385 protein-coding genes, 1 tRNA gene, 3 rRNA genes and 9 pseudogenes (2 of these 398 only partly in view) are annotated in these 461,373 nt (G+C 63.9%); 155 read left to right on the top strand and 243 right to left on the bottom strand.

Translation table 11 applies throughout. The features are described from left to right. From EJA05_RS21810 to EJA05_RS21875, 14 genes and pseudogenes are all read right to left on the bottom strand, one after another. Nucleotides 1-395, bottom strand: partial view of a phage major tail tube protein gene (locus tag EJA05_RS21810; RefSeq protein ID WP_110992379.1) — the 5' portion only. The gene continues 115 nt to the left of window position 1, outside the view; 395 of the gene's 510 nt are visible here — the first part of the coding sequence; the start codon lies at nt 393-395; its stop codon lies off the left edge, out of view. Nucleotides 396-408: 13 nt separating this feature from the next. Then, on the bottom strand, nt 409-1,575 hold the full coding sequence (locus tag EJA05_RS21815; RefSeq protein WP_125859860.1) for a phage tail sheath subtilisin-like domain-containing protein: 1,167 nt from the start codon (nt 1,573-1,575) through the stop codon (nt 409-411). A 97-nt stretch (nt 1,576-1,672) separates the two neighbouring features. Next, a complete protein-coding gene (locus tag EJA05_RS21820) occupies nt 1,673-2,248 on the bottom strand; it encodes a tail fiber assembly protein (RefSeq protein ID WP_125859862.1) in 576 nt (191 codons plus the stop codon). Between the two features lie 7 nt (nt 2,249-2,255). Further along, nucleotides 2,256-3,158, bottom strand: coding sequence for a phage tail protein (locus tag EJA05_RS21825; RefSeq protein WP_125859864.1), 903 nt, complete (start codon nt 3,156-3,158; stop codon nt 2,256-2,258). After that, nucleotides 3,155-3,550, bottom strand: a complete 396-nt coding sequence (locus EJA05_RS21830) for a phage tail assembly chaperone (RefSeq protein WP_125859865.1) — start codon at nt 3,548-3,550, stop codon at nt 3,155-3,157. Before EJA05_RS21830 ends, EJA05_RS21825 begins: the two co-directional genes overlap by 4 nt. Beyond that, complete coding sequence (locus EJA05_RS21835; RefSeq protein ID WP_125859867.1) at nt 3,547-5,979, bottom strand: phage tail-collar fiber domain-containing protein; 2,433 nt, start codon at nt 5,977-5,979, stop codon at nt 3,547-3,549. Before EJA05_RS21835 ends, EJA05_RS21830 begins: the two co-directional genes overlap by 4 nt. After that, nucleotides 5,972-6,583, bottom strand: coding sequence for a phage tail protein I (locus EJA05_RS21840; RefSeq protein ID WP_125859869.1), 612 nt, complete (start codon nt 6,581-6,583; stop codon nt 5,972-5,974). Before EJA05_RS21840 ends, EJA05_RS21835 begins: the two co-directional genes overlap by 8 nt. Nucleotide 6,584: 1 nt before the next feature. Further along, complete coding sequence (locus EJA05_RS21845) at nt 6,585-7,466, bottom strand: baseplate assembly protein (protein WP_125859871.1); 882 nt, start codon at nt 7,464-7,466, stop codon at nt 6,585-6,587. Further along, nucleotides 7,463-7,789, bottom strand: a complete 327-nt coding sequence (locus EJA05_RS21850; protein ID WP_110992385.1) for a GPW/gp25 family protein — start codon at nt 7,787-7,789, stop codon at nt 7,463-7,465. The genes EJA05_RS21845 and EJA05_RS21850 overlap by 4 nt, the downstream gene beginning before the upstream one ends. Before the next feature lie 95 nt (nt 7,790-7,884). Further along, nucleotides 7,885-8,031 (bottom strand): annotated as a pseudogene (locus EJA05_RS28500) (Com family DNA-binding transcriptional regulator); the annotation flags it as partial. A gap of 32 nt (nt 8,032-8,063) precedes the next feature. Further along, complete coding sequence (locus EJA05_RS21860) at nt 8,064-8,666, bottom strand: phage baseplate assembly protein V (RefSeq protein WP_125859875.1); 603 nt, start codon at nt 8,664-8,666, stop codon at nt 8,064-8,066. Then, on the bottom strand, nt 8,663-9,160 hold the full coding sequence (locus tag EJA05_RS21865; protein WP_125859877.1) for a hypothetical protein: 498 nt from the start codon (nt 9,158-9,160) through the stop codon (nt 8,663-8,665). The genes EJA05_RS21860 and EJA05_RS21865 overlap by 4 nt, the downstream gene beginning before the upstream one ends. After that, nucleotides 9,157-9,510: a phage holin family protein gene (locus tag EJA05_RS21870; RefSeq protein ID WP_125859879.1), complete on the bottom strand. Its 354-nt coding sequence runs from the start codon at nt 9,508-9,510 to the stop codon at nt 9,157-9,159. Before EJA05_RS21870 ends, EJA05_RS21865 begins: the two co-directional genes overlap by 4 nt. A gap of 468 nt (nt 9,511-9,978) precedes the next feature. Continuing rightward, on the bottom strand, nt 9,979-10,725 hold the full coding sequence (locus tag EJA05_RS21875) for a LexA family transcriptional regulator (RefSeq protein ID WP_110992390.1): 747 nt from the start codon (nt 10,723-10,725) through the stop codon (nt 9,979-9,981). Nucleotides 10,726-10,866: 141 nt separating this feature from the next. Between EJA05_RS21875 and mutS the strand changes: the two genes are divergently transcribed. Together mutS and fdxA are read left to right on the top strand one after the other, a co-directional pair. Further along, nucleotides 10,867-13,440, top strand: a complete 2,574-nt coding sequence (gene mutS, locus EJA05_RS21880; RefSeq protein ID WP_125859881.1) for a DNA mismatch repair protein MutS — start codon at nt 10,867-10,869, stop codon at nt 13,438-13,440. Between the two features lie 139 nt (nt 13,441-13,579). Continuing rightward, the gene (fdxA, locus tag EJA05_RS21885; RefSeq protein ID WP_003252355.1) at nt 13,580-13,903 is read left to right on the top strand and encodes a ferredoxin FdxA; all 324 of its coding nucleotides are present in this window, start codon (nt 13,580-13,582) and stop codon (nt 13,901-13,903) included. Between the two features lie 467 nt (nt 13,904-14,370). Here the strand turns inward: fdxA and rpoS are convergent, their stop codons facing one another. From rpoS to EJA05_RS21925, 8 genes are all read right to left on the bottom strand, one after another. Continuing rightward, entirely contained in the window at nt 14,371-15,378 is a 1,008-nt protein-coding gene (gene rpoS / locus EJA05_RS21890; RefSeq protein WP_110992393.1) for an RNA polymerase sigma factor RpoS, read from the bottom strand. 105 nt (nt 15,379-15,483) lie between these two features. Next, the gene (locus tag EJA05_RS21895) at nt 15,484-16,341 is read right to left on the bottom strand and encodes a peptidoglycan DD-metalloendopeptidase family protein (protein WP_125465194.1); all 858 of its coding nucleotides are present in this window, start codon (nt 16,339-16,341) and stop codon (nt 15,484-15,486) included. 177 nt (nt 16,342-16,518) lie between these two features. Beyond that, a complete protein-coding gene (locus tag EJA05_RS21900) occupies nt 16,519-17,157 on the bottom strand; it encodes a protein-L-isoaspartate(D-aspartate) O-methyltransferase (protein WP_189654577.1) in 639 nt (212 codons plus the stop codon). Between the two features lie 38 nt (nt 17,158-17,195). Then, nucleotides 17,196-17,945 carry a 5'/3'-nucleotidase SurE gene (gene surE / locus EJA05_RS21905; protein ID WP_110992396.1) on the bottom strand — a complete coding sequence of 250 codons (750 nt, stop codon included), beginning with the start codon at nt 17,943-17,945 and terminating at the stop codon, nt 17,196-17,198. Further along, nucleotides 17,933-18,991: a tRNA pseudouridine(13) synthase TruD gene (gene truD / locus EJA05_RS21910; protein WP_125859883.1), complete on the bottom strand. Its 1,059-nt coding sequence runs from the start codon at nt 18,989-18,991 to the stop codon at nt 17,933-17,935. The genes surE and truD overlap by 13 nt, the downstream gene beginning before the upstream one ends. Continuing rightward, nucleotides 18,988-19,461 (bottom strand): 2-C-methyl-D-erythritol 2,4-cyclodiphosphate synthase, encoded by a 474-nt coding sequence (ispF, locus tag EJA05_RS21915; RefSeq protein WP_125465197.1) that lies wholly within the window; start codon nt 19,459-19,461, stop codon nt 18,988-18,990. Before ispF ends, truD begins: the two co-directional genes overlap by 4 nt. A gap of 177 nt (nt 19,462-19,638) precedes the next feature. Further along, a complete protein-coding gene (gene fghA, locus EJA05_RS21920; RefSeq protein WP_125465198.1) occupies nt 19,639-20,487 on the bottom strand; it encodes an S-formylglutathione hydrolase in 849 nt (282 codons plus the stop codon). A 10-nt stretch (nt 20,488-20,497) separates the two neighbouring features. Further along, a complete protein-coding gene (locus EJA05_RS21925) occupies nt 20,498-21,610 on the bottom strand; it encodes an S-(hydroxymethyl)glutathione dehydrogenase/class III alcohol dehydrogenase (protein WP_125861402.1) in 1,113 nt (370 codons plus the stop codon). A 108-nt stretch (nt 21,611-21,718) separates the two neighbouring features. Here EJA05_RS21925 and EJA05_RS21930 point away from each other — a divergent pair, with 108 nt between their 5' ends. Continuing rightward, nucleotides 21,719-22,618 (top strand): LysR substrate-binding domain-containing protein, encoded by a 900-nt coding sequence (locus EJA05_RS21930; RefSeq protein WP_125859885.1) that lies wholly within the window; start codon nt 21,719-21,721, stop codon nt 22,616-22,618. Between the two features lie 116 nt (nt 22,619-22,734). Here the strand turns inward: EJA05_RS21930 and ispD are convergent, their stop codons facing one another. The 23 genes from ispD to rpsB all read right to left on the bottom strand — a co-directional run bounded on the left by ispD (nt 22,735) and on the right by rpsB (nt 48,772). After that, nucleotides 22,735-23,442, bottom strand: a complete 708-nt coding sequence (gene ispD, locus EJA05_RS21935) for a 2-C-methyl-D-erythritol 4-phosphate cytidylyltransferase (protein WP_125859886.1) — start codon at nt 23,440-23,442, stop codon at nt 22,735-22,737. Continuing rightward, nucleotides 23,439-23,720, bottom strand: coding sequence for a cell division protein FtsB (ftsB, locus tag EJA05_RS21940; RefSeq protein WP_110992403.1), 282 nt, complete (start codon nt 23,718-23,720; stop codon nt 23,439-23,441). Before ftsB ends, ispD begins: the two co-directional genes overlap by 4 nt. A 156-nt stretch (nt 23,721-23,876) precedes the next feature. Beyond that, the gene (gene eno / locus EJA05_RS21945) at nt 23,877-25,166 is read right to left on the bottom strand and encodes a phosphopyruvate hydratase (protein WP_125859888.1); all 1,290 of its coding nucleotides are present in this window, start codon (nt 25,164-25,166) and stop codon (nt 23,877-23,879) included. Between the two features lie 154 nt (nt 25,167-25,320). Beyond that, nucleotides 25,321-26,166, bottom strand: coding sequence for a 3-deoxy-8-phosphooctulonate synthase (gene kdsA, locus EJA05_RS21950; RefSeq protein ID WP_125859890.1), 846 nt, complete (start codon nt 26,164-26,166; stop codon nt 25,321-25,323). A 3-nt stretch (nt 26,167-26,169) separates the two neighbouring features. Beyond that, nucleotides 26,170-27,798, bottom strand: coding sequence for a CTP synthase (locus EJA05_RS21955; protein WP_110992406.1), 1,629 nt, complete (start codon nt 27,796-27,798; stop codon nt 26,170-26,172). Nucleotides 27,799-28,067: 269 nt separating this feature from the next. Beyond that, nucleotides 28,068-29,351, bottom strand: coding sequence for a tRNA lysidine(34) synthetase TilS (gene tilS / locus EJA05_RS21960; protein WP_125859892.1), 1,284 nt, complete (start codon nt 29,349-29,351; stop codon nt 28,068-28,070). Nucleotides 29,352-29,470: 119 nt separating this feature from the next. Next, nucleotides 29,471-30,418, bottom strand: coding sequence for an acetyl-CoA carboxylase carboxyltransferase subunit alpha (locus tag EJA05_RS21965; protein ID WP_110992408.1), 948 nt, complete (start codon nt 30,416-30,418; stop codon nt 29,471-29,473). A gap of 107 nt (nt 30,419-30,525) precedes the next feature. After that, nucleotides 30,526-34,050 (bottom strand): DNA polymerase III subunit alpha, encoded by a 3,525-nt coding sequence (dnaE, locus tag EJA05_RS21970; protein ID WP_125859894.1) that lies wholly within the window; start codon nt 34,048-34,050, stop codon nt 30,526-30,528. A gap of 189 nt (nt 34,051-34,239) precedes the next feature. Then, the gene (gene rnhB, locus EJA05_RS21975) at nt 34,240-34,863 is read right to left on the bottom strand and encodes a ribonuclease HII (RefSeq protein WP_125465205.1); all 624 of its coding nucleotides are present in this window, start codon (nt 34,861-34,863) and stop codon (nt 34,240-34,242) included. 1 nt (nt 34,864) lies between these two features. Next, on the bottom strand, nt 34,865-35,992 hold the full coding sequence (gene lpxB / locus EJA05_RS21980; RefSeq protein ID WP_125859896.1) for a lipid-A-disaccharide synthase: 1,128 nt from the start codon (nt 35,990-35,992) through the stop codon (nt 34,865-34,867). 1 nt (nt 35,993) lies between these two features. Next, nucleotides 35,994-36,770, bottom strand: coding sequence for an acyl-ACP--UDP-N-acetylglucosamine O-acyltransferase (lpxA, locus tag EJA05_RS21985; protein ID WP_125465207.1), 777 nt, complete (start codon nt 36,768-36,770; stop codon nt 35,994-35,996). Then, nucleotides 36,767-37,207 carry a 3-hydroxyacyl-ACP dehydratase FabZ gene (fabZ, locus tag EJA05_RS21990; RefSeq protein ID WP_125465208.1) on the bottom strand — a complete coding sequence of 147 codons (441 nt, stop codon included), beginning with the start codon at nt 37,205-37,207 and terminating at the stop codon, nt 36,767-36,769. The genes lpxA and fabZ overlap by 4 nt, the downstream gene beginning before the upstream one ends. A 114-nt stretch (nt 37,208-37,321) precedes the next feature. After that, the gene (gene lpxD, locus EJA05_RS21995; RefSeq protein WP_125465209.1) at nt 37,322-38,377 is read right to left on the bottom strand and encodes a UDP-3-O-(3-hydroxymyristoyl)glucosamine N-acyltransferase; all 1,056 of its coding nucleotides are present in this window, start codon (nt 38,375-38,377) and stop codon (nt 37,322-37,324) included. Between the two features lies 1 nt (nt 38,378). Beyond that, nucleotides 38,379-38,882 carry an OmpH family outer membrane protein gene (locus tag EJA05_RS22000; RefSeq protein WP_110992415.1) on the bottom strand — a complete coding sequence of 168 codons (504 nt, stop codon included), beginning with the start codon at nt 38,880-38,882 and terminating at the stop codon, nt 38,379-38,381. Nucleotides 38,883-38,926: 44 nt separating this feature from the next. Then, nucleotides 38,927-41,275: an outer membrane protein assembly factor BamA gene (gene bamA, locus EJA05_RS22005; protein WP_125859898.1), complete on the bottom strand. Its 2,349-nt coding sequence runs from the start codon at nt 41,273-41,275 to the stop codon at nt 38,927-38,929. 75 nt (nt 41,276-41,350) lie between these two features. Continuing rightward, a complete protein-coding gene (gene rseP, locus EJA05_RS22010; RefSeq protein WP_125465211.1) occupies nt 41,351-42,703 on the bottom strand; it encodes a sigma E protease regulator RseP in 1,353 nt (450 codons plus the stop codon). A gap of 33 nt (nt 42,704-42,736) precedes the next feature. Next, nucleotides 42,737-43,927 (bottom strand): 1-deoxy-D-xylulose-5-phosphate reductoisomerase, encoded by a 1,191-nt coding sequence (gene ispC / locus EJA05_RS22015; RefSeq protein WP_125859900.1) that lies wholly within the window; start codon nt 43,925-43,927, stop codon nt 42,737-42,739. Continuing rightward, on the bottom strand, nt 43,924-44,739 hold the full coding sequence (locus EJA05_RS22020) for a phosphatidate cytidylyltransferase (protein WP_125465213.1): 816 nt from the start codon (nt 44,737-44,739) through the stop codon (nt 43,924-43,926). Before EJA05_RS22020 ends, ispC begins: the two co-directional genes overlap by 4 nt. After that, entirely contained in the window at nt 44,739-45,494 is a 756-nt protein-coding gene (gene uppS / locus EJA05_RS22025; RefSeq protein ID WP_125859902.1) for a polyprenyl diphosphate synthase, read from the bottom strand. The genes EJA05_RS22020 and uppS overlap by 1 nt, the downstream gene beginning before the upstream one ends. 15 nt (nt 45,495-45,509) lie before the next feature. After that, nucleotides 45,510-46,067 carry a ribosome recycling factor gene (gene frr / locus EJA05_RS22030; protein ID WP_110992421.1) on the bottom strand — a complete coding sequence of 186 codons (558 nt, stop codon included), beginning with the start codon at nt 46,065-46,067 and terminating at the stop codon, nt 45,510-45,512. Beyond that, complete coding sequence (gene pyrH / locus EJA05_RS22035; protein WP_016392310.1) at nt 46,064-46,807, bottom strand: UMP kinase; 744 nt, start codon at nt 46,805-46,807, stop codon at nt 46,064-46,066. The genes frr and pyrH overlap by 4 nt, the downstream gene beginning before the upstream one ends. A gap of 177 nt (nt 46,808-46,984) precedes the next feature. Next, nucleotides 46,985-47,848, bottom strand: a complete 864-nt coding sequence (tsf, locus tag EJA05_RS22040; RefSeq protein WP_125465216.1) for a translation elongation factor Ts — start codon at nt 47,846-47,848, stop codon at nt 46,985-46,987. Between the two features lie 186 nt (nt 47,849-48,034). After that, nucleotides 48,035-48,772 carry a 30S ribosomal protein S2 gene (gene rpsB / locus EJA05_RS22045; RefSeq protein WP_110992423.1) on the bottom strand — a complete coding sequence of 246 codons (738 nt, stop codon included), beginning with the start codon at nt 48,770-48,772 and terminating at the stop codon, nt 48,035-48,037. 372 nt (nt 48,773-49,144) lie between these two features. Here rpsB and map point away from each other — a divergent pair, with 372 nt between their 5' ends. The 5 genes from map to EJA05_RS22065 all read left to right on the top strand — a co-directional run bounded on the left by map (nt 49,145) and on the right by EJA05_RS22065 (nt 55,083). After that, on the top strand, nt 49,145-49,927 hold the full coding sequence (map, locus tag EJA05_RS22050) for a type I methionyl aminopeptidase (protein ID WP_125859904.1): 783 nt from the start codon (nt 49,145-49,147) through the stop codon (nt 49,925-49,927). 25 nt (nt 49,928-49,952) lie between these two features. Beyond that, entirely contained in the window at nt 49,953-52,655 is a 2,703-nt protein-coding gene (locus tag EJA05_RS22055) for a [protein-PII] uridylyltransferase (RefSeq protein ID WP_125859906.1), read from the top strand. Between the two features lie 21 nt (nt 52,656-52,676). After that, nucleotides 52,677-53,876 (top strand): succinyldiaminopimelate transaminase, encoded by a 1,200-nt coding sequence (gene dapC / locus EJA05_RS22060; protein ID WP_125859908.1) that lies wholly within the window; start codon nt 52,677-52,679, stop codon nt 53,874-53,876. A gap of 98 nt (nt 53,877-53,974) precedes the next feature. Next, the gene (locus EJA05_RS28300; RefSeq protein WP_189654489.1) at nt 53,975-54,118 is read left to right on the top strand and encodes a hypothetical protein; all 144 of its coding nucleotides are present in this window, start codon (nt 53,975-53,977) and stop codon (nt 54,116-54,118) included. A 206-nt stretch (nt 54,119-54,324) separates the two neighbouring features. Next, nucleotides 54,325-55,083 (top strand): zinc metalloprotease, encoded by a 759-nt coding sequence (locus tag EJA05_RS22065; RefSeq protein WP_125859910.1) that lies wholly within the window; start codon nt 54,325-54,327, stop codon nt 55,081-55,083. A gap of 132 nt (nt 55,084-55,215) precedes the next feature. On the opposite strand, the gene EJA05_RS22070 is transcribed toward EJA05_RS22065, so the two are convergent. Further along, the gene (locus tag EJA05_RS22070) at nt 55,216-56,862 is read right to left on the bottom strand and encodes a Na+/H+ antiporter (protein ID WP_125859912.1); all 1,647 of its coding nucleotides are present in this window, start codon (nt 56,860-56,862) and stop codon (nt 55,216-55,218) included. A gap of 280 nt (nt 56,863-57,142) precedes the next feature. Between EJA05_RS22070 and EJA05_RS22075 the strand changes: the two genes are divergently transcribed. From EJA05_RS22075 to EJA05_RS22090, 4 genes are all read left to right on the top strand, one after another. Next, entirely contained in the window at nt 57,143-57,490 is a 348-nt protein-coding gene (locus EJA05_RS22075) for an ArsC family reductase (RefSeq protein WP_125465221.1), read from the top strand. Nucleotides 57,491-57,521: 31 nt separating this feature from the next. Then, nucleotides 57,522-58,556 carry a 2,3,4,5-tetrahydropyridine-2,6-dicarboxylate N-succinyltransferase gene (gene dapD, locus EJA05_RS22080; protein ID WP_125465222.1) on the top strand — a complete coding sequence of 345 codons (1,035 nt, stop codon included), beginning with the start codon at nt 57,522-57,524 and terminating at the stop codon, nt 58,554-58,556. 78 nt (nt 58,557-58,634) lie between these two features. Then, on the top strand, nt 58,635-59,840 hold the full coding sequence (locus tag EJA05_RS22085; RefSeq protein WP_125859914.1) for an aminotransferase class V-fold PLP-dependent enzyme: 1,206 nt from the start codon (nt 58,635-58,637) through the stop codon (nt 59,838-59,840). Further along, nucleotides 59,837-60,247 carry a SufE family protein gene (locus EJA05_RS22090; protein ID WP_125859916.1) on the top strand — a complete coding sequence of 137 codons (411 nt, stop codon included), beginning with the start codon at nt 59,837-59,839 and terminating at the stop codon, nt 60,245-60,247. Before EJA05_RS22085 ends, EJA05_RS22090 begins: the two co-directional genes overlap by 4 nt. 110 nt (nt 60,248-60,357) lie before the next feature. Here the strand turns inward: EJA05_RS22090 and tcdA are convergent, their stop codons facing one another. Then, a complete protein-coding gene (tcdA, locus tag EJA05_RS22095) occupies nt 60,358-61,167 on the bottom strand; it encodes a tRNA cyclic N6-threonylcarbamoyladenosine(37) synthase TcdA (RefSeq protein WP_125859918.1) in 810 nt (269 codons plus the stop codon). A gap of 254 nt (nt 61,168-61,421) precedes the next feature. On the opposite strand from tcdA, the gene EJA05_RS22100 reads away from it, so the two are divergent. Beyond that, nucleotides 61,422-64,019, top strand: a complete 2,598-nt coding sequence (locus EJA05_RS22100) for a glycosyltransferase (protein WP_125859920.1) — start codon at nt 61,422-61,424, stop codon at nt 64,017-64,019. A gap of 42 nt (nt 64,020-64,061) precedes the next feature. Here the strand turns inward: EJA05_RS22100 and EJA05_RS22105 are convergent, their stop codons facing one another. The 6 genes from EJA05_RS22105 to EJA05_RS22130 all read right to left on the bottom strand — a co-directional run bounded on the left by EJA05_RS22105 (nt 64,062) and on the right by EJA05_RS22130 (nt 70,479). Beyond that, the gene (locus EJA05_RS22105; protein WP_125859922.1) at nt 64,062-64,706 is read right to left on the bottom strand and encodes a DUF1120 domain-containing protein; all 645 of its coding nucleotides are present in this window, start codon (nt 64,704-64,706) and stop codon (nt 64,062-64,064) included. A gap of 28 nt (nt 64,707-64,734) precedes the next feature. After that, entirely contained in the window at nt 64,735-65,865 is a 1,131-nt protein-coding gene (locus EJA05_RS22110) for a DUF1120 domain-containing protein (protein WP_190306017.1), read from the bottom strand. Nucleotides 65,866-65,876: 11 nt separating this feature from the next. Next, nucleotides 65,877-68,210, bottom strand: coding sequence for a fimbria/pilus outer membrane usher protein (locus tag EJA05_RS22115; RefSeq protein ID WP_223811867.1), 2,334 nt, complete (start codon nt 68,208-68,210; stop codon nt 65,877-65,879). 55 nt (nt 68,211-68,265) lie between these two features. Continuing rightward, nucleotides 68,266-68,994 carry a fimbria/pilus chaperone family protein gene (locus EJA05_RS22120; RefSeq protein WP_223811868.1) on the bottom strand — a complete coding sequence of 243 codons (729 nt, stop codon included), beginning with the start codon at nt 68,992-68,994 and terminating at the stop codon, nt 68,266-68,268. A gap of 113 nt (nt 68,995-69,107) precedes the next feature. Then, complete coding sequence (locus EJA05_RS22125; RefSeq protein ID WP_125859926.1) at nt 69,108-69,755, bottom strand: DUF1120 domain-containing protein; 648 nt, start codon at nt 69,753-69,755, stop codon at nt 69,108-69,110. Between the two features lie 70 nt (nt 69,756-69,825). Further along, the gene (locus EJA05_RS22130; RefSeq protein WP_125859928.1) at nt 69,826-70,479 is read right to left on the bottom strand and encodes a DUF1120 domain-containing protein; all 654 of its coding nucleotides are present in this window, start codon (nt 70,477-70,479) and stop codon (nt 69,826-69,828) included. 229 nt (nt 70,480-70,708) lie between these two features. On the opposite strand from EJA05_RS22130, the gene dapE reads away from it, so the two are divergent. The 3 genes from dapE to EJA05_RS22145 are packed head-to-tail and all read left to right on the top strand — an operon-like array spanning nt 70,709 to nt 73,069. Further along, a complete protein-coding gene (gene dapE / locus EJA05_RS22135) occupies nt 70,709-71,860 on the top strand; it encodes a succinyl-diaminopimelate desuccinylase (RefSeq protein WP_125859930.1) in 1,152 nt (383 codons plus the stop codon). Continuing rightward, complete coding sequence (locus EJA05_RS22140) at nt 71,860-72,672, top strand: putative RNA methyltransferase (RefSeq protein ID WP_125859932.1); 813 nt, start codon at nt 71,860-71,862, stop codon at nt 72,670-72,672. The genes dapE and EJA05_RS22140 overlap by 1 nt, the downstream gene beginning before the upstream one ends. Nucleotides 72,673-72,691: 19 nt before the next feature. Continuing rightward, nucleotides 72,692-73,069, top strand: a complete 378-nt coding sequence (locus EJA05_RS22145) for a hypothetical protein (protein ID WP_125465232.1) — start codon at nt 72,692-72,694, stop codon at nt 73,067-73,069. 98 nt (nt 73,070-73,167) lie between these two features. On the opposite strand, the gene EJA05_RS22150 is transcribed toward EJA05_RS22145, so the two are convergent. After that, complete coding sequence (locus tag EJA05_RS22150) at nt 73,168-73,377, bottom strand: cold-shock protein (protein WP_110992443.1); 210 nt, start codon at nt 73,375-73,377, stop codon at nt 73,168-73,170. Between the two features lie 230 nt (nt 73,378-73,607). On the opposite strand from EJA05_RS22150, the gene plsB reads away from it, so the two are divergent. The 3 genes from plsB (at nt 73,608) to EJA05_RS22165 (ending at nt 77,419) form a co-directional block, all read left to right on the top strand. After that, a complete protein-coding gene (gene plsB, locus EJA05_RS22155) occupies nt 73,608-76,097 on the top strand; it encodes a glycerol-3-phosphate 1-O-acyltransferase PlsB (protein WP_125859934.1) in 2,490 nt (829 codons plus the stop codon). Between the two features lie 202 nt (nt 76,098-76,299). Next, nucleotides 76,300-76,698, top strand: a complete 399-nt coding sequence (locus tag EJA05_RS22160; RefSeq protein WP_110992445.1) for a YbaY family lipoprotein — start codon at nt 76,300-76,302, stop codon at nt 76,696-76,698. A gap of 34 nt (nt 76,699-76,732) precedes the next feature. Then, a complete protein-coding gene (locus tag EJA05_RS22165; protein ID WP_125465235.1) occupies nt 76,733-77,419 on the top strand; it encodes a DUF4197 domain-containing protein in 687 nt (228 codons plus the stop codon). A gap of 192 nt (nt 77,420-77,611) precedes the next feature. Here EJA05_RS22165 and EJA05_RS22175 read toward each other — a convergent pair whose 3' ends face one another. Together EJA05_RS22175 and EJA05_RS22180 are read right to left on the bottom strand one after the other, a co-directional pair. Then, nucleotides 77,612-80,677 carry an efflux RND transporter permease subunit gene (locus EJA05_RS22175; protein ID WP_125859936.1) on the bottom strand — a complete coding sequence of 1,022 codons (3,066 nt, stop codon included), beginning with the start codon at nt 80,675-80,677 and terminating at the stop codon, nt 77,612-77,614. 6 nt (nt 80,678-80,683) lie between these two features. After that, nucleotides 80,684-81,781 (bottom strand): efflux RND transporter periplasmic adaptor subunit, encoded by a 1,098-nt coding sequence (locus tag EJA05_RS22180; RefSeq protein ID WP_125859938.1) that lies wholly within the window; start codon nt 81,779-81,781, stop codon nt 80,684-80,686. Nucleotides 81,782-81,966: 185 nt separating this feature from the next. Between EJA05_RS22180 and EJA05_RS22185 the strand changes: the two genes are divergently transcribed. Continuing rightward, on the top strand, nt 81,967-82,596 hold the full coding sequence (locus tag EJA05_RS22185; RefSeq protein ID WP_110992449.1) for a TetR/AcrR family transcriptional regulator: 630 nt from the start codon (nt 81,967-81,969) through the stop codon (nt 82,594-82,596). Nucleotides 82,597-83,646: 1,050 nt separating this feature from the next. Here the strand turns inward: EJA05_RS22185 and recJ are convergent. Both recJ and EJA05_RS22195 read right to left on the bottom strand, forming a co-directional pair. Then, nucleotides 83,647-85,356, bottom strand: coding sequence for a single-stranded-DNA-specific exonuclease RecJ (gene recJ / locus EJA05_RS22190; protein WP_125859940.1), 1,710 nt, complete (start codon nt 85,354-85,356; stop codon nt 83,647-83,649). A 31-nt stretch (nt 85,357-85,387) separates the two neighbouring features. Then, a complete protein-coding gene (locus EJA05_RS22195; RefSeq protein ID WP_110993311.1) occupies nt 85,388-85,930 on the bottom strand; it encodes a YaeQ family protein in 543 nt (180 codons plus the stop codon). A 150-nt stretch (nt 85,931-86,080) separates the two neighbouring features. On the opposite strand from EJA05_RS22195, the gene EJA05_RS22200 reads away from it, so the two are divergent. Both EJA05_RS22200 and EJA05_RS22205 read left to right on the top strand, forming a co-directional pair. Beyond that, nucleotides 86,081-87,280: a CaiB/BaiF CoA transferase family protein gene (locus tag EJA05_RS22200; protein WP_125465240.1), complete on the top strand. Its 1,200-nt coding sequence runs from the start codon at nt 86,081-86,083 to the stop codon at nt 87,278-87,280. After that, nucleotides 87,277-88,179, top strand: coding sequence for a TIGR02285 family protein (locus EJA05_RS22205; protein ID WP_407692108.1), 903 nt, complete (start codon nt 87,277-87,279; stop codon nt 88,177-88,179). The genes EJA05_RS22200 and EJA05_RS22205 overlap by 4 nt, the downstream gene beginning before the upstream one ends. A gap of 136 nt (nt 88,180-88,315) precedes the next feature. On the opposite strand, the gene EJA05_RS22210 is transcribed toward EJA05_RS22205, so the two are convergent. The 6 genes from EJA05_RS22210 to xerD form a co-directional block, all read right to left on the bottom strand. Beyond that, nucleotides 88,316-88,597, bottom strand: a complete 282-nt coding sequence (locus EJA05_RS22210) for a DUF3509 domain-containing protein (RefSeq protein WP_110993308.1) — start codon at nt 88,595-88,597, stop codon at nt 88,316-88,318. Between the two features lie 128 nt (nt 88,598-88,725). Continuing rightward, complete coding sequence (locus tag EJA05_RS22215; RefSeq protein WP_125465243.1) at nt 88,726-89,115, bottom strand: histidine kinase; 390 nt, start codon at nt 89,113-89,115, stop codon at nt 88,726-88,728. A gap of 164 nt (nt 89,116-89,279) precedes the next feature. Next, nucleotides 89,280-90,689 (bottom strand): threonine synthase, encoded by a 1,410-nt coding sequence (gene thrC / locus EJA05_RS22220; RefSeq protein ID WP_125465244.1) that lies wholly within the window; start codon nt 90,687-90,689, stop codon nt 89,280-89,282. A 167-nt stretch (nt 90,690-90,856) separates the two neighbouring features. Continuing rightward, nucleotides 90,857-92,161, bottom strand: a complete 1,305-nt coding sequence (locus EJA05_RS22225; RefSeq protein ID WP_125859944.1) for a homoserine dehydrogenase — start codon at nt 92,159-92,161, stop codon at nt 90,857-90,859. An 82-nt stretch (nt 92,162-92,243) separates the two neighbouring features. Beyond that, entirely contained in the window at nt 92,244-92,993 is a 750-nt protein-coding gene (locus tag EJA05_RS22230; protein WP_125859946.1) for a DsbC family protein, read from the bottom strand. A 155-nt stretch (nt 92,994-93,148) separates the two neighbouring features. Further along, the gene (xerD, locus tag EJA05_RS22235; RefSeq protein ID WP_125859948.1) at nt 93,149-94,045 is read right to left on the bottom strand and encodes a site-specific tyrosine recombinase XerD; all 897 of its coding nucleotides are present in this window, start codon (nt 94,043-94,045) and stop codon (nt 93,149-93,151) included. A 68-nt stretch (nt 94,046-94,113) separates the two neighbouring features. Here xerD and EJA05_RS22240 point away from each other — a divergent pair, with 68 nt between their 5' ends. Then, complete coding sequence (locus EJA05_RS22240; protein WP_125859950.1) at nt 94,114-95,937, top strand: cation:proton antiporter; 1,824 nt, start codon at nt 94,114-94,116, stop codon at nt 95,935-95,937. Between the two features lie 107 nt (nt 95,938-96,044). Here the strand turns inward: EJA05_RS22240 and EJA05_RS22245 are convergent, their stop codons facing one another. The 6 genes from EJA05_RS22245 to ffh all read right to left on the bottom strand — a co-directional run bounded on the left by EJA05_RS22245 (nt 96,045) and on the right by ffh (nt 100,196). Next, nucleotides 96,045-96,464, bottom strand: coding sequence for an acyl-CoA thioesterase (locus EJA05_RS22245; RefSeq protein ID WP_125859952.1), 420 nt, complete (start codon nt 96,462-96,464; stop codon nt 96,045-96,047). A 178-nt stretch (nt 96,465-96,642) separates the two neighbouring features. Continuing rightward, complete coding sequence (gene rplS, locus EJA05_RS22250) at nt 96,643-96,993, bottom strand: 50S ribosomal protein L19 (protein ID WP_023629812.1); 351 nt, start codon at nt 96,991-96,993, stop codon at nt 96,643-96,645. Nucleotides 96,994-97,036: 43 nt separating this feature from the next. Next, a complete protein-coding gene (trmD, locus tag EJA05_RS22255) occupies nt 97,037-97,789 on the bottom strand; it encodes a tRNA (guanosine(37)-N1)-methyltransferase TrmD (RefSeq protein ID WP_110993301.1) in 753 nt (250 codons plus the stop codon). Nucleotides 97,790-97,792: 3 nt separating this feature from the next. After that, nucleotides 97,793-98,329 (bottom strand): ribosome maturation factor RimM, encoded by a 537-nt coding sequence (gene rimM, locus EJA05_RS22260; protein WP_125859954.1) that lies wholly within the window; start codon nt 98,327-98,329, stop codon nt 97,793-97,795. A 5-nt stretch (nt 98,330-98,334) separates the two neighbouring features. Then, complete coding sequence (gene rpsP / locus EJA05_RS22265) at nt 98,335-98,586, bottom strand: 30S ribosomal protein S16 (protein WP_011535318.1); 252 nt, start codon at nt 98,584-98,586, stop codon at nt 98,335-98,337. 233 nt (nt 98,587-98,819) lie between these two features. Then, on the bottom strand, nt 98,820-100,196 hold the full coding sequence (gene ffh / locus EJA05_RS22270; RefSeq protein WP_125465251.1) for a signal recognition particle protein: 1,377 nt from the start codon (nt 100,194-100,196) through the stop codon (nt 98,820-98,822). Between the two features lie 273 nt (nt 100,197-100,469). Here ffh and EJA05_RS22275 point away from each other — a divergent pair, with 273 nt between their 5' ends. The 3 genes from EJA05_RS22275 to EJA05_RS22285 all read left to right on the top strand — a co-directional run bounded on the left by EJA05_RS22275 (nt 100,470) and on the right by EJA05_RS22285 (nt 104,020). After that, nucleotides 100,470-101,279 (top strand): cytochrome C assembly family protein, encoded by an 810-nt coding sequence (locus EJA05_RS22275; protein ID WP_125859956.1) that lies wholly within the window; start codon nt 100,470-100,472, stop codon nt 101,277-101,279. A gap of 9 nt (nt 101,280-101,288) precedes the next feature. Further along, a complete protein-coding gene (locus tag EJA05_RS22280) occupies nt 101,289-102,473 on the top strand; it encodes a transporter associated domain-containing protein (protein WP_125859958.1) in 1,185 nt (394 codons plus the stop codon). A gap of 242 nt (nt 102,474-102,715) precedes the next feature. After that, nucleotides 102,716-104,020, top strand: coding sequence for an MFS transporter (locus tag EJA05_RS22285; RefSeq protein ID WP_125859960.1), 1,305 nt, complete (start codon nt 102,716-102,718; stop codon nt 104,018-104,020). A gap of 75 nt (nt 104,021-104,095) precedes the next feature. On the opposite strand, the gene purT is transcribed toward EJA05_RS22285, so the two are convergent. The 5 genes from purT to EJA05_RS22310 form a co-directional block, all read right to left on the bottom strand. Continuing rightward, nucleotides 104,096-105,277, bottom strand: a complete 1,182-nt coding sequence (purT, locus tag EJA05_RS22290; RefSeq protein WP_110993295.1) for a formate-dependent phosphoribosylglycinamide formyltransferase — start codon at nt 105,275-105,277, stop codon at nt 104,096-104,098. Between the two features lie 74 nt (nt 105,278-105,351). Then, entirely contained in the window at nt 105,352-105,819 is a 468-nt protein-coding gene (locus EJA05_RS22295; protein WP_125465255.1) for a VUT family protein, read from the bottom strand. Nucleotides 105,820-105,993: 174 nt separating this feature from the next. Then, a complete protein-coding gene (locus tag EJA05_RS22300) occupies nt 105,994-106,191 on the bottom strand; it encodes a DUF1289 domain-containing protein (protein ID WP_125859962.1) in 198 nt (65 codons plus the stop codon). Further along, nucleotides 106,181-106,705 (bottom strand): gamma carbonic anhydrase family protein, encoded by a 525-nt coding sequence (locus tag EJA05_RS22305; protein ID WP_125465257.1) that lies wholly within the window; start codon nt 106,703-106,705, stop codon nt 106,181-106,183. Before EJA05_RS22305 ends, EJA05_RS22300 begins: the two co-directional genes overlap by 11 nt. A 45-nt stretch (nt 106,706-106,750) precedes the next feature. Continuing rightward, nucleotides 106,751-107,350 (bottom strand): CoA pyrophosphatase, encoded by a 600-nt coding sequence (locus tag EJA05_RS22310; RefSeq protein ID WP_125465258.1) that lies wholly within the window; start codon nt 107,348-107,350, stop codon nt 106,751-106,753. A 135-nt stretch (nt 107,351-107,485) separates the two neighbouring features. On the opposite strand from EJA05_RS22310, the gene EJA05_RS22315 reads away from it, so the two are divergent. The 6 genes from EJA05_RS22315 (at nt 107,486) to EJA05_RS22340 (ending at nt 119,440) form a co-directional block, all read left to right on the top strand. Further along, nucleotides 107,486-108,040, top strand: a complete 555-nt coding sequence (locus tag EJA05_RS22315; RefSeq protein WP_125859964.1) for an NUDIX hydrolase — start codon at nt 107,486-107,488, stop codon at nt 108,038-108,040. Between the two features lie 20 nt (nt 108,041-108,060). After that, nucleotides 108,061-108,618, top strand: a complete 558-nt coding sequence (locus EJA05_RS22320) for a L,D-transpeptidase family protein (protein WP_110993289.1) — start codon at nt 108,061-108,063, stop codon at nt 108,616-108,618. 161 nt (nt 108,619-108,779) lie between these two features. Next, nucleotides 108,780-110,459, top strand: coding sequence for a ShlB/FhaC/HecB family hemolysin secretion/activation protein (locus tag EJA05_RS22325; protein ID WP_125859966.1), 1,680 nt, complete (start codon nt 108,780-108,782; stop codon nt 110,457-110,459). A 27-nt stretch (nt 110,460-110,486) separates the two neighbouring features. After that, complete coding sequence (locus EJA05_RS22330; protein ID WP_125859968.1) at nt 110,487-115,007, top strand: hemagglutinin repeat-containing protein; 4,521 nt, start codon at nt 110,487-110,489, stop codon at nt 115,005-115,007. A 140-nt stretch (nt 115,008-115,147) separates the two neighbouring features. Next, entirely contained in the window at nt 115,148-117,181 is a 2,034-nt protein-coding gene (locus tag EJA05_RS22335; protein ID WP_125859970.1) for a PhoX family protein, read from the top strand. A 201-nt stretch (nt 117,182-117,382) separates the two neighbouring features. After that, nucleotides 117,383-119,440, top strand: coding sequence for an HET-C-related protein (locus tag EJA05_RS22340; RefSeq protein WP_190306018.1), 2,058 nt, complete (start codon nt 117,383-117,385; stop codon nt 119,438-119,440). A gap of 258 nt (nt 119,441-119,698) precedes the next feature. Here EJA05_RS22340 and EJA05_RS22345 read toward each other — a convergent pair whose 3' ends face one another. Together EJA05_RS22345 and purL are read right to left on the bottom strand one after the other, a co-directional pair. Next, nucleotides 119,699-120,010, bottom strand: a complete 312-nt coding sequence (locus tag EJA05_RS22345; protein ID WP_125859974.1) for an NGG1p interacting factor NIF3 — start codon at nt 120,008-120,010, stop codon at nt 119,699-119,701. A 2-nt stretch (nt 120,011-120,012) separates the two neighbouring features. Continuing rightward, a complete protein-coding gene (gene purL / locus EJA05_RS22350; RefSeq protein ID WP_125859976.1) occupies nt 120,013-123,912 on the bottom strand; it encodes a phosphoribosylformylglycinamidine synthase in 3,900 nt (1,299 codons plus the stop codon). A 290-nt stretch (nt 123,913-124,202) separates the two neighbouring features. Between purL and mltF the strand changes: the two genes are divergently transcribed. Beyond that, nucleotides 124,203-125,660: a membrane-bound lytic murein transglycosylase MltF gene (gene mltF / locus EJA05_RS22355; protein WP_110993284.1), complete on the top strand. Its 1,458-nt coding sequence runs from the start codon at nt 124,203-124,205 to the stop codon at nt 125,658-125,660. Nucleotides 125,661-125,737: 77 nt separating this feature from the next. On the opposite strand, the gene tadA is transcribed toward mltF, so the two are convergent. Beyond that, entirely contained in the window at nt 125,738-126,217 is a 480-nt protein-coding gene (gene tadA / locus EJA05_RS22360; protein ID WP_125859978.1) for a tRNA adenosine(34) deaminase TadA, read from the bottom strand. Next, a complete protein-coding gene (locus EJA05_RS22365) occupies nt 126,217-127,599 on the bottom strand; it encodes a multicopper oxidase family protein (protein WP_125859980.1) in 1,383 nt (460 codons plus the stop codon). The genes tadA and EJA05_RS22365 overlap by 1 nt, the downstream gene beginning before the upstream one ends. A gap of 139 nt (nt 127,600-127,738) precedes the next feature. Here EJA05_RS22365 and EJA05_RS22370 point away from each other — a divergent pair, with 139 nt between their 5' ends. The 3 genes from EJA05_RS22370 to EJA05_RS22380 all read left to right on the top strand — a co-directional run bounded on the left by EJA05_RS22370 (nt 127,739) and on the right by EJA05_RS22380 (nt 133,359). Then, nucleotides 127,739-130,747, top strand: a complete 3,009-nt coding sequence (locus EJA05_RS22370) for a membrane-targeted effector domain-containing toxin (RefSeq protein ID WP_223811869.1) — start codon at nt 127,739-127,741, stop codon at nt 130,745-130,747. Nucleotides 130,748-130,960: 213 nt separating this feature from the next. Then, the gene (locus EJA05_RS22375; protein WP_125859982.1) at nt 130,961-132,841 is read left to right on the top strand and encodes a sulfatase-like hydrolase/transferase; all 1,881 of its coding nucleotides are present in this window, start codon (nt 130,961-130,963) and stop codon (nt 132,839-132,841) included. 44 nt (nt 132,842-132,885) lie between these two features. Then, on the top strand, nt 132,886-133,359 hold the full coding sequence (locus EJA05_RS22380; protein WP_125859984.1) for an OsmC family protein: 474 nt from the start codon (nt 132,886-132,888) through the stop codon (nt 133,357-133,359). Between the two features lie 45 nt (nt 133,360-133,404). Here EJA05_RS22380 and guaA read toward each other — a convergent pair whose 3' ends face one another. The 4 genes from guaA to EJA05_RS22400 all read right to left on the bottom strand — a co-directional run bounded on the left by guaA (nt 133,405) and on the right by EJA05_RS22400 (nt 138,082). Further along, on the bottom strand, nt 133,405-134,982 hold the full coding sequence (guaA, locus tag EJA05_RS22385) for a glutamine-hydrolyzing GMP synthase (protein ID WP_125859986.1): 1,578 nt from the start codon (nt 134,980-134,982) through the stop codon (nt 133,405-133,407). Nucleotides 134,983-135,108: 126 nt separating this feature from the next. Continuing rightward, nucleotides 135,109-136,578, bottom strand: coding sequence for an IMP dehydrogenase (gene guaB / locus EJA05_RS22390; RefSeq protein WP_125465273.1), 1,470 nt, complete (start codon nt 136,576-136,578; stop codon nt 135,109-135,111). Nucleotides 136,579-136,725: 147 nt separating this feature from the next. Then, nucleotides 136,726-137,280 carry a sugar ABC transporter ATPase gene (locus tag EJA05_RS22395; RefSeq protein WP_125859988.1) on the bottom strand — a complete coding sequence of 185 codons (555 nt, stop codon included), beginning with the start codon at nt 137,278-137,280 and terminating at the stop codon, nt 136,726-136,728. A 46-nt stretch (nt 137,281-137,326) separates the two neighbouring features. Then, entirely contained in the window at nt 137,327-138,082 is a 756-nt protein-coding gene (locus EJA05_RS22400) for a sulfite exporter TauE/SafE family protein (protein ID WP_125859990.1), read from the bottom strand. 97 nt (nt 138,083-138,179) lie between these two features. On the opposite strand from EJA05_RS22400, the gene EJA05_RS22405 reads away from it, so the two are divergent. Further along, nucleotides 138,180-139,079, top strand: coding sequence for a LysR family transcriptional regulator (locus EJA05_RS22405; protein WP_125859992.1), 900 nt, complete (start codon nt 138,180-138,182; stop codon nt 139,077-139,079). On the opposite strand, the gene EJA05_RS22410 is transcribed toward EJA05_RS22405, so the two are convergent. After that, on the bottom strand, nt 139,067-139,831 hold the full coding sequence (locus tag EJA05_RS22410; protein ID WP_125859994.1) for an N-acetylmuramoyl-L-alanine amidase: 765 nt from the start codon (nt 139,829-139,831) through the stop codon (nt 139,067-139,069). The two genes, EJA05_RS22405 and EJA05_RS22410, sit on opposite strands and share 13 nt — an antisense overlap. A gap of 138 nt (nt 139,832-139,969) precedes the next feature. Between EJA05_RS22410 and xseA the strand changes: the two genes are divergently transcribed. From xseA to EJA05_RS28900, 5 genes and pseudogenes are all read left to right on the top strand, one after another. Next, nucleotides 139,970-141,349, top strand: coding sequence for an exodeoxyribonuclease VII large subunit (gene xseA / locus EJA05_RS22415; protein ID WP_125859996.1), 1,380 nt, complete (start codon nt 139,970-139,972; stop codon nt 141,347-141,349). Nucleotides 141,350-141,352: 3 nt separating this feature from the next. Next, nucleotides 141,353-142,180: a M23 family metallopeptidase gene (locus tag EJA05_RS22420; RefSeq protein WP_125859998.1), complete on the top strand. Its 828-nt coding sequence runs from the start codon at nt 141,353-141,355 to the stop codon at nt 142,178-142,180. A gap of 413 nt (nt 142,181-142,593) precedes the next feature. Beyond that, nucleotides 142,594-144,267: a 2-isopropylmalate synthase gene (gene leuA / locus EJA05_RS22430; protein ID WP_125860002.1), complete on the top strand. Its 1,674-nt coding sequence runs from the start codon at nt 142,594-142,596 to the stop codon at nt 144,265-144,267. A gap of 520 nt (nt 144,268-144,787) precedes the next feature. Continuing rightward, nucleotides 144,788-145,768, top strand: a pseudogene (locus tag EJA05_RS28895) (nitrate- and nitrite sensing domain-containing protein); the annotation flags it as partial. Further along, nucleotides 145,766-146,632 (top strand): methyl-accepting chemotaxis protein, encoded by an 867-nt coding sequence (locus tag EJA05_RS28900; RefSeq protein WP_374046961.1) that lies wholly within the window; start codon nt 145,766-145,768, stop codon nt 146,630-146,632. The pseudogene EJA05_RS28895 and the gene EJA05_RS28900, both read left to right, overlap by 3 nt. A gap of 207 nt (nt 146,633-146,839) precedes the next feature. On the opposite strand, the gene EJA05_RS22440 is transcribed toward EJA05_RS28900, so the two are convergent. From EJA05_RS22440 to zwf, 3 genes are read right to left on the bottom strand one after another with little or no spacing between them, the layout of a single operon-like run. After that, nucleotides 146,840-147,514, bottom strand: a complete 675-nt coding sequence (locus tag EJA05_RS22440) for a bifunctional 4-hydroxy-2-oxoglutarate aldolase/2-dehydro-3-deoxy-phosphogluconate aldolase (protein ID WP_125465287.1) — start codon at nt 147,512-147,514, stop codon at nt 146,840-146,842. A 17-nt stretch (nt 147,515-147,531) separates the two neighbouring features. Then, complete coding sequence (pgl, locus tag EJA05_RS22445) at nt 147,532-148,245, bottom strand: 6-phosphogluconolactonase (protein ID WP_125860006.1); 714 nt, start codon at nt 148,243-148,245, stop codon at nt 147,532-147,534. Continuing rightward, entirely contained in the window at nt 148,232-149,701 is a 1,470-nt protein-coding gene (gene zwf, locus EJA05_RS22450) for a glucose-6-phosphate dehydrogenase (RefSeq protein WP_125860008.1), read from the bottom strand. Before zwf ends, pgl begins: the two co-directional genes overlap by 14 nt. A gap of 215 nt (nt 149,702-149,916) precedes the next feature. Here zwf and hexR point away from each other — a divergent pair, with 215 nt between their 5' ends. Beyond that, nucleotides 149,917-150,780: a DNA-binding transcriptional regulator HexR gene (gene hexR / locus EJA05_RS22455; RefSeq protein ID WP_178125804.1), complete on the top strand. Its 864-nt coding sequence runs from the start codon at nt 149,917-149,919 to the stop codon at nt 150,778-150,780. Here the strand turns inward: hexR and EJA05_RS22460 are convergent. The 11 genes from EJA05_RS22460 to edd all read right to left on the bottom strand — a co-directional run bounded on the left by EJA05_RS22460 (nt 150,773) and on the right by edd (nt 164,114). After that, nucleotides 150,773-151,627, bottom strand: coding sequence for a D-hexose-6-phosphate mutarotase (locus EJA05_RS22460; protein ID WP_125860010.1), 855 nt, complete (start codon nt 151,625-151,627; stop codon nt 150,773-150,775). The two genes, hexR and EJA05_RS22460, sit on opposite strands and share 8 nt — an antisense overlap. Nucleotides 151,628-151,746: 119 nt before the next feature. Then, nucleotides 151,747-153,039, bottom strand: a complete 1,293-nt coding sequence (locus EJA05_RS22465) for a carbohydrate porin (protein WP_223811943.1) — start codon at nt 153,037-153,039, stop codon at nt 151,747-151,749. 186 nt (nt 153,040-153,225) lie between these two features. Further along, nucleotides 153,226-154,374 carry an ABC transporter ATP-binding protein gene (locus EJA05_RS22470; protein WP_125860014.1) on the bottom strand — a complete coding sequence of 383 codons (1,149 nt, stop codon included), beginning with the start codon at nt 154,372-154,374 and terminating at the stop codon, nt 153,226-153,228. A 3-nt stretch (nt 154,375-154,377) separates the two neighbouring features. Next, entirely contained in the window at nt 154,378-155,223 is an 846-nt protein-coding gene (locus tag EJA05_RS22475; protein WP_125860016.1) for a carbohydrate ABC transporter permease, read from the bottom strand. Further along, entirely contained in the window at nt 155,216-156,124 is a 909-nt protein-coding gene (locus EJA05_RS22480; protein ID WP_110993259.1) for a carbohydrate ABC transporter permease, read from the bottom strand. The genes EJA05_RS22475 and EJA05_RS22480 overlap by 8 nt, the downstream gene beginning before the upstream one ends. Nucleotides 156,125-156,268: 144 nt before the next feature. After that, nucleotides 156,269-157,555, bottom strand: a complete 1,287-nt coding sequence (locus tag EJA05_RS22490) for an ABC transporter substrate-binding protein (protein WP_125860020.1) — start codon at nt 157,553-157,555, stop codon at nt 156,269-156,271. Between the two features lie 116 nt (nt 157,556-157,671). Then, a complete protein-coding gene (locus EJA05_RS22495; protein ID WP_125860022.1) occupies nt 157,672-158,889 on the bottom strand; it encodes a D-mannose isomerase in 1,218 nt (405 codons plus the stop codon). 146 nt (nt 158,890-159,035) lie between these two features. After that, nucleotides 159,036-160,490: an ATP-binding protein gene (locus tag EJA05_RS22500; RefSeq protein WP_125860024.1), complete on the bottom strand. Its 1,455-nt coding sequence runs from the start codon at nt 160,488-160,490 to the stop codon at nt 159,036-159,038. Next, the gene (locus EJA05_RS22505) at nt 160,474-161,196 is read right to left on the bottom strand and encodes a response regulator (protein ID WP_125466242.1); all 723 of its coding nucleotides are present in this window, start codon (nt 161,194-161,196) and stop codon (nt 160,474-160,476) included. Before EJA05_RS22505 ends, EJA05_RS22500 begins: the two co-directional genes overlap by 17 nt. Before the next feature lie 138 nt (nt 161,197-161,334). Continuing rightward, complete coding sequence (locus tag EJA05_RS22510; protein WP_125860026.1) at nt 161,335-162,291, bottom strand: glucokinase; 957 nt, start codon at nt 162,289-162,291, stop codon at nt 161,335-161,337. Further along, nucleotides 162,288-164,114, bottom strand: coding sequence for a phosphogluconate dehydratase (gene edd, locus EJA05_RS22515; protein ID WP_125860028.1), 1,827 nt, complete (start codon nt 164,112-164,114; stop codon nt 162,288-162,290). Before edd ends, EJA05_RS22510 begins: the two co-directional genes overlap by 4 nt. A gap of 264 nt (nt 164,115-164,378) precedes the next feature. Between edd and gap the strand changes: the two genes are divergently transcribed. The 7 genes from gap (at nt 164,379) to EJA05_RS22550 (ending at nt 172,698) form a co-directional block, all read left to right on the top strand. Then, nucleotides 164,379-165,380 carry a type I glyceraldehyde-3-phosphate dehydrogenase gene (gap, locus tag EJA05_RS22520; protein ID WP_125860030.1) on the top strand — a complete coding sequence of 334 codons (1,002 nt, stop codon included), beginning with the start codon at nt 164,379-164,381 and terminating at the stop codon, nt 165,378-165,380. Between the two features lie 295 nt (nt 165,381-165,675). Further along, the gene (locus EJA05_RS22525) at nt 165,676-166,188 is read left to right on the top strand and encodes an RNA polymerase sigma factor (RefSeq protein ID WP_110993252.1); all 513 of its coding nucleotides are present in this window, start codon (nt 165,676-165,678) and stop codon (nt 166,186-166,188) included. A gap of 91 nt (nt 166,189-166,279) precedes the next feature. After that, on the top strand, nt 166,280-167,242 hold the full coding sequence (locus tag EJA05_RS22530; RefSeq protein ID WP_125860032.1) for a FecR family protein: 963 nt from the start codon (nt 166,280-166,282) through the stop codon (nt 167,240-167,242). A 126-nt stretch (nt 167,243-167,368) separates the two neighbouring features. After that, entirely contained in the window at nt 167,369-169,957 is a 2,589-nt protein-coding gene (locus EJA05_RS22535) for a TonB-dependent receptor (protein ID WP_125860034.1), read from the top strand. A 270-nt stretch (nt 169,958-170,227) separates the two neighbouring features. Further along, nucleotides 170,228-170,830 (top strand): biliverdin-producing heme oxygenase, encoded by a 603-nt coding sequence (locus tag EJA05_RS22540; RefSeq protein WP_125860036.1) that lies wholly within the window; start codon nt 170,228-170,230, stop codon nt 170,828-170,830. Between the two features lie 49 nt (nt 170,831-170,879). Next, a complete protein-coding gene (locus tag EJA05_RS22545) occupies nt 170,880-171,293 on the top strand; it encodes a YbaN family protein (protein WP_125465304.1) in 414 nt (137 codons plus the stop codon). 58 nt (nt 171,294-171,351) lie between these two features. Continuing rightward, nucleotides 171,352-172,698 carry a CoA transferase gene (locus EJA05_RS22550; protein ID WP_125860038.1) on the top strand — a complete coding sequence of 449 codons (1,347 nt, stop codon included), beginning with the start codon at nt 171,352-171,354 and terminating at the stop codon, nt 172,696-172,698. Nucleotides 172,699-172,890: 192 nt separating this feature from the next. Here the strand turns inward: EJA05_RS22550 and arcD (EJA05_RS22555) are convergent, their stop codons facing one another. Continuing rightward, entirely contained in the window at nt 172,891-174,318 is a 1,428-nt protein-coding gene (gene arcD / locus EJA05_RS22555) for an arginine-ornithine antiporter (protein ID WP_125860040.1), read from the bottom strand. A 437-nt stretch (nt 174,319-174,755) separates the two neighbouring features. Between arcD (EJA05_RS22555) and arcD (EJA05_RS22560) the strand changes: the two genes are divergently transcribed. The 13 genes from arcD (EJA05_RS22560) (at nt 174,756) to EJA05_RS22620 (ending at nt 190,583) form a co-directional block, all read left to right on the top strand. Continuing rightward, nucleotides 174,756-176,183: an arginine-ornithine antiporter gene (gene arcD / locus EJA05_RS22560; RefSeq protein WP_125860042.1), complete on the top strand. Its 1,428-nt coding sequence runs from the start codon at nt 174,756-174,758 to the stop codon at nt 176,181-176,183. Nucleotides 176,184-176,216: 33 nt separating this feature from the next. Further along, entirely contained in the window at nt 176,217-177,470 is a 1,254-nt protein-coding gene (arcA, locus tag EJA05_RS22565; RefSeq protein WP_125860044.1) for an arginine deiminase, read from the top strand. A gap of 71 nt (nt 177,471-177,541) precedes the next feature. After that, nucleotides 177,542-178,552 (top strand): ornithine carbamoyltransferase, encoded by a 1,011-nt coding sequence (locus EJA05_RS22570; protein ID WP_125860046.1) that lies wholly within the window; start codon nt 177,542-177,544, stop codon nt 178,550-178,552. A gap of 116 nt (nt 178,553-178,668) precedes the next feature. Beyond that, on the top strand, nt 178,669-179,598 hold the full coding sequence (gene arcC / locus EJA05_RS22575) for a carbamate kinase (RefSeq protein WP_125465310.1): 930 nt from the start codon (nt 178,669-178,671) through the stop codon (nt 179,596-179,598). Between the two features lie 56 nt (nt 179,599-179,654). Continuing rightward, nucleotides 179,655-180,023 carry a DUF5064 family protein gene (locus EJA05_RS22580; RefSeq protein ID WP_125860048.1) on the top strand — a complete coding sequence of 123 codons (369 nt, stop codon included), beginning with the start codon at nt 179,655-179,657 and terminating at the stop codon, nt 180,021-180,023. A gap of 220 nt (nt 180,024-180,243) precedes the next feature. Beyond that, on the top strand, nt 180,244-181,752 hold the full coding sequence (locus EJA05_RS22585) for a sigma-54-dependent transcriptional regulator (protein ID WP_125465311.1): 1,509 nt from the start codon (nt 180,244-180,246) through the stop codon (nt 181,750-181,752). Between the two features lie 163 nt (nt 181,753-181,915). After that, nucleotides 181,916-183,121 (top strand): sodium/glutamate symporter, encoded by a 1,206-nt coding sequence (gltS, locus tag EJA05_RS22590; protein WP_125465312.1) that lies wholly within the window; start codon nt 181,916-181,918, stop codon nt 183,119-183,121. A 385-nt stretch (nt 183,122-183,506) separates the two neighbouring features. Continuing rightward, nucleotides 183,507-183,890 carry a glycine cleavage system protein GcvH gene (gcvH, locus tag EJA05_RS22595; RefSeq protein WP_125465316.1) on the top strand — a complete coding sequence of 128 codons (384 nt, stop codon included), beginning with the start codon at nt 183,507-183,509 and terminating at the stop codon, nt 183,888-183,890. Between the two features lie 10 nt (nt 183,891-183,900). Further along, on the top strand, nt 183,901-186,756 hold the full coding sequence (gene gcvP, locus EJA05_RS22600) for an aminomethyl-transferring glycine dehydrogenase (RefSeq protein WP_125860050.1): 2,856 nt from the start codon (nt 183,901-183,903) through the stop codon (nt 186,754-186,756). 162 nt (nt 186,757-186,918) lie between these two features. After that, the gene (locus EJA05_RS22605) at nt 186,919-188,295 is read left to right on the top strand and encodes an L-serine ammonia-lyase (protein ID WP_125465318.1); all 1,377 of its coding nucleotides are present in this window, start codon (nt 186,919-186,921) and stop codon (nt 188,293-188,295) included. Between the two features lie 26 nt (nt 188,296-188,321). Then, complete coding sequence (gene gcvT / locus EJA05_RS22610; RefSeq protein ID WP_125860052.1) at nt 188,322-189,443, top strand: glycine cleavage system aminomethyltransferase GcvT; 1,122 nt, start codon at nt 188,322-188,324, stop codon at nt 189,441-189,443. Between the two features lie 346 nt (nt 189,444-189,789). Then, complete coding sequence (locus EJA05_RS22615; protein WP_010220199.1) at nt 189,790-190,002, top strand: cold-shock protein; 213 nt, start codon at nt 189,790-189,792, stop codon at nt 190,000-190,002. 92 nt (nt 190,003-190,094) lie between these two features. Beyond that, the gene (locus EJA05_RS22620; RefSeq protein WP_125465320.1) at nt 190,095-190,583 is read left to right on the top strand and encodes an RDD family protein; all 489 of its coding nucleotides are present in this window, start codon (nt 190,095-190,097) and stop codon (nt 190,581-190,583) included. 82 nt (nt 190,584-190,665) lie between these two features. Here EJA05_RS22620 and lptG read toward each other — a convergent pair whose 3' ends face one another. Together lptG and lptF are read right to left on the bottom strand one after the other, a co-directional pair. After that, nucleotides 190,666-191,727, bottom strand: a complete 1,062-nt coding sequence (gene lptG, locus EJA05_RS22625) for an LPS export ABC transporter permease LptG (RefSeq protein ID WP_125465321.1) — start codon at nt 191,725-191,727, stop codon at nt 190,666-190,668. Continuing rightward, nucleotides 191,720-192,835, bottom strand: a complete 1,116-nt coding sequence (gene lptF / locus EJA05_RS22630; protein WP_125465322.1) for an LPS export ABC transporter permease LptF — start codon at nt 192,833-192,835, stop codon at nt 191,720-191,722. The genes lptG and lptF overlap by 8 nt, the downstream gene beginning before the upstream one ends. Before the next feature lie 289 nt (nt 192,836-193,124). Between lptF and EJA05_RS22640 the strand changes: the two genes are divergently transcribed. From EJA05_RS22640 to rlmF, 5 genes are all read left to right on the top strand, one after another. Then, nucleotides 193,125-194,618, top strand: coding sequence for a leucyl aminopeptidase (locus EJA05_RS22640; RefSeq protein WP_125860054.1), 1,494 nt, complete (start codon nt 193,125-193,127; stop codon nt 194,616-194,618). A gap of 51 nt (nt 194,619-194,669) precedes the next feature. Continuing rightward, a complete protein-coding gene (locus tag EJA05_RS22645; protein ID WP_125860056.1) occupies nt 194,670-195,098 on the top strand; it encodes a DNA polymerase III subunit chi in 429 nt (142 codons plus the stop codon). Nucleotides 195,099-195,103: 5 nt separating this feature from the next. After that, nucleotides 195,104-195,472 (top strand): DNA polymerase III subunit chi, encoded by a 369-nt coding sequence (locus EJA05_RS22650; RefSeq protein ID WP_125860058.1) that lies wholly within the window; start codon nt 195,104-195,106, stop codon nt 195,470-195,472. A 204-nt stretch (nt 195,473-195,676) separates the two neighbouring features. Beyond that, nucleotides 195,677-198,523: a valine--tRNA ligase gene (locus EJA05_RS22660; RefSeq protein WP_125860062.1), complete on the top strand. Its 2,847-nt coding sequence runs from the start codon at nt 195,677-195,679 to the stop codon at nt 198,521-198,523. A gap of 99 nt (nt 198,524-198,622) precedes the next feature. Then, nucleotides 198,623-199,561, top strand: a complete 939-nt coding sequence (gene rlmF / locus EJA05_RS22665) for a 23S rRNA (adenine(1618)-N(6))-methyltransferase RlmF (protein WP_125860064.1) — start codon at nt 198,623-198,625, stop codon at nt 199,559-199,561. 129 nt (nt 199,562-199,690) lie between these two features. Here the strand turns inward: rlmF and EJA05_RS22670 are convergent, their stop codons facing one another. After that, a complete protein-coding gene (locus EJA05_RS22670; protein ID WP_110993227.1) occupies nt 199,691-199,972 on the bottom strand; it encodes an HU family DNA-binding protein in 282 nt (93 codons plus the stop codon). Between the two features lie 391 nt (nt 199,973-200,363). On the opposite strand from EJA05_RS22670, the gene yejK reads away from it, so the two are divergent. Further along, a complete protein-coding gene (yejK, locus tag EJA05_RS22675) occupies nt 200,364-201,371 on the top strand; it encodes a nucleoid-associated protein YejK (protein ID WP_125465327.1) in 1,008 nt (335 codons plus the stop codon). Nucleotides 201,372-201,632: 261 nt separating this feature from the next. Here the strand turns inward: yejK and EJA05_RS22685 are convergent, their stop codons facing one another. The 15 genes from EJA05_RS22685 to EJA05_RS22755 all read right to left on the bottom strand — a co-directional run bounded on the left by EJA05_RS22685 (nt 201,633) and on the right by EJA05_RS22755 (nt 214,965). Continuing rightward, nucleotides 201,633-201,926, bottom strand: coding sequence for a GIY-YIG nuclease family protein (locus tag EJA05_RS22685; RefSeq protein WP_125860068.1), 294 nt, complete (start codon nt 201,924-201,926; stop codon nt 201,633-201,635). A gap of 43 nt (nt 201,927-201,969) precedes the next feature. Further along, nucleotides 201,970-202,440 (bottom strand): nuclear transport factor 2 family protein, encoded by a 471-nt coding sequence (locus EJA05_RS22690; RefSeq protein WP_110993224.1) that lies wholly within the window; start codon nt 202,438-202,440, stop codon nt 201,970-201,972. A 100-nt stretch (nt 202,441-202,540) separates the two neighbouring features. Further along, nucleotides 202,541-203,821 (bottom strand): CynX/NimT family MFS transporter, encoded by a 1,281-nt coding sequence (locus EJA05_RS22695; protein ID WP_125860070.1) that lies wholly within the window; start codon nt 203,819-203,821, stop codon nt 202,541-202,543. 13 nt (nt 203,822-203,834) lie between these two features. Then, entirely contained in the window at nt 203,835-204,482 is a 648-nt protein-coding gene (locus EJA05_RS22700; RefSeq protein ID WP_223811871.1) for a FadR/GntR family transcriptional regulator, read from the bottom strand. Nucleotides 204,483-205,532: 1,050 nt separating this feature from the next. After that, nucleotides 205,533-206,783 (bottom strand): IS256 family transposase, encoded by a 1,251-nt coding sequence (locus EJA05_RS22705; RefSeq protein ID WP_125860074.1) that lies wholly within the window; start codon nt 206,781-206,783, stop codon nt 205,533-205,535. 254 nt (nt 206,784-207,037) lie between these two features. Continuing rightward, nucleotides 207,038-208,084: a histidinol-phosphate transaminase gene (hisC, locus tag EJA05_RS22710; RefSeq protein ID WP_125860076.1), complete on the bottom strand. Its 1,047-nt coding sequence runs from the start codon at nt 208,082-208,084 to the stop codon at nt 207,038-207,040. Nucleotides 208,085-208,086: 2 nt separating this feature from the next. After that, nucleotides 208,087-209,409: a histidinol dehydrogenase gene (hisD, locus tag EJA05_RS22715; RefSeq protein WP_125465334.1), complete on the bottom strand. Its 1,323-nt coding sequence runs from the start codon at nt 209,407-209,409 to the stop codon at nt 208,087-208,089. Nucleotides 209,410-209,535: 126 nt separating this feature from the next. Then, nucleotides 209,536-210,171, bottom strand: coding sequence for an ATP phosphoribosyltransferase (gene hisG, locus EJA05_RS22720; protein ID WP_011532429.1), 636 nt, complete (start codon nt 210,169-210,171; stop codon nt 209,536-209,538). A gap of 93 nt (nt 210,172-210,264) precedes the next feature. Beyond that, nucleotides 210,265-211,530 carry a UDP-N-acetylglucosamine 1-carboxyvinyltransferase gene (gene murA, locus EJA05_RS22725; protein ID WP_110993419.1) on the bottom strand — a complete coding sequence of 422 codons (1,266 nt, stop codon included), beginning with the start codon at nt 211,528-211,530 and terminating at the stop codon, nt 210,265-210,267. A 23-nt stretch (nt 211,531-211,553) separates the two neighbouring features. Continuing rightward, entirely contained in the window at nt 211,554-211,793 is a 240-nt protein-coding gene (locus EJA05_RS22730; RefSeq protein WP_110993420.1) for a BolA family protein, read from the bottom strand. Between the two features lie 118 nt (nt 211,794-211,911). Beyond that, nucleotides 211,912-212,214, bottom strand: coding sequence for an STAS domain-containing protein (locus tag EJA05_RS22735; RefSeq protein WP_125860078.1), 303 nt, complete (start codon nt 212,212-212,214; stop codon nt 211,912-211,914). Continuing rightward, nucleotides 212,211-212,864: an MlaC/ttg2D family ABC transporter substrate-binding protein gene (locus EJA05_RS22740; RefSeq protein ID WP_125465337.1), complete on the bottom strand. Its 654-nt coding sequence runs from the start codon at nt 212,862-212,864 to the stop codon at nt 212,211-212,213. The genes EJA05_RS22735 and EJA05_RS22740 overlap by 4 nt, the downstream gene beginning before the upstream one ends. A gap of 9 nt (nt 212,865-212,873) precedes the next feature. Next, nucleotides 212,874-213,359 carry an outer membrane lipid asymmetry maintenance protein MlaD gene (gene mlaD, locus EJA05_RS22745; protein ID WP_110993423.1) on the bottom strand — a complete coding sequence of 162 codons (486 nt, stop codon included), beginning with the start codon at nt 213,357-213,359 and terminating at the stop codon, nt 212,874-212,876. Beyond that, entirely contained in the window at nt 213,359-214,156 is a 798-nt protein-coding gene (gene mlaE / locus EJA05_RS22750; protein ID WP_110993424.1) for a lipid asymmetry maintenance ABC transporter permease subunit MlaE, read from the bottom strand. Before mlaE ends, mlaD begins: the two co-directional genes overlap by 1 nt. Then, on the bottom strand, nt 214,156-214,965 hold the full coding sequence (locus EJA05_RS22755; protein ID WP_110993425.1) for an ATP-binding cassette domain-containing protein: 810 nt from the start codon (nt 214,963-214,965) through the stop codon (nt 214,156-214,158). The genes mlaE and EJA05_RS22755 overlap by 1 nt, the downstream gene beginning before the upstream one ends. A 246-nt stretch (nt 214,966-215,211) precedes the next feature. Between EJA05_RS22755 and EJA05_RS22760 the strand changes: the two genes are divergently transcribed. From EJA05_RS22760 to EJA05_RS22815, 12 genes are all read left to right on the top strand, one after another. Continuing rightward, a complete protein-coding gene (locus EJA05_RS22760; protein WP_125465338.1) occupies nt 215,212-216,186 on the top strand; it encodes a KpsF/GutQ family sugar-phosphate isomerase in 975 nt (324 codons plus the stop codon). Beyond that, entirely contained in the window at nt 216,187-216,711 is a 525-nt protein-coding gene (locus EJA05_RS22765) for a KdsC family phosphatase (RefSeq protein ID WP_125465339.1), read from the top strand. 8 nt (nt 216,712-216,719) lie between these two features. Further along, complete coding sequence (gene lptC / locus EJA05_RS22770; protein WP_125465340.1) at nt 216,720-217,292, top strand: LPS export ABC transporter periplasmic protein LptC; 573 nt, start codon at nt 216,720-216,722, stop codon at nt 217,290-217,292. Beyond that, nucleotides 217,279-217,803, top strand: coding sequence for a lipopolysaccharide transport periplasmic protein LptA (gene lptA / locus EJA05_RS22775; RefSeq protein WP_110993429.1), 525 nt, complete (start codon nt 217,279-217,281; stop codon nt 217,801-217,803). The genes lptC and lptA overlap by 14 nt, the downstream gene beginning before the upstream one ends. Next, nucleotides 217,804-218,529, top strand: a complete 726-nt coding sequence (lptB, locus tag EJA05_RS22780; protein WP_110993430.1) for an LPS export ABC transporter ATP-binding protein — start codon at nt 217,804-217,806, stop codon at nt 218,527-218,529. Between the two features lie 184 nt (nt 218,530-218,713). Beyond that, a complete protein-coding gene (locus EJA05_RS22785; RefSeq protein WP_125860080.1) occupies nt 218,714-220,207 on the top strand; it encodes an RNA polymerase factor sigma-54 in 1,494 nt (497 codons plus the stop codon). Nucleotides 220,208-220,285: 78 nt separating this feature from the next. Further along, complete coding sequence (hpf, locus tag EJA05_RS22790) at nt 220,286-220,594, top strand: ribosome hibernation-promoting factor, HPF/YfiA family (protein WP_110993432.1); 309 nt, start codon at nt 220,286-220,288, stop codon at nt 220,592-220,594. Between the two features lie 12 nt (nt 220,595-220,606). After that, nucleotides 220,607-221,071, top strand: a complete 465-nt coding sequence (gene ptsN, locus EJA05_RS22795; RefSeq protein WP_110993433.1) for a PTS IIA-like nitrogen regulatory protein PtsN — start codon at nt 220,607-220,609, stop codon at nt 221,069-221,071. A 2-nt stretch (nt 221,072-221,073) separates the two neighbouring features. Then, on the top strand, nt 221,074-221,928 hold the full coding sequence (rapZ, locus tag EJA05_RS22800; protein WP_125860081.1) for an RNase adapter RapZ: 855 nt from the start codon (nt 221,074-221,076) through the stop codon (nt 221,926-221,928). Between the two features lie 20 nt (nt 221,929-221,948). After that, the gene (locus EJA05_RS22805) at nt 221,949-222,221 is read left to right on the top strand and encodes an HPr family phosphocarrier protein (protein ID WP_125860083.1); all 273 of its coding nucleotides are present in this window, start codon (nt 221,949-221,951) and stop codon (nt 222,219-222,221) included. Nucleotides 222,222-222,313: 92 nt separating this feature from the next. After that, nucleotides 222,314-222,685 carry a type II toxin-antitoxin system RelE/ParE family toxin gene (locus EJA05_RS22810; protein ID WP_125860086.1) on the top strand — a complete coding sequence of 124 codons (372 nt, stop codon included), beginning with the start codon at nt 222,314-222,316 and terminating at the stop codon, nt 222,683-222,685. Continuing rightward, complete coding sequence (locus tag EJA05_RS22815) at nt 222,678-222,998, top strand: helix-turn-helix domain-containing protein (RefSeq protein ID WP_125860088.1); 321 nt, start codon at nt 222,678-222,680, stop codon at nt 222,996-222,998. The genes EJA05_RS22810 and EJA05_RS22815 overlap by 8 nt, the downstream gene beginning before the upstream one ends. Nucleotides 222,999-223,001: 3 nt before the next feature. Here EJA05_RS22815 and EJA05_RS22820 read toward each other — a convergent pair whose 3' ends face one another. The 6 genes from EJA05_RS22820 to pmbA all read right to left on the bottom strand — a co-directional run bounded on the left by EJA05_RS22820 (nt 223,002) and on the right by pmbA (nt 228,270). Then, a complete protein-coding gene (locus EJA05_RS22820) occupies nt 223,002-223,895 on the bottom strand; it encodes a ZIP family metal transporter (protein WP_125861410.1) in 894 nt (297 codons plus the stop codon). 11 nt (nt 223,896-223,906) lie between these two features. Beyond that, nucleotides 223,907-224,518, bottom strand: a complete 612-nt coding sequence (locus EJA05_RS22825) for a superoxide dismutase (RefSeq protein ID WP_125860090.1) — start codon at nt 224,516-224,518, stop codon at nt 223,907-223,909. A 1-nt stretch (nt 224,519) separates the two neighbouring features. Next, entirely contained in the window at nt 224,520-224,981 is a 462-nt protein-coding gene (locus EJA05_RS22830) for a hypothetical protein (RefSeq protein ID WP_125860092.1), read from the bottom strand. 25 nt (nt 224,982-225,006) lie between these two features. Next, a complete protein-coding gene (locus EJA05_RS22835) occupies nt 225,007-226,383 on the bottom strand; it encodes a class II fumarate hydratase (RefSeq protein ID WP_125860094.1) in 1,377 nt (458 codons plus the stop codon). After that, nucleotides 226,376-226,777, bottom strand: a complete 402-nt coding sequence (locus tag EJA05_RS22840; protein WP_125860096.1) for a FagA protein — start codon at nt 226,775-226,777, stop codon at nt 226,376-226,378. Before EJA05_RS22840 ends, EJA05_RS22835 begins: the two co-directional genes overlap by 8 nt. Nucleotides 226,778-226,923: 146 nt before the next feature. Beyond that, nucleotides 226,924-228,270, bottom strand: coding sequence for a metalloprotease PmbA (gene pmbA / locus EJA05_RS22845; protein ID WP_125860098.1), 1,347 nt, complete (start codon nt 228,268-228,270; stop codon nt 226,924-226,926). Nucleotides 228,271-228,379: 109 nt separating this feature from the next. Here pmbA and yjgA point away from each other — a divergent pair, with 109 nt between their 5' ends. Then, entirely contained in the window at nt 228,380-228,901 is a 522-nt protein-coding gene (gene yjgA, locus EJA05_RS22850) for a ribosome biogenesis factor YjgA (protein ID WP_125860100.1), read from the top strand. 62 nt (nt 228,902-228,963) lie between these two features. Here yjgA and tldD read toward each other — a convergent pair whose 3' ends face one another. The 8 genes from tldD to mreB all read right to left on the bottom strand — a co-directional run bounded on the left by tldD (nt 228,964) and on the right by mreB (nt 240,039). After that, a complete protein-coding gene (tldD, locus tag EJA05_RS22855; protein WP_125860102.1) occupies nt 228,964-230,403 on the bottom strand; it encodes a metalloprotease TldD in 1,440 nt (479 codons plus the stop codon). 2 nt (nt 230,404-230,405) lie between these two features. After that, nucleotides 230,406-231,257 (bottom strand): carbon-nitrogen hydrolase family protein, encoded by an 852-nt coding sequence (locus EJA05_RS22860; protein WP_125465351.1) that lies wholly within the window; start codon nt 231,255-231,257, stop codon nt 230,406-230,408. Nucleotides 231,258-231,270: 13 nt separating this feature from the next. Next, nucleotides 231,271-235,080 carry a YhdP family protein gene (locus EJA05_RS22865; protein WP_125860103.1) on the bottom strand — a complete coding sequence of 1,270 codons (3,810 nt, stop codon included), beginning with the start codon at nt 235,078-235,080 and terminating at the stop codon, nt 231,271-231,273. Nucleotides 235,081-235,168: 88 nt separating this feature from the next. After that, nucleotides 235,169-236,626, bottom strand: coding sequence for a ribonuclease G (rng, locus tag EJA05_RS22870; RefSeq protein ID WP_125465353.1), 1,458 nt, complete (start codon nt 236,624-236,626; stop codon nt 235,169-235,171). 53 nt (nt 236,627-236,679) lie between these two features. Beyond that, nucleotides 236,680-237,279: a Maf family protein gene (locus EJA05_RS22875; RefSeq protein WP_125465354.1), complete on the bottom strand. Its 600-nt coding sequence runs from the start codon at nt 237,277-237,279 to the stop codon at nt 236,680-236,682. A 32-nt stretch (nt 237,280-237,311) separates the two neighbouring features. Next, nucleotides 237,312-237,800 carry a rod shape-determining protein MreD gene (gene mreD / locus EJA05_RS22880; protein ID WP_125465355.1) on the bottom strand — a complete coding sequence of 163 codons (489 nt, stop codon included), beginning with the start codon at nt 237,798-237,800 and terminating at the stop codon, nt 237,312-237,314. Next, nucleotides 237,800-238,786: a rod shape-determining protein MreC gene (gene mreC, locus EJA05_RS22885; protein ID WP_374045899.1), complete on the bottom strand. Its 987-nt coding sequence runs from the start codon at nt 238,784-238,786 to the stop codon at nt 237,800-237,802. Before mreC ends, mreD begins: the two co-directional genes overlap by 1 nt. Nucleotides 238,787-239,001: 215 nt before the next feature. Then, a complete protein-coding gene (gene mreB, locus EJA05_RS22890; protein WP_003255163.1) occupies nt 239,002-240,039 on the bottom strand; it encodes a rod shape-determining protein MreB in 1,038 nt (345 codons plus the stop codon). A gap of 208 nt (nt 240,040-240,247) precedes the next feature. Here mreB and gatC point away from each other — a divergent pair, with 208 nt between their 5' ends. The 6 genes from gatC (at nt 240,248) to EJA05_RS22920 (ending at nt 245,453) form a co-directional block, all read left to right on the top strand. Beyond that, nucleotides 240,248-240,535, top strand: a complete 288-nt coding sequence (gatC, locus tag EJA05_RS22895; RefSeq protein ID WP_110993452.1) for an Asp-tRNA(Asn)/Glu-tRNA(Gln) amidotransferase subunit GatC — start codon at nt 240,248-240,250, stop codon at nt 240,533-240,535. A gap of 15 nt (nt 240,536-240,550) precedes the next feature. Next, nucleotides 240,551-242,002 (top strand): Asp-tRNA(Asn)/Glu-tRNA(Gln) amidotransferase subunit GatA, encoded by a 1,452-nt coding sequence (gatA, locus tag EJA05_RS22900; RefSeq protein WP_125465357.1) that lies wholly within the window; start codon nt 240,551-240,553, stop codon nt 242,000-242,002. Nucleotides 242,003-242,013: 11 nt separating this feature from the next. Then, nucleotides 242,014-243,459: an Asp-tRNA(Asn)/Glu-tRNA(Gln) amidotransferase subunit GatB gene (gatB, locus tag EJA05_RS22905; protein ID WP_125465358.1), complete on the top strand. Its 1,446-nt coding sequence runs from the start codon at nt 242,014-242,016 to the stop codon at nt 243,457-243,459. A gap of 129 nt (nt 243,460-243,588) precedes the next feature. Continuing rightward, complete coding sequence (locus EJA05_RS22910; RefSeq protein WP_125860105.1) at nt 243,589-243,963, top strand: septal ring lytic transglycosylase RlpA family protein; 375 nt, start codon at nt 243,589-243,591, stop codon at nt 243,961-243,963. 61 nt (nt 243,964-244,024) lie between these two features. Next, nucleotides 244,025-245,068, top strand: coding sequence for a calcium/sodium antiporter (locus tag EJA05_RS22915; RefSeq protein WP_125860107.1), 1,044 nt, complete (start codon nt 244,025-244,027; stop codon nt 245,066-245,068). Nucleotides 245,069-245,078: 10 nt separating this feature from the next. Then, complete coding sequence (locus EJA05_RS22920) at nt 245,079-245,453, top strand: carboxymuconolactone decarboxylase family protein (protein WP_125465361.1); 375 nt, start codon at nt 245,079-245,081, stop codon at nt 245,451-245,453. Nucleotides 245,454-245,571: 118 nt separating this feature from the next. On the opposite strand, the gene EJA05_RS22925 is transcribed toward EJA05_RS22920, so the two are convergent. Next, entirely contained in the window at nt 245,572-246,933 is a 1,362-nt protein-coding gene (locus EJA05_RS22925) for an amino acid permease (protein WP_125465362.1), read from the bottom strand. A gap of 51 nt (nt 246,934-246,984) precedes the next feature. After that, on the bottom strand, nt 246,985-247,926 hold the full coding sequence (locus tag EJA05_RS22930) for an AEC family transporter (protein WP_125465363.1): 942 nt from the start codon (nt 247,924-247,926) through the stop codon (nt 246,985-246,987). Between the two features lie 188 nt (nt 247,927-248,114). Between EJA05_RS22930 and EJA05_RS22935 the strand changes: the two genes are divergently transcribed. Further along, on the top strand, nt 248,115-249,749 hold the full coding sequence (locus EJA05_RS22935) for a phospholipase (RefSeq protein WP_125860109.1): 1,635 nt from the start codon (nt 248,115-248,117) through the stop codon (nt 249,747-249,749). Between the two features lie 14 nt (nt 249,750-249,763). Further along, nucleotides 249,764-249,955, top strand: coding sequence for a hypothetical protein (locus EJA05_RS22940; protein WP_125860111.1), 192 nt, complete (start codon nt 249,764-249,766; stop codon nt 249,953-249,955). 57 nt (nt 249,956-250,012) lie between these two features. Here the strand turns inward: EJA05_RS22940 and EJA05_RS22945 are convergent, their stop codons facing one another. Next, a complete protein-coding gene (locus EJA05_RS22945; protein WP_110993462.1) occupies nt 250,013-250,573 on the bottom strand; it encodes a response regulator transcription factor in 561 nt (186 codons plus the stop codon). Continuing rightward, complete coding sequence (locus tag EJA05_RS22950) at nt 250,573-251,829, bottom strand: ATP-binding protein (RefSeq protein WP_125860113.1); 1,257 nt, start codon at nt 251,827-251,829, stop codon at nt 250,573-250,575. Before EJA05_RS22950 ends, EJA05_RS22945 begins: the two co-directional genes overlap by 1 nt. Before the next feature lie 308 nt (nt 251,830-252,137). Here EJA05_RS22950 and EJA05_RS22955 point away from each other — a divergent pair, with 308 nt between their 5' ends. From EJA05_RS22955 to EJA05_RS23015, 13 genes are all read left to right on the top strand, one after another. Next, nucleotides 252,138-252,854 carry an SIMPL domain-containing protein gene (locus EJA05_RS22955; RefSeq protein ID WP_125465366.1) on the top strand — a complete coding sequence of 239 codons (717 nt, stop codon included), beginning with the start codon at nt 252,138-252,140 and terminating at the stop codon, nt 252,852-252,854. A gap of 312 nt (nt 252,855-253,166) precedes the next feature. Further along, a complete protein-coding gene (locus tag EJA05_RS22960) occupies nt 253,167-254,792 on the top strand; it encodes an ABC transporter substrate-binding protein (protein ID WP_125465367.1) in 1,626 nt (541 codons plus the stop codon). Nucleotides 254,793-255,009: 217 nt separating this feature from the next. Next, nucleotides 255,010-256,602 carry an ABC transporter substrate-binding protein gene (locus tag EJA05_RS22965; protein ID WP_125860115.1) on the top strand — a complete coding sequence of 531 codons (1,593 nt, stop codon included), beginning with the start codon at nt 255,010-255,012 and terminating at the stop codon, nt 256,600-256,602. A gap of 175 nt (nt 256,603-256,777) precedes the next feature. Next, nucleotides 256,778-258,142, top strand: a complete 1,365-nt coding sequence (locus EJA05_RS22970; RefSeq protein WP_125860117.1) for an OprD family porin — start codon at nt 256,778-256,780, stop codon at nt 258,140-258,142. Nucleotides 258,143-258,213: 71 nt separating this feature from the next. Continuing rightward, nucleotides 258,214-259,809, top strand: a complete 1,596-nt coding sequence (locus EJA05_RS22975) for an ABC transporter substrate-binding protein (protein WP_125860119.1) — start codon at nt 258,214-258,216, stop codon at nt 259,807-259,809. Nucleotides 259,810-259,883: 74 nt separating this feature from the next. Then, complete coding sequence (locus EJA05_RS22980; RefSeq protein ID WP_110993469.1) at nt 259,884-260,894, top strand: ABC transporter permease subunit; 1,011 nt, start codon at nt 259,884-259,886, stop codon at nt 260,892-260,894. A 10-nt stretch (nt 260,895-260,904) separates the two neighbouring features. After that, nucleotides 260,905-261,831, top strand: a complete 927-nt coding sequence (locus tag EJA05_RS22985; protein WP_125465372.1) for an ABC transporter permease subunit — start codon at nt 260,905-260,907, stop codon at nt 261,829-261,831. Between the two features lie 10 nt (nt 261,832-261,841). After that, complete coding sequence (locus tag EJA05_RS22990) at nt 261,842-262,810, top strand: ABC transporter ATP-binding protein (RefSeq protein WP_125860121.1); 969 nt, start codon at nt 261,842-261,844, stop codon at nt 262,808-262,810. Continuing rightward, a complete protein-coding gene (locus EJA05_RS22995) occupies nt 262,810-263,778 on the top strand; it encodes a peptide ABC transporter ATP-binding protein (protein ID WP_110993472.1) in 969 nt (322 codons plus the stop codon). The genes EJA05_RS22990 and EJA05_RS22995 overlap by 1 nt, the downstream gene beginning before the upstream one ends. A 339-nt stretch (nt 263,779-264,117) precedes the next feature. Next, the gene (locus EJA05_RS23000; protein ID WP_190306019.1) at nt 264,118-264,942 is read left to right on the top strand and encodes a helix-turn-helix domain-containing protein; all 825 of its coding nucleotides are present in this window, start codon (nt 264,118-264,120) and stop codon (nt 264,940-264,942) included. Nucleotides 264,943-265,006: 64 nt separating this feature from the next. Next, a complete protein-coding gene (locus tag EJA05_RS23005; protein ID WP_125860123.1) occupies nt 265,007-266,413 on the top strand; it encodes an NAD(P)/FAD-dependent oxidoreductase in 1,407 nt (468 codons plus the stop codon). A gap of 33 nt (nt 266,414-266,446) precedes the next feature. After that, entirely contained in the window at nt 266,447-266,788 is a 342-nt protein-coding gene (locus EJA05_RS23010) for a cupin domain-containing protein (RefSeq protein WP_125465379.1), read from the top strand. Between the two features lie 52 nt (nt 266,789-266,840). Next, nucleotides 266,841-267,920, top strand: a complete 1,080-nt coding sequence (locus EJA05_RS23015; RefSeq protein ID WP_110993476.1) for a polyamine ABC transporter substrate-binding protein — start codon at nt 266,841-266,843, stop codon at nt 267,918-267,920. A 103-nt stretch (nt 267,921-268,023) separates the two neighbouring features. Here the strand turns inward: EJA05_RS23015 and EJA05_RS23020 are convergent, their stop codons facing one another. After that, nucleotides 268,024-269,607, bottom strand: a complete 1,584-nt coding sequence (locus EJA05_RS23020; RefSeq protein WP_125860125.1) for a peptide chain release factor 3 — start codon at nt 269,605-269,607, stop codon at nt 268,024-268,026. A gap of 607 nt (nt 269,608-270,214) precedes the next feature. Between EJA05_RS23020 and EJA05_RS23025 the strand changes: the two genes are divergently transcribed. Genes EJA05_RS23025 through EJA05_RS23040 form a run of 4 tightly spaced genes read left to right on the top strand, consistent with a single transcriptional unit; the run spans nt 270,215 to nt 273,656 of the window. Next, on the top strand, nt 270,215-270,928 hold the full coding sequence (locus tag EJA05_RS23025) for an ABC transporter permease (RefSeq protein ID WP_125860127.1): 714 nt from the start codon (nt 270,215-270,217) through the stop codon (nt 270,926-270,928). Nucleotides 270,929-270,940: 12 nt separating this feature from the next. After that, nucleotides 270,941-271,852, top strand: a complete 912-nt coding sequence (locus tag EJA05_RS23030; RefSeq protein WP_125860129.1) for a glycine betaine ABC transporter substrate-binding protein — start codon at nt 270,941-270,943, stop codon at nt 271,850-271,852. Continuing rightward, entirely contained in the window at nt 271,849-272,502 is a 654-nt protein-coding gene (locus EJA05_RS23035) for an ABC transporter permease (RefSeq protein WP_125860131.1), read from the top strand. Before EJA05_RS23030 ends, EJA05_RS23035 begins: the two co-directional genes overlap by 4 nt. Further along, a complete protein-coding gene (locus EJA05_RS23040; protein WP_125860133.1) occupies nt 272,499-273,656 on the top strand; it encodes an osmoprotectant ABC transporter ATP-binding protein OsmV in 1,158 nt (385 codons plus the stop codon). Before EJA05_RS23035 ends, EJA05_RS23040 begins: the two co-directional genes overlap by 4 nt. Before the next feature lie 134 nt (nt 273,657-273,790). Here the strand turns inward: EJA05_RS23040 and EJA05_RS23045 are convergent, their stop codons facing one another. The 3 genes from EJA05_RS23045 to EJA05_RS23055 form a co-directional block, all read right to left on the bottom strand. After that, on the bottom strand, nt 273,791-276,208 hold the full coding sequence (locus tag EJA05_RS23045) for a TonB-dependent siderophore receptor (RefSeq protein ID WP_125860135.1): 2,418 nt from the start codon (nt 276,206-276,208) through the stop codon (nt 273,791-273,793). 108 nt (nt 276,209-276,316) lie between these two features. After that, complete coding sequence (locus tag EJA05_RS23050; protein ID WP_125860137.1) at nt 276,317-277,279, bottom strand: FecR family protein; 963 nt, start codon at nt 277,277-277,279, stop codon at nt 276,317-276,319. A gap of 17 nt (nt 277,280-277,296) precedes the next feature. Continuing rightward, nucleotides 277,297-277,785, bottom strand: a complete 489-nt coding sequence (locus EJA05_RS23055; RefSeq protein WP_110993484.1) for an RNA polymerase sigma factor — start codon at nt 277,783-277,785, stop codon at nt 277,297-277,299. A 584-nt stretch (nt 277,786-278,369) separates the two neighbouring features. On the opposite strand from EJA05_RS23055, the gene EJA05_RS23060 reads away from it, so the two are divergent. Continuing rightward, nucleotides 278,370-279,533: a type III PLP-dependent enzyme gene (locus EJA05_RS23060; RefSeq protein ID WP_125860139.1), complete on the top strand. Its 1,164-nt coding sequence runs from the start codon at nt 278,370-278,372 to the stop codon at nt 279,531-279,533. 38 nt (nt 279,534-279,571) lie between these two features. Here the strand turns inward: EJA05_RS23060 and EJA05_RS23065 are convergent, their stop codons facing one another. The 5 genes and pseudogenes from EJA05_RS23065 to EJA05_RS23085 all read right to left on the bottom strand — a co-directional run bounded on the left by EJA05_RS23065 (nt 279,572) and on the right by EJA05_RS23085 (nt 282,461). Further along, a complete protein-coding gene (locus EJA05_RS23065; protein WP_125860141.1) occupies nt 279,572-280,108 on the bottom strand; it encodes a hypothetical protein in 537 nt (178 codons plus the stop codon). Between the two features lie 135 nt (nt 280,109-280,243). Continuing rightward, a pseudogene (locus EJA05_RS28505) lies at nt 280,244-280,330 on the bottom strand (sel1 repeat family protein); the annotation flags it as partial. A 101-nt stretch (nt 280,331-280,431) separates the two neighbouring features. Beyond that, nucleotides 280,432-280,953, bottom strand: coding sequence for a hypothetical protein (locus EJA05_RS23075; protein WP_125860143.1), 522 nt, complete (start codon nt 280,951-280,953; stop codon nt 280,432-280,434). Nucleotides 280,954-281,006: 53 nt separating this feature from the next. Next, on the bottom strand, nt 281,007-281,777 hold the full coding sequence (locus tag EJA05_RS23080; protein ID WP_125860145.1) for a tetratricopeptide repeat protein: 771 nt from the start codon (nt 281,775-281,777) through the stop codon (nt 281,007-281,009). Between the two features lie 3 nt (nt 281,778-281,780). Continuing rightward, nucleotides 281,781-282,461, bottom strand: coding sequence for a Fe2+-dependent dioxygenase (locus EJA05_RS23085; protein WP_125465391.1), 681 nt, complete (start codon nt 282,459-282,461; stop codon nt 281,781-281,783). Between the two features lie 221 nt (nt 282,462-282,682). On the opposite strand from EJA05_RS23085, the gene EJA05_RS23090 reads away from it, so the two are divergent. Together EJA05_RS23090 and EJA05_RS23095 are read left to right on the top strand one after the other, a co-directional pair. Further along, nucleotides 282,683-284,986: a TonB-dependent receptor gene (locus tag EJA05_RS23090; RefSeq protein WP_125465392.1), complete on the top strand. Its 2,304-nt coding sequence runs from the start codon at nt 282,683-282,685 to the stop codon at nt 284,984-284,986. Between the two features lie 99 nt (nt 284,987-285,085). Then, entirely contained in the window at nt 285,086-287,641 is a 2,556-nt protein-coding gene (locus tag EJA05_RS23095; protein WP_125860147.1) for a sulfite reductase flavoprotein subunit alpha, read from the top strand. 117 nt (nt 287,642-287,758) lie between these two features. On the opposite strand, the gene EJA05_RS23100 is transcribed toward EJA05_RS23095, so the two are convergent. From EJA05_RS23100 to trmJ, 21 genes are all read right to left on the bottom strand, one after another. After that, complete coding sequence (locus tag EJA05_RS23100) at nt 287,759-288,550, bottom strand: amidohydrolase (RefSeq protein WP_125860149.1); 792 nt, start codon at nt 288,548-288,550, stop codon at nt 287,759-287,761. After that, on the bottom strand, nt 288,538-289,686 hold the full coding sequence (locus EJA05_RS23105; RefSeq protein ID WP_125860151.1) for a pyridoxal phosphate-dependent aminotransferase: 1,149 nt from the start codon (nt 289,684-289,686) through the stop codon (nt 288,538-288,540). The genes EJA05_RS23100 and EJA05_RS23105 overlap by 13 nt, the downstream gene beginning before the upstream one ends. Nucleotides 289,687-289,804: 118 nt before the next feature. After that, nucleotides 289,805-291,268 (bottom strand): ribosome biogenesis GTPase Der, encoded by a 1,464-nt coding sequence (gene der / locus EJA05_RS23110; RefSeq protein ID WP_125465396.1) that lies wholly within the window; start codon nt 291,266-291,268, stop codon nt 289,805-289,807. Nucleotides 291,269-291,385: 117 nt separating this feature from the next. After that, entirely contained in the window at nt 291,386-292,555 is a 1,170-nt protein-coding gene (gene bamB / locus EJA05_RS23115) for an outer membrane protein assembly factor BamB (protein WP_125860153.1), read from the bottom strand. Next, nucleotides 292,530-293,171 (bottom strand): tetratricopeptide repeat protein, encoded by a 642-nt coding sequence (locus EJA05_RS23120; RefSeq protein WP_125465398.1) that lies wholly within the window; start codon nt 293,169-293,171, stop codon nt 292,530-292,532. Before EJA05_RS23120 ends, bamB begins: the two co-directional genes overlap by 26 nt. A 38-nt stretch (nt 293,172-293,209) precedes the next feature. Further along, the gene (gene hisS, locus EJA05_RS23125; protein WP_125860155.1) at nt 293,210-294,499 is read right to left on the bottom strand and encodes a histidine--tRNA ligase; all 1,290 of its coding nucleotides are present in this window, start codon (nt 294,497-294,499) and stop codon (nt 293,210-293,212) included. A gap of 25 nt (nt 294,500-294,524) precedes the next feature. Continuing rightward, nucleotides 294,525-295,634: a flavodoxin-dependent (E)-4-hydroxy-3-methylbut-2-enyl-diphosphate synthase gene (gene ispG / locus EJA05_RS23130; RefSeq protein ID WP_110993496.1), complete on the bottom strand. Its 1,110-nt coding sequence runs from the start codon at nt 295,632-295,634 to the stop codon at nt 294,525-294,527. Nucleotides 295,635-295,637: 3 nt separating this feature from the next. Further along, nucleotides 295,638-296,672: a RodZ domain-containing protein gene (locus EJA05_RS23135; protein ID WP_125860157.1), complete on the bottom strand. Its 1,035-nt coding sequence runs from the start codon at nt 296,670-296,672 to the stop codon at nt 295,638-295,640. Continuing rightward, the gene (pilW, locus tag EJA05_RS23140; RefSeq protein WP_125860159.1) at nt 296,669-297,430 is read right to left on the bottom strand and encodes a type IV pilus biogenesis/stability protein PilW; all 762 of its coding nucleotides are present in this window, start codon (nt 297,428-297,430) and stop codon (nt 296,669-296,671) included. The genes EJA05_RS23135 and pilW overlap by 4 nt, the downstream gene beginning before the upstream one ends. A 14-nt stretch (nt 297,431-297,444) precedes the next feature. Continuing rightward, entirely contained in the window at nt 297,445-298,587 is a 1,143-nt protein-coding gene (rlmN, locus tag EJA05_RS23145) for a 23S rRNA (adenine(2503)-C(2))-methyltransferase RlmN (protein WP_110993499.1), read from the bottom strand. A 28-nt stretch (nt 298,588-298,615) separates the two neighbouring features. Next, nucleotides 298,616-299,041, bottom strand: a complete 426-nt coding sequence (ndk, locus tag EJA05_RS23150) for a nucleoside-diphosphate kinase (protein ID WP_011532343.1) — start codon at nt 299,039-299,041, stop codon at nt 298,616-298,618. 89 nt (nt 299,042-299,130) lie between these two features. Beyond that, the gene (iscX, locus tag EJA05_RS23155) at nt 299,131-299,331 is read right to left on the bottom strand and encodes a Fe-S cluster assembly protein IscX (RefSeq protein ID WP_125465402.1); all 201 of its coding nucleotides are present in this window, start codon (nt 299,329-299,331) and stop codon (nt 299,131-299,133) included. 10 nt (nt 299,332-299,341) lie between these two features. Continuing rightward, nucleotides 299,342-299,683 (bottom strand): ISC system 2Fe-2S type ferredoxin, encoded by a 342-nt coding sequence (fdx, locus tag EJA05_RS23160; RefSeq protein WP_110735783.1) that lies wholly within the window; start codon nt 299,681-299,683, stop codon nt 299,342-299,344. Nucleotides 299,684-299,686: 3 nt separating this feature from the next. Beyond that, nucleotides 299,687-301,549, bottom strand: coding sequence for a Fe-S protein assembly chaperone HscA (gene hscA / locus EJA05_RS23165; RefSeq protein ID WP_125860161.1), 1,863 nt, complete (start codon nt 301,547-301,549; stop codon nt 299,687-299,689). Nucleotides 301,550-301,592: 43 nt separating this feature from the next. After that, a complete protein-coding gene (gene hscB, locus EJA05_RS23170; RefSeq protein WP_125465404.1) occupies nt 301,593-302,114 on the bottom strand; it encodes a co-chaperone HscB in 522 nt (173 codons plus the stop codon). An 8-nt stretch (nt 302,115-302,122) separates the two neighbouring features. Beyond that, complete coding sequence (iscA, locus tag EJA05_RS23175; protein ID WP_011532338.1) at nt 302,123-302,446, bottom strand: iron-sulfur cluster assembly protein IscA; 324 nt, start codon at nt 302,444-302,446, stop codon at nt 302,123-302,125. Between the two features lie 28 nt (nt 302,447-302,474). Beyond that, complete coding sequence (iscU, locus tag EJA05_RS23180; protein WP_010452756.1) at nt 302,475-302,861, bottom strand: Fe-S cluster assembly scaffold IscU; 387 nt, start codon at nt 302,859-302,861, stop codon at nt 302,475-302,477. Nucleotides 302,862-302,907: 46 nt separating this feature from the next. Continuing rightward, nucleotides 302,908-304,122, bottom strand: a complete 1,215-nt coding sequence (locus tag EJA05_RS23185) for an IscS subfamily cysteine desulfurase (RefSeq protein ID WP_125860163.1) — start codon at nt 304,120-304,122, stop codon at nt 302,908-302,910. Nucleotides 304,123-304,165: 43 nt separating this feature from the next. Further along, nucleotides 304,166-304,657 (bottom strand): Fe-S cluster assembly transcriptional regulator IscR, encoded by a 492-nt coding sequence (gene iscR, locus EJA05_RS23190; RefSeq protein ID WP_110993503.1) that lies wholly within the window; start codon nt 304,655-304,657, stop codon nt 304,166-304,168. Between the two features lie 168 nt (nt 304,658-304,825). Beyond that, a complete protein-coding gene (cysE, locus tag EJA05_RS23195) occupies nt 304,826-305,614 on the bottom strand; it encodes a serine O-acetyltransferase (RefSeq protein WP_125465406.1) in 789 nt (262 codons plus the stop codon). A gap of 3 nt (nt 305,615-305,617) precedes the next feature. Beyond that, complete coding sequence (trmJ, locus tag EJA05_RS23200) at nt 305,618-306,373, bottom strand: tRNA (cytosine(32)/uridine(32)-2'-O)-methyltransferase TrmJ (protein WP_125466245.1); 756 nt, start codon at nt 306,371-306,373, stop codon at nt 305,618-305,620. Between the two features lie 151 nt (nt 306,374-306,524). On the opposite strand from trmJ, the gene suhB reads away from it, so the two are divergent. Beyond that, a complete protein-coding gene (suhB, locus tag EJA05_RS23205) occupies nt 306,525-307,343 on the top strand; it encodes a type III secretion system regulator SuhB (RefSeq protein ID WP_110993505.1) in 819 nt (272 codons plus the stop codon). Nucleotides 307,344-307,577: 234 nt separating this feature from the next. Here suhB and EJA05_RS23210 read toward each other — a convergent pair whose 3' ends face one another. From EJA05_RS23210 to queA, 6 genes are all read right to left on the bottom strand, one after another. Continuing rightward, the gene (locus EJA05_RS23210; protein WP_125465407.1) at nt 307,578-308,126 is read right to left on the bottom strand and encodes a glycine zipper 2TM domain-containing protein; all 549 of its coding nucleotides are present in this window, start codon (nt 308,124-308,126) and stop codon (nt 307,578-307,580) included. Between the two features lie 120 nt (nt 308,127-308,246). Further along, a complete protein-coding gene (gene secF, locus EJA05_RS23215; protein ID WP_110993507.1) occupies nt 308,247-309,155 on the bottom strand; it encodes a protein translocase subunit SecF in 909 nt (302 codons plus the stop codon). 10 nt (nt 309,156-309,165) lie between these two features. Beyond that, nucleotides 309,166-311,028, bottom strand: coding sequence for a protein translocase subunit SecD (secD, locus tag EJA05_RS23220; protein WP_125465408.1), 1,863 nt, complete (start codon nt 311,026-311,028; stop codon nt 309,166-309,168). 64 nt (nt 311,029-311,092) lie between these two features. After that, nucleotides 311,093-311,428: a preprotein translocase subunit YajC gene (yajC, locus tag EJA05_RS23225; RefSeq protein ID WP_008092587.1), complete on the bottom strand. Its 336-nt coding sequence runs from the start codon at nt 311,426-311,428 to the stop codon at nt 311,093-311,095. 43 nt (nt 311,429-311,471) lie between these two features. Further along, complete coding sequence (gene tgt / locus EJA05_RS23230) at nt 311,472-312,587, bottom strand: tRNA guanosine(34) transglycosylase Tgt (protein ID WP_167409821.1); 1,116 nt, start codon at nt 312,585-312,587, stop codon at nt 311,472-311,474. A gap of 14 nt (nt 312,588-312,601) precedes the next feature. Beyond that, the gene (gene queA / locus EJA05_RS23235) at nt 312,602-313,651 is read right to left on the bottom strand and encodes a tRNA preQ1(34) S-adenosylmethionine ribosyltransferase-isomerase QueA (RefSeq protein WP_125465410.1); all 1,050 of its coding nucleotides are present in this window, start codon (nt 313,649-313,651) and stop codon (nt 312,602-312,604) included. 108 nt (nt 313,652-313,759) lie between these two features. On the opposite strand from queA, the gene EJA05_RS23240 reads away from it, so the two are divergent. Together EJA05_RS23240 and EJA05_RS23245 are read left to right on the top strand one after the other, a co-directional pair. Next, nucleotides 313,760-313,844 (top strand) — tRNA-Leu (locus tag EJA05_RS23240). A gap of 508 nt (nt 313,845-314,352) precedes the next feature. After that, entirely contained in the window at nt 314,353-314,586 is a 234-nt protein-coding gene (locus EJA05_RS23245) for a hypothetical protein (RefSeq protein WP_125860165.1), read from the top strand. Nucleotides 314,587-315,004: 418 nt separating this feature from the next. Here the strand turns inward: EJA05_RS23245 and rrf are convergent. From rrf to EJA05_RS23260, 3 genes are all read right to left on the bottom strand, one after another. Beyond that, a 5S ribosomal RNA gene (gene rrf / locus EJA05_RS23250) occupies nt 315,005-315,120 on the bottom strand. A gap of 133 nt (nt 315,121-315,253) precedes the next feature. After that, nucleotides 315,254-318,147 (bottom strand): 23S ribosomal RNA (locus EJA05_RS23255). A gap of 314 nt (nt 318,148-318,461) precedes the next feature. Continuing rightward, a 16S ribosomal RNA gene (locus tag EJA05_RS23260) occupies nt 318,462-319,998 on the bottom strand. The 16S, 23S and 5S rRNA genes sit together here, the layout of an rRNA operon. 584 nt (nt 319,999-320,582) lie before the next feature. Here EJA05_RS23260 and EJA05_RS23265 point away from each other — a divergent pair. Further along, on the top strand, nt 320,583-321,062 hold the full coding sequence (locus tag EJA05_RS23265; RefSeq protein WP_125860167.1) for a GNAT family N-acetyltransferase: 480 nt from the start codon (nt 320,583-320,585) through the stop codon (nt 321,060-321,062). Nucleotides 321,063-321,071: 9 nt separating this feature from the next. Here EJA05_RS23265 and EJA05_RS23270 read toward each other — a convergent pair whose 3' ends face one another. Continuing rightward, on the bottom strand, nt 321,072-321,644 hold the full coding sequence (locus tag EJA05_RS23270) for an acyl carrier protein phosphodiesterase (RefSeq protein ID WP_125860169.1): 573 nt from the start codon (nt 321,642-321,644) through the stop codon (nt 321,072-321,074). 152 nt (nt 321,645-321,796) lie between these two features. Here EJA05_RS23270 and EJA05_RS23275 point away from each other — a divergent pair, with 152 nt between their 5' ends. Genes EJA05_RS23275 through EJA05_RS23285 form a run of 3 tightly spaced genes read left to right on the top strand, consistent with a single transcriptional unit; the run spans nt 321,797 to nt 324,351 of the window. Next, nucleotides 321,797-322,099, top strand: a complete 303-nt coding sequence (locus EJA05_RS23275) for an ArsR/SmtB family transcription factor (protein ID WP_125465414.1) — start codon at nt 321,797-321,799, stop codon at nt 322,097-322,099. A 13-nt stretch (nt 322,100-322,112) separates the two neighbouring features. After that, nucleotides 322,113-323,282: an MFS transporter gene (locus tag EJA05_RS23280; protein ID WP_125860171.1), complete on the top strand. Its 1,170-nt coding sequence runs from the start codon at nt 322,113-322,115 to the stop codon at nt 323,280-323,282. 19 nt (nt 323,283-323,301) lie between these two features. Then, nucleotides 323,302-324,351, top strand: coding sequence for an alkene reductase (locus EJA05_RS23285; protein ID WP_125860173.1), 1,050 nt, complete (start codon nt 323,302-323,304; stop codon nt 324,349-324,351). A gap of 121 nt (nt 324,352-324,472) precedes the next feature. Here EJA05_RS23285 and EJA05_RS23290 read toward each other — a convergent pair whose 3' ends face one another. Next, entirely contained in the window at nt 324,473-325,948 is a 1,476-nt protein-coding gene (locus tag EJA05_RS23290) for a helicase HerA-like domain-containing protein (RefSeq protein WP_125860175.1), read from the bottom strand. 208 nt (nt 325,949-326,156) lie between these two features. Here EJA05_RS23290 and EJA05_RS28905 point away from each other — a divergent pair. From EJA05_RS28905 to EJA05_RS23305, 4 genes and pseudogenes are all read left to right on the top strand, one after another. Continuing rightward, nucleotides 326,157-327,137: pseudogene (locus EJA05_RS28905) on the top strand (HAMP domain-containing protein); the annotation flags it as partial. Between the two features lie 93 nt (nt 327,138-327,230). Further along, nucleotides 327,231-327,995, top strand: coding sequence for a methyl-accepting chemotaxis protein (locus tag EJA05_RS28910; RefSeq protein ID WP_371923764.1), 765 nt, complete (start codon nt 327,231-327,233; stop codon nt 327,993-327,995). Between the two features lie 235 nt (nt 327,996-328,230). Then, nucleotides 328,231-329,352, top strand: a complete 1,122-nt coding sequence (locus EJA05_RS23300) for a glycosyltransferase family 4 protein (RefSeq protein WP_125860177.1) — start codon at nt 328,231-328,233, stop codon at nt 329,350-329,352. Further along, nucleotides 329,345-330,109, top strand: a complete 765-nt coding sequence (locus EJA05_RS23305; protein ID WP_125860179.1) for a DUF2334 domain-containing protein — start codon at nt 329,345-329,347, stop codon at nt 330,107-330,109. The genes EJA05_RS23300 and EJA05_RS23305 overlap by 8 nt, the downstream gene beginning before the upstream one ends. A gap of 24 nt (nt 330,110-330,133) precedes the next feature. Here EJA05_RS23305 and EJA05_RS23310 read toward each other — a convergent pair whose 3' ends face one another. After that, complete coding sequence (locus EJA05_RS23310; protein ID WP_125860181.1) at nt 330,134-330,361, bottom strand: hypothetical protein; 228 nt, start codon at nt 330,359-330,361, stop codon at nt 330,134-330,136. 2 nt (nt 330,362-330,363) lie between these two features. Then, a complete protein-coding gene (gene purU, locus EJA05_RS23315) occupies nt 330,364-331,215 on the bottom strand; it encodes a formyltetrahydrofolate deformylase (RefSeq protein ID WP_125465422.1) in 852 nt (283 codons plus the stop codon). Nucleotides 331,216-331,514: 299 nt separating this feature from the next. On the opposite strand from purU, the gene mvaT reads away from it, so the two are divergent. Next, complete coding sequence (gene mvaT / locus EJA05_RS23320) at nt 331,515-331,892, top strand: histone-like nucleoid-structuring protein MvaT (RefSeq protein WP_110994923.1); 378 nt, start codon at nt 331,515-331,517, stop codon at nt 331,890-331,892. Between the two features lie 72 nt (nt 331,893-331,964). Here the strand turns inward: mvaT and sbcB are convergent, their stop codons facing one another. From sbcB to EJA05_RS23335, 3 genes are all read right to left on the bottom strand, one after another. After that, nucleotides 331,965-333,395: an exodeoxyribonuclease I gene (sbcB, locus tag EJA05_RS23325; RefSeq protein WP_125465423.1), complete on the bottom strand. Its 1,431-nt coding sequence runs from the start codon at nt 333,393-333,395 to the stop codon at nt 331,965-331,967. A 62-nt stretch (nt 333,396-333,457) separates the two neighbouring features. Continuing rightward, nucleotides 333,458-333,817: a PilZ domain-containing protein gene (locus EJA05_RS23330; protein ID WP_125860183.1), complete on the bottom strand. Its 360-nt coding sequence runs from the start codon at nt 333,815-333,817 to the stop codon at nt 333,458-333,460. A gap of 124 nt (nt 333,818-333,941) precedes the next feature. Continuing rightward, on the bottom strand, nt 333,942-334,325 hold the full coding sequence (locus EJA05_RS23335; protein WP_125465425.1) for a tol-pal system YbgF family protein: 384 nt from the start codon (nt 334,323-334,325) through the stop codon (nt 333,942-333,944). Between the two features lie 241 nt (nt 334,326-334,566). Here EJA05_RS23335 and pyk point away from each other — a divergent pair, with 241 nt between their 5' ends. Next, nucleotides 334,567-336,021 carry a pyruvate kinase gene (pyk, locus tag EJA05_RS23340; protein WP_125465426.1) on the top strand — a complete coding sequence of 485 codons (1,455 nt, stop codon included), beginning with the start codon at nt 334,567-334,569 and terminating at the stop codon, nt 336,019-336,021. Nucleotides 336,022-336,112: 91 nt separating this feature from the next. On the opposite strand, the gene EJA05_RS23345 is transcribed toward pyk, so the two are convergent. Next, entirely contained in the window at nt 336,113-337,033 is a 921-nt protein-coding gene (locus tag EJA05_RS23345; RefSeq protein ID WP_125860185.1) for an iron-sulfur-binding ferredoxin reductase, read from the bottom strand. A gap of 404 nt (nt 337,034-337,437) precedes the next feature. Between EJA05_RS23345 and EJA05_RS23350 the strand changes: the two genes are divergently transcribed. The 4 genes from EJA05_RS23350 (at nt 337,438) to EJA05_RS28630 (ending at nt 345,372) form a co-directional block, all read left to right on the top strand. Further along, entirely contained in the window at nt 337,438-338,961 is a 1,524-nt protein-coding gene (locus EJA05_RS23350) for a fumarate hydratase (RefSeq protein ID WP_023629003.1), read from the top strand. Between the two features lie 337 nt (nt 338,962-339,298). Beyond that, nucleotides 339,299-340,258, top strand: a complete 960-nt coding sequence (locus EJA05_RS23355; RefSeq protein ID WP_125860187.1) for a hypothetical protein — start codon at nt 339,299-339,301, stop codon at nt 340,256-340,258. Nucleotides 340,259-340,321: 63 nt separating this feature from the next. Then, nucleotides 340,322-342,922: an RHS repeat domain-containing protein gene (locus EJA05_RS23360; RefSeq protein ID WP_125860189.1), complete on the top strand. Its 2,601-nt coding sequence runs from the start codon at nt 340,322-340,324 to the stop codon at nt 342,920-342,922. Next, nucleotides 342,919-345,372, top strand: a complete 2,454-nt coding sequence (locus EJA05_RS28630; protein WP_125860191.1) for an RHS repeat domain-containing protein — start codon at nt 342,919-342,921, stop codon at nt 345,370-345,372. Before EJA05_RS23360 ends, EJA05_RS28630 begins: the two co-directional genes overlap by 4 nt. Here EJA05_RS28630 and EJA05_RS23370 read toward each other — a convergent pair. Together EJA05_RS23370 and EJA05_RS23375 are read right to left on the bottom strand one after the other, a co-directional pair. Next, nucleotides 345,360-346,244, bottom strand: coding sequence for a carbon-nitrogen hydrolase family protein (locus EJA05_RS23370; RefSeq protein WP_125860193.1), 885 nt, complete (start codon nt 346,242-346,244; stop codon nt 345,360-345,362). The two genes, EJA05_RS28630 and EJA05_RS23370, sit on opposite strands and share 13 nt — an antisense overlap. After that, nucleotides 346,241-346,831, bottom strand: coding sequence for a GNAT family acetyltransferase (locus tag EJA05_RS23375; RefSeq protein ID WP_125465433.1), 591 nt, complete (start codon nt 346,829-346,831; stop codon nt 346,241-346,243). The genes EJA05_RS23370 and EJA05_RS23375 overlap by 4 nt, the downstream gene beginning before the upstream one ends. Nucleotides 346,832-346,946: 115 nt before the next feature. On the opposite strand from EJA05_RS23375, the gene EJA05_RS23380 reads away from it, so the two are divergent. Continuing rightward, the gene (locus tag EJA05_RS23380) at nt 346,947-347,345 is read left to right on the top strand and encodes a nuclear transport factor 2 family protein (protein ID WP_125465434.1); all 399 of its coding nucleotides are present in this window, start codon (nt 346,947-346,949) and stop codon (nt 347,343-347,345) included. 167 nt (nt 347,346-347,512) lie between these two features. On the opposite strand, the gene EJA05_RS23390 is transcribed toward EJA05_RS23380, so the two are convergent. From EJA05_RS23390 to EJA05_RS23415, 6 genes are all read right to left on the bottom strand, one after another. Then, nucleotides 347,513-348,091, bottom strand: coding sequence for a DJ-1/PfpI family protein (locus tag EJA05_RS23390; protein WP_125465435.1), 579 nt, complete (start codon nt 348,089-348,091; stop codon nt 347,513-347,515). 74 nt (nt 348,092-348,165) lie between these two features. Then, nucleotides 348,166-349,323 carry a phospholipase D-like domain-containing protein gene (locus EJA05_RS23395; protein ID WP_125465436.1) on the bottom strand — a complete coding sequence of 386 codons (1,158 nt, stop codon included), beginning with the start codon at nt 349,321-349,323 and terminating at the stop codon, nt 348,166-348,168. Nucleotide 349,324: 1 nt separating this feature from the next. Beyond that, nucleotides 349,325-349,918, bottom strand: a complete 594-nt coding sequence (locus EJA05_RS23400; RefSeq protein WP_125465437.1) for a YceI family protein — start codon at nt 349,916-349,918, stop codon at nt 349,325-349,327. Nucleotides 349,919-349,962: 44 nt separating this feature from the next. After that, complete coding sequence (locus EJA05_RS23405; RefSeq protein ID WP_125860195.1) at nt 349,963-350,259, bottom strand: amidase; 297 nt, start codon at nt 350,257-350,259, stop codon at nt 349,963-349,965. After that, on the bottom strand, nt 350,256-351,332 hold the full coding sequence (locus tag EJA05_RS23410) for a serine hydrolase domain-containing protein (protein WP_125860197.1): 1,077 nt from the start codon (nt 351,330-351,332) through the stop codon (nt 350,256-350,258). The genes EJA05_RS23405 and EJA05_RS23410 overlap by 4 nt, the downstream gene beginning before the upstream one ends. A 186-nt stretch (nt 351,333-351,518) precedes the next feature. After that, nucleotides 351,519-352,406, bottom strand: coding sequence for an acyl-CoA dehydrogenase middle domain-containing protein (locus EJA05_RS23415; protein WP_125860199.1), 888 nt, complete (start codon nt 352,404-352,406; stop codon nt 351,519-351,521). Between the two features lie 144 nt (nt 352,407-352,550). Between EJA05_RS23415 and olsB the strand changes: the two genes are divergently transcribed. Together olsB and EJA05_RS23425 are read left to right on the top strand one after the other, a co-directional pair. Beyond that, nucleotides 352,551-353,306: an L-ornithine N(alpha)-acyltransferase gene (olsB, locus tag EJA05_RS23420; protein WP_125860201.1), complete on the top strand. Its 756-nt coding sequence runs from the start codon at nt 352,551-352,553 to the stop codon at nt 353,304-353,306. After that, a complete protein-coding gene (locus tag EJA05_RS23425) occupies nt 353,306-354,094 on the top strand; it encodes a lysophospholipid acyltransferase family protein (protein ID WP_125860203.1) in 789 nt (262 codons plus the stop codon). Before olsB ends, EJA05_RS23425 begins: the two co-directional genes overlap by 1 nt. A 3-nt stretch (nt 354,095-354,097) precedes the next feature. Here the strand turns inward: EJA05_RS23425 and phnE are convergent, their stop codons facing one another. The 4 genes from phnE to EJA05_RS23445 are packed head-to-tail and all read right to left on the bottom strand — an operon-like array spanning nt 354,098 to nt 357,328. Then, nucleotides 354,098-354,865, bottom strand: a complete 768-nt coding sequence (phnE, locus tag EJA05_RS23430; RefSeq protein ID WP_125860205.1) for a phosphonate ABC transporter, permease protein PhnE — start codon at nt 354,863-354,865, stop codon at nt 354,098-354,100. Then, nucleotides 354,862-355,689, bottom strand: coding sequence for a PhnE/PtxC family ABC transporter permease (locus tag EJA05_RS23435; RefSeq protein ID WP_125860207.1), 828 nt, complete (start codon nt 355,687-355,689; stop codon nt 354,862-354,864). The genes phnE and EJA05_RS23435 overlap by 4 nt, the downstream gene beginning before the upstream one ends. After that, nucleotides 355,683-356,477, bottom strand: a complete 795-nt coding sequence (locus tag EJA05_RS23440) for a phosphonate ABC transporter ATP-binding protein (protein WP_125860209.1) — start codon at nt 356,475-356,477, stop codon at nt 355,683-355,685. The genes EJA05_RS23435 and EJA05_RS23440 overlap by 7 nt, the downstream gene beginning before the upstream one ends. After that, a complete protein-coding gene (locus EJA05_RS23445) occupies nt 356,474-357,328 on the bottom strand; it encodes a putative selenate ABC transporter substrate-binding protein (protein WP_125860211.1) in 855 nt (284 codons plus the stop codon). Before EJA05_RS23445 ends, EJA05_RS23440 begins: the two co-directional genes overlap by 4 nt. A gap of 169 nt (nt 357,329-357,497) precedes the next feature. Here EJA05_RS23445 and selD point away from each other — a divergent pair, with 169 nt between their 5' ends. Both selD and mnmH read left to right on the top strand, forming a co-directional pair. Beyond that, the gene (gene selD / locus EJA05_RS23450) at nt 357,498-358,532 is read left to right on the top strand and encodes a selenide, water dikinase SelD (protein ID WP_125465447.1); all 1,035 of its coding nucleotides are present in this window, start codon (nt 357,498-357,500) and stop codon (nt 358,530-358,532) included. Further along, on the top strand, nt 358,532-359,638 hold the full coding sequence (gene mnmH, locus EJA05_RS23455) for a tRNA 2-selenouridine(34) synthase MnmH (RefSeq protein WP_125860213.1): 1,107 nt from the start codon (nt 358,532-358,534) through the stop codon (nt 359,636-359,638). Before selD ends, mnmH begins: the two co-directional genes overlap by 1 nt. Nucleotides 359,639-359,710: 72 nt before the next feature. Here mnmH and EJA05_RS23460 read toward each other — a convergent pair whose 3' ends face one another. Then, on the bottom strand, nt 359,711-360,097 hold the full coding sequence (locus tag EJA05_RS23460; protein ID WP_125860215.1) for a lysozyme inhibitor LprI family protein: 387 nt from the start codon (nt 360,095-360,097) through the stop codon (nt 359,711-359,713). 33 nt (nt 360,098-360,130) lie between these two features. After that, nucleotides 360,131-361,051, bottom strand: a complete 921-nt coding sequence (locus EJA05_RS23465) for a LysR family transcriptional regulator (protein WP_125860217.1) — start codon at nt 361,049-361,051, stop codon at nt 360,131-360,133. 91 nt (nt 361,052-361,142) lie between these two features. Here EJA05_RS23465 and EJA05_RS23470 point away from each other — a divergent pair, with 91 nt between their 5' ends. Further along, nucleotides 361,143-361,610 carry a DMT family transporter gene (locus tag EJA05_RS23470; protein ID WP_125860219.1) on the top strand — a complete coding sequence of 156 codons (468 nt, stop codon included), beginning with the start codon at nt 361,143-361,145 and terminating at the stop codon, nt 361,608-361,610. A gap of 85 nt (nt 361,611-361,695) precedes the next feature. Here EJA05_RS23470 and EJA05_RS23475 read toward each other — a convergent pair whose 3' ends face one another. From EJA05_RS23475 to EJA05_RS23485, 3 genes are read right to left on the bottom strand one after another with little or no spacing between them, the layout of a single operon-like run. Beyond that, complete coding sequence (locus EJA05_RS23475; protein WP_125860221.1) at nt 361,696-362,235, bottom strand: hypothetical protein; 540 nt, start codon at nt 362,233-362,235, stop codon at nt 361,696-361,698. 54 nt (nt 362,236-362,289) lie between these two features. Further along, nucleotides 362,290-362,832, bottom strand: coding sequence for a hypothetical protein (locus tag EJA05_RS23480; RefSeq protein ID WP_125860223.1), 543 nt, complete (start codon nt 362,830-362,832; stop codon nt 362,290-362,292). Nucleotides 362,833-362,871: 39 nt separating this feature from the next. Further along, nucleotides 362,872-363,435 carry a GNAT family N-acetyltransferase gene (locus tag EJA05_RS23485; RefSeq protein ID WP_125860225.1) on the bottom strand — a complete coding sequence of 188 codons (564 nt, stop codon included), beginning with the start codon at nt 363,433-363,435 and terminating at the stop codon, nt 362,872-362,874. 683 nt (nt 363,436-364,118) lie between these two features. Between EJA05_RS23485 and EJA05_RS23490 the strand changes: the two genes are divergently transcribed. Together EJA05_RS23490 and EJA05_RS23495 are read left to right on the top strand one after the other, a co-directional pair. Beyond that, nucleotides 364,119-364,601, top strand: coding sequence for an Hcp family type VI secretion system effector (locus EJA05_RS23490; RefSeq protein ID WP_125860227.1), 483 nt, complete (start codon nt 364,119-364,121; stop codon nt 364,599-364,601). Next, the gene (locus EJA05_RS23495) at nt 364,598-365,311 is read left to right on the top strand and encodes a DUF4225 domain-containing protein (protein ID WP_125860229.1); all 714 of its coding nucleotides are present in this window, start codon (nt 364,598-364,600) and stop codon (nt 365,309-365,311) included. Before EJA05_RS23490 ends, EJA05_RS23495 begins: the two co-directional genes overlap by 4 nt. Nucleotides 365,312-366,291: 980 nt before the next feature. Here the strand turns inward: EJA05_RS23495 and EJA05_RS23500 are convergent. The 17 genes from EJA05_RS23500 to hmpA all read right to left on the bottom strand — a co-directional run bounded on the left by EJA05_RS23500 (nt 366,292) and on the right by hmpA (nt 397,501). After that, complete coding sequence (locus tag EJA05_RS23500; RefSeq protein WP_125860231.1) at nt 366,292-366,681, bottom strand: hypothetical protein; 390 nt, start codon at nt 366,679-366,681, stop codon at nt 366,292-366,294. Next, entirely contained in the window at nt 366,674-368,035 is a 1,362-nt protein-coding gene (locus EJA05_RS23505) for a PAAR domain-containing protein (RefSeq protein WP_125860233.1), read from the bottom strand. Before EJA05_RS23505 ends, EJA05_RS23500 begins: the two co-directional genes overlap by 8 nt. Before the next feature lie 333 nt (nt 368,036-368,368). After that, entirely contained in the window at nt 368,369-368,620 is a 252-nt protein-coding gene (locus EJA05_RS23510; RefSeq protein WP_125860235.1) for a DUF3077 domain-containing protein, read from the bottom strand. Beyond that, a complete protein-coding gene (locus tag EJA05_RS23515) occupies nt 368,610-368,861 on the bottom strand; it encodes a hypothetical protein (protein ID WP_125860237.1) in 252 nt (83 codons plus the stop codon). Before EJA05_RS23515 ends, EJA05_RS23510 begins: the two co-directional genes overlap by 11 nt. A 1,091-nt stretch (nt 368,862-369,952) precedes the next feature. Further along, the gene (locus EJA05_RS23530) at nt 369,953-383,932 is read right to left on the bottom strand and encodes an autotransporter-associated beta strand repeat-containing protein (protein ID WP_125860239.1); all 13,980 of its coding nucleotides are present in this window, start codon (nt 383,930-383,932) and stop codon (nt 369,953-369,955) included. 292 nt (nt 383,933-384,224) lie between these two features. Continuing rightward, nucleotides 384,225-384,608, bottom strand: a complete 384-nt coding sequence (locus EJA05_RS23535; protein WP_110994885.1) for a YkgJ family cysteine cluster protein — start codon at nt 384,606-384,608, stop codon at nt 384,225-384,227. A 201-nt stretch (nt 384,609-384,809) separates the two neighbouring features. Then, nucleotides 384,810-386,018 (bottom strand): alanine transaminase, encoded by a 1,209-nt coding sequence (gene alaC / locus EJA05_RS23540; RefSeq protein WP_110995869.1) that lies wholly within the window; start codon nt 386,016-386,018, stop codon nt 384,810-384,812. Between the two features lie 217 nt (nt 386,019-386,235). Beyond that, nucleotides 386,236-387,996, bottom strand: a complete 1,761-nt coding sequence (locus tag EJA05_RS23545; RefSeq protein WP_125860241.1) for an isocyanide synthase family protein — start codon at nt 387,994-387,996, stop codon at nt 386,236-386,238. A gap of 23 nt (nt 387,997-388,019) precedes the next feature. Beyond that, nucleotides 388,020-388,730 (bottom strand): HAD family hydrolase, encoded by a 711-nt coding sequence (locus tag EJA05_RS23550; protein WP_125860243.1) that lies wholly within the window; start codon nt 388,728-388,730, stop codon nt 388,020-388,022. Further along, nucleotides 388,730-389,722, bottom strand: coding sequence for an isocyanide synthase family protein (locus EJA05_RS23555; protein ID WP_125860245.1), 993 nt, complete (start codon nt 389,720-389,722; stop codon nt 388,730-388,732). The genes EJA05_RS23550 and EJA05_RS23555 overlap by 1 nt, the downstream gene beginning before the upstream one ends. Nucleotides 389,723-389,897: 175 nt before the next feature. After that, nucleotides 389,898-390,785, bottom strand: coding sequence for a heme o synthase (gene cyoE, locus EJA05_RS23560; protein WP_125465460.1), 888 nt, complete (start codon nt 390,783-390,785; stop codon nt 389,898-389,900). An 11-nt stretch (nt 390,786-390,796) separates the two neighbouring features. Next, nucleotides 390,797-391,129, bottom strand: a complete 333-nt coding sequence (gene cyoD / locus EJA05_RS23565; protein WP_110995871.1) for a cytochrome o ubiquinol oxidase subunit IV — start codon at nt 391,127-391,129, stop codon at nt 390,797-390,799. Then, nucleotides 391,129-391,752 (bottom strand): cytochrome o ubiquinol oxidase subunit III, encoded by a 624-nt coding sequence (gene cyoC, locus EJA05_RS23570; protein WP_110995872.1) that lies wholly within the window; start codon nt 391,750-391,752, stop codon nt 391,129-391,131. The genes cyoD and cyoC overlap by 1 nt, the downstream gene beginning before the upstream one ends. A gap of 3 nt (nt 391,753-391,755) precedes the next feature. Beyond that, the gene (cyoB, locus tag EJA05_RS23575) at nt 391,756-393,777 is read right to left on the bottom strand and encodes a cytochrome o ubiquinol oxidase subunit I (RefSeq protein ID WP_110995873.1); all 2,022 of its coding nucleotides are present in this window, start codon (nt 393,775-393,777) and stop codon (nt 391,756-391,758) included. A gap of 3 nt (nt 393,778-393,780) precedes the next feature. Beyond that, the gene (gene cyoA / locus EJA05_RS23580; RefSeq protein WP_125860247.1) at nt 393,781-394,725 is read right to left on the bottom strand and encodes a ubiquinol oxidase subunit II; all 945 of its coding nucleotides are present in this window, start codon (nt 394,723-394,725) and stop codon (nt 393,781-393,783) included. A 560-nt stretch (nt 394,726-395,285) separates the two neighbouring features. After that, on the bottom strand, nt 395,286-395,804 hold the full coding sequence (locus EJA05_RS23585; RefSeq protein ID WP_110995875.1) for a disulfide bond formation protein B: 519 nt from the start codon (nt 395,802-395,804) through the stop codon (nt 395,286-395,288). Between the two features lie 518 nt (nt 395,805-396,322). Continuing rightward, a complete protein-coding gene (hmpA, locus tag EJA05_RS23590) occupies nt 396,323-397,501 on the bottom strand; it encodes an NO-inducible flavohemoprotein (RefSeq protein WP_125860249.1) in 1,179 nt (392 codons plus the stop codon). A gap of 154 nt (nt 397,502-397,655) precedes the next feature. On the opposite strand from hmpA, the gene norR reads away from it, so the two are divergent. Continuing rightward, nucleotides 397,656-399,206, top strand: coding sequence for a nitric oxide reductase transcriptional regulator NorR (gene norR, locus EJA05_RS23595; RefSeq protein WP_125860251.1), 1,551 nt, complete (start codon nt 397,656-397,658; stop codon nt 399,204-399,206). Nucleotides 399,207-399,374: 168 nt separating this feature from the next. Here the strand turns inward: norR and EJA05_RS23600 are convergent, their stop codons facing one another. Beyond that, a complete protein-coding gene (locus tag EJA05_RS23600) occupies nt 399,375-401,726 on the bottom strand; it encodes a hypothetical protein (protein WP_125860253.1) in 2,352 nt (783 codons plus the stop codon). A 273-nt stretch (nt 401,727-401,999) separates the two neighbouring features. Between EJA05_RS23600 and EJA05_RS23605 the strand changes: the two genes are divergently transcribed. The 5 genes from EJA05_RS23605 to EJA05_RS23625 all read left to right on the top strand — a co-directional run bounded on the left by EJA05_RS23605 (nt 402,000) and on the right by EJA05_RS23625 (nt 408,850). Further along, on the top strand, nt 402,000-404,369 hold the full coding sequence (locus tag EJA05_RS23605) for an autotransporter outer membrane beta-barrel domain-containing protein (RefSeq protein WP_125860255.1): 2,370 nt from the start codon (nt 402,000-402,002) through the stop codon (nt 404,367-404,369). 124 nt (nt 404,370-404,493) lie between these two features. Then, the gene (locus EJA05_RS23610) at nt 404,494-406,725 is read left to right on the top strand and encodes an autotransporter outer membrane beta-barrel domain-containing protein (RefSeq protein ID WP_125860257.1); all 2,232 of its coding nucleotides are present in this window, start codon (nt 404,494-404,496) and stop codon (nt 406,723-406,725) included. A 99-nt stretch (nt 406,726-406,824) separates the two neighbouring features. Further along, the gene (locus tag EJA05_RS23615; RefSeq protein WP_125465463.1) at nt 406,825-407,724 is read left to right on the top strand and encodes a chemotaxis protein; all 900 of its coding nucleotides are present in this window, start codon (nt 406,825-406,827) and stop codon (nt 407,722-407,724) included. An 86-nt stretch (nt 407,725-407,810) separates the two neighbouring features. Next, nucleotides 407,811-408,119: a hypothetical protein gene (locus EJA05_RS23620; RefSeq protein ID WP_110995879.1), complete on the top strand. Its 309-nt coding sequence runs from the start codon at nt 407,811-407,813 to the stop codon at nt 408,117-408,119. Continuing rightward, complete coding sequence (locus EJA05_RS23625) at nt 408,116-408,850, top strand: YkgJ family cysteine cluster protein (RefSeq protein ID WP_125860259.1); 735 nt, start codon at nt 408,116-408,118, stop codon at nt 408,848-408,850. Before EJA05_RS23620 ends, EJA05_RS23625 begins: the two co-directional genes overlap by 4 nt. Nucleotides 408,851-408,996: 146 nt before the next feature. Here the strand turns inward: EJA05_RS23625 and EJA05_RS28915 are convergent. The 7 genes and pseudogenes from EJA05_RS28915 to EJA05_RS23655 all read right to left on the bottom strand — a co-directional run. After that, nucleotides 408,997-409,992, bottom strand: a pseudogene (locus tag EJA05_RS28915) (methyl-accepting chemotaxis protein); the annotation flags it as partial. 306 nt (nt 409,993-410,298) lie between these two features. Next, nucleotides 410,299-410,580, bottom strand: a pseudogene (locus tag EJA05_RS28920) (PAS domain-containing protein); the annotation flags it as partial. Between the two features lie 84 nt (nt 410,581-410,664). Next, a complete protein-coding gene (locus EJA05_RS23635; protein ID WP_125860263.1) occupies nt 410,665-411,735 on the bottom strand; it encodes a fimbrial protein in 1,071 nt (356 codons plus the stop codon). Nucleotides 411,736-411,771: 36 nt separating this feature from the next. Continuing rightward, entirely contained in the window at nt 411,772-412,581 is an 810-nt protein-coding gene (locus EJA05_RS23640; RefSeq protein ID WP_190306021.1) for a fimbrial protein, read from the bottom strand. Between the two features lie 293 nt (nt 412,582-412,874). Next, a complete protein-coding gene (locus EJA05_RS23645) occupies nt 412,875-415,385 on the bottom strand; it encodes a fimbria/pilus outer membrane usher protein (protein ID WP_125860266.1) in 2,511 nt (836 codons plus the stop codon). A gap of 31 nt (nt 415,386-415,416) precedes the next feature. After that, nucleotides 415,417-416,145, bottom strand: coding sequence for a fimbrial biogenesis chaperone (locus tag EJA05_RS23650; protein WP_125860268.1), 729 nt, complete (start codon nt 416,143-416,145; stop codon nt 415,417-415,419). Between the two features lie 60 nt (nt 416,146-416,205). Continuing rightward, the gene (locus tag EJA05_RS23655; protein ID WP_125860270.1) at nt 416,206-416,754 is read right to left on the bottom strand and encodes a fimbrial protein; all 549 of its coding nucleotides are present in this window, start codon (nt 416,752-416,754) and stop codon (nt 416,206-416,208) included. Nucleotides 416,755-417,028: 274 nt separating this feature from the next. Here EJA05_RS23655 and EJA05_RS23660 point away from each other — a divergent pair. From EJA05_RS23660 to EJA05_RS23680, 4 genes and pseudogenes are all read left to right on the top strand, one after another. Beyond that, nucleotides 417,029-418,171 (top strand): annotated as a pseudogene (locus tag EJA05_RS23660) (efflux RND transporter periplasmic adaptor subunit); the annotation flags it as partial. A gap of 119 nt (nt 418,172-418,290) precedes the next feature. Further along, nucleotides 418,291-421,383 carry a multidrug efflux RND transporter permease subunit gene (locus EJA05_RS23665; RefSeq protein WP_125860274.1) on the top strand — a complete coding sequence of 1,031 codons (3,093 nt, stop codon included), beginning with the start codon at nt 418,291-418,293 and terminating at the stop codon, nt 421,381-421,383. A 9-nt stretch (nt 421,384-421,392) separates the two neighbouring features. After that, on the top strand, nt 421,393-422,064 hold the full coding sequence (locus tag EJA05_RS23670; protein ID WP_110995887.1) for a heavy metal response regulator transcription factor: 672 nt from the start codon (nt 421,393-421,395) through the stop codon (nt 422,062-422,064). Between the two features lie 129 nt (nt 422,065-422,193). Then, complete coding sequence (locus tag EJA05_RS23680) at nt 422,194-423,645, top strand: heavy metal sensor histidine kinase (RefSeq protein ID WP_125860276.1); 1,452 nt, start codon at nt 422,194-422,196, stop codon at nt 423,643-423,645. 39 nt (nt 423,646-423,684) lie between these two features. On the opposite strand, the gene EJA05_RS23685 is transcribed toward EJA05_RS23680, so the two are convergent. From EJA05_RS23685 to EJA05_RS23695, 3 genes are all read right to left on the bottom strand, one after another. Then, nucleotides 423,685-424,541, bottom strand: a protein-coding gene (locus tag EJA05_RS23685; protein ID WP_190305981.1) for an IS5 family transposase whose coding sequence is annotated in 2 segments (ribosomal slippage) — nt 423,685-424,193 and nt 424,193-424,541 — 858 coding nt in all. Because the reading frame shifts where the segments join, the coding sequence is not laid out codon by codon here. 73 nt (nt 424,542-424,614) lie between these two features. Then, nucleotides 424,615-424,839 (bottom strand): hypothetical protein, encoded by a 225-nt coding sequence (locus EJA05_RS23690; protein ID WP_125860278.1) that lies wholly within the window; start codon nt 424,837-424,839, stop codon nt 424,615-424,617. Between the two features lie 143 nt (nt 424,840-424,982). After that, nucleotides 424,983-433,325, bottom strand: a complete 8,343-nt coding sequence (locus tag EJA05_RS23695) for an RHS repeat-associated core domain-containing protein (RefSeq protein WP_223811944.1) — start codon at nt 433,323-433,325, stop codon at nt 424,983-424,985. A 302-nt stretch (nt 433,326-433,627) separates the two neighbouring features. Here EJA05_RS23695 and EJA05_RS23700 point away from each other — a divergent pair, with 302 nt between their 5' ends. Beyond that, a complete protein-coding gene (locus tag EJA05_RS23700; RefSeq protein WP_125465476.1) occupies nt 433,628-433,849 on the top strand; it encodes a hypothetical protein in 222 nt (73 codons plus the stop codon). 205 nt (nt 433,850-434,054) lie between these two features. Further along, nucleotides 434,055-435,380: an OprD family porin gene (locus EJA05_RS23705; RefSeq protein ID WP_125860282.1), complete on the top strand. Its 1,326-nt coding sequence runs from the start codon at nt 434,055-434,057 to the stop codon at nt 435,378-435,380. A gap of 204 nt (nt 435,381-435,584) precedes the next feature. Here the strand turns inward: EJA05_RS23705 and EJA05_RS23710 are convergent, their stop codons facing one another. Beyond that, nucleotides 435,585-435,836, bottom strand: a complete 252-nt coding sequence (locus EJA05_RS23710) for a DUF3077 domain-containing protein (RefSeq protein ID WP_110995893.1) — start codon at nt 435,834-435,836, stop codon at nt 435,585-435,587. Then, entirely contained in the window at nt 435,833-436,072 is a 240-nt protein-coding gene (locus EJA05_RS23715; protein WP_125465479.1) for a hypothetical protein, read from the bottom strand. The genes EJA05_RS23710 and EJA05_RS23715 overlap by 4 nt, the downstream gene beginning before the upstream one ends. Before the next feature lie 837 nt (nt 436,073-436,909). Between EJA05_RS23715 and EJA05_RS23720 the strand changes: the two genes are divergently transcribed. Then, nucleotides 436,910-438,412: a GGDEF domain-containing protein gene (locus tag EJA05_RS23720; protein WP_125860284.1), complete on the top strand. Its 1,503-nt coding sequence runs from the start codon at nt 436,910-436,912 to the stop codon at nt 438,410-438,412. Here the strand turns inward: EJA05_RS23720 and EJA05_RS23725 are convergent. Continuing rightward, nucleotides 438,409-438,885 (bottom strand): ferritin-like domain-containing protein, encoded by a 477-nt coding sequence (locus EJA05_RS23725; protein ID WP_125465481.1) that lies wholly within the window; start codon nt 438,883-438,885, stop codon nt 438,409-438,411. The two genes, EJA05_RS23720 and EJA05_RS23725, sit on opposite strands and share 4 nt — an antisense overlap. A 204-nt stretch (nt 438,886-439,089) precedes the next feature. Between EJA05_RS23725 and EJA05_RS23730 the strand changes: the two genes are divergently transcribed. Together EJA05_RS23730 and lepB are read left to right on the top strand one after the other, a co-directional pair. Continuing rightward, entirely contained in the window at nt 439,090-439,314 is a 225-nt protein-coding gene (locus EJA05_RS23730; protein ID WP_125860286.1) for a DUF3820 family protein, read from the top strand. 66 nt (nt 439,315-439,380) lie between these two features. Next, nucleotides 439,381-440,157 (top strand): signal peptidase I, encoded by a 777-nt coding sequence (gene lepB / locus EJA05_RS23735; protein WP_125860288.1) that lies wholly within the window; start codon nt 439,381-439,383, stop codon nt 440,155-440,157. An 82-nt stretch (nt 440,158-440,239) separates the two neighbouring features. Here lepB and EJA05_RS23740 read toward each other — a convergent pair whose 3' ends face one another. Genes EJA05_RS23740 through ptsP form a run of 3 tightly spaced genes read right to left on the bottom strand, consistent with a single transcriptional unit; the run spans nt 440,240 to nt 445,765 of the window. Next, the gene (locus tag EJA05_RS23740; protein WP_125860290.1) at nt 440,240-441,967 is read right to left on the bottom strand and encodes a PTS fructose-like transporter subunit IIB; all 1,728 of its coding nucleotides are present in this window, start codon (nt 441,965-441,967) and stop codon (nt 440,240-440,242) included. Next, nucleotides 441,967-442,911: a 1-phosphofructokinase gene (gene pfkB, locus EJA05_RS23745; protein WP_125860292.1), complete on the bottom strand. Its 945-nt coding sequence runs from the start codon at nt 442,909-442,911 to the stop codon at nt 441,967-441,969. The genes EJA05_RS23740 and pfkB overlap by 1 nt, the downstream gene beginning before the upstream one ends. 1 nt (nt 442,912) lies before the next feature. Beyond that, on the bottom strand, nt 442,913-445,765 hold the full coding sequence (gene ptsP / locus EJA05_RS23750; protein WP_125860294.1) for a phosphoenolpyruvate--protein phosphotransferase: 2,853 nt from the start codon (nt 445,763-445,765) through the stop codon (nt 442,913-442,915). Nucleotides 445,766-446,061: 296 nt separating this feature from the next. Between ptsP and cra the strand changes: the two genes are divergently transcribed. Next, entirely contained in the window at nt 446,062-447,057 is a 996-nt protein-coding gene (cra, locus tag EJA05_RS23755; protein ID WP_125860296.1) for a catabolite repressor/activator, read from the top strand. A 1-nt stretch (nt 447,058) separates the two neighbouring features. Beyond that, the gene (locus EJA05_RS23760; protein ID WP_125860297.1) at nt 447,059-447,835 is read left to right on the top strand and encodes a TatD family hydrolase; all 777 of its coding nucleotides are present in this window, start codon (nt 447,059-447,061) and stop codon (nt 447,833-447,835) included. 101 nt (nt 447,836-447,936) lie between these two features. Here the strand turns inward: EJA05_RS23760 and EJA05_RS28925 are convergent, their stop codons facing one another. From EJA05_RS28925 to EJA05_RS23780, 5 genes and pseudogenes are all read right to left on the bottom strand, one after another. Then, nucleotides 447,937-448,650, bottom strand: coding sequence for a methyl-accepting chemotaxis protein (locus EJA05_RS28925; RefSeq protein ID WP_371923702.1), 714 nt, complete (start codon nt 448,648-448,650; stop codon nt 447,937-447,939). Between the two features lie 144 nt (nt 448,651-448,794). Beyond that, nucleotides 448,795-449,916, bottom strand: a pseudogene (locus EJA05_RS28930) (HAMP domain-containing protein); the annotation flags it as partial. A 164-nt stretch (nt 449,917-450,080) separates the two neighbouring features. Continuing rightward, nucleotides 450,081-450,911 (bottom strand): regulatory signaling modulator protein AmpE, encoded by an 831-nt coding sequence (ampE, locus tag EJA05_RS23770; RefSeq protein WP_125465490.1) that lies wholly within the window; start codon nt 450,909-450,911, stop codon nt 450,081-450,083. Then, a complete protein-coding gene (gene ampD / locus EJA05_RS23775) occupies nt 450,908-451,474 on the bottom strand; it encodes a 1,6-anhydro-N-acetylmuramyl-L-alanine amidase AmpD (protein WP_125860301.1) in 567 nt (188 codons plus the stop codon). The genes ampE and ampD overlap by 4 nt, the downstream gene beginning before the upstream one ends. A gap of 77 nt (nt 451,475-451,551) precedes the next feature. After that, nucleotides 451,552-453,660, bottom strand: coding sequence for a DUF1631 domain-containing protein (locus EJA05_RS23780; protein WP_125860303.1), 2,109 nt, complete (start codon nt 453,658-453,660; stop codon nt 451,552-451,554). Between the two features lie 243 nt (nt 453,661-453,903). On the opposite strand from EJA05_RS23780, the gene nadC reads away from it, so the two are divergent. Beyond that, a complete protein-coding gene (gene nadC / locus EJA05_RS23785; protein ID WP_125465493.1) occupies nt 453,904-454,752 on the top strand; it encodes a carboxylating nicotinate-nucleotide diphosphorylase in 849 nt (282 codons plus the stop codon). A gap of 177 nt (nt 454,753-454,929) precedes the next feature. Here the strand turns inward: nadC and trxB are convergent, their stop codons facing one another. After that, nucleotides 454,930-455,892 (bottom strand): thioredoxin-disulfide reductase, encoded by a 963-nt coding sequence (gene trxB / locus EJA05_RS23790; RefSeq protein WP_028689829.1) that lies wholly within the window; start codon nt 455,890-455,892, stop codon nt 454,930-454,932. 327 nt (nt 455,893-456,219) lie between these two features. Between trxB and cysZ the strand changes: the two genes are divergently transcribed. After that, nucleotides 456,220-456,948, top strand: a complete 729-nt coding sequence (gene cysZ, locus EJA05_RS23795) for a sulfate transporter CysZ (RefSeq protein WP_125860305.1) — start codon at nt 456,220-456,222, stop codon at nt 456,946-456,948. A gap of 134 nt (nt 456,949-457,082) precedes the next feature. Here cysZ and EJA05_RS28935 read toward each other — a convergent pair whose 3' ends face one another. Next, nucleotides 457,083-457,514 (bottom strand): methyl-accepting chemotaxis protein, encoded by a 432-nt coding sequence (locus EJA05_RS28935; RefSeq protein ID WP_371923703.1) that lies wholly within the window; start codon nt 457,512-457,514, stop codon nt 457,083-457,085. Between the two features lie 114 nt (nt 457,515-457,628). Further along, nucleotides 457,629-458,519: pseudogene (locus EJA05_RS28940) on the bottom strand (PAS domain-containing protein); the annotation flags it as partial. Between the two features lie 56 nt (nt 458,520-458,575). Between EJA05_RS28940 and EJA05_RS23805 the strand changes: the two are divergent. Next, the gene (locus EJA05_RS23805) at nt 458,576-459,793 is read left to right on the top strand and encodes a glycosyltransferase family 4 protein (protein WP_125860309.1); all 1,218 of its coding nucleotides are present in this window, start codon (nt 458,576-458,578) and stop codon (nt 459,791-459,793) included. On the opposite strand, the gene EJA05_RS23810 is transcribed toward EJA05_RS23805, so the two are convergent. Both EJA05_RS23810 and EJA05_RS23820 read right to left on the bottom strand, forming a co-directional pair. Continuing rightward, nucleotides 459,762-460,865, bottom strand: a complete 1,104-nt coding sequence (locus EJA05_RS23810; RefSeq protein WP_125860311.1) for an NADH:flavin oxidoreductase — start codon at nt 460,863-460,865, stop codon at nt 459,762-459,764. The two genes, EJA05_RS23805 and EJA05_RS23810, sit on opposite strands and share 32 nt — an antisense overlap. A 253-nt stretch (nt 460,866-461,118) precedes the next feature. Further along, nucleotides 461,119-461,373, bottom strand: the 3' portion of a protein-coding gene (locus tag EJA05_RS23820; RefSeq protein WP_125860313.1) for a glutathione peroxidase. It continues 228 nt past the right edge of the window; the window shows 255 of its 483 coding nt (coding positions 229-483); the start codon falls outside the window, past its right edge; its stop codon occupies nt 461,119-461,121.

A 461,373-nucleotide genomic window follows, 5' to 3' on the forward strand; every position in this document is an offset into this window, starting at 1 on the left:
TAGGTGACGCCGACACTGTGCTTGATCTCGGCCTTGTCGCCGGACTTCCAGTCACCCATGTCGACTTCCTTGAGGGTGCCGCGCAAGGTGACCACCACCGGGTTGATCTGCCCCTTGAGGCCCTTGAAGGCGCCGCGGAAGGTGCCGTTGAAGCCGTTGCCGTCGGCCAGGCCGAAGAACTTCAGCGACTCGCGGCGCACACCTGTGGTGGTGAAGGCCGCTTCCTGTTTCTCCATGCCCTGGTCCATCTCGACCGCCATGTCCATGCCGCCAGGGCGGTACTCCTCCATCTTCAGGGTGAGCTTGGGCAGGGTCAGGCTGGGTACATCGCCCTGGAAGCTGACGCCATCGACGAACAGGTTCAGGTTGGCCAGGGTTTCGGGAATCATTGCCATGTAAATGCGCTCCTTAAGCGGCGGAATCGAGGACTTCGGTCAGCCACTGGTTGGTGACTTCAACGCGGAAATTGGGGTTTTCGGCAGGCGGTACGTCGGTGAAACGGATGTTCCAGTACACCTTGCCCTGCTCGAGTTGGCTGGCGGTGTTCAACTGCGGGTCGGCGTAGACCTCGAAGTTGATGATCGCGCCCTGGTTCTTCAGGTCGCGCATGAAGGCCTGCAGGCCTTCAGTGACATCCTTCACGTAGGTGGCGGTGATGGAGCGGTCGACGGCCCACTTGTGGCCATAAAGGATCGCGTCCATGACGATGTCCATGGTCCGCACGCGGGTGACGAAGGCCCACTTCGGGTCGCTGGACAGGGTGCGGTTGCCCCACAGGCGGAAGCCGTCGTCACGGATGATGGTGGCGATGTTGGCGTTGTTCAGCAGGTTGGCGCGGCAGCTGTCGTCGCCATCGAGGAACTCCACCGCGCGGGTGGTGCCGGTGATGCCGACGAACTCCTTGTTCGATGGCGAAGCCCAGAAACCGTATTCACGGTCGGTCCAGGCGAACAGGCCGGCGACCCAGGCCGAGCCAGGTGCGTCGACAGTGGCCTCTGCGTCGTTGTCCCAATAGCGCACGCCCGGGTCGACCAGGAAGGCGCGCTTGGCGCCGAAGTTCTTGGCGTAGGCGATGGCCGCCTCATCGGTGCTGTTGGGGCCGTCGATGATGGCGATGGCGCGCAGCTTGTCGGCCAGGGCCACCAGCGCGGTGCCGACGGCCTGGGTGGCGCTGTGTTTCGGTGCGACCAGCAGGCGCGGCTGGGCGTTGAAGCGGCTTTTGCCGTCGAGCAGCGCTTGCAGGCCGGTACGTTTACCGTCGGCCAGCACGTTGCCGATGATCGCCGAGGTTTGCTCGGCGGCGTCCTCGACCTTGGCCACGCCGCAGGCAACGATGACCGCCTTGGCGCGGCTGTAGATGGCGCGGCAGGCCTTGGTGATCGGCGCATTCAGGCCGTACGCCGCAACCGCGTCGCGCTCGCTGGTGATCAGCACCAGGTCGTTGGCCTTGGCGGTGACGTTCGGGCCTTCGGTGAAGGTATCGACCAGGCCGATGATCGAGGAAGACGGCAGCGCGATGCTGCGCGCGCCGGTGTCGACGTTGGTCACGGTGACGCCGTGGAAGAATCCACTCATACAGGTTTACTCCAGGTTCGGGTATGAAAAGGCCCTGCGGGTGCAGGGCCTTGAGAGGTTTTTTACGGGTGAAAAAAAGCCCCGGCGGTGCGGGGCTTCATTGGATGTATTCGGCGAGCCATGGCGGCGCCACGGGGCGTTTATCGATGGATGGGAAAGCTACGCTGGCCGGCCAGTCGCGCAGGGTTTGCACATGGGCGAGCAATTCGTCGAAGCGCTCAGCGCTCAGGGTGGTGGTGCGAGCCAGGTCGCGCTCGGCGCGATGCCGCGACACCAGCCATTCATGGCGGGCGATTTCAGCGTCACGCCATGCCCGTTCACTGGCGGCGTCGCGGGCCGCCTGGGCAGCCGGGTCCAGCACCCAGGCATGGCCACTCCACACGTGCAGGTCATCAGGACGCGGCACGAGGGTCAGCCCCTCAGGCAACGGACCCAGCTCGATGCGGTTGATCTGGGCGCCGGTGTCGGTGCGAAAGTACAGGCCCCGGTCGTCCTCGATCTGTACAGGCGCTTGGCCGTCAAACACTGCCCACACCAGACCGGTGCCCGGCTTGGTCAGCGGCTTGTCCAGGGTGATGGCGTTTGCCGGCAGCTGGGCGCCGAGCCCTGGCACCTCCGGCAGTGATACGGGGCCACTCAAGGCGCCGGACGGTTCGATAAGGTAAGTATGCATGTTGCCCTCAAATCAGCTTGATACGCACAGGGAAAGCGAGGTTGCGCGGGCGAGATACGCCAAACATGTACGTTCCGGCGCCTGGCGAGGAAGGGGTTATCCCTGCTGTGGTGACCGTATATCTGCCGGGCCACTCCGTGTAAACCGACGGGTCATAACCATAGTCCGCAGCGCCCTGTAAGGCTGTCGGCGCCAAGGCGGTCGCACCTTGGCCGCCGCTCGGGTAGTCCGCGACCAACAGCGAACCACGCTGGTGACTGCCGGCCGCGCGAGTCGCGTCCACACCGCGCCCCTCATCCAGAGCGCGCAGGAACTCGCCGCGCAGCTCAGGCACGCGGAACGTGGTCGCACCGTCGCCACTGCTCCACGCCCCTTCCATGCCGGTGCGCTCAGCCTCGGCCACCAGCATGCCGGACTGTTGCGCGTAGTCCCACAGCCAGGGCCATTCCGCCCTATTCAGCAACGAGCCATTGGGCAGGCCCCAGCCGCCAGGGCTGAACGCGCTCGACGTTTCGAAGACTGGCCGCCCCAGCGCCCCAGCGTCCAGGCGATCCAACGGCACCCAAGCACCGGCGCCATCGCTGCGCAGGTGCCAGAAGTCACCGGCCCCCATCAGCACGAAGAACCCATAGCCCGCCGCACGCAGCCGGGTATGGAACTTGACTGCTTCACCGCCGGCCGCCTGCACGACCAGGCGATTGCCGCTGTTGTCGACGCGCTGCACTCGCACATCCATCAGCCGGCTGGCCGGCGGCAGGGTAATGGTAACCGCACCGGCCGAGGCGTCGACCAGCAGCACACCGGTTTCATGGGGGGCAAGCACCTTGCTCACGGTAATTGGGGTATTGTTCAGCCCACGCACTGCGAGCAGGCCGCGCTCCAGTTCGGCTAGGTCATCAGCACGGCTCATTGGTCCATCCTCATCTGTTCAAGAAAAGTCGGCGGCATAGGCCGAGCCGACACGTCGGGAAATGCGTTCGACTGGGGCCAATCGCGGAGCGCTTGCAGGTAAATCAGCAGTGCGCTGAACTGCTCACTTGTCAGTGTCGTATCGACTGCAAGGTCCAATTGGTCGCGATGACGGTCACGCAACCAGAGCCATTGCGCCAGCTCTCCATCGCGCCATGCACGCTCGACCAACAACGATACGCCAGGCAGTGGCGCGTCTATCGGTGCGGAGAAAACACCTCGCTCAAAACGCCAACCGACACCAACCGGCAGCCCCTCCGGGAGCCTTTCACCCATGGCGTCTCCTGTTACGAAACCAACAACAGCGCCATCCTGGATCAGTGCTTTCATCATGCCTCCCACCGTACGCGTGCGTTGATCTTTCCTGAACCTGGCGAACCGGTGGGAATCCAGGCAGTGATGCCTACACGTCCGGTATACCGGTCACTGAAACCTGTGGTCGCGCCGATAACACCACCGCTTGAATTGCTACCCACAGGTTCAGCGACGATTGCGTAATCCGATTTGGTGTATTCATCGTAATCCGCAAAACTGGCGACATAAGCCCGAGGGGTTCGAGCCCAGTTGAGTGAGAGCGTGTAGGCTCCGAACGCCCCGGACCAATGGGCGACTGCCTCAAGACGCTTACGATTTGCCAGCGGCAATACACTCGGGACGGAGCCCGCCGCGCCAGTCATGATCTTGGCCAAGAGCACATCGACAACCGTTGAATCGAACCCCGAGGCCGCCTGCCCCGACTCGGAACGTAATGCGACGGGGACTGAATCGGTATCGGTACCCGGTGCGATGTACAGCTGCAGTACCCGGTCCCTGATGTTCCCGCGAAGATACAACGTGGCATTGACGGGCAGCGCGGCACTGGTCCATTCGATGGTTTCCACCACGCGTGGCCTGCCCAGCGCCTTTGTCGGATCTGCTTCGGCCAACGCGATCAGCACGCCGGCCGGCACCGTAATGCTGCCACCCCCCCCTTCCATGGCAGCCCCAACGACTGTCAATCGGCCATCCGCTGTCGCGACCGTCGGAAAATCCAAAGCTGCAAAGGGCAGCGGCCCGGAAAGCTCAAGGCTCAACGCCTGAACTTGCGAAGCCAGGGCTGCCACATCGAGCTGCCCTTGATTGACCGGCGCACTCCACGCCTTGATGCACCACATCACCGCCAGGTTGCGCGAGCGCGTTTCCGACCCAGTCCGAGCTCCAGGCGATGCCGCCGAATCAAACTCAAGGTCTTTCGGCCAAGATCCGCCCCCGGATGTGGTGTGAGACTGGACGTTGCTGCCACTCTTTTTCAGCGCGCCCTCACCGGCACCGAAAGCGGTGCCGGAGTTAATGTTATCCAGCCTGCCAGTGATGCGTTGCATCTGGTCAAGCTGAGCGCTTCCCAACGTCCGTCCAGGATCGATCCCGCGTCCATGATCCCAGCCACGCAAGAATTCACCGCGCGAGTCAGGCAAGCGGAAGAACCCGACCTCCTCGGTGCCGGTATTGAACGTCGAGCCAAGGTAAGCAGCCAGGTCCGGATAGCACGCTGCGCTCTGCGCACTGCCATCGACCTCCAGGAACCCCAGCGGCACCGTACCTTTGGGGAACGGCAGCATGGTGCCAACCGGGAGTGCCGAGGCCGTCTTCACCAACATATCCATTTCGGCCTTGGTATACGTGTCGACCGCCTGGAACGTGCCGAACGCCAGGATCTCCACCGCCTCGCCCAGGCCACAGGGAGCACGGAAGGTGATCTTCTGGCCATCCGCCAGGTAGTCGGTCACTTCCCGGCCATTACGCAGGACGACGGTGCTCCCAATCGAATGCGGGGCATTGAACACCGTTTGCCCCAGCGAGGCCGCGAACGAGAACCTTTCAAAAGCCCGGCCGCTGCTGACACCGCCCCCCAGCTGGAAGTAAGTGCCGTCGTAGTTCAGGTCATAGAGCGCCCCGGCGCGCACATCGCCGCCGACCAGGTCGACCAGACCGCCGGGGCCGGCCTTCTTCACCGCCACTGCCGGCCGGCCATTGATGCGTGCCGTTACCGCGCCAGTGTTGGTGGCGACTGCCTGGAACTGGAAGCGCTGGCCAGCCGCGTAGGCAGGTAGCGCCGCCTCGCTGCTCTTGAGCGTCAGCACCAGCGCATCTGCAGTGCCGCCGGCCGCGCCGAGCCAGGCCAGCGGCCCGGCGTCCTTGGCCACGTCGGCGCGGCGCAGGTATTGCGGATGCGGGTCGGCGGCCTCCACATGGGCCTTGAGCTGATTGCGTGCATAGAGCTCGGCCGCTTCGCGGGCCTTGTCGACGTAGTCGCGGGTGGCCAGGACGATGCTCGGGTCGATCTTCAAGGTGACGTTGGCCAGGTTGCCGAACACCACGTGCATGCGGATGGTCTGGGTACGCCCCGAACCTTGCGCCAGCAGTGGCTTGTAGCTCGGCGCCGGCTTGGCCACGGCAATGAAGTTGCCGTTGGCGTCTTCCAGCGCCAGTTCACGGATCCACCAGCCGCCGGTCTCCGGCGGCAGCACCAGCTCGGCCACCAGCACGCCGGGGTCGGCAGGCGACTGGTAGAGCGCGTTGAGTTGCGCACGGTAGACCTGGCGCACCAGCGCGCTCTGGGTAGGTTTCGGGGTCGGGTCAGGGGTTTGCGAGGGTTCGCCGCCGGCATCGCCGATCAGCATGTGGGTGATGTTCCAGGGCAACCCCAGCGCAGCGGTGTTGGCCTGCTGGGCGATGCCGACGTTGGTCAGGAACCCACCGAATTGGGTGGTTGAGTTAGCCATTAAGATAGATGTCCAGTATGTCCAGAGTGGTTTCGTTCACCCAGTGCGCGGCGCCCAGGTGCACGTCGATGTCCGCCGCTTCCCAGGGGTACACCTCGAGCAGTTCGCCCTCGTTGAGGGCAACCGCCTGGTAGGCCGGCAGCAGGCTTTCGAGGCTGATATCGAGGCCGATGAGGTGGCGGCTGACCGGCTTGGCGTCGTCGATCAGGCGGCTCAGTTCCAGGTAGGTCTGCTCATCGATACCGGCCTCCTCCACCCCCACCTTGAGGGCGAAGGTGCCGGGTACGCCGACCGGCTCGAGTTGCCACCATTCGCGCACCTCGATCAGGTAGCCGAAGGGCTCGACCACGCGCCGCAACGCGCCGAGCGTGCCCTTGTGGGCATGCACGAAAAACGCCGAGCGGATCACCGATCGCTTGATCGTCTCGCTCCAGCTGTCGTCCCAGCGGTCGACCGACCAGGCCCAGGCCAGTTGATAAAGCAGATGCGCCGGGCAACTGTCGGGGTTGTACAAGGTGCGCAGCCCCGCCTTGAGGTCTTCGTCGGCGGCCGCCTCGAGGGCGCGTTCAAGGGGTGTGCGGTTGAGCGGCAGAAGGCTTTGCATGTCAGCCTCCGCGCTTGAGGTCGAAGCCGCTGCACCAGGCCGCCTGCGCCTTGCTCGGCTGCAGGTCGGCCCAGCCGATCAGCTCGACCCGGCTGACGCCGTCGATGTGCAGCAGCGCGTCGATACCCGAGCGCGCTACCTCAACGCCCAGGCGCCGTCGCGGGTTGATCGCACCTTCAAGGCGCCGTCGACACTCGGCGAGGATCGCTTCGTACTCCGGGCCGCTGCCGGCCATATGCAGCACGGCATCGATGCGATACGGCAGTATCTCGGCACTGCGCACCACCACCCGGTCAGCGACCGGACGAATGTCGTCGTCGTTGAGGTAGCTGGCCACTTCGGCCAGCAGTGCCGGGCTGGCGGTACCGTCGCCGTCCAGGCTCAGTACGGTGATGTCCACCACGGCTGGCGACGCGCTTTCGGCCGTGGCATCGGCAACCTGCCCCGAGGCATTGCGGGCATGCAGGATGTAGCTGTTGCGCGGGCCGGCGGTGGTCAGGCCTTCATAGACCAACTGCACCCGCTCGCGCAGGGCGTCGTCGGACTCGAGCAACGCTTCGGCAGGAGGCGAGGCGGTTGGGTCCGCGGCCTGGATGACCAGGCGTTGCAGGCTGACGTTGCCGGCCAGCTGCTCCAGGTCGCTACCTTCGGCGTAGGCCAGCAGCAGCGCCTTGGCCGCGTCGTTGATCCGCGCCCGGTTGAGCAGCTTGCGGTAAGCCCCGACTTCCAACAGCTTGGTGACCGGGTCGCTCTCCAGCAAGGCGTTCCAGCCGTCGCCCAGGCGGCTGCGGAAGGTGTCCAGGTCTTCCTGGTAGATCGCCTCGAAATCGAGGTCTTCGAGCACCTGGGGTGCCGGCAGCCTGGACAGGTCGACCTGGCTCATACGCTCACCTCCAGCAGTGCGTCGTCGCCCAGGTAACGGCCGCTCAGGGCCAGGCTGACCTGGCCGTCGAGCACCGCCACCACCCGCACCCGTTCAAGCGCCAGGCGCGGCTCCCAGCGCCCAAGGGCCCGGGCAACTTCGGCCTGCACGGCGCTCTTCCAGCCGTCGTTCACCGGCAGGTCGACGTAGCGACGCAACTGGCTGCCATAGTCGGGGCGCATGCGCCGGCTGCCGAGGGGGGTGGTGAGGATGTCTTCGATGGATTGGCGAAGGTGGGCGATGCCGCTCAGGGGCTGCCCCGTACGGCGGTCCAGGCCGATCATGGGGCACCTCCCGACGCAGGCGCATCCCGTTCATGAATATGCATGGCGTTCTCTACCTGTAGAAGAGCGTGATGGCGTGCGCAAAGCTGCGCACTCTGGTCGCTCGCAGGCGATCGCGCAGGGCTCGAGGCCTTGGCATGATTCAAGGTGCCGCAGCGCGGGCACTTGATCTGCAGTTCAGTGAAATCGCCCGTGCGGGCGAGCAGTCGCGCGCAATGGCCGCAGCGCAGGTCTTTGAGCATGGGCTTGCCTCCCTGGCATCGATTGGGTGGGCTCAGTGCTTGTGATTGGCGGTGTTGCCGGCGGTATCGATGATCCGACCGCCGCCGTTGATGTCACCGCTGACCAGCAGCGGGCCATCGATGGCGACATTGCCAGTGAGGGTGATGGACGTGGCATCCAGAGCGATGGACGTGGCCTCCAAAGTGATGGCCGACGTCTCGAGGGTGATGCCGGCATCGCTGACCTGCAGTGTGCTGGCGCCCACCTTGATGTTGGCGTTGCCCTTGGGCAGCTGGATGTCGTAGCGGCTGGCCTGCCAGTCGTAGCTCAGCGAACCGCCATCGTCGAAACGCCAGATCTCGACATGATCGCGGTTGTCCGGCGCAGCCCCGGCATTGCCATACAGGCCCGGCACGAAGGTGCCTTGCGCGGGCTCGCCACTGGGGCTTACCAGGACCCCCTGTTCATCCAGGCTTGGCACCCGCCAGTGGCGGGCCTTGCCGGCAGCCAGTGCGTGCCAGCGCACCCAGGTGCTGGTCCAGCCACCGCCGTCACTCACACGCACCCGGGCAGCGGCCAGGTCCACCGCCACTACCCGACACGGGATCACCAGCGCGGCCAACATGCGATCGTGCATGGCACTGGCGTAACTCATGCCAGATCCTCCGGGTTGATATAGCGGCCTTCGTTGCCCGGCCCGGTCTCAGGCTCGAAACCCAGCACCAGGCTGCCCGGCGGCTGGTCAGGCCACTCCCAGCGTGGCTCGCCCAACAGCACCGGCTGTTCCCAGCGCACCTTCCACTGGGCCCCGAGGTACTGGGCCTGGACGTTGCGGGTCGCCTCGACGAACTCCAGCCCCCAGAGTTGCTGGCGCAGCAGGTCCATCAATTGCGCTGCCAGTTCGCTGCCTTGCAGCCGAGCATCCGTGCTGGCCGTGTCAGGGGTGATATCGGCCTCGAAGGTTATCGCCAGTACCGAACGGCCATCCCGAGGCGCGGCGTCGGCGACCATGCTGACGATGCCATGGCGCAGGGCCGGTAACGCCGTGTTGCTTCCTACAGCTGCTTGCGCCTCTACCGACGCAAGATCCGGTATCGCCTCACGAATGGTCTGGGTCAGCGTCGTTTGCAACATCGCCAGCTGGCTCATGCATCCTCCTTCCAGGGGTGATCACCGTTGATCGGTTCGCGCAAACCCAGGCGCTTGGCGGCCCATCGTTCATAAAGGCCGATGGCCACATCAGCGCCGGCCATGGCCGTCAGGCAACCAAAGGCGCTGGCGCTCCATATCGACATGCCCGTTGCATACAGCAGCATGACTGTTGAAACCCCACAGACCATGCAGGCTCCGGATCGCAGCGCCAGCCGTCTGATCAGCGACCAGCCTCGGGCACCGGCCTTGTCGGCGCGCCACATTTCGCCGCTGAGGCCGCCCAGCAATGCCAGGACGATCACCAGCCAGAGCGGCATTTCCAGCAACGTCTGTTGCTCGTTCGTCACTGTCCTGTACTCCTTGTGTGATGCCCGCCGGCGACATGCCGGCGAACGGATGGTTGTTGCCTTCGGCATTCCAAAAAGCCCGGCTTGCAGGCTTTTCAGTAATGCGTTGGCGAACCGCTGGCCACGACTGGTGACGCCGCGCGATTCCGCTTCATATTGGTGTCTCCGACCGCGGCCACCTGCCCGCCGGATAACTGATCGTGGTGCTTTACGCTGCACACCCGGGCCAGTTGCCAACCCTCTGAACAGTTGAGGCCTGTTCATCGCTGCCTGTGTAACAACCGGTTGCTGACCGGCTTGAGACACAGATTATGCACTGATGCATATGCAGTCAATGCATTTATTTAAACATTTATGCATTCACTTTTGCCTAAATGCATGAAGGGCTTGTTGGACGCGGGGTGTAGGGCTTTTCTGCAGACGAAAAAAAACCCGCCTAAGCGGGTTTTCGTCGGGAATCAAGGTGGGTCAGCGTGCGTACATGCCCCACCAGAACACGTGGCCCAGCAGACTGATCTGCTCGTCCTGCATCTGCTGGAAGCTGTAGTCCTCGTCAGGGTGCTCATCACGGTTGAAGCTGCGCAGACGGATGCCAGTGGGCAACCGGTAGACCTGCTTCACCCGCAGCTGGCCGTTGTGGTTGATGGCGTAAAGATCGCCATCGATGATATCGCCGATGGTGCACCTGCCGGTGTTGACCCCTACCGTAGCGCCGTCACGCAGCACCGGCAGCATGCTGTTGCCGCGTACCGTCACGCACTTGGCATGATCGAATTGCACGCCGTTGTGGCGCAGGCTGCGTTTGCCGAAGCGCAAGCGTGCGTGCTCGCTTTCTTCGATGACGAATCTTCCTGATCCTGCTGCCAACTCGACCTCACGAAGAAAAGGAACAGACACCTCGTCATCCTCGACGGGGGTTTCATCGTCCCACAGGCTGATATCGCTCAGCGCCGCATGCGCCTCGGTGCGCGGCGCCGCTTCACGGGTGTCGCCCAGTTCGGCACGGCCGCGCAGTTGATCGGTGCTCACGCCGAAATACTCGGCGATCTTCGACACGTGTTTGTCGGACGGGTCGACGATCTTTTCGCTGAGAATGCGCGAAAGCGTGGATTGCGGGATGCCCGTGCGCCGGTGCAGCTCCGTCGGGGACAGGCCGTGGCGTTCGAGCAGCGCTTTAAGAGTGGAGGCTACGTTGCGTTTTTGCATAGCGTGCATAATGCCGCCCACCCAAGGTAAATGCAATCACCCCGCGGCGCGTAGTTTTGCCCCACCCATACGCCCTGCAGCAGGCGTAAAAAGCCTGTACCATTACGCGTTTCGCAATTTGCCACCAGACCACCCGCTGTAAGGCCCTGAATGTCTGATCTCTCCGCACACACCCCGATGATGCAGCAGTACTGGAAGCTGAAGAACCAGCACCTGGACCAGCTGATGTTCTACCGCATGGGCGATTTCTACGAGATCTTCTACGAAGATGCGAAGAAAGCCGCGAAACTGCTGGATATCACCCTGACCGCCCGCGGCCAGTCGGCGGGCCAGTCGATCCCCATGTGCGGGATTCCGTTCCATTCGCTGGAAGGCTACCTGGCCAAGCTGGTCAAGCTCGGCGAATCGGTGGTGATCTGCGAGCAGATCGGCGACCCGGCCACCAGCAAGGGCCCGGTGGAGCGCCAGGTGGTGCGCATCATCACCCCCGGCACGATCAGCGACGAGGCCCTGCTGGACGAGCGCCGCGACAACCTGATCGCCGCCCTACTGGGCGATGAACGCCTGTTCGGCCTGGCGGTGCTGGACATCACCAGCGGCAACTTCAGCGTGCAGGAAATCAAGGGCTGGGAGAACCTGCTGGCGGAGCTTGAGCGCATCAACCCGGTCGAGCTGCTGATCCCCGATGACTGGCCCCAGGGCCTGCCGGCCGAGAAGCGCCCGGGCGCTCGTCGCCGTGCACCATGGGACTTCGACCGTGATTCGGCGCGCAAGAGCCTGTGCCAGCAGTTTGCAACCAAGGACCTCAAAGGTTTCGGCTGCGACAAGCTGACCCTGGCCATCGGCGCCGCCGGTTGCCTGCTGACCTACGCCAAGGAAACCCAGCGCACTGCCCTGCCGCACCTGCGCAGCCTGCGCCACGAGCGCATGGACGACACCGTCATCCTCGATGCCGCCAGCCGCCGCAACCTGGAGCTGGACATCAACCTGGCCGGTGGCCGCGACAACACCCTGCAGTCGGTGCTCGACCGTTGCCAGACCGCCATGGCCAGCCGCCTGCTGACCCGCTGGCTGAACCGCCCGCTGCGCGACCTCAAAGTACTCAAGGCGCGCCAGGACTCGATCCGCTGCCTGCTCGACGGCTACCGATTCGAAAAGCTGCAGCCGCAGCTCAAGGAGATCGGTGACCTCGAACGCATCCTGGCGCGTATCGGCCTGCGCAACGCGCGCCCGCGTGACCTGGCACGCCTGCGCGACGCCCTCGGCGCCCTGCCCGAGCTGCAGAACGCCATGGCCGAGCTTGAGGCGCCGCACCTGGCGCGCCTGGCCGCGATCACCGGCACCTACCCCGAACTGGCCGGCATGCTCGAGCGGGCAATCATTGACAACCCGCCCGCGGTGATCCGCGACGGCGGCGTGCTCAAGACCGGCTACGACAGCGAGCTCGACGAGCTGCTGGCGATGAGCGAGAACGCCGGCCAGTTCCTCATCGACCTGGAAGCCCGCGAGAAAGCCCGTACTGGCCTGGCCAACCTCAAGGTCGGCTACAACCGCGTACACGGCTATTTCATCGAATTGCCGACCAAGCAGGCCGAGCAGGCACCGGGCGATTACATTCGCCGCCAGACGCTCAAAGGCGCCGAGCGCTTCATCACCCCTGAGCTCAAGGCCTTCGAGGACAAGGCGCTGTCGGCCAAGAGCCGCGCCCTGGCTCGCGAGAAGATGCTCTACGACGCCCTGCTCGAAACCCTGATCGGTCACCTGGCACCGCTGCAAGACAGCGCTGCCGCCCTGGCTGAACTGGACGTACTGAGCAACCTCGCAGAGCGCGCGCTGAACCTGGACCTGAACTGCCCCAGCTTCGTCGACGAACCCTGCCTGCGTATCGAGCAGGGCCGCCACCCGGTGGTCGAGCAGGTGCTGACCACGCCGTTCGTGGCCAACGACCTGGGCCTGGACAACAGCACACGCATGCTGATCATCACCGGCCCGAACATGGGCGGTAAATCCACCTACATGCGCCAGACCGCCCTGATCGTGCTGATGGCCCATATCGGCAGCTTCGTGCCGGCAGCCCGTTGCGAGCTGTCGCTGGTCGACCGCATCTTCACCCGTATCGGCTCCAGCGACGACCTGGCCGGCGGGCGCTCGACCTTCATGGTCGAGATGAGCGAGACCGCCAACATCCTGCACAACGCCACCGACCGCAGCCTGGTGCTGATGGACGAAGTGGGCCGCGGCACCAGCACCTTCGACGGCCTGTCGCTGGCCTGGGCCGCCGCCGAGCGCCTGGCCCAATTGCGTGCCTATACGCTGTTCGCCACGCACTACTTCGAACTGACCGTGCTGCCGGAGAGCGAGCCGCTGGTGGCCAACGTGCACCTGAACGCCACCGAACACAATGAGCGCATCGTTTTCCTGCACCACGTGCTGCCTGGCCCTGCCAGCCAGAGCTACGGCCTGGCCGTGGCGCAACTGGCGGGCGTGCCGGGGCCGGTGATCCAGCGTGCCCGTGAGCACCTGGGCCGCCTGGAAACCACCAGCCTGCCCCATGAAACGCCGATTGCCAGCAAGAGCAAGGGCGAGCCGGGCGTGCCGCACCAAAGCGACCTGTTCGCCAGCCTGCCACACCCGGCCATCGAGAAGCTGGGTAAGCTGGAGCTGGACGACATGACGCCGCGCCAAGCTATCGAAATGCTATATCAACTGAAGAACCTGTTATAACGGCCACCCACACAAGCTGGTAGAATCCGGCGCGGTTCGCGAGCGCTGCAGGTTATTAGCCTGGCCTGCAGCCACCACCGTGAACCGCGCTGCCCTGGAAGGAAGGGCAAGCTGCCGTCGCCTGAGGAGAGAATTAGAAATGACCTTCGTCGTCACCGACAACTGCATCAAATGCAAATACACCGACTGCGTGGAAGTCTGTCCGGTGGACTGCTTCTACGAAGGCCCGAATTTCCTGGTGATTCACCCGGACGAGTGCATCGATTGTGCACTCTGCGAGCCAGAGTGCCCGGCCCAGGCCATCTTCTCTGAAGACGAAGTGCCTTCCGGCATGGAGAACTTCATCGAGCTGAACGCCGAGCTGGCGGAGATCTGGCCGAACATCACCGAGCGCAAGGACGCTCTGCCCGACGCTGAAGAGTGGGACGGCAAGCCAGGCAAGATCGCCGATCTGGAGCGCTGATCGTCCAGATGCAAAAAGGCCCGTAATGGGCCTTTTTTCATTTTCAGCGGGCAAAAAAAAGGGGCGGTTTGACCCGCCCACATTTTTTCCGTAGTCCCTGTATATCCCGCTCATCGTCCTGATGAATCGCTTCCTGCGATGTCCTGGCACTCATCCTGAGCACCTGTGCCTGTCCGTCGGCACAGTTCGAATACTAGCGATTCCCACGGCGCCGGCAAGCGACGAATCTCTCAAGAGATTTCAGGCGCAACAATCGTTAACACCGAAAAATATCTTTATATTCAATCACTTAGAAAAAGTACGTCAGTGGAAACGACATTGATTTACTAACCCCTACAACGATTACTTACATCACAAGTAAGCGATCGCTTACACGCGATAGCACAAGGGTAGATAACTAAACATTTAGCCTGCGTGAACAAAAACGCCCCGAGATTATCGGGGCGTTTTTTGCGGCGACGTCAGTGCTACTGGAACAAGGACTCGCTGGACAAACCGTTCTTCTCGAGGATCTCGCGCAGGCGCTTGAGGCCCTCGACCTGGATTTGCCGCACCCGCTCGCGGGTCAGGCCGATCTCCAGGCCCACATCCTCCAGGGTACTGCTTTCATGGCCGCGCAAACCGAAGCGACGCACGACGACCTCACGCTGCTTGTCGGTCAACTCGCCCAGCCACTGGTCGATGCTTTGCGACAGGTCATCGTCCTGCAACAACTCGCAAGGGTCGGTGGGGCGGTCATCGGTAAGCGTGTCCAGCAGTGTCTTGTCGGAGTCCGGGCCCAGCGAAACGTCCACCGACGAAACCCGCTCATTGAGACCGAGCATGCGCTTGACCTCGGCTACCGGTTTCTCCAGCAGGTTGGCGATCTCTTCTGGTGACGGCTCATGGTCGAGCTTTTGCGTCAGCTCCCGCGCAGCACGCAGGTAGACGTTGAGCTCCTTGACCACGTGAATCGGCAGGCGGATGGTGCGGGTCTGGTTCATGATCGCCCGCTCGATGGTCTGGCGGATCCACCAGGTGGCATAGGTCGAGAAGCGGAAGCCGCGTTCGGGGTCGAACTTCTCCACCGCACGAATCAGGCCCAGGTTGCCTTCCTCGATCAGGTCGAGCAGCGACAGGCCACGATTGACGTAACGACGGGCGATCTTCACCACCAGGCGCAGGTTGCTTTCGATCATGCGCTTGCGCCCTGCGGGGTCGCCCTTCTGCGACAGGCGCGCGAAATGCACTTCTTCCTCTGGCGAGAGCAGAGGCGAGAAGCCGATTTCGTTGAGATACAGCTGGGTGGCATCGAGCGCCCGGCTGTAATCGATGTACTTGTGCTGCTTGAGCGATGCGCTCTGTTTCGACTTGGTCCGAACCGAAGGTACAGCAGGTTCGTCTGACACCACATCCGTTTCCAAAACGATGCCTGTCTCCATCAGGAGCAGGTCGTCGTCGATGTCAAACTCCGGCACTTCTTTACTGAGAGCCATTGTTATAGTCCTTTGCTGAGTTCGAACTCAGACTCGAGCGTCACCTTTCCGTGGTAGCGCTGGAGCCTGTCCCCTCTACGTCGGAGGAACAGGCTGGGACAAAGATCAACGGCGTGGCAGGAACTGGAGTGGGTCGACGGGTTTACCCTGGCGGCGAATCTCGAAATGCAGCTTCACCCGATCAGTGCCCGTGGATCCCATCTCTGCGATCGTCTGCCCTGCCTTGACCTGCTGCCCCTCCCGAACCAAAAGCCTGCGGTTGTGGCCGTAGGCACTGACGTAGGTATCGCTGTGCTTGATGATGATCAGCTCGCCGTAGCCCCGCAAGCCACTCCCCGCGTAAACCACTGCACCATCAGCGGCAGCAAAAACAGGCTGTCCCAAATCACCGGCGATATCAATGCCTTTATTCAAACTGCCGTTTGAAGCAAATTTTCCAATCAGCACGCCGTTCGCCGGCCACGTCCAGCCGCCAACGGCGCGCTCTGCGGCGGGCACCTGGGCAACCGTTTGCGAGGAAGACGAAGACGCCGAAGTGGCCGATTTGCCATTGCTCGCCGGCGGCGGCGGGGTACCGACCGGGCGGCGGATGACTGTGGTCTTACTCGACGAAGATGGGCTGCTGGTGACCACCGTGGTACTGCCACCGGCACCACTGCTGAAGCGAATCGGCTGGCCCGGACGAATGGTGTAGGGCGGGGGAATATTGTTGCGCGCCGCCAACTCCTTGTAATCCCAGCCGTAGCGGAAGGCGATGGAGAACAGCGTGTCGCCGGGTTTGACCACGTACTGCCCAGAGGTGACAGCCGGGCGCTTGGGCGCGGCATTGTTGCGGTCGACCACCCGCGCACCGCTCGAGCCGGTACTGGAGCAGCCGGCCAACAGGGTTCCCATGGCCAGCGCAATCACCACAAGCTTCAAAACCGATCGTTCCTTGCGCTGCCCAATGCCTGTGTGACCCACCCGCGCTCCCCTCATGGTGCCGAAAGATGACGATGCAAAATGCAATAATGTTGCAATTATAACCGAGCCGCCTCGCTTGGGGTGGCCCGTAGTGAACCGGCGAACGCCAGATACCCCGCCAGATAGACAGGGCCCGGCCGCGGGAATTCGCTGCTGGCGCAAATATTCCGTGTTTTGTCAGGCCAACGGGCCGTTGAGCAACGGCACGAAGCGCACCGCCCCCAGCACGCGGCGCGAGAAACCGTGCTCTTCGCGGACGATCAGCATCAACTGCTGCACCTCCCCTGCCGGCCCGACCGGGATGACCATGCGCCCGCCAGGTGCCAGTTGGTCAAGCAGTGCCTGGGGCACCTCCGGCGCCACGGCGGTGACGATGATGCCGTTGTACGGCGCCAGCGCCGGCCAGCCTTCGCAGCCATCGCCCCAGCGAAACACCACATTGCGCAGGTTGAGCTCGACCAGACGCTCCTTGGCACGGTCCTGCAGGACCTTGATGCGCTCCACCGAGAACACCCGCTCCACCAACTGCGCCAGGATCGCGGTCTGATAGCCCGAACCGGTGCCGATCTCCAGCACCTTGTCCAGCGGCCCGGCCTCCAGCAGCAGCTCACTCATGTGCGCAACCATGAAGGGTTGCGAGATGGTCTGGTTGTGGCCAATCGGCAGCGCGGTGTCTTCATAGGCACGGTGCGCCAGGGCCTCGTCGACGAACAGGTGGCGCGGGGTACGGCGAATCGCGTCGAGCACCTGGGTATTCGACACGCCTTCCTCGCACAAGCGCTGGATCAGCCGCTCCCGGGTACGCTGTGAGGTCATGCCGATACCTCGGCGCATCAGATCGTCCTGTTCGCGCATCAGAGCACGCCCTCCAGCCAGCCCTCGAAGCGCTCGAAGGCGTCATTGAAGGTGCGGTCCAGCTGCAACGGGGTGATCGACACATAGCCCTGCATCACCGCGTGGAAGTCAGTACCCGGCCCGCCATCCTCGGCATCGCCGGCCACGGCGATCCAGTAGCCTTCCTTGCCCCGCGGGTTGACCACCTTGGTCGGTGCCGCCGCGCGTGCCCGATGCCCCAGCCGGGTGAGCTGGATGCCGCGGATATGCTCCAACGGCAGGTTGGGGATGTTGATGTTGAGCACGGTGCGTGGCGGCAGCTCCAGGCGTGCCTGCGCCTCGACCAGGCGACGGGCGATGTAGGCCGCCGCCGGCAGGTTGTCGGTTTGCCGCGAGAGCAGCGAGAAGGCCAGTGACGTTCCACCCAGGAAGCGCCCTTCGAGCGCAGCCGCGACCGTGCCGGAATACAGCACGTCATCGCCCAGGTTGGCGCCCAGGTTGATACCCGACACCACCATGTCAGGGGTATGCGGCAACAGGCCGTTGAGCCCCAGGTGCACGCAGTCGGTCGGCGTGCCGTTGAGGCTGATGAAGCCATTGGCCAATGTCTGCGGGTGCAGGGGCCGGTCCAGCGTCAGCGAACTGCCGGCGCCGCTCTTGTCTTGATCCGGGGCAATCACCGCGCACTCGGCGTAATCCGCCAGCGCAGCATGCAGCGCGGCGAGGCCTGGTGCGGTAACACCGTCGTCATTCGAAATCAGAATACGCATGGGCTGTCCGTCTGCCCTGCCGGCACCAGATCGACGAGTTCGCGCACCACCACGGTGGCGAAGCATCCGGCCGGAAGGACGAATTCCAGTTGCAGGATATCAGGCTCGGGATAATGCCACGTCAGCCGCCCAATAGGGAGCCGCAGGATGCGTCGTTCGTGATCCATGCCCGCACGCGCCAGCCATTGGCACAGTGCCGGATGCTGTTCGGCGATGGCCGATTCGATCGCCAGCGTGGCGCCACTGCTCGGGGCATCGCCTTCACCCCATAGGGGGCCGGTGGGGTGCAGGTCGAGAATGGCCAGGCGCGGATCGCTGCACTCGGCCTCTCCCGCCGGGAAGAAGCTGCGGCTGTCGGTGAAGGCCAACAAGTCGCCGACCTGGGCGCGCTGCCAGCTGCCATCGGCCACGCGCGCGGCCAGCACCTGGTTGAACAGGTAGCTGCGCGCCGCCGAGAGCAACCGCGAACGTAGGTTGCGTTGCTCCGGCAACGCCTGGCGCGCCGCCCATTCCTGGGCATCGTGAACGTTGCCACCGGCATGGCCGAAACGTTGGCCACCGAAGTAGTTGGGCACACCCTTTTGCTTGAGTTGCTCGAGGCGCGCATCGAGGGCCTGGTGGTCGGCCTGCAGCGCGGTCAGGCGCAGCGTGAAACCGTTGGCCGCATGGGCGCCACGCTGCAGCTTGCGCTGGTGGCGTACCTGCTTGAGCACACGCAGGGATTCGTCTTCGGCACGGGACAGGTCAGGGTCGGCCTTGCCCGGCAGGTGCAGGCTGAACCATTGGCGGGTCAGGGCCTGACGGTCCTTGAGGCCGGCATAGCTGATCGAGCGCACTGGCACGCCGGCGGCGCGCGCCAGGCGGCGGGCGGCTTCTTCGGTATTGAGGTCACGCTTCTCGACCCACAGCCACAGGTGCTCGCCCTGGCCGGACAGCGGGATGTCGAGCACTTCGTCGACCTGGAAATCTTCGGCCACCGCCTTGAGCACTGCAGTACCCAGGGCGTCACCCGAGGCACGCGGCCCCAGCAGTTGCAGTTCGTTCATACCGGCAGCAACAGGGCAACCGCGTGAACGGCGATCCCCTCCTCACGGCCGGTGAAGCCCAGCTTTTCTTCGGTGGTGGCCTTGACGTTGACCTGGTCGAGCTCGACCTGCAGGTCTTCGGCGATGCGCTGGCGCATGGTTTCGATATGCGGGGCCATTTTCGGCGCCTGGGCGACGATGGTGGCGTCGACGTTGCCGACCTTCCAACCCTTGTTGCGCACCACACCCAGCACATGGCGCAGCAGCACGCGGCTGTCGGCGCCCTTGAACTGCGGGTCGGTGTCCGGGAAGTGCTTGCCGATGTCGCCCAGCGCCGCAGCGCCAAGCAGGGCATCGCTCAGGGCATGCAGCAGCACGTCACCATCGGAATGGGCCAGCAGGCCGTATTTGTGGGGGATACGCACCCCGCCCAGGGTAATGAAATCACCGTCGGCGAAACGGTGGACATCGTAGCCATGGCCAATACGCATAGAAAAACGCCCTGATTGAGACAGGGCGTGATTCTACCTGCTTTCATGCAGTCTTGGGGCTGCTGTGCAGCCCTTCGCGGGTGAACCCGCTCCCACAAGGAACGCTGCAAGCCGAGGGCTGCAGATACCCTGTGGCAGCGGGTTTACCCGCGAAAAAGCCAACACCATGCTGCCAGGTCAAACCCTGCCCAGTGCCACCGCATGATGGCGCAGATGCTCATCGATGAAGCTGGCGATGAAGTAGTAGCTATGGTCGTAACCCGGCTGCAAACGCAGGGTCAGCCCATGCCCACCCTTGCGGGCGGCCTGCTCCAGCGCCTCTGGCTTGAGCTGTTTTTCGAGGAAGTCGTCGCGATCCCCCTGGTCCACCAGCAGCGGCGGGCATTCACCCGCCTCGGCCAGCAACACACTGGCATCCCACTCGCGCCAGCGCGCCCGGTCTTCGCCCAGGTAGCGGCTGAAAGCCTTCTCGCCCCAAGGGCAGTCCATCGGGTTGCTGATGGGCGAGAACGCCGACACCGAGCGGTAACGCCCCGGGTTGCGCAGGGCGCAGACCAGCGCGCCATGCCCGCCCATGGAGTGGCCACTGATGCTGCGCTGATCGGACGCAGGGAAGTGCGCCTCGATCAGTGCCGGCAGCTCGTCCACCACGTAGTCATGCATGCGGTAGTGCTGAGCCCAGGGCTGCTGGGTGGCGTTGAGGTAGAAGCCGGCGCCCAGGCCGAAGTCCCAGGCGCCCTCCGGATCACCCGGTACCCCTTCGCCACGCGGGCTGGTATCAGGGGCGACGATGATCAGCCCAAGCTCCGCGGCCAGACGCTGGGCGCCGGCCTTCTGCATGAAGTTCTCGTCGGTGCAGGTCAGGCCGCTGAGCCAGTACAGCACCGGCAGCTTCTCGCCCTGCTCGGCCTGGGGCGGCAGGTACACGGCGAACACCATGTCGCAACCGAGCACCTTGGAACTGTGCCGGTAGCGCTTGTGCCAGCCGCCGAAGCTTTTCTGGCAGGAGATGTTTTCCAGCGTCATGGCAGGGGCCTCAGAAGTGGATAACGCTACGGATGCTCTTGCCTTCGTGCATCAGGTCGAAGGCCTTGTTGATGTCTTCCAGGCCCATGGTGTGGGTAATGAAGGTGTCCAGCGGGATCTCGCCCTTCTCGGCCATCTCCACGTAGCTCGGCAGCTCGCTGCGGCCACGCACGCCGCCGAACGCCGAACCGCGCCAGACGCGGCCGGTGACCAGCTGGAACGGACGGGTGGCGATTTCCTGACCGGCACCGGCCACGCCGATGATCACCGACTCGCCCCAGCCCTTGTGGCAGCACTCCAGCGCCGCACGCATCAGCTGCACGTTGCCGATGCACTCGAAGGAGAAGTCCACGCCGCCGTCGGTAAGGTCGACGATGACTTCCTGGATCGGGCGGTCGTAATCCTTCGGGTTGATGCAGTCGGTGGCGCCCAATTGGCGGGCGATCTCGAACTTGGCTGGGTTGATGTCGATGGCGATGATGCGCGAGGCCTTGGCTTTGACCGCACCGATCACCGCCGACAAGCCAATGCCGCCCAGGCCGAAGATGGCCACGGTGTCACCCGGCTTGACCTTGGCGGTGTTGAGCACGGCACCGATGCCGGTGGTCACGCCGCAGCCGAGCAGGCAGACCTTCTCCAGCGGCGCTTCCTTCTGGATCTTGGCCACGGAGATTTCCGGCAGCACGGTGTACTCGGAGAACGTCGAGGTACCCATGTAGTGGAACAGCTGCTGGCCCTTGTAGCTGAAACGGCTGGTGCCGTCGGGCATCAGGCCCTTGCCCTGGGTGGCGCGGATCGCCTGGCACAGGTTGGTCTTGCCCGACAGGCAGAATTTGCACTTGCCGCATTCCGGGGTGTACAGCGGGATCACATGGTCACCGACCGCCACCGAGGTGACGCCCTCACCTACCGCCTCGACGATCGCCCCGCCCTCATGGCCGAGGATCGACGGGAAGATGCCCTCCGGGTCGGCACCGGACAGGGTGTAGGCGTCGGTGTGGCAGACCCCGGAGGCGACCACGCGCAACAGCACTTCACCGGCCTTGGGCATGGCCACGTCAACTTCGACGATTTCCAGGGGTTTCTTGGCCTCGAAGGCTACGGCAGCACGGGACTTGATCATCATGGGTCTCCAGACAGAGTGTCGATATCAGTCTCGCAGTGTAATTCATGCCTATTTGATGAATAATCCGGCCAACTAAAAAACATTATTGCCATACAGGGATAATCCATGAGCAGTCGCTGGGAAGGCATCGACGAGTTCGTCGCCGTCGCCGAATCAGGCCAGTTCACCGCGGCCGCCGAGCGCCTGGGGGTGTCCTCGTCCCATATCAGCCGGCAGATCGCCCGCCTTGAAGAACGCCTGCAGACCCGCCTGCTGTACCGCAGCACCCGGCGGGTGACCCTGAGCGAAGCCGGGCAGACCTTCCTCCAGCACTGCCAGCGCCTGCAGGATGGCCGTGAAGAGGCGCTGCGCGCCATGGGCGATCTGGCCAGCGAACCCAAAGGCTTGCTGCGCATGACCTGCGCCGTTGCCTATGGTGAGCGGTTCATCGTGCCGCTGGTGACGCGGTTCATGGCGCAGTACCCGCAATTACGGGTCGAAGTGGAACTGAGCAACCGCACCCTCGACCTGCTGCATGAAGGCATGGACATGGCGATCCGCCTGGGCCGCCTGCAGGACTCGCGGCTGGTCGCCACGCGCCTGGCGCCTCGGCGCATGTACCTGTGCGCCTCGCCCGCCTACCTGGAGCGTTATGGTCGCCCCCACAGCCTGTCGGAACTGGCGCGGCACAATTGCCTGATCGGCAGCTCCGACCTGTGGGCGCTGCAGCAGGATGGGCGCGAATTCAGCCAGCGGGTGCAGGGCAATTGGCGTTGCAACAGCGGGCAGGCGGTGCTGGATGCGGCGCTGCAGGGGATGGGCTTGTGTCAGCTACCGGATTATTACGTGCTGGAACATCTGCACAGCGGCGCGCTGGTGTCGTTGCTGGAGGGGCACCAGCCACCGAACACGGCGGTGTGGGCGCTTTATCCGCAGCAGCGGCATCTGTCGCCGAAGGTGCGACGGTTGGTGGACTATCTCAAGGAAGGGTTGGCGCAGTTGCCGGAGTACAGGGCCGTGGGATAACCGCGTGGGAGCGGGCTTGCCCCGCGATGGGGTCAGCCCGGCAATCAGCGTCACTCGTCATGACGCTATCGCGGGGCAAGCCCGCTCCCACGCCGCCCGCATCAGCAGCGCCTATTTCAACGGCGCCCAGCCCAGCGCTGACGCAACCACTCCAGGTCTTCCGGCCGGGTCACCTTGATGTTGTCGCTGCGCCCTTCGATCAGCCGTGGCGCGTAGCCGGCCCACTCGATGGCGGAGGACTCATCGGTGACCGCCACATCCGACACCAGGCACTCGGCCAGCGCCCGGTGCAGCATCCCCAGACGGAACATCTGCGGCGTATACGCCAGCCAGACAGTACTGCGGTCCACCGTGGCACTCACCCGGCCATCGGCGCCGGCACGCTTGAGGGTGTCCCGCGCCGGGACCGCCAACAAGCCACCCACGGCGTCATCGGCCAACTCGGTCAACAACCGGTCCAAGTCGCTACGTGCCAGGTTCGGCCGCGCCGCATCGTGCACCAGTACCCAGTCGTCGTCCGACGCACCCTGGGCATGCAGCAACAGCAAGGCATTGAGCACCGAGTCGGCACGCTCGTGCCCGCCCGGGGCACGCTGGATGCGCCCATCGCTGGCACAGCGCAGGCCGGGCCAGTACGGGTCTTGATCGGCAATGCTGACCACCACGCCCTTGAGCGCAGGATGGCCTAGAAAACAGTCGAGGCTATGCTCGAGGATGGTCTGCCCGCCCAACTGCAGATACTGCTTGGGCCGGTCGGCAGCCATGCGGGCACCAACGCCCGCGGCGGGAATCACGGCCCAGAAGGCCGGCAATTGCTGAGTCATTTTTGCGGCAACTGGTAGAGGGTTTCGCCCTCCTTGACCATCCCCAGTTCATGACGAGCCCGTTCTTCCACGGTCTCCATACCTTTCTTCAGCTCCAGGACCTCCGCATCGAGCACGCGATTACGCTCCAGCAGCCGTTCGTTCTCGGCGTGCTGTTCGTCAATCTGCTGCTTGAGCTCGGTCACTTGCGCCAGGCTGCCATTACCCACCCAAAGGCGATATTGCAGGCCGCCGAGCAGCAGGAGCAGAACGAGAAACAACCAATAGGGACTGCGCATGAAGATATCCAGGGTATAAGGCCGCCGCAGCGAGCTTCCGATAGCACGAAGCCTGGCCGAGGCCAGGCTTCGTCGACAGAAACCCGTGTGAAGCATCTGAACATTCAGTACGAATGTTCAGGCTGCCTCGGCTGCTGCCTTTTTACCATCTCTTGCTCAGCCGCGAAACTCGGCGCGGCCACGGTAGACGGCCTTGGCACCCAGTTGCTCTTCGATACGCAGCAGCTGGTTGTACTTGCTGACGCGGTCGGAGCGGCACAGCGAGCCGGTCTTGATCTGGCCAGCAGCGGTACCAACGGCCAGGTCGGCAATGGTCGAGTCCTCGGTTTCACCCGAACGGTGCGAAATCACCGCGGTGTAGCCGGCGGCCTTGGCCATCTGGATGGCTTCCAGGGTTTCGGTCAGCGAGCCGATCTGGTTGAACTTGATCAGGATCGAGTTACCGATGCCCTTCTCGATGCCTTCCTTGAGGATCTTGGTGTTGGTAACGAACAGGTCGTCGCCCACCAGCTGGACTTTCTCGCCGATCTTGTCGGTGAGGATTTTCCAGCCAGCCCAGTCGGACTCGTCCAGGCCGTCTTCGATCGAGATGATCGGGAAACGCTCGGTCAGGCCTTTGAGGTACTCGGCGAAACCTTCGGCGTCGAACGACTTGCCTTCACCGGACAGGTTGTACTTGCCGTCTTCGTAGAACTCGGAAGCGGCGCAGTCCAGGGCCAGGGTCACGTCGGTGCCCAGCTTGTAGCCGGCTTTCTCGACGGCTTCGGCGATGGCGGCCAGGGCGTCTTCGTTGGAAGCCAGGTTCGGCGCGAAGCCACCTTCGTCACCGACGGCGGTGTTCAGGCCACGGGCCTTGAGCACGGCTTTGAGGTGGTGGAAGATTTCGGTGCCCATGCGCAGGCCGTCGGAGAAGGTCTTGGCGCCAACCGGCTGCACCATGAACTCCTGGATGTCGACGTTGTTGTCGGCGTGCTCGCCGCCGTTGATGATGTTCATCATCGGAACCGGCATGGAGTACTGGCCCGGGGTGCCGTTGAGGTTGGCGATGTGCGCGTACAGCGGCAGGTCCAGGTCCTGGGCGGCAGCCTTGGCGGCAGCCAGGGAAACAGCCAGGATGGCGTTGGCGCCCAGCTTGGCCTTGTTCTCGGTACCGTCCAGCTCGATCATGGCGCGGTCCAGGGCCTTCTGGTCAGCCGGATCCTTGCCCAGCAGCAGTTCGCGGATCGGGCCGTTGATGTTGGCGACGGCCTTCAGCACGCCCTTGCCCAGGTAACGGCTCTTGTCGCCATCACGCAGCTCCAGCGCTTCGCGCGAGCCAGTGGAAGCACCCGACGGCGCGCAGGCGCTGCCGATGATGCCGTTGTCGAGCAGCACGTCGGCTTCCACGGTGGGGTTGCCACGGGAATCGAGAACTTCACGACCTTTGATGTCGACGATCTTTGCCATTGTTGTAAGCACTCCAGAATTGACGAAACTAACGCAACTTTTGGGAATTCTTGCCGTTCACCAGGCGACATGGCACGGGCAGGCCTGGCGAAGGGAGCCCCTGACCGATAGGTCAGGGGGTGGAACGGGCGGTACTTTACCCGAGAAATGAGCTTTACGCGGTTTCTACCGTCGGAAAACTTTTCACCAGGTCGTCCAGCTGCTTGAGCTGGGCGAGGAACGGTTCCAGCTTGTCCAGGCGCAGGGCGCACGGGCCGTCGCACTTGGCGTTGTCCGGGTCCGGGTGGGCTTCGAGGAACAGCCCGGCCAGGCCCTGGCTCATGCCGGCCTTGGCCAGGTCGGTGACCTGGGCACGGCGGCCACCGGCGGAGTCGGCACGGCCGCCCGGCGTCTGCAGCGAGTGGGTGACGTCGAAGAACACCGGGTACTCGAACTGCTTCATGATGCCGAAGCCGAGCATGTCCACCACCAGGTTGTTGTAGCCGAAACTCGAACCGCGCTCACACAGGATGAGCTGGTCGTTGCCGGCTTCGACGCACTTGGCGAGGATGTGCTTCATCTCGTGAGGCGCAAGGAACTGCGCCTTCTTGATGTTGATCACCGCGCCGGTCTTGGCCATCGCCACCACCAGGTCGGTCTGGCGCGACAGGAAGGCCGGCAACTGGATGATGTCGCACACCTTGGCCACCGGTTCGCACTGGTAGGGCTCGTGCACGTCGGTGATCACCGGCACGTTGAAGGTCTGCTTGATCTCTTCGAAGATCTTCAAGCCTTCTTCCATGCCCGGGCCACGGTACGAGGTCACCGACGAGCGGTTGGCCTTGTCGAAGCTGGCCTTGAACACGTACGGGATGCCGAGTTTCTCGGTCACCCGCACGTACTCCTCGCAGACCTTCAGGGCCAGGTCACGGGATTCCAGGACGTTCATGCCGCCGAACAGGACGAACGGCTTGTCGTTGGCGATCTCGATGTTACCGACGCGAATGATCTTCTGAGTCATGGATCAGGCCTTGTTCTTCTGTGCCAGGGCTGCCTTGACGAAGCCGCTGAACAGCGGGTGACCGTCACGTGGCGTCGAGGTGAACTCCGGGTGGAACTGGCAGGCGACGAACCATGGGTGGTCCTTGGACTCGACCACTTCCACCAGCGCGCCGTCTTCGGAACGACCCGAGACCACCAGACCGGCATCGACCAGTTGTGGCAGCAGGTTGTTGTTCACTTCGTAGCGGTGACGGTGACGCTCGGTGATGATGTCCTTGCCGTAGCAGTCGTGCACTTTCGAGCCCGATGCCAGCTGGCAGTCCTGTGCGCCCAGGCGCATGGTGCCGCCCAGGTCGGAGGCTTCGGTACGGGTCTCGACCGCGCCGGTGGCGTCTGCCCACTCGGTGATCAGGCCGACGACCGGGTGGCCGCTGTTGCGGTCGAACTCGGTGGAGTTGGCGTCTTTCCAGCCCATTACGTTACGGGCGAACTCGATCACGGCCACCTGCATGCCGAGGCAGATGCCCAGGTACGGGACCTTGTTCTCACGGGCGTACTGCACCGCGGTGATCTTGCCTTCCACGCCGCGCAGGCCGAAACCGCCCGGGACCAGGATGGCATCGGCGCCTTCGAGCAGGCTGGTGCCCTGGTTCTCGATGTCTTCGGAGTCGATGTAGCGCAGGTTGACCTTGGTACGGTTGGTGATGCCGGCGTGGCTCATCGCTTCGATCAGCGACTTGTACGCGTCCAGCAGCTCCATGTACTTGCCGACCATGGCGATGGTCACTTCCTGCTCAGGATTGAGCTTGGCATCGACCACCTTGTCCCACTCGGACAGGTCGGCGCTGTTGCACTGCAGGGCGAAGCGCTCGACGACGAAATCGTCCAGGCCTTGTGCGTGCAGTACGCCAGGGATCTTGTAGATGGTGTCGACGTCTTCCAGCGAAATCACCGCACGCTCTTCGACGTTGGTGAACAGCGCGATCTTGCGACGCGACGAGGCATCGACCGGGTGGTCGGAACGGCAGATCAGCACGTCCGGCTGCAGGCCGATGGAGCGCAGCTCCTTGACCGAGTGCTGGGTCGGCTTGGTCTTGGTCTCACCGGCGGTGGCGATGTACGGCACCAGCGTCAGGTGCATCAGCATGGCGCGCTTGGAGCCCACTTCGACGCGCAGCTGGCGGATGGCCTCGAGGAACGGCTGCGACTCGATGTCACCCACGGTGCCGCCGATCTCGACCAGCGCGACGTCGGCATCGCCGGCGCCCTTGATGATGCGGCGCTTGATTTCGTCGGTGATGTGCGGGATGACCTGGATGGTAGCGCCCAGGTAGTCACCACGGCGCTCTTTGCGCAGCACGTGCTCGTAGATACGGCCGGTGGTGAAGTTGTTGTTCTGGGTCATCGTGGTGCGGATGAACCGCTCGTAGTGGCCCAGGTCGAGGTCGGTCTCGGCGCCGTCGTGGGTGACGAATACTTCACCGTGCTGGAACGGGCTCATGGTGCCCGGGTCGACGTTGATGTACGGGTCCAGCTTGAGCATGGTGACTTTGAGCCCCCGCGCTTCCAGGATGGCCGCCAGGGAAGCCGAGGCAATGCCTTTCCCCAATGAAGAAACAACACCGCCCGTGACGAATATGTAGCGCGTCATGAAAAACCCTAGAAGTCTGCGTTAAGGCGGCATGCGCCGCCGGAGAAAGCGAAGGAAGGCCGAAGCCCCCGATCACCTGCGTCAATCACAGTGCATCTCGAACAACTGCCGCGTCTGTACAGACCAGGGGTATCCCCGGCATGGAGCTCGCTCGTCATTTTAAGAATCAGCCCAGCAAAAAACTGCTTGGTAATCGGCAACCCCTGTGTTTTCGAGGAACCCACAGAAGTTGTATCAAGAAGGGAGGGTAGTCTACCGGAATGTACCCTTCAGCTCAAACCTTGCACGCTGGTCGGCGGCTGCCAGTGCAACTGGCAATTTGCCGCCCCCAGCTCGGGCAGGTTGGCCACCGCCAGCAACTGCTCGCCCTGATACAGCAACGGCAGACGCGGGCGCACGAAATGCGGGATCTGCAACTCGTTGAGCAGACGCTTGAGGTCGCGCCGGCCACGACCAGGAAGGTCCAGCACTTCGCCACCCTGGCGATAGACGATGCGCAGGCCCGCAGCGACTGATTGCGCAGCCAACCGCACATGACCGTTGCCCGGCAATGCCAGCGGCCGGGTCGGGTCCTGCCAGGCCAGCGCCCCGGATGGCGCGCGCTGCCACTCGCCACTCAACCACCAGATGCGTCCATGGCTGCGCTGCAACTCGCCGTCGGTCAGGCACCACACCGGCCGGGCGTCGGCTGCTGCGTCGCGCAGGTCGTTCCAGCCCGCCCAGTGGCGGCTGTCGGGCAACCGGGTGCGGCGGCCAAGCCAGTATTGCAGGGCATTGCGCTGGCGCGCTGGCGACAATGCCGCGAGGGTGGCAAGGTCGAGGGAGTCCAGCCCGAGCCAGGGCAGCGGCGCATTGCCGCAGGCCGTCGCCAGGTCGTCTGTGGCCAGTTCATCGAGCAGGCCCAATGCCTCCCCCAGGTGCTCGGCGCTGCGCGCCAGGCTCGCTTCGGCCTGGGGCCAGCGCTGCCTCAGCAGCGGCAACACCTCGCTACGCAGGTAGTTGCGGGCGAAGGTGGTGTCGGTATTGGTGGGATCATCGACCCACACCAGCCCCTTGCTCCGGGCATAGGCCTGCAATTGCGCGCGCGACAGTTTGAGCATCGGGCGAACCAGCCCGCCCTGCCCCAGCGGCCGCACCTCGGGCATGGCCGACAGGCCCCGCAACCCGGCGCCGCGCAGCAGACGGAACAGCAAGGTTTCGGCCTGATCGTCACGGTGCTGGCCGGTGAACAGCACGGCGCCTGGGGCGAGCAGCTTTTCGAAGGCTGTGTAACGGGCATCGCGGGCAGCCTGCTCAAGGCTGGCACCCAGGGCTACCTGAACGTGAATGACGTCGAGTTCAATGCCCAGGGCATCACAGACGGTTCTGCAGTGGGCGGGCCATGCATCGGCGGCAGCTTGCAGACCATGATGCACATGGACGGCACGCAGCGGCGGCGCGGGGTGGTTGCGGGCGTAGTCGGCCAGCAGGTGCAGGAGGACGGTGGAGTCGAGGCCACCGGAGAAGGCGATGTACCAGCCGGGGGCGCTTAGCCAAGGGGTGAGGTTGAGCATCGGGGCCTCACTTGCGAAAGCATCGCGGGGCAAGCCCGCTCCCACGGGAACGGCGCTTGCTTCAGACATTGCGCGATCCCGTGGGAGCGGGCTTGCCCCGCGATTGCTGCTGCGGCGTATTAGAGACCGTAGCTCATCAGGCGATCGTAACGGCGCTTGAGCAGCGCATCGTTGTCGAGCTTGCCGAGCATGTCCAGCTGTTCGATCAGGTCGGCACGGATGCTTGCAGAGACCTTGGCCGGGTCACGGTGGGCGCCGCCCAGCGGTTCCTGGATGACCTTGTCGACGATGTTCAGGCTCTTCAGGCGATCGGCGGTCACGCCCATGGCCTCGGCAGCGTCGGCGGCACGGTCGGCGGTCTTCCACAGGATCGAGGCGCAACCTTCCGGCGAGATCACCGAGTAGGTCGAGTACTGCAGCATGTTCAGCTGGTCGCACACGCCAATGGCCAGTGCACCGCCGGAACCACCTTCACCGATCACGGTGGCGATGATCGGAGTCTTCAGGCGCGCCATCACCCGCAGGTTCCAGGCGATGGCTTCGCTCTGGTTGCGCTCTTCGGCGTCGATGCCTGGGTAGGCGCCGGGGGTGTCGATGAAGGTCAGGATCGGCATCTTGAAGCGCTCGGCCATCTCCATCAGACGGCAGGCCTTGCGGTAGCCCTCCGGGCGCGGCATGCCGAAGTTGCGGCGAACCTTCTCGCGCACTTCGCGGCCTTTCTGATGACCGATGACCATCACCGGCTTGTCGTTCAGGCGCGCGGTACCACCGACGATGGCGGCGTCGTCGGCGAAATGACGGTCGCCATGCAGCTCTTCGAACTCGGTGAAGATGTGATCGATGTAGTCGAGGGTATACGGACGGCGCGGGTGACGGGCCAGGCGAGCGATCTGCCAGCTGGTCAGGTTGCCGAAGATGCTCTCGGTCAGTGTGTTGCTCTTGTCTTGCAGACGGGCAATTTCATCGCTGATGTTCAGCGAGTTGTCGTTGCCTACCAGGCGCAGGCCTTCGATCTTGGCTTGCAGGTCGGCAATCGGCTGTTCGAAATCGAGAAAATTCGGGTTCATAGTCATCCGTCTTGGGTCTACGGCCAGGCGGCCGGCCGGTTGATCCGTTTGGCGCCCTACCTTAAGGGATCAGGCGCATTCAGGTCGAGATTAAATTTTTTGTCGATTCAACGATATTGCAGGAAGACGTTCTCACGCCCGAACTGGTCACGCAGTGCCTGAATCAACCCATCGGCCGGGTCGATGCACCACTGGTCGCCGAACTGCAGCATGGCCTTGGCGTCGCTGCCGGTGTACTCCAGGGTGATCGGGCAGCCCCCGCGATGACGGGTGATCAGCTCGCCCAGCCACTTCAGCCGATCGCCCTTGAGCGCCTCATGGGCGACTTTCAGGCGCAGGCTCTCGGCCAGTTTGGTGCGTGCATCCTCCATGGTCATCACCGTCTTGACCCGCAGGCGCAGGCCGCCGGAGAAGTCATCGTTGCTGACCTCCCCTTCCACCACCACCATGGCGTCGGTCTGCAGCAACGCTTGCGCGGCCATGAAGGCGTCGGCGAACAACGAGGCTTCGATACGCCCGGAGCGGTCGTCCAGGGTCACGAAGCCCATCTTGTCGCCCTTCTTGTTCTTCATCACCCGCAGGGCAATGATCATTCCAGCAATGGTCTGGGTGTCACGCGCCGGCTTGAGGTCGATGATGCGCTGGCGGGCGAAGCGGCGGATCTCGGCCTCGTACTCGTCGATCGGGTGGCCGGTGAGATACAGCCCGAGGGTGTCCTTTTCGCCCTTGAGGCGCTCCTTGAGCGTCAGTTCGCGCACCTTGCGGTGGTTGGCGTAGACGTCGACATCCGCCTCGTCGAACATGCTGCCGAACAGGTCGACGTGACCACTGTCGGCGGTATGCGCCGCCTGCTCGGCAGCCTTGACGGCCTCGCCCAGCGCCGACAGCAAGGTGGCGCGATTGATGTCGATGTTGGCCTGGTAGGCCTTGATCTCGTCATGGAAGTGCGGGCCCAGGCGGTCCAGCGCACCGCTGCGGATCAGCGCGTCGAGGGTACGCTTGTTGACCCTTTTGAGGTCGATGCGTTCACAGAAGTCGAACAGGTCCTTGAACGGGCCACCTTGCGCCCGCGCCTCGACAATCGCCTCCACCGGCCCCTCACCCACGCCCTTGATCGCCCCCAGGCCATAGACGATGCGGCCATGGTCGTTGACGGCGAACTTGAAGTCGGAGAAGTTCACGTCCGGCGCATCGAGCCGCAGCTTCATGCTGCGCACTTCCTCGACCAGCACCACCACCTTGTCGGTGTTGTGCATGTCCGCCGACAGTACCGCGGCCATGAACGGCGCCGGGTAGTGGGTCTTCAGCCAGGCAGTCTGGTAGGAAACCAGGCCATAGGCTGCGGAGTGGGACTTGTTGAAGCCGTAACCGGCGAATTTTTCTACCAGATCGAAGATGTTACCGGCCAGGTCCGCATCGATGTTGTTGCCAACGCAACCCTCGATGAAACCACCGCGCTGCTTGGCCATCTCCTCGGGCTTTTTCTTACCCATCGCCCGGCGCAGCATGTCGGCGCCACCGAGGGTGTAGCCGGCCATCACCTGGGCAATCTGCATCACCTGTTCCTGGTACAGGATGATGCCGTAGGTGGGCGCCAGTACCGGCTTGAGGCCTTCGTACTGGTAGTCGGCGTGCGGGTAGGCCAGCTCGGCGCGGCCGTGCTTGCGGTTGATGAAGTCGTCCACCATGCCCGACTGCAGCGGGCCGGGACGGAACAACGCCACCAGTGCGATCAAGTCTTCCAGGCAGTCGGGCTTGAGCTTCTTGATCAGCTCTTTCATGCCGCGCGATTCAAGCTGGAACACTGCAGTGGTCTCGGCCTTCTGCAGCAGCTCGTAGGTCTTGCGGTCATCCAGCGGGATGAAGTCGATGTTCACGTCGGGCAGATTGTTCTTTTTCTGCTCGCGATTGATGATCTCCATCGCCCATTTGATGATGGTCAGCGTGCGCAGGCCGAGGAAGTCGAACTTCACCAGGCCCGCGGCCTCGACGTCGTCCTTGTCGAACTGGGTCACCAGGCCGCCGCCCTCTTCGTCACAGGCGATCGGCGAGAAGTCGGTGAGCTTGGTGGGCGCGATCACCACACCACCGGCGTGCTTGCCGGTACCGCGGGTGACACCCTCGAGCTTGAGGGCCATGTCCCAGATCTCGCGGCCATCCTCGTCGCTCTTGAGGAAGTCGCGCAGGATTTCTTCCTGCTCGTAGGCCTTCTCCAGGGTCATGCCCACTTCGAACGGGATCATCTTCGACAGCCGGTCGGCCAAACCGTACGACTTGCCCTGCACCCGCGCCACGTCACGCACCACCGCCTTGGCGGCCATGGTGCCGAAAGTGATGATCTGGCTGACCGCATTGCGGCCATAGGCCTCGGCCACGTAGTCGATCACCCGGTCGCGGCCATCCATGCAGAAGTCGACGTCGAAGTCGGGCATGGAAATACGTTCAGGGTTGAGGAAACGCTCGAACAGCAGGTCGTAGGCCAGCGGGTCGAGGTCGGTGATCTTCAGTACATAGGCCACCAGCGAGCCGGCACCCGAGCCCCGGCCCGGGCCGACCGGCACGTCGTTGTTCTTGGCCCACTTGATGAAGTCCATAACGATCAGGAAGTAACCGGGGAAGCCCATCTGGATGATGATGTCCAGTTCGAACTTCAGACGGTCCAGGTAGACCTGGCGCTTCTCTTCGTAGTTGGGCGTGGTCTCCTTCGGCCAAAGTACCGCCAGGCGCTCTTCCAGGCCTTCGTGGGAGACATGGCGCAGGTAGTCGTCGATGCCCATGCCGTTGGGCGTGGGGAAGTCGGGCAGGAAGTACTTGCCCAGCTGCACGGTGATGTTGCAGCGTTTGGCGATCTCCACGGTGTTGGCGATGGCGTCAGGCAGGTCGCTGAACAGCTCGGCCATCTCTTCGGCGGACTTGAGGTACTGCTGGTCGCTGTAGCCACGTGGCCGACGGGGATCGTCGAGGGTCCAGCCTTCGCCGATGCAGACCCGGGTTTCGTGGGCGTCGAAGTCCGACTGCTTGATGAAGCGCACGTCGTTGGTCGCCACCAGCGGCGCGCCGAGCTTGTCGGCCAGGGCCACGGCGGCGTGCACATACTCTTCGTCACCGGCACGGTTGGTACGCTGCACCTCGACGTAGAAGCGCTCCGGGAACATGCCCATCCAGTCGCCGAGCAAGGCCTCGGCCTCATGCTCGCGGCCCGCCATCAACGCCGCGCCGATATCGCCTTCCTTGCCAGCGGACAGGGCGATCAGGCCCTCGCTGGCCGGGGCGATCCATTCGCGCTGGATGATCACCAGGCCATTGCGCTGGCCGTCGGTCCAACCCCTGGAGATCAGCTCGGTGAGGTTGCGGTAGCCCTGGGGGTTCATAGCCAGGAAACAGATCCGCGACAGTGGCGCCTCGGGATCGCTGCCCGCCAGCCACAGGTCTGCGCCGCAGATGGGCTTGATACCGGCGCCCATGGCGGTCTTGTAGAACTTCACCAGCGAGCACATGTTGCTCTGGTCGGTGATCGCCACCGCCGGCATGTTCATCCCGGCCAAGGCCTTGGCCAGCGGCTTGATCCGCACCAGGCCGTCGACCAGGGAGAATTCGGAATGCACGCGAAGGTGAATGAAGGAGACCGACATGGAAAGTCCTGTAGCAGCGCTGAACGACAAGGGCGGGATTGTAGCGTAAACGGGCGGAATGTATGGGGCCGCTTCGCAGCCCTTTCGCCGGCAAGCCGGCTCCCACAGTTACAGTGCAGCTCTTGAAGTCTGCACCGGCCTGTGGGAGCCGGCTTGCCGGCGAAAGGGGCGCGAAGCGGCCCCAATGGATCAGATCAAGGAAGTGGACAGCCCCTCACGGGCCTCCCAGGCCGCTCGCACCGGCGCGAACGAGCGCCGATGAATCGGCGTAGGCCCAAGCCGAGCCAGCGCCTCCAGGTGCACCGGCGTCGGGTAGCCCTTGTGCCCGCCGATCCCGTAGCCCGGGTAGATCAGCTCGAACGCGCTCATCTCACGGTCACGGGTGACCTTGGCCAGGATCGACGCGGCGGCAATGGCCGGCACCTGGGAATCCCCCTTGACCACCGGCGCCGCCGGCACCGACAGTTTCGGGCAGCGGTTGCCGTCGATCAGCGCCAGTTTGGGCGTGACGTGCAACCCCTCGACCGCGCGCTGCATGGCCAGCATGGTGGCTTGCAGGATGTTCAGGCGGTCGATTTCCTCGACCTCGGCGCGGGCGATGCAGAAGCTCAGGGCTTTCTCGCAGATCTCGTCGAACAACGCCTCGCGCTTGGCTTCGGTGAGCTTCTTCGAGTCGTTCAGGCCAAGGATCGGGCGCTGAGGATCGAGAATCACCGCCGCAGTAACGACCGCGCCGCACAGCGGGCCGCGGCCGACCTCATCGACACCGGCGACCAGGTCCTCGACCAGGTTGAAATCCAGTCCCATCTGCATGTCAGTGATCCTTCAACAGGGCAAGCACCGCGTCAGCCGCCTGATTGGAGGCATCACGGCGCAGGGTACGGTGGATCTGGTCGAAACTTTCGGTCTGCTGCGAGCCATCCTTGACCAGTGGTGCCAGGGTCTGGGCCAGGGCTTCGCTGGTGGCGGCATCCTGCAGCAGCTCGGGCACCAGCAGGCGCTGGGCCAGCAGGTTGGGCAGCGACACGTAGGGGCTCTTGACCATGCGTTTGAGGATCCAGTACGTCAGCGGCGCCAGGCGATAGGCCACCACCATCGGCCGCTTGTACAGCATCGCCTCCAGCGTGGCGGTACCGGAGGCGATCAGCACCGCATCGCACGCCGCCAGGGCTGTGTGCGACTGGCCGTCCAGCAGGGTCAACGGCAGCTCGCGCCCTGCGAGCATCTGCTCGAGCTGGGCACGCCGCGCGGCATTCGCGCAGGGCAGCACAAAGCGTACGCCCGGCACCAGCTCGACCAGACGCTGGGCAGCGTCCAGGAACAGTGCGCCCAGGCGCCCTACTTCGCCGCCTCGGCTACCTGGCATCAGTGCCACCACTGGCCCGGCGGCTAGCCCGAGTTCGCTGCGGGCTCCGCTGCGATCAGCCTCTAGCGGTATGGTGTCAGCCAACGGGTGACCGACGAAACGCACCGGCACGCCCTGCTCTTCATAGAAGCGCGCCTCGAACGGCAGCAGGGTCAGCATCAGGTCGCAGCCTTCGCGAATCTTCAACACGCGCTTCTGCCGCCACGCCCATACCGAGGGGCTGACGTAGTGCACGGTCTTGATCCCGGCCTGACGCAACTTGAGTTCGATGTTGAGGGTGAAGTCCGGCGCGTCGATGCCGATGAAAACGTCCGGCTTTTCGTCGATCAGCGTCTGGATCAGCAGCTTGCGCCGTTTGAGCAGCTCACGCAGGCGCCCCAGCACTTCCACCAGGCCCATCACCGCCAGGCGCTCCATGGGGAAGTAGGAGGTCATGCCTTCGGCTTCCATCAAGGGCCCGCCCACGCCGATGAAACGCACATCGGGATGGCGGGCCTTGATGGCGCGCATCAGGCCGGAGCCTAGGATATCGCCGCTGGCCTCACCCGCGACCAACGCAACACAGAGTTGGGCCATATCAGCGGGTGATGCCGCGGGCGGAATCGACGATCGATTTGCGGAACACTTCGACTTCAGGGAACTGGCTGGCCAATTCCTCGAGTTCCTTCAGTGCTTCCTCGACGGTCAGCCCCTGGCGATAGACCACCTTGTAGGCACGGCGCAGGGCATGCAGCACTTCGTCGCTGAAACCGCGACGGCGCAAGCCTTCGAAGTTCATGCTGCGTGCTTCGGCCGGGCTGCCGAATACCGTGACGAAAGCCGGGACATCCTTGCCGATCGCCGTCCCCATGCCGGAGAAGGCGTGGGCACCGATATGGCAATACTGGTGCACCAGCGTATAGCCGGACAGGATCGCCCAGTCACCCACATGCACATGGCCAGCCAGCGCTGTGTTGTTGACCAGGATGCAGTGGTTGCCGATCACGCTGTCGTGGCCGATGTGCGCGTAGGCCATGATCAGGTTGTGGTCGCCCAGGGTGGTCTCCGAACGGTCCTGCACGGTACCGCGATGGATGGTGACACCCTCGCGAATCACATTGTGATCGCCGATCACCAGGCGGGTGAGTTCACCCTTGTACTTCAGGTCCGGGGTGTCTTCACCGATGGAACTGAACTGGTAGATACGGTTGTGTTTGCCAATGCGGGTCGGGCCCTTGAGCACCACATGAGGGCCGATAACGGTACCCTCGCCGATTTCCACATCAGGGCCTACGATCGACCAAGGGCCGACCTCGACGCCTTCGGCCAGCTTGGCCGAAGGGTCGATGATCGCCCGAGGATCAATCGAATTCATAGGGACTGTTCCGCGCAAGTGATTTCTGCCGAGCAGACGGCCTTGCCATCAACCAGTGCACGGCATTCGAACTTCCAGATCATGCGCTTGCGGCTGATGAATTTGGCTTCCAGCACCAGCTGATCGCCCGGCAGCACAGGCTGGCGGAAACGCAGCTTGTCGGAACCGACGAAGTAGTACAGGGTGCCATCAGCCGGTTTGGCATCGAGCATCTTGAAACCGAGAATTCCGGCCGCCTGGGCCATCGCCTCGATGATCAGCACGCCCGGCATGATCGGGTGCGCCGGGAAATGGCCGTTGAAGAACGGCTCGTTGATGCTGACATTCTTGTAGGCACGAATGCTCTGGGCCTCGAAATCCAGATCCGTCACCCGGTCCACCAGCAGGAACGGGTAACGGTGAGGCAGGTATTCGCGAATCTCGTTGATGTCCATCATTTCGGGGGGAAGCCTGTAATAAGAATAGGGAGCGCAGGTGCTGACCACACGCTCCTTTTGCAGATCCAAAGAGGAGCCAGCTAGCGATTGTGCACGCTTGCTCAGAAGGCGGTATTAGCCTTCTGATGTCGGCTGGCCACCTGAGGTCACTGTATCGACACGTTTTTCCAGCTGCTGCAGGCGCTTGGCCGTCTCATCCAACTGGCGAATTCGCGCGGCACTCTTGCGCCATTCGGCCAGTGGTTGCATGGCCGTGCCAGAAGAATAGCCGCCTGGCTCGGTGATCGAACGGGTAACCATGGTCATGCCGGAAACGAATACGTTGTCGCACACCTCGATATGCCCGACCATGCCGACGCCGCCCGCAATCATGCAATGCTTGCCGATCTTGGTGCTGCCGGAAATACCGACGCAGGCCGCCATCGCCGTGTGGTCACCGACCTGCACGTTGTGGGCGATCTGGATCTGGTTGTCGAGCTTGACGCCATTGCCGATAAGGGTATCCGACAGCGCACCGCGGTCGACGGCGGTGTTCACGCCGATCTCCACGTCATCGCCCAGCGTCACGCCACCGATTTGGGCGATCTTCTGCCACACGCCCTTCTCGTTGGCGAAACCGAAGCCCTCACCACCGATCACGGCGCCAGACTGGATGACCACACGCTTGCCGATGGTCACGTCGTGATACAGCGTGACGCGCGGCGCAAGCCAGCCACCTTCACCGATGACACAACGGGCACCAATGAAGCAGTGCGCGCCGACCGTGACGTTCGCGCCAATACGCACGCCAGCTTCGATCACCGCGAAGGGACCGATGCTGGCGCTGGCATCCACCTGTGCGTCCTCGGCTACCACGGCGCTGGGATGAATTCCCGCCACAGCCTTGGGCTTAGGGTCGAACAGGTGCGAAATACGAGCATAGGCAAGGTACGGGTCAGGCACGATCAGTGCGTTGCCGGCAAAGGCTGCGGCATCCTCGGCCTTGAGCAGCACCGCACCTGCCTGGGCATTGTCCAGGTACTTGCGGTACTGCTTGTTGGCGAGGAAGCTCAGTTGCCCGGGCCCGGCCTCCTGCAAGGTGGCCAGCCCACTGATTTGCAGCGCCTCGGGGCCTTTGAGCTCAGCCCCGAGGGCCTCGGCCAGCTGGCCGAGCGTCATGGTCACGGTCATATCAACGGGCTTGGTTCATGCGCTCGATGACCTGGCGGGTGATGTCGTACTGCGGTTTGACATCGATGACCGCGCCACGCTCGAGCACCAGGTCAAAGCCACCCTTCTTGATCACTTCTTCGACAGCGCCGTCCAGCTTGGGCTTGAGCTGCTTGAGCATGTCGCGGTCGGCTACGGCCTTGGCTTCGTTCAGCTCCTTGGACTGGAACTGGAAGTCACGGGCCTTCTGCTTGAATTCGAGTTCCAGACGCTCACGCTCAGGCTGTGCCATTTTATCGCCGCCTTTGATCAGGCGGTCCTGGATGCCTTTGGCGCTGCTTTCCAGGCCCTTGAGCTTGGTCAGTTGCGGGCCGAATTTCTTCTCGGCGTCAACGGCGTACTTCTTGGCCGCATCGGACTCGAGCAGGGCCATCTGATAGTTCAGCACGGCAACCTTCATTTCGGCGAAAGCCGGGGTGGCGACCAGCGCCGCAGCCACGAGGGCCAGTTGGGTCAACTTACGCACGATGCACTCCTGGATAAACCGTTGTCGTTATGCAAGGGCTGACCTTAGAAGGTCTGGCCCAGAGAGAATTGGAACACCTGGGTGTCGGCGTCGTCCGGCTTCTTGATTGGCATCGCCAGGCTGAAGCTCAACGGGCCCAGCGCGGTGATCCAGGTCACACCCAGACCAACGGAGCTGGCCATGTCGGAGAAACCGACCTTGGCGCAATCCGGCTTGGAGCCGCAATTGGTGTCGAACACGTTACCCACATCCCAGAACACCGAGGTACGCAGGGAGCGCTGGTCCTTGACGAACGGCAGCGGGAACAGCAGCTCTACACCGCCCTGCACCAGCACGTTGCCACCGAACGGCAGCGGATCCTGGTCCGGGTCGGCGATGGTGCCTGGGTTCTTGCCGGTACTTGGGGTACTGCGCGGACCTAGGCTGCTGTCCTTGAAGCCACGTACCGAGTTGAAACCACCCGCGTAGTAGTTTTCATAGAACGGCAGGCCGGAGGTACCGCCGAAACCATCACCATAGCCCAGTTCAGTGTGCAGGCGCAGGGTGTAGTCATTGTTGATCGGCTTGAACAGCTGGCCGCGGTAGTCGAGCTTGTAGAACGACAGGTCGCTGCCTGGGACAGTAGTTTCGAGTGTCAGGCTCTGCGAGTGGCCACGGGTGGCCAGCACGCCCTTGTTGAGGGTCGATTCGGACCAGCCGACCGAGGCCTTGAAGTTCAGGAAGCTGTCGCCCTCCTCTTTGAGGAAGTCGAAGATCTCGTCGACGGTGTAACGGCCGGTTTTAAGCTTGTCCTGCTGCACGGTCAGGCCGTAGGTCAGACGCGAGGTTTCGCTGATCGGGTAACCCAGGCTGACACCGGCGCCGAGGCTGTCGACCGCATAGCTGGCCACGTCGACGTCGAGGTCGTCGTAGTTGGTGCTGCGGTAGAAGGCGTTGTAGCCCAGGCTCACGCCGTCGGCAGTGAAGTAGGGGTCAACGAAGCCGAAGTTGTAGCGAGTCTGGTATTCCGAACGGGTCAGGCCGATGGACACCTTGTTACCGGTACCCAGGAAGTTGGTCTGGCTGATCGAACCACCGAGGATCAAACCGGCACTCTGGGCGAAACCAACGCTGGCGGTGATCGAGCCGGAGGCCTGCTCTTCGACGCTGTAGTTGACGTCGACCTGGTCGTCGGTGCCTGGCACTGCCGGGGTCTCGACGTTGACCTCCTTGAAGAAGCCCAGGCGCTCGAGGCGGGTCTTGGACTGATCGATAAGGTAGGTCGAAGCCCAGCCACCTTCCATCTGGCGCATTTCACGACGCAGCACTTCGTCTTCGGTCTTGGTGTTGCCGCGGTAGTTGATGCGGTTGACGTAGGCGCGCTTGCCCGGATCGACGACGAACATGATGTCGACGGTGTGATCCTGGTCGTTCGGCTGTGGCACGCCGTTGACGTTGGCGAAGGTGTAGCCCTCGTTACCCAGGCGGCGGGTAATGAGGTCGGAAGTGGTGGTCATCACCTTGCGCGAGAACACCTGGCCGGGCTGTACCAGCAGCAGCGACTTGACCTGGTCTTCCGGTACCTTGAGGTCGCCGGAGAGCTTCACGTCACGGACGGTGTACTTCTCGCCTTCATTGATGTTGACGGTAATGTAGACGTGCTTCTTGTCCGGGGTGATGGACACCTGGGTGGACGCGATGTCCATGTTGATGTAGCCGCGGTCCAGGTAGTAGGAGCGCAGGCGCTCGAGGTCACCGGACAGCTTCTCGCGGGCGTACTTGTCGTCGTTCTTGAAGAACGACAGCCAGTTGGTGGTTTTCAGCTCGAACAGCTGGCCCAGGGTTTCGTCGTCGAACACCGTGTTGCCGACCACGTTGATGTGCTGGATCGCAGCGACGGTGCCTTCGTTGATCTTGATCTTCAGGCCGACCCGGTTGCGCGGCTGCGGCACGACTTCGGCGTCGACTTCGGCCGAATAGCGCCCCTGGGCCACATACTGGCGCTGCAGTTCGTTACGCACGCCTTCGAGCGTCGCGCGCTGGAAGATCTCGCCTTCGGCCAGGCCAGACTGCTTGAGGCCCTTCATCAGGTCTTCGGTGCTGATGGCCTTGTTGCCTTCGATCTCGATGCTGGCGACCGACGGGCGCTCGACCACGTTGATGATCAGGACATTGCCGTCGCGATTCAGCTGGATGTCCTGGAAGAAACCGGTCTTGAACAGCGAGCGGGTGGAGTCGACCAGACGGCGGTCATCGACCTGATCGCCGACGTTCAGCGGCAGGGCGCCGAACACGCTGCCGGCGGAAACCCGCTGCAGGCCGTTGACACGAATATCGGAGATGGTGAAGGACTCGGCGTGAACTTCAGCGATCATCAGTGCGGAGAGGACCGCAGTTAGCAGCAGACGTTTCATGAAGTCCTTTTATTCCAACTGGCAATAAACTACCCGCCGCGATGAGGCAGCAGGTTTCGCGATTGAGCGAAGCTTTTATAGTCGACCCAGATCGTTGATCAGGGCGAGCAACATCACCCCTATGACCAAACTGATACCGATCTGGACCCCCCAACCCTGCACCCGATCCGAGAGCGGACGACCGCGCGCCCATTCGATCAGGTAGAACAGCAAATGCCCCCCATCCAGTACTGGAATAGGCAGCAAATTCAGAACCCCCAGGCTTATGCTCAGGTAGGCCAGGAAATTCAGGAAATCCCCAACGCCCGACTGGGCTGAAGCGCCCGCCACTTTAGCAATGGTTATCGGTCCGCTCAAGTTTTTTACCGAGAGCTCCCCGAACAGCATTTTCTTCAACGATTCAAGGGTCAGGACACTCATGCTCCAGGTCCGCGAAAGGCCCTCGCCCACGGCCTCAAGCGGGCCGTAGCTGACTTCGCGGAGCATCTGCGGCGGCCATTGCGCGCCTTTCACACCGGCGCCCAGATAACCACCGGCTGCCTGGCCTTCACCCTTGCGCGCCAGCGTTACCGGCAGCTCCAGCTGCGCGCCGTCACGTTCGATGCGCAGATTGACCTTTTGTTCAGGGCGGGCGCGAACGGCATCGACCACCTGCTGCCAGTCAGCCAACGCCACACCATCGAGGGCCAACAGCTTGTCGCCGGTCTTGAGCCCCGCCGCTGCGGCAGGGCCCTTGGGATCGATCTCGGCCAGCACCGGCGTCACTGCCGGGCGCCACGGGCGCAGGCCCAGTGACTGGATCGGGTCGGGCTCGTCGACGCCCTTGAGCCAATGGCTCAGCTGGATATCGCGCTGCTGCGGGGCCGTTGCGCCCTCATCGAGCACGCCCACGCGCAGGGTGCCGCTCTCGCCGAGGCGACGCACCAGTTGCAGGTTGACCGCCGACCAGCCATTGGTCGGCTCACCGTCAACCGAGACAATTTCCTGGCCCGCGCTCAAGCCGGCGACAGCCGCCAGGCTGCCCGACTCGACTGCACCGATGACCGGGCGCACCTGCTGGGTGCCGAGCATGGCGATGACCCAGAAGAACAGGATGGCGAGCAGGAAGTTGGCGATGGGGCCGGCGGCAACGATGGCGATGCGCTGGCGTACCGACTTGCGGTTGAACGACTGCTCGATCAGCGCTGGCGGGACCTCACCCTCGCGCTCATCGAGCATTTTGACGTAGCCACCCAGGGGGATGGCTGCCACCACGAACTCGGTGCCCTGCCGATCATGCCAACGCAACAGCGGCGTGCCGAAGCCTACCGAGAAGCGCAGCACCTTGACGCCACAGCGCCGCGCCACCCAGAAGTGACCGAATTCGTGAAAAGTGACCAGCACACCCAATGCCACCAGAGTGCCAACAATCATGTACAGCGCAGTCATGTGCTATCTCCGCAAGACGTTCGGTGCTGCCGCTCAGCGGCCGTGGCGCCTCAGCCACTCACGGGACAGCTCCCGCGCACGCTGGTCGGCGGCGAACACCGCATCGAGCGTGGCAACTGGCACCACAGGCTCCTGTTCGAGCACCTGCTCGATCATACCCGCGATCTCCGGGAAGCGGATACGCCGCGCCAGGAACGCGTCCACCGCCACTTCGTTGGCGGCATTGAGTACCGCTGGCGCACTATTGCCCGCCTCGGCAGCCTGACGCGCCAGGCGCAGGCAAGGGAAGCGCTGTTCGTCGGGGGCCTGGAAATCCAGACGGGCGATGGCGAACAGGTCCAGTGGCGCAACCCCCGAGTCGATACGCTCCGGCCAGGCCAGGGCGTTGGCGATCGGGGTACGCATGTCCGGGTTGCCCAGCTGGGCGAGCACCGAGCCATCGATATAGTCGACCAGCGAGTGGATCACGCTTTGCGGGTGCACCACCACTTCCACGGTCGCAGGCGCCGTATCGAACAGCCAGCAGGCCTCGATCAGCTCCAGGCCCTTGTTCATCATGCTTGCCGAGTCGACCGATATCTTGCGCCCCATGGACCAGTTGGGATGGGCGCAGGCTTGTTCAGGCGTGACATCGACCAGCGCCGCCGCAGGCATTTCGCGGAACGGGCCGCCCGAGGCGGTGAGCAGGATGCGCCGCACCCCCACTGCACTCAGGCCGCGGGCGTAGTCGCCAGGCATGCACTGGAAAATCGCATTGTGCTCGCTGTCGATCGGCAACAGCACGGCGCCACTGCGACGCACGGCATCCATGAACAGCGCGCCGGACATCACCAGCGCTTCCTTGTTGGCCAGCAGTACCTTCTTGCCCGCCTCGACCGCCGCCAGGGTTGGGCGCAAGCCTGCGGCGCCAACGATGGCCGCCATCACCGCATCCACTTCCGGCGCGGATGCGACCTGGCACAAACCTGCCTCGCCCTCGAGCACCTCGGTGGCGCAGCCGGCAACAGCCAAGCCCTCACGCAGACGAGTGGCCGCTTCGGCGCTCGGCACCACGGCGAACGCCGGACGATGGCGCTCGCACAGCGCCAGCAACTCGTCGACCCGGGAGTAGCCGGTCAGCGCGAATACCTGGTAGCGCTCGGGATGTCGGGCAATGACATCCAGGGTACTCAGGCCGATGGAGCCGGTAGCGCCCAGTACCGTGATGCGCTGCACAGTACTCACAGCACACCCCACTCGGCGGCCCACAGCAGCACGGCGAACATCGGAATGGCCGCGGTCAGGCTGTCGATACGGTCGAGCACGCCACCGTGGCCGGGCAGCAGGTTGCTGCTGTCCTTGATCCCTTCGCGGCGCTTGAACATGCTCTCGGTCAGGTCACCGACCACCGAGGACATGACCACCACCACTGCGCCCAGCAAGCCCAGCAGCAACTGGCCAACACTCCAGTCGCGGTACAGGGCGACGCCCAGGCTGATCAGCAGGCTGACTGCCAGCCCACCGTAGACACCTTCCCAGCTCTTGCCCGGGCTGACCTGCGGCGCCAGCTTGCGCTTGCCGAAGGCACGCCCCGAGAAGTAGGCGCCGATGTCGGCGGCCCACACCAGCACCATGACCGCCAGGATCAGCCAATTGCCCTGCGGCCAGTGCTTGAGCAGCACCAACCCCTGCCAGGCCGGCAACAGGATCAGCAGGCCGATCAGCAAACGACAGGCGGCGCTGGTCCACAACTCGTTGCTGCGCGGGTAGGTCAGCACCAGCCAGGTGGCCAGCGCCCACCAGATCACCGAGGCACCCAGCACCCAGGGCGCAAGGTCGGGCATGAGATAGAGCAGCATCAGCGCGCCAGCAACCACCGCGGCATAGGCAATGCGCAGCGGCTGGGCCACCAGCCCGGCCAACCGCGCCCACTCCCAGGCACCCAGCGTGACCACGAAGCCGATGAACAAGGCGAAATCCCCACCGTTGAGCAGGAAGAAACCACCCAGCGCGACCGGCAACAGGATCAGCGCAGTAATGATGCGTTGTTTAAGCATTAAGCACGGGCTCCGGCTTCGACCTGCTCGCTGGTCTTACCGAAGCGGCGCTGGCGCGAAGCGAAATCGGCCAGTGCGTTACGCATGGCCTCGTGTTTGAAGTCCGGCCAGAACAGGTCGGAGAAGTACAGCTCGGCATAGGCCAGCTGCCACAGCAGGAAGTTGCTGATGCGACGCTCGCCGCCGGTGCGGATGCACAGGTCGGGCAGCGGCAGGTCACCAGTGGCCAGGCACGTCTGCAGCAGCTCGGGAGTGATGTCGTCCGGGCGCAGATGACCGGCCTGGACTTCCCGCGCCAGGCGTTGGGCCGCCTGGGCGATATCCCACTGACCACCGTAGTTGGCGGCAATCTGCAGGATGAACCGATTGCTGCCGACAGTGGCGGCCTCGGCCTCGCGCATCGCTGCTTGCAGCTCAGGGTGGAAGCGCGAACGGTCACCAATGATGCGCAGGCTGATGTTGTTGTCATTCAGCCGCTTGGCCTCGCGGCGCAACGCAGAGAAGAACAACTCCATCAACGCCCCGACCTCTTCGGCCGGGCGCTGCCAGTTCTCGCTGGAGAAGGCGAACAGAGTCAGTACTTCAACCCCGGACTCGGCGCAGACTTCGATGACCGCACGCACGGCATCGACACCCGCCTTGTGCCCGGCAACGCCGGGCAACAGGCGCTTCTTCGCCCAGCGATTGTTGCCATCCATGATGATCGCGACGTGACGCGGCACCGAAGACAGTGCCGCCAGCTTGGTCTTTTCCATTAAAAAACCTCGGCCTTAGACGGCCAACAGGTCCTTTTCCTTGGCTTTGTACGCGGCGTCGACTTCGGCGACGAACTTGTCGGTCAGCTTCTGGATTTCGTCAGCGGCGCGACGCTCTTCGTCTTCGCTGATTTCCTTGTCCTTGGTCAGCTTCTTCAAGTCGGCAAGGGCATCGCGACGCACGTTGCGCACGGCAACCTTGGCATCTTCGGCAACACCGCTGGCCTGTTTGGTGTAACCCTTGCGGGTTTCCTCGGTCAGGGCCGGCATCGGTACACGGATGGTGGTACCGGCGCTGGACGGGTTCAGGCCCAGGTCGGAGGTCAGGATGGCCTTCTCGATGGCTGCGCTGAGGTTCTTGTCGTGGGCGACGATCTTCAGGGTGCGGGCATCTTCGACGGTAATGGCGGCCACCTGGTTCAGCGGCATGTCGCTACCCCAGGCAGGAACCTTGACGCTGTCCAGGATGCTTGGGTGGGCACGGCCGGTGCGGATGGCAGCCAGGTGGCGACCCAGCGCCTCGATGGACTTGCCCATGCGGTCCTGGGCGTCTTTCTTGATGTCGTTGATCATTTCTGAACTTCCTCGATCAGGGTTCCTTCAGCGCCGCCGTGCACGATGTTCAGCAGGGCGCCAGGCTTATTCATGTTGAAGACGCGCAGCGGCATCTTGTGGTCGCGGCACAGACAGATTGCCGTCAGGTCCATTACCCCCAGCTTGCGATCCAGCACTTCATCGTAGGTCAGATGATCGAACTTCTCGGCATGCGGGTCTTTGAATGGATCTGCAGTGTATACACCATCGACCTTGGTTGCTTTCAATACTACGTCGGCATCGATTTCGATGGCGCGCAGGCAAGCGGCAGAGTCGGTGGTAAAGAACGGGTTGCCGGTACCGGCAGCGAAGATCACCACTTCTTTGGCGTTCAGGTGGCGCATGGCCTTGCGGCGATCATAGTGATCGGTCACACCGACCATGGAGATGGCAGACATGACGATGGCGGTGATGTTCGCACGCTCCAGCGCGTCGCGCATGGCCAGGGCGTTCATCACGGTTGCCAGCATGCCCATGTGGTCGCCGGTGACACGATCCATGCCGGCTGCGCTGAGCGCCGCACCACGGAACAGGTTGCCACCACCGATCACCAGACCGACCTGAACACCGATACCGACCAGCTGGCCGACTTCCAGCGCCATGCGATCCAGGACCTTGGGGTCGATCCCGAACTCTTCCGAGCCCATCAGGGCCTCGCCGCTCAGTTTGAGTAGAATGCGTTTATAGCGAGCCTGATAACCACTGCCCTGCTGAGCCATTGCGAATCTCTCCTGCGGCGTTTGTAAAATTCTGGCGGGCTGTTTCAGCCTGCGCGTAACTCCAGCGTGACGCAGCTTCTGCGTCAGCGAGCAGCGGTTGGGTAAACCGCTGCCGCTTTGACAAAGAGGCTGCGCGCGTGAGCGGGCAGCCTCTTTGGGGCGACAGACGAGTCTGTCTTACTGCTTGGCAGCAGCCAGCTGAGCGGCAACTTCTTCAGCGAAGTTGTCGACTGGCTTCTCGATGCCTTCGCCTACTTTGAAGTAGGTGAAGGAAACGATTTCAGCACCGGCTTTCTTGGCCAGCTCGCCGACTTTGACTTCCGGGTTCATGACGAAGGCCTGCTCTTTCAGCGACGCTTCGGCTTTGAACTTGGAAATACGGCCGTTGACCATGTTTTCAACGATGTTTTCCGGCTTGCCGGCGATCTTGTCGGCGTTCAGTTGCAGGAAGACGTTCTTCTCGCGCTCGACGGCCTCGGCGGAAATTTCCGACGCATCCAGGAACTCTGGGTTCGAAGCTGCAACGTGCATGGCGATGTTCTTGGCCAGCTCGACGTCGCCGCCTTTCAGGACAACGACAGCACCGATCTTGTTGCCGTGCAGGTAGGCACCGACAACGTCACCCTCAACGCGCACCAGGCGACGGATGTTGACGTTCTCGCCGCACTTGGCAACCAGGGCTTCACGAGCGGCTTCGCGGGAAGCGATCAGCGGAGCAGCTTCGGTCAGCTTCTGAGCGAAGGCTTCTTCAACGCTTTCAGCGACGAAGTTCTTGAAGTCGTCTTGCAGGGCCAGGAAGTCGGTCTGCGAGTTCACTTCCAGCAGAACGGCGGCTTTACCGTCGGTCTTGACCGCGATAGCGCCTTCAGCGGCAACGTTGCCGGCTTTCTTGGCGGCCTTGATGGCGCCCGAAGCACGCATGTCGTCGATGGCTTTTTCGATGTCGCCGCCGGCCTTTTCCAGGGCCTTCTTGCAATCCATCATGCCTTCGCCGGTACGCTCGCGCAGTTCTTTGACCAGCGCTGCAGTAATTGCTGCCATTTCAAAATCCTCTTGGAAAGTTTTTCAACCATTCCACCCGCTCTTCACGGGCGTTAAATTCTGCAAATCCGCTGCTTTTATGCATCAGCGCGCATGATGCGGGGCCGTTGCTGACAGCAGGATTTCAAGGTGGCAAAAAGGGGGCCTAGCCCCCTTTTTGCGTGCCAAGTAGACGCTAAGCGTCAATTACTCAGCAGCAGGTGCAGCCGCTTCTTCAACGTAGACTTCGGTGCCGCCAGCAACGTTGTTGCGGCCGCGGATGACGGCGTCAGCCATCGAAGTCATGTACAGCTCGATGGCGCGGATGGCGTCGTCGTTACCTGGAATGACGTAGTCAACGCCTTCTGGGCTGCTGTTGGTATCGACAACGCCGATAACCGGGATGCCCAGCTTGTTGGCTTCGGTGATCGCGATGCGCTCGTGATCAACGTCGATAACGAACAGTGCGTCAGGCAGACCGCCCATGTCCTTGATACCACCCAGGCTGCGGTCCAGTTTTTCCAGATCGCGCGAACGCATCAGGGCTTCTTTCTTGGTCAGCTTGGCGAAGGTGCCATCTTCGGCCTGGACTTCCAGGTCGCGCAGACGCTTGATCGAAGCACGAATGGTCTTGTAGTTGGTCAGCATGCCGCCCAACCAGCGGTGGTCAACGTATGGCGAACCGCAACGAGCAGCTTGCTCGGCGACGATCTTGCCGGCGGAACGCTTGGTGCCGACGAACATGATCTTGTTCTTGCCCTGGGCCAGGCGCTCGACGAACGACAGAGCGTCGTTGAACATCGGCAGGGTTTTTTCCAGGTTGATGATGTGGATCTTGTTACGCGCGCCGAAAATGTACTTGCCCATTTTCGGGTTCCAGTAACGGGTCTGGTGGCCGAAGTGCACACCGGCCTTCAGCATATCGCGCATGTTGACTTGGGACATGATAGTTCCTTGATAAGTCGGGTTGGGCCTCCACGCATCCCAATGACCAACCCGCGAATCCGTGGACTCGGGGCACCCAGGTCATCGTGTCGACACGTGTGTGGGTTTGAGCTTACGGAGGTCATCCCCCGAAAGCGGCGCATTTTATACCACAGAGTACGAACGAACGGAACCCGTTAACGCAGCTTCAAGTCTCAAGCCGCAAGCTGCAAGAAAAAGCAGCCGGCACACGCCCCGCTTTTTCTTGCAGCTCGCAGCTTGCGGCTTGAAACTTGAGACCTGAGGCTTGCTGCCAGTTCTACATCGCCCTCTGGTAGAATGAGGCCTTTCCCGTTTGTTTGCGCCGTACCCGGTGCCGTAGAGAGCCTGTTCATGACCGTTACCATCAAGACTGCAGAAGACATCGAGAAGATGCGCATTGCCGGCCGCCTGGCCGCCGAAGTGCTGGAAATGATCGAAGCACACGTCAAGCCCGGTGTCACCACCGAAGAGCTCGACCGCCTGTGCCATGACTACATCGTCAACGTCCAGCAGGCGATCCCGGCGCCGCTCAACTACAAAGGTTTCCCCAAGTCGATCTGCACCTCGATCAACCATGTGGTGTGCCACGGCATCCCCAACGAGAAGCCGCTCAAGGACGGTGACACCATCAACATCGATGTCACCGTGATCAAGGACGGCTACCACGGCGACACCAGCCGCATGTTCCACGTCGGCACCGTCGCCCCCTGGGCCGAGCGCCTGTCGCAGGTCACCCAGGAGTGCCTGTACAAAGCCATCGAGCTGGTCAAGCCGGGCTGCCGCCTGGGCGATATCGGCGAAGCGATCCAGAAACACGCCGAGAAGAACGGTTTCTCGGTGGTCCGCGAGTTCTGCGGCCACGGCATCGGCAAGGTGTTCCACGAAGAGCCGCAGATCCTGCACTACGGGCGTGCTGGCACCGGCATGGAACTCAAGGAAGGCATGACCTTCACCATCGAGCCGATGATCAACCAGGGCAAGGCAGACACCAAGGTACTGGGCGACGGCTGGACCGCCATCACCAAGGACCGCAAGCTCTCCGCCCAGTGGGAACACACCCTGGTGGTGACCGCCACCGGCTACGAGGTGTTCACCCTGCGCAAGGACGACACCCTGCCGCGCACCTCGGCCTGATATTCATACACAGGAACGCGACTCGATGCCCCAGGTGGATCCCGAGCTGTTCGACCGTGGCCAGTTCCAGGCGGAACTGGCCCTCAAGGCAAGCCCCATCGCCGCTTTCAAGAAAGCCATTCGCATGGCCGGCGAGGTGCTCGACAAGCGTTTCCGTGAAGGCCGCGAGATTCGCCGGCTGATCGAGGACCGCGCCTGGTTCGTCGACAATATCCTGCAGCAGGCCTGGCACCAGTTCACCTGGGGGCAAGCGGACGGCATCGCCCTGGTGGCGGTTGGCGGCTATGGGCGTGGCGAGCTGCACCCCTGGTCGGACATCGACCTGCTGATCCTGCTCGACGCCGCCGAGCACGAGCAGTACCGCGACGCCATCGAACGCTTCCTCACCCTGCTGTGGGACATCGGCCTGGAAGTCGGCCAGAGCGTGCGCACCGTGGACGAGTGCGCCGAGCAGGCCCGGGCCGACCTCACGGTCATCACCAACCTGATGGAAAGCCGCACCATTGCCGGGCCCGAGTCGCTGCGCCAGCGCATGCTGGAAGTCACCAGCACCGCGCACATGTGGCCGAGCAAGGAGTTCTTCCTGGCCAAGCGCGCCGAACTCAAGGCGCGCCACCACAAATACAACGACACCGAGTACAACCTCGAGCCCAATGTCAAAGGTGGGCCAGGCGGGCTGCGCGACATCCAGACCGTACTGTGGGTGGCTCGCCGCCAGTACGGCACCCTGAACCTGCACGCGCTGGCCGGCGAAGGCTTCCTGCTGGAGAGCGAGAACGAATTGCTGGCCTCGTCGCAGGCCTTCCTCTGGCGCGTGCGCTACGCCCTGCACATGCTCGCCGGGCGCGCCGAAGATCGCCTTTTGTTCGACCACCAGCGCAGCATCGCCACGTTGTTGGGCTACAGCGACGAAAACCCCAAGCGCGCCATCGAGCAGTTCATGCAGCAGTACTACCGGGTGGTGATGAGCATCAGCCAGTTGTGCGACCTGATCATCCAGCACTTCGAGGAAGTGATCCTCGCCGATGACGACAGTGGCAGCACCACACCGCTCAATGCCCGCTTCCGCCTGCACGACGGCTATATAGAAGCCGTAAGCCCCAACGTGTTCCGCCGTACACCCTTCGCCATGCTCGAGATCTTCGTGCTGATGGCCCAGCACCCCGAAATCAAGGGGGTACGCGCCGATACCGTGCGACTGCTGCGCGAACACCGTCACCTGATCGACGACAAGTTCCGCCACGACATTCGCAATACCAGCCTGTTCATCGAGCTGTTCAAGTGCGAGATCGGCATCCACCGCAACCTGCGCCGGATGAACCGTTACGGCATTCTTGGCCGCTACCTACCGGAATTCGGCCTGATCGTCGGGCAGATGCAGCACGACCTGTTCCACATCTATACGGTCGACGCGCACACCCTCAACCTGATCAAGCACCTGCGCAAACTGCAGTACACCCCGGTGTCGGAAAAATTCCCGCTGGCCAGCAAGCTCATGGGCCGCCTGCCCAAGCCCGAGCTGATCTACCTGGCCGGGCTTTACCATGACATCGGCAAAGGCCGCCAGGGCGACCACTCCGAGCTGGGCGCCGTAGACGCGCAAGCGTTCTGCGAACGCCACCAGCTACCCGCCTGGGACAGCCGCCTGATCGTCTGGCTGGTGCTGAACCACCTGGTGATGTCCACCACCGCCCAGCGCAAAGACCTCTCCGACCCACAGGTGATCAACGATTTCGCCCTGCATGTCGGCGACGAGACACGCCTGGACTACCTCTACGTGCTGACCGTGGCCGACATCAATGCCACCAACCCCAGCCTGTGGAACTCCTGGCGCGCCAGCCTGCTGCGCCAGCTCTACACCGAGACCAAGCGCGCGCTGCGCCGCGGCCTGGAAAACCCGCTGGACCGCGAAGAGCAGATTCGTCAGACACAAACCGCAGCACTGGACATCCTGGTGCGCGAAGGCACCGATCCGGACGACGTGGAGCAGCTCTGGTCGCAGCTGGGTGACGATTATTTCCTCAAGCACAACGCCGCCGACGTGGCCTGGCATTCCGACGCGATCCTCCAGCAGCCAGCCGATGGCGGCCCACTGGTGCTGATCAAGGAGACCACCCAGCGAGAGTTCGAGGGCGGCACGCAGATCTTCATCTACGCCCCCGACCAGCACGACTTCTTCGCCGTGACCGTAGCCGCGATGTCGCAGCTCAACCTGAACATCCACGACGCGCGCATCATCACCTCGAGCAGCCAGTTCACCCTCGACACCTACATCGTGCTCGACAACGACGGCGGCTCGATCGGCGACAACCCGCAGCGGGTCAAACAGATCCGCGACGGCCTGACCGAAGCCCTGCGCAACCCTGAAGACTACCCGACCATCATCCAGCGCCGGGTGCCGCGCCAGCTCAAGCATTTCGACTTTCCACCCCAGGTGACCATCCTCAACGACGCCCAGCGCCCGGTGACCATCCTCGAGATCACCGCCCCTGACCGCCCCGGCCTGCTGGCAAGGATCGGGCGGATCTTCCTGGAGTTCGACCTGTCGCTGCAGAACGCCAAGATCGCCACCCTGGGCGAACGCGTGGAAGACGTGTTCTTCATCACCGATGCCGACAACCAGCCGCTGTCCGACCCGCAGCTGTGCAGCCGCCTGCAGGAAGCCATCGTCCAGCAGCTGCAGGCCGGCCAGGCCAGCGACGCCAGCCCTACCCGCATGACCTTTTGACGATTACGAGACCTTGCGCCGATGAACCATGCCTTGACCCAGCTTCAGCCCTACCCGTTCGAGAAACTGCGCGCCCTGCTGGGCACCGTACAACCGGCAGCGGACAAACGTGCCATCGCCCTGTCGATCGGTGAGCCGAAGCATGCATCGCCGGCATTCGTCGCCCAAGCCATGGCCGACAACCTCGACAAGCTGGCGGTGTACCCAAGCACCATCGGCCTGCCCGCCCTGCGCCAGGCCATTGGCCAGTGGTGTGAGCGGCGTTTCGGCGTACCGGCCGGCTGGCTCGATGCCGACCGCCATATCCTGCCGGTCAACGGCACTCGCGAGGCACTGTTCGCCTTCACCCAGGCCGTGGTCAACCGTGCCGATGACGGCCTGGTGGTCAGCCCCAACCCGTTCTACCAGATCTACGAAGGCGCGGCGCTGCTGGCCGGCGCCACCCCACATTACCTGCCGTGCCTGGAAGACAATGGCTTCAACCCCGACTTCGACGCCGTGCCGGCCGATGTGTGGAAGCGCTGCCAGATCCTGTTCCTGTGCTCGCCGGGCAACCCCACCGGCGCGCTGGTGCCGATGGACACCCTGAAGAAGCTGATCGCCCTGGCCGACGAGCACGATTTCGTGATCGCTGCCGACGAGTGCTACAGCGAGCTGTACTTCGACGAAGACGCACCGCCACCCGGCCTGCTGAGCGCATGCGCCGAGCTTGGCCGTAGTGACTTCAAGCGCTGCGTGGTGTTCCACAGCCTGTCCAAGCGCTCCAACCTGCCAGGCCTGCGCTCGGGCTTCGTCGCCGGCGATGCCAGCATCATCAAGCCGTTCTTGCTGTACCGCACCTACCACGGCTGCGCCATGCCGGTGCAGACCCAACTGGCCAGCGTCGCCGCCTGGCAGGACGAGGCCCATGTGCGCGAGAACCGCGACCAGTACCGCGCCAAGTACGATGCCGTGCTCGACATCCTGCAGCCGGTGATGGACGTTCAGCGCCCCGACGGCAGCTTCTACCTGTGGGCCAAGGTACCGGGTAACGACGATGCCGCCTTCACCCGCGACCTGTTCGAAGCCGAGCACGTGACCGTGGTACCGGGTTCGTACCTGTCCCGTGAAGTGGATGGCGTCAACCCGGGTGCCGGGCGCGTACGCATGGCGCTGGTCGCGCCGCTGGCCGAATGCATCGAGGCGGCCGAGCGGATCCGCGCGTTCCTGAGCAAGCGCTGAACACCGGGATGGCCTGCCCTCCACCCAAGACATAACTAATGCATGGCCTGCACGGCCTTGACCAATGCTCTGGCCTCCTTCAACCAGGAGTCCAGAGCATGATCGAACTCATCAACTGCAGTGCCCACGGCCCTGCCCATCACCACCGCCAGAAACGCTCCCTGGGCGACTGGCAGGTGAACATCAATTCACAGGTCAGCGAGAAGGACAAAGCCTTCATGCGCATGGCCTACCCGCACTGATACGGCTTTGGGCATTGCGCCATCGTGGCACCTGCGCCGCTCGACGAGGTGCCACGCCCCGGGCTGCCCGGCTGGCTTGTCCAACCTGAAATACCCACCGTTGGGCAAGGCGCGTCCGGTCAGATATCCCCCAGCGATATGTACCGCTCTTGCCCGACCGCCAAACCGGATAGTGCGCCTCCATTCAATCGAAAAGGCGCTTACCGATGACCGATGTACTTCTGGCCAACACGCTCTACCGCCTGCGCGAGAAACTGCACGCAGGGCCTGCAACCTCCGGCATCCGCAAAAAACGCTCCCTGGGCGCCCACTCGACCTTCTGGCAACCCGGGCAAACGCTCAGGATATCCTTCACGGGCACCCCTGATCCGTGGCTGAAACGGGCGGTTTTCCAGACGGCCAGCCAATGGCTCGAACATGCATACCTGCAGTTCGAACTCGTCGACGACAACGATGATCGCGCCGAAATCCGCATCCGCACCGACGTGGCCGAAAACGTCAACTACAGCTTGCTGGGACGCGACTCCCAATGGGTTACGGGCGCCAGCATGGCGTTAGGGGTAAGCCTGTCCGACCCCCAGTTCGACCAGATCGTGCTGCATGAATTTGGTCATGCACTGGGCATGGAGCACGAGCATCAACATCCTCATGCCCATATTCCATGGAACCTCGACGCCTTGAGCCAAGGGTTGGCACAAGCCCTGAGCCAGGAGCAGAAAGATCCGCAAGAGTTGCTGACCGCCATCGAGACAGAGCTCACCACTCAGTTCCTGCCCCTTGCCGAAGACGACGTACAACCGCTGCTGCCCTACGACGTAGAGTCGATCATGCACTACCCCATCCGGCAGGCGCATACCTGGGGCAATTGGGTAGTTGGGCAGAACACCAAGCTCAGCCAGAAAGACAAACGCTTCATGCGCCTGCTCTACCCAGCGCCAGGTCAGAACGGCTGCCGCCGCACATGAGCGTATTGCATCTGACTGACGCCCAGGTTGCCCGCCTGCCAGGCAGGCTACCCGAGGCACCTGGCGCACCCGGCATTGGCCTGGTTCGCCTGCGCTTCGATCCGCGCCAGAAGCGTCACGCAAAGCGTTGCGTTACCTGACCTGGCCAAGATTGGCCTCGCTCAGATCAAGCTCGCCGAGCACCTGGCGCACCACTTCATCCCCCACCAGGTGCTGGCGATGCAGGTTGTACAACTCCAGCCGCTGCGCCCGCAGCGCACGCAACCGTAAACGACGCTCCAGCAGATCCATCTGCTCGGCCAGGGCACGGGCCTCGGCGCTGTCGTTGTAACTGTCGAGTTCATCCCGATATTCGGCCATAAGCCGTGCCTTGAGTTCGGTAGCCAGGGTCGCCTGCGTCGCATCCTGTGGGGCGCTGGCGTCGATCACTTCTTCGGCCTCCAGGGCATGGATCGCCGCCTCGGCGGTGCGTCTCCAGGCTTCCTGCACCTCTTGATGCAGCCGCTCATCCGGGCTCCGAGTAACGCCGCGCAGCAGGATGGGCAAGGCAATCACGGCACTGACCAGCGACAACAGGATCACCCCGGCGGCAATGAAGATCAGCAGGTCACGCTCAGGGAAGGCCTGGCCGGCGCCGATCAGCAACGGAATCGACATCACGCCGGCCAGGGTCACCGCCCCGCGTACCCCACCCAAGGTCAACAGCCAGCACGACCGCGCGGTCGGCATCAGCACCAGCGCCGGCCTGCCGCGCCAGCGCCGCACCACGCCGATGGCACGCCAGATGCTCTGCACCCAGACGAAGCGCAGCAACACAAGCGCGGCGAAAATCGCCAGCACGTCCAGACAGCGCCAGGCCAACGCCGGCCAGACGGTCGGCTCGTGGCTGACCACCGCCTTGATGATGTCCGGCAATTGCAGGCCCAGCAGCAGGAAGATCAGGCCATTGAAGGCGAATTCGAGCAACGACCAGACACTGCGATTGAGCAGGCGCGTGCTGGTCTGGCGTGGCAGCAGGTCGAGCCAGCTCTGCATCATGCCGGCGGCCACCGCCGAAAGAATGCCCGACACCCCAAGGCGCTCGGCCAGCACATAGGCGGCGAACGGCAACAGCAACATGAACACCACGTGGGTGGCCGGGTCGTCCCAGCCGCGGGTGATCATCCACATGCGCAGACGCCCCACCAGCCAGCTCAGAACCACCCCCACCGCCAGGCCGCCAAGGGCGACAAGGACGAAGGTAAGGCTGGCTTCGGTCAGGGAGAACACCCCGGTGATGGCCGCGACCAGGGCAAACTTGAAAGTCACCAGACCCGAGGCGTCGTTCATCAGCGCCTCGCCCTGGAGCATGTGCATCAGCGGCGTGGGCAAACGGTCCTGGGCGATGGCCGAGACCGCCACGGCATCGGTGGGCGACAACACCGCCGCCAGGGCGAAGGCAACGGCCAACGGGATACTCGGCAGCAACCAGTGGATGAAGTAACCGGCGCCGACCACGGTGAACAACACCAGCCCCACCGCCAGCGCCACCACCGGCCCGCGGATGCGCCACAGTTCGCGCTTGGGCATGCGCCAGCCATCGGCGAACAGCAGCGGCGGCAAGAACAGGAACAGGAACAGTTCCGGGTCCAGCGCCACGTGCAGGCCCAGGGTGGGCCAGGCCAGCAAGGCACCTGCGCCGATCTGCACCAACGGCAACGGCAGCGGCACCACGCGCCCCACCAGTTTCGACAGGCTCACCAGCATCAGCAGGATTAGGACGGTATAGGCTGACTGCATCGGCAAGCTTCCTGTTAATCGAAAAACGACAGCGGGGCGAAACATCGCCATTGAAACAATATGTTAGCGGCGACCGGCTATGCTGGACCGCTCCACAATAGTCGCAGCCAGGCCAAGAATATGTAACACAATGCTACCCGCACGCGAATGACACACCTCAAGCCGTGCCATCTGGCCCGCAGCCGTGGCGCCAGCATCCTTGATACCGCATAATCGCCCCCACCCAGTCTTCAAGGAGCATCGGGGACGCCCGGCCAGGCCCGGCAGCCCCAGGCATTCAATGGCTTACACTCTCTACGGCATCAAAGCCTGCGACACCATGAAAAAGGCGCGTACCTGGCTCGAAGACAAGGCCATCGCCTACGAATTCCACGATTACAAAACCCAAGGCATCGACCGTGACAGCTTGAACCGCTGGTGCGACGAGCACGGCTGGGAAGTCATCCTCAACCGTGCCGGCACCACCTTCCGCAAGCTGGACGACGCCAGCAAGGCAGACCTCGACCAGGCCAAGGCCGTCGAGCTGATGCTGGCACAGCCGTCGATGATCAAACGCCCGGTGCTGGACCTTGGCGCGCGTACCCTGGTCGGCTTCAAGCCCGACCTGTACGCCGCTGCCCTGGCCTGAGCCCCTACCCTATTTCGCACGAGGTAATCACATGTCCAATACCCTGTTCAGCCTGGCCTTCGGTGTCGGCACCCAGAACCGCCAGGGCGCCTGGCTGGAAGTCTTCTACGCGCAGCCTTTGCTCAACCCATCCGCCGAGCTGGTCGCCGCCATCGCGCCGATCCTTGGCTATGAAGGTGGCAACCAGGCCATCGCCTTCAGCAACGCCCAGGCCGCGCAACTGGCCGAGGCCCTGAAAGGCGTCGATGCCGCCCAGGCCGCCCTGCTGACCCGCCTGGCCGAGAGCCACAAGCCGCTGGTCGCCACCGTGCTGGCCGAAGACGGTGCCCTGGCGTCCACCCCAGAGGCGTACCTCAAGCTGCACCTGCTGTCGCACCGCCTGGTCAAGCCACACGGTGTCTCGCTGGCCGGCATCTTCCCGCTGCTGCCGAACGTGGCCTGGACCAACCAGGGCGCGGTCGATCTGGCCGAGCTGGCCGAGCTGCAACTGGAAGCGCGCCTGAAGGGCGAACTGCTGGAAGTGTTCTCGGTGGACAAGTTCCCGAAGATGACCGACTACGTCGTGCCGGCCGGCGTGCGCATCGCCGATGCCGCCCGTGTGCGCCTGGGCGCCTACATCGGCGAAGCCACCACCATCATGCACGAAGGCTTCGTCAACTTTAACGCCGGCACCGAAGGCCCGGGCATGATCGAAGGCCGCGTCTCCGCTGGCGTATTCGTCGGCAAGGGCTCGGACCTGGGCGGCGGCTGCTCGACCATGGGCACCTTGTCCGGTGGCGGCAACATCGTCATCAAGGTCGGCGAAGGCTGCCTGATCGGCGCCAACGCCGGTATCGGCATCCCGCTGGGTGATCGCAACACCGTGGAAGCCGGCCTGTACATCACCGCCGGTACCAAGGTGAACCTGCTGGACGAGAACAACCAGCTGGTCAAGGTGGTCAAGGCCCGTGACCTGGCCGGCCAGACCGACCTGCTGTTCCGCCGCAATTCGCTCAACGGCGCAGTGGAGTGCAAAACCCACAAATCGGCCATCGAGCTGAACGAGGCGCTGCACGCCCACAACTGAGAACCTGCGAGTTCGAAGTGATAAGATCGGGGCTGGCCGCAAGGCCCGCCCCGATTTTTCATTCCAGGCCCCGCGAACATGTTCCAGCCCTCCCCCTGGCGTGCCGACTTCCCCGCCATTGCCGCCCTGCAACGCCAGCACCAGACCTACCTGGACAGCGCCGCCACCACGCAGAAGCCGCAGGCCCTGCTCGACGCCCTGAGCCACTATTACGGCCATGGCGCGGCCAACGTGCACCGTGCCCAGCACCTGCCGGGCGCCCTTGCCACCCAAGCCTTCGAAGCCAGCCGTGACAAAGCCTGCGCCTGGCTCAATGCCGCCGACTCACGGCAGATCGTCTTCACCCATGGCGCCACTTCAGCCCTGAACCTGCTGGCCTATGGCCTGGAGCACCGCTTCGAGGCCGGCGACGAGATTGCCGTCAGCGCCCTGGAACACCACGCCAACCTGCTGCCCTGGCAGCAGCTGGCGCAACGTCGTCAACTGCGCCTGGTGGTGTTGCCGGTGAATGAACACGGCCATGTCGATCTGGACCAGGCCCTGCAGTTGATCGGCCCACGGACTCGCCTGCTCGCCATCAGCCAACTGTCCAACGTGCTCGGCACCTGGCAACCCCTGGCCCCGCTGCTGGCGCACGCCCAGGCTCAGGGCGCGCTGACCGTGGTCGATGGCGCCCAGGGCGTGGTGCATGGCCGCCACGATGTGCAGCAACTGGGCTGCGACTTCTACGTGTTCTCCAGCCACAAACTGTACGGCCCCGACGGTGTCGGCGTGCTGTATGGCCGCCACCAGGCCCTGGCGCTGCTGCGCCACTGGCAGTTCGGTGGCGAAATGGTGCAACTGGCCGAGTACCAGAGCGCCAGTTTCCGCCCCGCGCCGCTGGGCTTCGAGGCCGGTACGCCGCCCATCGCCAGTGTGATCGCCCTGGGGGCTACCCTGGATTACCTGGCCAGCCTCGATGGCGAGGCCGTCGCCCGCCATGAAGCCGGTCTGCACCAGCAACTGCTGCGGGGCCTGGGGGATCGCGAAGGTATTCGCCTGCTGGGTTCACCACAGGCAGCGCTGGCCAGCTTCATCATCGAAGGTGTGCACAACGCCGACATCGCCCACCTGCTGACCGAACAGGGCATTGCCGTGCGTGCCGGGCATCATTGCGCCATGCCGTTGCTCAAGGGCATGGGGCTGGAGGGAGCGATCCGCGTATCGCTGGGGCTGTACAACGACAGCGATGACCTGCAGCGCTTCTTCGACGCGCTGGACCAAGGCCTGGGGCTGCTGCGATGAGCCTGTCGCCAGAAGCCAGCCAGGCGCTGGAGAGTTTCGAGCAGGCGCGCGGCTGGGAGCAGCGGGCAAGGCTGCTGATGCAGTGGGGGGATCGGCTGGAGGCGCTGGACGACAGTGAGAAAACCGAGGCCAACCGGGTGCATGGGTGCGAGAGCCTGGTGTGGCTGGTGGCCCTGCAGGAGGACGGCCAGTGGCGGTTCAAGGCCAGCAGCGATGCGCGGCTGTTACGCGGTTTGCTGGCGCTGTTGCTGGTCAGGGTACAGGGGCTGGCCAGTGATGAATTGGCCAAAGTGGCTCTGGGCGGCTGGTTCAGCCAACTGGGGCTGGAGCGCCAGCTGTCGCCATCGCGCAGCAATGGGTTGCATGCGGTGTTGCAGCGGATGGCTGAGCTCGCCTCCAACCGGTGAATCGGTGGCGCCTTCTTCGCAGGTAAACCCGCTCCCACAGGTTTTGCGCCGGCTTTGCGGCACGCACGCACCTGTGGGAGCGGGTTTACCCGCGAAGAAGCAAACGCCGCCTATTCTGCCTTGACCCGCTCCGCCGGCCGCCGCGCGCCGGCAACCAGCTTCTCCACCGCCTTGCTCGCCGCCACCATGCCGAACGTCGCGGTCACCATCATCACCGCGCCAAAACCGCCCGAACAATCCAAGCGTACGCCCTCACCGACGAAGCTCTTCTGCAGGCACACGCTGCCGTCGCCCTTGGGGTAGCGCAGCTGTTCGCTGGAGAACACGCAGGGCACCTGGTAATTGCGGCTGGTATTGCGCGAGAAGTTGTAGTCCCGGCGCAGGGTCGAGCGCACCCGCGAAGCCAGCGGGTCGTTGAAGGTCTTGTTCAGGTCGCCAACCTGGATGCGCGTCGGGTCGATCTGCCCTCCCGCGCCACCTGTGGTGATGATGGCGATCTTGCGCCGCTTGCACCAGGCAATCAGCGCGGCCTTGGCCATCACGCTGTCGATGCAGTCGATCACGCAATCCATCTGTTCGGTGATGTACTCGGCCATGGTCTCGCGGGTGACGAAGTCGGCCACCGCATGCACCGTGCAGGCCGGGTTGATCGCCCGCAGGCGTTCGGCCATCACCTCGACCTTGGACCGCCCCACCTGGCCGTCCAGGGCATGGGCCTGGCGGTTGGTGTTGCTGACGCAGACATCGTCGAGGTCGAACAGGCTGATCTCACCCACGCCGCTGCGTGCCAGGGCCTCGGCCGCCCACGAGCCCACCCCGCCGATGCCGACGATGGCCACATGGGCCTGGCGCAGGCGTTGCAGCCCGTCATCGCCGTACAGCCGGGCGACGCCGGCAAAGCGTGGATCTTCTGTGCTCATGTTCGTACCCCAGGCCAATACCTCGAAAATCGGCGCGCAGTATAAGCCAAGCGCCTGGATTAAGGGCTGCCGTTGGCAAGTGTCCTACCAAGCCTGCTTTAATGTCCTATCAGACAAAAAGATCTGGACGACAAACAGGCGGCCGCAGAACTTCATCCTCTGTTGAAAATCCAACGGATTGCCTTCTTCGGTAAGCGTAGGACCGACGCACCGGAGACACCGCCCCGCCCTCAGCTTCGGAACCTCGACCCCTTATGTCATCACGCAAATTCGGCCTCAACCTGGTGGTGGTCCTGGCCATCGCCGCGCTGTTCACCGGGTTCTGGGCGCTCATCAACCGCCCGGTGTCCGCCCCTGCCTGGCCGGAGCAGATCTCCGGCTTTTCCTATTCGCCGTTCCGCCTCGGTGAAAGTCCGCAAAAGGGCCAGTACCCGACCGAGGACGAGATTCGCCAGGATCTGGAACAGCTGAACAAGCTGACCGACAACATCCGCATCTATACCGTCGAAGGGACCCAGGCCGAGGTGCCGCGGCTGGCCGAGGAACTGGGGCTGCGGGTTACCCTGGGCATCTGGATCAGCAAGGACCTGGAGCGCAACGAGCGCGAGATCGAAAAAGCCATCGGCATTGCCAACACCTCCCGCAGCGTCGTGCGGGTGGTGGTGGGCAACGAAGCGCTGTTCCGCGAAGAGGTCACCCCCGAGGAACTGATCGCCTACCTCGACCGCGTGCGCAAGGCGGTGAAAGTGCCGGTGACCACCAGCGAGCAGTGGCACATCTGGAAGGAACACCCCGAACTTGCCAAGCATGTCGACCTGATCGCCGCGCACATCCTGCCCTACTGGGAGTTCGTGCCGATGAAGGACTCGGTGCAGTTCGTCCTCGACCGCGCCCGTGAGCTGCGCAAGCAGTTCCCGCGCAAGCCGCTGCTGCTCTCGGAGGTCGGCTGGCCGAGCAATGGCCGCATGCGCGGCGGCGCCGACGCCACCCAGGCCGACCAGGCCATCTACCTGCGCACCCTGGTCAATACCCTCAACCGCCGCGGCTACAACTACTTCGTCATCGAAGCCTACGACCAGCCGTGGAAAGCCAGCGACGAAGGCTCGGTGGGTGCGTACTGGGGCGTGTTCAACGCCGAGCGCCAGCAGAAGTTCAACTTCGAAGGCCCGATCGTCGCCATCCCGCAATGGCGCGCCCTGGCCGTGGCCTCGGTGGTACTGGCCATGATCGCCCTGATGGTGCTGTTCATCGACGGCTCGGCGCTGCGCCAGCGCGGCCGTACCTTCCTCACGTTCATTACCTTCCTGTGCGGGTCGGTGCTGGTGTGGATCGCCTACGACTACAGCCAGCAGTACAGCACCTGGTTCAGCATGACCGTGGGCGTGCTGCTGGCACTGGGTGCGCTGGGTGTGTTCATCGTGCTGCTGACCGAGGCCCATGAACTGGCCGAAGCCGTGTGGACGCACAAGCGCAGGCGCGAATTCCTGCCGGTGCACGCCGACAGCGCCTATCGCCCGAAAGTGTCGGTGCATGTGCCGTGCTACAACGAGCCGCCCGAGATGGTCAAACAGACCCTCGACGCCCTCGCCGCGCTGGACTACCCCGACTACGAAGTGCTGGTGATCGACAACAACACCAAGGACCCGGCCGTGTGGGAGCCGCTCAAGGCCCATTGTGAAAAGCTGGGCGAGCGCTTCAAGTTCTTCCACGTCGCGCCCCTGGCCGGCTTCAAGGGCGGCGCGCTCAACTACCTGATCCCGCACACCGCCAAGGACGCCGAGGTGATCGCAGTGATCGACTCGGACTACTGCGTCGATCGCAACTGGCTCAAGCACATGGTGCCGCACTTCGCCGACCCGAAGATCGCCGTGGTGCAGTCGCCCCAGGACTACCGCGACCAGCATGAAAGCGCCTTCAAGAAGCTGTGCTACAGCGAGTACAAGGGCTTCTTCCACATCGGCATGGTCACCCGCAACGACCGTGACGCGATCATCCAGCACGGCACCATGACCATGACCCGGCGCTCGGTGCTCGAAGAGCTGGGCTGGGCCGAATGGTGCATCTGCGAGGATGCCGAACTGGGCCTGCGGGTGTTCGAGAAGGGCCTGTCGGCCGCCTACGCCCACAACAGCTATGGCAAGGGCCTGATGCCCGATACCTTCATCGACTTCAAGAAGCAGCGTTTCCGCTGGGCCTACGGCGCCATCCAGATCATCAAGCACCATGCCAGCGCCCTGCTGCGCGGCAAGGACAGCGAACTGACCCGCGGCCAGCGCTATCACTTCCTGGCCGGGTGGCTGCCGTGGATCGCCGATGGCATGAACATCTTCTTCACCGTCGGCGCGCTGCTATGGTCGGCGGCGATGATCATCGTGCCGCACCGGGTCGACCCGCCACTGATGATGTTCGCCATCCCGCCGCTGGCGCTGTTCTTCTTCAAGGTCGGCAAGATCGTGTTCCTCTACCGCCGTGCGGTGGGGGTGAACCTCAAGGATGCCTTCGCAGCCGCCCTGGCGGGCCTGGCGCTGTCGCACACCATCGCCAAGGCGGTGCTGTACGGCTTCTTCACCAGCAGCATGCCGTTCTTCCGCACGCCTAAGAACGCCGACAGCCATGGCCTGCTGGTGGCCATCTCGGAAGCGCGGGAAGAACTGTTCATCATGCTCCTGCTGTGGGGCGCAGCCGGCGGCATCTACCTGGTGCAGGGCCTGCCGAGCTCGGACATGCGCTTCTGGGTGGCCATGCTGCTGGTGCAATCGCTGCCGTATCTGGCGGCGCTGATCATGGCCTTCCTGTCTTCGCTGCCCAAGCCCGCCGAGGCCAGCGAACCGGCCACCGCCGGCCAGGCCTGAGCCTGAGGCGCCGATACCGTTGCGCGGTATCGGCGCCAGCGCTTACAGGTACACCACCTCCATCGTCCCCTCACCGTCAAAGGCGATATCGTCGCTGGTATCCAGCGATTCGGTCGGCGCCACCACCACCTGCACCATCAAGGTCGCGGTGAGATCGCGGATCGGCACCGGCCCGGCAGTGCTGCCGAGGGTGTCGCTGAACCCCAGCAGCAAGTCGTTGCTGCCGATCCGGTCCACCTGCAGGTCGGCCGCATGCCAACCGCGCCCGCCGGTAGTGGAGTCGGTGATATACACCTGGGTCAGCGCATCGGCCTGGATGCGCCTGGGGTCGAACTGCACCTCGTACAAGCCGATGCGGTTGCCGCGCTTATCCAGCCCCAGGCCGTAATAGATGCCACTGTTCACCAGGGCGCTGCCGTCGCGGTTGTCGCGCATGCGCAGGGCAAAGCGGGTGGCCGCGTCGCAGCTGATGCTCAGGCCGATGGGGCGGGGCTTGAGCATCGTGCGCTGGGTCTTGCTCAAGTCCTGCACCGAGATCCGGCCGAAATCCACCACCCCGCCGCTGGTCAGTGCCGGCGTACAAGAGGCGGGAGTCACACTGCCGCGCACGTTCAGCTCGATGGTCGATTGGGCATGAGCCCAGGGTGCGATCAGCAGGGCCAGCATCGTCAGGGCTTGGGGTTTCATGGTGTTCGCTTCCTATGAGTCGTGGTGCCTAGAGATAGATGATTTCAAGGGTCGCGGCACCATCGATGGGTGCCTCCTCGTTCAGGCTCAGGGCGCCGGCCGCCGGCAGGAACAGCTCCACCGCGAGGCTGGCGTTGAGTTGGCTCATCGCCGTGGGGCCTGCCTGGCGGGCGTTGCCTTGGGCGAAGCCGAGCAGGCGGCGATCAGGTGCCAGGTAGGCCGGGCCACTGGGCGAAAGCCATTGCAGCGCGCCGAACGGGGCCTGCAGCGCCGATACCGAAGCCCCGTCAGCCAGCACACTGTCGAACGACACCGCATAGGCACCCAGCGCCTGCCCCGCACGGGTCCGGCCCACACCGAACAGCAGCGTGGGGTCGACCAGCCCCGGGAAGTGCCGCACGCTGGCTGACCGGTTGTCACGGGCACTCAAGGCAAAACGGGTTGGCGCATCGCAATGCACGCTCAGCGATACGCTGCGCTGCCAGCGGCTGCCGGCCTCCTGCAGCAGTTGCCGGGCAGGAATACGGCCAAAATCCACCACCCCGCCATTGCCCAGTTGCGGGGTACAGGCTATGGGTGCGATGGCCGCCATTACATCCAGGTGGCCCTTGCCGCCAGCGGCTTCAACCTGGCCTGCAGCGCGCAGCGACAGCGCATCGGTCAGGCCCAGCATCGCCGGCAAGCCCCAGCCCTTCACCTCCAGGCGGGCGCTGAACACCCGCCCTGGCAAGGCCTGCCCGGCACGCAGGGGCGCCAGCCAGGTTTGCGGCAGCCAGTCCAGCGCCCTGCCACTGGCCTGCGGCGCCTGCCCGGGCGCGCTGAACCGCCCCACTTCCACGTGGGCGCCATCGAGCAGCGCCTGGTCCAGACGCACGGCGAAACTGCCCTGGTCGCCGAGGGCGAATCTTGTACCGTTGTGCTGCGCAGCACGGAAGAACAGCGACAAGTCCTGAGCCTGTGCGCAGGTCACCGTCAGGCCAACACTGCGCGTGCCCAATTCGAGCTCTTGCGCATGCTTGATGAGGGTGGTGCGGTTGAAGCGGCCGAAATCCGCCTGGGGCTGGCTGAGGCTTACCTGGCAATCATCGGCCTGGCCGACCGTTGGTAACAGGCCGGCAGCGGCGAGCAATGCCGGGATGAAACAGCGAAACGAGCGCATGGCTGGCTCCATCAAGGGATGCGGCACAGGGCCGTGGTGGATTCGAAATAGGCGTCCAGATCCGCTTGCTGCGCCAAGCTGAACTGCAGTTCGCACGCAGGGCCATCGACCGGGTTGACCCAAAGCCGTCGGGCCTCCTGCAGGCCATGGACAAACACCAGCCCGCCCTCCTGTACCAGCGTGACGAACTGCCCCTCGCCATCGGTGACCATCGCCCCGCCCGGCAAGGGCTCGCCGGCCTGATCGCGGGCCTGCAGCAGTGCCCGGCGCGTGCTGGTCACGCGAAAATCGATGCGTGGCACTGCGCCGCGCCCGGCCTGGACCAACTCGACAGCGTTGTCCAGGTCGACGTTGCGCGGCAACGAACGTGGCTGCACTTCCACGGTGCTGCTGCCATAGGGGGTCAGTTGCGCCACCAACGCCTGGCCATCGCCGTCGGTCCACGTCGGCCCGGCCGGCGTATCGAGCTTCACCCCGGACAACTGGCCCACCGACACCAGGGCAAAGGTGTCCTGCACCGCGTAGGGCGAGAAAGTGATGCCTTCGCCGTGCATCGCCACACCGCCGCGCATGCCCAGGCCGATACTGCGGTTGCCCTTGCCGTAGCCGGCGTAGTTGACGTCCACCTGGGTGTAGCGTGGCAAGGCCGACAGGCCGGCATTCAGGTCCACCAGCCGGTCGCGGCTGTCACGCTCGGCGCCCAGGCGGTAGCTCAGGGTGTCACTGACCCGTTCCTGCATCGACAGGCCCAGACGGCTGTCGCCACCGCTCTCGCGCAGCGAAGCGCGCAAGCGTCGTTCACGCCCCAACGGCATGCTCACACTGACGTAGGCGGCATTGCCCAGGTTGCTGCTGCCCCCCAGGTTCCATTCCATGCTGGCCGACAACGACACCTCTGCGAAACGCCGCCCCCAGGAGGCATAGGCGCGGCTGGATTCACTGCCGTCATGCAGCGCAGCCCGGGAAAAACCGCCGCTGAGGCTGCCGACCCAGGGCTGGGCCCAGGATACGCCGAAGCTGTACTGGTGCTTGAAGCGGCTCGCTACGAAGGCATCGTCGTCACGGGCAAAGCTGTCCAGCAGGTCACGGTAGCCTTGAGTCTGCTGGGTATAAGCACCATTGATGGCCCACTGCGGGGTCAGTTGCTGGGAAAACGATACCTGGCTCTGCAGCCCCCGCGAGTCCGACTCATGTGCTCTGGCCGCCTGGACCATCCACTGCACCTGCGAGCCCAACCAAGGCTGCAGGCCCACACCCAGGCCTGCCGCCTCGTATTCGCTGGCCATCAGCACGCCGCTGCTCAGGGTGGTGACCGGGCTCAGGCCCTGGGTCCAGCCTGCGCTGAGCACCCAAGGGTCGGCGGCGACATCGGCGTTTTCCCGCACACGCCCCAGGCCCAGGTTGAAACCCGGGGCAGGTATGTCCAAGGCCACCATGGCCGCCGGCACCGTGAAGCTGCGCTGCATGCCATCGGCTTCGATCACCGTCACTTCAAGGTCGGTGAGACGGTCCAGGTGCGGCAGATCGCCCAACGCGAAGGGGCCGGCGGGCACCACGGTCGAGTAGATCAGCGCGCCTGCCTGACGTACCTCGACCCGTGCCTGGCTCTGTGCGATGCCTTCGATGGCAGCCCGCCGCGTGGGGCCGTCCAGAGCCTGCTCGGTGCTCAGTTGCAGGCCATCGACCCGTGCACCGGCCAGCACCGGGTTGACCAGGTTGATCTGCCCGGCCTGGAACACCGTGCCCAGTTCGGCGAAGGTGCGCTGAGCATAGGCATCGAGGAACTCGCTACGGCGCATGCCATCCACGGCGGTGTGAATCTGGTGACTGCGCACCACCCAGTCGCCGGCGTTGAAACCCAGTTCGGTGCTGGCCGACCAGTAATCGCTGTTACGCCCTTCGAAGCGGTTACGCAGGCCCGAAAGCTCGTAGTTGAAAATGCCGGCCATGCCGCCGGTGTGGTAGGCCGACAGGTCCTGACGCGTCTCGACCGGACGCAGGGCCTGGGTTGGCACCACCAAGCTGGCCCGCGCGGCCTGTGGATCCAGGTTGACCTGCGCCTGGCGGTACTGGCCAAGAAAGTTCTGACAGGCGTCAGGGTCTACACCCTCGCCTGCGGGCGACAGCAGTCCTGCGGCATCCAGCAGACGCTGATCGAAACACAGTTGCCCATCGCTGGAAAACCGCGCCTCGACCCGCCCGCGGGGCTTGTCGTTAACGCTCAGGCTGATCCGATGGCTGCCCGGAGTGAAGCGCGCCGTCTCACCCAGATAGGCCGCCAGCGCCGGGTCGATGCCGCGCAGCCGCAGCACTTCGGCATCGAACGCCACAGGCTCGGCAGCCATCGTTTCGCCCGCCACGAAAACCATCAGCCCAAGCCAGGCAATTGGCCGCCCCATCTCAGGCACCACCGGCCTGCACAGCGGCTTCATGGGCATCCACCGCAAAACCGTAGACCGTCGCCGGGAACGAGCGAACCGTCACCGGTGCACCTTGCAAGGCACCATCGGTTTCGACGTCCAGTGTGTCGCCTGGCAGTACGTAGCTGCGCCCCAGGCGGGCCGCCTGGCCGCTGGGCAGCAAACGCAGCTCCTGGGCCAGACGTACCACGTAGGGCGAGCCGTTGTGCACGCTTAGCTTGCCGTCGACCAGGCGCCACTGCAGCTCGACCCACGGCGTGCGGTTCAGCGCCAGCCCCTTGGGATGGATGATCACCGGCAGGTTCTGGCGCAGGCTGACACCGACTTTGGCCACGCCCTGCGCCTTGGCATCGGCTGACTGCGGGATGCCTTCGAAGATCACCCGTTTCAGGCGCTGAGTGACCAGCGGCTTGTCGCCACGCAGGATGAAACGCACCAGTTGCTCCTTGCCGGCATCCACTCGCCACACCGGCTGCGACAGAAACAGCAAGGGCTCGGTGTCTTCGGGCAGATCCTGCAAGGTGACGTGCAGCAACGCCGTGCTGCTGTCGCTGTTACGCACCTTGATGGAGGCTTCGCCGTCTTCTTCCTTGACGATGACCACAGAGGTTTCGGGGATCATGCCGTCCGCCCAGGCAGGCAAGGACGCGGATACGGCCAGCAGACTGACCAACAGCGGGTGGGACAGACAACGCGGGATGAATGGCACGGCTAACTCCAGGCGTGACCCGGCCGCCCGTGGGCAACCGGGTGAAATAGGGGGGGGTGAAAAAAAGGGCCCTCGCCCTGCCGTCTTGCTGCGGCTCAGGGACTGCCAGGGCCTTACAGGTAGGCCACCTCGAGGGTGGCTGCACCGTCGATGGGCACCTCGTCGGTCAGTGTCAGCGACTCACCTGGCGCCAGATGCATGTCCACTTCGATCAGTGCGTTCAGCGAGCGGGCCGCCGACGGCTCCAGGCTCCCGACCGTGGCAAAGCCGATCAAACCGGCGCCACCATCGTTGGGCAACGGGCTGTCCGCGGTAGGCACCAGTTGCCAGCTGGCGCCGTTGTCGGCACTTCTCAACCTGGCGACCTGGGTGCTGCCATCTAGCGTGAGCCCCTCGGACTTGAACAACACGAAGTAGGTACCCACTTTCTGCGTGCCATGCAGGCCCACGCCGAAATGCCGATCATGCACAGGCCACTGCGCCGAGCCTGCGCGCCCGTCGATACCGCGCAAGGCGAAGCGGGTAGGTGCCAGGCAGGTGATCGACAAGCGCTGACGAGCCGACACGAACTGCGTACGGTGTACCGGGTGCAGTTCGATCGAGCCGATCTTGCCGTATTCGAAGCTGCCATCGCCGCTGAGTGAAGGCACGCAGGCAGCCGGGGTGATCAGGCCGGTGACATTGATCACTGCCGAGGACTGGGCGAACGAGGTCGGTGCCATGGCAGCGCAGAGCACCAGCAGCAAGTAAGTGGGTTTCATGTGGACGCTTTCCCTGAGCTGCGGCAGACGGTCAGAGGCAGACGAGGATCGCTCCTCGTCTGCCCAGAGGTCACAGGTAGGTCACCTCGATGCTGGCGGCGCCATCGATGTTGATGTCGTCGGTCAGGGTGAGGTCGCTGCCCTTGACGATGTTCATCGTGACCTGCAGGTCAGCCGCCAGCGTACCGATTGGCGCAGGCTCGGTAGCGCCTTGCCGCCCAAAGCCCAGCAACACTCGAGCGATGTCACGGTTGATCAGGTAGCTGACCTGGTCGCTGCGGGGAATCCAGCTTGCACCGCCGTTGACCGAGATCATGCGCTGAACGTCGGTATTGCCATCAGCCGTGATCCCGGCGGCCTGCAGACCCATCATGAAGCCGCCGATCTTCTCGGTACCGTTCAACCCCAGGCCAAAATACGAACTGTTCGCAACATGCGCCGTACCGGAACGGTTATCAACGCCATCAATCGCGAAGCGAGTAGGTGCACTGCAGGCGACGGTCAGACGCTGGAACTCGGACTTGAAGCTGGTGATCTTGTCCTGGTTGAGGTCCTGCGCGGAGATCTTGCCGAAATCGAAGCTGCCCGCACCGCTCAGCGAAGGGGTACAGGCTGCCGGAGTGATCATGCCGGTAACGCTGACATCGGTGGAGGAAGCCGCCAGGGCAGAAGTACTGCCGAGCAGGGTTGCGCACAGAGCAAGCAGAGGAGCGTATTTGTTCATTGTGTAGTCCGATCAAGCGGGTCAAGGGAAGATGTTTGATGCAGGGCCCATGGTAGGGACCCGGCTCTTGGCCACATCACTGGCAATTTCCCAGCGACTTTGAGAAATCTCCTGCCGGAGCGTCATCTTTTCCCAAGCTCCGGTTCCCAGCCGTCCCACAGATCCGACGCTTTTTGCTTTAGACTATCGCCCCTCAATGCCCGCCTTGCCTTGCCTTCGGAGTTCCCCCATGACGGCCCCCGCCGAGCTTTCGCCTACCCTGCAACTGGCCTGCGACCTGATCCGCCGCCCCTCGGTCACCCCGGTCGACGCCGACTGCCAGGCGCAAATGATGAACCGCCTGGGCGCCGTTGGCTTCATGCTCGAGCCCATGCGCTTCGAGGACGTCGACAATTTCTGGGCCACCCACGGTACCCAGGACGGCCCGGTGCTGTGCTTCGCCGGCCACACCGACGTAGTGCCTACCGGCCCGGTGCAGCAATGGCAGCATGAGCCGTTCGAGGCGCTGATCGATGCCGACGGCATGCTCTGCGGCCGTGGCGCCGCCGACATGAAAGGCAGCCTGGCCTCGATGGTGGTGGCCAGCGAACGCTTCGTGCAGGACTACCCGAACCACCGTGGCAAGGTCGCCTTCCTGATCACCAGCGACGAAGAAGGCCCGGCGCACCACGGCACCAAGGCCGTGGTCGAGCTGCTCAAGGCGCGCAACGAGCGCCTGGACTGGTGCATCGTCGGCGAACCGTCGAGCACCACCCTGCTCGGCGATGTGGTCAAGAACGGCCGCCGTGGCTCCCTCGGCGCCAAGCTGACCATCCGCGGCAAGCAAGGCCACGTGGCCTACCCGCACCTGGCGCGCAATCCGATCCACCTGGCCGCACCGGCCCTGGCGGAACTGGCGGCCGAGCACTGGGACGAGGGCAACGCGTTCTTCCCGCCGACCAGCTTCCAGATCTCCAACCTCAACTCGGGCACCGGTGCCACCAACGTGGTGCCGGGCGAACTGACCGCGCTGTTCAACTTCCGTTTCTCCACCGAGTCGACCGTCGAAGGCCTGCAACAGCGCGTCGCGGCGATCCTCGACAAGCATCAGCTGGAGTGGTCGATCGACTGGGCGCTGTCGGGCCTGCCGTTCCTCACCGAGCCGGGCGAGCTGCTCGACGCGGTCGCTTCGAGCATCAAGACGGTCACCGGCCGCGAAACCCAGCCGTCCACCAGCGGTGGCACCTCCGATGGCCGCTTCATCGCCACCATGGGCACCCAGGTGGTCGAGCTCGGCCCGGTCAACGCCACCATTCACCAGGTGGACGAGCGCATCCTGGCCAGCGACCTCGAGCTGCTGACCGAGATCTACTACCAGACCCTGGTGCGGTTGCTCGCCTGATGCTCGCCTGCCCACTCTGCCAGGCGCCCCTGGCGCGGCTCGACAACGGCGTGGCCTGCCCCGCCGGCCACCGTTTCGACCGTGCCCGCCAGGGCTACCTGAACCTGCTGCCGGTGCAGCACAAGAACAGTCGCGACCCCGGCGACAACCAGGCCATGGTCGAAGCCCGCCGCGGCTTCCTCGACGCCGGCCACTATGCACCGGTGGCCCGCCGCCTGGCGCAACTGGCCGCCGAGCGCCAGCCAGGCACCTGGCTGGACATCGGCTGCGGCGAGGGTTACTACACCGCCCTGCTGGCCGAGGCGCTGCCACAGGCCGAGGGTTACGCCCTGGACATCTCCCGCGAGGCGGTCAAGCGTGCCTGCCGGCGTGCCCCGCAAGTCACCTGGATGGTCGCCAGCATGGCCCGCGTGCCCCTGCAGGACGCCAGCTGCGGCTTCATCGCCAGCGTGTTCAGCCCGCTCGACTGGGACGAGGCTCGGCGCCTGCTGGCCCCCGGCGGCGGCCTGATGCGGGTCGGCCCGACCAGCGGCCACCTGATGGAACTGCGCGAGGTGCTCTACGATGAAGTGCGCCCCTACGCCGATGACAAGCACCTGGCCCTGGTCCCCGAGGGCATGGCCCACGCCCACGGTGAAGTGCTCGAATTCCGCCTGAGCCTGGCCGAGCCCCAGGCCCGCGCCGACCTGCTGGCCATGACCCCGCACGGCTGGCGCGCCAGCGCCGAGAAACGCGCCAAGGTGATCGACCAGCCCGAGCCGTTCGAGGTCACGGTTTCCATGCGTTATGACTATTTCGTGCGCCAAGCCTGAGCACACCCCGGAGCCCCTTATGCGCCAACCCGATATCGAGATTTACCTGAAGGACGCCGACGTCGATCACAAGCAGATCGCCGCCTGGCTGGCCGAGGCCTTGGGCCCGTGCAGCGAATGGAAGCAGAAAGGCCAGACCTTCAAGTGCATGGCCGGTAACATTCCGGTCACCTGGTTACCGAAGGCTGTGGGGAAATGGAACAGCCTGCTGCTGGAAAGCGACCAGACCCCATGGGCCGATGACATCGCCTGCGCCCACGCGGCATTCGCCGCGCTCAACGTCGAAGTACGTTGTGCACCAGGTAGCTGGACAGAGGAACAAGGGGAAGAAGATGCCGATCGCTGGATCCGCATCAGCGCCGACGGTGAAGAGGAAATCACCTGGCGCACACACTGAAGCTGCAAGCTACGAGTTGCAAGCTTCTAGTTCGATCGCATCAGGCTGCAAGCTCCACGGACAGCTTGCAGCTTGAAGCTTACCGCTTGCGGCGGCGGTCAGAGACCGACGACGTCTTCAGCCTGCAGGCCTTTCTGGCCCTGCACGAGTGCGTACTCCACCTGCTGCCCTTCGACCAGGGTGCGATGCCCCTCACCGCGGATAGCCCGATAGTGGACGAACACATCCGCACCACCGTCGCGCTGAATGAAGCCATAACCTTTGGCATCGTTGAACCACTTCACATTCCCAGTCTCACGAGACGACATCTGCACTACTCCGGATTTTTATTTTGAAGATCGCCTTGCTGGCATGGGCTCACCGCCCCTGCCGTCGCAGCTTGCTCAAATAGTAAGCAAGCGGCAGGCCGAGTATATGACAGGGAACAAAAAAAATTCATTACAGCCCTGATTTTTGCCGATTTTTGCTGAACTTACGCAGATACGGCAGACTAACGTCCTGAAAAACACCGAAACATCTCACCCAGGGCACCTACCCCATGACCCGTTCCCCCCTGCGCCGCCTGATCTTCGGCGCCCTGCGCCGCGTGCTGTACCTATGGGTGCGCTCCGAGACCATCAACCAGTCTTCGCTGACCCTCAAGCTCGACCGCAGCCGCCCGGTGTTCTACGCCCTGCCCTCGCCCTCGCTGACCGACCTGGCCGTGATCGACCACGAATGCACCAAAGCGGGGCTGCCACGCCCGGTCTTGCCGGTGGCGGTCGGCCCGCTGCAGGAGCCTGCCGGGTTCTTCTACCTGACCCCCGACCCGGACTGGCTCGGCCGCCACGACAAACGTGGCGCGCCACCGACCCTGGAGCGCCTGGTCGCGGCGATCAGCCAGCATGCCGAGGAGGACGCGCAGATCATCCCGGTCAGCGTGTTCTGGGGCCAGACCCCGTCCAGCGAGTCGAGCCCCTGGAAACTGCTGTTCGCCGATAGCTGGGCGGTCACCGGGCGCCTGCGCCGGCTGCTGAGCATCCTCATTCTGGGGCGCAAGACCCGGGTGCAGTTCTCCGCGCCTATCCACCTGCGCGAGCTGGTGGGCCACAACAAAGGCCATGAGCGCACCGTACGCATGGCCCAACGGCTGATGCGCGTGCACTTTCGCAATCTCAAGACCGCGGTGATCGGCCCGGACATCTCGCACCGTCGCAACCTGGTCAAGGGCCTGGTGCACGACCCACTGGTGCGCCAGGCCATCAGCGACGAAGCCGAGCGCGAGAAGATCCCCTACGCCAAGGCAGAGGCCAAGGCACTGCACTACGGCAACGAAATCGCCTCGGACTACACCTACACCGCGATCCGCTTCCTCGAAGTGGTGCTCAGCTGGTTCTGGAACAAGATCTACGACGGCATCAAGGTCAACCATATCGAGCAGGTGCAGGGCATCGCCCCGGGCCACGAAGTGATCTACGTGCCCTGCCACCGCAGCCACATCGACTACCTGCTGCTGTCCTACCTGCTGTTCCGCAATGGCCTGACACCACCGCACATCGCCGCCGGCATCAACCTCAACATGCCGGTGATCGGCGGCCTGCTGCGCCGCGGCGGTGCCTTCTTCATGCGCCGCACCTTCAAGGGCAACCCGCTGTACACCGCGGTATTCAACGAATACCTGCACACCCTGTTCACCAAGGGTTTCCCGGTGGAGTATTTCGTCGAGGGCGGGCGTTCGCGCACCGGCCGTATGCTGCAGCCACGCACCGGCATGCTGGCGATCACCCTGCGCAGTTTCCTGCGCTCGTCGCGTACGCCGATCGTGTTCGTGCCGGTGTACATCGGCTATGAGCGGGTGCTGGAAGGCCGCACCTACCTGGGTGAACTGCGTGGCGCGAGCAAAAAGAAAGAGTCGATCTTCGACATCTTCAAGGTCTTCGGTGCCCTCAGGCAGCGCTTTGGCCAGGTGTACGTCAACTTCGGCGAACCGATCCGCCTGGCCGGTTTCCTCGACCAGCAGCAGCCCGGTTGGCGCGAGCAGTCACTGGCCCCGCAGTTCCGCCCGGACTGGCTCAACGACACCACCACGCGCCTGGGCGAAACCGTGGCCCGACACCTCAACGAAGCGGCGGCGGTCAACCCGGTCAACCTTGTAGCCCTGGCGCTGCTGTCGACCAGCCGCATGGCCCTCGATGAGCGCGCCCTGACCCGTGTGCTCGACCTGTACCTGGCCTTACTGCGCCAGGTGCCCTACTCGCCCCACACCACCTTGCCCGAGGGCGACGGCAATGCGCTGATCAAGCATGTGCTGGGCATGGACCTGCTGGCCGAGCAGAAGGACGCGCTGGGCCGCATCCTGTATCTGGACGAAGCCAACGCGGTGCTGATGACCTACTACCGCAACAACGTCCTGCACATCTTCGCCCTGCCAGCGCTGCTGGCGAGCTTCTTCCTCAGCAGCTCGCGCATGAGCCGCGAGCTGGTTGGGCAGTACGTGAAGGCGTTGTACCCGTACCTGCAGGCCGAGCTGTTCCTGCGTTGGGCGCCCGAGCAACTGGACGAGGTCATCGACCAGTGGCTGGCGGCGCTGGTCGAGCAAGGCCTGCTGCGCTTCGAGAACGGCGTGTACCTGCGCCCGGCCCCCAGCTCGCGGCAGTTCGTGCTGCTGACGCTGCTGGCGCGCACCATCACTCAGACCCTGCAGCGCTTCTACATGGCCACCTCGTTGCTGCTCAACAGCGGGCAGCACACGCTGACTGCCGAAGAACTGGAGGAGCTTTGCGTGATGATGGCCCAGCGCCTGTCGATCCTGCATGGGCTCAACGCCCCGGAGTTCTTCGACAAGACCCTGTTCCGCCACTTTATCCAGACCTTGGTGCGCGAAGGGGTGCTACGCCCCGACAGCAACGGCAAGCTGGGTTACCACGACAAACTGGCCGAACTGGCCGAAGGCGTGGCCAAGCGTGTGCTGTCGGCGGAGTTGCGTTTGTCGATTCGCCAGGTGGCGCTGCACCGCGATGAAACACCGGAGCCTGCGCCCTCCGAGTGAACTGGCCTTGGTGCGCCCGGGGCCGCTTCGCAGCCCATCGCCGGCAAGCCGGCTCCCACAGGAGTCATCGCTCCCCTGTGGGAGCCGGCTTGCCGGCGATGGGGCGCACAGCGGCCCCATACCGAAAGCCGCATGCCAGGCAAAAATCCGCTAAAGTCCCCGGTGTTGGCCACAAGCCAGCGCCATGTACACCGGAGATACCATGAAAAAGCTCTTCACCCTGTGCTGCGCCACCCTGCTTGCAGCGTGCTCCAGCAACACCCCGTCGAACCACGCCAGCCTCGATGGCGAAGTTTTCTACCTGCAGCGCATCGCCCTGCCGCCCGCCGCCACCCTGAACGTGGCCCTGCAGGACGTGTCGCTGATGGACGCACCGGCGGTCACCCTGGCCAGCCAGAATGGCCCGGTCAAAGGCAACGTGCCGCTGCCCTTCCACCTGACCTACGACCCGGCCCAGATCAAGCCCGGCCACCGCTACGCGGTGAGTGCGCGCATCGAACTGGACGGCAAGCTGCTGTTCATCAACACCGAACACCACGGCGTGATGCTCGACGGCAGCGACCAGCAGCCGGTGCGGATCAAGGTCGACCCGGTCCGCTGAGCCCCCGCCCCACATTGCCCATAAGGAAATATCCATGATCCGCACCTCCCTGCGCTTCACCACCCTGTGTGCCGGCGTGCTGCTGTCGGCCAGTGCCATGGCCCTGTCGCTGGGCGACCTGTCGCAAAGTGACGCCAGCGGCGGCCTGAAGGACGCCCTCACCCAAGGCACGCAGATCGCTGTCAAGCAACTGAGCACCCCAGGCGGCTTCAGCAACAACCCCGACGTGCGCATCGAGCTGCCAGGCAACCTCGGCAAGGCCGCCAAGGCCATGAAGATGTTCGGCAAGGGTGATCAGGTGGAAGCCCTGGAAGCCGGCATGAACAAGGCTGCCGAGGCGGCCGTGCCGCAGGCCCAGGCGATCCTCGTGGATGCGGTGAAGAAGATGACCGTGACCGATGCCAAGGGCATCCTCAGCGGTGGTCAGGACTCGGCTACCCAGTACCTGAACAAGAGCAGCCGCGAGCAGATCCGCGCCAAGTTCCTGCCGATCGTCAAGCAGGCCACCGACAAGGTCGGCCTGGCCCAGCAGTACAACAGCTTCGCCGGGCAGGCCAAGGGCCTGGGGCTGATCAAGGATGACGCCAACATCGAGAACTACGTGACCGAGAAGGCGCTGGACGGTCTGTTCGAAATGATCGGCAAACAGGAAGAAAGCATTCGCCAGAACCCGGCCGGGGCTGCTACCAGCCTGGCCAAGAAGGTGTTCGGCGCGCTGTGATTCTGATCTGAAATCCTCAGGGCTGCTGCGCAGCCCGTTCGCGGCACAAGGCCGCTCCTACAGGGGTCACACTCACCTGTGGGAGCGGCTTTAACCGCAAACACCGGCATAGCCGGTGCCATTCACCGCGTCGTCTGCTTCGCGGCTAAAGCCGCTCCCACAGGGCCGCGCTATCACAGCCCCCTGCGTGACTCATTCCTTCCTCACCCTGAACCACGCCGCATACAACGCCGGCAGGAACAGCAGCGTCAGTACCGTGGCCACGATCAAACCACCCATGATCGCCACCGCCATCGGCCCGTAGAACACACTGCGCGACAACGGAATCATCGCCAGCACCGCCGCCAGCGCGGTCAGCACGATCGGCCGGAAGCGCCGCACCGTGGCCTCGATGATCGCCTGCCAGCGCTCCATCCCGGCGGCAATGTCCTGCTCGATCTGGTCCACCAGGATCACTGAGTTGCGCATGATCATGCCCGCCAGGGCGATGGTGCCGAGCATCGCGACGAAACCGAACGGCTGGCGGAACACCAGCAGGAACAAGGTCACGCCGATCAGCCCCAAAGGCGCGGTGAGGAACACCATGAACATCCGCGAGAAGCTGCGCAGCTGGATCATCAACAGGCTCAACACCACCACGATGAACAGCGGCATGCCGGCATTCACCGAACGCTGGCCACGCTCGGAGTCCTCCACCGTGCCGCCGACTTCCAGCAGATAGCCGTCCGGCAGTTCCGCCTTGATCTGCTGCAGGGTCGGCTGGATCTGTTTCACCAGCGTGGCCGGCTGTTCCTTGTCGTAGATGTCGGCACGCACGGTCACCGTCGGCAGGCGATTGCGGTGCCAGATGATGCCTTCCTCGAAGCCATATTCCAGCGTGGCCACCTGCGACAGCGCCACACTCGGACCGTTGTCGGTGGGCAGCGCCAGGCTGCCGAGGTTGCCCAACTCACGGCGTTCTTCAGGGGTGCCGCGCAAGAGGATCTCGATCAGTTCATTGTCTTCACGGTACTGGCTGACGGTGCTGCCGGTCAGCGAACTCTGCAGGAAACTCGACAAGTGCGCGGTGCTCACCCCCAGGGCGCGGGCGCGGTCCTGGTCGATGTCCAGGTACACCGCCTTGCTCGGCTCCTCCCAGTCCAGGTGGACGTTGACCACATGGGGGTTCTCGCGCACCTTGGCCGCCACCTCGCGGGCCAGGGCACGGACCTTCTCGATGTGCTCGCCGGTGATGCGGAACTGCACCGGGTAGCCCACGGGCGGGCCGTTTTCCAGGCGGGTGACCCGCGAGCGCAGGTCGGGGAATTGCTCATCGAGGGTTGCGATCAGCCAGCTGCGCAGGCGCTCACGGTCTTCCAGCGATTTGGCCAGCACCACGAACTGGGCGAAGCTCGCGGCCGGCAGTTGCTGGTCCAGGGGCAGATAGAAGCGTGGCGAGCCGGTGCCGACATAGGCCACATAGTTGTCGATGCCGTCCTGCTGCTTGAGCAGCACTTCCAGCTGTTTGACCCGCTCGGCGGTGTTGTTCAGCGAAGCACCTTCGGCCAGCTTCAGGTCGACCATCAGCTCTGGCCGGCCGGAGGCCGGGAAGAACTGCTGGGGCACGAAGCGGAACAGCAGGATGCTGCCGACGAATGCCGCGATGGTCAGCAATATGACTGTCTTGCGCCGCCGCACGCACCACTCCACCACCCGCCGCACGCGCTGGTAGAACGGCGTGGCGTAGGGGTCGGGCGCATGCCCGTCGCTGCCATGGCGCGTCGCATGCAGCTTGGCCAGGTCCGGCAGCAGGCGTTCGCCCAGGTACGGCACGAACACCACCGCCGCTACCCACGAGGTCAGCAGGGCGATGGTCACCACCTGGAAGATCGAGCGGGTGTACTCGCCGGTGCTCGACGCCGCCGTGGCGATCGGCAGGAAGCCCGCTGCCGTGATCAGGGTGCCGGTGAGCATCGGGAAGGCCGTGCTGGTCCAGGCGTAACTGGCCGCCTTGAGCCGGTCGTAGCCCTGCTCCATCTTGATCGCCATCATCTCCACGGCAATGATCGCGTCGTCCACCAGCAGGCCCAGCGCCAGCACCAGCGCGCCCAGCGAAATCTTATGCAGGCCGATGCCGAAGTAGTGCATCAGGGCGAAGGTCATGGCCAGCACCAGGGGGATCGCCAGGGCCACCACCAGCCCGGTGCGCAGGCCCAGGGAGAAGAAGCTCACCAGCAGGACGATGGCCAGCGCCTCGACCAGCACCTGGACGAACTCGCCGACGCCGGCTTTCACCGCCGCCGGCTGGTCGGACACCTTGCGCAACTGCATGCCTGCCGGCAGCCCTTCGGCCAGGCGGGCGAACTCGCCCTCCAGGGCCTTGCCCAGCACCAGGATGTCACCGCCGTCCTTCATCGACACGGCAAGGCCGATGGCGTCCTCGCCCATGAAGCGCATGCGCGGCGCGGGCGGGTCGTTGAAGCCACGCTGAACCTCGGCGACGTCACCGATGCGGAAGGTGCGGTCGCCCACGCGGATGGGGAACTGGCGGATCTGCTCGACACTGTCGAAACGCCCGCTGACCCGCAGTTGCAGGCGCTCGCTGGGGGTCTCGAAGAAGCCGGCGGTACTCACCGCGTTCTGCTCGCGCAGTGCCTGCTGCACCGCGGCCAGCGGCACACCCAGGGTGGCCAGCTTGACGTTGGACAGCTCGATCCAGATTTTCTCGTCCTGCAGGCCGATCAGCTCGACCTTGCCGACATCCTTCACCCGCTGCAGCTGGATCTGGATACGGTCGGCGTAGTCCTTGAGCACCGCGTAGTCGAAGCCCTCACCGGTCAGCGCGTAGATGTTGCCGAAGGTGGTGCCGAACTCATCGTTGAAGAACGGCCCCTGGGCCTCGGGCGGCAGGGTGTGCTTGATGTCCGCGACTTTTTTGCGGATCTGGTACCACAGCTCGGGGATGTCCTTGGAGTGCAGCGAATCGCGGGCCATGAAGGTGACCTGGGACTCACCTGGCCGGGAGAACGAGACGATCTTCTCGTACTCGCCGGTCTCCATCAGCTTCTTCTCGATGCGCTCGGTGACCTGGCGCGACACTTCTTCGGCAGTCGCCCCCGGCCACAAGGTGCGGATGACCATGGCCTTGAAGGTGAAGGGCGGATCTTCGCTCTGCCCGAGCTTGGTGTAGGACATGGCGCCAATAGCCGCCAGCAGGATCATCAGGAACAGTACGATCTGGCGATTGCGCAGCGCCCAGGCGGAAAGGTTGAAACCCATCGGGACTTACTCCTTGGCCGTCAGGTTCACGTCTCGGTTGCTGCGGTCCACAGGCCGCACCTGTTGCCCTTCGCGCAGCACATGGCCGCCGGCGGCGACCACCCAGTCGCTGGCCTGCAGGCCCTCGAGCACCGGCACGCTGTCGGCGCCATAAGGCCCCAGGCGAACCGCCGCGCGCTCCAGCCGGTTGTCCTTGCCGACCCGCCACACATAGGCCTGCCCGGCTTCGGCGCTGACCGCCGAGAGCGGCACCGCCAACGGCGCGTTTTCAGCGTGGGCGATGAACACCCGCGCGCTCTGGCCGAGTTCGGCCGGGGCGTTGCCGGAGGTGAAGGCAATACGTGCGGCAAAGGTGCGCGAACGCGGGTCGGCGGCTGGCGACAGCTCACGGATACGCCCGTCGAACCGAGCATTGGGGTGCGACCACAGCTCCACGCTGACGGCCTGGCCGACGCTGAAGCGGGCGAACTGTTGCTCGGGCAGGCCGATCACCACCTCACGCTCGCCGTCAGCGGCCAGGGTGAACACGGTTTGCCCGGCGCCCACCACCTGGCCGACTTCGACCTGGCGCTTGGCGATCACTCCGGCCTGGGGCGCACGCAGCACGGCGTACTCGGCCTGGTTACCGGCCACCTCGAATTCGGCCTTGGCCTGTTTCAGGCGAGCGAGGCCGGCACGGTAGAGGTTTTCGGCGTTATCGAATTGGGAATGGCTGACCATCTGGCGGTCGAGCAGTTTCTGGTAGCGTTCACGTTCGGTGCGCACCAGCGCCAGGTTGGCTTCGGCAGCCGCTACCTGGGCACGGTTGGCCTCCAGTTGCAGGCGCACGTCCTGCGGATCGAGTTCGGCCAGCGCCTGTTCGGCCTTGACCCGCTGCCCCTCCTCCACCAGGCGCTTGCTCACCTTGCCGCCGATGCGAAACGCCAGCTCAGGCTCGAAGCGCGCACGCACCTCACCGGGGTAACTGTCTGCCGACGCGCCTGCGGGCTGGGGCTGGACCACCAGGGCCGGGCGCGGCGCAGCAGGTGGCGCGGCCTCCTGGCCGCAGGCGGCCAGCAGCACAAGGGCAGCGGGCAAGGCGAGGGATAACACACGACGCAACATGATGAAGGACCTTTGGCAGAGGGGCGCATCGAATATTTATACTGGCGAGTATATTAAGTCAGCACATGCGCTCCGGGAAGCGGTCTGCCAAGAGAAAAACCATAATAACGTTGCGACGCACGCTACAGCCGGATCGTGCGCGACCCGGTAAGATGGTCACCTTTCCCAGCAGGTAACGATTGCACATGCCCACTGACGCACCCATCGGCCCCGGCCGGCCCAAGGATCTGGCCAAGCGCGAGGCCATCCTCCAAGCCGCCAAGTCGCTGTTCCTCAGCCTTGGCTATGCCAACACCAGCATGGATGCGGTCGCTGCGGCGGCAGGTGTTTCGAAACTCACGGTCTACAGCCACTTCACCGACAAGCAGACGTTGTTTGGCGCGGCGGTCATGGCGACCTGCCAGGCGCAATTGCCCGATTTGATCTTCGAGTACCCGGAAGGGGCGGCGCTGATGGATGTGCTGCTGAACATCGCCCGTGGCTTCCAGGCGCTGATCAGCGCGGACGAGTCGGTCCAGCTCAGCCGCCTGATCATTGCCTTGAGCAGCCAGGATCCGGGGTTCGGGCATTACTTCTATGAGGCCGGGCCCAAGCGGGTGGTCGCGGGAATGGAGGCGCTGCTGCGCGGGATCGACCAGCGGGGGTTGCTGCGGATCGACAATCCGTTACGGGCGGCGGAGCAGTTCTTCTGTCTGGTGAAGGGGGCGCCGGATTATCGGTTGCTGATCGGGTGTGCGCCGGCGCTGACGGGGGATGAGGCGGAGGTGCATGTGCGGGAGGCGGTTGAGGTGTTTGTTCGGGCTTATCGGAGCTAGATCGCGTTCGGCGTTCGGCGTTCGGCGTTCGGCGTTCGGCGTTCGGGTCTGAGTGTGTTGGTTTTGATAGATGTATGCGCATTCGGCGGCGATGTCGACTTTTAGTCACCTTTCCGCCCTTACGGCGGCCTACTTTTTTCTTGGAAAAAGTAGGCAAAACCGCCCGCTCCCATCATACGGCCCCTGCGCTGCGCTCCGGGGTCCCCTCGCTCCGGTGCCTTACGGGCCCGCGCGGCCTACGACTTGCTGCGCAAGTCTACATCTCGCGCCTTCGGCTTACGCCGAAGGGTGCTGCGCACCAGGGCCCTCCAGTCACCTCCACTCGGCCTCCTGAAGTCGCAATTTGTGTTGCCTGGACTATTGCGCGCTTAGAAGCAAGAGCAAGAGCAAGAGCAAGAGCAGTAATACGGCTATATAAATTTGGCTGTTGTTTATGTGTTGTTTGTTCGAAACCAATGAACTTGCACGTTCACTGTAGGAGCGGCCTTGTGTCGCGAAAGGGCTGCGCAGCGGCCCCGGCAATCTATGTTGTAACGCTGGGGCCGCTTTGCGGCCCTTTCGCGACACAAGGCCGCTCCTACAGGTACTGCGCAAGCCTGAAAGTTTCGCACTAACCTGTGGGAGCTGCGGTTCGCCGCTGCGGCTTGCCAGCGATTGCAGTCCTGAGTTCCCACCCCATCCAACTAGCGACAGCTAACGCCAGCCCAGGCGCCGCCCCTAACTTCGCGACTTCAGGAGGCTGAGCGTAGGCGTCTGGAGGGCCCTGGTGCGCAGCACCCTTCGGCGCAGCCGAAGGCGCGAGATGTAGACTTGCGCAGCAAGTCGGAGGCCGCGCGGGCCCGGAGGACGCCGAAGCGAAGGGACCCCGAAGCGCAGCGTAGGGGCCGTATGATGGGAGCGAGCGGCTTTGGTTACTTTGGCCAAGACCAAAGTAACCCGCCGTAAGGGCGGAAAGGTGACTATGCGTCGACATCGCAAACGAATGCGCATACAACTACAAAAACAAACCAACCAAGCAACTAACTAACCAACTAACTAACCAAAGGCCAGTCACCGCGCTTCCATGTGAGCAATCATCAACTGCACACTCTCATTCCCACGAAACTCATTCACATCCAACTTGTAAGCCAACTCCACCCACCGCACCGTAGGATTCGGCCAAACCTCCCGATCAATCCCAAAGGCAATCCCATCCAACCGCACCGAACCACACTCGCTCTTGAGCACCACCTTCAGGTGCCGCTCACCGACAACCCGCTGCTCGACCAACTGAAACACCCCATGGAACAACGGCTCAGGAAAGTGCTGCCCCCAGGGCCCGGCATTACGCAGAGCCCGCGCCAAGTCCAGGTGAAACTCCTCGACCGCCAAGCTGCCATCGGACAACAACCGCCCGGTCAGATCCTCCTCCCGCAGTTGCCGCCGCACCTCTTCATCGAAGGCCTCGGCAAACGCCGGGAAGTTCTCAGCCGGCAACGACAATCCCGCCGCCATGGCATGCCCACCGAACTTGCTGATCAACGCCGGGTGCCGCGCCGCCACCGCATCCAGCGCATCACGGATATGGAACCCCGCCACCGAACGCGCCGAGCCCTTGAGCATGCCCTCGCCCGCGTCGGCAAAAGCGATGGTCGGTCGGTGGTAACGCTCCTTCAGGCGTGAGGCCAGAATACCGATCACCCCTTGGTGCCAATCGGCATCGAACAGGCACAGGCCATAGGGCATCGATTCGACCGGCAGGTCCTTGAGCTGCGCCAGGGCTTCGCGCTGCATGCCCTGCTCGATGGACTTGCGGTCCTGGTTCAGGCCATCCAGTTGCTGGGCCATGTCCAATGCCAGCGCTGCGTCATCGCACAGCAGGCATTCGATGCCCAGGCTCATGTCGTCCAGGCGCCCGGCGGCGTTGAGCCGTGGGCCGAGGATGAAACCCAGGTCGGTGGAGGTGATGCGCCGATGGTCGCGGCGGGCCACCTCGAGGATCGCCTTGAGCCCGGGGCGGGCGCGGCCAGCGCGGATGCGCTCAAGGCCCTGGTGCACCAGGATGCGGTTGTTGGCATCCAGCGGCACCACGTCGGCGACGCTGCCCAGCGCGACCAGGTCGAGCAGTTCACCGATATTCGGCTGCGGCTGGCTGTCGTAGCGGCCGAGGCTGCGCAAGCGCGCACGCAGGGCCATCAGCACGTAGAAGATCACCCCCACGCCCGCCAGCGACTTGCTCGGGAACGCGCAGCCTGGCTGGTTCGGGTTGACGATGGCATCAGCATCGGGCAACTGCTGGCCCGGCAGGTGGTGGTCGGTGACCAGCACCCTGAGCCCGGCCACCTTGGCCGCTGCCACGCCTTCGACGCTGGAGATGCCGTTATCCACGGTAATCAGCAGCTGCGGCTGGCGCTGCAACGCCACTTCGACGATCTCGGGGGTCAGGCCGTAGCCGTATTCGAACCGGTTGGGCACCAGGTAATCGACATGCGCAGCGCCCAGCAGGCGCAGCCCCAGCACACCGACGGTGCTGGCGGTGGCTCCGTCGGCGTCAAAGTCGCCAACGATGAGGATGCGCTGGCGCTGATCGAGGGCTTCGACCAGCAGGTCCACCGCCGCCTCGATGCCCTTGAGCTGCTGGTACGGCAGCAGCCGGGCCAGGCCTTTGTCCAGTTCGGCTTCGGACTGCACGCCACGGGCGGCGTACAGGCGGGTCAGCAAGGGCGGCAGGTTGCCCAGGAATGGCAGGGTCGACGGCAGGGGGCGGGGTTCGATACGCATGGGGTCTTCGGTAATCAGTGTCAGGGGCGGCTCAGCCGCGCTCGCCAAGCAGCCACTCCAGCTGCACTTCGTGCTGGCCGCGGTCGTCGGTGACGAAAATGGTGCCTTCGCTGATCATTACGTCCCACTTGATGGTACGAGGCATGTCGGTGGCCAGGGTCTCCAGCACCTCTTGCGGCACAGCGGCGATGTTCAGGTTTTTCAGGCCCTTGACCGCATCACCGACCTTGGTCCGCCACACCCGCAGGCTGCCGTAGGCCAGCAGGCTGGTGCGTTCAGTGCGGCGCGAGCACCAGGTCAGGCGCTCGGCATCCGGCTGGCCGACTTCGATCCAGTGCAGGATGCGGTCGTCCAGGCTCTTTTCCCACAGTGGTGCTTCGTCGACATCCGACAGGCCACGGCCAAACGACAGCTGCTCGTTGTACCAGATGGCATAGGCCAGCAAGCGCACGGCCATGCGTTCCTCGGTCTCCGAAGGGTGACGGGCGATGGTCTGACGGACGCTCTCGTACACGCCGCGATCAAGGTCGGTCAGATTCAGTTCGAATTTGTAGGTGGTGGACGGCTGGGCCATGGGCGCGGGGCTTCGTAGAAAAGAAAGTCGCACAGTTTAACCGATCTGGCAGACGAAGGCCCTTGCGCATCGCGAGTGCGCCGCGACAGTACCTGCCACTGCCGAGCTGTGATACAACCTGCGTTTACGCCCAGCTGCCACGGATGCCCCATGCCCACGCCCAGCAAACCCCTCGCCGGCCTGAAAGTGATCGAACTCGGCACCCTGATCGCCGGCCCGTTCGCCTCGCGCATCTGCGCCGAGTTCGGTGCCGAGGTGATCAAGGTCGAGTCGCCCGACGGCGGCGACCCGCTGCGCAAGTGGCGCAAGCTGTATGAAGGCACGTCGCTGTGGTGGTTCGTGCAGGCGCGCAACAAGCAGTCGCTGACCCTCAACCTCAAGCATCCGGAAGGCCGCGAGGTGCTCAAGCGCCTGCTGGCAGAGGCCGACATCCTGATCGAGAATTTCCGCCCCGGCGTGCTGGAAAAACTCGGCCTGGGCTGGGATGTGCTGCACGCGCTGAACCCGCGCCTGGTGATGGTGCGCCTGTCGGGCTTCGGCCAGACCGGCCCGATGAAGGACCAGCCGGGCTTTGGCGCGGTGGGCGAGTCGATGGGTGGGCTGCGCTACATCACCGGTTTCGAGGACCGCCCGCCAGTGCGCACGGGGATCTCCATCGGTGATTCGATCGCCGCCCTGTGGGGCGTGATCGGCGCGCTGATGGCCCTGCGTCACTGCGAGGTGAACGGCGGCCAGGGCCAGGTGGTGGACGTGGCGCTGTACGAGGCGATCTTCGCCATGATGGAGAGCATGGTCCCGGAGTTCGACGTGTTCGGTTTCATCCGCGAGCGCACCGGTAACATCATGCCCGGCATCACCCCCTCCTCCATCCACACCACCGCCGATGGCCGCCATGTGCAGATCGGCGCCAATGGCGACGCGATCTTCAAGCGCTTCATGCAGGCCATCGGCCGCGACGACCTGGCAAACGATGCGACATTGGCCAGCAATGATGGCCGCGACGCACGCCGCGACGAGCTGTACGGGGTGATCGACCGTTGGGCCAACGGCCTGCCGCTCGACAGCGTCATGCAAGTACTCAATGACGCCGAAGTGCCGGCCAGCCGGATCTTTTCGGCCGAAGACATGTTCAGCGACCCGCAGTACCTTGCCCGCGAGATGTTCCTCCAGGCCAAGTTACCGGACGGCAAGCCGTTCAAGATGCCCGGCATCGTACCCAAGCTCTCCGACACCCCAGGCTCCACCGAATGGGTAGGCCCGGCCCTGGGTGAGCACACCGACAGCGTGCTGGCCAGCCTGGGCTACGACGCGGCGGCCATCGCCGGCCTGCGCCAGGCGGGCACGGTCTGACTCGCGCAACAGCCTGGTGCAGGCGCCTTGCGCGCCTGCCCGTCATCCTCTGCCTGCTGCTGGCGATGCCGCTGGCGCACGCCAAGGAGCGCCTGTTCTGGCTGGTCCGCGACCTGCCGCCGTTCACCATTTTCGAAGGTGCCGAGAAGGGCCAGGGCGTAATGGACCTGATGCTGCCGAAGCTGATCGCACAGATGCCCGAATACGACCACAGCATCGTGCGGGTCAATCGCGCCCGGGGCATCCAGATGCTCATGGAGCCGAGTTTCACCTGCGACCCGACCCTGCTCTGGACCCCCGAGCGCGCCAAGTACGTGCATTTCTCCAAGCCTTCGCTGGGGGTGCTGAGCACCGGGCTGGTGGTGCGCAAGCAGGACCAGGCATTGCTGGAACCCTTCCTCGACGGCCAGCAGGTCGAGCTCAAAGCCTTGCTCGACAAGACCCGGCTCAAACTGGGCATCGTCGCCGAGCGCAGCTACAGCGCGCAGGTCGACGAAATCCTGCGCCAGCTGCCCGACAGCGCCTTCAGCCGCCACTTCGGCAACGATGCGACCGCCAGCCTGCTGCAGATGCAGCAACTGGGCCGCCTGCAGCTGGTGCTCAGCTACTGGCCAGAGGCGCGCTACCTGATCGAGCAGCAAGGCGGCTCACTGGAGGACTACCGCTTCTACCCCATCAGCGGCGTAAACCACTACCAGTTCCTGCATGTGGGTTGCTCGGACACACCGCAAGGGCGCGAAGCCATCGCCCACATCGACCAGTTGCTGCCAGCCCTGCGCCGCGACACCCTGCCCGCCCTGTATGCCCGCTGGCTGGACCCGGAGCTGCGCGATGACTACCTGCAACAGGCGCGTCACTTCTTCGACGACAGCAACGGCGCCTCGGCAGCGCAGCCCTGAAGCGGGCAAAAAGAAACCCCGGCCGCTGGGGAAGACGACCGGGGTCAAGCGAAAGCCAATGCGGGCTTCCCGCGACAGCCTGACACTACCGGAGCTAAGCACCGTCAAACTGGCGTTGATGAATCTGATACGGCTGTCAGGCAAAGGTTCCCTGGCTGGGGCGTTGATGTTGCAACGCGGCGATCACACAGGGCTGCAGGCGGCCCTCGGCAATCTGCAGGTCACGGTGCAGGCCATCGACCAGGTCGATCAGCAACTGCTGCTCCTGCAACTGGCGCTCAGCCACCTGGCGCTGCAAGGTCACGCCGCCGCGTGGGTCGTAGAGGGTCAGTTGGCGATTACCGCTGGCGTCGACGGCGCCAAGTGCGGCCAGGTAGGGGGTCAGGGCATCGTTGAGCAGGCTGCAGACTCTTTCCATCCGTATCACTCGCTGGCTTATGGGCTTGGAGGAACTGACCGTCAGGCCTGGCGCAAAGTTCTCGAATGCCGGCCCTTGCAGCGAGCATGCGCGGGCAAGATGACAGTTTGAATGCCCTGGCCGTCCAGTCAGCCAATCGGTGCCGGCAGACGCCCAAGTGCCTTGCCCAACGCTACGGTGGACATCGGCCATGGCAGCTCGTCCAGCACCCACAACCCCAGCTTGCGGGCTTCCCGGGCCAGATCCGGGCCATTGCCTTTGCCTTGCCCGACGAACAACAGCGCCTGTGCCGCCCCTTCAGTCGCCAGGTGGCGAAACAGCGACTGCGCACTGCTGATCGGCATGTCGTGATCGAGCACCAGCACATCCACTGGCCGCTCCTGGTTCAGGCAGGCCAGGGTACCCGGCATGTCCTCGGTCAACCGCACACTGTAGACGCCCTGGGCATTGAATGCCTGGTGCAGAACAATCTGGTGGAAAGGACGGGGCTGGTGGATAAGAACCTGAAATTGATGCATGGACGTTTCCCTCGACGAGGCGCTTTGGCGGTTCGATGCCGCACTTTAGTAGGCACTTCGACAACGCCAAACAGGAAAATTCTGAAAAGCCCTGAGAAAAAACGCAAAAAAATTGCACTCACAAAAAAGCCCGTCCAAAGACGGGCTCTTTCATTACAGGTGCCTTACAGCGGCTTGCCGCGGTTACCGTGCTGGCTGACGAAGGTCTGTACGGCCTTCAAGTCGTTGGCCAGTACCGTGCAGCGCTCTTCGCGGCTGAACAGGTCGCTGAGGTGAGCCGGCAACTCCAGGGCCTTGCCGACGCCAGCCTTCTCGACCGCGTCCGGGAACTTGACCGGGTGCGCGGTACCCAGCACCACCATTGGCGTGTCCAGGCTGCGACGGCATTCGCGGGCGGCCTTGACGCCGATCGCGGTGTGCGGGTCAAGCACTTCACCGGTGCTGGCGAAGACTTCGGCGATGGTCTCGCAGGTCTGCTCGTCGGTCACCGCCAGCGAATCGAACAACTTGCGCGCTTCGGTCCAGCGGTCCTGGTCGACGCTGAAGCCGCCACCCTGCTTGAAGGTGTCCATCAACTCGGCGATGGCGGCACCGTTGCGGCCGTGCAGGTCGAACAGCAGGCGCTCGAAGTTCGACGAGACCATGATGTCCATCGACGGCGACAGGGTCGCGTGCAGGGTTTCCTTGACGTACTGGTTGCCGCTCATGAAGCGGTGCAGGATGTCGTTGCGGTTGGTCGCGACCACCAGTTGGCTGATCGGCAGGCCCATGTTGCGGGCCAGGTAACCGGCGAAGATGTCGCCGAAGTTGCCGGTCGGCACCGAGAACGCCACCGACCGTGCCGGGCCGCCGAGCTGCAGGGCGGCGTGGAAGTAGTAGACGATCTGGGCCATGATCCGCGCCCAGTTGATCGAGTTGACCGCCACCAGGCGGGTGCCCTTGAGGAACGACTGGTCGGCGAAGCTGGCCTTGACCATCTCCTGGCAGTCGTCGAAGTTGCCTTCGATGGCGATGTTGTGGATGTTGTCGCCGAGGATGGTGGTCATCTGGCGGCGCTGCACTTCCGACACACGCTGGTGCGGGTGCAGGATGAAGATATCGACGTTGTCGCAACGGCGGCAGCCTTCGATGGCGGCGGAACCGGTGTCACCGCTAGTGGCGCCAACGATCACCACACGCTCGCCACGCTTGACCAGCAGGTGGTCGAGCAAGCGGCCGAGCAGCTGCAGGGCAAAGTCCTTGAACGCCAGGGTCGGGCCGTGGAACAGCTCCATCACCCACTCGTTGCCGTTGAGCTGGCGCAGCGGCGCGACGGCGGCATGGGCGAAGGAGCCGTAGGTTTCTTCGAGGATCTTTTTGAAGTCGGCGTCGGCGATGCTGCCGGCGACGAACGGGCGCATCACCCGGAACGCCAGCTCGTGGTACGGCAGGCCGGCCCAGGAAGCGATCTCTTCCTGGGTGAAGCGTGGCAGGTTCTCAGGAACGTACAGGCCACCGTCACTGGCCAGGCCGGCGAGCAGCACGTCTTCGAAGTTCAGGGCCGGAGCCTGGCCGCGGGTACTGATATAGCGCATGGGTACAAACCTTTGGTTTGAGCGACAAGCTTCGAGCTGCAAGCTACAAGTTAAAGCCGATTGGCGTTGCTCTCGTGCTCTGCGTCTCACCTTGCCACGAATGTTTTCTGTTCAAGCCTCAACACCGCACTGCCTTTACTTGCAGCTTGCAGCTTGAAGCTTGCCGCTTAGTTGAGCTGTTCGACGCGGATGCGCACGACCGGGCCAACCACGTCCTGCAGGGATTCCAGGGCGACGATGGCATCATTGATGCGCTGCTCGACCACGCCGTGGGTAACCAGGATCATCGGTACCAGGCCGTCCTGCTCCTCGGCTTCCTTCTGCATGATCGACTCGATGTTGATGCCGCGCTCCGAGAGGATGCTGGCAACCTGCGCGAGCACGCCCGGGTGGTCCTTGGCCTGGATGCGCAGGTAGTAGGCGCTTTCGCAGGCTTCGATCGGCAGGATCGGGTGGGCCGACAGCGAGTCCGGCTGGAAGGCCAGGTGCGGCACACGGTTCTCCGGGTCGCTGGTCATGGCGCGGACCACGTCGACCAGGTCGGCGATCACCGACGAGGCGGTTGGCTCCATGCCGGCGCCGGCGCCGTAGTACAGGGTGGAACCGGCAGCGTCACCGTTGACCATCACCGCGTTCATCACGCCATTGACGTTGGCGATCAGGCGGTCGCTGGGGATCAGGGTCGGGTGCACGCGCAGCTCGATGCCTTCGGCGGTGCGACGGGCCACGCCCAGGTGCTTGATGCGGTAGCCCAGGGCTTCGGCGTAGTTCACGTCGGCAGTGGTCAACTGGGTGATGCCTTCGGTGTAGGCCTTGTCGAACTGCAGCGGGATGCCGAAAGCGATGGACGCCAGGATGGTCAGCTTGTGCGCGGCGTCGATGCCCTCGACGTCGAACGTCGGGTCGGCCTCGGCATAGCCCAGCGCCTGGGCTTCGGCCAGCACGTCGGGGAAGGCACGGCCTTTTTCGCGCATTTCGGTGAGGATGAAGTTGCCGGTGCCGTTGATGATCCCGGCCAGCCAGTTGATGTGGTTGGCCGACAGGCCTTCACGGATCGCCTTGATCACCGGGATGCCACCGGCGACGGCTGCCTCGAAGGCGACGATGACGCCCTTCTCGCGGGCCTTGGCGAAGATCTCGTTGCCGTGCACGGCAATCAGCGCCTTGTTGGCGGTGACCACGTGCTTGCCGTTTTCGATGGCCTTGAGCACCAGGTCGCGGGCGATGGTATAGCCACCGATCAGCTCGATGACGATATCGATTTCGGGGTTGCTCGCCACGTCGAACACATCAGCGGTAATGGGGGTACCGGTAATCTGGCAGTTCGGGTTGGGCGAGCGCATGGCAATCTGTGCCACTTCAATACCGCGCCCGGCACGGCGGGCAATCTCCTCGGCGTTGCGCTGAAGTACGTTGAAGGTTCCGCCACCGACGGTCCCTAACCCACAGATGCCTACTTTGACCGGTTTCACTGTGAACTCCCCATTGAACGGCCGGCACTTGCGCCGACCGTGAAACATGCCATCACCCCATGACGATGGCGTATTGATTTGATTACTTGCGCTCTGCCAGGGCCAGCTTGGCCACTTGCGGTGCCGGCTGATAGCCCGGAATCACCTGGCCACTTTCCAGGACGATGGCGGGCGTGCCATTCACGCCGATCGACTGGCCGAGCTGGAACTGCTTGCCGACCGGGTTCGCGCACTTGGCGGCCTTGATCTCTTTACCGTCGACCATCTTGTCCATCGCCGCGCGGCGGTCGCTGGAGCACCACACCGCCTGCAGCTGTTCGTCACCCGGCGAGCCCAGGCCCTGGCGCGGGAAGGCGACGTAGCGCACTTCGATACCGCGGCGGTTGAGCTCCGGCACTTCGGCGTGCAGCTTGTGGCAGTACGGGCAGGTGGTGTCGGTGAACACGGTGATGTGCGACTTGGTCTCGCCCTTGGCCGGATAAACGACCATTTCTGCCGCCGGGATGCCGTTGATCAGCTTGGCGATGCCTTGGCGCTCGGTCTTCTCGGTGAGGTTGACCGGCTTGCCGTCCTGGATCTGGTACAGGTAGCCCTGCATCACGAACTGACCATCGGCGCTGGCGTACAGCACGCGACCGCCCTGCAGCTTCACTTCGTACAGGCCGTTGAGCGGGCTGCTGGCAACGCTTTCGACCGGCACTTCCAGGGCCAGGTTCTGCAGCGACTTGCGGATCGCCTGCTCGGCACCGGCCGTGGGCTCAGTGGCGGCAGCGGCGGCAAAGGTGCTGACCAACGCCAGGGCGGCGGCGGCAAAAATACGGGTGACACGCATGGGGGTACTCCTGAAGACGGACGGGGCCGGAGGGGCGTCGCCCACGCTTCAGAGGTGGCGAACGGTCGGCCCGTGCAACAAACCGTCCAAGCCTACCACAACAGGCCCGCGCAGAAAGGCTCCTCAGGCACCGGTAAGCGGAACATGAAGATCATTCATCCACGCGGATGGTGCTGGGCGTGCAACTGCTGCAGCCGCGCCTTGGCCACATGGGTGTAGATCTGCGTGGTGGACAGGTCGCTGTGGCCCAGCAGCATCTGCACCACACGCAGGTCGGCACCGTGGTTGAGCAGGTGCGTGGCGAAAGCGTGGCGCAGGGTATGCGGCGACAGCGGCTTGTCGATACCGGCCACCCGCGCCTGGTGCTTGATACGGTGCCAGAAGGTCTGGCGGGTCATCTGCTCACCGCGCAGGCTGGGGAACAGCACATCGCTGGGGCGACCATTGAGCAGCTCGGCTCGGCCATCGCGCAGGTAGCGTTCGATCCAGACCACCGCCTCTTCGCCCATCGGCACCAGGCGCTCCTTGCTGCCCTTGCCCATCACCCGCAGCACACCCTGGCGCAGGTTGACCTGGTCGAGCGTGAGGCTGACCAGCTCGGTCACCCGCAGGCCGCAGGCGTACAGCACTTCGAGCATGGCCCGGTCACGTTGACCGATAGCTTCACCCAGGTCCGGCGCCTGCAGCAGCGCCTCGACGTCGGCTTCCGACAGCGACTTTGGCAGCGGGCGCCCCAATTGCGGCATGTCCACCTGCAGGGTCGGGTCGACGGCGATCAATCGCTCGCGCAGCAGGTAGCGGAAGAACCCCCGTACGCCGGAGAGAAATCGCGCCGTGGAGCGGGGTTTGTAGCCTTGGTCGAAACGCCAGGCGAGATGATCGAGGATCAGCTCGCGACCGGCATCGGGCAGCGCCACCCTGTGCTCCTGCAACCAGCCATTGAACAAGGCCAGGTCGCTGCGGTAAGAGGCGCGGGTGTTGTCGGAAAGCCCCTTTTCCAGCCACAGGGCATCGAGGAACTGGTCAATCAGGGGGTGGTCGAGGGCGGGCATGAAGACTCGGTGGCAAACGGCGAAATGGCGCTTAGTCTTTCATAACCGCGCACGCATAGGGAGCCCGCATGAGCGAACAGCAGATTCTCCTGAGTTTCGGTGGCATCGGTGCCGCCGCCCTCGCCTGCCAGTGGCTGGCCTGGCGCCTGAAGTTGCCGGCGATCCTGTTCCTGCTGCTGTCCGGCATACTCGCCGGGCCTGTGCTTGGCTGGCTGCAGCCACAAGCGCTGTTTGGCCCGTTGCTGATGCCGTTGGTGTCGCTGGCCGTGGCCCTGATCCTGTTCGAGGGCAGCCTGACCCTGCATATCTCGCAATGGCGCGAGATCGGCAGCGTGGTGCACCGTCTGGTCACGGTCGGCGCCCTGAGTACCTGGCTGGTGATCGCCGTGGCCACCCACTGGCTGCTGGGTTTCGACTGGCCGCTGGCGATCCTGTTCGGCACCCTCACGCTGGTCACCGGGCCCACCGTGATCGTGCCCATGCTGCGTGTGGTTCGGCCCAAGGCGACCATCGCCAACATCCTGCGCTGGGAAGGCATCGTCATCGACCCGATCGGCGCGCTGCTGGCGGTGGTGGTGTACAGCTTCATCATCGCCCGCAGCGACGGTGACGGGCTGATCCAGAGCCTGGGCACCTTCGCCGGGGTGATCTTCTGTGGCGGCGCGCTGGGCGCCGCCGGGGGCTGGTTGCTTGGGCAGATCATGCGCGCCCAGTGGCTGCCGGAATACCTGCACAACCTGGCCTCGCTGGCCGCGGTGCTGGGCATCTTCATCGCCGCCAACCAGATCGTCCACGAGTCCGGGCTGCTGGCCGTGACGGTGATGGGCATGTGGCTGGCCAACATGCCAGGAGTGGATGTGCGGCAGATCCTGCACTTCAAGGAAAACCTCAGCGTGCTGCTGATTTCCGGCCTGTTCATCCTTTTGGCGGCACGCCTGGACCTGCATGCCATGCTCGGCTTGGGCCCTGCGGTACTCGCCCTGCTGCTGGTGATCCAGTTGCTGGCCCGGCCACTGAACGTGTTCATCTCGACACTGGGCTCCACCTTGAGCTGGCGCGAACGTGCGCTGCTGGCCTGGATCGCCCCGCGCGGCATCGTCGCGGCGGCGGTATCGGCGATCTTCGCCATCCGCCTGCATGAAGCCGGCCACGAGGGGGCGCTGCTGCTGGTGCCACTGACCTTCGCCGTGATCATCGGCACCGTGGTCCTGCAGAGCGCTACCGCCAGGCCCCTGGCGCGCCTGCTCAAGGTCGCCGAGCCCGCCCCCAGCGGCTTTCTCATGGTCGGCGCCAACCCGCCTGCCAGGGCCATTGCCAAGGCGCTGCAACAACTTGGCTGCCGTGTGCTGCTGACCGATTCGAGCTGGGAGAACATCCGTGCCGCGCGCATGGACAACCTGCCCACCTACTTCGGCAACCCGGCCTCGCAACATGCCGACGCGCACTTGGACCTGGTAGGCCTGGGCCATCTGCTCGGCCTGTCACCGGCCGGGGAAATCAACGCCCTGGCCTGCGCCCGGTTCCGCCACGATTTCGGCCATGGCCGGCTGTTCGTGCTGGCTAGCGGCCTGGAGAAACAGCGCAGCGACAAGCATCGGGCCAGCGAGGAGCACCGAGGCCAGCCACTGGGCTCCAGCGCGCTGACCTACAACCAATTGGCCAAGCTGCTGAATCAGGGGGCGGAGCTGTACAGCACGACCCTGACCGAGGCGTTCACCTGGGATGCCTACCGGCAATTGCACGGTGAGCGTGCGACGTTGATGTTCGCCCGTGACAACCACGGCTGGGTGCATGTGGCCACCCCGGAGCACCCGCTGCAGCCGCAGCCGGGCTGGACGCTGGTGGCGCTGATAGAGCCTGAAAATAAAGCACAGGCTGAAGGGGCAGCGTAATTCGTGTGGGAGCGGGTTTACCCGCGAAGCAGGCGGCGCGGTGGATGGCACCGGCTCTGCCGGTGTTCGCGGGTAAACCCGCTCCTACAGTGGCCGTGCAAGTCCGTTTAGTGGGAGCCGGCCTGCGGCAACACCGGCACCGGGCGCTTGTCCTCGTCGATGGCGACGAAGCTGAACACCCCATGGATCGCGCGCTCGCGGCCATCGAGGTACATGTTCTCGACGAACACATCCACCTGCACTTGCAGGCTGGTGTTGCCGACCTTGATCACGCTACCCACCAGCTCGACGATCGAGCCCGCGGGGATCGGGTGCTTGAAGTCGATGCGGTCGGTGGACACGGTCACCAGCGGCAGGCGGCAAAAACGCGTGGCGGCGATGAACGACACTTCGTCCATCCACGCCAGGGCCGTACCGCCGAACAGGGTGTTGTGGTGGTTGGTGGTGTTGGGGAACACCGCCTTGGTCACACGGGTTTCCGACAGTTCGGTGCGGCGCAGGATTTCCTGGTCTCGGGAGGTGGTCATGAGGGGCTCGCAAAGGTGATGGGGCTGGCGGCCTCATCGCGGGGCAAGCCCGCTCCCACGCGGCAGTGCAAGGTTCGTGGGAGCGGGCTTGCCCCGCGATAAAGCCAGAAAGCAAAAAAGCAGCCCGAAGGCTGCTTTTTCTCTCGCAAGATGGCCGAGGCCACCGGTCAAACTGCACTCAGGACAGTTTTTCCTTGATGCGAGCGGCTTTGCCGGACAGGTCGCGCAGGTAGTACAGCTTGGCTTTACGCACGTCACCACGACGTTTCACGGCCAGGCTGTCGATCTGTGGGCTGTAGGTCTGGAAGGTACGCTCTACGCCAACGCCGCTGGAGATCTTGCGCACGGTGAAGGCGCTGTTCAGACCGCGGTTACGCTTGGCGATAACGACGCCTTCGAACGCCTGCAGACGCGAGCGGTCGCCTTCCTTCACTTTAACCTGGACGACAATGGTGTCGCCTGGTGCGAAGGTCGGGATCTCTTTGCTCATCTGCTCGGCTTCGAGCTGCTGGATGATCTTGTTGGTCATGCTGTGCTCCTAAGATGGATAACGCGATCCACCATCGATACGTTTAACTATCGTCCCGCTCGCGGAGATATTCCTCGAGCAGCTTCTTCTCTTCTCCAGAAAGCGAGCGACTTTCCAGAAGATCGGCGCGTCGTTCGAAGGTCCTACCAAGGGACTGCTTCATCCGCCAACGCCGGATGTGTGCATGGTTGCCACTAAGCAACACGTCGGGTACACGCTGATCCGCATACACCTCAGGTCGGGTGTAGTGCGGGCAATCCAGCAGACCGTCGGTGAAAGAATCTTCCTCCGCCGAGTCCACATGCCCTAAAGCTCCGGGCAGCAGCCGCGTAACCGCATCGATCAGTACCATGGCCGGCAGCTCGCCACCGGAAAGCACATAGTCGCCAATCGACCACTCCTCATCGACATGAGCCTCGATAAAGCGCTCGTCGATGCCTTCATAACGACCGGCGATCAGGATCAAGGATTCCTGTTCGGCCAGGCCTTTGACCGCTTGCTGAGTCAGCTTGCGGCCTTGCGGCGAAAGGTAGATCACCTTTGCCGTTGCTCCGGCGACTTGCCTGGCGTTGACCAGGGCGTCTTCCAGAGGCTTGATTTTCATCACCATGCCCGGACCACCGCCAAACGGCCGATCATCCACGGTGTGGTGGCGATCAGTGGTGTAGTCCCGCGGGTTCCAGCAGGTCACTTGCAGCAACCCCTGTTTCACCGCACGGCTGGTAATGCCGTACTCAGTGATGGCCGAGAACATCTCGGGGAACAACGTGATGACGTCTACGCGAAGGTTACCCATCGTTTAGAAATCCGCGTCCCATTCGACTCGCATCACACCCGCTTCGAGGTCGATTGCCAGCACGCATTGCTCCGTATAGGGCAACAGTCGCTCGCGATCATCCAGGCTGCCTGTGCAAGGCTTGACCACCATTACATCGTTCGCGCCGGTCTCCAACAGGTGATCGATCGTGCCGAACAGCTGTTCGTCCTGATTGATGACCTTCAGGCCTTCCAACTGGTACCAGTAGTACTCGTCGGCTGCCAGGTTGGGCAAAAGGCTCCGCGCAATGCAGATTTCGTAACCACTCAGAAGCCGGGCTTCATCACGATCATCGAGGCCTTTCAATTTCACGACCAGGCCCTTTTGGGAGCCACGACCGCTGACCAGCTCGACCTGCTTTACCTTGCCTTCGTGCTTGAGCGTCCAGCGCGGATAATCCAACAGGTTTTCAATCGGATCGGTAAAGGAGTACACCTTCACCTCGCCGCGAACGCCGTGAACCGAAAAAATCTTGCCAACGACGATGAGGTCGTCAGCCTTTTCTGGCGTCGCGTTCATACTGCTCAGGCTGCAGCCTTGGCAGCTTCCTTCAGCAGCTGAGCAACACGCTCAGACGGCTGTGCGCCCTGGCTCAGCCAGTAGGTGACGCGCTCTTGGTTGACCGACAGCTTGACTTCGGCGCCCGATGCGATCGGGTTGAAGAAGCCAACGCGCTCAACGAAACGGCCGTCACGGGCGTTACGCGAGTTGGTCACGGTCAGGTGGTAGAAAGGGCGCTTTTTCGAGCCGCCACGGGCAAGACGGATGGTTACCATGTGAACATCGTTCCTATAGTCGGTGCTGCAAAACTGAATGCCCAATGGGCACACGCGTGCCCAAAAGGCCGCATATTCTCGGGGAATACACGGACATTTGCAAATGCCTTTTTCGGCGAGGCTGCGCCCCACCGTTCAGTTCTGCTGATTGAGCCGCCTTTCGGCGGCCGTGTTCCCGCCGAGGCGGGGGCTGGTGGGCAGCTTTCCCATGGAAGGCAGCCCGCCAAATTCGATTACATCTTGGGCATGCCGCCGCCCGGCAGCATGCCGCCAAGACCGCGCATCATCTTGGCCATGCCGCCCTTGGCGGAGAATTTCTTCATCATCTTCTGCATCTGCTTGTGCTGCTTGATCAGCCGGCCGATGTCCTGCACCTGGGTACCGGAACCCAGGGCGATGCGGCGCTTGCGCGAACCGCTGATCAGGTCAGGGTCGCGACGCTCGGCCGGGGTCATGGAGTTGATGATCGCCTCCATCTGCTTGAACTGCTTCTCGGCCGCGCCCTGGGCGTTGCCCATCTGCGACAGGTTGACGCCGCCCATGTTCGGCAGTTTGTCCATCAGCCCGCCGAGGCCGCCCATGTTCTTCATCTGCTGCAGTTGATCACGGAAGTCTTCGAGGTCGAAGCCCTTACCCTTCTTCAGCTTCTTGGCCAGCTTGTCGGCCTTGGCCTTGTCGATGGTCTGCTCGGCCTGCTCGATCAGGCTGAGCACGTCACCCATGCCGAGGATGCGCGAAGCGATCCGGTCAGGGTGGAACGGCTCGAGGGCTTCGGTCTTCTCGCCCATACCGATGAACTTGATCGGCTTGCCGGTGATGGCACGCACCGACAGTGCGGCACCGCCACGGGCATCACCGTCGACCTTGGTCAGGATCACACCGGTCAACGGCAATGCGTCGCCGAAGGCCTTGGCGGTATTGGCGGCATCCTGGCCGGTCATGGCATCGACCACGAACAGCGTTTCGATCGGCTTGACCGCGGCGTGCAGCGCCTTGATCTCGTCCATCATGTCGGCGTCGACGTGCAGGCGACCGGCGGTGTCGACGATCACCACATCGATGAACTTGAGCTTGGCTTCGCGGATCGCCGCTTGCGCGATGTCCACTGGCTTCTGGCTGATGTCGGACGGGAAGAAGGTCACGCCGATGTCGTTGGCCAGGGTTTCCAACTGCTTGATCGCCGCCGGGCGGTAAACGTCGGCGGACACCACCATCACGCTTTTCTTCTTGCGCTCTTTCAGGTGGCGCGCCAGCTTGCCGGCGGTGGTGGTCTTACCTGCACCCTGCAGGCCGGCCATCAGCACGACTGCGGGCGGAGCGGCATTGAGCGTCAGCTCTTCGTTGGCCGCGCCCATCAGGCGCTCCAGCTCGGCCTGGACGATCTTGACGAAGGCCTGGCCCGGGGTGAGGCTGCGCGACACTTCGGTGCCGACCGCGCGCTCCTTGATGCTGTTGACGAAATCCTTGACCACCGGCAGGGCAACGTCGGCCTCGAGCAGGGCCATGCGCACTTCGCGCAGCGTGTCCTTGATATTGTCTTCGGTCAGCTTGGCCTTGCCGGTGACATGGCGCAGCGTCTGTGACAGGCGGTCGGTCAGGTTTTCGAACATGGTGATCCTTTCAGGCCCAGTGAAGCCGAGGTTTTTCAGGCGCCCAGGTGGAAATGCACACGCGCTGGGCACAACAAGGCGGCGATTATAGCGAAGACTGCCGCCGCCGCACACCTTGCTCGGGACCACCGGCCATTCGCGGGGCAAGCCCGCTCCCACAATGCCCCACAGCCCCTGTGGGAGCGGGCTTGCCCCGCGATTGATCCGCAGTCTTCCTTGCCCACCGCGTTCTATGCCAAACTCCGTCCCTTTAAGGCTTGCCTGCCAGGACTTATGCTCTCTTCACCCAGCCTCATCCCCAACCTGATCGCCGCCTTCCTTTATGTGGCCGCGACCGTCTACCAGGCTACCGGCCTGGCCCGTGGCGCCCGCGCCGACAAGCGGCTGCTCGGTGTGCTCGGCGCACTGGCGGTGCTCGCCCAGGGCGGCGCGCTGTTCTTCCAGCTGATCACCCCGCTGGGGCTGAGCCTGGATTTCTTCAGCGCCGCCAGCCTGATCGCCGTGGCGGTGATCGGCCTGACGCTGATCGCCTGCCTGAGCATTCCAGTGGAGAACCTGCTGGTGCTGCTGTTCCCGCTGGGTGCCATAACCGCGCTGCTGGCGCAGTTCGCCCCGCCCGGCACGGTGCCGCTGATCAATGAAGAGCCGGGCATCCTCGCGCACATCCTGCTGTCGATCCTCGCCTATGGCCTGTTCACCATCGCCGTGTTCCAGGCCCTGCTGCTGTTGCTGCAGGACCACCAGCTCAAGCACAAGCACCCGTCCGGGCTGATCCGCAATTTCCCGCCGCTGCAAACCATGGAAAGCCTGCTGTTCGGCTTCCTCTGGGCCGGTTGGGGGCTGCTGTCGCTGTCGCTGGTCTCCGGCTGGCTGTTCCTCGACAACCTGTTTGCCCAGCACCTGGTGCACAAGACCCTGCTGGCCTGCGTGGCGTGGATCGTGTTCAGTGTATTGCTGTGGGGCCGCACCCGCCTGGGCTGGCGTGGCCACAAGGCGATCCGCTGGACCCTCGCCGGTTTCTGCCTGCTGATGCTGGCCTATTTCGGCAGCAAGCTGGTCCGCGAATTCATCTTGCATATCTGACGGCCGCCCATGGATACCCTGCCGTACGCCCCGCTGCTCGGCACACTGGTACTGGCACTGCTGTGGTCGGCGCTGTTCACCGCCGTGGACTGCGCTCGCCAGCAACAGAACGGCCACGCCGACCCGACCCTGCCCGCCCAGGCCCTGGTGCTCTGCGCCAGCCTCGGCAAGCTGCTGGTGTTGGGCCTGGCCTGCCTGATCGGCCAGCGCTACAGCGGCGAACACGGTTTCTGGCTCGCTGGGCTGGCCGCTACCGCAGCCCTGCTGGTGCTCGCCGAATACCTGCCGCGACGCCTGGCCCGACGCAATCCGCAGGCATTCATCAGCCTTGGCGCCAGCCTGCTCAAGGTCCCGCTGGCCGCACTGCAACCCTTGGCCTGCCTGCTCGATGGCTGCGCCCGGTTGATCCTGCGCCCGTTCCGCGTGCAGCCCATGGCGGTGGCGCTGCACCCGCAGGAAGACGACTTCGATGACGACGAGCAGCATGACCCGTCCCACAATGGCTTGCTGGCGGGCTTGCAGGCCCTGGACAAGATCACCGTCAACGACATCCTGGTGCCGCGCAACGAAGTCGACGGCATCAACCTCGACGACCCCATCGAGCGCATCGTCGAGCAGCTGATCGTCAGCCGCCACACCCGCCTGCCGGTCTATCACAACGACATCAACCAGGTGGAAGCGGTACTCAACACCAAACTGATCAGCCACCTGCTGCCGCGCGCCGAACTCACCTTCGAAAAGCTCCAGGCCGCCTGCTACGAGCCCTACTTCGTCCCCGAAAGCACGCCCCTGCAGATGCAATTGCTGAATTTCCACAAGCAACAGCGGCGCATGGGCGTGGTGGTGGACGAATACGGCGAAGTGCTGGGCATCGTCACCCTCGAAGACATCCTCGAAGAGATCGTCGGCGAATTCGAAGACGAACACAGCCTCGACAACCCGCATGTGCACCCGCAGAGCGATGGCCGCTTCATCATCGAAGGCACCGCCTCGCTGCGTGAGATCAACCGCACCCTCGGCTGGCACCTGCCCTGTGATGGCGGGCCGAAAACCCTCAACGGCCTGGTCACCGAGGCGCTGGAAAGCATCCCGGCAACGGCGGTATGCCTGAAGATCGGCCGTTATCGCCTGGAAATCCTCGAAACCGAGGACAATTGCGCCAGCAAGGTGCTGGTCTGGACCCTGACCCGATAGTTATACTCGGCCAACGCTTACCCAGCCCTGCCGTCCCGCCTGCTACCCGCACCCGGCGCCCCACGGCCAGTCCGCATCACTGACACGCCCCACGGCCCTGCGTCACCACCCCGAACAGCGCCCGCCCCTCCCTACCCCCTGGGCTATCGTCAGTCACGCGACTCATAACAATACGCTCCGGCTCCCGTGTGCCTGCCACATGGGCCGTGCCCCATGGAGCATCGACTGTCAGGGACCTACGCATGACTACCAGCAGCACCTACGCCGAACCTGCCTCGGCGGCCCCGGTCAACTCGCCAGCGCGGGTGGCCACCGCCAGTTTCATCGGCACTGCCATCGAGTTCTACGATTTCTACGTCTACGCCACCGCCGCCGCCCTGGTGATCGGGCCGGTGTTCTTCCCGTCCGGGTCGGGCACCGCGCAGATGCTCGCGGCCTTCCTCACCTTCGGCATCGCGTTCCTCGCCCGACCACTGGGCTCGGCGCTGTTCGGCCACTTCGGCGACCGTATCGGGCGCAAGTCGACCCTGGTCGCTTCGCTGTTGCTGATGGGGGTTTCGACCACGCTGATTGGCGTGCTGCCGGGCTATGACAGCATCGGCGTATGGGCGCCGGTCCTGCTCTGCATCCTGCGCTTCGGCCAAGGCCTGGGCCTGGGCGGCGAATGGGGTGGCGCGGCACTGCTGGCCACCGAGAACGCCCCCGAAGGCAAGCGCGCCTGGTTCGGCATGTTCCCGCAACTGGGCCCCTCGATCGGCTTTTTGGCCGCCAACGGCCTGTTCCTCACCCTGGCCCTGGTGCTCAGCGACGAGCAGTTCCGCGACTGGGGCTGGCGCATTCCGTTCCTGCTCAGTGCCGCGCTGGTGCTGGTTGGCCTGTACGTGCGCCTGAAACTCGAGGAAAGCCCGGTATTCGCCAAGGCCGTGGCGCGCCAGGAGCGGGTCAAGATGCCGGTGGTCGAACTGTTCGCCCAGTACTGGCTGCCGACCCTGCTGGGCGCGGCGGCGATGGTGGTGTGCTACGCGCTGTTCTACATCTCCACGGTGTTCTCGCTGAGCTACGGCGTGACGACGCTGGGCTACAGCCGCGAGACCTTCCTCGGCCTGCTGTGCTTCGCCGTGGTGTTCATGGCCCTGGCCACGCCACTGTCGGCCTGGCTCAGCGACCGCTACGGGCGCAAGCCGGTATTGATCGTTGGTGCGCTGCTGGCCATCGCCTCGGGCTTCGCCATGGAGCCGCTGCTCACCTCGGGCTCGACCACGGGCGTGGCACTGTTCCTGAGCATCGAGCTGTTCCTGATGGGGGTGACCTTCGCGCCGATGGGCGCCTTGCTGCCAGAGCTGTTCCCGACCCACGTGCGCTACACCGGCGCCTCGGCGGCCTACAACCTGGGCGGCATCGTCGGCGCCTCGGCGGCACCGTTCTTTGCCCAGAAGCTGGTGAGCATGGGGGGCTTGAGCTGGGTGGGGGGATATGTGTCGGCGGCGGCGATGATCAGCCTGATTGCCGTGTTGTGCCTGAAAGAGACGCGTGACAGCAAGCTGTAAGCTACAAGCTACAAGAGGAAGCAAACCCGCATGCGGCCTGCTTCCTCTTGCGGCTTGAAGCTTGTAGCTCGAAGCTTAGAACTCGACCTTGACCGCCTGCGAAGCGCGGGTCGCCTTGGCGCGTGCCGCTTCAACCGACTCGTCACGCGCCAGGCACACGCCCATGCGGCGGGTGCCATTGATCTCAGGCTTGCCGAACAGGCGGATGGCGGTGTCCGGCTCGCTCAAAGCGGCGTTCAAGTTGGCGAAGGCGGTCTGCTGCGACTGGCCTTCGGGCAGGATCACCGCCGAAGCCGACGGACCGAACTGGCGCACCACCGGGATCGGCAGGCCGAGAATCGCCCGGGCGTGCAGGGCGAACTGCGACAGGTCCTGGGAAATCAAGGTCACCAGGCCAGTGTCGTGCGGGCGCGGCGACACTTCGCTGAACCACACCTGGTCACCCTTGACGAACAGCTCGACGCCGAACAGGCCACGCCCACCCAGGGCATCGGTGACCGCCTGGGCCACACGCTGCGATTCGGCCAGGGCTTTCGGGCTCATCGCCTGAGGCTGCCAGGACTCCTGGTAGTCGCCCTTCTCCTGACGGTGGCCGACCGGCTCAAGGAAGGTGGTGCCGCCCACATGGCGCACGGTCAGCAAGGTGATTTCGTATTCGAAGTCGATGAAGCCCTCGATGATCACCCGGCCCTTGCCGGCGCGGCCGCCTTCCTGGGCATAGTCCCAGGCCTTCTGCAAGTCATCGGCGCTGCGCAGCAGGCTCTGGCCCTTGCCCGACGAGCTCATCACCGGCTTGACCACGCATGGGTAGCCAAGGTCGGCGACGGCCTTGCTGTAGTCCTCGAAGGTGTCGGCGAAGTGGTAAGGCGAGGTCGGCAGGTCCAGCTCTTCGGCGGCCAGGCGGCGGATGCCTTCGCGGTTCATGGTCAGTTGGGTGGCGCGGGCGGTGGGGACGACATTGAAGCCTTCGTTCTCAAGCTCCACCAGCGTGGCGGTGGCGATGGCCTCGATCTCGGGGACAATGTAGTGCGGTTTTTCCGCCTCGATCACCGCGCGCAGGGCCACGCCATCGAGCATGTTGATCACGTGGCTGCGGTGCGCGACCTGCATGGCCGGGGCATTGGCGTAGCGGTCGACGGCGATCACCTCGACGCCCAGGCGCTGCAGCTCGATCACCACTTCCTTGCCCAGCTCGCCGCAGCCGCACAGCAGTACACGGGTCGCGGTGGGCGACAATGGGGTTCCGATACGGGTCATTTCAGGTCCTCGAAGGCGTCCGGGGCCGCGCCACGCTGGCTGCCGCCCGCTGAAAATTGGACCCGCATTCTACATCAGGATACGACCATCGCGCGCCGGGCACGCCAGGCCATGATCAGCCATACCGCGGTGACTCCGGCGAACTTCGACGCCAGCGCCGTGCCGATCACCACGGGGGTCAACGCGCCGATCATGCCGAAGAAGATGAAGGTATCCACCGGGATGCTCAGCGCCGAGCTCAGCCACAGGCGGTCGCGCAGGGGCCGGCGGGTGACGCTGAATACCAGCCAGTCGATCAGTTCGGAGACGAAGAACGCCGTAGCGCTGGCCAGGGCGATGGCAGGCTCGGAGGTGGCATACGAGAGCACCAGCGCCGCCAGCATGGCCAGCAGCGCGCCATGGCCGTAGCGGGTCTGCACCATGTCGCGCAGGATGAACACCAACCCGCCCCAGGCGGACCAGATCACATCCAGGTGCGGTGCGCTGGAGAAGGCGTAGTTGATCAGCACCACGCTGCTGATATAGGCGATGAGGTAGAACATGGGCTATCTGGATGTTGGGCAAGCCGCACAGAATACTTGAATTCAAAGTCAGCGCCAGACTCTTCGCGGGTAAACCCGCTCCCACATGGATCGCGCTAGGCTTGAGGCAAGCATCGTAACTGTGGGAGCGGCGGTTCGCCGCTGCGATTTACCCGCGAATGAAACCGCAACGGTTCACAAGCCGATGATCAGCCCCGCCGCCACAGCCCGCTCATGGCAGCGCTTGAGCACCTCACGGCGCTCCTGGTTGTCCATCCGCCCCCAGCGGGTGATCTCGCTCACCGTGCGCTGGCACCCGGTGCAGATATCCTGCTCGTCCAGGGCGCAAATGCTGACGCAGGGGGAGGCCACGGGCCGTTCGTCAGTCTTCATCGGGCACCAGTTCACGGGCGTAACGCTGAGCGTTGTGCACGTAATGCGCAGCGCTGGCTTCGAGCATGCGCTGCTGCTGCTCGGTCAGCTCGCGCACCACCTTGCCAGGCGAGCCCATTACCAGCGAGCCGTCGGGGATTTCCTTGCCTTCAGGGATCAGTGCATTGGCGCCGATGATGCAGTGTTTGCCGATGCGCGCACCGTTGAGGATCACCGCGTTGATGCCGATCAGGCTGTAGTCGCCCACCGTGCAGCCATGCAGCATGGCGTTATGGCCGATGGTCACGCCCTTGCCGAGGGTCAGCGGCGAGCCCATGTCGGTGTGCATCACCGTGCCGTCCTGGACGTTGCTGTCCTCGCCGATGTCGATCAGCTCGTTGTCGCCGCGCAGCACCGCGCCGAACCACACGCTGGCACGCGCCTGCAGGCGCACCTTGCCGATCAGCGTGGCATTGGGTGCGGCCCAGCTGGTGGGATGGGTCTCGACCCGCAGGTCGCCCAGGCGGTATTTCATGTGTCGCTCCTCACGGTTGAACGCCGGTGGCGGGGTGTGCCCCGCTCAGTTCTGGATGAAACGCTCTGGCGGCTTGTGCAGGCTGATACCGGCATCGAACAGCAGGTTGACCAGCTCGACGATCATGATCGCCGACAGCCCCCAGATCTTGTAGTCGCCGTAGCGGTAGCTGGGCACGTACCAGCTGCGGCCCTGGTAATCGATACGGTGGGTGTGGTCGCGCGGGTCCTGGCGAAAGAATGCCAGCGGCACCGTGAATACGGCGGCAATTTCCGCATCGTTGGCGTGGTACTCGACGTAATCGGGGATCAGCCCGACGAAGGGTGTCACCTTCAGGCCATGCAATGAAATCAGCGGGCTGAGCGGGCCGATCACCTCGACCAGGCCAGGCGGCAGGCCGATCTCTTCTTCTGCTTCACGCAGGGCCGTGAACACCAGGTCCGGGTCCTCCGGATCGCGCCGCCCGCCAGGGAACGCCACTTCGCCACCGTGGGTGGACAAGCCCTTGGCACGCAGGGTAAGCACCAGCTCGGGCTCATCGCTGCGGGTGATGGGTAACAGCACCGCTGCTTCCGGAAAACGGCTGTCCACCTGCAGTGATGCAGGGGTGTGGTTGCTCATTCGGCGAAGAAGCTCGTCCAGCATTACGCACTCTCGATTCCAAGGCCTGCCGTGCATGATGCACCAAAGCCTGCGGGCACCCAAGCCCTGCCCCGGGCTGCTTGCAGTGGGCCGACCGCGCGCGCCAAGATAGCCAGACCCCACAGGAATGATGAAAGCATGAAATTCTGCAGCGCGTGCGGCCAGCCGGTCATCCAGCGAATCCCCGAGGGCGACAGCCGCCCACGGTTTGTTTGCGAGCATTGCCAGACCATCCATTACCAGAACCCCAACATCGTTGCCGGTGTGCTGCCCACCTGGGGCAGCCAGGTGCTGCTGTGCCGCCGCGCCATCGAGCCACGCCGCGGCTTCTGGACCCTGCCCGCCGGTTTCATGGAGAACGGCGAGACCCTCGACGACGCCGCTCGTCGCGAAACCGTCGAAGAGGCCTGCGCCCGGGTCACGCAAATGAGCCTCTACCAGTTGTTCGACTTGCCGCACATCAACCAGGTGCACGTGTTCTTCCGCGCGGAACTGGCCGACCTGGACTTCGCCGTCGGCGTCGAGAGCCTGGAGGTGCGCTTGTTCGAGGAACACGAGATCCCGTGGGATGAGCTGGCTTTCCGCACCGTCACACGCACACTAGAATGCTACTATCGCGACCGCGTCAGGCAGCACTACCCGATAGGCCATGAATACCTGCCGCCGATGAATGTCGCGTCATCCACCACTTAAGTTTTCAGGGATACGGTTTCATGCGCTGGTTGCTTGCCCTTTTCTGCCTCAGTGTCGCCTCGGTGTCGCATGCCGCGTTCACCGAAACCATCATTCGCAAGCCACAACCGGTCGTGCAGCCCGTTTCACCCGCCAGCGCCGTGGTGCAGGGGCCGTTGATCGACAAAGTGCTGGTGCTCAAGTCCGAACGCCGCCTGCAACTGATCAGCCGTGGCGAACCGCTGAAGACCTACCGCATTTCCCTGGGCAAGCAACCCAAGGGCGCCAAGGTGCGCGAGGGCGACAAGAAAACCCCCGAGGGCCTGTACTGGCTCGACTGGCGCAAGGTCAGCGACCGCTACAACCTGGCCATGCACATCTCCTACCCGAACATCACCGACGCGGCCAAGGCCCGCCGTGAAGGGGTGGATGCCGGCGGCATGATCATGATCCACGGCACCCCGATCAACGAGGAATACCCGGAGTGGTACTTCCACACCCTCGACTGGACCGAGGGCTGCATCGCCATGCGCAACGACGACATGCGCGAGGTGTGGAGCATGGTCAAGGACGGTACATTGATCGAAATCCGCCCTTGAGCGGCCGCCCCGTCGGCGCAATTTCCTAGGAAATCCCCTACACATTCTCACCACCCATCTGGCATTCAGATGGGCGCGAGACCGCATCTAATCGGCTAGCCAGATTCATAGAATCCACGCAAACGAGTACTTCCTTCGTACACGAATTGCCGGATTTCGCCATGCCGACCAACCTCCGTCGTGCCATCCCGCTGTACCTCGCCTGCCTGCTGCTGAGCCTGTGCAGCGTACCGGCTGCCGCGGCAGAAGACCCGGCCAGCCTGCAACTGCGCGACCAGCAGCAGTCGATACGCGAACTGGAGCAGCGCCAGCGGCTGCAACGCTGGCAGTACCGCCAGCCGTCCAGCCGCATGCCGCGAGGCACTTCGCCAGACGATGCCGGCAGCCCCTGCTGGCCAGTGTCGGGGGCGCGCATGAGCGGCAATCGCCGCCTCTCGGCCAGCGACCTCGAACGCACCTTGCGCCCGCTGGTGCTGCCCTGCATGGACGTGGCGGCCGTCAACCGGCTGTTCAGGGCGCTGACCGAACGCTATGTGCAGGCCGGCTATCCACTTGCGCGCCCCTTTCTGCTGCAGGCACCGCAGCCCGGCCTGCCACTGGACATCCTGATCGTCGAAGGTTTTGTCGAAGCCATCGAACTGGCTGGCGACGAGCTGCCGCTGTCGCTGCGCGGTGCCTTCCCCGGCCTGCTCGGCCAGCCACTGCACCTGCCAGACCTGGAGCAAGGCCTTGACCAGCTCAATCGCCTGCGGGCCTACGAGCTTGGCGCCGACCTGCTGCCCGGCGAGGTGGCCGGGGCGACGCGCGTGCGCATAGTCCCACACCAGGTCGGCGCCCGCTGGCACCTGGACAGCCGCTTCGACAACCGCGGCAGCCCACTGACCGGCCGTCAACGCCTCAACCTCGGGCTCGGCCTGGACAGCCCGCTGGGGCTGAACGACGACCTGCGGGTGGCGCTGTTCTCGACCGTGCTGCAGGCGCCCGGCGCCAGCCAGGGGTTGAGCCTGTACTACAGCATCCCTTACGGCCCCTGGTCCTTCGCGCTCAACGTCAGCCAGTTGCGCTATCACTCACCGTTGCCCGGCGGGCGCCAGGCCAGCGGAGGCAGCCAGTTCCAGGGCCTGAGCGGCGAGCGGGTACTGTGGCGCAACCAGCAGGGCATGCTCAGCGCCGGCCTGCGCCTGGACCACAAACGCTTGGACAACTACCTGCAACGCCAGCGCCTGGCGGTGCAAAGCCCGACCCTCACCACCCTCGACGCCGGCCTCAACCTGCTGTGGCTGGAGCATGGGCTTTGGAGCGCCTCACTAGGGGTCAGCCAAGGCCTCGACGCACTCGGCGCCGACCGCGGCGCGCTGCGCCCCGGCGCCCCGAAACCCGACTTTCGCAAGTACCGCGCCAGCCTGCTGTATCTGGCCCAGGCACCGCCCGGGCATCCCTGGCGCTGGCAAAGCGAGCTGAACCTGCAATACAGCCCCGACCCGCTGCCCGCCATCGAGCAGCTGCTGCTCAGTGACAACAACAGTGTCCGCGGCGTGCGCCAGCGCACCGTCTCCGGCGCCAGCGGGGCCGTCTGGCGCAATACCCTCAGCTACCCCTTCGACCTCCTTTCATCCACCGCCGTGCAACTGCGCCCCTATCTGGGCCTGGACCTGGGCTGGACCCGCTTCGACCACGGCAGCCCTTCGCAGCGCCTGGCCGGCGGCACCCTGGGCCTGGAGCTGAGCCTGCCCGGCAACCGCATACGCCTCGACTACCAACGCGCCCTGTACGCCAGCGATCGCCCGCGCCACGCGCTCGAGCCCGGTTTCTGGGGCCTGGAGTGGACCTTGAACCTCTGATTCATCCACCGAAAGGAGAGCACCACCATGAAACCGTCCGAACATCCCCGCCCGCTGCACCCTGACCGGCTGCGCTGGGCAATGTTCCTCTGCCTGTGCGCCTCGCCCACGCTGCTGGCCGCTGGCCCGCTGCAACCTGCCCCCGGCCCGGGCGGCACGCCATTGGTCAGCGAGGCGCACGGCGTCCCGTTGATCGATATCGTTGCGCCCAACGCCAGCGGCCTGTCGCACAACCAGTTCCTCGACTACAACGTCGGCAACCAGGGCCTGGTCCTGAACAACGCCGTGCACGCCGGCCAGTCGCAACTGGCCGGCGCCCTGGCGGCCAACCCACAGTTCCAGGGCCAGGCCGCCTCGACCATCCTCAACGAAGTGATCAGCCGCAACGCCTCACTGATTGAGGGCCCACAGGAAATCTTCGGTCGTGCGGCCGACTACATCCTCGCCAACCCCAACGGCATCACCCTCAACGGCGGCAGCTTCATCAACACCACCCGCGCCGGTATGCTGGTCGGCACCCCGGTCATCGAAGACCAGCAGCTCAAGTACCTGGATACGCTCGAGGCCGAGGGCGCGCTGCAGGTACTGGCGGGAGGGCAGTCCAACAAGGAAGGCGCGCTGGACCTTATCGCCCCGCGTATCGAAAGCGTCGGGCCGCTCGAGGCCAAGGGCGAGCTGAACCTGAAGGTCGGCCGCCAGCGCCTCGACGCTGCCAGCGGCGAGGTACTTAAGCACCTGCCAGGCACCCCGGGCAGCATCGACGCCAGCCTGTTCGGGGCCATGCGTGCCGGGCGCATCCGCGTGCTGAGCAGCGCCGAAGGCGCAGGCGTCAAGGTCGGCGACGTGGCCTTGCATGCCGATGACGGGCTGACCATCCGCTCCGCCGGCGACCTGCGCGTGCAAGGCACCGGGCAGCACCAGGCCAGCCTGACCAGCACCCGCGGCGCCCTGACCCTGGACGCCGCCGGCGACCTGCAACTGACCGCCACCCGTGGCCAGGCCGAGCGCATCGACGCCCGCTCGGGGCAGACGCTGACCCTGGATGCCGCCACCCGCGAAGAGGTGCAGCGAGACCGCGAGGCCTGGGACAAGAAATGGTGGTTCGTCACCAGCGAAACCTACAGCCGCGAACGCACCCAGACCGACCTTGCGCAACAGGGCTCGGACCTGCAGGCCAGTGACAACCTCACGCTCGACGCCCGCGACGACCTGCAACTGAGCGCCGCCCATCTGCAGGCCGGCGGCACGCTGGCCTTGCACAGCGGTGCCGACCTGGCAATCGACGCCGCAGTCGACAGCAGCACCGTCGACGAGCAGGTGCGCCATCGCAAACACCTCTGGCGCGGCGACAGCGACAGCCAGCAATACCGCGAAAAGGCCAGCCCCAGCACCCTCCAGGGCGCGCAGATCGTGGCCAGCGCCGCCAATGCCCTGCGGGTTCGCGCCAGCACCCTGCACAGCCAGGGCGACCTGCAATTGCAGGCACGCCAGGTCGAGGTGGGCGAGCAGGCGCTCAAGGACAGTGGCAACCAGCGCGACTACCGCGGCGACCTGGTGTCCGGCACCTTCTTCGGCAAGCGCAACGGCGACCAGACCCAGGGCAGCCAGGCCAGCGGCAGCAGCCTGCGCGCCGAAGGCAAGCTCAGTGTCAGTGCCGACAGCATGGCCATCCGCGGCAGCACGGTCAGCAGTGGCGGCGACGCCGTGCTGTACAGCGACAAGGCCTCGCTGACGGTCGAGGCCGCCAAGAGCACCCGCCAATCGCAGCAAAACGCCAGTGACAGCAAAGTGTTCGGCCTGCTCGGCAAGAGCAGCGAAACCCGGCAGAACACGCAACAGGTGCTGCAGAGCGACCTGCGCTCCACCAGCAACCTGCGCCTGGCCAGCGCCGATGAGTTGAAGGTGCAAGGGGCTACCCTCAGTGCCGGGCAAAAACTGGAGCTCGATGCCAAGGGCAACCTCGACATCGAAAGTGCACAAGCCACCCACAGCAGTGAACGCTCCAGCCAACATCGCTATCTGACCGCCAGCGCCCAGCAAACCCGGCTGGCGCAGGACGGCAAGCCGGACTCGCGCCAGTACGACGCCAGGGTCGGCTATGAGGTTGCCCAGGTCGACGAGCGGCAATCGGCAACGCAGCAGGTCGCCAGCACGCTGAGCGGCGCTGCCGTTGACCTGCACAGCGGCGGACAGCTGAACGTCACGGGCTCACAGGTGCTGGCCAATTCCGGGGACCTGAACCTGCAGGCGCAGAAGGTGGTTCTCGACGCCGCGCGCCATACCGAGGACAACCAAACGATCGACACTCGCAGCGGCGGCGGCCTTGCCTTGACCGGCGGCATCGACCGCATCGGCAGTGCCTTCTACGGCCACCGCAAGCAGGACAGCCAGCGCGAAACCAGCAGCACCCTGCAACGCAGCGAACTCAAGGCCGCTGGCGACCTGCGCATCGACACCCCGCACCTGGCCAGCGAAGCGGCCAGTGTCGAGGCCGCAGGTACACTGCTGGTCAACGCCCCGCGCATCGACAATGGTGCCGCGCACAACAGCACGACCCGCGAACAGCGCAGCAACCACTGGCAGGGCAGCCTGGGGGCGAGCCTCGAGTACCGCGATATTTCCCGGCCTGTCGAGCGCCTGATCAACGGCGAAGAAGCCGCGCGCTTCCAGCAGCCCGGCATCGAGGACGCGCTGGCGCCCCCCAGTGTCGGCGCCGACCTGAACGTAAACCACCTTGCCCGCACCCAGACCGACACCAGCAGCAGCGCCCAGGCCAGCACTTTCAGTGGCGCCACGGTGCGTATCGACGCCAAGCGTATCGATGACCAAGGCACCCACTACAGCGCCAGCAGCGGCCCGCTGCAGATCCAGGCCGACACGCATCAACTGCTTGCGGCAAGCGACGAGCTGCAGCACGAAGTGCGACGCCTGGCAGTCGACGGCGGCTTGCGCGTGGATACCAGCACCGGGCAGGACATCAACGGCCGCCTCGAAGGCAAAGGCGGCACCCTGGCGCATGAGCAGACCACTACCCTCGCCCGCCCCGGCAGCCTGTATGGGCAAACCGGTATCCAGGTACAACTGGGCAGCGATGGGCGGTATGAAGGGACGCGCTTCAACGGTGGCGATGGCGCGGTCAACCTGGCCAGCACCGGCAACCTGACCTTGGCTGCGGCCCATGACAGCACCACGCAGAACAAATCGCAGCTGGACGCCAGCCTCTGGGCCAAGGGCGGCAACCGCCCCGGCAGCCAAGGCCTCGACCTGCGTGGCTACCTCGATCACAGCTGGCGGCAAGGCGAAGACACCAAGGCGCAAGTGGCCCAGGTCGACGCCAAAGGCGCGGTCGAGCTCAGCAGCGCCTCCAACCTGCACCTGGAGGGCACGCGCATCGATGCCAACGGCGATATCACGCTGCACAGCGACGGCCTGCTGACCGTTGGCGCCGCCAGTGAAAGCCATGAGGCCAGCGGTTCCACCCTCGGTGGCGGGCTGGAAATCGCCGGCACAATCGGTGCAGGCAAGGGCGGTAACCTGGGCGGGCATTTCACCAGTGCCAAGGTGGATGAACATGACCTTCAGGCCGTGGATGCCCGCTTCACCAGCAACGCTGCGCTGCAGTTCACAAGCCTGGCCCGTGATGACGTCGCCTTGCAGGTTCAGGGGCTGCAGGCCAGCGCCGCGCGGATCGGCCTGGATGCCAGGAATGGCGGTTTGCTGATCGAAGCATCGAGCCAGCAGGAGCACCGCAACAATCGCGATATCACCGCTGGGGCCGGCTTCAAGCTGAACCGTGGCGAAGCCCGCGACAAGGATGTGCGCGCCCTGCACGGACGGGTGCAGGTGGCACTCGACAGGCGCGACAACCAGACCTGGCACGACAGCACCCTGAACGCCGGGGAAATCGACCTGCACAGCCGTGGCGACTCACGTATCGAAGGCGCGCGCCTGGATGCCGAGCGCATCCGTGGCAAGGTGGGCGGTGACTTGCTGGTCGCCAGCCGCAAGGACCGAGTCGACAGCCTCGCACTGAAGGTCGACGGGCGCCTCAGCCAGGAAAAGAACCCGCAGGGCCATATCAACGCGGTCAGCGCACTGGCCGGGCCGGCTGGCGGCAAGGTGCGCGACAAGGCGGGCAAATTGCTGGCCAAGTCGGAGCCCGCCTTGTCGCCGACGCTCAAGGTGGAAGTCAGCCATCAACAACGTGACACCGTCACCCGGCAGACCACCCTCGCCGGCACCCAGGGCATCGACCTGAAAGTGGCAGGCGATACCCGCCTGACCGGTGCCAGGCTGCTGGCCAGCGAAGGCCGCGTCGATCTGGGCGGCAGCAGCGTCACCCGCGAGACCTTGAGCGGTCGTGACTATCGCCGCGACCTGTCGCTGGACGCGTCCAACTCGCCGATCGACCTGGGCACCGCGGTGCTCGAAAGCACCAGAGGCAAAGGCGCCGCCGAGGGCGACAACCCGCTTGACCTGGGCCTGTTGCGTACCAGTGGCCACAGCCGTGATGCCGAGTGGGCATCACGAATCGACGGCAAGCCGTAGCCATCACGGCTAAACATGCAGAAACAAAGCATGCGCAGCAATCGCCGGGGCCCCGCGCCCCGGTAACCTTTCTGCAAACTGATCGTCATGTTTGCGACCTACAGTTTGCGTTTGCTTCAACTCGGATAAAAGGACACCTGATGAGTCGAGACAGCGGCGACAACCTGGACCGCAACCTGAGCGGAAACCTGCCGATGGCCAGCATCATGGACGCCTACCTGAGCCGTCGGGCCGTGGTACGCGGCGGCCTTGGCGCGGCGATCGCCATGATCGCCGGCGCAGGCCTGACCGGCTGCTTCGACAGCGGCGCCAGCACCCCTGCCCCCACGCCAAAACCTGCCACACCCAAACTTGGCTTCCAATCGATCAAGGGCTCGCGCACCGACGCCTGCGTCGTCGCCGCCGGCTACAGCGCCTATGTACTGGCGCCTTGGGGCACGCCGCTCAACAGCAGCGGCAAACCTTGGCAAGCGGACGGCAGCAACAGCGCCGCCGACCAGGCCAACGCCATGGGCATGCACCATGACGGCATGCATTTCTTCCCCATCGATGGCAGCTCCGAAGACGGCCTGCTGGCGATCAACTTCGAATACATCGACACCGCCGCCCTGCACCCGGCCGGCCCTACCACGGTCGGCGGCAAACGCCCGGCCGAAGAGGTGCGCAAGGAGATCAACGCCCACGGCGCCGGCGTGGTGCGCATCCGCAAGGTCAGCGGGCGCTGGCAGGTGGTCGACAACGACCCGCTGAACCGGCGCTTCACCACCGCCACGGTGATGGACATCGCCGGCCCCCTGCGTGGCACAGAGCACGTCAAGACCCGCTTCTCGCCCAGTGGCGTGGAATGCCGTGGCACCAACAACAACTGCGGCAACGGCTACACCCCATGGGGCACTTACCTGACCTGCGAGGAGAACTGGCCGGGCATCTTCGTCAACACCGCCACGCGCCCCGCCGACCAGGTACGCATCGGCGTCTCCGCCACCACGGGCCAGTACAGCTGGGAAACCGCCGCCGGTGACGCCAGCGAGTTCGACGACGAATTCGCCCGCTTCAACCTCACCCCAAGCGGTGCCAGCGCCAGCGACGACTACCGCAACGAGGCCAGCACCTACGGCTACATCGTCGAGATCGACCCATACAACAGCGCCAGCCGGGCGGTGAAGCGCACCGCGCTGGGCCGATTCCGCCACGAGGGCTGCTGCCCGGGCCTGGCCGTGGCCGGCAAGCCGCTGGTCTGGTACAGCGGCGACGACTCCAACAACGAGTACCTGTACAAGTTCGTCTCGGACGCGCCGTGGGACCCTGCCGACGCCAAGCCTGCCGACCGCCTGGCCACCGGCGCCAAGTACCTGGACAAGGGCAAGCTCTACGTGGCGCGGTTCGATGCCGACGGCAAGGGTGTGTGGCTGCTGCTCGATGCCGTATCCGCCACGACCGACGGCGCCACCCTGGGGGCACGTTACGGTGACCTGGCGGGCATCATCCTCAATACCCGTGGCGCCGCCGACGCCGTGGGCGCAACGCCGATGGACCGGCCCGAGTGGACCGCGGTCAACCCGCTCAATGGCGACGCCTACCTCACCCTGACCAACAACAGCGCGCGCAGCCCGGACAAGGTCGATGCGGCCAACCCGCGCGGCCCCAACCGCCACGGCCACATCATCCGTTGGCACGAAAGCGACGATCACCAGCGCTTCACCTGGGACATCTTCGTGTTCGGCGCCAACGCCGCCGGCGGCCCCGACATCAACCGCTCCGGCCTGACCGAGATGAACCAGTTCGCCAGCCCTGACGGCATGCGCTTCGATAGCCGTGGCGTGCTGTGGTTCGAGACCGACAACGGCGAACAGAGCGTGACCAGCTACACCAACGACCAGTTGCTGGCGGTGATCCCCACCGACCTGGTGGATGGCAACGGCAAGCAGATACCGGTCAACCCCAGCAACCAGGCGGACCTGCGGCGCTTCTTCGTCGGGCCCAATGGCTGCGAGGTGACGGGCATCGCCTTCACCCCGGATAACAAGACCCTGTTCGTCAACATCCAGCACCCGGAAAACTGGCCAGCCAGCGGGATCGCCACCGATGCCACGCCGGCCGGCGATAAGGTGCGCCCACGCTCTTCGACCGTGGTGATCCAGCGTAACGACGGCGGGGAGATCGGCATCGCCTGAAAGGCGCGGTAAATCGCTTGCAACAGGCCACATGGCAGCAACTGACGGCAAGGTCGCCAGTTGCTGCGGCCAGCCGACTCAGACCTGGATGAACACCAAGAAAGATGTTTCCCGCGTCACTGTAGGTTCCAGTTCCATATTCTTCCGGTGCTTGTGAACCATCACGCTGAACGTCCTACACATTTGATGAGAGGACGCGACATGCACGACATGAACAACGCCACGATGTACGAGGAAGAAGCACCCGTTTTCGAGAGTTCCTTCGCTCACGACCAGCTTACCGTGTTTGCCATGGATACCCCGGAGCTCGACTTCATGCTCACCTTCATGCCGGTGTTCGGCCTGGAAGTACCGGCTGAGGTCTATCTCAAGCTGCGCACCGACATACTTGAAGGCACCCTCACCAACCCTGCATACCAGGTGGTGACGCAGCAAGACACCATCACCCGCTACGACAACGACTTGCAGGTCATCTTCATCGACCAGTCGGCCATCGACCGGGTGCTCGCCAACCCACAAGACACACCCGAATTCCTGTTGGCCCTGCTCGGCGCCTTTGGTAGCCATCTGGCGAACCTGATCCAGATCGAGCGCCACGCCATGGGCGAGAGCGATCTGTCGCCAGAAACACCCGAACAAGCGCAGCAAGTTGCCGGCAGATACGCCAGCATGATGACCTTCATCGACAGCTCACCCGAGAACGGCACGGTGTTCGGCTATTTCACCGTTGCCGGGGAAGAACTGACACTGGCACTGGATGTGAGCGACGCGCCCCCTGTCGAAGCAGTGATCCCGGAACTGCGTCGTGTCGGGCCACAACCACGGTTCGCCGCAGGCGAAGATGGCCACGAAACGATCGCGCAGGTGCTGAGGGAAGTCGGTTTCAGTGCGCAGGAAGTCCAGGCTGTCTACTTCGGCAACTGGCTACGCGACCATTCGCAACTGATCGACCCCAAGCTCGTTCGCCCCGAAGGTGCCCCCAAGCAATTCCCCAGGAAGATCTCCAGAGACGTCCTCACCCAGATCGTCGACCTGTTGGCACTCAAAGCGTTCAACGGCCTGCAGAACACCGAGGAGGGGCGCGAAGCCTACAGGGTGACCACCGAGCTGCTCGGGGTGTATCGCCCGTCGGAACACATCGACAACCCCACCGACCATAGCGAGATGCCCCTCGACCCTAGGGAAATCGACAAGGATTTCGAAGCGCCAGTCAGGCCAGGTGATTACGCGACCATGGTCTATCCCTATCAATCGATAAAGGGCTACATGGATGGGCCGATCACTAACCTGCATCACCACATCCAAAGGGCTGGGTACTCCAGCGAAAAAACAGATCGCCTTCGGCATTTCGGCGAAGCCCTGCATATCGTTGAGGATTATTTCGCCCACTCCAACTTCGTCGAGCTTAGCTTGCGCAAGCTTGGCTATACGGAGGTACTGCCTTGGACAACAGAAGCCGAATGTAGACATGGCCTGCCGGTGGTTACCGGCCTGTTCAGCGGTTTCGACATCCTCGCCAGTGTCGCCGAACCGTTGGGCAAGATGATGTTCCCCGCCACCCCTCCGGCGTTCGAGGACATTGAACGTGGCTACCGTAGCGATGCCGAGAAGGTGATGCTGATTCTGCTCCGCGAGCAGGAAAATCCCATGTGGCTGCAAGCACTGGAACGACTGCTGGCCCTGCGCGACAACCTCGCCGATAACCCGTTGTTCCGCTTTGCCCATCATGCGTATTGGGCAGTGACCCTGCCGTTGCGGGTGGTCGGCCATTACTGCAACCAGGTCTTCCAGTCACTGCTGACAAAACTCGGCGACCTGGTGGACGATTTCCAGACAGAGTTTGGTGATGACCCCAACACTACGCCGGGCGTAGACCCGACCCACTCACAGCTGGCCAAGGATCACGACACCCACCCCTTCCACGAACTGGCGATGTTGCTCGCCAAGGAGGCAGTACGACAGTTGGGTGGTCACATGCAGGCGTACTGGAGGGGTGAGCTGGCACTGCCACCCTCAGAAGAGGCCACCGCCTTCATCAAGCACCCTTATGACACCGACTGGCAGGATGCAATCGTCGCCGAATGGGCAAGTACCCATGAACAGGAAATTGCGCGGGGAGCCTCTTCCAGCCTGTTCGACGAGCTGCGTGACAATTACGAGAAACATGCACGGGAACATCTGCGCGAGCTTGATGAGAACAAGAACTACACGCCGATCAAGACCAGCGAAAGTTTCAGAAATCTCTTCCCGTTCTTTTGATTGCAATAACCTTTGAGCACAAAAAAAGGGTGGGCCTATGGCCTAATGTCGGTCAGTTAAGCCAATTTGGGCCGCTTTGCGGCCCTTCGCGGGTAAACCCGCTCCCACAGGATCTCGCAAAGCCTGAAGCTGGCGCGAAACCTGTGGGAGCGGGTTTACCCGCGAAGGGCTGCAGAGCAGCCCAAATAAGTGCAATGAAGCGCTAACTGACTGGCATTAGCCTGTGCCCACCCTTTTGGGGCCCATTCAAATCTCGGCTCAAAGGTCCAGCAACTGCCAGACCTCAAAAGCCGGTGTCTGATACGGATGGCTGCGCTTGAGCGCGTCGACGACCTGCATGATCAGCCCGTCGGCCACCACCAGCTCCACTTTCCACTCCTCGACCACCTCGACCTGGCCGGCCTGCCCGAGGTACGGCTGGCTGCCGTGCAACGGGCGGAACTGGCCCTGGCCGAGGGTCTGCCAGGCGCAGTGGTCATAGTCGCCGATGCGTCCGCCACCGGCGGCAAACACAGCGGCCTTGACCACCTCGACATGGCTGTCGGGGACGAAGAAGGCGAGCTTGTGCACCCTTAGTTCACCCAGACGCGTGCGTTACGGAACATGCGCATCAGGGCCGCGTCTTCCTGCCACTCGTCCGGGCGCCAGGAGTTCTGCACGGCACGGAACATACGCTCCGGGTGCGGCATCATGATGGTCACGCGACCGTCACGGCTGGTGAGGCCGGTAATACCGCGCGGCGAGCCGTTCGGGTTGGCCGGGTAGGCTTCGGTGACCTTGCCGTGGTTGTCGACGTAGCGCAGGGCCACGCAACCGGACAGGTCGGCTTCCAGCAGTGCCTCTTCGCTGGCGAACTCGGCATGGCCTTCACCGTGGGCGATGGCGATCGGCATGCGCGAACCGGCCATGCCCTGCAGGAAGATCGAGTTGGACTTCTGCACCTCGACCATGGCCACGCGCGCCTCGAACTGCTCCGAGCGGTTACGCACGAAGTGCGGCCAGTACTCGGTGCCCGGGATCAGCTCGTGCAGGTTGGACATCATCTGGCAACCGTTGCACACGCCCAGGGCGAAGCTGTCGGTACGCTCGAAGAACGCCTGGAAGGCATCGCGGGCACGGGCGTTGAACAACGCCGACTTGGCCCAGCCTTCACCGGCACCGAGTACATCGCCGTAGGAGAAGCCACCGCAGGCCACCAGGCCCTTGAAGGCTTCGAAGTCGACGCGGCCGGCGAGGATGTCGCTCATGTGCACGTCGATCGCGGCAAAGCCTGCGCGGTCGAAGGCGGCTGCCATCTCGACCTGGCCGTTGACGCCCTGCTCGCGCAGGATCGCCACTTGCGGGCGCACGCCCTTCTTGATGTACGGCGCGGCGATGTCGTCGTTGACGTCGTAGCCGAGCTTGACCGACAGGCCAGGGTTGTCTTCTTCGAGCAGCAGGTCGAATTCCTGGTCGGCGCAGTCGGCGTTGTCGCGCAGGCGCTGGACCTGGTAGCTGGTCTCGGCCCACTGGCGCTGCAGCAGACGACGATCGCCCTTGAACAGTTCTTCACCTTCGAAGTTGATCAGGACTTCACCATTGTTGATCGGCTGGCCGATCACCGCGACGCAGTCTTCACCCAGCCCGGCGGCGCTGAACTGTGCCAGCACTTCACCGGTGGCGTCCTGACGCACCTGGATCACCGCACCCAACTCCTCGTTGAAGAGGATGGCAGCAACCTTTTCACGCTTGCTGGTCAGGGTGTTCAGTTCCAGCTCGAGGCCGCAGTGGCCGGCGAAAGCCATTTCCAGCACGGTGGTCATCAGGCCGCCGTCGGAACGGTCGTGGTAGGCCAGCAGGTGACCGTCTTCGTTGAGGCCCTGGATCACGGCGAAGAACGCCTTGAGGTCCTCGGCGTCGTCGACGTCAGGAGCGGCACTGGCCAGCTTGCCGTGGGTCTGCGCCAGGATCGAGGCGCCCATGCGGTTCTGGCCACGCCCCAGGTCGATCAGGATCAGGTCGGTTTCGCCCTTGTCCATGCGCAGTTGCGGGGTCAGGGTCTTGCGGATGTCGGTGACCGGGGCAAAGCCGGTGATGATCAGCGACATTGGCGAAGTAACGCTCTTCTCGCCGCTCTCATCGCTCCACTTGGTCTTCATCGACATCGAGTCTTTGCCGACCGGGATGGTGATACCCAGTTCAGGGCACAGCTCCATGCCCACGGCCTTGACGGTGTCGTACAGGCGGGCGTCTTCACCCGGGTGACCCGCGGCGGACATCCAGTTGGCCGACAGTTTGATGTCGGACAGTTTTTCGATGCGCGAGGCGGCCAGGTTGGTGATGGTCTCGCCGATGGCCATGCGGCCGGACGCTGGGGCATCCAGCAGTGCCAGCGGAGTACGCTCGCCCATGGCCATGGCTTCGCCGGTGTAGACGTCGAAGCTGGTGGCGGTGACGGCGCAGTCGGCCACCGGGACCTGCCACGGGCCGACCATCTGGTCGCGGGCGACCAGGCCTGTGATGGTGCGGTCGCCGATGGTGATCAGGAAGCTCTTGCTGGCCACGGCCGGGTGACGCAGGACGCGCTCGACGGAATCGGCCAGCTCCAGCGTGCTCGGGTCGAACTCATCGCCCAGCTCGGCTTCGCGGGTCACCGAACGGTGCATACGCGGCGGCTTGCCCAGCAGCACGTCCAGCGGCATGTCCACCGGGGTGTTGTCGAAGTGGCTGTCGGTGACGGTCAGGTGCTTCTCTTCGGTGGCTTCGCCAACGACCGCGAACGGGCAGCGCTCGCGCTCGCAGATGGCCTGGAAGCGCTCGAAGTCTTCGGCGCTGACCGCCAGCACGTAGCGCTCCTGGGATTCGTTGCTCCAGATCTCGTGCGGGGCCATGCCCGGCTCGTCGTTGGGTACGTTGCGCAGTTCGAAGCGCCCGCCGCGGCCGCCGTCGTTGACCAGCTCAGGGAAGGCGTTGGAGATACCGCCGGCACCCACGTCGTGGATGAAGGCGATCGGGTTCTTGTCACCCAGCTGCCAGCAACGGTCGATGACCTCCTGGCAACGGCGCTCCATTTCCGGGTTTTCGCGCTGTACCGAGGCGAAGTCCAGGTCGGCAGAGCTGGCGCCGGTGGCCACCGACGAAGCGGCGCCGCCACCCAGGCCGATCAGCATGGCCGGGCCGCCGAGCACGATCAGCTTGGCGCCGACGGTGATCTCGCCCTTCTGTACGTGGTCTTCACGGATGTTGCCCATGCCGCCGGCGAGCATGATCGGCTTGTGGTAGCCGCGCACTTCTTCGCCGTGGGGGGTGTTGATGCTCTGCTCGAAGGTACGGAAGTAGCCGGTCAACGCAGGGCGGCCGAATTCGTTGTTGAACGCAGCGCCGCCCAGCGGGCCTTCGATCATGATGTCCAGCGCGTCGACGATGCGCTCCGGCTTGCCATAGGCTTTTTCCCATGGCTGTTCGAAGCCCGGGATACGCAGGTTGGACACGGTGAAGCCGGTCAGGCCAGCCTTGGGCTTGGCGCCGCGGCCGGTGGCGCCTTCGTCGCGGATTTCGCCGCCGGAGCCGGTGGAGGCGCCGGAGAACGGGGCGATGGCGGTCGGGTGGTTATGGGTCTCGACCTTCATCAGGATGTGCACCGGCTCCTGCACCGCGCCGTATTGGCGGGTTTCAGGGTTCGGGAAGAAGCGGCCGGCCACCGAACCGACGATCACCGAGGCGTTGTCCTTGTAAGCGGACAACACGCCTTCGCTGTGCATCTGGTAGGTGTTCTTGATCATGCCGAACAGGCTTTTTTCCTGCGACTGACCGTCGATGTCCCAGCTGGCGTTGAAGATCTTGTGGCGGCAGTGCTCGGAGTTGGCCTGGGCGAACATCATCAGCTCGATGTCGTTCGGGTTGCGCTTCAAGCCCTGGAAGGCATTGACCAGGTAGTCGATCTCGTCTTCGGCCAGGGCCAGGCCCAGGTCGATGTTGGCTTGCGCCAACGCGTCGCGGCCACCGGCCAGGATGTCGACCGAGGTCATCGGCTTGGGCTGGGCGTGGCTGAACAGATCGGCGGCGCCTTCGAGCTTGGCCAGCACGCGCTGGGTCATGCGGTCGTGCAGCTCGGCGGCGATCAGCTGGGCATCGGCGTCGGACAGCTCACCGGCGACGTAGTAGGCGATGCCGCGCTCCAGGCGCTGGATCGACTGCAGGCCGCAGTTGTGGGCGATGTCGCTGGCCTTGGAGGCCCAGGGCGAGATGGTGCCCAGGCGCGGGACCACCAGGAACAGACGACCGGTCGGCTCCTGCACCGGCACGCTCGGGCCGTACTTGAGCAGACGGCCCAGCACCTGCTGCTGGTCGGCGGTCAGCTCGCCGTCGACGTCGGCGAAGTGGGCGAATTCGGCATACAAACCAGTAACAGCGGGGACTTTCTGGCTCAGTTGCTCGAGTAATTTACCGTGGCGAAAGGCAGAAAGGGCAGGAGCGCCGCGCAGGATCAACATCGTCGGGACAGCCTCAGGAAGGGGTGTGCTTAGAGGCCGTGCATTCTAGCCTAATTTGCAGGCTTTCGGCACCCGCTCTAAGCCAATGGTGCCGGGCGGTGGAACCGGACCTCGGGGTCAAAAAAGCAGCTGCAAGCTGCAAGCTCCAAGCCACAAGAAAAAAGCGAGCATGCATGCCCTGCTTTTTGCTTGCAGCTTGCAGCTTGTCACTTGCAGCTCAGGCTAGCTAGCAGACCTGCCAACCATTGTCGAGATATGGCGCCAGCAGTCCTTTGCGTATACTGCACGCTATGTTCGCCCACACTGCTTTGCGCCAGCGTTGCGCCAAATGGCTCTTCGCAACCGGACTCTTCCTGATGCTCGGTGCCTGCGTTGAAAAACCCAGCACCCTCGAACGCGTCAAGGAGGACGGCGTATTGCGCGTGATTACCCGCAACAGCCCGGCCACCTACTTCCAGGACCGCAACGGCGAAACCGGCTTCGAGTACGAGCTGGTCAAGCGTTTTGCCGATGACCTTGGGGTGAAGCTGCAGATCGAGACCGCCGACAACCTCGACCAACTGTTCGACCAGCTGGGCAAGCCGTCCGGCCCGGTGCTGGCCGCCGCCGGCCTGGTCAGCAGCGAGCGGCGCGCTACCCAGGCGAAGTTCTCCCACCCCTACCTTGAAGTCACGCCCCAGGTCATCTACCGCAATGGCCGTTCGCGCCCCACCAACGCCAAAGGCCTGGTGGGCAAGAAGATCATGGTGCTCAAGGGCAGCAGCCACGCCGACCAGCTGGCGGAACTGAAAAAGCAGAACCCGGGGCTGGAATACGAAGAGTCCGACGCCGTCGAAGTGGTCGACCTGCTGCGCATGGTCGACGAAGGCCAGATCGATCTGACCCTGGTCGACTCCAATGAGCTGGCGATGAACCAGGTCTACTTCCCCAACGTGCGCGTGGCCTTCGACCTGGGCGACAGCCGCGACCAACGCTGGGCGGTGGCCGCCGGTGACGACAACAGCCTGCTCAACGAGGTCAACGAGTTCCTCGACAAGGCGCAGAAGAACGGCACCCTGCAGCGCCTGAAAGACCGTTACTACGGCCACGTCGATGTACTCGGCTACGTGGGCGCCTACACCTTCGCCCAGCACCTGCAGCAGCGCCTGCCCAAGTACGAGAAGCACTTCAAGAGCTACGCCAAGGTCGAGCAAGTGGACTGGCGCCTGCTGGCGGCCATCGGCTACCAGGAATCCATGTGGCAACCGGAGGTCACCTCCAAGACCGGCGTGCGCGGCCTGATGATGCTCACCCAGCGCACCGCCCAGGCCATGGGGGTGTCCAACCGCCTCGACCCCAAGCAGAGCATCCAGGGCGGTGCCAAGTACTTCATGAAGATCAAGGAAGAGCTCGACGACAGCATCAAGGAGCCCGACCGCACCTGGTTCGCCCTGGCCGCCTACAACGTCGGCAGTGGCCACCTGGAAGACGCCCGCACCCTGGCCAAGCGCGAAAAGCTCGACCCGAACAAGTGGCTGGACGTGAAGAAGATGCTGCCGCGCCTGTCGCAGAAACAGTGGTACAGCAAGACCAAGTACGGCTATGCCCGCGGCGGTGAGCCGGTGCATTTCGTGGCCAACATCCGCCGTTACTACGACATCCTCACCTGGGTGACCCAGCCGCAGCTCGAAGGCCAGGTGGCCGAAGGCAACCTGCATGTGCCAGGGGTGAACAAGGACAAGCCGGCGGAGCAGTCGCCGGCGATGTAATTCCGGCTTCCCATGGCGACTGTGGGAGCGGGTTTACCCGCGAAAGGGCCGGCACAGGCGACACAAGACTGCCAGAGCTACCCCTTCGCCCGCCTGGCCTTGAAGAACGCGCTCAGAATCGCCCCGCACTCCTCGGCCAACACCCCGCCCTCGACCATCACCCGATGGTTGAGAAAGCCCTGCCCGAAGAACTGCCCCTGGCTCTGCACGATGCCGGCCTTGGGTTCCAGCGCCCCGAACACCACCCGCGCCACTCGCGAATGGACGATCAGCCCGGCACACATGCTGCAGGGCTCCAGGGTCACGTACAGGGTGCTGCCCGGCAGCCGGTAGTTGCTGGCGGATTTCGCCGCAGCACGGATGGCAACCATCTCGGCATGGGCACTGGGGTCGCTGTCGACGATCGGCCGGTTGAAGCCCTGGCCGATCACCTGGCCGTGCTGCACCAGCACCGCCCCCACCGGTACTTCGCCCAGGCTTGCGCCTTCGGCGGCCAGTTGCAGCGCCAGGCGCATGAATTCCTGATCGCGGCTGCGATCGATGATCTGTGGGCGCATCAGACCACCGCGATCGCGGCCATCAGGCCGGTTTCCATGTGGTCGATGACATGGCAATGGAACATCCAGGTCCCCGGGTTATCGGCCACCAATGCCACCTGGGCACGCTCGTTCTTGCCCAGCAGGTAGGTGTCGGTGAACCACGGCTCGACGATTTTGCGGCGATTGGACGCGATCACCTTGAAACTCATGCCATGCAGGTGGATCGGGTGCTGGTACTGGGTCATGTTCTTCAGCTCGAAGATGTAGCTCTTGCCCTTCTGCAGCGTGGCGATCGGCCGGTCGGCGCAGGTCTTGTCGGTGATGTCCCAGGCCTGGCCGTTGATCTGCCACAGGCTCGGCGGCTTGCCGTTGTCGGTGTTCACCGAGACCTTGCCGACCCATTCGAAGTTGAAGTTGAGCTTCTCGGCGTTCTGCAGGTCCGGCTCGGCAATCGGGTTGGCCGGCAGCGCCTTGGGCCAGTCGCCCGGCGCCTGGTTGCTGGCCACCGAGCGCAGGGTACCCAGGCGCACGAAGCCGTCACGCAGGGAAACCTCCTCGCCCGCCTCTGGGATACGGATGGCCAGGCAGATACGCATGCCCGGCCCGAGCCAGTAATCGTCGTCCAGAGGGCGCGGCGTGACCGGGTTGCCATCGAGGGCGTAGATCATCGCCTCGCAGTTGCCCTTGAGGTTGAGGCGATAGGTCCAGGTGTTGTCCAGGTTCAGCAGGCGCACCCGCACCACCTGCCCGGCCGGCAGCTCGGTGACCGAGTCGGCCTGGCCATTGATGGTGATCAGCCGGCCTGCGGTGCCATTGCGGGCAGCCTCGCGCGGCACGCTGAACGGCATCCAGGCGCCCTGCTCATCGACATGCCAGTTTTTCAGGCTGAGGGTGCGCTCATGCGCGAAGCCGGTCGGCTCGCGCTCCTCGACGATCAGCGGGCCGACCAGCCCACGGCCGAGCTCCTCGGAGCTGCTGACGTGCGGGTGGTACCAGTAACTGCCCGCATCCGGCACCTTGAACTTGTAGTCGAAGTACTCGCCCGGCTTGACCGGCAACTGCGATACATAAGGCACACCGTCCATTTCCAGCGGCAGGCGGATGCCGTGCCAATGAATGGTGGTTTCCACCGGCAGGTGGTTGATGAAGCGCACCCGCAACCAGGTGCCCTGACGTACCCGCAGCTCGGTACCCGGCGCCGACGGGCCGAAGGCCCAGGCCTCGGTCTTGAAACCCGGCACCAGCTCGACATCCAGGGGGGCGGCGATCAGCTCGTAGTCGTGCCCGGCGTTGTCATCCTCGACCTTGCCCAGCCAGTAGCGCGCCGCGCCCCCGGCGCCCAGGCCTACCACCACAAGCCCGGTCAGGCCCTTGAGCATTTGTCGACGGGTAAAGGACATCGGTGCGGGTACCTCGTTTCTGCACAATCAGTACACCGGCAGTGGCCGGCGATGAAGGGCGAATACGATACACCTGCATTTGCGAAATATTAAGTGAAAGGACACATTTAAGCCCGAGCCTGTCCAGGCCCCAAGCAATATGTACCACCAGCATGGCTACGCTTCCGACAGGCTGACATCCGTACCTCCCACACGGATAAAAGCAATGTCACTCGACCCCATGCATACCAATGAGCAAAAAGCCCTGCACAACCTGGCAAGCCAGCTGATCGCAGACTGCCCGGACATGCGCGAAATGGCGCGCCATGTCGCGCAGCAGGTCCTCGAACGCAACGGCTTGCGCTCGCTGGACCCCGACAAAGTTTTTCTGCATCGATTCAAAAGGGCCGTCAGCAGCCCCAGGACGTTCAATGGATGGCAGCATTTCGAAACCCCTTACCAGTCGCTGACCTTGCCTCAGCTGGTAATGCATCGCTTCAACGTCAGCGAGCAGGACAATGCCGACCTGCTCGGCTACCTGGTCGGCTTCTACAGCGATGGGCCGGACAAGGGTGTGTACGACGAACACAACGAAGTGAGGCTCGATGCCAGGCAAGTCATGGACTACTTCTGGAGCATCGATTTTGCCGCCGACTTCAACAAGCACCTCAGCGCGTTCTGGTCCGGGCAGTCGACACAGTTCCGCACCCTGGCTAAAGCCAACTTCCTGAGCAAGGTGCTGGAAGTATGCGCCCACGACCCGGGTTCGGCGCTTGCCCGGTGCTGCGGCGAGGTCTCGCAGGCCCTCGTTGGCGGACAGTTCTGGCCACCCACCCAGGAACAGTTGCAACAGGAAGTCGTCCCAAGCCCAGAAATTCGCCTGTGCGCCCTGGATATCGGCGGCCATGTGGCAACCGATATTCTGCGGGTGGAAATGCAAGACGGTCGGCAATTGCTCTACTTACCCGGCGAAGTCGATGCCCTGCAGCTATTCCCGGACAGCAACGAACTGTTCTGGTGGGTGCTCAATCACAACAACCAGGCCGAGAACCGCGTCCGCTTCATGGGGCACTTCTCGCTTGCAGATCGCGAAGAAGGCGACAGCAATGTCGGGCTCAACCACCTGGTCGACCTGCTGTACCAAGGCTGGGGCAGAAGCGACTACTCGGGCCTGAATACGCTGGACCTGACGATCCAGGGCGACGCGTTCAGCTGGCTACGGGACAAGGCTCACCAGCGCATGCTGGATGATGCGTACTTCTCCTTGCGCACCAACAGCGACCTGCGCAAGCAAATGTGGATCGGCTACCTGAGAGCATTCGCGCGGGTATTCGGGCCTATGGCTGCGGTGGACTGGCCCGTCGCGCTGGCGGTGGTCGGCGCGGGCCTGGCCGAGACCGGCCTGAACATCGACCAGGCGATCAATGGCCATACCACGCGCGACCGCAAGGCTGGCGTCACAGGCGCAATCTTCGCCGCCATCAATACGTTGTTCAATGCCACCTTCCTACGCGGCGCCCCTGGCAAACCTCTGGCAGAGCTGGGAGAGTCTGCCGAGGCCGCAGAAACGGGCAGCATCGAAGAAGATGCCGCTTCATCCGAGCAAGACGAGACGCAAGCCCAGGAGGAGGATCGCGCCATTGAGGCGGATGACCTGCATGCCTGGGTGCCTCGCCCCTTCTGGCCGGGTCAGAGCTGGGAGCTGCTGGCCCCCTTCGAAACCAACGTGCTGCTCACCGGCGAACCCGGCTCCGGCGTGCTCGAAGGCGTCTACACCCAGGACGGCCAATTCTACGTGCTGGTCGACGAGCTGCCCTACCAGGTGCGCTATGTGAACGAGCTGAAGACTTGGACCATCGTCGACCCCGAAAACCCGTTCTCCTTCTACAAGAGCCAAGGCATTCGCCTGGCAGACGACGGTCAGTGGTATCCCCTCGAACGCCTGGGTCTCAATGGAGGCGGGCTCTCGCGACTGAAAGTCTGGGGGCGCACCGGCAACGGGGCCAGCCTGCCTGCACTTCCCGAGACGCCTTATGAGGTTCCGGCGAACCAGCGCCCGCTCTTGAGAGCGGTCACCGACCTGGAGCTCACTGGTGACCGGCTGGACATCATGAATCCACAGCGCAATACGGCCATTCAACACTTCCTCGAATTGCGCGAGCAATTGGCGGCTGACGCGGCCAGGTTCATGCAGGCGCCTGAACTGCCGCCGCGACCACGGATACCTGAGCCTGTCGCCAATTCGACACCCAAAGACCTGTTCAGACAGATCTATGACAACACCAATGGCCTGGTCGTCGGGGAAGCCCACAGCGGTATCGGCAGCAAGCGCTTGCTGATCGACAACATGAGTTTGCTGCGCAAGTTAAAGGTAAAAACGCTGTACATGGAGCACTTCCAGACCGATTTCCAGCAGGCCGACCTCGACATGTTCAACCGCACCGGCCAGATGAGCCCGGACCTGGATACCTATGTCAGCAGCCAGGACAGAGGCCACTTTACCGACCCCTCGGGCCGCTACACATTCCGCCAGGTACTGGTAGCGGCACAAAAGAACGGCGTACGGATCCAATCCATCGACTGCATGGCGAGCTACAAACAGCAATGGTCCACCGCGCCGTCCAAGGTGGCGCGCCAGGAAATGATGAACTTCTTCGCCCACCGCATCATCCAGGCCGATCAGGCGGTACGCGGCCCGGGGAGGTGGGTGGCCCTGGTGGGCAACACGCATGCCAATTCATTCGCAGGGGTCGCAGGGCTTGCCGAGACGGAAGGTGCCATCGGCCTGCGTGTCGAGGATGTACCCACAGGCCAGCCGGACCGCTTCGACACCGATCCTGGGCTCGACATCGCCGACGGCCGGGTATCCCGAGTCAAGAGCGACCTGCGCCTGCGGGCGGCCGTGGACACATCTCGCTCGGCTGCCCAAGACCTCGATACGCTACTGCCACACCCAGGCGACTACACCCTCGAGCATGAAGGTGGCAATTCGGTTGTGGTCAGCAGAGGCCGTGACATGACCCTGCGACGCACCCTGATCAAACGCGAAGGCCGCTATATCTACATCGAACGACCGGAATGGGGATCGCTACATGAACGTCGGCTGCCGCAGCTCGCCGACCTGCACACCTTCCTCGCGCTGCGCGGAATGCACTACATCGGCACTTGAGGACCAATAAACCGGGCAATGCCGACAAGTGTGCTGCATAGCGCACTTGTCGTACCCGTCCTCCGAGTCGGGCACCAGCCTCACGACGGCTCGTCGACCTTGCGCAGTTCTGGGCCGGCTGCTTAAGTTCTTGCAATCGAGGCCTGCCAGCGACGGCCTGCCCAACGCCCGTTGAGCATATTGCATCCCTTCGACGAACTGGGGCTTGAAACCATGTGGAAAAGGACTTGGCCGCTGCACATCGCCCTACTGCTCGCCTTATCCCTGTTGCTGGTGCCGAAGATCATCCTGATCGGCTACTTCGCCAATCGCTGGATCGACACCAGCCCGTCCAGCATCGCCCTGTACCTGCTGCAGGACCTGCTTTTGGCGGCACTGGTCTACCTGCTTGCCATCACCACGTTGCGCAGGCGCAAGTACAGTTTCTTCCTGGTCGCGTTCCTGGCCGGCGCCCTGCTGCTCCTGTTGCTCATCGACATGCGCGTCAGGGAGCTCTGGCTCAAACCGCTGGACTGGTCGCTGATCCAGTACAGCCTCGAGAATGCCAGCAACCTGACGTCAGGGGCGCCGGTGTTCCTCAACCAGCTGGCAGGCTTTGGCCTGACCTTCCGCTTCATCGTGTTCGTTCTGTGCCTGGCTTACCTGGCCGCTTGGGGGCTGGTGGGCCTGGCCACCTACCAGGCGTTCAAGCGCCCTCCTGCCGCGCCGGCTAGGGCACGCACGCTGGGTTTGGTCGTGTTGCTGTGCGGCCTGCTGCTGGGGGCGATCTTCGCCAAGGACGCCCGCTATGACCTGAACGAGAACATCGTCACCCGCTCGCTGGTCTCAGCCCTGCAGAACGCCACCCAGGTGAATGCGAGCCTGCACCCCAACCTGCTGCCCTTCGAACAACCCGCTTACCCCGTGTCGGCCATCAACACCCTACCCAAACTCGACAGCGCGCCCGCGGCAGACTTCAAGAACCTGGTGTACATCGTCATGGAGTCGGTGCGCTGGAACAGCATTTTCGGCACCGAGGTCAACACCGCCCAGCGCTACCCCACCTTCGACAGGCTTGCGCGCGAGGGCATGCTGTTCAAGTCGTATGTGACGGTGCCCCATTCATCCAAGGGCTACTACTCGATCTTCACCGGGCAGCACGCCTACCCCGGCGTTGAAATCAAAGAGGCGATGCCCCTGCACCAGCCCGGCGTGATCCATGAACTGCAGCAGAAAAACAACATGCAGGCCGTCGCCTTCAGCTCACTCTTCCTGCAGTTCGAAAACATGGACGGTTTCCTCAAGTCCATCGGTGTTGCCAAGGCCTATGCCGTCGCCGACATCGCGCCCGCCAACACACTGGCGCAGAACAACAGCAGCTTTGGCGACAGCGACGAGCTGCTGTACACATCCAGCATTCCCCACCTGCAGGCCATCAGCAAAACCGGCAAAGGGTTTATCGCGTTGTACTTCCCAAGCGCCGCGCATTACCCCTACGACTGCACGGGCACGTCCGCCTCGCAATCAGCGCTGGAAAAGTACGAAACCTGCATCGAGACCACCGACACCCTGATCGGGCAAATGCTCGAGGGGTACGACAAGGCGGGCCTGCTCGACTCCACCCTGTTCGTGCTGGTGGGCGACCATGGCGAGTCGTTCGGCGAACACGGGCTGTTCATTCACAACTCGTCCATGCACGAAGAAGAAGTGACCGTGCCGCTGATTTTCTGGGCCAAGGGCAAGACCCTGGCCAAGCCGATCTCGACCACCAGCCAGCAGACCGACATCGCCCCCACCATTGCCGATTTCTTCGCGGTGGCCGACGCGCCGTTCAACGTGCAAGGCATCAGCTTGCTCAGGGACCACGGCAAGCGGGTGTTCTACATGTCGACGTTCTTCGACCAGCTGTCCTCGGCACTGGTGGAGCACCCGTACAAGTACATCTACGAATACAGCCCGGATACCCTGGTGCGCTACCACCTTGAGGACGACCCACAGGAAAAGAACCCTCAGCCGGTCGAAGGCGACGCGTTCACGACCCTGAAGAACCGCCTGCTGTCCTACGACGCGTACCAGAAGGCGCTGTTTGCAAAAGACCCCAAGCCAGGCGAGTGATGTGCAATTATCCTCCGGCCATACGCACTCACAAGGAGGGGGTCATGAAAGAGCATACCTACGCGCTGACCGTGAACTGGACCGGCAACACCGGCCAGGGCACCACCAGTTATACCGCTTACCAACGGGACTTCAGTGTCGAGGCCCAGGGCAAGCCAGCGCTGCCCGGCTCGGCCGACCCGGCTTTTCGTGGCGACCGCAGCCGCTGGAACCCCGAAGACCTGCTGCTCGCCTCGGTATCAGCCTGCCACAAGCTGTGGTACCTGCACCTGTGCGCGGTGAACAACGTGAATGTGCTGGCGTACGTCGACAACCCAGAGGGCCGAATGGTCGAAGGCGATGGCGAACGCAAGGGGCATTTCACGGAGATCGTGCTGCGCCCGCAGGTGGTGGTGAGCAACGATTCGGATCCGCAAGTCGCCCTGCGCCTGCATGAAGACGCCCATCACGAATGCTTCATCGCCAACTCGGTGAACTTCCCGGTGCGTTGTGAGGCGGTGATCGACCACGCGGGCTGAGGCCAGATACGACAAGGGCGCCTTGCGGCGCCCTTGTGGCTCAACTTATTCCCACTCGATAGTGGCAGGCGGCTTGCTCGACACGTCGTAGGTGACGCGGGAGATACCGGCGATTTCGTTGATGATGCGGCCGCTGACGGTTTCCAGCAGCTCGTACGGCAGGTGCGCCCAACGTGCGGTCATGAAGTCCACGGTCTCGACAGCGCGCAGCGCCACGACCCAGGCGTAGCGACGGCCATCGCCGACGACACCCACCGATTTGACCGGCTGGAACACCACGAAGGCCTGGCTGGTCTTGTGGTACCAGTCGGCCTTGCGCAGTTCTTCGATGAAGATGTGGTCGGCGCGACGCAGGATGTCGGCGTATTCCTTCTTCACTTCACCGAGGATACGCACGCCCAGGCCCGGGCCCGGGAACGGGTGGCGGTAGACCATGTCGTACGGCAGGCCCAGCTCCAGGCCGATCTTGCGCACTTCGTCCTTGAACAGTTCACGCAGCGGCTCGACCAGCTTGAGGTTCATCTCCTCCGGCAGGCCACCGACGTTGTGGTGCGACTTGATCACGTGGGCCTTGCCGCTCTTGGCGCCAGCCGACTCGATCACGTCGGGGTAGATGGTGCCCTGGGCGAGGAACTGGATGTTGTCCAGTTTGCTGGCTTCGGCATCGAACACGTCGATGAAGGTGCGGCCGATGATCTTGCGCTTCTTCTCCGGGTCCGCTTCGCCTTCCAGGTTGTCGAGGAACTGCTTCTCGGCGTCGGCGCGGATCACCTTGACGCCCATGTTCTCCTTGAACATGGCCATCACCTGGTCGCCTTCGTGCAGACGCAGCAGGCCGTTGTCGACGAATACGCAGGTCAGCTGGTCGCCAATGGCGCGGTGCAGCAGCGCGGCAACCACGGAAGAGTCGACGCCGCCGGACAGGCCCAGCAGGACGTTGGCCGAACCGACCTGCTCACGCACCTGGGCGATGGCGTCTTCGACGATGTTCGACGGGGTCCACAGGGCTTCGCAGCCACAGATGTCCTGGACGAAGCGCGAGAGGATGCGGCCGCCCTGCTTGGTGTGGGTCACTTCCGGGTGGAACTGCACGCCGTAGTAGCCCAGGGCATCGTCGTACATGCCGGCGATCGGGCAGCTCGGGGTGCTGGCCAGCACGCTGAAGTTGCCTGGCATCTGGGTGACCTTGTCGCCGTGGCTCATCCACACGTCCAGGCCCAGTACGCCGTCATCGTCGACGTGGTCTTCGATACCGTCGAGCAGGCGGCTCTTGCCAACCACGTCAACGCGGGCATAGCCGAACTCGCGCAGCTCGGAACCTTCGACCTTGCCACCCATCTGTTCGGCCATGGTCTGCATGCCGTAGCAGATGCCCAGCACCGGCACTTTCAGGTCGAACACGGCCTGTGGCGCGCGCGGGCTGTTGGCTTCGTGGACCGACTCGGGGCCGCCAGCGAGGATGATGCCGCGCGGGTTGAATTCGCGGATCGCTTCATCGTCCATGTCGAACGGGTGCAGCTCGCAGTACACGCCGATTTCGCGCACGCGGCGGGCGATCAGCTGGGTGTACTGGGAACCGAAATCGAGGATCAGGATGCGGTGAGCGTGAATGTCGAGGGCCATGACTCAATCTCTGATGCAGCTGCATGCTTCAAGCCGCAAGCTGCAAGTTGATCGGGGAAAACGCGGTAGTTGCAGAAGGGCAACTACCGCTTGTAGCTTGAAGCTTGTCGCTTACCGCTGGAGGCGTTAGCCGACCCGGTAGTTAGGGGCTTCTTTGGTGATCTGCACGTCATGCACGTGGGACTCGGCCATGCCGGCACCGGTGATGCGCACGAACTCCGGCTTGGTACGCATCTCTTCGATGGTCGCGCTGCCGGTGTAGCCCATGGACGAACGCAGGCCGCCCATCAGCTGGTGGATGATCGCCGACAGGGCGCCTTTGTATGGCACGCGGCCTTCGATCCCCTCGGGAACAAGCTTCTCGGCACCGGCCGAGGAGTCCTGGAAGTAACGGTCGGAGGAGCCTTGCGCCTGCGCCATGGCACCCAGCGAGCCCATGCCGCGGTAAGCCTTGTAAGAACGGCCCTGGAACAGCTCGACTTCACCCGGGGCTTCTTCGGTACCGGCGAACATCGAACCCATCATCACGCAGGAAGCACCGGCAACGATGGCCTTGGACAGGTCACCGGAGAAGCGGATGCCGCCGTCGGCGATCAGTGGCACACCGGTGCCTTCCAGCGCAGCGGCGACGTTGGCGATGGCGCTGATCTGCGGCACGCCGACACCGGCAACGATACGGGTGGTGCAGATCGAGCCTGGGCCGATACCGACCTTGACGGCGTCGGCGCCGGCTTCGGCCAGGGCCTTGGCAGCAGCGCCGGTGGCGATGTTGCCGCCGATCACCTGCACTTGCGGGTAGGTTTCTTTCACCCAACGTACGCGGTCGATCACGCCTTTGGAGTGACCGTGGGCGGTGTCGACCACCACCACGTCAACGCCGGCAGCAACCAGGGCGGCAACGCGCTCGCCGGTGTCCTTGCCGGTGCCGACGGCAGCGCCGACGCGCAGGCGACCCTGGTCGTCCTTGCTCGCCAGTGGGTAGGCCTTGGCTTTTTCGATGTCCTTGACGGTCATCATGCCCTTGAGCGCGAACTTGTCGTCGACGATCAGGACTTTTTCCAGACGGTGCTTGTGCAGCAGCTCGCGGACTTCGTTCTTGTCGGCGCCTTCGCGCACGGTGACCAGGCGCTCTTTAGGCGTCATCACGTCGCGGACCTTGGCGTCCAGGCGGGTTTCGAAGCGCACGTCACGGGAGGTGACGATGCCTACCAGGTCGCCGTTGGCCAGCACCGGAACACCCGAGATGTTGTTCAGGCGGGTCAGGTCGAACAGGTCGCGCACGGTGGCGTCGGCGTCGATGGTGATCGGGTCCTTGACCACGCCAGCCTCGAACTTCTTGACCTTGCGCACTTCGCCGGCCTGCTGCTCGATGGTCATGTTCTTGTGGATGATGCCGATGCCGCCTTCCTGGGCCATGGCGATGGCCAGACGCGCTTCGGTCACGGTATCCATGGCAGCGGAAACAAGGGGAATGTTCAGCTCGATGCCACGAGTCAAACGGGTCTTGAGACTGACTTCATTGGGCAGTACCTCGGAATAACCTGGTACAAGGAGGATATCGTCGAAAGTCAGGGCTTCTTGGCTGATACGCAGCATCGCGGGGGCTCCCGGGAGGGAAAAATGGAAGCGCGCCATTATACTCATCCACGGCGCGCCGCTCAATGCAATTCAAGCTTCAAGTTACAAGCGGCAAGCTACAAGAATCAGCGTCTGGACAAAGCGCGCATGCTTGATGCTTGCGGCTTAAAGCTTGCAGCTGACTTGTACCACCGCCACCGGCTGATCGAGCCAGTCGGCAAAGCTGTCGAGGAAGGCCTGGGTAAACCCGGCCTCGCCCCAGTTGTTGAAGATGAACCCCAGGTTGGAAAAGGCACATGGCTGCAGGTAAAGAAAGCCATTAATGTCGTCCTCGAAGCCGCACAACGGGCAGGTGAAGTTGTCGCTCACCCCCGGTGTCCACTCCTCCAGGCTCTCGAACAGCGGCTCGCCGACCTCGCGCCGGCACTCCGGGCAGCCAGCTTCTTCGAGGAAACCGTCGGTGGGGGTGTAGATGCACCGCTTGAGCACCACCTCAAGGCCGTTGACCTGCTCGCCGAAGGGCAGTTTCTCCGGGTGCAGGGCCACCTTGCGCGCGCCCTCGGCCAGGGCATGGCCCATTCGGTTGCCGGTACGCCCACAGGTGGTCAGCTGCTCCTCGACGATCTTCTCGCGCACCAGCCAGCGCAGGATGGCCCTTGAGCGGGCTTCGTGGGACGGCACGGTGGACAGTTTGGGGACGATGATGCTTTGGGTGTTCATGAACGAAACGCGCCTGCGGACTGCGGTAATGGCGCAATTCTACCGCTCACGCGCCCAGGTAGCGACCGATCAACGCCAGGCCGCTGGCCAGCACCAGCCAGGTGACCAGGCGCACGAAGGCTTCGCGGGACAACTTCAGGGTCAACCGCCTGCCAACCCACAGCCCGAGGAACATCACCGGTAGCAGGCAGGCGGCCAGCAACAGCAGGCTGGTATCGGCATACACACCGGCGATCAGGAACAGCGACAGGCGTACCACCGTGCTGCAACTAATCAATGCGCTCTGGGTCGCCCGCACCTGCTCCTTGGCCTCCAGCCGTGCGCTGAGGTAGATCGCGTATAAAAAACCACCACTGCCGAACATGGCGCCGAACAATCCACCCACCGTGCCCATGGGCACCGCCCAGGCGCCCGACAGCCTCGCCGGCCTCACCTTCACCGCCAGGCCGTAGACCGCGTAAGCGGTGACGAACAGCCCCATCAGCAACAGCAGCACATCCGACTTCAGGCGCAGCAGGAACACCACGCCCAGCGTGCAGCCCACGCCCATGAACGGCAGCAGCCTCAGCAGTTCGCCGCGCACCACGTCGCGCCGCGACGGCAGCAAGTTGCCGAAGGCGGCGACGAAGTCCAGCAGCACCAGCAACGGAACGATCCGCGACAATGGCATGAAATGGATCAGCACGGGGCCGGCGACCAGCGCAGTGCCGAAGCCGGCGATGCCGAAGACGATATAGGCCACCCCCACACCGAGCAGAATGGGTAGCCAGTCGAGCATGGAAAACGAAAGTTGAGCGAGCATTGCGGCAGTTCCTCGGGAGACCCCAGAAGGTTAGCCAGCGACAAGCCATGCCGACTAATATGCCTTTACGCCATGAGCCATCTGAAAAAGGCATGACATGACCTCGATTCGCCAACTGCGCTATTTCGTCGAAATCGCCGAGGCCGGCAGTTTCAGTGCCGCCGCCGAGCGGCTGTACATCGCCCAGTCGGCACTCAGCCGTCAGATCAAGGAACTGGAGCTGCACCTGGGGTCCGCGCTGTTCGAACGTACCGCCCGCCAGCCACGGCTGACCGCCGCTGGGCTGGCCTTCCTCGACCGCGCCCGACGCCTGCTGGCCGACCTGGACAAGGCCGAACGCCTGGCCCGCGAGGTGGGCCAGGGCCTGCGCGGCAACCTGCGGCTGAACCACTCCAGTACCGTGCCGCTGACAGGGCAGCTGCTGCAGCGCCTCGGCAGCTACCTCGAGGACAACCCCGGCGTCTCCCTGGAGATCGCCCAGCAATCGTCGGAGGCGCAACTGGAAGACATCGCCGAAGGCCGCCTGGAGATCGGCCTGCTGCGCCTGCCGGTGCTGCGTCAGCACGAGGGCGTGGAGCTGCATGCACTGTTCGACGAGCCCCTGCTGCTGGCGCTGGCGGCAAGCCACCCACTGGCCACGGTCGGCAGTGTTCGGCTGGGGCAACTGCGCGAGGAACGCTTCATTTCCATACCCCATCGTCAGCGCGGCGGGTTGAGCTACCTGTCGGCGTCGTTGTGCATGAACGAGGGATTCTTCCCCCAGGCGGCGCAGGTGGTGTCGCGCAAGACCACGCAACTGCAGCTGATCCAGGCCGGGTTCGGGGTGGCGTTGCTGCCCCTGAGCATGCGCGAGATTGCCCCGCCCTCGGTCACCTTCGTGCCGCTGGCCGAGGCCTGCCAGAGCACCGTGGCCCTGGCCTGCCGACGCGACGCGGGAGCGCTGTCGAGAAAGCTGCTGGACAGCCTGCGCTCGCCACAGGGCGATCAGGGCATGTAGCGCTCCGCCAGCGCAAAGGCGATCGCCGCGGTCTCGGCATCCAGCACACCGTCAAAGTTGCCCGGCCGGAAATGCAGCTGGAACGCCCTGAGCAAGGCTCGCACCTGGGCCGGACCGGGGCTGGTCGGGAAGCTGTACCCGTACGTACGCAGCTTGTCGAGGACGACCTCGAGCTGCGGCAGGCAACCCGCAAACCGCTGCTGGTAGTGCGCCTTGCGTGCCTCGTCGTACCAGGCACCGATACCGGCCTGGTGCAGGGCCTGCCAGGGGAAAGCGGCGCCAGGGTCGCTCTTGCGGCCAATGGCAATGTCGCTATGGCCGACCACCTGGGTCGGCGTGATGTCCGGATAGCGCTGCAGGATCGCCTGGCAAAGTTGGATCAAGGCTTCCACCTGCTGGGGGTGATAGGGCGGGAACATGAGCTGGCCGTTGCTCACCGACGCCTGGTTGACGATCTCGATGCCGATCGACGTATCGTTCAGGTTGCTGCGTCCTGCCCAGCCGCTGACACCTGCGTGCCAGGCACGCTCGTTCTCGTCGACGAGGCTGAAGGTGCGCATGGCGTCAAAACCTGCTCTCGCGAAGCTCGGATCGGACGGGTCGGGCACCAGGTAATGGGCGCTGACCTGAGTGCCGTTGACCAGCGCATTGATCGAGCCGTTGAAATTGACGGCTGTGTAATGCAGCACGAGGAATCGCACCCGTCGGTTGGAAGCCTTGGAGCGGTAGGTGTGGGCGTCTATGGGGTACATGGCGGATCTCCTCATGGAGTCAGGCGCCCAGACTGCATCGCCGGGTGTCGGGGCCGGCAGCCGGAAATGCTCCCAAGGTTGGGCGTGCCAGCAGCCGGCACAGTGCATCCGCGCGACGGCTCCTTTATGATGCCCGGCATGATCAGAGACCCTTTCGAACGACTCGGCCTGGACCGCGAGGTCCTCACCGTCAGCCAACTCAACGGCCGCGCCCGCGTGCTGCTCGAGGACGTGTTCCGCAGCGTCTGGGTGGAAGGCGAGATTTCCAACCTCGCCCGCCCGGCATCCGGCCACCTGTATTTCACCCTCAAGGACAGCGGCGCACAGATCCGCTGCGCGCTGTTCCGCCAGAACGCCCTGCGCGTGCGCCAGGCGCTGCGCGACGGCCTGGCGGTCAAGGTGCGCGGCAAAGTCTCGCTGTTCGAAGGCCGTGGCGACTACCAACTGATCCTCGACACCGTCGAACCGGCCGGTGACGGCGCCCTGCGCCTGGCCTTCGAGGCCCTTAAGGAAAAACTCGGCGCCGAAGGCCTGTTCAGCACCGAGCGCAAAAAAGCCTTGCCGGTGCATCCGCAACGCATCGGCATCATCACCTCGCCCACCGGCGCTGTGATCCGCGACATCATCAGCGTGTTCGGCCGCCGTGCGCCGCAGGTCGAGCTGAACCTGATCCCCACCGCAGTGCAGGGCCGCGAGGCCATCGGGCAGATCGTCCGCGCCCTGCAGCTGGCCGACCGCCAGGGTTTCGATGCGCTGATCCTGGCCCGTGGCGGTGGCTCGCTGGAAGACCTCTGGTGCTTCAACGAAGAAGCCGTGGCTCGCGCCGTGGCGGCGTGCGTGACGCCTATCGTCAGTGCCGTGGGCCATGAAACCGACGTGTCGATCAGCGACTTCGTCGCCGACGTGCGCGCCCCCACCCCGTCGGCGGCCGCCGAACTACTGGCTCCCGACAGCAGCGGCCTGCAGCAGCGCCTCGACAGCCTGCAGCGGCGCCTGTTGCTGCGCATCCAGAACCGCCTGGCCCACGACCGCCTGCGCGTCGATGGCCTGGCCCGGCGCCTGCGCCACCCGGGCGAGCGCCTGCGCCAGCAGGCACAGCGCCTGGATGACCTGGACATGCGCATGCGCCGCGCCTTCATGCTCAGCCTGCAACGCCGCCACGAGCGCCTGGGCCGTCTCGACACCCGCCTGGCCGCGCAACACCCAGGCCGTTCGCTGAAGCTGCTCAAGCAACGCCTGGACAGCCTTGGCGAACGCCTGCCACGGGCCATGCGCGAAGTGCTCAAGGACCGTCGCCAGCGCTTCCAGGCGCAACTGCAGACCCTGCAGGTGGTCAGCCCGCTGGCGACCCTGGCCCGTGGCTACAGCATCCTGCTCGACGAACGCGGCCAGGCCATTCGCAGCGCCGCCCAGACCCACAACGGCCAGCGCCTGACCGCCCGCCTCAACGAAGGCGAGCTCAAGGTGCGGGTCGAGGACAACCACCAGACTCCGGTCACCCTTTCGCTACTGGACTGACACATGCCTCGCCTGCTCGCTCCCCTGCTTGCCCTGTTCCTGCTGCTGCCGGTCACCGCTGCCCAGGCCAGCTACATCACCCGCACCCTCGACAAGCCGGTGCCCGGCGGCGTCGCGGTGGTCGACCTTGGCCCTTCGGCCAGCGCCCCGAGCGCGCGCTTCGATGGCAAGCCGGTGCTGGTGATCAAGGAGCAGGACACCTGGCTGGCCATCGTCGGCATCCCGCTGACGCAAAAGCCCGGCAACGCCGTGCTCACCCAGGGCGGCCGCACCCTGCCCTTCACCGTCGGCAGCAAGAAGTACCCCGAACAGCACATCACCCTGAAGAACAAGCGCCAGGTCAACCCCGAGCCCGACGACCTCAAGCGCATCGAGCGCGAACTGGCCGAGCAAGTAAAGGCCTACCGCAGCTTCAGCCCCATGCTGCCGAGCAATCTGATCCTCGACAAGCCGGTCAATGGCCCGCTGTCGAGCAAGTTCGGCGTGCGCCGTTTCTTCAATGGCGAAGAGCGCAACCCCCACGCCGGGCTGGACTTCGCCGTGCCCGCCGGCACGCCGATCAAGACCCCGGCTAATGGCAAGGTGATCCTGGTGGGCGATTACTTCTTCAATGGCCGCACGGTGTTCGTCGACCATGGCCAAGGTTTCATCAGCATGTTCTGCCACATGTCGAAGATCGACGTTAAGCCAGGCCAGGTGCTGCGCCGTGGCGAAGTGGTCGGGCGAGTGGGCTCGACCGGGCGCGCCACCGGGCCGCACATGCACTGGAACGTCAGCCTCAATGATGCGCGGGTCGATCCGGCGATTTTCATTGGTGCGTTCCAACCCTGAAATCGGCATCCCCCCATTCGCGGGTAAACCCGCTCCCACAGGCACAGTGACACCTGTGGGAGCGGGTTTACCCGCGAAGAGGCCAGCACTGCCACCCGCAGAGCCCATGTCTTGCGCCATCCAAAAATACTGCGCAACGACACAAACAAAACAAACAACAACCAGCCATAAAATCTCGCAAATCCTGTTTTTTTAAGCATTCCTCTCAATTTTTTCTGAAGCCTTGCCATCCCCCACCCCACTGGTTAGGGTTGAGCACATGAAAACCTTCAGCACCCTCATCCTTCTCCGACAACATCGCAGCCTCTGCCTGGTCAGTGCACGACTACCAGGTTGAATCGCGTCGCCTCGCCTTTTCATCTCGTTATCGTTTGGCAGGCCCGATTTCGGCCGCACATAAAAGGATTGCTTCCATGACCATGCTCAAAGACCCTTCGAAGAAATACCGCGCCTTCCCGACCATCGACCTGCCCGACCGCACCTGGCCGTCGAAAACCATCACCCAGGCGCCGATCTGGTGCAGCTCCGACCTGCGTGATGGCAACCAGTCGCTGATCGAGCCGATGGATTCGGAGAAGAAGCTGCGTTTCTGGAAGACCCTGGTGCAGGTCGGCGTGAAGGAAATCGAAGCCTCGTTCCCGTCCGCGTCGCAAACCGACTTCGACTTCGTGCGCACTCTGATCGAAGACGGCCACATCCCGGACGACACCACCATCCAGGTGCTCACTCAAGCCCGTGAAGACCTGATCGCCCGCACCTTCGAATCCCTGCGCGGCGCCAAGAAGGCCATCGTCCACCTGTACAACGCCACTTGCCCGTCGTTCCGCCGCATCGTCTTCAACCAGGACAAGCAGGGCGTCAAGGACATCGCGGTCAACGCTGCCAAGCTGTTCGTCAAATACGCCGCCCAGCAGCCGGAAACCCACTGGACCTTCCAGTACTCGCCAGAGACCTTCAGCGCCACCGAGCTGGAATTCGCCAAAGAGGTGTGCGACGCGGTGATCGAGGTGTGGAACCCGACCCCTGAGCACAAGGTCATCCTCAACCTGCCGGCCACCGTCGAAGTCGCCACGCCGAACATCTACGCCGACCAGATCGAATGGTTCTGCCGCAATGTCAGCCGCCGCGACAGCGTGATCATCAGCCTGCACTGCCACAACGACCGTGGCACCGGCATCGCCGCCACCGAGTTGGGCCTGATGGCCGGCGCCGACCGTGCCGAAGGCTGCCTGTTCGGCAACGGCGAGCGCACCGGCAACGTCGACCTGGTGACCCTGGCGTTGAACCTCTACACCCAGGGCATCGACCCACAGCTGGACTTCTCCGACATCGACGGCGTGCGCAAGGTCGTCGAAGAGTGCAACCAGTTGCCGGTGCACCCACGTCACCCGTACGTCGGCGACCTGGTCCACACCGCCTTCTCCGGCTCGCACCAGGATGCCATCCGCAAAGGCTTCGCCAAGCAGCAGGAAGGCGAATTGTGGGAAGTGCCATACCTGCCGATCGACCCGGCCGACATCGGCCGCAGCTACGAGGCGGTGATCCGCGTCAACAGCCAGTCGGGCAAGGGCGGCATCACCTACCTGCTCGAGCAGGAGTACGGCATCAGCCTGCCGCGCCGCATGCAGATCGAGTTCAGCCAGGTGGTCCAAGGCGAGACCGACCGCCTGGGCCTGGAAATGACCGCCAAGCAGATTTACACCCTGCTGCAAAAGGAATACCTGCAAGCCAATGCGCCGTACGCGTTGGTCAGCCACCGCCTGCAGGAAGAGAACGGCAACAGCGCCGTGGAAGTGGAAGTTGCCGGTGAAGGCGAAACCACCCTGCACTGGCGCGGCAAGGGCAATGGCGCCCTGGAAGCCTTGGTGGCCGGCCTGCCGGTGGCCGTGGAAATCATGGACTACAACGAGCACGCCATCGGCGCCGGCACCAACGCCAAAGCCGCGGCCTACATCGAGCTGCGCGTTGCCGGCGGTCGCCCGGTGCACGGCGTGGGCATCGACGAGAACATCACCACCGCAAGCTTCAAGGCACTGTTCAGCGCGCTGAACCGCTCCCTGAGCCAGCAGGAAGCCAAGGCGGCGTAAACCCGCCCTGCTCGCCTGCAAACCCGCATCCTCGGATGCGGGTTTTTTTATGCCCGGAATATCCAGCAAGGTGCGTCAGACAACGCCGTCATTTCGCCATGGCGAAAAATTTGCAGGATGCCTTGGATCAAGCGGCGCAGCCGGCTGCCTACAGGGAAGCACAATGCAGGCAGCCTGCTTTACAACCCCCGATCAAAGCTTATTAAGTCGCTGATGCACTGATATGGATCAATACTTTATTACTTGAACTAAATAAGTGCATTTTCATTAGTCAAAACCTGTCGCTACTTACTCTTTATTAGTGCAACACAATAAAAGTAAAATAGTGGCAGCGAGCCATCAAACAACAACAGCAGCGGCATTCGCCTATTAACCTACTGCCCACTTCCCAGAGGCCAGACGCATGCTGACCAATGCCCCGCTTCGCCTGAAGCTGTTGTTGATACTGATATTTCCCTTACTCGGTTTCCTACTACTGAGCAGTGTTTACCTGCTCGATAATTATCGAACCTTGCGCGACATGGAAAGCACCGTAAGCGCCAGCAGCACGGCGCAATCGCTGAGCGTGTTGATCACCAGCCTGCAGCGTGAACGCGGTGCGAGCGGGGTGTTCATCGGCAGCCGCGGCACGGCCATGGGCAACCGCCTGGGGCAAATCCGCGAAGAAAGCAGCGCCGCCATCGAAGCGGTCCGACGCTTGCCGACAGCCAATGACAGCGACATCGCCAAGTTACTCGGCACCTTGCAGGCGATTACCGAGCTGCGCCAGCAGGTGAGCCAGTTGTCGATTGACAGCACTGTATCCGGCACCCGCTATACCGAGATGATCCAGCAATTGATCGGCTATACCCACTCACTGGAAAAACGCGTCAACAACACTGCCGTGGTTCATGCGCTGAGTGCACTCAATCAGTTCATCGAGCTGAAAGAGCGGGCCGGCCGTGAGCGGGTCATCCTTGGCCTGGCATTCAATCAAGATCACTTCGACGCTACTCTGCTGTCGCGCTTCAGCCGCAACCTCGGTGAGTTTTCCGCCTATGCCGACGGGTTCCAGCGCAAGGCGTCAGCTGAACTGCTGAGCCAGTTCCAGGCCCGCCAACAATCGCCTGCCGCCAATGAAGTGAGCAGGCTGCAACGCCTGGCCTTCGAGGTGCCGCTGGGCCAGGCGCTGGGGATCAAACCGGAAGCCTGGTTCGACATTTCGACCCAGCGCATCGACCAGATGAGCGAGGTCGAGCAGGCCCTGGCCGAGCGCGTCGGCAAACTTGCCGCCAACGCCCATGGCAACGCCAGCCAAGCCCTGTGGCTGACGCTCGGCGGCGCGCTCCTGGCGCTGGCCCTCGTAGCCCTGCTGTCGTGGATGATCATCCACAGCATCGGCAAGGCGGTGCAGGACATCAACAGCGCCCTCGATGGCCTCGCTCGCCGCGACCTTACCGCGCGCAGCGGTTACCGCAGCAAGGACGAGTTCGGCCAGATCGCCGACAACCTCAACCGCATGGCCGACGAACTCGGCGAAATCGTCCGCGAGATCGGCAGCGCCACCGCCCAGGTCGCCACCGCCGCTGAAGAGTCCTCAGCGGTGACCCTGCAGACCAGCCGCAGTGTCGAACAGCAACGCCAGAGCACCGAGCTGGTGGCCACCGCGATCAACGAGATGAGCGCCACGGTGCGTGAAGTGGCACACAGCACCAACGACGCGGCCAATCTGTCCCAGCAGATTCACACCAGCACCAGCCAGGGCCAGGCCGAAGTCGAAGGCACCATCGAACTGATCCGCGAGCTGTCGTCCCAGGCCGAACAGACCGCCAACCTGATCAATGAGCTGAAGCAGGAAAGCGATGCGATTTCATCGGTACTGGACGTGATCCGGGGTATCGCCGAGCAGACCAACCTGTTGGCCCTGAATGCCGCCATCGAAGCCGCCCGCGCCGGCGACCACGGTCGCGGCTTCGCCGTGGTGGCCTCGGAAGTGCGCACCCTGGCACAGCGCACCCAGGAATCGACCGGCAATATCCAGCAGATGATCAGCAACCTGCAGGCCGGCTCTGATCGGGCCAGCAGTTCCATGCTGGAAACCTTGGGCAAGGCGCAGTCCGGCGCTAGCCGCATCGGCCGCGCAGGCGAGCTGCTGGCGTCTATCACCGAGGGCGTCGCCCGCATCAGCGACCGCAACATCCAGATCGCCTCTGCTGCCGAAGAGCAGAGCGCGGTGTCCGAAGACATCAACCGCAACGTCAACGCAATCAATGACCTGGTGATACAGGTCAGTGCAGGCGCTCAGCAGACTGCGGTGACCAGCCAGGAGCTGGCCCGCCTGGCAGAGCATCAACAGCAACTGGTCAGCCGCTTCCGCCTGGCATGACGGCCTCGATCCTTTCGTTGCCTGCCACGGCCCTATCGCCGGCAAGCCGGCTCCCACAGGTACGATACTGGGCTTGAGGCCAATGCGGTCGGGGTGGGAGCCGGCTTGCCGGCGATTGAACCAAGGCAGGCTCTACATAATCCGCAGGCAAAAAAAAGGGGCGCCGACCAAGCGCCCCACAAGCCGTGTAGCACACAACGAAATCGGTCAGTCCAGCAGCGCCATCGCCTCGGCGCTGCACGCCTCGATACGGGCCCAGTCGCCGTTCTTGATCCAGCTGCTGTCGAGCATCCAGGTGCCACCCACGCACATCACATTGGGCAGTGCCATGTAGTTGCGTACGTTGGCCGGGTTCACCCCGCCGGTGGGGCAGAAGCGGATATCGCCGAACGGGCCGGCGAAGGCCTTGATCGCCGCCACGCCGCCGCTGATCTCGGCCGGGAACAGCTTGAAGCGCCGGTAACCCAGGGCGTAACCCATCATGATCTCGGACGGCGTGCTGATGCCGGGCAGCAACGGGATGTCGCTGTCCACGCCGGCCTCGAGAATGTCCTGGGTAATGCCAGGGGTGACGACGAACTGCGCGCCTGCGGCCTGCACGGCGGCGAACATGCTGCGGTCAAGCACGGTACCGGCACCGACGCACAGCTCCGGGCGCTGCTCGCGCAGCACCTGGATGGCCTTCAGGCCCAGCGCCGAGCGCAAGGTCACTTCCAGGGTGCGGATGCCACCGGCGGCCAGAGCGTCGGCCAGCGGCAGGATGTCTTGCTCGCGGGCGATGGTGATCACCGGCAGGATGCGCGCCTTGGCGCAGATCGCGTCGATGCGTTCGGCTTTCTCGGCCATCGAGAGCAAAGGCTGTGGGCGTTCGAGGGTGGTCATGACTGTGGATCCTTGGCTCATGGGCACCAGTAGATGCTCAGGGGGTCGTGAAGAAAAGCGCGAATCGGCATTTCGGTAAGGTCGTTGCCCGCCAGCGCGGCGCGCAGGGTAGCGAGTTTGCCGGCCCCTTGCACGGACAGGGCAGTGAAGCCGGCGCTGGCCAGCAGCGCGCGGGTCATGCTCAGGCGCTGGTGCGGCACGCTGGGCGCCAGCATCGGCAGGCAGCGGCGCTCACCCACCTTGGCCAGGCCCTGGCGCAGGTTGGGGCTGGCCGGGAACAGCGAGGCGGTGTGGCCATCGTCGCCCATGCCCAGCACCAGTACATCGATCGGCGGCAAGTCGGCCAGTACCTGGTCGGCCTGTTCGGCAGCGGCTTCCAGATTGGCGGCAGCCTGGTAGAGGCCGATGAAGCGTGCCTTGGCCGCCGCGCCCTTGAACAAGTGACGGGCCAGCAAGCCTGCGTTGCTGTCGGCATGCTCCACCGGCACCCAACGCTCGTCGGCCAGGCTCACGGTCACCTTCGACCAGTCCAGCACTTGCGCAGCCAACTGCTCGAGGAACGGTACCGGGCTGCGCCCGCCGGACAGCACCACACAGGCCTGGCCCTTGCTGGCGATGGCCTGGCGCAGGCGTTCGGCCACGTCATGGGCCAGGGTCGCCGCCAGGCTGTTCGAATCGGCCAGCGCTTGCGCCTTCACGCTCGCCGGCAGTTGCAGTTCAGATATCGCCATACCAGGCCCTCCCATCACGTGTAATCAATGCAATCGAGCTCATGGGCCCCCAGGAACCGGCCGCATAGGGCTTGGGGGCATCGCCGCTGGTCTTCCAGCCGGCGATCAGCTGGTCGCACCATTTCCAGGCGTATTCGATTTCGTCCTTGCGCACGAACAGGTTCTGGTTGCCGCGCATCACTTCCAGCAGCAAGCGCTCGTAGGCATCAGGAATCCGCGCGCTGCGCCAGGTGTCGGAGAAATTCAGTTGCAGCGGGCCACTGCGCAGCTGCATGCCTTTGTCCAGGCCCTGCTCCTTGGTCATCACCCGCAGCGAGATACCTTCGTCCGGCTGCAGGCGGATGATCAGCTTGTTGCCGATCTGCAAGCGCTGTTCCGGGGCAAAGATGTAGTGCGGCGTCTCTTTGAAGTGGATGACGATCTGCGACAGCTTGCCGGGCATGCGCTTGCCGGTGCGCAGGTAGAACGGCACGCCCGACCAGCGCCAGTTGCGGATGTCGGCGCGCAGGGCGACGAAGGTTTCGGTGTCGCTCTGGGCGTTGGCGTTGTCTTCTTCCAGGTAGCCCGGTACCGGCTTGCCGTCGCTGTAGCCGGCGATGTACTGGCCACGCACCACGCGAGTGCTCAGGCCCTCTCCGGTGATCGGCGCCAGGGCCTTGAGCACCTTGACCTTTTCGTCGCGGATGCTGTCGGCGGAAAGGTCGCTGGGCGGGTCCATGGCAATCAGGCAAAGCAGCTGCAACAGGTGGTTCTGGATCATGTCGCGCAGTTGGCCGGCCTTGTCGAAGTAGCCCCAGCGGCCTTCGATACCGACCTTTTCGGCGACGGTGATCTCCACGTGGGAGATGGAATTCTGGTTCCACTGGGTTTCGAACAGGCTGTTGGCAAAGCGCAGGGCAATCAGGTTCTGCACCGTCTCTTTGCCCAGGTAGTGGTCGATGCGATAGACGCGGTTTTCCGGGAAGTAGCGCGCCACGGCGTCGTTGACCCGGCGCGACGACTCCAGGTCGTGGCCAATGGGCTTTTCCAGCACCACCCGGGTGCGTGGCGCCAGGCCGGCCTTGTCGAGGTTCTCGCAGATCGCCCCATAGACTGCGGCGGCTGTGGCGAAGTAGGCGATCAGTGGCAGCTCGCCAGGCGCTTGCTCAGCCAGGGCCTGGTAATCCTCGGGCTGGACGAAGTCCACATGCAGGTAGTTCAGGCGTTCGAGGAAGCGGCCCAGGGCAACGGCGTCGATGTCCGCGTCGGGGACGTGGCGGCGCAGGTGCGCCTCGATGGTGCCCAGGTGCTCCTGCGCGGTGCCCGGCTCACGGGCCAGGGCCAGCAGCCGGGTGTCCGGGTGCAGCAGGTTGGCACGGTCGAGCTGGTAGAGCGCAGGAAACAGCTTGCGCAATGCCAGGTCGCCCAAGGCGCCAAAGAGGGCAAATGTGCAAGGTTCGACACTGATCGCAGCCATGATGTTGGTTCTTTTATTAAAGTTGAGCTAGGAATACCGCTTTCAAAGCGGGTTTTCAAGGCCTAATGTAGTAAAAACCACAACATTATCTACATCTATTACAACCCAGTGGTGTGACAATCTCACCGCCAGTAGGATACACAACACTGCAAAAAGCCTGCTGCCCCGCCAGCCGGCTGTCACCTAGAGCCGACCAAGGACACCCCATGGACCGCGTGCGTAACCTCCTGGAACAGATCCAGGGCCGCCTGGACGAGTTGAACAAGGCCGAACGCAAAGTCGCCGAAGTCATCCTGCTCAACCCGCAACAAGCCACCCGCTTCAGCATCGCCGCGCTGGCCCAGGCAGCCTCGGTCAGCGAACCGACCGTCAACCGCTTCTGCCGCTCGTTCGGCGTCAACGGCTACCCCGAGCTCAAACTGCAACTGGCGCAGAGCCTGGCCAGCGGCGCGGCCTACGTCAGCCGTGCGGTGGAAGCCGACGACGATCCTGCGGCCTACACCCAGAAAATCTTTGGCAGCGCCATCGCCTCGCTCGACAGCGCCTGCCAGCAACTCGATCCACAGCAGGTCAGCCGCGCCGTGGACATGATGATCCAGGCCCGGCAGATCCACTTCTTCGGCCTTGGCGCTTCCGCCCCGGTGGCCCTCGATGCGCAACACAAGTTCTTCCGCTTCAACCTTGCCGTGTCGGCCCATGCCGATGTGCTGATGCAGCGCATGCTGGCCTCGGTGGCCCACACCGGCGACCTGTTCGTGATCATCTCCTACACCGGGCGCACCCGCGAACTGGTCGAGGTGGCGCGCGTGGCGCGGGAAAACGGCGCCTCGGTGCTCGGCCTGACCGCCGCCGGCTCGCCCCTGGCCCAGGCCTGCAGCCTGAGCCTGCACATCCCGTTGCCGGAGGACACCGACATCTATATGCCGATGACCTCGCGAATCATCCAGCTCACCGTGCTCGACGTGCTCGCCACCGGCATGACCCTGCGCCGCGGCGTGGACTTCCAGCCGCACCTGCGCAAGATCAAGGAAAGCCTCAACGCCAGCCGCTACCCGATCGAGGACGACGACCTCAGCTGAGGCGGTGCGCCTGCAGCCGCAGGTGCGCACGCTCACCCGGCCTCAGGCTCAGGCCTTCATCGCTGCCGCTGGCCGCCTCGACGCAGACGAAACCCTGGCACTCGCGCCCGCTCACGCCCATCAGCGGTCGGTTGCCCGGGTGCCAGACCACGGTGTCGTCGCTGTCGCCGGTGTCGATGCACAGCTCGCGCTGCCAGGCCGGGTCCTGCAACTGCACCTTGGGCGTGCCGGGGTAGACCTTCTGGCAACCGCCCTTGAGTTTCAACGCGCCGTCTTCGCGGCACGCCTGGCGGTTGAGGCGGTCGTAGCCTTCTATGTCCTCAAGCCCAGACAGCGCTATCTTCGACACGTCACTGATCCGCCAGTAAGCCAGCAGCGCATGGCTCAACTGGCAGGGCTCGCTGTCCTGGTGCTCGGTACTCAGGCTCAATTCCATGCTGGCGCCCAGGCGCGCATGCAGGTCGACCTGCCAGTCGCACAGGTCCAGGCGCCACTTCAAGGTCACGCCCTCCTCATCCTCACGGCTGTCCACCAGCTTCCAGTCCAGCAGCCGTGCCCAGCCGTGGGCCGGCCACAGATCCTCGCTTGGGTGGCGGCCATACCAGGGCCAGCACACCGGCACGCCACCGCGGATGGCGCCAACCTGCGGCCACTGTTCGGCGCACCACAGCCAGGGCTTTTCACCGGTGGGCTGGAAATGCAGCAATTGCCCGCCCTGGCGGCTGAACACCGCCTGGCAGCGAGGGTGGTCGATGATCAGCACATCGCGCTGCTGGTAACGCTCCCACTCGAAGGTCGGCCTCGGCCGTTGCGAGGTGAAGAAGCGATGTAGCGGATGTTCTGCCATGGTTCCAAGCTCTTTTGTTGTTCGAGATAGCGCTGTCTCAGCCCGTACCCGCTAACCACTGCAGACCAGTGGTTAGCGGAGGGCCGAAAATGGATGGCGTAAATTTACAACAATTCGTCTCAGAATGACGACTGAATCTTCAACCCTGCGACCAGCGCGTTGTCCACCTCATCCACCGCACCCGGGCTCTTGATGTACTGCAGGTTCGGCCGCACGGTCAGCCAATTGGTGACGTGGAAGCCGTAGTAGAGCTCGGCGTTGTACTCGGTACGCTGCAGCGGCACGAAGCCTGGATTGTCGTAATCGCTAATGCCGGACTGAGCGTTGAGCAGCTCGGCGCGTTTCTTCACGTCGTCGTTGACATGGATACGGGCCACGCCGAAGCCGATATCGTCCTTGGGCCGGGCGTCGAAGGCGCCTTTGTACACCAGGCCGACCTGCTGATAGTTGTCGACCACGTTGGTGGCCTTGTCGTGCACGGTGAAGTTGGCGAACAGGCTCAGGCCACGGCTGGCATCACTGGCGTGGGCAGTCACCTGCTGCTGCGCCACCACCCACCAGCCATGCTTGCTGGAGTGCGACTTGAAGTCCTGCCCGGTCAATGCCTGCGGGTTGCCGTTGATGTCGTCATATACATCGTCGGCCTTGGCGGTGCTGTAGTAGTAGCCCAGACGGTACTCGCCCGGCAGACCGTTGACCTTGGGCGACCACACCGCTTCCACCGGCAGGATCGCGCCCTTGGTGCCGCTGCCGCTGAGCTTGAAGCCGTTGCCGGTCTCCAGGTTCGAAGGGTTCTGCTCGTAGGCACCGACCTGGACGAAGAATTCCGGGGTGATGTTGTATTTCACCCGCAGGGCCCACTGGCTGACCGGCCAGTTGTACCAGATGCCCCCCACCCAGTTGCCCACCTGCGAGCCGCAGAACGCCAGGTTCTGGAAGTCGCAGGGGAAGCTGTTGAAGTCTTCGCCTTCGCCGAAGCGGCCGACTTTCACGTCCAGCGCACCGTCGAAGTACTTCTGCTTGACCCACATCTGCGTCAGCCGCCAGGTCTGGCCGCGGCCCCAGACTTCCTGCACCGAGCTGAACTGCCCGGCGCGTGGGTCGCTGATGCGGTCGTTGGACAGGTTGCGGCCGCTGCGTTCGGTGATCGCCAGTTTGAACTCGGCATCGTGCCAGCCGAAGATCTTTTCCAGGTCCAGGTGCGCGCCGAGGGCGAACTGGTCGCTGTAGCGCGCAGTCTTGTCGTCGTTGTAGCCACCGTGCAGGTTGCCGGCCACCTCGCCGACGTAGTCGAGGGTGAAGTCATAACCCTTTTCCAGCAGCTCGGTGCGGGTGCCACCCCAGTCGCCGGTCATCCATTTCGATTCCGACGAGAAAGCCTCGGCAGCCTGGGCCCCGCTGCTGCCAACCATGGCCAGCAGTGCCAGCGAGCCCAATGTCCTGATGCGATTGCGCTGTTCCATCCCTTTGCGTCCTCTTTTCTTGTTATTAACAGAACGGTTTAACGGTCGAGCCCTTGCAGGCCGTGGGAGCGGTCTTGCCCCGCGATGGCGATTTCAGCCTATCCATCGCTATCGCGGGGCAAGCCCGCTCCCACATCAACGCCCCTTGAAGCGCGTTACGTTGTCCTTCACGGCGCTAGCGGCCAGATCGAGCCGCTCGCCGCTGGCGGCGTCGAACAGCAGCACCCGCGCCGGGTCGAACTGCAGGTTCAGGCTGTCGCCCACCCGGCACGCCACATCCGGCGCCAGGCGGCAGCAAACCTTGGTCTGGTTGAGGGTGACGAACACCAGCAGGTCCGGCCCAGTGGGCTCGGTCACCTGCACTTCGGCGCGGATACCCGGCAGGCCGTTGCCTTGCGCGTCCCCCAGCGAAATCTGCTCCGGGCGCACACCCAGGATGACCTCGCGCCCGTCCAGCACATCGGCCTCCACCCCCAGCGGCAGTTCGCAGCGCGCCTGGCCACTGTCGAGCAGCGCCAGCACCCGGCCGTCCTGGCGGGTCAGGCGCACCGGGATGAAGTTCATCGGCGGCGAACCAATGAAGCTGGCGACGAACAGGTTGGCCGGATCGTTGTAGATCTGCTGCGGCGTGCCGAACTGCTGGATCAGGCCGTCCTTCATCACCGCCACCTTGTCGCCCAGGGTCATGGCCTCGATCTGATCGTGGGTGACGTACACCGTGGTGGTCTTCAGGCGCTGATGCATCAGCTTGATCTCGGTACGCATCTCTACCCGCAGTTTCGCGTCGAGGTTCGACAGCGGCTCGTCGAACAGGTAGATCTTCGGCCGCCGTGCCAGCGCCCGGCCCATGGCCACGCGCTGCTGCTGGCCGCCGGAGAGCTGGCCTGGCTTGCGGCCGAGCAGGTGCTCGATCTGCAGCAGCTTGGCGACCCGCGCCACCTCCTCGTCGATGGCTGCCTGGGGCAGTTTGCGGATCTTCAGGCCGAACGCGATGTTGTCGCGCACGTTCATGGTCGGGTACAGCGCGTAGGACTGGAACACCATGGCGATGTCGCGATCCTTGGGGCTCATGCCGCTGACGTCTTCATCGTCGATCAGGATCGCCCCGCCACTGATGTTCTCAAGGCCGGCGATGCAGTTCATCAAGGTGGACTTGCCGCAGCCCGAGGGGCCGACCAGGATCAGGAACTCGCCGTCCTTGATCGCCAGCTGGATGTCCTTGAGCGTGTCCGGCAAACCGGCGCCGTAGGTCTTGTTCACGTTGCGAAGTTCGAGCGTTGCCATGACTTACCCCTTTACCGCGCCGGCGGTCAGCCCGCGCACGAAATACTTGCCCGCAATCACGTAGACCAGCAGCGTCGGCAGCCCGGCGATCATCGCCGCGGCCATGTCGACGTTGTATTCCTTGGCCCCGGTGCTGGTGTTGACCAGGTTGTTGAGGGCCACGGTGATCGGTTGCGAATCGCCGCTTGAGAACACCACGCCGAACAGGAAGTCGTTCCAGATCTGGGTGAACTGCCAGATCAGGCAGACCATGATGATCGGTGTCGACATCGGCAGGATGATCCGCCCGAAGATGGTGAAGAACCCGGCGCCATCCAGGCGCGCAGCCTTGACCAGGGCATCGGGGATGCTCACGTAGTAGTTGCGAAAGAACAGCGTGGTGAAGGCCAGCCCGTACACCACGTGCACCAGCACCAGGCCGCTGGTGGTGCTGGCCAGGCCGAGCTTGCCGAGGGTGAACGAGGCCGGCAGCAGCACGGTCTGGAACGGCAGGAAGCAGCCGAACAGAAGCAAGCCGAAGAACAGCTGCGAGCCACGGAAGCGCCACATCGACAGCACGTAGCCGTTGAGCGCGCCGAGGGTGGTGGAGATCAGCACCGCCGGCACGGTGATCAGCACCGAGTTGACGAAGTAGCCGTTGACCGTGGCCCAGGCCTTGGCCCAGCCGATGCCGGTGAACACCGTCGGCCAGCTCAGCAGGTTGCCGGTGCTGATGTCTTCGGGGGTCTTGAAGCTGGTCAACAGCATCACCACCAGCGGCACCAGGTACAGCAGCACGGCAAGCAGCAGCACGGCATGGATGGCGATGCGGCTGAGGCTCAATGCGGGTTTGTCGAGGCGGCTATTCATGGCGTTTACCCCGCAGCTCCGAGTACAGGTAGGGGACGATGATCGCCAGGATGGCGCCGAGCATCAGGATCGCACTGGCCGAGCCCATGCCCATCTGCCCGCGGCTGAAGGTGAAGGCGTACATGAACATCGCCGGCAGGTCGGAGGAATAGCCGGGGCCGCCGGCGGTCATGGCCGCGACTAGGTCGAAGCTCTTGATGGCGATGTGCGCCAGGATCATCAGTGAACTGAAGAACACCGGGCGCAGGCTGGGCAGCACCACCGTCCAGTAGATGCGCGGCAGGCTGGCGCCATCCAGTTGCGCGGCGCGGATGATCGACTGGTCGACCCCGCGCAGGCCGGCGAGGAACATCGCCATGATGAAGCCCGAGGCCTGCCACACCGCGGCGATCACCAGGCAGTAGACCACCCGGTCCGGGTCGATCAGCCAGTCCAGGCGAAAGCCCTCCCAGCCCCAGTCGCGCAGCAGCTTGTCCAGGCCCATCCCGGGGTTGAGCAGCCACTTCCAGGCGGTGCCGGTGACGATCATCGACAGCGCCATGGGGTAGAGGTAGATCGTGCGGATAAAGCCCTCACGGCGAATGCGCTGGTCCAGCAGCACGGCAAGGAACACGCCGATGGCCAGGGTGATGGCGATGAACAGGCCGCCGAACAGCAGCAGGTTCTTGCTCGCCACCCACCAGCGGTCGTTGTCGAACAGCCGTGCGTATTGCGCAAGCCCGGCCCATTTGTAGGTGGGCAGGAAGGTCGAGGTGGTGAACGAGAGGACGAAGGTCCACAGGATGTAGCCGTAGAACCCCACCAGGATGATGAACATGCTCGGCGCCAGTACCAGTTTTGGCAGCCAGCGCTGGAGCGCGTCCAGGGGTGAGGCCCGCAGGCGGGCGGTTGCTGTAGTCATGGTTTCACACCTGAAGAAGGGGCAATACATCACCTGTGGGAGCGGGTTTACCCGCGAAGCAGACACTGCGGTGCCTGGCACCGGCTATGCCGGTGTTCGCGGGTAAACCCGCTCCCACAGGGATCTCGCCAGCCTCGGCGTTGGCTATTGGGCGGCTTTGACTGCGGCGTAGAGTTTCTTCGCCGCATCGGCAGGCTCAGCCTTGGGGTCGTTGATGTAGTTGGTCACCACATCGAAGAACGCCCCTTGCACGGCCAGCGTGGTGGCCATGTTGTGCGCCATGCTCGGCTGCAGGCCGCCACTCTTGGCGTCGGCCAGGAAGTCCTTGGCGGAGGTCTGGGCGCAGGCGTCGAAGCCGTACTTGCCCATGTCGGCGAGCATGTCGTTGCGCACCGGGATCGAGCCCTTGTTGGTGCTGAACACCTTCTGGAAGTCCTCGCCCAGCACCTTGCGGGCAATGTCCTGCTGGCCCGCCGCGGTGCCGGCATCCTTCTGCTTGAACACCACCAGCGAATCGATGTTGTAGAGGAAGGCCTTGTCGGTGCCGGGGAACGCTACGCACTGGTAGTCCTTGCCGGCGGTTTTCCTGGCCAGGGTCCACTCGCTCTTGGCCCAGTCACCCATGATCTGCATACCGGCCTTGCCGTTGATGACCTTGGCGGCTTCCAGGTTCCAGTCCTGGCCCTTGCCGTCGGGGTCCATGTAGGTGGCGACCTTCTTCAGTTCGGTCAGCGCCTTGACCATCTCGGGGCCGGTCAGGGCTTTTTCATCGAGGTCGACCAGGGCCTTCTTGTAACCCTCCACGCCCATCACCGAGAGCACCACGCTCTCGAACACGGTGCTGTCCTGCCATGGCTGGCCACCGTGGGCAAGCGGGATGAAACCGGCGGCCTTGAGCTTGTCGCCTGCTGTGTAGAATTCATCGAGGGTGGTTGGGGCCTTGTCGATCCCGGCCTTCTTGAACACCTCGGGGTTGATCCACAGCCAGTTGATGCGGTGGATGTTCACCGGCACGGCCACGTAGTCACCGTCGTACTTCACGGTGTCGGCGACTTTCTTGTCGAGCAGACTGTCCCACTTCTCTTGCTTGGCAACGTCCTTCAACACATCGGCATCGAGCAATCCGGTGGACGCCCAGTCCTGGATATCCGGCCCCTTGATCTGCGCCACGCCGGGCGGGTTGCCGGCCACTGCGCGGCTCTTGAGCACGGTCATGGCGGTGGCACCGCCGCCGCCGGCAACCGCGCCGTCCTTCCAGATGAAACCGTCTTTTTCGACCTGAGCCTTGAGCACATCCACGGCGGCTTTTTCACCGCCGGAAGTCCACCAATGGACCACCTCCACGCTGCCTTTGGTATCGGCGGCATGGGCACTGAGGGCGTACAGGGAAGCGAACGAGATCGCGGCGGCGAGACGAAGCGTCGAATGCATGGGGAATACCTTTCTTGTTGTTATGCGTGGCAAGACTGTCGCTTGCTTTGCAGTGAGTGTAAGGACCTCGCGCCCGGCGCCAGGTAACGAACGGATGCGCGAATGTCAGCGTTTGGTTACAAAGCCAGCGCAGTGGCCAGGCTCGGCGCCAGCGGCAGGCGCGGCAGCAACAGGGCCTGCAGTGCGTGGTAGAGATCGGGCTTGCCGCCCCAGATGCGCGCGCTGGGCTGGTTGGTCGGGTCCAGTTCGTGGTGCCAGCTGCCGTGTACGCGGTCGATGAAATGCGTGGCAATGAACTCCCAGAAGCAGCGGTACCACTGCTCGTAGTGCCGCTCGCCAGTGCGCCGCAGCAGGGCGGCGGCGGTGGCGGCGGCCTCGGCATGCACCCAGTGCAGACGCTCGCGCACCAGCGGGCGGTCGCGCCAGTCCAGGGTGTAGACCAGGCCCGGAGCGCCGTCGGCATGCCATGCGTTGCGGCAAGTGTTGCCGAACAGGCCTTTGGCGGTGTTCAGCAGCGCCTTCGGCACCGGCAGGTCGGCATGCAACCGGGCTGCTTCCAGGTGCAACAGCAGGCGCGCCCATTCGAAGGCATGCCCAGGGGTGGTGCCATAAGGGCGAAAACCATCGGCGGGGTTGTCGCGGTTGTAGTCCGGCAGCGCTTGCCAGCCTGGGTCGAAATGCTCGGTGACGCGGAACCCGTCGCTGGCGGCCTGGCCGAGGATCAGCCGCTCGACGATGCGCAGGGCGCGATCCAGCCATAAGGCGTCGCCGGTCACATCCGCCAGCGCCAGGAATGCCTCGACACCATGCATGTTGCTGTTGGCGCCGCGGTAGGCTTCGGCCTGTTGCCAGTCGCGGCTGAAGGACTCGCACAGGGCGCCCTGCGCTTCGCACCAGAAGCGGGTTTCGATGACTTCGATCGCTTGTTCCAGTAACGCGGGAGCAGCGGCGACACCCGCCACCACCGCCGAACTGGCGGCCAGGGCGACGAACGCGTGCAGGTACGCGGCCTTGACGCTGCCAGATTGGCCTTCTGGATGGGTGAACCAGCCACCGTACTCGGCATCACGCAGCGGACCTTGCAGGGCAGCGACGCCATGCTCGACCAGGTGCAGGCAGCCCGGCACGCCCTGCAGATGGGCCAGGGCAAAGCTGTGGGTCATGCGGGCGGTATTCAGGGTTTCGGCGAGGGCGCCGCGCGGCAGGCGGCCATCGTCATCAAGGTTGCCGAAGCCCTGGGGCAAGCGCGCGGCCTTGGCGAAATCGAGCAGGCGCAAGGCCTCGGTGGTGAGCCAGGCGTGGTGTACGGGGGAATCGAGCCAGCTACGGGTCATTGGCGTCTTCCTTGTTGTTGTCAGCCGATTCTAGCCAGCCGTCCTGGGTGGCATGTCACGAAGGCCCGCCGGTTTGTCACCATACCGTGACAGTGGCGAAGTCATCGCGGGGCAAGCCCGCTCCCACGAGGTCAACACCGTGGGCATCAATCAGGCGTACGCGGCAAGTACAGCGTCACCCGCAACCCACCCTCACGCAGATTCAACAGGCTCACCTCACCGCCATGGCTATGGGCGATATTGCGCGCAATCCCCAGCCCCAACCCATATCCCTGCTGCTGCCCAGCCAAACGGAAGTGCGGCTCGAACACCTGCTCCAAGCGCTGCTCCGGCACCCCCGGCCCCTGATCGTCGACCTGCAACACAAAGCTCTCGGCGCTATCGATGATGCGCAGTTGCGCCCGTTCGCCGTACTTGATGGCGTTGTCGATCAGGTTGCCGATGCAGCGGCGCAGGGCCAGCGACTTGCCCGGGTACGGCGCCAGCGCCCGGCCTTCGAGGGTGATGCGGCCGTCGCGCAGATAAGGCTCGGCCAGCAGCTCCAGCACCTGGTTGAGATCGATCGGCTCGATGTTCTCGTGAATGTCGGTGTCCTTCACGCATTGCAGCGCCCCCTTGACCAGCAGCTCCAGCTCATCGAGGTCACGGCTGAACTTGGCCTGCAAGGCCTCGTCCTCCAGCAGCTCGACCCGCAGCCGCAGGCGGGTGATCGGTGTGCGCAGATCATGGGAGATGGCACTGAACAGTTGCGAGCGCTCGGTCAGGTAGCGGCTGATGCGCTCGCGCATGTTGTTGAAGGCCCGCCCCACTTCCACCACTTCACTGCCGCCGCCTTCGGCCACCGGTGCCACCTCGGCGCCCAGCGACAGCTCCCGGGCCGCCCGCGCCAGGCGCTTGAGCGGCCGGCTCTGCCAGTGCACCAGCAAGCCGATGAACAGCAGCAACAGGGCGGTGGTCAGGGCGATGAAACCGATCTGCTGGCGCGGCAGGCGTTCGGCTTCAAGGCTGGTGTAGGGCTCGGGCAACAGCGAGGCGATATACAGCCACTCGCCCTCGCCCAGGCGGATCTGGGTGACCAGCACCGGCGGGTTGAGCGGTTCGAGGGTCAGCGAGTAATGCGCCCACGAGCGCGGCAGCTCATCGAGCTTCAGGCCACTGTTGAAGATGCGCAGGTCGTCGGGGCTGACGAACTCCACCGAGATGTCCATCTGCTGCCCGAGGCGTTCGTGCAGCACCTGCTGGAACACTTCGATCACCGCCTGCTTGCGCGGGGTGACGGGCAGCACCGGCATGTCCAGCGGCTTGACGTTGAGCGACACGAAGAAGCGCGTGCCGCCCATGCTGCGCAACTGGTCGAGCACCATTGGCCGGTAGGCCACCGGCAACGAACGGAAGTAGCTGACGCTGGCGCTCATCGAGTGGGCCAGGCTGCTGGCGCTGGCCCGCAGGCCCTGCAGCTGGCTGGCGCGCAGCTGGGCGACCCAGATCACGCTGGAAAGCCCCTGGGCCAGCACCACCACCAGCAGGGTAAGCAGCAACATGCGCCCCAACAGGGAGCGCGGCAGCAGGCGCCAGCGCCGCTCGCTAGGCCGGGCTGACATGGGCCGCCAGCAAGTAGCCGCTGCCACGCACGGTGCGGATCAGCCGGGGGGGTTTTTCGGTGTCACGCAGGCGCTGGCGCAAGCGGCTGACGCCCATGTCGACGATGCGATCCAGGGGCATCGGCTCGCGCCCACGGGTGGCATTGCCGATGGTGTCGCGGTCGAGGATCTGTTGGGGGTGGTCGAGGAACAGCTTGAGCAAGGCGAAGTCGGCGCCGGAGAGGATCACCTCCTCGCCATCGCGGTGGAACAGCCGGTGGCTCACCGTGTCCAGGCGCCAGTCGTCAAACGCCAGCACAGCGCTGGCCGGTGCGGCCTGACCGAAGTCGGCGCGGCGCAGCAGGGCCTTGATCCGCGCCTGCAGCTCACGCGGGCTGAAGGGTTTGCCTAGGTAGTCGTCGGCGCCCAGCTCCAGGCCGATGACCCGGTCGGCCTCGTCGGAGCTGGCGGTGAGCATGATGATCGGCACCCGCGACAGCCGGGGGTGCTGGCGTACCCAGCGGCACAGGCTGAAGCCGTCTTCGTCGGGCAGCATCACGTCGAGGATCACCAGGTCGCAGGGGCTGGCGTCCAGTGCCCGGCGGAAGGACTGACCGTCGGGCTCGGCCTGCACCTGGAAACCGGCGCGACTCAGGTAGGTTTGCAGCAGTTCGCGAATATCCTGGTCGTCGTCGACCATCAGGATAGATTTGCCGGCAGTGGTCATCATGGTCCGTCCTCTTGTATGCGCAGATCTTCTGCCTGCTGTACGGATCCTGTGGGAGCGGGTTCACCCGCGAAAGCGTCGGTAAGGCAGCCGCCGCATTCGCGGGTAAACCCGCTCCCACAGCAATCGCCTTGTGCTTCAGCTACCCAGATCTTGCTGCAAGGCCACCCCCGCCCCCAGCAACCCGGAAAACTCCGCTGTCACCAGCCACACCGGCACCCCGGCGAAATACCCGCTCATGCAGCCCTTGTCGGCGAAACTCGCGGCAAAGCCACTGCGCAGGAACAGCTCGGCAAAACGCGGAATCACCCCGCCGACGATATACACCCCGCCGCGCGCGCCCAAGGTGAGCACATTGTTGCCCGCCACCCGACCGAGGAAGCGGCAGAACTGCTCGACCACCGCCAGCGCCCGTGGCTCACCGGCCAGTGCCGCATCGGTGATCTGCGCCGGGGTCTTGTGCCTGGGCGTGTCGCCATCGAGCGCGCAGAGCGCCTGGTACAAACGCACCAGCCCGCCACCGCTGAGCACCGTCTCGGCACTGACATGGCCGATCTGGCGCTGAATCTCCTGGTGGATCGCCGCTTCGCGGGCATTGCCCACCGGCAGGTCGACATGCCCACCCTCACCCGGCAGCGCCAGCCACTGCTCGCCGTGATGCACGAGGCTACCAACGCCAAGGCCGGTGCCAGGGCCAATCACCAGCACTGGGCGGGAGGGATCGGCCTGGCCCGGGCAGACTTCTCGATATTCGCCTTCGCGCAAACGGGTCATGCCCAGGGCCATGGCGGAGAAGTCGTTGATCAATTGCAGCCGCTCGACCTGCAGGGTCTGGCAGAACGCCCGGCGGCTCAGGCGCCAGTGATTGTTGGTAAAGCGAAACTCATCGCCATCCACCGGCCCGGCAACGGACAGGCACACCGCCGCCAGCCCGCCACGGGCGATGCCCTGTTCGCCCAGGTACGCCTCGATCGCCTGTTCGGGACTGGTGTAGTCAGCGGTCGCGAGCACCTGGACCGCGTGCAGCTGGTTGTCGCGCCACAGGGCAAAACGTGCGTTGGTACCACCAATGTCGCCAACCAGCAGTTCTTTCACTTGAGAGTCTCCAGGCCAGAGGTGAAGGCACTGGCGCCCTTCTCTGCCGAGCTGAACGCCACACGCATGAAGCCGAACAGCTCGCGACCACAGCCCAGGTCGTTGCCCTTGGGCGGCTCGGGCAGCTCGCGGCTGGCCAGTTCCTCGGCCGACAGCAGGATCCGCAACGTGCCTTCGACACCATCGACCCGCACGATATCACCGTCACGCACCCGCGCCAGCGGGCCGCCGTCGAAGGCCTCCGGGCACACATGGATGGCCGCCGGGATCTTGCCCGAAGCGCCGGACATGCGCCCGTCGGTGACCAGCGCCACCTTGAAGCCACGGTCCTGCAGCACGCCGAGGAACGGCGTCAGCTTGTGCAGCTCGGGCATGCCGTTGCAGCGCGGGCCCTGGAAGCGCACCACGGCCACGAAGTCGCACTCCAGCTCACCGGCCTTGAACGCATCGGCCAGCGACTGCTGGTCGTGGAACACCCGCGCCGGGGCTTCTACCACCTGGTGTTCAGGGGCCACAGCGGAGACCTTCATCACGCCACGCCCCAGGTTGCCTTCCATTACCCGCAGGCCGCCCTCGGCGGAGAACGGCCGCGCCACCGGGCGCAGGATGCTCTCGTCGAGGCTCTGTTGCGGGCCTTCGCGCCAGACCAACTGGCCATTGTCGAGGAACGGCTCCTGGGTATAGCGACGCAGCCCCGGGCCGGCCACGGTGTTGACATCCTCGTGCAGCAGCCCGGCATCGAGCAGCTCGCGGATGAGGAAGGCCATGCCGCCGGCGGCCTGGAAGTGGTTGATGTCGGCTTTGCCGTTCGGGTACACGTGGGACAGGGTCGGCACCACCTCGGACAGGTCGGCCATGTCCTGCCAGGTCAGCTGGATGCCGGCGGCCTGGGCGATGGCCGGGATGTGCAGGGTGTGGTTGGTCGAACCACCGGTGGCGTGCAAGGCGACGATCGAGTTGACCAGCGCCTTCTCGTCGACGATCTCGCCGATCGGCATGAAGCTGCCGCTGGCCTTGGTCATGCGCGTGACCTGGCGCGCCGCCTCGGCGGTGAGAGCATCGCGCAGCGGTGTGTAGGGGTTGACGAACGAAGCGCCGGGCAGGTGCATGCCCATCACTTCCATCACCAGCTGGTTGGTGTTGGCGGTGCCGTAGAAGGTACAGGTGCCTGGGCCGTGGTAGCTGTTCATTTCCGATTCGAGCAGCTCTTCACGGGTGGCCTTGCCCTCGGCGTAGCGCTGGCGCACGTCGGCCTTCTGCTTGTTGGAGATGCCCGAGACCATCGGCCCGCCGGGGACGAAAACGGTCGGCAGGTGGCCAAAGCGCAGCGCACCCATCATCAGCCCGGGGACGATCTTGTCGCAGATGCCCAGCATCAGGGCCGCATCGAACATGTTGTGGGACAGGGCGATGGCGGTGGACATGGCGATCACTTCGCGGCTGGCGATGGCCAGCTCCATGCCCGGCTCGCCCTGGGTCACGCCGTCGCACATGGCCGGCACGCCACCGGCGAACTGGCCGACCGAGCCAACCTCGCGCAGGGCCTGCTTGATCTGCTCGGGGAAGTGCAGGTACGGCTGGTGCGCCGAGAGCATGTCGTTATATGACGAGACAATGGCCACGTTGGCGGCGTTCATCAGGCGCAAGGTCTGCTTGTCGTCGGCACCGCAGCCGGCCACGCCATGGGCGAAGTTGGCGCATTGCAGGCTGGCGCGCATCGGTCCGTCACTGGCCGCGCCGCGGATAAGCTCAAGGTAGCGTTCACGGGTGGGACGGCTGCGTTCGATCAGCCGTGCGGTGACCTCAAGGATGCGCGGATGCATGTACTGGACTCCAGGCTAACGGTAAGGGCGGCTTCAATGGGCATTTTCCCTCCAAACGATTGCGGCCTAGGCTTGCAGTAAAGGTACCCGGCACATTCGCGGAGCAGCCTGCCCGGCCACTCGTTGTAGATTTAACAAAATACTGCCACTAAAAAGGCTTGTTTTCTATCACGCAGTGAATAATCTTGTAATTCCAATAACAAAACCGTTTCAGTGAAGCTGCCTTTTTGCCACAGGCTTCACCCGACTGCCAGAGGTAACGCCATGACCCTACGCATCGCCATCAACGGATTCGGCCGCATCGGACGCAATGTCCTGCGCGCACTCTACACGCACGGCTACCGTCAGGACCTGCAGGTCGTCGCCATCAACGACCTGGGCGACAGCGCGATGAACGCCCACCTGCTCAAGTACGACAGCGTTCACGGCCATTTCGATGCTCAGGTCGAGGCCGACCACGAGAGCCTCACCGTCAACGGCGACCGCATTGCCGTCAGCGCCATTCGCAACCCCGCCGAGCTGCCCTGGAAAGCCCTGGCCATCGATGTGGTGTTCGAATGCACCGGGCTGTTCACCGAGCGCGCCAAGGCCGCCGCGCACCTGGCCGCCGGCGCCGGCAAGGTGATCATCAGCGCACCGGCCAAGGGCGCCGACGCCACCGTGGTGTACGGGGTCAACCACGATGTGCTGCGCGCCTCGCACCAGATCATTTCCAATGCCTCGTGCACCACCAACTGCCTGGCACCGGTGGCCCAGGTGCTGCACCGCGAGTTCGGCATCGAGCAGGGGCTGATGACCACCATCCACGCCTACACCAACGACCAGGTGCTCACCGACGTCTGCCACGCCGACCCGTACCGCGCGCGCTCCGCCACCCAGTCGATGATCCCGAGCAAGACCGGCGCCGCCGAGGCGGTGGGCCTGGTGCTGCCAGAGCTGGCCGGCAAGCTCACCGGCATGGCCGTGAGGGTGCCGGTGATCAACGTGTCGCTGGTCGACCTTACGGTCAACCTGCAGCGTGAGACCACCACAGAGGAGGTCAACCAGCTGTTCCTCGAGGCCAGCCGCCATTCGCGAGTGCTGGGCTACAACGCGCTGCCGCTGGTGTCGTGCGACTTCAACCACAACCCACTGTCGTCGATCTTCGACGCCAACCATACCCGCGCCAACGGTCGCATGCTCAAGGTGCTGGCCTGGTACGACAACGAATGGGCGTTCTCCAACCGCATGCTGGACAACTGCCTGGCGCTGTTCAGCGCCAAGTAAGTACTTTGGCGGTGGGCGTGGGAGCAACTGTCTTATGTTGTCAGTGCTGGCCTCATCGCTGGCAAGCCAGCTCCCACAGGTACGATGCTGCCTCAAGTTAGCGCGATCCATGTGGGAGCGGGCTTGCCCGCGATGAGGCCGGAGCGACATGGCACCCATCGCGGGGCAAGCCCGCTCCCACGCCCACCGCCCCACGCGCAAAGCGCAATCTTTACCTGTTCGTGACATTTCAGCGCTTGACCTGCCATATGGATGATAAGCATTATCATTCGCCCCACAGTGGCCAGGTCCCCCCGTGAGTCAATCCCGGTTCAATTCAGTCTTCCTCACCCAGCGCCTCAGCCTGCTGCGCACCTTGCAACGCATGGTCGGCAACCCCAGCACCGCCGAGGACCTGCTGCAGGAAACCTACCTGCGGGTCACCCGTGCCCTGGGCGAGCGGCCGATCGAGCACCTTGAACCCTTCGTGTTCCAGACCGCGCGCAACCTCGCCCTGGACCACCTGCGCGCCCGCCGGGTGCAGGCACGCACCCTGGTCGACGACGTGCCCGAGCAAGTGCTGCACAACGTCGCCGCGCCCGCCGGCAGCAGCGAGGATGCCGCCCACGCCGAGCAACTGCTCAAGCACCTGAGCACGAGCCTCGGCCAGCTGACCGAACGCCAGCAGCGCATTTTCATCCAGAGCCGCCTGCATGGCGCCAGCTACCTGGAAATCGCCGAGCAACTGAACGTCTCGGCCAGCACCGTGCAGAAGGAACTGAAACTGATCATGGCCATCTGCATGGGCGTCGCCGCTCGGCACCAGTGACGCGACCACTCGCCGCGCACCTGCGTAAAGCCCTTGCCATGTGCCGGGCCTGCGCCGATCATGCGCAAAAAAGCCCCCGCAAGGATCCTTCGTGACCGATCAGCCCACCCCTCGCCCGACACCTGCCGAGCCTGATGCCCGCGCCCGTGCCCGCGAGGAGGCGATGGACTGGCTGATCCGCCTGCAGTGCGCCACTGACCAAGACACCCAGGCCTTCGAGCACTGGCTGGGCGCCGAGCCGGAAAACGCCGAAGCCTACGTCGAGGCCGAAGCGCTGTGGAACGGTGCGCCGCTGCGCCAGGCCGCCGAGCAAATGCAGCAACGCCAGCGCCGCTCCCTCGGCGGGCGCCTGCGCAGCCACTGGAAGCCGCTGGCCACTGCCGCCGTGCTGCTGGTCGGGCTGTTCACCTTCGGCAACCTGCCTGTGCGCCTGCAGGCCGACCACCTCACCGTGGTCGGCGAGCGCCAGCGCCTGCAACTGGAGGACGGCGCCAAGGTTCTACTCAACACCAACTCGGCCTTCGCCAGCGATGTGCGCGACGGGCGCCAGGTTGCCAGGTTGCTGCAGGGCGAAGCCTACTTCCAGGTCGCCGGCGGCAGCCAGCCGCCGCTGGAGGTGCAGGCCGGGCCGCTGCGGGCCAACGTGCGCGACACCGACTTCGCCGTGCGCTACCTGGACGGCGAAGCGCAGGTGCGCGTGCAGCGCGGCGACGTCGATCTGCAGGGGGCCCGCGACCAACGCATCCGCCTGAGCGCTGGCGACAGCATCAGTGTCGGCCCCCAGGGCTTCGGCCAGCGCCAGCGCGTCGACCTGAACAAAGAACTGGCCTGGGTCGAAGGCCGCCTGGTATTCGAGAACTGCCCGCTGGGCCAGGTCATCGCCGAAGTGCAGCGCTACTACCCAGGCTGGATCATCAGCCGCAATGCGCAGCTGGAGCAGGTTGCAGTCACCGGCAACTACCGCCTCGACCAGCCCCTGCAAACCCTGCGCGCCCTCGCCCACATCACCTCGGCGCAGCTGCATGAATACCCCGCTGTGGTGATTCTCAACTAAGCCAACAAGTTTTTTTACGCGACCCCTGTAGGCAGCACGTCTCGTTACAGCCAATGCAACTGATTCTCGTTCGATAACGACAACAGTCCACGCCTATAACCCCTCGCGCGACAGGGAGCGCTTTCGATGTCCACAGGTCCAACCCGCCCGTTCACCCCTTCCCGCCGCCACGGGCAGCTGTCCTTGCTGACCCTCGCCCTGCTCGCCAGTGGCGCCGGCAGCCTGCCGGCCCTGGCCGTGGAGCCCGCCCAGGCGAGCAGCCCGCGCATGGGCGACTACCGCTTCGCCATTGCCCAGCAGCCGTTGGTTTCGGCGATCAATGCGTTCAGCCAGGTCACCGGCTGGCAGGTCGGCTTCAACGCCGAGCTGGCCGAAGGCGTGGCCTCGCCAGGGGTGCAGGGCTCGCTGGCCCCGGAAGCGGCGCTGCAGCGCCTGCTGCACGGCACTGGCCTTGCCTATCGCAAGATCGACAACGCCAACGTGGTGCTCGAGCGCCAGGCGGGCAGCGCCATCGCCCTGCAACAGATGACCGTCAGCGCCACCCGTAGCGCCCAGGAAGTCAGCCAGGTGCCCAGCACCGTCAGCGTGCAGACCCGTGAGCAGCTGGACCGGCAGAACGTCAACGACATCAAGGACCTGGTGCGCTACGAGCCAGGCGTGTCGGTCGGCGGCGTTGGCCAGCGCAGCGGCCTGAACGGCTACAACATCCGCGGCATCGACGGTGAGCGCATCCTCACCCAGGTAGACGGCGTGTCGATCCCCGACAGCTTCTTCTACGGCCCCTACGCCCAGACCCAGCGCAACTACGTCGACCCGGAAATCGTCAAGCGCGTCGAGATCCTGCGCGGCCCGGCCTCGGTGTTGTACGGCAGCAACGCCATCGGCGGCGCGGTCAGCTACTTCACCCTCGACCCTGAAGACATCATCAAGCCCGGCAAGGATGTCGGCGCGCGCCTGAAGACCGGCTACAGCTCCGCCGACGAGAGCTGGCTGACGTCCGCCACCGTCGCAGGCCGCCACGCCGACTTCGACGGCCTGCTGCACCTGAGCCAGCGCAACGGCCACGAGACCGAGTCCTACGGCGAACACGGCGGCAGCGGCCTGGCCCGCACCGAAGCCAACCCCGAGGACGTGCGCACCACCAACGTGCTGGCCAAACTGGGCTGGAACTACGCCGACGACGCCCGCCTGGGCCTGACCTACGAGCACTACAAGGACGACCGCGACCAGAACATCCTGAGCTCCGTGGGCGGGCCGTTCATTCCCGGTTTCGGCGCCTCGAACTCGTACCGCATGCGCCAGGGCAACGACACCGCCACCCGTGAACGCTTCGGCATCAATCATGAATTCGGCCTCGACAGCCTGGTCGCCGACCACGTGAAGTGGAGCCTCAACTACCAGATCGCCAAGACTGACCAGCGCACCGACGAGCTGTACTTCGCCGCCGGCCGCCAGGTGTTCCGAGACCGCCAGACCACCTACAAGGACCGCCAGTGGGTCGTTGACGCCCAGCTGGACAAAGCCTTCAGCATTGGCACCACCGAGCACCTGCTGACCTATGGCACCACCCTCAAGCACGAGAAGATCAGCGGCATCCGCCAGGGCGTCGGCACCTGCCTGAACGTCGGCGGTTCCTGCACAGCCGTCGGCCAGAACAGCGCCCGTGATGGCCAGGTACCGGTCAGCGACTTCCCCGATCCGACCGTGAACACCTACAGCCTGTTCGCCCAGGACGAGATCCGCTGGAACAACTGGACCTTCCTGCCGGGTGCCCGCTACGACTACACCCGCATGGAGCCCAAGTTCACCGACGAATTCCTGCGCGGCGTGCAGAGCACCAGCGTGACCGGTGCCGCCAATGCCGACGACTCGGCCAAGAAGTGGCACCGCGTATCGCCCAAGCTGGGGGTCACCTACGCCTTCAACGACAACTACACCTGGTACGGCCAGTACGCCGAGGGCTTCCGCACGCCGACCGCCAAGGCCATGTACGGCCGCTTCGACAACCCGGGCCTGGGTTACAGCGTGCAGCCCAACCCTGACCTGGAGCCGGAAAAGAGCAAGAGCTACGAGACCGGCCTGCGCGGCAACTTCGACGCCGGCAACTTCGACGTGGCGGTGTTCTATAACAAGTACCGCGACTTCATCAACGAAGACGCCATCCTGTCGTCCAACCTGGGCGCCAGGTTCCAGGCCAACAACATCAAGCACGCCACCATCCGCGGCGCCGAGTTCAAGGGCCGCCTGAACCTCGACCACTTCGGTGCCGCGCAAGGCCTGTACACCCAGGGCTCGGTGGCCTATGCCCGTGGCCGCAACGACGACAACGGCCAGCCGCTGAACAGCGTCAACCCGCTCACCGCCGTGCTCGGCCTGGGCTACGAGCAGCAGAACTACGGTGGCTTGCTCAGCTGGACCCTGGTCAAGCAGAAGGATCGCGTCGACGACACCACCTTCTTCGCCCCCGACGGCACCAGCAAACAGTTCCGCAGCCCCGGCTACGGCGTGCTGGACCTGACCGGCTTCTACAAGGTGAGCGAGGACGTCACCGTCAACGCTGGCCTGTACAACCTCACCGACAAGAAGTACTGGCAGTGGGATGACGTGCGCGGCTACGACTCGATCGGCGAAGCCAGCGTGACTCAGCCGGCCAACCTCGACCGCCTGACCATGCCGGGGCGCAACTTCGCCATCAATGTGGTGTGGGATATCTGATCTGAAATCGGTGCAGCCCCTATCGCCGGCAAGCCGGCTCCCACAGACAAAGCGCCAAGCCTGAGGCGGGCGCTCACCTGCGGGAGCCACTGCCTTGCTCGCCATTCAAACAACTGCGCTATCACTGTGGGAGCCGGCTTGCCGGCGATAGGGGCAACGCCAATGCTGCGTCCGACGAATGATTCAACTTCCCAGATGAGGTTTTTTTACTGTCGTGCGTCATCTGTTTCGTCTTAACACTAGACAACCCATTTCCCAAGGATGCCCCCGATGTCCACCTCCTCCGAGCGCGCCGCCCTGCGCTCCCAGCGCCTGAACCAGGTCACCCACGCCCCGCACACCGAGCTGGACGCCCTGGTCAAGTCGCACAAGCCGTTCGACAGCCGCGAGAGCTTCGCTCGCTTCGTGGTCGCCCAGTACCTGTTCCAGTCGGAGCTGCAGGCCCTGTACAACGACCCGCAATTGATCGCCATCGTCCCCGACCTGGCGGCGCGCTGCCGCGCCGAACAGGCTCGCCTGGACCTTGCCGACCTCGACACCGAAGTGCCGGCACCCTTCGCCGGCGCCCTGCAGAACCCGAGCCTGGGTGAAGCGCTGGGCTGGATCTTCGTCTCCGAAGGCTCCAAACTGGGCGCCGCATTCCTGATCAAGCGCGCCGTGGCGCTGGAACTGTCCGACAACTTCGGTGCCCGCCACCTGGGCGAACCGGAAGGCGGCCGCGCCGAAGGCTGGAAGCAGTTCACCCGCATTCTCGACAGCCAGGCCCTGTCGCCCGAGGAAGACGCCGCCGCCGAACGTGGCGCGGTCGCCGCCTTCGAGCGCTTCACCGAGCTGCTCAAGCATGCCTACGCCACCGACGCCGCGCTGGCCTGACACGCTTCACCCGGCCGCCTGCGGGCGGCCGCACCGCTGTAGTGAGACCATGACCCGACTCGCCCGCTCCAAAGTGTCCCGGCTGCTCTACGCGATCCTGGCTTATGTCAGCTTAGGGATCGGCCTGGTTGCCATCGTCATCCCCGGCCTGCCCACCACCGAGTTCATCCTGCTCGCCGCCTGGGCCGCCACCCGCAGTTCGCCGCGGCTGTCCGCCTGGCTGGAGAACCACCGGTTGTTCGGGCCGATCCTGTACAACTGGCGCAATGGCCGGGTGATCCAGCGCCGCGCCAAGGTCAGCGCGACCCTGAGCATGCTGCTGTGCGCGGGGCTGATGCTGACCTTTCTTGCGCACCACTGGCCGGTCTACCTGGCCATCGCCGGCATGACCCTGGGCAACCTGTGGATCTGGTCGCGCCCGGAGCGGCCGACCACGCCGAGTTGCGCCGAACCGCAACGCTGAGGGGTTTGCACTGTAGTGGCGGATGTACTGCAATAGGGCCCAGCAAGGAGGACCCTGCATGCAGCCGTTGCTCGACACCATCGCCCAGTCCCTGAGCCTCGACCCCGCCGCCGTGCGCTGGCAAGGGGTCGGCGCACTGCCCTCGACGTTCGCCGTGAGCGAACTGGCCACCGCCAGTATTGCCGCCTGCGGCCTGGCTCTGGCCAAACTGCTGGAAAGCCAGGCGGGCGCTTGCCCAGCGGTGCGGATCGACCGTCGCCTGGCCTCATTCTGGTTCAACACCAGCCTGCGCCCTCACCGCTGGCAACTGCCGCCATTGTGGGACGCCATCGCTGGCGACTACCCAACCGGCGACGGCTGGATCCGTCTGCACACCAATGCCCCGCACCATCGTGCCGCTGCCTTGCAGGTGCTCGGCACCCACGCCGAACGCGCCAGCGTCGCCCGCGAGGTGGCCAGATGGCAGGGCGATGCCCTTGAAGCCGCTGTGGTCGCAGCCGGTGGCTGCGCGGCGCGCATGCGCAGTTGGCCGCAATGGTGCGCCCATCCACAGGGCCAGGCGGTCAACCGGCAACCGCTGATCCTGCGCCAGGCCTTCGCCGGGCCGGCACAGGCCTGGCAGGGCAACACCGCCAGGCCGTTGGCCGGCGTGAAGGTGCTCGACCTCACCCGCATCATCGCCGGCCCCGTGGCCACCCGCTTGCTGGCCGCGTTCGGCGCCGAGGTGCTGCGCCTAGACCCACCCGGCTGGGACGAGCCTTCCCTAGCGGCGGAAGTCACCCTGGGCAAGCGCTGCGCGCGCTTGGACTTGCGGGCACAGGCTGATCGCCAGGTATTCGAACGCCTGCTGAGCGAGGCCGATATCCTGGTCCACGGTTACCGCGCCGATGCGCTCGAACGGCTGGGTATGGGTGCCGAACGTCGCCGCCAGCTCAACCCCGGCCTCATCGATGTGGGCCTGAACGCCTATGGCTGGGGTGGCCCCTGGCAGGACCGCCGCGGCTTCGACAGCCTGGTACAGATGAGCGCCGGCATCGCCCACGAAGGCATGCGCTGGCAGCAAGCGGATCGGCCTGTGCCGCTGCCAGTGCAGGCGCTGGACCATGCCACCGGCTACCTGATGGCGGCGGAGGCGATCCGCGCGCTGACCGAGCGTTTACGCAGCGGCCAGGGGTGCCAGGCGCGGCTGTCGCTGGCGCGTACCGCGGCATTGCTGGTGGAACGCGGAACGGTGGAAGAAGACCTGCCGCTGGCGGCGGAAACGGCTGCGGACCTCGAGCCGTACATCGAGCACACCCCATGGGGTGCGGCGCAACGGATCAAAGGGCCGCTGCAGGTGGGCACGGCGGTGATGGCATGGGCACGAGGGAGTTGCGAGCTGGGTTCGGCCACTGCTCAGTGGTGACCACTCAACACGCATCTTGTACCGCTCAACGCGCATTCTCTGTGTAAGAGCAACTGTCTTGCTCAACTGCTAAAGCCAGCGCGATCCCTGTGGGAGCGGGCTTGCCCAGCGAACACGGGCGAAGCCCGTGCCACCCTGCACAGCCCTTTCGCGGCGCAAGGCCGCTCCTACAGAAGGCGCGTCATGCGCGGTTCACAGACTCAACAGCCCCGAATACAACGCATACGCCGCCAGCCCCGCGCCTGCCAGCACCCCCGCGAAGATCAGCTTTTCCCACGGGGTGAACAGCGCCTGCCCCTGCTCGTGCCTGGCCCGGGCGAACAGGATCACCCCCGGCGCGTACAGCAGCGCTGACAGCAGCACATACTTGAGCCCACCGGCATACAGCAGCCAGACCGCGTACAGCAAGGCGATCAGCGCCACCAGCAGGTCATTGCGGCGCACGCTGGGCTGGCCTTGATAGCTGTCGCCACGCAACGCCAGCAACACCGCATAGGCCGCCGACCAGAAGTACGGCACCAGGATCATCGATGACGCCAGGTAGATCAGGCTGGTGTAGGTCCCCGCCGAGAACAGCGTGATCAACAGGAAACCCTGAATCATCACGTTGGTCAGCCACAGCGCATTGGCCGGCACGTGGTTGGCGTTTTCCCGGGCAAGGAAGCGCGGCATGGTCTTGTCGCGGGCGGTGGCGAACAGGATCTCGGCGCACAGCAGCGCCCAGGACAACAACGCGCCCAGCAGCGACACCGCCAGCCCGATGCTGATCAACAGCGCGCCCCACGGCCCGACGATGTGTTCCAGCACCGAGGCCAGCGACGGGTTCTGCAGCCCGGCCAGTTCCGGCTGGGTCATCACCCCCAGCGACAGCACGTTGACCAGCACCAGCAGCGCCAGCACCCCGAGAAAGCCCACCACCGTGGCCTTGCCCACATCAGATCGGCGCTCGGCACGGCCGGAATACACGCTGGCACCCTCGATACCGATGAACACGAACACCGTCACCAGCATCATGTTGCGCACCTGTTCCAGCACGCTGCCGAACTTGGGGTTGCTCAAGCCCCAGATGTCGCGAGTGAAGATATCGGCACGGAAAGCGAACGCGGCAATCACGATGAACATCAGCAGCGGCACCACCTTCGCCACGGTGGTCACCTGGTTGATGAACGCCGCCTCCTTGATGCCGCGCAGCACCAAAAAATGCACCGCCCACAGCAGCAGCGAGGCGCAACCGATGGCCAGCGGCGTATTGCCTTCACCGAACGCCGGGAAATAGAAACCCAGGGTGCTGAACAGCAACACGAAGTAGCCGACGTTGCCCAGCCAGGCGCTTATCCAGTAGCCCCAGGCGGACGAAAAACCCATGTAGTTGCCGAAGCCGGCCTTGGCGTAGGCGTACACCCCCGAGTCCAGTTCCGGCTTGCGGTTGGCCAGGGTCTGGAACACGAAGGCCAGCGCCAGCATGCCTACTGCGGTGATGCTCCAGCCGATCAGCACGGCGCCGACGTCGGCGCGCGCCGCCATGTTCTGTGGCAGCGAGAAGATCCCCCCGCCAATCATCGAGCCGACCACCAACGCGATCAGGGCGCCTAGGCGCAGCTTCTGTCCCGGTTCGCTCATGGCGCTTCTCCCCTCTGCCCCGTGCGGCGCATGAAATTTCGATCTAACGCATATAAATGTTACAGCATATTTATATTAATGCAGGACATTAAAGCTAGTTCACTCATAACTCCTTTGTCTAACTAAAAGCGCACGACGCGCAGAGTTTTAACGGACTTTCTCGCGCATGGCGCATTGCCACCACTCAATCATGTGAAAAATTTGCGAAATATCCAGAAACGGCTAGCTTCATAGCGCAGGCAAAACGGAGCGTTTGCTCTAGATGGACACGGAGGTGCCAGTGCACAAGGCTTGCAGCAGAGCTGTCGGCATCCTCCAGGAGGTACATGAAGGGTCTTTTTAACCCTTCATGTCGGCATGAACTGATCTAAATCAGCTAATGACCCAGGCGTCAGATTTATTCTGAAGTCAACTTTCTCCTGGTACGGAGTCGTTAAATGTCTGATTCTCCCGCAAAACTAAAGTTAGGTGCACTTGTTGCACTTGTCGTCGGCTCGATGATTGGTGGCGGGATCTTCTCGCTGCCGCAAAACATGGCCGCCAGCGCCGGCGTAGGGGCCGTGCTGATCGGCTGGGCCATCACCGCGGTGGGCATGCTCACCCTCGCCTTTGTGTTCCAGACCCTGGCCAACCGCAAACCTGACCTCGACGGCGGCGTATACGCCTACGCCAAGGCAGGCTTCGGCGATTACATGGGCTTTTCGTCCGCCTGGGGCTACTGGATCAGCGCCTGGCTGGGCAACGTCGGCTACTTCGTGCTGCTGTTCAGCACCCTGGGGTATTTCTTCCCGATCTTCGGCGAAGGCAATACACCGGCGGCGGTGATCGGTGCCTCGATCCTGCTGTGGGCCGTGCACTTCCTGGTGCTGCGCGGCATCAAGGAAGCGGCGTTCATCAACCTGGTCACCACCGTGGCCAAGGTCGTGCCGCTGGCGCTGTTCGCGTTGATCTGCCTGTTCGCCTTCCGGCTCGACATCTTCACCGCTGATATCTGGGCCGTCGGTACGCCGGAGCTGGGCAGCGTGATGAACCAGGTGCGCAACATGATGCTGGTCACCGTGTGGGTGTTCATCGGCATCGAGGGCGCGAGCATCTTCTCCTCCCGCGCCGAAAAACGCTCCGACGTGGGCAAGGCCACGGTCATCGGTTTCGTCACCGTGCTGCTGTTCCTGGTGCTGGTCAACGTACTGTCGCTGGGGGTGATGACCCAGCCGGAACTGGCCAAGCTGCAGAACCCGTCCATGGCCGCCGTGCTTGAACATGTGGTCGGCCACTGGGGGGCGGTGCTGATCAGCGTCGGCCTGATCATCTCGCTGCTGGGGGCGCTGCTGTCGTGGGTGCTGCTGTGCGCCGAGATCATGTTCGCCGCCGCCAAGGACCACACCATGCCGGAGTTCCTGCGCCGCGAGAACGCCAACCAGGTGCCGGCCAACGCCCTGTGGCTGACCAACGCCATGGTGCAGATCTTCCTGGTGATCACGCTGTTCTCCAACAGCACCTACCTGTCGCTGATCTACCTCGCCACCTCGATGATCCTGGTGCCCTACCTGTGGTCGGCGGCCTACGCCTTCCTGCTGGCCTGGCGCAGCGAGACCTACGAGCAGGCCCTGGCCGAACGCAAGAAAGACCTGATCATCGGCGGCATCGCCCTGGTCTACGCGATCTGGCTGCTGTACGCCGGCGGCGTGAAGTACCTGCTGCTCTCGGCCCTGCTGTACGCCCCTGGCGCCATCCTGTTCGCCAAGGCCAAGCGCGAAGTGGGCCAGCCGATCTTCACCAGCATCGAAAAACTGATTTTCGCCGCCGTGGTGGTGGGCGCCCTGGTGGCGGCCTACGGCTTGTACGACGGCTTCCTGACCCTTTGAACACCTGTCTTCGCTTTACTGGAGGAATGAACCATGTCCACTGAAAAACAGAAATACGGCGTCCACTCCGAAGCCGGCAAACTGCGCAAAGTGATGGTTTGCTCGCCAGGCCTGGCGCACAAGCGCCTGACCCCGAGCAACTGCGACGAACTGCTGTTCGACGACGTGATCTGGGTTGACCAGGCCAAACGCGACCACTTCGACTTCGTCACCAAGATGCGCGAGCGCGGCGTCGATGTGCTGGAAATGCACAACCTGCTGACCGACATCGTCCAGCAACCCGATGCGCTGAAGTGGATTCTCGACCGCAAGATCACCTCCGACTCTGTCGGCGTCGGCCTCACCAACGAAGTGCGCAGCTGGCTCGAAGGCCTGGAGCCGCGCAAGCTGGCCGAGTTCCTGATCGGCGGCGTGGCCGGTGAAGACCTGCCTGACAGCGAAGGCGCCAGCGTGATCAAGATGTACCGCGACTACCTGGGCCACTCCAGCTTCCTGCTCGACCCGCTGCCCAACACCCAGTTCACCCGCGACACCACCTGCTGGATCTACGGCGGCGTGACGCTCAACCCGATGTACTGGCCGGCGCGACGCCAGGAAACCCTGCTGACCACCGCCATCTACAAATTCCACAAGGAATTCACCGGCGCCGACTTCCAGGTCTGGTACGGCGACCCTGACAAGGACCATGGCAAGGCCACCCTCGAAGGCGGCGACGTGATGCCGATCGGCAATGGCATCGTGCTGATCGGCATGGGCGAGCGCACCTCGCGCCAGGCCATCGGCCAGCTGGCGCAGAACCTGTTCGCCAAGGGCGCGGTGGAAAAAGTCATCGTCGCCGGGCTGCCCAAGTCCCGCGCCGCGATGCACCTGGACACCGTGTTCAGCTTCTGCGACCGCGACCTGGTCACGGTCTTCCCGGAAGTGGTCAAGGAGATCGTGCCGTTCATCATTCGCCCGGACGAAAGCAAGCCTTACGGCATGGACGTGCGCCGCGAGAACAAGTCGTTCATTGAGGTGGTCGGCGAACAGCTGGGGGTCAAGCTGCGCGTGGTCGAAACCGGCGGCAACAGCTTCGCCGCCGAGCGCGAACAGTGGGATGACGGCAACAACGTGGTGGCCATCGAGCCCGGCGTGGTCATCGGCTACGACCGCAACACCTACACCAACACCCTGTTGCGCAAGGCCGGCATCGAAGTCATCACCATCAGCGCCGGCGAACTGGGCCGGGGCCGCGGCGGCGGCCACTGCATGACCTGCCCGATCGTCCGCGACCCTATCGACTACTAACGCCCATTGCACCCGGCCGCTTCCAACAGACAGCGGCCGGGCATACCTCACCGAATCCAAGGAGAACCGTCATGGCGTTCAACATCCATAACCGTAACCTGCTCAGCCTCGAGCACCACACCACCCGCGAACTGCGCTACCTGCTGGACCTGTCCCGCGACCTCAAGCGCGCCAAGTACACCGGCACCGAGCAGCAGCACCTGAAGGGCAACAACATCGCCCTGATCTTCGAGAAGACCTCGACCCGCACCCGCTGCGCCTTCGAAGTCGCCGCCTACGACCAGGGCGCCAATGTCACCTACATCGATCCCAATTCCTCGCAGATCGGCCACAAGGAAAGCATGAAGGACACCGCCCGCGTGCTCGGGCGCATGTACGACGCCATCGAGTACCGTGGCTTCAAGCAGGAGATCGTCGAAGAGCTGGCCAAGTTCGCCGGCGTGCCGGTGTTCAACGGCCTGACCGACGAATACCACCCGACCCAGATGATCGCCGACGTACTGACCATGCGTGAGAACAGCGACAAGCCGCTGCACGACATCAGCTACGCCTACCTGGGCGACGCCCGCAACAACATGGGCAACTCGCTGCTGCTGATCGGCGCCAAGCTCGGCATGGACGTGCGCATCGCCGCGCCGAAGGCGCTGTGGCCCCATGACGATCTGGTCGAGCGTTGCAAGAAGTACGCAGAAGAAAGCGGTGCGCGCATCACCCTCACCGAAGACCCGAAAGCCGCGGTCAAAGGCGTGGACTTCGTTCACACCGACGTCTGGGTATCGATGGGCGAGCCGGTCGAAGCCTGGGGCGAACGCATCCAGCAACTGCTGCCCTACCAGGTGAACAAGGAGCTGATGAAGGCCACCGGCAACCCACGCACCAAGTTCATGCACTGCCTGCCGGCATTCCACAACTCCGAAACCAAGGTCGGCAAGCAGATCGCCGAGCAGTACCCGCATCTGGCCAACGGCATCGAAGTGACCGATGACGTGTTCGAATCGCCGGCGTGCATCGCCTTCGAGCAGGCGGAAAACCGCATGCACACGATCAAGGCGATCCTGGTTTCGACTCTGGCTGATCTCTGAACAGTAGCTGCAAGCTACAAGCGGCAAGCTACAAGAAGAAGCGAGACCGCGTGCGATCCGCTTTTTCTCGTAGCTTGTAGCTTGAGGCTTGCAGCTCCAACCAAAGGACATTCCCCATGCGTATCGTTGTTGCATTGGGCGGCAACGCCCTGCTGCGCCGTGGCGAGCCAATGACCGCTGACAACCAGCGCGCCAATATCCGCACCGCCACCGAACAGATCGCCAAGATCCACCCCGGCAACGAACTGGTCATCGCCCACGGCAACGGCCCGCAGGTCGGCCTGCTGTCGCTGCAGGGCCTGTCGTACAAGCCGGATGAAGCCTACCCGCTGGATGTGCTCGGCGCCGAGACCGAAGGCATGATCGGCTACATGATCGAACAGGAGCTGGGCAACCTGCTGGCCTTCGAGGTGCCATTCGCCACCCTGCTCACCCAGGTTGAAGTGGACGCCAAGGACCCGGCCTTCAAGGACCCGACCAAGTTCATCGGCCCTGTGTATGCCAAGGAAGAAGCCGAGCGCCTGGCCAAGGAGAAAGGCTGGGTGGTCAAGCCCGACGGCGACAAGTACCGCCGCGTGGTGGCCAGCCCCAAACCCAAGCGCATCTTCGAGATCCGCCCGATCAAGTGGCTGCTGGAAAAGAGCAGCATCGTGATCTGCGCCGGTGGCGGCGGCATCCCCACCATGTACGACGAAAACCGCAAGCTCAAGGGCGTCGAGGCGGTGATCGACAAGGACCTGTGCTCGGCACTGTTGGCCGAGCAATTGGAAGCCGACCTTCTGATCATCGCCACCGACGTCGATGCGGCCTACATTGACTACGGCAAGCCGACCCAGAAAGCGATTGCCCAGGCCCACCCCGACGAGCTCGAAAAGCTGGGCTTCGCCGCCGGTTCCATGGGGCCCAAGGTGCAGGCTGCCTGCGATTTCGCCCGGCATACCGGCAAGGTCGCGGTGATCAGCTCGCTGGAAAACATCGAGGACATCGTCAAAGGCACCGCCGGCACACGGGTTTCCACCGCCAAGCCGGGTATCAGCTACCGTTGAATGCAGTTGGCGGGCGCCCGGCGCCCGCCGTTTTCAACCTTCCGGAGGATTCCACCATGGCCCAGTACCAACCCGGTCACGTTCATATCGAGCGCACCGCGCTGAACACCAACGACCACAGCTACGACCTGAACATCGAGTACGAGGCCACGTCGGACCCCAGGGAAGGCCGCGGCATCCAGTTCCGTATGCATGGCAGCATCGAGGGTAAGAATGTCGACGAGAAGTTCTTCCTGGCCAAGGACCAGGTGCTACCGAGCTTTCTGATGCAGTTGAGCCGCAAGGCCCAGTCTTACCTGCCGGCGCCGAAGAAGTTCGAGAACCTCGGCTCGCCGCACAAGCTCTACGACTACATGTTCGAGGACATCCGGCAGAAGCTTGATGTGAAGTCCGGCGACCCGATCAAGCCTGAACACCTGGAATAGTCGAATTCATCGCGGGGCAAGCCCGCTCCCACAGGGACTGCACCACCCTCCGGGGCAGCGCTGTAATTGTGGGAGCTGGTTTACCAGCGATGAGGCCCGTACAAGCAACACCGGACAGATGCTCACATGTTGCCACCGTGGGAGCGGGCTTGCCCCGCGATAGGCTTCATACGATCACCAAGGCATACTGTCGCCCTCCCCGGCCATAACCGCCTACCCCATGCGCATCCACGTCAGCTTCATCGACCGCGTCGGCATCACCCAGGAAGTCCTGGCCCTGCTTGGTGCCCGCAACCTCAACCTCGATGCCGTGGAGATGGTCCCACCGAACGTCTACATCGACGCCCCGACCCTCAGCCCCGCCGTGCTCGAAGAGCTGCACGACGCCCTGTTCGAGGTGCGTGGCGTGCAGTCGGTGGAAGTGGTCGACATCCTCCCCGGCCAACGCCGCCACCTGCAGCTCGACGCCCTGCTCGCCGCCATGAGCGACCCGGTGCTGGCGGTGGACAGCGCCGGCAAAGTGCTGCTGGCCAACCCGGCGCTGATCGCCTTGTGCGGGCGTGAGTCTGCCGGGCGTTCATTGGCCGAGCTGTTCGGCGACCCCGACCTGCTCCAGGTCCTGCTGGACAACAATTTCCACCTGCCCATGCGCGAGATGCAGCTCAATGGCCAGAGCCTGCTGCTCGACGCCACGCCGATCACCAATGCCGGCGGGCTGCTCACCCTGTACCCGCCCAACCGCATGGGCGAACGGCTGTCGGCGCTGCACCACGATCACGCCGAAGGCTTCGACGCCATGCTCGGCGACTCGCCGGCCATTCGCACCCTCAAGGCCCGCGCCCTGCGCGTGGCGGCCCTCGACGCACCCTTGCTGGTGCACGGCGAAACCGGCACCGGCAAAGAGCTGGTGGCCCGCGCCTGCCATGCCATCAGCAGCCGCCATGCCGCGCCCTTCCTGGCCCTCAACTGCGCCGCCCTGCCCGAGAGCCTGGCCGAGAGCGAGCTGTTCGGCTACGCCCCGGGCGCCTTCACCGGCGCCCAGCGCGGCGGCAAGCCGGGGCTGATGGAGCTGGCCAACCAGGGCACGGTGTTCCTCGACGAGATCGGCGAGATGTCGCCCTACCTGCAGGCCAAGCTTCTGCGCTTCCTCAGCGATGGCAGCTTCCGCCGGGTCGGTGGCGACCGCGAAGTGAAGGTGGACGTGCGCATCATCAGCGCCACCCACCGCAACCTTGAGCAGATGGTCAGCGAAGGTAGCTTCCGCGAAGACCTGTTCTATCGCCTCAACGTACTCAACCTGCAAGTGCCGCCACTGCGCGAGCGCGGCCAGGACATCCTGCTGCTGGCGCACTACTTCATGCAGCAGGCCTGCACCCAGATCCAGCGGCCACAGTGCCGACTGGCGCCTGCCACCCATGCGGCGCTGCTGGCCAACCCCTGGCCGGGCAATGTGCGCCAGCTGCAGAACGTGATCTTCCGCGCTGCGGCCATCTGCGAAAGCAACGTGGTGGATATCGGCGACCTGGACATCGCCGGCACCTCGGTGGCGCGCGGGCAGGACGGCGAAGTGGCGAGCCTGGACCAGGCCGTCGGCGACTTCGAGCGCGAGCTGTTGCAGCGGCTGTATGCCAGCTATCCGTCGACCCGGCAGTTGGCCGGGCGGCTGCAGACCTCGCACACCGCCATTGCCCAGCGCCTGCGCAAGTACGGCATTCCCGGCAAGGCCTGAGCGTCGCCATCGAGCTCGACGACTCATCAGAAAATAGCAAAGGCAATCTCAGAATTACCCTACCCGCACACCCCAAACTTCCTAAACGCTGCCGCGTACCATACCGGGCTCTGTTCATGGGGCATGCGGTTTTCGCCCCGGTTTTTAAGGAAGAGTACGCTGAATGCTTGAGCTCGATTTCTATGGAACGCTGGTGGCCGCTTCGCTGGTCCTTCTGCTGGGACGCGGCCTGGTCAAACGGGTCGGTTTCCTGCGCACCTACAACATTCCCGAACCGGTAGCCGGCGGCCTGGTGGTCGCCCTGCTGCTGTTGGCGCTACGCGGCCTTGATGTCCGGGTCCAGTTCGACACCTCGTTGCAAACACCGCTGATGCTGGCGTTCTTCGCCACCATCGGCTTGAACGCAGACATAGCCAGCCTGAAGAAGGGCGGGCGCGTCGTCGGCGTATTCCTGCTGGCAGTCGCCGGGCTGCTGGTCGTGCAGAACGCCCTGGGCATCGGACTGGCCAAGGCCTTGGGGCTCGACCCGCTGATGGGCCTGCTGTCCGGCTCCATTTCCTTGTCCGGCGGCCATGGCACCAGTGCCGCGTGGGGCGCGACCTTCAGTGAGAAGTTCGGCCTGGCCTCGGCCACGGAACTTGGCATGGCCTCGGCAACGTTCGGCCTGGTGCTGGGGGGCCTGATCGGTGGCCCCGTCGCGCGTCTGCTGATTGCCGGGGTCAAGACGCCTGGCTTCGAACAGCAACCTCCCCGACTGCCCAAGGGCTTCGAACAGCCCGACAAGGAGCGCTTGATCACGCCCTTTTCCCTCATCGAAACCATTGCCCTCATCGCCATCAGCCTGCTGGCCGGTACCCAGCTTAATGGTGCGCTGCATGACACCGCCTTCGAGTTGCCGACCTTCGTGTGCGTGCTGTTCGTCGGCGTGACCCTGCGCAACGGCTTGTCAATGCTGGGCGTGTACCAGGTGTTCGAACGGGAGGTTTCAGTGCTGGGCAATGTCAGCTTGTCGCTATTCCTGGCGATTGCACTGATGTCGCTCAAGCTGTGGGACCTCGCCGCCCTGGCCTTGCCCTTCCTCGTCCTGTTGGCCGCGCAGACGCTGGTCATGGCGCTGTTCGCGATTTTCGTGACCTTCCGCATCATGGGCCGCAACTACGATGCGGCAGTGCTGGCGGCCGGCCATTGCGGCTTCGGCCTCGGCGCCACGCCGACGGCCATCGCCAACATGCAGGCGATCACCCAACGCTACGGGCCTTCGCAACTGGCCTTCCTGGCAGTGCCGATGGTGGGCGCGTTCTTCATCGACATCATCAATGTCATCGTGATCAAGCTGTACCTTGCCTTGCCCTTGTTCAGCATCGGCTGATCAGCTGAGCGCCCGCCTGTTCCCCTCGCCTACAGCTACGGGAATCGCCGCTGCGTATTGCGCTCCACCCACATCTGCTCGTTCCCCCAGAAGGCAGCGCTTAGGCGCCGCCTTCTTTTCATGTAACGAAAAAAGTACATCGTATCGAAATCAATACACACCCATTCGAGTGCGCCTGCACAAGGGTTTGATCCTCAAGTGCTTTTGAATCCAGTTGGCCGTGTATCGATTTCATTCCACGCGCATGACAAAACTCTTACTAAAAATATTTAAGTCATTGATTTAACTGGCTTTATTCATACTGGCCGCATTATTGCTAAGGGAATTCCAACCTTAAGAGCGCGGGTCTACCGCGCCAACGCCCCCTGCTTCCCGAGGAATTCCCATGAGCGAGTTGCGTTTCACCGAAGATCACGAATGGCTGCGCGTCGAAGCCGACGGCAGCGTCACCGTGGGCATCACCGCCTACGCCCAGAACGCCCTTGGCGATGTGGTCTACGTGCAACTGCCGGAACTGCAGCAGTACGACAAAGGCGCCGAAGCCTCCACCGTGGAGTCGGTCAAGGCCGCCAGCGGCGTGTACATGCCCCTGAGCGGTGAAGTGGTCGCGGTCAACGACGGCCTCAACGATCAACCCGAGCTGGTCAACGAAGACCCGCTGGGCGAAGGCTGGTTCTTCCGCTTCATCCCCGCCGACATGACCGAAGTGGCCGCCCTGCTCGACCAGGACGCCTACGACCGCCTGCTCAAAGCCAACGACGACGCCTGAGGAACCTGCCATGACCATCAACCTCGGCACCACCAACGAATTCATCGCCCGTCACATCGGCCCACGCGCCGCTGACGAGCAAGCCATGCTGGCCACCCTCGGTTTCGACTCGCTGGAGGCCATGAGCGCTGCGGTCATCCCCGACAGCATCAAGGGCACCAGCGTGCTGGGCAGCGAAGACGGCCAGAGCGAGGCCGATGCCCTCGCCGCCCTGAAAGCCATCGCCGCCAAGAACCAACTGTTCAAGAGCTACATCGGCCAGGGCTACTACAACACCCACACCCCGGCACCGATCCTGCGCAACCTCCTGGAAAACCCGGCCTGGTACACCGCCTACACTCCCTACCAGCCAGAAATCTCCCAAGGCCGCCTGGAAGCGCTGCTGAACTTCCAGACCCTGATCAGCGACCTGACCGGCCTGCCGATTGCCAACGCCTCCCTGCTCGACGAAGCCACCGCTGCCGCCGAGGCCATGACCTTCTGCAAGCGCTTGTCGAAGAACAAGGCCAGCCATGCCTTCTTTGCCTCGGTACACTGCCACCCGCAAACCCTCGACGTGCTGCGCACCCGCGCCGAACCGCTGGGTATCGACGTGGTGGTGGGCGACGAGCGTGAACTGAGCGACGCCAGCGCCTACTTCGGCGCCCTGCTGCAGTACCCGGCCAGCAATGGTGACGTGTTCGACTACCGCGCCGTGGTGCAGCAGTTCCACGCCGCCGGCGCCCTGGTGGCCGTGGCCGCCGACCTGCTGGCCCTGACCCTGCTGACCCCGCCTGGTGAATTCGAGGCCGACGTGGCCATCGGCAGCGCCCAGCGCTTCGGCGTGCCCCTGGGCTTCGGTGGCCCGCACGCGGCCTACTTCGCCACCCGTGACACGTTCAAACGCGACATGCCAGGCCGCCTGGTCGGCGTGTCGATCGACCGCTTCGGCAAGAGCGCCCTGCGCCTGGCCATGCAGACCCGCGAGCAGCACATCCGCCGCGAGAAGGCCACCAGCAACATCTGCACCGCCCAGGTACTGCTGGCCAACATTGCCAGCATGTACGCCGTGTACCACGGCCCGGCCGGCCTCAAGCGCATCGCCGAACGCACCCACGCGCTGACCGCGATCCTGGCCACCGGCCTGGTGAAACTGGGTGTGAAAGTGCTCACCAGCGATTTCTTCGACACCCTCACCCTGGCTACCGGCACCAACACCGCCGGCCTGCATGACAAGGCCCGCGCCCAGGGCATCAACCTGCGCCAGATCGACGCCGCGCACCTGGGCCTGTCGCTGGACGAAACCACCAGCCAGGCCGATATCGAAGCCCTGTGGCAGCTGTTCGCCGAAGGCCAGGCCACCCCGGACTTCGCCGCCCTGGCCGCGACTGTCGCCATGCGCCTGCCGGCCGCCCTGCTGCGCCAGTCGGCCATCCTTGAACACCCGGTGTTCAACCGCTACCACAGCGAAACCGAGCTGATGCGTTACCTGCGCCGGCTGGCCGACAAGGACCTGGCGCTGGACCGCACCATGATCCCGCTGGGCTCGTGCACCATGAAGCTCAACGCCGCCAGCGAGATGATCCCGGTGACCTGGGCCGAGTTCGGCAACCTGCACCCGTTCGCCCCGGCCGCGCAAAGCCAGGGCTACCTGCAGATGACCAGCGAGCTCGAAGCCATGCTCTGCGCGGCCACCGGCTACGACGCCGTATCGCTGCAGCCCAACGCCGGCTCGCAAGGCGAATACGCAGGCCTGCTGGCGATCCGCGCCTACCACCGCAGCCGTGGCGACAGCCATCGCGATATCTGCCTGATCCCGTCCTCGGCCCACGGCACCAACCCGGCCACCGCCCACATGGCCGGCATGCGTGTGGTAGTGACCGCCTGTGACGCCCGTGGCAACGTCGATATCGACGACCTGCGCGCCAAGGCCCTCGAGCACCGCGAACGCCTGGCCGCGATCATGATCACCTACCCGTCGACCCATGGCGTGTTCGAAGAAGCCATCGGCGAGATCTGCGCGATCATCCACGACAACGGCGGCCAGGTGTACATCGATGGCGCCAACATGAACGCCATGGTCGGCCTGTGTGCCCCGGGCAAGTTCGGCGGCGACGTGTCGCACCTGAACCTGCATAAGACCTTCTGCATCCCCCACGGCGGCGGCGGCCCGGGCGTCGGCCCGATCGGCGTCAAATCGCACCTGGCACCGTTCCTGCCGGGCCACGCAACGCTTGAAAACACCGCCGGCGCGGTATGCGCCGCACCGTTCGGCAGCGCGAGCATCCTGCCGATCACCTGGATGTACATTCGCATGATGGGTGGCGCCGGGCTCAAGCGCGCTTCACAGATGGCGATCCTCAACGCCAACTACATCGCCCGTCGCCTGGAAGAGCACTATCCTGTGCTGTACACCGGCGGCAACGGCCTGGTGGCGCATGAGTGCATCCTCGACCTGCGCCCGCTCAAGGACACCAGCGGCATCAGCGTCGACGACGTGGCCAAGCGCCTGATCGACTTTGGCTTCCACGCCCCGACCATGTCGTTCCCGGTGGCGGGCACGCTGATGATCGAGCCGACCGAGAGCGAATCGAAAGAGGAACTGGACCGCTTCTGCAACGCCATGATCCAGATCCGCGAAGAGATCCGCGCCGTGGAGAACGGCAGCCTGGACAAGGACGACAACCCGCTGAAGAACGCCCCGCACACCGCGGCGGAGCTGGCCGGCGAGTGGACCCACGGCTACAGCCGCGAGCAGGCGGTTTACCCGCTGCCGAGCCTGGTGGAAAGCAAGTACTGGCCACCGGTCGGCCGCGTCGACAACGTGTTCGGCGACCGCAACCTGGTCTGCGCCTGCCCGTCGATCGAGAACTATCAGGAGGTCTGATAGCCCTCGGGCCGACAGCGCGCCCTGTGGGAGCGGCGGTGCGCCGGTGCGATTTACCCGCGAATGCGATAGTGGTTTCACCGACGTATTCGCGGGTAAATCGCATCGGCGCACCGCCGCCCCCACAGGTTCACCGTCAACCTGTAGAGCCGGGAGGTCAGCATGTCACTTAGCGTCTTCGACCTGTTCAAGATCGGCATCGGCCCCTCCAGCTCCCACACGGTCGGGCCAATGCGCGCCGCCGCGCGCTTCGCCGAAGGCCTGCGCCGTGACGGTCTGCTGGCCGGCACGGTCAGCGTCAAGGCCGAGCTGTACGGCTCGCTCGGCGCCACCGGCAAGGGTCACGGCAGCGACAAGGCCGTGCTGCTCGGCCTTGAGGGCGAGCACCCGGACACCGTCGATACCGAAAGCATCCCCGCCCGCCTGAAGGCGATCCGCGACAGCGGCCAGCTGCGCCTGCTCGGCGAGCATGAGATCGAATTCGTCGAAAAACAGCACCTGGCGATGATCCGCAAGCCGCTGGCCTACCACCCCAATGGCATGATCTTCCGTGCCTTCGATGCGGCCGGGTTGCAGATCCGCAGCCGCGAGTACTACTCGGTGGGTGGCGGTTTCGTGGTCGATGAAGAGGCCGCCGGCCATGACCGCATCGTCGAGGACAGCACCGTGCTGCCCTACCCGTTCAAGACCGGCAAGCAGTTGCTCGGGCATTGCGCCGCGCAACAGTTTTCGTTCAGCCAGGTGATGCTGGCCAACGAAGCGGCATGGCGCCCCGAGGCCGAAACCCGCGCCGGGCTATTGCGCATCTGGCAGGTGATGCAGGACTGCGTCGAGGCCGGTTGCCGCCACGAGGGCATCCTGCCGGGTGGGCTGAAGGTCAAGCGCCGCGCGCCGGCGCTGTACCGCCAGCTCAGCCAGCACCCGGAAGCCAGCCTGCGCGATGCCCTGTCGGTGCTCGACTGGGTCAACCTTTACGCCCTGGCGGTGAACGAGGAAAACGCCTACGGCGGGCGCGTGGTCACGGCGCCGACCAATGGCGCGGCCGGCATCGTGCCCGCGGTGCTGCACTACTACATGCGCTTCGTCCCCGGCGCCAACGAGGATGGAGTGGTGCGCTTCCTGCTCACCGCAGCGGCGATCGGCATTCTGTACAAGGAGAACGCGTCGATTTCCGGCGCCGAGGTGGGCTGCCAGGGCGAGGTCGGCGTGGCCTGCTCGATGGCTGCCGGGGCCTTGTGCGAGGTGATGGGGGGGACCCCGCAGCAGGTGGAGAACGCCGCCGAGATCGGCATGGAACATAACCTGGGCCTGACCTGCGACCCCATCGGCGGGCTGGTCCAGGTGCCCTGCATCGAGCGCAACGCCATGGGCTCGGTGAAGGCGATCAATGCGGTGCGCATGGCCCTGCGCGGCGACGGGCAGCATTACGTCTCGCTCGACAAGGTCATCCGCACCATGCGCCAGACCGGCGCCGACATGAAAAGCAAATACAAGGAGACCGCCCGCGGCGGTCTGGCCGTCAACATCATCGAATGTTGACCCGAACAAAAACCAAGGAGTCACCGATGTCCGAAACACTGCTCAAGACCCCACTGCACGCCCTGCATCTCGAACTGGGCGCACGCATGGTGCCGTTCGCCGGCTATGACATGCCGGTGCAGTACCCGCTGGGGGTGCTCAAGGAGCACCTGCACACCCGCGAGCAGGCCGGCCTGTTCGACGTCTCGCACATGGGCCAGATCGTCCTGCGCGGCAGCGATGCGGCCCGCGCGCTGGAAACCCTGGTGCCAGTGGACATCATCGACCTGCCGGTGGGCATGCAGCGCTATGCCATGTTCACCAACGAACAAGGCGGCATTCTTGACGACCTGATGGTCGCCAACCTGGGGGACGACACCCTGTTCCTGGTGGTCAACGCCGCCTGCAAGGACCAGGACCTGGCCCACCTGCACAAGCATATCGGCGATCGCTGCGAGATCCAGCCGCTGTTCGAAGCGCGTGCCCTGCTCGCCCTGCAAGGCCCGGCGGCGGTCAAGGTGCTGGAACGCCTGGCGCCGGAAGTGGCCGGCATGACCTTCATGCAGTTCCGCCCGGTCACCTTGCTGGGCAGCGAATGCTTCGTCAGCCGCTCGGGCTACACCGGTGAAGACGGCTACGAGATCTCGGTACCGGCGACCGCCGCCGAAGCCCTGGCCCGCCGTCTGCTAGCCGAGCCGGAAGTGCAGCCGATCGGCCTCGGTGCGCGCGATTCGCTGCGCCTGGAAGCCGGCCTGTGCCTGTACGGCCACGACATGAATAGCGCCACCACGCCGATCGAGGCCAGCCTGCTGTGGGCGATCTCCAAGGTGCGCCGTGCCGACGGCGCGCGTGCAGGTGGTTTCCCCGGCGCCGCAGCCGTATTCGCCCAACAGCAACAAGGCGTTGCACGCAAGCGCGTAGGCCTGCTGCCGCAGGAACGCACCCCGGTGCGCGAGGGTGCCGAAATTGTCGACGGCACCGGCAAAATGGTTGGCCAGGTGTGCAGCGGTGGATTTGGCCCGACCCTCGGCGCACCGGTGGCGATGGGCTATGTCGATACCGAACATGCGGCACTGGACACGGCATTGTTCGCTGTCGTGCGTGGCAAGCAAGTTGCCCTTAAAGTCAGCAGAATGCCTTTCGTGGCACAGCGTTACTACCGCGGTTGATTGACGGTTTGGGCAGGTTCGGCATATTCGTTTCCGAACCTGCCCAATAACTTCTGAACATAGCGCCAGGCCAGGCGCCATGCCGCTTCGGGCAAATCGCTCAAGGCTTCGGAAAAGCCTGATTTTCACCCCGGCGCAGGGCTTGTTTTTCGCTCGACAGTTGGCGTAGAGTCACTGCACTGTGTTTGCATGGGTCGCAACAGTTCGTGACCTGGGCCAGTAGCCGCAATTTGCTACAACCCGTTCGACGTCTCTTACTTTCCTGCAACCCAGCCCAGTACTCTTTCACGTACATAACGTGTGAAAGAAACTGTCATCAAATTCAAGTTTCATAGGAAATAAGACAATGTCCCAACGTCAGAGCGGTACCGTCAAGTGGTTCAATGACGAGAAAGGTTTCGGTTTCATCACCCCTGAAAGCGGTCCGGATCTGTTCGTGCACTTCCGTGCCATTCAGGGCAACGGCTTCAAGAGCCTGAAAGAAGGCCAGAAAGTGACCTTCATTGCCGTGCAAGGCCAGAAAGGCATGCAGGCTGACGAAGTCATCGCAGAAGCCTGACTTCTTAAAAAAAGCCCCTGTGTTGACGCACAGGGGCTTTTTTGTGCCCGCAATTCCATAGAATGGGCCTTTGCCATCTGGAGCCGTCGTGCATGTCCAAGCCTTTGCTCAATCCCCAGGGTGAATTCCCCCCCGTCGGCCTGGGCCGCCGATTGGCAGCGATGTTCTATGACTTCCTGCTGTGCACCGCCCTGCTGATCGTGACCGCCGGTGCCTACAAGATGATCCAGATGGCGATCATCGGCGAAGCACGCATGCGCGAACTGACCGAGGCCGGCGCGCTGGATGGCGACCCACTGCTGTCGACCATCCTGCTGTTCGCGCTGTTCGGCTTCTTCGCCAAGTTCTGGACCCATGGCGGCCAGACCCTTGGCATGCAGGTATGGGGACTGCGCGTACAGAACGCCGATGGCAGCGCCATCAGCCTGTGGCAGGCGTTACTGCGTTTTGTGGTGTCGATCGCTTCATGGCTGTGCCTGGGGCTGGGCTTTATCTGGTCACTGTTCGACAAGCGCAAGCGCAGCTGGCACGACATCTACTCCGACACGCAGTTGGTGCGACTGCCAAAGCGTAAAAAGTGATTGGCCGCTCCTACAGAGGGTACAGTGAGCAGCCAATAAAAAAGCCGACCCAAGGGTCGGCTTTTTTATTGCTGTCACGTCATCAACCGGCCCGACGCAACATCCACACACCCGCCAGCGCACAGATCCCGGCCGGGATCAGTACCGCCAGCAACGGCGGAAAGCCGAACACCTGGCTCGACGGGCCAAGCAGGTCGCCGGCGATGCGGAACACGAAGCCCACCAGCACACCGGTGAACACGCGCTGGCCGAGAGTGACCGAACGCAGCGGCCCGAAGATGAAGGAGATCGCCATCAGCACCAGCGCTGCCGTCACCGCCGGTTGCAGCACCTTGGTCCAGAAGGCCAGCCAGTAACGGGCATTGTTCAGGCCCTGGTCGGAAAGGTAGTGGATGTAGTCCCACAGGCCAGTGATCGACAGCGACTCCGGCGCCAGCACCACGGTGTTGAGCAGCTCGGGGGTGACCGAGACATCCCACGGTTCCTGGGCGTTCTTCACCACTTCGGTGTGATCGCCACGGAAATAAGTGGTGCTCACATCGCTAAGCATCCAGCGGTTGTCGCTGTACTGGGCCTTGCGCGCAAAGCTCGAGGTGAGGATCTTGCGCTGGTCGTCGAAGCGGTAACGGGTGACACCCAGCAGCAGGCCGTTGGGCTGCACCGAGTTGATGTGCACGAACTCTTCGCCCTGGCGATGCCACATGCCGCGCTTGGAGCTTTGCGCCTCACCACCACCCTGGGCCAGCGAGCGGTCGGCCTGGGCCTTGTTCTCGGTAGCGGGGGCGACGTATTCGCCGATCAGCACGCCCACCAGCATCAGCACCAGCATGGGCTTCATCACCGCCCAGACGATGCGGCCAATGGATACACCGGCGGCACGCATGATGGTCAGTTCGCTGCTGCTGGCCAGGCTGCCCAGGCCGATCAGGCAGCCGATCAGCGCCGCCATCGGCAACATGTCGTAGAGCCGGCGCGGCGCGGTCAGCAGCACGTAGCTGCTGGCGTCCAGCACGGTGTAGGTGTCGCTCAGGTCGCTCATCTCATCGATGAAGGCGAACAGCGAAGCCAGACCGAGGATGATGCCCAGCACGGCAAGAATGGCCAGCAGCACGCTCTGGCCGATGTAGCGATCCAGTTTAACCACGGGCCACCTCCGCACGGCGCGCGGCGCGCTTGAGGCGCAGCGGCTCCCAGTACATCAGCCCCAGGCCGATGAGCAGGAACAGGCCATGGACCCACCAGATACCCAGTGAAATGGGCAACTTGCCCTTCTCAAGGGCGCCACGCACGGAAATCAGCATCGTCAGATAGGCCATGTACAGAAGAATCGCCGGCAGCAGCTTGAGGAAGCGGCCCTGGCGTGGGTTGACGCGGGACAGCGGTACCGCCAGCAGGGTCACGACGAACACCAGCAGCGGCAGCGACAGCCGCCACTGCAGTTCGGCGCGCTCACGCGTACCGTTCTGGCCGAGCAACTGGGAGGTGGGGATCGCTTCACGCTCGGTCACGTCTTCGGCGACTTCCGGCTTGGGCAGCAGCACACCGTAGGTGTCGTACTTGATCGCACGGTAGTCGGCCTGGCCGGGGTTGCCGTCATAGCGGTAGCCGTTCTCCAGCACCAGGTAGCGGTTGCCGTCGGCCTGCACTTCCTGGTGGCCCTTCTCGGCAACCAGCACCGAAGGCGCGCGGTCCTTGGTCTTGTCCTGGTTGAAGCGCTTCTCGGAGATGAACACCCCGGCCAGGTTTATACGGTCGTCGGACAGCTGCTCGGTGTAGGTCACCCGGGAGCCGTCACGCAGGGTCTGGAAACGGCCCGGCACCAGGGTGTCGAACTCGGTCAGCGCATCCTGCTGGGCAATGATCTTCTGCACCTGGGCCACGCCGAGCGGCGCCAGGCTCAGGCTCAGCCAGGCCACCAGCAGGGCGACCAGCGCCGCCGGCGCCATGGTCATTGCCAGCAGGCGTTGCTGGCTCATGCCCGTGGCCGAGAGCACGGTCATCTCGCTTTCGAGATAGAGCCGGCCATAGGCGAGCAGGATGCCGAGGAACAGGCCCAGGGGCAGGATCAGTTGCAGGAAACCCGGCAGGCGGTAGCCCATGATCAGGAACAGCACGCTCGGGTCGAGCACGCCCTGGGCGGCCTGGGCCAGGTACTTGATGAAGCGCCCGCTCATGATGATCACCAACAGCACGGCGCTGACGGCGCTCAAGGTCAGCAGGACCTCGCGGGACAGATAACGAAAGACGATCAAACCAGACACTCCTGGGTTGTCAGGGGCGGACAGCCATACGAACGATTCGCAACAGCCAGGACCAATGCCGGTTCGCCAAGGCGAACCTCCATGTAAAGTGCGCGCATTATCCTGTGATTGACGGCGCCTGTCACTTGGCCGCGCATGACAGAGCACATCGGGGTTGTCATGAAGGTTGCGCCAGGCTCAAACTGGCAGCTTTTCCGCTGGCCGGCAAAGGCCGCCAGCCCCGTATTCCGAGCGCCTGCGAAAGACAGCGCGCACTCACAGACCATTCGGGGATCCAGACATGGAACTGGTTGTAAAAAGCGTAGCCGCCGCATCCGTCAAGACCGCCACCTTGGTGGTGCCGGTGGGTGAGGGGCGCAAGCTCGGCAATATCGCCAAGGCCGTCGACCAGGCCACCGACGGCGCCATCAGTGCGCTGCTCAAGCGCGGTGACCTGGCCGGCAAGCCGGGCCAGACCCTGCTGCTGCACAGCCTGCCCGGCCTCAAGGCCGAGCGCGTGCTGCTGGTGGGCAGCGGCAAGGAAGAGGCGCTGGGTGACCGCGCCTGGCGCAAGCTGGTCGCCAGTGTCGCCGGCGTGCTCAAAGGCCTCGGCGGTACCGATGCGGTGCTGGCCCTGGACGATATCGCCGTGACCGCCCGTGACGGCCACTACGGCAAATACCGCCTGCTGGCCGAAACCCTGCTCGACGGCAACTACGTGTTCGACCGTTTCAAGAGCCAGAAGGCCGAGCCGCGTGCACTGAAGAAAGTCACCCTGCTGGCCGACAAGGCCGGCCAGGGCGAAGTGGAGCGCGCCGTCAAGCACGCCACCGCCATCGCCAGCGGCATGACCTTCACCCGTGACCTGGGCAACCTGCCGCCGAACATCTGTCACCCAAGCTTCCTCGCCGACCAGGCCAAGGAACTGGGCAAGGCGCACAAAGGCCTCAAGGTCGAAGTGCTGGACGAGAAGAAGATCAAGGACCTGGGCATGGGCGCGTTCTACGCCGTGGGCCAGGGCAGCGATCAGCCACCGCGTCTGATCGTGATGAACTATCAGGGCGGCAAGAAAGCCGACAAACCTTACGTACTGGTCGGCAAGGGCATCACTTTCGACACCGGCGGCATCAGCCTGAAGCCAGGTGCCGGCATGGATGAGATGAAGTACGACATGTGCGGCGCCGCCAGCGTGTTCGGCACGCTCAAGGCCGTGCTGGAACTGCAGTTGCCGATCAACCTGGTGTGCCTGCTGGCGTGCGCCGAGAACATGCCGAGCGGCGGCGCCACCCGCCCGGGCGACATCGTGACCACCATGAGCGGCCAGACCGTCGAGATCCTCAACACCGACGCCGAAGGCCGCCTGGTGCTGTGCGACACCCTCACCTACGCCGAGCGCTTCAAGCCCCAGGCGGTGATCGACCTGGCCACCCTGACCGGCGCCTGCATCGTCGCCCTGGGCAGCCACACCTCGGGCCTGATGGGCAACAACGACGAATTGATCGGCCAGTTGCTGGACGCCGGCAAGCGCGCCGACGACCGCGCCTGGCAGCTGCCGCTGTTCGACGAGTACCAGGAGCAACTGGACAGCCCATTCGCCGACATCGCCAACATCGGCGGCCCCAAGGCCGGCACCATCACCGCCGGCTGCTTCCTGTCGCGCTTCGCCAAGGCCTACCACTGGGCACACCTGGACATCGCCGGCACCGCCTGGATCAGCGGCGGCAAGGACAAGGGGGCCTCGGGCCGCCCGGTGCCACTGCTGACCCAGTACCTGCTCGACCGCGCCGGCGCCTGATGGCGCACGGTCAGTGGCGCCTGCTGGCGCCACTGGCTGGCGAAACCAACCATGAGCAAAGTCGACTTCTATATCCTGCCCACCGACTCGCTGTCGGCGCGGCTGGATTTTGCCTGCAAGCTGTGCGAGAAGGCCTGGCGCCTCGGCCACCGGGTCTACCTGCACTGCCAGGACGAGGCGCAACGCCACGAACTGGACCTGCTTCTTTGGCAGTTCAAGGGCGAGGCCTTCGTGCCCCACGACCACGCCGAACTGCACCAGGACGCCCGCGTGGCGCTGGGCATCGGCAGCGAGGCCGGCGAGCACCGTGACCTGCTGATCAACCTGGGCGGCGATGTGCCCGGGTTCGCCAAGCAGTTCGAGCGAGTCGCCGAAATCGTCGTCGAGGCACCGGCGATCCGCCAGGCCGCCCGAGAACGATTCCGTTTCTACCGCGAACAGGGCTATGCTCTGCAAGACCACCGCTTACAGCGACTCTGACGACGATGGATAAGCAGCTGAACTCCCTCACCCATTCCGCCCACCTGCTCGACGATCTCGAATCGATTCGCGAACTGCTAGGTGACGCCAACCTGCAACCGCCGCTGCTGACCGAGACGGTTGAGCAGATTCCACTGTTGCTCGATGAGCCCGCCGGCGCACAGCCAGTCGCCCAGGCGACAGCCGCTGCGGCCCCAGAAGAGGATGCCCAGCCCCGCCGCCAGGACACCCTGCTGCACCTGGACGCCGAACTGCGTGCCGCCGCCGCGCAGATCATGCAGGACGTGATCAACGACTTCACCCCGCATATCGAGACCGAGATCAAGCGCCGGCTGGATGCGCGCCTGGAACGCCTGCTCAAGCGCTCCGAATAAGCTGCCCCTTTCAGCGCCTTCTTCGCGGGTAAACCCGCTCCCACAGGTACAGCGCTGTCCTTGAGTGCAGCACTGTACCTGTGGGAGCGGGTTTACCCGCGAAAAGCCTCACTCGGTGCAATGTCACTACACCGTGTCCCCTGCCGTCTCGCCGTTGTATACTTCCCGGCTTTCCTGAACAAATGCCATAGGGTCCCGCCGCGCATGGACAAGACCTACCAGCCGCACGCCATCGAAACTTCCTGGTACAACACTTGGGAGTCCGAGAACTACTTCGCCCCACAAGGTGCAGGCGAGTCCTACACCATCATGATCCCGCCGCCGAACGTCACCGGTAGCCTGCACATGGGTCATGGCTTCAACAATGCGATCATGGACGCCCTGATCCGCTTCCGCCGCATGCAGGGCCGCGACACCCTGTGGCAGCCAGGCACCGACCACGCCGGTATCGCCACCCAGATGCTCGTTGAGCGCCAGCTGGAAGCCAAAGGCCAGAACCGCCACGACCTGGGCCGCGACAAGTTCCTGGAGAAGGTCTGGGAGTGGAAGGATCAGTCCGGTGGCAACATCAGCCGCCAGATCCGCCGCCTGGGCTCTTCGGTGGACTGGAGCCGCGAGCGCTTCACCATGGACGACGGCCTGTCGGACGCGGTCAAGGAAGCCTTCGTGCGCCTGCATGAAGACGGCCTGATCTACCGCGGCAAGCGCCTGGTCAACTGGGACACCAAGCTGCACACGGCGATCTCCGACCTCGAAGTGGAAAACCACGACGAGAAAGGCCACCTGTGGAACCTGCGCTACCCGCTGGCCGACGGCGCCAAGACCGCCGAAGGCAAGGACTACCTGGTGGTCGCCACCACCCGTCCGGAAACCCTGCTGGGTGACGCCGCCGTGGCCGTCAACCCGAACGACGAGCGCTACCAGGCGCTGATCGGCAAGTTCGTCAAGCTGCCGCTGGTCGGCCGCCTGATCCCGATCATCGCCGACGACTACTGCGACCCCGAGTTCGGCACCGGCTGCGTGAAGATCACCCCGGCCCACGACTTCAACGACTATGAAGTCGGCAAGCGCCACAACCTGCCGCTGCTGAACATCTTCGACAAGAATGCGATGGTGCTGGCCAGTGCCCAGGCGTTCAACCTCGATGGCAGCGTCAACGAGCAGATCGATACCAGCCTGCCCGCGCAGTACGCCACCCTCGATCGTTTTGTCGCGCGCAAACAGATCGTTGCCGACCTCGACGCCCAGGGCCTGCTGGTCAGCATCGACGATCACGCCCTGAAAGTACCGAAGGGCGACCGTTCCGGCACCGTCATCGAGCCGTGGCTGACCGACCAGTGGTACGTGTCCACCAAGCCGCTGGCCGAACCGGCCATTGCCGCCGTGGAAGACGGCCGTATCCAGTTCGTGCCGAAACAGTACGAGAACATGTACTTCTCCTGGATGCGTGACATTCAGGACTGGTGCATCAGCCGCCAGCTGTGGTGGGGCCACCGCATCCCGGCCTGGTACGACGAGGCTGGCCAGGTCTATGTCGGCCGCGACGAGGCCGAAGTGCGCGCCAAGCACAACCTGGGCAGCGATGTGAAACTGCGCCAGGACGACGACGTGCTCGACACCTGGTTCAGCTCGGGCCTGTGGACCTTCTCCACCCTGGGCTGGCCGGAACAGACCGAGTTCCTCAAGAAGTTCCACTCCACCGACGTGCTGGTCACCGGCTTCGACATCATTTTCTTCTGGGTCGCCCGGATGATCATGCTGACCATGCACCTGATCAAGAACGAAGACGGCACCCCGCAGGTCCCGTTCAAGACCGTGTACGTGCACGGCCTGGTGCGTGATGGCCAGGGCCAGAAGATGTCCAAGTCCAAGGGCAACGTGCTCGACCCGCTGGACATCGTCGACGGCATCACCCTCGACGCCCTGCTGGAAAAACGCACCAGCGGCATGATGCAGCCCAAGCTTGCCGAGAAGATCGCCAAGCAGACCAAGGCCGAGTTCCCCGAAGGTATCGCCAGCTACGGCACCGACGCCCTGCGCTTCACCTTCTGCTCGCTGGCCTCCACCGGCCGTGACATCAAGTTCGACATGGGCCGTGTCGAGGGTTACCGCAACTTCTGCAACAAGATCTGGAACGCCGCCCGCTACGTGCTGGACAAGGGCGAGGACTGCGGCCAGAACGGCGAGGCCTACGAGCTGTCGCTGGCTGATCGCTGGATCATCTCGCAGCTGCAGCGCACCGAAGCCGAAGTGACCCGCCAGCTCGAGCAGTTCCGCTTCGACCTGGCCAGCCAGGCGCTGTACGAGTTCATCTGGAACCAGTACTGCGACTGGTACCTGGAGCTGTCCAAGCCGGTGCTGTGGGACGAGAACGCCCCGGTCGAGCGCGCCCGCGGCACCCGTCGCACCCTGGTGCGCGTGCTGGAAGTGGCGCTGCGCCTGGCCCACCCGTTCATGCCGTTCATCACCGAAGAAATCTGGCAGCGCATCGCACCGCTGGCTGGCATCGACGGCAAGACCATCATGCTGCAGCCGTGGCCAGAAGCGAACGAGAGCCGCATCGACGCCGCCGCCGAAGGCGACATCGAATGGCTCAAGGAGCTGATGGTCGGCCTGCGCAACATCCGCGCCGAGATGAACATCGGCCCGGGCAAGCCGCTGCCGCTGTTCCTGAAGAACGCCAACGCCGACGACCAGCGTCGCCTGCAGGAGAACGAAGCCCTGCTGAAGAAACTGGCCAAGGTCGAGTCGTTCACCGTGCTGGGCGAACAGGACGAAGCACCGCTGTCGGCCACCGCGCTGGTCGGTGACCTGCAAGTGCTGGTACCGATGGCCGGCCTGATCGACAAGGACGCTGAGCTTGCACGCCTGAACAAGGAAATCCAGCGCCTGCAGGGCGAAGTCCAGCGCGTGGGCGGCAAGCTGTCCAACGCTGCCTTCGTCGACAAGGCCCCGCCTGCCGTGATCGAAAAAGAGCGCGCCAAGCTGGCCGAGTCGGAACAGGCCCTGGCCAACTTCACCGAGCAGCATGCGCGGATCGCTGCGCTGTAACATTCAGTGAAGCTATCGCGGGGCAAGCTCGCTCCCACGGGATCCGCACCGGACTCGTGGGAGCGGGCTTGCCCCGCGATGCTTTTCAGGACCGAAACCATGACCGACAAACCCACCCTGCACCCCCGCAACCGTCACCAGGGCCGCTATGACTTCCCGGCACTGATCAAGGCCCATCCGGACCTCGCCCGCTTCACCATCACCAACCCCTACGGCAAACCCAGCATCGACTTCGCCAACCCCGAAGCCGTGCGGGTGTTCAACCGTGCGCTGCTCAAGGCCCAGTACGGCATCCAGCACTGGGACATCCCGGCCGACTACCTGTGCCCGCCGATCCCGGGCCGCGCCGACTACATCCATGTGGCCGCCGACCTGCTGGCCGCCGACAACGCCGGCGAGGTGCCACGCGGCGCCCAGGTGCGCGTGCTGGACATCGGCGTGGGTGCCAACTGCATCTACCCGCTGCTCGGCCACAGCGACTACCGCTGGCGCTTCACTGGCTCCGACATCGACCCGATCGCCCTGGCCTCGGCCAAGGCCATCGTCCAGGCCAACCAACTGGACAAGGCCATCGGCCTGCGCCTGCAAGCCGAGCGCAAGAAAATCCTCAGCGGCTTGTTGCAGGAGGGCGAGCGCTTCGACCTGACCCTGTGCAACCCGCCCTTTCATGCCTCGCGCGAAGAAGCCACCCGCGGCAGCCAGCGCAAATGGAAGAACCTCGGCAAGCAGGACCCCAAGCGCAAGCTGCCGGTGCTGAACTTTGGCGGGCAGAACAACGAACTGTGGTGCGAAGGCGGCGAGATCCGTTTCGTCAGCCAACTGATCGATGAAAGCGTGCAGTACGCAGCGCAAGTGCTGTGGTTCACCAGCCTGGTATCCAAGGCCAGCAACCTGCCGGGCATCGAGGCGGCGCTGAAGAAGGCCGGAGTGAAGGCCTTGCATGTCGTCGAGATGGGCCAGGGGCAGAAGCAGAGCCGCATGGTCGCGTGGAGCTTCCATGACGACGAGGCGCGCAAGGGCTGGCTGACCAAGCGCTGATCTTTCTGTGGGAGCCGGCTTGCCGGCGATCCAGGCGACACGATGGAGGGCACCGGCAAGCCGGCTCCCACAAGCACAAAAAAACCGCGCCCGGGCAAGCCGGGCGCGGTCTCGTCAACGCAGCAACAATTACTTGTTGATGGCGTCGTTCAGCGACTTGGCCGGAACGAACTTGACGACTTTCTTGGCAGCGATTTCGATGGCAGCGCCAGTCGAAGGGTTGCGGCCGGTACGGGCAGGACGCTCGGAGACTTTCAGCTTGCCGATGCCTGGCAGGGTGATTTCGGCGCCGTTTTCCAGTTGGTCGGCGACGATCTGGCCCAGTTGCTCCAGGGCGTTGCGCGCGGTGGTTTTTGGCGCGTCGATGGCTTCAGCGATATCGGCAATCAGTTGGTCTTTGGTCAGTGCCATGGTGGTGTTCCTTCCCTATCAAATCAGAGGTTGTGCAGCGTGCTTGGTCGGTGGTCGGGCCAGCCCGGGACAATCCAGAGGCCGCGTCGATCGCGTATGTAGATGCGCAAATCGGCGTTTGGTTCGAAACCCCGCCAGCACGCTGCCAGCAATGCGCCACTCAAGGGGCGCAAGACCGCGCAAAGCTACCACAGGAATCGATAAATATCCGCTGTCGACACTGATTTTGTGCAGGTTTTTCGGGGGTTTAAGGAAAAAACGCACAAAAATGAACAAAAAACGAACAACCGCCATTTCTGCCAACATCTGGCCACTGCATCGCCCCCACCCTGAGGTAAACTGAGCGACTTTGCAGCGCGGCCTCGCCCCCGCTTACATCACAGAGAATTCCATGCCAATCCGTCATTGCATCGTTCACCTGATCGACAAGAAGCCCGATGGCAGCCCCGCTGTACTGCATGCGCGCGACAGCGAACTGGCGGCCTCGGATGCCATCGAAAACCTGCTGGCCGACCTCAACGACAGCTACAACGCCAAGCAAGGCAAAGCCTGGGGCCTGTTCCATGGCGAATCGGGCGCCTACCCGTTCAGCGGCTGGCTCAAGCAGTACCTGGAACAGGAAAAGGACTTCACCAGCTTCAGCCGCGTCGCCGTCGAGCACCTGCAGAAGCTGATGGAAGAATCCAACCTGTCCACCGGCGGCCACGTCTTGTTCGCCCACTATCAGCAGGGCATGACCGAGTACCTGGCAATCGCCCTGCTGCACCACAGCGAAGGCGTGGCGGTGAACGCCGAACTCGACGTGACGCCATCGCGCCACCTCGACCTTGGCCAGCTGCACCTGGCCGCGCGGGTGAATCTGTCCGAGTGGAAGAACAACCAGAACTCCAAGCAGTACATCTCGTTCATCAAGGGCAAGAACGGCAAGAAAGTCTCGGATTACTTCCGTGACTTCATCGGTTGCCAGGAAGGCGTGGACGGCCCGGGCGAAACCCGCACCCTGCTCAAGGCCTTCAGCGATTTCGTCGAGAAGGAAGACCTGCCGGAAGAATCCGCCCGGGAAAAGACCCAGACCCTGGTCGACTACGCCACCTCACAGACCAAGATGGGCGAGCCGATGGGCCTCGAAGAGCTGTCCAGCCTGATCGACGAGGACCGCCCACAGGCGTTCTTCGATCACATCCGCAACAGTGACTACGGCCTGTCGCCGGAAATCCCCGCCGATAAACGCACGCTCAATCAGTTCCGCCGTTTCACCGGGCGGGCCGAAGGGCTGTCGATCAGCTTCGAGTCGCACCTGCTGGGTTCGAAGATCGAGTATGACGAGGAAGCGGGGACGCTGGTGATCAAGGGGCTGCCGACGCAGTTGGTCGATCAGCTGAAGCGGCGCAAGGACTGAACATACGCTGTGGGAGCAACTGTCTTACTGTAGGAGCGGCCTTGTGTCGCGATTGGGTCGCGAAGCGGCCCCAGTTTTCAGCAACGCAACAAAAATCGCCGGGGCTGCTGCGCAGCCCTTTCCGACCGGTCCGGCGCCCCGGCAAGGCCGCTCCTACAGTTGTCGTGCAATACATGTGGGAGCGGGTTTACCCGCGAAGCAGGCAACACGGCGGATGGCACCGGCTTTGCCGGTGTTCGCGGGTAAACCCGCTCCCACAAATCAGTGCGCTGAGGTTTCGCAATAGGAGGCAACAAGCGCCTCCTTGGCCTTCTTGCGCAGCTTCTTCACCAGGCGCTCCTGGCGCAGCGCTTCGCCTTTGTCCGGCCACTGCTCCACGTACACCAGCGCCTGCGCCGGGCTGGTCTTGAAGTAACGTGCGCCCTGCCCCTTCTGGTGCTTGATGAAGCGCCGCTGCGGATCATCGCTGATGCCGCAGTACAGCGAGCCATTGGCGGCCCGCACCAGGTAGACGTACCAGGGTTTGCACTCGACGGTGGAAGGTATCTCGCTCACGGCTCGATTCGATACAGCTGAAGATGGCCGCCAGCTTACCCGCTCAGCGCGCCTGCTGGAACGCCCGCAGCCCTTTGAAGGCTTGCTGGCGAACCTTGTTCTGCAGCATCGGCGACCAGCCAAGCAACACCCCCGGCATGCCCAACGCCTGGCGCGACCAGCGCCACAGGTCAAAGCTGTCGTCGTGCTGGCAGATCAGCCCGTCGCGGATCACGAAACGCGCCTGGATATCGTTGACCACTACCCGCCCGGTCTGGCTGAACAGGTAGGTTGCCACCCAGTGGGCCTCGCCGCCGCGCTCATCGCTGCGAACGTTGTCGAAGGTCAGGGTGAAGTCCTTGGCGCGGCGGGTGAGCATCCGCCACATATCGCCGGCATCCTGACCGCGCAAGGTGCCGAACACCGGGTCGCTGAAGGCGATGTCGTCGCTGTAGCAGGCCACCATGGCCTCGGCATCCAGGCGCTGGAAGGCCTGGTAGAAACGGGTGATCAGGGCGCTGTTGGCATCGCTCATGGAGTGGTCCTGCGAAGATACGGAACCCGCACGATACTGCCTGGCTCGCAGCAGTACCATGCCCATTCGCGCCGTGAATGATGATCGCGGGCGGCGTGCTCTACACCCGCTCGCTGCTGACCTGCACATGCAGGGCCCGCCCGGCGCCCAGCCCGAACGCGATAGCCCCTATCCCCAGCACTGCGAAGATCCAGCCCAGGGCATCCCAGCCCCCGGTCAGGTCATGCACCAGGCCGACGGCGAAGGGACCGGTGGACGCCAGGGTGTACCCCACCCCTTGGGCCATGCTCGACAGGTTGGCAGCCACGTGCGCATCCCTGGAGCGCAACACGATCAGGGTCAAGGCCAGGGCAAAGGTGCCGCCCTGGCCCAGCCCCAGCAGCACCGCCCAGCCCCACAGCCCGTCAATAGGCGCGTAGAGGCAGCCGAACAGGCCGGCCAGGGTTACCAGCATCACCACCACGATAGCCAACCGCTGGTCCTTGCCACGGGTCGCCAGCCACGGCGCGCTCAGTGAGCTGATCAGTTGCACCAGCACCGATCCCGACAGCACCAGGCCTGCCTCGGTCGGGCTCAGGCCTCGGCCCACCAGGATCGAGGGCAGCCAGCCGAAGACAATGTAGGCCAGCGACGACTGCAAGCCCATGTACAGCGTCACCTGCCAGGCCAGTGGGTCACGCCACAGCCCGCGTACCCGATACGCCACCTTATGCAGGCCGTGGCCCTGTTGTGCCTGGGGCAGCCAGACCAGCATCGCCAACAGCGCCGGCAGCATCCAGAAACCCAGGCCCAGCGCCCAGCTGTCATCGAAGTGCTGGCTCAGCGGCACGGTTGCGCCGGCGGCCAGCGCCGCCCCCAGGCACAAGGCCATGGTGTAGACCCCAGTCAGGGTGCCGGCATGTTGCGGGAAGTCGCGCTTGACGATACCCGGCAGCAGCACACCGATGATGCCGATGCTCGCCCCCGCCATCAGGCTGCCGAGGAACACCCCCGTCACGCCCAGTGCGCTGCGCACCAGGATGCCCAGGGCCAGGGTGAGGAGGATCCCGAGGATCACCCGCTCGCTGCCGAAGCGCCGTGCCAGGATCGGCGCCAGCGGCGCGAACAGCCCCAGGCAGAGCACCGGCAAGGTGGTCAGCAAGCCCGCTTGCGAGGCGTTGAGGCCGAGGCTTTGCGAGACCTGGCCCAGCGCCGGCGCCATGCTCGACAGGGCCGGGCGCAGGTTCAGTGCTACCAGCACCAGGCCCAGCAACAGCAGCCAGGGCCGGCGCAACAGCACCGGCTGTTGCTGCACTTGCTCGTCGTCAGCCTCGGCGTCGATGAGCAGTTCGTCGAGCTCCGCTTCGCGGGGAGTCGTGTCGCGTGTCATAGGTTCGGCCATGGCCGTCTCCCGTTCAGGATTCGATAAGGGTTCGGCTCAGGCGCTTGGCCAGTTCCGGGTCGCGCTGTGCGACGGCGTCGAGAATCTGCTCATGCAGGTCGAACACCGCCTGGCAACGGGGGACGGTGGTCATGTTGTGCTGCAGGGCGGCGGCCGCCACGCCGGAGAAGTAGCGGTAGAGTTCGCTGAGCGCCGGGTTGTGGGCGGCATCCACCAGGCGCTGGTGGAAATTGATGTCGCATTCGACGTAGGCGTCCACGTCCCCCTGGAAGTGCGCCGCGCTGTGCTGCAGGGCTTGGCGCAGTTCGCGCAGGTCCTGTTCGGTGCGGCGCAGCGCCGCCAGGCCGATGGCTTCGGCTTCGAGGATGTGGCGGGTTTCGCGGGCGTGCTCGACGGTGCAATGGGCCATGGCCTGCACGGCTTGCAGGGGGTCCTGAGCGGTGCGCAGGTAGCTGCCGTCGCCTTGGCGGATTTCGACCAGGCCGCTGAAGGCCAGGACGCGCATGGCTTCGCGCACGGTGTTGCGGCTGATGCCGAGGTCGCTGGCCAGTTCGGGTTCGGTGGGCAGGCGCTGGCCTATCGACCAAGTGCCTTGGGCAATGCGATCGCGGAGCTGGTCGACGGCTTGCTCGACCAGGGAGCGTTTGATCAGGAGGGTCACCTGGGCACGTCCAGTCATCGGATGAATTTTTGGGGTGGTGGGACGATAGCGGGTTGGGGTGGGGGTGGCAAGGTTCGGGTTCGGCGTTCGGCGTTCGGCGTTCGGCGTTCGGCGTTCGGCGTTCGGCGTTCGGCGTTCGGCGTTCGGCGTTCGGCGTTCGGCGTTCGGCGTTCGGCGTTCGGCGTTCGGGTTTCAGGGTGTTGGTTTTTGTAGATGTATGCGCATTCAGCGGCGATGGCGACTTTTAGTCACCTTTCCGCCCTTACGGCGGCCTACTTTGGTCTTGGCCAAAGTAGGCAAAGCCGCCCGCTCCCATCATACGGCCCCTGCGCTGCGCTCCGGGGTCCCCTCGCTCCGGTGCCTTCCGGGCCCGCGCGGCCTACGACTTGCTGCGCAAGTCTACATCTCGCGCCTTCGGCTTACGCCGAAGGGTGCTGCGCACCAGGGCCCTACAGTCACCTCCACTCGGCCTCCTGAAGTCGCAATTTGTGTTGCCTGGACTATTGCGCGCTTAGAAGCAAAAGCAAAAACAGATCAAGAGCAGATCAAGAGCAGTGATACGGCTATCTAGGTTTGGCTGTTGTTTATGTGTTGTTTATTCGGGCCCTATCGCCGGCAAGCCGGCTCCCACAGGTGCCGCGCAAGGCTGAAAGTTCGCACTAACCTGTGGGAGCTGGCTTGCCAGCGATTGCAATCCTGAGTTCCCAACCCATCCAACTAGCGTCAGCTAACGCCAGCCCAGGCGCCGCCCCTAACTTCGCGACTTCAGGAGGCTGAGCGCAGGCGTCTGGAGGGCCCTGGTGCGCAGCACCCTTCGGCGTAGCCGAAGGCGCGAGATGTAGACTTGCGCAGCAAGTCGGAGGCCGCGCGGGCCCGGAGGACGCCGGAGCGAAGGGACCCGGAGCGCAGCGGAGGGCCGTATGAATGGAGCGAGCGGTTTTTGGTTACTTTTTTCCAAGAAAAAAAGTAACCCGCCGTAAGGGCGGAAGGGACTGTCAGATTTTTTGTGTGCGGGCCGGTAATGGCCTGCCGCTAGGCAGGCCCTGATTCTCACCAGGTTGGCCTGATGAACCGATCTCCATACAGAATCGCAAATTGATTCATCGCGCTTTTCCAGTCATGGGCCGGTTTTCCCCAATTGGCTGTGATGTTGCGCAATCCCAGCCAAATCAGTTTGGTCGCTGCATCATCATTCGGGAAATGTCCGCGAGTCTTGATGACCTTGCGTAGCTGGGCATTGATGCTCTCGATGGCGTTGGTGGTATAGATCACCTTTCGGATGGCGGGCGGGAAAACAAAGAATGGAATCACGCGATCCCAAGCCCGTCGCCAAGCAGCCACCACCGTCGGATATTTCTCGCCCCACGGCCCGTTCTCAAACTCATCGAGTGCTTGCTCTGCCGCTTCAGCATTGATGGCTTGGTAAATCGGCTTCAGCTCCTTGGCCAGAGCCCGCCGCTTGTCCCAGGCCGCGTAGTCGAGGCTGTTGCGGATCAGGTGCACGATGCACGTCTGCAGCGTCGTTTCTGGAAACACTGCGCTGAGGGCCTCTGGCATGCCTTTGAGGCCATCGGTCACGGCAATCAGCACATCTTCGACGCCACGCTTCTTGAGGTCGTTAAAGACCTTCATCCAGAACTTCGCACCCTCGGTGTTCTCGATCCAGATGCCCAGGATATCGCGCGTCCCGTCGGGGAGAACGCCCAGGGCCAAGTAAATGGCCTTGTTGCGAACCAGACCTTCTTCGCGGATCTTCACCCGCAGCGCATCGAAGAAAATGACCGGGTACATCGGCTCCAGTGGCCGCTGTTGCCACGCGCCAATCTCTTCCATGACCTCGTCTGTCACAGAGCTGATGAAATCGGGTGAAACGTCGGTTCCATACTGCTCGGACAGGAAGGCCCGGATCTCTCTGACCGTCATTCCACGGGCGTACATGGCGATGATTTTGTCATCGAATCCGGTGTAACGGCGCTCATGCTTGGGGATCAGAATGGGCGAGAAGCTGCCGTCACGGTCCCGAGGGATATCCAGCCGTAGCGGGCCATCGCCTGTCAGCACTGTCTTGCCACTCGTGCCATTGCGCTGGTTGGTCTCATCCTCTGGGCGCTGCGCGCCCGGAGGATAGCCCAGGTGATGGCCAAGTTCGGCGTTCAGGGCCCGCTCGATCAACGCTTTCTTGAAGGCGGCAGAAGCCTCTTCGATAGCCTCTGCGGTCATCAGTGGGGTTGCGGAAAACTGTTCAAGCAGCTCTTTCGGGACCTTCGGTAACTCTCGAAGCGATTTCTTTTTGGTTGGCATGCATGCACCTCTTACTCATGGTATGCCCGAACACAAAATTTCTGACACCCTCGGGCGGAAAGGTGACTACGCGTCGACATCACAAATGAATGCGCATAAAACTTTCAAAACAACAACAACAACAACAACAACAACAACAACAACAACAACAACAACAACAACAACAACAACAACAACAACAACAAAGGGCGAATCAGGAGAAAACCAACCAACCCCCAATTCGCCCCAGCATCAACAACTCAAATCAACTCAAATCAATCAAGCGCATCAAGCAACGCCTGATTCATCTCCGGCGTCCCAACCGTAATCCGCAAGAACTGCGCAATCCGCGCCTGCTTGAAGTGCCGCACAATAACCCCCTGCTCCCGCAGCCGCGCCGCAATCCCCGCCGCATCCTGCTGCGGATGCCGGGCAAAGATGAAGTTCGCCGCCGAAGGCAACACCTCGAACCCCCGCGCCTGCAACGCCGCAACCAACACCTCACGGCTCTCGACCACCTTGCGGCACGTCTCGTCAAAGTACTCGCGATCCTCGAACGCCACCGCAGCCCCGACAATCGCAGCCCGATCCAACGGGTAAGAGTTGAAGCTGTTCTTGATCCGCTCCAGCGCCTCGATCAGGTCAGCATGCCCCACCGCCAGGCCAACCCGCAGGCCAGCCAGCGAACGCGACTTGGACAGCGTCTGCGTCACCAGCAGGTTGTCATAGCGATCAACCAGGCTGATGGCCGTCTCGCCACCAAAGTCGATGTACGCCTCGTCCACCACCACTACCGAATCCCGATTGGCCTGCAGCAGCTGCTCCACGGCCTCAAGCGGCAGCAGGCAACCGGTCGGTGCATTGGGGTTGGGGAAGATGATCCCGGCGTTCGGCTTGTTGTAGTCCGAAACGCGAATCTGGAACTGCTCGTCCAGCGCCACCTGCTCGTAGGGGATGCCGTACAGGCCGCAGTACACCGGGTAGAAGCTGTAGCTGACGTCCGGGAACAGCAACGGCGCATCGTGCTGGAACAGGCCGTGGAAGATGTGCGCCAGCACCTCGTCCGAGCCGTTGCCGACAAACACCTGCGCCGGGGTGACGCCATAGTACTCGGCCACCGCCTGCTTGAGCCGGTCACCATTCGGGTCCGGGTACAGGCGCAGGTTGTCGTTCAACTCGCCACGCATGGCCTCCAGCGCCTTGGGCGATGGGCCATAGGGGTTCTCGTTGGTGTTGAGCTTGACCAGTTTGGCCAACTTGGGCTGCTCGCCCGGCACGTAGGGCACCAAGTCCTTGACGAAGGGACTCCAGAAACGACTCATGCTCAATTCCCCTTCTCGGTGAGGATGCGGTATTCGGCGCTGCGGGCGTGGGCGGTCAACGACTCGCCACGGGCCAGTACCGAAGCGGTGTGGCCAAGCTCGGATGCGCCCTGCTCGGAACAGAAGATGATCGACGAGCGCTTCTGGAAGTCATACACGCCCAGTGGCGAGGAGAAGCGCGCGGTGCCGGAGGTCGGCAGTACGTGGTTGGGGCCGGCGCAGTAGTCGCCCAGCGCCTCGCTGGTGTGACGGCCCATGAAGATCGCGCCGGCGTGGCGGATCTGCGGCAGCCAGGCCTGCGGGTCGGCCACCGACAACTCCAGGTGTTCCGGGGCGATGCGGTTGGCCACTTCAATGGCCTGTTGCATGTCGCGCACCTGGATCAGGGCGCCACGACCGTTGATCGACTTTTCGATGATCTCGGCGCGCTCCATGGTTGGCAGCAGCTTGTCGATGCTGGCGGCAACGCGATCGAGGAACTCGGCATCGGGGCTGACCAGGATGGCCTGGGCATCTTCATCGTGTTCGGCCTGGGAGAACAGGTCCATGGCGATCCAGTCCGGATCGGTCTGGCCATCGCACACCACCAGGATCTCCGACGGGCCGGCGATCATGTCGATACCAACCTGGCCAAATACATGGCGCTTGGCGGTGGCCACGTAGATGTTGCCCGGGCCGACGATCTTGTCCACCTGCGGCACGCTTTCGGTGCCGTAGGCCAGGGCCGCGACGGCCTGGGCGCCACCAACGGTGAACACCCGGTCGACGCCGGCGATGCAGGCAGCGGCCAGCACCAGCTCATTGACCTCGCCACGCGGGGTCGGCACCACCATGACCACTTCAGCGACACCCGCGACCTTGGCTGGAATCGCGTTCATCAGCACCGACGAGGGGTACGACGCCTTGCCGCCCGGCACGTAAAGGCCGGCACGGTCCAGCGGGGTGACCTTCTGGCCAAGCACGGTGCCGTCGGCTTCGGTGTACTGCCAGGAGTCCTGCTTCTGCCGCTCGTGGTACAGACGCACGCGGTTGGCGGCTTTCTCCAGCGCTTCACGCTGCACCGGGGTGATGCGGGTCAGCGCCAGCTCCAGGCGGGCACGGTCGAGGATCAGGTCATCGATGGTCTTGGCGTCGACACCGTCGAAGCGCTGGGTGAATTCGACCAGCGCTGCGTCACCGCGCTCGCGCACGGCCTTGATGATGTCGAGCACGCGCTGGTTGACCGCGTCATCGGACACACTTTCCCAGCTCAGCAGATGATCCAGATGTCGGGCGAAATCCTGATCAGCGGCGTTGAGACGGGCAATTGCAGTGGACACGGTCATGGCGAGGGCCTCGATTATTAGCGAATGCTCAGGCGCCCTAGGCTACCAGTCCATCCGCGCGGGCACCTGAGAAAGAAGGCTATGACGCGGATAGACGGGCGCGACAGCGAAGGTCGCGCGCAGAAGTCAGCCGCGGTGTCGCGATTCGACGGCGTTGCGCAGGGTGTCGATCAGGCTTTGAATACGGGCGTGCTGCATTTTCATCGAGGCCTTGTTCACCACCAGGCGCGAACTGATCGTGGCGATCAGCTCCTGGGGTTCGAGGCCATTGGCACGCAGGGTGTTGCCGGTGTCGACCACGTCGATGATCTTGTCGGCGAGGTTGATCAGCGGCGCCAGCTCCATCGAGCCGTACAGCTTGATGATGTCGACCTGGCGGCCCTGTTCAGCGTAATAACGCTTGGCCACGTTGACGAACTTGGTCGCCACACGCAGACGGCCCTTGGGCTCAGGGGCACCGGTGACGCCAGCGGTCATCAGCTTGCATTGGGCAATCTGCAGGTCCAGGGGCTCGTACAGGCCCTGGCCGCCGTATTCCATCAGCACGTCTTTGCCGGCTACACCGAGGTCGGCGGCGCCATGCTCGACATAGGTCGGCACGTCGGTGGCTCGCACGATGAGCAGGCGCACGTCGTCCTGCGTGGTGGGGATGATCAGCTTGCGGCTCTTGTCCGGGTTCTCGGTCGGCACGATACCGGCCTCGGCCAGCAGTGGCAGGGTATCGTCGAGAATACGGCCTTTGGATAGCGCGATGGTCAACATGGGAAACGTCGGTCCTTAAGCGGCTACAGCCGGCCAGGCAGTGAGCCTGGCCGGTATTCGATTCGGTAGGCGCGTCCGTGCGCCTGCAGGCTACTAGCCCGGTACGCGACGGATCTTCGCGCCCAGCATCTGCAGCTTCTCCTCGATGCACTCGTAACCACGGTCGATGTGGTAGATGCGATCGATCAGGGTGTCACCTTCAGCGACCAGCGCCGACAGCACCAGGCTGGCGGAAGCACGCAGGTCGGTGGCCATCACCGGAGCGCCCTTGAGCGCCTTGACGCCAGTAACGATGGCGGTATTGCCTTCGACCTGGATCTGCGCGCCCATGCGGTGCATCTCGTAAACGTGCATGAAGCGGTTTTCAAAGATGGTTTCGATCACTGCGCCAGTGCCCTCGGCGATGGCATTGAGCGAAATGAACTGCGCCTGCATGTCGGTAGGGAACGCCGGGTAAGGAGCGGTACGCAGGTTGACGGCCTTGGGCCGCTTGCCGTGCATGTCCAGCTCGATCCAGTCTTCACCGGTGGTTATGTCGGCGCCGGCCTCCTTGAGCTTCTCAAGCACGGCTTCAAGGATGGTCGGATCGGTGTCCTTGACCTTGACGCGACCACCGGTGACGGCAGCGGCGACCAGGTAGGTACCGGTCTCGATACGGTCGGGCATGACGCGGTAGTTGGCCGAGGCCAGGCGCTCGACGCCATCGATGGTGATGGTGTCGGTGCCAGCGCCCTGAACCTTGCCGCCCATGGCGTTGATGAAGTTGGCCAGGTCAACCACTTCAGGCTCGCGAGCGGCGTTCTGCAACACGCTGCGGCCCTTGGCCAGTGCTGCGGCCATCATGATGTTCTCGGTACCGGTCACGCTGACGGTATCGAAGAAGAAGTGTGCGCCGCGCAGGCCGCCCTCGGGGGCCTTGGCCTTGATGTAGCCGCCTTCGACCTCGATCTTCGCGCCCATGGCTTCCAGGCCGCGGATGTGCAGGTCTACCGGACGAGAGCCGATGGCGCAGCCGCCAGGCAGGGCCACTTCGGCTTCACCGAAACGGGCAACCATCGGGCCGAGTACCAGGATCGAGGCACGCATGGTCTTGACCAGCTCGTAAGGAGCAACCAGGGTCTTGATGGTGCGCGGGTCGATCTCCACGGCCAGCTTTTCGTCGATCACAGGCTCGATGCCCATGCGACCGAACAGCTCGATCATGGTGGTGATGTCGTGCAGGTGTGGCAGGTTGCCCACGGTAACCGGGCCGTCGGCCAGCAGGGTCGCCGCCAGAATCGGCAGGGCCGCGTTTTTCGCGCCGGAAATGCGAATTTCGCCGTCGAGGCGTGGGCCGCCAGTGATAATCAGTTTGTCCATTTGTGTCTCGCCGCCAAGTTGGCTCAGGTGCGCTCAGCCCAGGCTGCGCTGCTGAAGAATTTCATGGTTACCGCGTGAATGGCGCCATTGGCAATCCACGGATTGAGGTGAGCATAGATCGCCTGCTGACGCTTGACCGGGCTCAGGCCGGCCAGCTCGTCGCTGATCACGTTCAACTGGAAGTTGCAGCCTTCGCCTTCAACTTCGACCCGGGATCCCGGCAATTTCTCTTCCAGAAAGCTTTTGACTTCTACGGCCTGCATGCTCAACCTCGATCGGCGCCCAACGCGCGCGGGTCGGCCATCATACAAAAAAGCCCCTCGCCTGCGAAGCCCATGACGGGATGCGCTGACCGAGGGGCCTTCACCTTGGTGCAAGCCATCAACCGGCCAGCACTTCATCGAGGTCATAGACCCCGGCAATTTCCCGCATGTCGGCAGGCATGCCGCGCACTTCGCAGGCCTTGCCAGCCGCCTGTGCATCGCGCATGAAGGCCAGCAGCAGGGCCAGCCCGACGCTACTCGACTTGACCACCGCGCTGCAGTCGAGCACCAGCCGCTGCTCGCCACTGGCGGCGATCAGCGCCTTGCCCTGCTGGCGCAGGGCCGGCCCGCTGCGGTAGTCGAGCACCCCGGCCAGGCAGAGAACGCCAGGCTCGGACATGCTCACGACGGCATCGCTCATTTGACTTCCTTATCCGGCGAGTTGTCGGCGGTTTCCTTGGCCTTGGCCACCTCGCCGGCCCAGCCGTCGATGGTTTTGTCCAGGCTGTTGCCGTTGCGCTGCATGGCGTCGGCGAACTGGTCGCGGAACAGCTTGCCGATGTTGATGCCGTTGACGATGACGTTGCGCACTTTCCACTCGCCGTCGATCTTCTGCATGGTGTACTGCACCGGATAGACCGCACCGTTGTTGCCGGTGATCTTCATGCCGACACTGGTGCGATCGCCGTCCTCGGCCTTGGCCGGGTCGACGGTGATGCCCTGGTTGTTGTACTCGAGCAGGGCATTGCCATAGAACTGCATCAGGCTGCGCTTGAAGTTCTCCTGGAAGCGCTGCATCTGCTCCGCAGTGGCCTTGCGCGAATACTTGACGGTCATGATGCTCTTGGAGATGCCGTCAGCATCGACCACCGGGCCAAGGTTGCTGTTGAGCGCGGTATAGAACGCCTCGGGGTTGGCCTTGTACTGCGCCTTGTTGGCCTTGAGGTCGTTGAGCAACTGGGTCGTGGTGCCCTGGATGACATCACGGGCGGACTGCCCCGGCGCCGCCATGGCCAGCAGGGGGAAGGCCGCCAGCAGAACCAGCAGGCCACGTCGCAGGATCGAAATCATGGAAACTCCTTAATTAGCCGGTTGCGCTTCTTTGGGTTCCTTGCCCACTGTATTGAGCAGGAATTTGCCGATCAGGTCTTCCAGCACCAGCGCCGACTGGGTGTCGTGGATGGTGCTGCCGTCTTTGAGAACCGCTTCTTCGCCGCCCACGCTGATGCCGATGTACTTCTCGCCCAGCAGGCCGGCGGTCAGGATCGAGGCAGTGGAGTCGGTCGGCAGGTTGTCGACGTTCTTGTCCAGCTGCAACGTGACCCGACCGGTGTACGAGTCGCGGTCCAGATCGATGGCCGTGACCTTGCCGATGGTCACACCAGCCATGGTCACTTTAGCTCTGACCGTCAAACCGGCGATATTGTCGAAGTAGGCATAAACTTTGTACGTGTCGCTGCTCGGGCTGGCCGACAGCCCGCTGACACGCAGGGCCAGCAGCAGCAGCGCCAGGATCCCGGCCAGGAGGAACAGGCCGACACCGATTTCCAGGGTGCGGTTTTGCATCAGAAATCTCCAAACATCAAGGCGGTCAGAATAAAGTCCAGACCCAGCACTGCCAACGAGGCATAGACTACGGTCTTGGTGGTGGCACGACTGATCCCTTCTGAGGTGGGCTCGCAGTCATACCCCTGGAATACGGCGATCCAGGTGACGACGAAGGCAAACACCAAGCTCTTGATCAGCCCGTTGATCACGTCGTCGGTGAAAGAAACGCTGTTCTGCATGTTGGCCCAGAACGAGCCTTCGTAGACGCCCAGCCAGTCGACCGCGACCCACGAGCCACCCCAGATACCCACCACGCTGAAGATCAGCGCCAGCAGCGGCAGCGAGATGAAGCCGGCCCACAGGCGTGGGGCGACGATGTACTTGAGCGGATCGACACCGATCATTTCCAGGCTCGACAGCTGCTCGGTGGACTTCATGTTGCCGATTTCGGCCGTCAGCGCGGAACCCGCACGGCCGGCGAACAGCAGGCCGGTCACCACTGGCCCGAGCTCACGCAGCAGGGTCAGGGCAACCATCTGCCCCACGGCCTGCTCCGAACCATAGCGGGCGAGGATGCTGTAGCCCTGCAGCGCCAGCACCATGCCGATGAACACCCCGGACACGACGATGATCGCCAACGACAGCACGCCAACCGAATAGAGCTGCTTGACCAGCAACTGGAAGCCGCCGCCGACACCACCTCGACCGCTCAGCGCGTGACCAAGGAACAGGCAGGAACGGCCCAGCACCGCCAGCACGTCGATGGCCGAGCGGCCAAACAGACGGATACGTTCGAGTAAGGATTTTCTGCGCATCAACGCGCCCCCAGCAAATCGGCGCGGTAGTCTGGCGCAGGGAAGTGGAAGGGTACCGGACCGTCCGGGTCGCCCTTCATGAACTGGCGGATACGCGGGTTGTCCGAGCCCATCAGTTCGGCGGGCGTGCCCTGCCCCAGCACCTGGCCATCACCCACCACATAGATGTAGTCGGCGATGCTGGCGGTTTCCGCCAGGTCGTGGGAAACCACGATGCTGGTGATACCCAGGGCGTCGTTGAGCAGACGGATCAGGCGGACCAGCACGCCCATGGCGATCGGGTCCTGGCCGACGAACGGCTCGTCGTACATGAGGATCTGCGGGTCGAGGGCAATCGCCCGGGCTAGCGCCACGCGGCGCTTCATGCCGCCGGAGAGCTCGTCGGGCATCAGGTCGATGGCACCGCGCAGGCCCACGGCCTGCAACTTCATCAGGACGATGTCACGAATCAGATCGTCCGGCAGCTCGGTGTGTACGCGCAGCGGGAAGGCGACGTTCTCGAAGACATCGAGGTCGGTGAACAGGGCGCCGCTCTGGAACAGCACGCCCATCTGCTTGCGTGCATCGAACAGGTCGCCCCGCGACAACGCGGGCAGGTTCTGGCCATTGACCCAGACTTCACCGCTGGACGGCCGCAACTGTGCGCCCATCAGACGCAGCAATGTCGTCTTGCCGCACCCCGAGGGCCCCATGATACCGGTGACCTTGCCACGGGGAATGCGAATGTCCACGTTGCTGAAAATGCTGCGCGAACCACGCTTGAAGGTGACTCCCTTCAGCTCGACCGCGCAGGCGCTATCCACACTCATCTAGACTCCTTGCAATGCAGCCTCGTCTTCGTGGACGCCTGCCCTCATCTTGAAGGCACACTGGTCCCTGGCGGGCCGAACAGCGGCGAACTATAGCACCGCAGATGGCACGCCCCCAAGGCCGCAAATCCGGCTGTTCAGGCAGGCGACAGCCTTGCGTTGCTTTCTTACGACAATCGAATGGATGAGCCTTTCACACATTGCGGCTATAATCGCCGCCTTTTCATCAGGCATTGCGTTTTCGACATGAGCCAATCCAGCGAGCTGATCCAATCCGCCCAGCGCACCCTGCGCCTGGAACTCGAGGCTGTGCAGGCACTGCTGGCCCGCATCGACGGTGACTTCGTCAAGGCCTGCGAGCTGATCCTGGCGAGCAAGGGCCGGGTAGTCGTGGTCGGCATGGGCAAATCCGGGCATATCGGCAACAAGATCGCCGCCACCCTCGCCAGCACCGGCACGCCGGCATTTTTCGTGCACCCGGCCGAAGCCAGCCATGGCGACATGGGCATGATCACCCGTGACGATGTCATCCTTGCCCTGTCCAACTCGGGCAGCACCGCCGAGATCGTCACCCTGCTGCCGCTGATCAAGCGCCTGGGCATCCAGTTGATCAGCCTGACCGGCAACCCGGACTCGCCGCTGGCGCAGGCCGCCGAAGTCAACCTCGACGCCAGCGTCGCCCAGGAAGCCTGCCCGCTCAACCTGGCACCGACCTCCTCCACCACCGCCTCGCTGGCCCTGGGCGATGCACTGGCCATCGCCCTGCTGGAAGCGCGCGGGTTCACCGCCGAAGACTTCGCCTTTTCCCACCCCGGTGGGGCACTGGGCCGCCGCTTGTTGCTGAAGGTCGAGAACGTGATGCATGCCGGCGACGAACTGCCCCAGGTGCAGCGCGGCACCCTGCTCAAGGACGCGCTGATCGAAATGTCGCGCAAGGGCCTGGGCATGACCGTAGTGCTGGAGCACGACGGCACGCTGGCCGGGATCTTCACCGACGGCGACCTGCGCCGCAGCCTTGATCGCAATATCGACGTGCACAAGACCCTCATCGACGAAGTCATGACCGTGCACGGCAAGACCGCCCGCGCCGAGATGCTCGCTGCCGAGGCGCTCAAAATCATGGAAGACCACAAGATCAGCGCACTTGTCGTTGTCGATCAGAGCGACCGGCCGACCGGTGCCCTGAACATGCACGACCTGCTGCGCGCCGGAGTGATGTAAATGAACCAGGACCTCATGCAACGCGCCAAGGCCATCAAGCTGGCGGTGTTCGACGTTGACGGCGTGCTCACCGATGGCCGCCTGTACTTCCTTGAAGACGGCAGCGAATTCAAGACCTTCAACACCCTCGACGGCCACGGCATCAAGATGCTCATGGCCGCAGGGGTCACCACGGCGATCATCAGCGGGCGCAAGACGCCGGTGGTCGAGCGCCGGGCGAAGAACCTCGGCATCCCGCACCTGTTCCAGGGGCGCGAGGACAAGCTGGTGGTGCTGGACGGCCTGCTTGCCGAACTCAATCTAAGCTACGAACAGGTGGCTTATCTGGGTGACGACCTGCCCGACCTGCCGGTGATTCGCCGAGTGGGCCTGGGCATGGCGGTAAGCAATGCCGCGCCGTTCGTTCGCCAGCATGCCCACGGCGTCACCCAGGCACGCGGCGGCGAGGGTGCCGCCCGCGAGTTCTGCGAACTGATCATGCAGGCCCAGGGTACCCTGGACGCTGCCAACGCCCACTACCTGTAAGGCCCCCCATGTTCAGCAAGAAGATCAGAAATTTCGCGCTGCTTGGCGTAATAGCCGCCGTGCTGGCGGCCGTCGGGTACTGGAACATCAGCCCCGAGAGCTTCCTCGACAAGCCGGTCGCGCAGACCGACGAGAGCGCCATCGACTACTACGCGATCAACGCTCACAGCGTGCAGTTCCTGCCTGACGGCAAGCTGCAATACGAAATGACCGCCGACAAGGTCGAGCACCTCAAGGCCAGCGAAGTCACTCTGGTGACCACACCCGACCTGCACATGTACCGCGGCACCGAGTACCCCTGGCATGTGCAGAGCACGCGCGCCGAGGTCAACCCGGACGGCACCGAAGTCGAATTGATCGACAACGTGCGGGTTGCCCGCACCGACGAAAAGCAACGTCAAACCATCATTACCAGCACACGCATGACCGTGTTCCCGCAGAAGCAATATGCGCAGACCGAGCAAGCCGTTAGAATCGACGGCGCCGGTGGCACGACTACGGGCAAAGGAATGAAAGCGTATTTGAAAGAAGGCAGGATGGACCTGCTCTCTAACGTAAGAGGACAGTATGAGGCTCGTTAAAACCATCCCCCTTCTGCTCAGCCTGGGCGTAGCACTGGGAAGCGCGAGCGCCTTCGCCCTGCCGAACGACCGTGACCAGCCAATTCGCATCCAGGCCGACAACGCGCACCTGGACGACAAGCAGGGTGTGGCCACCTACACCGGCGACGTGATCATTACCCAAGGTTCGATGGTGATCAAAGGCAACACCGTGACCATGACCCGCGCCGCCAACGGCGACATCGACGTGGTCACCTCGGTGGGCAACCTGGCCTACTTCGAGCAGCAGCAGAGCGCTGCCAAGCCGGACAAGATGAAAGGCTGGGCCGTGACCATCCAGTACCAGGCGCAAAAAGAAATGGTCATCCTGACCGACCGCGCCAAGGTCGAGAACGAAGGCAACACCACCGAAGGCGAGAAGATCGTCTACAACACCAAAACCCAGGTGGCGACCGCCGGCCGCGGCGGCAACGTGACTGCACCACGTCAGCGCATCGACATGGTCATTCAACCGAAGAAAAAGGCCGAGTAAATGGCAACCCTCAAAGCCCAGCACCTGGCCAAGAGCTACAAAGGCCGGCAAGTCGTTCGCGACGTCAGCCTGTCCATCGACAGCGGCCAGATCGTCGGTTTGCTCGGCCCTAACGGCGCCGGCAAGACCACCTGCTTCTACATGATCGTCGGCCTGGTACAGGCCGATCAGGGCCGGGTACTGATCGACAGCCTCGACGTCAGCCACCAGCCCATGCACGGCCGCGCCCAATCCGGCATCGGCTACCTGCCGCAGGAAGCCTCGATCTTCCGCAAGCTGTCGGTGGCCGACAACATCATGGCCATCCTCGAGACCCGCAAGGACCTCGACCGCGACGGCCGGCGCAAGGAGCTGGAAAGCCTGCTGCAGGAATTCCACATCAGCCACATCCGCGACAACCTCGGCATGAGCCTTTCCGGTGGTGAACGCCGCCGTGTCGAAATCGCCCGCGCCCTGGCCACCGCGCCCAAGTTCATCCTGCTGGATGAACCGTTCGCCGGCGTCGACCCGATCTCGGTGGGCGACATCAAGCAGATCATCCACCACCTCAAGAACAAGGGGATCGGCGTGCTGATCACCGACCACAACGTTCGCGAGACGCTGGACATCTGCGAGACGGCCTACATCGTCAACGATGGTCAACTGATCGCCGAGGGCGATGCCGAGACCATCCTGGCCAACCAGTTGGTCAAGGAGGTCTACCTGGGTCACGAGTTCCGCCTCTGATCCAGGCCCGCCTGGAGCACTGGCGCACACGCCCGTTCAGGGCTTAAGTGTTACTGTGCTCTAGGCAAGCGCTAGAATTTCAGGCATACGAGTTGCATACGAACTTGCTTAAAATCGGCGCCCAGCGCCCTACAGGTAGTAGATGGCGCATGTGCGCCGGCTAACAAGGTATTAAGCCCCTGCCATGAAACCATCGCTCGTCCTAAAAATGGGCCAGCAACTGACGATGACCCCGCAGTTGCAACAGGCCATTCGTCTGCTTCAGCTTTCCACCCTGGACCTACAGCAGGAAATCCAGGAGGCGCTGGAATCCAATCCGATGCTCGAACGCCAGGAAGACGGCGACGACTTCGACAACAGCGACCCGATGGCGGACAACGCCGAAAGCAAACCGGTCGCCGAAGCCCAGGACACCAGCTTCCAGGAAACCACCGGCAACACCGAAACCCTGGAAGAAGGCGAGTGGGCCGAGCGCATCCCCAACGAGCTGCCTGTCGACACCGCCTGGGAAGACATCTACCAGACCAGCGCCAGCAGCCTGCCCAGCAACGATGATGACGAGTGGGACTTCACCACCCGCACGTCCGTGGGCGAGAGCCTGCAAAGCCACCTGCTCTGGCAGCTCAACCTCGCGCCGATGTCCGACACCGACAGGCTGATTGCCGTTACCCTGATCGACAGCATCAACGGCCAGGGCTACCTGGAAGATACCCTCGAAGAAATCTGCGCCGGCTTCGACCCTGAGCTCGACATCGAGCTGGACGAGGTAGAGGCGGTGCTGCACCGCATCCAGCAGTTCGAGCCCGCCGGCATCGGCGCCCGCTCCCTGGGTGAGTGCCTGTTGTTGCAACTGCGCCAGCTGCCGGCCTCGACGCCGTGGATGAGCGAAGCTCAGCGCCTGGTCAGCGACTATATCGACCTGCTCGGCAGCCGCGACTACAGCCAGCTCATGCGCCGCATGAAACTCAAGGAAGACGAACTGCGCCAAGTCATCGAGCTGGTGCAGACGCTCAATCCGCGCCCTGGCTCACAGATCGAGTCGAGCGAACCCGAATACGTGGTGCCGGACGTCATCGTGCGCAAGGACAACGAACGCTGGCTGGTCGAGCTCAACCAGGAAGCCGTGCCGCGCCTGCGGGTCAATCCGCAGTACGCAGGTTTCGTGCGTCGCGCCGACACCAGCGCCGACAACACCTTCATGCGCAACCAGTTGCAGGAAGCGCGCTGGTTCATCAAGAGCCTGCAAAGCCGCAACGAAACCCTGATGAAAGTGGCGACCCAGATCGTCGAACACCAGCGCGGCTTCCTTGATCACGGCGACGAGGCCATGAAGCCGCTGGTGCTGCACGACATCGCCGAGGCGGTGGGCATGCATGAGTCGACCATTTCCCGGGTCACCACACAGAAATACATGCACACGCCACGCGGCATCTACGAGCTCAAGTACTTTTTCTCGAGCCACGTGAGCACTGCCGAAGGCGGCGAATGCTCGTCCACGGCGATCCGCGCGATCATCAAGAAACTGGTCGCCGCGGAAAATCAGAAAAAGCCATTGAGTGACAGCAAGATCGCTGGTTTACTGGAGGCACAAGGCATCCAGGTAGCCCGTCGCACCGTCGCCAAGTACCGTGAATCGTTGGGCATCGCCCCTTCGAGTGAGCGCAAGCGACTGATGTAGCCCCTGGGTAAGCCATAGCGTTTCAGTGGCAGGTGCAATACCTGCCTCTTTATGCACGGGCAACAAAGGAGAAGCTGTATGCAAGTCAACATCAGTGGACAGCATGTAGAAGTCACCCAACCACTGCGCGATTACGTGCTCGAAAAGCTCGCCCGACTGGAGGGTCATTTCGACAAGATCACCAACGTGACGGTGATCATGAAAGTCGAGAAGCTGCAGCAAAAGGTTGAAGCCACGCTCCAGATACCCGGTGGCGAAGTTGTTGCCAATGCCGAACACCAAGACATGTATGCCGCGATCGACGCGCTTGCCGACAAGCTCGACCGCCAACTGAAAAAACACAAGGAAAAACAGCAAAGCCTGCTGCAAGGCGCAGCCGCCCGCTGATCCCCCTCATCCATGATCCGACTTGAAACCATCCTGACCCCCGGCCGTTCCCTCGTGAACGTGCCGGGCGGCAGTAAGAAGCGCGCCCTCGAAAAGGTCGCCACTGTAATTGCCGAGCAAATCCCAGAGCTCGAGATGCAAGACGTCTTCGAGAAGCTGATTGCCCGCGAAAAGCTCGGCTCCACCGGTTTTGGCAATGGCATCGCCATTCCCCACTGCAGGCTCGAGGGTTGCTCAGCGCCCGTCAGTGCCCTGCTGCACCTGGAAGCTCCCATCGATTACGACGCCATCGATGGCGCGCCCGTGGACCTGCTGTTCGTCCTGCTGGTCCCCGAAGCCGCGACCGATGCGCACCTTGAATTGCTGCGCCAGATCGCCAGCATGCTCGATCGCGAGGATGTGCGTAAGCGCCTGCGTGCTGCCAACAGCAACGAAGCGCTCTACCAGGTGGTCTTGGACGTCCAGAACGAGGCCTGAACATGCGCCTGATCATCGTCAGCGGCCGCTCCGGCTCGGGTAAAAGCACCGCCCTCGACGTGCTGGAAGACAATGGCTACTACTGCATCGACAACCTGCCTGCCGGGTTGTTGCCGCAGTTGGCGGAAAACGCGCTGATCAACACCGAGTTGCAACAGCCCAAAGTGGCTGTCTCCATCGATGCGCGCAACCTGCCCAGCCACCTGACGCGCTTCCCCGAACTGCTGGAAGAGGCACGCTCCCGGCATATCCAGTGCGATGTGCTGTATCTGGACGCTGACGAAGAAACCCTGCTCAAGCGCTTTTCCGAGACCCGCCGCCGCCACCCGCTGACCAACGCCAACCGTTCGCTGGCCGAGGCCATCCGGGTAGAAAGCGAGCTGCTGGGCCCCATCGCTGACCTGGCCGACCTGAAGATCGACACCACCCGGCTGAACCTCTACCAACTGCGCGACTCGATCAAGCTGCGGCTGCTCAACCAGCCCGAGCCCGGCACCGCCTTTCTGGTCGAATCCTTCGGTTTCAAGCGAGGCATGCCAGTGGATGCCGATGTGGTATTCGACGTGCGCTGCCTGCCCAACCCTTATTGGAAGCCGGAACTTCGTGACCACTCCGGGCTCGAACAGCCGGTGATCGACTACCTGGCCGCCCAGCCGGACGTCGACGAGATGTTCCAGGACATCTCCAGCTACTTGCTTAAATGGCTGCCCCGCTTCGCCGCCAGCAACCGCGCCTATGTCACCATCGCCATCGGCTGCACTGGCGGCCATCACCGCTCGGTGTACATCACCGAACGGCTCGGCCAGTTGCTCCAGCAATCCCTGAAAAATGTCCAGGTCCGCCATCGCGACCTCTAGCCCACAGGATCCGCCACACGATGCCCGCCCGCGAAATAACCATCATCAACAAGCTGGGCCTGCATGCCCGCGCGGCAGCCAAGTTCGTCGGCGTGGCCGGGCGCTTCCCCTGCCAGGTGCGGGTCGGCCGCGCACCGGACAAACTGGTGGACGGCAAGAGCATCATGGCGGTGATGATGCTCGCCGCCGGGAAGGGCACCCAGGTGCATCTGCTCACCGAAGGCGAGCAGGACAACGACGCCCTCGAAGCGCTGGTGGCGCTGATCAACAACTTCTTCGACGAAGGCGAGTAACCCTCCCCGCGTAACATCCGCTACCAATTGTCGGTGTGAACAATCCTGCGATTGTCTCTATACCAATATGGGTATAGATTCGAGGCGATCTCATGGAAGCGATCAAGAATGTCAAACGCCTGTTCTGGGTTGGTAGCTCCCGAAAGGATATCCAGGCACTCCCGGCTGATGTCCAAGATGTGTTCGGTTTTGCTCTGTATCAGGCTCAGGAAGGCGGCAAGCACTGGCAGGCAAAGGTGCTTAAAGGGTTTTCAGGCGGCGGCGTGCTCGAGGTGGTCGAAGACCATCACGGCGACACCTATCGTGCGGTCTACACCATCAGCCTGGTCGACGCGGTTTACGTGCTGCACTGTTTCCAGAAGAAATCCCGCAGCGGCATCAAAACCTCAAGGCATGACGTGGATTTGATTCATGCCCGCCTGAAACTGGCACAGGCTCACTCGAAGGGGAAAACACATGATTGAAATCGAAGAAGGCACAGACAACGTCTATGCCGACCTGCACCTTGCCGACGCCAGCGAGATGCTGGTCAAGGCCTGCCTGGCCAGCAAGATCTGCAGCATCATCAAGGCACGCCAGCTCACTCAACTACAGGCCGCTGAGCTGCTCGGCCTGAGCCAACCCAAGGTCTCCGCCCTGACCCGCGGCAAATTCCGTGGCATCAGCGAAAGCAAGATGATCGATTGCCTCGCCCGCCTGGGCCGGGACATACAGATCGTGGTCAAGGAAGCCCCCAAGACCCGGCGCGAAGGCCGGGTGGAAGTGATTTTCGCCTGACACTCAGGACATCGCCGTATCCATCACCATCATCAGACAGAAGCCCACGCACAACCCCAGGCTCGCCAGGCGGTGATGTCCGTTGCTGCGTGATTCGGGGATGATTTCCTGGGTCACCACCAGCAGCATCGCTCCCGCCGCGCAGGCCAGGCCCAGTGGCAGCAGCAGTTCGGCGATGTTCACCAGCCAGGCGCAGATGACCGCCGCCAGCGGCTCGACCAGCCCGGACGCAGCGCCAATCAGGAATGCCTTGAAGCGCGGCATCCCGGCCCCCGCCAACACCAGGGCAATCACCAGCCCCTCCGGCACATCCTGCAGGGCAATGCCCATGGCCAGGCTGTCGGCATCGGCCATGCCGCCCCCGGCAGACACACCAATGGCCATGCCTTCGGGAATGTTGTGGGCGATGATGGCAATGACGAACAGCCAGATTCGCGCAGCGATCACCGGCTGCTGCCCGGTACCGACCAGCGCTTCGGGGGACGCCCCGGAAACCCTGAGATCGACCAGGAACAGGCACAACGCCCCGAACAGCAGGCCGCCGCTGATCAAGCCACCGGCGCCCCAGGGGCTGTAGCCGATGGCCTGGGCCGCCTCCAGCCCCGGGATGATCAACGAGAACGCGGTGGCGGCCAACATCACCCCGGCGCCAAAGCCAAGCAAGGTGTCGGCCAGCGCCACAGGCATGTTGCGAATCACCAGCACCGGTACCGCGCCCAATGCCGTGCCCAGTGCGCACAGTGCACCGCCCTCCAGGGCACGCAACATGCGCGGTTCCAGGTCCAGCCAGGCGATGCCGCGCGCCACCAGCAGCGCGGTGCCAACCAGCAACAGCAAGGTCCCAAGCGCCAGGCGGAACAGGCGCACACTGCTGACAGACATCACCTCGGAGCGCATACCGGTTCGACTCACTTCAGGGTTTCAAGGTAGCGGCGTTCCACTTCGGCCCAGTCGACCACGTTGTAGAAAGCACCAATGTATTCCGGGCGACGGTTCTGGTACTTCAGGTAGTAGGCATGCTCCCACACGTCGAGCCCCAGGATAGGCGTGTTGCCGTGCATCAGCGGGCTGTCCTGGTTGCCACTGCTTTCCACCACCAGTGTTTTCGCCGGCGTGACGCTGAGCCAGGCCCAGCCACTGCCGAAGCGGCTCAGCGCGGCCTTGGTGAACGCGTCCTTGAATGCCTCGAAACCACCCAGCTGGGCATCGATGGCCTTGGCCACCTCGCCCTGTGGTTCGCCTCCGCCCTTGGGCGACATGACGGTCCAGAACAGGGTGTGGTTGGCGTGGCCGCCGCCTTGGTTGATCACTGCCCCTTGCAGCTTCTCGGGCAACTGCTTGACCGCGCCAACCAACCGCTCCACCGGCCATTCGGCCCACTCGGTGCCCTCGATGGCGGCGTTGAGGTTGTTGATGTAGGTCTGGTGGTGCTTGCTGTGGTGGATCTCCATGGTCTGGGTATCGATGTGCGGCTCCAGCGCATCGTAGGCATAAGGCAGTGCAGGCAAGGTATGGGGCATGTCAGTGGATTCCATGAGCAGATGTACGAAGCGTGAGGTCCGCTTGTGCGACCAGTTCACTGGCAGCCGGCGCCTGGCGATTGAGCAGGCGCTCGGTGCGCGGGTACTGGCCATAGTCGGCGATGAAACTCAGCAACTCGGTGTAGGTGCGTGCGCTGTGGCGCAGCGCGGCATCGCGCAACGCCTGGGGCAGACGTTGCTCCTGGCTGGCCTGGAGCAATGCCTGGTGCGCAGCGCACAGGTAGTCGGCGCTTTCGTGCGGCTGGTTCAGCCGCAGGTGTAGGTCGGCCAGGTTGTGATGGGCGACGACCAGCGCGGCCACCGCCTCATCGACGTCATGCCAGCGCTCGAACAGCACCTGGGCCAAGGCCAGCGCTTGCAGGTAGTGTTCCCGGGCATCGACCAGCTCGCCCTGGTCGAACAGGCGATTGGCGTTTTGCGTGGTGCGTCTCCAGTGCTGCATGACGTGCCTCCTGGGCAGCCTTGGCTCAGATGCCGCCGGCGGTGAGTTTTTCCGGATCCAGCAGCGCTTCGAGCTGGTCGCGGGACAGGTCGGTGTGCTCCAGCGCCACGTCGATGACCGGGCGCCCCTGCTTGTAGGCGGTCTTGGCGATTTCGGCAGCCTTGAGGTAACCGATGATCGGGTTCAACGCGGTGACCAGGATCGGGTTGCGCGACAACGCTTCCTTGAGCTTGCCTTCGTTGACCTTGAAGGTCGCGATAGCCTTGTCGGCCAACAGGCGGCTGACGTTGGCCATCAGTTCGATGCTTTCCAGCAGGTTGCGGGCGATCACCGGCAGCATCACGTTGAGCTCGAAGTTGCCCGACTGCCCCGCCACGGCGATGGTGGCGTCGTTGCCGATCACCTGGGCTGCAACCATCGCGGTAGCCTCCGGGATCACCGGGTTGACCTTGCCCGGCATGATCGACGAACCCGGCTGCAGGCCCTGCAGTTCGATTTCACCGAGGCCGGCCAGCGGGCCGGAGTTCATCCAGCGCAGGTCGTTGGCGATCTTCATCAGCGCCACCGCGGTGGTCTTGAGCTGGCCGGACAACGCCACGGCGGTGTCCTGGGAGCCGATCAGAGCGAACAGGTTCTGGCCTGGGGTGAACTCGACCTTGGTCAGGCCACTGAGCTGGCGAGCGAAGCCAGCCGCGAACTGCGGATGGGCATTGATCCCGGTGCCGACCGCGGTGCCACCCTGGGCCAGCGCCTGCACGCTTGGCAGCGTGGCCTCGACATGGGCCTGGGCGCCTTTGATCTGCGCCGCCCAACCATCGAGCACCTGGCTCATGCGCACCGGCATGGCATCCATCAGGTGGGTGCGGCCGGTCTTGACGTACTTGTGCACTTCGACGGCTTTGCTCTCGATCACCTGCGTCAGGTGACGCAAGGCCGGCAGCAACTGCTCATGCAGGGCCAGGGCGGCGCTGACGTGGATGGTGGTGGGGATGATGTCGTTGCTGCTCTGGCCGCAATTGACGTGGTCGTTGGCATTGACCTGCTCGCCAAGCACGCGGCTGGCCAGGGTGGCGATCACCTCGTTGGCGTTCATGTTCGAACTGGTGCCGGAGCCGGTCTGGAACACATCGACCGGGAAGTGCTGGATGAAATCCTCGGCCAGCAGTTGCTCCACGGCCTTGACGATTGCCCCGCCCTGCTCCGGGCTCAGTTGCTGCAGTTCGACGTTGGCCTTGGCCGCGGCCGCCTTGGCCAGCAGCAGGGCGCGGATGAACTGGGCCGGCATCGGCTTGCCGCTGACCGGGAAGTTGTCGACCGCGCGCTGGGTCTGGGCGCCGTACAGGGCCTGGGCCGGCACCTGCAGTTCACCCATGCTGTCACGCTCGATACGGGTATCACTCATCTTCAAGTCCTTGCATCAGTTCTTCGGGAGAAATCGACGGCAACAGCACACAGGTGGCCAGTTGCATCGCAAAGGGTTGCCAGCGCTCGTTGTGCGCCTGGCGATCGAGGTTGCGCAGGTCGAGCAACGGGCGCCATGCCTGGTCGAGGCACAGGCAGCGCCAGTGCCAGGGCAGCATGCGGTCGCAGGCGGTATCCAGCAGCAGGCGGAAAGAGGTCATTGCCACCGTCCAGGGCGAGGTCTCGGTGCAGCACACCAGGTAACGGCCTTCGGCCAGGTAGTGCTCGATCAGGCGTGGCTCGTCAGGCGCCAGGGCGCAACGAATACGCCGGCTGAGCCAGCGCCAGTTTTCCAGGTAGGGCAGTTCGTGGAGGACGGTTTTCATGAAGATCATCGCCGGGTGACTGGGTAATGATATTCATTATTAATTGATAAATAGAATCAATTCAAGCTAACCAAAAGGCAAATAAAAACCCGGCGCGATGGCCGGGTCGGGGTACAGAGGATGCTGACAGCGTGGGAGCGGCGCAGGCTTTTGAGTCAGCTACCCGCCACCGTCATCCGCTCGATCAATACCGAGCCACTGTGGATATTGCTACGGGTTTCGATATCGCTGCCAATCGCCACAATTTGCTGGAACATGTCTTTCATATTGCCGGCGATGGTCACTTCCTGCACCGCATGCTGGATCTCGCCGTTCTCGACCCAGAAGCCCGCCGCACCACGGGAATAGTCGCCGGTGACCATGTTCAGGCCATGCCCCATCAGCTCGGTCACCAGCAGGCCGCGCCCCATGCGCCGGATCAACGCCGCCTGGTCCTCGACCCCATGGGTGACGAACAGGTTGTGCACACCGCCGGAGTTGGCGGTGCTCGGCAGCCCCAGCTTGCGCCCGGAATAAGTACCGAGGATGTAGGAGACCAGCTCACCCTTGTCGACGAACGGCTTGGCGTAAGTGGCCAGGCCATCACCGTCGAACGAGGCACTGCCCAGCGCTCGCGGAATGTGCGGGCGCTCGTCCAGGGTCAGCCAGGTAGGGAACAGGCGCTGGCCAAGAGTACCTTCGAGGAACGACGACTTGCGGTACAGGTTGCCACCGGAGATCGCCGACAGGAAGCTGCCGAACAGGCCGCCTGCCAGCTCGGCGCTGAACAGCACCGGCACTTCGCAGGTCGGCACCGGTCGGGCCCCCAGGCGGCTGGCGGCGCGCTGGGCGGCCCGCACGCCAATGCTGCTCGGGTCGGCCAGCAAATGGCCCTGCCGATTGACGTCGTACCAGTAGTCACGCTGCATCTGCCCGTCGCCCTCGGCGATCATCACGCAGCTCAGGCTGTGGCGGGTGGAGGCGTAGCCGCCGATAAAGCCATGGCTGTTACCGTACACCCGCACACCTTGGTGGGTATTGAGCGTGGTGCCATCGGCATTGAGAATGCGCTTGTCGGCATCGAAGGCGGCAGCCTCGCAGGCCAACGCCATCTCGATGGCCTTCTCCGGCTCGATGTCCCAATCGTGGTACAGATCGAGGTCGGGCAACTCCCGGGCCATCAGCGCCGCATCGGCCAGGCCCGAGCATTCGTCTTCGGAAGTATGCTTGGCGATGGCCAGTGCCGCCGCGACGGTCTCACGGATCGCCTCAGGGCCGCTGGCCGAGGTGCTGGCCGAGCCCTTGCGCTGGCCAACGTAGAGGGTGATGCCGAAGCCCTGGTCGCGGTTGAACTCGACGGTCTCGACTTCGCGCTGGCGCACGCTGGTGGACAGGCCCTGCTCCAGCGACACCGCCACTTCGCAGGCGCTGGCACCCTGGCGGCGCGCTTCGGCGACGATCGCTTCGACCTGTTCCTGCAACGCCGGCAGGTCCTTGGGGCCTACGCTCTGGACTGCACTCATGGTTCTCTCCACTGAAAATTCTGCGTACGGCTTGGGTCATTCTACGACCGGGCCGGACAAGCGGCCCCCGACTGGTTATCATGGCGGCGATTTCTTGCGGACGGCCCCCATGGTTGATTCTTACGACGACGCCTTCGATGGCGAAAAAAGCAAAACCCAGATCAAGCGCGAGCTGCATGCGCTGGTCGAACTCGGTGAGCGCCTCACCACCCTCAAGGTCGACACCCTGGCGCGCCTGCCGCTGACCGACGAGCTGCGCAAGGCGCTGGCCGAGGCCAGCAAGCACGTAGCGCACGGTGCCCGTAAACGCCACATGTCGTTCGTCGGCAAGTTGATGCGCGTGCAGGACCTGGACGCCATCCATGCCGTGCTCGACCAGATCGACAGCTCGACCCGTCAGTACAACGAGCGCTTCCACAACCTGGAGCGCTGGCGCGACCGCCTGATCGACGGCAACGACGAGGACCTCGAGCGCTTCGTCAACGAGTACCCCGACACCGACCGCCAGCAACTGCGCTCGCTGATCCGTCATGCCCAGCACGAGAAGGCGCGGAACAAGCCGCCTGCTGCCATGCGTAAAGTGTTCAAGTACATCCGCGAGCTCGACGAGTCCCAGCGCGGCCTGCGCTGAGCCCATCGCGGGGCAAGCCCGCTCCCACAAACGTGGGAGCGGGCCTGCCCCGCGATCGTTCATCAAGCGCCCGTACCGCCCACGGTAATGGCGTCCAGCTTCAGGGTCGGCTGGCCCACTCCCACCGGCACCGACTGCCCATCCTTCCCGCACGTCCCCACGCCGCTGTCCAGTGCCAGGTCATTGCCGACCATCGACACCCGGCTCATCGCCTCCGGGCCATTGCCGATCAGCGTGGCGCCCTTGACCGGCGCGGTGATCTTGCCGTCCTCGATCAGGTAGGCCTCGCTGGTGGAGAACACGAACTTGCCGCTGGTGATGTCCACCTGGCCACCGCCGAGGTTGGCGCAATAGATGCCCTTCTTCACCGAGGCGATGATCTCCTGCGGGTCGCTGTCGCCAGCACGCATGTAGGTGTTGGTCATGCGCGGCATCGGCAGGTGGGCGTAGGATTCGCGACGGCCGTTACCGGTCACCGCCATGCCCATCAGGCGGGCGTTTAGCTTGTCCTGCATGTAGCCCTTGAGGATGCCGTTCTCGATCAGCGTGGTGCACTCGGTCGGGGTGCCTTCGTCATCGACGCTCAGCGAACCGCGGCGCCCTTCCAGGGTGCCGTCGTCGACGATGGTGCACAGGCTCGACGCCACTTTCTCGCCGATGCGCCCGCTGAACGCCGAGCTGCCCTTGCGGTTGAAGTCGCCTTCCAGGCCATGGCCGACCGCTTCATGCAGCAGCACGCCGGACCAGCCCGAGCCGAGCACCACCGGCAGGGTACCGGCCGGAGCAGGGATCGCTTCAAGGTTGACCAGCGCCTGGCGCAGCGCTTCGCGGGCATAGCCCATCACCCGATCTTCGGTGAAATAGCGGTAGTCGGTACGCCCGCCACCGCCCTGCCCGCCGCGCTCGCGACGGCCGTTCTGCTCGACGATCACGCTGACGTTGAAACGCACCAGCGGCCGAATGTCGGCAGCCAGACTGCCGTCGGCGGCGGCAATCAGAATGCGCTCCCACACCCCGGCCATGCTCACGCTGACTTGCTGGATCCGCGGATCGAGCGCACGGGTGGCGGCGTCGACGCGCTTGAGCAACTCGACCTTCTCGGCACGGCTGAGCACGTCCAGAGGGTTGTCCGGTGCGTACAGCGCGGTCACGTCCTGGCTGCGGAAGGCCTGCACCGTGCCGTTCTGCCCGGCGCGGGAGATCGAGCGGGCGGCGCGGGCGGCCGAGGTCAGGGCTTCAAGGTTGATCGCGTTGCTGTAGGCAAAGCCGGTTTTCTCACCGGACTGGGCACGCACGCCCACGCCTTGGTCGAGGTTGAAGCTGCCTTCTTTGACGATGCCATCTTCCAGCGCCCAGGTTTCCGAAATCTGGCCCTGGAAATACAGGTCTGCCGCGTCGATACCGGGGCCCGCCAACTCGCCGAGCACCGTCTGCAAGCTGTCGAGGGTCAATCCGCCCGGGGCCAGGAGCTGCTCACTGACGGTGGATAACATCTGGCTCATAGTCACTCCGAGGTCTGCGCAGGCCGCAAAGCGTCCTGCGGGAAAAAGCGCCGGTGGGTAACCACCGGCATGCGCGCCCGGATGGACGCCTGTTCTTCGCTGTCGCGCGTGGCCAGCAAGACTGCTTCGCCACGCGCCTGTTGCGCGACGATCCGCCCCCAAGGGTCGACGATCGCCGCCTGGCCGTGGGTTTCCCGCGGCCCTGGATGCATGCCGCCCTGGGCGGCGGCCAGTACATAGCACTGGGTCTCGATGGCCCGCGCGCGGATCAGCACTTCCCAGTGCGCCGCGCCGGTCACTGCGGTGAACGCCGCCGGTGCACTGATCAGCTCGGCACCGGCAGCGCGCAGGGCGCTGTACAGCTCTGGAAAGCGCAGGTCGTAGCACACCGACAAGCCCAGGCGCCCCACTGGCGTATCGGCGACCACCACCTGGCTGCCATGGGCGTAGTCATCCGACTCGCGGTAGCGGCCACGGTTGTCGGCCACATCCACGTCGAACAGGTGCAGCTTGTCGTAGCGCGCGGCGATCTCGCCGTGCTCATCGATCAGCAGCGAGCAGGCGTGGGACTTTGCCTCAGGCTGGCCGACCGGTGGCAGCGGCAGCGTGCCGGCGACAATCCATAACTTGAGGTCGCGGGCCGTGCGTTTCAACCACGGCAGGATCGGCCCCTCGCCCAGGGCCTCGGCCCGCCCGATGGCGGCAGCGTCGCGCCGGCCCATGGCCGCGAAATTCTCCGGCAGCACCGCCAGCCGCGCACCGCCGGCAGCGGCCTGCTCGAGCAGCGCAGTGGCACGTTGCAGGTTGGCCAGCACATCGTCCTGGCTGACCATCTGGATCACTGCTGACGTCATCGCAACCCCGGGCTTATTTATCAAAAGGTTTCACAAAGGTGATTTTAGGCTCTTTCACCGGCCCCTCGACGCGGTAATGCACGCTGGCAAAACGCGCCACACGGTCGCCGATCAGGCGGTCGACCAGGAACAGTGCCCCACCCACTGCCGGCGCACCGATGATCAGCGCGGCGAGCGGCAGGTTGTTGGTCACCGGCAGCGTCACCATCAGGTTGGCGTCGACCCGATCGCGCGCCAGATCCAGGGTGCCATCGAGCTCAAAGTTGCTCGACGGGCCGGTGACGGTGATCGGTTCGCGGGTCACGTACACGCCCTCGCTCGCCACCAGCAGGCCTTTCACCCGGTCGTAGGCCAGGCCTTTGCTGAACAGGTCGGAGAAGTCCAGGCGCAAGCGTCGGCCAATCGAGTTGAAGTTGAGCAGGCCGAACACCCGCAGGGCCTGGGCGCTGCCTTCGACCTCGACGAACTGACCGGTACGCAGCGCCGCGTCGAGGCTGCCCGAATAGCGATTGAGGCTCACCCAGGCAGGCGAACCCGGCCAGCGGCCGTCCACGTCCATGCGGAAGTCGCGGCTGGTGACGGTGGGCGCAAAGCCCCAGGCCTTGAGCACATCGGCGAGGTTCTTGCCGTCCAGGCGGCCCTTGTACCAGCTCGAGGTGCTGCCCGCTTCACCTTCCCAACCGCCACTGCCATCGATGTGCAGGCCCTTGAGGTCCAGATCGACGTCGCTGAGGGCGATACCACGGGGGGTCTGGCGTACTTTCAGGGTTGCACTGCCGAACAGGTCGTCGCCTCGGTACAGCTTGTCGATGGTCAGGTCCAGCGGTGGCACGTTGCGCGGATCGACGCTGGCCAACGGGTCCGGAGCGTTCTCCGGCGCGGTCACGTTCGGATCGGCGGGCGGCAGGCGCAGCGATGGCAAGCGGATGGTGAGCGGCACACCCTTGGCATCGGGAATACGTGCATTGCCAATGACTTCCTTGCTGTCCAGGCGCAGGTCCCAGGCTGGGCCGCTGCGCGCCAGGCGCACCACGGCCTGGTTGAGGTCCATGCCGAAAGCCTTGAGCTGGCCAATGCTCAGGTCGACGCCTTGCAGGTTCTGCCGGGCACTGCCGCCTGGGTCCTGGCCGGCCAGGCTCGACATCTGTGCCTGCCAGGGGGCCAGGTCCAGTGTTTCGAGGTGTCCGCGGACCCGCAAGCCCTGGCCGCCGGGCAGGTTGGCCTCACCGCTGCCCAGCAGCAGTTCGCCACGGCCCTGGCCAAGCTTGTCGGCGGGCGCGGCATAGGCAAAGCGGGCCAGGTCTGCATAAGCTGCGTCGATGCGCCGCTCCAGGCCTTGCAAGGTCAGGCTGAAGCGGCTGTCGCGGATATCCGAGGCCGCCTTGCCGAATGGCGCCGGCAGGTCGATGGTCAGGCCCTTGAGCGAAGAGTTGACGGTCAGCCGGTTATCGCGGCTGCCCAGCAGCAATTGCAACTGGTAGGGCAGCTCACCCGAAACGGGCAGCGTCTGCTGGAACTGCAGCCAGTCGGTCAGCGCCTTCAGGCCCACCTGACCATTGGCGGTGATGCGGCTCTGGATCTGCCCGTCCTTGCCTTCGGCGGCAATCTGCGCCGTGACCGGCTTGCCGAACGCCTGCAGAACAATGTCCTTGCCGCTCAGCCCCTTGTCGTAATCGAAGCTGAAATCACCTTTGAGGCGGCTCAGTTCCAGGGTTGGCGGCGCCACCTTGAGCGTGGCGTTCGCGGTTGCAAAGTCCACCAGCACCTTGGGCCGCTGGCCATGTTCCAGGGGAATGTCCAGCTTGACCTTGCCCTTGAGCGGCCCCTCGCCTTCCCAGCCGGCGAAGATCGCCCCCGTGCCGATGGGGGCTTCCTTGAGAATCTTCAGGCCGTCGCCGAGGCTGCCGTCGAAATCGCCATCCAGGTAAAGGTGGCTGTGCTGCCCCGCGTCGACATGCGGAATGTTGACGCGGACATCACTGACCTGGGTGTCGAGCAGCATGCCACTGCGGGCATTGACGCGAACACCGCTGTCTTCGATGAATACTTCGCCGTCCACCTGCTGCACCTGCGGCCAGCCCGGCTGGAAGTCCAATGCCGCGTCATGCACCTTGAAGAACAGGCTGATGTCGCGGGCATGTGGCGGCGCGCCATGGTTGAGCGAGCCCTGGTACTGGAAGTAGCCCTCGTCGACGTTGCCCTTGACGATGGCACTGCGCAGCCATTCGTCGAGCGCCGGGCTGAGCACCTCGGGCAGGTATTTGGCGGTGTAGCGGCCGTCGCCCTCGGTCATGCCGACACGCAGGTCCATGTAGTCTTCGCGGCCCTCTTCGAACAGCAGCCGGATCAGGAAGTCAGCCGCGATCTTGCCCTCTTCGCCCAGCACCTTGATGTAGGGGGCGATCAGCGTGAAGCCTTCCTTGTCGAGCGTCCAGGTCAGGCGGGCGTTGGCTTTCTGGTAATGCCAGGGTTTGGCGAAGATCGGGTACAAGTGCAGCATGAACGCCTCGGTATCCAGGCGCAGCTCGCCCTGGCCCAGGTCGCCGCTGATGGCGCCGCTGACATTACCGGCCGCAGGCGCTCCGTGGTAGGCATCGAAGCCAACCTTCTCCAGGTTGGCGGCGAACTGCACGCGCTGGTCGCCTTCGGCCTTGGGGCGGATGTCCAGGCGCACATTGCGCAAGGCGCCCGTGACCTTGAGGGCGTCGACCACGGCCTTGAGGTTGTCCGGCAGCGGCGCCAGGGCGTCGATCAATGGGGTCAGGGGCGTCAGCTCGAGGCGATCGGCCTGGACCTGCCAGGACTCCTCGGCCGGCGTCTGCCCCGTGCGCTGCGCCACTTGCAGGTGAGATTCCCAGCGGGTCTTGCCGATGCTCGCGGCAAGCGAGTCCACGGCCACATCGAAACCTTCGCTGCGGCGCTGGAACCAGGCCGACAACGCCACGTTGTCGAGGGCGACCGCTTTACGCTCGCTGTAGGCGCCCTTGAGTTGCGGTGCATTCAGGCGCACCACGGCGCTTTGCAGCTGGCCTTGGCTCCAGTCGACCCAGAACTCGCCGCCGGCCCGCAGGGTATCGGCTTGCCACTGGCCCAGCAGGCGCGGCGGCAGCCAGCGCGCCCAGTCACTCTGCGGCAGGCTGAGGTAGGCTTCCACCTGGCCATCGCGCCAGGCCCTGGCCGTGGCCCGGCTGCGCAGGCTGACGGCCAGCGGCTGGCCATCGGGCAAGGTGGCGCGCAGGTCCAGGCTCTGGCGCGAGGCACCGGCCTGCAGGCCGAGGCTGACATAGGTGAGGGTAAGGGGCTCGCGCTGCCACGGGTGCAAGGTGACCTGGCTGTCGAACAGGTCGACCCGGCCCAACTGGCGCAGGCGCTTGAGGGCATCTGCCAGGTCGAGCGGCGCATCATCCTTGTGCGGCAAGCCTTCCAGGGCCCAGGCGCCCTGCTCGTTTTCACGCAGGATCAACTGCAGGCCACCGAGCTGGATGCGCGCCAGGCGCACTTCGCGCGCCTTGAGGCTGGCCCACAGGTCCGGCACCAGCTTGACGTCGTCCAGGCGCAGCGCGGCGGCGCCTTCGCCCAGTTGCAGATCGCGCACCCGCAGGACCGGGGCCAGGCCGCTCCAGCGGCCTTCCAGCGCCCCCACATGCACAGGCAGGCCCAAGGCCTGTTCGGCCTTGAGCTCAGCGTCTGCACGGTATTCGGCGACCAGCGGTATCAGTTGCCGACCGAGGCTGACGTAAAGCGCCACCAGCACCGCCAGCAGGGCGCAAATTGCCAACCCCCAGCGGGTCAAGGCGCTCAGAACGCGGGTCAGACGCTCCATGGCCAAGGCCCTCCAAGTCGTCCACTAACTATGGCCGCTGAATAGCGCTTTGCCAGCCCGTCCCTGGGGCAGATAGGTTCAGTGACGGTCAGAGCAGCACCACATCATATTGTTCCTGGGAATACATGGACTCGACCTGGAAGCGGATGGTTCGCCCAATGAAAGTCTCAAGTTCGGCGACGTTACCCGACTCTTCGTCCAGCAGCCGGTCGACCACCTTCTGGTTGGCCAGTACCCGATAGCCCTCTGCCTGGTAGGCACGGGCTTCGCGAAGGATCTCACGGAAGATCTCGTAGCAAATGGTCTCGGGCGTCTTCAGTTTGCCGCGCCCCTGGCAGGCGGCACACGGCTCGCACAGCACCTGTTCGAGGCTCTCGCGGGTGCGCTTGCGGGTCATCTGCACCAGGCCCAGCTCGGTGATGCCGATGATGTTGGTCTTGGCATGATCGCGCTCCAACTGCTTCTCCAGCGTGCGCAGCACCTGGCGTTGGTGCTCTTCGTCTTCCATGTCGATGAAGTCGATGATGATGATCCCGCCGATGTTGCGCAGGCGCAGTTGCCGGGCAATGGCCGTGGCCGCTTCCAGGTTGGTCTTGAAAATGGTCTCTTCAAGGTTGCGATGGCCGACGAACGCACCGGTGTTGACGTCGATGGTGGTCATCGCCTCCGCCGGGTCGACCACCAGGTAGCCGCCTGACTTGAGCGGCACCTTGCGGTCCAGGGCACGCTGGATTTCGTCCTCCACGCCATACAGGTCGAAGATCGGCCGCTCGCCCGGGTAGTGCTCAAGGCGATCGGCGATTTCCGGCATCAGTTCGCCGACGAACTGCGTGGTCTTCTGGAAAGTTTCCCGTGAGTCGATGCGGATCTTCTCGATCTTGGCGTTGACCAGGTCGCGCAGCGTTCGCAGCGCCAGGCCCAGGTCTTCATAGATCACGGTAGGGGCGCCACAGGTCTTGATCTGCGAGCCAATCTGCTCCCACAAGCGGCGCAGGTAGCGGATGTCCTGGAGAATATCCTCGGCACGCGCGCCCTCGGCGGCGGTGCGCAGGATGAACCCGCCGGCGTCCTTCATCTCTTCCTGGGCCATGCAGTCGGTGACCACCTGCTTGAGGCGATCACGCTCGGCTTCTTCCTCGATTTTCAGAGAGATGCCGACATGGCTGCTGCGCGGCATGTACACCAGGTAGCGCGAGGGGATCGACAACTGGGTGGTGAGGCGCGCGCCCTTGGTACCGATGGGGTCCTTGGTCACCTGCACCACCAGTGCCTGCCCTTCATGCACCAGCGCAGTGATGGTCTCTACCGCCGACCCTTCGCGCAGCGAGATCTCCGAGGCATGAATGAACGCCGCACGCTCAAGGCCGATATCGACGAACGCTGCCTGCATGCCCGGCAACACCCTGACCACCTTGCCTTTATAGATGTTGCCGACGATGCCGCGGCGCTGGGTGCGCTCTACGTGCACCTCCTGCAGGACACCGTTCTCCACCACTGCCACGCGTGATTCCATCGGGGTGATGTTGATCAGAATCTCTTCACTCATGGCAGGCTCTCGTCAAGGTTTTCGGTAATGATGGATCGCTGCGGGATGGCTGGCTAGCGCGCTGTCGAACCCTCTTGCGGCTGCCAGACAGCAACGGCGAATTGCTCCAGCAGCTCGGCGGTCTCGCTCAAGGGCAGGCCGACCACGGCCGAATAGCTGCCCTCGATGCCGCTGACGAACACCGCGCCCAAGCCCTGGATGGCATAGCCACCGGCCTTGTCCAGCGGTTCGCCGCTGGCCCAGTAGCGCAGGGCTTCTTCGAAGGAGATGGCGCGAAAGCGCACCGTGGTGCTGACGCAGCGGCTGATGCTGCGCCGGCCGTCGGTCAGCGCCACCGCGGTGAGCACCTGGTGCTCGCGCTTGGACAGGTCGCCGAGCATCGCCAGGAAGTGTTCGCGGTCTTCTGGCTTGCCGAGGATTTCGTCATCGAGCACCACCGTGGTGTCCGCGCCCAGCACCACGCCGTTGCCGTCGGTGTGGGCGAAACCGGCCACCGCCTTGGCCTGGGCCAGGCGCTCGACATAGGCTGCCGGGGCTTCGCCGGGCAACGGGGTTTCATCGATGGGGGCACTGACGACAGTGAACGGCACGCCGATCTGGGTCAGCAGTTCACGACGACGCGGCGAACCGGAGGCCAGGTAAAGTTGAGGCATGTGGACATCTCCCTGTCAGTGGTGGCGCAGCGTCAATGAATGTGCAAGCGCACGCGCAAGCCGCGCAGGGCGAAGCTGACCCACGGCCAGAGCAAGGCACTGATCACCGCCGACCAGACCAACGCCAGCGTTGGCAGGCGGTTGCCGGTCAGGGCGCTGAGCCACAGCTGGATCAGTTGGGCGATACCGAAGATCACCAGGATCACCAGGCTCTGCTGCCACATGGGGAACATGCGCAGGCGCTGCTGCAGCGACAGCACGAGGAAAGTGATGAGGGTAAGGATGAGTGCGTTCTGCCCCAGCAAAGTGCCGTACAGCACATCTTCCGCCAGGCCCAGCACGAAGGCGGTGGTCATGCCGACCTTGGTGGGCACCGTGAGGGTCCAGAACGCCAGCAGCAACGCCAGCCACATGGGCCGGAACACTTCCATGAACTGCGGCATCGGCGAGACGCTGAGCAACAGGCCGATGGCAAAGGTCAGCCAGATGGCCCAGCCGTTTCTGCTACGGGTGCTGGCCATTATTGCCTCCGGGGTTGAGCGGGCGCTGCGGCCGGGTGGGCCGGGGCCGTGACGTTTGCGGCAGGTGCCGGAGCTGCGGCGGGTGCGGCAGGCTGCGCGGCGTTGGCCGCGGCTGGCGTTGCCGGGGCTGCAGGTGCCTGGCCATGCCCGGCCCCCTGGCGGTCGGCTTCTTCCTGGGCAATCGCCGCTTCCGTTGCACGCTCTTCCGGGGTCCGCCGGTCGCTGAACACCAGCAGCATGTAGCGGCTGCGGTTGAGCGCGGCGGTCGGGATGGCGCGGACGATGGCGAATGGCTGGCCGGAATCGTGGATCACTTCGTTGACCGTGGCCACCGGGTAGCCGGCCGGGAAGCGTTGGCCCATGCCGGAGCTGACCAGCAGGTCGCCTTCCTTGACGTCGGCAGTGTCGGCTACGTGGCGCAGTTCCAGGCGCTCCGGGTTGCCGGTGCCGCTGGCGATGGCGCGCAGGCCGTTGCGGTTGACCTGCACCGGAATGCTGTGGGTGGTATCGGTGAGCAGCAGCACCCGCGAGGTGTACGGCATCAGCTCGACCACCTGGCCCATCAGGCCACGGGCATCGAGCACCGGCTGGCCGAGGAACACGCCGTCGCGCTCGCCCTTGTTGATCAGGATGCGGTGGGTGAACGGGTTGGGATCGACACCGATCAGCTCGGCAACCTCGACCTTCTCGTTGACCAGCGCCGAGGAATTGAGCAGCTCACGCAGGCGCACGTTCTGCTCGGTCAAGGCCGCCAGCTTTTGCAGGCGCCCTTGCAGCAGCAAGGCTTCGGTCTTGAGTTTCTCGTTTTCGGCGATCAGCTCGGTGCGGCTGCCGAACTGGCCAGCCACACCCTGCCACATGCGCTGCGGCAGGTCGGTGATCCAGTAGGACTCCATCAACACCAGGCCCATCTGGCTGCGCACGGGCTTGAGCAGGTCGAAACGCGAGTCGACCACCATCAGTGCGATCGACATCACCACCAGCACGAGCAGGCGTACGCCCAGCGAGGGGCCTTTGGAGAAAAGCGGTTTAATGGGCCGTTCCTCGCGGACGACTCAGGAAGTCACTGAACATGGGGCAACGCACCGGCCTGCTTGCGGATTGACGGAAAACGACGCCCTCACGGGCGCCAACCCAGCGCATACAGGTAGCACTGCGCGTGCTACCTGTAAACCGGGTGATGAAACGGCAGCGTCAGGGCTCACTCGCTGGAGAGCAGGTCCATCGCGTGCTTGTCCATCATTTCCAGGGCGCGGCCGCCGCCACGGGCGACGCAGGTCAGCGGGTCTTCGGCGACGATCACCGGCAGGCCGGTTTCCTGGGCCAGCAGCTTGTCCAGGTCACGCAGCAGCGCGCCACCACCGGTCAGCACCAGGCCGCGCTCGGCGATGTCCGAGGCCAGCTCAGGCGGCGATTGCTCCAGGGCGCTCTTGACCGCCTGGACGATAGTCGCCAGCGACTCTTGCAGAGCTTCAAGCACTTCGTTGGAGTTCAAGGTGAAGGCACGTGGAACGCCCTCGGCCAGATTACGGCCACGGACGTCGACTTCGCGCACTTCGCCGCCCGGGTAGGCGGTGCCGATTTCCTGCTTGATGCGCTCGGCGGTGGACTCGCCGATCAGGCTGCCGTAGTTACGGCGCACGTAGGTGACGATGGCTTCGTCGAAGCGGTCGCCGCCAACACGCACGGACTCGGCATAAACCACGCCGTTGAGCGAGATCAGCGCGATTTCGGTGGTACCACCACCAATATCGACGACCATCGAACCGCGGGCTTCTTCGACCGGCAGGCCGGCACCGATGGCAGCGGCCATCGGCTCTTCGATCAGGAACACTTCACGGGCACCGGCACCCAGGGCCGACTCGCGAATGGCGCGACGCTCTACCTGGGTCGACTTGCACGGCACGCAGATCAGCACGCGAGGGCTGGGCTGCAGGAAGCTGTTTTCGTGAACCTTGTTGATGAAATACTGCAACATTTTTTCACAAACGCTGAAGTCGGCGATCACGCCATCTTTCATCGGACGAATGGCCGCGATGTTGCCGGGCGTACGGCCCAGCATGCGCTTGGCTTCGGTACCGACAGCGACGACGCTTTTCTGGTTGCCGTGGGTACGGATGGCAACAACCGAGGGCTCATTCAGGACGATACCGCGCTCACGCACGTAAATAAGGGTGTTGGCAGTACCCAGGTCGATAGACAGATCGCTGGAAAACATGCCACGCAGTTTCTTGAACATGGGAAAGTGACCCTGGGGAAAGCGTGGGTAAAAAAGTGCGGCAAACTCTAACAATGGCAGGGATTTTGGGCAAGGAGCCAATATGTTAAATTGGCTGTTTTTCCGAGCATGCCTACCGATGATCGCGGCCCTTTGACCGCCAGAATCCTGACATGTTCCTCATTTTGTTAGCGGACAATTCCGTTCATCGTTCCCCCTGGAGATCCCCATGGCGCTGCAACGCTCCGACGTGGAAAAGATCGCCCATCTGGCCCGCTTGGGCCTGAATGAAGGCGAGCTGCCACGCATTACCGACGCCTTGAACAGCATTCTCGGGCTGGTCGACCAGATGCAAGCCGTCGACACCACAGGCATCGAACCCCTCGCCCACCCGCTGGAAACCACCCAGCGCCTGCGTCCCGACCAGGTCACCGAGAGCAATCAGCGCGACCAGTATCAAGCCGTCGCCCCGTCGACCGAGAACGGTCTGTACCTGGTTCCGAAAGTCATCGATTAAGGGATAGCGCCTGCCATGCATCAATTCACTCTGGCCGAGATCGCCCGCGGCCTCGCTGACAAGTCGTTCTCTTCGGCAGAACTGACCGGCGCGCTGCTGTCGCGCATCAAGCAGCTTGACCCACAGCTCAACAGCTTCATCACCGTCACCGAAGAGCAGGCCCTGGAGCAGGCGCGCGCCGCCGACGCCCGCCGCGCCGCCGGTGAAACCGGTGCGCTGCTGGGCGCGCCGATCGCCCACAAGGACCTGTTCTGCACCAACGGCACCCGCACCAGCTGCGGCTCGAAGATGCTCGACAACTTCACCGCCCCGTATGACGCCACCGTGGTCGCCAAGCTGGCCGCAGCCGGCATGGTCACCCTGGGCAAGACCAACATGGACGAGTTCGCCATGGGCTCGGCCAACGAGTCCAGCCACTACGGCGCGGTGAAGAACCCGTGGAACCTGGAACACGTGCCTGGCGGTTCGTCCGGCGGCTCGGCCGCGGCCGTGGCCGCGCGCCTGCTGCCGGCCACCACCGGTACCGACACCGGCGGTTCGATCCGCCAACCGGCGGCCTTCACCAACTTGACGGGCCTCAAGCCGACCTACGGCCGTGTTTCGCGCTGGGGCATGATTGCCTATGCCTCCAGCCTCGACCAGGGCGGCCCGCTGGCCCGTACCGCTGAAGACTGCGCCCTGCTGCTGCAAGGCATGGCCGGTTTCGACGCCAAGGACTCGACCTCGGTCGACGAGCCAGTGCCAGACTTCAGCGCCAGCCTGAACGGCTCGCTGCAAGGCCTGCGCATCGGCGTGCCGAAGGAATACTTCGGTGCCGGCCTCGACCCGCGCATCGCCGAACTGGTGCATGCCAGCGTCAAGGAGCTGGAAAAGCTCGGCGCCGTGGTCAAGCAAATCAGCCTGCCGAACATGCAGCACGCCATCCCGGCCTACTACGTGATCGCCCCGGCGGAAGCTTCCTCCAACCTGTCGCGTTTCGACGGCGTGCGCTTCGGCTACCGCTGCGAAAACCCCAAAGACCTCACCGACCTGTACAAGCGCTCGCGCGGTGAAGGCTTCGGCGTCGAAGTGCAGCGCCGAATCATGGTCGGCACCTACGCCCTGTCGGCCGGCTACTACGATGCCTACTACGTCAAGGCGCAGCAGATCCGCCGCCTGATCAAGAACGACTTCGTGGCCGCCTTCCACGACGTCGACGTGATCCTCGGCCCGACCACGCCAAACCCGGCCTGGAAGCTCGGCGCCAAGAGCAGCGACCCGGTCGCCGCCTACCTGGAAGACGTCTACACCATCACCGCCAACCTGGCGGGCCTGCCGGGCCTGTCGATGCCGGCCGGCTTCGTCGATGGCCTGCCGGTGGGCGTGCAGCTGCTGGCCCCGTATTTCCAGGAAGGCCGCCTGCTCAACATCGCGCACCGTTACCAGCAAGTCACCGACTGGCACACCCGCGCCCCCAACGGCTTCTGAGGAATTCACACATGCAATGGGAAGTTGTGATCGGGCTGGAAATTCATACCCAGCTCGCCACCCAGTCGAAGATTTTCTCCGGCAGCGCCACCACCTTCGGTTCCGAGCCGAACACCCAGGCCAGCCTGGTCGATCTGGGCATGCCCGGCGTACTGCCGGTGCTCAACCAGGAAGCCGTGCGCATGGCGTGCATGTTCGGCCTGGCGATCGATGCCGAAATCGGCCCGCGCAACGTGTTCGCGCGCAAGAACTACTTCTACCCTGACCTGCCCAAGGGCTACCAGATCAGCCAGATGGACCTGCCGATCGTCGGCAAGGGCCACCTGGACATCGCTCTGGAAGACGGCACCGTCAAGCGCATTGGCGTGACCCGCGCGCACCTTGAAGAAGACGCCGGCAAAAGCCTGCACGAAGACTTCAACGGCGCCACCGGCATCGACCTGAACCGCGCTGGCACGCCGCTGCTGGAGATCGTCTCCGAGCCGGACATGCGCAGCGCCAAAGAGGCCGTGGCCTACGTCAAGGCGATCCATGCCCTGGTGCGTTACCTGGGCATCTGCGACGGCAACATGGCCGAAGGCTCGCTGCGCTGCGACTGCAACGTGTCGATCCGCCCGAAAGGCCAGGCCGAGTTCGGCACCCGCTGCGAGATCAAGAACGTCAACTCGTTCCGCTTCATCGAGCGCGCGATCAACAGCGAAATCCAGCGCCAGATCGACCTGATCGAGGACGGCGGCAAGGTGGTGCAGGAAACCCGCCTGTACGACCCGAACAAGGATGAGACCCGCTCCATGCGCAGCAAGGAGGAAGCCAACGACTACCGTTACTTCCCCGACCCGGACCTGCTGCCGGTGGTCATCGAGCCCGCGTTCCTCGACAGCGTGCGCGCCGGCCTGCCGGAGCTGCCACCGCAGAAAGTCGAACGCTTCCAGAGCCAGTACGGCCTGTCGGCCTACGACGCCAACGTGCTGGCCTCCAGCCGCGAACAGGCCGACTACTTCGAACAGGTGGTGAAGATCGGCGGCGACGCCAAGCTGGCCGCCAACTGGGTCATGGTCGAGCTGGGCAGCCTGCTGAACAAGCTGGGCCTGGAGATCGATCAGTCGCCGGTCAGCGCCGAGCAACTGGGCGGCATGCTGCTGCGCATCCGTGACAACACCATCAGCGGCAAGATTGCCAAGACCGTGTTCGAGGCCATGGCCGCTGGCGAAGGCGATGCCGACAGCATCATCGAAAGCAAAGGCCTGAAGCAGGTCACCGACACCGGCGCGATCGACAAGATGCTCGACGAGATGCTCGCCGCCAACGCCGACCAGGTCGAACAGTACCGCGCCGCTGACGAAGCCAAGCGCGGCAAGATGTTCGGCTTCTTCGTCGGCCAGGCGATGAAGGCCTCGAAAGGTAAGGCCAACCCGGGACAAGTGAACCAATTGCTCAAGTCCAAGCTCGAAGGGTGACCTGAAAGCGCGGCGAGGGCTTCGCCCTCGTTCGCGGGTAAACCCGCTCCCACAGGACAGCGACATACCTGTGGGAGCGGGTTTACCCGCGAAGGGCCGCACAGCGGCCCCAATGGCGGAGCTTCCAAATTGCAGAAATATTTCCTCACCAGCCTCACCCTCTTCGCCCTGCTGGCCGGCTGCGCCAGCCACGACATCGACCCACGCGGTTACAACGAAACCGGCACCGCCTCCTACTACGGCAGCCGCCACCACGGCAAACGCACCGCCAGTGGCGAACCGTTCAACCAGCATGGCCTCACCGCCGCCCACCGCAGCCTGCCCTTCGGCAGCCGGGTGCTGGTGACCAACCTCGCCAACCAGCGCAGCGTGGTGGTACGCATCAACGACCGCGGCCCGCACACACGCGGCCGGCTGATCGACCTGTCACGCGCCGCAGCAGAAAAAATCGGCATGCTCCGTAGCGGAACGGCGCGAGTCCGGGTACAAGGTCTGAGCGATTGACCTGACTGGAGCCCTCGCCATTTTCGACCTGGCCACCCTCCCCACCTTCAGCCTGCTGCAACTGGGCCTGGGCCTGCTGTTGCTGATCCTCGGCGCCGAGCTGCTGGTGCGCGCGGCGCTGCGCCTGGCCACCCGCCTGCATGTTCGCCCGCTGATCATCGGCCTGAGCCTGGTGGCGTTCGGCAGTACCGCGCCGCAACTCACCGTCAGCCTGCAGGCTGCCTATCAAGGCGCGCCTGATGTGGCGGTGGGCAGCGTGATCGGCAGCAATATCTTCAACGTGCTGGTGATTCTCGGCCTGGCCGCGCTGATCATTCCGCTGCGCGTGTCGCGCCAGCTGGTGCGCCTGGACATTCCCTTGATGATCGCCGCCAGCGGCCTGGTCTATCTGCTGGCCGGCAATGGCCAGCTGGGGCGCTTCGAAGGTGCGCTGTTGCTGCTCGGCCTGCTCGGCTACCTGCTGATGCTCCGGCACCAGTCACGCCACCATGCGCGCACCTACCCGGCAGCGAATACGCCGGTCACAGGCGCCGGACGCTTCTGGAGCGGCGTATTGCTGCAGGTGTTCCTGGGCCTCGGCCTGCTGAGCCTGGCCGGGCACCTGCTGCTGCAGGCCGCCGTCGAGGTCGCCACCGACCTCGGGCTCTCCGAACGGGTCATCGGCCTGACCGTGGTCGCGGTGTGCACTTCGTTGCCGGAGTTGGCCGCCGCCCTGATCGCCGCGCTGCGCGGCGAACGCGAGGTGGCCGTGGGCACGGTAATCGGCAGCAACCTGTTCAACCTGCTGGCGGTGCTGGGGCTGACCGCCGTGGTTGCACCCGAGCCGCTGTCGATCTCGCCCAACGCCCTGGATTTCGACCTGCCGGTGATGCTCGGGGTCGCGGCGCTGTGCCTGCCGGTGTTCTATTCGGGCTTTCGGGTGACCCGCGCCGAGGGCTTGGTGTTCCTCTGCCTGTACCTGGCCTACGGCCTGCACGTGGTGACGTTCACCACCGGGCTGCCCCTGGCCGGGCGCCTGGAAAACCTGATGCTGTTCTACGTTCTGCCAGCGCTCGGCGTCGTGCTGCTGTATACGACGGTGCGCGCCTGGCGCCGCCAACACTAAGGAAAACAACATGGCTGACACGAAACAGACCGGCGAAAGCATTCGCCGCCAGGTGATGGGCGATGCCTTCGTCGACCGCGCCCTGGGCAATGCGACCGCGTTCACCCAACCGCTGCAGGACTTCGTCAACGAACATGCCTGGGGCAGCGTCTGGGCCCGCGACGGCCTGCCACTGAAGACCCGCAGCCTGATCACCCTGGCAACGCTGACCGCGCTCAAGTGCCCGCAAGAGCTCAAGGGGCATGTGCGCGGGGCGTTGAACAATGGCTGTACGGTGGAGGAGATTCGCGAGGCGTTGCTGCATTGCGCCGTGTATGCCGGCGTACCGGCGGCGATCGATGCGTTCCGGGCGGCGCAGGAAGTGATCGACAGCTACCAGAACTGAGAGCTCACAAACCTCTTCGCGGGTAAACCCGCTCCCACAGGTACTGTGCATTCCCTGGGATGGCACAGCACCTGTGGGAGCGGGTTTACCCGCGAAGAAGCCAACGCGAAAACCGAAGTCAGGCCTTGGCCTGACGGGCCTTCTTCATGCGGAACGCCACCCAAAGCACCAGGATCCACGCCGGGATCAGCATCACCGAGATACGAATCGGTGGCGTCAGGTACATCACCACCAGAATCAGCACGATGAACGCCAGGCACAGGTAGTTGCTCACCGGGTGCCCCCAGCTGCGGTAGGACGGCGTGATGCCGACCGCCAGCTTGGCCTTGCGGAACTTCAGGTGGGTGATGCTGATGCTCGCCCAGTTGATCACCAGCGCCGAAACGGCCAGGGCCATCAACAGGCCGAAGGCTTCACCGGGCATCAGGTAGTTGATCAGCACGCACATCCCCGTGGCGAATGCCGACACGCCCAATGCGGTGAGCGGCACGCCCCGACGGCTGACTTTGAGCAGCTGGCGCGGCGCATCACCCTGGGAGGCCAGGCCGAACAGCATGCGGCTGTTGGCGTAGACACAGCTGTTGTACACCGACAGCGCGGCGGTCAGCACCACCACGTTGAGGATGGTCGCCACCAGGTCGCTGTCCAGCTCGTGGAAGATCATCACGAACGGGCTGCCGCCCTGCACCACCTTCTGCCACGGATACAGCGACAGCAGCACCGCCAGGGCACCGATGTAGAAGATCAGGATGCGATACACCACCTGGTTGGTGGCTTTGGGGATGCTCTCGCGCGGGTTTTCGGCTTCGGCAGCAGTGATGCCGACCAGCTCCAGGCCGCCGAAGGAGAACATGATCACCGCCAGCGCCATGATCAGCCCGGTCACGCCATTGGGGAAGAAGCCACCGTATTGCCACAGGTTGGCGACGCTGGCGTCCGGCCCGCCGTGGCCGCTGCCCAGCAGCCAGGCACCAAAGCCGATCATGCTGACGATGGCCACCACCTTGATCAGGGCGAACCAGAACTCCATCTCGCCATACACCTTCACCTGGGTCAGGTTGATGGCGTTGATGGCCACGAAGAAGATCGCTGCCGTGGCCCAGGTGGGGAAATCCGGCCACCAGTACTGCACGTAGATGCCCACGGCGGTGAGCTCGGCCATGCCGACCAGCACGTAGACCACCCAGTAGTTCCAACCCGAGACGAAGCCTGCGAACTCGCTCCAGTAGTGGTGCGCGAAGTGGCTGAAGCTGCCGGCCACCGGCTCCTCGACCACCATCTCGCCAAGCTGGCGCATGATCAGGAAGGCCATCAGGCCGGCGACGGCATAGCCCAACAGCACGGAGGGGCCGGCCAGCTGGATGGTCTGGGCGATGCCCAGGAACAACCCGGTGCCGATGGCACCGCCCAGCGCGATCAGCTGGATATGGCGATTCTTCAGCCCGCGCTGCAAGCGCTCGGGCGTGCTCTGGTCTTGCATGAAGTGTCCTTTAGGTGAGGCCGTGTTGTTGGTGTTGTGTGCAGTCAAGCTCTAGATCCAGCCGCCCCACTGCAAGACGAAAATTCCGATGTTGGTGGTGATGGCCGCCATCAGTGTAGTGATCACGATGATCGAGGCGGCCAGTTCGTGGTTGCCGTTGGCCGCCCGCGCCATCACATAGCTCGCCGCCGCGGTGGGGCTGCCGATGTAGAGGAACAGGATGCCCAGCTCGGCCCCGCGGAAACCGCAGAGCCAGGCGCCCAGGGTACCCAGCAGCGGCAGCCAGACCATCTTCACCAGGCTCACATCGAACGCCAGCCTGCCGCTGTCGCGCAGCGCCGCCAGCGACAAGGTGCCACCGATGCAGATCAGCGCCAGCGGCAAGGTCATCTGCGCCAGGTAGTCGGCAGACGTCAGCAGCCAGTTGGGCAGCGGCACCTGGCCATAGGCCATGGGCGTTGCGAGCAGCACGCTGATGATCAGCGGGTTGCTGAGAATGCTCTTGCAGATGCTCCACGGGTCGGACTTCAGGTCCGGGCTGTACACCGCCAGTACCACTGCCGACAGCGAGTTGTACATGAGGATGACCAGCCCGGCCAGCACCGCGCCGAGGGAGATACCGTAGTCGCCGTAGAGGCTGGCGGCCAGCGCCAGGCCGATCACGCCATTGTTGCCGCGAAATGCGCCCTGGGTGTAGATCCCTCGGTCCGCCTGCGGACAGCGCCAGATCGCCAGGCCCCAGGCCAGGCCGAACCCCACCAGGGTGGCAACGATGAAGTAGAGGATGACCCCGGGCTTGACCGCGGCGGCCAGGTCGGCGTGGTAGATGCCAAGGAACAATAGCGCCGGCATGCAGACGTTGAACACCAGCGATGACGCGACCTTGCTGAAGTTGTCGTCGATCACGCGGATGCGCTTGAGCAGCACGCCCATGAACAGCATGGCGAACACGGGCGCCGTGATGTTCAGTGTCTGGATAAGAAGGGCGAGCATGCAGCTTGATCCTGGGAGTTGCCGTTAGGGGGCTAATCATACGTTAGTGCCAGGGCCTTGCGCCCATCGAAGGTGCCAGTTGGCAGCACAAACTGAGCTTGACGTAGGAAATTTCCCGAATATGATGGTGAATACTGTATATACATACAGTTCAAAATGGATTATCCCGACATCGCAAGGAGCTGATCATGTCAGGAATGCAAACCGCGCCCGTGGCCAACCAAGCCCAGGCCAAACAGGTCGTTGCCGACCTCGATCAATTGTTCGACCCGCAGGGCATCGACCTTCCCGGCCCGGACAGCCAGCTGATGCTGGTCATGCACGGCCACCACACCCTCAAGTACCATCGCTTCGCCGTGCCACAAGGCACAGGCCAAGCGCCCAAACGCAAACCCGAGCTGTTCTTCGAAGGGGGTGAGCACACCGCTATCGGTGACAACACCCTGCTGCGCTATGAAGCTGGCCAGCCGGGCATCCCCGCCCACCAGTCGCCCCTGCCGTTGCCCAACGGCCTGAGCCTGACCTACGGCCAGGTCATCGCCCTGGGCGGCGACTTCTATGGCGTACCCGAGCGACCCATCGCCGATGGCGCCAGCGAGGCCGAACGCATCACACGCTTCACCCAGGCCTTCGACTCCCTGGCTCGTCTGCCGGCGGCCAAGGAAGAAGCCGGGCAGATCCTCGCCGTGATGCAGGAAGAAATCGCCGCCGCCAACCAGGCCATCCAGGACGGCCGCCAGCCCCACGAAGCCTACGACGCACTGGGCGACAGCCTGTCGGCACGCTGGAATCGCATCACCGGCGGCGGCAGTTTCGCGTCCGACCTGTTCCCGCTTGGCCGCTACCTGAAGCTGGCCGCCAGCAACTGGGACCATTTCGGCCCCTGGGCGCTGCTGGCCTACCAGGCCGGCCACGCCGCAGCCTTGCAGCAAGCCGTGAAGGCGCATGCCAGTGGCGAAGAGCGCGACCTGCAACTGGCCTACGCCATGAATGCCTTCGCCGATCACTTCCTCACTGACCTGTTCTCCGCCGGCCATTTGCGGGTGCCGCGCAAGGCCCTGGCCGACAGCGTCACCCCGAGCGACGTCGGCTCGCTGATTTCGCGCTTCATGCACGATGAAGACAGCAAGTACGGCCTGCTGGTGCGCAACGCCGAAGGCGAGCAATGGCGCGCCTATGGCGACAAACGCTACTTCGACAGCGTCGATGTGGCCAACCGTCGCCAGGTCGGCCGGGCAGTGCAGCGCTCGGCCGACGAGGTGTTCCAGGCGTTCGTCGATGGCCGCCTGCCCTTGGCCAAGGACTATGCCGCCCTGCGCCTGGCGCCGGATCTGCACGCCGCCGAGCAGGACCTGGTGCCGGGCAACTTTGCTCCGCTGTATTTCCAGGACGGCAAGACCGTGTTGCGGCGCAAGGACGTCAACAACCTCAACGACCGCGAGCGCATCGCCGACTGGTGGGGCTGGAGCACCTACCTGCTGCTCAAGGACTACAAGCCCAATACCCCCAGCGGATTCATCGCCCCACCGAGTGCGTCACCGGCCATCATCGGCTGGCAAAGCACCGAACCGGATGGCCTCAACTGGCAGCGGGGCAACTCGGTGCGTTACGCCTTCAGCGTGAGCGAACAGTTCAACGAGTCCTATATCGGGCCGTGGAGCGCCTATGCCCTACTGGGCGAGCAGTTCCACCCGACCGTACAGGTACCGCTGGACGGCAAGCAGCGCGGGCGCAACCTGTTCCGCCAGTTCCGCGGCGGCTCGCCGGAGCTGATCGCCAGCCTGGACAGCGTGGCAACCACTTACATCGATCGCAATGCGTGACAAGGAGGTCACCGATGAACATCAAGATCAAACTGGAGCTGGCTTCGGGTCAGTCGCTGGCAGGCATGCCGCTGGAGTTGCTGCGTGATGGCAAGGTCATTGGCCGGGCCAAGGTGCCGGCTGGAGGGCTGGTGGCGTTCGAGGCGCCTGCTGGTGCAGGGCCACTGGCGGTGCGAGTTGACCGCTCGGGGGTAAGAGCCTTCTAAATACAATCGCGGGGCAAGCCCGCTCCCACGTGGGAGCGGGCTTGCCCCGCGATGCCTTTAGCGCCGTACCGGGCGCTTCTGCAACTTGCGCTGCAAGGTGCGCCGGTGCATGCCCAGCGCTCGCGCGGTGGCGGAGATATTGCCTTCATGCTCGCCCAGCACGCGCTGGATATGCTCCCACTGCAAGCGATCCACCGACATCGGGTTTTCCGGCACCAGGGCATCCAGGTCGGTGTGCTCCGACAGCAGTGCAGCCAGCACATCGTCGGCATCTGCAGGTTTGCACAGGTAGTTGCAGGCCCCGCGCTTCACCGCTTCGACCGCAGTGGCGATGCTCGAGTATCCGGTCAGGATCACCACGCGCATTTCCGGGTCCAGCTCCAGCAGCTTGGGCAGCAGCACCAGGCCCGAATCGCCTTCCATCTTCAGGTCCAGCGTGGCGTAGTCCGGCAGGTCCTGCTCGGCCAGCTTCAAGCCTTCCTCGGCAGAGCTTGCGGTACTCACGCGGAAACCGCGGCGGCTCATGGCCCGCGCCATGACCCGGGTGAAGGTGGCATCGTCATCCACCAGCAGCAGGTGCGGCAGTTCTTCGCCTTCGACCTGGTTTTCTTCGCTCATCATTCATCTCCTCGCTTGCCATGGGGCAGGCGCAATTCGGTCAGGGTGCCACCCTGCTCATGACTATAGAGTTTCACCGAACCGCCCGCACGCGTCACGCTGGCCTTGCTCAAGAACAGGCCCAGGCCGAAGCCTTTGCCCTTGGTGGTAATAAAGGGTTTGCCGATCGCTTCGGCAATGGCCGGCGGCATGCCGGGGCCATGGTCGCGGATGCTGATGACGATGTCCTGGGCGTCCCAGTCAAGGCGCACCTCCAGGTCGTCCGGGCAGGCATCGGCGGCATTGTTCAGCAGGTTCAACAGGGCCTGGGTCAGGTCGGGCGGCGGCGCCAGTCGCGGTACCTGGCCATCACGCAGGCGCTGGAAACGGTAGCTGGCTTCCGGGCGCATCAGGTGCCAGCGGTTGAGCGCTTCGTCGAGCCAGGCCGTGACGTCCTGCTCGACGATGGCCAGGCGGCGGTTGGCTTCGGCAGCGCGTACCAGTTGCTGCAGGGTTTCCTTGCACAGCTTGACCTGGTCCTGAAGGATCTGCAGGTCTTCCTGCAGCAACGGATCGGTGTGGTCCTGGCGCATTTCATTGAGCAGCACGCTCATGGTCGCCAACGGCGTGCCCAGCTCATGGGCGGCGCCGGCGGCCTGGGTGGCCACTGCCAGCAGTTGTTCATCGCGCAGGCTCTCTTCACGGCGCTCGGCACGCAGGTGCTCCTGGCGGCGCAACTCCTCGGCCATGCGTGCGGCGAAGAAAGTAATCACCGCCGCGGCCAGGGCGATACTCAGCCACATGCCGTAGACCTGCATGGTGTCGCCCGACTGCGGCAAGGTTTCCAGCGGATAGAACTGCACCAACAGCAGGCTGTAGGCCACCAGGGCGATGCCCGACAGCACCAGCGAGTAGATCCACGGCAGCGTGACGGCGGCGATCGCCAGCGGCACCAGGTAATAAGAGACGAAGGGGTTGGTCGAACCACCGGAGTAATACAGCAGCGCGCTGTGGATAAGCAGGTCGCAGGCCAGTTGCAGCGCGTACTCAAGTTCGGTGACCGGCAGTGACAGGCGCAAGCGCACGGCGGTGAACGCGCACAGCAGCGACGACAGGGCCAAGGTGACCACCAACGAAAACCATGGCAGCGGCAGCAACTCGGTCCAGTAGGCCACGCCCACGGAACCGGCCTGGGCAGCCAGCACAAGGATGCGGATGAAGGTCAGGCGCCAAAGGTTCTGGCGTGTAGCGGACAGCGGATGTGCGGCGGCGAGCATGAGCTCTCCCGATGAGGCTCCAAGAAAATCGGCTGGAGTATACCGAAGCCAGGCGCCTCGCTGCAGCGATGCGGCAAAGCGCCACAGGAGTCAGCTTCAAGACTCTAGCTACAAGCTTCAAGCGTTCTCGCGGCGAACCTTCATTTGATGCTTTGACCTAGGGGCTGTGAAACTTATCTCGATAATACCCACATACTTTCTTACAGCTTGCCGCTTGTCGCTTTGAACTGCCTAAACTGTCCCCGGTCTGATCGGCCATGCGTGGCACGAACGTTCTAACCACGCTTTTCATTGCCAAGGAGCTACACATGCACATTTCCCGTCGCGGCAAAGCCTTCGCCCTGTCCTGCGGCCTGCTCGCCACCCTGCCCGCCGTGGCCGCCGACGAGCCACGCTACAACCAGGTGTCGCTGCGCGCCGAAGTCAGCAAGGAAGTCGCCCGCGACCTGATGGTCGTGACGCTGTACAGCGAAGCGCAGAACAGCGACCCGGGCAAGCTCGCCAAGCAGATCACCGAAACCATGAACAAGGCCGTACAGCAGGCCCGTGACGTGAAGGACGTGAAGATCAGCCAGGGCAGCCGCAACAGCTACCCGATCTACGACACCAAGGGGCAGAAGATCACCGGCTGGCGTGAGCGCGCCGAACTGCGCCTGGAAAGTGCCGATTTCCCGGCCCTGTCCAAGCTCACCGGCGAACTGCTGCAGGACCTGAAGATGGGCGGCATGGACTTCTCCATCGCCCCGGCCACCCGCAAGACCAGCGAAGACGAGCTGCTCAAGGATGCCGTGGCCGCGTTCAAGGCTCGCGCCCAGCTGGCCACCGAAGCGCTCGGCGGCAAGGGCTACAAGGTGGTCAGCCTGAACCTCAACAGCAGCGGCTACCCGCGCCCGTACCTGCGCAGCGCACCGATGGCGATGATGGCCAAGGCTGCCGACGAAGCGGCGCCAGCGCCTGATATCGAGGCCGGCACCAGCGAAGTCAGCATGAGCGCCGATGGCCTGATCGAAGTCCAGGTGCCCTGACCCCTCCAAGTGGATGTCCGTGGCGGTGAAATCCGCCTCGGACAGCACTTTCCGACTATTCCTACGCACCAATCAGGTGCGTCCGTCTGTCATCGAAAATGCGAAACATCTTGAAATTCTTGCAATTTCAGGCCACGCAAACGATCAACATTCGACAAACTTATATTTTTGCGACATCCATGTACGACCGTCCCACGTTTTGCCGCCAACCACCCTGCTGAGTGTTGCATTGGGAATAGCCCCTGCATAAGTATCCGCAGGTCGGCTCACGAGGCCGCCTCACTCTAAAAAAATGACAACAATGAGGCCACCATGCTCAAACACGCAGTCATTCCGTTCCTGGTCGGCGCAGGCTTGCTAGCCGGCGCTCCCTCCGCCCTCGCCGCGACCAACCTGGTGTTCTGCTCCGAAGGCAGCCCGGCCGGCTTCGACCCAGGCCAATACACCACCGGAACCGACTTCGACGCCTCGGCTGAAACCATCTTCAACCGGCTCACGCAATTCGAACGTGGCGGCACCGCGGTGATTCCGGGCCTGGCCACCAAGTGGGAAGTGTCCGACGACGGCAAGGCCTACGTCTTCCACCTGCGTGAAGGCGTCAAGTTCCACACCACCGACTACTTCAAGCCGACCCGCGAATTCAACGCGGACGACGTGCTGTTCACTTTCAACCGCATGCTCGACAAGGACCAACCGTTCCGCAAGGCGTACCCCACCGAATTCCCGTACTTCACCGACATGGGCATGGACAAGAACATCGCCAAGGTCGAGAAGGTCGATGACCACACCGTGAAGTTCACCCTCAACGAGGTCGACGCCGCGTTCATCCAGAACCTGGCCATGAGCTTCGCCTCGATCCAGTCGGCCGAATACGCCGACCAGTTGCTCAAGCAAGGCAAGCCTGCCGACATCAACCAGAAGCCGATCGGCACCGGCCCATTCGTGTTCAGCAAGTACCAGAAGGACGCGCAGATCCGCTACAAGGGCAACAAGGACTACTGGAAGCCCGAGGACGTGAAGATCGACAACCTGATCTTCGCCATCAGCACCGACGCCTCGGTACGCATGCAGAAGCTCAAGAAGAACGAGTGCCAGGTCACCCTATTCCCCCGCCCGGCCGATATCCAGCCGCTGAAGCAGGACCCGAAGCTGAAGATGCCCGACCAGGCCGGTTTCAACCTCGGCTACATCGCCTACAACGTGATGGACAAGGTCAAGGGCAGCAACGAGCCTAACCCGCTGTCGCAACTCAAGGTGCGTGAAGCCCTGGACATGGCGGTGAACAAGCAGCAGATCATCGAGTCGGTGTACCAGGGCGCCGGCCAGCTGGCGGTCAACGCCATGCCGCCAACCCAGTGGTCCTACGACACCACCATCAAGGATGCCAAGTACGACCCCGAGAAGGCCAAGCAGCTACTCAAGGAAGCCGGCATCAAGGAAGGCACCGAGATCACCCTGTGGGCCATGCCGGTGCAACGCCCCTATAACCCCAACGCCAAGCTGATGGCCGAAATGCTGCAGTCCGACTGGGCCAAGATCGGTATCAAGGCCAAGATCGTCAGCTACGAATGGGGTGAGTACATCAAGCGCTCCAAGGGCGGTGAGCAGGGTGCCATGCTGATTGGCTGGAGCGGCGACAACGGTGACCCGGACAACTGGCTGGGCACCCTCTATGGCTGCGACGCCATGGACGGCAACAACTTCTCCAAGTGGTGCTACAAGCCGTACGACGACCTGATCAAGCAAGCCAAGGCCACCCCCGACCAGGCTAAACGCACCGAGCTGTACAAGCAGGCGCAACACATCCTCAAGGAACAGGTGCCGATCACCCCGATCGCCCACTCCACCGTGTATCAGCCCATGAGCACGTCCGTGAAGGACTTCAAGATCAGCCCCTTCGGCCTGAACTCCTTCTACGGGGTAAGCGTGGACAAGTAACGGCCATGCCCGCCCCGCCCGCACGGTTTGCGGCGGGGCGATTACATGACCGGGCGGCGCGTAGGACTTTTCCACCGCAGTCGCCGGAATACTCCCGCTCCCTTATCAGTCTCTGAACCATGGCTCCCACGCCTTGACGACTCTATCGTCAGGGCCGGGATGTCATCGCCGCGCTTTGCCTGTCGCGGCCAGAAAAGACCAGGACAAAGGATTTGCCATGCGCCCTACCACGCTGTGCTCCACCCTCTTTGCACTCGGCCTGCTGAGCCACGCGCCGCTGACACTGGCCAACAACCTGGTGTTCTGCTCCGAAGGCAGCCCGGCAGGCTTCGACACCGCCCAGTACACCTCGGCCACCGACAACGATGCCGCCGAACCGATCTACAACCGCCTGGTCGAGTTCGAGCGCGGCGGCACCGCCGTGCATCCAGCCCTGGCCACCGACTGGCAGGTCTCCGACGACGGCCTGCGCTACACCTTCCACCTGCGGCCCGGGGTGAAGTTCCACGCCAACAAGGGCTTCCAGCCCACCAGGGATTTCAACGCCGACGACGTGCTGTTCACCTTCAACCGCATGCTCGACAAGCAGCACCCGTTCCGCCAGGCCTACCCCACCGAATTTCCGTACTTCATCAGCATGGGGCTGGACAAGAACATCGCCAAGGTCGAGAAGACCGCCCCGCTGACCGTGGTGTTCACCCTCAACAAGGTCGATGCCGCGTTCATCCAGAACCTCGCCATGGCCTTCGCCGCGATCCTCTCCGCCGAGTACGCCGAACACCTGCTGGCCGAGGGCAGGCCGAGCGACATCAACCAGAAACCGATCGGCACTGGCCCGTTCGTGTTCCAGCGTTACCAGAAAGACGCGCAGATTCGCTACAAGGGCAACAAGGACTATTGGGCCCCCGACCAGGTGAAGCTCGACAACCTGGTGTTCTCCATCAACATCGACCCGTCGGTACGCATCCAGAAGCTGCGCCGCAACGAATGCCAGGTCACCCTGCACCCGCGCCCGGCCGACCTGCCCGCACTCAGGCAGGACGGCAAGCTGCAGGTGCTGCAGCAGCCCGGCTTCAACCTCGGCTACATCGCCTACAACACCCAGCACCCACCCTTCGACCGCCTCGAAGTACGCCAGGCCATGGACATGGCGGTGAACAAGCAGGCGATCATCCAGGCCGTCTACCAGGAAGCCGGGCAACTTGCGGTCAATGCCATGCCGCCCACGCAGTGGTCCTACGACGACTCGCTCAAGGACGCACCGTTCGACCCGCAAAAGGCCAAGGCCCTGCTCAAGCAGGCCGGGGTCAAGGAAGGCACCGAAATCACCCTCTGGGCCATGCCCGTACAGCGCCCCTACAACCCCAACGCCAAGCTCATGGCCGAAATGCTTCAGGCCGACTGGAGCAAGCTCGGTTTCAAAGTGCGCATCGTCAGCTACGAGTGGGGGGAATACCTCAAGCGCATGAAGAGCGGTGAGCACGATATCGCCCTGATCGGCTGGACCGGCGACAACGGCGACCCCGACAACTGGCTGGGCACGCTCTACAACTGTGACGCCATCGGCAGCAACAACTACTCGCTGTGGTGCGACCCGCAGTACGACGCGTTGGTCAAGCAAGCCAAGCAGGTCACCGACCGCGAACAACGCAGCGCCCTCTACCAGCAGGCCCAGCAACGCCTCAAGCAACAGGTACCGATCACGCCCGTGGCCCACTCCACGGTCAACCAACCGCTGAGCAGTAACGTCAACGATTTCAAGGTCAGCCCCTTCGGACGCAACGTTTTCTCCGGCGTCAGTATCGATTGACCCCTGCATGGTCTGGCCGGGAGTGCGACCCACTCCCGCGGCCGCGTGCAGCCTGGATTTGCCTGGCGACCCCAGGCGAATACCTGCAGTACCGCGTCACCGTTGCAGGCCCGGCCCACGAGGCACGGGTGATAACTAAAAGAACAGAAAGGGAGCTTTGATTTTGAAACGCACCATGAAAACCGCATTGGCCTTGTCCATCGGCGCCTTCAGCGCCTTGGCCCAGGCCGAACCGATGAGCCAGGACTTCGTCCCTACCACGCTCAAGTCCAGCAGCGAGCAAGCCGAAGCCAAGGGCTTCATCGACGGCCAGAGCCTGTCCGGCAGTACCCGCAACTGGTATGCCCGCGAACGCGCCACCCGCGCGCCACTGTGGAAGTACTACAAGAGCGACGGTACTCGCAAACCCACCCACAGCCGCGACAACTGGGTGCAGGGCACCATCCTCAACTACAGCTCTGGCTTCACCGAGGGCACCGTGGGCTTCGCCGTCGAAGCCGCCGCCTACAACGCCGTGGCGCTGGAGCGCGGCCGTGCCGCCGTGGCCGGCCCCAACAACCGCACGCTCACCCACAGCGACGGCGACGTGATCGGCCAGTGGAGCAAGATGGGCCTGGGCAACGTCAAGGCGCGGGTGTCCAACACCACCCTCACCCTCGGCCGCCAGGCGGTCGACACCCCGATGATCGCCTACATCGGCAACCGCGCGCTGCCGTCGAGCTTCCAGGGTGCCTTCCTGCACAGCGCCGAGTTCGACAACCTGTCGCTCGACCTGGGCACCTTCGACCGCGTCTCGCCACGTACCGAGCAGAGCCTGAGCAAGTTCCGCAGCGAATACGGCAATGGCGTGGAAACCGACCGCGCCAGCACCGCCGGTATCAACTACCAGCCGCTGAAAAGCCTGAGTACCAGCCTGTACGCCACCAAGGTCGACGACTTCTGGAATCAGTACTACTTCGGCGCCAACCATGTGCTGGGCGACAGCGCGGTGCTGAGCCTGACCACCGGCTTGAACTACTACAAGACCGTAGACGCCGGCAGCAAGAAGATGGGCGAGATCGACAACGACACCTACAGCCTGTCGTTCGGCCTGACCCATCAGGCCCACACCCTGAGCGCGTCGTGGCAGCAGGTGAATGGCAACGAGTACTTCGACTACCTGCATGAAACCAACGGCATCTACCTGGCCAACTCGCTGTTGTCGGACTTCAACGGCCCCAACGAGAAATCGCTGCAGATCAGCTATGTGCTGAACATGGCGCCCTACGGTGTGCCGGGCCTCAAGTTCAACCTGTACAACGCCCGCGGCTGGGGCATCGACGGCACCCACTACAAGGGTAACGTCTACGACGTGAAAGGCCTCGACGGCGAAACCCACTACGAGTGGGGCTTCGGCACCAGCTACGCGGTGCAGAGCGGCCCGCTGAAAGACACCAGCATCCGTGCCACCTACACCGCCCACCGCGCCAGCAAGGCCCAGGGCGATGGCAGCCTCGACGAGTTCCGCCTGGTCACCACCATTCCATTCAACATTCTCTGACCGCTGGCGCCACGGCCCGACTCCCCACGGGCCGTGGCGGCTACGCTGGAATAGCACTGCTGGGAGGTTTCATGAAATCGTTACCGCTACGCGCTGCCCTGGCAGCGGTCATCCTGGGCGCTGCATCCACCGTTGCGGCCAAGCCGCTGGTGGTGTGCACCGAGGCCAGCCCCGAGGGCTTCGACATTGTCCAGTACACCACCGCCGTCACCGCCGACGCCTCGGCCGAGACCATCTTCAATCGCCTGGTCGACTTCAAGCCAGGCACCACGGATATCCAGCCGGCCCTGGCCACCCACTGGGACATCAGCCCGGACGGCCTGGTCTACACCTTCCACCTGCGCGAAGGCGTGAAGTTCCACAGCACCGACTACTTCACCCCCACCCGCAACTTCAACGCCGACGACGTGCTGTGGAGCCTGAACCGCCAGCTCAGGCCAGACCACCCGTGGCACGACAAGAGCAGCGTCGGCTACCCCTATTTCGAGAGCATGGCCTTCAAGGACCTGCTCAAATCGGTGGAGAAGACCGACGACCACACCGTGGTGATCACCCTGACCCGCCCGGAAGCCCCCTTCCTGCATGACCTGGGCATGGCCTTCACCTCGATCTACTCCGCCGAATACGGCGACCAGTTGCTCAAGGCCGGCAAAACCGCCGAACTCAACAGCAAGCCCATCGGCACCGGCCCGTTCGTCTTTCAGCGCTACAACAAGGATGCCCAGGTCCGCTACAAGCCCAACCCGGACTACTTCCGTGGCAAGCCACCGGCCGACGCTCTGATCTTCGCCATCGCCACCGACAGCAATGTCCGCCTGCAAAAACTGCGTGCCAACGAGTGCCAGGTGGCGCTGTACCCCAAGCCTGACGACGTGTCCTCGATCAAGGCCGACCCGAAACTCAAGGTTGTCGAGATCGAAGCGCTGGTCACCGGCTACATCGCGATGAACACCGAGCACAAGTACCTGAGCGACGTCCGCGTGCGCAAGGCGATCAACATGGCCTTCGACCGCCAGACCCACGTCGACCAGTTGTTCGGCAAGGGCAACGCGATGGTAGGGGTCAACCCGTATCCACCGAGCATGCTCGGCTACAACAGTGCCAACCAGAACCCGCCCCACGACCTGGACAAGGCTCGCGCCCTGCTCAAGGAAGCCGGCGTACCGGAAGGCACGGTGATCACGCTGTTCACCCGCAATGGTGGTGGCGCGACCAACCCCAACCCACGCCTGTCCGCAGAAATGCTGCAGGCCGACCTGGCCAAGGTCGGTATCAAGCTCGACATTCGCGTGATGGAATGGGCCGAAATGTTGCGCCGAGCCAAGAACGGCGAGGCCGACCTCGTGTCGACCGGCTGGGCCGGTGACAACGGCGACCCGGACAACTTCCTCAGCCCGCTGCTCAGCTGCGATGCGGCAAAATCCGGCGAGAACTATGCGCGCTGGTGCAACCCCAAGTTCCAGCAGTTGATCACCCGCGCCCGTGAAGCCATCGACAACGACGAACGCGCCAAACTCTATAGCGAAGCGCTGGCGGTGTACGATGAGGACCAACCGTGGATCAGCATGGCCCACCCGAAGATGTTCACTGCGATGCGCGAGAACGTCGAGGGCTACGTGATCAACCCACTGACCAACAATAACTTCGCCACCACCAAGGTGAAGTAGAACAACAACGACCGCCGGCGATCTGCAAGGCAGCCGGCGGCTGTGCCCTTAGTGGCTGATGAGGTACCCCAAACATGTTGAGTTTCATTGCCCGGCGTCTGGGCCTGCTGATCCCGACCTTCTTCGGTATCACCCTGCTGACCTTCGCGCTCATACGCCTGATCCCCGGCGACCCCGTCGAAGTGATGATGGGTGAACGCAGGGTCGACCCCGAAATGCATGCCCAGGCCATGGAGCGCCTTGGCCTGAACAAACCGCTCCCGGTGCAGTACCTGGACTACGTCGGCAAGCTTGCCCAGGGCGATCTCGGTGAGTCGCTGCGCACCCGCGAAAGCGTCTGGCACGAGTTCACCACGCTGTTCCCGGCGACCCTCGAACTGGCCTTTGCCGCCCTGCTGTTCGCCGGCATCATCGGCCTGCTGGCCGGGGTGATCGCCGCGCTCAAGCGCGGTTCGCTGTTCGACCACGGCGTCATGGGCATCTCGCTGGCCGGCTACTCCATGCCGATTTTCTGGTGGGGCCTGATTCTCATCATGTTCTTCTCCGTGAGCCTGGGCTGGACGCCAGTCTCCGGGCGCATCGACCTGCTGTACGACATCGAGCCGAAGACCGGCTTCATGCTCATCGACACTCTGCTCAGCGACGAAGAAGGGTCGTTCAAGGACGCGCTGATGCACCTGATCCTGCCGGCCATCGTGCTGGGCACCATCCCGCTGGCGGTGATCGCTCGCATGACCCGCTCGTCGATGCTCGAAGTGCTGCGCGAGGACTACATCCGCACCGCCCGCGCCAAAGGCCTGTCACCCGCCCGCGTGGTGTTCATCCACGGCCTGCGCAACGCCCTGATCCCGGTGCTGACCGTGTTCGGCCTGCAGGTCGGCACGCTGCTGGCCGGCGCCGTGCTCACCGAAACCATCTTTTCCTGGCCGGGCATCGGCAAATGGCTGATCGAAGCCATCGGTGCCCGTGACTACCCTGTGGTGCAGAACGGCATTCTGCTGATCGCCTGCCTGGTGATCCTGGTCAACTTCGTCGTGGACATCCTCTACGGCCTGGTCAACCCACGCATCCGCCATCAGCGCTGAGGACTTCGTCATGACCAGCCCGATTCCAAAATCCGTCACTCCGCCAGCCGCGGTTGACCAAAGTTTGCTCTACCCCTCGCCCTACAAGGAGTTCTGGCAGGCCTTCTCGCGCAACAAAGGCGCGGTTGCCGGCCTGGCCTTCATGACCCTGGTGGTGTTCTGCGCGCTGTTCGCGCCCTGGGTGGCACCGCACAACCCCAGCGAGCAGTACCGCGACTTCCTGCTCACGCCACCGGTGTGGCTCGAAGGCGGCACCTGGCAGTTCATCCTCGGCACCGACGAACTGGGCCGCGACCTGCTTTCACGGCTTATCCAGGGCGCACGCCTGTCGCTGCTGATCGGCCTGTCGTCGGTGGTGATGTCGCTGATCCCCGGCATCCTGCTGGGCCTGTTGGCCGGGTTCTTCCCGCAGATTCTCGGCCCGTCGATCATGCGCCTGATGGATGTAATGCTCGCCCTGCCCTCGCTGCTGCTGGCCGTGGCCATCGTCGCCATCCTCGGCCCAGGCCTGATCAACACGGTGATCGCCATCGCCATCGTTTCGCTGCCGTCCTACGTGCGCCTGACCCGCGCCGCGGTGATGGGCGAGCTGAACCGTGACTACGTGACCGCCGCACGCCTGGCCGGCGCCAGCCTGCCACGGCTGATGTTCGTTACCGTGCTGCCCAACTGCATGGCCCCGCTGATCGTGCAGGCCACCTTGAGTTTCTCCTCGGCAATCCTCGACGCCGCCGCCCTGGGCTTCCTCGGCCTTGGCGTGCAGCCGCCCACCCCCGAGTGGGGCACAATGCTGGCCTCGGCGCGCGACTACATCGAGCGCGCCTGGTGGGTGGTGAGCCTGCCCGGCCTGACCATCCTGCTCAGTGTCCTGGCCATCAACCTGATGGGCGACGGCCTGCGCGATGCGCTGGACCCGAAACTCAAGAACGCCGCCTGAGGAGACCGCCATGTCACTGTTGCAGATCAACAACCTGAACGTGCGCTTCGGCGACGCCAATGCAGTACCGGTGGTGGACGGCCTCGACCTGAACGTGGACGCCGGCGAGATCCTCGCCATCGTCGGCGAGTCCGGCTCCGGCAAATCGGTCACCATGATGGCCCTGATGGGGCTGATCGACGCCCCCGGGCGCATCACCGCCGATGCCCTCACCTTCGATGGCACCGACATGCTCAAGCTCAGCGGCCGGCAACGGCGCAAGGTGGTGGGCAAGGACATCGCCATGGTCTTCCAGGACCCGATGACCGCGCTCAACCCCAGTTACACCGTGGGCTACCAGATCGAGGAAGTGCTGCGCCAGCACCTCGGGCTCAAGGGCAAGGCCGCCCGCCAGCGGGCCCTGGAGTTGCTGAAAAAAGTCGAGATCCCGGGCGCCGAAAGCCGCCTGGACGCCTACCCGCACCAACTGTCCGGGGGCATGAGCCAACGGGTGGCGATCGCCATGGCCATCGCCGGTGAACCCAAGCTGCTGATCGCCGACGAACCGACCACCGCGCTGGATGTGACCATCCAGGCGCAGATCATGGAGCTGCTGGTCAACCTGCAGAAAGAGCGCAACATGGCGCTCATCCTGATCACCCACGACCTGGCCGTGGTCGCCGAGACCGCCAAACGCGTGTGTGTGATGTATGCAGGCCAAGCCGTCGAGGTCGGCCAGGTGCCGGAACTCTTCGACATCCCTGCCCACCCCTACAGCGAAGCGCTGCTGGCGGCCATCCCCGAGCACAGTATCGGCGCCGAACGCCTGGCCACCCTGCCCGGCATCGTTCCCGGCCGCTACGACCGCCCGCAGGGTTGCCTGTTGTCGCCACGCTGCCCTTACGTGCAGGACAACTGCCGCCGCCAACGCCCCGCCCTCGACCCACAGGCCCATAGCCTGGTGCGTTGCTTCTACCCGCTCAACCAGGAGGTGGCGTGATGGCCGTCGTTCTTTCAGCCCGTGAGCTGACCCGTCACTACGAAGTGTCCCGCGGCCTGTTCAAGGGCCATGCCCTGGTGCGCGCGCTGAACGGCGTGTCGTTCGAACTGGAGGCTGGCAAGACCCTGGCCGTGGTCGGCGAATCGGGATGCGGCAAGTCGACCCTGGCCCGTGCCTTGACCTTGATCGAGGAGCCGTCGTCCGGCTCGCTGCAGATCGCCGGCACCGAGGTCAACGGCGCCGGCAAGGCCGAGCGCAAGCAGCTGCGCCGCGATGTGCAGATGGTGTTCCAAAGCCCTTACGCCTCGCTCAACCCGCGGCAGAAGATCGGTGACCAGTTGGCCGAGCCACTGCTGATCAACACCTCGCTGAGCAAAGCCGAGCGCCGCGAAAAAGTGCAGAAGATGATGGAGCAGGTGGGCCTGCGCCCCGAGCACTACCAGCGCTACCCGCACATGTTTTCCGGTGGTCAGCGCCAGCGCATCGCCCTGGCCCGGGCGATGATGCTGCAGCCCAAGGTGCTGGTGGCGGATGAGCCGACCTCGGCGCTCGACGTGTCGATCCAGGCCCAGGTGCTGAACCTGTTCATGGACCTACAGAAGGAGTTCAACACCGCCTACGTGTTCATCTCCCACAACCTGGCGGTGGTGCGCCATGTGGCTGACCAGGTGCTGGTGATGTACCTGGGCCGGCCGGCGGAGATGGGGCCGAAGGAGGATATCTACGAGAAGCCCCTGCATCCGTACACCCAGGCACTGTTGTCGGCGACGCCAGCGATCCATCCGGACCCGCTGAAGCCGAAGATCCGCATTGCCGGTGAGCTGCCCAACCCGCTGAATCCGCCGGATGGCTGCGCGTTCCACAAGCGTTGCCCGTATGCGACCGAACGTTGCGCCAAGGAGGTGCCGGCGCTGAGGCAAGTGGGTACGCGGCAGGTGGCCTGCCACTACGCCGAGCAGTTCCTGTAAACGTCATCGCGGGGCAAGCCCGCTCCCACGAGCCCGCACAGGCCTCGTGGGAGCGGGCTTGCCCCGCGATTTTCTCAATGCATAAAGAACCAGATCAGGATGATCACCGGAATCGGCACACCAATCATCCACAGCAGTATCGAGCGCATGATGCTTCTCCTCGTTCGTGGTCTATCAAGGTCCGTGCAGCGCTCATGCCAGTTGTGTCAAAAAATGACATCCATATGAAACAAGGCCTTAGCGGTTAAGCCGCTTTGATTCGCCGTGCAAAATGCCGGATCACCGCTTGGCCCCGAAGGCGTTCTGCAATGCCTGGCCTTGTCACCCGCAAGCGAGCCAATGCACTATCGCGCCATGACCTCGACCACCCTCCCCGACGGCCCCGGGCAAACCCCGCTCACCGCCGACACCGTCATGCGCTACCACCTGTGCTGGAAGCATCGCGACCTGGACGGGGTGATGGCGCTTTACCACCCGGATATCCAGTACCACGACTTCTTCCAGAACCGCGTGCTCGGCCATGACGAGCTGCGCGACTACGTGCGCGCCTGCCTGCCTCACGAGGCCGGCGAGGACATCGTCCACAGCGACCGCATTCGCGTCGACGGCTGCACCGCGTTCATCCAGTACCAGGTCACCGTGCAAGGGGGCGAAGGGCTGGTGGCGTTCCAGTCCAGCGAGGCGATCACGGTCAAGGACGGGTTGATCTGGCGGATCAACGAATACGCAACACTGGTGCGCCAGCACGCCAAAGGCAGCCAGACAGGCGGCCCGCGCCCGGCCACCAGCCGCCTGGGCCTGTCGCCGCGCCAGCTGTCGACCATGGCCCAGGACCTGGAGCACTACTTCAATCACCAACGCCCCTACCTGGACCCCGAGCTGGACCTGCAACAAGTGGCCGACGAAAGCGGCTACAGCCGCAACCAGATTTCCTATCTGCTCAACCAGGTGCTGGGCCAGAGCTTCTACCGCTACGTCAACCAGGCGCGCCTGCAATACCTGATGGCCGGCCTGGACAACGGCAGCGCCGAAGCCCCGATCGACCAGCTGGCGTTCAATGCCGGGTTCAACTCGCTGTCGGCGTTCTACAAGTGCTTCCGCGAACACACCGGGCTGTCGCCCAAGGCCTACCTCAAGCAAATTTCCCTGCGTGCACGCACGTAAGACAGCCATCGCAGCGCACTAATAGGATCGCCCACAGACCAAGACGGATGTGGAGCCCGACCCGATGCAACCCCTGCGCACGATCAGCCTGTGGATGGACCAGCTCGACGAGCCGCTGTGCGCACGCCCGGCACTGCGCGCAGACCTGGACCTCGATGTATGCATCATCGGCGCCGGTTACACCGGGCTGTGGACCGCCTACTACCTCAAGCGCCAGGCCCCGCAACTGAACATCGCGGTGATCGAGGCCAACATCGCCGGTTTCGGTGCCTCCGGGCGCAACGGTGGCTGGCTGATGGGCAACCTGCTGGGCGAGGACCGCCTGCTGGCCAGCCTGTCACCGCAACAGCGCCGCGCCAGCATCGATCTGCTGCACGGCGTCCCTGACGAAGTGCACAACGTGCTGCAGCGCGAAGGCATCGACTGCGACTACCGCAAGGGCGGCGTGCTCTACTGCGCAGCCCGCTACCCGGAGCAGGAACGCAGCCTGCGCGCCTGGCTGGACGACCTGTATCGCCAGGGCATGACCGAGGACGACTACCACTGGCTGCGCCCCGAGCAGCTGGATGCGCAGCTGCGCATCAGCAACCCCTACGGCGCGATCTTCAGCCCGCACACCGCGACCATCCAGCCGGCCAAGCTGGTGCGCGGGCTGGCCCGCGCAGTGGAAAACCTGGGTGTACCCATCTACGAAAACACCCCGGCCATCGACTGGCAAACCGGCGAGGTACGCACACCCTTGGCGCGCATCCGCAGCCACTGGGTCGTGCCGGCAGTGGAGGGCTATGCCGCCAGCCTGCCGCCGCTCGGGCGCCATCAGTTGCCCGTGCAGAGCTTGCTGGTGGCCACCGAACCGCTGCCGGAATCGACCTGGGAGCAGATCGGCCTGAGCCAGGGGCAGGCCTTCAGCGAAAACAGCCGCCAGGTCACCTACGGCCAGCGCAGCGCCGATAACCGCCTGGTGTTCGGCGCCCGCGGCGGCTACCGCTTCGGCGGCCGGCTACGCGAAGATTTCACCCTCACCGACAGCGAAGTCGAACTGCGTCGCTACCTGTTCGGCGAGCTGTTCCCGCAACTCAAGCACGTGCGCATCACCCATTCCTGGGGCGGCAACCTGGGCATGGCCCGACGCTTCAGGCCGCACATGCTCTGCGACCGCCAGCGTGGCGTCGCGCTGTCGGGCGGCTACGGCGGCGAAGGCGTCGGTGCCACCAACCTCGGCGGGCGCACCCTGGCGGCGCTGATCCTCGGCCAGCACAACGCCCTCACCGCACAGCCCTGGGTACACGACAACCGCCCGCTGGCCAGCCTGGCCAGCTGGCCGCCCGAGCCATGCCGCTGGCTGGGCTACAACGCAATTATCCAGAGTTTCGTCCACGAGGACCGGACCCTCGCCAGCCCGGCCAGCGCCCCCTGGCGGCGGCGCCTGGCCAGTGGGCTGGCCGACTTCATGGAAGGCTTCATGCACTGACTTCCCCCTCCACAACAACAGGATCCACCGGTCATGAGCATCACCCAGTTCAAGCACACCGACAGCGCCATCCTGCAGAGCTGCAACCCGGTCGCCGTGCCCCTCGGCGAGCCGGTCGCCGTCACCTCGGTCACCTGCGTCGAACGCAGCGACGGGGTCGAGACCGGCATCTGGGAATGCACCCCCGGGCGCTGGCGGCGGCAGATCGTGCAACAGGAGTTCTGCCATTTCATCAAGGGCCGTTGCACCTTCACCCCCGACGGTGGCGAGCCCCTGGTCATAGAAGCCGGAGACGCACTGATGCTACCGGCCAACAGCGTCGGCACCTGGGACATCCAGGAGACCGTGCGCAAGACCTACGTTCTGATCTTCTGATCCGCTGATCGCCTGCCTTCGATAACAACAGACAAAGCAAGGTAACCCCGACATGCGCACGCTCCTTCTCGCTCCCCTGATGCTGGCCGCCAGCGTGGCCAGTGCCGCCGACTCGGTGAAGATCTACAACTGGTCGAGCTACATCGCCCCCGACACCTTGAAGAACTTCCAGCAGGCCAGTGGCATCGTGCCGACCTACGACGTGTTCGACAGCAACGAGACCCTCGACGGCAAGCTGATGACCGGCAACTCCGGCTACGACGTGGTGTTCCCCTCCAACCACTTCATGGCCCGGCAGATCCAGGGCAAGGCCCTGAAGAAGCTGGACAAGTCGCAGTTGCCCAACTGGAAGAACCTCAACCCGGTGCTGCTCAAGGCCCTGGAAGTCAACGACCCGGGCAACCAGTACGGTTTCCCGTACCTGTGGGGCAGCACCGGCATCGGCTACAACATCGACAAGGTCAAGGCGGTACTGGGCGACAACGCCCCGGTCGATTCCTGGGACCTGATCTTCAAGCCCGAGTACATCGGCAAGCTGAAAAGCTGCGGCGTGGCGGTGCTGGACAACGGCCCCGAACTGCTGCCGATCGCCTTGCATTACCTTGGCTTGCCGCAGCACAGCCAGGACCCCGCCGACTACGACAAGGCCAAGGCGCTGCTGATGAAGGTGCGCCCATACATCAGCTACTTCCATTCGTCGAAGTACACCGGCGACCTGGCCAATGGCGATGTGTGCGTGGTGGTGGGTTTCTCGGGCGACGTGCTGCAGGCGAAGAACCGCGCCGAAGAGGCGAAGAACGGGGTGAAGGTGGGGTATTCGATCCCCAAGGAAGGCGCGCCGTTGTGGTTCGACATGGTCGCCATGCCGGCCGATGCGCCGGACGAAAAAGCCGGCTACGCCTACATGAACTACCTGTTGCAGCCTGAGGTGATGGCGGGCATCAGCAACTTCGTGCAGTACGCCAATGGCAACCAGCAGGCCGACGCGAAGGTGGACCCGGCCATCAAGGGCAACACGATGATCTACCCGAGCGAGGATGTGATGGGCAAGCTGTATGCCCTGGAGGCGATGCCGGCGAAGATCGACCGCATCAGGACGCGGATCTGGACCAGCATAAAAGCAGGCAACTGACATTCGTCAGTTGCAAAGTCTCAAGCTGCAAGCGGCAAGAAGAAACGGGCCAATTCGGGCCCGCTTCTTCTTGTAGCTTGTAGCTTGCAACTTGTCGCTGCTGTCAGTGGTGCTCGCGGGTCGCGCGGAACTTCACATCCGGCCAGCGCTCTTCCATCAGCGACAGGTTGACTCGGGTCGGCGCCAGGTAGGTCAGGTGCCCACCGCCGTCGATGGCCAGGTTCTCCATGGCCTTGTTCTGGAAGTCCTCGAGCTTCTTCTTGTCATCGCAGCTGATCCAGCGCGCCGACCACACGGTGATGGGCTCGTAGGCGCACTCGACCTTGTACTCTTCCTTCAAACGGCTGGCGACCACATCGAACTGCAGCACACCGACCGCACCCAGGATGATGTCGTTGCTGCGCTGGGGGAAGAACACCTGGGTCGCACCCTCTTCGGCCAACTGCTGCAGGCCCTGGCGCAGCTGCTTGGATTTCAGCGGGTCCTTCAGGCGCACGCGGCGGAACAGCTCCGGGGCGAAGTGCGGGATACCGGTAAAGCCCAGCGCCTCGCCTTCGGTGAAGGTGTCGCCGATCTGAATGGTGCCGTGGTTGTGCAGGCCGATGATGTCGCCGGCGAAGGCCTCGTCGAGCTGTTCACGCTCGGAGGAGAAGAAGGTCAGCGCATCGCCGATGCGCAGGTCCTTGCCGGTGCGTACGTGGCGCATCTTCATGCCCTTTTCGTACTTGCCCGAGCAGATGCGCATGAAGGCGATACGGTCGCGGTGCTTCGGGTCCATGTTCGCCTGGATCTTGAACACGAAGCCCGAGAATTTCTCTTCCACCGGCTCCACGGTACGCTCGTGGGCCACACGTGCCAACGGGCGCGGCGCCCAGTCGACCACCGCGTCGAGCACATGGTCGACACCGAAGTTGCCCAATGCGGTACCAAAGAACACCGGGGTGAGCTGGCCGTTGATGAACTCGTCCTGGTCGAACTCGTGGCAGGCGCCCTGCACCAGCTCCAGTTGCTCGAGGAAGCGCTCGTATTCGTCACCCAGGTGCGCGCGGGCTTCATCGGAGTCGAGCTTTTCGATGATCTTCACCGCGGTACGCTCGTGGCCGTGGCCTGGGGTGTAGACGATGATGTAGTCGCCCGCCAGGTGGTACACACCCTTGAAGTCGCGGTAGCAACCGATCGGCCAGGTGATCGGCGCGGCCTTGATCTTAAGTACTGCCTCGATTTCGTCGAGCAGCTCGATCGGGTCGCGGATATCACGGTCGAGTTTGTTGATGAAGCTGACGATGGGCGTATCGCGCAGGCGGCAGACGTCCATCAGGGCGATGGTGCGCGGCTCTACACCCTTACCGCCGTCGAGCACCATCAGCGCCGAGTCCACCGCGGTCAGGGTGCGGTAGGTGTCTTCCGAGAAGTCTTCGTGGCCGGGGGTGTCGAGCAGGTTGATCATGTGCTCGCGGTAGGGGAACTGCATCACCGAGGTGGTGATGGAGATGCCGCGCTGCTTCTCCATTTCCATCCAGTCGGAGGTGGCGTGGCGGTCGGACTTGCGCGACTTCACGGTGCCCGCGACGGAGATCGCCTTGCCCATCAGCAGGAGCTTCTCGGTGATGGTGGTCTTACCGGCGTCGGGGTGGGAAATGATTGCGAAAGTGCGGCGTTTCGCGACTTCGGCGGCCTGGTTGGTCATGGGAAATCGCCTGACTGGGGGATTAAAAAAGGGGCCGTATCATACCTGAAGTTGGTCCTAGACCAAAATTTGCGGAACCAGCGGCACCTGTTCCGGCCCTTTCGCGGGTGAACCCGCTCCCACAGGTACTGCACTCGGCCTGAGGTCGGTGGAGAGCTCAGGTACTGCATGGCTATCGCACAAGGCCTAGGGCAATGCAGAACCCTGTGGGAGCGGGTTTACCCGCGAAAGGGCCGGCACTGCCACAGCAAATTCATCAGGCAACCGCTTCATCACGACAAATGGCCACAGCACAGTTATTTCAACGCCTGTAGCGCATTAACCTGCTGTTTTTTCTCGCCAGAATCCCTTCACCCCAGTGATTAACACTGGCCAAATGCCGCCTCAGATGGGAACCTTTACGCCCACGGAGACGTCCACTCCCCTGCAACCCGCTTCGGTTGGGGGATTGGTTTCATCAGCATTTTCGGGCCCGACGGGGTTCGGCTCATGGCGTGATCGCGGCGTTCTGCCCGCCTCGCGCTGCTACTCGCGTTCACACCGCCCGCCGCCAGGAATGGCCGGCCACACGGGGGTGCGAGCGCCGACTACAAGAAGGAGTCCGCCTGTGGCTGCACGCTACGGAAAAGGGCTGTTGGGATGGGCCGCCGTGCTCGTCATCCTGGCCCTGCTGGTCCACTGGATCGGCATCGATACGATCGCCCGCTACCGCGACGATCTTGCTTTCTACCTGCAAGCGCACCTGATGCTGGTGCTGGCTTCGATGGCGGCGGCGTTGGCCGTGGGCATCCCCGCCGGCATTGCCCTGAGTCGACCGCAACGGGTCGACAAAGCCGAACGCTTCATGCAGTTCTTCAACATTGGCAACACCATTCCTCCCCTGGCCGTCCTGGCCATCGCCCTGAGCGTTCTGGGCATCGGCGCAGGTCCTGCGATCTTCGCGCTGTTCCTCGCCTCGCTGCTGCCCATCGTGCGCAACACCTACGAGGGCCTGAAAAACGTCCCTGCCTCGCTCAAGGAAGCCGCCACCGGCATCGGCATGACCCCGCGCCAGCAGTTGTGGCAGGTGGAGTTGCCCAACGCCGTGCCGATCATTGTCGGCGGCGTGCGGGTGGCCCTGGCCTTGAACGTGGGCACCGCGCCCCTGGCGTTCCTGATCGGCGCCAACAGCCTGGGCAGTTTGATCTTCCCCGGCATCGCCCTGAACAACCAACCGCAGCTGTTGCTCGGCGCCGCGTGCACGGCACTGCTGGCCCTGGTGCTCGACGCGCTGGTAAGTGCCTCCAGCAAGCGCTGGCTGGAACGTGGCCTGGCCCACTAAAAAAGGGAACCCATGAACAAGACAATCGCCTTGCTGCTGGGCGCGGCCCTGCTGTACGCAGGATTTGCCCAGGCAGCGGAAAAACCGCTGATCCACGTCGGCGCGCGGATGTTCACCGAACAGACCGTGCTCGCCGAAATCACCGCCCAGTACCTGCGTGCCAACGGCTTCGAGGTACGCGTGACCACCGGCCTTGGCAGCAACATCGCGCGTCAGGCGCAGGAAACCGGCCAGCTCGACCTGATGTGGGAATACACCGGCGTGTCGCTGGTGTCCTACAACCATATCGACGAGCGCATGCCCAACGCAGACGCCACCTACGCCCGGGTGAAAGCACTCGATGGCAAAAAAGGCCTGGTCTGGCTGACCCCGTCGAAGTTCAGCAACACCTATGCCCTGGGCCTGCCCAAGCAGGTTGCCGAGGCCTACCCGCAGATCAACACGATCAGCGACCTCAACCAGGTACTGCACGACGAGCAGCAACGCCTGCACCTGGTAGCGCTGGACACCGAGTTCGCCAACCGCCCCGATGGCCTGGTCGGCCTGCGCGAGCTGTACGGTCTGCCGCTGGATCGACGCAACATCCGCCAGATGGACGGCGGCCTGGTGTACACCGCGATGCGCAATAACCAGGTATTCGCCGGCCTGGTCTACACCACCGACGGGCGCTTGAACGCGTTCAACCTCAAGCTGCTCGAAGACGACAAGCACTACTTCCCCGATTACACCGCCGCCCCGGTGCTGCGCCAGGCAGTGCTCGACGCCCATCCGCAACTGGCCACGCTGCTCAAGCCACTGGCCGAACAGCTGGATGACGAGACCATGCGCCAGCTCAACGCCAAGGTTGATGTCGAGCACCAGAGCCCGGCCGTGGTCGCCGCAGCGTTCCTGCAAGCGCACCCACTCAGCGAGGTGACACCATGAACCTGCTCGACACCTTCGCCCACCTGGACTGGGCCCAGGTCCTGCAACTGACCGGGCAGCACATCACTCTGGTCGGCATCGCGGTGGGCCTGGCGATCCTGGTCGGCGTGCCGCTGGGCATCCTGATGACCCGCTTCCCGTCCCTGGCCGGCCCGCTGCAGGCCAGCGCCACGGTGCTGCTGACCATTCCGTCGATCGCCCTGTTCGGCCTGCTGCTGCCGTTCTACTCGAAGTTCGGCCAGGGCCTCGGCCCGCTGCCGGCCATCACCGCGGTGTTCCTTTATTCACTGCTGCCGATCCTGCGCAACACCTACCTGGCCCTGACCAATGTCGAGCCCGGTATCCGTGAGGCCGCGCGCGGCATCGGCATGACCTTCGGCCAGCGCCTGCGCATGGTCGAGCTGCCCATCGCCGTGCCGGTGATCCTCGCCGGCGTGCGCACCGCCGTGGTGATGAACATCGGCGTGATGACCATCGCCGCCACCATCGGCGCCGGCGGCCTGGGCGTGCTCATCCTCACCTCCATCAGCCGCAGCGACATGTCGATGCTGCTGGTCGGCGCCGTGCTGGTCAGCCTGCTGGCGATCGTCGCCGACCTGCTCTTGCAAACCCTGCAACGTGCCCTGACTCCAGAAGGACTGCGCCCATGATCGAATTGAAGAACCTCAGCAAGACCTTCCACGCCAACGGCAAGGAGGTCAAAGCCGTCGATGCCGTGAACCTCACCGTCAACGAAGGCGAGATCTGCGTGTTCCTCGGCCCCTCGGGCTGCGGCAAGAGCACCACGCTGAAAATGATCAACCGCCTGATCACCCCCACCTCAGGCCAGGTGTTCATCAATGGCGAGGACACCAGCGGGTTGGACGAAGTGACCCTGCGCCGCCATATCGGCTATGTGATCCAGCAGATCGGCCTGTTCCCCAACATGACCATCGAGGAAAACATCACCGTCGTGCCGCGCCTGCTCGGCTGGGACAAACAGAAATGCCACGACCGTGCCCGCGAACTGATGAGCATGATCAAGCTGGAGCCCAAGCAGTACCTGCAGCGCTACCCGCGCGAGCTGTCCGGTGGCCAGCAACAGCGCATCGGGGTGATCCGCGCACTGGCCGCCGAGGCGCCGGTGCTATTGATGGATGAGCCGTTCGGTGCGGTCGACCCGATCAACCGCGAGCTGATCCAGAACGAGTTCTTCGAGATGCAGCGGGCGCTGAACAAGACCGTGATCATGGTCAGCCACGACATCGACGAGGCGATCAAGCTGGGTGACAAGATCGCCATCTTCCGTGCCGGCAAGCTGTTGCAGCTGGATCACCCGGACACCCTGCTGGCGCACCCGGTGGACGACTTCGTCAGCAACTTCGTCGGCCAGGACAGCACGCTCAAGCGCCTGCTGCTGGTGCGCGCCGAAGACGCGGCGGACAACGCGCCGTCGGTGAGCCCGCAAACGCCGGTGGCCGATGCGCTCGAGCTGCTGGATGAGCACGACCGCCGCTATGTGGTGGTGACTGACGGGCAGAACAAGGCGCTGGGCTATGTGCGCCGGCGCGACATGCATCGCCAACAGGGCACCTGCGGCGACTTCCTGCGGCCGTTCAACGCCACGGCATCACACGATGAACATCTGCGCATCCTGCTGTCGCGGATGTACGAGTTCAACCGGGCGTGGCTGCCGGTGCTGGATGCCGAGCAGGTGTTCCTTGGGGAGGTGACGCAGGAGTCGATTGCGGCGTACCTGAGTTCCGGGCGATCGCGGGGGGGCAAGACCAGTATCGTGTCGCCGGCTGAGGCCGTGGCCTCCTGATACGCCCAATCGCGGGGCAAGCCCGCTCCCACGATCTGCGACCTGGCGTGGGAGCAACTGTCTTGCTCACAACTTAAAGACCTGGCGCGATCCCTGTGGGAGCGGGCTTGCCCCGCGATGAAGGCAACGTCGGATCAGAACCCTACACTGGCCTGCACATAGAACGTGCGCGGCTCACCCACATAGATCCCCGAGTTGTTGTCGCTGGAGCGGGTGAAGTACTGCTTGTCGAACAGGTTCTTCACCCCGGCTGCCAGCTTCAGGTTGGACAGCTGCGGCCCGAAGTCATAGCCACCCCGGGCATGCCAGGTCACGTAGCCCGGGATATCGCCGTACTGCCCATCGGCGCTCGGTTCGGTGATGTAGTTGCCGGTGAACTGGCCGGTCTTGGTCATGCCGGTACCCGGAGCGCGCTGCCCGGACTGGGCGAACGCATCGAGGTTCCAGGTCCAGCGATTGACCTGGTAACGCAGGCCGGCAGTCGCCACCTGGCGCGAGTAGAACGGCAGGTCGCGGCCTTCGAAGCCGGGGATGTCACCCTCGTAGGTGGCACGGGTGTAGGTGTACCCGGCATTTACCGACAACCCTTGCAGGCGTGGGTCCAGCCCGGCCAGGTCATAGCGCGCCGACGCCTCGATACCCTGGTGCGTGGTGGCGCCGAGGTTGGTCCAGCCCACCGTGTTGCTGATGTACTGCAGTTCGTCATCGAAGTCGATGTAGAACGCCGTCAGCTCACCGGCAAAATGGCCATCGTCATAGCGCGTGCCAAGCTCGTAGGTCTTGGCCTTCTCCGGCTCCAGGCCATTGGCGGTACTGTCGCCGCTACCGCCCTGGCCCAGCTGGAAGTACTGCAGGCTGCCGAACGAGGTCTCGTAGTTGGCGAACAGCTTCCACGCATCGGACAGGTGGTACATCACACTCAGCGCCGGCAGCGGCTCGTTGCTGGTGATGCTGCGGTTCTTCTCCGCCACCGGCTTGAGGCTGTCGTCCAGCACCGGGCGGTCGCGCCAGTCGGTGTTGATGTGCTCGAAGCGGATACCCGGGGTGATGGTCCAGTTGCCCACGTCGATCTTGTCATCGATGTAGTAAGCGCTGGCTTCGGTGCCGCCGCTGCGGTCCTGGAACACATGGCCGTCGGACTTGGCGGTCTGGGTCGGCACATTGTCGATCAACGACAACCGGGTCGATTGCTCGCGCATGGCCTCCTTCAGGTAGCGGTAGCCGACGCTGACCTCCTGGGTGGTCGGGCCGACGAAGAACACCCGCGACAAGCGCGGCTCGATGGCGAAGGTGTGGTAGTTGCGCGGGTACGACGACAGGGTCTTCATGTCGCTGGAAGCGATGGTGCTGCCACGGAAACTGTCGGTGTAGTAGGTCAACACCTCGAACTGGGTGGCGTCGTCGAGCTGGCGCTGCCACTTGAACGACACGTCCTTGCGCCGGCCTGCGAAGTAGTCGTAGTCACGCAGCGACTGGTAGGGGTCCTGGTCGTACTGGGCCTGGGTCAGGCCGCCGGGCATGTCGGCGCGGCCATCGTAGTAGTGGAAGTTCAGCCAGAACTCGTCGACATCGGTCGGCGCCCAGTGGGTCTTGAGCAGCACATCGTCGATGTCGTTGTCGTTGTTGCTGCGCCGGTAGCCATTGCCATTGACGCCGCTGTACAGCAGCGCGACGCCGATGCCGTTGTCGGCGGTGCCGCCGAGGAAGGCCGACTCGGTGTGTTTCCAGCCGCCATAACGCGAGGTCTCAAGGGTGCTCGCCAGCTCGCCGCTGGCCTTTTCGGGGATCGCCCGGGTGACGAAGTTGATCACCCCGCCGACGTTCTGCGGGCCATAGCGCACCGAGCCTGCACCACGCACCACGTCGATGCTGTCGAGGTTGCCCGAAGAGATCGGCGCCATCGACAGCTGCGGCTGGCCATAGGGCGCGAAGGCGGCCGGGATGCCGTCGATCAGCACGGTCGAGCGCGGCGACAGGCGCGAGGTGAGGCCACGCACGCCGACGTTCAGCGACAGGTCGCTGCCGCCGGTGCCGTTGGAGTCCTGCACCTGCACCCCGGGGATGCCCCGCAGGGCATCGCGCACGTTCATGGTGCCCTGCTCCACCATCGCCTCGCGGCGTACCACGGTGCGCGCGCCGGGGTGGTTCTGCACCACGCTCTGCTGAGCATCGCCCAGCCAGTCGCCGACCACTTTCACATCGGTGGGCGCCAGCTCCAGGCTGCCGGTTGTCAGCGTCCCGGCGACTGCCGCCGGCTTGACCACCACGGTATCGGCCGACTGCTCGAAGGTCAGCCCGCTGCCTTGCAGCAGCTGCTGCAGCGCCTGTTCCGGAGCCAGGTCGCCGGACACCGCCGGGGCCTCTTTGCCCGCCACCAGTTCGGGGCTGAAGAACAGCTGCAGGTTGGTCTGCTGGCCCAGTTGCTTGAGGGCGGTCGCCAGCGGCTGGGCCTGGATCTGAATACTGTCGGCGTAGCTGTTGGCGGCAGCGGCACTGACCGCCAGGGCCAGCGCCAGGCGGCGCAGCTGGAGAAGGGGCTTGTTGTTGTTCACGTCTTCGAGAAATCCTGAAAGGTCGGATAAACGCCAACCGCATGCAAATGTAAATGCTTGGCAGTTGCAGCTGGCGGGGAAGACGAACGGGCGAAAAAAAACCTGAATCTATTTTGCAATTATTTCGCTGGAGCCATCGGCATGCTGCCTGATCGCCACCGGCAGGATGCTCGGCAAGGCGCGCAGCAGGGCATCGGGGTCATCCGTGCTGAAACTGCTCGACAGGCGCAGGCCGGCCACTTTACCGGGGGCGACTCGCAGCGGTTGGGCACGGTAGCGCGACACTTCGACGACCACTTCGCTGAGCGGCGTGTTGTCGAACACCAGCTTGCCCTGGCGCCAGGCGGTGAGCGAATCGACGTCGATGGCATAGGGCGCGGCAACCTTGCCGTGGGCATCGATATGCGAGCCCTGGCCGGCCCCCAACTGCGCCAGCCCATCACCTGCGCCTTGCACCCGCACCGAGCCCTGCTCCACTGCCACGCGAGTGCTGGCCGGGTCCTGGCGCACATCGAAGCGCGTGCCGGTGACCGTCACCTCACCCTGGGCGGTGCTGACCACAAAGGGGCGACTAGTGTCGTGGGCGACGATGAACATCGCCTCGCCCTGGCTCAACAGCACATGCCGGCGACCCGCTGAAAAGTCCACGCTCAACCGTGTGCCGCTGTTGAGCTGCAACTGCGAACCGTCCGGCAGGTCGAACTGGCGGCGCTCGCCCAGTGCCGTTTGCAATGCGTCCTGATGATTGAGCCGCTGGTAGTGCCAGCCACTCCAGCCCAGGCCAAGTGCGGCGATCGCCACCCCGGCCGCCAGGGCTTGGCGCAGTACCCGTCGGCGTGGCAACTGGCGCACCGGCTCAGGTGCGCAGAGCGCCTGAAGCCGTTGCCGTGGAATCAGCTCGGCGGCGCGCCACAGCTGCGTGAGCCGGCGATACTCGTCGCGGTGCCGTGCATCCTGCGCCAGCCACTGCTGCAGGGCCGCCTGCAGCTCGGCGTCGCCCGGCGCGTCCTGAACCCGGGCGAACCAGGCGGCCGCCTGCTCACCGGCGGGGTCGAACGCATGCTGTTTCATCAATGGGGTCTCCTGACTCATCTGGCCGACACATCCAGGTGCTCACGCAGATGTCGGAGCGTGCGGATCATATACTTTTCGACCATGTTCTTGCTCAAGCCCATGCGCTCGGCGATCTCGGCCTGGCTCAGGCCCTCGAGCTTCTGCCAGACGAACACCTGCCGGCAGTTGAGTGGCAGCTCGGCCAGCGCCCGCTCGACACTGTCGGCCAGTTCCAGGGCATGCACGTAGGCCTCCGGGTCATCACCCGCCGCCGCTTCGTCGTCGAAACCTTCCAGCACCAGGGCCTGGCGGCGGTCTTCACGGCGGTAGCCATCGACAGCGATATTGCGTGCGGTCTGGTGCAGGTAGGCACGTGGCTGCTCGACCTGATCGCGCGGATTTTCCAGAACCCGCACGAAGGCATCATGGGTGAGGTCCTCGGCCTGCTGACGACTGCGCAACTTGCGCGTCCAGGTGCCGATCAGCTCGTGATAGTGGTCGAGGAAGCCTTTGTGTCCGGACACGGTGGGTGATCATCAGGCAGGCAGATAAGGGTGCGAATAGTAATGTTTCTCATCAAAAGCGGCAATTCCGCCAGTCGGTAACAAAAAATTTATGACGGGTTTCATGCACCGACGTACCAGGTATACGTGGCCATAAATATGAACACCTTGGCCTCCTTCGCGGGTAAACCCGCTCCCACAGGAATCGCGTAATCCCTGTGGGAGCGGGTTCACCCACGAAGGGGCCAGCCCGGTCTATTCCACAATATTTAACGCTTCAAAGATCCCGGGGAACATCTGCCGGTCACACGAGTCGGTTATTCAGGTAACTGCTCGTCGATCCACGGCGAACCCACCGGGATTGCCTGTTGATCTTGCTGGAATCACGCCCTAAAGTGCGCGCCGAACGTCCATGCTGGAAACGATCCATCCGGCTCAAGTACTGACGACGAGACAGCAAGGTCACCCGCAGCCACAGCCTGGCACGGTTGACCTTTTTGCTTTCGGCGACATGCCTTGGGAAGTAGGCGAACCAAAGTGGGGATACGGAGGACGTTCAGTTTGCAGCCACTTATTCTTTCAGTTTGCCCATGGAGCCCTTGAGCATGTCGATCCAGGTCGAAGACTATTTCGCGCGTGACACCTTCCAGAAAATGAAGGCGTTCGCCGACAAGCAGGAAACCCCGTTCGTACTCATCGACACCCAGATGATCAGCCAGGCCTACGACGACCTGCGCGCCGGGTTCGAATTCGCCAAGGTCTACTACGCGGTCAAGGCCAACCCGGCCGTCGAGATCATCGACCTGCTCAAAGAGAAAGGCTCGAGCTTCGACATCGCCTCGATCTACGAGCTGGACAAAGTGCTTGGCCGTGGCGTCAGCCCTGATCGCATCAGCTACGGCAACACCATCAAGAAGTCCAAGGACATCCGCTACTTCTTCGAAAAAGGCGTGCGCCTGTTCGCCACCGACTCCGAAGCCGACCTGCGCAACATCGCCAAGGCCGCGCCGGGCTCGAAGGTCTATGTGCGTATCCTCACCGAAGGCTCCACCACCGCCGACTGGCCACTGTCGCGCAAGTTCGGCTGCCAGACCGACATGGCCATGGACCTGCTGATCCTCGCCCGCGACCTGGGCCTGGTGCCGTACGGCATCTCCTTCCACGTTGGCTCGCAGCAGCGCGACATCAGCGTGTGGGACGCCGCCATCGCCAAGGTCAAGGTGATCTTCGAGCGCCTTAAGGAAGAAGACGGCATCGAGCTGAAGCTGATCAACATGGGTGGCGGCTTCCCGGCCAACTACATCACCCGCACCAACAGCCTCGAGACCTATGCCGAAGAGATCATTCGCTTCCTCAAGGAAGACTTCGGTGACGACCTGCCGGAAATCATCCTCGAGCCAGGCCGTTCGCTGATCGCCAACGCCGGCATCCTGGTCAGCGAAGTGGTGCTGGTGGCACGCAAGTCGCGCACCGCGGTCGAGCGCTGGATCTACACCGACGTGGGCAAGTTCTCCGGCCTGATCGAAACCATGGACGAGGCCATCAAGTTCCCGATCTGGACCGAGAAAAAAGGCGAGACCGAAGAAGTGGTTATTGCCGGCCCGACCTGCGACAGCGCCGACATCATGTACGAGAATTACAAGTACGGCCTGCCACTGAACCTGGCCATCGGTGACCGCCTGTACTGGCTGTCCACCGGTGCCTACACCACCAGCTACAGCGCGGTGGAATTCAACGGCTTCCCGCCGCTGAAGGCCTACTACCTGTAATGCAGAGCGGGGCCGAAAGGCCCCGTTTTCATGCCTGATCAGAGGCGGCGAAACATCGAGAAATTGTCGAAACTCGGCACATTCACCTCGCTGACGCTCATCCGCATGATCAACTTGTTTGGCGCACCCGCGCTGACATAGCGATCCTCCCAGGACTTTCGGTTACGAACCCCTAGCGGCACGCTGCCCACGGCGGCAATCGTCACCTGGGAGTAGTCGCTGACCTCAGGAATCGCCAGTTTCTGGCCATCGACCCAGATACGCCACAACAGTGGCTTGGCCACCTTCACGTAATAGCCGACGCAATCTCCGCGCCCCAGGTCCCAGATATCACGATGGGATGCACCCGCCTCCGACTCCACGGTAACGACCTTATAGCCAGGGTTCGCCCCCTCGTAGTAACCGAACCAGAAACGCTGCTGCGCGTGTACCGAAAAATGGGAAGTGAGGGTCAGCCAATTATTGCAGCGTGAGGCAGGAACGCTTTTGAACTCGACCGAATCGAGAACACCTTCATATCCAGGCGTCGTGGAAGAGAGTGTTGCAATGAATGAACGTTCTTGAATGAAACGCATGCCAGTTCCTCCGTGGTAAAGCGCTACCATGATCGGAAAGGAAGCTTGATGATCAGCTGGAAACACTGACAACGGCGCCCATAAATGCCATGGGCCGACAGGTTCACCTTTACTGTTCGCGCAGTTCGATCTCGTCGGCATACCGCGCCCGGTGGCCAGCAGGTTACCCACGTTGTACATGCCCCAGTCCAGCCCGGTGTCGGCCGCGTGCGCATAGTGAAGGCCGCCTGGGCCAGGGCCAACACCTGCTCACGACGCAACTGGCAGGACACGGCTCAGACCTCGGCCCAGCGGTGAAGCAGGTTGTACTGTCCGACAAAAACCTAAAGCGGCTCTTCGATGCCCATTTGCACGATATCCACATCGAACAGGGCTGACGGCTCCGCCCCCAAGCGCAGGTAGCTACCCATGCGCCCGGTGCTCCAGGCTGCCTTGTCCCAGTGCACGCCCACCCCTTTGCCGTCGAGATTGGTCATGCGCACCTTGCCGTCATCGGTATGCGCCATGCGCCAGAGGGGGCCCACGATTGGGGTGATTTCATAGAGGCCTAAGTAACCATTGGAACTGATGTCGAACCGCCGGTTGTACATCGGGCCCGCACTGTTGCCGGTCCATAGACGGACCTCATAGACATGGCCTTCGTCGCCGTACTCCACGGCGCCGAACCACAACTTCAAGGCCTCACGGTCTTGGCGCGAGGTCGTCAGCCAGGTGCTCTGATGCCAGTGGACGCTGCCGTTGTAGCCCGGGCTGTACTCCCAGCGACCTACAGGCCCCGGATACTTGGTGTTGAGCACATTCAGACGGGCAATGAAGGATTGTTCGGTGATGTAGGGTTCAGCCATGGTGCGACTCCTGTGGGAAAGTCGCCCTAGCATGCTCGTCCCCCCACGCCCGCTTAAGATCGAAGCTTTTCCCCTGCACCAGCACGCAGCTCGAGCTCGCCGCTATAACGGGCCGCCTGAGCAGACAGCAGCGGGCCGGCCGCCAGCAGGAGCGCCTGGCTGCTGCGCAGGAAGTTCAGGTTGCCCTCTGCACGAGCCTGCTCGAACCATGGCTCGGCCTCGGCCATCTGACCGCGCTCGGCAAGCACCATCGCCAGGCTGAACATGCCACGGAAATCACCCGCCTCTGCCGAGCGGCGATACCAGCGCACGGCACGGGCCGGGCTGGCGGCGGTGGCGATACCTTGCTCCAGATAACGGCCGTACAAGTTCATCGACTTGGCATGGCCCAGCTGAGCAGCCTTCTCGTAGCACGCCAATGCCTGGGTCTGGTTGGTCGGTACGCCGCGCCCCGTGGCCAGCAGGTTACCCAGGTTGTACATGCCCCAGTCCAGCCCGGCGTCGGCCGCACGCGCGTAGTGAATGGCCGCCTGGGCCAGGTCCACTGCACCGCCCCAGCCATGCTCCAAGCAGCGCCCCAGCATGTTGTGCGCCATGCCGTTGCCCCCTTGAGCAGCAATCTGGAACCAGCGCCGGGCGACCTCGGCATCCTGCTCGATGCCGCGCCCGTCGAGCAGGATCTGCCCCAGCAGCAACTGTGCCTCGACCGCGCCCTGCCCCGCTGCCGCGAGGATGGCCTGGGCGGCCTGGCCCGGGCTATGTTCGAGCATGGCCTGCAGCCCGGCGAGGTCCACCACCTGTTCACGACGCAACTGATAAGACACGGCTCAGACCTCGGCCCAGCGGCGCAGCAGGTTGTGGTAGGTGCCGGTCAGTTGCAGCAGCGATGGGTGATCCGGCACGTCGGCAGTGAGCTGGCGGATGGCGTTGTCCATCTCGAACAGCAGGGTGCGCTGGCCGTCATCGCGCACCAGGCTCTGGGTCCAGAAGAACGCTGCATAGCGGGCGCCGCGGGTCACCGGGTTGACCTTGTGCAGGCTGGTGCCGGGGTACAACACCATGTCGCCAGCCGCCAGCTTGACCTGCTGTACGCCGTAGGTGTCCTGGATCACCAGCTCGCCGCCGTCGTAACTGTCAGGGTCGCTGAGGAACAGGGTGGAGGACAGGTCGGTGCGCACCCGCTCCGGGCTGCCTTTGGGTTGGCGCAGGGCGTTGTCGATATGGAAATCGAAATTGCCCCCCTCCTGGTAACAGTTGACCAGCGGCGGGAACACCTTGTGCGGCAGCGCTGCCGACATGAACAACGGGTTGCGCCACAGCCGTTCGATCAGCGCGCTGCCGATCTCCTTGGCCAGCGGATGGCCTTCGGCCAACTGCAGGTTGTGCTTGGCCTTGGCCGACTGGTAACCCGCCGTGACCTTGCCATCGGCCCAGTCGGCCTGCTCCAGGGCCTGGCGAATACGCGAGATTTCGTCGGCGTCGAACAGCCCGGGAATGTGAAGCAGCATGGCGATGGCACCTGGCGCGGGTTAGGGGCGCCAATGATATTGATTCCCTTTTACCAATCACAAGCCCCTTTCGGACCAATCGACGCACGAACCCGTAAAAACCGTAAGGTGAAAATGTAAAGAATGTAAATTTCTAGCGAATGGTAACGCTTCTCAATTGTTCCTTACATTCGCTTACATTAACATCCGCGGCCTTCATACCTTGGGGAAGGTCAATAACAATGCGTCACGTGCCAACCGCCGTCAGTTCACCACGTCTGCTCGCCTCCGCCATCGGCCTGGCGATCACTGCCACTTCTGCTTACGCTGCCGACCCGGCCGCCAACAACGCCATCACCCTCGACGCCACCAGCGTCAACGGCAAGGCCGAACAGGCGAACACCGAGTACAAGGTCGAGAAAGCCTCTTCGCAGAAGTACACCGCACCCTTGGTGGACACGCCGCGTTCGGTCACCGTGATCCCGCAGCAAGTGATCAAGGACACCAACGCCCTGAACCTGCAGGATGCCCTGCGCACCGTGCCCGGCATCACCTTCGGCGCTGGCGAAGGCGGCAACCCGCAAGGCGACCGTCCGTTCATCCGTGGCTTCGACGCCCAGGGCGATACCTACCTGGACGGCGTGCGTGACACTGGCGCGCAAACCCGTGAGATCTTCGCCATCGAATCGGTGGAAGTGGCCAAGGGCCCGAACTCGGCCATCGGTGGCCGTGGCGCGGCGGGCGGCACCATCAACCTGGTGAGCAAGCGCGCGCACCTGGGCAACTCGCTGGACGGCGCCTGGACCTGGGGCAGCGACCAGACCCAGCGTTATACCTTCGACGGCAACTACCAGTTCAGCGATACCGTTGCCGGGCGCCTGAACCTGATGACCCACGAAAGCAACGTCGCCGGCCGCGACAAGGTCAACTACGACCGTTGGGGTATCGCCCCGTCGCTGGCCTTCGGCCTGGGTACGCCGACCCGCGTCAACCTCGACTATTACCACCTGGAAAGCGACGACCTGCCGGATTCGGGCATCCCGTACAGCATTCCTGTGCGTGGCAGCGCAGCGCGAACCTCGGCGCACCCGAGCAAACCTCAGGACGGTGGTGACAGCGACAATTTCTATGGCCTGACCGACCGAGATTTTCGCAAGTCGCGGGTGGACATCGCCACCTTCGCCATCGAGCACGACCTGACCGACGCGCTGACCATAAAGAACACCCTGCGCCACGGCAACAGCATGCAGGACTACATCCTGACCCAGCCCGACGACAGCCAGGGCAACGTCAACCGTGGCAGCGTCTGGCGCCGAGCCAACACCCGGGTCGGCAATACCTCCACCACCACCAACCAGACCGACCTGTTCGGTGAGTTCTACCTGGGCGGCCTGAAGAACAGCTTCTCCACCGGTATCGAGCTGAGCCGCGAGGAGTCCGACCGGACGTCCTACGATGTCGCCACCACCGCCGGCACCACCGTGGTCAACAACCTGCGCCAATGCAACGGCATCGGCGCACCGTCCTACAACTGCACCTCGCTGAGCAACCCGAACCCGGACGATCCGTGGAACGGCGCCATCTCGCGCAACTACGCCGGCACCAACACCAAGAGCAACACCCGCGCCCTGTACGTGTTCGACACCCTCGAGCTGAGCCCAGCCTGGCTGCTGAACATGGGCCTGCGCTACGACCACTTCGATACCCAGTACCGCACCCGCAACGCCAACGGCAGCACCACGGTGAACGCCAAGGGCGTCGCCGCCAAGGGCGAGGACACCAGCGAATTCATCACCGGCCAATTGGGCCTGGTATGGAAACCGGCCGACAACGGCAGCGTCTATGTGTCCTACGCCACTTCCGCCACCCCGCCGGGCGCGCAACTTGGCGAAGGCATGGAAGGCAACCCGCTGGGCAACACCACCGACCGCGCCGGCAACCTGCTCGCCAGCGACATGGAGCCGGAAGAAACCACCAACTACGAGATCGGCACCAAGTGGGATCTGCTCGAAGAGCGTCTGTCTCTCACCGCCGCGCTGTTCCGCACCGAGAAAGAAAACGCCCGTGTGCAGGTTGGCACCACCAGCTACGAAAACGTCGGCGAAACCCGCGTGCAGGGCATCGAGTTGTCGGCCAGCGGCAAGCTGACCAACAAGTGGCAGGTATTCGCCGGCTACACCTACATGCAGGCCCGCCAGATCGACGGCGGCCCGCTGGGCAAGGCCAACGACGGCAACCAGCTGCCGAACACCCCGAACAACAGCGCCAGCCTGTGGACCACCTACCAGGTCACGCCTAAGTTCACCGTCGGCGGCGGCGCCTTCTACGTCGATGACGTGTTCGGCAACGTGGCCAACACCACCATGGTCGACAGCTACGTGCGTTACGACGCCATGGCCGCCTACAAGCTGACCAAGAACATCGACCTGCAGCTGAACGTGCAGAACCTCACCAACGAGGTCTACTACGACAAGGCGTTCTCCACCCACTTCGCCAACCAGGCGGCGGGCCGGACCGCATTGCTGACCACCAGCGTCCACTTCTGAAGGATGCAACCCAAGCCCCGTTCATTTGCCTGAACGGGGCTTTTGCGTATCAAGGCATAATGCACGCCGCGCGGCAGGCGGCCAGACAAGGTGATCGATGTGTTGAAGAAGACGCTGTTCCAGGTGCACTGGTTGTTCGGCATCACCGCTGGCCTGGTGCTGGCGCTGATGGGCATCACCGGGGCGATCTGGTCGTTCCAGGAAGAGCTGCTGCGCGCGTTCAACGCCGAGGTGCTCAAGGTCGAGGTGCGCCAGGAGGGCGTGCTGCCGCCGGCCGAGCTGGTGCGCCGGGTCGAAGCCGCGCAAGGCGACAAGGTCTCGATGCTGTGGGTAGACACCCGCGAGGGCAATGCCGCACGGATCTTCTTCACCCCCGCGCCCGGTGAGCGCCGTGGCGAGTTGCGCTATGCCGACCCCTACACCGGCGAGCTCAAGGGCGAAGTGAGCGGGCTGGGCTTCTTCAATTTCGTGCTCAACCTGCATCGATTCCTGGCCATGGGCGACACCGGCCGGCAGATCACCGGCGCCTGCACCCTGATGCTGATCTTCTTCTGCCTGTCCGGCCTGTACCTGCGCTGGCCGCGCAAGGCCCTGAACTGGCGGACCTGGCTGACCCTGGATTGGGCCAAGAAGGGCCGCGCGTTCAACTGGGACCTGCATGCAGTGTTTGGCACCTGGTGCCTGCTGTTCTACCTGTTGTTCGCCCTGACCGGGCTGTTCTGGTCCTATGAGTGGTACCGCGCAGGCCTGAACAAGTTGCTGGCCGACCCACCGGTGGCCGGCGAGCAGAAGCGCGGCGAAGGCCGCGGTGGCCGCCACGGCCCGCCCAAGGTCGACAAGAACGCCCCGCCACTGGTGGTCGACTACGACGCCATCTGGGCCAACCTCAAGGACGCGGCGGGCCCTGGCCTTGCCACCTACAACCTGCGGCTGCCGCCGGCCGGCGGCCAGCCGGCCACGCTGTTCTACCTGTTGCAGGACGCCGACCACGAGCGCGCCTTCAACACCCTCACCCTCGACCCGGCCAGCGGCCAGATCAAGCGCCACCAGCGCTACAGCGACAGCTCGTTCAAGGCCCAATTGCTGCAGAGCGTCTACGCCCTGCACGTGGGCAGCTACTTTGGCTTGCCGGGGCGGATCATCGTCACCGTGGCCAGCCTGACCATGCCGCTGTTCTTCGTCACCGGCTGGCTGCTGTACCTCGACCGCCGACGCAAGAAGCGCCAGGTGCGTGCCGCCCGTGGCGCGGTATCTGCTGCCACCGGCAACAGCGACAGCTGGCTGATCGGTTTCGCCAGCCAGAGCGGCTTCGCCGAGCAACTGGCCTGGCAGAGCGCCGGCCAGCTGCAGGCCGCCGGCTTGCCGGTGCAGGTGCGCCCGCTGGCGCAGTTGGGCGAAGCCGAACTGCGCCAGGCCAACCGCGCGCTGTTCGTGGTGAGCACCTTCGGCGACGGCGAAGCGCCGGACAGCGCTCGGGCCTTCGAGCGCAAAGTCATCGGCAAGCCTTGGGCACTGGAACACCTGGACTATGCCGTGCTGGCCCTGGGCGACCGCCAGTATCCGCACTTCTGCGGCTTTGCCCGACGGCTGCAGGCCTGGCTCAGTGAACGTGGCGCCAGCAGCGCTTTCAGCGCGGTCGAAGTGGACAACGCCGACCCCGCCGCGCTGCAACTGTGGCAACAAGAACTGGCACAACTGACCGGCGCGCACCCGGTAGCCGCGTGGCAGCCCGCCAGCTTCGGCAATTGGCGCCTGACCCGCCGTGAACTGCTCAACCCAGGCAGCCAGGGCGCACCGGTGTTCCTGCTGGGGTTGCAGGCGCATGCCCCGGCAAGCTGGGCGGCCGGCGACCTGGTGGAGATCCTGCCGCGCAATGGCCAGCCCCGCGTGGCGGCGTTGCTGGCAGGCCTCGGGCTCGATCCGCAAAGCCCGGTGCAACTGGACGGCCTCGAACAAACCCTGGCCCAGGCCTTGTCCAGCCGGCAGTTGCCGGCCAACCGCGAGCACCTGGTGGGCCTGCACGCCCAGGCGCTGGTCGATGCGCTGATCCCGCTGAGTACCCGTGAATACTCGATCGCCTCCATCGCCAGCGATGGCGAGCTGGAATTGATCGTGCGCCAGGAGCGCCACCCCGATGGCAACCTGGGCCTGGGTTCCGGCTGGCTGACCGAGTACCTGGCGCTGGACGGCACGGTCAGCGCTCGACTGCGCCGCAACAGCGGCTTCCACTTGCCCGACGCCGCCGCGCCGATGGTACTGATCGGCAACGGCACTGGCCTTGCCGGTTTGCGCAGCCTCTTGAAGGCACGTATTGGCGCAGGCGAACAGCGCAACTGGCTGCTGTTTGGCGAGCGCAATCGTGCCCACGACCTGCTGTGTGGCGAGGAGCTTCAGGGCTGGTTGGCCAAGGGGGACCTGCAGCGGCTGGACCTGGCGTTTTCACGCGACCAGGCCGAGAAGGTCTATGTGCAGGATGTGCTGCTGCAGCAGGCCGCCGAGTTCAAGCGCTGGATTGATGATGGCGCCTGTGTGTATGTGTGCGGCAGTTTGCACGGCATGGCTGCAGGGGTGGATGCGGCGCTGCAGGGGATGCTCGGTGAAGCGCAGGTGCAGCAGCTGATCGAGGATGGGCGCTATAGGCGGGATGTGTACTAATCAGACAGTGATATCGTCAGTACCGGCCTCATCGCCGGCAAGCCGGCTCCCACAGGTACAGCACCAGGCGCTGAATGTGTGGGAGCCGGCTTGCCGGCGATGAGGCCGGTGCAGCAATCAGTGCAATTCGAAGGTATCGGCGTCCAGGTTGGCCGGGAATCGCGCCCGGTACGCTGCCAGTTCCGCAGCACGCAGCACCACGGTGAACACCCCCTCGGCCTCGCCCGCGCTCAACAGGCTCTCGCCCTGGAAGTCCAGCACCTGGCTGTCGCCGGAATAGGCAAAGCCCTTGCCATCGGTGCCCACCCGGTTCACCGCCGCCACGAAGCACAGGTTCTCGATCCCCCGCGCCGGCAGCAGCCGGTTCCAATGGGTGCGCCGTGCCGCGGGCCAGTTCGCCGTGTACAGCAGCAGGTCGGTGTCCTGGGCGTCGCGGCTCCACACCGGGAAGCGCAGGTCGTAGCAGATCAGCGGGCGAATGCGCCAGCCCTTGAGTTCGAACTGCACCTGGCGCTCACCGGGGGTGTAGTGCTTGTGTTCGCCGGCCATGCGGAACAGGTGGCGCTTGTCGTAGTGCAGGATCTCGCCATCGGGCCGCGCCCACAGCAGGCGGTTGCGGTGGCTGCCATCGGCGGCCTGGATGATCACGCTGCCGGTGATCACTGCATTGCGCTTCTTCGCCTGGGCCTTGAGCCATTTGTAGGTCGGGCCGTTCTCCGGCTCCGCCAGGCTTTGCGACTCCATCGAAAAACCGGTGGTGAACATTTCCGGCAGGATCACCAGATCGACTTCACCGGCCTGGCCAATCAACTCCTCGAAATGGGCATAGTTGGCTTCGCGGTCATGCCAGGCCAGGGTGGTCTGCACCAGGGCGATTTTCAGGTTCGGCAGTTCACTCAGATCGCGCATAGTTTTTCCGCCGCCTGTCGCAGCGTCTCCTCACGTTTGGCAAAGCACAGGCGCACCAGGCGTTGCTCGGGGATGGGTTGCTGGTAGAACACCGACACCGGGATGCTGGCCACGCCGTGTTCGCGGGTCAGCCACAAGGCCATGTCGACGTCGTTCAGGTCGGGGCGGATCTGCGAATAGTCCACCAGTTGGAAATAGGTGCCCGGGGTGCGGGTGAAGCTGAACCGCGAGGCCTGCAACAGGTCGCAGAACAGGTCACGCTTGGCCTGGTAGAAGGCCGGCAGCTGGTCGATGTGCTCCGGGTGCTCGGCCATGAAGTCGGCCAGGGCGCACTGCAAGGGCGTGACACCGCAGAAGTTGACGTACTGGTGAACCTTGCGCAGTTCGGCGCTGAGCGCCGCTGGCGCGACCACGTAGCCGGTCTTCCAGCCGGTGACGTGGTAGGTCTTGCCGAACGAGCTGATGACGAAGGCTCTGCTGTACAGCTGCTCGTGGGCCAGCACGCTGGCGTGGCGCACGCCGTCGTAGATCAGGTGCTCGTAGACTTCGTCACTGACCAGGTAGATGTCGCGGTTGGCGATCAGCGCGGCCAGCTGGTCCAGGTCGTCGCGGCTGATCAGCGCGCCGCTGGGATTGTGCGGCGAGTTGAGGATGACCATGCGCGTGCGCGGGCTGAGGGCGTCGCTGAACTTCTGCCAGTCGATGCTGAAGCTGCCGTCAGTGAGCGGCACGTGCACGCAGCGACCACCGGCCAGCTCCACCGAGGGTTCGTAGCTGTCGTAGCACGGGTCGAAGACGATCACCTCATCGCCGGGGTGGATCACCGCCTGGATGGCACAGAAGATCGCTTCGGTGGCGCCGGGGGTGATGGTCACTTCCTGGTCCGCGTCCACCGCCACGCCGTACAGCCGGGCGATCTTGGCCGCTACTTGCTGGCGCAGGGCGGGCAGGCCGGTCATCGGCGAATACTGGTTGTGCCCGGCGGCCACATGGCGGCCAACGGCATCGAGCAGGGCCTGGGGGCCGTTGAAGTCAGGGAAGCCCTGGGACAGGTTGAGCGCACCGGTCTGCATGGCGAGCTGCGACATGGTGGTGAAGATGGTCGTGCCGACGTTCGGCAGTTTGCTGCGGATCATGGAGCCCTCTTTCCTGGGGACTGAGAGCTATAAGCTACAAGTTTCAAGCCACAAGAAAAAGCAGCGTGGATCGCCATCTGCTTTTACTTGCAGCTTGAGGCTTATAGCTTGCCGCTGATCAGCGCTTGTCGCGGCGCTTCTTCTCGGCCTTCTTGTGGTGCGACATCAAGCGGCGTTTCTTGTTGACCTGGCGATCGGTGAGGGTGTTCTTGTTGCCCTCGTACGGGTTCTCACCGCCCTTGTACTCGATGCGGATCGGCGTACCGACCAGCTTGAGTACACGGCGGTAGGTGTTCTCCAGGTAACGCGAGTAGGACTTGGGCACCTTCTCGGTCTGGTTGCCGTGGATCACGATCAGCGGCGGGTTGGCGCCACCGAGGTGGGCATAGCGCAGCTTGATGCGGCGACCGTTGACCAGCGGCGGCTGGTGCTCGCTGATGGCGTCTTCGAGGATCTGCGTCAGGCGGCTGGTCGGCCAGCGGGTGACCGCCGACTTGAACGCGGCCTGCACCGACTTGTACAGGTGGCCAACGCCGGTGCCGTGCAGAGCGGAGATGAAGTGGATGTCGCAGAAGTCGACGAAGAACAGCCGGCGCTCCAGCTCGGTCTTCACATAGTCGCGCTCGCCCGCTTCCATGCCATCCCACTTGTTCAGCGCGATGACGATGGCCCGGCCGGCTTCGAGAGCGAAGCCCAGCAAGTTGAGATCGTGGTCGACCACGCCTTCGCGGGCGTCCATGACGAAGACCACCACGTTGGCGTCCTTGATCGCCTGCAGGGTCTTCACCACCGAGAACTTTTCGACTTCCTCGTGGATCTTGCCGCGCTTGCGCACCCCGGCGGTGTCGATGAAGGTGTACTTCTCGCCATCACGCTCGAACGGGATGTAGATACTGTCGCGGGTGGTACCCGGCTGGTCGTACACCACCACGCGCTCTTCGCCGAGCATGCGGTTGACCAGGGTCGACTTGCCCACGTTCGGGCGGCCGATGATAGCGATCTTGATGCCGTCTTTCTCGCTCGGGCCTGGGATGCGCACGGCCTCTTCGCCTTCGGCGACGTTCAGGTCGAGGGCTTCTTCCTCGGCATCACGCGGGATGTGGCCGAGCAGCGATTCCATCAGGGCGTTGATGCCACGGCCCTGGGAGCCGGCCACCGGGATGGCGTTGCCCATGCCCAGCGGCGAGAACTCGGCGCGGGCGATGTCCGGATCGATGTTGTCGATCTTGTTGGCCACCAGCACCGCCGCCTTGTTCCGCTTGCGCAGGTGGTCGGCGATCATCTGGTCGGCGGCGGTCATGCCGGCGCGGGCATCCACCAGGAACAGGACGTAGTCGGCTTCTTCGATGGCCATCAGCGACTGCTCGGCCATCTTCTCGTCCATGCCCACTTCGTCACCGGTGATACCGCCGGTGTCGATGAGGATGAAGGAACGACCCTGCCAGGTGGCATCGCCGTACTGGCGGTCACGGGTCAGGCCCGACAGGTCACCGACGATGGCATCGCGGGTCTTGGTCAGGCGGTTGAACATGGTGGATTTGCCGACGTTCGGGCGGCCCACCAGGGCGATTACGGGAACCATGCGGCTCTCCACTCTTGAATTCTTGAAAATGCAAAGGCCGCTGCAAGGCAGCGGCCGGAGTTCGGGCGGCGTTTCCTACGCCGCTACTTGAGCCCGCGAACGGGCTCAAGCATAGCTTCAGCGGATGGTCAGTGCCTCGAGCTTGCCGCTGTTGCCGAAGACGTAGATGGTGTCGCCGACCACAAGTGGGCGGGCGCGCAGGCCATCGCTGTCGATACGCTCACGGCCGACGAAGCGGCCATCGACCTGGCTCAGCAGGTGCAGGTAACCCTCGAAGTCACCCACCGCCACGTAGCTGGAGAACACTTCCGGCGCCGACAGCTGGCGACGGGCCATGCTGTCGTTGCTCCACAGGGCGCTGGAGGAACGCTCGTCGATACCCTCGACGGTGCCCGAAGCCAGGCTCACGTAGACGTTGCCGAAGCCCTGGGCGACACCCACGTAGCTGGAGGCATCACGCTGCCACAGCACACGGCCGCTTTCCAGGTCCAGGCCGGCGACGCGGCCCTGGTAGGTGCTGACGTACAAGGTGCCACCGGTCAGCAGCAGGCCGCCGTCGATGTCCACCACGCGGTCCAGCTCGGAGCGGCCTTGCGGGATGGCCACGCGGCTTTCCCACACCGGTACGCCGTTGTTGATGTCCACCGCCACCACCTTGCCGGTGGACAGGCCGGCGACGGCCAGGCGATTGGTGACGATCGGCGCGCCGGTACCACGCAGGGTGAGCACCGCTGGGGTGTTTTCGTAGATCCAGCGACGGTCGCCGGTGGCGGCGTCGAGGCCGATCAGGCGGTCGTCCTGGGTCTGTACCACCACCACGTCGCCGTTGTTGGCGGGCGGTGCCAGTACTTCGCTGGTCACGCGCGAACGCCAGCGCTCTTCGCCGGTGCTCGAATCCAGGGCAATCACCTCACCCTTGAGCGTGCCCAGCATGACCAGGCCGTAGCCCACGCCAACCGCGCCGGAAACCGGCAGATCGAGGTCCTTCTTCCACACCACGTCGCCGTTGAGACGGTCGAGTGCGAAGACTTCACCGGTAACGTCGGCAGCGTAGATGCGGTCGTTCTCGATGGCCGGTACCAGGGTGTTGTACGTCTCGCCCTGGCCGTCACCGATCGAACGGCTCCACTGCTTCTTCAGCACCACTTCCTCGGTGAACTTGGTCAGCTCGGCCGGGGGCAGTTCCTTCTTGCTGTTGCTGCTGCAACCCGCCGCCAGAACGGCGAGGGTGAGCACTGCTGCTTGTTTCCAACCCTTCACTTCAGGCGTCCCCTTTGGCCAGGTCATCCAGCTTCAGTTGCAGGCCACCGATCGCGGCGTCGTCGGACAGCGCGGCCTTGGCTTTTTCGTAGGCGCCGTGGGCGTCGTCGGCACGGCCCAGCTGCACCAGCAGGTCGCCCTTGAGCTCCTCGCGGCTGGCCAGGAAGGCTTTGTCGGCATCGCCGTCGAGCAGTTTCAGGGCCTCTTCGGCCTTGTCCTGTGCCGCGAGCACGCGGGCCAGGCGCTGACGGGCGATTTCACCCAGGGTGGCGTCGGCCGGCTTGTCCATCACGGCCTTGAGTTCGGTGGCGGCGTCGTCCAGCTTGCCGCTGTCGACCGCAACCTTGGCCACGAACAGGCTGCCGTACTGGGCGTAGGCGCTACCGCCAAACTCGCTCTTGAGCTTGCCGGACAGCTCGGCGACCTTGCTTGCGTCAGGCTGGCCAGACGGCGTCAGCGAGGTCTCCAGCAGGGCCTGGTACAGCGCCGAGGCGCCTTGCGACTGGTTGGCCTGGTACTTGTGCCAGGTCTGCCAGCCCATCACCACCACACCGGCCAGCAGCGCGCCGGTCAGCAGTGGCTTGCCGTTGCGGTTCCACCAGTCCTTGACCCCAGCCAGCTCGTCATCATCGGTACTCGACACCCCAATACTCCTTTTCGCCTATTCGTTGTTGAACCGCGTTACGCCTGGGCGATCGCGGTTTCCAGGTGCTCGGCAAGAGCATCCCAGGCAATGTTCTGTTGTTCGCCCTGGCCACGCAGGGGCTTCAGACCGATTTCTTGCTTGGCCAGCTCGTCGTCGCCGAGGATCAGGGCGAACAGCGCGCCGCTCTTGTCGGCTTTCTTGAACTGGCTCTTGAAGCTGCCGGCACCGGCGTTGACCGCCAGGCGCAGGCCCGGCAGACGGTCGCGCAGGCTTTCGCTCAGACGCAGGCCGGCCAGCTCCGCCTGCTCGCCGAAGGCGCACAGGTAGACGTCGATGGTGCGGTTGATCGACTCGGGCACCTTGCCCAGGGTCTCCAGCAGCAGGATCAGGCGTTCGATGCCCATGGCGAAACCAACGCCCGGGGTCGGTTTGCCGCCCATCTGCTCGACCAGGCCGTCATAGCGGCCACCGGCGCAGACGGTGCCCTGGGCGCCGAGCTTGTCGGTGACCCACTCGAACACGGTCTTGCTGTAGTAATCGAGGCCACGCACCAGCTTGGTGTTGATCACGAACGGGATACCGGCAGCGTCCAGGCGAGCCTTGAGGCCCTCGAAGTGCACGCGGGATTCTTCGTCCAGGTAGTCTTCCAGCTTCGGTGCGCCGACCAGCACCGCCTGGGTGCCCGCATCCTTGCTGTCGAGGATGCGCAGCGGGTTGCTCTTGAGGCGACGCTGGCTGTCTTCGTCCAGTTGCTCGAGGCGCGCGGACAGGAACTCGACCAGCGCATCGCGGTAGCGCGCGCGGGCTTCGCTGGTGCCCAGGCTGTTGAGCTGCAGCTCCACGGCGTCCTGGATGCCCAACAGGCCCCACAGGCGCCAGGTCAGCATGATCAGCTCGGCATCGACGTCCGGGCCGTCGAGGTTGAACACCTCCACGCCGATCTGGTGGAACTGGCGATAGCGGCCCTTCTGCGGGCGCTCGTGGCGGAACATCTGGCCGATGTACCAGAGCTTCTGCACCTGGCCGTTGCCGGTGATGCCGTGCTCGAGTACCGCGCGCACGCAGGCGGCGGTGCCTTCGGGGCGCAGGGTGAGCGAATCGCCGTTGCGGTCGTCGAAGGTGTACATCTCTTTTTCAACGATATCGGTGACTTCACCGATCGAGCGCTTGAACAGCTCGGTGAACTCGACGATCGGCGTACGGATCTGGCTGTAGCCGTAGCTGTCCAGCAGGCCGGCCACGGTGCCCTCGAAGTAGCGCCACAGCGGCGACTGGTCGGGCAGGATGTCGTTCATGCCACGGATGGCTTGCAGCGATTTGCTCACGAGTAGTCCTTACGAATTCTGTGTATCAGCCACGGGCGATCAGCGCCGCGTCGGCCTCGGCCTTCTCGGCCGCTTTCTGGCGGATGAGTTTTTCCAGCTCATCGACCAGGTTGTCGTTGTTCAGCTTCTGCGATGGCTTGCCATCGATGTAGATCAGGTTCGGCGTGCCGCCGGTGAGGCCGACGTGCGCCTCCTTGGCTTCGCCCGGGCCGTTGACCACGCAACCGATCACGGCCACGTCCAGCGGTACCAGCAGGTCTTCCAGGCGCCCTTCCAGCTCGTTCATGGTCTTGACCACATCGAAGTTCTGCCGCGAGCAGCTCGGGCAGGCGATGAAGTTGATGCCACGGGAACGCAGATGCAGCGACTTGAGGATGTCGTAGCCGACCTTCACTTCTTCGACCGGGTCAGCGGCCAGCGAAATGCGGATGGTGTCGCCGATACCTTCGGCCAGCAGCATACCGAGGCCGACGGCGGATTTCACTGTCCCCGAACGCAGACCACCGGCTTCGGTGATCCCTAAGTGCAGCGGCTGGATGATCTGCTTGGCCAGCAGGCGGTAGGCTTCGACGGCCATGAACACGTCGGAGGCCTTGACGCTGACCTTGAAGTCCTGGAAATCCAGGCGGTCGAGGTGCTCGACATGGCGCAGCGCCGACTCGACCAATGCGGCCGGGGTCGGTTCGCCGTACTTCTTCTGCAGGTCTTTCTCGAGGGAGCCGGCGTTGACGCCGATGCGGATCGGAATGCCACGGTCACGGGCGGCATCGACCACCGCGCGCACACGGTCTTCGCGGCCGATGTTGCCCGGGTTGATGCGCAGGCAGTCGACGCCCAGTTCGGCCACGCGCAGGGCGATCTTGTAGTCGAAGTGGATGTCGGCGACCAGCGGCACGCTGACCAGTTTCTTGATCTTGCCGAACGCCTCGGCGGCGTCCATGTCCGGTACCGAGACACGCACGATATCGACGCCGGCATCGACCAGGCGCTGGATCTGCCCCACGGTGGCGGCGACGTCATTGGTGTCGGTGTTGGTCATGCTCTGCACCGCGATGGGCGCATCGCCGCCCACCGGCACATTGCCGACCCAGATTTTGCGGGATTCGCGACGTTTGATCGGAGATTCGCCGTGCATGACTTACTGTCCCAACTTCAGGCGAGCGGTTTCGCCACTGGTGAACGGGGCGACATCGACCGCCTGGCCGTTGTAGCTCACCTGGGCGCCGCGGGCGAACCCGAGGCGTACCGCGAACGGTGGCTTGCCGGTCAGTTCCAGGCTGTCGCCCTTGCGCTTGATGGCGCTGAACAGCACCTTGCCGTTGCCGTCAGAGACCTGGGTCCAGCAATCGGCGGTGAACTGGATGTGTACGCTGCCGCTGCCGGCCGGTACTGGCGCCGGAGCCGCTGTCGCCTGGGCGACGGGAGCCGGGGCGACGGCCACCGGGCTGGCGGGCGCAGGCTGGGCGACCGGGGCGACGGTTGCAGCCGCAGCAGGCGCGGGAGCAGGAGCAGTGCTTGGCGCTGGCGCCGGCACGCTGTTGGACGGTGCCACAGCCACTACCGGTGCCGGGGTTTCAGCGGCCACTGCCGGAGCTTGTTCGCTGGCCACGGGCTCCAATGGCAGCACTTCGCCAGCAGGCTGCTGGGCTTCGCTGACAGCCTGGTCTTCCGGCTCGTCCAGCGGGTGAATCTGGGTAGTGCCGTCGGCGCTCTCGACCTCGACGTGCTCCAGGGCGATCTTGGCCAGGTCCTTGCCGCGCAGGCTGCCTTGGTCCTGCCACCAGAAGAAGCCACCGCCCACCACGGCCACCAGCAACAGCAGGCTGACCACGCGCATGATGTTGTGCGACAGGCGGACCGGCTCCTCGATGCGACCGAGTGCGTGCACGTCGCTGCCTTGGGCGTGGGTGCCGGTGATGTTGTCGAACGCCTGCACCAGCGGAGCCTGGTCCATGCCCATCAGTTTGGCGTAGGCACGGATGTAACCACGGGCGAAGGTGTGGCCGGGCAGCTTGTCGAAGGCGCCGGCTTCCAGGTTGTTCAGCGAAGATACCGTGAGGTTGAGCTTTTGCGCGACTTCGGCCTGGCTCCACTCCCGCTGTTCACGGGCCTGGCGCAAGACGTCACCGGGGTTCTGGCGAGTCGCTGCTACTTCTGTTTGCGCGGCTTTCATCGTTGCTCCGACAGGTATTGCTGATATTCCGGCGTACCGGGATAAAGTCGTTGTAATTGCTGGCCCAACCGGGCCTCGTCACCCTGTTGATCAAGGGCGCGGGCCAAGCGGCTGCCCAGCAACAGGCTACGGGCGTTCTGTTCGCTCAGCTGGCTGAAACGATCGTAGTAGTCCCGGGCCGGCACATAATGCCTGTTTTCGTAGGACAACTCAGCCATTTCAAGCAACGCCTTCGGTTGCCGCTGATCGAGGCGCAGTGCCTTTTCCAAGTATTCGCGGGCCTGCTCGCCCTGCCCCAGCTTGCGCGCGGTCAGGCCGAGGTTCTCGTACACCCGCGAACGCTCAGGGTACAAGGTATCGGCGGCCGCCTGGCGAAACATCGCTTCAGCGTCGGCAAAACGGCCCTGAGCATATAGGAAACTGCCGTAGTTGTTGCGGATTCGCGTGTCATCCGGGCGTGCAGCCAGCGCTTTGCGGAAGTGCTGGCCTGCCAGTTGCGGCTCAGCCTCGGCCTGGAACACCAGCGCCAGTGCCGCATTGGCGTCGGCATCGGTACCGTTCAAGGCCAGTGCCTTGGCCAATGGTGCCTTGGCCTGCCCGGTCAAACCTTGTTGCAAATAGCCCAGCCCCAGTTGCACATAAGCCCGCACAGCCTCGTCACGCCCCTGGCGGCTGGCCAGCGGGTCGCTCCCACCGCTGGAAACGCAGCCAGCCAGCAGCGCAAGCGTGAGGATCGACAGCGCGGCGCGCAGGCTCATGGGGCGGGTGCTCGTCAGGGGCGCGCGGCGCTGTCTTGCGGCTCGTCGGCAGCCAGCTGGCGCACGGCGATGTAACGCTCGCTGCGGCGGGTGCGGTCGTTGACCTGGCCGACCAACTGCCCGCAAGCGGCATCGATGTCGTCACCGCGGGTGGTGCGGGTGGTGACGTTGAAACCACCGTGGTGCAACAGGTCCTGGAAGCGGCGAATGGCATTGTTGCTCGGCCGCTCGTAGCCCGAGTGCGGGAACGGGTTGAACGGGATCAGGTTGATCTTGCACGGCACGTCGCGCAGCAGCTCGATCATCTGTGCCGCGTGCTCGGGCTGGTCGTTGACGTCCTTGAGCAGGGTGTACTCGATCGTCAGCACGCGCTTGCCGCCGAGCGTGGACATGTAGCCCATGCACGATTCCAGCAGCATCTTCAGCGGGTACTTCTTGTTGATCGGTACCAGCTGGTTGCGCAGCTCGTCGTTGGGAGCGTGCAGCGACAGGGCCAGCGACACGTCGATGTGCTTGGCCAGCTCGTCGATCATCGGCACCACGCCCGACGTCGAGAGCGTCACGCGGCGCTTGGAAATGCCATAGCCCAGATCTTCCATCATGATCTTCATGGCGGCGATGACATTGTCGAAATTCAGCAGGGGTTCGCCCATGCCCATCATGACCACGTTGGTGATGGCGCGGTCGATCTTGGCCGGAACGGTCCCGAAGGATTTGTTGGCAAGCCACACCTGGCCGATCACTTCGGCGGCGGTGAGGTTGCTGTTGAAGCCTTGCTTGCCAGTGGAGCAGAAGCTGCAGTCCAGGGCACAGCCGGCTTGCGACGACACGCAGAGCGTACCGCGATCGTCGGTAGGGATGTAGACGGTCTCGACGCAGCTGCCAGAGGCAACGCGGACCACCCACTTGCGGGTGCCGTCGGCGGAAATGTCTTCACTGACCACTTCCGGGCCCCGAATCTCGGCAACGGCCTCGAGCTTTTCGCGCAAGACCTTGCCGACATTGGTCATGGCGGCGAAATCATCGACGCCAAAATGGTGAATCCATTTCATCACCTGACCGGCGCGGAAGCGCTTCTCCCCGATTGAGTCGAAGAACTGTTCCATTTCCGCCAGGGTCAGCCCCAGCAGGTTGATCTTGCCAGTAGATGTCGTCATGGATTCACCCTCACCCGTAAGCTTTCGCTTAGCGAGTGGTTACCTCGGTAGCAGCGAAGAAGTAAGCGATTTCGCGAGCAGCGGCAGCTTCGGAGTCCGAACCGTGAACGGCGTTGGCGTCGATCGACTCGGCGAAGTCAGCGCGGATGGTGCCTGGAGCAGCTTCTTTAGGGTTGGTGGCGCCCATCAGCTCACGGTTCAGAGCGATGGCGTTTTCGCCTTCCAGAACCTGGACAACGACCGGGCCGGAAGTCATGAAGGCAACCAGGTCACCGAAGAAGCCACGAGCGCTGTGCTCGGCGTAGAAGCCTTCGGCTTCGGCTTTGGACAGTTGCTTGATTTTCGAGGCAACGATTTTCAGGCCGGCTTCTTCGAAGCGAGTGGTGATCTTGCCGATGACGTTTTTGGCGACGGCGTCAGGCTTGATGATCGAGAAAGTACGTTGAACAGCCATGGAGAACTCCAGAAATATGAGTGTTGCGAAAAATTAAACCCGCGAATTATACGCGGGTTCCAGGGGATTGCCTAACCTGCAGCGTGCGCTTAGTCGGCTTCGTCGATCCAGGCCGCCTGGATGGCCTCGAGCACTTTCTCACCGCCGCGTGACGGATCGTCGCTGAAGTCTGGCAGTGCCAGCACCCAGCGGTGCAGATCGACGAAATTCACGTAACGAGGATCGACGTCGGGCTTGCTTTCCGCAAGCTGGATGGCGATCTCAAGTACATCAATCCATTTCAGGCTCATGGGGCAAACCTCAGTGCGGCGCTTCGGCGGCGTGGTTGAGCGAGTATTTGGGGATTTCGATGGTGAGGTCTTCATCGGCCACCACCACCTGGCAACCCAGGCGCGATTGCGCTTCCAGGCCCCACGCTTTGTCCAGCATGTCTTCTTCGAGCTCGTCGGCTTCTTCAAGCGAGTCGAAGCCCTTGCGCACGATGCAGTGGCAGGTGGTGCAGGCCTTGACGCCGCCGCAGGCGCTTTCCATCTCGATGTGATGGTCGTGGGCCAGCTCCAGGATATTGGTCCCGGCGGGCACTTCCACGGTCAGCCCCTCGGGGCAGAACTTTTCATGCGGCAGGAATGTCACCAGCGGCATCGGTTACTCCTCGATCTCATTCAGGTTGCGCCCGGCCAGTGCGGCTTTGACCGTCGAATCAAGGCGACGGGCGGCAAATGCATCGGTCACCTGCGACAGACGCTTGGTCTGTTGCTCGATGGCAGCGCCATCGGTGCCGCTCAGCAAATCACGTAGTTCCTGCATCTGGAATTGGATGGCGTCGCGCTCGTCGGCACTGAGCAGACGCTCACCATCGGCGTCCAGGGCGCCCTGTACCGCTTCGAGCAGACGCTCGCCGTCGACTTGGTGCTCGCGCAGCTGGCGCGCCTGCTTGTCAGAGCCTGCGTGCTCGAACGAGTCCTTGAGCATGCGGGCGATTTCGCCGTCGGTCAGGCCGTAGGATGGCTTGACCTGGATGCTCGACTCCACGCCCGAACCCAGTTCGCGCGCGGCGACACTGAGCAGGCCATCGGCATCGACCTGGAAGGTGACGCGGATCTTCGCGGCGCCGGCAACCATGGCCGGGATGCCGCGCAGCTCGAAGCGCGCCAGCGAGCGGCAGTCGCTGATCAGCTCGCGCTCGCCCTGCAGCACATGGATCATCATGGCCGACTGGCCATCTTTATAGGTAGTGAACTCCTGGGCACGGGCCACCGGAATGGTGGTATTGCGCGGAATCACCTTTTCCATCAGCCCGCCCATGGTCTCAAGGCCGAGCGACAGCGGTATGACGTCGAGCAGCAGCAGCTCGCCCCCTTCGCGACGGTTGCCGGCCAGGGTGTCGGCCTGGATGGCGGCGCCAATGGCGACCACCTGGTCCGGGTCGATGGAGGTCAGCGGGGTGCGGCCAAACAGCGTACCCACGGCGTCGCGCACACGCGGCACACGGGTAGAGCCGCCGACCATCACCACCGCACCCACCTCCTCCAGCTCGATACCGCTGTCGCGCACGGCGCGGCGGCAGGCCTTGAGGCTGCGGGCAATCATCGGCTCGATCATCGCGTCGAAGGCGGCGCGGGTCAGCTCGCCCTGCCAGGCAGCGTGCTGCACGCTGACCACGTCGGCATCGGTCAAGGCTTCCTTGGCCGCGCAGGCGGTTTGCAGCAACAGGCGCTGGGTGGCGGGGTCGAGATCGGCGGACAGGCCGGCCTGCTCGATGATCCAGCCGGCAATGGCGTGGTCGAAGTCATCGCCACCCAGGGCGGTGTCGCCACCGGTGGCCAGCACTTCAAAGACGCCAGCGCTCAGGCGCAGGATGGAAATATCGAAGGTACCGCCGCCCAGGTCGAAGATCGCCACCACGCCTTCGGCATTCTGATCCAGGCCATAGGCCACGGCAGCAGCAGTCGGCTCGTTGAGCAGGCGCAGCACGTTGAGGCCGGCCAGCTTGGCGGCATCCTTGGTGGCCTGACGCTGGGCGTCGTCGAAATACGCAGGAACAGTGATCACCGCGCCTACCAGCTCACCGCCGAGGGTCTCTTCGGCACGCGTACGCAGCACCTTGAGGATGTCGGCCGACACTTCCACCGGGCTCTTCGGCCCCTGGACAGTGTCGATGAACGGCATGTGCGACTCACCACCGACAAACCGGTACGGCAGTTGCTCGCCGAGCTGCTTGACGTCGGCCAGGCCACGCCCCATCAGGCGCTTGACCGAAACGATGGTGTTGAGCGGGTCGCTGGGCGCAGCTTCGCGCGCGCTCAGGCCGACGTCGACGCCGTTATCCAGGTAGCGCACCGCGGAGGGCAGGATGACCCGGCCCTGAGCATCGGGCAGCGGCTCGCTGCGCCCGCTACGCACGGCGGCGACGAGAGAATTGGTGGTGCCCAGGTCGATACCCACCGCCAGGCGGCGCTGGTGCGGCTGGGGGCTCTGACCGGGTTCGGCGATCTGCAGTAGGGCCATGCTTATCTGAGTACCTTAGGCGTCATCACGGGTAACGCCGGGATTAATCGTCGAGGCGCTCTTCGAGTTGGCGCACTTCTTGGGCGAGCTTGTCGAGGAACTGCATGCGGCGCATCAGGCGTTCGGCCTGGTCACGCTCGGCTGCAACATCCCAGCAGGCGGCGAAATCCTCGTTCAGCGTGTCCTGGGCAGCCTTGAGCCGCTTCTTGAACACGGCCACGCCGTCGAGGTCGGCTTCGTCCTGCAGCTCTTCGAGCTCTTCGCGCCACTGCATCTGCTGCAACAGGAAGGCCGGGTCGTGCACGGTGACTTCCTGGGGCACTTCATGGCCACCGATGGCCAACAGGTAACGAGCTCGGCGCGGTGCGCTGCGCAAGGTCTGGTAGGCGTCGTTCAGAGCCGCCGACTTTTCCAGGGCAACACGCTGTTCGCGCTCGGAGGCATCGGCGAAGCGGTCCGGATGGACCTCACGGGCCAACTCGCGATAGCGAGTGGCCAGTTTGTCGAGGTCCAGGCGAAAGCTCGGTTGCAGGTCAAACAGTGCGTAATGACAAGGAGTACCCACGGCCAGCCTCAAACGTTGAAGCTTTCGCCGCAGCCACATTCACCGCGCACGTTGGGGTTGTTGAACTTGAAGCCTTCGTTCAACCCTTCCTTGACGAAGTCCAGCTCGGTGCCGTCGAGGTACACCAGGCTTTTCGGGTCGATGATGACCTTCACGCCGTGGTTCTCGAACACCTGGTCTTCTTCGGCCAGCTCGTCAACGAACTCCAGCACGTAGGCCAGGCCCGAGCAACCGGTGGTGCGCACGCCCAGGCGAATGCCTTCACCTTTGCCGCGCCCGTCGAGGGAGCGGCGAATGTGGTTGGCGGCGGCTTCTGTCATGCTGATGGCCATCGGAACTCCTTACCTTGCAACAGGCGACTTAGACCAGGCCTTTCTTCTGCTTGTAATCGCGAACGGCTGCCTTGATGGCATCTTCGGCGAGCACGGAGCAGTGGATCTTGACCGGCGGCAGTGCCAGCTCTTCAGCCAGCTGGGTGTTCTTGATGGTTTCGGCTTCGTCCAGGGTCTTGCCCTTCATCCACTCGGTGGCGAGGGAGCTGGAGGCGATGGCCGAACCGCAGCCGTAGGTCTTGAACTTGGCGTCTTCGATGATGCCTTGCTCGTTGACCTTGATCTGCAGACGCATCACGTCACCGCACGCTGGAGCGCCGACCATGCCGGTACCGACATCCGGATCCTCGGCATTCATCTTGCCGACGTTGCGTGGGTTTTCGTAGTGGTCGATGACCTTTTCACTGTATGCCATGGTGCAATTCCTTCCTCATCAGGGAGCCGCTCTTGCCGGCGACTGCTTAGTGGGCGGCCCACTCGATCTTGGAGATGTCGACGCCGTCTTTGTACATGTCCCAAAGGGGCGACAGCTCACGCAGTTTGTTGACGGCCTCGCAGACTTTCTGCGCGGCGTAGTCGACTTCTTCTTCGCTGGTGAAGCGGCCGAAAGAGAAGCGGATCGAGCTGTGCGCCAGTTCGTCGTTGCGGCCCAGGGCGCGCAGGACGTAGGACGGCTCGAGCGAAGCGGAGGTGCAGGCCGAACCGGACGAAACGGCGATGTCCTTGAGCGACATCAGCAGCGACTCGCCTTCGACGTAGTTGAAGCTCAGGTTCAGGTTGTGCGGTACGCGGGCGGTCTGGCTGCCGTTGACGTACAGCTCTTCGAGGTTCGAGACCTGCTTGAAGAAGCGGTCGCTCAGAGCCTTGATGCGCACGTTTTCGCTGGCCATTTCCTGCTTGGCAATGGCGAAGGCTTCGCCCATGCCGACGATCTGGTGGGTTGGCAGGGTGCCCGAGCGCATGCCGCGCTCATGACCACCGCCGTGAACCATGGCTTCCAGGCGCACACGCGGCTTGCGACTGACGTACAGCGCGCCGATGCCTTTGGGGCCGTAGACCTTGTGCGCAGAGAACGACATCAGGTCGACTTTCAGCTTTTGCAGGTCGATTTCGACCTTGCCGGCCGACTGGGCGGCATCGACGTGGAACAGCACGCCGCGCGAGCGGGTCAGTTCGCCGATGGCGGCGATGTCGTTGATCGAGCCGACTTCGTTGTTCACGTGCATCAGCGAAACCAGGATGGTGTCGTCACGCAGGGCAGCTTCGACCATGGCCGGGGTGACGATGCCGTCATCGCCTGGCTCGAGGTAGGTGACTTCGAAACCTTCACGCTCGAGCTGGCGAGCGGTGTCCAGGACCGCCTTGTGCTCGATCTTGGAGGTGATGATGTGCTTGCCCTTGGTCTGATAGAAGTGCGCCACGCCTTTGAGGGCGAGGTTGTCGGACTCGGTGGCACCGCTGGTCCAGACGATCTCGCGCGGGTCGGCATTGATCAGCTCGGCCACCTGGCGACGGCCATTCTCGACCGCTTCTTCGGCTTTCCAGCCAAACACGTGGGAACGCGAGGCCGGGTTACCGAAGTTCCCGTCGACCAGCAGGCATTCGGCCATTTTCTGGGCCACACGTGGATCGACCGGTGTGGTCGCGGAGTAATCGAGGTAGATCGGCAACTTCATTGAGTATCTCCTATCAGGCGTTGGCGTCGCTCGGCGCTGAATTTCAGTCGACGGCGGACGTCTCAATCTTGTCCAGCATGGCGGTACGGCCTGCAACACGGCGCAGGTCCTGGCGCTGGGCGACTTCTTGCACCTCACGGCGCTTGACGAGGTCGGCCAGGCTGATGCCGCTGAGGAATTCATGGATCTGCTGGCTCAGGTCGCACCACAGGTGGTGAGTCAGACAGGTATCACCGGCGTGGCAGTCGCCCAGACCCTGGCAGCGGGTGGCATCGACCGATTCGTTGACCGCATCGATAACCTGCGCCACCTGGATGGTTTCCATGCCGCGCGACAGCTGGTAGCCGCCGCCCGGGCCGCGAACGCTGGATACCAGACTGCTGCGGCGCAGCTTGGCGAACAGCTGCTCCAGATAAGAAAGGGAAATGCCCTGGCGCTCGGAAATATCGGCCAGTGACACCGGCCCATGCTGCGCGTGTAACGCCAGGTCAAGCATGGCGGTCACGGCGTATCGGCCTTTGGTAGTCAGTCGCATGGCGTATGGTTACCACGGGAGTTACAGAATGTGTGCGAGTATGCGATTCCCGAGCATTTAAGTCAACTATTAGACCTAGTGCTTTAGTCGGGTATGCATGCGGGAGGCGGGCGCGAGTGTAGCAGACGAGGGGCGCGAGCACACGCCCCTTGTGTCGGGCTGGCGCAATCAATGCGGCTGAGTGTCGCCCTGCTTCAGCTCTGCGCAGGCATTGGCGAAGTCATCGGCGGGCAGTGCCGGCAGCTCCTTGGCACAGTAGTCACTGCCCATCCTGGTCAGGGCGCCACACATCCCCTCCAGGCGCTCGTCGACTGCCTGCAAGTGGTCGAGCATCTGGCCGATGGCCCTGGCCACCGGGTCAGGCATGTCGCCGCTGACGCCATAGGCGTCGAAACCGATCTTCTCGGCCATGGCCTTGCGCTTGGCTTCGACGGCATCGTCCTCGCTCTTGACGATGATGCGCCCCGGGATGCCCACCGCCGTGGCGCCGGCCGGCACCGCCTTGGTGACCACGGCGTTGGAGCCGATCTTGGCCCCGGCACCGACCGTGAACGGCCCCAGCACCTTGGCGCCCGCCCCCACCACCACGCCGTTTTCCAGGGTCGGGTGGCGCTTGCCTTTGTTCCAGCTGGTGCCGCCCAGGGTTACGCCCTGGTACAGCGTCACGTCGTCACCGATCTCGGCGGTCTCGCCAATGACGATGCCCATGCCGTGGTCGATGAAGAAACGCCGGCCGATGGTCGCGCCCGGGTGGATCTCGATACCGGTCATCCAGCGCCCGAAGTTCGACACCAGGCGAGCCAGCCATTTGAAATCGCGCTTCCACAGGGCATTGCCCAGACGGTGCAGCCAGATAGCGTGCATGCCCGGGTAGCAGGTCAGGACCTCGAAGGCGTTGCGCGCCGCCGGGTCACGATGGAAAACACTTTGAATATCTTCACGCAGACGCTCGAACATCGTTCAGTCCTTCCGTTTATGCGGCTCGCCCCGGACGACTTTCTGGGTCTCGGTGAGGATGCCGCGCAAAATGCTCATTTCCGTACGCTCGACCGAGCTGCGCCCGAACAGCCGGCGCATGCGCGGCATCAGGTGCTTGGGCTTGGCGGGGTCGAGGAAGCCAATGTCCACCAGGGTTTTTTCCAGGTGGTCATAGAACAGCTCCATTTCGTCCATGGTCGCCAGCTCGTTGGCGTCCGCTTTCTCGACCTTGGGCGCCACGCCCTGCACCGCCAACGAGGCCATGCGCACCTCGTAGGAGAGCACCTGGACGGCGGCGGCCAGATTCAGCGAGCTGAAGTCGGGATTGGATGGAATGTGCACGTGGAAGTGACATCGCTGCAGTTCTTCGTTGGTCAGCCCGGCGTGTTCGCGACCGAACACCAGGGCGATTTCCTCGCCAGCCAGGGCATGCTCCACTGCCTTGGTGCCGCACTCCCGGGGGCCGATCAACGGCCAGGGGATGCTGCGCTCACGGGCACTGGTGCCCATCACCAGGTTGCAACCGACCAGTGCCTGCTCGAGGCTGTCGACCACCTGGGCATTGTCGAGCACATCGTCGGCACCGGAGGCGCGCGCCGAGGCATCGGCGGCCGGGAATTCTTTTGGCTGCACCAGCACCAGACGCGCCAGGCCCATGTTTTTCATGGCACGCGCAGCGCCGCCGATATTGCCGGGGTGGCTGGTATTGACCAGAACAACACGAATATTTTGCAGCAAGGTGTTGTGCTCACAGACGCGGATGAAGAAGGTTTCGATCTTACAGAACCGACCAGCGTAACGCCATGAAAGCAAATGTGACACTTCTTCCGTCAAAGATTTCTGCTAGAATGTGCGGCTTTCTTCTTTAACATCTCCAGGTGACCTTCCCATGCAGCCTATGCTGAATATCGCCCTGCGCGCCGCTCGCAGCGCCAGTGAACTGATTTTCCGCTCCATCGAACGCCTGGACAGCATCAAAGTCGACGAAAAGCAGGCCAAGGACTATGTGTCCGAGGTCGACCGTGCCGCCGAGAAGGTCATCGTCGAAGCCCTGCGCAAAGCCTACCCGAACCACTCGATCCAGGGCGAAGAGACCGGCCTGCACGCCGGCACCGGCGAAGAAGGCAAGGACTACCTGTGGATCATCGATCCTCTGGACGGCACCACCAACTTCCTGCGCGGCATCCCGCACTTCGCGGTCAGCATCGCTTGCAAATACCGCGGCCGCCTGGAGCACGCCGTGGTCCTCGACCCGGTTCGCCAGGAAGAATTCACCGCCAGCCGTGGCCGTGGCGCCCAGATCAATGGCCGTCGCCTGCGCGTCAGCTCGCGCACCAGCCTGGAAGGCGCCCTGCTGGGCACCGGCTTCCCGTTCCGTGACAACCAGCTGGCCGACCTGGACAACTATCTGGGTATGTTCCGCGCACTGACCGGCCAGACCGCCGGCATCCGCCGCGCCGGCTCCGCCAGCCTGGATCTCGCCTATGTGGCCGCCGGCCGCTTCGACGCCTTCTGGGAGTCGGGCCTGTCCGAGTGGGACATGGCTGCAGGCGTGCTGCTGATCCAGGAAGCAGGCGGCCTGGTGAGCGACTTCAACGGTGGCCATGACTTCCTCGAGAAGGGCCATATCGTTGCCGGCAACATCAAGTGCTTCAAGGCCGTGCTGACTGCCATCCAGCCGCACCTGCCGGAGAGCATGAAGCGCTAAGCGCTGATTGCCGAGCACAAAAAAGCACCTCTATAGGTGCTTTTTTTATGCCGTTTTTATAGGGAATCGCTAGCTGTTTGGGCGGCGTTGTCGCGCAGAGTAACGCGTGGGAGCGGGCTTGCACTGCGATGCGATCGATATATGGCACCGGCTTCGCCGGTGATCGCGGGGCAAGCCCGCTCCCACGCTGTTCCTGCTAACCGATTAAAGCCATGAGAGCGGCAGGCAAACGACTCACTGCCCCGCCTGGTTCTCGCTCAGGATCAGCTTGCCGTTCTTGTCCACAGGGATGGTCGAGCCCGGCTCGTGATTCATCTTCACCTTGCCCACCTGGTCACCGAGGGAATAGGTGACGTTGTACCCCACCACCTTCTCGCTGATGTCGTTGACCGTGCTGCAGCGGGTCTGCATGGTCGTGGTGGTGTCACGCTCCTGCATGTATTCCTGGGTCTTGTTGCCCGCATAGCCACCGCCTACCGCGCCGGCGACCGTGGCGATCTTCTTGCCGGTACCGCCGCCGATCTGGTTACCCAGCAGACCACCGGCAATGGCTCCGACCACGGTACCGGCAATCTGATGCTGGTCCTTGACCGGTGCCTGGCGGGTCACAGCGACCTCCTTGCACACCTCGCGCGGTGTCTTCACCTGCTGCTTGATTGGCTGCACGTCGGTGACCTGGGCGTATTCAGGGCCCTTGTTCACCAAGCTGTAGGTCGCTACAGCACCTCCGGCAGTCACACCGACAGCACCCAGTACCGCACCCACCAGCATTGATTTATTCACCTGAACCTCCTGATCTTTCTTACGGGTTCCAGCCCGCTTTCTCCCAGCCTTGGAGCAAAAAAAAAGGCGCGAGTTCAACACTCGCGCCTTTGATTACGCCGAACGGCGTTGAACGATCGTTTACGGACGCTCGTCCACACCCTCGTTCTTGGCCGGCGGGATCAGGTCTTCACTGTTCAGGTTCAGCCAGATCAGCACCACGTTGGCGATGTAGATCGACGAGTAGGTACCCGCCATGACGCCGATGAACAGCGCCAGGGAGAAACCAAACAGGTTGTCACCACCGAAGAACAGCAGCGCCGCGATGGCCAGCAAGGTCGACACCGAGGTGGCGATAGTGCGCAGCAGGGTCTGGGTGGTCGAGACGTTGATGTTCTCGATCAGCGAAGCCTTGCGCATCACCCGGAAGTTCTCACGCACCCGGTCGAACACGACGATGGTGTCGTTGAGCGAGTAACCGATGATCGCCAGCACCGCTGCCAGCACCGTCAGGTCGAAGGTGATCTGGAAGAACGACAGGATACCCAGGGTCACCACCACGTCGTGGATCAGCGAGACGATGGCACCCACGGCGAACTTCCACTGGAAGCGGAACGCCAGGTAGATGAGGATGCCGCCCAGGGCCAGGAGCATGCCCATGCCGCCCTGGTCGCGCAGCTCTTCACCCACCTGCGGGCCGACGAACTCGACGCGCTTGAGGGTGGCCGGGTTGTCACCGCCGGCCTTCTGCAGCGCCGCCGCTACCTTGTTGCCCAGCAGCGGGTCATCGCCCGGCATGCGCACCAGCAGGTCGGTGGTGGCGCCGAAGCTCTGCACCACGGCCTCGTGGAAGCCCGACTCGACCAGCTCGGCACGGACGGCCTTGAGGTCTGCAGGGCGCTCGTAGGTCAGCTCGATCAGTGTACCGCCGGTGAAGTCCAGGCCGAAGTTCAGGCCCTTCTGCCACCAGCTGAACAACGCCAGTACGGTGAGGAGCACGGTAATGGCGAATGCGACATTGCGCACGCCCATGAAATTGATGGTTTTCATCGCAGCTCCCTCAAACCCACAGCTTCTTGATGTCACGCCCGCCACAGGTCAGGTTGACCATGGCGCGGGTCACCATGACGGCGGTGAACATCGAGGTGAAAATCCCGAGGGACATGGTGACCGCGAAGCCCTTGACCGGGCCGGTACCCATGGCGAACAGGATGCCGCCCACCAGCAGGCTGGTCAGGTTGGCGTCGATGATCGCGGTGTACGCACGGTTGAAGCCTTCGTGGATGGCACGCTGCACCGACATGCCCGCTTTGAGCTCCTCACGGATACGCGAGAAGATCAGTACGTTGGCGTCGACCGCCATACCCATGGTCAGCACGATACCGGCGATACCCGGCAAGGTCAGCGTGGCGCCCAGCAGCGACATCAATGCCAGCAGCAGCACCATGTTACCCGCCAGGGCGACAGTGGCGATCACGCCGAAGCCGCGGTAGATGGCGATGATGAACAGCGAGACGAACAGCATGCCCCACAGGGATGCATCGATACCCTTGGTGATGTTGTCGGCACCCAGGCTCGGGCCAATGGTACGTTCTTCGGCGAAGTACATCGGCGCAGCCAGACCACCGGCACGCAGCAGCAGGGCCAGCTCGGACGATTCGCCCTGGCCGTTCAGGCCGGTGATGCGGAACTGGCTGCCCAGCGGCGACTGAATGGTCGCCAGGCTGATGATCTTCTTCTCTTCCTTGAAGCTCTGGACCGCAACGTCCTTCTCGACGCCGTTGACTGTCTGCTTCTCGTAGTGAGTGACCGGCTTCTGCTCGATGAAGATCACCGCCATGCTGCGCCCGACGTTGGAGCGGGTAGCGCGGCTCATCAGCTCGCCGCCGTGGCCGTCGAGGCGGATGTTCACCTGCGGGCGACCGTGCTCGTCGAAGCTGGCCTGGGCGTCGGTGACCTGGTCACCAGTGATGATCAGGCCGCGCTCGACCGGGGCAGAGCGGCCGCCTTCGCGGAACTCGAACACCTCGGTGGTGGCTTTGGACGCACCCGGCTCGGCGCCGAAGCGGAACTCCAGGTTGGCGGTCTTGCCGAGGATACGCTTGGCTTCTGCGGTGTCCTGCACACCCGGCAGCTCGACCACGATGCGGTTGGCGCCCTGGCGCTGTACCAGCGGCTCGGCCACGCCCAGCTCGTTCACACGGTTGCGAACGGTGGTCAGGTTCTGCTTGATGGAGTATTCGCGGATTTCTGCGACCTTGGCCTGGGTCAGCGCCAGGCGCAGCACGGCGAGCTCGTTGCGCTCGGTGGTGGTCAGTTCGAAATCATTGAAATTCTTGCGGATCAGGCTGCGTGCCTGTTCGCGGGTAGCGTCGTCGGCGAAGCCCAGCATGATGCCGCCATCCTGCTGAGGCAGGCTGCGGTAGCGGACGCGCTCTTTGCGCAGCAAGGTCTTGACCTCGCCTTCGTAGACTTTCATGCGGGCAGTCATGGCCTTGTCCATGTCCACTTCCAGCAGGAAGTGCACGCCACCGGACAGGTCCAGGCCCAGCTTCATCGGGCTGGCACCCAGGTTGCGCAGCCACTGCGGAGTGGTCTGGGCCAGGTTCAGGGCCACGACATAGTCATCGCCGAGGGCCTTGCGCGCCACATCCTTGGCTGGCAGCTGGTCTTCCTGGTTGGTCAGGCGCACCAGCGCACTGCCCTTCTCGCCCAGGTTGCCGCCTTTCACCGCGATGCCGGCATCGGTCAGCGCCTTGGTAACGCGATCGAGGTCAGCCTGGCTGACATGCAGCGCGGAGCTGGCGCCGCTGATCTGTACCGCCGGATCATCCGGGTAGAGGTTGGGTGCGGAATAAATAAAACCGATCGCCAGTACCACCACGATCAGCAGGTATTTCCACAGAGGGTATTTGTTCAGCATCACGCCGCCCGTTCAAGACGCGGGGCGCTTTGCGCGCCCCGACTGGAAAAATGAAACCGGTAACTCAGATAGCCTTGAGCGTACCTTTTGGCAGGGTCGCGGCAATCGCGCCCTTCTGGAACTTCAGTTCGACGGTGTCGGACACTTCCAGAACCACGAAATCATCGGAAACCTTGACGATCTTGCCGGCGATGCCGCCGTTGGTGACAACTTCGTCACCCTTCTGCAAGTTGCTCAGCAGGTTCTTCTGCTCTTTGGCGCGCTTGGCCTGTGGGCGCCAGATCATCAGGTAGAAGATGACCAGGAAGCCGACCAGGAAGATCCACTCGAAGCCGGTACCGGCTGGGCCGGCGGCAGGGGCTGCAGCGTCCGCGTAGGCGGCGGGAATCAAGAAGCTCATTGTGCACTCCTAATGCAAATTTTCTAATAATGGATGCAAACAGTCAGTCCAAAGGCGGCACAGGGAGCCCGCGTTTGGCGTAGAAGGCGTCGACAAAGGCGGCCAATTTACCCTGTTGAATAGCCTCGCGTAAACCGGCCATCAAGCGCTGGTAATGGCGCAAGTTGTGGATGGTATTCAGCATGCTGCTCAACATTTCGCCGCACTTGTCCAGGTGGTGCAGGTAGGCGCGCGAGAAGTTGGTGCAGGTGTAGCAATCGCAGGTCGGATCCAGCGGCGATTCATCATGACGATGGAACGCATTGCGGATCTTGATCACCCCTGTGTCGATGAACAGATGGCCGTTGCGCGCATTGCGCGTGGGCATCACGCAGTCGAACATGTCGACGCCGCGGCGCACACCCTCTACAAGATCCTCCGGCTTGCCTACCCCCATAAGGTAACGAGGTTTGTCAGCCGGCATCTGGCCTGGCAGGTAGTCCAGCACCTTGATCATCTCGTGCTTGGGCTCACCCACCGACAGACCACCGATGGCCAGGCCGTCGAAGCCGATGTTGTCCAGGCCTTCCAGCGAACGCATGCGCAGGTCCTGATACATGCCGCCCTGGACGATGCCGAACAGCGCCGCGGTGTTGTCGGCGTGGGCGTTCTTCGAGCGCTGGGCCCAACGCAACGACAGCTCCATCGAGGTGCGCGCCACGTCGTGCTCGGCCGGGTACGGCGTGCACTCGTCGAAGATCATCACGATGTCCGAGCCCAGGTCGCGCTGCACCTGCATGGACTCTTCCGGGCCCATGAACACTTTCGAGCCATCCACGGGCGAGGCGAAGGTTACGCCCTCCTCCTTGATCTTGCGCATGGCGCCCAGGCTGAACACCTGGAAACCACCGGAGTCGGTGAGGATGGGGCCTTTCCATTGCATGAAGTCGTGCAGGCCGTTGTGCTTCTTGATCACCTCGGTGCCTGGGCGCAGCCACAGGTGGAAGGTGTTGCCAAGGATGATCTCGGCGCCGATGGCTTCAATGTCGCGCGGCAGCATGCCCTTGACCGTGCCATAGGTACCCACCGGCATGAACGCCGGGGTTTCCACGGTGCCACGGGGGAAGGTCAGCCGACCGCGACGGGCCTTGCCGTCGGTGGCCAGCAGTTCGAACGACATTCGACAGGTGCGACTCATGCTTGATCCTCTGGGCCGCGTGGCGCCGGATTGCGGGTGATGAACATGGCATCACCGTAACTGAAGAAGCGGTAACCGTTCGCCACCGCCGCCGCATAGGCAGCCATGGTCTCGGGGTAACCGGCGAAGGCCGAGACCAGCATCAGCAGCGTGGACTCCGGCAGGTGGAAGTTGGTCACCAGGCAGTCGACCACATGGAACGGCCGGCCCGGGAAGATGAAGATATCGGTGTCGCCGCTGAACGCCTTGAGCACGCCATCGCGCGCCGCGCTTTCCAGCGAACGCACGCTGGTGGTACCCACGGCGATCACCCGGCCACCACGGGCACGGCAGGCCTCGACGGCGTCGACCACATCCTGGCTCACTTCGAGCCACTCTTTGTGCATGTGGTGGTCTTCGATCTTGTCGACCCGCACCGGCTGGAAGGTGCCGGCGCCCACATGCAGAGTGACGAAGGCGCGCTCGACGCCCTTGGCTGCGATCTTTTCCAGCAGCGCCTCGTCGAAGTGCAGCCCGGCGGTAGGCGCAGCCACTGCGCCCGCACGCTCGGCATAGACCGTCTGATAGCGCTCACGGTCGGCGCCCTCGTCCGGGCGGTCGATGTAGGGCGGCAGCGGCATATGGCCGACACGTTCGAGCAGAGGCAGCACCTCTTCGGTGAAGCGCAGCTCGAACAGGGTATCGTGGCGCGCGACCATCTCGGCCTCGCCACCGCCATCGATGAGGATCACCGCGCCTTCTTTCGGCGCCTTGCTGGCGCGCACATGGGCCAGCACGCGGTGGCTGTCCAGCACACGCTCGACCAGCACTTCCAGCTTGCCGCCGGAGGCTTTCTGGCCGAACAGCCGCGCAGGAATAACCCGGGTGTTGTTGAACACCATCAGGTCGCCGGGGCGCAGGTAGTCGAGCAGGTCAGTGAATTGCTGGTGGGCCAGCGCGCCGCTTTGACCGTCGAGCACGAGCAGGCGGCTGCCGTGACGCTCGGCCAACGGGTGGCGGGCGATGAGGGAGTCTGGGAGTTCGAAAGAAAAATCGGCGACGCGCATGATGATGTTCGGTTCGACAGGGCCGGGAAGTTTAGCCCAACGCATGAAAATTGACCATGAAAGACGATTGACCGACCTCATGCGCCTCTCTATACTGCGCCGCGACAAGCCCTGATGGCGGAATTGGTAGACGCGGCGGATTCAAAATCCGTTTTCGAAAGGAGTGGGAGTTCGAGTCTCCCTCGGGGCACCAAATCCAGAAAAAACCGACCTTATGGTCGGTTTTTTTGTGCCTGGGAATCGGGGAAAGTTGGGCTGACCGTAGTGGTTTCATCGCCGGCAAGCCGGCTCCCACAGGTATGTGCCATGCCTGAACCCTGCGCCGTCCACTGTGGGAGCTGGCTTGCCAGCGATGCGCCACGACAGTGAAGCCCGCTTCGCTGATTCAATCTTGCACCCAAGTCTTTAAGACTTTCCCCATTCCCTGTAGTCCATTTCCCAAACATACTCCAAACCCCTTTCAAGCCATTGCGGTGGTCTGGGTCGGGCTCTAGTCTCGGCCGATCGTTGCTAAATCAACGATCAGCTTTGACAGGCTGACTCAGTAATAAACTCGCATGGCTTCGCCTTTCATGGCGGCTGTACGTGGGGCACTTTCGAGTGCGCCGGGTTTTCCTTACTGACCGGTCTGTCAACCCACGTACGCTGCCACCCACTTGTTTGACAGCAATGGTGGATAGCTCTTCAGTAAGGATTACCCCATGTTGAAGATTGTCCCCGACCCACCGCTTTCCCCTGAGAAGTTCCACTCCCTTGAAGACCTCCTGGTCCAGATCTCGGAGAGGCTCTTCTGCGCCCTCTCCATCATCCACCTGCACACCCCGGCCCATGTCACGCCCTTGGACCGAGGCCTGTCGCTGACAACTACCCACGAGATCGAAGCCGCCCGTCAATTAGCGGAGTTGGCATTGAGCACACTGCAGGTCAAGCACTGACCAAGGGGAAAACGCGATGACCGACTGGACTGCCGGCATTACCAGTTTCGGTAATGCCGATGGTGAACAGGACGTGTACGCATAGAGCGTGGTAGCCACGCCAGCCCCGCAATTGGACTATGAGGGCAACATGCTGCGGGTAGGGATGGCGAAGCTCCAAACGGCCCTGTATGAGGCTCCTAGAAGCCTTTTTGGCCACTGCTCTGCGTAGGCAGCACCGACGCCTTATACATAGAGCGTGGGAGCGGGCTTGCCCCGCGATGAGGCCAACCCAGCCAGCCTCACTGCCTGAGCAGTGCCTGGCCAGAGCTATCGCGGGGCAAGCCCGCTCCCACAGGCGCTCCTCACCAGGCTTGTGTAATCGCGGAAAAGACAAAACCCCTACCTGCATGCGCAGATAGGGGTTTTGCGAAATGAATCTTGACGATGACCTACTCTCACATGGGGAAACCCCACACTACCATCGGCGATGCATCGTTTCACTACTGAGTTCGGGATGGGATCAGGTGGTTCCAATGCTCTATGGTCGTCAAGAAATTCGGTTGCCTAGAATGTCTTGTGAACACTCTTGGCCAATTCGGATATGCGATTTGTGATGTTACGAACTTTCGGGTCTTTCGTCTTCACCACCACAATTCGGCTTACGCGCAAATTGCTTGGGTGTTATATGGTCAAGCCTCACGGGCAATTAGTATTGGTTAGCTCAACGCCTCACAGCGCTTACACACCCAACCTATCAACGTCGTAGTCTTCGACGGCCCTTCAGGGGATTCAAGATCCCAGTGAGATCTCATCTTGAGGCAAGTTTCCCGCTTAGATGCTTTCAGCGGTTATCTCTTCCGAACATAGCTACCCGGCAATGCCACTGGCGTGACAACCGGAACACCAGAGGTTCGTCCACTCCGGTCCTCTCGTACTAGGAGCAGCCCCTCTCAAATCTCAAACGTCCACGGCAGATAGGGACCGAACTGTCTCACGACGTTCTAAACCCAGCTCGCGTACCACTTTAAATGGCGAACAGCCATACCCTTGGGACCGGCTTCAGCCCCAGGATGTGATGAGCCGACATCGAGGTGCCAAACACCGCCGTCGATATGAACTCTTGGGCGGTATCAGCCTGTTATCCCCGGAGTACCTTTTATCCGTTGAGCGATGGCCCTTCCATACAGAACCACCGGATCACTAAGACCTACTTTCGTACCTGCTCGACGTGTTTGTCTCGCAGTCAAGCGCGCTTTTGCCTTTATACTCTACGACCGATTTCCGACCGGTCTGAGCGCACCTTCGTACTCCTCCGTTACTCTTTGGGAGGAGACCGCCCCAGTCAAACTACCCACCATACACTGTCCTCGATCCGGATAACGGACCTGAGTTAGAACCTCAAGGTTGCCAGGGTGGTATTTCAAGGATGGCTCCATGAGAACTGGCGTCCCCACTTCAAAGCCTCCCACCTATCCTACACAAGCAAGCTCAAAGTCCAGTGCAAAGCTATAGTAAAGGTTCACGGGGTCTTTCCGTCTAGCCGCGGATACACTGCATCTTCACAGCGATTTCAATTTCACTGAGTCTCGGGTGGAGACAGCGCCGCCATCGTTACGCCATTCGTGCAGGTCGGAACTTACCCGACAAGGAATTTCGCTACCTTAGGACCGTTATAGTTACGGCCGCCGTTTACCGGGGCTTCGATCAAGAGCTTCGCTTGCGCTAACCCCATCAATTAACCTTCCGGCACCGGGCAGGCGTCACACCCTATACGTCCACTTTCGTGTTTGCAGAGTGCTGTGTTTTTAATAAACAGTCGCAGCGGCCTGGTATCTTCGACCGGCATGGGCTTACGGAGCAAGTCCTTCACCCTCGCCGGCGCACCTTCTCCCGAAGTTACGGTGCCATTTTGCCTAGTTCCTTCACCCGAGTTCTCTCAAGCGCCTTGGTATTCTCTACCTAACCACCTGTGTCGGTTTGGGGTACGGTTCCCAGTTATCTGAAGCTTAGGAGCTTTTCTTGGAAGCATGGCATCAACCACTTCGCGCTCTAAAGAGCACTCGTCATCAGCTCTCGGCCTTGAGATCCCGGATTTGCCTAAGATCTCAGCCTACCACCTTAAACTTGGACAACCAACGCCAAGCTGGCCTAGCCTTCTCCGTCCCTCCATCGCAATAACTGGAAGTACAGGAATATTAACCTGTTTTCCATCGACTACGCTTTTCAGCCTCGCCTTAGGGACCGACTAACCCTGCGTCGATTAACGTTGCGCAGGAAACCTTGGTCTTTCGGCGTGGGAGTTTTTCACTCCCATTGTCGTTACTCATGTCAGCATTCGCACTTCTGATACCTCCAGCAAGCTTCTCAACTCACCTTCACAGGCTTACAGAACGCTCCTCTACCGCATCACCAAAAGGTGATACCCGTAGCTTCGGTGCATGGTTTGAGCCCCGTTACATCTTCCGCGCAGGCCGACTCGACTAGTGAGCTATTACGCTTTCTTTAAAGGGTGGCTGCTTCTAAGCCAACCTCCTAGCTGTCTAAGCCTTCCCACATCGTTTCCCACTTAACCATGACTTTGGGACCTTAGCTGACGGTCTGGGTTGTTTCCCTTTTCACGACGGACGTTAGCACCCGCCGTGTGTCTCCCATGCTCGGCACTTGTAGGTATTCGGAGTTTGCATCGGTTTGGTAAGTCGGGATGACCCCCTAGCCGAAACAGTGCTCTACCCCCTACAGTGATACATGAGGCGCTACCTAAATAGCTTTCGAGGAGAACCAGCTATCTCCGAGCTTGATTAGCCTTTCACTCCGATCCACAGGTCATCCGCTAACTTTTCAACGGTAGTCGGTTCGGTCCTCCAGTCAGTGTTACCTAACCTTCAACCTGCCCATGGATAGATCGCCCGGTTTCGGGTCTATACCCAGCGACTAAAGCGCCCTATTAAGACTCGCTTTCGCTACGCCTCCCCTATTCGGTTAAGCTCGCCACTGAATATAAGTCGCTGACCCATTATACAAAAGGTACGCAGTCACCTAACAAAGTAGGCTCCCACTGCTTGTACGCATACGGTTTCAGGTTCTATTTCACTCCCCTCTCCGGGGTTCTTTTCGCCTTTCCCTCACGGTACTGGTTCACTATCGGTCAGTCAGTAGTATTTAGCCTTGGAGGATGGTCCCCCCATATTCAGACAAAGTTTCTCGTGCTCCGTCCTACTCGATTTCATTGATAAGAGATTTTCGTGTACGGGGCTATCACCCACTATGGCCGCACTTTCCAGAGCGTTCCACTAATCTCAAACCAACTTAAGGGCTGGTCCCCGTTCGCTCGCCACTACTAAGGGAATCTCGGTTGATTTCTTTTCCTCAGGGTACTTAGATGTTTCAGTTCCCCTGGTTCGCCTCTTGCACCTATGTATTCAGTACAAGATAACCAGCTTATGCTGGCTGGGTTCCCCCATTCAGAGATCTCTGGATCACAGTCTGTTTGCCGACTCCCCAAAGCTTATCGCAGGCTACCACGTCTTTCATCGCCTCTGACTGCCAAGGCATCCACCGTATGCGCTTCTTCACTTGACCATATAACCCCAAGCAATCTGGTTATACTGTGAAGACGACATTCGCCGAAAATTCGCATTTCGCTCAATTAAAAGCAGAACTCACAAATTTTACCTTAGCCTGATCACACACCAGTGAAAGTGCATGTCAGTCTATCTATCACATATCCGAATTTTTAAAGAACGTACTAGTCAAAGACTAGAAATCAATATTCACAATGGAATATTCATTTCTAAACTCTAACACGACAGACCAACATCATGGCTGGCCTTCCGTCTTTCACAAAGAATCAAGCAATTCGTGTGGGAGCTCATCAGCAGGCTGATGTCGTCGATTAAGGAGGTGATCCAGCCGCAGGTTCCCCTACGGCTACCTTGTTACGACTTCACCCCAGTCATGAATCACACCGTGGTAACCGTCCTCCCGAAGGTTAGACTAGCTACTTCTGGTGCAACCCACTCCCATGGTGTGACGGGCGGTGTGTACAAGGCCCGGGAACGTATTCACCGCAACATTCTGATTTGCGATTACTAGCGATTCCGACTTCACGCAGTCGAGTTGCAGACTGCGATCCGGACTACGATCGGTTTTGTGAGATTAGCTCCACCTCGCGGCTTGGCAACCCTCTGTACCGACCATTGTAGCACGTGTGTAGCCCAGGCCGTAAGGGCCATGATGACTTGACGTCATCCCCACCTTCCTCCGGTTTGTCACCGGCAGTCTCCTTAGAGTGCCCACCATAACGTGCTGGTAACTAAGGACAAGGGTTGCGCTCGTTACGGGACTTAACCCAACATCTCACGACACGAGCTGACGACAGCCATGCAGCACCTGTGTCAGAGTTCCCGAAGGCACCAATCCATCTCTGGAAAGTTCTCTGCATGTCAAGGCCTGGTAAGGTTCTTCGCGTTGCTTCGAATTAAACCACATGCTCCACCGCTTGTGCGGGCCCCCGTCAATTCATTTGAGTTTTAACCTTGCGGCCGTACTCCCCAGGCGGTCAACTTAATGCGTTAGCTGCGCCACTAAAATCTCAAGGATTCCAACGGCTAGTTGACATCGTTTACGGCGTGGACTACCAGGGTATCTAATCCTGTTTGCTCCCCACGCTTTCGCACCTCAGTGTCAGTATCAGTCCAGGTGGTCGCCTTCGCCACTGGTGTTCCTTCCTATATCTACGCATTTCACCGCTACACAGGAAATTCCACCACCCTCTACCATACTCTAGCTCGCCAGTTTTGGATGCAGTTCCCAGGTTGAGCCCGGGGCTTTCACATCCAACTTAACGAACCACCTACGCGCGCTTTACGCCCAGTAATTCCGATTAACGCTTGCACCCTCTGTATTACCGCGGCTGCTGGCACAGAGTTAGCCGGTGCTTATTCTGTCGGTAACGTCAAAACAGCAAGGTATTAACTTACTGCCCTTCCTCCCAACTTAAAGTGCTTTACAATCCGAAGACCTTCTTCACACACGCGGCATGGCTGGATCAGGCTTTCGCCCATTGTCCAATATTCCCCACTGCTGCCTCCCGTAGGAGTCTGGACCGTGTCTCAGTTCCAGTGTGACTGATCATCCTCTCAGACCAGTTACGGATCGTCGCCTTGGTGAGCCATTACCTCACCAACTAGCTAATCCGACCTAGGCTCATCTGATAGCGCAAGGCCCGAAGGTCCCCTGCTTTCTCCCGTAGGACGTATGCGGTATTAGCGTTCCTTTCGAAACGTTGTCCCCCACTACCAGGCAGATTCCTAGGCATTACTCACCCGTCCGCCGCTGAATCGAAGAGCAAGCTCTTCTCATCCGCTCGACTTGCATGTGTTAGGCCTGCCGCCAGCGTTCAATCTGAGCCATGATCAAACTCTTCAGTTCAATACTGCTTGGGTTTTTAAGAAACCCTAAACTTGGCTCAGCAATCTCAAATGACTATGTGATTTCTCGCATGGCCACTTGTGATGCTGATAATCTTTTTGACTATCAGTCCGTACTCACAAGCACCCACACGAATTGCTTGATTCAATTTATTAAAGAGCGTTTGGCTAAGAGCTTTTCGTCTCAACCGAGGCGCGCATTCTACGCTTTCCTCATTGGCTGTCAAGCGTTTATTTTGAAGTTCTTTCCGAGAAACTCGTTTAGCTTCAACCGCTTAACTCGCTGCGATCTCTCGTAGCGGGAGGCGAATCATACAGCGTCACAACCTGCTGTCAACTGCCTCGTTGAAATTTTTTCAGGAATTTCAACAGCTTACTGCTTCTCCGCTGCGATGTCTCGCTGCGGGAGGCGAATAATACAGTATTAAATCAGGCCGTCAACCCTGCCCAACAATTAAATGCTTAGCAAGGTCCCCGCGCCCACCCCAAGCGCTTTCAAGCCCCCACAAGGCATTACCCTATATATAAGGTACTGCCCAAACCACAAGCGCTAAGCTCGCCTAACCCTTTCAGGATGAATCCCCTATGCCGCTGACCCACCGCCCAGTCCAAACCACCGACATCCCCGCCATCTGCTGCTTCCCCCAGGGCCCGGACGAACTGTTCTACATGTTCCCCAAAGCCACCTACCCACTGACACCCAACCAACTGAGCGAAGCCATCTCCCAGCGCAGCGGTTCAACAGTGGTTGAAGAGGACGGCGTACTACTAGGCTTCGCCAACTTCTATAAAGCAGAAGCCGGCGGCATCTGTGCGCTCGGTAACGTGGTGGTCGCCCCCGCCGCACGCGGCAAGGGCGTGGCGCGCTATCTGGTGCAGTGCATGATCGCGCAGGCCCGCGAACAGTACGCAGCGCAAGAAGTCTGGGTGTCGTGCTTCAACCACAATACTGCAGGCTTGTTGCTCTATCCGCAGCTTGGGTTCACGCCCTTCCATATAGAGGAACGCCTGGCACCGGATCACAGCCGGGTTGCACTGATACAGATGAAGCAACTGCTGGGCTGACTGCGCGCCTCAGCGCCCCGCCGCCGCAAACGCCTGCAACTGTGGATAGAACGCCCGAAAATCCGTCAGCAACGGCTCATACAGGCGCTCCAGCTCCACCATCACCCCTTGCAGGCCTTCCGGTCTCGACAAACGCCGGGCGATACCGCCAAATACCTGCTCCAGGGTGGCGAAATCGCCATACGCCCCCAGCCAGTCATCGGCGGCCATGAACGGCGCAATACGCGCCAGCCGCCCCGGCAATTGCGGTTCGGCCAATAGCACACGGTAGAAGTTGCCGGTGAACTGCGCCAACGGCTGGTCGGCGTACTCCCCCCAGTGCCGCGCCAGGCAGTGGTCGAAGAACACATCCAGGACGATCCCGGCATAACGCCTGCGCTCACGCGGGAAGCGCGCCAGCGCGGCCAGCACCAACGGGTGGCTGTCGGTGTAACTGTCGATCTGCCGGTGCAAGCGGATCGCGGCCTCCAGTTCCGCTGGAAAGCGCCCTTCCAGCGCGCCCTTGACGAAATCGCCATACAGGCTGCCGAGCAGTTGCTGCGGCGCGGGGCCGCCCAGGTGCAGGTGTGCGAGGTAATTCATGGCCGCAGTCTAGCACTGCGCCAACCTATATCGTCATAACCCGATATAGCGATTTTCGATCAGCTCAGAACCTTTTCATATTTGTATATCGCGAAATACCGATCTATATTTCGCTCCATCGCGATATACCGCTATACACCACGAGCCTATCCATGCCACTCGATCTCGACGAAATAATAAAAGCCCTGTCCCACCCGGTACGGCGAGAAATCCTCAGCTGGCTGAAGGACCCGGCCACGCAGTTCCCCGACCAGCATCACAGCACCGAACAAGGTGTATGTGCCGGGCAGATCGACCAACGCTGCGGCCTATCGCAGTCGACCGTCTCGGCCCACCTGGCGACCCTGCAGCGCGCCGGCCTGATCAGCAGCCAGAAGATCGGCCAATGGCACTTCTTCAAACGCAACGAGGCCACCATCCAGGCGTTCCTCGCGCAGATGAGCCAAGAGCTCTGACAAGGACCTTGCAATGCCCCTTTCCTTATTGATCCTGGCGCTCAGCGCATTCGCCATCGGCACCACCGAGTTCGTCATCATGGGCCTGCTGCCCGATGTCGCGCAGGACCTGGGCGTCAGCATCCCCGGTGCTGGCTGGCTGGTGACCGGCTACGCCCTCGGCGTGGCCATCGGCGCGCCGTTCATGGCCCTGGCCACCGCTCGCCTGCCGCGCAAGGCCGCGCTGGTGGCGCTGATGGGCGTGTTCATCATTGGCAACCTGCTGTGCGCGGTGGCCGGCGACTACAACCTGCTGATGTTCGCCCGGGTGGTCACCGCGTTGTGCCACGGCGCGTTCTTCGGAATCGGCTCGGTGGTGGCGGCCAGCCTGGTACCGGCCAACCGCCGCGCCTCGGCCGTCGCGCTGATGTTCACCGGCCTCACCCTCGCCAACGTACTGGGTGTGCCGCTGGGCACTGCGCTGGGCCAGGTCGCCGGCTGGCGTTCGACATTCTGGGCGGTGACCGGCATCGGCGTGATCGCACTGATCGGTCTGCTGCGCTTCCTGCCACGCCAGGCCGAAGAGCAGAGCGTGAACATGCGCGCCGAACTGGCTGCGCTCAAAGGCGCCGGCATCTGGCTGTCGCTGAGCATGACCGTGCTGTTTTCGGCGTCGATGTTCGCCCTGTTCACCTACGTTGCGCCGCTGCTCGGCGATGTCACTGGCGTGTCGCCGCGTGGCGTGACCTGGACCCTGCTGCTGATCGGCCTGGGCCTGACCCTGGGCAATATTGTCGGCGGCAAGCTCGCCGACCGACGCCTGGGCGCCACCTTGGTGGGTGTATTCACCGCCATGGCCGTGGTGTCCACCGCACTGAGCTGGACCAGCACGGCGCTGGTCCCCGCCGAGATCACCCTGTTCCTCTGGGCCACCGCCGCCTTCGCCGCCGTACCGGCACTGCAGGTCAATGTGGTCACCTACGGCAAGGCAGCACCGAACCTGGTGTCGACCCTCAATATCGGCGCGTTCAACCTGGGCAACGCCCTGGGGGCCTGGGTGGGCGGCAGCGTCATTGCCCACGGCTTCGGCCTGACCCGCGTGCCGCTGGCTGCGGCGGCCCTGGCGGTACTGGCGCTGATCGTCACCCTGATCACCTTCAACCAGCGCGGCAGCGACGCCGAACTGGCCACGGTTTCCAATTGATAGCTGCGAGGCAATCGGTATGACCACGCTGTTCGATCCAATCACACTGGGCGACCTGCAACTGCCCAACCGCATCATCATGGCCCCGCTGACCCGTTGCCGTGCCGACGAAGGCCGGGTACCCAACGCGCTGATGGCCGAGTACTACGTGCAACGCGCCAGCGCCGGGCTGATCCTCAGCGAAGCGACCTCGGTCACCCCGATGGGTGTCGGCTACCCCGACACCCCAGGCATCTGGAACGACGAGCAGGTACGTGGCTGGCACAACGTCACCAAGGCCATCCATGCCGCAGGCGGGCGCATCTTCCTGCAGCTGTGGCACGTCGGGCGCATCTCTCATCCGTCGTACCTGAACGGCGAGCTGCCGGTAGCCCCCAGCGCCATCCAGCCCAAGGGCCACGTGAGCCTGGTGCGGCCGCTCAGCGACTACCCCACCCCGCGCGCCCTGGAAACCGAAGAGATCGCCGATATCGTCGAGGCCTACCGCAGCGGTGCGGAGAACGCCAAGGCCGCCGGTTTCGACGGTGTGGAGATCCATGGCGCCAATGGCTACCTGCTCGACCAGTTCCTGCAGAGCAGCACCAACCAGCGCACCGACCGCTACGGCGGCTCGCTGGAAAACCGTACGCGCCTGCTGCTGGAAGTGACCGACGCGGCCATCGAGGTGTGGGGCGCCGGCCGCGTCGGCGTACACCTGGCACCGCGTGCCGATGCCCACGACATGGGCGACGCCGACCGCGCCGAGACCTTCACCTACGTGGCCCGGGAACTGGGCAAGCGCGGTATCGCATTCATCTGTTCACGGGAGAAGGAAGCCGACGACAGTATTGGCCTGTTTATAAAGGAAGCGTTCGGCGGCCCGTACATCGTCAACGAACGCTTCGACAAAGCCAGCGCCAATGCCGCCCTGGCCAACGGCAAGGCCGATGCGGTGGCCTTTGGCATTCCGTTCATCGCCAACCCCGACCTGCCGGCACGGCTGGCGGCCGATGCGCCGCTCAATGCGCCGCATCCGGAAACCTTCTATGGCAAGGGGCCGGTGGGGTACATCGATTACCCGCGTCTGTGAGCCATGCCCTGGGGCTGCTTTGCAGCCCTCTCGCCGGCAAGCCGGCTCCCACACTGACCGCACTATCCTTACCTGTGGGAGCTGGCTCGCCAGCGATTGGGCCGCATAGCGGTCCCTTGCATCAACGCTTCTTGCCGCCGAGCAACGACCCCATCAACCCGCGCACCAACTGCCTCCCCAACTGGTTGGCCGCTTGGCGCACCGCCGACTTGATCGCCTGCCCGGCCGCACTCTGCAGAAACTCGCCGGCCTTGTCGGCCAGGCTTTCCTCATCGGCCTTGGGCTGGGGCGCCGGCTCCAACGGCGCGCCTTTGCGCTGCAAGAGCATTTCATAGGCCGACTCGCGGTCGATCGGTTTGTCGTAACGACCCAGCAATGGCGAAGCCGCGATCAACGCGCTGCGCTCGGCCGCGCTCAACGGCCCGATCCGCGACTGCGGTGGGGCAATCAGCACCCGCTGGACCACGGCCGGCGTGCCCTTTTCTTCCAGGGTGCCCACCAGCGCCTCACCGATACCCAGTTCGGTCAGCACCGTCAGGCTGTCGAACGCAGGGTTGGGGCGAAAGCCATCGGCCACGGCGCGCAACGACTTCTGCTCCTTGGCGGTGAATGCCCGCAGGCCGTGCTGAATACGCAACCCCAACTGGGCCAGCACGGTGTCGGGGAGGTCGCCGGGCGACTGGGTGACGAAATACACCCCTACGCCTTTGGAGCGGATCAGTCGCACCACTTGCTCCAGGCGGTCCTGCAACGCCTTTGGCGTATCGTTGAACAGCAGGTGAGCTTCATCGAAGAACAGCGCCAGTACCGGCTTGTCGGCATCACCGCGCTCGGGCAGTTGCTCGAACAGCTCGGCGAGCAGCCATAGCAGGAAGGTCGCGTAGACCTTGGGCGCCTCATGCACCAGGCGGCTGGCGTCAAGCAGATGGATGCGACCACGGCCGTCGCTGTCCGGGTGCAGCAAGTCCTGCAATTGCAGCGCTGGCTCGCCGAACAGCGCCTCGGCGCCCTGCTGCTCGAGGGTGGCCAACCGGCGCAGCAGGGCTTGGGTCGAGGCACTGGTCATCAGCGCGCTGTCCTCGCCGAGCAGTTGCGGGTTGTCCTTCAAGTGCGCCAACAAGGCCTTGAGGTCCTTGAGGTCGAGCAACAACAGCCCCTCACGGTCGGCCACCTTGAACGCCGCATACAAGGCTGCCTGCTGGCTGTCGGTGAGCTCCAGCAGGTTGCCCAGCAGCAAGGGCCCCATTTCACTCAGGGTGGTACGCAAAGGGTGCCCCGACTGGCCGGCGATATCCCACAAGGTGACCGGGTAGGCCTGCGGCCGGTGGTTCAGCCAAGGCATCCCGGCGATGCGCTCGGCCACCTTGCCCTGCGGCGCGCCGGCCGCGCCCAGGCCGCACAGGTCGCCCTTCACATCGGCGGCGAACACTGCCACACCGGCATCGCTGAACAGCTCGGCCAGATGCTGCAAGGTGACGGTCTTGCCGGTACCTGTGGCACCCGCCACCAGCCCGTGGCGATTGGCCAGGCGCATGGCCTGGGACACTGGCTGACCGTCAGGGCCAGCGCCTACAAGCATCTGAAAAGAATCCGACATCTTCGTCATCCTTTGCTCAAGTTCTGCGTGGTAACGGCCGATATTTCAAAATGATTCCAAACAGAAAGACAGTTACAACCCGAAAAGGACCCACGGGACCTGTTGCACTGTTTTCCCACCGTGCTTTGTGCGAACGACCCGATAAAAAAACCTTAGCGGACGCGATCACGTCATGAATAAAAGCCTTCGTTTCAGCCACAAGATTCTTATGGCGGCATCACTCATCGTGATCCTCGCCTTCAGCCTGTTCACCCTGTACAACGACTACCTCCAGCGTAATGCCATTCGCGAGAACCTGGAGAATTACCTGGCTGAGATGGGCGAATCCACGTCCACCAACATCCGCAACCTGTTCGAGGGGCGCATCAAGCTGGTCGAGAACGTTGCCCAGAACCTTGCCCAATACCCACAGAACATCGGCACCCTGCTGGGCCAGAATGCCCTCACCTCCAGCTTCCTGACCATCTACCTCGGCCAGCCCGACGGCACCTTCACCGTGCGCCCGGACACCAAGATGCCAGATGGCTACGACCCACGCGTGCGCCCCTGGTACAAGGACGGCATGAACGCCAACGGGCCGATGCTCACCGAACCCTACATCGACATGGCCACCAACAAGATGGTCATCTCGATCATCAGCACCGCTTCGCGCTCGGTCGGCGTGGTCGGTGGCGACCTGGCCCTCGACGGCCTGGTCGAGATCATCAACTCGCTGAACTTCGGCGGCATGGGCTATGCCTTCCTGGTCAACGACCAAGGCAAGATCCTGGTGCACCCGGACAAGAACCTGGTAATGAAGTCGCTGTCGGACCTGTTCCCGCAGCACACACCTAAGCTGTCCCGTGAGTTGACTGAAGTCGAACTCAATGGCCAGACCCGCCTGCTGACCTTTACCCCGGTCAAAGGCCTGCCTTCGGCCAACTGGTACATCGGCCTGTCGGTAGACAAAGACAAAGCCTTCACCATGCTCAGCAACTTCCGCACCTCGGCGGTCATCGCCACCCTGGTGGCGGTGGTGATCATCATCGCCCTGCTCGGCCTGCTGATCCGCGTGCTGCTGCAGCCGCTGCACACCATGACCCGCGCCATGGAGAACATTGCCGAAGGTGAAGGCGACCTGACCCGTCGCCTGCAGATCGACAACCACGACGAGTTCGGCATTCTCGGCACGGCGTTCAACCGCTTCGTCGAACGCATCCACACCTCGATCCGCGAGGTGTCCTCGGCCACCGAGCAGGTCAACGAAGTGGCCCTGCGGGTGATCAGCGCCTCCAACTCGTCGATGACCAACTCCGACGAGCAGTCCAACCGCACCAACAGCGTCGCTGCCGCCATCAACCAACTGGGTGCCGCCGCCCAGGAGATCGCCGGCAACGCCGCCCAGGCATCGCAGCACGCCAGCTCCGCACGCCTGCTGGCCGAGGAAGGCCAACACGTGGTGCAGCGCAACATCGATGCGATGAACCGCCTGTCGGACCTGATCGTCACCTCCAGCTCGCACATCGAGACGCTCAACAACAAGACCGTCAACATCGGCCAGATTCTCGAGGTGATCACCAGCATCTCGCAGCAGACCAACCTGCTGGCGCTCAACGCCGCCATCGAGGCTGCACGCGCAGGCGAAGCCGGGCGTGGTTTTGCCGTGGTCGCCGATGAAGTGCGCAACCTGGCCCACCGCACCCAGGAGTCGGCACAGCAGGTGCAGACCATGATCGAGGAGCTGCAAATCGGCGCCCGCGAGTCGGTCGACACCATGGGCCAGAGCCAGCGCCACAGCCAGGACAGCATGGAGATCGCCAACCAGGCCGGCGAGCGCCTGGGCAGCGTGACTCAGCGCATCGGCGAAATCGACGGCATGAACCAGTCGGTGGCCACCGCCACCGAAGAGCAGACCGCCGTGGTCGACTCGATCAACATGGACATCAACGAGATCAACATGCTCAACCAGGAAGGCGTCGAGAACCTGCAAGCCACCCTGCGCGCCTGCTCGGACCTCGAGCAACAGGCCGGCCGCCTCAAGCACCTGGTCGGCAGCTTCCGCATCTGACCTTCTGACCAAGTTGCCTGCTTCGCGGGTGAACCCGCTCCCACAGGATCTGTACAGTATCTGAAACTGTCTCGATCACTGTGGGAGCGGGTTCACCCGCGAAGAAGCCAGCGCCGCTTCCCCTGCCAGCCCCACAGCCCGATCGAACAAACTATCCTTCTGTAAGGTCAACCTTCAGGCGAATCATCATCGGCGTATCACCCCCGATGACGATCCTGAAGTCGATCCCGGAGGGATGCTGATCGTGCACATCGCCGACATCACCATGTTCTACGCTCCAGCCAGCGGTGGTGTGCGGACGTACCTCGATGCCAAACACCGCCGCCTCGGCGCCATGCCCGGCGTACGCCACAGCTTGTTGATCCCCGGCCCCAGCGCCAGCTGCGCCGATGGCATCCATCACGTCCCCGCGCCACCCCTGCCGTTCGGCAACGGCTACCGTTTCCCGCTGCGCCTGGCCCCCTGGTGCAACATGCTGCGCCGCCTGCAGCCCGACCTTATCGAAGTCGGCGACCCCTACCTCACCGCCTGGGCCGCGCTGGAGGCACGGCGCAAGCTCGGTGTACCAGTGATCGGCTTCTATCACTCCGACCTGCCGCTGCTGGCAAGCAACCGCATGGGCCACTGGTGCACGCCCAATGTCGAGGCCTATGTGAGCAAACTGTACGGCAACTTCGATCGGGTGCTGGCGCCGAGCCAGGTGATGGCCGACAAACTGCGCCGGCTGGGGATCAGGGATGTGCACGTGCAGCACCTGGGCGTTGACCTGGCACTGTTCAACCCAACCCAGCACGACCCCGGCCTGCGCGCCCAGCTGGGCATCGCTGAAACCAGCCGCCTGCTGGTGTTCGCCGGGCGCGGCTCGCGGGAAAAGAACCTGCCGGTACTGCTCGACTGCATGCGCCTGCTGGGCCACCGCTACCACCTGCTGCTGCTGGGTTCGAACATGCCGGCCAGCGTGCCGGACAACGTCAGCGTGATCGACCATTTCTGCCCAGCGCAGGAAGTCGCCCGGCTACTGGCCAGTGCCGACCTGCTGCTGCATGCCGGCGATCAGGAAACCTTTGGCCTGGTGATTCTCGAAGCCATGGCCAGCGCTACGGCGGTGGTCGCCGTGCGTGCCGGCGCGTTCAGGGAGATCGTCAACGAGCAGTGTGGCCGCCTGTGTCGCCCCAACGACAGCCAGGCCATGGCCGACGGGGTGCGCGAAGCGTTCGAGGACGGCGTGGCCCGCCTCGGTGCCCAGGCCCGCTTGCATGCAGAGCAGCACTATAGCTGGGACCAGGTAGTCAACGGCCTGCTGCTGCACTACCAGGCGGTACTGGGCCACCTGCCGCAGGTACGCGCCCATGGCTGAGCCCGCCGGCGCCACACGTAGCCTGATGCTGGTGCTGCACGATGTCGCGCCACAAACCTGGCCCGACTACCAGCCCTTCGTGCAGGCCATCGACACCCTCGGCGGCGTGCCGATGACCTGGCTGGTGGTCCCGGACTTCCACCACCGCAACTACCTGGCCCGCTCACCGACCTTCTGCCGGCTGCTCGAGCGGCGCCTGGCACTGGGTGACGAGTTGGCACTGCACGGTTACTACCACGCCGACGACGGGCCGCCGCCCCGTGGGCCTGGCGAGTACTTCATGCGCCGTGTCTTCACCCATGAAGCCGAGTTCTACGGGCTCGACCAAATGGCTGCCTTGCAACGCCTGCAAGCCGGGTTGGCGCTGTTCGATCAGCAAGGCTGGCCCGTTGCCGGATTCGTCGCCCCTGCGTGGCTGATGAGCGAAGGCACTCGGCAGGCCTTGCGCCAATTGCCGCTGCGCTACACCAGCACTGCCCGATACCTGTATCGCCTGCCAGACTTCACCGCATTAGACGCCCCAGGCCTGGTGTGGAGTGCGCGCAGCCCCTGGCGCCGCAGCCTGTCGAAGCTGATGAACGACTGGCAGTACCGACGCTGGCAACAGGCCGATACGTTGCGCCTGGGTGTACACCCGATCGATATGCGCTATCCAGCCTCCCGCAACTACTGGCTGGACACCGTGCACCAACTGTTGGCCGAAGGCCGCGAACCCCTGACCAAATGCGCCTGGCTTGATCGCCAGATCACAGCATGAAATGCACCGAGGCGCGGTTACCTGCTATTGCTCTCGGTCGGCCGCAATGGGCAGCGGGCGTTCGCCTGCTTGCGTGTGCGCTGCTCGAGCGCTGGCGGCCTCAGGGGGGTTAAGCGCTTGCCACAACGCGGCGGCACCGGGGAACTCGGTGCCGTCCTCGTCGCGCAGCGCTTCGGGGTCGAAGCGCGCCAGGCAGCCTTCGCCCAAGGTCGGGGGCGCGCTGGCGCCGGCCTTGTCGCGAGAGCCTGCCATGGTCAGTCGAAGACCACGGTCTTGTTACCGTGCACCAGCACGCGGTCTTCGAGGTGATAACGCAGGCCACGGGCCAGCACCATCTTCTCCACGTCACGGCCGAAACGCACCATGTCCTCGATGCTGTCGGCGTGGCTGACACGCACCACGTCCTGCTCGATGATCGGGCCGGCATCCAGCTCTTCGGTGACGTAGTGACAGGTCGCGCCGATCAGCTTCACCCCTCGCAGGGCGGCCTGGTGGTAGGGTTTGGCACCGACGAACGACGGCAGGAAGCTGTGGTGGATATTGATGACCTTTTCCGCGTAGTCGCGGCACAGCTGTGGCGGAAGAATTTGCATGTAGCGCGCCAGCACCACCACGTCGGCACCATGTTCCTGGACCAGGCGCGAGACTTCGGCGAAGGCCGGGGCCTTGTCCTTCGGGTCGACCGGCACATGGAAGAACGGAATCCCATGCCACTCGACCATGCTGCGCAGGTCGTCATGGTTGGAGATCACGCAGGGGATCTCGCAATCCAGTTCATCGGTGTGCCAGCGGTGCAGCAGGTCGGCCAGGCAGTGGGATTCCCGGCTGGCCATCAGCACCACGCGCTTCTTCTGCGCCGAGTCGGTGATCCGCCAGGTCATGGAGAACTCTTCGGCGATCGGCGCAAAGGCCTCGCGGAATGCTTCGATGCCGAACGGCAGGGATTCGGCGCGGATTTCATGGCGCATGAAGAACCAGCCACTCTGTTCATCGGAGTGGTGGCTGGCCTCGTTGATCCAGCCATTATAGAGGGCCAGGAAATTACTGACTTTTGCCACGATGCCGACACGGTCGGGGCAGGCAATCACCAGTCGATAGGTGCGCATGAGGGGGGCTCCAGAACTTCGCAAAGGCGCATATTCTAGCGGCCCGGAAGGAAAAACGCAGTATTGATCGACAGGCATCGCAGCGCCGGCGACAGGGAAAATTCGCACACGGCATATCCCTTCTTCGTAAAGGGGTATGGCGATTAACCTGTCATTTATGTAAATTTTTTTTAACCAAACAGCGATCTGGCCATTCACTGCTATTAATTGATTCGTGACTTTTTAATTGTTTACTTGCGAGTATCGCCTGTCTATTATTGCCCGCACTGTCTCCCTGAATATGCATTAAGGAACACGCCATGTCGCTGATCAACGAATACCGCGCCACCGAAGAAGCCATCAAAGAACTTCAGGCCCGCCTGGCCAACCTGTCCCAGGATGACAAGCTGAAGAAAGAACTGGAGTTCGAAGGCAAACTGCGCACCCTGATGGGCGAATACTCCAAGTCGCTGCGTGACGTGATTGCCCTGCTCGACCCGGAAAGCAAACTGAGCAAGGCCCCACGCGGCGCGACCAAAGTCACCGCCACCAAACGCGCACGCAAGGTCAAGCAGTACAAGAACCCGCACAATGGCGAGGTTATTGAAACCAAGGGTGGCAACCACAAGACCCTGAAAGAGTGGAAAGCCAAGTGGGGCGGCGACGTCGTTGAAGGCTGGGCCACCCTGCTGGACTGATACGCGTATCACGCAATCAGTTACAACTTGAAAAACGCCGGCAGCTGCCGGCGTTTTTATTACTGCTTGCGTTCAAATCTGGAACTGCGCTTTCAATTGCCCGGCATGCGCCTGCCAGGCCTTCAATACCGCTTTCCCCGCCTCGTCAGCCTCGGCCCAACTGCTCTGCAACGCCTTCTCGAAGTCACCCAGGGTGTTCGGTGCGCCCATGGCAGGGTCACTTAATCGCTGCTGGCAGAATGCCTGCCAACGCGCCTGTTCTTGTGCGTCGAGGGTGTCGGCAAAATTGCGTGCACGATAACGGAACAACAGCTCGGGCAAGCGCGAATCATCGAACATCCAGTGGCCCTTGGCCAATTGCGCCGGGTCTGTGGTACGTACTTGTTCACACAAGCGCCTGTCTCGATCACCGATGAATCCGTCGTACAACTGTTGTTCCGGATCCTCACACGGGGCAAAGTCTTCTTCCCCGTAAATAATCTCGAGCTTGTTACGCCAATGGGCCTGCTGGCTGGCCAATTGCTCAGCGTGCTTCTGCAATTGCGCCATATCCAGGCCCAACCGTTGTTGATCGGCGGGGCGCACTACCGACAAGGGTGCCAACACCGGGCAACGATTGACATGCACCAACTTCAACGGCACGGGTAGTTCGCCTTCAGCCAATGCTTCGCGCCGCGTGTACAACCGCTGACGCAGCACCTCGGCACTGTCCTGCAGCAGCGGTGAAGTTTCCTGCCCCAAGTCACAGACAATCAGGGCGTTGCGATTACGCGGATGCCAGGCCAATGGCAGCACCACACCGATGTAATTACGCTGGGCAGAGAAACGCCCTGACACATGTACCAATGGTTGCAGCAGACGAATCTGCTCCATCACTTTGTGCTTGCTGCGCAACTGGAACAGCCAGTCATAGAGTTTCGGTTGTTTCTCGCGAATCAGTCGCGCCAGGGCGATGGTTGCCCGTACGTCGGACAGCGCTTCGTGGGCGTGGCCATGGTCGATGCCATTGGCCTTGCTGAGCAGCTCCAGGCGCAGGCTGGTGCGTCCCTCCTGCTGCGGCCAGACAATCCCTTCAGGGCGCAGTGCATAGGCAGTGCGCACCACGTCGATCAGATCCCAACGGCTGTTGCCGCCCTGCCATTCGCGGGCATAGGGGTCGAAAAAGTTGCGGTAAAGGCTGTAGCGGGTGACTTCGTCGTCAAAGCGCAGGGTGTTGTAGCCGGCACCACAGGTGCCTGGGCGCGCCAACTGCTCATGGATGCGGGTCATGAACTCGGCCTCGCACAAGCCCTGGCTGGCCAGCTGCTGCGGCGTGATACCGGTCACCAGGCACGCGGCGGGGTGCGGCAGGATGTCATCGGAAGGGCGGCAATAGAGGCTGATCGGCGCCTCGATCTCGTTGAGGTCAAGGTCGGTGCGCACACCAGCCACCTGCAACGGGCGGTCGTTACGCGGGTTGATGCCGGTGGTTTCGTAGTCGTGCCAGAAGATGCTGGAGCTCACGGGGTCTTCCTGTAACAAGGTCGACCAGAGTCTAGCGGGCGCAGTGGCGCCAGGGCCAGCGTTCAGGCAGAGGCGTTGAGCGGGCGGAAGCTGAAGTAGTCGCGCAGCGAGCGCACGAAATCATCGTATTCCTGGGGTGCCTGCAACAGCATGAAGCCGGCATCGTAATGCCCCGGCGTCTCGTCTTCGCGGCACCACAGGCAACTGGCGGTGAGGTTGATCGGTTGCTGCCCGCCACCGGCCTGCGGCACGCGCAGTTGCAGCTCGAAGTCTGGCCCCACCAACACCGGCAACTGACTGATCAGCATCAGGCCGTCCTCGGAGGCATTGCCCAGGTAGCCGATCTGCTGGTCGGTAAAGCGGTTGTAGACCTTGAGTACGCAAGGCAGTTGGTGACGTTGAATATGACGTTCGATGAACATGGCGGCTATGTATTCCTGTACCCGGAGCCAGGAAGACAAGGTACTGGCAGTGATCGTTACAACTTGTTTAACAGATTAGCGCAGCCCGATGGGCCATTACCATGAAATCGATGACACCTTGGGATTAACGCCAAGGTGTACCTTTTACCGGGCTGGCCACTGCCGCTTCACCCCGCAGATAGCCCAGCCTTTCCAGGGTCTGCAGACGGGCCTGAGCGCGATAGGCGTATTCGTTGCGCGGGTACTGCTGGATCAGGTACTGGTAGGTCTGCGCTGCATCTACGTAGAGTTTCTGCCGCTCCAGGCACTGGCCACGCAGCATCGACACTTCCGGATGGATGAACGGCCGTGCGCGGCTGGCGCGGTCGACCTGGGACAGCTCCAGCATGACCCGCGAGCAGTCGCCACGGTCATAGGCGCGGTAGGCATTATTCAAATGGTGGTCCATGGACCAGCGGGTGCAGCCGACGACACTGGCCGCCATGGTCAAAACGATCAGGGTGCGCATGGGAACTCTCCTTGGATGCCAAGTGTATCGGCGCCTGTATGAAATTCTCCAGCATCAAGTTACAACTGGCGAAATGCACGAGTCCGCCGCTCATCCATCTGCATGTAGCTTGCCACTTGTAGCTTGCAGCTTTAAGCGTGCAAGCGACCGTTGATTCTGCCTCCCGGTAGTGCAACGGAACAATGACTACAGCTCAATTGAGGAGTAGCCTTTCGCTGCGCTTCACTATAGGAGTCTGTGCATGACCATCCGCCGTACCAAAATCGTCGCCACCCTTGGCCCCGCCAGCAACTCGCCGGAAGTGATCGAACAACTGATCCTTGCCGGCCTGGACGTGGCACGCCTGAACTTCTCCCACGGCACCCCGGACGAGCACAAAGCCCGCGCCCGCCTGATCCGCGACATCGCCGCCAAGAACGGCCGCCACGTCGCGCTGCTGGGTGACCTGCAGGGTCCGAAGATCCGCATCGCCAAATTCAGCAATAAGCGCATCGAACTGAAAGTCGGTGACAAGTTCACCTTCTCCACCGCCCACCCGCTCACCGAAGGCAACCAGGACATCGTCGGCATCGATTACCCCGACCTGGTCAAGGACTGCGGCGTCGGTGACGAACTGCTGCTCGACGACGGCCGCGTGGTCATGCGCGTCGAGACCGCCACCAGCGATGCCCTGCATTGCGTGGTGATCATCGGTGGCCCGCTGTCCGACCACAAGGGCATCAACCGCAAGGGTGGCGGCCTGACCGCGCCAGCCCTGACCGAAAAAGACAAGGCCGATATCAAGCTGGCCGCGGAAATGGACCTGGACTACCTGGCCGTCTCCTTCCCGCGTGACGCCAGCGACATGGAATACGCCCGCAAGCTGCGTGACGAAGCCGGCGGCAGCGCCTGGCTGGTGGCCAAGATCGAACGCGCCGAAGCGGTGGCCGACGACGAGACCCTCGACCAGCTGATCCGCGCCTCCGACGCGGTGATGGTTGCCCGTGGCGACCTGGGCGTGGAAATCGGCGACGCCGAGCTGATCGCCATCCAGAAGAAGATCATCCAGCACGCACGCCGCAACAACAAAGCGGTGATCGTCGCGACCCAGATGATGGAGTCGATGATCCAGAACCCGATGCCGACCCGCGCCGAAGTGTCCGACGTGGCCAACGCCGTGCTGGACAACACCGACGCGGTGATGCTGTCGGCCGAAAGCGCCGCCGGTTCCTATCCGATCGAAGCCGTCCAGGCCATGGCACGGATCTGCTCGGGCGCCGAAAAGCACCCGACCAGCCAGAAATCCAGCCACCGCCTGCACACCACCTTCGAGCGCTGCGACGAGTCCATCGCCCTCGCGGCGATGTACACCGCCAACCACTTCCCCGGCGTCAAGGCGATCATCGCCCTCACCGAAAGTGGCTACACCCCGCTGATCATGTCGCGCCTGCGTTCGCACGTGCCGATCTTCGCGCTGTCGCCGCACCGCGCCACCCAGGCCCGTGCCAACATGTTCCGCGGCGTGTACCCGATTGCCTTCGACCCGGCTTCGCTGCCGGCCGACAAGGTCAGCCAGGCGGCGGTCGACGAGCTGCTCAAGCGTGGCCTGGTGGAGCAAGGTGACTGGGTCATCCTCACCAAGGGCGACAGCTACCACACCATCGGTGGCACCAACGGCATGAAGATCCTGCATGTCGGTGATCCGCTGGTCGGCTGATCGGCACGCGGTCCCCATCGCGGGGCAAGCCCGCTCCCACAGCGCCGACATCGGCGTGGGAGCGGGCTTGCCCCGCGATGCTTTTCAGCCCTCAAGCGTGCTCGGTAAATACGTCCGCAAACACCTGATTGCGTGGCACCCCGGCAATGAATAGCCGCCGGGCAAACCGTTCCACACTCGCCGGCGACCCGCACACCAGCGCCATGGTCCGACGCGACATCAGCTTCAACCCAGCCACCGCCTCATCCAACTGCGCCGCCAACACCAATTCGACCGTCACCCCATCCAGCGCCCGTAACTCCTGCGCCAAATAGTGCCCTTCAGCGCTGTGTGCCACGTGCAGCACCCGAATCTCCCCCTGATGCCCCTGGCGCAACGCCTCGCGCAAGATGCCCCACAACGGTGCCAACCCGGTCCCCGCCGCCAACAACCACAGCGGCCGCTCCTGCCAGTCCGGGTCGTAATGCAACGCCCCACCTCTCAACTCGCCCAGCCTCAGCTCATCGCCCACCTGTAACTGCCTGGCCCGATCGCAAAAGGCGCCCGAACGCCTGCAATCAAGGTGAAATTCCAGAAAAGCTTCCTCGCCCGGCAGGCTGGCCAACGAGTAGGGCCGCGCAACATCGCCGCACCACAGCACCTGGTGCTGGCCGGCCTGGTAGCGCAAAGGGCGCTCGGCCAGCAGCCGCAGGCGCAACACATCGCCAAACCAGGCCAGTTCGCTGACCGTGGCAGCAACACCGTCGCGTCGAGGGTCGAACAGTTCCAGCACCAGGTCACTGTTGACCGAGCACTGGCAGGCCAGGCGCCAGCCTTGTTCACGCTTGTCCAACGCCAGAGCCTCGGGCTTCGCATCCCCGGGAATACCGTCCAGGCAGCGCACCAGGCAGGCATGGCAACTGCCGGCGCGGCAGCTGTAGGGCACGGCGTAACCGGCGCCGTTGAGCGCATCCAGAAGATTACTGCCGAAAGGCACCGCCCATTGGCGCGCCCCCACATTCAGTTGGGCCATGTCATTGATCTCCGAATACTCGCCTGATGATCAAGCAATGGGGCCGCTTGGCGGCCCTTCGCGGGTAAACCCGCTCCCACAAGGTCGGTGCATTCCCTGTGGGAGCGGCGGTTCGCCGCTGCGATTTACCCGCGAAGGGCTGCGCAGCAGCCCCAGTCGATGTCACCCGTTAAACCATTGAATAGCATCACACTGCCCACGTCATCAGCAAAAACGATGCCCGCCCCGCAGCCGACCAAGGTCCAGACCACCCGCAGGTGTTTCCCACGGCGGGGCGCGGTATACTGCCGCGCCTTTTTGCCCCGGCCCGACCAGCCGGAGCCTTGCCAGGCACTGCCGACATACCGGTGTGCGTTGTCGGTGTGCCTATTTGAATGTTCCCGTCTTTAAGAGGAGCGCGCTGCATGACCGTGATCAAGCAAGACGACCTGATTCAGAGCGTTGCCGACGCCCTGCAATTCATCTCGTACTACCACCCCGTCGACTTCATCCAGGCGATGCACGAGGCCTACCTGCGTGAAGAGTCGCCCGCCGCGCGTGACTCGATCGCCCAGATCCTGATCAACTCGCGCATGTGCGCCACCGGCCACCGCCCGATCTGCCAGGACACCGGTATCGTCACCGTGTTCGTGCGCGTGGGCATGGACGTACGCTGGGACGGCGCCACCCTGAGCGTCGACGACATGATCAACGAAGGTGTGCGCCGCGCCTACAACCTGCCCGAGAACGTCCTGCGCGCCTCGATCCTGGCCGACCCGGCCGGTGCCCGCAAAAACACCAAGGACAACACCCCGGCCGTCATCCACTACTCCATCGTCCCCGGCGACAAGGTCGAGGTCGATGTCGCAGCCAAGGGCGGCGGCTCGGAAAACAAGTCGAAGATGGCCATGCTCAACCCGTCCGACTCGATCGTCGACTGGGTACTCAAGACCGTCCCGACCATGGGCGCTGGCTGGTGCCCGCCAGGCATGCTGGGCATCGGCATCGGCGGTACCGCCGAGAAAGCCGCGGTAATGGCCAAGGAAGTGTTGATGGAGTCCATCGACATTCATGAGCTCAAGGCCCGTGGCCCGCAGAACCGCATCGAAGAGATCCGCCTGGAGCTGTTCGACAAGGTCAACCAGCTGGGCATCGGCGCCCAGGGCCTGGGCGGCCTGACCACCGTGCTCGACGTCAAGATCATGGACTACCCGACCCACGCCGCTTCCCTGCCGGTGTGCATGATCCCCAACTGCGCCGCCACCCGTCACGCCCACTTCGTGCTCGACGGTTCCGGCCCTGCCGAACTGGAAGCACCGTCGCTGGACGCCTACCCGGAAATCGTCTGGGAAGCCGGCCCGAGCGCCCGTCGCGTCAACCTCGACGAGATCACCCCGGAAGAAGTCGCCAGCTGGCAGCCAGGCGAGACCATCCTGCTCAACGGCAAGATGCTCACTGGCCGCGACGCCGCGCACAAGCGCATGGTCGAGATGCTCAACCGCGGCGAAGAGCTGCCGGTCGACCTCAAAGGCCGCTTCATCTATTACGTCGGCCCGGTCGACCCGGTCGGTGACGAAGTGGTAGGCCCAGCCGGCCCGACCACCGCCACTCGCATGGACAAGTTCACCCGCCAGATCCTCGAACAAACTGGCCTGCTGGGCATGATCGGCAAGTCCGAACGTGGCCCGACCGCCATCGAAGCGATCAAGGACAACAAGGCCGTGTACCTGATGGCCGTCGGCGGCGCCGCCTACCTGGTGGCCCAGGCCATCCGCAAGTCGAAGGTCCTGGCCTTCGCCGAGCTGGGCATGGAAGCGATCTACGAGTTCGAAGTGAAGGACATGCCAGTCACCGTTGCGGTGGACAGCAAGGGTGAGTCGGTGCACATCACCGGCCCTGCGCTGTGGCAGAGCAAGATTGCCGAAAGCCTGGCGGTGGAAGTTAAGTAATCATCGCCCATGCGATATGAAACGCCCGGCCATTGCCGGGCGTTTTTATTCAATTTCATTATTTGGTTTCTGATTGCCGACCTTTATCGACGCCTGTGACAGGGGCACTGCCGATATCGCCAACTGATATTTTTGCCAAGTTTCAACTGCTCGCCGCCTGAATACGGAGTCTTACCTGAACGCCGACAGGTGGAAGTCATCAGACTCCCTTGCAGACAGCGTCCGCCTCTAGACACCGACAGCCATCGCATTGGATCGGCCTTCAAGATTTAAGTACCGCTTATCCCTGATCACTTCCCACTTAAATGAGCCCTCATCTCCCACAGAGGAAAGGCTCATGACCCACTCACAATCCGCCAATCAATGGCTTAGTCGTTTCCGCGTCGATATCACCTCCAACTCCAATCGCGTCTACGCCAACGGCCGCCAGCAGGTGGAAGTCACCGTCACCCTCGAACCGCGCGATGGCCAGACCATTTCGGAACAAAGCCTGGCCTCGCTCGAACTGCTGCAGATCGACGACGAAGGACAGTTCCACATCCTGGATGCCGAACTGCAAGCCCATCACGAGCGCGACCCGCGCTTTACCTACCACGCAGCCTCCGGCGTTGTACCCAGCCCCTTGATGGAGTCCTCGCCCCGTACCCTCCGTCGCCGCTTCTACGTGACCTCGACACTGCCCGGCGGCACCCTGAGCACCCTGTATGCCGGGATCTGGAAGGACGAGCAGAGCCATTACGAAACCAACGTCGCACCGTTCAAGTCGTCGGTGGTCATCGAGTCCATCTCGCCCCAGCGCCTCCCCGAGTCGGCCTTCGAGCTGAAGATGGAAGACAGCATCGCTTACAAGGAGTCCGTCGGGCGCACCTGGGATGACGAAGTCGAGCACCAGGTCGGTTACTTCGGCCTCAGGGACCCCAACACCTTCATCGTGGAAAGTCGCTCCCAGGCAACACCCGGTGGGCGCGCCTTCTATGAACGCCACAACTGGGACCATGCGCTGTTTTCCTTGCAACTGACCAACGACTACAGCCAGCACGCCGAAGTGAGCGTCCATGGTGTGGATCAGGCCTTCGCACTGGATGCAGGTACGCGGGGCCGCCTGACCCATCGCCCCCACCAGATGACGCTGCACCGCTACCACCGACGCTTCTATGCACGCCACTACAACGCGCTCAGCGAAGAGCAGAGCCTGTGGAAAGTCATCGACCGTAACGGCAACGAACATCGCATCGAATTCCTCAGCAAGGAAAACGGCAACGCCATCGCGTTCCAGATCATCCAGGACAACGCCTGATCCACAGGCTCAGCGCCCCGAAAAGGGGGGCCTGGCGTTTCTGCTTCAACCGAGGAAAGCTGCATGTCCACACTGCACTCCCAAGCCGGCAACTTCCTGGACTTCCTGAAGACCGGTGTAGACCAACGCACCGGCCAGTTCACCCTGGCCATCGCCCTGCCCCTGCCACCGGCCAACCAACTCTGCGGCCCCACCCTGCCCCTGACACTCAGCTTCAACCTGCTGAACTCCGCGCTCGATCGCGGTTATGGCCAAGGCTGGGCCCTGGGCCTGTCGGAAATCGATCTGGACCAGAAAGCAGCAAGGCTGCGCCTGAGTTCGGGCGAGCAGTTCGCCGTCGACCTGGGTGCCTCCCCGTTCACCGTCAATGGCCGACTGGCGTTGCGCGATCAGAAGCTGGCCACCTTCCTGGTGACCTGGCAGGCCGACGGCAGCCTGCGCGTCGACCACAAGTCCGGGGAATGCGAGATTCTCAGGCGCCAGGACAGCGACAGCGGCCGCTACCTGTTGGCCGAGCTGCGCTCCCCGGAAGGTCGCCGGCTGTTCTTCGACTGGCTGCCGTTCGCCGAGGGCGATTACAGGCTCCAGCAGATCCGCGACGAGCAACGCACCCTGCTGAGCCTGGAGGATCGCCAGGGCGAGCTGCACTTCATCCTGAACCCACACAGCGAGCAGTCCGCTACCTTGCGCGCGCTGCTCAGCAATGACTGGCTGACCGAGGTCCATCTACCTGGTGTCGACGAACCGTTGAGCATCGACTACGAGCCCATCGACCTTGCCGGCGCGACGACCCTGTTGCTGCCCAGCTACATCCGCAGCCCGCTGGGTGCCGAGGACTTCGTGCACTGGGCCTGCGACAGCGATGGCCATCACCTGCCGCCGGGGGCACCCTTCCCCTACCTGCCTCGGGTGACGGCCTGGACCCATGCCACAGGCCGCAATGGCAACGAACTCAACCGGAGCTATACCTGGCTCGGCGAACACAACTTTCTGGGCTTCGGCAGCGACCAGGCCTTCGTGTGGCACACCGGCCGAGACAACCTGTACCAAGTCGAAGGCGACTATCGCTACGAAGTCATCGAAACCTTGAGCGACGGCGACGGCCGGGCCCTTGGCAGCCATCACTTCACCTGGGACCGTCATCACCTGCTGGTCAGCGAAGTGACGCGCCAAGGCCTGTGTGAAACACGCAGGACCACCACCCATGGCGTGGACCCGAGCCTCACCTGGGAACAGCAGCCGGCCTGGTGCCAGTTGCCCCTGCAGGTCTGTATGACCTACATCGACCATGCCCGCGATGGCGCCAGCCGCACCGAGACCACTACCTACCGATACGATGATGCAGGCAACATCCTGCACGTGCGCTACCCCAGCGGTGTCGAGGAACACAACAGCTACTACCCGGCGACAGGCGCCGACGGTTGCCCAGCCGATGCCCTGGGCAGGGTGCGCTGGCTCAGGCACAAGACCGTGATGCCGGCTCCGGCTGACGGCCAGGCCCCCACACTAGGCACCCTGTATACGTACCAGGCTCTGCCATCGCTGCTCGAGGGCGAACCTGCCCACACCGTGGTGGCACGCGAACAGGGCTGGGATGAGAGCGAGCAACGCCTGCTGGAATCCACCAGCCAGGCCTACTGCACCGCACCAGGTCCCGGCTACGGGCGGCTGGCCGGCAGCGCCACGACCCTGAACGGCAAGACCACCACGACCGAATACCGCTACCGCACCGAACACGACGAGCTGGTCACGCAGACCACGCTCATCGGCTTCGAAAACGACGCCGAGAACCGCTCGACCCGCAGCGATGCCCGCTCGCTGCTGAGCGGCCTGACCACCTGGGAGCGTGACGAAGCAGGGGCACTCACGACCTACGCCCATGACGCGCTCGGCCGGATCGTGCGCACCATCACGGCCGCCAACAGCCCCTACCAGGCCGAGCGCCAGGCCAGCTACCACCTGGGCGACGCCGTCGCCAGGCAAGCCGGCAGCGGCGAGGCGCTCAACCCCGTGATGATCGAACAGGTCGAGATCACCGGTCGCCGCCAACGGCAGTGGCTCGATGGCGATGGACGAACGGTCAGGGTGGAGTTGGAAGATATCCAACAGGCACCCGGCACCTTCAGGACCGTCGCTCACACGCAGTTTGACGCGATGGGCCGTCCGGTCAGCGAGACGGCCGTCGACTGGCTCGGCGAAGGCATTGCACCACTACGCCTGACTACCACCACCGCCTACGACGACTGGGGTCAGGCCGCACTCAGCATCAGCCCAGAAGGCATCGAGCGCCATGTTCGCCATGACCCGGTTCGCCAGCGTACCGAGCACTGGCAGGTTGCCGCAGGGCGCAACGGTCCGCGCCAGGTCATCGAGCTGAATGCGGCCGGCAGCCCTGCCCGACAACAGCATTTCGACAGCGACGGCCGGCTGGTGCGCACCTTGAAGCTCACACGCGACGGCCTGGACCGGGTCATCGAGGAGCGCCTCACCGCCCCAGGCGCTACCGACATCGTCAACCGCAAGCGCTACGACCACTACTCCCGGCTGGTCGAGCACCAACTGCCCGACGGTACCCGCCTGGCCTGGACCTTCGCCGCCCACAGCGATGACCAGCACGTGGAATCCATTGCCATCACTCCCGCACCAGCGCAGGCCCCCGCATGACCACCGACACCCTGATTCTCGGTCGCCAGACCTTCGACGGCCTCGGCCGCCAGCGCTCGGTGCAAGTCGCCGGGCGCAGCACCCACTACCACTACCGCGCCGGGCAGCTACCGCCCAGCGCCAACACCTTGGCCGATGGCAAGCGCGTGGCCTTCACCTACGAGCCACAACTGGGTAATGCATTGCTTGGCAGCCACGCCGAGGGCGCCACACAGCAACGACTCGACTACCACCCCACGCTCGGCCTGCCGTGCACCGCCAGTGGCGAGCTGGGCAGCCAGCATTGGAGCTTTGACGCAGCGGGCCTGCCACTGCGTGACGCATGGCAGGTCGATGGCGAGGAGCACAGCACCCAATGGCGCTACTCGCTCAATGGCCTGCTGCTGGGTTTCACCGACAGCGGCGCAGTGGAGCACCAGCGTCAGCACGATGGGTTCGGCCGGCTCAGTGTGCTCAAAGTCGGCGAAGTGACGACCACTTTTGCCTACGACGCCTTCTCCCGCCTCGACACCCTGACCACCCAGGACCCCGTCGCTGACCGTCGGCTCACGCGAAAAACCACTTACGACAGCCTGGGCCGCGAACATCGCAACACCTTCACCGTGGTCCAGGACGGCAACCCCCGGACCTTCACCCAGACCCTCGCCTACTCGGGCCTGGACCAACTCATCTCACGCACCTGGCACGACGGCGAGCAGCAGGGCGAAGAGACCTTCGCCTATGACCTGCGCGGACGCCTGGTGCTCTACCGGGCCGACCTGCACGCCGCGCCGCAAGCCCCCTTCGGTAACCGGGTCGTAGAACAGCGCTTCAGCTTCAACGCCCTGAACGGCCATACCCAGATCATCAGTGCCTTTGCCGATGGCAGCCGTGACGAGGCTCGGTTCAGCTACGCCGCACACGACCCCACCCAGGTAGTCTCGATCACCCATACCCATCCATCCTGGCCCGAACGGATCGACCTCACCTACGATGCGTGCGGCCGGCTGATCGCCGACAGCCTGGGCCGTCAGTTGGCCTGGGACGCGCATGAGCGGCTGGCACGGGTGCAGCTTGATGGCCAAACCTGCGAATACCGCTACGACGCCAGCGGCCACCTGTGCGACCGGGTGCTCGATGGCCAGCTCGATCGCAGCTTCTTCAGCGCCGATCAACTGACCCACGCGCAACAGTCTGGTCAACGCCACGGCCTGGTGGGTGATGGTGCCTCGCTGTTCGCGATCAACCACCCAGGCGCCGCTACCACCCTGCTGGGCTGCGACGGCCAGGGCAGCGTACGCCTGGAAGTGGACGACGATGTTCGCCAACGCCGCTACACCGCTCACGGCTGCGGGCCAGACGGTTCGGCCGTGTCCCGGTTCGGCTTTACCGGGGAGCGCCAGGAGCCGCTGACCAACTGGCTGATACCCGGTGGCTATCGCCCCTACGATCCGCTGTTGATGATTTTCCTCGCTCCCGACAGCGAAAGCCCGTTCGGCCGTGGTGGCATCAATGCCTACGCCTACTGCGGCGGCGACCCGGTCAACCGCATCGACCCGGATGGCCACAGCTGGATGAGCTGGACCTTGGCCGGCATCGGCCTGGCCATGGGCGCCGCGGCCTCCCTGGCCAGCCTGGGCAGCGCCGCCCCGGCCGTCGCCGCCGTCCTCGCCGGAGGCCTGGGCGCCCTCAGCGCCAACAGTGCCCTGGCAATCGGCACCGCCGCCCTCAGTGCCGTTTCCCTCGGCACCGGCGCCGCTGGTGCCGCCCTGCAAACCAGCGATGCCGACAGCAAGGCCGCCAGCGTGCTTGGCTGGATCTCCCTGGGCGCCGGCATTGCCAGCGCGGTGACGGGCATGGCGCCTGCTGCGGCCAAATGGGCCGCCGGGCTCGCGAACAGTTCAGGTCGCGCGGCCAGCAAACTTGCTCAATTCAAGCCCTACAGAATAGGGCCGGGTGACGGCCAGCGCCCCGCCACGGTGCTGTTCGGCAGGGCCAAGGACAGCAGCGATGTGGCCTTCATCCCGAACTTGTATGCAGAGAACACCGCGGCATTCGTGACTCACGGCCACCCGCTGGGCATGCTGATGAATGCCCAGGGCCAAGCCGACGATGCCATCAACATCGCCAGGAACCTGATCGCACCACGCCTGGCCGAGATGGGCTACCCGGCCGAGCAGAAGATCGTGCTACTGGCGTGCTGGGGCGGCAAGAGCGGTGCGGCGCAGAAGATCGCCAATGAGCTGCGTCGGCCCGTGGAAGCCTACAACCAGAAGATTTTCCTGCGAGGGGCCGCCGCCCTGCAGATGCCTCGAACGTACGAACCGCTCTGGAACAAGGGCTTCAACAACATTCCTGTCTACAAGCCCTCTTTGGCAAGCAGGGCCTGGAGCCGGTTGCACGGCCATTTCCCGGCTTTTGCCGACAAACCCTACTCGGTTGCCAGCAGCAAGCTCTATCACCCTGGCTGAGCGACGCAAGCAGACAACTGTTCCGGCCAGTCCCGCCGGGTGAGGACCTGCCCTTCCTGCCTCACCCGACGGAGCTGAACAAGGTCAAGCTCGCACGACAACCATTGGCTGCCAGGCGGATCAAGCTCGGTGCTCAGTGCGATCACGCCATCCGCCGGCATGCCATGGTCCGGCGGCACGAACAACCCGGCGCGGCCGACATTCACGTCCAGCGCCGGCGACCAGCTCGCCTGCCCCACGGTCGGGCTCTGCAACACGGCGATCTGGCTCTCCAGCGCCCGGGCCTGAGCACCGATGCGCACGCGGTGATAGCCGGCCTCGGTGTCGGTGCAACTGGGCGCCAGGATCAGGTCGGCACCGGCCTCGGCCAGGTGCCTGGCGAGCAGGGGAAATTCGTTGTCGTAGCAGATCAGGATGCCCAACCGCCCCAGCGCCGTGTCGAACACCCGCAGCCCTCGCCCGGGGGCGATGTCCCACTGCTCGCGCTCGAAGCGCGTCATCATCAGCTTGTCCTGGTGGCCTAGCCGCCCCTCGGGGCCAAACAAAAAGGCGCGGTTGCGGTAGCGGCCATCGATACCCAGTACTGGTGCGCTGCCGGGCTGCAAATAGATGCCCCGACGCCGGGCGATGCCTTCGCACAACGCCAGCCAAGGCTCGATCAGCGGCTGAACCCCAGCGATCGAGCCCTTCAGGTCACTGCGCTGGGCGGCAGGCAACTGGCCGCTGAGCACCAGCCCTGCGTACTCAGGCAACAGCAGCAGTTGCGCGCCCTGCCCGGCGGCCTCGGCGCACAGCCGTTCAAGGTGCGCCGCATAAGCCTCCCAGGTTTCGAACAGCTCGATGGCGTACTGGCAGGCGGCGAGGCGAATCATGCCGGCAACGCCTTGAGCCAGAACGACATGATCTTGCTCGTTTGCTCCTGCTCGTCGAGGTCGCGCCAACTGTAAGTCGTGCGCAGCGAGGGCTCATGCAGAAAGCCACGGTTGCGCCAGAAGCCATGCAAGGGTTTGTAGTCCGAAGGCCTGCGCGGATGCCCGGCCGGGCGCTCCACCGCGCAGAAGGCGCAGCAGTCGAACTCGGCCAGTTTGTGCGCATAGGATTCGCGCTCGATGAAAAAGCGCACGCCCAGGCCCTGGCCACGGTAGGCCGGCAGCAGCACCGACTCACCGAAGTAGTAGACCGAGGCCGGGTCACGGCCCTGGGCCAGGAACGGCTGCTGGAACTCGGGCGTCTCGTCCACCAGCGGCAGGCCGGTTGAAGCGCCGACCACCTGGCCGCCGTCCAGCGCCAGCACTGCCAGGCTGCGCCCGGACTGGGCATAGGTGGCCAGGTAGTCGGCTTCGTAGGCTTCAGTGCCTTGGTAAAGGTAGGGAAACTCGCGGAACACCGTCAGGCGCAGGCGAGCGAGGTCATCGATGTAAGGCGCGATGGCGGCGCCATGGAGCAGGCGAATTTCCATGGGGGGCGGTCGTTTTGTCGATGTGGATGACGCGCTCGGCTAAGCCGGGCCTGAGGGGAAACCCTATCATCGGGCCCAAGCCATTCCCTTTCCCCTGCGCGACAGGTATTTCTCCATGACCGCTACCGAACTCGTCACCGCCTACTACAACGCCTTCAACGCCGGCGACATGCCCGCCTTCCTCGCCCTGCTCAGCGAAGACGTGATCCATGACATCAATCAGGGCGAGCGGCAGATGGGCAAGGCCAGGTTTGCCGCGTTCATGGACAAGATGAACCGCTGCTACCGCGAGCGGCTGGCCGATCTGGTGGTGATGCAGAACGCCGAAGGCAACCGCGCGGCGGCGGAGTTCACCGTGCATGGCGAGTACCTGGCCGACGATGAAGGGTTGCCGCCGGCCAATGGGCAAAAGTATGTGCTGGCGGCGGGGGCGTTCTTCTACATTCACTGCGGCAAGATTGCCAGGGTGAGCAACTACTACAACCTCAATGACTGGGTCGAGCAGGTGGGCTGAAAGATCAGCGGAGCCTGGCAAGCATGTCGCGTACCCTGTGGGAGCGGGTTTACCCGCGAAGCAAGCGACGCGGTAAATGGCACCGGCTTCGCCGGTGTTCGCGGCTAAAGCCGCTCCCACAGGCCCCTGCTAAATCAACCACTCATGTGCAGTTCTGTGGCAGAAGGTCAGGCGATCCTCGTCCCCAGCACCTTGAGAAACGCCGCCAGCCAAGCCGGATGAGCAGGCCACGCCGGCGCGGTCACCAGGTTGCCATCCACATGCGCCTGGTCCACCGCGATGTCGATGAACTTGCCACCCGCCAGCCGCACTTCCGGCGCACACGCCGGGTAGGCGCTGCACTCGCGGCCTTCCAGCACCCCGGCCGCCGCCAGCAACTGCGCACCATGGCACACCGCTGCAATCGGCTTGCCCGCCTGGTCGAACGCCCGCACCAGTTCCAGCACTTTGTCATTCAGGCGCAGGTACTCCGGTGCCCGCCCGCCAGGGATCAGCAGCGCGTCATAGCTTTCGGCCCGCACCTGGACGAAGTCGTAGTTCAGGGCAAAGTTGTGCCCGGGCTTCTCGCTGTAGGTCTGCTCTCCCTCGAAGTCGTGGATCGCCGTACGCACGGTCTGCCCCGCGATCTTCTCCGGGCATACCGCATGGACGGTATGGCCCACCATGGCCAAGGCCTGGAACGGCACCATCACCTCGTAGTCTTCGACGTAGTCACCGACCAGCATGAGAATCTTCTTCGCCGTCATCGCATCCACTCCTTCCGTTGCATGGGAACAATCCCAGCACGATAGTCCGCTTTGCCGACCAGCGATATAAGCCGCTAGTCGCGTCGGTTAAGCAGGTTGGCCACCAACCGATCCAGCCAGCCCCACAGCCGCTGCTGCACCCGCCGCCACAACGGGCGGGCATGCCAGCGGGCCAGGTCGACTTCCTGGCTCTGGGCGAAATCGCGCTCGAAGCTGGCGGCCACGGCGGCGGTCAGCGGCGGGTCGAGTGCTTCGACGTTGGCTTCGAGGTTGAAGCGCAGGTTCCAGTGGTCGAAGTTGCACGACCCGACACTGACCCAGTCGTCCACCAGCACCATCTTCAGGTGCAGGAAGCACGGCTGGTATTCGAAGATTCGCACCCCAGCGCGCAGCAGCCGGGGGTAATAACGGTGGCCGGCGTAGCGCACCGCCGGGTGGTCGGTGCGCGGGCCGGTGAGCAGCAGGCGCACATCGACGCCCTTCTGCGCGGCGCGGCGCAACGAGCGGCGCACGCTGAAGGTGGGCAAAAAGTACGGGGTGGCCAGCCAGATGCGCTGCTGGCCGCTGTTCAATGCGCGCACCAGCGCATGCAGGATGTCCTTGTGCTGGCGGGCATCGGCATAGGCCACCCGGCCCATGCCCTGCCCCTGCGCCGGCACCTGCGGCAAGCGCGGCAGGCCAAAGCCTTCGGGTGGACGCCAGGCGGTACGCCGCTGGTTGGCGGTCCATTGACGGTCGAACAGCAGTTGCCAGTCGCCGACCAACGGCCCCTGGATACCCACCATCACTTCGTGCCATTCGCTGGTGGGTTCGTCGGGCTGCCAGAAATCGTCAGTCACGCCAGTGCCGCCGACCACCGCCCAGCGCTCGTCCACCAGCAGCAGCTTGCGATGATCGCGGTACAGGTTGCGCAAGCCCCGGCGCCAGCGCAGGCGGTTGTACCAGCGCAGGTAGACGCCGGCGGCCAGCAACCTTTGGCGCAGGGCCGTCGGGAAGGCCAGCGAGCCGTAGTCGTCGAACAGGCAGCGTACCCGCACGCCACGTCGGGCGGCCTGCTCGAGGGCATCCACCACCGCCTCGGCGCAGGCGCCGCCTTCCACCAGGTACAGCTCCAGGTCAACCTGGAACTCGGCACGCACGATGGCCAGCAGCATGCGCGGAAAGAATTCGGGGCCGTCGATCAACAGTTCGAACTGGTTGCCATCCCGCCAGGGGAAGACCGGCCCCGGCATGTCAGCGGGCGTTGAAGATCAGCACCGCACTCACCGGCACCGATGGGTTGATCGACTTGAGCCCGGCAAGCTTGCGCAGCTTGTCCAGCCCCGGCAGCAGGCCGAAGTGATCGGCACGCAGCACCAGCGGCTCCAGGGTCACCACCTGGAAGCGCCGTTCGTCCAGGCGCGTGGCCAGCAACAGAGTGTCGTAGTTGTGGGTCTGGCCATGCAGGGTGACGCTCACCGGCAGGCGCAGCTCCAGCTGGGCACCGTTGGCCAGGTCGTTGATCGGGCGCAGGTCGATCTGCGCCTGCACCTTGCCGTCGGCGAAGCGTTCTACTTCGAACAGTTCGTCACGCAGGCGCTCGTCGCGCAGCGGGATGCCGCTGCTGACCGAGTCCATCTCGATGCTCACCTCGGCCGCGCCCTTGCGATCGACCGTGCCATGCAGCACCAGGAAACGGTTCACTTCGGCGATGTTGCCATTCTTGCCAGTGACGAAGGACAGCCGCGACGACTCGCCATCCAGGTGCCAGTTGGCATGGGCGGGCAAGCCAGCGGCCAGGAACAGGGGCAGCAGCAGCGAGGGCAGAACACGGGACGGCTTGAACATGTGAAATCCTGTTACACAAGGCCGTCAACCTTAACCGCCCGGTTTCACGGCAGCAAGCGGCAGCCCGCGCGCGCGCCCTGCCAGGCCGCCTCGTGTCGCCGGCCCAAACCCTCGGCGCTGACCCGGCGGCCAGCGCTGTCTTCCTCAAGCAGGCCCAGCGGCAGATATTGCTGCACATAGCCACGGCAATAGGCCTGGTCGAAACCCATGACAAAGCGACACGAGCAATACTCCTTAGCCGAATAGGCCGAGAGGATGCCGGGGAAGTCCGCCAGCGCCTGGCGTTCATGCCAGGCCCAGGCCAGCAGGGCCACTACCAGTAGCAGGGCAATCCGCTTCATGCACCCTCCCCGGCCAGTGCGGCCAGCACGCGCTTGAGCAGTTCGTTGTGGCTGTAACTACCGTCGCGGTCATCGGCGTAGCGCACGATCACCAGCTTCTGCGCCGGCAGCACATACAAGGCCTGCCCCCAGTGGCCGAGCGCCGCGAAGCTATCCGCCGGTGCGTCGGGCCAGGGCAAGGGTTGGCCGGCTAGCGGCTGGTTGAGCCACCAGTGGCCGCCCGGGTTGGCCTCACCGGGTATCGCTTCGGCCTGCGCGAACAGGGTGCGGTTGAACGCCACCCAATCGGCGGGCAACAACTGCCGCTCGCCCCAACGTCCGCCGCGCTGCATCAGCAGGCCGATGCGTGCCAGGTCGCGAGCGCTCAGGTACAGGTAAGAGGAACCGACCAGGGTGCCGGCGTCATCGCGCTCCCAGACCGCACTGTCGATGCCCAGCGGGGTGAACAGCGCCTGCCAGGCATAGTCATCGTACTGGCCGGCGTCGAGCATGCCACGCAAGGTGGCGGCCAGCAGATTGCTGTCACCGCTGGAATAGACAAAGCGCTGGCCGGGCGCGCTGGCGGCGGGCATGGCCGCGGTGTAGGCCGCCATGTCGGCGCGGCCACGGGTGTACAGCATAGCCACCACCGATGACTTGAGCGGTGCGTATTCATAGTCTTCCTGCCAGGCCAGGCCGCTGGCCCAGTGCAGCAGGTCGCGCTGCCGCAGTTCGGGATGTTGCTGCAAAGGCGGGTAATAGCGGGCGGCAGGCTCATCGAGCTTGAAGCGGCCTTCGCCGAAGGCTACGCCCATCACCGTCGCCAGCACGCTCTTGCTCACCGACCAGGACAGGTGCGGGGTATCGGCGCGGGTCGGGGCGCTGTAGCGCTCATGGATGATTCGGCCATCGCGGATGATCAGCAGCGCGTCGGTGCGGATGCCGCTGCGGTCGGTGGTGCGTGGCGGGAAGGCGTAGGTGTCGACGGCTTGCCAGTCGATGGCGGTTTTGTCGACCGGCCAATCCAAGGTGGGCCAGTCCTCGGCCCAGACAGGGCCAATAACCATGGCCAAGGCCAGCAGTATTGCCTTCATTGTGATTGCCTTCGGCTGCTTTGCGACCTATCGCGGGGCAAGTCGCATCGGCGCACCGCCGCTCCCACGATATGGACTGGCCCCACAGGTTGGATTGGTGTCCAACTTCTTGGGGGCAGTCCAACCCTGCGTGGGAGCGGGCTTGCCCCGCGATGGCCTTGCAAATGAAACAAGCCTCTCAGGCTTTCATGACAATCCTGCGGCGCTCCAGGCCTTGCCCAGACGCTTTTCTCGGGCAGCGCTGGCCAGCGCCAACACCCCCTGGTCGCGCTGCCACAACTGCGCCCAGTGGCCCGGCCCGTTGCCAAAGGCCTTGTCGATCTCGGCGCGCAGGCTCTCGAACTGCGCGAACAACCCACCCAGCAACAGGTGACAGGCCACACTGTCGGCACACTGCCGACTGCCTTCGGCACAGCCAGCGAGCAAGCCGATCAAACGCAGACGCAACGGCTGCGGCCACGCGCATTCCTGGGCCACGCCATGCAGCCAGGCCACCAGCGCGGCGAGCACATAGAGGTCTTCGAGGGAGCGGAAGGGTTTGACGTAGGCATCCCAGCCGTCGCCGGCCAGCAGCTCGCAGGCCGCCTCGTCCAGGCGCACACGGCCATGCCCCACCTCGGGCATCAACGGCAAGGTCGGCAAGGCCTCCACGGTCACTCCCGGCTCACCCGGGTAGACCACCGCCAACTGCAACCGTACCGCCTCACCCTGCCCCTCGCTGCGCGCCGCCACCAGCAGCCATTCGGCATCCAGCCCGGCGGTGACGAAATCCTTGCTGCCGGTCAGGCGCAGGCCCTCCAGGCGGGTGTGCATGTCGGCCGGGCGCACGCTGCGCCGCTCGGTGGCGCACAAGGCGCCGAGGCTGGCCGGGGCACTGGGCCAGAGCACACGCAAGGCGGCCTGGTAGCCCACCAGGAACGCCAGCCCCGGCGTGGCCATGGCCCGCCCGCCGAGCACCGCCAGCTCGAACGGGCTGACGCCCCCAAGGCGTTCGAGCAATGCCGCGTAGGTTTCACCAAGGGTGGCCGCCAGCGGATGCCGCAGCGGGTCGTTGAGTCGTTGCAACCAGGCCATCGGACGCTCCTTGAAGAGGGCTTGTGGGGGTGTCACGCAAGCATCACCAAAGGTTCACAGGGGTGACACCACCCCTACCTAGGCTGACTTTGCACAACAAAGCCGACCGGCCGCAACCCTTTGGCTGGCTTATGGAGACTCGCAATGACTCGGATCGCTCGCTCTGGCGACAACAGCCCTGAACGCCGTCTGCAAGCCGAACGCCTGGTTGGCGAGGCGGCCCTGCAGGAAGCACAGGCCCTGCGCTACAAGGTGTTCAGCGCCGAATTCAAGGCCAAGCTCAAGGGCGCCGAACAGGGCCTGGACATGGACGACTACGACATCCACTGCCGCCACATCGGCGTGCGTGACCTGGCCACCGGCCAGCTGGTGGCCACCACCCGCCTGCTCGACCACCAGGCCGCCAACAGCCTGGGGCGCTTCTACAGCGAAGAAGAGTTCCGCCTGCACGGCCTGCTGCAACTGCAAGGCCCGATCCTTGAACTGGGCCGCACCTGCGTCGATGCCGACTACCGCAACGGCGGCACCATCGCCGTGCTCTGGGGCGAGCTGGCAGAGGTGCTCAACGAAGGCCGTTACAGCTACCTGATGGGCTGCGCCAGCATCCCCATGCAGGATGGCGGCGTGCAGGCCCACGCGATCATGCAGCGCCTGCGCGACCGCTACCTGTGCACCGAACACCTGCGCGCCGAACCGAAGAACCCACTGCCCAGCCTGGATATCCCCGGCAACGTCATCACCGAGATGCCGCCGCTGCTCAAGGCCTACATGCGCCTGGGCGCGAAGATCTGCGGGGAACCGTGCTGGGACGAGGATTTCCAGGTCGCCGACGTGTTCATCCTGCTCAAGCGCGACGACCTCTGCCCGCGCTATGCCCGCCACTTCAAGGCGGCAGTCTGATGCCGCGCCTGCGGGCCTGCGCCCGCCTGCTGCGGTTGCTCATGGTCCTGGCGCTGGGCTTAGGCCTGGCCAGCCTGATCGCCGTTGGCGAACGCCTGGGGTTCAAGGCTTCCCTCGCACGCCGCCAGCGCTGGACGCGCATGTTCATGCAGCGCCTGGTCGGCGCCCTGCCCTTCGAGGTGCGGGTGGTCGGTACCCTGCCGCAACGGCCAATGCTTTGGGTCAGCAACCATGTGTCCTGGACCGATATCCCACTGCTGGGCATGCTCACCCCGCTGTCGTTCCTGTCCAAGGCCGAAGTGCGCCACTGGCCAGTAGCCGGCTGGTTGGCCGAGAAAGCCGGCACCCTGTTCATCCGCCGTGGCGGTGGCGACGGCCAGCGCCTGCGCGAACAGATCAGCGGCCAGCTGGAGCAGCAGCAACCGCTGCTGATCTTCCCCGAAGGCACCACCACCGATGGCCGCAGCCTGCGTACCTTCCATGGCCGTCTGCTGGCCGGTGCCATCGACCACGGCACCCCCTTGCAGCCGGTGGCTATCCAGTACTTGCGCGCTGGCATGCCGGACCCGATCGCCCCCTTCATTGGCGAGGACGACCTGGTGTCACACCTGATGCGTCTGTTCGGCCAGGACCGTGGCGAAGTGGTGATCCACTTGCTGGCGCCGGTCACCAGCGCCGACAAGGAACGCGCCGCGCTGGCCTTCCAGGCCCAGCAGGCGATTCAACGGGCACTGTTCGGCGCCGAGCCAGTAGAAGCGGCGCCGCGACGCCAGGCGCGTGCGGCCTGAGGTTCAGGCGCGCACGTAGCGCTGGCGCAACAGGTCGCTGAAGGCATCCACCAGCAGCACCAGCACCAGCATGGCGATGATCACCGTGCTGGCCTGGGCCTCCTGGAACAGGCTCAGGGTGGTGTAGAGCATCTGCCCCAGGCCGCCTGCGCCGACGAAGCCCAGCACGCTGGCCATGCGGATGTTGTTCTCCCAGCGGTACAGGCTGTACGCCAGCAACTGCGGCCACAGGTTGGGCAAGGTACCGAAGCAGAACGCCGCCACCTGGCTGCCGCCCTGCAGGCGGATCGCCGCCGCCGGTTCAGGCGGCGCGTTCTCCAGCGCCTCGGCGAACAGCCGGCCGAGCACCCCGGCAGTGTGCAGCGCCAACGCCAGGGTCCCGGCATTGGGCCCCAGCCCTGCGGCCAGCACGGTCAGCGCTGCCCAGACCAGTTCAGGAATTGCCCGCAGCGCATTGAGCAGCAACCGCGTCGCCCCCTGCAACGGCCAACCGAACCGGCCAGCGGCCGGCAGTGCCAGCAGCATGCCGAGGGCCATCGCCAGCAAGGTGCCCAGCCCGGACATGGCCAGGGTTTCCAAAGCGCCCCAGCCCACCGCGCGCAGATGCCCGGCGGACAGGTCCGGGGCCAGGAAGCGCCCGGCGTACTCGCCCATCTGCGCCAGCCCGCCATTGCCGACCACGGCCTGCATGTCCAGCTCAAGGTAGGCGAACGAGGCCAGCACCGCGGCAACGATCGCCAGCAGCACCAGCAGGTTGATCGCCCGGTTCATGCCAACCTCCCGCGCAGCAGGCGGCTGAGGATATCGGCGAGGGTCACCAGCGCCAGGAACGCCAGCAGCATGCTCGCCACCTCGGCGCCGGCGAACATGCGCATCGACAAGTCGATCTGCTGCCCCAGGCCGCCGGCGCCGACGAAGCCCATCACCACCGAGGCACGCACCGCGCACTCCCAGCGGTACACGGTGTACGACACCACTTCGGCCGCCGCGTTGGGCAGGATGCCGTAGCAGAATGCCGCCAGCCGCCCGCTGCCGGCTTGCATCAAGGCGTGGGCCGGGCGCTGGTCGACCGACTCGAAGATTTCCGCATAGACCTTGCCCAGCATGCCGCTGTAGGTGATGGCGATGGCCAGCACCCCGGCGGTCGGCCCCAGGCCCACGGCGCGCACGAACAACAGCGCCCAGACGATTTCCGGCACGCTGCGCAGGAACACCAGCAGCCCCCGCACCGGCAGCCGCAGGGTCCGCGACCAGCCACCTGCCCTGCCGCCCCGCGACGCCGCACGCAGCGACAGCGCACGGCTCGCCAGCAAGCTGGCAGGCAGCGCCAGCAGCAGCGCCAGGGTCATGCCGGCGGTCGCCACGGCCAGGGTCTGCAAGGTGGCCTGCCACAGCAGGCCGAGGAAATCGCGGTCATGGGCCGGCGGCCAGAAGCCAGCGACGAAGCTGGCCATCTGCTGACGGTTTTCTGCCTGCAGCAACACAGCGGGGTTCAATTCGCTCAGCTGCAACCCTGGCCACAGCAAAGCCACGCACAGCAGCGTCACCAGCAGACGCGGCAGCGCCGCCGGATCGCGGGCGTCAGTGTTCAGCATCGCGGGATCTGCACGGTCAGGGTCGGGCCTGGGGCAACAGGTGACCCAAGCTGTTCGTTGGCATAGAGCGCATCGAGCAGGCCCTGGGTCACCGCCGTGGCCGGGCAGTCGAAGGCCACCTGGCCCTCGCGGATACCGACCACCCGCGGGAAGTGCGCCAACGCCAGTTCCACGGCATGCAGGCTGGCCACCAGCGTCACGCCCTGGGCCACGGCGTGGCGGTTGAGCAGTGCCAGGCTGTGATCAGCCAGCACCGGGTCCATCGCCGACACCGGCTCGTCGGCCAGCAGTACCTGCGGCTGCTGATACAGCGCCCGGGCGATACCGACCCGCTGCAACTGGCCACCGGACAACTGCCCACACTGCACGAACAATTTGTCCGCCAGGCCCAGCTCGGCCAGCACCTGGCGCACGCCAGGCACATCGCTGGGGTGCAGCAGGTTGAGCAAGCCACGCAAGGTGCCCCACTGCCCCAGGCGCCCGGCCAGTACCGCCGTCACCACCCGCTGGCGCGGCGGCAGCGGTGGCGCCTGGTGCACCAGCGCCACCCGCGCACGCAGGTGTTGGCGGGCGCCTGCCGACAGGGCCCAGGGTTGCGTGCCCAGCAGTTCCAGGCGCCCGGCGCTGGGTTGCACCGCCGTTGCCATCAGGTGCAGCAGGCTGGATTTGCCCGCCCCGGACGGGCCGATGATCGCTACCCGCTCGCCCGTTTCGATACGCAGGTCGACTGCGTGCAGGGCCTGGACCTGGCCATGGCGCAGGCCGGCCCCTTGCAGACGGATACTCACTTGAGCAGGCCGGCCTCGCGCGCGGCTTGCTCGGTGCCCTGGTAGTTCTCGGGCTTGGTCTCGATGAAGCGGCTGGCGGCCTGCAGGTCGAGGATCGCCTTCTGCTCAGGCTTGGCCGGGTCGAGGGCGAGGAAGGCCTGCTTGATCTTTTCCTTGAGCGCCGGGTCCATGTTGCCGCGCACGGTCCAGTTGTAGTCGTAGTAGGTCGGGGTGGTGGCGAACACTTTGACCTTGCTGGTATCGACCTTGCCGGCATCGACCAGCTTCTGCCACACGCTCGCGTTGAGCACGCCGCCATCGACCTTGCCGGCCGCCACCCAGGCCACGGTGGCGTCGTGGGCACCGGAGTAGGCAACGCGGCTGAAGTAGTCCTCGGGCTTGATGTTGTCTTCTTTCAACATGAAGTAGCGCGGCATCAGGCTGCCGGAGGTGGACGAGATCGAGCCGAAGGCGAAGGTCTTGCCCTTGAGGTCTTTGAGGCTCTTCACGTCGGGGTTGGCGGTGATGAACTTGCTGGTGAACTGGGCGTCCTGTTCACGCTGCACCAGCGGGGTGGCGGTCGGGTCCTTCAGGTGCACCTGGACGAAGGTGAAGCCACCCAGCCAGGCCAGGTCCAGGCGGTTGCTGGCCAGCGACTCGACCACCGCCGGGTAGTCGGCGACCGGGACGAACTTGACCTCCATCCCCAACTGCTTCTCGAGGTAGTCGCCCAGCGGTTTGAACTTGCGCAGCAGTTCGGTCGGCGCTTCATCGGGGATGGCGCTGACCCGCAGTACATCGGCGGCCTGGGCAGCGACGGCGCAGCAGGACAGCACGAGGCCGGCAGCGAGTGCCAGAGGGCGTTTGAGCATGGGGGTTCTCCGGTAGCGGTATAGGGTCAGGATCGCATCGCGGGGCAAGCCCGCTCCCACGCAGGAGCAAGGCCCCATGAACAGTGCGTCGAGGCAGTGGAATTATAAGAGCCGCTGGCGCAAAGGCCAGCTTTGCTACAATCGCGCCACTATTTGTGCAGAGGTGCGTATGAGCGAGCCGATTCGTCTGACCCAGTACAGCCACGGCGCCGGTTGTGGCTGCAAGATCTCCCCCAAGGTGCTGGACGTGATCCTCGCCGAGAGCGGGGCCCAGGCGCTTGACCCGAAGCTGTGGGTCGGCAACGCCTCGCGCGACGACGCCGCCGTGTACGCCCTGGACGACGAGCGCGGCGTGGTCTCGACCACCGACTTCTTCATGCCCATCGTCGACGATCCCTATGACTTCGGCCGCATCGCCGCCACCAACGCCATCAGCGATATCTACGCCATGGGCGGCGACCCGCTGATGGCCATCGCCATCCTCGGCTGGCCGGTCAACGTGCTGCCGCCGGAAGTGGCCCGAGAAGTGATCCGTGGCGGCCGCGCCGTGTGCGCCGAAGCCGGCATCCCGCTGGCCGGCGGCCACTCCATCGACGCCCCCGAGCCTATCTTCGGCCTGGCCGTCACCGGCGTGGTGAGCAAGCGCCACCTCAAGCGCAACGACACCGCCAGCGTTGGCTGCCGCCTGTACCTGACCAAGCCGCTGGGCATCGGCATCCTCACCACCGCCGAGAAGAAAGCCAAGCTGCGCGACCAGGACCGTGGCCTGGCCCGCGACTGGATGTGCACCCTCAACACCCCGGGCAGCCGTTTCGGCAAGCTCGACGGCGTCAAAGCCATGACCGACGTCACCGGCTTCGGCCTGCTCGGCCACCTGGTCGAAGTCGCCGAAGGCAGCAAGCTCACCGCACGCCTGCAGTTCGCCGCCGTGCCACGCCTGCCCAGCGTCGACCACTACCTGGCCGAAGGCTGCATCCCTGGCGGCACGCTGCGCAATTACGAAAGCTATGGGCACAAGATCGGCGCCCTCAGCGACGATCAGAAGCACCTGCTGTGCGACCCGCAGACCAGCGGTGGCCTGCTGGTGGCGGTCAGCCCTGAAGGCGAAGCCGAGTTCCTGGCCGTGGCCGCCGAGCTGAACCTCAAACTGGCATCGATCGGTGAGCTGGTGGAGCGACAGAGCCACGCAGTCGAGGTGATTTGATGCGCCCCGACTGCACCCACCTGAAACAGCTGTTCCTCGACGACGTGCCGATGATGGACATGCGCGCGCCTGTCGAATTCAACAAAGGCGCCTTTCCCGGCGTGGTCAACCTGCCGCTGATGACCGACCAGGAGCGGCAGAAGGTCGGCACCTGCTACAAGCAGCAGGGCCAGGCCGCCGCCATCGCCCTTGGCCACCAGTTGGTCAACGGCGCAGTGAAAGCGCAACGCCTGGAAGCCTGGGCGGCGTTCGCCCAGGCCCACCCCGACGGCTACCTGTATTGCTTCCGTGGCGGCCTGCGCTCGCAGATCGTCCAGGGCTGGCTCAAGGAAGCCGGCATCCACTACCCCAAGGTGGTCGGTGGCTACAAAGCCATGCGCACCCTGCTGCTGGAAACCACCCAGCAGGCGGTCGAGCAGTGCGATTTCGTGCTGCTGGGCGGCCTCACCGGCACCGGCAAGACCGACGTGCTGCACCAGCTGGACAACGTGCTGGACCTCGAAGGCCATGCCAACCACCGTGGCTCCAGCTTCGGCAAACGCGCCACCGCGCAACCGGCGCAGATCGACTTCGAGAACGCATTGGCCATCGATGTGTTGAAGAAGCGCGACCGGGGCATCGGCCAGTTCGTGCTGGAAGACGAGGGCCGCATCGTGGGCAGCTGCACGGTGCCGCTGGAACTCTACCAAGGCATGCAGCACTACCCGCTGGTGTGGCTGGAGGACAGTTTCGACAGCCGCGTGGCGCGTATCCTGCGCGATTACGTGACTAACCTGTGCGCCGAGTTCGTTGCGGTGCACGGTGAAGAAGAAGGCCGCAGGCTGTATGCCGAGCGCCTGCGCCAGAGCATGGCCAATATCCACAAGCGCCTGGGCGGCGAGCGTTTTCAGCGGTTGTCCGCGCTGCTCGGCCAGGCCCTCGACGAGCAGTTGCGCAGCGGTGATGTGAGCCTGCACCGGGGCTGGATCGAAGGGTTGCTCAAGGAATACTACGACCCGATGTACGCCTACCAGCGCGACGCCAAGGCCGGGCGGATCGAGTTTGCCGGGGATGCGCGGGAAGTGCGCGAGTACCTCAAGGCCAGGGCCCGGCGCGGGCAGCACTAACGGCGCTTCGCCGGCAAGCCGGCTCCCACATGTACTGCCGAAAGCTGTAGGAGCGGGCTTGGATAAAGGCCGTCACTGCCCTGGGCTGAGCACCCGTTCCAGCTCCGCCGCGCGGTCCTTGCTCATGTCCATCACGCACATCGCCCCTTCGATGCGGTAGAGGCTGCCGCTGCTCAAGGTGCCGTGAAACGCGCAGTTGCCATCACGGTATTTGATCCAGCTGCGCTGCACCTCGCGCAGGTCCTTCTGCTGCTGGCCCTCGAGCTTGGCCATCAATTGCTTGTAGACACGGTTCAGGCGCTCATCCTGCAATTTGGTCTCGGCCTGGATGCAGGCGCCCATGGCCAGGGTGCTGGAAGCCTTGTCCATGCACTGGGTGTAGCTGGCCGAGTAATCTTCGGCCTGGGCCGCAGTGATGGCCAGCAGGGTGCTGCCGGCAAGCAGATAACGCTTGAGCATGGGTAATCCTTTCAAAGGTGATCGGCGCAAATCCTAGCACTCGGCCAACGCCGGGGCCGTACACAAAGTCTGAAGTTGCCTGCGCAGCCAACGGTGCCCGGCATCCCCCTCGCGGCGCGAATGCCAGGCCTGGCAGAACGTGAATGGCGCGATCGCCAGCGGTGGCGGGAACTGGCGCAAGGCGGGGTCCAGGCGGGCGCCCTCCAGGCTGCGGCGGGCCACCGTGAGCACCAGGTCGGTGCCGGCAAGCAGCCCCTGGGCGGCCCCCCAGTGCGGCAGGCTGAGGGCGATGCGGCGGCGCGCACCGAGCGCGCCAAGGGCCAGGTCGATTTCGTTGTCGATCCCCGGGCGTACCGCCACCAGCACATGGGGGCGGGCCAGCCACTGGGCAAAGTCCAGCCCGCCGCGCGGCGGTAGCGTGCCACGGTCGGCCAGGCAGACGAACGACTCCTCGAACAGCACTTGCTCGCAAACCTCGGCAGGCAACTCGGGAAACACACCCAGCGCCAGGTCGGTCTCGCCATCGATCAGCTGCCCGAGCATCGCCTCGCGGCTGCCCTGGGACACCACCAGGTCGATGCCCGGCGCCTGCTCGCGCAACAGCCGCATCAACGCCGGCAGCACCACCCGCGCGCCGTAGTCCGACATCGCCAGGCGGAAGGTACGGCGCGCTCGGCCCGGCTCGAAGCCGGGGCTGCCGAGCAGGCCATCGAGCTGTTGCAGCGCCTGCTGCAAAGGCTCGCGCAGGGCTTCGGCACGGGCGCTCAGTTGCAACCCGCCGCCCCGGCGGACCAGCAACGGGTCGGCGAAAATCTCGCGTAGCTGGGCCAGCGCGTGGCTGACCGCTGGTTGGCTGCGATGCAGGCGCAGAGCCGCCCGCGAGACATGCCGCTCGCTGAGCAGGGCATGCAGGGTGAGCATCAGGTTGAGGTCGATGCGGCGCAAATCATCCATGTGGCGAATACAGCCTCTACAGAATTCGAATTTCCATCATTCAAGTGCATATCACAAACTGATACCAGTGTTTCGCACAGGAGTAGACACCATGCCCAACAGCCTTTTTGCCGCCCTGCCCTTGCTGATCGCCTTGCTCGCCGGCGCCGCCGTGCCCTTCCAGGCAGGCAGCAACGCCGCCCTTGGGCGCTTGCTGGGGCATCCGTTGTGGGCGGCGGGGGTGTCGTTGCTGGTCAGCCTGCTGATGCTGGTACCCGCCCTGCTGCTGATGCGTGCGCCGCTGCCGCCGCTGCACAACCTCGCCCAGGCCCCGTGGTGGGCGTGGTTCGGCGGGGTTGCCGGGGTGCTCTACATCACCGCGGCGCTGGTACTGACACCACGCCTTGGCGCTGCCGGGTTCATCGTCTGCGTGGTGGCCGGGCAAGTGCTGTCGTCGCTGTTGATCGACCAGTTCGGCCTGATGGGGTTGCCGGAACGGCCAGTCAACCTGCTGCGCCTGGCCGGGGTGGGGATGATCGTGGTGGGGATGCTGGTGGTGCAGTGGGGGACAGTGCGTTGAATCGCGGGACAGGTCGTATCGGCGCACCGCCGCTCACACGGGCCTTGCACAAGCTTCGTGGGAGCGGGCTTGCCCCGCGAGAGGTTCAAAAGGCCTGCGGTAGCTCGGGCGGCATAATCACCTTGTGCGGTTCGAATTGCAGCTCAGGCATCTGCGTGGCGTAGCAGAACGTTGCCCCAAGCGCCGCCATCAATGCCACATCCAGCCAGCGCCAGCCCGGCACATCCGCTGCGGATTTCGCCTTCCAGCACCACCACGCCTGCCCCAGGGTAAATACCAGGATGGCCATCAACCACAGGTAGAACCCCGCGCCAAAACCGCTGAGGTCGTGGAAGGCATAGCTCTGGTTATCCGGCAGCCGTTCGACCGCGAAGCTGCTGGCCGCCAGGTACAGCGCCAGCAGGCCGCACGCCAGCGCCAGCCGCCGGAACCGGCGATGGGCAAGCACCGCCAAGGCCAACAAGGGGTTGGCAAACCACTGGTACAGCCCGAAGGGGATGCCCCACGGCCCATACAGCAGCATCTGCAATGCCGGCAAATGCCGCCCGGCACCGGTCAAGGCACCGTCGAACGCCAGGCTCAGCAGGTACAGGGCCAAGCTTGTGGTCAGGTAGAAGGCGGGCAAGTAAGGCACCTGGTGGCAGCGGGACGAAGTGCGACCTTAACCCAGCCCTCGCTGTCATTCCAAACCCGGTGCAGGTTCCTTCACCTCGGCCGATGGGCTGATCCGTACGCCCAGGCTCGGCATGTTGGTCGCGACAACGATCGTCGCCACCAGCACCGCGATCAGTAGCCCATCGAACCAGCGCCAAGCCGGCATGCCTTGCGCCGAACGCGCCTTGCGGCACCACCAAGCCTGCCCCAGGCAGAACAGCAGAATCGCCAGGGTCCAGAGGTAGTACCCGGCGCCAAAGCCGGTCAGCGGCAGGAAGTCGTAGCTGCGGTTGTCCGGCAGCCGCTCGATGCCCAGGCAACTGAGCGCCAGGCCTAGGGCGATCACCGCAGCGCCCAGCGCCACCCGGCGAAAACGCCGACGGGCGAGTATCGCCAGCCCCAGCAGCGGGTTGGCAAACCACTGGTAGACCCCGAAGGCGATGCCCCAGGGGCCCATGATCAGTATCTGCAAGGCCGGCATATGCCCATCGACGCCCATCAACAAGCCGTCGAAACACAGGCTCAGCAGGAACAGCACGAGCGTGAAACTCACGTAGAAAGCAGGCAACCGCAGGCTCCATCCATTATCCAAAAGCACTGCCGAACGTCAGGCAACAGGCGGCTCGAGCAGCAACCCGTAAAGCCCTGAGTCGGACAGCTCGCCGGCCACGCACCAGCGCGCGCGCAGCGTGCCTTCGAGCACGAAGCCCTGGCGCTCCAGGGTGCGCGCCGAGCCCTGGTTGCGCGGGTCGATTTCCGCCTCCAGGCGGCGCAGGTGCAGGGTGTGGGCCAGGTAGTCGATGAAGCAGGTCAGGGCTTCGTCCATGTAGCCGCGGCCCTGGACGGACTTGGCCAGGCAGTAGCCGATTTCGCCCCGGCGCGAGCCTTCTTCGAGGTTGAACAGCTGGACCATGCCGATCAGCTCGTCGTTGTCGCGGCGGTACATGCCCAGTTTGAGCAACTGGCCGGCGGCATAGGCTTCACGGTCGGCGGCCAGGGCGCTCTCGGCCTCGGCCAGGGTCTGCCACGGGGCGTGGTACCAGTAACGCATCACTTCGGGGTCGGCCATGATGGTCAGCCATTGCTGCGCATCGCCGTGGCGCATGGGGCGCAGCTGCAGGCGTGGGCTTTGCAGGCTCAGGTCGCTGGGGAAACTGCGGGGGTCGGGCACGCCGGGACTCCTGTCCGGTGGTGGGGAGATGACAGTCTAGCGACAGTGGCATGGTCTGGCACCCTGGAAAACCAGCGGCGCCCACCGCGATAGCGCGTCGTGCAGACAAGGCGGACCAGGTGATGGCACAGGAGAGACTGGCCCGAAACAAACTGTGGGAGCGGGTTTACCCGCGAAGCGCCGCGCGGGCGGCGCTCGATCTCATAGGCGCTGAAAATCTTCCGCCCTGCACCTTGTGGCCCACATGCGATCCCAATACAGGCCCTTGGGCATCACACCGCTGGCCTTGGGTAATCAGGATTGGGTAATGGCCGTCAGGTGTATGGCGGGAGATAGGGTGAAGGCCACCAGGTGCCTGCCGATGTTTTTGCAGCGCCTATGAGATCGAGCGCCGCCCGCGCGGCGCATCGCTGGCAAGTCGCAGCGGCGAACCGCAGCTCCCACAGTTTGTTTCGGGCCAATTATTCCTGTGAAAGTACCGCTGCCCGCCTTGGTGCATGTCGCAAGGCAGTAGCAGCACCAGTCACCTCAGCGGGCTCTGATGTTTATCCGCCACACCGCCTTGTAGGACCTGAGCCGCGCAGGATGCCGCTGATTCTGAGCCGGCCATCGGAGCCGTCCTGCACCCTCGCCGCTGCCATTGCCCTAGGGTCTTACTCTTTTCAACCCAGAGAAGTGAACCCATGGCTTATCTCAGCTACTTGTCCATCAACGGCGACCGTCAGGGCCTGATTTCCGCTGGCTGCTCCACCGAGGCCTCGATTGGCAATCATTGCCAGGCGGGACACACCGACGAGGTGATGGTGCTCTCAGTCGCACATCAGCTGATCGGCGACGACAGCCAGCGTGCCCTGCACCAACCGGTGCTGATCACCAAATTCGTCGACAAGGCGACCCCACTGCTGGCCCAGGCTCTGGACAGCGGCGAACGCCTTGAATGCAACCTCAACTTCTACCGCACCAACCCCGCCGGGCTTCTGGAACGCTACTTCACCATCAAGCTCGGCGGCGCGGTGCTGGTGGAGCAGCGCGTGGACATGCCTCACAGCATGCTGCAAAGCGACCAGGAGGCCCAGGAACACCTGGCAATCCGTTACCGCGATATCAGCTGGATCCACCACACCGGCAGCACCTCGGCCCATGTCGCCTGGCGAGACCTCACATGAGCGCTCGTCAAGGTAACTATCCGCTGGGGCTCGACTATTGGGATGTAAACCAGGCCGCTACGCGCCTGACTGCGTTCGCCTGCACGGTCAGTGCACGGCATTTGAGCCATGGCATGGGTCGGATGCAGTTCAATCGGGAGATTGCCTATTTCTCCAAACAGGTTATGGACAAAGTGGCTCTGCGTGAACTGAGCCCAGAGGACGGGTTGAAGTTGCTCAGGGCGGAGGAAGTGAGCCTACGGGGCCAGGCTGAGACGTTGGGCCTGCAGGCCATTGGGCTAGTTGGTGGAGTCAGCCAGATGGCAGCGGGCGCAGGCGCCTGCGCGACAGGCCCCCTCTTATGCACTTTTTTTGGGGCGCCTATGCTCGCCCACGGTGCAAACAACGTTTACGAAAACGCGAGCAATATGTGGAACAAACGAAGCGATACCGTCGGCCCTGTTCGCAAGGGGTATCAACATATCGCCAGTGAACTGGGACATGGCGAAAGAGAGGGTAATATTGCCTATTACACAGCAGATCTGGGTATGGCCGGGTACGGTGTGTTTTTTCGAAAACTACTGAAGCCAGGAGCGTGGCGCCTCTACAAATATCATGACGTTGACCGAGCGCGAGCATTCCGCGTGATGGGGCATCATACACTGCTTCTGGAAGGAGTTATCAGCGGGTTAACGAGCTACCAATTGATTTTAGAGCACTTCCGAAAATGATAATTGCACTGTCCGCATTTATCATAATTGATATTACTGCCTCATTAAAACTCAAATCTTACCTGGCACATGATAATTGCTCCTGGCCTGGTGCAATTTTCGGCTACTTCTATAACACGCTGATCGGAGCACTATATCTCTACATGGCCATCCACAATAAGTTCCTATTGGTGCTTGACATCACAGAACTGTACGCAAGGCTTTGGCCCGTTTCATTTTCATTCTGCTTCTTCATGGTGTTTTTTCATTGCTGGGCATTTCCGGCGAATTTCAAAGAATGACCCATGGAAACTTGGATTGTGAGGTGCTAGAGGAAAATAGCCATCAACGGAAACTCATAAGCTTGGCCTATCGAGACTGCCCGGCAGTCTCGATAAGTGTTGGCCTTTACTTGCCTTGGCCAGCCCGCTCAGGATCCCCACGGTGCTGCTGGCCGGGAGATCACCCTCCATTTCAGCTTCGGTGATCAGGTGCCTGATGCAGCCAGATGCACCAATGGGTCAAAGAGTATTTTCGCGAATGATTTTTGCACTTGCACTTTTTGTCGTATCAGACATATGCGCCTCAGTCATCTTGAGGCGCCACGCTGTTCAAAACCCTCACTCACTAGCCGCCGCCATCATAAGCTACATCTACAACACAGCAACTGCAGGACTTTACTTGCACTTGATCACGCACAGAAGCTTTTTTGATTTTCATAGACATCGAAGAGACCTACATGAATTTCCGAGGTTTGATTTTCTTTTCATCAATATTCATGGTTCTCTTCCACTGCTGGGCGTTTTCAGGAAGTGCTAAAAAATAGCCCATCACTTGCTGAGACCTACCATAAGCGCCGCAGCGGCGAACCACCGCTCCTAGGACAAGGCATGTCCGACATATTATCCAGTGTCAGCCTGCGGTATGGATGCAGACGGCAGAATTCGACGTGCTACGTGATTATAGAAAACCCTGCCGACATGCCCAGCGTGTCCCCGGCCTCAGCACTTTATCAGGCAGTAACTTACCGCCAGCAAACATGTCCCTAGGGTGTTGGCCCAAAATGACAGTTGCAGACAGCGCTTTAAAAAAATCGGAACAGTCCGATAATCGTATTCACTCAACCAGCCATGACGAATGCCAAATTTTGGCCAGACCACACCAACACTTACGCCCGCGACAATCACCACACGCGAGCGGAGTGTCAATGTACCCCATAGTTTCCGATCATCTTCCAAACCACGACTATTCTTGAATGCCTCGCACAGAGCAGAAAAATGCTGCGTACCTGCAACCAGCCACGTCGCGAACATTCCGACTATGATAATTAGCGTGGGCACCAACAATAGAATCAACTTTGCAGCAACAGGCCAATTGGCGGGATCAGTCATAGATGACTCCATGAATGAACTCTCCCAACGCCTCGCCTCCAGCGCCCCCCCCTGAACTACCAGCAAAGGATCCAGCACCAACAACGGCGACACCACAAATAGCTCTGCCATGGGGAGTGAAACGACAGACCGCCTTGATTGCATAACCTCCCAAGGTTGCTCCTAAAGATCCACCCAATAAACCACCGGTGAAACTGCCTGTCTCAGTGAACCTAATCCGTTTGCACGTTTCGGTCTCCCCCGCCCGGCACGCCTCGTAGATCTTCATGTACGACGAAGTCGCCCCCACCCCCACCGCCACATGCCCGCCGTACTTGAGGTACTTGGTCATCTTCGCCACCTCATCCAGGTGCGTCGCATACCCAGGGATCGCCCCCGGCGCGCCGGCCTTCGACCAGTGATGCACCAGGCTCTTGGTCGAGATCCCCAGCCCCCGGCGCAGGTCCTCGTGCTGCCCCAGGTTCAGGTACTTGCCGAGAAACGCGCTGCGCAGCTGTGCGTTCAGCTGGCCATACAGCGCCTTGCGCTCGGCGAAGAACTGCGGGCTGTTCAGGTGCCGGTGCGCAACGAACTCGCGCTGGTGCAAACGCTCGATGCCTTTGAGCGTGTCTTCCACCTGCCCCAGCCCCCGCGACAGCATGTCCTTGCCCACCCCCATCGACTGGCTCGCGCCGTTGAGCACACCAGCGATCTCGGCCATGTGTCGCATCATGAAGTCGGCTTCTTCGGTGCTGAGCTGCGCCAGCGACGCCCGGGCACTACGGGCCGCTGCCATCAACTCGGCTTCTTCGCGAGTGCAGGCGTAGCTGTGCTCGGGGGCGCCAAGCACGAATAGCTCGCCCGCCTTGAAGCCCTGGTCGAAGGTGGGGTTGAGCCGACGCACCAGCGACAGCGGCAGGTTGCCCGGCAGCGCGGCCAGCTGTTGCAGCACCTGCTCGCCGGTCATGCTGCGCGGCACGATGTAGAAACCGGGTTGCAGCCCTGCAGGGGTCGCCATGGCGACTTGTGGGGTGGGTGTGGCGCGTTCAGCAGCCACCGGTGAAGTGACAGGCGCCTTGGCCGGGTCGGCCTGCGAGGATGCGATCAGGCGGTTGCTGCCCAACGGGCAGCCACAGCGCACGCGGGCGCCGTCGACGACGGTGGGTACGCCATCCTGGAGGAAGCGCTGTTCGCCGTCGATGAGGGTGCCCACCTGTCCGCACTTCGGGCAGGCGGTGGTCTGGTCGCCTTCGAGCAGCCAGGCGCGGCCATTCACGTTACCCGCTGCGCGGTCTCCGATGCAGGTGGCGCCGGTGGTGGTGCGGTCGCCCACCAGGCCCTGCCCCTTGCCGAAAATCACGATGCGATAGGTCATGGGCGGTCACCTGCGGCGATGCCCTTGAAAGGGTTGCGGGTCATGCGGCCTTTCCTTTGTACGCAGAAAACGCCGAACGCTAGCAGCTTGATGACGCCTCCGACGGCACCGGAAGCGGATCGAGAAACGTCCTACAGCAACAGCAGAACACTCACTCGAACATGCCTTGTTCTGGAGACAGTCCTCCGCAACAGTGGGTTGTTATGTATCAGAAGGTCAGGCCCACCTGGCATCCCATTCACAAGGCCAGTGCAACGGCAGCAGCGCCACCACGATGCAGCGTCACGACCTTGGCACATCGAGACTGCCCGGCAGTCTCGATAAGTGATGGGTTTACTTGCCTTGGCTCATTCCCGACTCCATGTCATCGATCAGCCCCTTGGCCAACCCGCTCAGGATCCGCGCGGCGCTGCCGGCCAGCAAATCACCCTCCATTTCAGCTTCAGTAGTCAGGTGCCTGATGCAGCCAAGCAGCGCGGACAGCTCGCCGAAGGCATGTTCGAACGGGATGCCCGGCTTGATGCAGAACAGGTCCAGGCAGGTGGTGCTGCCCTCGGTCGGGCCGTAGAGGCTTTTATCGCTCATGGGCGGCCCTCTTGGACTTGGCGTGGTTGATCAGGGCGATCACCAATTGCGTGAGGACCGAGGCGTTGTCCAGCAGGATGTCCGAACGCAGCTCGGGAGGACAATCGGCGTAGGCGTGGACGGTATCGACGAGGGGGTCCATCAACGTGGCGGCATGGGCCATGGCCTGCTCGGCGGTGAGGTCGTTGATGATGGTGATGAAAGGAATCGGATACGGTGGATCGGGGACGATCTTTTTCATAGTTGTCACTCTCTGAAAGTAGTTTTCATGAGCAACCACCGACATCCTTCTCACAGACAAGGGTGGCAGCCGTACGCGAGGTGAGAAGACCGTGTTCAGAGCACCACGGCCAGACCGGAGTCTGCACGCGCACGGCTGCCATAACAGGCGGCCTGCTACTGAAAACACCACGGGCTTCTCACACCCGGTCGCCAAATGTGACGACCCAGCGACGTTACCCCCGAGGTATTTCCCAGCCAATGCAGAGCCTTCCGACAGGCGCGTAGGATAGGTCCCAAGCGCTGGCCGATTGAAGTATTTGGTTTCAGATTCGGAAATGTCTTACGCCTTCTGGCCTGCCCCCACGCTGACCGTGCCAACGCGATTTCGCGCCATGCCAACAAGGCGGACCAGGTGATGGCACAGGAGAGACTGGCCCGAAACAAACTGTGGGAGCGGGTTTACCCGCGAAGCGCCGCGCGGGCGGCGCTCGATCTTGAGAACGCTGCAAGGCTACCGTCATGCACCTGGTGGCCCTCATGCGATTTCAAGACAGGCCCTTGGGCGTCACACCGCTGGCCCTGGGGAATCAGGATTGGGTAATGGCCACCAGTTGCATGGCGGAAGATTGGGTGAGGGCCACCAGGTGCCAGGCGAAAGCTTTGCAGCGCCTATGAGATCGAGCGCCGCCCGCGCGGCGCGTCGCTGGCAAGCCAGCTCCCACATTTGTTTCGGGCCAATTAGTCCTGCGAAGGTACCGCTGCCCGCCTTGGCGCATGTCTCAAGTCGGGCGAGGCGCCAGTGGTGCCCACCTCAATACCAAGTCGAACCAACAAGGCGGACAGTGGTGAAATCACAGGAGTAACTGTCCCGAAACAAATGTGGGAGCTGGCTTGCCAGCGATGCGCCGCGCGGGCGGCGCTCGATCTTCAGAGCGCTGCAAGGCTACCGTCATGCACCTGGTGGCCATCATGCGGTCTCAAGACAGGCTAATGGGCGTCACACCTAGGATTTGGCAATAGCTCTCCCACATCTGTTTCGGCCAGTCATGCCTGTTGTCTCACCGCCGCTCGCCTTGCGAAAGGGCCGCAAAGCGGCCCCGGCCATAACCCTCAGAACCCCATGCTAAAGCTCACCGTCACCCCATGGTCGCGGGCATCATTGGACAGCTGCCCGGAATACCCGATGCCCAGCTTGCCACTCTCGCCCACCGCCAGGTCCAACCCGGCCTCGACCACCGCCGCATCCTTGGCAATCGGCACACCCGAGCTACTGAAACCTGCCCCGCCTTCGATAAACCGCAGGTCGGCGTCGGGCTTGGTGTCGCCGAAGGCATGCCGCCAGCCCAACGACGCGCGCGGGGTGATGGCGGTGCCGTTGGCCAGCTCGATACGCTTGCCGGCGCGCAGGCCCAGGGTGGAATAGGTCACGTCCTGATCGACGCTGCCCTCCAGCCGCCCTGCCCCGCCCTTCTCATGGGCGGTATCGCTGTCGTACTTGACGTAGGCCAGCCCGGCGAACGGCTCCAGGGCAATGCCGCCGGCATCGATGGCGTAGCCCACTTCGCCGAACACCTGGGCGCTGCGGGCCTTGTACTTGGCCTTGAGGCGGTCGTTGTAGGCGCCCACCTCGACGTCACGCTTGGTGTCGATGTCGTGCCAGCTGTAGGCCACGCCCAGGCGGGCAGCGAAGGCGTCCAGCTGGTAGCCCAGGTAGGTGCTCAGGTGGTAGCTGTCGACCGAAGCATCCGAACGGCGCTGGTGCGCATCGATGCTGGAGTTGGTGTAGCCGGCGGCAACGCCGACCTTCCACTGCTCGTCCAGCGCCCGGTCGACACCGAGCATGAAGCCCTGCAGCTCGCGATCGACACTGGCGTGGCTGCTGCTGCCATCGAAGTCGCCCCAACCGCCAAGGGCGCGGATCCAGCCGACGGCCTGGCCCTGGCAACCTTCGCTGGTGAGCTGCTGGTTGGCGCTGGGGGCCAGGGTGCGGCGCGGGTCGTCCTGGCGGCTGCAGTCGGCCTGGCGCAGGCGGTCGTTGACCGCTTCGCGAACGTAGCGCGAGTCCTCGATCAGCACGCTGGCCGTGCTGGCGTGGATCTCGCCGGACAGGCTGTCGAACGCCGCCCGGGCCTGCGCCGCGCTCATTGGCAGGATATTGCCGGTCAACTCGGCTGGCGCGCCCGGGCCGCTGAGGGCGGTTGCCACGCCACGCTGGTTGCCGGTGTAAGCGACCCCGGCAAAGCCAGTGCCGTTGCGGCTCAGCGACAGGGTCACCTGGTTGGCGCCATAGGCCACGGCGCTGTTGAGGAACGCCGAGTTGCTCAGGTTGGTGCTGGCGAAGGTCCCGGTGACCCCGCCCGCGGCAGTGACCACGGTGTAATGGCCACTGCCACTGAAGCCCGCCAGGTTGACCACCTGCAGGCTGCCGCCGAGGTTGGCGGTGCCGCCGACGTCGAGGTAGCTGGTCGGGTTGCCGCTGACATCGACGAGCAGGCTGCCGCTGGCGGCGTTGGTGAAGTTGCCGGTGACACTGAGTTCGCCGCCCTTGCCCGGCATTACCGTGCCTTGGTTGACCAGGCTGGCGACTGTGCCGGTACCGGTCAGCGCGGCGCCATTGGCCACGGTGACCTGCGCCGCGAGGCTGGCGCCGGGGTTGGTGGCATTGCCCACCTCAAGCACGCCCTGGTTGACGTTGAAGGCGCCGCTGAAGGCCTGGTTGCCGGTCAGCAGCAAGGTGCCGGCGCCGGTCTTGGTGGTGGTGCCGGTACCGGTCAGGTTGCCGTTGAAGGTGCCATTGGCGCCCTGGGCGAACACCAGGCTGGCGTTGTTGAGGATGTTGCCCTGCAGGCTGCTGGTATTGCCCATCAGGGTGCCGCCGCTGACCGTGGTGCCGCCGGTGTAGGTGTTGGCGCCGGCCAGTACCAGGGTGCCCGAGTCGAGCTTCTCGATACCGCCGGTCCCCACCAGCGGCGCGCTGATCAACGCCGTTGCACCGGCATCCACACGCACCGCCGCGAGGCTGCCGCCGCTGCCGTTGGTGGCGGTCAGGCTGCCATTGTTGCCGGCCACCAGTTGGTAGCCATTGGTGAGGAACTGCATGCCGGTGAACGCCTGGTTGCCGTCCACGGTTACGGTGCCGGCCTGGCCACCGAACACGGCGAACTGCGCGCCCCAGTTGTTGCTGGCGGTGCCGGTGGAGTTGGTCCAGTTGGTGGCCGAGTTCCAGGTGCCGCTGCCGCCACCGATGCTGCCGTTGGGGGTGGTCTGGCTGCCGTTCCAGAACTGCAGCGAACCGCCGGCGCCCTGCACCACCAGGTTGAGCTGGTTGGCGATGGCGGTCTGCAGGCTCAGGTCGCCCAGCACCACGCTGCCGGGGATGGCGCCGAACACCAGGCCGTTGTCGGTCAGCGAACCGCCATAGCTGAACAGCCGGTATACCCCTGGGCCGAAGCCGCCGGCGTCGGTGATGTTGAGGGTGCCGTCGACGGTCAGGTTGCCGGCCACCTGCACCACAGTGGTCGCCGCATTGGGTGCGCCAAGGCTGAAGTCCAGGGTACTGCCAGAGGCCAGGCTCAGGCTGCCCACCGACAACGGCGTGCTGCCAGGGCCTGCGGCGAGGGTGGCGCCGTTCTGGATCTGCACCGCACCGGCCAGGGTGCCGCTGCCGCTCAGGCTGGCGCCGGTGGCGACCGTGACCGTGGCGCTGTCGAGGCGGCCGTTGACCACCAGGCGCCCGGCGTTGACGTTGGTGGCGCCGGTGAGGCCGTTGTTGCCGGTGAGCAGCAGCTCGCCGGTGCCGGCCTTGGTCAGGGTACCGCTGCCGGTGAGGTTGCCGGTGTAGCTGCCGTTGGCGTTCTGCTCGAAGGTCAGTGCGGCGTTGTTGACGATGGCGCCCTTGAGGCTGTCGCTGTCGCCCACCAGGCTACCGGCGTTGATCAGGGTGCCACCGGTATAGCTGTTGCTGCCACTGAGGGTGAGCTGGGCGCTGCCGTTCTTGATCAGGCCGCCCACGCCACTGAGGTTGCCGGCCAGTTCCAGGGCGTTGCTGCCGGCAATGGCCAGGGCGCCGTTGAGCACGGCATTGTTGGCCAGGGTGACGGCGCTGTTGCTGTCCAGCGTGGTGCCGGCGGCGGCGGTCAGCACGCCGCTGCCCAGGGCGCTGTTGTTGCCCACCACCAGGGTGCCGCCGTTGAGCGCGGTGCCGCCGCTGTAGCCGTTGGCGGCATTGAGCACCAGGGTGCCGGTGTCGTACTTGGCGATGCTGCCGGTGCCATTGAGGGCGACGTTGAGGGTGGCCGTTGCGCCGTTATCGACCCGCAGGTTGGTGGTGCCGGTGGTGAGCAGCTCACCGGCGGCGCCAGCATTGAGTACATAGCCGTTGCTGACGAACTGCATGCCACCGATGCTCTGGCTGCCGTTGACGGTGACGGTACCTGGGGTGCCCTGGAACACCGCGAAGGTGTCGTTCCATGGGGTGTTGAGCACGCCGTTGGCGTCGGTCCAGTTGGTGTTGGTGGCATCCCAGGTGCCGCTGCCGCCGTCGATCACGCCGTTGGGGACGGACTGGCTGCCATCCCAGAACAGCACGTTGCTGGCCCCGCCGACCACCAGGTTGACCTGATTGGCGATGGCGGTTTGCACGGTCAGGTCGCTGGCCGGTACCGGCGTGCTGCCGATGGCCATGCCGTTGTTGACCAGGCTGCCGCCGTAGGCGAACAGGCGGTACACCCCGGCGCCGAAGCCACCGATATCGGTGATGTTGAGCGTGCCGCCGAGGGTCAGGTTGTTGGCCACGTTGACCAGTGGGGTGCTGCCGATCGGCGCACCGAGGGCGGCGTTGAAGTTGGCGCTGCTGCCAAGCACCAGGTTGCCGACGTTCAGGGTGCTGCCGCTGGCGGCGCTGAGGGTACCGCCGTTGGCCACCGCCACCGTTCCGCCAATGCTGCCGCTGCCGCCGAGGGTGGCGCCACTGGCAACGTTGACCGTGTTGCTGGCCAGGCTGCCGTTGACCACCAGGCCACCGGCCTGGACGTTGGTGGTGCCGCTGTGGCTGTTGCTGGCGCTGAGGGTCAGGGTATCGATGCCCATCTTGTTCAGGGTGCCGGTACCGCTGATGTCACCGGCGAATACGCCGCCCTGCACACCCAGGCTGTTGCCCGCGGCAATCTGGATGGCGCCGCTGCCACCGATGTCGCCCAGGGTGGTGTTGCCGTCCAGGTTGAGGGTGGCGCCGCTGCTGACATTGAGCTCGCTCTGGCTGCCCAGGGCCGTGGTGCCGATGGTGCTGAGGCTGCCGGCGAGCAGGTTGATGATGCCGCTGAAGGTGTTGTTGCCCGACAGGGTCAGGTCGGCCAGGCCGCTCTTGTTGAGGGTGCCGTTGCCGCTGAGCACGCCGGCCAGTTGCAGGTCGTTGCTGCCCAGCACGTTCAGCGTACCGCTGACGGCCACCGGATTACCCAGAGTGACCGCGCTGCTGCTGTCGAGGTTGGCGTTGCCGGTGACGCTCAGGCCACCACTGCCGAGCGCTGCGTTGTTGCCGAGCACCAGCGTGCCCGCCTGCAGCTCGGTACCACCGCTGTAGGTATTGGCGCCACTGAGCGTCAACGCCGAGGCACCGCTCTTCACCAGGCGCCCGGCACCCGCCAGGGTGCCGCCGAGGGTCAGGTCGTTGCTGCCCAGCACGTTGAACAGGCCGGCCAGGTTGAGGTTGTTGGCCAGGGTCACGGCCTGGCTGCTCTGCAGGCTGGTACCGGCAGCCGCATTGAGCGCGCCGCTACCCAGCGCCGTGTTGGAGCCGACAATCAACGTACCGCCGTTGAGCGCAGTGTTGCCGCTGTAGCTGTTGTTGCCGGCCAGCAGCAAGCTGGCGTTGCCGGCCTTGACCAGGCCGCCGCTGCCGCTGATGTCGCCATTGAGCGCCAGGTCGTTGCTGCCGGCGATGTTCAACGGCCCGGCCAGGCTGATGGCGTTGCCCAGTGCCACGGTCTTGTTGCTGTCCAGGGTGGTACCCGCCGTGGTGCTCAGCACGCCGCTGCCCAGGGCACTGTCGCTGCCGACGATCAAGGTGCCACCACTGAGGGTGGTGCCGCCGCTGTAGCTGTTGCTGCCATTGAGCACCAGGGTGCCGCTGTCGAGCTTGTTCAGCTTGCCGCTGCCGGCCAGGGCCACGTCGAGGGTGGCGATGGCCCCCGGGTCGACGCGCACGCTGGTGTCGCCGCTACTGCCGTTGACCAGGTTCAGCACACCGCCGGCACCGCCCAGCAGGCGGTAGCCGTTGCTGACGAACTGCATGCCATTGATGGCTTGCGGGCCAACCACGGTGACATCGCCGGCAGTGCCCTGGAACACCGCGAAGCTGCCGTTCCAGGCGCTGTTGGTGGTGCCGTTGAGGTCGGTCCAGTTGTTGCTGCCGGCGTTCCAGGTGCCGGTGCCGCCGTTGACCTGGCCGTTGGCGGTGGTGTCGCTGCCGTCCCAGAACAGGATGTTCTGGCCACTGGCGCTGACCAGCAGGTTGACCTGGTTGGCCAGGCTGGTCTGCAGGCTCAGGTCGCCGAGGCCGAAGCCAAAGGGCAGGTTGCCGAAATCCAGGCCGTTGTCGGTGAGCAAGCCTGCGTAGTCGAAGATCCGGTACACGCCGTTGCCGAAGCCGCCGATATTGCTGACGTTGAGCGTACCGTCGAGGGTCAGGTTGCCGCCGACGTTGAACAGTGCGGTACCGCCGGAGGCGGGCGAGCCGAGGCCGGCATCGACGATCGAGCCGCTGTTGAGCACCAGGGAGCCGAGCCCCAAGGTGCTGCCGCTTTGCCCGGCCAGGTGGCCGCCGTTGTTGATGACCACCGTGGCGTTGGCACTGCCGCTGCCGGTGAGGGTGGCGCCGCTGGCGACGGTCAGCAGGTTGCTGCCCAGGGTGCCATCGACCTTCAGGGTGCCGCCGTTGACCTGGGTGTTGTCGGCGAGGTTGCTGGTGCCGGTCAAGGTCAGGGTGCCGGTCCCGACCTTGGTCAGGCCACCGAGGCCGTTGAGGCCGCCGGCGAAGGTGTTGCTGAGGTTGTTGCTGCCCAGGCTCAGGACGCTGCCGATACCGACATCGACCTGGCCGCTGCCGGTCAGGCTGCCGAGGCTGGCATTGCCATTGAGGTTGAGCAGGCCGCTGGCGCCGACGTTGAGGGTGTCGACGTTGGCCAGCACGCCGCTGCCGAGGGTGGTAAGGGAGCCGGCCTGGATATCGACGTCGCCGGTGAAGCTCTTGACGCCAACCAGGGTGAGGTCGTCGACGCCGGTCTTGATCAGGTTGCCGGTACCACTGAGGTCACCGCTGAGGATCAGCGCGTTGTTGACGTCGAAGGTCAGGTTGGCGTTGTTGCTCAGGGCAATGGTGTTGCCCAGGGCCATGGGTGCGCTGTTGGCCAGGGCGGCATCGGCGCTGACCGAAAGGGTGCCGGTGCCCAATGCGCCACTGCTGCCCAGGGTCAGGCGCCCGGCATTGAGCTGGGTGCCGCCCTGATAGCCGTTGTTGCCGTTGAGGGTCAGGTTGCCGCTGCCGTTCTTGGTCAGCCCGGCGGTGCCGTTGAGCACACCGTTGAGGGTCAGGTCGTTGACGCCGGCGACGGTCAGGCCGGCGTTGAGGGTGACGTTGTTGGCCAGGCTGACGCTGCTGCCGGCGCTCAGGGTCGAGGCCCCGCCGACGGTCAGGGCGCCCTGCCCCAGCGCGTTGTCGTTGCCGACCACCAGTTGGCCGGCGTTCAGGGTGGTGCCACCCAGGTAGTTGTTGGCGCCATTGAGGGTCAGGGTGGCAGCGCCCGACTTGCTCAAGCCACCGACGCCATCGAGCACGCCGTTGAGGGTGAGGTCGGCGCTGCCCAGCACATTGAGCAGGCCCCCCAGGTGCACGGCGTTGCCCAGGGTAACGCCCGCGCCGCCGGCATCGAGGCTGGTATTGGCGCCGGTGCTCAGGGCACCGCTGCCCAGGGCGGTGTTGCTGCCCACCACCAGGGTACCGCCGTTGAGCGTGGTGCCGCCGCTGTAGGTGTTGTTGCCGTTGAGCGTCAGGCTGGCGGCGCCGTTCTTGAACAGGCTGTTGTTGCCCGCGACCACGCCGTTGAGGGTCAGCGCCTGGCCGCCGCCGAGGGTGAGGTTGCCGCCAGCCAGGTTGATAGCGTTGGCCAGCGCCAGCGCCAGGCTGGTATCGAGGGTGGCGGCACCGTTCACGTTCAGCGCGCCACTGCCCAGGGCGCCGGCATTGCCCAGCAGCAGGCTGCCGGCTTGCAGCGCGGTGCCGCCGGTGTAGGTGTTGTTGCCGTTGAGGATCAGTTGGCCACTGCCCAGTTTGTTCAGGCCGCCATCACCACTGATGACGCCGTTGAGGGTCAGCGCTTGGGTATTGCTGACGCCAAGGGTGGTACCGCTGCCAAGGCCGATGGCGTTGGCCACCTGCAGCACCCCGCTGCTGGCCAGTGTGCTGTTGCCGGTCACCGAAAGGTTGCCCTGGCCCAGCGCCGTGTTATTGCCCAGGGTCAGGGTACCGGCCCCGAGGGTAGTGGTGCCCTGGTAGGTGTTGGCGGCGCCGAGGGTCAGGTTGCCGGTGCCGGTCTTGCTCAGGCCACCGCTGCCGCTGATCACACCGTTCAGCGCCAGGTTGTTGCTGCCGGTCAGGCTCAGGTTGCCGTTGAGCAACACCTGGTTGGCCACGGTCAGCGCGCCGAGGGTGGCCAGGTTGGCAGCGGCGCCGACGGTGAGGGTACCGGTGCCCAGCGCTTGGTTGTTGCCCAGGGTCAGGGTGCCGGCATTGAGGGTCACACCGCCGGTGAAGGTGTTGGCGCCACTGAGGGTCAGGTTGCTGGCACCGTTCTTGGTCAGGCTGCCGGCGCCGGTGACGAGGCCGCCCAGGCCGAGGTCGTTGCTGCCGGCGATGATCAGGTTGCCCGCCAGGTTGACGGTGTTGCCGATGTTCAGCGCGGTGTTGCTGTCCAGTGTGGTGCCAGCGGCCGCGTTGAGCTGGCCGAGGCCAAGCGCGCTGGCGTTACCGAGCACCAGGGTGCCGGCATTGAGGTTGGTGTTGCCCAGGATGCCGTTGGTCCCGTTCAGGGTCAGGGTGCCACTGCCGGTCTTGGTCAGGCCGCCGACACCGTTGATGTTGCCACCCAACGTCAGGTTCTGGGCACCGGCGAGGGTCAGGTTGCCGGCCAGGTTGATCTGGTTGGCCAGGGTCACATTGGCGTTGCTGCTCAAGGTCGTGCCACCCATGGCATTCAACGCACCAGTGCCCAGTGCCGTGTTGCTGCCCACGACAAGCGTGCCGCCGTTGAGGCTGGTCATGCCCTGGTAGCTGTTGCTGCCGTTGAGGGTGAGCACGCCGCTGCCGGACTTGATCAGCCCACCGGTACCGCTCACGACGCCATTGAGGGTCAGGTTGCTGGTGCCCGGCAGGGTGAGGTTGGCGTTCAGCGCAATGCTGTTGGACAGGCTGAAATCGCCCGTGCTGGTCAGGCTGGAAGCCCCGCTGACCATAAGGCCGCCGGTGCCCAGCGCCTGAGCGTTACCCAAGGTCAGCGTGCCTGCGCCAAGGGTGGTGCCGCCGCTGTAGGTGTTGGCGTTGCCCAGGGTGAGGTTGGCGCCGCCGGCTTTGATCAGGCTGCCATTGCCCGAGACGATGCCGGCCAGGCCAAGGTCGGCACTGCCGGCCACGGTCAGCGCGCCGTTCAGGGTGAAGGCGTTGCCGAGGGTGACGGCGGTGTTGCTGTCCAGGCTGGTGCCCGCTGCGGTGCTGACCGAGCCGGTGCCCAGGGCGGTGTTGCTGCCAACGACCAGCGACCCGCCGTTGAGCAGGGTGCCGCCGGTGTAGCTGTTGGCACCGTTGAGCACCAACGTGCCGCTGTCGAGTTTGGCCAGCTGGCCGCTGCCGGACAGGCCAACATTGAGCGTTGCGGTGACGCCTGGGTCGACACGCACAGCGAAAGCGCCGTTGCTGCCGTTGACCAGGTCCAGGCCACCGGCGCCGATCAGGCGGTAGCCGTTGGTGACGAACTGCAGGCCGGTGGCGGCCTGGGTGCCGACCACGGTGACGTCGCCCGCAGTGCCCTGGAACACGGCGAAGTCGGCGGCCCAACTGCCGTTGAGCACCCCGTTGACGTCGGTCCAGTTGGTGTTGCTGCCATTCCAGGTGCCGGTGCCACCGTCGATCACACCGTTGGGCACGCTCTGGCCACCATCCCAGAACTGCACGGTGCTGGAGCCGCCGCCCACCAGCAGGTTGATCTGGCTGCCGATCGAGGTCTGCACCTGCAGGTCGCCTGGCAACATGGCGCCAGGCACCGTACCCAGTACCAAGCCGTTGTCGACCAGGGCGCCGGTGTAATCGAACAGGCGGTAGATGCCCACGCCGAAGCCGCCGATATCGGTGACGTTGAGGGTGCCGTCCAGGGTCAGGTTGCCATTGACGTTGACCAGCGCGGTGCCGCCGGTGGACGGCCCGGCCAGGCCGAAATCGAGGATCGAGCCGCTGTGCAGGGTCAGCGAGCCGGTACTCAGGGTGGCGCCGCTGTTGGCCAGCAGGTGCGCGCCATTGGCGATGTCCACGGCGCCCACCAGGCTGCCGGTGCCGCCCAGGCTGGCACCGCTGTTGACCTGCACGTTGGCGCTGGCCAGCGCACCGCTGACGTTGAGCAGGCCGCCATTGACCGTGGTGTTGCCGGCCAGCACGTTGACGCCCGACAGCTCCAGGCTGCCGCTGCCGTTCTTCACCAGCCCGCCCACGCCAGCCAGCACGCCGCTGAAGACGTTGTTGAGGTTGTTGCCGCCCACGCTCAGGTTGCCGCCACCGGCCACGTTCACCGTGCCGGCGCCGCTCAGGCCACCGACGGTGGCACTGTTGCCGAGGTTGAGGCTGGCACCGGCGCCGACATTGAGCGCCGAGGCATTGCCCAGGGCGCCAGTACCGACGGTGGTCAGGCTGCCGCCGAGCAGGTCGATGGCGCCGCTGAAGGTGTTGTTGCCGGCCAGTGTCAGGTCGGACAGGCCGTTCTTGATCAGGCCGCCGGTGCCACTGACCACCCCGCTCAGGGTGAGGTCGTTGCTGCCGCCCAGGGTCAGGTTGGCACCCAGCCCGATGTTGTTGCCGAGGTTGAGCACGGCGCTGTTGTCGAGGCTGGCGGCACCGGTCACGTTCAAGGCGCCACTGCCCAAGGCGTTGCCGTTGCCGATGACCACGCCACCGGCATTGAGGGTAGTGCCACCGGTGTAGGTGTTGACGCCATTGAGGGTCAGGGTGGCAAGGCCGTTCTTGATCAACTGCCCTGCCCCGCTGAGCACGCCGCCGAGGGTCAGGGCGTTGCTGCCGCCCAGGGTGAGGTTGGCGTCGAGCGCGACGTTGTTGCCCAGGCTGATGGCGCTGCTGTTGTCCAGGCTCGCCGCGCCGCCCACGGTCAGGGTACCGGTGCCGATCGCACTGCCGTTGCCCAGCACCAGCCCGCCGGCGTTCAGCAGGGTGCCACCGGCGTAAGTGTTGAGTCCGCCGAGGGTGAGCGTGGTGCTGCCGTTCTTGATCAGACGGCCGGTGCCGTCGATCACGCCATTGAGGTTGAGGTTGTTGCTGCCGGCCAGGGTGAGGTCGGCGTCGAGGGTGATGGCGTTGCCGACACTGACGGCGGCGTTGGTGTCGAGGCTGCCAGCGCCGGCCACGGTCAGTTTGCCTACGCCCAAGGCGGCGCCGTTGCCCAGCACAAGGCCACCGGCATTGAGGGTGGTGCCACCCAGGTAGGCATTGGGGCCGGACAGGGTCAGGGTCGCGCTGCCATTCTTGACCAGGCTGCCGGCACCGCTGATCAGGCCGCCGAGGCCGAGGTTGGCACCACCGCCGATGGTCAGGGCGCCGGCCAGGTTGACGGCATTGCCGAGGTTGACCGCGCTGCTGGCATCCAGGCTGGTGCCGGCGGCGGCATTGAGCGCGCCGCTGCCCAGCGCGGTGTTGCTGCCAACCACGATGCGCCCGGCGTTGAGGTTAGTGGCGCCGATGTAGGTGTTGGCACCGTTGAGGGTCAGGGTGCTGGTGCCGTTCTTGGTCAGGCCGCCGACGCCGGCAACCACACCGCCAAAGGTGAGGTCGTTGCTGCCGGCCAGGTTGAGGTTGCCCGCCAGGTTGAGGTTGTTGGCCAGGCTCAGCCCGGCCACGCTGCTGTCGAGGGTGGTGTTGGCGGCGGCATTGAGCGCGCCGGTGCCGAGCGCGGTGTTGCTGCCAAGCACCAGGGTGCCGGCGTTGAGCGTGGTGCTGCCGCTCTGGGTGTTGTTGCCGCTGAGGGTCAGGCTGCCTGCGCCGTTCTTGATCAGCCCGGCGCTGCCGCTGAGGTTGCCGGCCAGGGTGAGGTTGTTGGCACCGGCGAGGGTCAGGTTGCCACCGAGCAGGACCGCATTGTTCAGGGTCATCGCGCCGCTGTTGACCAGGGTCGACGCGCCGCCGACGCTCAGGGCGCCGGTGCCCAGGGCTGCCGCGCTGTCCAGGGTCAGCGTGCCGGCGTTGAGGGTCAGGCCGCCGCTGAAGGTGTTGGCACCGCCCAGGGTCAGGTTGCTGCTGCCGTTCTTGATCAGTGCGCCGGTGCCGCTGATCACGCCGCCCAGGGTGGTGGCGCTGGTGCCGAGCAGGCTCAGGGTGTTGGCGCCGAGGTTGATGGCGTTGCCCAGGTTGACCGCCACACCTGCGTCAAGCCCGGCATTGCCGCCCAAGGTCAGCGCACCGGTACCCAGGGCGTTGTTGTTGCCAAGGGTCAGAACGCCGGCATTGTGGGTGGTGCCGCCGCTGAAGGTGTTGTTGCCATTGAGGGTCAGCCCGGCGCTGCCGTTCTTCACCAGTGCGCCGGTGCCGCTGATCACCCCGCCCAGGGTGGTGGCGCTGGTGCCCAGCAGGCTGAGGGTGTTGGCGCCGAGGTTGACGGCGTTGCCCAGGCTGACTGCGGAGCTGGCATCGAGGCTGGCGTTGCCGCCCAGGGTCAGCGCGCCGCCGCCCAGGGCATTGTTGTGACCGACGGTGAGCTTGCCGGTGTTCAGCGTCAGTCCGCCGCTGAAGGTATTGTTGCCATTGAGCGCCAGGTCCGCGGCGCCGTTCTTGACCACTGCACCGGTGCCGCTGATCACCCCGCCCAGAGTGGTGGCGCTGGTGCCCAGCAGGTTGAGGGTGTTGGCGCCCAGGTTGATCGCATTGCCCAGGCTGACCGCGGTGCTGGCATCGAGGCTGGCGTTGCCGGTCAAGGCCAGGGCTCCGGTGCCCAGCGCGGCACTATTACCGACGGTAAGCTTGCCAGCGGCCAGGCTGGTGCCGCCGCTGTAGGTATTGACGCCGTTGAGGGTGAGGTCGGCGGCGCCGTTCTTGACCAGGCTGCCAGTGCCGCCGATCACGCCACCCAGGGTGAGTGCGTTGTTGCCCGTCAAGGTCAGGGCACTGCTGCCCAGGTTGATGGCGTTGCCCAGGGACATCGCCGCCGTGGTGTCCAGGCTGGCGTTGCCGGTGAGGCCCAGGGCTCCCGTGCCCAGGGCGTTGCTGTTGCCCAGGGTGAGCGTGCCGTTGGCCAGGGTGGTGCCACCGCTGAAGGTATTTATACCGTTGAGGGTCAGGTTGCCGCTGCCGTTCTTGACCAGTGAGCCGGTACCGCTGAGCACACCGCCCAGGGTCAGGGCATTGCTGCCAGGCAGGCTGAGGGCGGCGTTGAGTGTCACGGCGTTGTTCAGCACCAGCGGCACGCTGCCTTGCAGGCTGCCGGCGCCGTTGACGGTGAGCCCGCCGGTGCCAAGCGCCGCAGCGCTGGTCAGGTTGAGGCCGCCGGCGGCCAGGGTGGTGCCGCCGCTGTAAGTGTTGGTGCCGCCGAGGGTGAGCAGGCCGGCGCCGGTCTTGGTCAGCCCGCCAACACCACTGACCACGCCGCTGAGGGCCATGTCGGTGGCGCCGCCGACGTTCAGGCCGGCGTTCAGGGTCAGCGCGTTGCTCAGGTTCAGCCCGCCAACGGTGCCTGCCAGACCACCGCCATTGACGGTAATGGCACCACTGCCGAACGCGCTGGAATTGTCAAAGTTGACCTGGCCGCCATTCAGGGTGGTCAGGGTGGTGCCGTTGAGCACTTGGCCGAGCAAGCTCCAGGTGCCGCTGTCGACGATCAGCCGGCTGAAGTTGATGTAGTTGCTGGCGTTGATGGTGCCGCTGCCACTGGTGCCGCTGCCGCCGCCGATGGCGTTTTGCAGCGCCAGGGTGTTGGTACCGCCGGCGCCGCCGTCGATCTTGCCCGCTGCCGCGTAGGCGAGGTTGGGGTTGCTGGTGACCAACAGGGCCACGCCGACGCCCAGCCCCGCGCCGACACTGGAACCGGTGATGGCGTTGAAGCGGTTGGTGCTGTTGGCGCCCATCGACAGGCTGCCGGTGAGGGTGCCGGCGTTGGTGAAGGTGTTGCCTGCCGCAGAGGCCTCGAAGGCTGCACGGCCGAGAATGGTGCCGGTGTTGGTGAAGTTCACCGTGCTGCCGCCGGTGACGGCGATCACCGGGGTGTCCTCGCTCACCAGGGTCAGGCTGGCCAGCGCCGAGGAGCCGATGCTGCCGGCGTTGGTAATGGTGGTGGTGCCACCTGCACCGTTGCGCGCATCCAGCGCCATGCCCGTGAGGTTCAGCAGGTTCGCGCCAAGCAAGGCACCGGTGCCCTTGATCACGCCCGTGGCGTTGTTGTTGATGTTGAGGGTGCTGCCGGTGCCGGTGTTGCCGATCAGCACCGCACTGGACTGAATGCTCAGCAACCCCAGCAAGGTCGGGTCGATGGTGCCGGAGTTGTTCAAGGTGTTGTTGTTGCCGGCCAGCGACAACGAGGTGCCGCCCACGCCCAGCAGCGTCCCCAGGCTGGCGCCTGGGTTGACGTTGACCGTGAGGCCACTGCCGCCGTTGGTATAGCTCGGCGCCAGCGGGTTGGCCGCGCCGTTGCAGGTGATGATGGACCCCGCCGCGCTACAGACGGCCAGCGCCTGTTCACTGTTGAGGGAAAGGGCCATGCCCCCGACAACCAGGCTGACAGCCAGGGACAATTGCGAAAGACGGGCAGGCAAACGGGCGGCGACACTTCTGTCCACGGAGAGCTCCTTCGTGGATCAGGTCATTCAGTCCTTGAATACGTGTATCGCGGTGATGCAGGAGCGCGACATACGCCGGCCGAAACGCCTGACCCTGGCTACAAGTTCCTTTGTGGAAATGTGTAGCCGCTCAAGCACGGACAGCACGCCGCTTGGGGCGGTCAAATGGTGTTAATACTATTTCGAGGCAGTACGAACTACGCGGGTTGCAGCGCAGTGGCGATTGGATCCATCCGACAAGCGGTCATGGCCAATCGCCAGAATGTGACCGCTTCACCGTTTCGCCTGGGCCTCAGGCAACCTCGGCGCCGTCGTCCGGCCAATGCGGCTCGTTGGCGCCAGGCGGTGTCAGGGGTGGCAGGCCGTAGGCCGCACGGGCGTCGTCGCAGCTGGGGTTGTGCACGCCATGCTCCCAGGATGCTTCGAATTCACGGCAGGGGCTCGAGCGGTTCTCGTAGATGCCGCAGGCGACCTGCTTGCCGATCTCGCCGCCCAGGCTGGTACAGCGGCAGGGCTTGGCGTCGGTGCCGATCATGGCGACGCGGGTGGGGTTGATCTGCACCACCAGGTCGTCGGGCACCAGGCCGCCGGCCGATTGGCATTCACCCCAGAAGAAAGACACACGAAAGTAGCCGCAGCAGGCGCCGCAGGTCAGGCAAGGGTTCTGTTCGGACATGATGACCAGGGAGGGAGGTTGTTGTTATCGGGGCGAGCGCCCGCGGCGCTATTTGTAATCCAGGCGCGACTGGCTGAGAAGAGGGGGAATGAAAAAAAGATCGCCGCTGATCGGCGTAAACGCATCGCGGGGCAAGCCCGCTCCCACGCCGAGCATACCTTGCGTGGGAGCGGGCTTGCCCCGCGATCAGGCCTGGCCTGCTTACTTGCTGGTCAGCCCATCGGCGCGGAACATCTGGCGAATGCCGCGAATGGCCTGGCGAATACGGTCCTGGTTCTCGATCAGGGCGAAGCGCACGTGGTCATCGCCGTAGTCGCCAAAACCCACGCCTGGCGATACGCAGACCTTGGCTTCGGCCAGCAGCTTCTTGGAAAACTCCAGCGAACCCAGGTGTGCGTACTGTTCGGGGATCTTGGCCCAGACGTACATCGACGCTTTGGGGTTCTCGACCATCCAGCCCATCTCGTGCAGGCCCTTGACCAGCAGGTTGCGGCGCTGGCGGTACTGCTCGGCGATGTCGCGCACGCACTGCTGGTCGCCTTCCAGGGCGGCGATGGCCGCCACCTGCAACGGGGTGAAGGTGCCGTAGTCGTGGTAGCTCTTGATGCGTGCCAGGGCGCTGACCAGCTCCGGGTTGCCGACCATGAAGCCGATCCGCCAGCCGGCCATGTTGTAGCTCTTGGACAGGGTAAAGAACTCCACCGCGATGTCCTTGGCCCCCGGCACCTGCATGATCGACGGCGCCTTCCAGCCGTCGTAGACGATATCGGCGTAGGCCAGGTCGTGCACCACCAGCACGTCGTACTGCTTGGCCAGGGCCACCACGCGCTCGAAGAAATCCAGCTCGACGCACTGGGCAGTGGGGTTGGACGGGAAGCCGAGGATCATCATCTTCGGCTTGGGGATCGACTCGCGGATCGCCCGCTCCAGCTCGTTGAAGAAGTCCACGCCCGGCACCAGCGGCACCGAACGCACCTGGGCGCCGGCGATCACCGCGCCGTAGATGTGGATCGGGTAGCTGGGGTTGGGCACCAGCACGGTGTCGCCCTGGTCGAGGGTGGCGAGCATCAGGTGCGCCAGGCCCTCTTTCGAGCCGATGGTGACGATGGCTTCGCTCTCCGGGTCGATCTCGACCTCGTAGCGGTCCTTGTACCAGTTGGAGATGGCCCGGCGCAGGCGCGGGATACCGCGCGAGGTGGAATAGCCATGGGTGTCTTCACGCTGGGCGACCTGCACCAGCTTCTCGACGATGTGCGGCGGGGTGGCGCCATCGGGGTTGCCCATGCTCAGGTCGATGATGTCCTCGCCACGGCGGCGGGCAGCCATCTTGAGCTCGGCGGTGATGTTGAAGACGTAAGGGGGCAGACGATCGATGCGCGCGAAACGGCGCGGCGAACCTGGATTGGCCATGGTTTCCTCTGGAGACGTAAGCGCCCGGAACCGTCCGAGCGACGTTGGCCGCCGCGGCGGCCGAATCAGAAGATAATCCCGCCAAGTAAATTTCGCAAAGGATAATTTTCTGTTTTTTTAAAACTTTTCAGGCGCATAGATTGAAAAACCAGAAAATTCAAAATTGACGAGTCCCTGTGGGAGCGGGTTTACCCGCTCCCACAGGCAGGTCAATGAATCAATAAACCTGCACCCGCCACAACTCACGCGAAGCCGAGGCGGCGCTCATGGGCAGGCGCCCGTGCAGGGTCCGGTAATTGTCGATCAGCACCAGGTCGCCCGCCGCCCATTCATGGGCGATCAGGCACTGCGGGTCGTACACCAGCCCGTCGAGCTGTTCGATCAACTGACGCTGATAGGCCTCGTCACCGCCCTGCACCTGCTGCTCGAGGGTCTGCAGCGACGACTCGCACCCTTCCTGGTAACGCAGCACCGGCTCGCCCGTGCGCGGGTCGCGGTCCACCAGCGGATAGGTACGTGGCGAGCCGCCGAAATAGGTCATGCGCGTGTAGTAGGTGATGTCGACCTCCTGCCATTGCCGGGCCACCTTGAGCCCGACCTGACGCAGGGCGTTGCGGCTGTCGACGATGGTGGTCTGCCCTTCCCCGGGTTGCGGCGGCGTCTTGCAGTAGAGCATGAAGGTATGGGCGCAGAACTTGGGGTCGCGCTGCACCAGCGGGTCGCTGTCGGGCAGCAGGTTGAGGTCCCAGTGCAGCGGCGTCTTCTCCAGCGAATGCACCACGCCCTGGGGCTGCTCGGCCGGCTTGACCACGTGCACCTCGCCAAAGGCCCAGCGGTAGATGGTGCCGAAGCGCGCGCAGTCGGCGGCGAAGTTGCCCTGGTCGGGATATTCGCAGCCCTTCAGGCAGACGAAGCCGAAACTGCGCACCAGCGCCTGCAAGGTCTCGGTGGCCAGCCGTTGTGGCCCCTCCCCCGCGGGGGCGCTGACCACCAGGCCGAACAGCGGCAGTTTCTGCAGCTCGAAGCGGTAACCCTCCAGCGCCTCGCCGGTGGTTTCATGCAGCAGCCACGGCCGTCCTTGCCAGGTCACCTGCACATGCCGAGCGTTGTCGATCTCGGCACGGCCACGCAGCGACTGGCCGCCATCGAGCTGGCGCACCGGCACCGCGTGCCAGGGGCTGACGACATGGCTCAACCCCTCGGCCAGGGCCAGGGTGAACTTGGGCCCGGCGTTGTCGTACTGGTGCACCGACAGGCGAATGTGCTCGGGGAAGAAGCGATCGACCGCCGCATTGAGCGCTTGCCCGCGCAGCATCATCTGGTAGGCCTTGTGGGAGAGCTGGCGCAGATGCTCGTCCTGATCCTGGCCGGGCTCGCAACACAGGCGCAAGTCGTTGTACAGGTGGCTGCACAGCTTGTCGTGGCTGCGGGCCAGGGTTTCGTCGCCCTGGCAGTGCTCGATCAACGCCTCGACGTTCTTCCACGGCAGGCGAGCCTGCTTGACCAAGGTCGCGCGCAGCGCCTCGGGGCTGCTGGCCTGGGGGAACAGGTCTTCCATGCTCACCCAGCGGATGCAGTGGGTGACGTACAGGCTGCGCAGGGCCTGGTTGTAGGCGCGGCGTACCTCGTCGGGCACGCCGACGATGTCGTTGAAGGTGGTGCCATCGCTGAGGATGGCGATCTCGCAACCCGGTGCGTGCAGCGCGGCGATCTCCTGGCCGAGGCGGTCGAGACGCTCGATGGCCATCACCTCGCCGTAGTCCGGCAGCACGCCGAAGGTTTTGTCGCGATCGTTCGGCGATTTGCAGGGGAAACCCGGCAGCACCATGCGCAGCGGCTCGCCACGTTCGAAGCAGCGGGCCAGGCTCTGGGCCAGGTGCGCCTTGCCGCTGTCGGCGAAGCGATCGCCCTCGGCCTTGAGCAGATAACCGTCCAGCACCTGGCTGACGGCTGCGATCCAGCTGTCTTGATCATGCATCTGTGTGTCGTCCTTTGATGGTGTTACAACGAGCCGGCCAGTTCCATGGATTGGCTCAAGGGGGGAACAGCTGTGGGGCGCAAGGCCGCGAGCAACTGGTCGGGGGTCTGGCAGTACAACTGCGGGCCGTGGGCACGCAGCGTCTCGGGCTCGCCATAACCCCAACCTGCGGCGACCACCGGCATGCCGGCAGCGTGCGCCGTCAGCAGGTCGATAGGCGTGTCGCCGACGAACAGGCAATGCACGGGTGCCACGCCGAGCCGCTCGGCAGCCAGCAGCGCGGTATCAGGAGCGGGTTTGAGCGGCTGCCCCGGTTGGTGCCCCAAGACCGCGCCAAAGGCCGTGGTCGGCAGCAGCCGCTCCAGCACTTGCAGGGCCAGGACGTGGGCCTTGTTGGTGACCACGGCGATGGGCAAGCCGCGCGCTGCAAGGGTTTCGAGCAGCCGATCGATCCCGGCATAGGGGCGCGAGTACTGCACCAGGTGCTGACGGTAACAGGCGCTGTAGTCAGCCAGCAGGCGCCCGGCGTCCGATGCCCCCTGCTCCAGCGCCACCTGTTCGATCATCGCCGCCACGCCACCGCCGACCAGGGCGCGCACGCGTGCCTCGGGCAGCGCGGCCAACTGGTGCTGGACCAGTACTTGATTCAGGCACCAGGCAATGTCCGGCAGGGTGTCCACCAGGGTGCCGTCCAGGTCGAACAGCACCGCTTGCGCTTCGCTCAACCGCGCCATCACTGCACGCTCGCGTAATGGCAGGGGCGGCCGCGACGGAACACCAGGCGGCTGTAGCGCTCGTCGACATTGCTGCGCCGCTCGAGGGTAACCACGCCACGGCGCTTGATCGCCACCGAGTGCCAGGGCGTGCGCCACAGGTCGCTGGTGGGCACCAGGCGGATGCCGATCTTGCTCGACACGGCCAGTTGCGGGTGGATCGACAAGCGCAGGCACTGCGGATAGCGCGCCTGCAGCAGCGCGCTCCAGGCTTCGCTGCGCTGGATCACCCGCTGGGAGGCAGGCTTGGCCACTTTCTTCACCGCGTTCATGCTCATGCCGGCAAAGTCGGCAAGGCCGGCGTAGTCCTCCGACAGGAAACGGTGGATGCCGCAGTACATCAGCATCATGTGGTCCTCGGACTCGAAGCGCTGCTGCAACGTACGTAGCGACTGGCCGTGCTCGATCATCAGCTCTTCGCGCATGGAGTCCAGGCAGCCCAGTTGCGGGTAGGCGTCCTTGAGGTCGAACAGGGTGAACCGGCCCGGGTAGTGCTGGTCGGCGTAGCGCTGGATATCGTCGGTGTAGGCCTGAACATGGGCGTCGGGCACCCGCACCAGGTCAGAGAACACATAGCCGTCGGAGCAGATATGGATCACCGCGCCCGGTGCGTGCAGCGCGCGGATCTCCTCACAAAGCCTGTGCAGTTCATCGATGGCGTGGTGCTCGGCCAGGTCCGGCAGCGGGCCGAGGGTCTTCTGGCGATTGGGGGACTTGCCTGGAAAAGCCGGCAGCACCATTTCGATCGGCTGACCCTGCTCGAGGGCGGCCAGGACCTTGGGCAGGTGCGGCGCGAGGGCCAGCTCGTCCAGCGCAGGATCCTGCCCCGGCGCCAGGCTGCGGCGACTGAACAGGCAGTGCAGGATGGCAAGGGCGGTGTCGATGGGCGCAGCGGGGTGACGTTGGCGCAACAACGCGCCATACGCCGAAAGAGCGAGGCTCGAATCGGTCATGGGACATTCCTTTGTCTGAAAACGCGGCATTTGGGCCGCCGGGTCATCCTGACCCGCGGCGCATAAAGTCCTGCAAAGCGGGTGACGATGTCAACCACGCCCCGATGAATTTTTACCAAGGCATAAAAAAACCCCGGCGCAAAGGCCGGGGTTTTTCGGGTAACAGCCCGCTGTATCAGCGTGCGTAGGTCATCAGCACATCGGCTGCGGTCTGGCTGTCCACACCCATCATCACGCTCAGGGCGGTGACGGTGAGGATGGAGAAGCCGAATACCTTGCGCGCCCACTTGCTGTCGTCCTCGGCCTTGTAGCCGCCCCAGGCCATGTACAGCCAGTACAGGCCCATGGCAGCTGCCACGGCGAGGTAACCCAGGCCGGCGTAGCCGCCCAGGGTCAGCATCAGGGTGGCAAGCACGAAGGCCAGCACGTACAGCACGATCTGCTTCTTCGCCGCGAGGATACCGCGCGCCACCGGCAGGACCGGGATGTTGGCGGCGCTGTAGTCCTTGAAGCGGAAGATGGCGATGGCAAAGCTGTGCGGCATCTGCCACAGGCTGAACATCACCAGCAGGGTCACTGCAGCGAGGTCGAAGCTGTTGCTCACGGCGCAGTAGCCGATCACCGGAGGCATGGCACCGGACAGGCTGCCGACCAGGGTGCCGTGCACCGATTTGCGCTTCAGCCAGAGGCTGTAGAAACCGACGTAGACCACGAAGCCAACCAGGGCGCAGAACGCCGACAGTGGGTTGGCCTGCACATACAACAGGCTGAAACCCGCCACCCCGAGCAGGGTGGCGTAGATCAGCGCGAGGGGCAGCGACATGCCGCCCTGCACCATGACGCGGTTCTTGGTGCGCTCCATCTTGTGGTCGATGTCACGGTCGATGCAGTTGTTGAACACGCATCCGGACGCGACCACCAGGGAGGTACCGATCACCACTGCCAGGAACAGGGCGAAGTCCACTTGGCCCTTCGCGGCAAGGAAGAACCCGCCTGCCACGGAAAGCACGTTACCGAAAATGATCCCCGGTTTGGTGATTTGGATAAAGTGCTTCACGGACATGCAGTCTTACCTCACTTGGCCATCATTTCGAAGTGGATGCTGAACATGATCCACAGCGACAGGCCGACCAGCAGTGCAATTACCAGAACGGTGAACAGGAACGTCGACACGTTGGAACGCTGCTCTTTCGAGCGGTCCATGTGCAGGAAGTACACGAGGTGCACTACCACCTGGATGACGGCCATGGCCACCACGATCAGGACGGTCAGGTTCTTCGGCAGGCTTGGGTACATCACCAGGCCGAACGGGATCGCGGTCAGGATGATCGACAGTACGAAGCCGATCATGTAGGACTTCACGCTGCCGTGGCTGCCTTCGTGATGAGTGTCGTGTGCGTTAGCCATTACAGAACCCCCAGCAGGTAGACGACGGTGAATACGCAGATCCAGACCACGTCGAGGAAGTGCCAGAACAGGCTCAGGCAGCTCATGCGGGTCTTGGCGGTCGGCGTGATGCCGTGCTTGTTGATCTGGTACATCATGATCGCCATCCAGATCAGACCGGCGGTCACGTGCAGACCGTGGGTACCGACCAGCGCGAAGAACGCCGACAGGAAGCCGCTGCGCTGCGGGCCGTAGCCCTCAGCGATCAGGTGATGGAACTCGTAGATTTCCATCGCGATGAAGCCAGCACCGAACAGGAAGGTCACAGCCAACCAGCCCAGTACACCTGCTTTCTTGCCGTCGAACATCTTCAGCATGGCGAAGCCGAAGGTGATCGAGGACAGCAGCAGGAACGCGGTTTCAACCAGCACGAAGTCGAGCTGGAAGATGTCGTGACCCGACGGGCCGCCGGCGAAACCGCCGGACAGCACCGCGTAGGTGGCGAAGAGCGACGCAAACAGGATGCAGTCGGTCATCAGGTACAGCCAGAAACCGAGGACGGTCATCTGGCCCGAGTCGTGGTGGTGCTCGTCGTGCCCATGGTCGTGACCATGAGCAGCACCGTGGATTACTTGACTGGACATTGATTACACCCGTTCAAACGATTCGACACGTGCGCCGCCGGCAGGCAGTACACCAGCCTTGGCCAGCGCCTTCATGCGCTCGCCTTCGATGCGCGCCACTTCTTCGGCCGGAACCATGTAGCCCTGGTCGTCACGTGCAGCGTGGCGAACGAAGACCGCGATGGTCGCAACCAGGCTCGCACCCACCAGCCACCAGATGTGCCAGATGAAGGCGAAGCCGAACACGGTCAGGAACAGACCCATGAACAGACCGGTGGACGTGTTGCTCGGCATGTGGATCGCTTCGTACTTGGCCGGAGCCTTGTACGCAACGCCGGCTTCCTTGGCTTCGTGCCAGGCGTCCAGGCCAACTTTCTCAGGCATGTGAGCGAAGTTGTAGAACGGAGGTGGCGACGAAGTGGACCATTCGATGGTACGGCCGCCCCATGGGTCGCCAGTGACGTCCATGTTGTCTTTGCGGTCGCGAACCGATACGAAGATCTGGATCAGCTGGCAAGCGATACCGAACAGGATCAGCACGGCGCCGACAACGGCTACGTACAGGTAGGGTTCCCACAGTGGGTTGTCGGAGTGGTTCAGACGACGGGTCATGCCCATGAAGCCCAGGGCGTACAGCGGCATGAACGCAACGTAGAAGCCCGACAGCCAGAACCAGAAGGCAGCTTTGCCCCACTTCTCGTTCAGGGTGAAACCGAAGGCTTTCGGGAACCAGAAGGCGAAACCGGCGATGTAGCCGAATACCGCGCCACCGATGATCACGTTGTGGAAGTGAGCGATAACGAACAGGCTGTTGTGCAGGACGAAGTCAGCACCTGGAACGGCCAGCAGTACGCCGGTCATGCCACCGATGGAGAAGGTGACCATGAAGCCCAGGGTCCAGAGCATCGGTGCGGTGAAGCGCACACGGCCTTGGTACATGGTGAACAGCCAGTTGAACAGCTTCACACCGGTCGGGATGGAGATCAGCATCGTCGCCAGGCCGAAGAAGGTGTTGACGCTGGCGCCGGCACCCATGGTGAAGAAGTGGTGCAGCCAGACCGCAAAGCCGAGGATGGCGATGGCGCCCGATGCGTAGATCATCGAGTGGTGGCCGAACAGGCGTTTGCCAGAGAACGTCGAAGTCACTTCCGAGAACACGCCGAAGGCCGGCAGGATCAGGATGTAAACCTCAGGGTGACCCCAGGCCCAGAACAGGTTGACGTACATCATCGGGTTCCCACCAAGCTCGTTGGTGAAAATGTGGAAGTCCAGATAACGGTCAACAGTCAGCAGGGCGAGTGCGGCGGTCAGGATCGGGAACGAAGCGACGATCAGCACGTTGGCCCAGGTGCAGGTCCAGGTGAAGATCGGCATGTCCATCAGCTTCATGCCAGGTGCGCGCATCTTCATCACGGTGACGAGGAAGTTCACGCCGGTCAGTGTCGTACCCAAGCCTGAGAGCTGTAGCGCCCAGATGTAGTAGTCGACACCCACCCCAGGGCTGTACTGAATGCCCGCGAGCGGCGGATAGGCAACCCAGCCGGTCTTGGCGAATTCACCAACGCCCAGCGAGATGTTGACCAGCAGCACGCCTGCCAGCAGCAGGTAGAAGCTCAGGGAGTTCAGGAACGGGAAGGCAACGTCACGTGCACCGATCTGCAGAGGAACCGCCAGGTTCATCAGGCCGGTGAAGAACGGCATCGCCATGAAGATGATCATGATCACACCGTGGGCGGTGAAGATCTGGTCATAGTGTTCAGGCGGCAGGTAGCCTTCGGAGCCACCGGTAGCGGCAGCCAGCTGGGTACGCATCATGATGGCGTCGGCGAAGCCGCGCAGCAGCATGACCATAGCGACGATGATGTACATCACGCCGATTTTCTTGTGGTCGACCGTGGTCAGCCACTCGGTCCACAAGTAGGTCCACTTGCGGAAATAGGTGATGGCACCAACGACAGCGATACCACCGAGCGCGATCATGGCAAGCGTCACCATGACTATCGGCTCGTGATACGGTATCGCCTCCAGAGTTAATTTACCGAACATCTCTTACTCCTCTGCACCGGCAGCTGGTTGCATACTCGATTCCACACCCTTGGTGGTCGCCAGATCTTTGCTGCCTGCTTCTTCGTGGACCGGCTTGCCGCGGTTCATGCCTTCGTACTTGTCGACGATGCGCTGGAACTGGTCAGCCGGTGCCTCGCTGTACAGCGCGACCGGGTTGTTTTCGCTTGGTTTGGCCAGGGCTTCGTATTCGGCCTTGTCCAGCTTCTTCGGCGAGGCCTTCACTTCAGCGACCCATGCATCGAAGTCAGCTTGCGAAGTGGCGGTTGCCTTGAATTTCATACCGGTGAAACCGGCGCCGCTGTAGTTGGCGCTGATACCGTCAAACACACCGTTCTCGTTGGCGATCAGGTGCAGTTTGGTGGTCATGCCAGCCATGGCGTAGATCTGGCCGCCCAGGCCCGGGATGAAGAACGAGTTCATCACGGCGTCCGAGGTGACGCGGAAGTTGACCGGGGTGTTGGCCGGGAAAACGATCGTGTTGACCGTGGCAATGCCTTGTTCCGGGTAGATGAACAGCCATTTCCAGTCCAGCGCGACCACGTCGATCTGCACCGGCTTCACATCGGAATCCAGTGGACGGTACGGGTCCAGCTTGTGGGTGGAGTGGTAGGTGACGTAACCCAGGGCGATGATGATCAGGATCGGGATGATCCACACCGCGGCCTCGATCTTGGTCGAGTGCGACCAGTCGGGGGTGTAGGTGGCGGACTTGTTGGAAGCGCGGTACTTCCAGGCGAACGCCAGCGTCATGATGATCACGGGAATGACCACCAGCAGCATCAAGCCGGTGGCGATCAGGATCAGGTTCTTCTGCTCAATGCCTACCTGGCCCTTCGGGTCGAGCAGGGTCCAGTTGCACCCACTGAGTAAAAGCATGCCTAAAAAGGGCAATATGCCAAACAGTCTGGGGTAACGCTTTTTACTCATCTCACGACCTCTAGATCAGCTTGCTTCAATGCAATTTGTGTTTTGGTAGCCAACACTTCGTCCTGCCAAGCGTCAGCAATTCGAGCCCGAATTCGCCCCTGCCTGGGGTCCGACTGCTGGACCTGGGCGCGAGCGCATATACGGTGCTTTATGGTTTCGTAGGCAAACGGCCTGTACTTCAGACCAAGTCCATTTGGTGCGGGAAAACGCGGAGGGGTGTCCGCCCGGATCGCCGTTGGGCGAAACTTGTCGAAGTCAGCAATAAGAAAGCGCTGCGGCTTCCTTCAATCCTGCGACTCGCAAGCAGTGCCGAACGGAAATTGGGGGCGATTGTAGATAGGTCGCCCCCCATTGACTATGACTTATTGAGCAACAGTCTTTTACAGAATCCGCAACAATAGCACCCCAAAAATCAACTTCGCGACAGTTTGTCGCACCCTGCGCAGTAGCCCTGAAACCCTTGTAGCGCAAGGCTTGGGGGTTGATCCAGAGCAACCCTGGGGGCTGATTTCCTACTTATCTCGTCGCGCAATAGACCTGGGTCAAACAAGGACTTTGGTCTAACGAACGGTGCGTTCGTGGCGACGGTTACGGTAGATCCCCAGCGGCACCAGGATGGCCGTCAGCACGAACGCCAACAGGGCCCACTGGGCAAGCGACAGACCGAGAATCGGTGGGTAGGGCGTTGAGCAGAAGCCATCGACCTGGAAGGCCAGCGGCCAGAGCTTGGCCAGCGGCAGGTCATCGACGATCGGCTGCAAGGTGTCGATGCCGCAGCTGACCATCGGGTTGGCGAGTATATACACATGGTTACCGGCTGCAACGATGCCACCGATGGCGCTCAGCACCACCAGCGCCTCGAACAGGGTCAGGCTTTTACGCCCGGGCATGGCCGCGGCGATGAAGGCGAAGATCGCGATGAACAGCAAGGCGTAGCGTTGCAGGATGCACAGCGGGCATGGCGCTTCGCCCAGCACCACCTGCATGTACAGGGCACCGCCGATCAGCGCCAGGCAGATCAGGCCAAGGAGCACCAGAAAGCGCCGTTCGCGGTTCAGGCGCGATGAGAGTTCGTTCATTGCCGATTCCTTCGATGGAGAGTGGCAGCGCTGGCTGCCCGAGGGGCGCCAAGTCTACACGCTGGAGTGGACCTGTGACTGCGTCGAGGAACGGTGAGCGCGGCTATCCATTGATGACCTAGGACCGAGCGTGTCGGTTTCGGTTCACTGCCGCGCGTAAAAAACACGGCAGCCCGAGCGCCGGACAGGGACAAGCCCCTCGACACTCGGGAGTGAAGGATACAGTGATTAAAGGAGGATTAAAGATGAAGGCGGGTGTAACCGCGTTCATCACTTCCTTATATAGAAGAGAGGCTGGGCCCAATCGCTGCGGTTCGGCGCTCGGCCAGGCCGGCAGCGCCGAATGTCATCGTCCGCTTCGTTCTCGATTACCCACGGCCGGAGCATCCGGGTGCTGCCGGCCCGACAGAACGCCGAACCGCAGCGATTGGGATGAAACCCATCGCGGGGCAAGCCCGCTCCCACGAAGATCGAGATCTGGCGTGGGAGCGGGCTTGCCCCGCGATGACATCAGTGCATCACTCCAGCGCCGCCGCCGGCCCGAAGAACTCATAACGGCTCTGCCCTTCCGGCACACCAATCGCCTTGAGCTGGCGCTTGATCGCCGCCATGAAGCCCTTCGGCCCCAGGAAGTAGGCATCCACATCACGCTCGCGTGGCAGCCACTCGGCCAACAGCTCCTGGCTCAGCAGGCCCACGGCATCAGCCGCCTGGCTACCGTCATCCTCGGCGTAGCAGTAAAAGCGCTTGAGCTGCGGATGACGCGCAACCAGGCCGTCAATCCAGTCGGCAAAGGCATGCACCGCGCCATTGCGTGCGCAGTGGATGAAATGCACCGGGCGCTGGGTTTTCAACGCAGCCTCGAGCATGGCCAAGGTCGGGGTAATGCCCACGCCGCCACTGATCAGCACCAGCGGCTTGTCGCTGGCCGCCAGGGTGAAGTCGCCGGCCGGCGGGAACAGCTGCAGGCTGTCGCCCACCATCAGCCCGTCATGCAGGTAGTTGGACACCTTGCCGCCCGCTTCGCGCTTGACGCTGATGCGGTACTGCTCGCCGTCGCACAGCGCCGACAGCGAATAGTTGCGACGCTGCTCCTGGCCATCGATGAACAGCTGCAAGCCGATGTACTGGCCCGGCTCGGCCTTGAGTACTGGCTTGCCATCCACCGGGGCGAAGTAGAACGAGACGATCTCGCTGCTTTCCTGCTCGCGGCGCACCAGGCGGAACTCGCGGGCACCACGCCAGCCGCCGGCGGCTTCTTCCTTCTGTTTGTACAGGCTCTCTTCGGCGCCGATCAGGATGTCGGCCAGCTGGCCGTAGGCGGCGCCCCAGGCGGCGATCACCTCAGGGGTGGCGATCTCCTTGCCCAACACTTCCTCGATGGCGCGCAACAGGCAGCTGCCGACGATCGGATAGTGCTCGGGGAGGATCTGCAGGGCCACATGCTTGTTGATGATCTGGCCGACCAGGCCACCAAGCTGTTCAAGCTTGTCGATGTGGCGGGCGTACATCAGCACGCCGTTGGCCAGGGCGCGCGGCTGGTCGCCGCTGGCCTGGTGGGCCTGGTTGAACAGCGGACGCACCTCGGGGAACTCGCTGAGCATCATCTTGTAGAAGTGGGTGGTCAGCGCTTCGCCGCCGCTTTCCAGCAGAGGAACAGTGGCTTTGATGATTGCACGTTGTTCGGCATTGAGCATTGCTGCAACTCCTGAGCCTTTGGCTTCGAATGGTTGCCTTGGACTTATCAGCAATCGTGCCAACTTTAAAAGCCAATGAAATCAGGCACTTGAGCATATAAGTGTCAAAAAGACACACTCAGGCGTATAGTCATTTCGACCAAATGGAGTCCATATGACTGCAAAACCCCTGCTCACCGCCCTCCTCCCCCTGGTCAGCGACCTGTCCTGCGACCTGCCCGACCAGGAACGCTATCGCCGCCTGCTCCAGGCCATGCGCGGCCTGTTGCCATGCGATGCTGCGGCGCTGCTGCGCCTGGATGGCGAATGGCTGGTGCCGCTGGCGGTGGATGGCTTGTCGCCCGACACCCTCGGCCGGCGCTTTCGGGTCAGCGAGCACCCGCGCTTCCAGGCCCTGCTCAGCCGCCCCGAGCCGACCCGCTTCCCCAGCGACAGCCCGCTGCCCGACCCCTACGACGGCCTGGTCGATGCCGAACATGTCGACCTGCAAGTGCACGACTGCATGGGCTGCCCGTTGATGGTCGACGAGCAGCCCTGGGGCCTGCTGACCCTCGACGCCCTCACCGCCGGGCAGTTCCAGAGCCTGGAGCTGGACGCCCTGCAGGCCTTCGCCAGCCTGGCCGCCGCCACCGTCACCGTGGCCGAGCGCATCGAGCACCTGGCCCTGCGCGCCGAGGATGAACACCAGCGCGCCGAGGTGTACCGCCAGGCCAGCGGCCAGGACAAGGAACTGATCGGCCAGAGCAAGGCGCACAAACGCCTGGTCGAAGAAATCCGCCTGGTCGGCGGCAGCGACCTGACCGTGCTGATCACCGGTGAAACCGGTGTCGGCAAGGAGCTGGTAGCCCAGGCCCTGCACCGCGCCAGCAAGCGCGCCGACAAGCCGCTGATCAGCCTCAATTGCGCCGCCCTGCCCGACACCCTGGTGGAGAGCGAGCTGTTCGGCCACGTGCGCGGCGCGTTCACCGGCGCCCATGGCGAGCGGCGCGGCAAGTTCGAACTGGCCAACGGCGGCACGCTGTTCCTCGACGAAGTCGGCGAACTGCCCCTGGCGGTGCAGGCCAAGCTGCTGCGGGTGTTGCAGAGCGGCCAGTTGCAGCGCCTGGGCTCGGACCGCGACCACCAGGTGGACGTGCGCCTGATCGCCGCCACCAACCGCGACCTGGCCGAAGAGGTACGCAACGGCCACTACCGAGCCGACTTCTACCACCGGCTCAGCGTGTACCCGTTGCAGGTGCCGCCGCTGCGCGAGCGCGGCCGTGATGTGCTGTTGCTGGCGGGGTATTTCCTCGAGCAGAACCGTTCGCGCCTGGGCCTGGGCAGTTTGCGCCTGTCCGCCGAGGCTCAGGCCGCGCTCGAAACCTACGACTGGCCAGGCAATGTGCGAGAGCTGGAACACTTGATAGGGCGTTCGGCGTTGAAGGCCATGGGGCGTCATGCACAACGTCCGCGCATCCTGACCTTGAGCAGCGATGATTTGGACCTGCGCCAAGCCGCCTTGCCCGGCACTGTGGCGCAGGTAGCGCCCCCCCAGGCCACCGGCGTGCCGGACGGCGGCCTGCGCGAAGCGCTGGATGCTTATCAACGCCAACTGATCGAGGCCTGCCTGCAACGTCATAACCACAACTGGGCAGCGGCAGCACGCGAGCTGGGGCTGGACCGCGCCAACCTCAGTAGACTCGCCAAGCGCCTGGGGCTGCAATAAGCAGTACCTGTTGCTGATTCAGACACAGGCAAGGCGAACCAGCAAGGGTTCGCCTTGCCTGATCGCCGCTCGGCGACTTTTCGTAGAAACCCTACATGGCCCAATACCATGGGTCCAGGTCCGAAGGTGGCTGCCCCGATAAGCGCGGCAACCACCCCCTACTCCTGACTACTCTTCGGACACCGTGACCTCGATTCCCACCAATCGCGACAATGCGCTCTGCACGCCTTCCTTGTTGGTGACGCGATAGCCGAAGAACAGAACGCGATTGTTCCCCAGCGTCAACATGTCACGGCGTGAGAAAGCAATCAGCGACTTTTGCTCCGGATCCCCAGCGACGAACATCTTCAGGTACTGTCCGGAGTCTGTTGACTCGGACGTACCCAGCCAGGTTTCAATGCGGTCTCCCGCCTCCCCCCCGAAGTAGGGATTCACCCAGGTATTGAGCAACCCTCCATCCAGGTCGGCCTCGCTGATGCCTTGACGCTGCGCATCGCTGAAGGCAATCGCGGGTAGGTTCACGGGTACGCGACTGAAGGAACTAACGGCGGTGTTGCCAAACAGCACCGGGCAACTACCCCCCGCCACGTTCAACGCGAAGCGAACGAACTTCTGCGGCGCAGCTTTTGAACCGTACTGATTGGCCAGCGTGTAATCCAGTGTCGCGCCATTCCTGCAGATCAGCCGGATATGGGCATAGGGCATGGAGATTTCGAAGTAGCCCTGATCAAGGTGTTGCTGTGTCAGTGGCACATTGTCCGCTTTCAATCGAGTGGCCTCAATTGGCGCTGCTGGCGGATTTGTAGGAGGCACCGTCGCATCACCACTCTGGATCCCGACGAAGTTGTAACTGAGTGTAGGGCTCTTGACCAGTTCAATATTGCTCACACCCGCCAGCGGAATCCTGAATGGCGTACCATCAAGACCGTTTGCACGGGTGATGATGTTATTGGCATTGGCCTCAGGGAATACACCCGGAAGCAATGCAGCAGGGCCACCCGGCAAACTCTCCACAGACGCGACTTTCACGATCTGGACAGGTGATTTCACCGTAACAGGAACAGGCCCCTTGTCACCCGGCAACTGACGTGTGATCTCATAGTAGACAGGAATATCACCGACACCCTCGGTTTCGATGACGCCAGCATGGGGCACCGGATAATCAATATTGGCCCCCTCGTTACTCTGATCGACGGTCTTAGTATTGGGTAATTTGGTCGATCCCCAATACAACTGGATGACATCACCCCTCTGCCAGATCAGCGTGTTTTCTTCGCCCTGCCGGCGAATCACGGCGGTGGCGTCCTTGCCGAAATCGCCCGGAAGGATTTCATTGAGCGGACTGCTGCCCTGGTTGACACGCACTTCGGCTCGGCGCAGGTTGTCATGTTCCGGCGTACCAGGGTCCGGATCAACGATACCGCCCGGCCCGCTCAGGTCGACCCTGATCGTGGTAGTGGGTGAGGAGACGACCGGATCGCTGCCGTGCGCCATGTTATAGCTGACGTTGACACTGCGTGATGCGTAACCGCCCGCAGCAACCTCGGCCAATGGCACCTGAACACTCAGCACAGGGTCGCCGGCCGCGTTGCTGATGGGCACCGCAGGCTGGGCTCTGCCCTCCCAGATGACAGTGATCATATCGCCGTCGGCAACGCCGTCATAGGTAGGGATCTGCACCTCTACATGGGTATTGGCATCAGAAAAGGTCACCAGACCGTCGTCGGCTTCCGGTACCAATGGCGCGTCAAGGGCGGCCAAGTTGATGTAGACGGGGATACGCGTGACGAAGGAACGCGGGCTGACGTTGCCGGCATAATCGGTGACCCGATAGGCGAAATACAGCGGTTTGCCATCGCCCGCAGTGACGAAGTCATTCGTCAGGAACTTGACCTCCGTGGGGTCGCTGGCCGGGTCCACCTCATAGCTGCCGGATAGGTACTTGGTATCGTCCTGAGCATTCGAGTCACTCAGCCACATCTGGATCTTATCGCCCAGTTCCGCGTACAAGTAGGGGTCTACCAATACTTCCAGATCGCCGTCGGTATTCAGATCAGCGACCGTGATGCCACTCAATTGATCATCGCTGAATGCGATCGGCGGCAGCTGGGAGCCCCCGGCAGCTCGGCGATCAAAGCGTACTTGCACCGGATCGATGGATGTTTGTCCGTCCTCCGAAGCGGCATCATAGAGGAAGTAGTCCAACTTAACGGTTACATCACTACCGTTAGCCGGATATTTACTAGTCTTAAAAAGCAACGTTAATTCATCAGGCACAGGGAGTGCAATTTGCAGTACTTCACTCACCACGCTATCCGGATCCAGCGGATCGTCACCAATGAACAAACGCACCGACAAAGTATCTACGAATTCAGCATTCGTCGGAATGATAACTTCCAAGTCATTGACCAAATCCGCAATCTTGATAAGACCTCTATCGAGTTTGGGAACCGTGGGTGCGGGCAGTGTAGCGTTAACCCCTGCTTTACCTGCACGATTTAATTTGTCAAACGCAGTCATACGATCACCTTTATTGGCAATGATAATCACACTAACGACAAAAACCAGAAATACCAAACTGTAAGGTTTCAGCACCCTCTACTTTTACTTGCCTGCCACTTCCGACAACCAAGCACTGACAATCCTAACCCACGCATCTGCACCAGAAACCTAGCATTATTGTCAGGTGCCAAAACAACAATCCTGCGTATAGTGATCAATCAAGACTGACCTCGGTGATAAACATGCACTCGACGCGATAAGCCACATGCCGTCAACTTGGAGGTAGAGGCAATGAAATCCCGTCAATCGACCAGGGCCACACCCAGTCAATTCCGATCATTGCTTCTATTGCTCTCCACCCTGGGAGGCGTGGCCTCGGCAGCCACCCTTCCCCCCGGCGGCAGCGCCAGTGTCGGCCCAGGCACCCCGGCGGAGTCATGGCTGCTGAACAGCGCCACCTTGACTGTCCAGCCAGGTGGGCAAACCCTGCAGATCACCGCCAACCAGGGTTCGCAAGTGACCCTGGACGCAGCCACCGTCAACGGCGGCAATGCTCGGGCCTTGGTGCTGTCCGCCAGCCAGGCCACCATCCGTGATTCCACCTTGACCTCCAGCGCCAACATCGGTCTGTCGCTGACCAGTGATCTGGCGGGCTCATCGCCGGGCTCCAGCGCGCTAGTGCAGAACAGCACGATCACCGGTTTCGGCCGCGGGCTCAACGTTTCAGGAGGCAGCAGCGCCACGCTCGTCAACTCGACCCTCACAGGCACAGGGACCGGAGCAGGGGGTGTGGCTGGCGATGGGCTGGGCATCAGCCTGGTCGGCGGTGAAGCGATCCTGCAAGACAGCACGGCCACTGGCAGCAACAGAGGCGCGGGGCTGTTCGCCAACGCCGTCGGGGGCAATACCCAACCCCACCTGGTGCTGGATCACTCCAGCCTCACCTCGCAGACGGGCAGCGCGATCGTGGTGAGCAACCTCAACGCGCCGGCGATGCTGGCGCGCATCGAGATACGCAATGGCTCGACGTTGTCGGCGGCCAACGGCACCCTGGTTGAAATCGGCCTACCGGACGATGGGCCCGGCACGCTGACCCAGGCCAGCGTGAGCATCGATGCCAGCAGCCTGCAAGGCGATGTGCGTGCCAGCAATGGCGCCATCGCGGATGTCGCCTTGAACAACGGTGCCGCGCTGACAGGGAACATGATCGATGTCACCAGCTTGTCGCTGGATGCCAGCCGTATGACGGGCGATGTGCGTTCGTCATCGGCCAGCACGGTCATACGCCTGACCAACCAGGCCAACCTGACGGGCTCGGTGAACACGGCCCAGAGCACGCTGGTCGCCAGCGGTTCACGCTTTGACATGGTCAACGACTCTCACGTCGGTGCCCTGACGCTGGATGGCGGCACGGTGAGCCTGCGCGGGGGCAATGGCGCCTTTCGCACCCTGACCGCCACCCAGCTGAACGGCGCCGGCACCTTCGTGCTCGGCACGGACCTGGCCCAGGTGACGGGCGACCTGGTGAACATCGAGGGGCAGGCCCAAGGCACCCACGGCCTGCTCATCGCCAACACCGGCGCCGAGCCCGCGGCGGGCAGCGCGCCCCTGCGGGTGGTGCATACCCAAGGGGGCGACGCTCAGTTTTCGGTGCTGAGCAGCAATGGCCGGGTGGATGTCGGCACCTTCTCCTACGGACTGGAACAGCGCGATACCGACTGGTACCTGGTGCAAGGCGACACCCCGGTCATCTCCTCCAGCACGCAGACCGCCATTGCCCTGTTCAGCGCCGCACCCACCGTGTGGTACGGCGAACTCAGCACGTTGCGCAGCCGCATGGGCGAGCTACGCAGCGGCTACGGCCAAGGCGGTTTCTGGGCACGGAGCTACGGCAACAAGTACCGGGTGGCCGCCGCCGACCAGGTGCACTACGCGCAGAATCAGCAAGGTGTTTCATTCGGCGTCGACACCCCGCTACCCAGCCAAGGCGGCCTCTGGCTGCTCGGCGTGATGGCCGGCTACAGCGATTCGCAACTGGACATGCGCCTGGGCAGCAATGGCCGTGTCGCCAGCTACTACCTGGGCGTATACAGCACCTGGCTGGCCGACAACGGCTACTACGTCGACGCGGTGCTCAAGGCCAACCGCTTCGACAACAAGGCCGATGTGCGCATGAGCGATGGCGCCAAGGCCAAGGGGGACTACAACAACTATGGCCTGGGGGGCTCCGTGGAGGCTGGCCGGCATTTCAAGCTGGACGACGGCTGGTTCATCGAACCCTACGTCCAGCTCTCGGCACTGTGGGTCAATGGCGAACACTACGACCTGGACAACGGCATGCGCGCCAGCAGCGACAGGGCCGACTCGCTGCTGGGCAAGGTGGGGGCACAGGCCGGCCGGACCATTCCCCTGCAAGCGGGTGGTTTCGTGCAGCCCTACGTGAAAGCGGCGGCCGTGCGCGAGTTCGCGCGCAACAACGATGTGCAGATCAACCAAACCTCCTTTCATGACGACCTGTCCGGAGAGCGTCTGGAACTGGGAGCAGGTCTCGCGGCCCAGGTTTCAGCTCGCCTGCAACTGCATGCCGACATCGACTACGGCAACGGTAAGAACATCGAACAGCCCTGGGGTGTGAACCTCGGTTTGCATTACGCCTGGTAAGGGCATCGACGGACGGACCCGTTCGGCATCATGGCTATATTCCTACAACATCACAGGTATTTTCCTAGGGTCACTTGGGATTCGCCTCGGTCAAATAGCACCTCTTTTTTGACCGGGCCACCCCATGACCTACTTACCCATTCGCACGCTGCTCGCGTCGACGATCGCAGCCTTGGCGGTATCTGCCCACGCCGTGGACGTCATCGAAGTACCTGCCGGTGACAGCCACACCGTAGGCCAAGGCGATCCAGTCAACCGCTATCACGTGCTCGGCGGGACACTGAACGTCACACAAGGCGCACAGACCGAGCGAATCCTGGGCAGGAACGGGGCGCAGCTGAACATGAGCGGCGCAACCGTGAATACCGTCGGTATCGCGGGTATTTCCTTGTTCGACAGCAATGCCGTCATTGACGGCAGCACCATCACCGCCACCGCCGACCCTGCGCGCCCCGGAGACTCCGCCGCGGGCATCACCCTGCAGGACTCCAGCGCCCGCGTCAGCAACAGCCGCGTCTCTGGCAGCGGGCATGGCATCAATGCTGCGGGTGCGAGTGTGCTCGATCTGTCGAACTCACAGGTCGATGGCCGCGCACTGGCCAATGGCAGCGGCCCTCTGGCGGGCGGCGTCGGCCTGGTGGCCACCGGCGCGACGGTGCGCATCCGTGAGAACAGCGTGATCTCGGGCGACGACAATGGCGTCGTGCTGTTCACCAGTTCCCTGTTCCCGGGCAGGCCCGCAACGACACTGAGCCTCGACGGCTCCGCCATAGTCGGCCGCAACGGCAGTGCCATCCGGGTCATCCGCGCCCCTGGCGCCGACGAAACCGTGCAGATCGACATCAGCAATGGCTCGACGCTCTCGGGCGGCAACGGCGTGATCATCGAGGTCGTGGAAGGTGGCCGCGCCAATGCCGTGGTGAACGACAGCCAGTTGACCGGCAACATCGTGGTCGACGAGGACTCGACCCTGGACCTGAAGCTCACCAACCACGCCAGCCTGACCGGCCGCCTCGACAACGTCACATCGCTGGTGCTCGAAGACGCGTCCAGCTGGGTCGTGACCGGCGACTCCACGGTCGGTCGCCTGTCGCTCGACACAGGTACGGTCGACCTGCGCGGCAATGCCCCTGGCGCCGCTTTCAACCACCTGCAAGTGGGCGAATTGTCCGGCAGCGGGACCTTCATGCTGCGCGCCGACCTGAGCGGCCAGCAGGGCGACTTCCTCGATGTCAGCGGCAAGGCCAGCGGCGATCACCAGTTGTTGGTGCAGAGCACCGGCACCGACCCGAACAGCGCGGTGGACGCCCATCAGGTCGTGCATACCGGCCAAGGCAGCACCTCGCAGTTCGGCCTGATCGGTGGGCAAGTGGACTTCGGTACGTTCGCCTACGAGCTCGAGCAACGGGGCGATGACTGGTTCCTGGTGCGCAAGGGCAACACCACCACGCCGGGCACGCGCTCGGTCACCGGCCTGTTCAGCGCCGCGCCGACCGTGTGGTACGGCGAGTCGAGCACCCTGCGCGGGCGCATGGGCGAGTTGCGCAACGGCCAGCAAAGCGGCGGTGGCTGGCTGCGCAGCTACGCCAACAAGTATCAGGTAGCGGCCGGTGCCGGCGCGGCTTATGACCAGGTGCAGCAGGGTATCGCCTTCGGTGCCGACGCCCCGTTGCCCTCCCGCGATGGCCAATGGCTGGTGGGCCTGATGGGCGGCTACAGCCGCTCGCAACTGGATCTTTCCGGCGGCACCACTGGCCAGGTCGACAGCTACCACATCGGCGCCTACAGCACCTGGCTGGCGGACGATGGCCTGTACATCGATGCCCTGATCAAGGCCAACCGCTTCCAGAACAGCTCGGACGTGCGCATGAGCGATGGCCGCAAAGCCAAGGGCGAATACAGCAACCACGGCATCGGCGCCTCGGTCGAGATGGGCAAGCATTTCAAGCTCGACGATGGCTGGTTCGTCGAACCCTACGCCCAAGGCTCCGCACTGTGGGTCGACGGCGCCAGCTATAGCCTCGATAACGGCATGCGCGCCAGCACCCGCAACGCCGATTCGCTGCTGGCCAAGGCGGGCAGCCATGTGGGACGCACCTTTGCCCTGGCCGACGGCGGCTTCGCGCAACCCTATGTGAAGGCGGCTTACGCCCACGAGTTCGCCCGCGACAACCAGGTACGGGTCAACGACACGCGGTTCGCCAATGACCTGTCGGGCAGCCGCATCGAACTGGGGGCCGGCATCAACGCCCAGCTGACCGACGTGCTGCAGGTGCAGGCCGGTTTCGACTACATGAAGGGCGAGCGCATCGAACAACCCTGGGGGGTCAACCTGGGGGTACGTTACAACTGGTAATCAGCAAAGGGCCGCAAGGCCCTTTTTATCTAAAGCCTGGCCGTCGCAGGCCGATACCCCGGCATCCTCCTCTATTCCCGACACTCCGGAAGGTTGCCCATGGCCACGCAAAAAGCCCGCGCGGACTCGTTGTCCCTGCTGCTGTTCACCCTGCGCAGCGGCAAGCTGATGGCAATCAACCTGCTCAAGGTCAGCGAGATCATCACCTGCCCGCCGCTGACCAAGCTGCCGGAGGCCCACCCGCACGTCAAAGGCGTGGCCACCCTGCGCGGCAACTCGCTGTCGGTGATCGACCTGTCCCGCGCCATCGGCGAAATGCCCCTGGCCGACCCCGACGGCGGCTGCCTGATCGTCACCGAGATCAGCCGCTCGCGCCAGGGCCTGCACGTGCAGGCGGTGAGCCGCATCGTCCACTGCCTGAGCACCGACATCAAACCGCCGCCGTTCGGCTCGGGCAACCGCTCGTTCATCACCGGCGTGACCCGGGTCGACAACACCCTGGTGCAGGTGCTGGACATCGAAAAGGTCATCCACGGCATCGCCCCGCCACAGCACGAACCGCACCCGGGCGAAGTCAGCGAAGAAGACGCAAGCCTGCTGGCGGCCGCCAACATCCTGGTGGTCGACGACAGCCAGGTGGCGCTGCAGCAGTCGGTGCACACCCTGCGCAACCTCGGCATCGAATGCCACACCGCACGCAGCGCCAAGGATGCAATCAACGTACTGCTGGAGCTCCAAGGCACCGAGCGGGAGATCAACATCATCGTCTCGGACATCGAGATGTCCGAAATGGACGGCTTTGCCTTCACCCGCACCCTGCGCGAAACCCCGGACTTCCAGCACCTGTACATCCTGCTGCACACCTCGCTGGACAGCGCCATGAGCGGCAAGAAGGCCGAGGAAGCCGGGGCCAACGCCATCCTCACCAAATTCAGCTCGCCGGAGCTGACCGACTGCCTGGTGGTGGCGGCCCGCGCTGTGGTGTTCGCCGAGCGCTGATATATTCAGCGACAAACTCCCCGGCTTGCTGTCGGGGAGCGTTCGGGCATAATTCGCGCCCTTCGCAGCCAACGGCGGACCCGCACATGAAATACCTCAGCTCCCTGCTGATCGCTTTCGCGTTGTTCAGCGGCGCGGCCCACGCGTCCAGCACCCAGGCCTGGAACGACCAGCGCCAGCACATGCTCAAGGCTTGCCTGAAGGCCAGCCAGTTCAAGCAAGCCCACGCCCTGGGCAAGCCTGCCGAATTCGACGACCAGGTCGGCTACAGCGCCCTCCTGATCGAAGGCGTGTACCCGCAAAAGCACATGAACAACGCCACCGGCACCGAACTGTGCCTGTACGACCGCCAGCGCCAGCAGGCTTTCGTCACCGAGTGGGCGGCCGGCAAGTGAGCGACAGCATCCGTTTCGGCTGTACCGGCTGCGGCAAGTGCTGCACCGGCCACCATGTGCCGCTGACCCTCGCCGAGGCGGGCCAGTGGGCGCATGCCGGGGGCCAGGTGATCGTGCTGATCGAAGGCTTCATGGTCGATGGCCCGGGCATGCCGCCAGAGCAGCGCGAACACGTGCTGCGCCGCTCCCACCCGGTGCCCTGCGGCACAGGCGAGCTGAGCGTGTCGGTGACCTTCGCCGCGTTCAACCCGGGGCGCTGCCGCAACCTGAACGCCGACGACCTGTGCAGCATCTATGAAAGCCGCCCGCTGGTGTGCCGCATCTACCCGGCCGAAATCAACCCGCACCTGCCGCTGCGCCCCGAGAGCAAGGACTGCCCGGCCGAAGCCTGGGAGCAGGGGCCGGAGCTGATCCATGGCGGATTGCTGCAGGATGCAGAACTGCGCCGGTTGATCGAGGCGTCGCGCCAGGCCGACCGTGACGACATCGCCAGCAAGGTCGCCATCTGCCAGGCGCTGGGGATGACCACCAGTGCGCTCAAGGGCAATGGCTTCACCGCCTGGCTGCCGGACATGGGCGCCTTGGCAGCCGCGCTGGCCGCAGTGCCTGTGGATAACCCTGCGCAGTGGCAGGTGCATGTGGTGGATGGCGAGCTGGCCGGCGGCCTGCAGGGGCATGGGTTGCAAACCACCGCCGAGACGCCGGTGTATTACGCCTTTATCGGGTTCTGATCTGCCCGCTACCCATTGGCCAAACCAGCCCCTGTGGGAGCGGCTTTAGCCGCGAAAACCGGCAAAGCCGGTGCCATCCACCGCGTCGTCTGCTTCGCGGCTAAAGCCGCTCCCACAGTGATCGCTTCTGCAAACTACCCAGCCGCTTACTGACACCTGCGCCAGAACTCATCCGCCAGCCGCCGCAGGTCCTGCGCCAGATCCGCCACGTCGCTGGCGCTGCCATGGCTGCGCTGCCCCACCTGCACCGTCGCCTCGCTGGCCTGGCGGATGCTGATGATGTTGCGGTTGATGTTCTCGCTGACCTGGCTCTGCTGCTCCACCGCCGCGGCAATCTGCAAACTCATCTCGTTGATCTGGTTGACCCGCACGCTGATGCTGTCCAGCGCATCGCTGGCCAGTTGCGCCTGCTCGACGCTGTGCCCGGCATGGGCGCTGCTCTCGCGCATCACCTGCACGGCAGCGCGGGCGCCGTCCTGCAGGGCGCTGATCATGTGCTGGATATCATGGGTGGACTGCGCGGTGCGCTGGGCCAGGCCACGCACCTCGTCGGCCACCACGGCAAAGCCGCGCCCCTGGTCGCCGGCCCGCGCCGCCTCGATGGCGGCGTTGAGCGCCAGCAGGTTGGTCTGCTCGGCAATGCCGCGGATCACGTCGAGCACCCCGGAAATCTCGCTGCTGTGGCTTTCCAGTTGCTGGATCACCTCGCCGGCCTCAACCAGCGAACCGGCCAGGTCCTGGATCGCGCAGCGGTTACGGTCCACCAGCTGGTGCCCGGCCTGGGTCTCGCCCTCGGCCTGGTCGGCGGCCATCGAGGCCATCTGCGCGCTCGTGGCCACCTGGGCCACGCTGGCGCTCATCTGGTGGATGGCAGTGGCCACCTGGTCAGCCTCGCTTTGCTGCTCAAGGCTATTGGCATGGCTGCTGTGCAGGGCCTCGACCAGCGAGCCGGAATGCCCGGCCAGGCGCGACGAGGTGTCGCCGATGCGCCCGACCACGGCGCCCAGCTGCGCCTTGAGCATGCGCATGGCGAACTCGATCTGGCCCAGGCCATCGCGCCGGCCTGTGTATAAAAGCTGGCTCAGCGGGTTGTCGGCAATCGCCAGGGCCTGACGACGCAGGCGCTCATAGGGGCGCAGCAACAGCAGGATGGCCAGGCCAGCCAGGCCCGCCACGGCAAGCACTTCGGCCAATGACACCAGCAGTGACGCCCCTGCCCACCACTGCCCCACGCCGATCACCAGTGCCGCTACCCCCGCCACCGCCAGCGCCAGGCGCGTTGCCAGGCCCGCCACCGGCAAGCGTTCGCGCCAGCTGCGCCGCCCTTCGCGCAGGCGTGCATAGCAGGCTTCGGCCGCCGCCACCTGCTCTGCGCGAGGTTTGGTACGCACCGACTGATACTCCAGCGCCTGCCCGCCACTGCTGATGGGCGAGACGAACGCACTGACCCAGTAATGGTCGCCGTTCTTGCAGCGGTTCTTCACCAGCCCCATCCACGAACGCCCGGCCTTGAGCGCCTGCCACATCTGCGCGAAGGCCTGGGGCGGCATGTCCGGGTGGCGGACCAGGTGGTGGGGCTGGCCCAGCAACTCGTCGCGGGTAAAACCGCTGACCTGCATGAACACGTCGTTGGCGTAGGTGATGCGGCTGTCCAGGTCGGTGGTGGACAGGATGTTGGCGTCGCCGGGGTAATCCACTTCGCGACCGGTAACAGGCAAATTGCACTTCATCGGAGGCTCTCGTTGTTGTTGGGGACAATCGGCAGGGCGCTCGAGATTAGTGGCAATTGGCAATCATTTTTTGATCTGGCTCAATCATTTGTAGGTCAGGGTGAAGCTCAGCGAAGCGTTGGCTACACCGGCCGTGGGGGCGTCGTCGCCCAGCTGGATGTAACGAGCGGATAACGGCAGATCAAAATCGCCATCGGAGAACTCGAAGATCGGCACCTCCTCGTTAAGCCGCATAGGTTTTCCGCCGTAGGACTCCATCACCTGTACGCCAATCCCCGTGGCGTCGGACTCGGCATTGAGGCCAATGATGCCATTCGCGGAATCCACCACGGGCGAGCCATTGCGTGGGTCCAGGCGCAGGTAGGCAGTGGGGTAGTTGCCAGGCTCCGATCCACCTATGCAGTTCCTGAGCGGCAGGTAGAACACCTTGGTGTCGGTGAAACTGCCCGGCCCGCTGAAATGCGCGACCTGCCAGGTGCCCATCGGTACCCGTACCTGCTCCGAGGACGCGCCAGGCAAACCACACTGCGCCACATTCAGCGTGCCGCCGGAAAAGTCCACCTCCAGCACCTTGCCGCTACGGTTGCTGGTGAACTGGGCCAGGGTGTGCCCGGCAAGCGGTTGAGGGCCCATGCCTGGGTCGATGGGGCCGATCTTGATCAGGCGGTAGTGGTATTGCAGTGAGTTCACAAAAGGCACCCGGATCGCGCCGCCCACCTCTGCCGGGCTGACGATCTCGCGGTGCGGCACGCCCCAGCCAAAACGCCCCTGCCCCGGAATGAACTGCCAGTGCCGGCCAGGCGTGGCGTTGCCGAAGCTGGCCAGCACGGCCAGGCCGACACCGGGGATATTCGTGTGCAGCAACACCTCTCCTGGCGCCACCCAGGGTGAACCCGTCTCTTGCCGCAAGGGGGTGGCGACCTCGAATACCGTCTGCTCAGGGCAGTTGATATTGACTGCGGAGAAAACCACCGAGCTGTAGGTGTAACGGGTTTCGCTCGAGAAGATGAGGCTGCCGATGGGCGCATCCCTGCCCACCACCAGGTTGCCTGGGTCGAAGGAGATCCGCTGGAAGAATCCAGGGGGAAACTCACAGGCCAACGCCTGCAACGGCAGGTACAGGCCAGCCAGCACTACCAGTTTGCGCAAATACATACTGCTACGCCTCCGGGGTAAGAAACCGGTTCAAGCTCATTTGTAGGTCAGGCTGAAGGCCACCGATGCATTGGCCACGCCACCGACGGGGGCGTCCTTGCCAACCTGGATGTAGCGGGCAGCCATGGGGATGTGGATATCGCCGTTCTGCAGGCGAGTCATCGGCACATCTTCCAGCAGCGGCATGGGCGTGAGGTCAGGCTTGAGCACCTGCACGCCGATGCCGGTGGCATCCGAGTCCTGGTTGAGGCCAAGGATGCCGCGCGGCGCGTCGAGCACACTGGAACCATTGCGTGGGTCCAGGCGCAACTCGGCAAAGTGCTCGTTGCCGGGCTCGGTGCCGGCCTGACAGGCTTGCAGCGGGAGGTTGAACGAACGGGCGTCGGTGAAGCTGCCCTCGCCGGTGAACTGGCTAGTGCGCCAGGTCCCCATGGGCACGGTGACCTGGGTGGACGGTGCGCCGGGCAAGCCACACAGGGCGATGTCGAGGGAACCCGCCGAGAACACCAGCTCGACCACTTTGCCTGCCTTGTCGTTGATGACCTCCGCCAAGGTGTGGCCAGCCAGGGATTGTGGCCCCATTCCCGAATCCACAGGGGCGTACTTGATGATGCGGTAGTCGTAGTACATGGGGCGGATTCCAGAACCCACCTCATCGCTTTCAGTCTGGACGGTCGACGTGTGGGGCACGCCCCACCCGAAGCGTCCATGGCCAGGCATGTACGTCCAGTAGCGACTCGAGGGCCAGCCATAGCTGGCGCCCATCACGACGCCGATCCCCGGTATCCGCGTCTGTAGGATCACCTCGCCAGGGCCGACCAGACTGGAGCCATGGATCTGCGGCATGGGCGATTTGACCTCGAACCTATTGGTCCCACGGCACCAAATCAGCTCCACGCTTGTGTACTCCCATTGATAGCTCGGCCTCTGAGGACGAATGACCGTGCCGACGGGGGCGTCCCGGCCGACAAACAGGTGCCCCGGGTCAATGTTCACCCGGTAGAAGAAACCCGGTGGAAAATCGCAGCCCAGCACTGACAGCGGCAACCACGAAAACATCGCCAGCACCCACTTCAATGCCCCACGCCAAATGGCACCATCCGACACACCACGCATTGCTCTGTCCAACAGACTGCTCCTCATCCACGCCCCTCGGCATGATGCTCAACCAACGCCACCTCTCCTGGGCGACAGACACTCTGCACCTGTCGATACCCTTGTGCAGGCGCTGCGCCAGCCAGTGCCAGCAGCGCCCGGCACTGTTGCGAGGCACTGGCGCCCCAGCGCACGGTCAGCGCCCCTGCTGCCCCTTCGAATGCCAGCAATGCCTGCCCGCCAGGCCCGACCACGCCGACCGTGCGCTGCGCCGCGTCCAGCACCTGAGCGCCGAAAGGCGGCAGCCCGCCGTCTTCCAGGCGCAGGTTCAACAACACCTTCTCCACCCGCTGCGCGGCAAATTCGGCCTTGACCACCGCACCCCGGCGCGGCACCACGTTGGTGACGCCGTTGTCGATCTCGGTGCTGTGGTCCAGCCCGCTGGTATCCAGGCTCACACGGTTCTTGCGGTACGGCGTGAGGTAGGGGATCAGCGCATAGCCGCTGCTGTCGGTTCGGGTGCCCGGTGCATTGCCAAGGCCCACCCCCGGCGTGTCGGCCACATGCACCAGCCCCAGGGTTTCGCCCAGTGTCTGGCCCAGGGCGATGCCGCCGCCATGGGCGAGCAACGAGCCCGAGGCACTGACGTTGACTTGCTGGTAGCGTTCGCCGGCACTCACCCCGGCGCCGAGCTGGGCGAACGGCGCCAGGTAGTTGAGCGAGGCCGAGCCGCTACCGCCGGAACGCTCGGCATGGCTGGCATCCACCGCGTAGTTGAGGTGCCCTGAACGGCCCCGGTAGCCGGCACGCTGGTCGTAGCTGCCGTCGTTATTGCGGGTCAGCGCCAGGGTGCCGCTGCTGCCGCCCCCCAGCGGAATCGACAGGTTGAAGCTGATGAAACTGGACTGGCCGAACGAGTCGACCAGGCTCTTGCTGGCGTACAGCCCATAGCTCACCCCGCGGTACACGGTGTTGACGCCCAACTGCAACTGACGCTCGCGGCGCGAGGTGTTCCAGTAGTCCTGCTGGCTGAGGTTCAGGTACAGCGAGGTGTTGCCGAAATTCTGGTTGATGCTGGCCTGCACCCGGCTGCGCTTGGTCATGCGGTTGAAGTCATCGCCCTGGTGCTGCCACACCGCCTCGCTGAAATCGCGGTAGCCCTCGGTGGAGTAGCGGTAACCGGCGAAGCGCACCGAAGTGCCAGTGGCGAAGGCCTTGCCGTAGCGAATGCCATAGCTGCGCCCTTGATCGCTGTGCCCGTCACGGCCCTCGGTGCGGGCCTGGGTCACATCCAGCGAGATGGCGCCGAGGCTGCCCAGGTTCTTGCCCAGGCCCACCTGCGTGGCGCGGTAGAAGTCATTGCCCAGCAGGCCGCCTGACAAGGTGTAGTCATGGGGCAGGCCGTAGGCCAGCGTGGCCTGGGCCAGGCCTGGGCGATTGCCGTTTTCGTCGGCGGCGTTGTACTCGCCGAAGGTCGGGCCGTAGCGCCAGGTATTCTCGCGCAGCAGGTTGCCGAGGGTGGCGTAGGGCTGGGTGAAGCTCCGCTCACGGCCATCGGCCTCGGTGATGATCACCTCGAGGTCACCGCTGCCGCTGGAGGCGTTGAGGTCGTTGATCTCGAACGGCCCGGGCGGCACGTAGGTGGTGTACAGCGAATAGCCGTTATGGCGCACCTCGACCCGCGCGCGGGTTTCGGCCACGCCACGGATCACCGGCGCGTAGCCCTGCATCGAATCGGGCAGCATGCCGATGTCGCTGGCCACCTGCACACCACGAAACGGCAGGCTGTCGAACACATCACCGGCCGTGAAGCTCTCGCCGAGGGTGAAGGTGCCGAGGCTGCCCGGCAGGTCGGTTTGCGCGTAGCTGGTCGAACGCTGCCACTGGCGGCGGTTGTTCTGGTCCTGGGTGAAGCTGCCATTGGAGCGCAGGCGCCAGCCGGAAAGGTTGAGCCCGCCATTGAGGTACAGGCTGAACTGGTTGTGATCGCCCTGCCCTGCCGTGTGCCCTTGCGAGCTGGTGAACTGGTAGTTGAGCAGCCCGGCGTTGATGCCGGCGTCCCATTCCTCCGGCGCCACGTAGCCCGCTGCGTCGCGACGCAGGGCCACCTGCGGCACGCTGATGTCCAGCGCCAGATAGGCGGGATCGAAGGTCACCAGAGCGCCTTCGACCGCCTGCTGCAGGTCGACGCAGTCCAGCGTATCCAGCTCGCGCTGGTCGATGAACGCGGCCAGCTTCACGCCCATGGCGTCGAGCATTGCCGGGCTCAGGCAGGCACGAACCTCGCCGTTGCCGGCATCGTCGAAGCGCAGTTCGCGGCGCTCGTAGAAGCTCTGGTTCAGGCGGATGGTCACCTGGTGCAGGCCAGGAGGTACCTGGGCGTTGTGGGCGATAGCCTCGAGGTCGAGGTTGGGGCCGGCCGAGCCGCCGCCAAAGGGCTGCATGAAGCTGCTGTCGAACATCGCCGCCTGGGCAACCGGCAGGCCGACAGCGAACAAACAGGCGAGCAGGGTCGGGCCGCAGGCGCCAGGCCTGCGGCAGGAAGAATTGGGCATTACGGTTACTCGATCAGAGAGCGTGCGCCAGTCAGCGCGTAGCGCCAAGGCTGACCCGTTCGGGCTTGGTGTAGCCGCCGTAGTCGTTAATCACCGAGAACTCGACGCTGTTCGGCGTCCAGCCCAGGCGCGGGGCAATGGCGTACTGGCGGGTGGAGAACGGCGCCACCATCACCGGCTTGTCGATTTCGCTGTCGCGCCCGCCGTCGGCCACCTTGATATGGATGAACGAGACGTGGAACGGCGTTGGGTTGTGCACCTGAAGCCGCGCTTCGCCGGCCTCCTGGCGAATGGCCCACTCCAGCCGTGGCAGGGCTTCGAGCAGGCTGCCCTGCAACCCCTTGGGCCGGTAGAACAGCTTGATCCGCGTGCGCAGGGCGATCTTCAGGGTGTTGCCATCGTCGTTGCTGGCAGCGGGGATTTCCTGGGCGTTGAAATAGAACACCGACTCGCGGTCGGTCGGCAGGTTGTGCGCGGTCGGCACGATACGCACCATCTGCTCCTTCATCGCATCCAGTCGAAACAGCGGCGGCGTGGCAATGAACGGCGCGCTGATGGCGTGGTCGTCTTCCTCGGTGTTGACCCAGGCCTGCACGGCGTAGGGTTTGTCGGTGCCGTTGCCAGCGGTGATCGATGCATCGCGCTTGCTGGCATCGAAGATGATGCGCGTGCCGCTCAGGGTCACCCCTGCCTGCGCCATTGGCAGCAGTGCCAGCAACAACGCGCCGGCCAGCCACCTGTGTGAATGGGTGCGGAACATCACAACCCCCTTGGTTTCAGGGTGAGCCACGCCCTGCACAGGGCGCGGCTGCAGCCCGGTTTACTGGATGTTCACGGTGAACTGCGCCTTGGCGTTGGCCGGGCCAGGGGTGGCAGTGCCGGTGGCGATGTAGTTGGCGGTGAAGCGCAGGGGCTGGCTGAGGTTGGCGTACTCGGCGGACGGCTCGGACACCGGCAGCTCGGTGCCCCTGAAATCGCGCAGTTGCACCGCCACGTTGCTGGCGGCACCGGCCACCGGCTCCAGTGCCAGCCACTGGCCCGCCGCACCGGCGGAGCCGGTGATCGGCAGGAAAGTCACGGTGGCGGCTTTGCCGGTGATATCGCAACCTGGGTCGCTGGCGTTGACCTGCAGGGTGAATGCCCCACCGCCGGCCACGTCGCCGGCCTTGGCCAGGCTGCTCACCGGCACTTGGTCGCCGAGCTTGACCACACCCTTGGCACCGCCGGTGCCGTTACCCACCTCGATGGCGCAGGTGCTGTTGACGATGGTGCCTTCAAAGCTGATCTCGCCGTCGGCGGCCTGTGCGAACTGGGCCGCGCCCATCAATGCCACTGCGGCGGCCAGGCCGCTCAAGGTTACCTTTTTCATGGTTGCTCCCTTCATGATGCTGCGCGCGTTGCGCCTTGATGATTCGTGCAACGGCAACCGTGGGTGGCTTGCCGAGCACGAAGAGCATCATGCCGTGGCCGACAGGCCGGTCCACGGCGAAACGGAGCAAGTTCATGGGAACGCTTTCCCAAGCAAACTGCGAAATTTCCCAAACGCATGCAAAACTGACAGTGCTGACAGCCAGCGGTCACCCTGGCGACCCGATCGGCACGCTATAAGACACTGTCCCCTTCCCCTTTCCGGCCACCGCCACATGACCCGACCCCTGCCCCGCAAAGCCCTGATCCTGCTGCTCGTCGTCGCCCTCGGCGGCGCCGCCTGGTGGCTGCGCCCGAGCGCGAATACCGCGCACAAGCCGGCTGCCGCCATCCCGGTGCGGGTGGTCGGCGTGGCCCAGCAGGATGTGCCGCGTTACCTCGGCGCCATCGGTTCGGTGCTGTCGCTGCACAGCGTCGAGGTGCGCCCGCAGGTCGAAGGCGTGCTGACCCAGGTGCTGGTGAAGGAAGGGCAATGGGTGAAGCAGGGCGACCTGCTGGCCACCCTCGATGACCGGGCGATCCGCGCCAGCCTCGACCAGGCCCGTGCCCAGCTTGGCCAGACCCAGGCGCAACTGCAGGTGGCGCGGGTCAACCTCAAGCGCTACCAGTTGCTGAGCAGCGATGACGGCGTGTCGAAGCAGACCCTCGACCAGCAGCAGGCGCTGGTGAACCAGTTGCAGGCAACGATCACCGGCGACCAGGCGGCCATCGACAACGCCGCCGTACAGCTCAGCTATACGCAAATCCGCTCACCGGTAAGCGGCCGCGTGGGCATCCGCAACGTCGACCCGGGCAACCTGGTGCGCACCAGCGACAGCCAGGGCCTGTTCAGCGTTACCCAGATCGACCCGATCGCCGTGGAGTTCAGCCTGCCCCAGCAAAACCTGCCGACCCTGCACAAACTGCTCGAAGCCCCCACGCCCGCCGCAGTGGAGGCGTTCATGGATGCCGACGGCGAGCGCAGCCTGCTGGGCAAGGGCCACCTGGCATTGATCGACAACCAGGTGTCGGCCAATACCGGCACGGTGCGGGTCAAGGCCGAGTTCGACAACAAGGACGGCCACCTGTGGCCCGGTCAACTGGTGACCGTGCGCCTGCTCACCGCGGTGGACGAGAACGCCCTGGTGGTGCCGCCGCCGGTGGTGCAGCGCAGCATCGACGGGCACTTCGTTTACCGCCTCGATGGCGACAAGGTCGCCGCCGTGCCGGTGAAAGTGCTGTATCAGGACAGCACGCTGAACGTCGTTGATGGTGTGAAGCCTAGGGATTGCCTGGTGCTCGATGGCCAGTCGCGGCTTAAGCCCGGCAGCCGGGTTGAAACCAGCGGACAGTGCGCAGAGCCGCAGCGCCTGGCCGATGGCAATCGCGGGGCAAGCCCGCTCCCACGCGATACCGCCACTGCCCGGGATGCAGGTAGTACCGTGGGAGCGGGCTTGCCCCGCGATGGCGTCAGCGCAAACAACCCGGAGCCCCAGCCATGAACACCCGCAACGGCGTGTCGGCCTGGTGCATCGACCACCCCATCGCCACCCTGCTGCTGACCTTCGCCCTGGTGCTGCTGGGCGCCATCGCCTTCCCGCGCCTGCCGGTGGCGCCGCTGCCGGAGGCCGACTTCCCGACCATCCAGGTTACCGCCCAACTGCCCGGCGCCAGCCCCGAAACCATGGCCTCGTCGGTGGCCACGCCCCTGGAGGTGCAGTTCAGCGCCATCCCCGGCATGACCCAGATGACCAGCAGCAGCGCCCTGGGCTCGACCAACCTGACCCTGCAGTTCACCCTCGACAAGAACATCGACACCGCCGCCCAGGAGGTCCAGGCGGCGATCAACACCGCCACCGCGCGCCTGCCCCAGGACCTGCCCAGCCCGCCGACCTGGCGTAAGGTGAACCCGGCCGACAGCCCGGTGCTGATCCTCACCGTAAGCTCGGCGCAGATGCCCGGCAACGAGCTCAGCGACTACGCCGAAACCCTGCTGGCGCGCCAGCTCAGCCAGATCGACGGGGTCGGCCTGATCAACATCACCGGCCAGCTGCGCCCGGCCATCCGCGTGCAGGCCCAACCGGAGAAACTCGCCGCCATCGGCCTGACCCTGGCCGACATCCGCCAGGCCATCCAGCAGACCAGCCTGAACCTGGCCAAGGGCGCGCTGTATGGCGAACACAGCGTGTCGACCATCGCCGCCAACGACCAACTGTTCCACCCCGAAGACTATGCCCGGCTGATCGTCAGCTACCGCAACGGCGCCCCCGTGCACCTTGCCGACGTGGCCAAGGTGATCAACGGCGCCGAGAACGCCTACGTCAAGGCTTGGTCGGGCGACCAGCCGGGGCTCAACCTGGTGATCTTCCGCCAGCCCGGGGCGAACATCGTCGACACCGTGGACCGGGTGCTCGATGCCCTGCCGCGCCTGCAGCAAATGCTGCCGGCCTCGGTCGAGGTGTCGGTGCTGCAGGACCGCACCCAGACCATCCGCGCCTCGCTGCACGAGGTGGAACTGACGCTGATGATCGCCGTGGCCCTGGTGATCGGCGTGATGGCGCTGTTCCTGCGCCAGTGGTCGGCAACCCTGGTGGTGTCCAGCGTGCTGGGCGTGTCGCTGATCGCCAGCTGCGCATTGATGTACGTGTTCGGCTTCAGCCTCAACAACCTGACCCTGGTGGCCATCGTCATCGCCGTGGGCTTCGTGGTCGACGACGCCATCGTGGTGGTGGAGAACATCCACCGCCATCTGGAGGCCGGCGACGACAGCCGCACCGCCGCGCTCAAGGGCGCGGGCGAAATCGGCTTCACCGTGGTGTCGATCAGCTTCTCGCTGATTGCCGCGTTCATCCCGCTGCTGTTCATGGGCGGCGTGGTCGGCCGGCTGTTCAAGGAGTTCGCCCTGACCGCCACAGCGACCATCCTGATTTCGGTGCTGGTGTCGCTGACCCTGGCGCCGACGCTGTGCGCGCTGTTCATGCGCAAGCCGCCGCAGGAGCAGCATGGCGGCTTCGGCCAGCGCCTGCTGGGCTGGTACGAGAAAGGCCTGGACCGCGCCCTGGCGCACCAACGCCTGACCCTCGGCATCTTCGGCATCACCCTCGCCCTGGCGGTGGTCGGCTACGTCGGCATCCCCAAGGGCTTCTTCCCGCTGCAGGACACCGGCTTCATCCTCGGCACCACCGAGGCGGCGGCGGATGTGTCATACCCCGCGATGATCGAAAAACACCTGGCCCTGGCCAAAATCATCGGCGACGACCCGGCGGTGCGCGCGTTCTCCCATTCGGTGGGGGTGACCGGCAGCAACCAGACCATCGCCAACGGCCGCTTCTGGATCTCGCTCAAGCCCCGTGGCGAACGCGATGTCTCGGCCAGCGAGTTCATCGACCGCCTGCGGCCCAAGCTGGCCCAGGTGCCCGGCATCGTCCTGTACATGCGCGCCGGCCAGGACATCAACCTCAGCTCCGGCCCTTCGCGCACCCAGTACCAGTACGTGCTCAAGAGCAACGACGGCGTGGCGCTGAACCTGTGGACCCAGCGCCTGACCGAGCGCCTGCGGGAAAACCCGGCGTTGCGTGACCTTTCCAACGACCTGCAACTGGGCGCCAGCGTCACCCGCATCGACATCGACCGCCAGGCCGCGGCGCGCTTCGGCCTGACCACCACCGATGTCGACCAGGCGCTGTACGACGCCTTCGGCCAGCGCCAGATCAGCGAATTCCAGACCGAGACCAACCAGTACAAGGTGATCCTCGAGCTGGACGCCCGCCAGCGTGGCAAGGCCGAAAGCCTGAACTACTTCTACCTGCGCTCGCCGTTGTCGGGCGAGATGGTGCCGCTGTCGGCACTGGCCCATGTGGCGTCGCCCAGCACCGGGCCGCTGTCGATCAGCCACGACGGCCTGTTCCCCGCCGCCAACCTGTCGTTCAACCTGGCCCCCGGCGTGGCCCTGGGCGATGCGGTGCAGATCCTCGAACGCACCCAGCGCGAGCTCGGCATGCCCGACTCGATCACCGGCAACTTCCAGGGCGCGGCCCAGGCATTCCAGAGCTCGCTGTCGAGCCAGCCGTACCTGATACTCGCCGCGCTGGTGGCGGTGTACATCATCCTCGGCGTGCTCTACGAGAGCTTCGTGCACCCACTGACCATCATCTCCACCCTGCCCTCGGCGGGCCTGGGGGCGATCATCCTGCTGTGGGGCAGCGGGCAGGACTTCAGCATCATGGGGCTGATCGGCGTGGTGCTGCTGATCGGCATCGTCAAGAAGAACGGCATCCTGTTGATCGACTTCGCCCTCGACGCCCAGCGCCACCACGGCATGACGCCTGAACAGGCGATCCGCCAGGCGTGCCTGGTGCGCTTCCGGCCGATCATCATGACCACCCTGGCCGCGCTGCTCGGCGCGGTGCCGCTGATGTTCGGCTTCGGCGCTGGTGCCGAGCTGCGCCAGCCACTGGGCATCGCGGTGGTGGGCGGGCTGCTGGTGAGCCAGGCGCTGACGCTGTTCTCCACCCCGGTCATATACTTGGCCCTGGAGCGCCTGTTCCATCGCCGCCAGGCCGCCACCGTCGCCGCGCCGACCGCCCGCTGAGACAAGACCATGCGTGTACTGATCATCGAAGACGAAGAAAAAACCGCCGACTACCTGCACCGCGGCCTGACCGAGCAGGGCTTTACCGTGGACCTGGCGCGGGACGGCATCGACGGCCTGCACCTGGCCCTGGAAGGCGACTATGCGGTGATCGTGCTCGACGTGATGCTGCCGGGCCTGGACGGCTACGGTGTGCTGCGCGCGTTGCGGGCACGCAAGCAGACGCCGGTGATCATGCTCACCGCCCGCGAACGGGTCGAGGACCGCATCCATGGCCTGCGCGAAGGCGCCGACGATTACCTGGGCAAGCCGTTCTCGTTCCTTGAGCTGGTCGCCCGCCTGCAAGCCCTGACCCGCCGCAGCAGCAGCCACGAACCGCTGCAGGTGCAGGTGGCCGACCTGTGGATCGACCTGATGGCGCGCAAGGCCACCCGCGCAGGCCAGCGCCTGGAGCTGACCGCCAAGGAGTTCTCGTTGCTCAGTGTGCTGGCCCGGCGCCAGGGCGAAATCCTGTCCAAGACGGCCATTGCGGAGCTGGTGTGGGACATCAATTTCGACAGTGACGCCAATGTGGTGGAGGTGGCGATCAAGCGCCTGCGCGCCAAGCTTGACGGGCCCTTCGACAACAAGCTGCTGCATACCATCCGAGGCATGGGCTATGTCCTGGAAAACCGTGGGTAGTGAGCAGTCCCTGTGGGAGCGGGTTTACCCGCGAAGTGGCCACCGAGGTGCCTGGCACCGGCTTCGCCGGTGTTCGCGGGTAAACCCGCTCCCACAGGGGCTTGGCGGCGGCGATTGGATTGACAGTCAATGAACACAAAAGACCATTTGCGCAAAAGAGCCGGCAACTCCATCGCCCTGCGCCTCTGCGCCCTGTTCACCCTGGTCGCCCTGGGCGTGTTCGTGCTGATCGGCAGCGCCCTGTACCGCCAGGTCGACCGCAGCCTCGACCTGCTGCCTGCCGCCGAACTGGAAGCCCGCTTCAGCGTGCTCGAGTCCGCCCTCAACCGCTACGGCACGCCCGAGCACTGGGCCAAGATCCACAACAAGCTCAACCTGCTCGGCGAAGAGGACAAGCGCATCCGCTTCTGGGCGGTCGGCAGCAACCCGAACTACGAATATGGCCAACCCACCGAACTGATCCGCGCCTTCGCCGAAGGCCCGCCGGGCATGCGCGAGCTGCGCCTGGCGAACAGCCCCTACCCTTACAAGGTGCTGGTCAGCGAGCTGCCGGCACTGGGCGAACGCCCGCCGCTGCGCTTTCTGATCGGCATCAACACCGAAACCTTCTGGCAGGCCCAACACAGCCTGCTGGTGGCCATCGTCGGCCTGGCAGCATTCGGCGTGGTGCTGGCATCGCTGCTCAGCTACTGGGTGGCGCGCATCGGTTTGAAGCCCTTGCTGACGCTGTCTGACCAGGCCCAGGGGCTCGCCCCGCCACGCCTGGACGGGCGCCTGCCAACCGAAGCCCTGCCACCGGAACTGGCCCGCTTCGCCGGCGCCTTCAACGCGGCGCTGGACCGGGTCAGCCAGGCCTATACCCAGCTCGAAGCGTTCAACGCCGACGTCGCCCACGAACTGCGCTCGCCGCTGACCAACCTGATCGGCCAGACCCAGGTGGCACTGACCCGCGGGCGCAGCGCCGAACACTACTTCGAGGTGCTGCAATCGAACCTCGAAGAGCTGGAGCGCCTGCGCAGCATCATCAACGACATGCTGTTCCTCGCCAGCGCCGACCAGGGCAGCAAGGCCACCGCCCTGGCCGAGGCCTCGCTGGCCGAAGAGGTGGCCACCACCCTCGACTACCTGGACTACATCCTCGAGGACGCCCAGGTGCGCGTGAGCGTCAGTGGCGACGCCCGCGCACGCATCGAGAAAGCCCAGCTGCGCCGGGCGCTGATCAACCTGCTGAACAACGCCGTGCAGCACACCGCGCCTCACCAGGTGATCCAGGTACGCATCGAGGCCGATGAGCAACAGGTCAGCATCACGGTGAGCAACCCGGGGCCGAGCATCGCCGAGGAACACCTGCCGCTGCTGTTCGAGCGCTTCTACCGGGTGGATGCCGCGCGCGCCAACAGCGGTGGCAACAACCACGGCCTGGGGCTGGCGATCGTCAAGGCCATCGCCTTGATGCATGGAGGTGAGGTCTTCGTGCACAGCGATAAGGCAGGGAATTGCTTTGGGATCCGCTTACCGAATGCGGGACCGGAGTACACCGCACAAGACGCCAGCAAAAAGAAAAGAGGCGAGCAGGTCTGAACGCCTCTTTCGCTTAAACCGATCTGCTATTTTTTGGCGTTAGGCTCTGTCTGAAAAAAGCCGTCGCATACACCGCATGACGCAAGCCAGCGAGACCATTGCGGCATAACTTTTTGCGAGCTTGTCGAAGCGCGTGACGATTCGGCGGTTCTCTTTTAGCCAGCCGAACATGCGTTCGATGATGTTGCGCTGTCGATATTTGGGGCGATCAAACAGTCTCGGCAAGCCGGGTTTGGGCTTGCGTTTCATTGAGCGCAGCGGAATGACCGGCTGCATCCGATATCGATCGCAGTAACGGCGCAAGGCCTCGGCGTCGTAGCCTTTGTCAGCCAGCAACCATTTGCATCGTTTGCGTGGACGACCACGCTGGTTTGTCGGGATGCTGACATCATCAAGCAACGGCTGGGCATAGCTGATGTCGCTGGCTTGGCCGCCAGAGAGAAGGAAGCGCAACGGTATCCCGTTGGCGTCGCAGAGCATATGGATTTTGGTTGTCAGGCCGCCGCGACTGCGGCCTAGAGCGTGATCGGCAGGCTCGTCAGGCCCCCTTTTTTCCGCGCTCCAGATGAAGCACGGGTTGCTCGAACAGCGGTCGAATCGATCATCCAGGTGTGGGGATCGATCAAGCCTTTGTCATTGAGTCTGAGGTGCAATCGTCTGAGCATCTGATCGAATGTTCCGCGGTTTCGCCAGAGTCGGAAGCGGTGATAGACCGTTGCCCAAGACCCGAAGCGCTCGGGCATATCTCGCCAGGCTGCTCCTGAGCAGAGCACCCAGAGCACACCATCGAGCATCAAACGATCACTGCTGCGGGGCCTGCCCCTGACGTGGGCCGCCGTAAAGAGGTCGGCGACCACTGCCCACGCTTCATCCGAGAGTTCATAACGCTTTGCCATCACAGAATTCCTTTCCGTAGATGGCCGGCGACTGTACAGAACCCAGGCTGTTCCGAGGCCACATTTCAGTTTCTTAGGATTTCAGACAGAGCCTAACAGCCGTGGCCTTGAATTTGCCCGATTTGTTTGGGTCGAGTACCTTGGTGAAGGTTACTTCTGAGCCTACGGCAATTCCGGAGTTGGCTATTAATTCGAATTGAAGCTGGTCATCCTCTTCCTCCGACTCAGGTTCGAATTCAATCCAACCGAAGTGCAAGTCCGTGTTCATTGATTTAACTTTTCCACTCTGCTCGGCCATGTTGATCACCTAAATATTGAGTTGCTCCGGGCGCTCCGAATGCCTTGACAACTCAGTATTCGGAACAGCCTCTATTCAATCCTATTAAACTCATCAAACAGGCGCCACTAGCATTTCTATCAGGTCCTGCACCACGCGGCGACTCAAATACTGAGTTCCATTGTGCTGCGAATTTCGAACTGGCTAATAGCACGTGCTACTTCCTTGATGTTGGGATCAGGAAGATAAGAGCCTCTTGCCCTTGTACTGATTGTCGAGGTTTGATTACCCCGCGCCAGTGCAATCGACGAGTCGATCGTCCCGCGCAGGATGTTCGCTTCAATCGCCAACGCCATGTTTTGACTGAGTGTGGAAACGAAGCGCAATTGGTTCGCCCAATTGTAGAAGGCGATCGATCTACCCGTGAGGTTGAGGGGATCCGGTCCATCCCAAAGGCTTTTCAACTTGCCGAACACACCATGCCTTCCGTAAGTGGGCATAGGCTCAAGCCGAGCGGCCGGGGCCTTGATATAGTCGTCCACCTTACACAAGAGCTTTCCAGGCGCGGACTTGGCGGCTGCTATCGCCCTGGATGCACCCTCTCGTATACTCAGCCACACTGATTGGCGCGTGACGCCCAGTTTGGCGGACTTCAGTCGCTTGAAGCCCTGCCCGACGGCCTTCAACCCGTTCCCCACCCACCGGACAGTGCGTTGCACCAAAGTCCTGGTAGCGTTGAACAGCTTGATACTGGCTTTCATCACCCCCTGGAAGCCCTGCGTGGACGCCACGCCGGTTGCCATTGACGCAATCCCCAGCGCCTTGGACAACTCCGGATTGGTCTCTGCGGTCAACGCCGAGGCCACTTCCAGTCCGAAGGACGTTACAGCCATGGTGGTCAAAAAGGCGAAGAGCAACATCGAGGCTGTTCCCCCCGAAAACACCGTCGCTCCCACTCCTAGTACCGTCAGCACGAATGACAAGGCCAGCCCTCGCCACTTGCCCCCCAGCCCCACGTTCCTGGTCCCCCGCAATTGCTCCTCGCGCTCGCGCAATTGACGGTCCTGCCCCCATCGGCTGAGCATGATCGCGCCGCTAGGGTCATGCAGGTTGACCGGGTCCGGACAGTGCTGATAAGGATTGTGGCCACCGTCCCCAAACGGGGCCAGCCAGTCAGGCTGAGCATAGCGGCCTATGCCGGGATCATAACTACGGTACCCGTTGCCCGCAGGATACTGCCCTGTCACTGGGTCACGACGCATGCCGTTGTATCCGCTGACCACGCCCTCCAGCAACGCGCCCTCGCCAAACGGCAATCGCGGGGCCAACGTGAGCCCACCGTCCCTGACCTGCCCTGCAATGCCAACCTGTGGATCGTCGATCAACCAGCGCACCTGGTCGTCTTCGTACTCCGCCAGGCCTGCCGAGATGCTCGTACGACGCGTGACGGCACGAGTCTTGTCGAACCAGATTTCGCCAATCAGCTCATCACCGTCATATCGCAGCTCGCAAATGCTTTCGTCCTGTTCGACGTGTTGCGCGACCAAGCGCTGATAGCCGTCGTACTGATAGCGCGATAACAGTTGGCCTTCGGCATCCTTCACCCTGCTCACCTGGCCGGCACCGGTATAGCTGAATGCGTGGCTCTGTCCATCATCGACCAAGTAGCCATTATCGCTCCAGCTCAAAACCCGAGACTGCGAGCCGTGCTGCACCGAGGTCATGCGCGTGGGGTCTGCATTCGCGTCGTAGCTGAAATCCTGCGTGTGCTGGGTGCCATCAAAGCGCGTAGTCACTTTAGTGACAACGTTGTCCAAGGCGTCCCAGGTAAACGCTTGCGCCTTCACGGCATCGCCGCTGGCATTGGTCGGGCAGTAGGCGGTATCGTCGCTTTCGCAGGTGTAGCCCTCAAGACGATCAAGTGCATCGTAAACGAAGCGCTCGGTGCTCTTGAGCTGACCGTCCTGGTAGTTCGCTTTGCTGATCAGCCGGCCATCACCGCGCCAGGTCATGCGTTGACTGAAGCGTATCGCGCCATTGTGCAGGAAAGTCCGCACGATCTCCTGACCGAGACCATTGTGTTCACTGAGTACCTGCCATTGCTCACCGGCCTTCATTGCATGGACGAGGCGCGACTTCAGCCTGCCCAAGGCATCGTAACGGTACAGCACATCCTCATGATCCTTGCATGTACGTAGCAACCGCCCCTGGTCGTCGACGAAGACTCGCTGCCAACGCCCATCGGCACGCAGTGAAGCCACGGTGGCGCCACACAAGGTCTGCCAGTCCTGCGTCGGCACCTTTCCACGAGGCGTAGTCTCTGTGCCCTCGATGCGCCCTGGCAGGTCGCCCTGGATGAAGCGGTGCCTCCAGGTACCGCCCGCTCCATCCTCGCAGACCACAGTGGCTCCGCCATTCTTGCGTGCAAGACTGCCCATGGCGCTGTCGCCCGCGCGCCAACGGACGCAGTCGGCATCGATGTGCGTCTGCAGGCACGTCTTGTCGGGCAGGGTAATGGTATCGTCATCGAAGGAGTAAGTGCGGTTGCCGACCGTGCGCGACTTTAGCGTGGAATCATTGGCCACGGTCTGGGTGGCAATGACCCTGCCGTCTATCTTGAGGGCAGTGGGCTGGTTGCTGAAACCGTGATAGGCACGTTCGACAGTGCTGCCATCGGGGCGCGTTGCCTTGGTAATCCGGCCCAGATCATCACGCTCGAAGGCATAGATGCGTGTTTCACCGTCCACGAAGCGTTCGCTGCGCACCACTTGGGCACTCGCATCGAGTTGTTGGACCAGTTTTACCTGCTGCAGCCCGGCACCGTCGACGAGGGTTTCGGTACGCTCGAAGGTGCCATCCGTTAGGGTCACGTATTCGGTGGTGAGTTCAGACAGGCATTGTTGCGCCAATCCCTCTTTCACAACCTGACGGGTAGTGGTGCCTTTGGCAGGATTCGCATAAGTGAAAAGCACGGGACTGGCGATCTGTAGATAGCCTCGTGCCCGCTCGGCTTCTGCTGAATCGAGTAGCTTCAGAAAGTCCAGAACCTCAGCATTCTCGACATCAGCCCCGCCGAGGTTGAAGTCTTTAATTACGAGGTTCGCGGCCCACCTTTCGAGCTTCTGCCCATATCTGACCGGAATCCGAGACGCCCCCACCACTGGAATACATTGACCCCCTTTGCGCCCCGCAAGACCTTGAAAGAACTTGAAGAAATAAGGGAGAAAATATCTGTATCTATCGAACAGGCTCACTAACAGATACAGGGCTTGCCTAATCAAGTCTGTGATGTATTCATCGGACACATCGTGTGCATCTCTCACATCCCTTAGTTGCACAAGACAAGTAAGAAACTTGAGCATTTCCTCTTCATCATCCCCACCACTGCACGTTAGCGCGACAGCAACGTCCCACTCACTTGAATCGACGTCCGGTGGAGTTTGGTTTGCGCTCGATTGCTCCTCGACAACGGCTCCCAGCGCTGTCAGCCACGGTTCTCGCCCGTCCTTGGGCTGCACCTGTGCCATCTCGATCACTGCCTGGCCCCCCGGCAGATAGTCCCACTCCCAACACCCTACCGACTGCGATTCATCGAGCCCGTCCCTGCAGTACTCATCCAGTGGCACATAATCAATGGCCCCAGCGGGCTGCCATTCACTGCGCCAAACCCGCTGAACACCGTCCAGGTGATTGCGGCGTTGAGCACCGTTGGCATGGGTGTGAGTCTCCAACTTGTTATCCGCGGAATAAGCAGTGGTGATATGTATCACTGCTCGCTGGTTTTCTGCCCTGCTTTTTCTGCCAGGCTCCAGGCGATACCGAGCGTCGTCCACGACCCGCCCAAGAGCGTCGTACTGCCTTGTCATCTCGATCTCAGCGTCCGTTTGAGTAAGCCAGTTCGCGCTAAGGCGTGAGAAGTGACGGACACTGACCTGCTGCGTGCCGGCCTGGGTTTGCAAGGTAATACGCTCCAGGATGTACGGGGCATTTGGGTTGTCCTCGAACGTCTTGGTGGTTTTCTCCCAGAAGACATCAGGCCCCTGAAGCGTCATCTGAGTATCCTGGACGGTCCATACTTTGACCTTGCTCGCATCGCTCGGCGTCACCTTGTGCGTCACCGTCGACGAACCATGCAAATGTCGACGACACAGCACCGAGGCAAGGCCGATTTGCGTCGGTTCGTCCGTAGGGATGAAGAGCTCGCCGGATGCCATCTCCAGGCGCCCCCCCTGAATGACTCGCTCTTCGGCCAATTCAAGGTACGGTCTGCCTGCATGCGCTACCGTGCGGTAGCCGAAGAGTTTCAGACCAAGTGGATGACCGAAATCGTCACATTCATACTCGAACATCACAGGTAGCATCGCGTACTCAGGTACTGCCGGGCAGTCCAGTAGCGGTAGTTCCTGTAGTTCCTGTAGTTCCGGCAGGCAGTCAACTGTGCGCAACAGATCGGCCTCGATACGATTCGCGCCACCCGCGCGACCATAGTAGCCACGGCAAAGCGTATGCTGGCCCTCGATGACCACTTTCACGGGCAGTCCGTCATCGTCCGTCGTCATGATCTGCATATCGACCGCCTTGCCATGGGGCTGACGCTGTGCGACCGGGACGACTTGCAAGCAGGCCTGAATAGCGTTGACCAACACCACACGTTGATTGCGGCTGAATCGCCAGAGCATCTCTACGATTTCCTGCTGATGCTTGACGGATTGTTTGCCAGCCAATGCAGGCTTTCCCTTCCTGATGACCAACTTGATCGACTCGATCACCTTGATCAGGTCATTCCCATACCCCGTGTATCGAATGCTCTGCGTCGTATTCTTGTTCTGGGCCTTTAACTCCAGCCACTGGTCCTCGGCGGATGCCTCACCTGCCAGTATTTCTCGCCTGTGACTGCCGTCCTCACCGAACACCTGCAAATGATGCCGTCGCTTGCCATAGGGACCTCGCCGGCCGGCAATGATGTACAACTGATCAGAGATGTCACGCAACTCCCCCGTGTATTGGTAGGTGGCCACGTGGTTCTCTTGCCCACCGCCAGGAATCAAGGCATGGAGCTTGACCTTGGGCCACGAGGGCCACTTATTGGTGTCGTGTGGTTCTGGGCGTACACCCGGGGTGTAGCGCACGTACTCGACCGAACCATCCAACTCCTCTAACCGACACAGCACCCGGTCTAGAACCGGATCGTCTTCATAGCCACATTTGACCTGCTGAAGGCACGCACCTGCTTGAGTCCACTCAAGGGTCCGTAGCAGCCAGTCTTTCAATTGCAGCTTGACCTCGAAGCGTTCATCGCTTGCTGGCCATATCTGCATGTTCACCTGCGCAGCCGACTTGTCCGGGGTGACGTACTCAGCCGTGAACAAGGTTTGTTTCTCGCTCTCGATGCGCATGAGCAGGAATTGCCCAAGCTGACGCTTCCACGTCAGTTCGAGCACCTCACCATAATGCGAGATGATGCGAGCAGGCAGCAGCTGCACGAATGGACGCTCGTAGTAGGCGATGCGCTCGTTCAGCTCCTCGATCGTTCCATGCGTTGCCCAGGCCTTGGCGGCCTCGTTGTAATCGAGCGCCGCACCAATGTAGTAGGCCCCCGGTGAAGCCACCAGCAGCACCCATTGAGTCCAGTGCTCAGGCACGGCGGGAAACTGCGGTTTGCTTTTCTCCTTGATAGCCCGCAGGAGCTTCAGGACTGTCTGGCGAAATTCATCATTGGGCTCGACCTCGTTGGCGGCCACCACGGCAGGCTTTTTCAAGACTTCCTGACGGCCATTGGGCAGCTCGATCGTGAATTCACTGTAATCCTTGTTGCAGCTCAACAGGCAATGCTTCTTCTTCAACGGTTGTTCCTTGCCTAGGTCTTCCCACTCCTTGGGGGTGAACGTGATTCGCCCGCCATTGGCCAGGGTCAACACACGGTCACGCACGTCCAGGCTGGAGAAGCGCCAGGCCCAGCCATCCCCCAACCCCGCCTCGTTTCCGCGCAAGGCCGAATAATGCAAGGTCAGGTCGCACAATGGCCCCCGTGCGCCCAGACCTTGCAGCGTTGCGATCGGGTAGTGAGCATGGAACAAGCCCAGGCGGCCATCCACGCCGGTCATGTCATGCCCGAAAGTATCGAAAATTTCCGAGTGATCCGTGTTCCCCCAGTCTTCGCATAGCAGACTCCTCGGCGTGTAGGGCGCCAATGCGGCGGACGGGGTGAACTCGACCGATTTCGAATTTTTCCAGAATGCGTGTTCGTCAAAGGCGCCGAAATGGCCGACGATCAATTTGTCTTCACCGCGCAGGCTTTCGGGATAATCCAGAACGATCTCGTAGTCTTGCTTGACCCGGCCGCCCCAGATGATCTTGCCGGCGCTGACCCAAAGCGGCGACTCTTCACCTTTGCCGAAAACCGTCGGCTCGCAGGCGGCCACCCGTATACCCTTGTCCCAGGCGTGCTGAGTCAGACGAAACTCGAGCTCCCCTGACTGCAAGTTGATGGAGGCATTGAGTTGGCCCTTGGCTGAGTCGAACTCAACGGACGGCGCCGAGGCCATTTCCTCCTTCAGAACATCGGGTGCCACTTCTACGAAGGGTTCGAATTCGACCTGCAGTTCACTGAAGGCTGAGTCGAAGTCAACGGACAGCACCGAGGCCATTTCCTCCTTCTGAACATCGGGTGCCTCTTCTACGAGGGGTTCGAATTCGACCTGCAGTTCACTGAAGCGTGGGATTGATAGCGACCCGGCACCTCCAGTCGTGCTGTCAATGTCAACGTAAAGTTCAGGCCAGGCTTGTTCCTGGAGAAAACGCGCCAAGGCAATGCGCCAGGACGGCAGCTCGATCTCGCCGCCTTTCTCTGTCTGCGGAGGTCTGAACACGCCAGTATGTAAGGCCCGGTTGCTAAAGGGATGCCGTACCGCAACGTTCAGCGAGGCTCGGGACATCGCTTTTGTCGGAAGCTCCAGCGCCGGTACCCAGTTACCCGCATCCGGCAGCGAGGTGAAGATGCGCAAGGCGTCGCCCCGGTGCCATAAACCAAGGCCGAGGGCATCCTGGCCGATAAGATTGTTGGACGCAGGCCTTGAGGAACTGGCTTGCACATAAGCGGACACCTCTGAACGATTCAGGGCAGTAGCCCAGTCCGCCAGCCATTTGCCACTTGCCCTCAGGGTCGTGGTGGGGCCCCACTGATGATGACCCAGCAAGCGCTGAGAACATGCATCGTAGACCCAGGTATGCAACGTGGTACCGACCGGTAAAGCCTGCGATCCTTCGACTTTGCGGCTTTCCCACCAGCCTGAGACGGTCAGGTTCACGCTCAGTTCGGCCCGCTGCGGCACCCAAAACGCGTTGCCGATTTCGGCGGGCGTTACCTGACAGTCGCTGTTCAATACACCCGCCCGCAGCAGATGGCTGTCACGATTGATCTGATCGCACAATGCCTTGGACCAGCCCAAGCCGACCTGCCCCTGCGTGGGGCTGAAGAAATGATTTTCGAACAGCGCTTGTGTTTTAAGGTCGCGAACCTGCAAACAAAGCGTCTGCCGGGCAGTCAAGCGGAAACTGTCATTGCAGGCCAGCGCCTGTACCAGATTGCTATCGAAGGGAGCATTGCTGAAAGCCCGGTACTTGGCATGGCTCCACAGCCGTAATGGGCCACTCTCGGTCGTGAAGTTATTGTTCTCGTCCCATGCTCCGGCAGTGATCGGGGCGCCCTGGTCGGCAACAAACTTGGCGAATGCCCGAGGCCACTTCTGTGCCGTTAGTTCACTGGCCTGAGGGGTGAAGGCAAACCGACTGACCTCTCCATCGCAGCGGTTGACCAGAAACGCACTGAGCGTTTCATCACGCGCGAGTTCGCGACCTGCCTTGATCGGTACGGTGCTGTACCACCCATCGTCGACGCTGCCCTCTCGCATCAGTGTGAAGTCGGTCATGTCAGGAAGGTAACCGTCAGACCGCGTGGTGATCTGGTAAGGAACCGCATAAGGGTCAATCTGACTGACGATTCCGCTGAGCAAATAGACATTCTTGATGAAGCTGAAAAACTCATGCTGACCATTGAATAGGCCAGTCCCCTTCAATATCGGATAGTCAAGGGTGAGTTGAGCATGATGATCCTGCAGAGCATCATCGACAGTGAACACAAATTTCGCGTATTGACCGGGGTAGTCTACGACCGTTACGTGGCCAAAAAATGAGTAGTAGCCGTTTAAATCAGTAGTCAGCTCCACCCACACCGCCCCCAACGCTGGTGACAGCTTCCCCCACTCCTCGGGTTTGACCAGTACCGCGCCGCTTTCGAGCATGGCCTCCAGCTGCATGGCCTCTTGCTCTAGCTTCGCATCCAGCTCGGGCACAAGCTCGATGTCGGTGTAAGCCAAGTTTCGTTTGTCTGGAGACCTGATACGCAGCACATCGTTCTCTGCGAATTCGTAAACAGCTTTGACGCCGTTCACCGTGATGAGATCGCCATTCTTGAAGAATTTCCTGAAGGCGTGACAGTTGTAGGTCATCACCAAACCCTCGCGTGCTATCGGCTCGTCGTCATTGAATGGCGACCAGGTGATCTGCACAACTGACAAAAATGCCAGGTGCCCGCTGCGTGGGCGAGAACATGTGCACCGCGAGAAGATGCGTTTCAATCCTGAAGCGCTCTACAACGTGGGTTGTGAACGAAAATCCGCGCATGCAAGCGCCTACAATTACATTTTTCGCAACAGTGCTTATCGAACGGGGTGCTGTTTCAGGCCTAGGGAAACGACTAACTTTAGCCCTGTCTCCATTAACACTTGCCCCCGCAAGAAGGTAGTTTCAAATGTCCAACAGTATGGGTATTGCCAGCGTTTTCGTCCTGTCTTCCCTGTTGTTGTCGCCACTGGCCATGGCCGAAGAATCCCAGGCCTTCGTCACCCGCAATACAGAACTTGCCGCTGTTCACCAAGAATCCCGCGAAGCCTTGGCGCACAAGGCCGACGCCGGCGAGTCCGCAGAACAGACAGCCTCGAAGGTTTCCAGCGACGCCAATGTCGATAGCTGATCGCGCACCGTCGCACCTCCCATCTTCCCTTGGCTACACATGGGCACCCGCGGTGCCGATATGTTAGCCTTTCAAAGCCGCTGCTCATCAGCGGCTTTTTTTATGTGTCGAAAATATCAGCCAGGCTGCTGCGTCTCTAATAAGAAACTTGCAGAACACGACAATAAAAAACTGCCCCACCGCTTGACCAAAGGAGTTTGTACCGGTGTCTTTCGCGTTTCGTTTTACCCCGCTTTTCCTTGCGTTAACCGCAACGATGCCCCTGGCCGCCCAGGCCGATGAAGACAAGGCTGATGGCTTCATCGAAGGCTCTACGCTGAACCTGCATTTTCGCAATGCCTACTTCAACCGCAACGAACTCAACCGTGACGTGCGTGACAAGCGCGAATGGGGCCAGGGCGCCGTGGCGCGCTTCGAGTCCGGCTACACCCCTGGTGTGATCGGCTTCGGCCTGGACGCCCACGGCATTCTCGGCCTCAAGCTCGACGGTGGCGCGGGCCATGCCGGCACCTCGATCCTGCCCAACCACGTCAAGGACGACGGCAGCCAGGGCGCTGCGCCGCACTCGTTCTCCACCGCGGGCGGGGCGATCAAGCTCAAGGGCTTCGACACCGAGTTCAAGGCCGGTGACCTGTTCCTCACCAACCCGGTGATCGCCGGCGGCGAATCGCGCATGCTGCCGCAGACCTTCCGTGGTTTCGCCCTGACCAACACCAGCATCGACGGGCTGATGCTCGAAGGTGGCCAGGTGAGCTTCACCAAGCCGTACAACCAGAGCGGCCATCGCCGCATCGACACCTACTACGGTGCACTGGAAGACGGCGACAAGAGCAAGCACCTGAACTGGGCCGGCGCGTCCTGGAGCGGCACCGAAAACGTCACCGCCAATGTCTACGCCGCCGAGCTGAAGGACATCTGGAACCAGTACTACGCCGACTTCGACTACACCTACCAGGTCAACGACCTGGTCAGCCTGAACCCGGGCGCGCACTACTACCACACCCAGGACACCGGCCAGTCGCTGCTGGGCAAGATCGACAACAACACCTACAGCCTGCACTTCACCGTGGCCGCCGGGTTCCACAGCGTCACCGCCGCCTACCAGCGGGTCAACGGCAACACGCCGTTCGACTACATCAACCTGGGTGACAGCATCTACCTGGACAACTCGCGCATGTACTCGGACTTCAACGCGCCCAACGAGCGCTCGTGGAAGCTGCAGTACGACTATGACTTCGCCGGTGTCGGCGTGCCGGGGCTGACCAGCTCGCTGTCGTACTCGCGCGGCGAGGCGGACCTGACCAAAGCCACCCAGGACACCACGCACTACGACTACTACAACGAAGATGGCAAGCACGCCACCCACTGGGAGCGTGACTTCGACCTGAAGTACGTGTTCCAGGAAGGCCAGCTGAAGGATTTGTCGGTGCTGCTGCGCTATGCCAGCCACCGGGCCAATGCGGCCTACGCGGCAGAGTCGGATAACGACGAAGTGCGGGTGATCGTCGATTACCCGGTGAACGTGTTCTGATCTGACGTCGGCGCACGGCGAGGGCTTCGCCCTCGTTTCGCCGGCACTGAAAACGCCAGACCGAAGGTAAACGTGGGAGCGGGCTTGCCCCGCGATTGCAGCACCGCGATATACGGCACCGGCTTCGCCGGTGCTCGCGGGGCAAGCCCGCTCCCACGGTAAGTGCTATTGCCGCGATACCGATGAAACAGGATATGCAAGGTTTCAGCAGTTTCTGTTCAACCCGAGTTCCAGGTCATTGACCAGTGCCTTGGCCATCGCGCTGAGAATCCGCGCCGCACTGCCGGCCAGCAAATCCCCCTCCATTTCCGCCTCGGTCGTCAGGTGCAGGATGCAGCCCTGCAACATCGACAGCTCATCGAATGCCCGGCTGAACGGGATATCGGGCTGGACACGGTACAACTCAAGGAAGGTCTCGACGCCTGCGGTGAAGGCGGGTTCGGGCTTGTCGCTCATGGCGCCACCTGCAGGGACCGAGCATGGTCGAACAAGCAGCGAAGTAGCTGGCTGAGGATGGCCACGTTTTCCATCAGGACCATGGGGCGGTCGTCAGGGGGGAACGCGCGGTAGGCGTCCAGGGTTCGGCTCATGGTCGACATCAGCACGGCGGCGTGGGCCATGGCGGCGTCGTGGGTCAGGTGGTCGATGATGCTGATGTAGGGGATGGGGGGATCGGGGACTAGCTTTTTCATTTCGAATCACTCATGTCGATTGAGGAAATCGCCACGCGGACCTTTCTCACGGGATTGGGTGGCAACCGTGCACGGGGTGAGAAACCGAGGACATGAGACCCGGCCAGACCAAAGGTCTGCCCGAACACGGCTGCCATGAAAAATGCCGAAACTCACATCGTCGGGTTCTCACGCCCGGTCACCAAAATCGGCGACCCGAGGAAGTTATCCCTGATGATTGTCCCGGCATATCTGGAACCTTCCGGCAGGCGCGTAGGATAGGTCCCAAGCACAGCCTGACTGAAGTATTTGGTTTCAGATTCGGAAATGTCGTACGCCGTTGCGGGGTGGCTGATCGGGAGCTGGTAATGGCCACCAGGTGCCCGCCACAACCCTTGCAGCGCCTGTGAAATCGAGCGCCGCCCGCGCGGCGCATCGCGACACAAGGCCGCTCCTACATCTGTTTCGGGCCAATTATTCCTGTGGAAGTATCGGCGCCTGCCTTGGTGCATGCCTTGAGTCATGAGGAGCGGCGGCAACGCACACGCTGAAACCGCGTCGAACCAACAAGGCAGACCAGGTAATGGCACAGGGGAGACTGGCCCGAAACAGATGTAGGAGCGGCCTTGTGTCGCGATGCGCCGCGCGGGCGGCGCTCGATCTCATAGGCGCTGCAAAATCATCGGCGGGCACCTGGAAGCCCACATCCGCTCCCAAGCCGAGCCCTTGGACGCTTCCCCCACGATTTCGTCGGACGAATCACCATAATTCTTGTCCGACAATCCACCGTTCCTTAGAATACCGCCGCCGCGTAATGGCCCATCCCCCATGGATCAAGGGGCTTATGCAGTAGCGAGCATGACGTCAGTTACCCGATCACCGCGTTCAGCCCTGTACAAGTCGCACCCCGAACTGATCCTCAACCTGGGCAGTTGCCTCGCCGTGCTCGCCATAGTGGGCATCGTCAGCTACCTGCTGGCGCGCGAGCGCGACAGCGTCGAGCAGTCGGCCATCCGCTCCTCGGGCAACATCGTGCAGCTGATCGAAAGCGACATCGTGCGCAATGTCGAACTCTACGACCAATCCCTCAAAGGCCTGATCTGGGCCGTGAAACACCCCGAATTGCTCAGCGTCCAGCCCAGCCTGCGCCAGCAGATCCTGTTCAGCCAGGCGATATCGGCACCGGTGCGCGGCGACATTCTCTGGCTCGACGCCAAGGGCGATGTGGTCGGTGACTCCACCAGCGTGGTGCCCCGCCAGGCCAACTTCGCCGACACCATCCCCTTCCAGCGGCACCGCGACCACCCCGGCCTGGGCCTGCTGATCAGCCCACCGTTCAAGGCCCGGCTGGGCGACCTGGACTGGTGCATCAGCTTCAGCCGGCGGATCTCCGGCAGCAACGGTGAATTCATCGGCCTGGCCGCCGGGGCACTGCGCCTGTCGTATTTCAGCCGGCTGTTCGAGCGCCTGGACATCGGCGACGACAGCAGCATCAACCTGCTCAACACCGACGGCCAACTGCTGGCCCGCCAACCTTCCCGGCCACAGGACCCGCTGATCGGCACCAGCTTCAGCGAACGGCCCAACTTCAAGCGCATCCTCGGCGAGCGCAGTGGCAGCTTCACGGCCAGGTCGAGCCTGCAGGACACCCAGCGCATGTACACCTTCGCCCGGGTCGCCGACCTGCCGTTGATCGTGCTGGTGGTGCACTCCACCGACGAGGTGTTCCAGTCCTGGCGGCGCACGGCCATCGTGGTCAGTGTGGCCACCGGCGTGCTGTGCATCGGCATCCTCTGGCTTACGTTGTTGCTGGGCCGTGAATTGCGCCGGCGCCACGATGCCGAGCAGGGCCTGGCGACCCTGGCTGCCACCGACAGCCTCACCGGGCTGGCCAACCGCCGCCGGCTCGATCAGGTGCTGCGCCTGGAATGGGCACGCGCCCAGCGCAACCGCAAGCCACTGGCGGTGCTGATGGTGGATGTGGATCACTTCAAGGCGTTCAACCAGCGCCACGGCCATGCCGGCGGCGACCATGTGCTACGCGAGGTGGCCAAGACCATCGAGCATTGCATTCGGCGCCCGGCGGACCTGGCGGCGCGTTATGGCGGGGAAGAGTTCCAGGTGGTACTGCCGGAGACCGAACTGGCCGGCGCGCTGCTGCTGGCCGAGCGTATTCGCGCCAGCGTCGAGTCGATGCCGCCGTTCGGCGCGGACGAACGCTCGGTGACGGTGAGCGTCGGCATCGGCCTGCACATCCCCGGCACCCAGCACGACCTGACCCGGCTGCTGGGTGACGCGGACGAAGCGCTCTACCGGGCCAAGGCCAATGGCCGTAACCGGGTAGAGGGCCCCAAGGCTTAAGAAGCGGCGCGGGCTGCGTTGCGCAGCGCCTTCACCTGGTCGTGGTTGCGCTGTACACCCTGCAGCTGGTTTTCCACCAGCATGTAGGTCTGGTCACTGGCGGTGCGGCCCAGTTTCACCAGCTTCTCACGGCCATCCTTGTAGGCCTTGAGCGCGTGATCCTCACCGCGCTCCACTTCATTAAGCACCGCCGCTTCATCCTTGCCGGTGACCATCGACTTGAGGTTGACCCAGCCACGGTGCAGGTCGCCGCTGATGCTGGTGCTGGTTTCCGGGTCGCCACCCAGGCGGCGGACTTCGCTTTGCAGTTGGGCCGCGGCATTGGCGCACTCGCCGGCACGCTGAACGAAGAACGCCTTGAGTTGTGGGTTCTTCACATCCTCGGCGGAGGTCTTGAAGCCCTTCTCGCCGTCCTTGCTGTACTCGATCAGGTCGTTGAGCACATCGATGACGTCTTTATTGGGGTTACTCATGGCAACAACTCCTTGGCAGGTGATAGTCACCTTAACTGGAGCAGGCTTCATGCCAGGCTTGCCGGTTAAAAATAATTTATAAAAATCAATAATTTACAGTTATTGCGAAACCGTCGTGCTGGTGCGTTCTGCATGATCGCCGCTTGGGTCGTCGTGCAGATTGCAGTATCGTCCGCGCTTCACCCGCCACAGGCTGCCGCGCCAATGAAACCTGAATCCCTGCAACTGCTGGTTACCCGCACCATGCCTTTTGGCAAGTACCAGGGGCGGATCATCGCCGACCTGCCGGGCGACTACCTGGCGTGGTTTGCGCGCAAGGGTTTCCCCCATGGCGAGCTGGGCGCGTTGCTGGCATTGATGCATGAGATCGACCACAACGGCCTGGCCGACCTGCTGGTGCCGCTGCGGACAAAGACCCGTCAGGGCTGAGCGCTCAAGACTCCGTTGTACCCGCCGAAAACTCGAAGAACTCTTTTCAAGGACGAATGACCTCCCATGCAATCGCGTCAATCTGCTTCATCGGCGTTTGTCATCTCCCTGCTGATCGCAGGCTCAGGCCTCTACTATGTAGGCCGCCTGCGTTGGGCGCTGATACTGCTGGCGCTGTTCCTCATCGACTTCTTCCTGATCGGCCTGTTTGCCACGCCCAAGGCGGTGATCGTCGGCCTGTGCGTCGCGTTGGCCTTGAAGCTCGGCTCGGCCTGCCTGGCCGCCTGGATCGCCTGGCGCGGGCACCCGGGCAGCGAACCGCCCGGGGCACGCCTGGTGGCCTATGCCGCCGCGGTGGTGGTCCTGGCCGCCGTGCTGGTGGTGCTGCGGGGGCCGTTGTTCGGTTACCGGCTCGACCAGATTCCTTCGGGCTCGATGGAGCCGGCGCTGCAGATCGGCGATCACATCGTCAGTGACTCGCGCTTGCTTGGCGACCTGAAGGTGGGGGATGTGGTGCTGTACCGCCAAGGCAATGTGGAAGGCTTCAAGCGCGTGGCGGGGGTGGCCGGCGACCGGCTGGAGATCGTTGCGGGCGAACTGTTGGTCAATGGCCGCAACCTGGGCTTGTTCCATGCCCCCGCCGAGATGGTGCGCAGCCCTTATTCACTGAGCCTGGCGCCCCTGGTGGTTGAACCCGGCCATGTCTACCTGCTCGGCGACCGGCGCGACAACAGCACCGACAGCCGTTACTTCGGCCAGGTTGCAGTGGCGGATGTAACGGCGAAGATTACCGGGGTCTGGTACGCGAAGAATCGCCAACGGATCGGTGTGACCTTCGAATAGCCATCGCGGGGCAAGCCCGCTCCCACGCTATAGTCGGCGTGGGAGCGGCGGTGCGCCGATGCGACTGGCCCCGCGATGGGCGCTAGCCCTTGGCCGGCGCCACCACCATTTCCACCTGCTCGCCCTTCTTGATCACCGCATACACCACCGCCGTCACCAGGCTCCCTGCCAAAATCGCCAGCAAGTACAACAGCGCGTGGTTGATCGCATTGGGGATCAGCAGCACGAACAGCCCGCCGTGCGGGGCCATCAGCTTGCAGCCGAAGTACATCGACAGCGCGCCGGTCAAGGCGCCGCCGGCGATGCTCGCCGGGATCACCCGCAGCGGGTCCTTGGCGGCGAACGGGATGGCACCCTCGGAGATAAAGCACAGCCCCAGCGCCAGCGCCGCCTTGCCGGCCTCGCGCTCGCTCTGGGCGAACTTGCGCCGGGCAAGGAAGGTGGCGATGCCCAGACCGATCGGCGGCACCATGCCGGCTGCCATGGTCGCCGCCATCGGCGCGTAGCTGGACGACGCCAGCAAACCCACCGAAAACGCATAGGCGGCCTTGTTGATCGGGCCACCCAGGTCGACGCACATCATGCCGCCGAGCAGCAGCCCGAGCAGGATGGCGTTGGTGGTGCCCATGCTGTCGAGGAAGTGCGTAAGCCCTGCGAGCATGGCTGCCACCGGCTGGCCGACCACATAGATCATCACCAGCCCGGTGAACAGGCTGGCCAGCAGCGGGATGATAAGGATCGGCTTGAGCGCTTCGAGGCTGCTGGGCAGGTTCACCCAGCGGGCGATGGCCTTGGCGCTGTAACCGGCGAGAAAGCCGGCGACGATGCCGCCGATGAAGCCGGCGCCGAGGGTGCCGGCCAGCAGGCCGCCGATCATCCCCGGCGCCAGGCCCGGGCGGTCGGCGATGGACCAGGCGATGTAGCCGGCCAGCAGCGGCACCATCAGTTTGAACGCCGCTTCGCCGCCGATCTGCATCAATGCCGCCGGCAGCGTGCCGGGCTCCTTGTAGGCCTCGATGCCGAACACGAACGACAGGGCGATCAGCAAGCCGCCGGCCACCACCATTGGCAGCATGAATGACACGCCGGTCAGAAGGTGCTTGTAGACGCCGGTCTTCTCGGTTTTTTGCGGGGCGCTGGCGACATCAGCGGCGCTTTCCACCTTGCCTTCGGCCAGGGCCTTGTCCAGGGTGGCGCGGGCCTGCTTGAGGGCGATGCCGGTACCGCAGCGGTAGATGCGCTTGCCGGCGAAGCGCGCGGTGGGCACTTCGATGTCGGCGGCCAGCAGCACCACGTCGGCGGCGGCGATGGCCTCGGCCGGCAATGGGTTGCGGGCGCCCACCGAGCCTTGGGTTTCCACGGTCAGCGTGTAGCCCAGGGCCTGGGCGGCCTGCTGCAGCGCCTCGGCGGCCATGAAGGTATGGGCAACACCTGTCGGGCAAGCCGTTACCGCAACGATCTTCGGCGTGCTGGCTGCCGCGCTGGGGGCGCTTTGCTGCTCGTGCAGCCGAGCCTTGGCGGCGGCTTCGTCAAGAAAGCCTTCGCGGTCGGCCAGGGCCTGGGCCGGCGTGCTCTGGTACAGGCGCTTGCCGGTGAAACGGGCCAGATCGACCGGCCCGGTGCTCACTACCAGCACCCAGTCGGCCTCGGCGATCTGCGCGGGCGACAGGCGCCGCTCGGGGTGTTCGGCCTCCTGCACTTCGACACTGGTGCTCCAGCCTCGACGCTGGGCGGCGGCGGCCAACAGGCGCGCACTGAGCACGCTGGACACCTGGCCGTTGGGGCAGGCGGTGACAATGGCAATGTTCATCAGCAGCCCTCTTGTTGTTCTGTCAGGTGCACGGCGGCTTCCAGGCGCGCCAACTGCTCGCGGTCGTGGATGCCGAAACCGACCTGGGTGACCGCCTGGGCGGCGATCGCGGTGGCGCGGCGCAGGGTAGCTGTGGGCGCTTCGCCCTGCAGCAGGCCATGGACCATGCCTGCCACCAGTGAATCACCGGCGCCCACGGTGCTGGCGATGCGCACCTGCGGTGGCTGGGCATGCAGCGCCAGGCCTGCGGCAAACCAGGTGACGCCGTGCTCGCCCTGGGACACCACCACATGCTCGACACCACTGGCCAGCAACTGGTCGGCGGCGGCGCGTTGCTGTGCCAGGCCGTCCACTGGCAAGCCGAGCACTTCACCCAGTTCGTCAGTGTTCGGCTTGACCAGCCAGGGCCCGGCCTGCAGGCCGGCGCGCAGGGCTTCGCCGCTGCTGTCCAGAGCCACTTTCAGGCCCTGCACCTTGAGCATCTGCAGCAACTCGCGCAGCCAGCCGGGGCTGATCCCCCGTGGCAGGCTGCCGGCCACCACCACCGCATCATGCCCCGGCGCTACCTGCGCCAGGCGGTGCAGCAGGTCGTTCCTGGCGGCCTCATCGACCTGCGGGCCCTGGCCGTTGATGTCAGTGACCCGGCCGTCGGCCTCGACCAGCTTGATGTTGCTGCGGGTCTCGCCAGGCACGCGGACGAAGCAGTCGGCAAAGCCGCGCTGGGCGATCAGCGCCTCGAAGGGTTGCAGGTTGTCCTGGCCGAGAAAACCACCGACGGTGACGCTGTGGCCCAGGTCGGCCAGCACCTGGGCGACGTTCAGGCCCTTGCCGGCGGCATGGCTGTGCTGGGCCTGGCTGCGGTTGACGGCACCGGCTTGCAGGCGGTCGAGGCTGACGGTGATGTCCAGCGCCGGGTTGAGGGTAAGGGTGAGGATCTTGGCCATTTCAGTAACGCTCCACCAGCGCCCGGACCGCTTCGGCGCTGTCTTGTTGCAGGGCCTCGCGCGCCAGGGCGCGGGCCGTCGATAGGGTGGCCTGGCGCACCAGTGCCTTTACTTCGGGGATGCTGCGGGCGGCGACGCTCAACTCGTCCACCTCCAGCCCCAGCAACACCGCGACCGCCTGCGGGTCGGCCGCCAGTTCACCGCAGATACCCACCCATTTGCCTTCGGCGTGGGCGGCGCGCACGGTCATGTCGATCAGTTGGAGCACGGCCGGGTGCAGGCCGTCGGCCTGGGCCGAAAGGCTCGGGTGGCCGCGGTCGATGGCCAGGGTGTACTGGGTGAGGTCGTTGGTGCCGATGCTGAAGAAGTCCACCTCACGCGCCAGCTGCGGGGCCAGCAGCGCGGCGGACGGCACCTCGACCATGATCCCGACCTGCAGGTCGCTCACCGGGATTTCCAGGCGCAAGCGCTCGACCATGGCCTTGGCGGCGCGCCACTCGTGCACCTGCCCGACCATGGGGAACATGATCCGCAGGGGGCGATTGTCGGCCGCGCGCAGCAGAGCCCGCAGTTGCTCTTCCATCACCTGCGGGCGCTGCAGGGTCAGGCGTACGCCGCGCACGCCGAGGAAGGGGTTGTCCTCTGCGGCAATCGGCCAGTAGGGCAAGGGCTTGTCGCCGCCCACGTCGAGGGTGCGCACCACCAGTGGCCGCCCGCCCAGGCCGTCGAGCACGCGGCGGTATTCGGCTTCCTGGGTGGCCACGTCGGGGGCCTGCGGGTGGGCCATGAAGATCAGCTCGGTGCGCAGCAGGCCAACGCCTTCGGCGCCCTGCTCCACCACCTTGTCGATGCCGCTGCTTTCACCGATGTTGGCGCACACTTCGACGCGGTGGGCGTCGCGGGTCACTGCCGGTTCATGGCGGTTGGCCCAGGCAATCTGCAAGCGCCGCTCGCGGGCGTCGCGTTCGGCCAGGGCGCGTTGCAGTTCATCGGCGGGCGGGGCAATGGCGACACGCCCGCGCTGGCCGTCGAGCAACAGCGGCGTGCCGCTGTCGAGCAGCAAGATCGCCGCGCCGGCACCGACCACCGCCGGGATGCCCAGGGCGCGGGCAACGATGGCGCTGTGGGCAGTGGCGCCGCCCTGGGCGGTGACGATGCCGGCAACCCGTGCCGGGTCCAGGCGCGCCACGTCCGAGGGGCCCACTTCGGCCATCACCAGCACGTAGGGTTGTGTCGGCTCGGCGGCCTGCTGCACACCGCACAGCTGGGCGAGCACCCGCCGGCCGATGTCGCGCAGGTCGGCTGCGCGCTCCGCCAGCAGGGTGTCGTGCAGGGCCTCCTGCTGGCGCGCGGCGGCGTCGATCACGGCCATCCAGGCGGCGGCGGCGCTTTCGCCCTGGGCCAGGCGCAGCTCGACCTCGTCCATCAGGGCCGGGTCGCTGAGCATCTCTTGATGGGTGACGAAGATTTCGCCGATGGCCTTGTCACTGCGCTGCACCAGGGCCTGCAGCTCGGTGTGCACCGCCGCCACGGCGCTGCGCAATTTCAGGCGCTCCTGTGCCGGGGACTCGCCGCGCAGGGGGTAGTCGATGTCGCGCTCGACCCGCACAAAGGCCGGCCCGCTGGCAATCCCGGGGGCTGCCGCGACGCCTTGGACAGTGCTGCCGGGCAGCGGTGCCTCAAGCACCTGCGCGGATGCCTCGGTGACAGGCTGGGTAACGGCCGGCAGTGGCTCCACCTCCTCACCAAGGCCTTGCTCGATGGCGGCCAGCAATACCGGCAGCGCGTCACTGGCGATGCCCGGTTCGGCGATCAGCTCCAGCACCTGGCCACGCCGGGCGCCCAGGCTGAGCAGCTTGCTCAGGCTCTTGACCGAAACCGCAGGCTGGGGGCTGTCGAGCACACGCACGCGGATCTCGCCTTCGAAACCTTTGGCCAGCTGCGCCAGTTCCTTGGCCGGGCGGGCATGCAAGCCATGGGGGTTGGCCAGCGCCACCCGGGCGCTGGGCCAGTCGGCAGGCGCTTCACCGCCGAGCACTTCGAGCACGGCGCGGCTGCTGGTGGCCTGGTAGAGCATCTGCCCGCGGCCTTCGATCAGCACTTCGCACAGGCGTTCGAGCAAGGCCTGGTGCGCGGCACCGAGGCTGGCCAGGCAGAACAGGCCATTGAGTGGCTGATCGCGGTAACGCAGGGGTGTTTGCGGGGTGACGAAGGCCAGGCCCGGCTGGCGCACCTGGCGCTCGCTGTGCAGCCACCACAGGCCTTCGCCCAGGGGCAGCGGCTCGGCCTGTTGCAGTACGGCGGCAAAACCGCTGTCGACACAGCCGGCGCGCTGCAACAGGCGTGCACCGCGCCAGGCCAGTTCGTCGAAGTCTTCGGCGGCCAGGTTGAGGCCGACCAGTTGCGCATCCAGCGCCAGTTCCTGGGGGGCGCCCTGCAGCAGCTTGAGCAAGGCCTCGGCACTGCCGGCACGGCGCAAGGCCTCGGCCAGGTCCGTCTCGCCGAGGGCGCGGGTGAGCAGTTGCAGCAGGCGCAGGTGTTCGTCGGAACGGGCGGCGATACCGATGGCCAGGTACACAATCTGCCCGTCGCCCCAGTCCACCCCTTCGGGGAACTGCAGCAGGCGCACGCCGGTGGCGAACACCAGCTCGCGGGTCTGCGGTGTGCCATGCGGGATGGCGATGCCCTGGCCGAGGAAGGTCGAGCCCTGCGCCTCGCGGGCGCGCAAGCCGTCGACATAGCCCTCGGCAACCAGCCCGTCGGCCACCAGCCGCGCGGCCAGCAAGGCCAACGCCTCGCCTTTGTCGGCAGCCTTCTGGCCCATGGCAATCTGCTCCACGGCAAGCTCGAGCATGACCTTCTCCTTTCCGGCGCCCAGGTGGGGTACCGAGGTATTGTTGTGGATTTTTCCGGCAAAAGCCGTTCAATTGATCAGCGCAAGTGGCCAGGCTGGATGTGGCAAGCAGGAAAAATCAGCCAAGCTGAAACGATTAATCTGACCAAGCGGCCACGTTACTCGATAATCTGCCGACGAAAAAGCCCCATCCTGTCGGACAATTGCGACAATGGTCGTCTGCGCGCGGGCCTGCGCTTGGGTGAAACTACCCGGTCAGGCAAGCAGTCAGCCCCGGAAATAACAAGGAAAATTCGGTGAAACTCAGCGATATCGCCCGTCTGGCCGGTGTGTCCGTGACCACGGCCAGCTACGTCATCAATGGCAAGGCCGAGCAGCAGCGCATCAGCAACAGTACCGTCGAGCGCGTGCGCGCGGTGGTCGAGGCCCATGGCTTCACCCCCAACCCGCAGGCCGCCGGCCTGCGCAGCCGGCACACCCGCACCCTGGGCTTCATTCTCCCCGACCTCGAGAACCCCAGCTACGCCCGCATCGCCAAGCAGCTGGAACAGGGCGCCCGCGCCCGTGGTTACCAGTTGCTGATCGCCAGCAGCGACGACCAGCCCGGCAGCGAGCACCAGTTGCAGCAACTGTTCCGCGCCCGCCGCTGCGATGCGCTGTTCGTCGCCAGCTGCCTGCCGCCCGAGGACGACAGCTACCGTGAGCTGCAGGACAAGGGCCTGCCGGTGATCGCCATCGACCGGCGCCTGGACCCGGCGCACTTCTGCTCGGTGATCAGCGACGACCGCGACGCCAGCCGCCAGCTCGCCGAGAGCCTGCTGAAAACCCGCCCACAAAGCATCGCGCTGATCGGCGCCCGCCCCGAGCTGTCGGTGAGCCAGGCCCGCGCCGGTGGCTTCGACGAGGCCATGCAGGCCTATGCCGGTGAAGTGCGCCGCTACCAGGGCGATGCGTTCAGCCGCGAGTGCGGCCAGCGCCTGATGCAGCAACTGATCGCCGAACACGGCGGCCTGCCGGACGCCCTGGTGACCACCTCCTATGTGCTGCTGCAAGGGGTGTTCGACATTTTGCAGGCGCGCCCGGCCGATTCGCGCCAGCTGCAACTGGGCACCTTCGGTGACAACCAGTTGCTCGACTTCCTGCCACTGCCGGTCAACGCCATGGCCCAGCAGCACGGGCTGATCGCCGCCACCGCGCTGGAGCTGGCGCTGGCCGCCATCGAAGAGAAGCGCTACGAGCCCGGCGTGCACGCCATCGGTCGCACCTTCAAGCAACGCATTCCGGGCGCCTGACATGCGCCTGATCGACACCCACACCCACCTGGACTTCCCCGACTTCGACGCAGACCGCCCGCAACTGCTGGCCAACGCGGCGGCGCGCGGGGTGGAGCGGATGGTGGTGCTGGGGGTGTACCAGGCCAACTTCCAGCGCGTGTGGGAGCTGGCCTGCAGTGACTCGCGCCTGTACGCCGCACTCGGCCTGCACCCGGTCTACCTCGATCAGCATCGCCCAGAGCACCTGGTGCATCTGCGCGACTGGCTGGAGCGCCTGCGTGGCGACCCGCGCCTGTGCGCGGTGGGCGAGTTCGGCCTGGACTACTACCTGCCGGAACTTGACCCGCAGCGCCAGCAAGCGCTGTTCGAAGCCCAACTGCAACTGGCCTGCGACTTCGAACTGCCGGCCCTGCTGCACGTGCGCCGCAGCCACGCCCAGGTGATCGCCACGCTCAAACGCTACAAACCGCAGCGGGCGGGGATCATCCATGCCTTTGCCGGCAGTTACGAAGAGGCGCGCGAGTACCTCAAGCTGGGGTTCAAGCTGGGCCTGGGCGGCGCGGCGACCTGGCCACAGGCGTTGCGGCTGCGCAAGACCCTGGCGCGCCTGCCGCTGGACAGCGTGGTGCTGGAGACCGACTCGCCGGACATGGCGCCGGTGATGTACCCGGGGATGCGCAACAGCCCGGAGCACCTGCCGGAGATCGCCGCGGCGCTGGCCGAGGTGATGGGGGTTGACGTCGGGCTGCTGGCCGAGGCCAGTAGCCGTAATGCCGGCGAGCTGTTTGGCTGGTAGTTGTGTGGTGCTCCTACCGGCCTCATCGCCGGCAAGCCGGCTCCCACAGTGACGGCCTGTGGGAGCCGGCTTGCCGGCGATGAGGCCGGTACAGGCAGTCACTAAACCCTGAACGCCCCGATCAACCGCTTCAACTCCACCACCTGCACCGACAACGCCCGGCTGGCATCCTCGGTCTGGCAGGCGCCTTCGGTAGTGTCCTGGGCGGCCCGGTTGATCGCCACGATGTTCTGGTCGATGTCGTGGGCCACGGCGGTCTGCTGCTCCACCGCTGCCGCGATCTGCTGATTCTGCTCGACGATGCCACTCACCGCGCCAAGGATGTTGCCCAGCGCCTGCTGCACCTGGCGCGCCTCGTCCACCGTGCCGGCGGCCATCTGGTGGCTGCTGCCCATCACCCGCACCGCCGCACCGACCCCCTCGCGCAGGCGCTCGATCATCTGGGCGATCTCCTCGGTGGAGTCCTGGGTGCGCCTGGCCAGTGTGCGTACTTCATCGGCCACTACCGCAAAGCCGCGGCCCTGCTCGCCGGCCCGGGCGGCTTCGATGGCGGCGTTGAGGGCCAGCAGGTTGGTCTGCTCGGCTATGCTGCGGATCACCTCCAGTACCCGGCCGATGGCCTGGCTGTCGGCGGCCAGCTGGTTGACCGCCACCACGCTCTGGTCGATTTCCCCCGCCAGGCGGGCGATGCTGCCCTGCTGGCTTTCGACCAGGTCGCGGCCCGAGGCGCTTTCGTGGTTGACCCGTTGTGCGCCCTCGGCCGCCAGCGCCGCGCTGCGCGCCACTTCCAGCGCGGTGGCGGTCATCTGGTTCATGGCCGTGGCCACCTGCTCGATCTGCTCGCGCTGGCCGCCAACCGCCTGGTTGCTGCGCGCCGACACCGACAACACCTGGCCGGCCTGTTCCTCGACCGTGGCTACCGTATGGCCGACCTGTTCGATCAACCCGCGGATGCGCCGCACGGTCTCGCTGAAGCCACGGCCCAGCTCGCCCAGTTCGTCCTGGCTGCTGGCCTGGAAACTCACCGTCATGTCGCCGGCGGCCACTTTGTCCATGGCGCTGCCGAGCTTGCCCAGGGTTTCGCGGGTGGACACGTAAAAGCCGCTGTAGAGGTAGATGATCAGCACGAACACCGTGGCCAGCGCGGCGACCAGGGCGACCATGCGCACGCGGTGCTGGGCGAGGCGGTCTTCCAGTTGCCCGTTCAATTGAGCCAGCACGGCGTCGTTGAGGCGGTAGGTCTGGGCCATCAGCTCGCTGGTCTGCTGGTAGAAACCGGCCCAGGGCGCGTCCAGGGTCTCGGCCACCACCACCTGGTCCTCGAACAGGCTGGCGGCCTGCTTGACCGTGGCCTGGCTGGCCTGGGCACTGGCCGCCAGCGCCGCCTTGGCCCGGTTGTCGGCAGCCAGGGCGTCGTCCAGGCGAATGGCGTAGTCGGCAGAGAGCCGCTCCAGGCGTTGCAGCAGGTCTTCGAAACGGGCGCTGCCGGCGGAGTCCATGAAGCCGCGGCCCAAGGCCACCGAGCCCATCGCCCGCCCTTCGCCAAGGGCCTGGGTGACCTGCGCCGTGGCACTGCCGATCAGCTCGCCAAGCTGACGCACCGAGGCCTGGCTGTCCTGGTTGAGGCCCGACTGGCTGGCAACCAGCTTGCCCAGCACTTGGGCCTGGGCGAGCAGTTTTTCGAACAACGCGGCCTTGTTCTGCAACGAGGTTTCGCCGCGGGCGCGGGTGAAGGCGTCGGCCAGCTCGGCGCGCTTGGCTTCGAGGGGCGGGTCGCTGCCCTTGAGCGCCTCGAGCCGGGCCTGGACCTTGTCCTGCAAGCTGGCGATACGGCCTTCCACATCACCGGCCTGGCCCGACTGGCCAAGTACGGCGTTGATCTGCAGCAGGTTGCCGAGGGTTTCCAGGTCGCCCCGCAACGCCAGGCTCTCGCCCAGCGGGGCCAGGCCCTGCAGCTCGACGCGGGTGGCGTGGAACTGGTTATAGGCGTCACGTACCAGATAGAAGCTGGTGACCAGCATGGGCAGGAAGAACAGGACGCTGATCAGGCTGAACTTCATGCCGAAGCTCAGCCGATTCATCAGCGCGATGGCCGGATAGAGCAGACGCTTCACAGGTCACCTCCTTGAATTCTTGTTGTTCTGCGGGGTAGCACTTGGCCATCGATGGCCAAACACTTTGTATAACGCAGAATGAATTCAAGGTTTGTAACTTAAGGTTAAGCGACCCGCGCTCAACCCTTGCGTCAGACCAGCACCGTCCACAGGGCGAAACAGGCATACCACAGCACCGCGCTGCGCAGCAGCAGTTCCCACAGGCTGTCCAGCCGCTCCAGCCCGCGCTGGCGGTCTTCTTCCTCGGGAATGTCGTCGGCTACCCGGCCGACCTTGGCCACCAGATGACCGGCGCTGATATGCCAGTCGAGCAGTTCGTGCAGCATCACCCGGGTGACTGCGACGAAGTTGCCGACCAGGGCAAAGCTCACCGCCAGCACCCGTACCGGCAGCCAGTCCAGCGCATGGCGCAGTTGCTCGGCGAGGGTCTTGAGCGCCGGCTGGCGGCTGTTTTCGCCGGTCAAGGCCAGCAAGCGGTAGGCCAGCGCCGCCGCCGGACCGAGCAGGAAGTACCAGAAGATCACCGCGAAGAAACTCTGGTAGGCCTGCCACAGCAGATGCCCCTGGGCCCGCTTGATCAGGCCCATGGCATCGTCGGCGGCCAGCCCCAGGTCGCGCTCGGCCACGTGCAGCGCGGCCTGGTCGTCGCCACGGCGCCAGGCATCGCGGAACGGGCCAAGGGCGGCTTTGACGTCACCGCGGCCGAGGCTGTAGATCAGCACCAGCAGATGCACCGGCAGCGCCAGCAAGCCATAGGCTACCGGCTCCAGCACATGCAGCAGCAGGACCAGCAGCGCCACCGGGGCGAGGATCAGGATGGCCAGGGTCCACCAGGGGTGAACCTTGCCGCTGCGCTCCAGGCGCACCAGTTCGCCAAGGTAGAAACCGTCGCGCTGCAACCGTTGGCGCAACGACGAAAACTTCTCGAACCACAGCGCCAGCACCAACACCAGAAAGCTCATGCCTTGTCCTCATTGCGTTGCACAGCGTCGCGGTAGCGCGGCCAGTCGAAGGCCGGGCCTGGGTCGGTCTTGCGTTGCGGGGCGATATCGCTATGGCCGCAAATGCGCTGCAGGTCGATCACCGGCCAGGCTGCGCGAATCGCTTGGGTGAGTTGGCGCAGGGCGCTGTACTGGGCATCGGTGTAGGGCAAGTCGTCGGTGCCTTCCAGCTCGATACCGATGGAAAAGTCGTTGCAGCCTGCACGGTCCTCGAAGCGCGACACGCCGGCGTGCCAGGCGCGGTCGAGCAGCGAGACGAACTGGGTCACCGCGCCGTCGCGCTCGACGAACAGGTGCGCCGACACGGTCAGGTGGCTGATGCTGGCGAAATAGGGGTGCTCGTTCGGGTCGAGGCGGTTCTGGAAGAACTGCTGGACCTTGCCGGTGCCGAAGCAGGCCGGTGGCAGGCTGATGTTGTGGATCACCAGCAGCGAGATCGCCTCGCCGTCAGGGCGGGCATTGCAGTTCGGTGAAGGGCAGTGGCTTACGCCGGTGAACCAGCCGGTCGCATGGTCCAATTGCATGGGGCAGATCCTGAATGACGCCGGGGGCAGGCGTTTAGTATGCCGCGCACGTGCAGCGCTTGCATGTAAATGATTGTTCAGCCAATGCCCTGCTCGGCACGCAGCCGCGCCAGCACGGCCTCCAGTGCGCGCTCGAACAACTGCCCGTCATCGAGCGTGCGCACCTGGCCCAGGCACAGCGCCTGGGCCAGGCCCGCGTGGCTCCATTCGCGCACTTTCATGCCGGTACGGTTGGCGAACACCAGCCGGTCGCTGCCGTCGATGCGGGCCACCAGCTTGCAGCGCAGTGGCTCTTCGTCGTCCAGCACCTCGATCCAGGCGCCGATGCGCAAGTGTTCCACCAGGCGCTGCGCGGGCGCCTGTTCATCGATGTCCAGGCAAGGGCCACGGGGCGTTTCGTCGGCAGTGGCCAGGACGATATCGGCCTGTACGCACACCTCCTGCAACGCATCATCGGCCACCCACGGGCCGCCGCAAGCGCGCTGGTGCAGCTGCTCCAGGTGCTGGAAGAAATCACGGGTGGCCGCGGCGTCCAGCGCCACGCCAGCCAGCCCCTCGCGCAACGCTTTGAGCAGGCCGGGCAGCTGCTCCAGCAACTGCGCAGGTTCCCGTTGCGGGGCAATGCTGGCCAGCAACTGGTCGACCGTCGCCAGGCCAGCGCGCCAGGCCGCAGACGCCTCGCCCTGCTTCAGCCAGGCCAGCAGCAGCACCTGGCTCCAGGCCTGCTCCAGCATCTGCACCACCACCTGCGGCAACACCCGGCCGCGCAGGCGCAGGTTGAGTGCCTGCTGTACCCGCAGCTTGGCCTGCAACGCCCGTGCGCGCCCTTCCTCGGCGTCGCGGGTGCGCTGCTCGAGCAGTTCGTTGCGCCGCCGTTCGTCCTGGCTGAAGGCAAGAAACTCGTCGAGCAGTTCGTCGAACAGCTGACAGTCTTCGGCGAAGTCCTTGAGCAGCCGCTGGACGATGCGCTCGACGCGTCGGTGCAGGCCCTCGCCGTCGGCCTCCCAGCCGATGGCCACGGCGGCGATCTCGTTGAGCAGGCGGCGTGCCGGGTGGCTGGCGCGGCTGAACAGGCCTTTGTCGATCAGGGCAACCTTGAGCAGCGGGATATGCAGGCGGCCGACCAGCGCGCGCACTGTCGCTGGCAGGTTGTGGTCAGCGTCGATGAAGGTGAACAGCAGGCCGAACAGGTTGATCATGTCTTCGTCGCCGGTGGCGATATAGCGGCGTGTGCCGCTGCGCACGCTGACCCGCAGCACCAGCTGTTCGAGCTGCATGCCCAGGTCGAAATCGTCTGCCTCGCCGGGGCCCGGAACATAATGCTGCAGGTGGGTCAAAAGGCGCAGCAGGTCGCCGGTGCTGATCGGCTGTGCGTCGGTGGCCGCCTGCAGGCGCGGCGCTATACGCCCGCGAACAGGGGCCAGCAGGGCTTGCAGGGAGGCGAAGAACGCCTGACCGGCAACGTCGACCCCGGCGCCCCTCTCTTGCGCAGGGCTGGCCGCCACCCTGCGGGGAATATTGCGTCGATCGTCGGCGCGACGGCGTGGCGCGGGCGCCAGGTCAGGCAACACGCCAGCAGCGACGAGCAACTGGTTGGCCTCGCCATAGAGCAGGTCGAGGTCGCGCAACACATAGCGCTCGAACAGTTTGAGCAGGACCTGCTTGACCTCAGGCCCCACGCCCAGGTTGCGCCCGGCAGTGAGGAAGTAGCCACACAGGTTGCCAGGCCCCAGCGGGTTGCAGGCCGGGTCCAGGCCCTGCTCGAGCAGGGCGGCGCAGCGCAGGTTCAGTTGCAGCAAGTCGAAACCGTCGCGCGACAGTACACGGTCGACCATCGCCTGGACCACGGCGGAATGCGCCGGTGCGGCCATGGCATCGGCCTGACCGATCAGGGCGAAGGCCTGGTAGAAGGTGTCGAGGAAGCCGCGCTCTATGCTCTTGCGCTTGAGGCGCAAGTCACGCATGGCCTCGAAGTGCAGATTCTGATCAAGACGATCGCTGGCCTTGTCGGCCATCTCGAACAGGGTGTCGTCGGCATTGTCGAACAAAGCCTGAAGGCCTTGGCGCAGCTGAAGCGCAGCCTTGTCACGCACTTGCAGGAGCAACAACGGAAGGCTGGGCGAGGGCGTTTGCGCACCTCGATCGATGGCTGCCGCCAAGGGCACCACCTTGCCTTCTTCATGCATCCCGGACTCCTTGATGGATGTTGCGTAATCGACCGCGCAAAAATCGTCAAAGCTATGACGCCAAATACAAGGCGCCATTATCTGTGAAAATCATTACAGCTGCCAGCGTGCCTTTCGCACGACTCAACAGACCGTGCTTTACCGCAATCACTCGCAGAGCCCGACCAACGGTCATCGTCCGCGCTGCTGTACACACCGCCCCCCTGCCCTATAATCGCCGCCATCTAGCTTGTGGAGCCGACCATGCCGAACCTACGCCTCGCCGACCTGACCGCCGAAATCGAAGCCAACGTGCGCCGCGCGCTGCTCGAGGACATCGGCAGCGGCGACATCACCGCCCAGCTGATCCCGGCCGAGCGCCTGGCCAAGGCGACCATCATCACCCGCGAAGATTGCGTGGTTGCCGGCACGGCCTGGGTGGATGCCGTGTTCCGCCAGCTCGACCCACGGGTGGCGGTGCACTGGCAGGTGGCGGATGGCGAGCGGGCCAGCGCCAACCAGGTGCTGTTCCACCTCGAAGGCCCGGCACGCTCGCTGCTCAGCGGTGAGCGCTCGGCGCTGAATTTCCTGCAGATGCTCTCGGGCGTGGCCACCCGCGCACGCTTGCTCGCCGACTTGGTCGAGGGTACCCAGGTGCGCTTGCTCGACACCCGCAAGACCTTGCCGGGCCTGCGCCTGGCGCAGAAGTACGCGGTCACCTGCGGTGGCTGCCACAACCACCGCATTGGCCTGTACGACGCCTTCCTGATCAAGGAAAACCATATCGCTGCCAGTGGCGGCGTGGCCCAGGCAGTGGCTGCGGCGCACCGCATCGCCCCGGGGAAGCCTGTGGAAATCGAAGTGGAAAGCCTGGACGAGCTGCGCCAGGCACTGGCGGCCGGGGCCGATATCGTCATGCTCGACGAACTGACCCTGGATGAAATGCGCGAGGCGGTGCGCATCAACGCCGGCAAGGCCAAGCTCGAGGCCAGCGGCGGGGTCAACGAGACCACCCTGCGGGTGATCGCCGAGACCGGAGTGGACTACATCTCCATTGGTGCCATGACCAAGGATGTGAAGGCGGTAGACCTGTCGATGCGCCTGAGCCTGTAAGGTTTTCCACAGGCACAAAAAAACCGGCCATAGGGCCGGTTTTTTCATTTCTGGATCGGTGCTGACTTCATCGCCGGCAAGCCGGCTCCCACCCCGACCGCATCAAACACAAACCATGCGCTGATTCTGTGGGAGCCGGCTTGCCGGCGAAAGGGCTACAAGGCAGCCCCTGATGCATCAGTGCGCGGCGTTGGCCAGGCCGTCCAGGTAACGCTCTACGTCCAGTGCGGCCATGCAACCGGCACCGGCCGAGGTGATGGCCTGGCGGTAGACGTGGTCGGCCACGTCGCCGGCGGCGAACACGCCTTCGACGTTGGTGGCGGTGGCGTTGCCTTCACGGCCGCCGTGCACTACCAGGTAGCCGTCCTTCAGGGTCAGCTGGCCTTCGAACAGCGAGGTGTTCGGGGTGTGGCCAATGGCGATGAACACGCCGTCGACCTTGATCTCGTCAAAGCTGCCGTCGTTGTTCTTCAGACGCGCACCGGTCACGCCCATGTTGTCGCCCAGTACTTCGTCGAGGGTGGCGTTGAGCTTGAGCTCGATCTTGCCTTCGGCCACGCGGGCGTGCAGCTTGTCGATCAGGATCTTCTCGGCGCGGAAGGTATCGCGGCGGTGCACCAGGGTGACCTTGCTGGCGATGTTGGCCAGGTACAGCGCCTCTTCCACGGCAGTGTTGCCGCCACCGACCACGGCAACCGGCTTGTTGCGGTAGAAGAAACCGTCGCAGGTAGCGCAGGCCGAAACACCTTTGCCCATGAAGGTTTCTTCCGACGGCAGGCCCAGGTAGCGGGCGCTGGCACCGGTGGCGACGATCAGTGCGTCGCAGGTGTAGGTACCGCTGTCGCCACGCAGGGTGAACGGCTTGTTGGCCAGGTCGACGGCATTGATGTGGTCGAAGACGATCTCGGTCTCGAAACGCTCGGCGTGTTCCTGCATGCGCTGCATCAGGGCCGGGCCGGTCAGGCCGTGGGGGTCGCCCGGCCAGTTGTCGACTTCGGTGGTGGTGGTCAGCTGGCCGCCGGCCTGCATGCCGGTGATCAGCAGCGGCTTGAGGTTGGCGCGGGCGGCATATACCGCGGCGCTGTAACCGGCAGGGCCGGAACCCAGAATGATGACGCGCGAATGACGTACTTCAGACATGTCGAACTCCTGTCGAGCGGGCCGCAGCGGGCCGGCATCGGGATGCCGGCTGTGCCAGCTGGAATTAAAAGGGACCCACGCAGCACTTGGGGAAGTGCTACAACGCGTCGGCCCAAAAACGAAAAGTTGAGCGCACTGTAGCGAGGCCGCAGAGATTAAGGAAATATCCTTCGACAATCCACCTTATAGAGAGTCTCTATCCAAGGAGAAAACCGATAGGGATTGTCCATACGCTTTGTTACAGACCGTTTCGCAGGCAGCGGGCGCCTTTCGTCGAAACGGCAAACTCGGTAAGGTCAGCGCGTTTTCCTTCTGCGGAGCGTTCCGATGCAAGCCCCCGTCCTTTCTGGCCCGCAATACCTGCGCGAAGGCCTGAAACTGATCCTCAGCCCGAGCCTGCGGCTGTTCGTGCTGTTGCCCCTGGCGGTCAACCTGCTGCTGTTCGGCGGGCTGATCTGGTTCGCCGGCCACGAGTTCAGCCTGTGGGTCGATGCGCTGATGCCCAGCCTGCCCGACTGGCTGAGCTTTCTTTCCTACATTCTCTGGCCGCTGTTCGTTGCCCTGGTGTTGTTGATGGTGTTCTTCACCTTCACCATGCTGGCCAACGTCATCGCCGCGCCGTTCAATGGCTTCCTCGCCGAGAAAGTCGAAGTGGTGGTGCGCGGCCAGGACAACTTCCCGGCGTTCAGCTGGGGTGAGCTGGTGGCGATGGTGCCGCGTACCTTCGGCCGTGAAATGCGCAAGCTCGGTTACTTCCTGCCGCGCGCCATCGGCCTGTTCATCCTGTCGTTCATCCCGGTGATCAACGTGGTCGCCGCGCCGCTGTGGCTGGTGTTCGGCGTGTGGATGATGGCCATCCAGTACATCGACTACCCGGCGGACAACAACAAGATGAGCTGGCAGGACATGCTGGCCTGGCTGCGCCAGAAGCGCTGGCAGTCGCTGGGCTTTGGCGGCATCACCTATCTGGCGCTGATGATCCCTGGGGTCAACGTGGTGATGATGCCGGCGGCGGTGGCCGGGGCTACTTTGTTCTGGGTGCGCGAGCGCAATTAAGCGCGTGAGGGCACAACTGTCTTGTGTTGCTTGCAATGGCCTCATCGCCGGCAAGCCGGCTCCCACAGGTACGACGCGATCCATGTGGGAGCCGGCTTGCCGGCGATGAGGCCAGCGCAGGTCATGCGAATGGGTCAGTGACTCAACTGGCTGGAAAACTGCCCCACCGCATCCACCACCTTCTTCGCGCCTTCCTGGATCTCCACGATCACCCCGCCGGTATCGGCTGCCAGGGCCAGGCCCTGTTCGGCCTGGCGCTTGCTGGTGTCGATGATGTCCACCGCCGCCTGGGCCAGTTGCTCGTTCTGCTGCACCACCTTGGCGATTTCTTCGGTGGCGCTGCTGGTACGCGAAGCCAGCTGGCGCACTTCGTCGGCGACCACCGCAAAGCCACGGCCCTGCTCGCCAGCGCGGGCGGCCTCGATGGCCGCGTTGAGCGCCAGCAGGTTGGTCTGGCCGGCGATGTCGCTGATGGTCTTGATGATCGCGCCAATCACCTTGGACTGCTTGTCCAGCGCCTGGATGCCGTCGGCGGCATCCTGCATCGAGCCTTCCAGCCCGCGCATCACGTCCACGGTCTGGGTAACCACGTCGGTGGCCTTGCGCGCGCAGCTGTCGGTTTCCAGCGAGGTGTTGTAGGCGATGTCCGCAGCCTGGGCCACCGCCAGCTCCTGGTTGACTTGGTCGGTGATCACCGTGGCGAACTTGACCACTTTGTAGAGCACGTCGTGGGCGTCGATGATCGGGTTGTACGAGGCTTCCAGCCACACGGTGCGGCCATGGGCGTCGATGCGCTTGAAGCGCTCGGCAACGAATTCGCCGCGGCGCAACTTTTCCCAGAATGCCTTGTACTCCGGCGAGTTTGCCTCTTCCGGATCGCAGAACATGCGGTGATGCTTGCCACGCACCTGCTCCAGGCTGTAACCCATGCCCTGCAGGAACCGGTCGTTGGCGGTCAGCACCTGGCCGTCGAGGTTGAATTCGATCACGGCGGTGGAGCGCATCAACGCCTTGATCAGGCTTTCATGTTCACGCGACGTTTCGATGGTGCGGGTCAGATCGCTGGAATGCAGGGTGAAGTACTTGATCTGCCCGCTGCTGTTCTTCACCGGCTGCAGGATCGAGCGCAGCCAGGCTTCTTCACCGTTGCCGCGCAGCAGGCGGAATGCGCCGTTCAGATGCTCGCCACGGGTGATTGCGGTTTTCATGCGCTGGTAGAAATCGAGCTTCTTGACGTGGGCCGGCACGATGTCTTCGATGTTGCGCCCGATCAGTTGCTCGGCGCGGTAGAGCATCTCGGTCTCGAAATTGCCGTTGACCGTCTCGATGCGCCCCTGGGGGTCGAGCTGGAGCACCAGCATTTCGCTGTCGAGGCTGTTCTTGACTTGTTCGATGGACATCAGCTCTTCACGCAGCTGCTGGATTTCTTGCTTCAGTTTGCTGTTGAACATCACCGCTCTCCCGGAGCGCACACCATAGTCGAATGCATCTTCATCGGCTGCGCCCCAGGGATTCTTGAGCGGTTGATGGCAATAATTCATCTGCGCAACGCGCCGAAAATCAGGCGTCATCCAGACGTCACAAAGCCGTCACATACCCGCAACGGGTGCGACGGAAACTTTTGCACATGAATACACCGTCCCTGCGCATCACCCTGGTCAGCGAAACCTTCCCACCGGAGATCAACGGCGTGGCCAATACCCTTGGCCGCCTCGATGCCGGGCTGCGCCAGCGGGGCCATCAGGTAGAGGTGATCCGCCCGCGACAGGCGGCCGACAGCATGCCCGATACGGAGGGTGAACTGCTGCTGTGCCGGGGCTGGCCGTTGCCGGGCTACCCCGGGCTGCAGTGGGGCGAAGTGTCGATGCACAAGTTGCTGCGGCGTTGGCGCCGCCAGCGCCCGGACGTGCTGTACATCGCCACCGAGGGCCCGCTGGGCCTGAGCGCCCTGCGCGCGGCGCGGCGCCTGGGTATTTCGGTGGTCAGTGGCTTTCATACCAACTTCCCACAGTACTCGGGCCAGTACGGCCTGGGCCTGCTGACGCGGCTGCTCACCCATTACCTGCGTTGGTTCCACCGGCGCACCACGATCACCCTGGTACCCAGCGCCAGCCAGCGCCTGGCCCTGGAGCGACGCGGCTTCGAAAACCTCGGCCTGCTGGCGCGGGGTGTCGATGCCTGCCTGTTCAACCCGGCGCGGCGCAGCCAGGCCCTGCGTGAGCAGTGGGGGTTGGCGGCCGATGACATTGCCGTGGTGCATGTCGGGCGCCTGGCTGCGGAAAAGAACCTCGCCCTGCTGCGCCCTGCCCTGGACACGCTGCAAGCACGTCATCCACAGCGCCGGCTGCGCCTGATCATGGTGGGTGACGGTCCGCAGCGCGCCAGCCTTGAACAGCAGTTGCCAGATGCCCTGTTCTGCGGTGCGCAACGTGGCGAACAGCTGGCCGAACATTACGCCAGCGGCGACCTGTTCCTGTTCCCGAGCCTGACCGAGACCTTTGGCAACGTGGTGCTCGAGGCGATGGCCTCGGGGTTGGCGGTGGTTGCCTACGATGAGGCCGCCGCCGCCCAGCACATCCGTCATGGCCACAGCGGCGCCCTGGCCATGCCGGGTGACCAGGCAGCGTTCATCGACGCCGCCTGTTGGCTGCTGGAAGAAAACGAAACCTTGCGCAGGGTGCGCCTCAACGCCCGCCAGCATGCCAGCCGCCAGGGCTGGCCGGCGATCGTCGAGCAGTTCGAAGGGTACCTGCGCGACGCCTGCCGTGCTGGCGTGCACGTGAGCGAGCAGGCGCCAGCCCATGCCGTGGCGATCAAGCCAGGGTCGTCAGCGCCTCGCGGCTGAACGGCAGCACATCCGCCTCACGCCCTTCACGCACTTTCTGCGCCCACTGCGCATCTACCAGCAGGGCACGACCCACGGCCACCAGGTCGAACTCCTCGGCCTGCAACCTGCGCAGCAGCCCTTCCAGGCTGGCCGGTTTGGCCACCTTGTCGGTATCGACCATGAACTGCAGGAACTCGCCGTCCAGGCCGACACTGCCCACGGTGATGGTCGGTTTGCCGGTGAGCTGACGGGTCCAGCCGGCCAGGTTCAGCTCGCTGCCATCGAACTCCGGCTCCCAGAAACGCCGGGTAGAGCAGTGGAAGATATCCACACCCGCCTCGGACAGCGGCTTGAGGAACGCCGCCAGGGCCTGCGGGGTTTGAACCAGGCGCGCGTTGTAGTCCTGCTGCTTCCACTGGGAGAAACGGAAGATGATCGGGAAATCCGGCCCCACCGCAGCACGCACGGCCTGGATCAGTTCGATGGCAAAGCGTGAACGCCCGGCCAGGTCACCGCCATATTGGTCATCGCGGCGGTTGCTGGCTTCCCAGAAGAACTGATCGATCAGGTAACCATGGGCGCCGTGGATCTCGACGCCGTCCATGCCGATGGCCTGGGCATCACGGGCAGCCTGGGCGAAGGCGGCAATCACCTCGCGGATGTCGTCATGGCTCATGCCATGGACCACGACCTTGCCGTCCTTGTCCTTGCCGCTCGGGCCATGGCCCGGCACGCTGGCATCCGGCTCGGTGCCCAGCCGGCGCACACTGCCCACATGCCACAGCTGCGGCACGATCCGCCCGCCTTCGGCATGTACGGCTTCGACCACGCGTTTCCAGCCGGCCAGCGCATCTTGGCCGTAGAAGCGTGGAACGTTGGGATAGCCGTTGGCGGCCTTATGACCAACCGTGGTGCCTTCGGTGATGATCAGGCCGACCCCGGCAGCAGCACGGCGGCGGTAGTACTCGACCACGCCATCATGGGGTACGCCACCGGGGCAGAAGGTACGGGTCATCGGTGCCATGACCACGCGGGTCGGCAGGTCGAGGGTGCCAAGGGTGAAAGGCTGGAACAGAGGGTTGCTGGACATGCGGCGCTCCCGACGGGTGAGGAAATGCGCCTGAGCTTAGGGGTAGCGGGTGGGTGGGCACAGCATTATTGATCGGGGTGATTGGCAGGTATCCCAGATGAGCGCGGGGCAGGCTGAGATCTCACAGAACTGCACAGCGCTTGCTGATTCGCGCGAACCTGTGGGAGCGGCTTTAGCACCGAACACCGGCATAGCCGGTGCCCAGCACCGCGTTGCCTGCTTCGCGGCTAAAGCCGCTCCCACAGGCTGCAAATCAGGCCAAGGCCTTCTCGATCGCCTGCACCACGGCTGGATCGTCCGGCGCGGTACGTGGCGCGAAACGCGCCAGCACGCGACCATCCTTGCCCACCAGGAACTTCTCGAAGTTCCAGGTGATATCACCAGGAAACTCGGCGCCCTCGCCGGCCAGCAGCCGGTACAGGGCATGCCGCTCGGAGCCGTTGACGTCGAGCTTCTCGCTCAGTGGGAAGCTCACGCCATAGTTGCGGCTGCAGAACGCCTGGATCTC

Source organism: Pseudomonas oryziphila, from assembly GCF_003940825.1.
Classification (GTDB): domain Bacteria; phylum Pseudomonadota; class Gammaproteobacteria; order Pseudomonadales; family Pseudomonadaceae; genus Aquipseudomonas; species Aquipseudomonas sichuanensis.

Bases quoted from the DNA above. Each gene is read 5' to 3' on its own strand.
- fdx (WP_110735783.1), bottom strand. From the start codon at position 299,683: ATGCCGCTGGTGACATTCCTGCCGCATGAAAAGTTCTGCCCCGAGGGG.
- gap (WP_125860030.1), top strand. From the start codon at position 164,379: ATGACCCTACGCATCGCCATCAACGGATTCGGCCGCATCGGACGCAAT.
- EJA05_RS21955 (WP_110992406.1), bottom strand. From the start codon at position 27,798: ATGACGCGCTACATATTCGTCACGGGCGGTGTTGTTTCTTCATTGGGG.
- tilS (WP_125859892.1), bottom strand. From the start codon at position 29,351: ATGCTCAACCTCACCCCTTGGCTAAGCGCCCCCGGCTGGTACATCGCC.
- EJA05_RS21845 (WP_125859871.1), bottom strand. From the start codon at position 7,466: ATGAGCCAGGTCGACCTGTCCAGGCTGCCGGCACCCCAGGTGCTCGAA.
- EJA05_RS23015 (WP_110993476.1), top strand. From the start codon at position 266,841: ATGCGCACGCTCCTTCTCGCTCCCCTGATGCTGGCCGCCAGCGTGGCC.
- EJA05_RS23245 (WP_125860165.1), top strand. From the start codon at position 314,353: ATGTTGAAGATTGTCCCCGACCCACCGCTTTCCCCTGAGAAGTTCCAC.
- hisC (WP_125860076.1), bottom strand. From the start codon at position 208,084: ATGAGTCGTTTCTGGAGTCCCTTCGTCAAGGACTTGGTGCCCTACGTG.
- tldD (WP_125860102.1), bottom strand. From the start codon at position 230,403: ATGAGCCAGATGTTATCCACCGTCAGTGAGCAGCTCCTGGCCCCGGGC.
- mlaD (WP_110993423.1), bottom strand. From the start codon at position 213,359: ATGCAAAACCGCACCCTGGAAATCGGTGTCGGCCTGTTCCTCCTGGCC.
- ispG (WP_110993496.1), bottom strand. From the start codon at position 295,634: ATGCACGGCGAATCTCCGATCAAACGTCGCGAATCCCGCAAAATCTGG.
- ftsB (WP_110992403.1), bottom strand. From the start codon at position 23,720: ATGCGCAGTCCCTATTGGTTGTTTCTCGTTCTGCTCCTGCTGCTCGGC.
- EJA05_RS22230 (WP_125859946.1), bottom strand. From the start codon at position 92,993: ATGCGTGTCACCCGTATTTTTGCCGCCGCCGCCCTGGCGTTGGTCAGC.
- EJA05_RS22490 (WP_125860020.1), bottom strand. From the start codon at position 157,555: ATGCATTCGACGCTTCGTCTCGCCGCCGCGATCTCGTTCGCTTCCCTG.
- EJA05_RS22705 (WP_125860074.1), bottom strand. From the start codon at position 206,783: ATGCCAACCAAAAAGAAATCGCTTCGAGAGTTACCGAAGGTCCCGAAA.
- ndk (WP_011532343.1), bottom strand. From the start codon at position 299,041: ATGGCTGTTCAACGTACTTTCTCGATCATCAAGCCTGACGCCGTCGCC.
- nadC (WP_125465493.1), top strand. From the start codon at position 453,904: ATGCCGAACCTACGCCTCGCCGACCTGACCGCCGAAATCGAAGCCAAC.
- trmD (WP_110993301.1), bottom strand. From the start codon at position 97,789: ATGGGTAACCTTCGCGTAGACGTCATCACGTTGTTCCCCGAGATGTTC.
- truD (WP_125859883.1), bottom strand. From the start codon at position 18,991: ATGAACGAACTGCAACTGCTGGGGCCGCGTGCCTCGGGTGACGCCCTG.
- arcD (WP_125860042.1), top strand. From the start codon at position 174,756: ATGTCTGATTCTCCCGCAAAACTAAAGTTAGGTGCACTTGTTGCACTT.
- EJA05_RS23020 (WP_125860125.1), bottom strand. From the start codon at position 269,607: ATGACCAACCAGGCCGCCGAAGTCGCGAAACGCCGCACTTTCGCAATC.
- EJA05_RS22580 (WP_125860048.1), top strand. From the start codon at position 179,655: ATGGCCCAGTACCAACCCGGTCACGTTCATATCGAGCGCACCGCGCTG.
- EJA05_RS23380 (WP_125465434.1), top strand. From the start codon at position 346,947: ATGACCGCTACCGAACTCGTCACCGCCTACTACAACGCCTTCAACGCC.
- EJA05_RS22690 (WP_110993224.1), bottom strand. From the start codon at position 202,440: ATGAGCGATGCCAACAGCGCCCTGATCACCCGTTTCTACCAGGCCTTC.
- EJA05_RS22145 (WP_125465232.1), top strand. From the start codon at position 72,692: ATGCGCCAACCCGATATCGAGATTTACCTGAAGGACGCCGACGTCGAT.
- EJA05_RS23465 (WP_125860217.1), bottom strand. From the start codon at position 361,051: ATGGATGATTTGCGCCGCATCGACCTCAACCTGATGCTCACCCTGCAT.
- EJA05_RS22865 (WP_125860103.1), bottom strand. From the start codon at position 235,080: ATGGAGCGTCTGACCCGCGTTCTGAGCGCCTTGACCCGCTGGGGGTTG.
- EJA05_RS22160 (WP_110992445.1), top strand. From the start codon at position 76,300: ATGAAAAAGCTCTTCACCCTGTGCTGCGCCACCCTGCTTGCAGCGTGC.
- EJA05_RS23280 (WP_125860171.1), top strand. From the start codon at position 322,113: ATGCCCCTTTCCTTATTGATCCTGGCGCTCAGCGCATTCGCCATCGGC.
- EJA05_RS22545 (WP_125465304.1), top strand. From the start codon at position 170,880: ATGACCCGACTCGCCCGCTCCAAAGTGTCCCGGCTGCTCTACGCGATC.
- cyoE (WP_125465460.1), bottom strand. From the start codon at position 390,785: ATGTCCGTGAAGCACTTTATCCAAATCACCAAACCGGGGATCATTTTC.
- EJA05_RS23605 (WP_125860255.1), top strand. From the start codon at position 402,000: ATGAAATCCCGTCAATCGACCAGGGCCACACCCAGTCAATTCCGATCA.
- lepB (WP_125860288.1), top strand. From the start codon at position 439,381: ATGCAATCGCGTCAATCTGCTTCATCGGCGTTTGTCATCTCCCTGCTG.
- suhB (WP_110993505.1), top strand. From the start codon at position 306,525: ATGCAGCCTATGCTGAATATCGCCCTGCGCGCCGCTCGCAGCGCCAGT.
- dnaE (WP_125859894.1), bottom strand. From the start codon at position 34,050: ATGTCGGTCTCCTTCATTCACCTTCGCGTGCATTCCGAATTCTCCCTG.
- EJA05_RS23505 (WP_125860233.1), bottom strand. From the start codon at position 368,035: ATGACCTATCGCATCGTGATTTTCGGCAAGGGGCAGGGCCTGGTGGGC.
- pilW (WP_125860159.1), bottom strand. From the start codon at position 297,430: ATGAGCCTGCGCGCCGCGCTGTCGATCCTCACGCTTGCGCTGCTGGCT.
- EJA05_RS22125 (WP_125859926.1), bottom strand. From the start codon at position 69,755: ATGAAACCCACTTACTTGCTGCTGGTGCTCTGCGCTGCCATGGCACCG.
- EJA05_RS22475 (WP_125860016.1), bottom strand. From the start codon at position 155,223: ATGAATAGCCGCCTCGACAAACCCGCATTGAGCCTCAGCCGCATCGCC.
- EJA05_RS23100 (WP_125860149.1), bottom strand. From the start codon at position 288,550: ATGCGCGATCTGAGTGAACTGCCGAACCTGAAAATCGCCCTGGTGCAG.
- EJA05_RS23310 (WP_125860181.1), bottom strand. From the start codon at position 330,361: ATGGCAGGCTCTCGCGACAAGGCCGGCGCCAGCGCGCCCCCGACCTTG.
- EJA05_RS28630 (WP_125860191.1), top strand. From the start codon at position 342,919: ATGACCACCGACACCCTGATTCTCGGTCGCCAGACCTTCGACGGCCTC.
- EJA05_RS23670 (WP_110995887.1), top strand. From the start codon at position 421,393: ATGCGTGTACTGATCATCGAAGACGAAGAAAAAACCGCCGACTACCTG.
- gcvT (WP_125860052.1), top strand. From the start codon at position 188,322: ATGTCCGAAACACTGCTCAAGACCCCACTGCACGCCCTGCATCTCGAA.
- rapZ (WP_125860081.1), top strand. From the start codon at position 221,074: ATGCGCCTGATCATCGTCAGCGGCCGCTCCGGCTCGGGTAAAAGCACC.
- EJA05_RS22860 (WP_125465351.1), bottom strand. From the start codon at position 231,257: ATGACGTCAGCAGTGATCCAGATGGTCAGCCAGGACGATGTGCTGGCC.
- EJA05_RS22340 (WP_190306018.1), top strand. From the start codon at position 117,383: ATGCACGACATGAACAACGCCACGATGTACGAGGAAGAAGCACCCGTT.
- EJA05_RS22195 (WP_110993311.1), bottom strand. From the start codon at position 85,930: ATGGCCCAGCCGTCCACCACCTACAAATTCGAACTGAATCTGACCGAC.
- EJA05_RS23585 (WP_110995875.1), bottom strand. From the start codon at position 395,804: ATGAACGAACTCTCATCGCGCCTGAACCGCGAACGGCGCTTTCTGGTG.
- EJA05_RS28935 (WP_371923703.1), bottom strand. From the start codon at position 457,514: ATGCGCGGGCTGGAAGGCTCGATGCAGGATGCCGCCGACGGCATCCAG.
- gatB (WP_125465358.1), top strand. From the start codon at position 242,014: ATGCAATGGGAAGTTGTGATCGGGCTGGAAATTCATACCCAGCTCGCC.
- EJA05_RS23305 (WP_125860179.1), top strand. From the start codon at position 329,345: ATGGCTGAGCCCGCCGGCGCCACACGTAGCCTGATGCTGGTGCTGCAC.
- EJA05_RS23635 (WP_125860263.1), bottom strand. From the start codon at position 411,735: ATGTATTTGCGCAAACTGGTAGTGCTGGCTGGCCTGTACCTGCCGTTG.
- EJA05_RS23650 (WP_125860268.1), bottom strand. From the start codon at position 416,145: ATGTTCCGCACCCATTCACACAGGTGGCTGGCCGGCGCGTTGTTGCTG.
- EJA05_RS22285 (WP_125859960.1), top strand. From the start codon at position 102,716: ATGACTACCAGCAGCACCTACGCCGAACCTGCCTCGGCGGCCCCGGTC.
- EJA05_RS22650 (WP_125860058.1), top strand. From the start codon at position 195,104: ATGGATAAGCAGCTGAACTCCCTCACCCATTCCGCCCACCTGCTCGAC.
- EJA05_RS22840 (WP_125860096.1), bottom strand. From the start codon at position 226,777: ATGATCTTCATGAAAACCGTCCTCCACGAACTGCCCTACCTGGAAAAC.
- surE (WP_110992396.1), bottom strand. From the start codon at position 17,945: ATGCGTATTCTGATTTCGAATGACGACGGTGTTACCGCACCAGGCCTC.
- EJA05_RS22815 (WP_125860088.1), top strand. From the start codon at position 222,678: ATGATTGAAATCGAAGAAGGCACAGACAACGTCTATGCCGACCTGCAC.
- EJA05_RS22100 (WP_125859920.1), top strand. From the start codon at position 61,422: ATGTCATCACGCAAATTCGGCCTCAACCTGGTGGTGGTCCTGGCCATC.
- alaC (WP_110995869.1), bottom strand. From the start codon at position 386,018: ATGGCCAATCCAGGTTCGCCGCGCCGTTTCGCGCGCATCGATCGTCTG.
- EJA05_RS23085 (WP_125465391.1), bottom strand. From the start codon at position 282,461: ATGCTGCTTCACATTCCCGGGCTGTTCGACGCCGACGAAATCTCGCGT.
- EJA05_RS23040 (WP_125860133.1), top strand. From the start codon at position 272,499: ATGATCGAATTGAAGAACCTCAGCAAGACCTTCCACGCCAACGGCAAG.
- dapD (WP_125465222.1), top strand. From the start codon at position 57,522: ATGTCCAATACCCTGTTCAGCCTGGCCTTCGGTGTCGGCACCCAGAAC.
- EJA05_RS22310 (WP_125465258.1), bottom strand. From the start codon at position 107,350: ATGCTGGACGAGCTTCTTCGCCGAATGAGCAACCACACCCCTGCATCA.
- yejK (WP_125465327.1), top strand. From the start codon at position 200,364: ATGCCAATCCGTCATTGCATCGTTCACCTGATCGACAAGAAGCCCGAT.
- ampE (WP_125465490.1), bottom strand. From the start codon at position 450,911: ATGAGCTTTCTGGTGTTGGTGCTGGCGCTGTGGTTCGAGAAGTTTTCG.
- EJA05_RS22965 (WP_125860115.1), top strand. From the start codon at position 255,010: ATGCGCCCTACCACGCTGTGCTCCACCCTCTTTGCACTCGGCCTGCTG.
- EJA05_RS22945 (WP_110993462.1), bottom strand. From the start codon at position 250,573: ATGAGCGAAGAAAACCAGGTCGAAGGCGAAGAACTGCCGCACCTGCTG.
- rimM (WP_125859954.1), bottom strand. From the start codon at position 98,329: ATGAACGCGACGCCAGAAAAGGCTGACGACCTCATCGTCGTTGGCAAG.
- EJA05_RS23000 (WP_190306019.1), top strand. From the start codon at position 264,118: ATGCACTATCGCGCCATGACCTCGACCACCCTCCCCGACGGCCCCGGG.
- EJA05_RS23490 (WP_125860227.1), top strand. From the start codon at position 364,119: ATGGCTTATCTCAGCTACTTGTCCATCAACGGCGACCGTCAGGGCCTG.
- EJA05_RS22295 (WP_125465255.1), bottom strand. From the start codon at position 105,819: ATGTTCTACCTCATCGCCTATATCAGCAGCGTGGTGCTGATCAACTAC.
- EJA05_RS22085 (WP_125859914.1), top strand. From the start codon at position 58,635: ATGTTCCAGCCCTCCCCCTGGCGTGCCGACTTCCCCGCCATTGCCGCC.
- mutS (WP_125859881.1), top strand. From the start codon at position 10,867: ATGTCTGATCTCTCCGCACACACCCCGATGATGCAGCAGTACTGGAAG.
- iscA (WP_011532338.1), bottom strand. From the start codon at position 302,446: ATGGCCATCAGCATGACAGAAGCCGCCGCCAACCACATTCGCCGCTCC.
- EJA05_RS23410 (WP_125860197.1), bottom strand. From the start codon at position 351,332: ATGAAGGCAATACTGCTGGCCTTGGCCATGGTTATTGGCCCTGTCTGG.
- EJA05_RS22615 (WP_010220199.1), top strand. From the start codon at position 189,790: ATGTCCCAACGTCAGAGCGGTACCGTCAAGTGGTTCAATGACGAGAAA.
- gatA (WP_125465357.1), top strand. From the start codon at position 240,551: ATGCATCAATTCACTCTGGCCGAGATCGCCCGCGGCCTCGCTGACAAG.
- EJA05_RS22810 (WP_125860086.1), top strand. From the start codon at position 222,314: ATGGAAGCGATCAAGAATGTCAAACGCCTGTTCTGGGTTGGTAGCTCC.
- EJA05_RS22645 (WP_125860056.1), top strand. From the start codon at position 194,670: ATGAGCAAAGTCGACTTCTATATCCTGCCCACCGACTCGCTGTCGGCG.
- cysE (WP_125465406.1), bottom strand. From the start codon at position 305,614: ATGTTCGAGCGTCTGCGTGAAGATATTCAAAGTGTTTTCCATCGTGAC.
- zwf (WP_125860008.1), bottom strand. From the start codon at position 149,701: ATGGCTGCGATCAGTGTCGAACCTTGCACATTTGCCCTCTTTGGCGCC.
- gltS (WP_125465312.1), top strand. From the start codon at position 181,916: ATGCTTGAGCTCGATTTCTATGGAACGCTGGTGGCCGCTTCGCTGGTC.
- gatC (WP_110993452.1), top strand. From the start codon at position 240,248: ATGGCGCTGCAACGCTCCGACGTGGAAAAGATCGCCCATCTGGCCCGC.
- der (WP_125465396.1), bottom strand. From the start codon at position 291,268: ATGGTTCCCGTAATCGCCCTGGTGGGCCGCCCGAACGTCGGCAAATCC.
- EJA05_RS22280 (WP_125859958.1), top strand. From the start codon at position 101,289: ATGGATACCCTGCCGTACGCCCCGCTGCTCGGCACACTGGTACTGGCA.
- EJA05_RS22990 (WP_125860121.1), top strand. From the start codon at position 261,842: ATGTCACTGTTGCAGATCAACAACCTGAACGTGCGCTTCGGCGACGCC.
- rpsP (WP_011535318.1), bottom strand. From the start codon at position 98,586: ATGGTAACCATCCGTCTTGCCCGTGGCGGCTCGAAAAAGCGCCCTTTC.
- ispD (WP_125859886.1), bottom strand. From the start codon at position 23,442: ATGACTCAGCAATTGCCGGCCTTCTGGGCCGTGATTCCCGCCGCGGGC.
- EJA05_RS22495 (WP_125860022.1), bottom strand. From the start codon at position 158,889: ATGACCCGTAGCTGGCTCGATTCCCCCGTACACCACGCCTGGCTCACC.
- ptsN (WP_110993433.1), top strand. From the start codon at position 220,607: ATGATCCGACTTGAAACCATCCTGACCCCCGGCCGTTCCCTCGTGAAC.
- EJA05_RS22300 (WP_125859962.1), bottom strand. From the start codon at position 106,191: ATGAAGACTGACGAACGGCCCGTGGCCTCCCCCTGCGTCAGCATTTGC.
- EJA05_RS23415 (WP_125860199.1), bottom strand. From the start codon at position 352,406: ATGGCCTGGTTGCAACGACTCAACGACCCGCTGCGGCATCCGCTGGCG.
- EJA05_RS23030 (WP_125860129.1), top strand. From the start codon at position 270,941: ATGAACAAGACAATCGCCTTGCTGCTGGGCGCGGCCCTGCTGTACGCA.
- EJA05_RS22875 (WP_125465354.1), bottom strand. From the start codon at position 237,279: ATGCCTCAACTTTACCTGGCCTCCGGTTCGCCGCGTCGTCGTGAACTG.
- EJA05_RS22065 (WP_125859910.1), top strand. From the start codon at position 54,325: ATGACCGATGTACTTCTGGCCAACACGCTCTACCGCCTGCGCGAGAAA.
- bamA (WP_125859898.1), bottom strand. From the start codon at position 41,275: ATGAAACGTCTGCTGCTAACTGCGGTCCTCTCCGCACTGATGATCGCT.
- EJA05_RS22075 (WP_125465221.1), top strand. From the start codon at position 57,143: ATGGCTTACACTCTCTACGGCATCAAAGCCTGCGACACCATGAAAAAG.
- EJA05_RS22935 (WP_125860109.1), top strand. From the start codon at position 248,115: ATGTCAGGAATGCAAACCGCGCCCGTGGCCAACCAAGCCCAGGCCAAA.
- EJA05_RS23185 (WP_125860163.1), bottom strand. From the start codon at position 304,122: ATGAAGTTGCCGATCTACCTCGATTACTCCGCGACCACACCGGTCGAT.
- EJA05_RS22305 (WP_125465257.1), bottom strand. From the start codon at position 106,705: ATGAAATACCGCCTGGGCGACCTGCGGGTCGAGACCCATCCCACCAGC.
- rlmF (WP_125860064.1), top strand. From the start codon at position 198,623: ATGACCGACAAACCCACCCTGCACCCCCGCAACCGTCACCAGGGCCGC.
- EJA05_RS22925 (WP_125465362.1), bottom strand. From the start codon at position 246,933: ATGCAAGACCAGAGCACGCCCGAGCGCTTGCAGCGCGGGCTGAAGAAT.
- lptC (WP_125465340.1), top strand. From the start codon at position 216,720: ATGTTCAGCAAGAAGATCAGAAATTTCGCGCTGCTTGGCGTAATAGCC.
- EJA05_RS22140 (WP_125859932.1), top strand. From the start codon at position 71,860: ATGCTCGCCTGCCCACTCTGCCAGGCGCCCCTGGCGCGGCTCGACAAC.
- EJA05_RS23695 (WP_223811944.1), bottom strand. From the start codon at position 433,325: ATGACCTACAACTGTCACGCCTTCAGGAAATTCTTCAAGAATGGCGAT.
- iscX (WP_125465402.1), bottom strand. From the start codon at position 299,331: ATGAGCCTGAAATGGATTGATGTACTTGAGATCGCCATCCAGCTTGCG.
- hisD (WP_125465334.1), bottom strand. From the start codon at position 209,409: ATGACCGTGTCCACTGCAATTGCCCGTCTCAACGCCGCTGATCAGGAT.
- EJA05_RS23335 (WP_125465425.1), bottom strand. From the start codon at position 334,325: ATGCGCACCCTGATCGTTTTGACCATGGCGGCCAGTGTCGTCGGCTGC.
- EJA05_RS22465 (WP_223811943.1), bottom strand. From the start codon at position 153,039: ATGGTTGGCAGCAGCGGGGCCCAGGCTGCCGAGGCTTTCTCGTCGGAA.
- EJA05_RS23740 (WP_125860290.1), bottom strand. From the start codon at position 441,967: ATGAACATTGCCATTGTCACCGCCTGCCCCAACGGCCAGGTGTCCAGC.
- rlmN (WP_110993499.1), bottom strand. From the start codon at position 298,587: ATGACGACATCTACTGGCAAGATCAACCTGCTGGGGCTGACCCTGGCG.
- EJA05_RS23290 (WP_125860175.1), bottom strand. From the start codon at position 325,948: ATGTCGGATTCTTTTCAGATGCTTGTAGGCGCTGGCCCTGACGGTCAG.
- hscA (WP_125860161.1), bottom strand. From the start codon at position 301,549: ATGGCCCTACTGCAGATCGCCGAACCCGGTCAGAGCCCCCAGCCGCAC.
- gcvP (WP_125860050.1), top strand. From the start codon at position 183,901: ATGACCATCAACCTCGGCACCACCAACGAATTCATCGCCCGTCACATC.
- cysZ (WP_125860305.1), top strand. From the start codon at position 456,220: ATGCAAGCCCCCGTCCTTTCTGGCCCGCAATACCTGCGCGAAGGCCTG.
- arcD (WP_125860040.1), bottom strand. From the start codon at position 174,318: ATGAGCGAACCGGGACAGAAGCTGCGCCTAGGCGCCCTGATCGCGTTG.
- EJA05_RS22150 (WP_110992443.1), bottom strand. From the start codon at position 73,377: ATGTCGTCTCGTGAGACTGGGAATGTGAAGTGGTTCAACGATGCCAAA.
- rpsB (WP_110992423.1), bottom strand. From the start codon at position 48,772: ATGTCCCAAGTCAACATGCGCGATATGCTGAAGGCCGGTGTGCACTTC.
- EJA05_RS23620 (WP_110995879.1), top strand. From the start codon at position 407,811: ATGAAATACCTCAGCTCCCTGCTGATCGCTTTCGCGTTGTTCAGCGGC.
- selD (WP_125465447.1), top strand. From the start codon at position 357,498: ATGAGCGAGCCGATTCGTCTGACCCAGTACAGCCACGGCGCCGGTTGT.
- EJA05_RS23445 (WP_125860211.1), bottom strand. From the start codon at position 357,328: ATGCTCAAACGCCCTCTGGCACTCGCTGCCGGCCTCGTGCTGTCCTGC.
- rpoS (WP_110992393.1), bottom strand. From the start codon at position 15,378: ATGGCTCTCAGTAAAGAAGTGCCGGAGTTTGACATCGACGACGACCTG.
- ptsP (WP_125860294.1), bottom strand. From the start codon at position 445,765: ATGCTCGAGCTTGCCGTGGAGCAGATTGCCATGGGCCAGAAGGCTGCC.
- EJA05_RS23275 (WP_125465414.1), top strand. From the start codon at position 321,797: ATGCCACTCGATCTCGACGAAATAATAAAAGCCCTGTCCCACCCGGTA.
- EJA05_RS22505 (WP_125466242.1), bottom strand. From the start codon at position 161,196: ATGACCACTGCCGGCAAATCTATCCTGATGGTCGACGACGACCAGGAT.
- uppS (WP_125859902.1), bottom strand. From the start codon at position 45,494: ATGGAAAAGACCAAGCTGGCGGCACTGTCTTCGGTGCCGCGTCACGTC.
- EJA05_RS22760 (WP_125465338.1), top strand. From the start codon at position 215,212: ATGAGCCAATCCAGCGAGCTGATCCAATCCGCCCAGCGCACCCTGCGC.
- EJA05_RS22210 (WP_110993308.1), bottom strand. From the start codon at position 88,597: ATGGAAAGAGTCTGCAGCCTGCTCAACGATGCCCTGACCCCCTACCTG.
- EJA05_RS21875 (WP_110992390.1), bottom strand. From the start codon at position 10,725: ATGCACGCTATGCAAAAACGCAACGTAGCCTCCACTCTTAAAGCGCTG.
- EJA05_RS22460 (WP_125860010.1), bottom strand. From the start codon at position 151,627: ATGGCAGAACATCCGCTACATCGCTTCTTCACCTCGCAACGGCCGAGG.
- mnmH (WP_125860213.1), top strand. From the start codon at position 358,532: ATGCGCCCCGACTGCACCCACCTGAAACAGCTGTTCCTCGACGACGTG.
- EJA05_RS23065 (WP_125860141.1), bottom strand. From the start codon at position 280,108: ATGCGTTTCATTCAAGAACGTTCATTCATTGCAACACTCTCTTCCACG.
- EJA05_RS22730 (WP_110993420.1), bottom strand. From the start codon at position 211,793: ATGCAGGCCGTAGAAGTCAAAAGCTTTCTGGAAGAGAAATTGCCGGGA.
- mreD (WP_125465355.1), bottom strand. From the start codon at position 237,800: ATGGCCAGCACCCGTAGCAGAAACGGCTGGGCCATCTGGCTGACCTTT.
- EJA05_RS22180 (WP_125859938.1), bottom strand. From the start codon at position 81,781: ATGTTGCGTCGTGTGTTATCCCTCGCCTTGCCCGCTGCCCTTGTGCTG.
- EJA05_RS21840 (WP_125859869.1), bottom strand. From the start codon at position 6,583: ATGCAAAGCCTTCTGCCGCTCAACCGCACACCCCTTGAACGCGCCCTC.
- iscU (WP_010452756.1), bottom strand. From the start codon at position 302,861: ATGGCATACAGTGAAAAGGTCATCGACCACTACGAAAACCCACGCAAC.
- lpxA (WP_125465207.1), bottom strand. From the start codon at position 36,770: ATGAATTCGATTGATCCTCGGGCGATCATCGACCCTTCGGCCAAGCTG.
- EJA05_RS21865 (WP_125859877.1), bottom strand. From the start codon at position 9,160: ATGAGCCAGCTGGCGATGTTGCAAACGACGCTGACCCAGACCATTCGT.
- EJA05_RS22400 (WP_125859990.1), bottom strand. From the start codon at position 138,082: ATGCTCGCTCAACTTTCGTTTTCCATGCTCGACTGGCTACCCATTCTG.
- purU (WP_125465422.1), bottom strand. From the start codon at position 331,215: ATGCGCACCTATCGACTGGTGATTGCCTGCCCCGACCGTGTCGGCATC.
- EJA05_RS23510 (WP_125860235.1), bottom strand. From the start codon at position 368,620: ATGAGCGATAAAAGCCTCTACGGCCCGACCGAGGGCAGCACCACCTGC.
- EJA05_RS23355 (WP_125860187.1), top strand. From the start codon at position 339,299: ATGACCCACTCACAATCCGCCAATCAATGGCTTAGTCGTTTCCGCGTC.
- arcA (WP_125860044.1), top strand. From the start codon at position 176,217: ATGTCCACTGAAAAACAGAAATACGGCGTCCACTCCGAAGCCGGCAAA.
- EJA05_RS22240 (WP_125859950.1), top strand. From the start codon at position 94,114: ATGAGCGAACAGCAGATTCTCCTGAGTTTCGGTGGCATCGGTGCCGCC.
- EJA05_RS23060 (WP_125860139.1), top strand. From the start codon at position 278,370: ATGTCGATCCAGGTCGAAGACTATTTCGCGCGTGACACCTTCCAGAAA.
- hpf (WP_110993432.1), top strand. From the start codon at position 220,286: ATGCAAGTCAACATCAGTGGACAGCATGTAGAAGTCACCCAACCACTG.
- EJA05_RS22585 (WP_125465311.1), top strand. From the start codon at position 180,244: ATGCGCATCCACGTCAGCTTCATCGACCGCGTCGGCATCACCCAGGAA.
- EJA05_RS23285 (WP_125860173.1), top strand. From the start codon at position 323,302: ATGACCACGCTGTTCGATCCAATCACACTGGGCGACCTGCAACTGCCC.
- xseA (WP_125859996.1), top strand. From the start codon at position 139,970: ATGATCAGAGACCCTTTCGAACGACTCGGCCTGGACCGCGAGGTCCTC.
- EJA05_RS21835 (WP_125859867.1), bottom strand. From the start codon at position 5,979: ATGGCTAACTCAACCACCCAATTCGGTGGGTTCCTGACCAACGTCGGC.
- EJA05_RS22370 (WP_223811869.1), top strand. From the start codon at position 127,739: ATGTACCACCAGCATGGCTACGCTTCCGACAGGCTGACATCCGTACCT.
- EJA05_RS23545 (WP_125860241.1), bottom strand. From the start codon at position 387,996: ATGCATGATCAAGACAGCTGGATCGCAGCCGTCAGCCAGGTGCTGGAC.
- EJA05_RS23555 (WP_125860245.1), bottom strand. From the start codon at position 389,722: ATGACCGATTCGAGCCTCGCTCTTTCGGCGTATGGCGCGTTGTTGCGC.
- EJA05_RS23610 (WP_125860257.1), top strand. From the start codon at position 404,494: ATGACCTACTTACCCATTCGCACGCTGCTCGCGTCGACGATCGCAGCC.
- purT (WP_110993295.1), bottom strand. From the start codon at position 105,277: ATGACCCGTATCGGAACCCCATTGTCGCCCACCGCGACCCGTGTACTG.
- EJA05_RS23805 (WP_125860309.1), top strand. From the start codon at position 458,576: ATGAATACACCGTCCCTGCGCATCACCCTGGTCAGCGAAACCTTCCCA.
- EJA05_RS22835 (WP_125860094.1), bottom strand. From the start codon at position 226,383: ATGAGTGATACCCGTATCGAGCGTGACAGCATGGGTGAACTGCAGGTG.
- rseP (WP_125465211.1), bottom strand. From the start codon at position 42,703: ATGACTGCGCTGTACATGATTGTTGGCACTCTGGTGGCATTGGGTGTG.
- pyk (WP_125465426.1), top strand. From the start codon at position 334,567: ATGACCATCCGCCGTACCAAAATCGTCGCCACCCTTGGCCCCGCCAGC.
- bamB (WP_125860153.1), bottom strand. From the start codon at position 292,555: ATGACCTGGCCAAAGGGGACGCCTGAAGTGAAGGGTTGGAAACAAGCA.
- EJA05_RS22105 (WP_125859922.1), bottom strand. From the start codon at position 64,706: ATGAAACCCCAAGCCCTGACGATGCTGGCCCTGCTGATCGCACCCTGG.
- fabZ (WP_125465208.1), bottom strand. From the start codon at position 37,207: ATGATGGACATCAACGAGATTCGCGAATACCTGCCTCACCGTTACCCG.
- lpxD (WP_125465209.1), bottom strand. From the start codon at position 38,377: ATGACCGTGACCATGACGCTCGGCCAGCTGGCCGAGGCCCTCGGGGCT.
- ispF (WP_125465197.1), bottom strand. From the start codon at position 19,461: ATGCGTATTGGCCATGGCTACGATGTCCACCGTTTCGCCGACGGTGAT.
- tcdA (WP_125859918.1), bottom strand. From the start codon at position 61,167: ATGAGCACAGAAGATCCACGCTTTGCCGGCGTCGCCCGGCTGTACGGC.
- EJA05_RS23360 (WP_125860189.1), top strand. From the start codon at position 340,322: ATGTCCACACTGCACTCCCAAGCCGGCAACTTCCTGGACTTCCTGAAG.
- guaB (WP_125465273.1), bottom strand. From the start codon at position 136,578: ATGCTGCGTATCAGCCAAGAAGCCCTGACTTTCGACGATATCCTCCTT.
- EJA05_RS23720 (WP_125860284.1), top strand. From the start codon at position 436,910: ATGACGTCAGTTACCCGATCACCGCGTTCAGCCCTGTACAAGTCGCAC.
- EJA05_RS22115 (WP_223811867.1), bottom strand. From the start codon at position 68,210: ATGGCTGCCGAGCCTGTGGCGTTCGATGCCGAAGTGCTGCGGCTGCGC.
- EJA05_RS23010 (WP_125465379.1), top strand. From the start codon at position 266,447: ATGAGCATCACCCAGTTCAAGCACACCGACAGCGCCATCCTGCAGAGC.
- guaA (WP_125859986.1), bottom strand. From the start codon at position 134,982: ATGGCCCTCGACATTCACGCTCACCGCATCCTGATCCTCGATTTCGGT.
- EJA05_RS23715 (WP_125465479.1), bottom strand. From the start codon at position 436,072: ATGAAAAAGCTAGTCCCCGATCCCCCCATCCCCTACATCAGCATCATC.
- EJA05_RS22605 (WP_125465318.1), top strand. From the start codon at position 186,919: ATGTCACTTAGCGTCTTCGACCTGTTCAAGATCGGCATCGGCCCCTCC.
- EJA05_RS23075 (WP_125860143.1), bottom strand. From the start codon at position 280,953: ATGGCTGAACCCTACATCACCGAACAATCCTTCATTGCCCGTCTGAAT.
- EJA05_RS21820 (WP_125859862.1), bottom strand. From the start codon at position 2,248: ATGCATACTTACCTTATCGAACCGTCCGGCGCCTTGAGTGGCCCCGTA.
- phnE (WP_125860205.1), bottom strand. From the start codon at position 354,865: ATGAACCGGGCGATCAACCTGCTGGTGCTGCTGGCGATCGTTGCCGCG.
- EJA05_RS22755 (WP_110993425.1), bottom strand. From the start codon at position 214,965: ATGAGTGTGGATAGCGCCTGCGCGGTCGAGCTGAAGGGAGTCACCTTC.
- EJA05_RS22695 (WP_125860070.1), bottom strand. From the start codon at position 203,821: ATGGCCGAACCTATGACACGCGACACGACTCCCCGCGAAGCGGAGCTC.
- dapE (WP_125859930.1), top strand. From the start codon at position 70,709: ATGACGGCCCCCGCCGAGCTTTCGCCTACCCTGCAACTGGCCTGCGAC.
- EJA05_RS22090 (WP_125859916.1), top strand. From the start codon at position 59,837: ATGAGCCTGTCGCCAGAAGCCAGCCAGGCGCTGGAGAGTTTCGAGCAG.
- EJA05_RS22535 (WP_125860034.1), top strand. From the start codon at position 167,369: ATGTCCACAGGTCCAACCCGCCCGTTCACCCCTTCCCGCCGCCACGGG.
- murA (WP_110993419.1), bottom strand. From the start codon at position 211,530: ATGGACAAACTGATTATCACTGGCGGCCCACGCCTCGACGGCGAAATT.
- EJA05_RS23550 (WP_125860243.1), bottom strand. From the start codon at position 388,730: ATGGCGCGGTTGAGCGAAGCGCAAGCGGTGCTGTTCGACCTGGACGGC.
- EJA05_RS22110 (WP_190306017.1), bottom strand. From the start codon at position 65,865: ATGCGCTCGTTTCGCTGTTTCATCCCGGCATTGCTCGCCGCTGCCGGC.
- EJA05_RS22375 (WP_125859982.1), top strand. From the start codon at position 130,961: ATGTGGAAAAGGACTTGGCCGCTGCACATCGCCCTACTGCTCGCCTTA.
- EJA05_RS23265 (WP_125860167.1), top strand. From the start codon at position 320,583: ATGCCGCTGACCCACCGCCCAGTCCAAACCACCGACATCCCCGCCATC.
- EJA05_RS23330 (WP_125860183.1), bottom strand. From the start codon at position 333,817: ATGTTCATCGAACGTCATATTCAACGTCACCAACTGCCTTGCGTACTC.
- fdxA (WP_003252355.1), top strand. From the start codon at position 13,580: ATGACCTTCGTCGTCACCGACAACTGCATCAAATGCAAATACACCGAC.
- EJA05_RS22660 (WP_125860062.1), top strand. From the start codon at position 195,677: ATGGACAAGACCTACCAGCCGCACGCCATCGAAACTTCCTGGTACAAC.
- pmbA (WP_125860098.1), bottom strand. From the start codon at position 228,270: ATGAGTGCAGTCCAGAGCGTAGGCCCCAAGGACCTGCCGGCGTTGCAG.
- EJA05_RS21925 (WP_125861402.1), bottom strand. From the start codon at position 21,610: ATGATCAAGTCCCGTGCTGCCGTAGCCTTCGAGGCCAAGAAACCCCTG.
- EJA05_RS22165 (WP_125465235.1), top strand. From the start codon at position 76,733: ATGATCCGCACCTCCCTGCGCTTCACCACCCTGTGTGCCGGCGTGCTG.
- secF (WP_110993507.1), bottom strand. From the start codon at position 309,155: ATGAAAACCATCAATTTCATGGGCGTGCGCAATGTCGCATTCGCCATT.
- lpxB (WP_125859896.1), bottom strand. From the start codon at position 35,992: ATGGCCCAACTCTGTGTTGCGTTGGTCGCGGGTGAGGCCAGCGGCGAT.
- EJA05_RS22975 (WP_125860119.1), top strand. From the start codon at position 258,214: ATGAAATCGTTACCGCTACGCGCTGCCCTGGCAGCGGTCATCCTGGGC.
- rnhB (WP_125465205.1), bottom strand. From the start codon at position 34,863: ATGCAGATGGGACTGGATTTCAACCTGGTCGAGGACCTGGTCGCCGGT.
- EJA05_RS22275 (WP_125859956.1), top strand. From the start codon at position 100,470: ATGCTCTCTTCACCCAGCCTCATCCCCAACCTGATCGCCGCCTTCCTT.
- EJA05_RS22245 (WP_125859952.1), bottom strand. From the start codon at position 96,464: ATGACCACCTCCCGAGACCAGGAAATCCTGCGCCGCACCGAACTGTCG.
- EJA05_RS22830 (WP_125860092.1), bottom strand. From the start codon at position 224,981: ATGCAGCACTGGAGACGCACCACGCAAAACGCCAATCGCCTGTTCGAC.
- EJA05_RS23615 (WP_125465463.1), top strand. From the start codon at position 406,825: ATGGCCACGCAAAAAGCCCGCGCGGACTCGTTGTCCCTGCTGCTGTTC.
- EJA05_RS22395 (WP_125859988.1), bottom strand. From the start codon at position 137,280: ATGAACACCCAAAGCATCATCGTCCCCAAACTGTCCACCGTGCCGTCC.
- EJA05_RS23500 (WP_125860231.1), bottom strand. From the start codon at position 366,681: ATGACTGATCCCGCCAATTGGCCTGTTGCTGCAAAGTTGATTCTATTG.
- lptA (WP_110993429.1), top strand. From the start codon at position 217,279: ATGAGGCTCGTTAAAACCATCCCCCTTCTGCTCAGCCTGGGCGTAGCA.
- EJA05_RS22930 (WP_125465363.1), bottom strand. From the start codon at position 247,926: ATGCTCGCCCTTCTTATCCAGACACTGAACATCACGGCGCCCGTGTTC.
- EJA05_RS22440 (WP_125465287.1), bottom strand. From the start codon at position 147,514: ATGACCACCCTCGAACGCCCACAGCCTTTGCTCTCGATGGCCGAGAAA.
- EJA05_RS22315 (WP_125859964.1), top strand. From the start codon at position 107,486: ATGAAATTCTGCAGCGCGTGCGGCCAGCCGGTCATCCAGCGAATCCCC.
- EJA05_RS22955 (WP_125465366.1), top strand. From the start codon at position 252,138: ATGCACATTTCCCGTCGCGGCAAAGCCTTCGCCCTGTCCTGCGGCCTG.
- cyoC (WP_110995872.1), bottom strand. From the start codon at position 391,752: ATGTCCAGTCAAGTAATCCACGGTGCTGCTCATGGTCACGACCATGGG.
- tadA (WP_125859978.1), bottom strand. From the start codon at position 126,217: ATGCGCCCACAGATCATCGATCGCAGCCGCGATCAGGAATTCATGCGC.
- gcvH (WP_125465316.1), top strand. From the start codon at position 183,507: ATGAGCGAGTTGCGTTTCACCGAAGATCACGAATGGCTGCGCGTCGAA.
- EJA05_RS22960 (WP_125465367.1), top strand. From the start codon at position 253,167: ATGCTCAAACACGCAGTCATTCCGTTCCTGGTCGGCGCAGGCTTGCTA.
- EJA05_RS23035 (WP_125860131.1), top strand. From the start codon at position 271,849: ATGAACCTGCTCGACACCTTCGCCCACCTGGACTGGGCCCAGGTCCTG.
- EJA05_RS23730 (WP_125860286.1), top strand. From the start codon at position 439,090: ATGAAACCTGAATCCCTGCAACTGCTGGTTACCCGCACCATGCCTTTT.
- trxB (WP_028689829.1), bottom strand. From the start codon at position 455,892: ATGTCTGAAGTACGTCATTCGCGCGTCATCATTCTGGGTTCCGGCCCT.
- kdsA (WP_125859890.1), bottom strand. From the start codon at position 26,166: ATGACTCAGAAGATCATTCGCGTCGGTAACATCGAGATCGCCAACGAC.
- cyoD (WP_110995871.1), bottom strand. From the start codon at position 391,129: ATGGCTAACGCACACGACACTCATCACGAAGGCAGCCACGGCAGCGTG.
- hisG (WP_011532429.1), bottom strand. From the start codon at position 210,171: ATGTTGACCATCGCGCTATCCAAAGGCCGTATTCTCGACGATACCCTG.
- EJA05_RS23600 (WP_125860253.1), bottom strand. From the start codon at position 401,726: ATGACTGCGTTTGACAAATTAAATCGTGCAGGTAAAGCAGGGGTTAAC.
- EJA05_RS22950 (WP_125860113.1), bottom strand. From the start codon at position 251,829: ATGCTCGCCGCCGCACATCCGCTGTCCGCTACACGCCAGAACCTTTGG.
- EJA05_RS23470 (WP_125860219.1), top strand. From the start codon at position 361,143: ATGCCCAACAGCCTTTTTGCCGCCCTGCCCTTGCTGATCGCCTTGCTC.
- tsf (WP_125465216.1), bottom strand. From the start codon at position 47,848: ATGGCAGCAATTACTGCAGCGCTGGTCAAAGAACTGCGCGAGCGTACC.
- EJA05_RS22785 (WP_125860080.1), top strand. From the start codon at position 218,714: ATGAAACCATCGCTCGTCCTAAAAATGGGCCAGCAACTGACGATGACC.
- EJA05_RS22540 (WP_125860036.1), top strand. From the start codon at position 170,228: ATGTCCACCTCCTCCGAGCGCGCCGCCCTGCGCTCCCAGCGCCTGAAC.
- EJA05_RS22740 (WP_125465337.1), bottom strand. From the start codon at position 212,864: ATGATTTCGATCCTGCGACGTGGCCTGCTGGTTCTGCTGGCGGCCTTC.
- EJA05_RS23435 (WP_125860207.1), bottom strand. From the start codon at position 355,689: ATGCTGAACACTGACGCCCGCGATCCGGCGGCGCTGCCGCGTCTGCTG.
- EJA05_RS22620 (WP_125465320.1), top strand. From the start codon at position 190,095: ATGTCCAAGCCTTTGCTCAATCCCCAGGGTGAATTCCCCCCCGTCGGC.
- EJA05_RS22480 (WP_110993259.1), bottom strand. From the start codon at position 156,124: ATGACTACAGCAACCGCCCGCCTGCGGGCCTCACCCCTGGACGCGCTC.
- EJA05_RS22820 (WP_125861410.1), bottom strand. From the start codon at position 223,895: ATGCGCTCCGAGGTGATGTCTGTCAGCAGTGTGCGCCTGTTCCGCCTG.
- EJA05_RS22070 (WP_125859912.1), bottom strand. From the start codon at position 56,862: ATGCAGTCAGCCTATACCGTCCTAATCCTGCTGATGCTGGTGAGCCTG.
- plsB (WP_125859934.1), top strand. From the start codon at position 73,608: ATGACCCGTTCCCCCCTGCGCCGCCTGATCTTCGGCGCCCTGCGCCGC.
- EJA05_RS22570 (WP_125860046.1), top strand. From the start codon at position 177,542: ATGGCGTTCAACATCCATAACCGTAACCTGCTCAGCCTCGAGCACCAC.
- EJA05_RS22380 (WP_125859984.1), top strand. From the start codon at position 132,886: ATGAAAGAGCATACCTACGCGCTGACCGTGAACTGGACCGGCAACACC.
- EJA05_RS22940 (WP_125860111.1), top strand. From the start codon at position 249,764: ATGAACATCAAGATCAAACTGGAGCTGGCTTCGGGTCAGTCGCTGGCA.
- EJA05_RS22995 (WP_110993472.1), top strand. From the start codon at position 262,810: ATGGCCGTCGTTCTTTCAGCCCGTGAGCTGACCCGTCACTACGAAGTG.
- EJA05_RS28300 (WP_189654489.1), top strand. From the start codon at position 53,975: ATGATCGAACTCATCAACTGCAGTGCCCACGGCCCTGCCCATCACCAC.
- EJA05_RS22320 (WP_110993289.1), top strand. From the start codon at position 108,061: ATGCGCTGGTTGCTTGCCCTTTTCTGCCTCAGTGTCGCCTCGGTGTCG.
- pfkB (WP_125860292.1), bottom strand. From the start codon at position 442,911: ATGGCCAAGATCCTCACCCTTACCCTCAACCCGGCGCTGGACATCACC.
- thrC (WP_125465244.1), bottom strand. From the start codon at position 90,689: ATGCGCTATATCAGTACCCGCGGCCAGGCTCCGGCCCTGAACTTCGAA.
- mlaE (WP_110993424.1), bottom strand. From the start codon at position 214,156: ATGCGCAGAAAATCCTTACTCGAACGTATCCGTCTGTTTGGCCGCTCG.
- EJA05_RS21825 (WP_125859864.1), bottom strand. From the start codon at position 3,158: ATGAGCCGTGCTGATGACCTAGCCGAACTGGAGCGCGGCCTGCTCGCA.
- EJA05_RS23725 (WP_125465481.1), bottom strand. From the start codon at position 438,885: ATGAGTAACCCCAATAAAGACGTCATCGATGTGCTCAACGACCTGATC.
- norR (WP_125860251.1), top strand. From the start codon at position 397,656: ATGACTGCAAAACCCCTGCTCACCGCCCTCCTCCCCCTGGTCAGCGAC.
- EJA05_RS23640 (WP_190306021.1), bottom strand. From the start codon at position 412,581: ATGCCGCAGATCCATGGCTCCAGTCTGGTCGGCCCTGGCGAGGTGATC.
- mvaT (WP_110994923.1), top strand. From the start codon at position 331,515: ATGTCGCTGATCAACGAATACCGCGCCACCGAAGAAGCCATCAAAGAA.
- EJA05_RS22640 (WP_125860054.1), top strand. From the start codon at position 193,125: ATGGAACTGGTTGTAAAAAGCGTAGCCGCCGCATCCGTCAAGACCGCC.
- EJA05_RS22550 (WP_125860038.1), top strand. From the start codon at position 171,352: ATGCAGCCGTTGCTCGACACCATCGCCCAGTCCCTGAGCCTCGACCCC.
- leuA (WP_125860002.1), top strand. From the start codon at position 142,594: ATGACCATGCTCAAAGACCCTTCGAAGAAATACCGCGCCTTCCCGACC.
- tgt (WP_167409821.1), bottom strand. From the start codon at position 312,587: ATGTCGTTCGAACTGCTGGCCACCGACGGCAAGGCCCGTCGCGGTCGG.
- EJA05_RS22330 (WP_125859968.1), top strand. From the start codon at position 110,487: ATGAAACCGTCCGAACATCCCCGCCCGCTGCACCCTGACCGGCTGCGC.
- EJA05_RS22985 (WP_125465372.1), top strand. From the start codon at position 260,905: ATGACCAGCCCGATTCCAAAATCCGTCACTCCGCCAGCCGCGGTTGAC.
- EJA05_RS23135 (WP_125860157.1), bottom strand. From the start codon at position 296,672: ATGAAAGCCGCGCAAACAGAAGTAGCAGCGACTCGCCAGAACCCCGGT.
- ampD (WP_125860301.1), bottom strand. From the start codon at position 451,474: ATGCAATTGGACCATGCGACCGGCTGGTTCACCGGCGTAAGCCACTGC.
- EJA05_RS22805 (WP_125860083.1), top strand. From the start codon at position 221,949: ATGCCCGCCCGCGAAATAACCATCATCAACAAGCTGGGCCTGCATGCC.
- EJA05_RS22920 (WP_125465361.1), top strand. From the start codon at position 245,079: ATGGCTGACACGAAACAGACCGGCGAAAGCATTCGCCGCCAGGTGATG.
- EJA05_RS23405 (WP_125860195.1), bottom strand. From the start codon at position 350,259: ATGAAGCGGATTGCCCTGCTACTGGTAGTGGCCCTGCTGGCCTGGGCC.
- EJA05_RS22185 (WP_110992449.1), top strand. From the start codon at position 81,967: ATGCCCACTGACGCACCCATCGGCCCCGGCCGGCCCAAGGATCTGGCC.
- EJA05_RS23655 (WP_125860270.1), bottom strand. From the start codon at position 416,754: ATGAAAAAGGTAACCTTGAGCGGCCTGGCCGCCGCAGTGGCATTGATG.
- EJA05_RS22420 (WP_125859998.1), top strand. From the start codon at position 141,353: ATGCCTCGCCTGCTCGCTCCCCTGCTTGCCCTGTTCCTGCTGCTGCCG.
- EJA05_RS23515 (WP_125860237.1), bottom strand. From the start codon at position 368,861: ATGAAAAAGATCGTCCCCGATCCACCGTATCCGATTCCTTTCATCACC.
- map (WP_125859904.1), top strand. From the start codon at position 49,145: ATGACCGTTACCATCAAGACTGCAGAAGACATCGAGAAGATGCGCATT.
- pyrH (WP_016392310.1), bottom strand. From the start codon at position 46,807: ATGGCTCAGCAGGGCAGTGGTTATCAGGCTCGCTATAAACGCATTCTA.
- EJA05_RS22200 (WP_125465240.1), top strand. From the start codon at position 86,081: ATGCCCACGCCCAGCAAACCCCTCGCCGGCCTGAAAGTGATCGAACTC.
- mreB (WP_003255163.1), bottom strand. From the start codon at position 240,039: ATGTTCAAGAAACTGCGTGGCATGTTTTCCAGCGATCTGTCTATCGAC.
- EJA05_RS23690 (WP_125860278.1), bottom strand. From the start codon at position 424,839: ATGGCCGAGCAGAGTGGAAAAGTTAAATCAATGAACACGGACTTGCAC.
- EJA05_RS28910 (WP_371923764.1), top strand. From the start codon at position 327,231: ATGACCAACTCCGACGAGCAGTCCAACCGCACCAACAGCGTCGCTGCC.
- EJA05_RS23810 (WP_125860311.1), bottom strand. From the start codon at position 460,865: ATGTCCAGCAACCCTCTGTTCCAGCCTTTCACCCTTGGCACCCTCGAC.
- EJA05_RS23005 (WP_125860123.1), top strand. From the start codon at position 265,007: ATGCAACCCCTGCGCACGATCAGCCTGTGGATGGACCAGCTCGACGAG.
- EJA05_RS23760 (WP_125860297.1), top strand. From the start codon at position 447,059: ATGCGCCTGATCGACACCCACACCCACCTGGACTTCCCCGACTTCGAC.
- EJA05_RS23270 (WP_125860169.1), bottom strand. From the start codon at position 321,644: ATGAATTACCTCGCACACCTGCACCTGGGCGGCCCCGCGCCGCAGCAA.
- xerD (WP_125859948.1), bottom strand. From the start codon at position 94,045: ATGCCCGCCCTCGACCACCCCCTGATTGACCAGTTCCTCGATGCCCTG.
- cyoB (WP_110995873.1), bottom strand. From the start codon at position 393,777: ATGTTCGGTAAATTAACTCTGGAGGCGATACCGTATCACGAGCCGATA.
- EJA05_RS23425 (WP_125860203.1), top strand. From the start codon at position 353,306: ATGCCGCGCCTGCGGGCCTGCGCCCGCCTGCTGCGGTTGCTCATGGTC.
- EJA05_RS22130 (WP_125859928.1), bottom strand. From the start codon at position 70,479: ATGAACAAATACGCTCCTCTGCTTGCTCTGTGCGCAACCCTGCTCGGC.
- EJA05_RS23700 (WP_125465476.1), top strand. From the start codon at position 433,628: ATGTCCAACAGTATGGGTATTGCCAGCGTTTTCGTCCTGTCTTCCCTG.
- EJA05_RS23300 (WP_125860177.1), top strand. From the start codon at position 328,231: ATGCTGATCGTGCACATCGCCGACATCACCATGTTCTACGCTCCAGCC.
- EJA05_RS28925 (WP_371923702.1), bottom strand. From the start codon at position 448,650: ATGAACCAGATGACCGCCACCGCGCTGGAAGTGGCGCGCAGCGCGGCG.
- cyoA (WP_125860247.1), bottom strand. From the start codon at position 394,725: ATGAGTAAAAAGCGTTACCCCAGACTGTTTGGCATATTGCCCTTTTTA.
- EJA05_RS23105 (WP_125860151.1), bottom strand. From the start codon at position 289,686: ATGATCCGCAGCAAACTGCCGAACGTCGGCACGACCATCTTCACCACC.
- EJA05_RS23460 (WP_125860215.1), bottom strand. From the start codon at position 360,097: ATGCTCAAGCGTTATCTGCTTGCCGGCAGCACCCTGCTGGCCATCACT.
- EJA05_RS22980 (WP_110993469.1), top strand. From the start codon at position 259,884: ATGTTGAGTTTCATTGCCCGGCGTCTGGGCCTGCTGATCCCGACCTTC.
- EJA05_RS23375 (WP_125465433.1), bottom strand. From the start codon at position 346,831: ATGGAAATTCGCCTGCTCCATGGCGCCGCCATCGCGCCTTACATCGAT.
- EJA05_RS23090 (WP_125465392.1), top strand. From the start codon at position 282,683: ATGCGTCACGTGCCAACCGCCGTCAGTTCACCACGTCTGCTCGCCTCC.
- edd (WP_125860028.1), bottom strand. From the start codon at position 164,114: ATGCATCCGCGCATCCTTGAGGTCACCGCACGGCTGATCGAACGCAGC.
- EJA05_RS23390 (WP_125465435.1), bottom strand. From the start codon at position 348,091: ATGACGGCGAAGAAGATTCTCATGCTGGTCGGTGACTACGTCGAAGAC.
- rplS (WP_023629812.1), bottom strand. From the start codon at position 96,993: ATGACCAACAAGATCATCCAGCAGCTCGAAGCCGAGCAGATGAGCAAA.
- EJA05_RS23780 (WP_125860303.1), bottom strand. From the start codon at position 453,660: ATGCATGAAGAAGGCAAGGTGGTGCCCTTGGCGGCAGCCATCGATCGA.
- EJA05_RS21930 (WP_125859885.1), top strand. From the start codon at position 21,719: ATGAGCAGTCGCTGGGAAGGCATCGACGAGTTCGTCGCCGTCGCCGAA.
- iscR (WP_110993503.1), bottom strand. From the start codon at position 304,657: ATGCGACTGACTACCAAAGGCCGATACGCCGTGACCGCCATGCTTGAC.
- EJA05_RS22405 (WP_125859992.1), top strand. From the start codon at position 138,180: ATGACCTCGATTCGCCAACTGCGCTATTTCGTCGAAATCGCCGAGGCC.
- EJA05_RS23680 (WP_125860276.1), top strand. From the start codon at position 422,194: ATGAACACAAAAGACCATTTGCGCAAAAGAGCCGGCAACTCCATCGCC.
- EJA05_RS22365 (WP_125859980.1), bottom strand. From the start codon at position 127,599: ATGTCCTTTACCCGTCGACAAATGCTCAAGGGCCTGACCGGGCTTGTG.
- lptB (WP_110993430.1), top strand. From the start codon at position 217,804: ATGGCAACCCTCAAAGCCCAGCACCTGGCCAAGAGCTACAAAGGCCGG.
- arcC (WP_125465310.1), top strand. From the start codon at position 178,669: ATGCGTATCGTTGTTGCATTGGGCGGCAACGCCCTGCTGCGCCGTGGC.
- EJA05_RS22470 (WP_125860014.1), bottom strand. From the start codon at position 154,374: ATGGCAACGCTCGAACTTCGCAACGTGAACAAGACCTACGGCGCCGGT.
- EJA05_RS23345 (WP_125860185.1), bottom strand. From the start codon at position 337,033: ATGGCCCAACTGAATGTGGGGGCGCGCCAATGGGCGGTGCCTTTCGGC.
- EJA05_RS23535 (WP_110994885.1), bottom strand. From the start codon at position 384,608: ATGTCCGAACAGAACCCTTGCCTGACCTGCGGCGCCTGCTGCGGCTAC.
- EJA05_RS22670 (WP_110993227.1), bottom strand. From the start codon at position 199,972: ATGGCACTGACCAAAGACCAACTGATTGCCGATATCGCTGAAGCCATC.
- EJA05_RS22055 (WP_125859906.1), top strand. From the start codon at position 49,953: ATGCCCCAGGTGGATCCCGAGCTGTTCGACCGTGGCCAGTTCCAGGCG.
- EJA05_RS23645 (WP_125860266.1), bottom strand. From the start codon at position 415,385: ATGCCCAATTCTTCCTGCCGCAGGCCTGGCGCCTGCGGCCCGACCCTG.
- EJA05_RS22175 (WP_125859936.1), bottom strand. From the start codon at position 80,677: ATGGGTTTCAACCTTTCCGCCTGGGCGCTGCGCAATCGCCAGATCGTA.
- EJA05_RS22825 (WP_125860090.1), bottom strand. From the start codon at position 224,518: ATGCCCCATACCTTGCCTGCACTGCCTTATGCCTACGATGCGCTGGAG.
- EJA05_RS23710 (WP_110995893.1), bottom strand. From the start codon at position 435,836: ATGAGCGACAAGCCCGAACCCGCCTTCACCGCAGGCGTCGAGACCTTC.
- recJ (WP_125859940.1), bottom strand. From the start codon at position 85,356: ATGCGTATCGAACCCCGCCCCCTGCCGTCGACCCTGCCATTCCTGGGC.
- mltF (WP_110993284.1), top strand. From the start codon at position 124,203: ATGTTCGCCCACACTGCTTTGCGCCAGCGTTGCGCCAAATGGCTCTTC.
- ffh (WP_125465251.1), bottom strand. From the start codon at position 100,196: ATGTTCGAAAACCTGACCGACCGCCTGTCACAGACGCTGCGCCATGTC.
- EJA05_RS22765 (WP_125465339.1), top strand. From the start codon at position 216,187: ATGAACCAGGACCTCATGCAACGCGCCAAGGCCATCAAGCTGGCGGTG.
- EJA05_RS22500 (WP_125860024.1), bottom strand. From the start codon at position 160,490: ATGTCAGCCCGGCCTAGCGAGCGGCGCTGGCGCCTGCTGCCGCGCTCC.
- frr (WP_110992421.1), bottom strand. From the start codon at position 46,067: ATGATCAACGACATCAAGAAAGACGCCCAGGACCGCATGGGCAAGTCC.
- yajC (WP_008092587.1), bottom strand. From the start codon at position 311,428: ATGAGCTTCTTGATTCCCGCCGCCTACGCGGACGCTGCAGCCCCTGCC.
- EJA05_RS22335 (WP_125859970.1), top strand. From the start codon at position 115,148: ATGAGTCGAGACAGCGGCGACAACCTGGACCGCAACCTGAGCGGAAAC.
- EJA05_RS21900 (WP_189654577.1), bottom strand. From the start codon at position 17,157: ATGACCTCACAGCGTACCCGGGAGCGGCTGATCCAGCGCTTGTGCGAG.
- purL (WP_125859976.1), bottom strand. From the start codon at position 123,912: ATGTTGATCCTGCGCGGCGCTCCTGCCCTTTCTGCCTTTCGCCACGGT.
- EJA05_RS22020 (WP_125465213.1), bottom strand. From the start codon at position 44,739: ATGCTTAAACAACGCATCATTACTGCGCTGATCCTGTTGCCGGTCGCG.
- EJA05_RS21815 (WP_125859860.1), bottom strand. From the start codon at position 1,575: ATGAGTGGATTCTTCCACGGCGTCACCGTGACCAACGTCGACACCGGC.
- EJA05_RS23350 (WP_023629003.1), top strand. From the start codon at position 337,438: ATGACCGTGATCAAGCAAGACGACCTGATTCAGAGCGTTGCCGACGCC.
- olsB (WP_125860201.1), top strand. From the start codon at position 352,551: ATGACTCGGATCGCTCGCTCTGGCGACAACAGCCCTGAACGCCGTCTG.
- EJA05_RS23495 (WP_125860229.1), top strand. From the start codon at position 364,598: ATGAGCGCTCGTCAAGGTAACTATCCGCTGGGGCTCGACTATTGGGAT.
- queA (WP_125465410.1), bottom strand. From the start codon at position 313,651: ATGCGCGTCGCCGATTTTTCTTTCGAACTCCCAGACTCCCTCATCGCC.
- rng (WP_125465353.1), bottom strand. From the start codon at position 236,626: ATGAGTGAAGAGATTCTGATCAACATCACCCCGATGGAATCACGCGTG.
- pgl (WP_125860006.1), bottom strand. From the start codon at position 148,245: ATGGCGATATCTGAACTGCAACTGCCGGCGAGCGTGAAGGCGCAAGCG.
- EJA05_RS23370 (WP_125860193.1), bottom strand. From the start codon at position 346,244: ATGATTCGCCTCGCCGCCTGCCAGTACGCCATCGAGCTGTTCGAAACC.
- fghA (WP_125465198.1), bottom strand. From the start codon at position 20,487: ATGACGCTGGAAAACATCTCCTGCCAGAAAAGCTTCGGCGGCTGGCAC.
- EJA05_RS22325 (WP_125859966.1), top strand. From the start codon at position 108,780: ATGCCGACCAACCTCCGTCGTGCCATCCCGCTGTACCTCGCCTGCCTG.
- EJA05_RS21830 (WP_125859865.1), bottom strand. From the start codon at position 3,550: ATGATGAAAGCACTGATCCAGGATGGCGCTGTTGTTGGTTTCGTAACA.
- secD (WP_125465408.1), bottom strand. From the start codon at position 311,028: ATGCTGAACAAATACCCTCTGTGGAAATACCTGCTGATCGTGGTGGTA.
- EJA05_RS22735 (WP_125860078.1), bottom strand. From the start codon at position 212,214: ATGAGCGATGCCGTCGTGAGCATGTCCGAGCCTGGCGTTCTCTGCCTG.
- EJA05_RS22970 (WP_125860117.1), top strand. From the start codon at position 256,778: ATGAAAACCGCATTGGCCTTGTCCATCGGCGCCTTCAGCGCCTTGGCC.
- EJA05_RS22410 (WP_125859994.1), bottom strand. From the start codon at position 139,831: ATGTACCCCATAGACGCCCACACCTACCGCTCCAAGGCTTCCAACCGA.
- EJA05_RS23665 (WP_125860274.1), top strand. From the start codon at position 418,291: ATGAACACCCGCAACGGCGTGTCGGCCTGGTGCATCGACCACCCCATC.
- EJA05_RS21850 (WP_110992385.1), bottom strand. From the start codon at position 7,789: ATGATCGGCCTGGACCGCCGTACGGGGCAGCCCCTGAGCGGCATCGCC.
- EJA05_RS22215 (WP_125465243.1), bottom strand. From the start codon at position 89,115: ATGCATCAATTTCAGGTTCTTATCCACCAGCCCCGTCCTTTCCACCAG.
- EJA05_RS23395 (WP_125465436.1), bottom strand. From the start codon at position 349,323: ATGCCGGGGCCGGTCTTCCCCTGGCGGGATGGCAACCAGTTCGAACTG.
- EJA05_RS28900 (WP_374046961.1), top strand. From the start codon at position 145,766: ATGGCCGACGAACTCGGCGAAATCGTCCGCGAGATCGGCAGCGCCACC.
- hmpA (WP_125860249.1), bottom strand. From the start codon at position 397,501: ATGCTCAATGCCGAACAACGTGCAATCATCAAAGCCACTGTTCCTCTG.
- yjgA (WP_125860100.1), top strand. From the start codon at position 228,380: ATGGTTGATTCTTACGACGACGCCTTCGATGGCGAAAAAAGCAAAACC.
- EJA05_RS23400 (WP_125465437.1), bottom strand. From the start codon at position 349,918: ATGTTCAAGCCGTCCCGTGTTCTGCCCTCGCTGCTGCTGCCCCTGTTC.
- EJA05_RS23050 (WP_125860137.1), bottom strand. From the start codon at position 277,279: ATGAAACAGCATGCGTTCGACCCCGCCGGTGAGCAGGCGGCCGCCTGG.
- eno (WP_125859888.1), bottom strand. From the start codon at position 25,166: ATGGCAAAGATCGTCGACATCAAAGGTCGTGAAGTTCTCGATTCCCGT.
- EJA05_RS21965 (WP_110992408.1), bottom strand. From the start codon at position 30,418: ATGAACCCGAATTTTCTCGATTTCGAACAGCCGATTGCCGACCTGCAA.
- dapC (WP_125859908.1), top strand. From the start codon at position 52,677: ATGAACCATGCCTTGACCCAGCTTCAGCCCTACCCGTTCGAGAAACTG.
- EJA05_RS21860 (WP_125859875.1), bottom strand. From the start codon at position 8,666: ATGAGTTACGCCAGTGCCATGCACGATCGCATGTTGGCCGCGCTGGTG.